Annotated in this window: 410 protein-coding genes, 9 tRNA genes, 3 rRNA genes and 8 pseudogenes (2 of these 430 running past the window's edge); 206 read left to right on the top strand and 224 right to left on the bottom strand. The window is 55.4% G+C overall.

All coding sequences use genetic code 11. The features are described 5' to 3' along the window. Positions 1–364: the beginning of a quinone oxidoreductase gene (locus tag AC236I_RS23550; protein WP_004856468.1), read on the bottom strand. Its footprint begins 620 nt before the window's first position; 364 of the gene's 984 nt are visible here — the first part of the coding sequence; the start codon lies at positions 362–364; its stop codon lies off the left edge, out of view. 88 nt (positions 365–452) lie between these two features. Here AC236I_RS23550 and dnaB point away from each other — a divergent pair, with 88 nt between their 5' ends. The 6 genes from dnaB to AC236I_RS23520 all read left to right on the top strand — a co-directional run bounded on the left by dnaB (position 453) and on the right by AC236I_RS23520 (position 6,503). Continuing rightward, positions 453–1,868 carry a replicative DNA helicase gene (gene dnaB, locus AC236I_RS23545; protein ID WP_004856470.1) on the top strand — a complete coding sequence of 472 codons (1,416 nt, stop codon included), beginning with the start codon at positions 453–455 and terminating at the stop codon, positions 1,866–1,868. 201 nt (positions 1,869–2,069) lie between these two features. Beyond that, complete coding sequence (gene alr, locus AC236I_RS23540) at positions 2,070–3,149, top strand: alanine racemase (RefSeq protein WP_015585366.1); 1,080 nt, start codon at positions 2,070–2,072, stop codon at positions 3,147–3,149. Positions 3,150–3,391: 242 nt separating this feature from the next. Next, a complete protein-coding gene (gene tyrB / locus AC236I_RS23535; RefSeq protein WP_032718544.1) occupies positions 3,392–4,585 on the top strand; it encodes an aromatic amino acid transaminase in 1,194 nt (397 codons plus the stop codon). A gap of 282 nt (positions 4,586–4,867) precedes the next feature. Beyond that, positions 4,868–5,581, top strand: coding sequence for an acid phosphatase AphA (gene aphA / locus AC236I_RS23530; protein ID WP_004856476.1), 714 nt, complete (start codon positions 4,868–4,870; stop codon positions 5,579–5,581). A gap of 145 nt (positions 5,582–5,726) precedes the next feature. Beyond that, a complete protein-coding gene (locus AC236I_RS23525; protein WP_004856477.1) occupies positions 5,727–6,143 on the top strand; it encodes a secondary thiamine-phosphate synthase enzyme YjbQ in 417 nt (138 codons plus the stop codon). A gap of 3 nt (positions 6,144–6,146) precedes the next feature. Further along, positions 6,147–6,503: an MmcQ/YjbR family DNA-binding protein gene (locus AC236I_RS23520; RefSeq protein ID WP_004856479.1), complete on the top strand. Its 357-nt coding sequence runs from the start codon at positions 6,147–6,149 to the stop codon at positions 6,501–6,503. Here AC236I_RS23520 and uvrA read toward each other — a convergent pair whose 3' ends face one another. Continuing rightward, positions 6,504–9,329: an excinuclease ABC subunit UvrA gene (gene uvrA, locus AC236I_RS23515; RefSeq protein ID WP_004856481.1), complete on the bottom strand. Its 2,826-nt coding sequence runs from the start codon at positions 9,327–9,329 to the stop codon at positions 6,504–6,506. Between the two features lie 246 nt (positions 9,330–9,575). Between uvrA and ssb1 the strand changes: the two genes are divergently transcribed. Further along, positions 9,576–10,103, top strand: coding sequence for a single-stranded DNA-binding protein SSB1 (gene ssb1 / locus AC236I_RS23510; RefSeq protein WP_004856483.1), 528 nt, complete (start codon positions 9,576–9,578; stop codon positions 10,101–10,103). A 97-nt stretch (positions 10,104–10,200) separates the two neighbouring features. Here the strand turns inward: ssb1 and AC236I_RS23505 are convergent, their stop codons facing one another. Continuing rightward, a complete protein-coding gene (locus tag AC236I_RS23505; RefSeq protein WP_015585363.1) occupies positions 10,201–11,751 on the bottom strand; it encodes an MltF family protein in 1,551 nt (516 codons plus the stop codon). 677 nt (positions 11,752–12,428) lie between these two features. On the opposite strand from AC236I_RS23505, the gene AC236I_RS23500 reads away from it, so the two are divergent. Further along, positions 12,429–14,690 carry a TonB-dependent siderophore receptor gene (locus AC236I_RS23500; RefSeq protein ID WP_015585362.1) on the top strand — a complete coding sequence of 754 codons (2,262 nt, stop codon included), beginning with the start codon at positions 12,429–12,431 and terminating at the stop codon, positions 14,688–14,690. Between the two features lie 65 nt (positions 14,691–14,755). On the opposite strand, the gene AC236I_RS23495 is transcribed toward AC236I_RS23500, so the two are convergent. After that, positions 14,756–15,109 (bottom strand): helix-turn-helix transcriptional regulator, encoded by a 354-nt coding sequence (locus AC236I_RS23495; protein WP_004856490.1) that lies wholly within the window; start codon positions 15,107–15,109, stop codon positions 14,756–14,758. A gap of 597 nt (positions 15,110–15,706) precedes the next feature. Between AC236I_RS23495 and bamA the strand changes: the two genes are divergently transcribed. Together bamA and iraM are read left to right on the top strand one after the other, a co-directional pair. Next, positions 15,707–18,130 carry an outer membrane protein assembly factor BamA gene (gene bamA, locus AC236I_RS23490; protein ID WP_065905670.1) on the top strand — a complete coding sequence of 808 codons (2,424 nt, stop codon included), beginning with the start codon at positions 15,707–15,709 and terminating at the stop codon, positions 18,128–18,130. A 292-nt stretch (positions 18,131–18,422) separates the two neighbouring features. Beyond that, positions 18,423–18,773, top strand: a complete 351-nt coding sequence (gene iraM, locus AC236I_RS23485) for an anti-adapter protein IraM (RefSeq protein WP_004856494.1) — start codon at positions 18,423–18,425, stop codon at positions 18,771–18,773. Positions 18,774–18,784: 11 nt separating this feature from the next. On the opposite strand, the gene AC236I_RS23480 is transcribed toward iraM, so the two are convergent. Beyond that, a complete protein-coding gene (locus AC236I_RS23480; protein ID WP_224050099.1) occupies positions 18,785–19,267 on the bottom strand; it encodes a hypothetical protein in 483 nt (160 codons plus the stop codon). Positions 19,268–19,273: 6 nt separating this feature from the next. Continuing rightward, positions 19,274–20,128, bottom strand: coding sequence for a winged helix-turn-helix domain-containing protein (locus AC236I_RS23475; protein WP_015585358.1), 855 nt, complete (start codon positions 20,126–20,128; stop codon positions 19,274–19,276). A gap of 441 nt (positions 20,129–20,569) precedes the next feature. Between AC236I_RS23475 and AC236I_RS23470 the strand changes: the two genes are divergently transcribed. From AC236I_RS23470 to AC236I_RS23445, 6 genes are all read left to right on the top strand, one after another. Next, positions 20,570–21,145 carry a LuxR C-terminal-related transcriptional regulator gene (locus AC236I_RS23470; protein ID WP_004856502.1) on the top strand — a complete coding sequence of 192 codons (576 nt, stop codon included), beginning with the start codon at positions 20,570–20,572 and terminating at the stop codon, positions 21,143–21,145. 175 nt (positions 21,146–21,320) lie between these two features. Beyond that, positions 21,321–21,905 (top strand): common pilus major fimbrillin subunit EcpA, encoded by a 585-nt coding sequence (gene ecpA / locus AC236I_RS23465; RefSeq protein WP_004856503.1) that lies wholly within the window; start codon positions 21,321–21,323, stop codon positions 21,903–21,905. A gap of 59 nt (positions 21,906–21,964) precedes the next feature. After that, entirely contained in the window at positions 21,965–22,633 is a 669-nt protein-coding gene (locus AC236I_RS23460; protein WP_004856504.1) for an EcpB family pilus assembly chaperone, read from the top strand. A gap of 24 nt (positions 22,634–22,657) precedes the next feature. After that, entirely contained in the window at positions 22,658–25,189 is a 2,532-nt protein-coding gene (locus tag AC236I_RS23455; RefSeq protein WP_004856505.1) for a fimbrial biogenesis outer membrane usher protein, read from the top strand. Beyond that, the gene (ecpD, locus tag AC236I_RS23450; RefSeq protein WP_097358195.1) at positions 25,179–26,822 is read left to right on the top strand and encodes a fimbrial adhesin EcpD; all 1,644 of its coding nucleotides are present in this window, start codon (positions 25,179–25,181) and stop codon (positions 26,820–26,822) included. The genes AC236I_RS23455 and ecpD overlap by 11 nt, the downstream gene beginning before the upstream one ends. Continuing rightward, the gene (locus tag AC236I_RS23445; RefSeq protein ID WP_004856509.1) at positions 26,791–27,489 is read left to right on the top strand and encodes a fimbrial biogenesis chaperone; all 699 of its coding nucleotides are present in this window, start codon (positions 26,791–26,793) and stop codon (positions 27,487–27,489) included. The genes ecpD and AC236I_RS23445 overlap by 32 nt, the downstream gene beginning before the upstream one ends. 47 nt (positions 27,490–27,536) lie before the next feature. Here the strand turns inward: AC236I_RS23445 and AC236I_RS23440 are convergent, their stop codons facing one another. Further along, positions 27,537–27,818, bottom strand: a complete 282-nt coding sequence (locus tag AC236I_RS23440) for a YjcB family protein (RefSeq protein ID WP_004856511.1) — start codon at positions 27,816–27,818, stop codon at positions 27,537–27,539. Between the two features lie 532 nt (positions 27,819–28,350). On the opposite strand from AC236I_RS23440, the gene AC236I_RS23435 reads away from it, so the two are divergent. After that, positions 28,351–29,934, top strand: coding sequence for an EAL domain-containing protein (locus AC236I_RS23435; RefSeq protein ID WP_044023572.1), 1,584 nt, complete (start codon positions 28,351–28,353; stop codon positions 29,932–29,934). Between the two features lie 4 nt (positions 29,935–29,938). On the opposite strand, the gene soxS is transcribed toward AC236I_RS23435, so the two are convergent. Then, the gene (gene soxS, locus AC236I_RS23430; RefSeq protein WP_004856516.1) at positions 29,939–30,268 is read right to left on the bottom strand and encodes a superoxide response transcriptional regulator SoxS; all 330 of its coding nucleotides are present in this window, start codon (positions 30,266–30,268) and stop codon (positions 29,939–29,941) included. Between the two features lie 85 nt (positions 30,269–30,353). On the opposite strand from soxS, the gene soxR reads away from it, so the two are divergent. From soxR to AC236I_RS23410, 4 genes are all read left to right on the top strand, one after another. Continuing rightward, a complete protein-coding gene (soxR, locus tag AC236I_RS23425; protein WP_004856518.1) occupies positions 30,354–30,815 on the top strand; it encodes a redox-sensitive transcriptional activator SoxR in 462 nt (153 codons plus the stop codon). A 257-nt stretch (positions 30,816–31,072) separates the two neighbouring features. Further along, on the top strand, positions 31,073–31,738 hold the full coding sequence (locus tag AC236I_RS23420; RefSeq protein ID WP_128319175.1) for a glutathione S-transferase family protein: 666 nt from the start codon (positions 31,073–31,075) through the stop codon (positions 31,736–31,738). 391 nt (positions 31,739–32,129) lie between these two features. Next, positions 32,130–33,479: an NCS2 family permease gene (locus AC236I_RS23415; protein WP_004856522.1), complete on the top strand. Its 1,350-nt coding sequence runs from the start codon at positions 32,130–32,132 to the stop codon at positions 33,477–33,479. A 273-nt stretch (positions 33,480–33,752) separates the two neighbouring features. Continuing rightward, on the top strand, positions 33,753–35,399 hold the full coding sequence (locus AC236I_RS23410; protein ID WP_004856523.1) for a Na+/H+ antiporter: 1,647 nt from the start codon (positions 33,753–33,755) through the stop codon (positions 35,397–35,399). A 100-nt stretch (positions 35,400–35,499) separates the two neighbouring features. On the opposite strand, the gene AC236I_RS23405 is transcribed toward AC236I_RS23410, so the two are convergent. Then, entirely contained in the window at positions 35,500–36,381 is an 882-nt protein-coding gene (locus AC236I_RS23405; protein ID WP_004856526.1) for a LysR family transcriptional regulator, read from the bottom strand. Positions 36,382–36,484: 103 nt separating this feature from the next. Here AC236I_RS23405 and AC236I_RS23400 point away from each other — a divergent pair, with 103 nt between their 5' ends. After that, entirely contained in the window at positions 36,485–36,895 is a 411-nt protein-coding gene (locus AC236I_RS23400) for a CidA/LrgA family protein (RefSeq protein WP_004856528.1), read from the top strand. Further along, a complete protein-coding gene (locus AC236I_RS23395; RefSeq protein ID WP_004856530.1) occupies positions 36,888–37,577 on the top strand; it encodes an LrgB family protein in 690 nt (229 codons plus the stop codon). Before AC236I_RS23400 ends, AC236I_RS23395 begins: the two co-directional genes overlap by 8 nt. A gap of 33 nt (positions 37,578–37,610) precedes the next feature. Here the strand turns inward: AC236I_RS23395 and actP are convergent, their stop codons facing one another. The 3 genes from actP to acs form a co-directional block, all read right to left on the bottom strand. Next, on the bottom strand, positions 37,611–39,260 hold the full coding sequence (gene actP / locus AC236I_RS23390) for a cation/acetate symporter ActP (protein WP_004856532.1): 1,650 nt from the start codon (positions 39,258–39,260) through the stop codon (positions 37,611–37,613). Next, positions 39,257–39,571: a DUF485 domain-containing protein gene (locus AC236I_RS23385; protein WP_004856533.1), complete on the bottom strand. Its 315-nt coding sequence runs from the start codon at positions 39,569–39,571 to the stop codon at positions 39,257–39,259. Before AC236I_RS23385 ends, actP begins: the two co-directional genes overlap by 4 nt. Before the next feature lie 183 nt (positions 39,572–39,754). Further along, positions 39,755–41,713: an acetate--CoA ligase gene (acs, locus tag AC236I_RS23380; RefSeq protein ID WP_213894879.1), complete on the bottom strand. Its 1,959-nt coding sequence runs from the start codon at positions 41,711–41,713 to the stop codon at positions 39,755–39,757. Between the two features lie 411 nt (positions 41,714–42,124). Between acs and gltP the strand changes: the two genes are divergently transcribed. After that, positions 42,125–43,438: a glutamate/aspartate:proton symporter GltP gene (gltP, locus tag AC236I_RS23375; protein ID WP_004856537.1), complete on the top strand. Its 1,314-nt coding sequence runs from the start codon at positions 42,125–42,127 to the stop codon at positions 43,436–43,438. A gap of 227 nt (positions 43,439–43,665) precedes the next feature. Here the strand turns inward: gltP and AC236I_RS23370 are convergent, their stop codons facing one another. Continuing rightward, positions 43,666–44,349: a tetratricopeptide repeat protein gene (locus AC236I_RS23370; RefSeq protein ID WP_004856540.1), complete on the bottom strand. Its 684-nt coding sequence runs from the start codon at positions 44,347–44,349 to the stop codon at positions 43,666–43,668. A 169-nt stretch (positions 44,350–44,518) separates the two neighbouring features. Beyond that, complete coding sequence (fdhF, locus tag AC236I_RS23365) at positions 44,519–46,666, bottom strand: formate dehydrogenase subunit alpha (protein WP_080636366.1); 2,148 nt, start codon at positions 46,664–46,666, stop codon at positions 44,519–44,521. A 273-nt stretch (positions 46,667–46,939) separates the two neighbouring features. Here fdhF and AC236I_RS23360 point away from each other — a divergent pair, with 273 nt between their 5' ends. Then, entirely contained in the window at positions 46,940–47,668 is a 729-nt protein-coding gene (locus AC236I_RS23360) for a response regulator (RefSeq protein ID WP_015585352.1), read from the top strand. Between the two features lie 37 nt (positions 47,669–47,705). Here the strand turns inward: AC236I_RS23360 and AC236I_RS23355 are convergent, their stop codons facing one another. Genes AC236I_RS23355 through AC236I_RS23345 form a run of 3 tightly spaced genes read right to left on the bottom strand, consistent with a single transcriptional unit; the run spans position 47,706 to position 51,197 of the window. Then, on the bottom strand, positions 47,706–48,647 hold the full coding sequence (locus tag AC236I_RS23355; protein ID WP_486930257.1) for an ABC transporter substrate-binding protein: 942 nt from the start codon (positions 48,645–48,647) through the stop codon (positions 47,706–47,708). Positions 48,648–48,678: 31 nt separating this feature from the next. Then, complete coding sequence (locus AC236I_RS23350) at positions 48,679–49,680, bottom strand: ABC transporter permease subunit (protein ID WP_004856549.1); 1,002 nt, start codon at positions 49,678–49,680, stop codon at positions 48,679–48,681. Continuing rightward, complete coding sequence (locus tag AC236I_RS23345) at positions 49,677–51,197, bottom strand: sugar ABC transporter ATP-binding protein (RefSeq protein ID WP_128319141.1); 1,521 nt, start codon at positions 51,195–51,197, stop codon at positions 49,677–49,679. Before AC236I_RS23345 ends, AC236I_RS23350 begins: the two co-directional genes overlap by 4 nt. 185 nt (positions 51,198–51,382) lie before the next feature. Between AC236I_RS23345 and AC236I_RS23340 the strand changes: the two genes are divergently transcribed. Further along, positions 51,383–53,989 (top strand): ATP-binding protein, encoded by a 2,607-nt coding sequence (locus tag AC236I_RS23340; RefSeq protein ID WP_004856552.1) that lies wholly within the window; start codon positions 51,383–51,385, stop codon positions 53,987–53,989. Here AC236I_RS23340 and alsK read toward each other — a convergent pair. From alsK to AC236I_RS23310, 6 genes are all read right to left on the bottom strand, one after another. Further along, positions 53,901–54,848, bottom strand: a complete 948-nt coding sequence (gene alsK / locus AC236I_RS23335) for an allose kinase (protein WP_004856554.1) — start codon at positions 54,846–54,848, stop codon at positions 53,901–53,903. The genes AC236I_RS23340 and alsK overlap by 89 nt on opposite strands. Beyond that, positions 54,832–55,527 (bottom strand): D-allulose 6-phosphate 3-epimerase, encoded by a 696-nt coding sequence (alsE, locus tag AC236I_RS23330; RefSeq protein WP_004856557.1) that lies wholly within the window; start codon positions 55,525–55,527, stop codon positions 54,832–54,834. The genes alsK and alsE overlap by 17 nt, the downstream gene beginning before the upstream one ends. 10 nt (positions 55,528–55,537) lie before the next feature. Further along, complete coding sequence (gene alsC, locus AC236I_RS23325; RefSeq protein ID WP_004856559.1) at positions 55,538–56,518, bottom strand: D-allose ABC transporter permease; 981 nt, start codon at positions 56,516–56,518, stop codon at positions 55,538–55,540. Then, on the bottom strand, positions 56,497–58,029 hold the full coding sequence (gene alsA / locus AC236I_RS23320) for a D-allose ABC transporter ATP-binding protein AlsA (RefSeq protein ID WP_163980710.1): 1,533 nt from the start codon (positions 58,027–58,029) through the stop codon (positions 56,497–56,499). The genes alsC and alsA overlap by 22 nt, the downstream gene beginning before the upstream one ends. Positions 58,030–58,104: 75 nt before the next feature. Further along, positions 58,105–59,040 (bottom strand): D-allose transporter substrate-binding protein, encoded by a 936-nt coding sequence (alsB, locus tag AC236I_RS23315; protein WP_004856564.1) that lies wholly within the window; start codon positions 59,038–59,040, stop codon positions 58,105–58,107. A 65-nt stretch (positions 59,041–59,105) separates the two neighbouring features. Beyond that, complete coding sequence (locus tag AC236I_RS23310; RefSeq protein ID WP_004856567.1) at positions 59,106–59,993, bottom strand: MurR/RpiR family transcriptional regulator; 888 nt, start codon at positions 59,991–59,993, stop codon at positions 59,106–59,108. Between the two features lie 361 nt (positions 59,994–60,354). On the opposite strand from AC236I_RS23310, the gene rpiB reads away from it, so the two are divergent. After that, entirely contained in the window at positions 60,355–60,804 is a 450-nt protein-coding gene (rpiB, locus tag AC236I_RS23305) for a bifunctional allose-6-phosphate isomerase/ribose-5-phosphate isomerase RpiB (protein ID WP_004856568.1), read from the top strand. 69 nt (positions 60,805–60,873) lie between these two features. After that, a complete protein-coding gene (gene yjdP, locus AC236I_RS23300) occupies positions 60,874–61,212 on the top strand; it encodes a DDRRRQL repeat protein YjdP (RefSeq protein WP_048025186.1) in 339 nt (112 codons plus the stop codon). Between the two features lie 71 nt (positions 61,213–61,283). Here the strand turns inward: yjdP and phnP are convergent, their stop codons facing one another. The 13 genes from phnP to AC236I_RS23235 all read right to left on the bottom strand — a co-directional run bounded on the left by phnP (position 61,284) and on the right by AC236I_RS23235 (position 70,837). Continuing rightward, a complete protein-coding gene (phnP, locus tag AC236I_RS23295) occupies positions 61,284–62,042 on the bottom strand; it encodes a phosphonate metabolism protein PhnP (RefSeq protein WP_015585348.1) in 759 nt (252 codons plus the stop codon). Between the two features lie 9 nt (positions 62,043–62,051). After that, positions 62,052–62,486, bottom strand: a complete 435-nt coding sequence (gene phnO, locus AC236I_RS23290; RefSeq protein WP_004856576.1) for an aminoalkylphosphonate N-acetyltransferase — start codon at positions 62,484–62,486, stop codon at positions 62,052–62,054. Beyond that, on the bottom strand, positions 62,473–63,042 hold the full coding sequence (gene phnN, locus AC236I_RS23285) for a ribose 1,5-bisphosphokinase (protein WP_004856577.1): 570 nt from the start codon (positions 63,040–63,042) through the stop codon (positions 62,473–62,475). The genes phnO and phnN overlap by 14 nt, the downstream gene beginning before the upstream one ends. Beyond that, positions 63,042–64,178 (bottom strand): alpha-D-ribose 1-methylphosphonate 5-triphosphate diphosphatase, encoded by a 1,137-nt coding sequence (gene phnM / locus AC236I_RS23280; protein WP_004856579.1) that lies wholly within the window; start codon positions 64,176–64,178, stop codon positions 63,042–63,044. Before phnM ends, phnN begins: the two co-directional genes overlap by 1 nt. Next, on the bottom strand, positions 64,175–64,855 hold the full coding sequence (phnL, locus tag AC236I_RS23275) for a phosphonate C-P lyase system protein PhnL (protein WP_004856582.1): 681 nt from the start codon (positions 64,853–64,855) through the stop codon (positions 64,175–64,177). The genes phnM and phnL overlap by 4 nt, the downstream gene beginning before the upstream one ends. 435 nt (positions 64,856–65,290) lie before the next feature. Continuing rightward, positions 65,291–66,049, bottom strand: a complete 759-nt coding sequence (gene phnK, locus AC236I_RS23270; RefSeq protein WP_004856583.1) for a phosphonate C-P lyase system protein PhnK — start codon at positions 66,047–66,049, stop codon at positions 65,291–65,293. Next, positions 66,046–66,894 (bottom strand): alpha-D-ribose 1-methylphosphonate 5-phosphate C-P-lyase PhnJ, encoded by an 849-nt coding sequence (locus AC236I_RS23265; RefSeq protein ID WP_004856584.1) that lies wholly within the window; start codon positions 66,892–66,894, stop codon positions 66,046–66,048. Before AC236I_RS23265 ends, phnK begins: the two co-directional genes overlap by 4 nt. Further along, positions 66,887–67,951, bottom strand: coding sequence for a carbon-phosphorus lyase complex subunit (locus tag AC236I_RS23260; RefSeq protein WP_004856587.1), 1,065 nt, complete (start codon positions 67,949–67,951; stop codon positions 66,887–66,889). Before AC236I_RS23260 ends, AC236I_RS23265 begins: the two co-directional genes overlap by 8 nt. Then, positions 67,951–68,535: a phosphonate C-P lyase system protein PhnH gene (gene phnH / locus AC236I_RS23255; protein WP_004856589.1), complete on the bottom strand. Its 585-nt coding sequence runs from the start codon at positions 68,533–68,535 to the stop codon at positions 67,951–67,953. Before phnH ends, AC236I_RS23260 begins: the two co-directional genes overlap by 1 nt. Beyond that, on the bottom strand, positions 68,532–68,984 hold the full coding sequence (gene phnG, locus AC236I_RS23250) for a phosphonate C-P lyase system protein PhnG (RefSeq protein ID WP_004856591.1): 453 nt from the start codon (positions 68,982–68,984) through the stop codon (positions 68,532–68,534). The genes phnH and phnG overlap by 4 nt, the downstream gene beginning before the upstream one ends. Then, positions 68,985–69,710 (bottom strand): phosphonate metabolism transcriptional regulator PhnF, encoded by a 726-nt coding sequence (phnF, locus tag AC236I_RS23245; protein ID WP_004856594.1) that lies wholly within the window; start codon positions 69,708–69,710, stop codon positions 68,985–68,987. A gap of 161 nt (positions 69,711–69,871) precedes the next feature. After that, complete coding sequence (gene yjdN / locus AC236I_RS23240) at positions 69,872–70,306, bottom strand: VOC family metalloprotein YjdN (RefSeq protein WP_143722820.1); 435 nt, start codon at positions 70,304–70,306, stop codon at positions 69,872–69,874. A gap of 195 nt (positions 70,307–70,501) precedes the next feature. Next, positions 70,502–70,837 (bottom strand): zinc ribbon domain-containing protein YjdM, encoded by a 336-nt coding sequence (locus AC236I_RS23235; protein ID WP_004856597.1) that lies wholly within the window; start codon positions 70,835–70,837, stop codon positions 70,502–70,504. Positions 70,838–71,377: 540 nt separating this feature from the next. Here AC236I_RS23235 and proP point away from each other — a divergent pair. Next, positions 71,378–72,880: a glycine betaine/L-proline transporter ProP gene (gene proP / locus AC236I_RS23230; protein ID WP_004856599.1), complete on the top strand. Its 1,503-nt coding sequence runs from the start codon at positions 71,378–71,380 to the stop codon at positions 72,878–72,880. A gap of 60 nt (positions 72,881–72,940) precedes the next feature. On the opposite strand, the gene melR is transcribed toward proP, so the two are convergent. Continuing rightward, on the bottom strand, positions 72,941–73,879 hold the full coding sequence (gene melR, locus AC236I_RS23225; protein WP_004856602.1) for a transcriptional regulator MelR: 939 nt from the start codon (positions 73,877–73,879) through the stop codon (positions 72,941–72,943). A 241-nt stretch (positions 73,880–74,120) separates the two neighbouring features. Between melR and melA the strand changes: the two genes are divergently transcribed. Then, positions 74,121–75,467, top strand: coding sequence for an alpha-glucosidase/alpha-galactosidase (melA, locus tag AC236I_RS23220; protein WP_004856603.1), 1,347 nt, complete (start codon positions 74,121–74,123; stop codon positions 75,465–75,467). A gap of 159 nt (positions 75,468–75,626) precedes the next feature. On the opposite strand, the gene cbpM is transcribed toward melA, so the two are convergent. From cbpM to AC236I_RS23205, 3 genes are all read right to left on the bottom strand, one after another. Continuing rightward, positions 75,627–75,932: a chaperone modulator CbpM gene (gene cbpM, locus AC236I_RS23215; RefSeq protein ID WP_004856606.1), complete on the bottom strand. Its 306-nt coding sequence runs from the start codon at positions 75,930–75,932 to the stop codon at positions 75,627–75,629. Continuing rightward, positions 75,932–76,849: a curved DNA-binding protein gene (gene cbpA / locus AC236I_RS23210; RefSeq protein WP_004856609.1), complete on the bottom strand. Its 918-nt coding sequence runs from the start codon at positions 76,847–76,849 to the stop codon at positions 75,932–75,934. The genes cbpM and cbpA overlap by 1 nt, the downstream gene beginning before the upstream one ends. 136 nt (positions 76,850–76,985) lie before the next feature. After that, the gene (locus tag AC236I_RS23205) at positions 76,986–77,669 is read right to left on the bottom strand and encodes a TerC family protein (protein WP_004856611.1); all 684 of its coding nucleotides are present in this window, start codon (positions 77,667–77,669) and stop codon (positions 76,986–76,988) included. A 234-nt stretch (positions 77,670–77,903) separates the two neighbouring features. Here AC236I_RS23205 and AC236I_RS23200 point away from each other — a divergent pair, with 234 nt between their 5' ends. From AC236I_RS23200 to AC236I_RS23175, 6 genes and pseudogenes are all read left to right on the top strand, one after another. Continuing rightward, positions 77,904–78,695: a DsbA family protein gene (locus AC236I_RS23200; RefSeq protein WP_004856613.1), complete on the top strand. Its 792-nt coding sequence runs from the start codon at positions 77,904–77,906 to the stop codon at positions 78,693–78,695. Between the two features lie 481 nt (positions 78,696–79,176). Next, a pseudogene (locus tag AC236I_RS23195) lies at positions 79,177–79,623 on the top strand (transposase); the annotation flags it as partial. 454 nt (positions 79,624–80,077) lie between these two features. Then, positions 80,078–81,265: a trans-sulfuration enzyme family protein gene (locus AC236I_RS23190; protein ID WP_048025256.1), complete on the top strand. Its 1,188-nt coding sequence runs from the start codon at positions 80,078–80,080 to the stop codon at positions 81,263–81,265. Beyond that, on the top strand, positions 81,258–82,676 hold the full coding sequence (locus tag AC236I_RS23185; RefSeq protein ID WP_015585340.1) for a Na+/H+ antiporter NhaC family protein: 1,419 nt from the start codon (positions 81,258–81,260) through the stop codon (positions 82,674–82,676). Before AC236I_RS23190 ends, AC236I_RS23185 begins: the two co-directional genes overlap by 8 nt. 25 nt (positions 82,677–82,701) lie before the next feature. Continuing rightward, a complete protein-coding gene (locus AC236I_RS23180; RefSeq protein ID WP_048025259.1) occupies positions 82,702–83,088 on the top strand; it encodes a RidA family protein in 387 nt (128 codons plus the stop codon). A gap of 63 nt (positions 83,089–83,151) precedes the next feature. Beyond that, positions 83,152–84,144 (top strand): D-cysteine desulfhydrase, encoded by a 993-nt coding sequence (locus tag AC236I_RS23175; protein ID WP_015585338.1) that lies wholly within the window; start codon positions 83,152–83,154, stop codon positions 84,142–84,144. Positions 84,145–84,311: 167 nt separating this feature from the next. Here the strand turns inward: AC236I_RS23175 and AC236I_RS23170 are convergent, their stop codons facing one another. Beyond that, complete coding sequence (locus tag AC236I_RS23170) at positions 84,312–85,622, bottom strand: L-cysteine desulfidase family protein (protein WP_487608654.1); 1,311 nt, start codon at positions 85,620–85,622, stop codon at positions 84,312–84,314. A gap of 390 nt (positions 85,623–86,012) precedes the next feature. On the opposite strand from AC236I_RS23170, the pseudogene AC236I_RS23165 reads away from it, so the two are divergent. Beyond that, positions 86,013–86,244: pseudogene (locus AC236I_RS23165) on the top strand (IS1 family transposase); the annotation flags it as partial. Between the two features lie 1,043 nt (positions 86,245–87,287). Here AC236I_RS23165 and AC236I_RS23160 read toward each other — a convergent pair. The 7 genes from AC236I_RS23160 to aspA all read right to left on the bottom strand — a co-directional run bounded on the left by AC236I_RS23160 (position 87,288) and on the right by aspA (position 95,406). Then, positions 87,288–87,363: transfer RNA gene (locus AC236I_RS23160), tRNA-Phe, on the bottom strand. Between the two features lie 115 nt (positions 87,364–87,478). After that, on the bottom strand, positions 87,479–89,566 hold the full coding sequence (locus AC236I_RS23155) for a DUF1176 domain-containing protein (protein ID WP_015585336.1): 2,088 nt from the start codon (positions 89,564–89,566) through the stop codon (positions 87,479–87,481). Between the two features lie 177 nt (positions 89,567–89,743). Further along, complete coding sequence (locus AC236I_RS23150; protein WP_015585335.1) at positions 89,744–90,319, bottom strand: transcriptional regulator; 576 nt, start codon at positions 90,317–90,319, stop codon at positions 89,744–89,746. A gap of 35 nt (positions 90,320–90,354) precedes the next feature. Next, the gene (locus AC236I_RS23145) at positions 90,355–92,157 is read right to left on the bottom strand and encodes a protein-disulfide reductase DsbD (RefSeq protein WP_015585334.1); all 1,803 of its coding nucleotides are present in this window, start codon (positions 92,155–92,157) and stop codon (positions 90,355–90,357) included. Next, a complete protein-coding gene (gene cutA, locus AC236I_RS23140) occupies positions 92,133–92,456 on the bottom strand; it encodes a divalent cation tolerance protein CutA (protein WP_004856939.1) in 324 nt (107 codons plus the stop codon). Before cutA ends, AC236I_RS23145 begins: the two co-directional genes overlap by 25 nt. Positions 92,457–92,550: 94 nt before the next feature. After that, positions 92,551–93,852, bottom strand: a complete 1,302-nt coding sequence (locus AC236I_RS23135; protein WP_004856943.1) for an anaerobic C4-dicarboxylate transporter — start codon at positions 93,850–93,852, stop codon at positions 92,551–92,553. 117 nt (positions 93,853–93,969) lie between these two features. Further along, on the bottom strand, positions 93,970–95,406 hold the full coding sequence (gene aspA / locus AC236I_RS23130; RefSeq protein ID WP_004856946.1) for an aspartate ammonia-lyase: 1,437 nt from the start codon (positions 95,404–95,406) through the stop codon (positions 93,970–93,972). Positions 95,407–95,744: 338 nt separating this feature from the next. Between aspA and AC236I_RS23125 the strand changes: the two genes are divergently transcribed. Beyond that, positions 95,745–96,215: an FxsA family protein gene (locus tag AC236I_RS23125; RefSeq protein WP_004856948.1), complete on the top strand. Its 471-nt coding sequence runs from the start codon at positions 95,745–95,747 to the stop codon at positions 96,213–96,215. 91 nt (positions 96,216–96,306) lie between these two features. Here the strand turns inward: AC236I_RS23125 and yjeH are convergent, their stop codons facing one another. After that, positions 96,307–97,569 (bottom strand): L-methionine/branched-chain amino acid transporter, encoded by a 1,263-nt coding sequence (gene yjeH, locus AC236I_RS23120; protein ID WP_004856950.1) that lies wholly within the window; start codon positions 97,567–97,569, stop codon positions 96,307–96,309. Between the two features lie 229 nt (positions 97,570–97,798). Here yjeH and AC236I_RS23115 point away from each other — a divergent pair, with 229 nt between their 5' ends. The 3 genes from AC236I_RS23115 (at position 97,799) to AC236I_RS23105 (ending at position 100,265) form a co-directional block, all read left to right on the top strand. Next, positions 97,799–98,092: a co-chaperone GroES gene (locus AC236I_RS23115; protein WP_003855929.1), complete on the top strand. Its 294-nt coding sequence runs from the start codon at positions 97,799–97,801 to the stop codon at positions 98,090–98,092. A 39-nt stretch (positions 98,093–98,131) separates the two neighbouring features. Then, on the top strand, positions 98,132–99,778 hold the full coding sequence (gene groL / locus AC236I_RS23110) for a chaperonin GroEL (RefSeq protein ID WP_487608653.1): 1,647 nt from the start codon (positions 98,132–98,134) through the stop codon (positions 99,776–99,778). A gap of 133 nt (positions 99,779–99,911) precedes the next feature. Next, positions 99,912–100,265, top strand: coding sequence for a DUF4156 domain-containing protein (locus AC236I_RS23105; RefSeq protein WP_004856962.1), 354 nt, complete (start codon positions 99,912–99,914; stop codon positions 100,263–100,265). 108 nt (positions 100,266–100,373) lie between these two features. On the opposite strand, the gene epmB is transcribed toward AC236I_RS23105, so the two are convergent. Beyond that, positions 100,374–101,405: an EF-P beta-lysylation protein EpmB gene (epmB, locus tag AC236I_RS23100; RefSeq protein ID WP_004856965.1), complete on the bottom strand. Its 1,032-nt coding sequence runs from the start codon at positions 101,403–101,405 to the stop codon at positions 100,374–100,376. A 40-nt stretch (positions 101,406–101,445) separates the two neighbouring features. Here epmB and efp point away from each other — a divergent pair, with 40 nt between their 5' ends. The 4 genes from efp (at position 101,446) to sugE (ending at position 103,025) form a co-directional block, all read left to right on the top strand. Beyond that, positions 101,446–102,012 carry an elongation factor P gene (gene efp, locus AC236I_RS23095; RefSeq protein WP_004856970.1) on the top strand — a complete coding sequence of 189 codons (567 nt, stop codon included), beginning with the start codon at positions 101,446–101,448 and terminating at the stop codon, positions 102,010–102,012. A 103-nt stretch (positions 102,013–102,115) separates the two neighbouring features. Continuing rightward, positions 102,116–102,247: an entericidin A/B family lipoprotein gene (locus AC236I_RS23090; protein WP_004856972.1), complete on the top strand. Its 132-nt coding sequence runs from the start codon at positions 102,116–102,118 to the stop codon at positions 102,245–102,247. Positions 102,248–102,420: 173 nt separating this feature from the next. Then, a complete protein-coding gene (gene ecnB / locus AC236I_RS23085; protein ID WP_004097935.1) occupies positions 102,421–102,567 on the top strand; it encodes a lipoprotein toxin entericidin B in 147 nt (48 codons plus the stop codon). Positions 102,568–102,707: 140 nt separating this feature from the next. Beyond that, positions 102,708–103,025 (top strand): quaternary ammonium compound efflux SMR transporter SugE, encoded by a 318-nt coding sequence (gene sugE / locus AC236I_RS23080; RefSeq protein WP_004856976.1) that lies wholly within the window; start codon positions 102,708–102,710, stop codon positions 103,023–103,025. Here sugE and AC236I_RS23075 read toward each other — a convergent pair whose 3' ends face one another. The 5 genes from AC236I_RS23075 to frdA all read right to left on the bottom strand — a co-directional run bounded on the left by AC236I_RS23075 (position 103,026) and on the right by frdA (position 106,962). Continuing rightward, on the bottom strand, positions 103,026–103,556 hold the full coding sequence (locus AC236I_RS23075; RefSeq protein WP_004856979.1) for a lipocalin family protein: 531 nt from the start codon (positions 103,554–103,556) through the stop codon (positions 103,026–103,028). Positions 103,557–103,668: 112 nt separating this feature from the next. Then, positions 103,669–104,028, bottom strand: coding sequence for a fumarate reductase subunit FrdD (frdD, locus tag AC236I_RS23070; RefSeq protein ID WP_004856982.1), 360 nt, complete (start codon positions 104,026–104,028; stop codon positions 103,669–103,671). Between the two features lie 10 nt (positions 104,029–104,038). Further along, positions 104,039–104,434, bottom strand: coding sequence for a fumarate reductase subunit FrdC (gene frdC / locus AC236I_RS23065; protein ID WP_004856985.1), 396 nt, complete (start codon positions 104,432–104,434; stop codon positions 104,039–104,041). 10 nt (positions 104,435–104,444) lie between these two features. After that, on the bottom strand, positions 104,445–105,179 hold the full coding sequence (gene frdB / locus AC236I_RS23060) for a fumarate reductase iron-sulfur protein (protein ID WP_004856988.1): 735 nt from the start codon (positions 105,177–105,179) through the stop codon (positions 104,445–104,447). Then, positions 105,172–106,962, bottom strand: a complete 1,791-nt coding sequence (frdA, locus tag AC236I_RS23055; RefSeq protein ID WP_004856991.1) for a fumarate reductase (quinol) flavoprotein subunit — start codon at positions 106,960–106,962, stop codon at positions 105,172–105,174. Before frdA ends, frdB begins: the two co-directional genes overlap by 8 nt. A 276-nt stretch (positions 106,963–107,238) precedes the next feature. Here frdA and epmA point away from each other — a divergent pair, with 276 nt between their 5' ends. Next, a complete protein-coding gene (gene epmA / locus AC236I_RS23050) occupies positions 107,239–108,216 on the top strand; it encodes an elongation factor P--(R)-beta-lysine ligase (RefSeq protein WP_004856995.1) in 978 nt (325 codons plus the stop codon). A gap of 87 nt (positions 108,217–108,303) precedes the next feature. Here epmA and mscM read toward each other — a convergent pair whose 3' ends face one another. The 3 genes from mscM to rsgA all read right to left on the bottom strand — a co-directional run bounded on the left by mscM (position 108,304) and on the right by rsgA (position 113,737). Then, on the bottom strand, positions 108,304–111,630 hold the full coding sequence (gene mscM / locus AC236I_RS23045; RefSeq protein WP_015585332.1) for a miniconductance mechanosensitive channel MscM: 3,327 nt from the start codon (positions 111,628–111,630) through the stop codon (positions 108,304–108,306). Between the two features lie 24 nt (positions 111,631–111,654). Beyond that, positions 111,655–112,581: an archaetidylserine decarboxylase gene (gene asd / locus AC236I_RS23040; protein WP_015585331.1), complete on the bottom strand. Its 927-nt coding sequence runs from the start codon at positions 112,579–112,581 to the stop codon at positions 111,655–111,657. A gap of 94 nt (positions 112,582–112,675) precedes the next feature. Further along, the gene (gene rsgA, locus AC236I_RS23035) at positions 112,676–113,737 is read right to left on the bottom strand and encodes a small ribosomal subunit biogenesis GTPase RsgA (protein WP_004857004.1); all 1,062 of its coding nucleotides are present in this window, start codon (positions 113,735–113,737) and stop codon (positions 112,676–112,678) included. 160 nt (positions 113,738–113,897) lie between these two features. On the opposite strand from rsgA, the gene orn reads away from it, so the two are divergent. Continuing rightward, on the top strand, positions 113,898–114,443 hold the full coding sequence (gene orn, locus AC236I_RS23030; protein WP_004857009.1) for an oligoribonuclease: 546 nt from the start codon (positions 113,898–113,900) through the stop codon (positions 114,441–114,443). 38 nt (positions 114,444–114,481) lie between these two features. On the opposite strand, the gene AC236I_RS23025 is transcribed toward orn, so the two are convergent. Further along, on the bottom strand, positions 114,482–115,216 hold the full coding sequence (locus AC236I_RS23025; RefSeq protein WP_044347807.1) for an arginine ABC transporter substrate-binding protein: 735 nt from the start codon (positions 115,214–115,216) through the stop codon (positions 114,482–114,484). A gap of 286 nt (positions 115,217–115,502) precedes the next feature. Between AC236I_RS23025 and AC236I_RS23020 the strand changes: the two genes are divergently transcribed. The 3 genes from AC236I_RS23020 to AC236I_RS23010 all read left to right on the top strand — a co-directional run bounded on the left by AC236I_RS23020 (position 115,503) and on the right by AC236I_RS23010 (position 115,777). Then, positions 115,503–115,578, top strand: a tRNA-Gly gene (locus AC236I_RS23020). A 23-nt stretch (positions 115,579–115,601) separates the two neighbouring features. Next, a tRNA-Gly gene (locus AC236I_RS23015) sits at positions 115,602–115,677 on the top strand. A 24-nt stretch (positions 115,678–115,701) separates the two neighbouring features. Beyond that, positions 115,702–115,777 (top strand) — tRNA-Gly (locus tag AC236I_RS23010). A gap of 271 nt (positions 115,778–116,048) precedes the next feature. On the opposite strand, the gene queG is transcribed toward AC236I_RS23010, so the two are convergent. After that, a complete protein-coding gene (gene queG / locus AC236I_RS23005) occupies positions 116,049–117,188 on the bottom strand; it encodes a tRNA epoxyqueuosine(34) reductase QueG (RefSeq protein WP_487608652.1) in 1,140 nt (379 codons plus the stop codon). Between the two features lie 13 nt (positions 117,189–117,201). Here queG and nnr point away from each other — a divergent pair, with 13 nt between their 5' ends. From nnr to rlmB, 19 genes are all read left to right on the top strand, one after another. Continuing rightward, the gene (gene nnr, locus AC236I_RS23000) at positions 117,202–118,737 is read left to right on the top strand and encodes a bifunctional ADP-dependent NAD(P)H-hydrate dehydratase/NAD(P)H-hydrate epimerase (RefSeq protein ID WP_160873630.1); all 1,536 of its coding nucleotides are present in this window, start codon (positions 117,202–117,204) and stop codon (positions 118,735–118,737) included. Next, positions 118,706–119,164, top strand: coding sequence for a tRNA (adenosine(37)-N6)-threonylcarbamoyltransferase complex ATPase subunit type 1 TsaE (tsaE, locus tag AC236I_RS22995; RefSeq protein ID WP_004857020.1), 459 nt, complete (start codon positions 118,706–118,708; stop codon positions 119,162–119,164). The genes nnr and tsaE overlap by 32 nt, the downstream gene beginning before the upstream one ends. Before the next feature lie 11 nt (positions 119,165–119,175). Further along, positions 119,176–120,510 (top strand): N-acetylmuramoyl-L-alanine amidase AmiB, encoded by a 1,335-nt coding sequence (gene amiB, locus AC236I_RS22990; protein ID WP_004857023.1) that lies wholly within the window; start codon positions 119,176–119,178, stop codon positions 120,508–120,510. Positions 120,511–120,520: 10 nt separating this feature from the next. Then, positions 120,521–122,386 (top strand): DNA mismatch repair endonuclease MutL, encoded by a 1,866-nt coding sequence (gene mutL / locus AC236I_RS22985; protein WP_487608651.1) that lies wholly within the window; start codon positions 120,521–120,523, stop codon positions 122,384–122,386. After that, a complete protein-coding gene (miaA, locus tag AC236I_RS22980; RefSeq protein ID WP_004857032.1) occupies positions 122,379–123,329 on the top strand; it encodes a tRNA (adenosine(37)-N6)-dimethylallyltransferase MiaA in 951 nt (316 codons plus the stop codon). The genes mutL and miaA overlap by 8 nt, the downstream gene beginning before the upstream one ends. A 92-nt stretch (positions 123,330–123,421) precedes the next feature. After that, positions 123,422–123,730 carry an RNA chaperone Hfq gene (gene hfq, locus AC236I_RS22975; protein WP_004857035.1) on the top strand — a complete coding sequence of 103 codons (309 nt, stop codon included), beginning with the start codon at positions 123,422–123,424 and terminating at the stop codon, positions 123,728–123,730. Between the two features lie 254 nt (positions 123,731–123,984). Next, the gene (gene hflX / locus AC236I_RS22970) at positions 123,985–125,265 is read left to right on the top strand and encodes a ribosome rescue GTPase HflX (RefSeq protein WP_004857038.1); all 1,281 of its coding nucleotides are present in this window, start codon (positions 123,985–123,987) and stop codon (positions 125,263–125,265) included. Positions 125,266–125,330: 65 nt separating this feature from the next. After that, on the top strand, positions 125,331–126,587 hold the full coding sequence (hflK, locus tag AC236I_RS22965) for an FtsH protease activity modulator HflK (RefSeq protein ID WP_004857040.1): 1,257 nt from the start codon (positions 125,331–125,333) through the stop codon (positions 126,585–126,587). A gap of 2 nt (positions 126,588–126,589) precedes the next feature. Further along, positions 126,590–127,594 carry a protease modulator HflC gene (gene hflC, locus AC236I_RS22960; RefSeq protein WP_004857043.1) on the top strand — a complete coding sequence of 335 codons (1,005 nt, stop codon included), beginning with the start codon at positions 126,590–126,592 and terminating at the stop codon, positions 127,592–127,594. Between the two features lie 218 nt (positions 127,595–127,812). Continuing rightward, on the top strand, positions 127,813–128,010 hold the full coding sequence (locus AC236I_RS22955; protein ID WP_004857046.1) for a DUF2065 domain-containing protein: 198 nt from the start codon (positions 127,813–127,815) through the stop codon (positions 128,008–128,010). 102 nt (positions 128,011–128,112) lie between these two features. Beyond that, positions 128,113–129,411: an adenylosuccinate synthase gene (locus tag AC236I_RS22950; RefSeq protein ID WP_004857049.1), complete on the top strand. Its 1,299-nt coding sequence runs from the start codon at positions 128,113–128,115 to the stop codon at positions 129,409–129,411. A 227-nt stretch (positions 129,412–129,638) separates the two neighbouring features. Then, on the top strand, positions 129,639–130,064 hold the full coding sequence (gene nsrR, locus AC236I_RS22945; protein ID WP_004857051.1) for a nitric oxide-sensing transcriptional repressor NsrR: 426 nt from the start codon (positions 129,639–129,641) through the stop codon (positions 130,062–130,064). A 38-nt stretch (positions 130,065–130,102) separates the two neighbouring features. Continuing rightward, complete coding sequence (gene rnr, locus AC236I_RS22940) at positions 130,103–132,559, top strand: ribonuclease R (RefSeq protein WP_316933837.1); 2,457 nt, start codon at positions 130,103–130,105, stop codon at positions 132,557–132,559. A 321-nt stretch (positions 132,560–132,880) separates the two neighbouring features. Further along, positions 132,881–133,897 carry a D-cysteate sulfo-lyase gene (cuyA, locus tag AC236I_RS22935; RefSeq protein ID WP_004857057.1) on the top strand — a complete coding sequence of 339 codons (1,017 nt, stop codon included), beginning with the start codon at positions 132,881–132,883 and terminating at the stop codon, positions 133,895–133,897. After that, positions 133,890–134,597 carry a cysteate racemase gene (cuyB, locus tag AC236I_RS22930; RefSeq protein WP_487608650.1) on the top strand — a complete coding sequence of 236 codons (708 nt, stop codon included), beginning with the start codon at positions 133,890–133,892 and terminating at the stop codon, positions 134,595–134,597. Before cuyA ends, cuyB begins: the two co-directional genes overlap by 8 nt. A gap of 74 nt (positions 134,598–134,671) precedes the next feature. Beyond that, positions 134,672–135,679: a taurine ABC transporter substrate-binding protein gene (locus AC236I_RS22925; protein ID WP_077266794.1), complete on the top strand. Its 1,008-nt coding sequence runs from the start codon at positions 134,672–134,674 to the stop codon at positions 135,677–135,679. Next, positions 135,676–136,446: an ABC transporter permease gene (locus AC236I_RS22920; RefSeq protein WP_004857068.1), complete on the top strand. Its 771-nt coding sequence runs from the start codon at positions 135,676–135,678 to the stop codon at positions 136,444–136,446. Before AC236I_RS22925 ends, AC236I_RS22920 begins: the two co-directional genes overlap by 4 nt. After that, positions 136,446–137,222, top strand: a complete 777-nt coding sequence (locus AC236I_RS22915; RefSeq protein ID WP_004857070.1) for an ABC transporter ATP-binding protein — start codon at positions 136,446–136,448, stop codon at positions 137,220–137,222. Before AC236I_RS22920 ends, AC236I_RS22915 begins: the two co-directional genes overlap by 1 nt. Positions 137,223–137,355: 133 nt before the next feature. Then, positions 137,356–138,087 carry a 23S rRNA (guanosine(2251)-2'-O)-methyltransferase RlmB gene (gene rlmB, locus AC236I_RS22910; protein ID WP_004857074.1) on the top strand — a complete coding sequence of 244 codons (732 nt, stop codon included), beginning with the start codon at positions 137,356–137,358 and terminating at the stop codon, positions 138,085–138,087. 81 nt (positions 138,088–138,168) lie between these two features. Here the strand turns inward: rlmB and AC236I_RS22905 are convergent, their stop codons facing one another. Continuing rightward, positions 138,169–139,467, bottom strand: a complete 1,299-nt coding sequence (locus AC236I_RS22905) for an MFS transporter (protein ID WP_004857076.1) — start codon at positions 139,465–139,467, stop codon at positions 138,169–138,171. Between the two features lie 196 nt (positions 139,468–139,663). Here AC236I_RS22905 and AC236I_RS22900 point away from each other — a divergent pair, with 196 nt between their 5' ends. Beyond that, positions 139,664–141,301: an isovaleryl-CoA dehydrogenase gene (locus tag AC236I_RS22900; protein WP_004857079.1), complete on the top strand. Its 1,638-nt coding sequence runs from the start codon at positions 139,664–139,666 to the stop codon at positions 141,299–141,301. Here the strand turns inward: AC236I_RS22900 and yjfN are convergent. Next, positions 141,292–141,567, bottom strand: coding sequence for a DUF1471 family protease activator YjfN (yjfN, locus tag AC236I_RS22895; RefSeq protein ID WP_004857081.1), 276 nt, complete (start codon positions 141,565–141,567; stop codon positions 141,292–141,294). The genes AC236I_RS22900 and yjfN overlap by 10 nt on opposite strands. Before the next feature lie 141 nt (positions 141,568–141,708). Then, on the bottom strand, positions 141,709–142,017 hold the full coding sequence (bsmA, locus tag AC236I_RS22890) for a biofilm peroxide resistance protein BsmA (RefSeq protein WP_004857084.1): 309 nt from the start codon (positions 142,015–142,017) through the stop codon (positions 141,709–141,711). Between the two features lie 209 nt (positions 142,018–142,226). Between bsmA and yjfP the strand changes: the two genes are divergently transcribed. Then, a complete protein-coding gene (gene yjfP, locus AC236I_RS22885) occupies positions 142,227–142,943 on the top strand; it encodes an esterase (protein ID WP_064359455.1) in 717 nt (238 codons plus the stop codon). Here yjfP and ulaR read toward each other — a convergent pair. After that, positions 142,940–143,695, bottom strand: coding sequence for an HTH-type transcriptional regulator UlaR (ulaR, locus tag AC236I_RS22880; RefSeq protein ID WP_004128109.1), 756 nt, complete (start codon positions 143,693–143,695; stop codon positions 142,940–142,942). The two genes, yjfP and ulaR, sit on opposite strands and share 4 nt — an antisense overlap. A 117-nt stretch (positions 143,696–143,812) precedes the next feature. After that, entirely contained in the window at positions 143,813–144,877 is a 1,065-nt protein-coding gene (ulaG, locus tag AC236I_RS22875) for an L-ascorbate 6-phosphate lactonase (RefSeq protein WP_015585323.1), read from the bottom strand. A gap of 365 nt (positions 144,878–145,242) precedes the next feature. On the opposite strand from ulaG, the gene ulaA reads away from it, so the two are divergent. Genes ulaA through AC236I_RS22845 form a run of 6 tightly spaced genes read left to right on the top strand, consistent with a single transcriptional unit; the run spans position 145,243 to position 149,651 of the window. Beyond that, positions 145,243–146,643, top strand: coding sequence for a PTS ascorbate transporter subunit IIC (ulaA, locus tag AC236I_RS22870; protein WP_004857096.1), 1,401 nt, complete (start codon positions 145,243–145,245; stop codon positions 146,641–146,643). A 12-nt stretch (positions 146,644–146,655) separates the two neighbouring features. Beyond that, the gene (gene ulaB / locus AC236I_RS22865; protein ID WP_004857097.1) at positions 146,656–146,961 is read left to right on the top strand and encodes a PTS ascorbate transporter subunit IIB; all 306 of its coding nucleotides are present in this window, start codon (positions 146,656–146,658) and stop codon (positions 146,959–146,961) included. 9 nt (positions 146,962–146,970) lie between these two features. Then, positions 146,971–147,438, top strand: coding sequence for a PTS ascorbate transporter subunit IIA (ulaC, locus tag AC236I_RS22860; RefSeq protein ID WP_015585321.1), 468 nt, complete (start codon positions 146,971–146,973; stop codon positions 147,436–147,438). 12 nt (positions 147,439–147,450) lie between these two features. Next, positions 147,451–148,101 (top strand): 3-keto-L-gulonate-6-phosphate decarboxylase UlaD, encoded by a 651-nt coding sequence (gene ulaD, locus AC236I_RS22855; protein WP_015585320.1) that lies wholly within the window; start codon positions 147,451–147,453, stop codon positions 148,099–148,101. Between the two features lie 9 nt (positions 148,102–148,110). Further along, positions 148,111–148,965 carry an L-ribulose-5-phosphate 3-epimerase gene (locus AC236I_RS22850; protein ID WP_044349736.1) on the top strand — a complete coding sequence of 285 codons (855 nt, stop codon included), beginning with the start codon at positions 148,111–148,113 and terminating at the stop codon, positions 148,963–148,965. Next, positions 148,965–149,651 carry an L-ribulose-5-phosphate 4-epimerase gene (locus AC236I_RS22845; protein ID WP_004857111.1) on the top strand — a complete coding sequence of 229 codons (687 nt, stop codon included), beginning with the start codon at positions 148,965–148,967 and terminating at the stop codon, positions 149,649–149,651. The genes AC236I_RS22850 and AC236I_RS22845 overlap by 1 nt, the downstream gene beginning before the upstream one ends. 184 nt (positions 149,652–149,835) lie before the next feature. Here AC236I_RS22845 and AC236I_RS22840 read toward each other — a convergent pair whose 3' ends face one another. Further along, complete coding sequence (locus AC236I_RS22840; protein ID WP_004857116.1) at positions 149,836–150,111, bottom strand: YdgH/BhsA/McbA family protein; 276 nt, start codon at positions 150,109–150,111, stop codon at positions 149,836–149,838. 348 nt (positions 150,112–150,459) lie between these two features. Between AC236I_RS22840 and rpsF the strand changes: the two genes are divergently transcribed. The 4 genes from rpsF to rplI are packed head-to-tail and all read left to right on the top strand — an operon-like array spanning position 150,460 to position 151,898. Continuing rightward, positions 150,460–150,855 (top strand): 30S ribosomal protein S6, encoded by a 396-nt coding sequence (gene rpsF, locus AC236I_RS22835; protein ID WP_004098001.1) that lies wholly within the window; start codon positions 150,460–150,462, stop codon positions 150,853–150,855. A 5-nt stretch (positions 150,856–150,860) separates the two neighbouring features. After that, positions 150,861–151,175 carry a primosomal replication protein N gene (priB, locus tag AC236I_RS22830; protein WP_004857121.1) on the top strand — a complete coding sequence of 105 codons (315 nt, stop codon included), beginning with the start codon at positions 150,861–150,863 and terminating at the stop codon, positions 151,173–151,175. A gap of 4 nt (positions 151,176–151,179) precedes the next feature. Continuing rightward, positions 151,180–151,407 carry a 30S ribosomal protein S18 gene (gene rpsR / locus AC236I_RS22825; RefSeq protein ID WP_000135199.1) on the top strand — a complete coding sequence of 76 codons (228 nt, stop codon included), beginning with the start codon at positions 151,180–151,182 and terminating at the stop codon, positions 151,405–151,407. A 41-nt stretch (positions 151,408–151,448) separates the two neighbouring features. Continuing rightward, on the top strand, positions 151,449–151,898 hold the full coding sequence (gene rplI, locus AC236I_RS22820; protein ID WP_004857125.1) for a 50S ribosomal protein L9: 450 nt from the start codon (positions 151,449–151,451) through the stop codon (positions 151,896–151,898). Positions 151,899–152,154: 256 nt separating this feature from the next. Here the strand turns inward: rplI and AC236I_RS22815 are convergent, their stop codons facing one another. Further along, entirely contained in the window at positions 152,155–152,817 is a 663-nt protein-coding gene (locus tag AC236I_RS22815) for a LysM-like peptidoglycan-binding domain-containing protein (RefSeq protein WP_004857130.1), read from the bottom strand. 356 nt (positions 152,818–153,173) lie between these two features. Here AC236I_RS22815 and bamJ point away from each other — a divergent pair, with 356 nt between their 5' ends. Beyond that, positions 153,174–153,794, top strand: a complete 621-nt coding sequence (gene bamJ / locus AC236I_RS22810; protein WP_487608649.1) for an FKBP-type peptidyl-prolyl cis-trans isomerase — start codon at positions 153,174–153,176, stop codon at positions 153,792–153,794. Between the two features lie 306 nt (positions 153,795–154,100). Then, complete coding sequence (cycA, locus tag AC236I_RS22805) at positions 154,101–155,504, top strand: D-serine/D-alanine/glycine transporter (protein ID WP_004857136.1); 1,404 nt, start codon at positions 154,101–154,103, stop codon at positions 155,502–155,504. A 111-nt stretch (positions 155,505–155,615) separates the two neighbouring features. Here cycA and ytfE read toward each other — a convergent pair whose 3' ends face one another. The 4 genes from ytfE to AC236I_RS22785 form a co-directional block, all read right to left on the bottom strand. Continuing rightward, positions 155,616–156,278 (bottom strand): iron-sulfur cluster repair protein YtfE, encoded by a 663-nt coding sequence (ytfE, locus tag AC236I_RS22800; protein ID WP_123629053.1) that lies wholly within the window; start codon positions 156,276–156,278, stop codon positions 155,616–155,618. 82 nt (positions 156,279–156,360) lie between these two features. After that, positions 156,361–157,335, bottom strand: coding sequence for a DMT family transporter (locus AC236I_RS22795; RefSeq protein ID WP_487608648.1), 975 nt, complete (start codon positions 157,333–157,335; stop codon positions 156,361–156,363). 75 nt (positions 157,336–157,410) lie between these two features. Continuing rightward, positions 157,411–158,235 carry an AraC family transcriptional regulator gene (locus tag AC236I_RS22790; RefSeq protein ID WP_044348250.1) on the bottom strand — a complete coding sequence of 275 codons (825 nt, stop codon included), beginning with the start codon at positions 158,233–158,235 and terminating at the stop codon, positions 157,411–157,413. An 80-nt stretch (positions 158,236–158,315) separates the two neighbouring features. Then, positions 158,316–159,164 carry an SDR family oxidoreductase gene (locus tag AC236I_RS22785; protein WP_004857148.1) on the bottom strand — a complete coding sequence of 283 codons (849 nt, stop codon included), beginning with the start codon at positions 159,162–159,164 and terminating at the stop codon, positions 158,316–158,318. 90 nt (positions 159,165–159,254) lie between these two features. On the opposite strand from AC236I_RS22785, the gene AC236I_RS22780 reads away from it, so the two are divergent. Next, positions 159,255–159,632: a winged helix-turn-helix transcriptional regulator gene (locus AC236I_RS22780; protein ID WP_015585314.1), complete on the top strand. Its 378-nt coding sequence runs from the start codon at positions 159,255–159,257 to the stop codon at positions 159,630–159,632. 85 nt (positions 159,633–159,717) lie between these two features. Here the strand turns inward: AC236I_RS22780 and AC236I_RS22775 are convergent, their stop codons facing one another. Next, on the bottom strand, positions 159,718–161,661 hold the full coding sequence (locus AC236I_RS22775) for a bifunctional 2',3'-cyclic-nucleotide 2'-phosphodiesterase/3'-nucleotidase (RefSeq protein ID WP_032718584.1): 1,944 nt from the start codon (positions 161,659–161,661) through the stop codon (positions 159,718–159,720). A gap of 189 nt (positions 161,662–161,850) precedes the next feature. On the opposite strand from AC236I_RS22775, the gene cysQ reads away from it, so the two are divergent. Further along, positions 161,851–162,594, top strand: coding sequence for a 3'(2'),5'-bisphosphate nucleotidase CysQ (gene cysQ, locus AC236I_RS22770; RefSeq protein WP_004857157.1), 744 nt, complete (start codon positions 161,851–161,853; stop codon positions 162,592–162,594). Here the strand turns inward: cysQ and AC236I_RS22765 are convergent. Further along, positions 162,584–163,141, bottom strand: a complete 558-nt coding sequence (locus tag AC236I_RS22765; RefSeq protein ID WP_004857159.1) for a YtfJ family protein — start codon at positions 163,139–163,141, stop codon at positions 162,584–162,586. The two genes, cysQ and AC236I_RS22765, sit on opposite strands and share 11 nt — an antisense overlap. A 319-nt stretch (positions 163,142–163,460) precedes the next feature. Here AC236I_RS22765 and AC236I_RS22760 point away from each other — a divergent pair, with 319 nt between their 5' ends. Next, positions 163,461–163,667 carry a DUF1107 domain-containing protein gene (locus tag AC236I_RS22760; protein WP_004857160.1) on the top strand — a complete coding sequence of 69 codons (207 nt, stop codon included), beginning with the start codon at positions 163,461–163,463 and terminating at the stop codon, positions 163,665–163,667. 65 nt (positions 163,668–163,732) lie between these two features. On the opposite strand, the gene araC is transcribed toward AC236I_RS22760, so the two are convergent. The 5 genes from araC to msrA form a co-directional block, all read right to left on the bottom strand. Further along, on the bottom strand, positions 163,733–164,605 hold the full coding sequence (araC, locus tag AC236I_RS22755; protein ID WP_044348254.1) for an arabinose operon transcriptional regulator AraC: 873 nt from the start codon (positions 164,603–164,605) through the stop codon (positions 163,733–163,735). A 29-nt stretch (positions 164,606–164,634) separates the two neighbouring features. After that, the gene (locus AC236I_RS22750; RefSeq protein ID WP_281011496.1) at positions 164,635–166,644 is read right to left on the bottom strand and encodes a beta-galactosidase; all 2,010 of its coding nucleotides are present in this window, start codon (positions 166,642–166,644) and stop codon (positions 164,635–164,637) included. A gap of 18 nt (positions 166,645–166,662) precedes the next feature. Next, positions 166,663–167,895, bottom strand: a complete 1,233-nt coding sequence (locus tag AC236I_RS22745) for an oligosaccharide MFS transporter (RefSeq protein WP_015585310.1) — start codon at positions 167,893–167,895, stop codon at positions 166,663–166,665. Between the two features lie 198 nt (positions 167,896–168,093). After that, positions 168,094–169,437, bottom strand: coding sequence for a polyamine export protein PaeA (gene paeA / locus AC236I_RS22740; RefSeq protein WP_004857167.1), 1,344 nt, complete (start codon positions 169,435–169,437; stop codon positions 168,094–168,096). A gap of 172 nt (positions 169,438–169,609) precedes the next feature. Then, the gene (gene msrA, locus AC236I_RS22735) at positions 169,610–170,248 is read right to left on the bottom strand and encodes a peptide-methionine (S)-S-oxide reductase MsrA (RefSeq protein WP_004857168.1); all 639 of its coding nucleotides are present in this window, start codon (positions 170,246–170,248) and stop codon (positions 169,610–169,612) included. 209 nt (positions 170,249–170,457) lie between these two features. On the opposite strand from msrA, the gene tamA reads away from it, so the two are divergent. The 3 genes from tamA to AC236I_RS22720 are packed head-to-tail and all read left to right on the top strand — an operon-like array spanning position 170,458 to position 176,311. Further along, on the top strand, positions 170,458–172,191 hold the full coding sequence (gene tamA / locus AC236I_RS22730) for an autotransporter assembly complex protein TamA (RefSeq protein ID WP_004857170.1): 1,734 nt from the start codon (positions 170,458–170,460) through the stop codon (positions 172,189–172,191). Beyond that, positions 172,188–175,964 (top strand): autotransporter assembly complex protein TamB, encoded by a 3,777-nt coding sequence (gene tamB / locus AC236I_RS22725; protein WP_004857172.1) that lies wholly within the window; start codon positions 172,188–172,190, stop codon positions 175,962–175,964. The genes tamA and tamB overlap by 4 nt, the downstream gene beginning before the upstream one ends. A gap of 2 nt (positions 175,965–175,966) precedes the next feature. Further along, a complete protein-coding gene (locus tag AC236I_RS22720) occupies positions 175,967–176,311 on the top strand; it encodes a gamma-glutamylcyclotransferase family protein (protein WP_004857174.1) in 345 nt (114 codons plus the stop codon). A gap of 724 nt (positions 176,312–177,035) precedes the next feature. Here AC236I_RS22720 and ppa read toward each other — a convergent pair. Beyond that, complete coding sequence (gene ppa / locus AC236I_RS22715) at positions 177,036–177,563, bottom strand: inorganic diphosphatase (protein ID WP_004857176.1); 528 nt, start codon at positions 177,561–177,563, stop codon at positions 177,036–177,038. Positions 177,564–177,966: 403 nt separating this feature from the next. On the opposite strand from ppa, the gene ytfQ reads away from it, so the two are divergent. From ytfQ to yjfF, 4 genes are all read left to right on the top strand, one after another. Further along, positions 177,967–178,923 carry a galactofuranose ABC transporter, galactofuranose-binding protein YtfQ gene (gene ytfQ, locus AC236I_RS22710; RefSeq protein WP_004857179.1) on the top strand — a complete coding sequence of 319 codons (957 nt, stop codon included), beginning with the start codon at positions 177,967–177,969 and terminating at the stop codon, positions 178,921–178,923. Positions 178,924–179,076: 153 nt separating this feature from the next. Next, positions 179,077–180,579: a galactofuranose ABC transporter, ATP-binding protein YtfR gene (ytfR, locus tag AC236I_RS22705; RefSeq protein WP_004857182.1), complete on the top strand. Its 1,503-nt coding sequence runs from the start codon at positions 179,077–179,079 to the stop codon at positions 180,577–180,579. Between the two features lie 10 nt (positions 180,580–180,589). Then, positions 180,590–181,615 (top strand): galactofuranose ABC transporter, ATP-binding protein YtfT, encoded by a 1,026-nt coding sequence (ytfT, locus tag AC236I_RS22700; RefSeq protein ID WP_004857188.1) that lies wholly within the window; start codon positions 180,590–180,592, stop codon positions 181,613–181,615. After that, positions 181,602–182,600, top strand: a complete 999-nt coding sequence (gene yjfF, locus AC236I_RS22695; RefSeq protein ID WP_004857190.1) for a galactofuranose ABC transporter, permease protein YjfF — start codon at positions 181,602–181,604, stop codon at positions 182,598–182,600. Before ytfT ends, yjfF begins: the two co-directional genes overlap by 14 nt. Positions 182,601–182,639: 39 nt before the next feature. Here yjfF and fbp read toward each other — a convergent pair whose 3' ends face one another. Then, entirely contained in the window at positions 182,640–183,638 is a 999-nt protein-coding gene (fbp, locus tag AC236I_RS22690; RefSeq protein ID WP_004857193.1) for a class 1 fructose-bisphosphatase, read from the bottom strand. A gap of 175 nt (positions 183,639–183,813) precedes the next feature. Here fbp and mpl point away from each other — a divergent pair, with 175 nt between their 5' ends. Both mpl and AC236I_RS22680 read left to right on the top strand, forming a co-directional pair. Next, a complete protein-coding gene (gene mpl, locus AC236I_RS22685; RefSeq protein ID WP_004857194.1) occupies positions 183,814–185,187 on the top strand; it encodes a UDP-N-acetylmuramate:L-alanyl-gamma-D-glutamyl-meso-diaminopimelate ligase in 1,374 nt (457 codons plus the stop codon). A 67-nt stretch (positions 185,188–185,254) separates the two neighbouring features. Next, positions 185,255–185,776 (top strand): GNAT family N-acetyltransferase, encoded by a 522-nt coding sequence (locus AC236I_RS22680; protein ID WP_004857197.1) that lies wholly within the window; start codon positions 185,255–185,257, stop codon positions 185,774–185,776. Between the two features lie 58 nt (positions 185,777–185,834). On the opposite strand, the gene AC236I_RS22675 is transcribed toward AC236I_RS22680, so the two are convergent. Together AC236I_RS22675 and yjgA are read right to left on the bottom strand one after the other, a co-directional pair. Beyond that, positions 185,835–187,043, bottom strand: coding sequence for an aldose 1-epimerase family protein (locus AC236I_RS22675; RefSeq protein WP_065905696.1), 1,209 nt, complete (start codon positions 187,041–187,043; stop codon positions 185,835–185,837). 437 nt (positions 187,044–187,480) lie between these two features. After that, positions 187,481–188,032, bottom strand: coding sequence for a ribosome biogenesis factor YjgA (gene yjgA, locus AC236I_RS22670; RefSeq protein WP_004857200.1), 552 nt, complete (start codon positions 188,030–188,032; stop codon positions 187,481–187,483). A gap of 95 nt (positions 188,033–188,127) precedes the next feature. Here yjgA and pmbA point away from each other — a divergent pair, with 95 nt between their 5' ends. The 12 genes from pmbA to AC236I_RS22610 all read left to right on the top strand — a co-directional run bounded on the left by pmbA (position 188,128) and on the right by AC236I_RS22610 (position 198,932). After that, positions 188,128–189,480 carry a metalloprotease PmbA gene (pmbA, locus tag AC236I_RS22665; protein WP_004857202.1) on the top strand — a complete coding sequence of 451 codons (1,353 nt, stop codon included), beginning with the start codon at positions 188,128–188,130 and terminating at the stop codon, positions 189,478–189,480. A gap of 106 nt (positions 189,481–189,586) precedes the next feature. Further along, positions 189,587–189,976 (top strand): cytochrome b562, encoded by a 390-nt coding sequence (gene cybC / locus AC236I_RS22660; protein WP_004857204.1) that lies wholly within the window; start codon positions 189,587–189,589, stop codon positions 189,974–189,976. 311 nt (positions 189,977–190,287) lie between these two features. Beyond that, positions 190,288–190,626: a hypothetical protein gene (locus tag AC236I_RS22655; protein WP_015585305.1), complete on the top strand. Its 339-nt coding sequence runs from the start codon at positions 190,288–190,290 to the stop codon at positions 190,624–190,626. A gap of 11 nt (positions 190,627–190,637) precedes the next feature. Further along, positions 190,638–191,000 carry an SFCGS family glycine-rich protein gene (locus AC236I_RS22650; protein ID WP_004098072.1) on the top strand — a complete coding sequence of 121 codons (363 nt, stop codon included), beginning with the start codon at positions 190,638–190,640 and terminating at the stop codon, positions 190,998–191,000. Between the two features lie 2 nt (positions 191,001–191,002). Continuing rightward, positions 191,003–191,302, top strand: a complete 300-nt coding sequence (locus tag AC236I_RS22645; protein ID WP_004857212.1) for a DUF4312 family protein — start codon at positions 191,003–191,005, stop codon at positions 191,300–191,302. 21 nt (positions 191,303–191,323) lie between these two features. Further along, a complete protein-coding gene (locus AC236I_RS22640) occupies positions 191,324–192,100 on the top strand; it encodes a DUF4311 domain-containing protein (RefSeq protein ID WP_004857213.1) in 777 nt (258 codons plus the stop codon). 13 nt (positions 192,101–192,113) lie between these two features. Further along, entirely contained in the window at positions 192,114–192,755 is a 642-nt protein-coding gene (locus AC236I_RS22635) for a DUF4310 family protein (protein WP_004857216.1), read from the top strand. Positions 192,756–192,797: 42 nt separating this feature from the next. Next, complete coding sequence (locus AC236I_RS22630; RefSeq protein ID WP_487608647.1) at positions 192,798–193,931, top strand: amidohydrolase/deacetylase family metallohydrolase; 1,134 nt, start codon at positions 192,798–192,800, stop codon at positions 193,929–193,931. Continuing rightward, complete coding sequence (locus tag AC236I_RS22625) at positions 193,915–195,033, top strand: DgaE family pyridoxal phosphate-dependent ammonia lyase (RefSeq protein WP_004857221.1); 1,119 nt, start codon at positions 193,915–193,917, stop codon at positions 195,031–195,033. Before AC236I_RS22630 ends, AC236I_RS22625 begins: the two co-directional genes overlap by 17 nt. Next, positions 195,030–195,770, top strand: a complete 741-nt coding sequence (gene dagF, locus AC236I_RS22620; RefSeq protein WP_004857224.1) for a 2-dehydro-3-deoxy-phosphogluconate aldolase — start codon at positions 195,030–195,032, stop codon at positions 195,768–195,770. The genes AC236I_RS22625 and dagF overlap by 4 nt, the downstream gene beginning before the upstream one ends. A gap of 77 nt (positions 195,771–195,847) precedes the next feature. After that, positions 195,848–196,999 (top strand): lactonase family protein, encoded by a 1,152-nt coding sequence (locus AC236I_RS22615; RefSeq protein ID WP_100662764.1) that lies wholly within the window; start codon positions 195,848–195,850, stop codon positions 196,997–196,999. A gap of 22 nt (positions 197,000–197,021) precedes the next feature. Further along, a complete protein-coding gene (locus AC236I_RS22610) occupies positions 197,022–198,932 on the top strand; it encodes a BglG family transcription antiterminator (protein ID WP_487608646.1) in 1,911 nt (636 codons plus the stop codon). 6 nt (positions 198,933–198,938) lie between these two features. On the opposite strand, the gene nrdG is transcribed toward AC236I_RS22610, so the two are convergent. The 3 genes from nrdG to AC236I_RS22595 form a co-directional block, all read right to left on the bottom strand. Continuing rightward, the gene (gene nrdG / locus AC236I_RS22605) at positions 198,939–199,403 is read right to left on the bottom strand and encodes an anaerobic ribonucleoside-triphosphate reductase-activating protein (RefSeq protein WP_004857235.1); all 465 of its coding nucleotides are present in this window, start codon (positions 199,401–199,403) and stop codon (positions 198,939–198,941) included. Positions 199,404–199,655: 252 nt separating this feature from the next. Beyond that, the gene (gene nrdD / locus AC236I_RS22600) at positions 199,656–201,791 is read right to left on the bottom strand and encodes an anaerobic ribonucleoside-triphosphate reductase (protein ID WP_004857238.1); all 2,136 of its coding nucleotides are present in this window, start codon (positions 201,789–201,791) and stop codon (positions 199,656–199,658) included. A gap of 366 nt (positions 201,792–202,157) precedes the next feature. Continuing rightward, positions 202,158–202,901 carry a MurR/RpiR family transcriptional regulator gene (locus AC236I_RS22595; RefSeq protein ID WP_015585302.1) on the bottom strand — a complete coding sequence of 248 codons (744 nt, stop codon included), beginning with the start codon at positions 202,899–202,901 and terminating at the stop codon, positions 202,158–202,160. Between the two features lie 261 nt (positions 202,902–203,162). On the opposite strand from AC236I_RS22595, the gene AC236I_RS22590 reads away from it, so the two are divergent. The 3 genes from AC236I_RS22590 to celB all read left to right on the top strand — a co-directional run bounded on the left by AC236I_RS22590 (position 203,163) and on the right by celB (position 206,237). After that, on the top strand, positions 203,163–203,471 hold the full coding sequence (locus AC236I_RS22590) for a PTS sugar transporter subunit IIB (RefSeq protein WP_004857247.1): 309 nt from the start codon (positions 203,163–203,165) through the stop codon (positions 203,469–203,471). Positions 203,472–203,551: 80 nt separating this feature from the next. After that, positions 203,552–204,859: a 6-phospho-beta-glucosidase gene (locus tag AC236I_RS22585; RefSeq protein WP_075808937.1), complete on the top strand. Its 1,308-nt coding sequence runs from the start codon at positions 203,552–203,554 to the stop codon at positions 204,857–204,859. Positions 204,860–204,884: 25 nt separating this feature from the next. Then, positions 204,885–206,237 (top strand): PTS cellobiose transporter subunit IIC, encoded by a 1,353-nt coding sequence (celB, locus tag AC236I_RS22580; protein WP_004857251.1) that lies wholly within the window; start codon positions 204,885–204,887, stop codon positions 206,235–206,237. A gap of 96 nt (positions 206,238–206,333) precedes the next feature. On the opposite strand, the gene treC is transcribed toward celB, so the two are convergent. From treC to treR, 3 genes are all read right to left on the bottom strand, one after another. After that, positions 206,334–207,989 carry an alpha,alpha-phosphotrehalase gene (treC, locus tag AC236I_RS22575; protein ID WP_004857259.1) on the bottom strand — a complete coding sequence of 552 codons (1,656 nt, stop codon included), beginning with the start codon at positions 207,987–207,989 and terminating at the stop codon, positions 206,334–206,336. A 51-nt stretch (positions 207,990–208,040) separates the two neighbouring features. Further along, complete coding sequence (treB, locus tag AC236I_RS22570) at positions 208,041–209,459, bottom strand: PTS trehalose transporter subunit IIBC (RefSeq protein WP_004857263.1); 1,419 nt, start codon at positions 209,457–209,459, stop codon at positions 208,041–208,043. A gap of 129 nt (positions 209,460–209,588) precedes the next feature. Further along, positions 209,589–210,536, bottom strand: a complete 948-nt coding sequence (gene treR, locus AC236I_RS22565) for a trehalose operon repressor TreR (RefSeq protein ID WP_004857268.1) — start codon at positions 210,534–210,536, stop codon at positions 209,589–209,591. Positions 210,537–210,715: 179 nt separating this feature from the next. Here treR and mgtL point away from each other — a divergent pair, with 179 nt between their 5' ends. From mgtL to AC236I_RS22550, 3 genes are all read left to right on the top strand, one after another. Then, positions 210,716–210,769 (top strand): mgtA regulatory leader peptide MgtL, encoded by a 54-nt coding sequence (gene mgtL, locus AC236I_RS22560; protein ID WP_155417144.1) that lies wholly within the window; start codon positions 210,716–210,718, stop codon positions 210,767–210,769. A 144-nt stretch (positions 210,770–210,913) separates the two neighbouring features. Beyond that, positions 210,914–213,622 carry a magnesium-translocating P-type ATPase gene (gene mgtA / locus AC236I_RS22555; RefSeq protein WP_015585300.1) on the top strand — a complete coding sequence of 903 codons (2,709 nt, stop codon included), beginning with the start codon at positions 210,914–210,916 and terminating at the stop codon, positions 213,620–213,622. A gap of 168 nt (positions 213,623–213,790) precedes the next feature. Then, complete coding sequence (locus AC236I_RS22550; RefSeq protein ID WP_487608645.1) at positions 213,791–216,184, top strand: beta-N-acetylhexosaminidase; 2,394 nt, start codon at positions 213,791–213,793, stop codon at positions 216,182–216,184. A 56-nt stretch (positions 216,185–216,240) separates the two neighbouring features. On the opposite strand, the gene ridA is transcribed toward AC236I_RS22550, so the two are convergent. The 5 genes from ridA to AC236I_RS22525 all read right to left on the bottom strand — a co-directional run bounded on the left by ridA (position 216,241) and on the right by AC236I_RS22525 (position 218,346). Further along, positions 216,241–216,627, bottom strand: a complete 387-nt coding sequence (gene ridA, locus AC236I_RS22545; RefSeq protein WP_004857278.1) for a 2-iminobutanoate/2-iminopropanoate deaminase — start codon at positions 216,625–216,627, stop codon at positions 216,241–216,243. Between the two features lie 168 nt (positions 216,628–216,795). Beyond that, positions 216,796–217,257: an aspartate carbamoyltransferase regulatory subunit gene (gene pyrI / locus AC236I_RS22540; RefSeq protein WP_004857283.1), complete on the bottom strand. Its 462-nt coding sequence runs from the start codon at positions 217,255–217,257 to the stop codon at positions 216,796–216,798. A 12-nt stretch (positions 217,258–217,269) separates the two neighbouring features. Then, positions 217,270–218,205, bottom strand: a complete 936-nt coding sequence (gene pyrB / locus AC236I_RS22535) for an aspartate carbamoyltransferase (protein ID WP_004857285.1) — start codon at positions 218,203–218,205, stop codon at positions 217,270–217,272. Between the two features lie 2 nt (positions 218,206–218,207). Continuing rightward, positions 218,208–218,267, bottom strand: coding sequence for a pyrBI operon leader peptide (locus AC236I_RS22530; protein WP_112150686.1), 60 nt, complete (start codon positions 218,265–218,267; stop codon positions 218,208–218,210). After that, entirely contained in the window at positions 218,242–218,346 is a 105-nt protein-coding gene (locus AC236I_RS22525; RefSeq protein WP_015585298.1) for a pyrBI operon leader peptide, read from the bottom strand. The genes AC236I_RS22530 and AC236I_RS22525 overlap by 26 nt, the downstream gene beginning before the upstream one ends. A gap of 193 nt (positions 218,347–218,539) precedes the next feature. Here AC236I_RS22525 and AC236I_RS22520 point away from each other — a divergent pair, with 193 nt between their 5' ends. After that, positions 218,540–218,995 (top strand): YhcH/YjgK/YiaL family protein, encoded by a 456-nt coding sequence (locus AC236I_RS22520; protein ID WP_004857287.1) that lies wholly within the window; start codon positions 218,540–218,542, stop codon positions 218,993–218,995. Positions 218,996–219,128: 133 nt separating this feature from the next. Here the strand turns inward: AC236I_RS22520 and argF are convergent, their stop codons facing one another. After that, positions 219,129–220,133, bottom strand: coding sequence for an ornithine carbamoyltransferase (gene argF / locus AC236I_RS22515; protein WP_004857290.1), 1,005 nt, complete (start codon positions 220,131–220,133; stop codon positions 219,129–219,131). Then, the gene (argL, locus tag AC236I_RS22510; RefSeq protein WP_371033352.1) at positions 220,103–220,198 is read right to left on the bottom strand and encodes a putative translational regulatory protein ArgL; all 96 of its coding nucleotides are present in this window, start codon (positions 220,196–220,198) and stop codon (positions 220,103–220,105) included. The genes argF and argL overlap by 31 nt, the downstream gene beginning before the upstream one ends. A 98-nt stretch (positions 220,199–220,296) precedes the next feature. Here argL and rraB point away from each other — a divergent pair, with 98 nt between their 5' ends. Together rraB and miaE are read left to right on the top strand one after the other, a co-directional pair. Further along, complete coding sequence (gene rraB / locus AC236I_RS22505; protein ID WP_004857292.1) at positions 220,297–220,722, top strand: ribonuclease E inhibitor RraB; 426 nt, start codon at positions 220,297–220,299, stop codon at positions 220,720–220,722. Between the two features lie 175 nt (positions 220,723–220,897). Next, the gene (gene miaE / locus AC236I_RS22500) at positions 220,898–221,665 is read left to right on the top strand and encodes a tRNA isopentenyl-2-thiomethyl-A-37 hydroxylase MiaE (protein WP_004857296.1); all 768 of its coding nucleotides are present in this window, start codon (positions 220,898–220,900) and stop codon (positions 221,663–221,665) included. Positions 221,666–221,809: 144 nt separating this feature from the next. Here miaE and AC236I_RS22495 read toward each other — a convergent pair whose 3' ends face one another. From AC236I_RS22495 to pepA, 4 genes are all read right to left on the bottom strand, one after another. Continuing rightward, positions 221,810–222,313, bottom strand: coding sequence for a GNAT family N-acetyltransferase (locus AC236I_RS22495; RefSeq protein WP_004857300.1), 504 nt, complete (start codon positions 222,311–222,313; stop codon positions 221,810–221,812). 121 nt (positions 222,314–222,434) lie between these two features. Then, on the bottom strand, positions 222,435–225,290 hold the full coding sequence (locus tag AC236I_RS22490) for a valine--tRNA ligase (protein ID WP_015585297.1): 2,856 nt from the start codon (positions 225,288–225,290) through the stop codon (positions 222,435–222,437). Continuing rightward, positions 225,290–225,733, bottom strand: coding sequence for a DNA polymerase III subunit chi (gene holC / locus AC236I_RS22485; protein WP_004857306.1), 444 nt, complete (start codon positions 225,731–225,733; stop codon positions 225,290–225,292). The genes AC236I_RS22490 and holC overlap by 1 nt, the downstream gene beginning before the upstream one ends. Before the next feature lie 122 nt (positions 225,734–225,855). After that, a complete protein-coding gene (gene pepA, locus AC236I_RS22480) occupies positions 225,856–227,367 on the bottom strand; it encodes a leucyl aminopeptidase (RefSeq protein ID WP_004857309.1) in 1,512 nt (503 codons plus the stop codon). A gap of 267 nt (positions 227,368–227,634) precedes the next feature. Here pepA and lptF point away from each other — a divergent pair, with 267 nt between their 5' ends. Next, positions 227,635–228,732 carry an LPS export ABC transporter permease LptF gene (gene lptF / locus AC236I_RS22475; RefSeq protein ID WP_004857311.1) on the top strand — a complete coding sequence of 366 codons (1,098 nt, stop codon included), beginning with the start codon at positions 227,635–227,637 and terminating at the stop codon, positions 228,730–228,732. Then, complete coding sequence (gene lptG / locus AC236I_RS22470) at positions 228,732–229,814, top strand: LPS export ABC transporter permease LptG (RefSeq protein WP_004857316.1); 1,083 nt, start codon at positions 228,732–228,734, stop codon at positions 229,812–229,814. The genes lptF and lptG overlap by 1 nt, the downstream gene beginning before the upstream one ends. A 33-nt stretch (positions 229,815–229,847) precedes the next feature. Here lptG and allS read toward each other — a convergent pair whose 3' ends face one another. Genes allS through AC236I_RS22445 form a run of 5 tightly spaced genes read right to left on the bottom strand, consistent with a single transcriptional unit; the run spans position 229,848 to position 235,795 of the window. Then, the gene (gene allS, locus AC236I_RS22465; RefSeq protein WP_004857321.1) at positions 229,848–230,777 is read right to left on the bottom strand and encodes an HTH-type transcriptional activator AllS; all 930 of its coding nucleotides are present in this window, start codon (positions 230,775–230,777) and stop codon (positions 229,848–229,850) included. Beyond that, on the bottom strand, positions 230,764–231,597 hold the full coding sequence (locus AC236I_RS22460) for an oxamate carbamoyltransferase subunit AllH family protein (protein ID WP_015585296.1): 834 nt from the start codon (positions 231,595–231,597) through the stop codon (positions 230,764–230,766). The genes allS and AC236I_RS22460 overlap by 14 nt, the downstream gene beginning before the upstream one ends. Before the next feature lies 1 nt (position 231,598). Next, a complete protein-coding gene (locus AC236I_RS22455) occupies positions 231,599–232,864 on the bottom strand; it encodes a YlbE family protein (RefSeq protein ID WP_180553284.1) in 1,266 nt (421 codons plus the stop codon). Between the two features lie 23 nt (positions 232,865–232,887). After that, a complete protein-coding gene (gene fdrA, locus AC236I_RS22450; protein WP_004857330.1) occupies positions 232,888–234,558 on the bottom strand; it encodes an acyl-CoA synthetase FdrA in 1,671 nt (556 codons plus the stop codon). Positions 234,559–234,571: 13 nt separating this feature from the next. Further along, positions 234,572–235,795, bottom strand: coding sequence for an MFS transporter (locus AC236I_RS22445; protein WP_004857332.1), 1,224 nt, complete (start codon positions 235,793–235,795; stop codon positions 234,572–234,574). Positions 235,796–236,107: 312 nt separating this feature from the next. On the opposite strand from AC236I_RS22445, the gene AC236I_RS22440 reads away from it, so the two are divergent. Then, complete coding sequence (locus tag AC236I_RS22440) at positions 236,108–237,028, top strand: carbamate kinase (protein WP_032718605.1); 921 nt, start codon at positions 236,108–236,110, stop codon at positions 237,026–237,028. Here the strand turns inward: AC236I_RS22440 and AC236I_RS22435 are convergent, their stop codons facing one another. Continuing rightward, positions 237,029–238,531, bottom strand: coding sequence for a helicase HerA-like C-terminal domain-containing protein (locus tag AC236I_RS22435; RefSeq protein ID WP_044348390.1), 1,503 nt, complete (start codon positions 238,529–238,531; stop codon positions 237,029–237,031). Positions 238,532–238,629: 98 nt separating this feature from the next. Beyond that, positions 238,630–239,451, bottom strand: coding sequence for a TIM barrel protein (locus AC236I_RS22430; RefSeq protein ID WP_004857340.1), 822 nt, complete (start codon positions 239,449–239,451; stop codon positions 238,630–238,632). A 352-nt stretch (positions 239,452–239,803) separates the two neighbouring features. On the opposite strand from AC236I_RS22430, the gene AC236I_RS22425 reads away from it, so the two are divergent. Beyond that, positions 239,804–241,309 carry a CoA-acylating methylmalonate-semialdehyde dehydrogenase gene (locus AC236I_RS22425; protein ID WP_004857345.1) on the top strand — a complete coding sequence of 502 codons (1,506 nt, stop codon included), beginning with the start codon at positions 239,804–239,806 and terminating at the stop codon, positions 241,307–241,309. A gap of 18 nt (positions 241,310–241,327) precedes the next feature. Further along, entirely contained in the window at positions 241,328–242,137 is an 810-nt protein-coding gene (iolB, locus tag AC236I_RS22420; protein WP_015585291.1) for a 5-deoxy-glucuronate isomerase, read from the top strand. A 137-nt stretch (positions 242,138–242,274) separates the two neighbouring features. Here the strand turns inward: iolB and AC236I_RS22415 are convergent, their stop codons facing one another. After that, a complete protein-coding gene (locus AC236I_RS22415) occupies positions 242,275–243,135 on the bottom strand; it encodes a MurR/RpiR family transcriptional regulator (protein ID WP_004857352.1) in 861 nt (286 codons plus the stop codon). Positions 243,136–243,285: 150 nt separating this feature from the next. After that, positions 243,286–245,199, bottom strand: coding sequence for a bifunctional 5-dehydro-2-deoxygluconokinase/5-dehydro-2-deoxyphosphogluconate aldolase (locus tag AC236I_RS22410; RefSeq protein WP_487608644.1), 1,914 nt, complete (start codon positions 245,197–245,199; stop codon positions 243,286–243,288). A 528-nt stretch (positions 245,200–245,727) separates the two neighbouring features. On the opposite strand from AC236I_RS22410, the gene iolD reads away from it, so the two are divergent. The 9 genes from iolD (at position 245,728) to AC236I_RS22365 (ending at position 257,423) form a co-directional block, all read left to right on the top strand. Beyond that, the gene (gene iolD / locus AC236I_RS22405; protein ID WP_137056293.1) at positions 245,728–247,668 is read left to right on the top strand and encodes a 3D-(3,5/4)-trihydroxycyclohexane-1,2-dione acylhydrolase (decyclizing); all 1,941 of its coding nucleotides are present in this window, start codon (positions 245,728–245,730) and stop codon (positions 247,666–247,668) included. Positions 247,669–247,715: 47 nt separating this feature from the next. After that, on the top strand, positions 247,716–248,729 hold the full coding sequence (iolG, locus tag AC236I_RS22400; protein WP_004857363.1) for a bifunctional inositol 2-dehydrogenase/D-chiro-inositol 1-dehydrogenase: 1,014 nt from the start codon (positions 247,716–247,718) through the stop codon (positions 248,727–248,729). A gap of 42 nt (positions 248,730–248,771) precedes the next feature. Further along, positions 248,772–249,656, top strand: coding sequence for a sugar phosphate isomerase/epimerase family protein (locus tag AC236I_RS22395; protein WP_004857366.1), 885 nt, complete (start codon positions 248,772–248,774; stop codon positions 249,654–249,656). Positions 249,657–249,679: 23 nt separating this feature from the next. Beyond that, positions 249,680–250,579: a myo-inosose-2 dehydratase gene (gene iolE / locus AC236I_RS22390; RefSeq protein ID WP_004857371.1), complete on the top strand. Its 900-nt coding sequence runs from the start codon at positions 249,680–249,682 to the stop codon at positions 250,577–250,579. Between the two features lie 183 nt (positions 250,580–250,762). Continuing rightward, positions 250,763–250,891: a hypothetical protein gene (locus AC236I_RS22385; protein ID WP_265093721.1), complete on the top strand. Its 129-nt coding sequence runs from the start codon at positions 250,763–250,765 to the stop codon at positions 250,889–250,891. 270 nt (positions 250,892–251,161) lie between these two features. After that, the gene (locus AC236I_RS22380; protein WP_015585290.1) at positions 251,162–252,070 is read left to right on the top strand and encodes a dihydrodipicolinate synthase family protein; all 909 of its coding nucleotides are present in this window, start codon (positions 251,162–251,164) and stop codon (positions 252,068–252,070) included. A 14-nt stretch (positions 252,071–252,084) separates the two neighbouring features. Next, the gene (locus AC236I_RS22375) at positions 252,085–254,052 is read left to right on the top strand and encodes a YjhG/YagF family D-xylonate dehydratase (protein ID WP_004857383.1); all 1,968 of its coding nucleotides are present in this window, start codon (positions 252,085–252,087) and stop codon (positions 254,050–254,052) included. Between the two features lie 359 nt (positions 254,053–254,411). Next, positions 254,412–255,791 (top strand): glycoside-pentoside-hexuronide (GPH):cation symporter, encoded by a 1,380-nt coding sequence (locus AC236I_RS22370; protein ID WP_004857385.1) that lies wholly within the window; start codon positions 254,412–254,414, stop codon positions 255,789–255,791. A 12-nt stretch (positions 255,792–255,803) separates the two neighbouring features. Further along, positions 255,804–257,423 (top strand): glycoside hydrolase family 43 protein, encoded by a 1,620-nt coding sequence (locus tag AC236I_RS22365; protein ID WP_015585289.1) that lies wholly within the window; start codon positions 255,804–255,806, stop codon positions 257,421–257,423. A gap of 4 nt (positions 257,424–257,427) precedes the next feature. On the opposite strand, the gene AC236I_RS22360 is transcribed toward AC236I_RS22365, so the two are convergent. The 7 genes from AC236I_RS22360 to ahr all read right to left on the bottom strand — a co-directional run bounded on the left by AC236I_RS22360 (position 257,428) and on the right by ahr (position 264,805). Next, entirely contained in the window at positions 257,428–258,186 is a 759-nt protein-coding gene (locus AC236I_RS22360; RefSeq protein WP_004857393.1) for an IclR family transcriptional regulator, read from the bottom strand. A gap of 475 nt (positions 258,187–258,661) precedes the next feature. Then, positions 258,662–259,972 (bottom strand): ABC transporter substrate-binding protein, encoded by a 1,311-nt coding sequence (locus tag AC236I_RS22355; protein WP_015585288.1) that lies wholly within the window; start codon positions 259,970–259,972, stop codon positions 258,662–258,664. Further along, positions 259,965–261,038, bottom strand: coding sequence for an ABC transporter ATP-binding protein (locus AC236I_RS22350; protein WP_015585287.1), 1,074 nt, complete (start codon positions 261,036–261,038; stop codon positions 259,965–259,967). Before AC236I_RS22350 ends, AC236I_RS22355 begins: the two co-directional genes overlap by 8 nt. Positions 261,039–261,043: 5 nt before the next feature. Next, positions 261,044–261,868, bottom strand: a complete 825-nt coding sequence (locus AC236I_RS22345; RefSeq protein ID WP_064359477.1) for a phosphodiesterase — start codon at positions 261,866–261,868, stop codon at positions 261,044–261,046. 10 nt (positions 261,869–261,878) lie between these two features. After that, complete coding sequence (locus AC236I_RS22340) at positions 261,879–262,766, bottom strand: carbohydrate ABC transporter permease (protein ID WP_487608643.1); 888 nt, start codon at positions 262,764–262,766, stop codon at positions 261,879–261,881. Further along, positions 262,756–263,628 carry a carbohydrate ABC transporter permease gene (locus AC236I_RS22335; protein ID WP_004857408.1) on the bottom strand — a complete coding sequence of 291 codons (873 nt, stop codon included), beginning with the start codon at positions 263,626–263,628 and terminating at the stop codon, positions 262,756–262,758. The genes AC236I_RS22340 and AC236I_RS22335 overlap by 11 nt, the downstream gene beginning before the upstream one ends. 157 nt (positions 263,629–263,785) lie before the next feature. Then, positions 263,786–264,805, bottom strand: a complete 1,020-nt coding sequence (ahr, locus tag AC236I_RS22330; RefSeq protein ID WP_015585286.1) for an NADPH-dependent aldehyde reductase Ahr — start codon at positions 264,803–264,805, stop codon at positions 263,786–263,788. A gap of 326 nt (positions 264,806–265,131) precedes the next feature. Here ahr and AC236I_RS22325 point away from each other — a divergent pair. From AC236I_RS22325 to AC236I_RS22315, 3 genes are all read left to right on the top strand, one after another. Next, a tRNA-Leu gene (locus tag AC236I_RS22325) sits at positions 265,132–265,216 on the top strand. 198 nt (positions 265,217–265,414) lie between these two features. Beyond that, positions 265,415–266,674, top strand: a complete 1,260-nt coding sequence (locus AC236I_RS22320) for a tyrosine-type recombinase/integrase (protein WP_180553278.1) — start codon at positions 265,415–265,417, stop codon at positions 266,672–266,674. Positions 266,675–266,759: 85 nt separating this feature from the next. Then, complete coding sequence (locus AC236I_RS22315) at positions 266,760–267,635, top strand: HNH endonuclease (protein ID WP_157721030.1); 876 nt, start codon at positions 266,760–266,762, stop codon at positions 267,633–267,635. 387 nt (positions 267,636–268,022) lie between these two features. Here the strand turns inward: AC236I_RS22315 and AC236I_RS22310 are convergent, their stop codons facing one another. From AC236I_RS22310 to AC236I_RS22295, 4 genes and pseudogenes are all read right to left on the bottom strand, one after another. Next, positions 268,023–269,786 carry a response regulator receiver domain gene (locus tag AC236I_RS22310; protein WP_219339507.1) on the bottom strand — a complete coding sequence of 588 codons (1,764 nt, stop codon included), beginning with the start codon at positions 269,784–269,786 and terminating at the stop codon, positions 268,023–268,025. Between the two features lie 4 nt (positions 269,787–269,790). Beyond that, positions 269,791–272,793 (bottom strand): ATP-binding protein, encoded by a 3,003-nt coding sequence (locus tag AC236I_RS22305; RefSeq protein ID WP_088883495.1) that lies wholly within the window; start codon positions 272,791–272,793, stop codon positions 269,791–269,793. Between the two features lie 12 nt (positions 272,794–272,805). After that, a complete protein-coding gene (locus tag AC236I_RS22300) occupies positions 272,806–273,864 on the bottom strand; it encodes a DNA cytosine methyltransferase (protein ID WP_088883494.1) in 1,059 nt (352 codons plus the stop codon). 132 nt (positions 273,865–273,996) lie between these two features. After that, positions 273,997–274,484, bottom strand: a pseudogene (locus AC236I_RS22295) (integrase core domain-containing protein); the annotation flags it as partial. Between the two features lie 286 nt (positions 274,485–274,770). On the opposite strand from AC236I_RS22295, the gene AC236I_RS22290 reads away from it, so the two are divergent. Next, complete coding sequence (locus AC236I_RS22290; protein WP_138184094.1) at positions 274,771–275,109, top strand: hypothetical protein; 339 nt, start codon at positions 274,771–274,773, stop codon at positions 275,107–275,109. Positions 275,110–275,247: 138 nt separating this feature from the next. Here AC236I_RS22290 and symE (AC236I_RS22285) read toward each other — a convergent pair whose 3' ends face one another. The 5 genes from symE (AC236I_RS22285) to srlA all read right to left on the bottom strand — a co-directional run bounded on the left by symE (AC236I_RS22285) (position 275,248) and on the right by srlA (position 278,909). Next, positions 275,248–275,574, bottom strand: coding sequence for an endoribonuclease SymE (symE, locus tag AC236I_RS22285; protein WP_088883493.1), 327 nt, complete (start codon positions 275,572–275,574; stop codon positions 275,248–275,250). A 420-nt stretch (positions 275,575–275,994) separates the two neighbouring features. Beyond that, positions 275,995–277,011: a Gfo/Idh/MocA family protein gene (locus tag AC236I_RS22280; RefSeq protein WP_088883492.1), complete on the bottom strand. Its 1,017-nt coding sequence runs from the start codon at positions 277,009–277,011 to the stop codon at positions 275,995–275,997. Between the two features lie 22 nt (positions 277,012–277,033). Next, the gene (gene srlE / locus AC236I_RS22275; protein WP_088883491.1) at positions 277,034–278,014 is read right to left on the bottom strand and encodes a PTS glucitol/sorbitol transporter subunit IIB; all 981 of its coding nucleotides are present in this window, start codon (positions 278,012–278,014) and stop codon (positions 277,034–277,036) included. Beyond that, positions 278,011–278,385 carry a PTS glucitol/sorbitol transporter subunit IIA gene (locus tag AC236I_RS22270; protein ID WP_180553277.1) on the bottom strand — a complete coding sequence of 125 codons (375 nt, stop codon included), beginning with the start codon at positions 278,383–278,385 and terminating at the stop codon, positions 278,011–278,013. Before AC236I_RS22270 ends, srlE begins: the two co-directional genes overlap by 4 nt. Further along, positions 278,382–278,909 (bottom strand): PTS glucitol/sorbitol transporter subunit IIC, encoded by a 528-nt coding sequence (gene srlA, locus AC236I_RS22265; protein WP_088883489.1) that lies wholly within the window; start codon positions 278,907–278,909, stop codon positions 278,382–278,384. Before srlA ends, AC236I_RS22270 begins: the two co-directional genes overlap by 4 nt. Before the next feature lie 429 nt (positions 278,910–279,338). On the opposite strand from srlA, the pseudogene AC236I_RS22260 reads away from it, so the two are divergent. The 3 genes and pseudogenes from AC236I_RS22260 (at position 279,339) to AC236I_RS22250 (ending at position 280,311) form a co-directional block, all read left to right on the top strand. Next, positions 279,339–279,620 (top strand): annotated as a pseudogene (locus AC236I_RS22260) (helix-turn-helix domain-containing protein). A gap of 110 nt (positions 279,621–279,730) precedes the next feature. Beyond that, on the top strand, positions 279,731–279,982 hold the full coding sequence (locus tag AC236I_RS22255) for a helix-turn-helix transcriptional regulator (RefSeq protein WP_054829351.1): 252 nt from the start codon (positions 279,731–279,733) through the stop codon (positions 279,980–279,982). Positions 279,983–280,069: 87 nt separating this feature from the next. Next, positions 280,070–280,311, top strand: a pseudogene (locus tag AC236I_RS22250) (helix-turn-helix domain-containing protein). Between the two features lie 120 nt (positions 280,312–280,431). Here the strand turns inward: AC236I_RS22250 and AC236I_RS22245 are convergent. Together AC236I_RS22245 and AC236I_RS22240 are read right to left on the bottom strand one after the other, a co-directional pair. After that, positions 280,432–282,111 carry a glycoside hydrolase family 43 protein gene (locus tag AC236I_RS22245; protein WP_048022990.1) on the bottom strand — a complete coding sequence of 560 codons (1,680 nt, stop codon included), beginning with the start codon at positions 282,109–282,111 and terminating at the stop codon, positions 280,432–280,434. A gap of 59 nt (positions 282,112–282,170) precedes the next feature. Continuing rightward, complete coding sequence (locus tag AC236I_RS22240) at positions 282,171–283,610, bottom strand: MFS transporter (RefSeq protein ID WP_160873654.1); 1,440 nt, start codon at positions 283,608–283,610, stop codon at positions 282,171–282,173. 446 nt (positions 283,611–284,056) lie between these two features. On the opposite strand from AC236I_RS22240, the gene xylA reads away from it, so the two are divergent. Next, positions 284,057–285,376 (top strand): xylose isomerase, encoded by a 1,320-nt coding sequence (gene xylA / locus AC236I_RS22235; protein ID WP_044348745.1) that lies wholly within the window; start codon positions 284,057–284,059, stop codon positions 285,374–285,376. A 530-nt stretch (positions 285,377–285,906) separates the two neighbouring features. Further along, complete coding sequence (locus AC236I_RS22230; RefSeq protein WP_143722801.1) at positions 285,907–287,295, top strand: carbohydrate porin; 1,389 nt, start codon at positions 285,907–285,909, stop codon at positions 287,293–287,295. 200 nt (positions 287,296–287,495) lie between these two features. Here the strand turns inward: AC236I_RS22230 and AC236I_RS22225 are convergent. From AC236I_RS22225 to AC236I_RS22215, 3 genes and pseudogenes are all read right to left on the bottom strand, one after another. After that, a pseudogene (locus tag AC236I_RS22225) lies at positions 287,496–288,326 on the bottom strand (SAM-dependent methyltransferase); the annotation flags it as partial. A gap of 66 nt (positions 288,327–288,392) precedes the next feature. Beyond that, positions 288,393–288,650, bottom strand: a complete 258-nt coding sequence (locus AC236I_RS22220; RefSeq protein ID WP_487608642.1) for a YjhX family toxin — start codon at positions 288,648–288,650, stop codon at positions 288,393–288,395. A 250-nt stretch (positions 288,651–288,900) separates the two neighbouring features. After that, positions 288,901–289,146: a helix-turn-helix transcriptional regulator gene (locus AC236I_RS22215; protein ID WP_015585267.1), complete on the bottom strand. Its 246-nt coding sequence runs from the start codon at positions 289,144–289,146 to the stop codon at positions 288,901–288,903. A gap of 116 nt (positions 289,147–289,262) precedes the next feature. Here AC236I_RS22215 and AC236I_RS22210 point away from each other — a divergent pair, with 116 nt between their 5' ends. After that, positions 289,263–289,529, top strand: coding sequence for a helix-turn-helix domain-containing protein (locus AC236I_RS22210; protein ID WP_071824652.1), 267 nt, complete (start codon positions 289,263–289,265; stop codon positions 289,527–289,529). 627 nt (positions 289,530–290,156) lie between these two features. Continuing rightward, positions 290,157–290,369, top strand: a complete 213-nt coding sequence (gene cspE / locus AC236I_RS22205; RefSeq protein ID WP_007720208.1) for a transcription antiterminator/RNA stability regulator CspE — start codon at positions 290,157–290,159, stop codon at positions 290,367–290,369. 239 nt (positions 290,370–290,608) lie between these two features. Here cspE and AC236I_RS22200 read toward each other — a convergent pair whose 3' ends face one another. Then, entirely contained in the window at positions 290,609–290,767 is a 159-nt protein-coding gene (locus AC236I_RS22200) for a YqaE/Pmp3 family membrane protein (protein WP_015585265.1), read from the bottom strand. A 221-nt stretch (positions 290,768–290,988) separates the two neighbouring features. Here AC236I_RS22200 and pspE point away from each other — a divergent pair, with 221 nt between their 5' ends. After that, positions 290,989–291,327 carry a thiosulfate sulfurtransferase PspE gene (gene pspE / locus AC236I_RS22195; protein ID WP_099144690.1) on the top strand — a complete coding sequence of 113 codons (339 nt, stop codon included), beginning with the start codon at positions 290,989–290,991 and terminating at the stop codon, positions 291,325–291,327. A 215-nt stretch (positions 291,328–291,542) separates the two neighbouring features. Here pspE and AC236I_RS22190 read toward each other — a convergent pair whose 3' ends face one another. After that, positions 291,543–293,087: an MFS transporter gene (locus tag AC236I_RS22190; RefSeq protein ID WP_099144689.1), complete on the bottom strand. Its 1,545-nt coding sequence runs from the start codon at positions 293,085–293,087 to the stop codon at positions 291,543–291,545. A gap of 23 nt (positions 293,088–293,110) precedes the next feature. Next, positions 293,111–294,517, bottom strand: a complete 1,407-nt coding sequence (gene uxaC, locus AC236I_RS22185) for a glucuronate isomerase (protein ID WP_032716452.1) — start codon at positions 294,515–294,517, stop codon at positions 293,111–293,113. Positions 294,518–294,975: 458 nt separating this feature from the next. Here uxaC and uxuA point away from each other — a divergent pair, with 458 nt between their 5' ends. Continuing rightward, positions 294,976–296,046 carry a mannonate dehydratase gene (gene uxuA / locus AC236I_RS22180; RefSeq protein WP_015585261.1) on the top strand — a complete coding sequence of 357 codons (1,071 nt, stop codon included), beginning with the start codon at positions 294,976–294,978 and terminating at the stop codon, positions 296,044–296,046. A gap of 104 nt (positions 296,047–296,150) precedes the next feature. On the opposite strand, the gene AC236I_RS22175 is transcribed toward uxuA, so the two are convergent. Next, complete coding sequence (locus tag AC236I_RS22175) at positions 296,151–297,050, bottom strand: LysR family transcriptional regulator (RefSeq protein ID WP_487608641.1); 900 nt, start codon at positions 297,048–297,050, stop codon at positions 296,151–296,153. 78 nt (positions 297,051–297,128) lie between these two features. On the opposite strand from AC236I_RS22175, the gene AC236I_RS22170 reads away from it, so the two are divergent. The 3 genes from AC236I_RS22170 (at position 297,129) to AC236I_RS22160 (ending at position 299,621) form a co-directional block, all read left to right on the top strand. Next, positions 297,129–297,350: a 4-oxalocrotonate tautomerase gene (locus AC236I_RS22170; RefSeq protein ID WP_285910855.1), complete on the top strand. Its 222-nt coding sequence runs from the start codon at positions 297,129–297,131 to the stop codon at positions 297,348–297,350. Between the two features lie 889 nt (positions 297,351–298,239). Continuing rightward, a complete protein-coding gene (locus AC236I_RS22165; protein ID WP_487608640.1) occupies positions 298,240–299,148 on the top strand; it encodes a winged helix-turn-helix domain-containing protein in 909 nt (302 codons plus the stop codon). Beyond that, entirely contained in the window at positions 299,148–299,621 is a 474-nt protein-coding gene (locus tag AC236I_RS22160) for a hypothetical protein (RefSeq protein WP_015585257.1), read from the top strand. Before AC236I_RS22165 ends, AC236I_RS22160 begins: the two co-directional genes overlap by 1 nt. Before the next feature lie 253 nt (positions 299,622–299,874). On the opposite strand, the gene AC236I_RS22155 is transcribed toward AC236I_RS22160, so the two are convergent. From AC236I_RS22155 to AC236I_RS22125, 7 genes are all read right to left on the bottom strand, one after another. Then, positions 299,875–300,351: a hypothetical protein gene (locus AC236I_RS22155; RefSeq protein ID WP_015585256.1), complete on the bottom strand. Its 477-nt coding sequence runs from the start codon at positions 300,349–300,351 to the stop codon at positions 299,875–299,877. Position 300,352: 1 nt separating this feature from the next. Then, a complete protein-coding gene (locus AC236I_RS22150; protein WP_044348410.1) occupies positions 300,353–301,240 on the bottom strand; it encodes a winged helix-turn-helix domain-containing protein in 888 nt (295 codons plus the stop codon). Between the two features lie 526 nt (positions 301,241–301,766). Beyond that, entirely contained in the window at positions 301,767–302,681 is a 915-nt protein-coding gene (locus AC236I_RS22145) for a winged helix-turn-helix domain-containing protein (RefSeq protein ID WP_065905752.1), read from the bottom strand. Positions 302,682–303,442: 761 nt separating this feature from the next. Continuing rightward, positions 303,443–304,486, bottom strand: a complete 1,044-nt coding sequence (locus AC236I_RS22140; RefSeq protein WP_157792083.1) for a fimbrial protein — start codon at positions 304,484–304,486, stop codon at positions 303,443–303,445. 22 nt (positions 304,487–304,508) lie between these two features. Further along, positions 304,509–307,055 (bottom strand): fimbria/pilus outer membrane usher protein, encoded by a 2,547-nt coding sequence (locus AC236I_RS22135; RefSeq protein ID WP_064357573.1) that lies wholly within the window; start codon positions 307,053–307,055, stop codon positions 304,509–304,511. Positions 307,056–307,084: 29 nt separating this feature from the next. After that, positions 307,085–307,774 carry a fimbrial biogenesis chaperone gene (locus tag AC236I_RS22130; RefSeq protein ID WP_032716439.1) on the bottom strand — a complete coding sequence of 230 codons (690 nt, stop codon included), beginning with the start codon at positions 307,772–307,774 and terminating at the stop codon, positions 307,085–307,087. 61 nt (positions 307,775–307,835) lie between these two features. After that, positions 307,836–308,402, bottom strand: a complete 567-nt coding sequence (locus AC236I_RS22125; protein ID WP_032716440.1) for a fimbrial protein — start codon at positions 308,400–308,402, stop codon at positions 307,836–307,838. Between the two features lie 1,022 nt (positions 308,403–309,424). Here AC236I_RS22125 and AC236I_RS22120 point away from each other — a divergent pair. The 4 genes from AC236I_RS22120 (at position 309,425) to yjeJ (ending at position 314,096) form a co-directional block, all read left to right on the top strand. Beyond that, positions 309,425–309,769, top strand: a complete 345-nt coding sequence (locus AC236I_RS22120; protein WP_224050096.1) for a hypothetical protein — start codon at positions 309,425–309,427, stop codon at positions 309,767–309,769. Between the two features lie 62 nt (positions 309,770–309,831). After that, the gene (locus tag AC236I_RS22115) at positions 309,832–311,115 is read left to right on the top strand and encodes an HlyD family secretion protein (RefSeq protein ID WP_487608639.1); all 1,284 of its coding nucleotides are present in this window, start codon (positions 309,832–309,834) and stop codon (positions 311,113–311,115) included. Then, entirely contained in the window at positions 311,108–313,219 is a 2,112-nt protein-coding gene (locus tag AC236I_RS22110; RefSeq protein ID WP_032716442.1) for a peptidase domain-containing ABC transporter, read from the top strand. Before AC236I_RS22115 ends, AC236I_RS22110 begins: the two co-directional genes overlap by 8 nt. A gap of 28 nt (positions 313,220–313,247) precedes the next feature. Further along, positions 313,248–314,096 (top strand): YjeJ family protein, encoded by an 849-nt coding sequence (gene yjeJ, locus AC236I_RS22105; RefSeq protein WP_044347947.1) that lies wholly within the window; start codon positions 313,248–313,250, stop codon positions 314,094–314,096. A gap of 210 nt (positions 314,097–314,306) precedes the next feature. Here yjeJ and AC236I_RS22100 read toward each other — a convergent pair whose 3' ends face one another. Both AC236I_RS22100 and AC236I_RS22095 read right to left on the bottom strand, forming a co-directional pair. Next, positions 314,307–315,635, bottom strand: coding sequence for an OprD family outer membrane porin (locus tag AC236I_RS22100; RefSeq protein WP_487608638.1), 1,329 nt, complete (start codon positions 315,633–315,635; stop codon positions 314,307–314,309). Positions 315,636–315,712: 77 nt separating this feature from the next. Then, positions 315,713–316,495: a histidine phosphatase family protein gene (locus AC236I_RS22095; RefSeq protein WP_015585243.1), complete on the bottom strand. Its 783-nt coding sequence runs from the start codon at positions 316,493–316,495 to the stop codon at positions 315,713–315,715. Between the two features lie 584 nt (positions 316,496–317,079). Here AC236I_RS22095 and surE point away from each other — a divergent pair. Further along, a complete protein-coding gene (gene surE, locus AC236I_RS22090) occupies positions 317,080–317,919 on the top strand; it encodes a 5'/3'-nucleotidase SurE (RefSeq protein WP_155075448.1) in 840 nt (279 codons plus the stop codon). Positions 317,920–317,969: 50 nt separating this feature from the next. Here the strand turns inward: surE and AC236I_RS22085 are convergent, their stop codons facing one another. Genes AC236I_RS22085 through AC236I_RS22070 form a run of 4 tightly spaced genes read right to left on the bottom strand, consistent with a single transcriptional unit; the run spans position 317,970 to position 324,225 of the window. Continuing rightward, positions 317,970–321,128, bottom strand: coding sequence for a CusA/CzcA family heavy metal efflux RND transporter (locus AC236I_RS22085; protein ID WP_048025014.1), 3,159 nt, complete (start codon positions 321,126–321,128; stop codon positions 317,970–317,972). 11 nt (positions 321,129–321,139) lie between these two features. Next, positions 321,140–322,417, bottom strand: a complete 1,278-nt coding sequence (locus tag AC236I_RS22080) for an efflux RND transporter periplasmic adaptor subunit (protein ID WP_032716449.1) — start codon at positions 322,415–322,417, stop codon at positions 321,140–321,142. Positions 322,418–322,462: 45 nt separating this feature from the next. Next, positions 322,463–322,810: a cation efflux system protein CusF gene (cusF, locus tag AC236I_RS22075; RefSeq protein ID WP_015585239.1), complete on the bottom strand. Its 348-nt coding sequence runs from the start codon at positions 322,808–322,810 to the stop codon at positions 322,463–322,465. A gap of 29 nt (positions 322,811–322,839) precedes the next feature. After that, positions 322,840–324,225, bottom strand: a complete 1,386-nt coding sequence (locus tag AC236I_RS22070; RefSeq protein WP_487608637.1) for an efflux transporter outer membrane subunit — start codon at positions 324,223–324,225, stop codon at positions 322,840–322,842. 172 nt (positions 324,226–324,397) lie between these two features. Between AC236I_RS22070 and AC236I_RS22065 the strand changes: the two genes are divergently transcribed. After that, positions 324,398–325,081 (top strand): copper/silver response regulator transcription factor, encoded by a 684-nt coding sequence (locus AC236I_RS22065; protein ID WP_004857434.1) that lies wholly within the window; start codon positions 324,398–324,400, stop codon positions 325,079–325,081. Continuing rightward, a complete protein-coding gene (locus AC236I_RS22060) occupies positions 325,071–326,522 on the top strand; it encodes a Cu(+)/Ag(+) sensor histidine kinase (RefSeq protein ID WP_004857437.1) in 1,452 nt (483 codons plus the stop codon). The genes AC236I_RS22065 and AC236I_RS22060 overlap by 11 nt, the downstream gene beginning before the upstream one ends. Before the next feature lie 56 nt (positions 326,523–326,578). On the opposite strand, the gene AC236I_RS22055 is transcribed toward AC236I_RS22060, so the two are convergent. Then, on the bottom strand, positions 326,579–327,700 hold the full coding sequence (locus tag AC236I_RS22055; RefSeq protein WP_004857441.1) for a ribosomal protein uL16 3-hydroxylase: 1,122 nt from the start codon (positions 327,698–327,700) through the stop codon (positions 326,579–326,581). A gap of 622 nt (positions 327,701–328,322) precedes the next feature. Here AC236I_RS22055 and AC236I_RS22050 point away from each other — a divergent pair. The 5 genes from AC236I_RS22050 (at position 328,323) to AC236I_RS22030 (ending at position 334,479) form a co-directional block, all read left to right on the top strand. Then, positions 328,323–329,862 (top strand): 16S ribosomal RNA (locus tag AC236I_RS22050). A gap of 85 nt (positions 329,863–329,947) precedes the next feature. Continuing rightward, a tRNA-Glu gene (locus AC236I_RS22045) sits at positions 329,948–330,023 on the top strand. A gap of 218 nt (positions 330,024–330,241) precedes the next feature. Further along, positions 330,242–333,147, top strand: a 23S ribosomal RNA gene (locus AC236I_RS22040). Between the two features lie 93 nt (positions 333,148–333,240). After that, positions 333,241–333,356: ribosomal RNA gene (gene rrf, locus AC236I_RS22035) — 5S ribosomal RNA — on the top strand. The 16S, 23S and 5S rRNA genes sit together here with 1 tRNA gene alongside, the layout of an rRNA operon. 805 nt (positions 333,357–334,161) lie before the next feature. Beyond that, on the top strand, positions 334,162–334,479 hold the full coding sequence (locus AC236I_RS22030; RefSeq protein WP_004857445.1) for a hypothetical protein: 318 nt from the start codon (positions 334,162–334,164) through the stop codon (positions 334,477–334,479). 54 nt (positions 334,480–334,533) lie between these two features. Here the strand turns inward: AC236I_RS22030 and AC236I_RS22025 are convergent, their stop codons facing one another. Genes AC236I_RS22025 through AC236I_RS22015 form a run of 3 tightly spaced genes read right to left on the bottom strand, consistent with a single transcriptional unit; the run spans position 334,534 to position 339,463 of the window. Next, positions 334,534–335,658, bottom strand: coding sequence for an ABC transporter permease (locus AC236I_RS22025; RefSeq protein WP_004857446.1), 1,125 nt, complete (start codon positions 335,656–335,658; stop codon positions 334,534–334,536). After that, positions 335,658–338,399 carry a ribosome-associated ATPase/putative transporter RbbA gene (gene rbbA / locus AC236I_RS22020; RefSeq protein ID WP_064359621.1) on the bottom strand — a complete coding sequence of 914 codons (2,742 nt, stop codon included), beginning with the start codon at positions 338,397–338,399 and terminating at the stop codon, positions 335,658–335,660. The genes AC236I_RS22025 and rbbA overlap by 1 nt, the downstream gene beginning before the upstream one ends. Next, positions 338,396–339,463 carry an HlyD family secretion protein gene (locus AC236I_RS22015; RefSeq protein WP_004857450.1) on the bottom strand — a complete coding sequence of 356 codons (1,068 nt, stop codon included), beginning with the start codon at positions 339,461–339,463 and terminating at the stop codon, positions 338,396–338,398. Before AC236I_RS22015 ends, rbbA begins: the two co-directional genes overlap by 4 nt. A gap of 415 nt (positions 339,464–339,878) precedes the next feature. Between AC236I_RS22015 and AC236I_RS22010 the strand changes: the two genes are divergently transcribed. Next, on the top strand, positions 339,879–341,288 hold the full coding sequence (locus AC236I_RS22010) for a diguanylate cyclase (protein WP_015585235.1): 1,410 nt from the start codon (positions 339,879–339,881) through the stop codon (positions 341,286–341,288). 19 nt (positions 341,289–341,307) lie between these two features. Here AC236I_RS22010 and trpS read toward each other — a convergent pair whose 3' ends face one another. The 21 genes from trpS to AC236I_RS21905 all read right to left on the bottom strand — a co-directional run bounded on the left by trpS (position 341,308) and on the right by AC236I_RS21905 (position 360,259). Then, positions 341,308–342,315, bottom strand: coding sequence for a tryptophan--tRNA ligase (gene trpS, locus AC236I_RS22005; protein ID WP_004857455.1), 1,008 nt, complete (start codon positions 342,313–342,315; stop codon positions 341,308–341,310). A 202-nt stretch (positions 342,316–342,517) separates the two neighbouring features. Next, positions 342,518–343,774, bottom strand: a complete 1,257-nt coding sequence (gene mtr, locus AC236I_RS22000; protein ID WP_487608636.1) for a tryptophan permease — start codon at positions 343,772–343,774, stop codon at positions 342,518–342,520. 139 nt (positions 343,775–343,913) lie between these two features. Further along, positions 343,914–345,302, bottom strand: coding sequence for a tryptophanase (tnaA, locus tag AC236I_RS21995; RefSeq protein WP_004857462.1), 1,389 nt, complete (start codon positions 345,300–345,302; stop codon positions 343,914–343,916). Between the two features lie 124 nt (positions 345,303–345,426). Continuing rightward, positions 345,427–345,522 (bottom strand): tryptophanase leader peptide, encoded by a 96-nt coding sequence (gene tnaC / locus AC236I_RS21990; protein ID WP_004098218.1) that lies wholly within the window; start codon positions 345,520–345,522, stop codon positions 345,427–345,429. Positions 345,523–345,771: 249 nt separating this feature from the next. Then, positions 345,772–346,101 (bottom strand): DMT family transporter, encoded by a 330-nt coding sequence (locus AC236I_RS21985; RefSeq protein ID WP_004857466.1) that lies wholly within the window; start codon positions 346,099–346,101, stop codon positions 345,772–345,774. A gap of 17 nt (positions 346,102–346,118) precedes the next feature. Next, complete coding sequence (locus AC236I_RS21980) at positions 346,119–346,538, bottom strand: DMT family transporter (protein WP_004857468.1); 420 nt, start codon at positions 346,536–346,538, stop codon at positions 346,119–346,121. Positions 346,539–346,552: 14 nt separating this feature from the next. Then, positions 346,553–347,245 (bottom strand): hypothetical protein, encoded by a 693-nt coding sequence (locus tag AC236I_RS21975; RefSeq protein ID WP_487608635.1) that lies wholly within the window; start codon positions 347,243–347,245, stop codon positions 346,553–346,555. Between the two features lie 12 nt (positions 347,246–347,257). Further along, positions 347,258–347,878, bottom strand: coding sequence for a phosphate propanoyltransferase (locus AC236I_RS21970; protein WP_032716498.1), 621 nt, complete (start codon positions 347,876–347,878; stop codon positions 347,258–347,260). Next, positions 347,875–348,315: a BMC domain-containing protein gene (locus tag AC236I_RS21965; RefSeq protein ID WP_487608634.1), complete on the bottom strand. Its 441-nt coding sequence runs from the start codon at positions 348,313–348,315 to the stop codon at positions 347,875–347,877. Before AC236I_RS21965 ends, AC236I_RS21970 begins: the two co-directional genes overlap by 4 nt. Positions 348,316–348,327: 12 nt before the next feature. Then, positions 348,328–349,275 (bottom strand): choline TMA-lyase-activating enzyme, encoded by a 948-nt coding sequence (cutD, locus tag AC236I_RS21960; protein ID WP_004857478.1) that lies wholly within the window; start codon positions 349,273–349,275, stop codon positions 348,328–348,330. A gap of 54 nt (positions 349,276–349,329) precedes the next feature. Continuing rightward, positions 349,330–352,722: a choline trimethylamine-lyase gene (cutC, locus tag AC236I_RS21955; RefSeq protein WP_431684660.1), complete on the bottom strand. Its 3,393-nt coding sequence runs from the start codon at positions 352,720–352,722 to the stop codon at positions 349,330–349,332. A 133-nt stretch (positions 352,723–352,855) separates the two neighbouring features. Further along, complete coding sequence (locus AC236I_RS21950) at positions 352,856–354,037, bottom strand: 1-propanol dehydrogenase PduQ (RefSeq protein ID WP_071359129.1); 1,182 nt, start codon at positions 354,035–354,037, stop codon at positions 352,856–352,858. Positions 354,038–354,052: 15 nt separating this feature from the next. Beyond that, positions 354,053–354,310: a EutN/CcmL family microcompartment protein gene (locus tag AC236I_RS21945; RefSeq protein WP_004857483.1), complete on the bottom strand. Its 258-nt coding sequence runs from the start codon at positions 354,308–354,310 to the stop codon at positions 354,053–354,055. 26 nt (positions 354,311–354,336) lie between these two features. Beyond that, complete coding sequence (locus AC236I_RS21940; RefSeq protein ID WP_004857485.1) at positions 354,337–355,947, bottom strand: acetaldehyde dehydrogenase (acetylating); 1,611 nt, start codon at positions 355,945–355,947, stop codon at positions 354,337–354,339. A 53-nt stretch (positions 355,948–356,000) separates the two neighbouring features. Further along, a complete protein-coding gene (locus AC236I_RS21935) occupies positions 356,001–356,279 on the bottom strand; it encodes a BMC domain-containing protein (RefSeq protein ID WP_015585230.1) in 279 nt (92 codons plus the stop codon). A 14-nt stretch (positions 356,280–356,293) separates the two neighbouring features. Continuing rightward, positions 356,294–356,578 carry a BMC domain-containing protein gene (locus tag AC236I_RS21930; RefSeq protein ID WP_004857488.1) on the bottom strand — a complete coding sequence of 95 codons (285 nt, stop codon included), beginning with the start codon at positions 356,576–356,578 and terminating at the stop codon, positions 356,294–356,296. A 16-nt stretch (positions 356,579–356,594) separates the two neighbouring features. Then, a complete protein-coding gene (locus AC236I_RS21925) occupies positions 356,595–356,873 on the bottom strand; it encodes a BMC domain-containing protein (protein WP_010634659.1) in 279 nt (92 codons plus the stop codon). Positions 356,874–357,279: 406 nt separating this feature from the next. Beyond that, entirely contained in the window at positions 357,280–357,798 is a 519-nt protein-coding gene (locus AC236I_RS21920; protein ID WP_015585229.1) for a FidL-like protein, read from the bottom strand. Then, entirely contained in the window at positions 357,795–358,607 is an 813-nt protein-coding gene (locus tag AC236I_RS21915; RefSeq protein ID WP_104896991.1) for a winged helix-turn-helix domain-containing protein, read from the bottom strand. The genes AC236I_RS21920 and AC236I_RS21915 overlap by 4 nt, the downstream gene beginning before the upstream one ends. Positions 358,608–358,750: 143 nt before the next feature. Continuing rightward, positions 358,751–359,329: a TetR/AcrR family transcriptional regulator gene (locus AC236I_RS21910; RefSeq protein WP_004857495.1), complete on the bottom strand. Its 579-nt coding sequence runs from the start codon at positions 359,327–359,329 to the stop codon at positions 358,751–358,753. Between the two features lie 147 nt (positions 359,330–359,476). Continuing rightward, a complete protein-coding gene (locus AC236I_RS21905; RefSeq protein ID WP_064357561.1) occupies positions 359,477–360,259 on the bottom strand; it encodes an NAD(P)H-dependent oxidoreductase in 783 nt (260 codons plus the stop codon). A gap of 87 nt (positions 360,260–360,346) precedes the next feature. Between AC236I_RS21905 and AC236I_RS21900 the strand changes: the two genes are divergently transcribed. The 4 genes from AC236I_RS21900 to AC236I_RS21885 all read left to right on the top strand — a co-directional run bounded on the left by AC236I_RS21900 (position 360,347) and on the right by AC236I_RS21885 (position 362,364). After that, positions 360,347–361,255 (top strand): LysR family transcriptional regulator, encoded by a 909-nt coding sequence (locus AC236I_RS21900; protein ID WP_004857513.1) that lies wholly within the window; start codon positions 360,347–360,349, stop codon positions 361,253–361,255. Beyond that, on the top strand, positions 361,249–361,668 hold the full coding sequence (locus AC236I_RS21895) for a FosA family fosfomycin resistance glutathione transferase (protein WP_004857515.1): 420 nt from the start codon (positions 361,249–361,251) through the stop codon (positions 361,666–361,668). Before AC236I_RS21900 ends, AC236I_RS21895 begins: the two co-directional genes overlap by 7 nt. 116 nt (positions 361,669–361,784) lie before the next feature. Next, positions 361,785–362,072, top strand: a complete 288-nt coding sequence (locus AC236I_RS21890) for a BrnT family toxin (RefSeq protein WP_004857517.1) — start codon at positions 361,785–361,787, stop codon at positions 362,070–362,072. After that, entirely contained in the window at positions 362,059–362,364 is a 306-nt protein-coding gene (locus AC236I_RS21885; RefSeq protein ID WP_071359132.1) for a BrnA antitoxin family protein, read from the top strand. Before AC236I_RS21890 ends, AC236I_RS21885 begins: the two co-directional genes overlap by 14 nt. A gap of 122 nt (positions 362,365–362,486) precedes the next feature. Here AC236I_RS21885 and symE (AC236I_RS21880) read toward each other — a convergent pair whose 3' ends face one another. The 6 genes from symE (AC236I_RS21880) to AC236I_RS21855 all read right to left on the bottom strand — a co-directional run bounded on the left by symE (AC236I_RS21880) (position 362,487) and on the right by AC236I_RS21855 (position 372,796). Then, complete coding sequence (gene symE / locus AC236I_RS21880; RefSeq protein WP_325993537.1) at positions 362,487–362,822, bottom strand: endoribonuclease SymE; 336 nt, start codon at positions 362,820–362,822, stop codon at positions 362,487–362,489. Between the two features lie 223 nt (positions 362,823–363,045). Continuing rightward, a complete protein-coding gene (locus AC236I_RS21875) occupies positions 363,046–366,312 on the bottom strand; it encodes a type I restriction endonuclease subunit R (RefSeq protein ID WP_325993538.1) in 3,267 nt (1,088 codons plus the stop codon). A gap of 95 nt (positions 366,313–366,407) precedes the next feature. Next, positions 366,408–367,739: a restriction endonuclease subunit S gene (locus AC236I_RS21870; protein WP_097358158.1), complete on the bottom strand. Its 1,332-nt coding sequence runs from the start codon at positions 367,737–367,739 to the stop codon at positions 366,408–366,410. Then, positions 367,729–369,348, bottom strand: coding sequence for a type I restriction-modification system subunit M (locus AC236I_RS21865; RefSeq protein WP_097358159.1), 1,620 nt, complete (start codon positions 369,346–369,348; stop codon positions 367,729–367,731). Before AC236I_RS21865 ends, AC236I_RS21870 begins: the two co-directional genes overlap by 11 nt. A 29-nt stretch (positions 369,349–369,377) precedes the next feature. After that, a complete protein-coding gene (locus AC236I_RS21860) occupies positions 369,378–370,727 on the bottom strand; it encodes an McrC family protein (RefSeq protein ID WP_406628720.1) in 1,350 nt (449 codons plus the stop codon). Then, positions 370,724–372,796 carry an McrB family protein gene (locus tag AC236I_RS21855; protein WP_097358161.1) on the bottom strand — a complete coding sequence of 691 codons (2,073 nt, stop codon included), beginning with the start codon at positions 372,794–372,796 and terminating at the stop codon, positions 370,724–370,726. Before AC236I_RS21855 ends, AC236I_RS21860 begins: the two co-directional genes overlap by 4 nt. 192 nt (positions 372,797–372,988) lie before the next feature. Here AC236I_RS21855 and AC236I_RS21850 point away from each other — a divergent pair, with 192 nt between their 5' ends. Next, positions 372,989–373,381 (top strand): hypothetical protein, encoded by a 393-nt coding sequence (locus tag AC236I_RS21850; protein ID WP_097358162.1) that lies wholly within the window; start codon positions 372,989–372,991, stop codon positions 373,379–373,381. Between the two features lie 306 nt (positions 373,382–373,687). On the opposite strand, the gene AC236I_RS21845 is transcribed toward AC236I_RS21850, so the two are convergent. Beyond that, positions 373,688–375,100: an aminotransferase-like domain-containing protein gene (locus AC236I_RS21845; protein WP_015585221.1), complete on the bottom strand. Its 1,413-nt coding sequence runs from the start codon at positions 375,098–375,100 to the stop codon at positions 373,688–373,690. Between the two features lie 177 nt (positions 375,101–375,277). On the opposite strand from AC236I_RS21845, the gene AC236I_RS21840 reads away from it, so the two are divergent. The 4 genes from AC236I_RS21840 (at position 375,278) to AC236I_RS21825 (ending at position 378,325) form a co-directional block, all read left to right on the top strand. Beyond that, on the top strand, positions 375,278–375,442 hold the full coding sequence (locus tag AC236I_RS21840; RefSeq protein ID WP_004857521.1) for a DUF1127 domain-containing protein: 165 nt from the start codon (positions 375,278–375,280) through the stop codon (positions 375,440–375,442). 290 nt (positions 375,443–375,732) lie between these two features. Then, positions 375,733–376,197, top strand: a complete 465-nt coding sequence (locus AC236I_RS21835) for a MarR family winged helix-turn-helix transcriptional regulator (RefSeq protein WP_004857523.1) — start codon at positions 375,733–375,735, stop codon at positions 376,195–376,197. 6 nt (positions 376,198–376,203) lie between these two features. Beyond that, entirely contained in the window at positions 376,204–377,271 is a 1,068-nt protein-coding gene (locus tag AC236I_RS21830) for an HlyD family secretion protein (protein WP_004857525.1), read from the top strand. Beyond that, on the top strand, positions 377,261–378,325 hold the full coding sequence (locus AC236I_RS21825; protein WP_004857527.1) for a DUF2955 domain-containing protein: 1,065 nt from the start codon (positions 377,261–377,263) through the stop codon (positions 378,323–378,325). The genes AC236I_RS21830 and AC236I_RS21825 overlap by 11 nt, the downstream gene beginning before the upstream one ends. On the opposite strand, the gene AC236I_RS21820 is transcribed toward AC236I_RS21825, so the two are convergent. The 5 genes from AC236I_RS21820 to AC236I_RS21800 form a co-directional block, all read right to left on the bottom strand. Beyond that, entirely contained in the window at positions 378,322–378,576 is a 255-nt protein-coding gene (locus AC236I_RS21820) for a putative Se/S carrier protein (protein WP_004857528.1), read from the bottom strand. The two genes, AC236I_RS21825 and AC236I_RS21820, sit on opposite strands and share 4 nt — an antisense overlap. Next, on the bottom strand, positions 378,573–379,340 hold the full coding sequence (gene yjiL / locus AC236I_RS21815; RefSeq protein WP_032716508.1) for a putative 2-hydroxyacyl-CoA dehydratase activator YjiL: 768 nt from the start codon (positions 379,338–379,340) through the stop codon (positions 378,573–378,575). Before yjiL ends, AC236I_RS21820 begins: the two co-directional genes overlap by 4 nt. Positions 379,341–379,349: 9 nt before the next feature. Continuing rightward, positions 379,350–380,501, bottom strand: a complete 1,152-nt coding sequence (locus AC236I_RS21810; RefSeq protein WP_487608633.1) for a putative 2-hydroxyacyl-CoA dehydratase YjiM — start codon at positions 380,499–380,501, stop codon at positions 379,350–379,352. Between the two features lie 96 nt (positions 380,502–380,597). Further along, entirely contained in the window at positions 380,598–380,837 is a 240-nt protein-coding gene (locus tag AC236I_RS21805; RefSeq protein ID WP_004857534.1) for a DUF2164 domain-containing protein, read from the bottom strand. Positions 380,838–380,888: 51 nt separating this feature from the next. Beyond that, on the bottom strand, positions 380,889–381,815 hold the full coding sequence (locus tag AC236I_RS21800; RefSeq protein ID WP_004857536.1) for a LysR family transcriptional regulator: 927 nt from the start codon (positions 381,813–381,815) through the stop codon (positions 380,889–380,891). A 224-nt stretch (positions 381,816–382,039) separates the two neighbouring features. Here AC236I_RS21800 and AC236I_RS21795 point away from each other — a divergent pair, with 224 nt between their 5' ends. Both AC236I_RS21795 and metC read left to right on the top strand, forming a co-directional pair. After that, the gene (locus tag AC236I_RS21795; protein WP_004857539.1) at positions 382,040–383,272 is read left to right on the top strand and encodes a dicarboxylate/amino acid:cation symporter; all 1,233 of its coding nucleotides are present in this window, start codon (positions 382,040–382,042) and stop codon (positions 383,270–383,272) included. 37 nt (positions 383,273–383,309) lie between these two features. Continuing rightward, positions 383,310–384,500, top strand: coding sequence for a cystathionine beta-lyase (metC, locus tag AC236I_RS21790; RefSeq protein ID WP_015585218.1), 1,191 nt, complete (start codon positions 383,310–383,312; stop codon positions 384,498–384,500). A gap of 44 nt (positions 384,501–384,544) precedes the next feature. On the opposite strand, the gene AC236I_RS21785 is transcribed toward metC, so the two are convergent. Genes AC236I_RS21785 through AC236I_RS21775 form a run of 3 tightly spaced genes read right to left on the bottom strand, consistent with a single transcriptional unit; the run spans position 384,545 to position 387,345 of the window. Next, on the bottom strand, positions 384,545–385,828 hold the full coding sequence (locus AC236I_RS21785; protein ID WP_081351904.1) for a DUF445 domain-containing protein: 1,284 nt from the start codon (positions 385,826–385,828) through the stop codon (positions 384,545–384,547). After that, positions 385,821–386,483, bottom strand: coding sequence for a LysE family translocator (locus tag AC236I_RS21780; RefSeq protein ID WP_044350016.1), 663 nt, complete (start codon positions 386,481–386,483; stop codon positions 385,821–385,823). Before AC236I_RS21780 ends, AC236I_RS21785 begins: the two co-directional genes overlap by 8 nt. A 46-nt stretch (positions 386,484–386,529) precedes the next feature. Further along, positions 386,530–387,345 carry an AraC family transcriptional regulator gene (locus AC236I_RS21775; RefSeq protein WP_015585215.1) on the bottom strand — a complete coding sequence of 272 codons (816 nt, stop codon included), beginning with the start codon at positions 387,343–387,345 and terminating at the stop codon, positions 386,530–386,532. A gap of 215 nt (positions 387,346–387,560) precedes the next feature. Here AC236I_RS21775 and AC236I_RS21770 point away from each other — a divergent pair, with 215 nt between their 5' ends. Then, positions 387,561–388,478 carry an Rpn family recombination-promoting nuclease/putative transposase gene (locus tag AC236I_RS21770; protein ID WP_044350018.1) on the top strand — a complete coding sequence of 306 codons (918 nt, stop codon included), beginning with the start codon at positions 387,561–387,563 and terminating at the stop codon, positions 388,476–388,478. Between the two features lie 212 nt (positions 388,479–388,690). After that, a complete protein-coding gene (locus tag AC236I_RS21765) occupies positions 388,691–390,061 on the top strand; it encodes an NAD-dependent succinate-semialdehyde dehydrogenase (protein WP_004857549.1) in 1,371 nt (456 codons plus the stop codon). 61 nt (positions 390,062–390,122) lie between these two features. On the opposite strand, the gene AC236I_RS21760 is transcribed toward AC236I_RS21765, so the two are convergent. The 14 genes and pseudogenes from AC236I_RS21760 to AC236I_RS21695 form a co-directional block, all read right to left on the bottom strand. Next, positions 390,123–390,668 (bottom strand): YfaZ family outer membrane protein, encoded by a 546-nt coding sequence (locus AC236I_RS21760; protein WP_004857551.1) that lies wholly within the window; start codon positions 390,666–390,668, stop codon positions 390,123–390,125. A 478-nt stretch (positions 390,669–391,146) separates the two neighbouring features. Continuing rightward, positions 391,147–392,103: a GTPase gene (gene yjiA, locus AC236I_RS21755; protein WP_004857553.1), complete on the bottom strand. Its 957-nt coding sequence runs from the start codon at positions 392,101–392,103 to the stop codon at positions 391,147–391,149. 11 nt (positions 392,104–392,114) lie between these two features. Next, positions 392,115–392,318, bottom strand: coding sequence for a YbdD/YjiX family protein (locus AC236I_RS21750; RefSeq protein ID WP_004857555.1), 204 nt, complete (start codon positions 392,316–392,318; stop codon positions 392,115–392,117). 98 nt (positions 392,319–392,416) lie between these two features. Continuing rightward, positions 392,417–394,567, bottom strand: a complete 2,151-nt coding sequence (gene btsT / locus AC236I_RS21745; RefSeq protein WP_004857557.1) for a pyruvate/proton symporter BtsT — start codon at positions 394,565–394,567, stop codon at positions 392,417–392,419. 334 nt (positions 394,568–394,901) lie between these two features. Next, entirely contained in the window at positions 394,902–395,414 is a 513-nt protein-coding gene (locus AC236I_RS21740) for a 4-hydroxyphenylacetate 3-monooxygenase reductase subunit (RefSeq protein ID WP_004857559.1), read from the bottom strand. Between the two features lie 19 nt (positions 395,415–395,433). Then, positions 395,434–396,996, bottom strand: a complete 1,563-nt coding sequence (hpaB, locus tag AC236I_RS21735) for a 4-hydroxyphenylacetate 3-monooxygenase, oxygenase component (RefSeq protein WP_487608632.1) — start codon at positions 396,994–396,996, stop codon at positions 395,434–395,436. 348 nt (positions 396,997–397,344) lie between these two features. Next, positions 397,345–398,235, bottom strand: coding sequence for a 4-hydroxyphenylacetate catabolism regulatory protein HpaA (gene hpaA, locus AC236I_RS21730; protein WP_487608631.1), 891 nt, complete (start codon positions 398,233–398,235; stop codon positions 397,345–397,347). Between the two features lie 9 nt (positions 398,236–398,244). Then, entirely contained in the window at positions 398,245–399,603 is a 1,359-nt protein-coding gene (hpaX, locus tag AC236I_RS21725) for a 4-hydroxyphenylacetate permease (RefSeq protein WP_004857564.1), read from the bottom strand. A gap of 21 nt (positions 399,604–399,624) precedes the next feature. Beyond that, entirely contained in the window at positions 399,625–400,422 is a 798-nt protein-coding gene (hpaI, locus tag AC236I_RS21720; RefSeq protein ID WP_004857565.1) for a 4-hydroxy-2-oxoheptanedioate aldolase, read from the bottom strand. A 10-nt stretch (positions 400,423–400,432) separates the two neighbouring features. Continuing rightward, entirely contained in the window at positions 400,433–401,236 is an 804-nt protein-coding gene (hpaH, locus tag AC236I_RS21715) for a 2-oxo-hept-4-ene-1,7-dioate hydratase (protein ID WP_004857566.1), read from the bottom strand. Positions 401,237–401,431: 195 nt separating this feature from the next. Further along, positions 401,432–401,812 (bottom strand): 5-carboxymethyl-2-hydroxymuconate Delta-isomerase, encoded by a 381-nt coding sequence (locus AC236I_RS21710; protein ID WP_004857567.1) that lies wholly within the window; start codon positions 401,810–401,812, stop codon positions 401,432–401,434. 9 nt (positions 401,813–401,821) lie between these two features. Next, positions 401,822–402,679, bottom strand: a complete 858-nt coding sequence (gene hpaD / locus AC236I_RS21705; RefSeq protein ID WP_004857568.1) for a 3,4-dihydroxyphenylacetate 2,3-dioxygenase — start codon at positions 402,677–402,679, stop codon at positions 401,822–401,824. 71 nt (positions 402,680–402,750) lie between these two features. Beyond that, positions 402,751–404,217, bottom strand: coding sequence for a 5-carboxymethyl-2-hydroxymuconate semialdehyde dehydrogenase (gene hpaE / locus AC236I_RS21700; protein WP_015585210.1), 1,467 nt, complete (start codon positions 404,215–404,217; stop codon positions 402,751–402,753). After that, a pseudogene (locus tag AC236I_RS21695) lies at positions 404,214–405,607 on the bottom strand (fumarylacetoacetate hydrolase family protein). Before AC236I_RS21695 ends, hpaE begins: the two are co-directional and overlap by 4 nt. 289 nt (positions 405,608–405,896) lie before the next feature. Between AC236I_RS21695 and hpaR the strand changes: the two are divergent. Further along, a complete protein-coding gene (gene hpaR, locus AC236I_RS21690; RefSeq protein WP_004857572.1) occupies positions 405,897–406,352 on the top strand; it encodes a homoprotocatechuate degradation operon regulator HpaR in 456 nt (151 codons plus the stop codon). Position 406,353: 1 nt separating this feature from the next. On the opposite strand, the gene AC236I_RS21685 is transcribed toward hpaR, so the two are convergent. Genes AC236I_RS21685 through AC236I_RS21670 form a run of 4 tightly spaced genes read right to left on the bottom strand, consistent with a single transcriptional unit; the run spans position 406,354 to position 409,913 of the window. After that, on the bottom strand, positions 406,354–407,619 hold the full coding sequence (locus AC236I_RS21685; protein WP_004857573.1) for an FAD-dependent oxidoreductase: 1,266 nt from the start codon (positions 407,617–407,619) through the stop codon (positions 406,354–406,356). Next, positions 407,600–407,863 (bottom strand): 2Fe-2S iron-sulfur cluster-binding protein, encoded by a 264-nt coding sequence (locus AC236I_RS21680; RefSeq protein WP_015585206.1) that lies wholly within the window; start codon positions 407,861–407,863, stop codon positions 407,600–407,602. The genes AC236I_RS21685 and AC236I_RS21680 overlap by 20 nt, the downstream gene beginning before the upstream one ends. Then, entirely contained in the window at positions 407,860–408,969 is a 1,110-nt protein-coding gene (locus AC236I_RS21675) for an NAD(P)/FAD-dependent oxidoreductase (protein WP_015585205.1), read from the bottom strand. Before AC236I_RS21675 ends, AC236I_RS21680 begins: the two co-directional genes overlap by 4 nt. Beyond that, on the bottom strand, positions 408,966–409,913 hold the full coding sequence (locus AC236I_RS21670; RefSeq protein ID WP_004857576.1) for a 4-hydroxyproline epimerase: 948 nt from the start codon (positions 409,911–409,913) through the stop codon (positions 408,966–408,968). Before AC236I_RS21670 ends, AC236I_RS21675 begins: the two co-directional genes overlap by 4 nt. Positions 409,914–410,223: 310 nt before the next feature. Between AC236I_RS21670 and AC236I_RS21665 the strand changes: the two genes are divergently transcribed. The 5 genes from AC236I_RS21665 (at position 410,224) to AC236I_RS21645 (ending at position 416,381) form a co-directional block, all read left to right on the top strand. Beyond that, positions 410,224–411,051: an AraC family transcriptional regulator gene (locus AC236I_RS21665; protein WP_004857578.1), complete on the top strand. Its 828-nt coding sequence runs from the start codon at positions 410,224–410,226 to the stop codon at positions 411,049–411,051. Positions 411,052–411,202: 151 nt separating this feature from the next. Then, positions 411,203–412,123 (top strand): dihydrodipicolinate synthase family protein, encoded by a 921-nt coding sequence (locus tag AC236I_RS21660; RefSeq protein ID WP_163980441.1) that lies wholly within the window; start codon positions 411,203–411,205, stop codon positions 412,121–412,123. Between the two features lie 14 nt (positions 412,124–412,137). Further along, on the top strand, positions 412,138–413,742 hold the full coding sequence (locus AC236I_RS21655) for an aldehyde dehydrogenase (NADP(+)) (RefSeq protein ID WP_183114410.1): 1,605 nt from the start codon (positions 412,138–412,140) through the stop codon (positions 413,740–413,742). Between the two features lie 15 nt (positions 413,743–413,757). Next, a complete protein-coding gene (locus tag AC236I_RS21650; protein ID WP_004857583.1) occupies positions 413,758–415,359 on the top strand; it encodes an APC family permease in 1,602 nt (533 codons plus the stop codon). Positions 415,360–415,370: 11 nt separating this feature from the next. Beyond that, entirely contained in the window at positions 415,371–416,381 is a 1,011-nt protein-coding gene (locus tag AC236I_RS21645) for an Ldh family oxidoreductase (RefSeq protein ID WP_484636749.1), read from the top strand. A 140-nt stretch (positions 416,382–416,521) separates the two neighbouring features. On the opposite strand, the gene AC236I_RS21640 is transcribed toward AC236I_RS21645, so the two are convergent. Together AC236I_RS21640 and AC236I_RS21635 are read right to left on the bottom strand one after the other, a co-directional pair. Continuing rightward, positions 416,522–417,742, bottom strand: coding sequence for an amino acid deaminase (locus AC236I_RS21640; protein WP_123629094.1), 1,221 nt, complete (start codon positions 417,740–417,742; stop codon positions 416,522–416,524). Between the two features lie 79 nt (positions 417,743–417,821). Further along, positions 417,822–417,967, bottom strand: a pseudogene (locus tag AC236I_RS21635) (hypothetical protein). Here AC236I_RS21635 and AC236I_RS21630 point away from each other — a divergent pair. From AC236I_RS21630 to AC236I_RS21610, 5 genes are all read left to right on the top strand, one after another. Next, on the top strand, positions 417,945–419,384 hold the full coding sequence (locus tag AC236I_RS21630) for an N-acyl-D-amino-acid deacylase family protein (protein WP_044351321.1): 1,440 nt from the start codon (positions 417,945–417,947) through the stop codon (positions 419,382–419,384). The pseudogene AC236I_RS21635 and the gene AC236I_RS21630 sit on opposite strands and share 23 nt — an antisense overlap. Before the next feature lie 10 nt (positions 419,385–419,394). Next, a complete protein-coding gene (locus AC236I_RS21625; RefSeq protein WP_004857591.1) occupies positions 419,395–419,787 on the top strand; it encodes a RidA family protein in 393 nt (130 codons plus the stop codon). A gap of 174 nt (positions 419,788–419,961) precedes the next feature. Further along, on the top strand, positions 419,962–421,449 hold the full coding sequence (locus AC236I_RS21620) for a sodium:solute symporter family protein (RefSeq protein WP_004857593.1): 1,488 nt from the start codon (positions 419,962–419,964) through the stop codon (positions 421,447–421,449). A 10-nt stretch (positions 421,450–421,459) separates the two neighbouring features. Then, the gene (locus AC236I_RS21615) at positions 421,460–422,332 is read left to right on the top strand and encodes a 2-dehydro-3-deoxygalactonokinase (protein WP_160873252.1); all 873 of its coding nucleotides are present in this window, start codon (positions 421,460–421,462) and stop codon (positions 422,330–422,332) included. Continuing rightward, positions 422,319–422,918 (top strand): 2-dehydro-3-deoxy-6-phosphogalactonate aldolase, encoded by a 600-nt coding sequence (locus tag AC236I_RS21610; protein WP_100663318.1) that lies wholly within the window; start codon positions 422,319–422,321, stop codon positions 422,916–422,918. Before AC236I_RS21615 ends, AC236I_RS21610 begins: the two co-directional genes overlap by 14 nt. Here AC236I_RS21610 and AC236I_RS21605 read toward each other — a convergent pair. Continuing rightward, entirely contained in the window at positions 422,915–423,778 is an 864-nt protein-coding gene (locus AC236I_RS21605; protein ID WP_004857599.1) for a MurR/RpiR family transcriptional regulator, read from the bottom strand. The genes AC236I_RS21610 and AC236I_RS21605 overlap by 4 nt on opposite strands. Before the next feature lie 79 nt (positions 423,779–423,857). Continuing rightward, the gene (locus tag AC236I_RS21600) at positions 423,858–424,391 is read right to left on the bottom strand and encodes a GNAT family N-acetyltransferase (protein ID WP_032716524.1); all 534 of its coding nucleotides are present in this window, start codon (positions 424,389–424,391) and stop codon (positions 423,858–423,860) included. 32 nt (positions 424,392–424,423) lie between these two features. On the opposite strand from AC236I_RS21600, the gene AC236I_RS21595 reads away from it, so the two are divergent. Then, complete coding sequence (locus tag AC236I_RS21595) at positions 424,424–425,257, top strand: GNAT family N-acetyltransferase (RefSeq protein WP_015585197.1); 834 nt, start codon at positions 424,424–424,426, stop codon at positions 425,255–425,257. 49 nt (positions 425,258–425,306) lie between these two features. On the opposite strand, the gene opgB is transcribed toward AC236I_RS21595, so the two are convergent. From opgB to AC236I_RS21565, 6 genes are all read right to left on the bottom strand, one after another. Continuing rightward, positions 425,307–427,598, bottom strand: a complete 2,292-nt coding sequence (opgB, locus tag AC236I_RS21590; protein WP_015585196.1) for a phosphatidylglycerol--membrane-oligosaccharide glycerophosphotransferase — start codon at positions 427,596–427,598, stop codon at positions 425,307–425,309. A 257-nt stretch (positions 427,599–427,855) separates the two neighbouring features. Next, positions 427,856–428,350 carry a YjjA family protein gene (locus AC236I_RS21585; RefSeq protein WP_004857608.1) on the bottom strand — a complete coding sequence of 165 codons (495 nt, stop codon included), beginning with the start codon at positions 428,348–428,350 and terminating at the stop codon, positions 427,856–427,858. 65 nt (positions 428,351–428,415) lie between these two features. Then, positions 428,416–429,153 (bottom strand): replicative helicase loader DnaC, encoded by a 738-nt coding sequence (gene dnaC, locus AC236I_RS21580; protein WP_015585195.1) that lies wholly within the window; start codon positions 429,151–429,153, stop codon positions 428,416–428,418. A gap of 2 nt (positions 429,154–429,155) precedes the next feature. Next, on the bottom strand, positions 429,156–429,695 hold the full coding sequence (gene dnaT / locus AC236I_RS21575; protein ID WP_004857612.1) for a primosomal protein DnaT: 540 nt from the start codon (positions 429,693–429,695) through the stop codon (positions 429,156–429,158). 201 nt (positions 429,696–429,896) lie between these two features. Then, complete coding sequence (locus AC236I_RS21570; protein ID WP_004857614.1) at positions 429,897–430,370, bottom strand: threonine/serine exporter; 474 nt, start codon at positions 430,368–430,370, stop codon at positions 429,897–429,899. Further along, positions 430,361–431,137 (bottom strand): threonine/serine exporter family protein, encoded by a 777-nt coding sequence (locus AC236I_RS21565; protein WP_015585194.1) that lies wholly within the window; start codon positions 431,135–431,137, stop codon positions 430,361–430,363. Before AC236I_RS21565 ends, AC236I_RS21570 begins: the two co-directional genes overlap by 10 nt. Before the next feature lie 286 nt (positions 431,138–431,423). On the opposite strand from AC236I_RS21565, the gene pobA reads away from it, so the two are divergent. The 4 genes from pobA (at position 431,424) to bglJ (ending at position 435,140) form a co-directional block, all read left to right on the top strand. Then, positions 431,424–432,608, top strand: a complete 1,185-nt coding sequence (pobA, locus tag AC236I_RS21560; protein ID WP_015585193.1) for a 4-hydroxybenzoate 3-monooxygenase — start codon at positions 431,424–431,426, stop codon at positions 432,606–432,608. Positions 432,609–432,630: 22 nt separating this feature from the next. After that, positions 432,631–433,500 (top strand): helix-turn-helix domain-containing protein, encoded by an 870-nt coding sequence (locus AC236I_RS21555; protein WP_004857621.1) that lies wholly within the window; start codon positions 432,631–432,633, stop codon positions 433,498–433,500. A gap of 261 nt (positions 433,501–433,761) precedes the next feature. Beyond that, positions 433,762–434,514 carry a helix-turn-helix transcriptional regulator gene (locus AC236I_RS21550; protein WP_088883456.1) on the top strand — a complete coding sequence of 251 codons (753 nt, stop codon included), beginning with the start codon at positions 433,762–433,764 and terminating at the stop codon, positions 434,512–434,514. Further along, positions 434,463–435,140, top strand: a complete 678-nt coding sequence (bglJ, locus tag AC236I_RS21545; protein ID WP_004857625.1) for a DNA-binding transcriptional activator BglJ — start codon at positions 434,463–434,465, stop codon at positions 435,138–435,140. The genes AC236I_RS21550 and bglJ overlap by 52 nt, the downstream gene beginning before the upstream one ends. Before the next feature lie 16 nt (positions 435,141–435,156). On the opposite strand, the gene AC236I_RS21540 is transcribed toward bglJ, so the two are convergent. After that, entirely contained in the window at positions 435,157–435,615 is a 459-nt protein-coding gene (locus tag AC236I_RS21540) for a YbaK/EbsC family protein (RefSeq protein WP_004857627.1), read from the bottom strand. Between the two features lie 339 nt (positions 435,616–435,954). Between AC236I_RS21540 and AC236I_RS21535 the strand changes: the two genes are divergently transcribed. Further along, on the top strand, positions 435,955–437,298 hold the full coding sequence (locus tag AC236I_RS21535) for a PTS cellobiose transporter subunit IIC (RefSeq protein ID WP_004857629.1): 1,344 nt from the start codon (positions 435,955–435,957) through the stop codon (positions 437,296–437,298). Between the two features lie 43 nt (positions 437,299–437,341). Here the strand turns inward: AC236I_RS21535 and fhuF are convergent, their stop codons facing one another. Then, a complete protein-coding gene (gene fhuF, locus AC236I_RS21530; RefSeq protein WP_004857631.1) occupies positions 437,342–438,130 on the bottom strand; it encodes a siderophore-iron reductase FhuF in 789 nt (262 codons plus the stop codon). Positions 438,131–438,242: 112 nt separating this feature from the next. Beyond that, a complete protein-coding gene (locus tag AC236I_RS21525) occupies positions 438,243–439,289 on the bottom strand; it encodes a GGDEF domain-containing protein (RefSeq protein WP_015585190.1) in 1,047 nt (348 codons plus the stop codon). 264 nt (positions 439,290–439,553) lie between these two features. Here AC236I_RS21525 and AC236I_RS21520 point away from each other — a divergent pair, with 264 nt between their 5' ends. Further along, the gene (locus AC236I_RS21520) at positions 439,554–439,793 is read left to right on the top strand and encodes a DUF1435 domain-containing protein (protein WP_032716607.1); all 240 of its coding nucleotides are present in this window, start codon (positions 439,554–439,556) and stop codon (positions 439,791–439,793) included. Between the two features lie 21 nt (positions 439,794–439,814). On the opposite strand, the gene AC236I_RS21515 is transcribed toward AC236I_RS21520, so the two are convergent. The 4 genes from AC236I_RS21515 to rsmC all read right to left on the bottom strand — a co-directional run bounded on the left by AC236I_RS21515 (position 439,815) and on the right by rsmC (position 441,330). Then, positions 439,815–439,901: transfer RNA gene (locus AC236I_RS21515), tRNA-Leu, on the bottom strand. Between the two features lie 31 nt (positions 439,902–439,932). After that, positions 439,933–440,019 (bottom strand) — tRNA-Leu (locus tag AC236I_RS21510). A 28-nt stretch (positions 440,020–440,047) separates the two neighbouring features. Then, positions 440,048–440,134: transfer RNA gene (locus AC236I_RS21505), tRNA-Leu, on the bottom strand. A 167-nt stretch (positions 440,135–440,301) separates the two neighbouring features. After that, complete coding sequence (rsmC, locus tag AC236I_RS21500) at positions 440,302–441,330, bottom strand: 16S rRNA (guanine(1207)-N(2))-methyltransferase RsmC (protein ID WP_142631790.1); 1,029 nt, start codon at positions 441,328–441,330, stop codon at positions 440,302–440,304. Positions 441,331–441,535: 205 nt separating this feature from the next. Between rsmC and AC236I_RS21495 the strand changes: the two genes are divergently transcribed. From AC236I_RS21495 to deoD, 12 genes are all read left to right on the top strand, one after another. Then, entirely contained in the window at positions 441,536–441,949 is a 414-nt protein-coding gene (locus AC236I_RS21495) for a DNA polymerase III subunit psi (RefSeq protein WP_004857639.1), read from the top strand. Beyond that, complete coding sequence (gene rimI, locus AC236I_RS21490; protein ID WP_004857641.1) at positions 441,918–442,364, top strand: ribosomal protein S18-alanine N-acetyltransferase; 447 nt, start codon at positions 441,918–441,920, stop codon at positions 442,362–442,364. Before AC236I_RS21495 ends, rimI begins: the two co-directional genes overlap by 32 nt. A gap of 101 nt (positions 442,365–442,465) precedes the next feature. Further along, positions 442,466–443,143 carry a pyrimidine 5'-nucleotidase gene (gene yjjG, locus AC236I_RS21485; protein ID WP_086817298.1) on the top strand — a complete coding sequence of 226 codons (678 nt, stop codon included), beginning with the start codon at positions 442,466–442,468 and terminating at the stop codon, positions 443,141–443,143. A 91-nt stretch (positions 443,144–443,234) separates the two neighbouring features. Then, positions 443,235–444,824, top strand: a complete 1,590-nt coding sequence (gene prfC / locus AC236I_RS21480) for a peptide chain release factor 3 (protein WP_004857644.1) — start codon at positions 443,235–443,237, stop codon at positions 444,822–444,824. A gap of 218 nt (positions 444,825–445,042) precedes the next feature. Beyond that, complete coding sequence (gene osmY, locus AC236I_RS21475) at positions 445,043–445,654, top strand: molecular chaperone OsmY (RefSeq protein ID WP_004857647.1); 612 nt, start codon at positions 445,043–445,045, stop codon at positions 445,652–445,654. A 254-nt stretch (positions 445,655–445,908) separates the two neighbouring features. Continuing rightward, positions 445,909–446,070, top strand: a complete 162-nt coding sequence (locus tag AC236I_RS21470) for a DUF1328 domain-containing protein (RefSeq protein ID WP_004857650.1) — start codon at positions 445,909–445,911, stop codon at positions 446,068–446,070. Positions 446,071–446,320: 250 nt separating this feature from the next. Continuing rightward, the gene (locus AC236I_RS21465; RefSeq protein ID WP_032716534.1) at positions 446,321–447,394 is read left to right on the top strand and encodes a patatin-like phospholipase family protein; all 1,074 of its coding nucleotides are present in this window, start codon (positions 446,321–446,323) and stop codon (positions 447,392–447,394) included. Continuing rightward, the gene (locus tag AC236I_RS21460) at positions 447,391–448,170 is read left to right on the top strand and encodes a metal-dependent hydrolase (RefSeq protein ID WP_004857654.1); all 780 of its coding nucleotides are present in this window, start codon (positions 447,391–447,393) and stop codon (positions 448,168–448,170) included. The genes AC236I_RS21465 and AC236I_RS21460 overlap by 4 nt, the downstream gene beginning before the upstream one ends. A gap of 469 nt (positions 448,171–448,639) precedes the next feature. Then, complete coding sequence (deoC, locus tag AC236I_RS21455; RefSeq protein WP_004857657.1) at positions 448,640–449,419, top strand: deoxyribose-phosphate aldolase; 780 nt, start codon at positions 448,640–448,642, stop codon at positions 449,417–449,419. Between the two features lie 156 nt (positions 449,420–449,575). Next, on the top strand, positions 449,576–450,898 hold the full coding sequence (gene deoA / locus AC236I_RS21450; RefSeq protein ID WP_004857659.1) for a thymidine phosphorylase: 1,323 nt from the start codon (positions 449,576–449,578) through the stop codon (positions 450,896–450,898). Between the two features lie 52 nt (positions 450,899–450,950). Further along, positions 450,951–452,174, top strand: a complete 1,224-nt coding sequence (gene deoB / locus AC236I_RS21445; protein ID WP_004857660.1) for a phosphopentomutase — start codon at positions 450,951–450,953, stop codon at positions 452,172–452,174. Between the two features lie 103 nt (positions 452,175–452,277). Further along, the gene (deoD, locus tag AC236I_RS21440; RefSeq protein WP_004857662.1) at positions 452,278–452,997 is read left to right on the top strand and encodes a purine-nucleoside phosphorylase; all 720 of its coding nucleotides are present in this window, start codon (positions 452,278–452,280) and stop codon (positions 452,995–452,997) included. A 167-nt stretch (positions 452,998–453,164) separates the two neighbouring features. On the opposite strand, the gene lplA is transcribed toward deoD, so the two are convergent. Both lplA and AC236I_RS21430 read right to left on the bottom strand, forming a co-directional pair. Further along, positions 453,165–454,181: a lipoate--protein ligase gene (lplA, locus tag AC236I_RS21435; protein WP_004857664.1), complete on the bottom strand. Its 1,017-nt coding sequence runs from the start codon at positions 454,179–454,181 to the stop codon at positions 453,165–453,167. 17 nt (positions 454,182–454,198) lie between these two features. After that, entirely contained in the window at positions 454,199–454,834 is a 636-nt protein-coding gene (locus AC236I_RS21430) for a YtjB family periplasmic protein (RefSeq protein WP_004857667.1), read from the bottom strand. A gap of 103 nt (positions 454,835–454,937) precedes the next feature. On the opposite strand from AC236I_RS21430, the gene serB reads away from it, so the two are divergent. From serB to nadR, 3 genes are all read left to right on the top strand, one after another. After that, a complete protein-coding gene (gene serB, locus AC236I_RS21425) occupies positions 454,938–455,909 on the top strand; it encodes a phosphoserine phosphatase (RefSeq protein ID WP_004857669.1) in 972 nt (323 codons plus the stop codon). 10 nt (positions 455,910–455,919) lie between these two features. Further along, positions 455,920–457,302, top strand: a complete 1,383-nt coding sequence (gene radA, locus AC236I_RS21420) for a DNA repair protein RadA (protein ID WP_004857671.1) — start codon at positions 455,920–455,922, stop codon at positions 457,300–457,302. Positions 457,303–457,447: 145 nt separating this feature from the next. Continuing rightward, complete coding sequence (nadR, locus tag AC236I_RS21415; protein ID WP_004857673.1) at positions 457,448–458,680, top strand: multifunctional transcriptional regulator/nicotinamide-nucleotide adenylyltransferase/ribosylnicotinamide kinase NadR; 1,233 nt, start codon at positions 457,448–457,450, stop codon at positions 458,678–458,680. A 68-nt stretch (positions 458,681–458,748) separates the two neighbouring features. Here nadR and ettA read toward each other — a convergent pair whose 3' ends face one another. Further along, the gene (ettA, locus tag AC236I_RS21410) at positions 458,749–460,416 is read right to left on the bottom strand and encodes an energy-dependent translational throttle protein EttA (protein ID WP_004857675.1); all 1,668 of its coding nucleotides are present in this window, start codon (positions 460,414–460,416) and stop codon (positions 458,749–458,751) included. A 233-nt stretch (positions 460,417–460,649) separates the two neighbouring features. Between ettA and sltY the strand changes: the two genes are divergently transcribed. Next, positions 460,650–461,373, top strand: the 5' end (the start) of a protein-coding gene (gene sltY / locus AC236I_RS21405; RefSeq protein ID WP_004857677.1) for a murein transglycosylase. 1,214 nt of this gene lie beyond the right edge of the window; 724 of the gene's 1,938 nt are visible here — the first part of the coding sequence; the start codon lies at positions 460,650–460,652; its stop codon lies off the right edge, out of view.

Genomic DNA, 461,373 nt, shown 5'->3' with positions numbered 1-461,373 from the left:
ACGATGCGGCAGCCTGTTCAAAGGAGATACCGTCCGGCAAAAGAGCGGCCTTATCGGCAATCACGTTATGGACTGAGCTGTAGGCGCCCAGCGCTGACTGAGCGTAGACGACGCGGTCGCCAGCTTTAATGTGCTGCACGCTGCGTCCGACTTTCGTCACCACGCCCGCGGCTTCGGTACCCAGGCCGCTTGGCAGAGAGGGCGGCGGGTAGAGGCCGCTGCGGATGTAGGTGTCGATATAGTTAATGCCGATGGCCTTGTTCTCTACCTGGATCTCGTTTTCTTGCGGTTCCGCAGGGGTAAATTCTACGGCCTTGAGTACATCCGGCCCACCGTGTTGATGAAATTCTATTCGTGTTGCCATGATTATCTCCAGTTTCATTTGGGTGGGTCAAAACAGAGACCTGTGCTAATATTTCGACCCCATCTCTATCCCGGTATCTGTATTCAATATGGCAGGAAATAAACCCTTCAACAAACCGCAGACTGAACCCCGTGAGCGCGATCCGCAGGTCGCCGGGCTAAAAGTCCCGCCGCACTCGATTGAAGCGGAACAGTCGGTGTTGGGCGGTTTAATGCTGGACAACGAACGCTGGGACGACGTCGCCGAGCGCGTTGTGGCGGAAGATTTTTATACGCGTCCGCACCGCCATATCTTTGTGGAAATGGCGCGTCTGCAGGAGACGGGTAGCCCGATCGACCTGATTACGCTGGCGGAATCACTGGAGCGACAGGGGCAGCTGGACAGCGTTGGCGGATTCGCGTATCTGGCTGAGCTGTCAAAAAACACGCCAAGTGCGGCGAACATCAGCGCCTATGCGGACATCGTACGTGAACGCGCCGTTGTCCGTGAGATGATTTCGGTGGCGAATGAAATCGCCGAGGCGGGCTTCGACCCGCAGGGGCGTACCAGCGAAGACCTGCTCGACCTGGCCGAATCCCGGGTGTTCAAGATTGCGGAAAGCCGTGCCAACAAAGATGAAGGCCCGAAAAATATCGCCGACGTCCTCGATGCGACCGTTGCGCGTATCGAGCAGCTGTTCCAGCAGCCGCATGACGGCGTCACCGGGGTCAATACCGGCTATGACGATCTGAACAAAAAGACCGCCGGCCTGCAGCCGTCGGATCTGATTATTGTCGCCGCGCGTCCATCGATGGGTAAGACAACATTTGCGATGAACCTCGTCGAGAATGCGGCGATGTTGCAGGATAAGCCGGTACTTATCTTCAGCCTTGAGATGCCATCAGAACAGATTATGATGCGTTCCCTTGCATCGCTGTCACGGGTCGATCAGACCCGTATCCGTACCGGCCAGCTGGACGATGAAGACTGGGCGCGCATTTCCGGCACCATGGGTATCCTGCTGGAAAAACGCAATATCTACATCGATGACTCCTCCGGCCTGACGCCGACGGAAGTTCGTTCCCGCGCACGACGTATTGCCCGTGAACACGGCGGCATCGGTCTTATCATGATCGACTACCTGCAGCTGATGCGCGTACCGTCGCTCTCCGATAACCGTACGTTGGAAATTGCGGAAATTTCCCGTTCGTTAAAAGCGCTGGCGAAAGAGCTTCAGGTGCCGGTGGTTGCGCTGTCGCAGCTTAACCGCTCGCTGGAACAACGTGCCGATAAGCGCCCGGTGAACTCCGACTTGCGTGAATCAGGCTCCATTGAGCAGGACGCCGACTTAATCATGTTTATCTATCGTGACGAGGTCTATCACGAGAACAGTGATTTAAAAGGCATCGCGGAAATTATTATTGGTAAACAGCGTAACGGGCCCATCGGGACGGTACGTCTGACCTTTAACGGGCAGTGGTCGCGCTTTGATAATTATGCGGGACCACAGTACGACGACGAATAAATCGCCGTCATCCTTCGCGCCGCCGGTGCGTTGACAGCACCGGCTCGCTCCGGTCAGTTAGTGTACTAAGCTCCCGGAGACTCTCAGGTTTGTTGCGTGACCCGGACTGCGTCCTCGCCCCTTCGGGCCAGCGCAGGCGCTGTTCAGAAACGCCTGCGCGAACACGCATGATTTAGGCGATCTTTTTATCAAGGAATTTAAATGCAAGCGGCAACTGTTGTCATTAACCGCCGCGCTCTGCGACACAACCTGCAACGTCTGCGTGAACTGGCGCCTGCCAGTAAACTGGTTGCAGTGGTGAAAGCGAACGCTTACGGACACGGTCTTCTCGAGACCGCGCGAACGCTCCCTGATGCCGATGCCTTTGGCGTCGCCCGTCTCGAAGAAGCCCTGCGCCTGCGCGCTGGCGGTATCACGAAACCGGTCCTGCTGCTGGAAGGTTTCTTTGATGCGGCCGATCTGCCGGTTATTTCCGCGCAGCAACTGCATACGGCGGTACACAGCCCGGAGCAGCTGGAAGCGCTGGAGCAGGCTGAGCTGCCTGAGCCCGTCACCGTCTGGATGAAACTGGACACCGGGATGCATCGTCTGGGCGTCCTGCCGGAGCAGGCGGATGCCTTCTGGCAGCGTTTAAGCCAGTGTAAAAACGTGCGCCAGCCGGTCAATATCGTCAGTCACTTCGCGCGGGCGGATGAGCCCGAATGCGGCGCCACCGAACGCCAGCTGGATATTTTCAGCACCTTCAGTGAAGGAAAGCCTGGCCTGCGTTCCATCGCGGCATCGGGCGGAATTTTGCTGTGGCCGCAGTCGCATTTTGACTGGGTCCGCCCGGGCATCATCCTGTACGGCGTATCGCCGCTGGATAGCCCTTCCACCGGCGCAGATTTTGGTTGTCAGCCGGTGATGTCGCTGACGTCGAGCCTGATTGCCGTACGCGAACATAAAGCGGGTGAACCGGTAGGCTATGGCGGTACCTGGGTGAGCGAACGAGATACCCGGCTAGGCGTGGTGGCGATGGGCTACGGCGACGGCTACCCGCGCGCGGCGCCCACCGGTACACCGGTGCTGGTTAACGGCCGGGAAGTGCCGATTGTTGGTCGTGTGGCGATGGATATGATTTGCGTCGATCTTGGGCCTGAGGCGCAGGATAGGTCCGGCGACCCGGTGGTGCTCTGGGGGGAAGGTCTGCCCGTCGAGCGTATTGCCGCACTGACGAATGTGAGTGCTTACGAACTTATTACCCGCCTGACTTCCAGAGTCTCGATGAAGTACGTGGATTAAGCGTACGTCGGGTCGATACATCGCGGTTGTGACATCTCCGGCAGGGCTGCGCTGAACGGGGGTGTCGTCAGGAACCGACGCAGGCTTTACGCTGCGAGTCGGGAGATTCCCCTGAGGGCGAACGAGATGCGTGCGATCTTCGCCGACTTTCCGCCAACTATCCGCCAACATCCTCTCGATCTTCTTCTGCTTCCGGTTTATTGTGTTATGACCTGCCTCTCGTAAACCCGGAGAAACATCACGTGTTTCAAAAAGTTGACGCCTACGCTGGCGATCCCATTCTCTCCTTGATGGAGCGTTTCAAAGAAGATCCGCGTAGTGACAAAGTAAACCTTAGCATCGGCCTCTATTACAACGAAGACGGGATTATCCCGCAGCTACAGGCGGTTGCTGAAGCGGAAGCGCGTCTTAACGCTCAGCCGCACGGCGCCTCGTTGTATCTACCGATGGAAGGGCTGAACGCTTATCGCAACGCGATTGCCCCGCTGTTGTTCGGTGCAGAACACCCGGTGCTGGTGCAAAAGCGCGTCGCCTCTATTCAGACGCTGGGCGGTTCCGGCGCATTGAAAGTGGGTGCCGATTTTCTAAAACGCTACTTCCCGGGTTCTCGCGTTTGGGTCAGCGACCCGACCTGGGAGAACCATATCGCCATATTCGAAGGGGCTGGCTTCGAAGTAAGCACTTACCCTTGGTTTGATAACGAGACCAACGGCGTGCGTTTTGATGCGCTGCTGGCGAAACTGCAGACCCTGCCTGAGCGCGATATTGTGCTGCTACATCCGTGCTGCCATAACCCGACGGGCGCCGATCTGAATCATGCCCAGTGGGATCAAATCGCCGAGGTGCTGAAAGCGCGCAACCTGATTCCTTTCCTCGATATCGCCTATCAGGGCTTTGGGGCGGGAATGGATGATGATGCTTACGCGATTCGCGCGATCGCCCACGCCGGCATACCGATGTTGGTCAGCAACTCCTTCTCGAAAATTTTCTCGCTGTACGGTGAGCGCGTGGGCGGCCTGTCGATCGTTTGCGAAGACACAGAAACCGCAAACCGCGTGCTGGGGCAACTGAAGGCGACCGTCCGTCGCAATTACTCCAGCCCGCCGAACTTTGGCGCTCAGGTTGTCGCGACCGTATTGAATGATGCGGAGCTGAAAGCCTGCTGGCTGGCGGAAGTCGAAGAGATGCGTACGCGTATTCTGGCGATGCGTCAGGAGCTGGTGAATGTCCTGAAAGAAGCGCTACCGGGCGTCAATTTTGACTACCTGCTCAAACAACGTGGGATGTTCAGCTACACCGGCCTGAGTGCGGCACAGGTTGATCGTCTGCGTGAAGAGTTTGGCGTGTATCTGATTTCCAGCGGCCGGATGTGCGTGGCGGGTCTCAATTCACGTAACGTCCAGCGCGTCGCGCAGGCATTTTCTGCCGTTATCTAATTTTCCGCGAATATCATGTCCTTTCCCGTCTGCGGGAAAGGACTACTCCCTTCCGAAGTGTGATCATTCTCTTTTTCTATGACATCTGAGCAGAAAATTCTTTTCATCGGCGAAGGCCGGGGTTAAGGTCAGGGTCCAGTAATAAGCAGCCACATTATTGAAAATTATAACGATTCGACGACTCATACGCACCGTCATCCGCGCTGTATCGCGACGGCTGCCTCAGGCGCCTTGCGGCCAGCAAAGCGGCAGTTGGCAGGGTGACGCTTAAAAGGGATAACTATGCGCAAGATAACTTTGGCCTTTAGCGCCTTCTGTTTACTTTTCACGTTAAATCACTCGGCAATCGCCCTGGAGTCTTCTCCGTCACAATTAAATCCAGGTACCAACGTCGCCAGACTGGCTGAGCAGGCGCCTGTTCACTGGGTTTCCGTCGCACAGATTGAAAACAGCCTGTTGGGTCGTCAGCCGTTTGCCGTGGGTTTTGATATCGATGACACCGTTCTGTTTTCCAGCCCAGGTTTCTGGCGCGGCCAAAAAACTTTCTCTCCCGGCAGCGATGCTTACCTGAAAAACCCGGAATTCTGGGAAAAAATGAATAACGGCTGGGATGAATTCAGCATGCCAAAAGAGGTGGCGCGCCATCTGATTGCGATGCATGTGAAGCGCGGCGATAGCATTTATTTCGTTACCGGGCGCAGTCAGACCAAAACTGAAACGGTCTCGAAAACGCTGCAGGATGATTTCCTGATCCCGGCGGCAAACATGAACCCGGTTATTTTTGCCGGCGACAAGCCGGGGCAGAATACGAAAGTCCAATGGCTGAAAGAGAAGAATATTAAGGTCTTCTACGGGGATTCCGATAACGACATCTCTGCCGCGCGTGATGCCGGGGCTCGCGGCATTCGCGTACTGCGCGCGTCAAACTCGTCATATAAACCTCTGCCGATGGCCGGAGCGCAGGGTGAAGAAGTGATCGTCAATTCAGAATACTAATTTCACCTTCTGCGCAAATGTGTCAGAAGCGAAAGCGGCAGCCTCCGGGCTGCCGCTTTTTTGTACGAAAAAGCGCGTGGGGAGGTTTTACCTTTTCGCTTATTGCTGCACACTTAGAGAGATTCATTCGCAACAGGGGTCGTTTATGTGGCATCAACAAACTTTGACGTTAGGCGCAAAATCTCGCGGTTTTCATCTGGTAACTGACGAGATCCTCGGCCAGCTCCACGCGCTGTCGCGCGTCAAAGTCGGTATGTTGCATCTGCTGCTCCAGCACACTTCCGCTTCCCTGACGCTTAACGAAAACTGCGATCCGACCGTCCGCTACGACATGGAGCAGTATTTTCTCAACGCGGTGCCGGATAATGCGCCGTACGAACATGATTATGAAGGTCCTGATGATATGCCGTCGCATATCAAGTCGTCGATGCTTGGCGTCTCCCTGTTGCTGCCGGTGCAGGACGGGCGCGTCAGTCTGGGGACCTGGCAAGGGATCTGGTTAGGGGAACATCGTATTCACGGCGGTTCGCGGCATATCGTTGCGACGCTCACGGGGGAATAACAGATGACAATTTCGGAGTTATTGCTGTACTGCATGGCAAAACCGGGCGCAGAGCAAAGCGTGCACAGCGACTGGAAGGCCACGCAGATTAAAGTGTCGGACGTGCTCTTTGCATTAGTGAAAGAAGTGGAAGATAAGCGGCCAGCCGTGTCGCTGAAAGCCAGTCCGGAGCTTGCCGAACTGCTGCGGGAACAGCATGTGGATATCCGCCCCAGCAGACATCTGAATAAAGCCCACTGGAGTACGGTCTTTCTTGATGGGTCTTTGCCGGATTCGCAGATTTACTACCTGGTGGATGCCTCCTACCAGCAGGCGGTACGGCTGCTGTCGGAACCAACCCGACAGCAGCTTTCACGGTGATTAGCTCAGCAAGGGTTTGAGGAAGCGCGCGGTGTGCGAGGCTTCGCACTCTGCAACGGTCTCTGGCGTACCGGAGACGAGGATTTCACCGCCGCCGCTGCCGCCTTCCGGCCCAAGATCAACGATCCAGTCCGCCGTTTTGATGACATCCAGGTTGTGCTCAATGACCACGATGGTGTTGCCCTGATCGCGCAGCTGGTGCAGAACGTCCAGCAGCTGCTGGATATCGGCAAAGTGCAGCCCCGTCGTCGGCTCATCGAGAATATACAGCGTCTGGCCGGTGCCGCGTTTTGACAGCTCGCGCGCCAGCTTCACGCGCTGGGCCTCGCCGCCGGACAGCGTCGTAGCGGACTGGCCGAGACGAATATAGGTCAGGCCGACGTCCATCAGCGTTTGCAGCTTACGCGCCAGCGCTGGAACGGCATCAAAGAACTCACGCGCTTCTTCAATGGTCATATCCAGCACTTCATGAATGGTCTTGCCTTTGTACTTAATCTCCAGCGTTTCGCGGTTATAGCGCTTGCCTTTGCACTGGTCACACGGCACATAAATATCCGGCAGGAAGTGCATTTCGACTTTAATCACGCCATCACCCTGACAGGCTTCACAGCGCCCGCCGCGGACGTTAAAACTGAAGCGCCCAGGCGTATAGCCGCGTGAGCGCGATTCCGGCACGCCGGCAAACAGTTCACGTACCGGTGTGAAGACGCCGGTATAGGTTGCCGGGTTTGAGCGCGGCGTACGGCCGATCGGGCTCTGGTCGATATCGATGACCTTATCGAAGTGTTCCAGCCCCTGCACATCGCGATATGGCGCAGGTTCGACGATGGTGGCGCCGTTGAGCTGACGCTGGGCAATCGGGAACAGCGTATCGTTAATCAGCGTTGATTTACCTGAACCGGAGACCCCGGTGATACAGGTAAAGAGGCCGACCGGCAGCGTCAGCGTCACATCCTTCAGGTTGTTACCGCGCGCACCGGTGAGCCTGAGCACTTTTTCCGCGTCGGCAGGCACGCGCTGCTTCGGTACTTCAATCTTGCGTTTGCCGCTCATGTACTGCCCGGTCAGGGATTCTGGCACCGCCATGATCGCGTCCAGCGTTCCTTCAGCCACGACCTGGCCGCCGTGTACCCCGGCCCCTGGGCCGATGTCGATGACGTGGTCGGCGGCGCGGATGGCGTCTTCATCATGCTCGACGACAATCACCGTATTGCCCAGATTACGCAGATGAACCAGCGTGCCGAGCAGACGTTCGTTATCGCGCTGATGCAGGCCGATGGACGGCTCATCCAGCACATACATCACGCCGACCAGGCCGGCGCCAATCTGGCTTGCCAGGCGAATACGCTGGGCTTCACCGCCGGAGAGCGTTTCTGCCGAACGGGAGAGCGTCAGGTAGTTCAGGCCGACGTTGACGAGGAATTTCAGGCGATCGCCAATCTCTTTCAGCACTTTCTCCGCAATTTGCGCCCGCTGGCCGGACAGCTTCAGATTGGTGAAGAAATCCATCGCGTGGCCAATGCTCATGTCAGAGATGGTGGGCAGCGGCGTATTTTCGACAAAGACGTGGCGAGCTTCGCGGCGCAGACGGGTACCGTCACAGCTGGCGCATGGGCGATTGCTGATAAATTTCGCCAGCTCTTCGCGCACCGCGCTGGATTCCGTCTCTTTGTAGCGGCGTTCCATATTATGCAGCACGCCTTCGAACGGGTGACGGCGTACTGAAGTATCGCCACGGTCGTTCATGTATTTGAATTCAATATTCTCTTTGCCTGAACCGTACAAAATGACCTTCTGTACGTCGGCGTTCAGGGTGCCCCACGGCGCCTCGATATCGAACTGATAATGCTCTGCCAGCGACTTCAGCATCTGGAAGTAGTAGAAGTTACGGCGATCCCAGCCGCGAATGGCGCCGCCCGCCAGCGACAGCTCCGCATTCTGGATAACCCTGTCGGGATCGAAGTACTGCTGAACGCCCAGACCATCACAGGTCGGGCAGGCGCCTGCCGGGTTGTTGAACGAAAACAGACGAGGTTCCAGTTCACGCATGCTGTAGCCGCAAATCGGGCAGGCAAAATTGGCGGAGAACAGCAGCTCTTCCGCTTTTTCATCGTCCATATTGGCGACAACGGCGGTACCGCCGGAAAGATCCAGAGCGGTTTCAAAGGATTCGGCCAGACGCTGGGACAGATCGTCACGCACTTTGAAGCGATCGATCACCACCTCAATGGTGTGTTTCTTTTGCAGTTCCAGCTTCGGCGGATCGGAAAGATCGCAGACCTCGCCGTCGATCCTCGCGCGGATATAGCCCTGGCTGGCCAGGTTCTCCAGCGTTTTGGTGTGCTCGCCTTTACGTTCTTTAATGATTGGCGCCAGCAGCATCAGGCGCTGGCCTTCCGGTTGCGAGAGCACGTTGTCGACCATCTGGCTGACGGTCTGTGCGGCCAGAGGAACATCATGGTCCGGGCAGCGCGGCTCGCCGACGCGCGCGTACAGCAGGCGCAGATAGTCGTGAATTTCGGTAATGGTCCCCACCGTAGAGCGAGGGTTATGGGACGTTGATTTCTGTTCAATGGAAATCGCCGGCGACAGCCCTTCGATATGATCGACGTCCGGCTTCTCCATTAGCGACAGGAACTGGCGCGCATAGGCAGAGAGTGATTCAACGTAGCGACGTTGCCCTTCGGCATACAGTGTGTCGAAAGCCAATGAGGATTTGCCTGACCCTGACAGCCCGGTGACGACAATCAGTTTGTCGCGTGGGATGACGAGGTTGATGTTTTTGAGATTATGGGTGCGGGCGCCCCGAACTTCGATCTTATCCATTCACCTTTCCCGGTAGATACGCGGATTGCCTGGTTTGTTAGAAGGACAAACGGCAGAAACGGCTAATTATGACACAATTTAACCTGTTTGAATATACAGTATCGGAATGCATTTTCCTGCGGGGTGTGCAAAAATGTCTTACCGCGAGAGTTATCTGGAACATACTTCCCAGCTATCAACATAGCGCCTGGAAATGGTACACTCGCGCGTTTACACTATTAAGAAACGCATTCAGGAGACACAAACATGGCCAGCAGAGGCGTAAACAAGGTGATTCTCGTCGGTAATCTGGGCCAGGACCCGGAAGTACGCTACATGCCGAGTGGTGGCGCAGTTGCCAACATTACGCTGGCTACTTCCGAATCCTGGCGTGATAAAGCGACCGGTGAGATGAAAGAGCAGACTGAATGGCACCGCGTTGTGCTGTTCGGCAAACTGGCGGAAGTGGCCGGCGAGTATCTGCGTAAAGGTTCTCAGGTCTATATTGAAGGCCAACTGCGTACCCGTAAATGGACTGACCAATCTGGTCAGGAAAAATACACCACCGAGATCGTGGTTAACGTTGGCGGCACGATGCAAATGCTCGGCGGTCGTCAGCAGGGCGCAGGCGCTCCGGCAGGCGGCGGTCAGCAGCAGGGCGGTTGGGGTCAGCCTCAGCAGCCGCAGGGCGGCAACCAGTTTAGCGGCGGCGCACAGTCTCGTCCGCAGCAGCAGGCACCGGCAGCACCTTCTAACGAACCCCCGATGGATTTCGATGACGATATCCCGTTCTAAGACCATCCTTAGACACTGCCGTTAAAGCATAAGAAAAAGCCCCGTTTTGGGGCTTTTTTATGTCTGCTCTCTCCGCGTATCCAGCGATGCGACCGCCTCACGGCGTGGCGGGAGCGCTCTGTTCCGCGGCGGGCGCTGCCGCGCCGCTGGAGTGGGCCGTGGCTTTTTGCTTCCGCGCCATCTCATCGACGATCAGCCGATAGGCAATGTAGTACTTATAGATATTGCTGACATAAGTGACGGTCTCGGAACCGATCTTCTCCGCGGCCAGATATTCCACATTGCCAAACCAGATATCAGGGTTAAAACCGCGCTTGCTGGTTTCTGTCCGCAGGCGGGCGATACGGGCTGGCCCGGCGTTATAGGATGCGAATGAAAAGAGCGCTTTGTCGAGTCGGGTCATCGGCTCGTCGCCATAGTAATGGTCGATCATCCAGCGCATATATTTCACCCCGGCATGGATATTCGGATCCAGCTTGCTGATATCTCCGACCTTCAGCTCTTTGCCGGTCCGCGGCATCACCTGCATAACGCCGATGGCGCCCACGTGGCTACGAACCGACTGATTGAGACGCGATTCCTGATAACCCTGGGCCGCCATTAACAGCCAGTCAACGTCATATCGATCGCCGTATTTACGGAAGATATCCACCATCGCCAGAAATTTCTGCCGTTCCTTCTGCGCGGCGGCATTTTTGACATATTTCGCGTTCTTCAGATAGCGCAACAGGATGGTATTTCCCAGCTTGCTGCCCTGACCGTTAGCCTTCACAAAGTGGTTTAGCGAGGCGAGAAGCTGCGGGCTGTTTTTACGTACCGCCCAGCCGATGCTGGCATCTTTACGCAGGACAATGTCCTGATGCACCTCAATTTTGGGAAAAACTTGTTTCCAGAACAGAGCCTTATGACGATCGACGACCGTCAACGGAATAAGGCCAGCGCTGAGCATTTCTATCAGGTCCTCATCTTCGAGCGATTCCGGAGCGGCTGCGATAATAACCGGCGGACGAGATTCTTTCGCAAAGTGGGCATTCAGGGCGACCAGGCTTTGGTAATAGCTTGATGACTGACGAACAAATACCTCTTTGCCAGAAAGTTGTTCCAGGTTGGCGACTTCCGGTGAACCTGGCCCGGAGAGCAGGAGCTCCTGAACATTGGAATAGAGCGGTATCGTGAAGTCAGCCTGCTGCTGCCGCTCCTCGGTAACCGTAAGATTTGCGGCGACGATATCTCCTTTGCCGGCAACGAGTGCGCTGAAAAGCTGGTCGCGGGCCACCGGGACGAAAATGATCCGTACCTTGAGATGGCGATGTTTGAGCTTTTTCTCCTTCATCAACTGTTGATTAAGGCTGCGTTCGTACTCAATAAAGATGTCATGCGTTGCCCCGCGCTGGGTGCCTTTGTCGATAAAGAAAAAGGTTTTGCTGTAAGTGGTTAACACTCTGATGACGCGTCTGTCGAGCATACCGGGGAGATCGCCTTGCCAGGGCTTCTGCATCTCTTGCGTATTGAGTTCCAGCGCCTCTCGTTTTTCCTGAGGCGGTGGTTTCTTTTCCCCAACTGCCGCATAAACGGAACCGGCAAACAGCAGGGCAATAAGGCAGGCAAAGCTGGCGATAGCGGGTCGTTGAAATGAGAGGATGTTCATGGAGAGAGGCTCCGCAGGTGCATCCCTTTATTTTAGTCAACTCTGGGGGGGTTAGCCTGTTCGTTTTCCCGACCGCGCGGGGAGACATCGCCGGTTGTGTCAGAGGCGAGCGCGACTTTTGTGCTGCAAAAAGAGAGACTCTTTGCCTCGATTCTGGCAGGCATATTGCTGGGCGGGCTATGCTCTCTGTTGTGGGGTATTCATTTTATTTTTATAAAGGGATCAGCAGCCATAAATGATTATGGAGATAATATGATTGAATAATGTTTTTTTTATGTTGTTGTAAGTGTTGTTATTAATTATTTGAGTGTCTTGAGAATATTGTTTGTAATTTATCCTGTTGTTTTATTTGTTATATTTTAATCTGTTTCCGCTGTTTTACATTATCAACTTGATAATGAATCTCATTTCTAATAACGTGATAACGCACAATAATCATCTCTAAGGCTGATCGAAAGACGCTATCTAAGAATAGTGCAGGCGCGTATTTTTCATTTTTGACAGGGTGAGATTTTATATTTTGGCCACAGGCTAGTTATATCCCGTTCATTCTCCGGGAGGGTCTTGCTATGCCAAAACCAGGCATGAAGTTGTTCGCATGAAAATGATTGCCGCTGTTTATCTCAGGATGAAGGAGGCGCGCCCCGACAGCAAAAAAAGAAAACAGGGCATACTCCATGAAACGAAACTCACACTACTCGCTGGCCGTGCTAATTCATCTGGCTATCTGGGGCGCGGCGCTACCCGCGCAGGCCGCCGACAGCAGCATACCGGAAGAGGCAAAGGACGCCGACAGCGCTGCGGCCAAAAACGAAGAGACGATGGTCGTGACCGCTGCCAGACAGACCTTACAGGCGCCGGGCGTTTCAACGCTCACGGCTGACGAAATACGCAAACACCCGCCGGCACGCGATATCTCCGAACTGATTCGTACTCAGCCGGGGGTGAACCTCACCGGCAACTCGACCAGCGGCCAGCGCGGGAATAACCGGCAGATCGATATCCGCGGTATGGGACCAGAGAATACGCTGATCCTGATCGATGGTAAGCCGGTGACCAGTCGCAATTCGGTACGCTATGGCTGGCGCGGCGATCGCGATACGCGTGGCGACACCGGTTGGGTTCCCGCGGAGATGATCGACCACATTGATGTGATTCGCGGCCCAGCGGCGGCGCGCTATGGCAACGGCGCAATGGGTGGCGTCGTGAATATCATCACTAAGCCTGTGAATAACGAATGGCATGGCTCCTGGAATACCTACATGAATGCGCCTCAGCACCGAAAAGAGGGGGCGACGAAGAGGACGAACTTCAGCCTTGAGGGGCCGATGTCGGACAGCGTGAGTTTTAATTTATGGGGCAATCTGAGTAAAACCCAGGCTGATGCCCAGGATATTAACGCCGGCCACGAGGCGGAGCGGACCGGCAGCTATGCCGGATCTTATCCTGCCGGGCGTGAAGGGGTGGTGAACAAAGATATCCACGGTAAGCTGCGCTGGGAATTTGCCCCCATGCAGGCGCTGGAGTTTGAAACCGGCTATAGCCGCCAGGGCAACCTTTACGCGGGCGATACGCAGAACACCAATACCAGTACGCTAGTGAAAAGCATGTACGGTAAAGAGACCAACCGAATTTACCGTCAGACCTACGGCCTTACCTGGACCGGAGGCTGGGACAACGGCGTTACCAGCAACAGCTATGCGCAGTATGAACATACCCGTAACTCCCGTATGAATGAAGGTCTGGCGGGCGGGACCGAGGGCATCTTCTCCAGCAGCGAATTCTCGGATATCGATCTGGCGGACGTTCTGCTGCACAGCGAGGTCAATATTCCGTTTACCCTGGGCGTTGAGCAGAACCTGACGCTGGGCACCGAGTGGAATCAGCAGCGTATGAAAGATGGCGTGTCGACCACCCAGGCGCTCTCTTACGGCGCCATCGACGGTATTTCGACCTCCGGCCGCACTCCTTACAGCAGCGCCGAAATTTTCTCGCTGTTTACGGAAGATAATATCGCGCTAACCGAGAGTACGATGCTGACGCCGGCTCTGCGTTTTGACCATCACAGCCTCGTCGGTAATAACTGGAGCCCGTCGCTTAATCTGTCGCAGGGACTGAGCGACGACTGGACCCTGAAGCTCGGCATTGCCCGCGCCTATAAAGCGCCGAACCTCTATCAGCTTAACCCCAACTATATTCTCTATAGTAACGGCCAGGGGTGCTACGCCAGCAGTTCGGCTTGTTATCTGATGGGAAATAGCGATCTGAAGGCGGAAACCAGCGTTAACAAAGAGATTGGTCTGGAATACAAGCACGAAGGCTATCAGGCGGGGATAACCTGGTTCCGTAACGACTACCACAATAAAATTGAGTCCGGGTATTCAGCCGTCGGTACGGCGAGCAATGGAACAACGAATATTTATCAGTGGGAGAACGTACCCAAAGCGCTGGTGGAGGGGCTGGAAGGTTCGCTTAACCTGCCGGTGAGTGAAACGGTCAACTGGAGTAATAACCTGACCTGGATGTTGCAAAGTAAGAACAAGACGACCGGCGATCGCCTGTCGGTGATTCCGCAGTTTACCCTTAACTCTACGCTCGGCTGGCAGGTCCGCGACGATCTCTCGTTGCAAAGCACTTTTACCTGGTACGGGCGGCAGAAACCTAAGCGTTTCAATTACAAAGGTGAGGCGGTATCCGGTAGTGAGCTGAACGAAGTGAGTCCGTACAGCATCGTCGGGCTGAGCGCGACCTGGGATGTGAACAAAAATCTGAGCCTGACCAGCGGCGTGGATAACCTCTTTGATATACGCCACTATCGTGCCGGGAATGCACAAACGACCGGGAACGCGACCACCGGCGCCTATTTATACGGTGCCGGGGCGGAGACCTATAATGAGTCAGGGCGGACCTTCTATGTCAGTGTAAATACACATTTCTGATCCTGTTCTGCCTGGCCGGGAACATTGCGCTGTTCCCGGCCTTTTATTTTTATCGCCAGGAAACATTATCCAGATTGTTCATTGATGCGCTGGCGAAACTGCGTGGGAGTGACCGAATAATACCTCTTAAATGTCCGGTTAAATGCGCTGATGTCTTCATATCCGGCCATAATACAAATATCGACGATACGGAAAGCCGGCTGCACCTGTAATAAATCACGGCATAGCGACATGCGCTGTTGCCTGATATATTCCATCGGCGACATATTAAAATGATGGCGGAACAAACGAAAGAGGTGCCACTCGGAATACCCGGAAAACGCGCTGAGTGCATTGACCGTGAGTTTTTTCTCGAGGTTGTTTTTTATCCAGCGCACCAGTTCGTTGAGAACGGACTGCTGGATCTCATTTCTACGCATGATTCATGCTCATTCCAGGACCGGGCCCCTCCATCACGTGGCGGGAGGGCTGCAGGCGGCCAGGTAAATGCCTCACCCTCCATGGTAAGGCGCCACTACTTTACTTTTTTGATATAACGCTTGATGTGCTTTGATGTTCCCATAAGCCTCTCATACTCTATTCTGCTATTTTGAGGAAAATATGAAGAATGCATACAAATTGACACCCGCAACCCTTGCGGGTACTACGGAGCGTTACTGCATAATTTATTCAATATCTCTTCATTTTAAGTTCGGTATTTCAGGGTAAATTTCCGGTGTTCCTGGTTTATCCCAGAGAGCATCATTCCTGACAAGATCATTCCCCCTTTCACCCCATTAGAAAGGGGGCTTTTTGTTTTATACCTTACAGTCATTGTGCGCTCTCATTCGGTTATCAGGTTGCTGCTCAGACTAATTTATTCGAACGAAGTTCCGTTAAGTTTTATTTTTTTTCCAGCCAATAACATCCATTTTTTCTCCATTGTTTCGCCATAATGAAGTGTAATTCTGCGCGTTGCTTACGCAAATCCCAGCAGAATTCTGCTATCGCCAAATATCTCTTAGACGAAAACGTCCATGCTAAAGAAAATAAATATCATTGCCGGGTTATTAATGTCTCCCTTAACACTTTATGCATCAACAACGTACACAATTGATGATATTCGTTTTGAAGGGTTGCAGCGCGTGACGGTAGGGGCCGCGCTATTAAGCATGCCCATCCATGCCGGAGAACCGGTATCTAATGATGATATTAGCGAGTCGCTACGCGCTTTATATGCCAGCGGTAATTTTGAAAATGTCCAGATCCTGCGCGATGGCACGACGCTGGTGGTACAACTTAAAGAGCGTCCGACGATCGCCAAATTAAGTTTTTCGGGGAATAAAGCGGTGAAGGATGATGCCCTGAAGGACAATCTGGCAGCCAGCGGCGTCGAAGAAGGAAGTGCATTAGATCGTAATGCTCTCAGTGAAATAGAAAAAGGATTACAGGATTTCTATTATAGCGTCGGGAAATACAGCGCGCAGGTTCATGCTGTGGTCACGCCGCTGCCGCGAAACCGCGTCGATTTAAAGTTTGTTTTTCAGGAAGGTATCGCCGCGACGATTGCCCAGATTAATATTATCGGCAATAAAGCCTTCCGCGAGGAAACGCTACTGGACCAGCTGCAGCTGCGTGATCATGTTCCGTGGTGGAACGTGATTGGCGACAAGAAATATCAGAAACAAAAAATGGAAGCAGACCTGGAAACCCTGCGTAGTTATTATCTCGATCGTGGCTATGCGCGCTTTGCTATTAACTCCAGTCAGGTCAGCATCACACCGGATAAAAAGTCGCTGTATCTTACGGTCAATCTCTCTGAAGGCGAGCGCTATAAAGTCACCAGTACGCGGGTGAGCGGTGAGATGGCCGGGCACACGCAAGAGACAGAAGCGCTGGCGCAGCCTCTGTCGGGCAAATGGTACAGTGGAGCCGACATTACCGCCGTTGAAAACAGCATCAAAAAACGCTTTGGTAAATATGGCTATGCCTGGCCCCAGGTGAATACCCGTACGGAAATTGATGAGGCTAACAAAAGTGTTACTCTACATATCAATGTTGATGCCGGACGTCGTTATTCCGTGCGCCAGATCCGTTTTGCCGGCAATGATACTTCGCGTGACGCCGTCTTGCGTCGTGAAATGCGGCAAATGGAGGGGGCGTGGCTCAACGACGAAAAAGTACAGCAAGGGAAAGAGCGGCTGGATCGTACGGGCTTTTTTGAAACGGTGGATAAAGAAATCACCCCGGTTGCCGGGAGCCAGGATCAGGTCGACGTGATCTATAAAGTGAAAGAACGTAACACCGGTTCGTTTAACGTGGGCCTGGGATTTGGGACAGACAGCGGCATCAGCTATCAGCTTGGCGTCACTCAGGATAACTGGTTAGGCACCGGCAACAGCGTGAGTTTTAACGGCACGCGTAACAGCTACCAGTCCTATGTTGAACTGGGCGCCACCGATCCCTATTTTACCGTTGATGGCGTCAGCCTGGGCGGGAAAATTTTCTACAACAGCTACGATGCCGCCGATGCAGATGCCGGGAGCTATAACCAGCAAAGTTACGGGCTGGGGAGTAATCTTGGCTTCCCGATTAGCGAGAATAACTCGCTGAATGTGGGTATTGATTACGTCCATAACTACCTGACGAACATGGATCCGGAGCTGACGACGTGGAATTACCTTAATTCGCGAGGTATTTATCCGAACGTGGTCACCAAAGATGGTGACAGCGGGGCGAAGTATAGCGCCAACGACATTTTTGCCAGTCTGGGCTGGAGCTACAACAATCTCGATCGCGGTTTTTTCCCTCGTTCCGGCAATAAAAGCAGTCTGAGCGGTAAAGTGACCGTGCCGGGATCAGACAACAGCTACTACAAACTCACCCTCGATACCACGCAATATCTCCCTCTTAATGAAGGGAAAAGCTGGGTCTGGATGGAGCATCTGAAAGCAGGTTATGCCGGCGGTCTGAACGGGAATTCGGTTCCGTTTTACGATAACTTCTATGCCGGAGGGTCGTCGTCAGTGCGGGGGTTCTCTTCCAATACGATTGGTCCAAAAGCAGCCTACTATCGCTGTAACGGGACTGAAAGCAGCTACAGTCACTGCCCGGTTGAAAGCTCTTCGGATGCGGTGGGCGGAAATGCCATGGCGGTTGTGAATAGCGAATTTATTATTCCGACGCCGTTTATTAATGATAAATATGCCGACAGTTTACGTACCTCGCTGTTCGTCGATGCGGGGACGGTATGGAGTACGTCATGGCAAAATACCGCTCAGACGCAGGCTGCCGGGATCCCTGACTACGGCGACCCGCTGCATATTCGTATGTCGGCAGGGATTGCCGTGCAATGGATGTCGCCGCTGGGGCCGCTGGTCTTTTCCTGGGCCGAACCATTTAAAAAATATGATGGCGATAAAGCGGAGCAGTTTCAGTTTAATATCGGGAAAACCTGGTAAATATCCACAAATAACGCGATGGGTTGATGACAACCCGTCGCGTCCTTTTTAACTGTAGCCGGCACATCGCTCATCCGCGTATTGTAAATTTATACCCGGCGCAATGTAGAATTATGTATTTATATTCTTAATGCCTACGTATTTTATATTAGTTCTCCGCTGACTATTTATCTGTTCATTGACAGCTCATCGTGATTTTACATCATAATGTTGCCGGGAGGGCTTGCGGATAATTATAATCTTTGCTATGACTATCTACGTGGCTATTTCCCGGAAAGCACAAGGACGCGACATGAAATGGACAATTCAGAATACAATTATCTGCCCACATTCTGGTGTGGCATTTTCAAGCATCTCGAGATTGCGCTTTTTAAAATTTATCATATGGTATGAAGCCGATATTCTGTTGCTTCCCGGGGAATCCATGAAACTGTATTCCTCGAAAGTATTAGTTAATGGAAAATATCATTATATTAAGGTCTATAATATTTCAACCTACAGCCATGCACAATGGGAAGCCTTAAGGGAAAGGCCATCCTGCCCCTATGATTTCGGGGCTACCACGATAGAGGGTTGCTGTTATCAGCCGCATTGTGCGATTAAACGTTGCCCTGGCAGTTTCAAGCACCACGCGTTGTGCTAACGAAACCCATGCTAACTATTTGTATTTTCACAAATAAAATAAGGGGTGTTTGTTGACATAAAGACCCATGAGTCATGTTTTATCTTTAATATTTTGATAATGAACCGATCTTCTTTTCTGATCTCCGTAAAGAACGGCGGTAGAATCTCATCGAATTTTTCAGGAAGCGCAGTGGCATTCGAGCGAATATTCGTGTCGCTACTTCTGAAAATATAAATGTTATTTTTATTTTTTACATAGGTTATATATTTTCTGATGCTGATATTATCCATTGAATTTCCTGAGCTACCGGTGAATGTAATTAATCCATCACCATCGCTGGCAAAGAAAGTGACAGAGAAAGCAAATTCTTTACCATCATTAACTATTGAAAAAGCGGACGTGCAGTTAATGCTTTCACCGTCATCAGATGAGCTGATGTAATAAAAAGCAAGGCTTATTGTGATAATAATGACTGTATATGCAAGAGCTTTATTTATCTTTCGTGTTTTCATGTTGTGTTATTTTAAGTAATAAAATGAGGTACAGAATGATTTTTTATTAGATTTTATTGGATATCGACAGGAGATCAGTGATGTCCTGCTCGATGGGTAATGATTCGTTATATAAATAGTCCGTCCATTTGAGCAGCTGATATTATGCTCTTTGAGAAAATTGATATAGTACTCATCAAATCTTAGGTCATCGTTTCTGAAAATCTTGCAGCTATTGATTGTCGTGATCAGTGTATACGACGCGAAAGGTGAATCGGTTGTTGCTGACTGATTAATGAAGATATGCAACAGAATAATCAACAAACTTGTAATACCGGCGACAAGACATCCTGTCTTTCTTTTTCTCACGGCCCCGATGATTGTCCTCGACAGGACGTCACCTTTGTCTTGCGCCGTCGGTGGGTCGGCGTGAAGTTGCTGGCTCCCTTCATCATGAGCGCCATGTCCTTCCGTCACCGCTCTGTTTATCTGATTTATTTCTGCAGCGGCGATATCATTAGCCTTCTCCGCAGGGGTCCCGGGAGCCTCAATCCGGATATTCGCTTCATCCGCAATCATGAAACCCCGTTTAGGGATTGTTTGAATAAGTGTGCCATTCACATTGAAGCGATTTAAAGATTTACGCAGCAAAGAGATGTTTTGATATAGAGTATTTGGCGTAACACTCATACCTCTTTCTCCCCACGCATTTTGCAGCAGCTCTGCCTGGGTGACAATTCGTCCCTGATTTCTTATTAACAAATCAAAGCAAAGGCTTGCGGGTATTGCCAGGGCCATGCGTTCATTACTTTTTATGGAATGGAGAGTATGCGCTTCTGAGTTAAATCGCAGCGTGTTCTCGATAACGTAAATAGTAGCCATATATGATTTCTTATTGTGAGAATAGTTACCACTGTGTCATTTATCTGGGGTTTGATGCCGCGATACTAGCACCAAAGAGTAAACCTGACATTCACTCATAACTAAGAATAATCTTAATCCCCGGGTGAGAGTTTTTCTGAATTGCTTTTTATTTGTTAAATTTACTAACTATTCTGATATTTATCAATGGCTTGAGTTTTAACAAATGCTCAACAGATGTGATTTTTTTGCCCTTCATAACTTTATGAGTAATAAATTTTGCTTATTAAGCTTACTATTTGTGTATGAAATGTGGCGGTGCTACCGTAACAAAAATAATAGTGATGTTTTGTCACCTTTCATAAAAGAAAAGTAAAAAAGCAGGGGCCAACGTCATCATGGATGTTGGCGTCTGCCGACGGATGGGGTCAACAGGCTCAATGGAATGGAGGTTCTGTTATCATGGCTGTATTGATCGTAACAGATAATTATTTCTATATGCAGGGTCTGGTCAGCATGGCTGACGATGAGTGCAACATCACCTGGGTCGATAACATTGACAATGAGTATGCGCACCAGCAGTGCCAGGCACTGAGCGCCGATGATTACGTCATTATCCATTTTGCACAGATAGATAAAATGCTTTGCTCGTATCAGTATTATTTGATGAACAGTCCGGCGAAAGTGATTGTGGCTCCAGATGCCAAATTTGTCACTGATGTTTCTGACATCAACAATATCTGCTTTCTGTCTGCTGATGCGAGCGTTAAAACGGTTGAAAGCATCCTTAAGCTGAAGAAGTTTAAAGTCAGAAAAAGAAACCTCACGGTTCGTGAAGAGAAGATTATGTCATTGCTGATTATTGGTAACTTAATTAATGACATTTCTAAAACACTTGGTCTGAGTATCAAGACAGTGAGTTTACATAAAAGTAATACCAGCAATAAGGTCGGCTTGTTGAATAACAACAACATTACCATGCTTGCCTTAATGCGTTTTATCTTGCCGGCATCAGGGACCGACATGATTCTTATTTAATGTTGTATTACTGCAGTGTTATTGCGTTTTATTTTCACGGAAATCTATTAAGTTTTATCGATTGTATTCAATTTTTGCATTTAAGAACATCCTGTTCTTAAGGGTAATGGCTCCATAAATAACTATGGAACAGCACGGGCGATATAAAGCCTTTTATTTTTCTCAGGTGATGAATATGAAATTGAAAATGTTAGCAGCAGCTCTTGTGACGACTTTCTGTGTGGGCGCTGTTCAGGCAGCAGACGTTACGGCTCAGGCCGTCGCAACCTGGTCGGCAACGGCAAAAAAAGACACCACCAGCAAACTGGTTGTGACACCTCTGGGTAGCCTGGCTTTCCAGTATGCAGAAGGAATTAAAGGCTTTAACACCCAGAAAGGTCTGTTCGATGTTGCGATTGAAGGGGATGCGACTGCGACAGCATTTAAACTGACCTCCCGTCTGATTACCAACACCCTGACTCAGCTGGATACCTCCGGTTCGACGCTGAATGTCGGTGTGGATTATAACGGCGTTGCCGTCGAAAAAGCGGCTGATACCGTCATGATCGATACGGCGAATGGCGTTCTGGGCGGCAACCTTAGCGCGCTGTCTAACGGTTACAACCAGGCTGGCCGCGCTACCGCACAGGATGGTTTCAACTTCTCAATCATCAGCGGCACCGCCGATGGTACGAATGCAGTCAACGATTACAGCACGCTGCCGGAAGGGATCTGGAGCGGTGACGTCAGCGTCCAGTTCGACGCGACCTGGACCAGCTGATTTCTCTGTAGCACGAGCAGGGGGGATTCCCCCTGCTTTCTTCCACGGACCGAATTCATATGAAAAACCGCATTCTGGCTATCAGCCTGTATTTTTGCGCCATCATGCCGGCCCTGGCACTGGATGTTGGCGATATTTCTTCATTTATGAACAGCGACGCCAGCGTGCTCAGTAAAGAGATTAAAAATACCACCGAGAGTGGACGTTTAATCAATATCCATGTTGAACGTCTTTCCTCACCGCTTGAAGGCGGCAGCGTGATTCCGATGGACACTCAGGATGAAGTGCTGCTGACACCCGCCAGCCTGCTACTGCCCGCGAAGAGTCGTGATGTCATTCGCTTTTTCTACAAAGGCCCGGCGGATAGTAAAGAGCGCTACTACCGCATCGTCTGGTTCGATCAGGCGTTGAGCGATGCGCAGCGCGATAGTGCCAGGCGCAGTGCGGTTGCTACCGCATCGGCCCGTATCGGCACCATCCTGGTCGTTGCCCCACGCAAGGCGGATTACCGCTATCAGTATGCCAACGGAACGCTGGTGAATACCGGCAATGCCACGCTACGTATCCTGGCTTACGGCCCCTGCCTGAAGCCCGCAGATGGCAAAGAATGCAAAGAAAACTATTACCTCATGCCCGGCAAAGAGCGCCGTTTCACCCGCGTGAATGTTGCCGATAAAAAAGGGCGGGTCGCACTCTGGCAAGGCGAGCAGTTTGTTCCCGTAAAATAACAATTGTGCTGACGGAATCAGGTTATGCCTTTACGACGGATTTCACCTGAGCTGAAAACGCTCATTGCCTGTGGTATGGCCATTTTTACTCTTCCGCTTAGTGTGAATGCTGCTCCGCAGCAGGTGCAGCAAATTGGCGGCGTGGTGATTCCCCAGGCATTCAGCCAGGCGCTACAGGATGGAATGAGTATTCCACTGTTTCTTCACCTGGAAGGCAGTGCGGGGACGCAGGACGACCAGCGGCTTGGCAGTGCGTTTATCTGGCTGGATGCCGGCACGCTTCGCGTCCGTCATATTCAGCTGGAAGAGCGCGGTGACAACGCCAGCGTGAGCGAACAAACCCGAAAAACGCTGACTGAACTGGCGAATGAACCCTTCAACAGCGATTTACACATCGCGCTCACCCGCGATGCGCAGCTGCAGCTCAGCCTGCGGCAACTGCTGCTGCAACTGGTCGTGAAACGAGAAGCGCTGGGAACCGTCCTGCGCTCGCGCAGTGAAGATATCGGCCAGTCCAGCGTTAACAGCATCAGCAGCAGTCTGAACTATAACCTCGGCGTCTATAACAACCAGATGCGTAACGCGGGCAACAGTACGTCCAGCTATCTGTCGTTAAACAGCGTCAGCTCCCTGCGCGAGCACCATATTGTGTTGGACGGGTCGCTCTACGGCACCGGAACCAGCAATCAGGATAGCGAAATTTATAAGGCCATGTATGAGCGTGATTTCGCCGGGCATCGCTTTGCCGGCGGGATGCTGGATACGTGGAATTTACAGTCGCTTGGACCGATGACCGCCATTTCTGCCGGGAAAATCTACGGCGCATCCTGGGGAAACCAGGCCAGCTCAACGGTGTTTGATAATTCACAATCGGTCACGCCGATCGTGGCTTTCTTGCCTGCCGCGGGTGAAGTGCATTTGTCGCGCGACGGGCGTCTGCTGAGCGTACAGAACTTCGTGATGGGTAACCACGAAGTGGACACCCGGGGCCTGCCATACGGCATTTATGATGTGGACGTTGAGGTGATCGTCAATGGCCGGGTGGTCAGCAAGCGTACTCAGCGGGTGAATAAACTCTTCAGTCGCGGGCGCGGAGCGGGCGCACCGCTGGCCTGGCAGGTGTGGGGCGGCAGCTTCCATATGGATCGCTGGTCAGAGAGCGGCAAGAAGAGCAAACCGGCAAAAGAGAGCTGGCTGGCAGGGGCGTCGACATCCGGCTCCGTGGGCACGCTCAGCTGGGCGGCAACCGGCTACGGTTATGATAGCAATGCCGTCGCTGAGACGCGTCTGACCGTACCACTGACGGAGTCTGTCAACGTTAACCTGCAAAATATGCTGGCCAGCGATAGCTCCTGGAGCAGCATTGGCAGCATCAGCGCCGCGTTGCCCGGCGGTTTTAGCACCGTCTGGGTTAACCAGGAAAAAACCATTATTGGCGACAGGTTGCGGCGCAGCGATGCCGACAACCGGGCGATTGGCGGAACCCTTAACCTGAACCCGCTGTGGTCAAAGCTGGGGACCTTTAGCATTAGCTACAACGATGACCGTCGCTACAACAGCCATTACTACACGGCGGATTATTATCAGACTCTCTTTAGCGGGGCCTTCGGTTCGCTGGGCCTGCGTGCCGGTATTCAGCGCTTCAATAATGGCGGCGGCGGTAGCAGTAGCAGTACCGGGAAATATATCGCGCTCGACTTCTCACTCCCCCTGGGGAACTGGTTCAGCGCCGGTATGACCCACCAGAACGGCTATACGATGGCAAACCTTTCCGCCCGTAAACAGTTTGATGAGGGCGTGGTACGTACCCTTGGAGCCAATATTTCGCGGGCGATCTCCGGTGATACCGGCGATGACAAAACGCTGAGCGGCGGCGGCTATGCCCAGTTCGATACCCGCTATGCCAATGGCACCCTCAATATTAACAGCGGCGCTGACGGCTATGTGAATACCAACCTGACCGCCAGCGGTAGCGTCGGCTGGCAGGGGCGAAATATTGCCGCCAGCGGACGCACCGATGGCAACGCCGGCGTGATTTTTAACACCGATCTCGATGATGACGGCAAGCTGAGCGCCAGGGTCAACGGACGGGTCATCCAGCTGACCGGCAAACGCAATTATCTGCCGCTTTCGCCGTACAGCCGTTACGAAGTCGAGCTGCAAAACAGTAAGAACTCAATCGACAGCTACGACATTGTCAGCAACCGCAAGAGCAGTCTGACGCTCTACCCGGGCAACGTGGCGGTGATCGAGCCGGAAGTGAAACAGATGGTGACCGTTTCCGGGCGCATCCGCGCCGAAGATGGAACGCTGCTGGCCAATGCACACATCAATAACCATATTGGCCGGACCCGTACCGATAACACCGGAGGATTCGTTATGGACGTGGATAAAAAATACCCCACCATCGATTTCACCTACGGCAATAACCAAAGCTGTGAAGTCGGGCTTGAGATAAGTCAGGCGCGCGGGGCGGTGTGGGTCGGCGATGTCGTCTGCACGGGTCTGAAAACTTACGCCAGCGCGCAGCAGGCAGGAGAAGGTCATGAAAGCTAAGTGGTTCCCGTTGGTAAGCCTGTTTATCGTCGCGCTGTGCGCGGTGCGGGCAGAGGCGGCGGTAACGAAAACAACCTGGGCAGACGCGGCAGCGGTGCAGTTTGTTTTTGTGGAAAACAACTCCGATGATAACTTTTTCGCCACGCCGGGCGGCGTGCTGGATCCGCGCATGACCGGCGCCAGTCGTTGGACCGGGCTGAAATATACCGGTAGCGGCACTATCTACCAGCAGAGTCTGGGCTATATCGATAACGGCTATAACACCGGGCTGAATGCCAACTGGAAGTTTGACATGTGGCTGGAAAACTCGCCGGTGTCGAATCCCCTGAGCGGGCTGCGCTGCATCAACTGGTACGCCGGTTGCGATATGGCGACCAGTCTGATTTTGCCTCAGGTCACCGATGCGAACGGCTTTTACGGTGTGACGGTGACCTCCGGTGGACAAAAATGGATGCACGGCATGATGTCGGACGCTTTCTACCAGTATCTGCAGCAGATGCCGGTAGGCGGCAGCATGTCGATGACGATCAACGCCTGCCAGACTTCCGTCTCCTACGATGCAAGCAGCGGAGCGCGCTGCAAAGATCAGGCCTCCGGCGCCTGGTACGTGCGTAAAGTGACCCATACTAAAGCGGCAAACTTAAAGCTAATTAACACCCATTCTCTGACCGAAGTCTTTATCAATAGCGATGGGATCCCGACGCTGGGCGAGGGCAGCTCGAACTGTCGCGCGCAGACGATTGGTACCCGTAGCGGTCTGAGCTGCAAGATGGTCAACTATGCGTTGCAGCATAATGGGCTGAGCAACACTTCGATTCATATTTTCCCGGCGATTAACAACACGTCGCTGACCTCGGCGGTGAATATCTATGATATGCAGTTCAGCCTCGATGGTAACAGCTGGAAACCGGTCAGCAGCAATGCCTACTACTATACGTTTAACGAGATGAAAGCCTCGGATTCGGTCTACATCTTCTTTTCCAGCAACTTCTTTAAGCAGATGGTGGCGCTGGGTATCAGTGATATTAATACCAAGGATCTGTTTAATTTCCGCTTCCAGAACACCACTTCGCCGGAGTCCGGCTGGTATGAGTTTTCTACCTCCAACTCGCTGATTATCAAACCGCGTGATTTCAGCATCAGCATTATTTCCGATGAGTACAGCAGTTCGCCGTCGCGCGAAGGGTATGTCGGGGCGGGGCAGCCGTCACTGGATTTTGGTTATATCGTCACCACCAGCGGAAAAACCGCCGCCGATGAAGTCCTGATCAAAGTGACCGGCCCGTCGCAGTCGATCGCCGGGCGTTCATATTGCCTGTTCAGTTCTGCGGACGGGGTGACAAAGGTGCCTTTCCCCGGGCTGCTGACGTTTACCACCCAGACCGGAACGACCAAAAATTATGATGCCGGCTGTGATGACAGCTGGCGCGATATGACGGATGCGCTGTGGCTGACGACGCCGTGGACAGATGCTTCCGGCGATATTGGCGTGATGAACAAGACGACGGTGAAATTTTCCATCCCGATGAACGACAGTATTTCGTTGAGAACGGTAGATGACGATGGCTGGTTTGGTGAAGTGAGTGCTTCAGGAGAGATTCATGTTCAGGCGACATGGCGCAATATTAATTAACCTGCTCCAGACCGTCGCGTGGTTGCTGCTCCTGGGCCTACCAACGGCGGGCCTGGCGATTTCCGTCGGTAATTTAACCTTTTCGCTGGGCGCAGAGGAGAGCTTTGTCGCCAAACGGGTACTGAATAACAACCCGAGCGCGCGGCTCTATCAGATTTCCGTCGTCGGGATAGACCGGCCGGGAGGTAATGAGGTTCGCTCTCGTCCGGCAGATGGCGAACTGCTCTTTGCCCCGCGTCAGCTCACTTTGCAGGCCGGGCAAGGGGAATATTTTAAATTTTATTATCATGGCCCGCAGGATAATCGTGAACGTTATTACCGGGTTTCGTTTCGCGAAATTCCCACCCGAAACCGCATTGGCCGTACTGCGGCCGGTGGATCGGTAGGTATTGATCCGGTGGTGGTGATGGAAACTATTATGGTGGTACGCCCGCGGCAGGTGCAGTTCAAATGGGCCTTCGATCGGCAGGCGGGAAGCGTCAGCAACAGCGGCAATACTTGGTTTAAACTGCTGATCAAGCCGGGATGCGATGCAACGGAAGAAGAGGGTGAGGCCTGGTACTTACGGCCAGGAGATGTGGTTCGCCAGGCGGCGCTGCGCCAGCCTGGGAATAAATACATTATCTATAATGATAAATTTATTAAAATATCAAAGGATTGCGAGTAGGCTTTGCCGATAAATAAAAAAGCCTCCCGCAGGAAGCTTTTTTATTATCAGGTCATGACCATCGGCCATTGGGGGGGCGTCTGACTCATGACTTCGATCATGACGTCTTTGATATTGCCCCAGATTTTCGCGATATCCAGCAGCGTGATCCCCAACAAGCCGGTGGCGAACCAGCAGGCCGCCACCAGGCCGATGCAGCTACAAATAACGGCTAAACCGGCATAGTCACTTTTGCGTAGCTGAATGTTCATCGAGCTGGCCAAAAACATCAGAACCGCGCTCACCAGCGGCCAGCGCAAAAGTATGACACTGGTAGTTATGGAAGCCATCAACCTCATCCTCAAAGAAAATCGGCTGCCTTTGACAACCTGGCGAGACTGACGATGACGTGGCGCTCTGGCTATCTACGGGCAATCAGGAGAATAATGAAACATTGTTCTTGTTTCATCAAGTTGTGTGAACTATATCACATTTGCTGTTTTATTCACCAGCCCAAAATGCGCGTTTTTGGTGGTTTTTAAAGCCGTGTTTTTATTGTGGATAATGAGGGTGGGGGCATTTTACCGCGACCTCAAACAGGCAACCTGATTTTCGCGGCGTCCGGTTTCTTTTTTGTGCTCGTTATCTACGGCTTTTATTACATATTCTTGCCGATCGGACGGATAAACCGAATCAGCGAACGACACTGTTTTTATAATGCCGAGAGTGTTTCTCGATTCTCTGCGAAATTAGTATTATTCATCATTATTGAGGGTGGGGTTTTTACATCAAACGACTGGTTGCTGAAAATAGTCTCTGTTGTATAACAACGAGTGTGATCTTTTACCGTGATAAGGCATATCGTATGGATAAAAAACGGAAATGAATCGTCGCACATTGCACAACGTGTTGAGAATATTGGGAGTGACGCTGGTGGTTCTGCTCCCCGTCGTGCTGGCGCTGTGGTTTGCGCAAATCAGAGCCAAAGCCGAAACCTCCGACCGGCTTCATGCATTTTCACAACTGGCGCTACAGAAAACGGAAATGGTTGTTTATGAAGCCGATCGCGCGCGTGAAAAAGCCTTGCAGTTTAAGGGGACAATATGCTCTTTCGCACATCAGCAATATATGTTGTCGGTTGTTCGCAGCCTGCTTTATGTCGATGATTTAATTTATGCCGACGGTACGCGTTTGTTTTGCTCGACTGCTGTCCGCCCCGATACCGCATGGCGTATTCCGCCGGCGAATTATACAAAAAAGCCGGATATCGCTATCTACTACTATCGCGATACGCCTTTCTATCCCGGTTTTGCGATGAACTATATGCAGCGAGGGCACTACATTGCGGTTATTAATCCGCTCTCCTACAGTTCGTTAATATCGAGTGATAAAGATTTATCCTACGGTTTGTACGATACAAAAACGAATCAGTTTTTTTCCACCAGTAAAAATGCCGACCCCGCGGTACTGCATGGTCTGATTCGTCAGGAAGATGCCTTTTTTCGGCACGGTAACCGGGTGTACACCGTGGCTCATTCCGCCATCCGCCCGATCGCCGTGATTATGTCTACCTCATACGCCAGTTATTACCAGAGCTTTTATGATCAGGTGACGCTCACCCTGCCGCTGGGGGGGATTTGCAGCATTTTGATCTTACTGGTGTGGTGGCGCACCCGGCAGCAATACCATTCGCCGCGAAATATGCTGCAACGCGCGCTCAATCGGCGTCAGCTGTGCCTGCATTATCAGCCGATAATCGATATTGAAAATAACCGCTGCGTCGGAGCCGAAGCGCTGCTGCGCTGGCCGGGATTTGACGGGCCGGTGATGACGCCGGCGGAGTTTATCCCTCTGGCGGAAAATGAAGGGATGATTGCGCAGGTTACCGATTACGTGGTGGATGAGTTATTTTCCGAACTCGGGGAGTTTTTGGCCGGGCATCCGCATCTGTATATTGCGATTAACCTGTCGGCCACCGATTTCCACTCTTCGCGGCTCATTGCCCAAATCGGTGAAAAGGCGCGGAGCTATGCGGTGAATATCGATCAAATTAAAATTGAAGTCACCGAGCGCGGATTTATTGACGTGCAGAAAACGATGCCGGTCATCCAGGCATTCCGCGAAGCCGGGTATGAAATTGCTATTGATGACTTCGGCACCGGCTATTCCAATCTGTATAATCTCCACTCGCTTAACGTGGATATCCTGAAGATCGATAAATCGTTTATCGATACGCTCACTACCAATAGCACCAGCTACACGATCGCCGAGCATATTATTGAAATGGCCCGCAGCCTGCATTTAAAGACCGTTGCCGAAGGCGTCGAAACGGCGGACCAGGTTAACTGGCTGCGAAAACGCGGGGTCCGGTATTGTCAGGGCTGGCACTTTGCGAAAGCGATGCCGCCACAGGAGTTCAGGCAGTGGCTGGCCAACGCTCCCGGGCTGCTCAGCCCTTGCATGTGAACGCTCAGGCGGAAATTTGATGACGATAATCGCTGGGGGTACGATCGAACTCCCGACGGAATACCCGTGAGAACGTCTGCTGCGACACATAGCCCAGATCCATCGCAATATCAAAGATCGGTCGCTGGGTTGTCCGAAGCGCCTCTGCGGCCAGCAACAGCCGGCGCTGGCGGATGTAATCGCCCAGCGTTTGATGCATCACGGCGCGGAACATCCGCTGGAGGTACCATTTTGAATACCCGGATTTTCTGGCGACTACATCAATGTTAAGTGGTTGATCGATATGTTCATCAATCCATTCAATAAGCGTTTGGATAATATCCTGATGGGACATAAAGCGGCCTCTCTCAATTCTCGATTCGTCGTTTTGTCTGCGGGCGAGTATAATTCCTCAAGTTAACTTGAGGTAAAGCGCTTTTATGGAAAAGAAATCCCCCCGTATTAAAATGCTGTTGACCCCCGGTGAGGTGGCAAAGCGTACCGGCGTTGCCGTCTCCGCCCTGCATTTCTATGAAAGCAAAGGGTTAATTCACAGCCAGCGTAATGCCGGTAATCAGCGGCGCTATCGCCGCGATGTGCTGCGCGCGGTGGCAATCATCAAGATTGCCCAACGAATCGGCATTCCGCTGTCGACCATTGGTGATGCCTTCGGCGTGTTGCCGGAAGGGCATAACCTCAGCGCGAAGGAGTGGAAACAGCTCTCATCGCAGTGGCGGGAGGAGCTTGATCGGCGTATTCATACCCTGACCGCGCTGCGCGACCAGCTGGATGGCTGTATCGGCTGCGGCTGTCTGTCGCGACGCGACTGCCCGCTGCGCAACCCGGGAGATAAGCTGGGTGAAGAGGGGACCGGCGCGCGGCTGCTGGAGGATGACGTATAAAACTAAAGCGCCACAACAGGGCGCTTTAGTTGTTTTCCGGTCTTTGTCTTTAATACTATCCTGGTCGTTCGCAGGAGGGTTTCCCCCGACGTCGGCTCACCTCGGTATTGCGCAAGATGTTGATGGAGGTTCCGGATTGCGCCGACAACTTAATTGTGGCACAGCCCGGCTTTTTCACCCGTTTATTTCGGCGAAATTTTTCCGCCAATCGCCGTCAGTTCCTATAGTTAATTTGAACGAATTACGGGAGGACCTCCATGCTGACGGTACATCATCTCAATCAATCGCGATCCCAGCGCGTGCTGTGGGCGCTTGAAGAACTCCAGTTGCCTTATCGCATTGTCAGCTACCAGCGGGAAAAAAATATGCTGGCGCCGCCAGCGTTAAAGCAGATCCACCCGCTCGGAAAATCCCCGGTGGTGGAAGATAACGGCAACGTGCTGGCGGAATCGGGCGCCATCCTGGAGTACCTGCAGGAAACCTACGATAGCGACCAACGGTTCAGACCGCAGGCGATGGCGGATAAGCTGCAATACCGTTTCTGGCTGCACTATGCCGAGGGTTCACTGATGCCGCTGATGTTGATGAAACTGGTGTTTGCCAGCCTCGGTAAACCGCCCATTCCGCTCGGAATGCGCACGCTGGGCAATGCCCTGGGCAAAGGGGTACAGAAGGCCTGGCTGGACCGGCAAATCGCCACGCACGCTCGCTATATTGAGGATCATCTCTCCCGTCAGCCGTGGTTTGCCGGCGCGCAGCTCAGCATGGCCGATATCCAGATGAGCTTTCCGGTCATGGCGCTGCTGGCGCGCGGCGGCATCAAGGATCTGCCGCGGATCGGACAGTGGGTGCAGCGTATAGAGCAACGTCCGGCCTGGCAGAAAGCGATTGAACGCGGCGGCCCGTTCACCCTGCCGGAATGAGGTAGTGATTTTTGTGATGACCGCGGTGAATTGCTATCAGCGCAATACAAAAATGTTACCGGATTGCGCATAGACGACAACGTTTGCGCATCGGCTGGTTATTTCATGAACGCCATAAGCAAAATTTAGCGAATTAACACAAACTTCAGTTGAAAAGGCCCGTCTAAAGGCTGGATAATCGTTTGCCTTTGTATTTTGCTCGCTATTTATCCCTGTTCTGGGGGGAGCAAATACATTCTGACCACCGTTATTGTATGCGCGGAGTTAAACGTTTGCTTTTTTGCAGCCCCCCTGGCGCTGCGAGGTCGCACAAGGAGATCGCGTTTAGCTGGCAGTGGATGGTCCACCACGCATACGGACGAACGATTAAAATTTTCAGGGGAAGTTTTCTATGTCTACGCCTTCAGCGCGTACCGGCGGTTCATTAGACGCCTGGTTTAAAATTTCAGCTCGTGGCAGCTCCGTTCGTCAGGAGATTGTTGCCGGTTTAACCACCTTCCTGGCGATGGTGTACTCGGTCATTGTTGTCCCGGGCATGTTGGGTAAAGCCGGGTTTCCTCCGGCAGCCGTGTTCGTCTCCACTTGTCTGGTCGCCGGCGTAGGCTCTCTGGTGATGGGGCTGTGGGCAAACCTGCCGCTGGCCATCGGCTGTGCTATTTCGCTGACCGCGTTCACCGCCTTCAGCCTGGTGCTGGGGCAGCACATCAGTATTCCGGTTGCGCTGGGCGCCGTGTTCCTGATGGGCGTGCTGTTTACCATTATCTCCGCCACCGGTATTCGTAGCTGGATCCTGCGCAATTTACCGCAGGGCGTTGCGCACGGCACCGGGATAGGTATCGGCCTGTTTCTGCTGCTGATCGCCGCCAACGGCGTGGGCCTGGTGATTAAAAACCCGCTGGACGGTTTGCCGGTGGCGCTGGGTCACTTCAACAGCTTCCCGGTGATTATGTCGCTGGTGGGGCTGGCGGTGATTATTGGTCTCGAAAAAATGAAAGTGCCGGGCGGTATTCTGCTGACCATTATCGGCATTTCGATCGTCGGGCTGATTTTTGACCCGAGCGTTCATTTCTCCGGTATTTTCGCGATGCCGTCGCTGAGCGACGACAAAGGCAACTCGCTGATTGGCAGCCTCGATATCATCGGCGCGCTGAACCCGGTAGTTCTGCCAAGCGTTCTGGCGCTGGTGATGACGGCGGTATTTGATGCCACCGGCACTATTCGCGCCGTGGCGGGGCAGGCAAACCTGCTGGATAAAGACGGGCAGATTATCAACGGCGGTAAAGCCTTGACCACCGACTCCCTGAGCAGCGTCTTCTCCGGCGTGGTCGGGGCGGCGCCGGCGGCGGTGTATATCGAATCCGCGGCAGGTACTGCGGCGGGCGGCAAAACCGGCCTCACCGCGGTGACCGTTGGCGTGCTGTTCCTGCTGATTCTGTTCCTCTCCCCGCTCTCTTATCTGGTACCTGCGTATGCCACGGCGCCAGCGCTGATGTACGTCGGTCTGCTGATGCTGAGCAACGTGGCGAAAATCGATTTTAATGATTTCGTCGATGCGATGGCCGGGCTTATCACCGCGGTCTTTATTGTGCTGACCTGTAACATCGTAACCGGCATCATGATTGGCTTTGCCGCCCTGGTCATTGGCCGTCTGGTGTCCGGCGAGTGGCGCAAGCTGAATCTGGGAACCGTTATCATCGCGGCCGCGCTGGTGATCTTCTACGCCGGTGGGTGGGCTATTTAAGCTTTTCTTGCGAATAGCGGGCGGCTCAGGCCGCCCGCTTTATTTTTAAGCCACATCCTGTTTCCTTTTGCGTTAATCTGAGTAGCGTATTATCCAGAGACATGACGCCTCCGGTGTATACCCGTCATACTTCAAGTTGCATGAGCGTTGGCTGTCCTCGCTCACCCCAGCCACTTACTTCAGTAAGTTCCTGGGGATTCCCTGCGTCGCCGCCTGCCTGCAACTCGAATTATTGAGGGTATAAAATAAGAAAACCCAGCAAACAGGGAACACATGGAAATATTCTTCACCATACTCATTATGACCCTCGTGGTCTCTCTCTCCGGGGTGGTTACACGCGTACTGCCCTTTCAGGTTCCACTACCACTGATGCAAATCGCCATTGGCGCGCTGTTGGCGTGGCCGACGTTTGGTTTGCATGTTGAATTCGACCCCGAGCTGTTCCTGGTCCTGTTTATCCCGCCGCTGCTTTTTGCCGACGGCTGGAAGACGCCGACCCGTGAATTTATTGAGCACGGACGAGAAATCCTCGGGCTGGCGCTGGCGCTGGTGCTGGTGACGGTGGTAGGTATTGGCTTCCTCATTTACTGGATCGTGCCGGGTATTCCGCTGATTCCCGCCTTTGCCCTGGCGGCGGTGCTGTCACCGACCGATGCCGTGGCGCTGTCAGGTATCGTGGGCGAAGGGCGCATTCCGAAAAAAATTATGGGAATTTTGCAGGGCGAGGCGTTGATGAACGATGCCTCCGGCCTGGTCTCGCTGAAGTTTGCCGTCGCCGTGGCGATGGGCACGATGGTCTTTACCGTCGGCGGTGCCACGGTCGAGTTCCTCAAGGTCGCCATCGGCGGTATCCTCGCCGGGTTTGTCGTGAGCTGGCTGTATGGTCGTTCGATGCGCTTCCTCAGCCGCTGGGGCGGCGACGAGCCGGCGACGCAGATTGTTCTGCTGTTCCTGCTGCCGTTTGCCTCCTACCTGATCGCGGAACATATCGGTGTATCCGGGATCCTGGCGGCGGTGGCGGCGGGGATGACCATCACCCGTTCCGGCGTGATGCGCACCGCGCCGCTGGCCATGCGTCTGCGTGCGAACAGTACCTGGGCGATGCTGGAATTTGTCTTTAACGGCATGGTCTTCCTGCTGTTGGGTCTGCAGCTGCCGGACATTCTGTCAACGTCGCTGGTGGCGGCGGAAGCGGATCCTAATGTTGAAACCTGGATGCTGTTTACCGACATTATCCTGATCTACGCCGCGCTGATGCTGGTGCGTTTTGGCTGGCTGTGGACGATGCGCAAATTAAGCCAGCGTTTCCTGAAGAGGAAACCGATGGAATTTGGCTCGTGGACCACTCGTGAACTGCTGATCTCCTCCGTTGCCGGGGTACGCGGGGCGATAACCCTCGCCGGTGTGCTGTCGATTCCGCTGCTGCTGCCTGACGGTAACGTCTTCCCGGCCCGCTATGAGCTGATCTTTTTGGCCGCCGGGGTGATTCTGTTCTCGCTGTTTGTCGGGGTGATTGCGCTACCGATTTTGCTCCGCCACATTGAGTCGAGCGACCATGTTCAGCAGCGTAAAGAAGAGCGGCTGGCGCGCGCGGCGACGGCAGATGTGGCGATTGTCGCGATTCAGAAAATGGAGGAGCGTCTGGCGGCTGACACCAAAGAGAATATTGATAACCAGCTGCTGACCGAGGTCAGTTCGCGGGTGATTGGTAATCTGCGCCGCCGCGTCGACGGACGCAACGATGTCGAAACCTCCATCCTCGAAGAGCAGCTTGAGCGTCGGTTCCGCCTGGCGGCGCTGCGTTCAGAACGCGGAGAGCTGTATCATCTTCGTGCGACCCGGCAGATCAGCAATGAAACGCTGCAGAAGCTGCTCCACGACCTTGACCTGCTGGAAGCGCTGCTAATCGAAGATCAGTAGCAGCGTACCGCTTCCCCGGCGGCGCTACGCTGGCCGGGCGATGAATTCAGTATGACTGTTTTTGTCGCCCGGCCAGGCGCAACGCGCCGCCTCCGGGCACTCACTCCAGCCAGAACGCCTTACTGCATTCCAGCCACGCCTGCGCGCTGTGCGACAGATAAACGCCTTCCCGCCAGATCATCCCCAGTTCCCAGTGCAACTCACTCTGCAGCGGTATCCAGCAAAAATTCTGCGCGTCGAGACGTTCGCAGATCGGTTGCGGCAGTATGGCCACGCCGATGCCCGCCTGCACCATGGCCGCGAGGAAGTCCCACTGTCCGCTGCGCACCGCGATGCGGGGCTTCACATCATGACAGGTAAACAGCGCCATCAGCTGCCGGCTCAGCGCGAAATCTTCGTTATAAATGACCAGGGGATGGGCGGCGAGGGCTTCCGGCGAGAGTGACTGAACGTTTTCCCACGCCTCGGTTCTCGGCGTCAGCACGCACAGCGGATGGTTGAAGAGCGGCAGCGTGCTCAGGCCGCTGTCTTCGTCTACCGGCAGCGCCGTCATGGCGAGATCCAGTTCGCCGTTGCTCACCGCCTGCTGAACCGTCAGTCCGCCGAACTCAGCAATTTTCAGCTCCACGCCCGGGTAGCGCTGGCGAAACAGGCCGATCGGTTCTGCCATCAGCATCCCGACCATCGGCGGAATCCCCAGTCTCAGGATCCCTTTGTGCAGGTGATTAATATCGCTCAGCTCCGATTCCAGCTGATGAAATTCCCCCAGAATCGCCTGCCCACGCTCAAAAACAACCCGACCGGTATCGGTCAACAGGAGCCGGCGGCCATCGCGAATCAACAGGGTGCAGTTCAGCTCATCTTCCAGATTTTTGAGCATTTTGCTGATCGTGGGCTGTGTGACGAAAAGTTTTTCCGCGGCGCGCGTAAAACTCTGCTGACGCACCACTTCGACAAAATAGCGCAGCGTTCGGATATCCATAATTATTCCCAGAGACTATACCTGTGATGATTTTAATTCATTTCTGTCCGCTCAGGCGGCTCTCTATACTGCACACCTCGCTTCTTTTTCAGGAATTTCGCTCATGGCCTTCGCGCCAGCTCGTGTGACCCCCTTCGTTGTACAGCGCCTCCAGGTCCCGGTTCAGGTGCTGATTTATGCCGGATTGTTCGTTTGCGCTGAATATTTGGTTAACTGGCTGCATCTACCGCTGCCGGCGAACCTGGTCGGTATGTTGATGCTATTGGCGCTGATTGTCTGTCGGGTTATCCCGCTAAAATGGGTGCGGGCGGGCGCGCGCTGGCTGCTGGCGGAAATGCTGCTGTTCTTTGTTCCGGCAGTGGTGGCGGTGGTCAACTATACCCAGCTGCTGATGGTCGATGGCTGGCGGATCATGCTGGTGATTGCGCTGAGTACCCTGATGGTGCTGGGGGCTACGGCATGGGTGGTGGATAAAGTGTATCGCTATGAAGTCAGCCGGATGAAGCATGAGTGATTTTCAACTGAGCGTCCTGTGCCTGGTTGTGACGCTGGCACTCTATTTCGCCAATAAGCGCCTGTATCGCCGCTTCCACAGGCTGCCGCTGATGCCGCTGGTGTTTACCCCGATACTGCTGGTGCTGATTCTGGTGTTTGGCCACATTTCCTATCAGAACTATATGGGCGAGGCCCATTGGTTGTTATGGCTGTTGGGGCCTGCAACTATCGCGTTTGCCGTCCCGGTATATGACAACCTCGCGGTCATTAAACGGCACTGGATGTCGCTGACCGCAGGGGTGACGACGGCAGTGGTGGTCGCGGTGACCAGCTCCGTGTGGCTGGCGCGACTGTTTACGCTGCCGGATGAGATTCAGCGTAGCCTGGCGGTGCGTTCGATCACGACGCCGTTTGCGCTGGCCGCGGCAAAACCGATCGGCGGTCAGCCGGAGCTGGTGGCGCTGTTTGTGGTGATCACCGGCGTGTTTGGCATGGCGGTGGGCGATGCGCTGTTTATGCGGCTCGCCATTCGTGAAGGGATGGCAAAAGGCGCTGGGTTTGGCGCCGCCTCGCACGGCGCAGGCACCGCCCGTTCATATGAGCTGGGGCCGCAGGAAGGGGTGGTGGCTAGCCTGGTGATGATGTTGTCTGGCGTGGTGATGGTACTGGCGGCACCGCTGGTGCGCCTGCTGATGTTTTAATGTTCCCCGGCCGGGCGGCCGGGGAGGGTCAGGTTAGTGCGCCTGGCCGCGTTCGATACCAATCCCGGTTTGCGAACGGATAAACTGAGCGCGGAACTGCTCACGCTCGCGCATCCCTTCCGCCGAGTTGTCGGTGGCGGAGAAAATCCAGATACCGATAAAGGCGATAGCGATAGAGAACAGCGCCGGATACTCATACGGGAATATCGCCTTTTCGTGGCCGAGGATCTGGACCCAAATCGTCGGGCCAAGGATCATCAGAATCACGGCGGTCAGCAGCCCAAGCCAGCCGCCCACCATGGCCCCGCGAGTGGTCAGCTTCGACCAGTACATCGACAGCAGTATGATCGGGAAGTTACAGCTGGCGGCGATGGAGAAGGCCAGACCCACCATGAAGGCGATGTTCTGATTTTCAAACAAAATCCCCAGCAGAATCGCCACGACGCCCAGCACCAGAACGGTGATTTTCGAAACCCGCAGCTCATCGCGCTCGCTGGCGCCTTTGCGGAAGACGTTAGCATACAGGTCGTGAGAAACCGCCGATGCGCCCGCCAGCGTCAAGCCGGCGACCACCGCCAGAATAGTGGCGAAGGCGACCGCTGAAATAAAGCCGAGGAACAGGTTGCCGCCTACCGCATCGGCCAGGTGTACCGCCGCCATATTATTGCCGCCGATCAGCACGCCCGCGGAATCTTTGAACGCGGGATTTGCGCCCACCAGCATGATCGCGCCGAAGCCGATGATAAAGGTCAGGATATAGAAGTAGCCCATAAACCCGGTGGCGTAGAACACGCTCTTACGCGCTTCTTTCGCATCGCTCACGGTGAAGAAACGCATCAGAATGTGCGGCAGACCGGCGGTACCGAACATCAGACCGAGACCGAGCGACAGCGCCGATATCGGGTCTTTCACCAGTCCGCCTGGGCTCATAATCGCCGCCCCTTTCGGATGCACCGCCATCGCTTCACTGAACAGGTTGTTGAAGCTGAAGCCGACGTGCTTCATGACCATGAAGGCCATAAAGCTGGCGCCGCACAGCAGCAGGACGGCCTTGATAATCTGCACCCAGGTGGTGGCGAGCATGCCGCCGAAGAGGACGTAGAGCACCATCAGCACGCCGACCAGTACCACCGCGACGTGGTAGTTCAGGCCGAACAGCAGTTGAATCAGCTTGCCTGCGCCGACCATCTGAGCAATCAAATACAGCGCCACCACCACCAGCGAACCGCAGGCGGAGAGGGTACGAATCGGCCCCTGCTTAAGGCGATAGGAGGCGACGTCAGCGAAGGTGTAGCGCCCGAGGTTACGCAGGCGCTCGGCGATCAGGAACAGAATTATCGGCCAGCCGACCAGGAAACCGAGGGAGTAAATCAGCCCGTCGTAGCCGGAGGTGTAGACCAGCGCGGAAATACCGAGGAAAGAGGCGGCCGACATAAAGTCGCCGGCAATCGCCAGCCCGTTCTGAAAACCGGTGATATTTCCGCCCGCGGTATAGTAATCGCTGCGTGAGCGAACGCGTTTTGACGCCCAGTAGGTGATATACAGCGTCAGGGCGACAAAGATCAGGAACATGACGATCGCCTGCCAGTTCGTCGGCTGGCGTTGTACCGCGCCGGTGATGGCGTCAGCGGCACTCGCGGTAAAAGGGAGCGTGGCGGCAATCGCCGTCAGGACTTTCTTCATGATGCGTGCACCTCGTTGATAACGCTTTTGGTCAGACGGTCAAAGTCTCCGTTAGCCCGCCAGACATAAATCCCGGTGAGGACAAAAGAGATAACGATAACGCCGATGCCGATCGGGATGCCTCGGGTGACGCTGGTGCCGGCATGCAGCGGCGTGCCCAGCCAGCCAGGGGCGAAAGCGATGAGTAGAATAAAGCCCACGTAGATCACCAACATAATCAGTGACAGGATGGCGGCAAACCTTTGCCGGGTTGCAACTAACTCCCTGAAATGCGCACTATCTTCTATCCGCTGACAAAGTTGCTCATTCATTACAGCGTCTCCAGAGGTACCCTTTTTGTCATCCGCGCGCTGACCGTCGGCAGCACTTATCCGCCCGGCAATGTGCTGTCGGGAAGAGAGGGTGCTTCCTGCTGTCCTGCTACGTGGAATCCTTAGGGCGTATGATTTATGTCCTCTCCCCTGACGGGGAGAGGGTGTAGGGAATGAGTCCGTTTACGACGGCATCGCAATAGCCTGCTTCTCTTCGAGCAGTTTTTCCACGACGCCCGGATCCGCCAGCGTTGACGTATCGCCGAGGTTGCTGGTATCGCCCGCGGCAATCTTGCGCAGGATACGACGCATGATCTTGCCCGAGCGGGTTTTCGGTAATGAATCGGTCCAGTGGAGCACGTCCGGCGTGGCCAGCGGGCCAATCTCTTTGCGTACCCAGTTGCGCACCTCCGCATACAGCTCCGGCGTCGGCTCTTCACCGTGATTGAGCGTGACGTAAGCGTAAATCGCCTGACCTTTGATGTTATGCGGAATACCGACCACGGCCGCTTCGGCGATTTTCGGATGCGATACCAGCGCCGATTCGATCTCTGCGGTCCCCAGACGATGGCCAGATACGTTCAGAACGTCGTCCACGCGGCCGGTGATCCAGAAGTAGCCATCTTCATCGCGACGAGCGCCGTCGCCGCTGAAATACATATTTTTGAAGGTGGAGAAGTAGGTCTGTTCAAAGCGCTCGTGGTCGCCGAACAGGGTTCGCGCCTGTCCCGGCCAGGAGTCGGCGATGGCCAGGTTACCTTCGGTCGCGCCCTCCAGCGGAGTGCCTTCATTGTCGACCAGCACCGGCTGCACGCCGAAGAACGGACGCGTGGCGGAACCCGCTTTCAGCTCAATGGCGCCCGGCAGCGGAGTAATCATGAAGCCACCGGTTTCAGTTTGCCACCAGGTATCCATCACCGGACATTTCTCGTTGCCAATCTTCTTCCAGTACCACTCCCAGGCTTCCGGGTTAATCGGCTCGCCGACCGAGCCCAGAATACGCAGAGAAGAGCGATCGGTGCCTTCGATGGCCTTATCGCCTTCCGCCATCAGCGCACGGATCGCCGTCGGCGCGGTGTAGAGAATATTGACCTTGTGCTTATCGACGACCTGACACATCCGCGCCGGCGTCGGCCAGTTCGGCACCCCTTCAAACATCAGCGTGGTGGCGCCGCAGGCCAGCGGGCCGTACAGCAGATAGCTGTGGCCGGTCACCCAGCCTACGTCGGCAGTACACCAGTAGATGTCGCCCGGATGGTAGTCGAAGACATATTTGAAGGTGGTGGCGGCATAGACCAGGTAGCCGCCGGTGGTGTGCAGCACCCCTTTGGGCTTACCGGTTGAACCGGAGGTATAGAGGATGAACAGCGGGTCTTCCGCATTCATCTCTTCCGGCTGGTGCTTGTCGCTGGCTTGCGCAATCAGGTCGCTCCACCACAGGTCGCGTCCTTCCTGCCAGTCGATTTTGCCGCCGGTGCGTTTAAGCACAACCACGTGCTCGATGCTTTTCACGTTCGGATTTTTTAACGCGTCGTCGACGTTCTTCTTCAACGGAATTGCGCGTCCGGCGCGCAGCCCTTCATCGGAAGTAATGACCAGACGCGAGTTCGAGTCAATGATACGTCCGGCAACCGCTTCGGGAGAAAAACCGCCGAAGATCACCGAGTGAATCGCGCCGATACGGGCGCAGGCCAGCATGGCGACGGCGGCTTCCGGCACCATTGGCATATAGATAGCGACGACATCGCCCTTTTTAATGCCGAGGTCGAGCAGGACGTTAGCAAAGCGGCAGACGTCGTGATGGAGCTCGCGATAAGTGATGTGTTTGCTCTGGCTGGCGTCGTCGCCTTCCCAGATAATCGCGGTCTGGTCGCCGCGTTCGGCCAGGTGGCGATCGAGGCAGTTAGCGGCAAGATTCAGCGTGCCGTCTTCATACCATTTAATAGAGACGTTGCCCGGAGCGAATGAGGTGTTCTTCACGCGCGTATAGGGCCGCATCCAGTCAAGGATTTTGCCTTGCTCACCCCAGAACGCATCCGGGTCGGTGACAGATTGGTGATACTGCGCCTTGTACTGTTCCGGGTTAATCAGGCAGCTGTCCGCAATGTTAGCGGGAATAGAGTGCTTATGTATTTGGCTCATGGCTTTTTTTCTCCTGTAGGTTGTTAAATATATGTCAAGTAAACGTTAAGAGTAGGGTCTTTCACGGCTTTGTTTGCTATTTGGGGGACAGATCACGCATTGATTCAACTGAATGAAAATCAATCAAATGAAACTTTGAAGTGAAATAATTTCAGAAATGTATTTATAGAAATGGAAGCTATGAAATTTTTTTTATAACAGATACTTATGCAACGGAAGTGGGGAAAGTTAGCGAATTTATGCAGAAACCCAGAGAAAAGCCCTGTTCTTAAACGCTTGCGTAGCATGCCGTGCAGATGATACTGATACCGCGCGTTAAAAAACCCCATAGAGCAACGCAACACAATTCATATCCCTTTCAGTGGGCATCATGACTTCCGGGAATGGTGCCTCTCATTGAGGAAGTCAGTAGTGAAGAAAAAAACAAAAGTCAGCCTGGCCTGGCAGATTTTGCTGGCCCTGGTGCTGGGTATTCTGCTGGGCAGCTATCTGCATTACCATGCCGACGGTCGTGATTGGTTAATTGCGAATTTCCTGACGCCAGCGGGCGATATCTTTATCCACCTGATCAAGATGATCGTCGTTCCGATTGTTATCTCGACGCTGGTTGTCGGGATTGCCGGCGTTGGCGACGCGAAGCAGCTGGGCCGAATCGGCGCGAAAACCATTATCTATTTTGAAGTGATCACCACCGTGGCGATCGTGCTGGGGATTACCCTGGCCAACGTCTTCCAGCCGGGTAGCGGCATTGATATGTCGCAGCTGGCCGCGGTGGATATTTCGAAATATCAAAGTACAACGGCAGAGGTGCAAAGCCACGCTCATGGCCTGATGGGAACGATACTGTCACTGGTGCCGACCAACATTGTCGCGTCGATGGCGAAAGGCGATATGCTGCCGATTATCTTCTTCTCGGTACTGTTCGGTCTGGGACTCTCTTCGCTGCCGGCGACCCATCGTGAACCGCTGGTGACCGTTTTCCGCTCCATTTCCGAAACCATGTTCAAAGTGACCCACATGGTGATGCGCTATGCGCCGGTCGGGGTGTTTGCGCTGATTTCGGTGACCGTTGCCACCTTTGGCTTCGCCTCGCTGTGGCCGCTGGCCAAACTGGTTATCCTGGTCTACTTCGCGATTCTGTTCTTCGCGCTGGTGGTGCTGGGGATCGTGGCGCGGGTATGCGGATTAAGTATCTGGATTCTGATCCGTATTCTGAAAGACGAGCTGATTCTGGCCTACTCCACCGCCAGCTCCGAGAGCGTACTACCGCGTATTATTGAGAAGATGGAAGCCTATGGCGCACCGGCTTCTATTACCAGCTTTGTCGTGCCGACCGGCTACTCGTTTAACCTCGATGGCTCAACGCTGTATCAGAGTATCGCGGCGATCTTTATTGCCCAGCTGTACGGTATTGACCTGTCGCTGTGGCAGGAAATCACCCTGGTACTGACGCTGATGGTAACTTCGAAAGGGATTGCCGGCGTGCCGGGCGTCTCCTTCGTGGTGCTGCTGGCGACGCTGGGGAGCGTAGGGATTCCGCTGGAAGGGCTGGCCTTTATTGCCGGCGTTGACCGTATCCTCGATATGGCGCGTACCGCGCTGAACGTGGTGGGCAATGCGCTGGCGGTGCTGGTGATTGCCAAGTGGGAGCACAAGTTTGACCGCAAGAAAGCGCTGGCCTATGAGCGTGAAGTGCTGGGCAAATTTGATAAAACGGCGCAATAAAATGCAAAGCCCGGCGCGACCGCGTCGGGCTCAGCGTGTTGACAAAGCGTGCTTAAATTGCCCGGCGGCGCTGCGCTTGCGCGGGCCGACAGAGCGTGTGCAAGTGTTGAGACTGCGGGTGTTGTAGGCCGGGTCAGGCGTCAGCCGCCACCCGGCAAAACGCGGGCACCGGGTTCCAACAGGTTTATCAACCGTCTCAAAGCCCGGCGCGACCGCCGGGCTTTTTCTTATCTTTTACTTATCCTGTCGAACTCTTCGCAGCCGGTATCAAACCCCTCCTGACAGCTGACATTGAGCCAGTGCAGCGCTTTCTGCTGGTTGGGTTCGATAAAGCCTTGTTCTCCCTGCAGGAACATCATCCCGGCCCAGTATTCGGCATAACCGGTACGGGACAGCGAGGAGCTGCGTTTAAAATAGTCCGTTGCCCTGGCGTCATCCTCTGTCATCTGGACGCCGCTGGCGTAAATCAGACCTAACAGCATCTGGGCGTCGACGGCGGAGTCGCTTTCCGGATCCTGGGCGGCATCCTGTAGCAGGGTGATGGCATGTGAATAGTCCGTCGGCCCGGCCTGATGGTTGACCAGCACGCGGGCCAGGATAATTTCGCCAGCCTTGCTGCCAACCTGCACCGCCTTCTCCGCCAGCTCTCTGGCCTGTTTGTAATCGGCCTGCTGCGGGTTGCGGATTTTCAGCTGGGCCAGTAGCGCCAGCGCATCCCCGTCACCGTTATCGGCCGATTTCTGCGCCCAGTATTCGGCCTGCTGATAATCACCGTAACTGACGTAGGTATCGGCAAGATAGTACTGCGCCCGCGGATCGCCGGCTTCCGCCTGGTGTTTGTACTGGCTGCCGGGATCCGTGGCACCCGCGGCAAGAGAGAACAGCATCAGAAGTAAATAGAGGTATTTCATTTTTTATTATCGGTCAGGAACACAGCGCGCAGTATAAAGGGAGGTGAAAAAGAAGAAAATGGCGGCGGCTGCCAGGTTCGATAAAAGTGGGCTGCGCCAGCTATCCCGCAACCCGGATGGCGAAAATGCGCCCCCGGCCAGCATTATGTGGCCGGGGGCGCCGTCTGCCTTAACCCATTGCGCTTTCGCGCAGGCGGGCTTTCAGCCTGGTGTACTCATCAATCACATACTGCTCGGCGGCGCGCTGGTCGGCGATGCGCTCAACGTTCACGGCACAGTACTTGTACTCCGGCGTTTTGGTTATCGGGCTTAAGTTCTCCGCTACCAGCTCATTACAGGCGCCAATCCACCACTGATAGGTCATATAGACCGCCCCTTTATTCGGCCGGTCGCTGACCTGCGCGCGGGTGATAATGCGGCCTTTACGTGAGTTCACCCACACCAGCGCCTCATCCTCAATACCCAGTCGCGCGGCATCGGCGGTATTGATTTGCGCATAGCCCGGTTCATCCGCCAGCGCGGCCAGCGCCGCGCAGTTGCCGGTCATGGAGCGGCACGAATAGTGGCCTACTTCCCGCACGGTGGAGAGCACCATCGGATACTCGTCGGTGAGCTTATCGATCGGCGCAACCCAGTCGCAGGTGAAGAACTGCGCCAGGCCGTTCGGGGTGTCGAACTTCTCTTTAAACAGATAAGAGGTCCCCTGGTCGGCGTCGGACTCATCGCGGCACGGCCACATCACGTAGCCCAGCTCGCCCATTTTCTCGTAGGTGGCGCCGTAAAAGTCCGGGCACAGATGCCGCAACTCGTCCCAGATCTCCTGGGTGTTGTTGTAGTGCATCGGATAGCCCATCCGGGTGGCGATTTCGCTGATGATCTGCCAGTCGGTTTTCAGGTCCCACTTCGGCTCTACCGCCTTAAAGAAGCGCTGGAAGCCGCGGTCCGCTGCGGTATAGACGCCTTCGTGCTCGCCCCACGAGGTGGACGGCAGGATAACGTCGGCCGCCGCGGCGGTTTTGGTCATGAAAATATCCTGGACAATCACCAGCTCCAGCTCTTCAAACGCTTTACGCACGGCAGAGAGTTCGGCGTCGGTCTGCAGCGGATCTTCGCCCATAATGTACGCTGCCCGTACTTCACCGTGCGCCGCGCGGTGCGGCAGCTCGCTGATGCGATAGCCGGTATGCGCCGGCAGGCTCCCGACGCCCCAGGCTCTGGCGAACTTCTCGCGGTTCTCCGGGAATTTCACGTATTGATAGCCCGGATAGGTGTCCGGCAGCGCCCCCATATCGCAGGCGCCCTGCACGTTGTTCTGGCCGCGCACCGGGTTGACGCCGGCGCTCGGCTTGCCGAGGTTGCCGGTGAGGATCGCCAGGCTGGTCAGCGAGCGCACGGTCTCCACGCCCTGATAGAACTGGGTCACGCCCATGCCCCACAGGATGGCGGCGGATTTCGCGCCGGCATACATCCGGGCACAGGCGCGGATCTCCTGCGCGCTGACGCCGGTGATGGCTTCCACCGACTCCGGCGTATAGCCTTCGACGATTTTACGATACTCCTCGAAGCCCTCAGAACGGCTGGCGACGAAGGATTTATCGTAGAGATCCTCTTCGATAATGACGTGGCCGATGGCGTTGAGCAGCGCGATGTTGGAGCCGTTTTTCAAGGCAATATGCATATCGGCAATGCGCGCGGTTTCAATCTTGCGCGGATCGCAGACGATAATCTTCGCCCCGTTGCGTTTGGCGTTAATGACGTGATTCGCCACAATAGGGTGTGAGTCGGCCGGATTGTAGCCGAAGATAAAGACGAGATCGGTGTTATCAATCTCCGTGATGGCATTACTCATGGCGCCATTACCGACCGACTGGTGCAGACCTGCAACCGAAGGGCCGTGTCAGACGCGAGCGCAGCAGTCGACGTTATTGGTACCAATAACGGCGCGCGCGAACTTTTGCATCACATAGTTGGTTTCGTTCCCCGTCCCGCGGGACGAGCCGGTGGTCTGAATGGCGTCCGGACCGTACTTCGCCTTAATGGCGCTGAGACGGGTCGCGACGTAGTCGAGCGCCTCCTCCCAGGAGACGGATTCCAGTTTTCCGCCACGCTGACGGCGGATCATAGGGGTTTTCAGGCGCGGGGTGAGGATTTGGGTATCGTTAATGAAATCCCAGCCATAATAGCCTTTCAGGCACAGGGTTCCCTGGTTGGTTTTCCCCTGTGCCGCCTCAGCCCGGACGATTTTGCCGTTATCGACCACCAGGTTGATTTTGCAACCTGATGCGCAATACGGGCAAACCGTGACGACTTTTTTCATCGGTCTTGCTCCAGTTCATCAATGGGCGCATATGCGCTATCACGCCGTCAATATGCATCTTCTATGCCATGTTTTCATTGTGGGTATTGACTGATGATACGTCGATTTTTTGGGCTAAATGCTGACGAAAAGCAGGGCGTCGTCAGTTTTGACGTGTCGAAGGGCGGTGAGATGTGACATGGATTGAAGAAACGCGATCCGGTAATGGATTTGTCGAGGGGGCTTTGCTGAATTAATCAGACAGAGATCGTTCCGTGCGGGCAGAGGCAAGTAATGAAACCGGTCATTTTGGTTGTGGATGACGACAGCGCGATTGGCGAACTGCTTAGCGATGTGCTCAGTGCGCATGTTTTTGACGTGCTGCTGTGCCAGACCGGCAGCGATGCGCTGGCGGTAGCGGCCCAGCGGACGGATATCTCGCTGGTGCTGCTGGATATGATTCTCCCCGACACCAACGGGCTGCTGGTGCTGCAACAGCTGCAGCGTAGCCGACCTGATTTACCGGTGGTGATGCTGACCGGCCTCGGCAGCGAATCCGACGTCGTAGTCGGGCTGGAAATGGGCGCCGATGATTATATTGCCAAGCCGTTCAACTCCCGGGTGGTGGTGGCGCGGGTGAAAGCGGTGCTCAGGCGTAGCGGTGCGCTGGGTGCCGAAGGCGCGAGCGGCGGCACGGGATTGCTCTTTAACGGCTGGCGGCTGGATACGTTTCGCTGCGAGTTGTTTAACTCGCAACAGCAAGCGGTGCCGCTGACCCAGGGAGAGTACAGCCTGTTGCTGGCGCTGGCGCAAAACGCCCGCCGGGTGCTCAATCGCGAGCAGCTGTTGGCCCTGACCCATAGCGAAAGCACCGAAGTCTTTGACCGGACGATTGACGTGCTGATCATGCGCCTGCGGCGCAAAATCGAACCGAATCCGCATCAGCCGACGCTGATCAAAACCCTACGCGGTCTGGGCTATGTGTTCGCCGCGGATGTTATCCACGGCGACAGGGCGGCGTAGCCCCGGCAGACGCGGGGCCAGCGGGGAGACAGGACTCTTACTTCACGGTCCAGCCTTTGTAACTGCCGATATTGTTTTTATCGATCAGGGTCACCGGGATCAACACCGGTGCGGCCGGTGCCGGTTTCCCCTGCAGAATGTCATAACCGATCTCTACCGCTTTCGCCGCCATGACCTGCGGGTCCTGCGCCGGCGTCGCCACAAACAGCGAGTTTTTACGTTTCAACGCCTCTTCACCGTCCGGACTTCCGTCGACGCCAACGATAAAGAACTCATGACGCTGCGCCTGTTTTGCCGCCAGATCGGCGCCGATCGCGGTCGGATCGTTGATGGCAAAGACGCCATCGATCTTCGGATTTGCCGCCAGCAATGAGGTCATAATTTCCAGACCACCTTCACGGCTGCCTTTCGCGTTCTGGTTGTAGGAGAGCACTTTGATATCCGGGTGGCGTGCAAACTCGGCCTGGCAGCCTTCGACGCGGTTCTGCACAGCGGAAACCGGCGGCCCGTTGATAATCACGACATTCCCTTTGCCTTTCAGGCGGTCGGTGATGTATTTACAGGCCATTTCGCCCGCCTGGGTGTTATCGGAGGTAATGGTCGCGTCCGCGCCTTCGGCGGCCACGTCCACCGCAACCACCACGATCCCGGCATCTTTCGCGCGTTTTACCGCAGGGCCAATCCCTTTTGAGTCGGCGGCGTTGAGGATAATCATGTCGACTTTGGCGGCAATAAAGTTATCGATCTGCGCCACCTGCTGACCCAGATCGTATCCGCTGGAGACCAGCGTCACTTTCACATTGTCTCCGGCCAGCTTACGGGCTTCCAGCTCCGCGCCTTTGGTGATTTGTACAAAGAACGGGTTGGCTAAATCCCCCACCGTGACGCCGATTGACTTCAGCTCTTTGGCCTGGGTAAAGGGCGCTGCGGCAAGCAACGCGCCGGCACAGAGTGCGGTTACTACGGGTTTCAAACGCATGCTGTTTTCCTCTGTCTGTAGGGTATTGTTGTTATGCACTTTGATGGTGTCGGGTACGGTATTTGTCGATCAGCACCGCAATGATGATCACCGCCCCTTTGATCACCAGTTGCCAGAAATAGGAGACGCCCATCAGCGTCATGCCGTTATTGAGCGTGGCGATAATCAACGCCCCCACCAGCGTGCCGGTGATAGTGCCGATGCCGCCGACGAAGCTGGTCCCGCCGAGAATAACGGCGGCGATGGCATCCAGCTCATAACCTACGCCGAGGTTGCCGTTCGCGCTGTACAGCCGCGAGGCGCTCATGACGCCGCCCAGCCCGGAGAGCAGGCCGCTCATGCCGTAAACGAACAGCAGCACCAGCCACACTTTGATCCCCGTGAGCCTTGCCGCCTGCATATTGCCGCCTACGGCGTAGATATGAACGCCAAGGGTGGTGCGGCGCAGAATGAACCAGCACACCGCTACCACCATCAGCGCGATCACCACCAGCCACGGAACCGGCCCGAGGTAATCGTTGCCGATCCATTCGAAGCTGATATCGGAGTTAATCACCGTGGTGCCGTTGGCCAGCAGATAGGCGGCCCCGCGTAGGGCTGTATAGGTCCCGAGCGTCACGATAAACGGCGGTAGCCCGGCGAAGGCCACCAGCGCGCCGTTAAACAAACCGAGCAGCAGGCCGAGCATCAGCGCCGCCGGAATGGAGAGCAGGGAGAGCTCCGGCATCAGCGACACCACCATCGCCGCCACCGCGGTGGTGCCGAGAATCGAGCCGACGGACAGATCGATCCCCCCGGTCAGAATGATGAAAGTCATCCCGGCGGCGAGCACGATGTTGATCGACGCCTGCCGGGTAATATTCAGCAGGTTGCTTTCGGTAAAGAAGTTGGGGGCGATAAAGCCAAATACCGCGACAATCAGGATTAAAATCGGCAGGATACCGACCGTTTGTACCAGATCGCCCATCAGGATTTTCTTCGCTGATACCGATTTTGCCACCGGCTGCGCGGCGGTCTCTTTCTGTGTTGTCATGGTGATACCGCCTTAAGGTGAGAGTCGTTTACGCCGGTGGCCAGCGTCATAATGCTTTCCTGGCTGATGTCGCCGGCCTGGAGTTCGCCGGCGATGCTGCCTTCGCGCATGACGTAGACCCGGTCGCTCATGCCGACCACTTCGGGGAGTTCGCTGGAGATCATCAGGATGGCCACCCCCTGGCGCGCCATCTGGGTCATGATGCGGTAAATCTCGCTTTTGGCGCCGACGTCGACGCCGCGCGTCGGTTCATCAAGCAGCAAAATGCGCGGACCGATGGCGACCCAGCGGGAGATCAGCAGCTTTTGCTGATTGCCGCCGGAAAGGCCGCCGGCCCGCACCTGTGCGTGCGGCACGCGAATATTAAGCAGGGAGATCGCATCGTCGGAGAGGGTCTGCGCCTTTTTGCGATTGAGCATACCCCAGCGGGCATCCCGTTCGAGGGTGGCCATGGTGATGTTCTCCTGCGCCGCCATTTCGAGGAACAGCCCCTGCTCCTTGCGGTTTTCGGTGAGAAAGCCGATACCCAGCTCGATGGCTGCACGCGGAGAGTGAATGACCACCGGTTCGCCGTCGATCTCGATGACGCCGCCGGTGGCCCGACGCACGCCGAAAATCAGCTGCGCCAGCTCCGAGCGGCCGGCGCCGACCAGACCGGCCAGACCGACGATTTCCCCGGCCCGTACCACCAGACTGCTGGCTTTCACTTTACCGCCGTCGGTCAAATCCTCTACCCGCAGGCGCGGCTGACCGGGCGAAATATCGCGCTCTTTATTGAACAGGTCGCTTAACGGACGGCCGACCATCATTCGCACCAGTTCGGAGGCGTTGAGCTTGTCGCGGGTCAGGCTGCCGACGTACTGGCCATCGCGCAATACGCTGACGCGGTCGGAGAGTTCATAAACCTCCGCCATGCGGTGGCTGATATAGATAATGGCCATCCCTTCATCGCGCAGGCGCAGAATCAGCTCAAACAGGCGCTGGGTCTCACGGGAGGAGAGGGCGGCGGTGGGTTCATCCATCACCAGGACCCGGCTGTTGCGATGCAGGGCGCGGGCGATCTCCACCTGCTGCTGTTCGGCAATGGTCAGGGTCATCACCCGGTCGCTGGCCTTAAACTGAGCGCCGAGACGATCTATCACCGCCTGGGCCTGATTAATCATCTCTTTGCGCTGTACCAGCCCGCCGCGCGCCAGCTCGCTGCCGAGGAAAATGTTCTCGGCGACGGTTAAATTCGGCGCCAGCTGCATCTCCTGGTAAATCAGGGTGATCCCGGCGGCCAGCGCATCTTTTGGCCCTTTAATGGCGTGCGGCCGTCCGTCGATCAGGATCTCGCCGCTGGTGGCGGTATATGCCCCCGCGAGGATCTTCATCAACGTGCTTTTGCCGGCGCCGTTCTCCCCCATTAAGGCGTGGATCTCACCGGGCCAGACCGTCAGATCGACGCCTTTCAGCGCATAAAACTTGCCAAAGGCTTTGGCAATATTGCGCATGGATAGTACCGGTGTCCCCTGCATGGCGGCTCTCCTGCGAGTGTGATCGAGAATCGCAGTGCACCACACGACGATAAATACAAAATGTCAGACGCCGTTCATATTTGTCATATTGATGAATAGTTAACCTGGCTCACAATTACGCGATGCGGCTCTCCCGGTCAGGGTCAGCAACCGCCAGGATAAATAAAAAGATCGTGGAGCTGACCATGCCATCCCATCGCTACCCGTTTTTCACCAGCGCTCGCGGGCGTCTGCTGTCGTTTAATTTGCTGATGGTTGCGGTCACGCTGATGGTGGCCGGCGTAGCGCTGCTGGGGTTTCGCCATGCCAGCCTGCTACAAGAACAGGTGCAGCGGCAGACGCTGGATGATATGACCGGCAGTATGAATCTGGCGCGCGACACCGCGAACGTCGCCACTGCGGCGGTTCGCCTCTCCCAGGTGGTCGGTGCGCTGGAGTATAAAAGCGAAGCTGAACGCCTGCTGGCGACCCAGCAGGCCCTGAAATATTCACTCTCGCACCTCGCCGCCGCGCCGCTGGCGCAACAGGAACTGACGCTGGTGGCCAGTATTATTCGCCGCAGCAATGAACTGCAGCAGAGCGTGGGCGGCATGCTGGAACGCGGTCAGCGTCGTCACCTGCAGCGTAATGAACTGCTCAGCTCGCTGTATCAGAACCAGAGCTATCTCCGGCATATTCAGGATCTTAACGATCGGCATGGCGCAGACGCGATCGATCCCCGGCCGCTGGCCGAGATGGATCGGCTGATCGTTGCGGCCATCCATACTTCGACGCCGCGATCGATCGTCCAGCAGCTGGATAAGGTGAGAGGTTTTCTACCGACAACCAGCCGCGATCCTACGCTGGCCGCGATTCTGCAGGATTTCAACGGCGAGCTGGCCAGGCTGGAGCCGCTCTCGGCGCAGCTGGAGGAGAGCGATTTGGCCATCGGCTGGTATATGTTTCACATTAAGGCGCTGGTGGCGCTGCTCAACAGCGATATTAATCAGTACGTTGCCCGCGTGGCGCAGGCGTCTGAACTGCGGGCGGCACAGAGCCATCAGGAGCTGCGCTCTATCAGCATGTTTATTTTGCTGTCGGCGCTGCTGGCGCTGGTGATAACCGGCTTCGCCGGCTGGTATATCTACCGTAACCTTGGCTCCAGTCTGACCGCTATCTCCCGGGCGATGTCGCGCCTGGCCCACGGCGAGCAGGATGTGTCTGTCCCGGGGCTCCAGCGACGCGATGAACTGGGAGAGCTGGCGCGCGCCTTCAACGTCTTTGCCCGCAATACCGCGTCATTGGCCCATACCTCTCAGCTGCTGAAAGAAAAAAGTACCCTGCTGGAGACCACCTTTCATGCCATGCGCGACGGCTTCGCGCTGTTTGATAATCAGGGGCTGCTGGTGGTGTGGAATCCGCAGTATCCGCTGCTGTTAGGGCTGGCAGCCAATGACCTGCAGCGCGGCATTCACTATCAGCAGCTGCTGGGTCAGGCCGCCCCTCTGGCGGAACATATTCGTGACAACCTGTCCCGTCCGCTACCCAAACCCCAGGAGCTACAGCTGGCGAGCGACCGCACCATTGAGCTGCGCTTCAGCCCGGTTCCCGGGCGGGGGCTGGTGAACGTGGTTCTCGACAGGACCGAACGCAAAGGGCTGGAGCAGGCGCTGGTACACAGCCAGAAAATGAAAGCGGTCGGCCAGCTGACCGGCGGCCTGGCGCATGATTTTAATAACCTGCTGGCGGTGATTATCGGCAGCCTTGAACTGGTTCAGCCGCAGGACGCGGACGTGCCGCGGATCTCCCGGGCGCGAAAAGCCGCAGAACGCGGCGCGCTGCTTACCCAGCGGCTGCTGGCCTTCTCGCGTAAGCAGTCGCTACACCCCAATGCCGTGGCGATGAAACCGCTGCTGGAGAATCTGGGCGAACTGATGCGCCATTCTCTGCCGACGACGCTGAGTCTGGAGATTGAGGCACAGTCACCCGCGTGGCCGGCGTGGATTGACGTCGGCCAGCTGGAAAACGCCATTATCAATCTGGTGATGAACGCTCGCGATGCAATGGAAGGGCGTTCAGGGGTAATTAGGCTGCGCACCTGGAACCAGCGGGTGGCTCGCAGCGACGGGCGGCGGCAGGATATGGTGGCGCTGGAGGTGATCGATCACGGCAGCGGGATGTCGCAGGAGGTCAAAGCCCAGGTGTTCGAACCGTTCTTTACCACCAAACAAACCGGCAGCGGCAGCGGTCTGGGGCTGTCGATGGTCTATGGTTTTGTCCGCCAGTCCGGCGGGAGGGTGGCCATTGAGAGCGCGCCGGGCCAGGGGACAACGGTGCGTTTACAGCTGCCGCGCGCGGCGGTACAGGCGCCGAGCGGTGGCCCGCTGCCGGAAGTCGAGCAGACGGTGAGCGGTGAGCGGCTGGCGCTGGTGCTCGAGGATGAGGCCGATGTGCGCCAGACCCTTTGTGAACAGCTTCATCAGCTCGGCTGGTTAACCCTGGAGGCCGGGAACGGAGAGCAGGCGCTGCAGTTACTTGAGGCTTCGACGGAAATTGCGCTGCTGATTAGCGACCTGATGCTGCCGGGCCGATTGAGCGGAGCCGAGGTGATCAACGAAACCCAGCGCCGTTTCCCGACGGTGGCGGTGCTGCTGATCAGCGGCCAGGATCTGCGTCCGGCGCACAATCCTGCGCTGCCGGACGTTGAGCTGCTGCGTAAACCCTTCAGTCGGACACAGCTGATGCAGGCGCTGCGACAGGTTGTGGCAAATAGCGGCTGCGGGCCAGCGCCGCAGCCCCTTGAGCACCATTAAATGTTGAGGACGATGCGGCAAGAAACTGCACCGCCTGATAAGGCAACGGGCGGCGAATATGCGCTTTTATCATGGCGAGCAGCGCCTCGCGTGGAAACCCGGACATGTCCATCACGCCACCGCCGAGGATCACCGCATCGGGGTCGAACAGGTTGATGCTGGTGGCGATGGCGCGGGCGGCGTGGTGCAGGAGGGCCTGTACAAACGGTTCCTCAGCGGCGTGTAAAAACAGTTCACCAAGCGCATAGCCGCGCGGCTGTTGTTCATACCAGCGTTTGAGCGCGATGCCGGAACAGACGGTTTCCAGACAACCGGGATTACCGCAACCGCAGATGAGCGCGTTGTCGCCCTGCGGGATATGACCCAGCTCTCCCGCCACGCCATGTGCACCTGTCCACGGCCCGCCGTTTAACCAGATGGCGAAGCCCATGCCGGTGCCGAGATAAGCGGCTAACACCTGTTGAGCCTGCAAACCATTTTCCTGCACGTCAAATGAGAGCTGGAGATTCACATCGCGGGAAAATTCGACCGGACAGGCCAGCGAATGCTCCAGCTCATCGGCTAGCGTACGCAGGGTTTCTGGCGGTAACGATAGGTTGGGGGTGGAGATAATCGTCCGTTTATCTCTGCTGACCAATGCCGGAAAGCCCATCACCAGGCCGCAGCAATGTGCCTGAAAGCGGTCAAGCTGCTGCTGAATCAACATCGTGATCCCGCTCACCAGACCGTCAGGGGCGATCGCTTCAGCGGTGCGCAGCTTCTCGCAATGCAGAGTCTCGCCCTGTGCGGTTTGCAGGCAAAAGCGGATATGGGTTGCGCCCATGTCCACTCCTGCGACGACCTTACGCTGTTTTTGCATGAGGGAATACCTCGTTTTTGGCCGCCAGAATCTGCTCTGCCATGACCTGCCACGCGTCGTGAATATTGTCGCCGTGGTTAAACAGACCGGAGGTCCCGACGATAAAGACGTCCGCGCCTGCCGCCATCAGTTTTTGATAGGTCGCTTTATTGCACGAACCGTCGATCTCAATTTCGTAGGCCAGCCCTTCACGTTCTCGCCACGCTTTTAGCTCGCCGATCTTCTCCAGCATTTCAGGAATAAAGGGTTGGCCCGCGAAACCCGGATCGACGGTCATCACCGTAATTTTGTCCGCCTTGTGGAGGTAATATTTCATCGTCTCAACCGGCGTTTCCGGATTGAGAATGAGGCCGACTTTCATGCCATGGCGACGAATCTCCTCTATCAGGCGGAAAGCCTGACCGTTAATAGTTTCCGGATGCAGGGTGATAAAGTCTGCGCCCGCCTGCGCCAGCTGGCTGATGTAATCCTGTGGCCGGGTGACCATCAGATGGCAGTCCAGTGGTTTACTGGCCAGCTTCTTCACCTGGCTGACGAAAAACGGCGATAGCGTCAGGTTAGGGACAAAATGACCGTCCATGATGTCGATGTGGAAGTAATCTGCATGCCGATCGATAAACTCGATCTGTTCTTTGAATTTCAGCAGGTCCATACACATTAAAGAGGGGGCAATTTTCATCATAAATTCCTTACTTACTGATAAGACGATCGAGGGCGACAGCCGCGATAATTAATCCACCCATCACCACCAGCTGGTAGTAGGTTTGTACCTGGAGAATATTCAGCCCGTTGTTGATGGTGCCGATGATCAGGCCGCCAATCACCACTGAAAAAATGCGTCCCTTACCACCAAAGAAGCTGGTACCGCCGATAATGGCGCTGGCGATGGCGTAGGTTTCAAAGCCCATTCCGGCCAGAGGCTCCGCGGCGCCGAGACGTGCCGTCGAGACCACTCCCGCCAGCCCGGCGCAGATGCCGGATATAATGAACACCAGCAACATATGGAACTTCACATCGATGCCAGAGTAGAAGGCGGAGTTTTTATTGCCGCCGAGGGCGTAGATATTGCGGCCCAACCGCATCCGGGTGGTCAGGAACCAGAGAATCACGGCCACAATAAGCGAGAAGATGACCGGTACCGGGATCCCCAATACGCTGGCGGCAAAGAAATTGACGAACTCGAAAGAGAAGCCATAGACCGAGTTGGCGTCGGAGATAACCAGGGTGATGCCGCGAAAAATCGCGTTGGTACCGAGGGTAATAATGAACGGGTGCAGGCCGGTCCAGTTGACCAGGCAGCCGTTAATCGCGCCTAGCGCGCCGCCGACCAGCACGCCGCCAATCAGCGCTGCGAGGAACGGATCGACGCCTGCCAGCATGAGTTTGGCGGTCACCATGCCGGAAAGCGCCAGAATCGCCCCCACGGACAGGTCGATGCCTGCTACCAGAATAGCGAAGAACTCTCCCATTCCGATGAGCACCGTCACCGAGCTCTGAACAAATATTTGGGTGATATTATTGGTCGTCAGAAAGTATTCCGACGACAGCGAGCCGAAGATCGCGACAATAATCGCGAGGATAAAAAAGGTGCCGTATTTATCCCAGAACAGTGCGAAGTTGAACGGCTTTTTGCCATCAGACTCCCCTTTTACTCTTGCGGCAGTGCCCATACCATAATCTCCTCTTCGCTCATGTCGTCGCGATTGGTCAGAATTTGCGTCAGCCGCCCTTCGCAGAACACGGCGATGCGGTCACAGACGGTAATAATTTCAGGAAGCTCGGATGACACCATCAGAATGACTTTTCCGTCATCCGCCAACTGGCGCATCACTTTATAAATTTCGGCTTTCGCGCCGACGTCGATTCCGCGCGTCGGTTCATCGAAAATAATGACGTCGGGGTTGCAGCATAACCATTTGGATATCAGGACCTTTTGTTGGTTACCGCCGGAAAGTTCGGTGATGCTCTGATCGACAGAATGGCACTTCAGCGCCAGTAATTTGCGCTGTGCCTCCGCCGTTTTACGCTCGTTCTCTTCATGGAACAGCCCCATCGCCCCTTTATAGCCGCCGTGTTTCAGGCTCAGGCTGACAGCCATGTTTTGCGCTATAGAGAAATTGCCGAAGAAACCGTTGTCCCGGCGACTCTCCGTGATGTAGCCCATTCCTTTCTTTAAGGCATCGAGCGGCGAGCGCGGGGTAATGGCTTTACCGTTGAGGATGATTTCGCCGCTGCTCCGCTTATCAACACCAAACAGACAATCCATCAGTTCGGTACGCCCGGAGCCCACCAGGCCGGCAAAGCCGAGAATTTCACCGCGATTGACGCTAAAGGAGATATCGCGGACCTTTTTCTTATCCCGGCTGGTGACATTTTTTACTTCGAATACCGTTTCGCGCGCGATATTTCCGCTGTTCTCTTTCATCGCGTTAAAGCGGTTTTGCAACTCACGGCCGACCATCAGACGTACGATATCGTCGTTATTGACCTCGCTGACCATGCCACTGCATACGCTGCTACCGTCCTTCATCACCGTGTAGCGGTCGCAGATCCGGCGTATCTCCGCCAGCTTGTGCGAGATATAGACGATGGCGGTTCCCTCTTTACGCAGCTGGTTCATGATCAGGAACAGGTAGTCCACCTCTTTGTTGGTCAGCGAAGAGGTGGGTTCATCCATGATCAGCACTTTGGCGTCGAGCATCAGTGTCTTAGCGATTTCCAGCATCTGTTTATGGCTGATCGACAGATTCGCGACTTTCTCGTCTAAATCGACCTTTAATCCGATGCGTAGCAGCATCATTGCCGCTCTGATGCGCATCTCTTTCCAGTCGATAATATTGACGCCGCAGATTTTTTTCGTCAGATGGCGGCCGATATATAAATTTTCCATTACGGTTAATTCATCAATGACGCTGAGCTCTTGATAAATAATGCCGATGCCGAGTCTGGCCGCTAATTTATGGTCGAGCTTGTCATAATTAACGTTATTAACCGTGATGGTGCCTTTGGTCGGTTCATGTATTCCCGACAAAACTTTCATTAACGTTGATTTACCCGCACCGTTTTCCCCGAGTAATGCATGTATTTCGTGCGGGTAAACGGTTAAATCGACCGATTTTAATGCGTGAACCGGGCCAAAGGATTTGCCGATCCCCGCCATTGAAATATATGGCGTGAGCATAATAACTCCTTACTTATTTTTACCCTCCTGAGTTCAGGAGGGTAAGGGGAGAGCATCGGACTCGTTGCTGGAAAATTATTTTGTGACCAGAATAGAATCCACCAGTTTGAATTCTGGTGTTTTATCCAGTGGAATCACCTTGCCGGTTTTTTCGGCATCAACCATCATCTTCAGTCCCGTCGCGCCGATATTGCCCGGATTTTGCGCAATCGTTGCGGTCATCTGACCGGCTTCCACCATTTTACGCGCTTCAGGGATACCGTCAGTGCCGACCACCAGAACCGTCTGGCTTTTACCGGCGTTGGCTACGGCCTGGGCAACGCCCATTGCCATTGTGTCATTCGCGCAGTAAAAGGCTTTCAGGTTAGGGTTCCGCTGTAGCACGTTAGTGGCAACATCAAGCGCCTTAATGCGATCCCAGTCGGCTGGTTGGCTGGCAACAAGCTTGATCTGACTGGCTTTTTTGAATGCCTCCGTTGCACCGTTACGACGGGCTTCGCCTGACGCGTTACCCGCTTTTCCTTCGATGATGGCAACGTCGCCGCCTTCAGCACCCAGTTTCTCGATAATAAAATCGGCCCCTTTTGCCCCCACCGCGACGTTGTCCGTGGTGACGAAACCTTCAACGTTACCGCCCGCTTTCTTCAGGTTATCCATATCGATTTTTTCATCGAGATTGACCAGATAAATCCCTTTCTTCCAGGCTTTCGCCACGGGCATCACCAGGTTGACCGACGAGAGAGGCGCGAAAGCGATGCCTTTATAGTTCTTATTGCTTAAGTCTTCGAATAGCTGCAGCTGTGATTGAAAATCCCCTTCCGAAGGCGAGGCAAAAATATCGACGCTGACTCCCAGCGTTTTGGCCTCATCTTCAATACCTTTTTTCATATCAACCCAGAAAGGATTTGATAATGTTTTTAATACCACCGCGTAATCGGCCGCGGCAAAAGCGCTGGTAGATAACATTACGCCCATAGCCGCGCCGCTGAAAATTTTCAGGTATTTATTCATGACAGTATTCTCGGTGTAGGATACAGTAATATTGATCCCACCGTGGTGGGATCGGCGTTTATTATTTACTTCAGCGCTCCTGGTGAAAAGAAATCAACAATGGCGCCGGTTTTTTGCATGTTTAAAGTGGCCTGTTCAATATTTTGTTGGGCTACCGAAACGAAAAAAGCATCTAATAAGGTAAGTTGTAAAATACGCGCTGAGGCGTTTCTCCCTAATAAAGGAGTTTCTGGTGCTGGCGAGCAAATAATAAAATCAGCTAATTTAGCAATCGGTGAATGGTAGCTATGGGTAATACAGATAATTTTAGCACCGTTCTTCTTGGCCAGCTCTACTGCCGATTTAATATCGCTGGTGCGCCCGGAATGGGTGACGACCAGCACGACGTCGCCTTTTTTCAACAATGAGGCCGACATCATCATGATATGCGCATCCGGATATGTCTGGCAGCGCACGCCGATCCGTAAAAACTTATGCTGCACATCGGCGCAGATGGCATTTGATCCACCGGCTCCGTACAGATCGCGCTGGTTGGCCTGGGCGAAGAAACGTGCCGCGCGATGAATTTCATCGACATTAACGATCGACTGACCTTCCATAATGGTACGCAGAGTAATGTTAAAAACCTTATTCACCACGTCCTGAGGTGCTTCATCAAAGGAGAGCTCTGCCGGAAGGACCTGTTCAGATTGCGAAAAATACTCCACCAGGGCGCTACGCAGGTTACGAAAACCGCTAAAACCGAGCAGTTTGGAGACCTTAACGATCATCGCTTCGGAAACCGACAGCGCTTCCGCCACATCTTTAATGGCGGGAGCGTCGCTCAGATTGCCGGGTTTAAGCAACCATTCGACGATTCGGCTTTCGTTTTCGGTCATTCCTTCCTGCTTCATGCGTAGCCAGGGGGCGAGACCGATACCGTTGGGGAGCGAACTGGATTCTGACTGACTCATCGCTTTCTCTTGTCCATAAAGTGAAGACGTCACTATATCACCACAGTCAAAACAGAAAAGATACAATCAACTTCACAAAATTATAAGTTTTATAAAGTTTTGCTTTTTGTAAAGTTCAGGGGTGGTTTTGCGTCGGGGTATTTTTAATTAACTCTTTATAAAACAAGGTTTTTTTAGATTTATCTGTAAAATTTAAAACGATAGTTAATATGAGTCGTCTATTTTTCTCGCTTGATTTGTGAATTTTAGAGAGGTAGAAATGGCACGTCAGGCCGGATTTGTGCCGATTTTCTGGCCGGGTTTTGCGGTTTAAATCACAACTCTATCTATGTTCGTAAAGTAAAAACAGGCGAGGTTAAGTATGAAAAGGATTGCAATTGGCTGCGATCACGTCGGGTTTATCCTTAAAAACGATATTGTAACGCATCTCCGACAGCGGGGAATCGAGGTGCTGGATAAGGGAACATGGTCACCTGAGCGTACCGATTATCCCCGTTATGCCAGCGCTGTCGCGCAGGCCATTCTGACAGGTGAAGCTGAGGGCGGGATCCTGATCTGCGGCACCGGCGTCGGGATCTCCATAACCGCCAATAAATACCCCGGCATTCGCGCGGTGGTGTGCAGTGAACCCTATTCGGCCCAGCTATCGCGGCAACATAATAATACCAATGTGCTGGCCTTCGGCGCGCGCGTGATAGGTCTTGAACTGGCAAAAATGATTGTCGATGCCTGGTTGGGGAGCGATTATGAAGGCGGACGTCATCAGACGCGAATTGATGCGATTACCGCGCTTGAACAGCCGCGGATTTGAGATTCCTCCGCTACTCGCCGCAACGACCGTTGATTAACGTAGGGCCAGCCCCCTGAAGAGACTGGCTCTATGAAACGTTACTTTACCGCTTTAATCCTCTGCACGCTGTCGCTGAGCAGCCAGCTGGCGCACGCTGACATTATTGACGACGCAATCGGTAATATTCAGCAGGCGATTAGTGATGCCTACAACCCCGGCAATAGCCGCTCTGATGATGATAACGACCGCTATGATGACGGACGTTACCAGGGCAGCCGCCAACAAAGCACCGATCGCCAGCGGCAGTATGACGATCGGCAGCGACAGATAGAGGATCGTCGCCGTCAGCTCGACGATCGCCAGCGCCAGCTGGATCAGGATCGCCGGCAGCTGGAGAACGACCAGCGGCGGCTGGATGACGATTATTAACCGCGCCGTCGTTTCTGGTCGTGGTGACATGGCGCTCACCGGAGTGACGATAGCCCTAATCGGGTTACAGATTAATCCAGCACGATCTCCATACCGTCATAGCCGGCCTCAAACCCCGGCGGCAACGGATGGTCCATCATCCAGAGATCAAACTGATGGCTGATATGGGTCAGAATGACCCGCGGGCAGGCCAGCACCTGATTGATAGCGCGTACCGTATTCAAATCGCAGTGGTTGCGCGGCGGCTGCGGGCGCGGCTCATGGCTGCAGTCGATCACGATCGCCTGCGGCTGGTTATTCAGTAAGAATTTGAGCGTCTTTTCCGGTAATCCGGCGGTATCCGACAACCAGGCGACCCGGCTGTGCGCCGACTCCAGCAGATAGCCATACGTCAGCTTCGAGTGATTCAGCGGTAGCGGCGTCACCCGCAATCCCTGTAAGTTAAACACCACAAACGGTTCAACGGTATGGCTGAAATCGAGCAGGCCGGGGTGCTTAAACAGGTCATCGCAGCCTTCAGGATCCGGCGGCCCAAACACCGGGATCGGCGCACCGACGCCCCAGCGCAGCGGGAATAATCCCTGAACATGATCCATATGATAGTGGGTAAGTAAAAACTGCTGAAACTGGCCGGCGGGCCACCGGTCCATCAGGTCGGGTAGCCCGGCATCCAGAAGTGTGACGGCGTCATTGAAGGTCACGACCGCGCTACAGGGGCGACGACGATGCGCCTCATCGCTGCGCGCACGCTGACAGGCTGCGCAGTCGCAGCCGAAGACCGGAACCAGCTGGGCGCCGCCGGTGCCGGTTAAGCGAATAGTCAGGCCCATACTTCCTCCTCACAGCGCTTTTTTAAAACGCAGATGGCTTTGCGTATACCCTTCACGGAGATAGAAACGGTGGGCGTCGGGACGGGATTTTCCGCTGGAGAGCTCCACCATTTGTGCACCGTGTTCGCGGGCTTCCTGCTCCGCCCAGGCCAGCAGCGCCTGACCGACGTGCAGGCCGCGTCTCTGCGGCAGCACCACCAGTTCCTGCACTTCCCCGATCCAGGCGTTGAAATTAAGCGGGAACTGCAACTGTAGCCCAATCAACCCGACCGTCTCCCCCTCCACCTGCGCCAGCTGATAGCGCAGGGTTGGATTTTGCAGGTTCATGGCAAACCCGGCGGTGAAATGGTGGCGATCGTACGCTTTCTGCTTTAATTCGCAAATTAATGCATATACGGCATCGACATCGTCCAGGGTCGGGGCCCGGAGTTCACAGGTAGGCATGTTGATTCTCTTGTCGGGCGTAGTGGCGACGCAGCAGCGTGAGGAACTGGTCGACGGATTGCCCGAGGCTGCCGTTGTTGTTCAACGTCAGACAGTCGGAGGGGGTATAGCGCGCCGCGCGCTCCAGGCGCAGGGCGATCTCCGCTTCGCTCTCTCGCCCGCGCTGTTCCAGGCGCTGGCGCAGCACCTCCGGCGTGACCTGCAGGCAGATGGGCAGCAGGGCGTCAGCGTAGCGCGCCCGGGCCTGAGGCAGATGGGCGCGAGAGCCATTGGCCACCACGTCAAAACCGGCGTGCAGCCACAGGTCAATTTCGATGCCAATTCCGTAGTAATTGTTATTGGCATGCCAGCTCAGGGCGAACAGCTGGCGCTCGGCGCGGTTGAAAAACTCCTGCTTGCTGAGCGCAATATGATTTTCGCTGCCGGCGTTGAACGGGCGCGTAATATAGCGATGCGCCACCAGCAGCCGGGCATTTTCGCGCTGACGTAAGGCCGCCAGCAGGCTATCTTTTCCGGAGCCTGAGGCGCCCACCAGCCAAATCAATTTTCCGCTCATCAGAAGACCCTCTTTCCTTGACGCCAGACGTGGTCAATATGGACATGTTCGCCGCGACGGTGCGCCAGCACCATATCGGCACGCTTACCTTCCGCAATCACGCCGCGGTCGCCTAATCCCAGAGCCTGGGCCGGATTTTTACTGACCAGACGAATGGCCTGCGGTAGCGAGAAGGCGTTGTCGTGGTCGTCCGCGATGCGGAACGCCGCATCGAGCAGGCTTGCGGGATAGTAGTCTGACGACAGAATATCGAGCAGGTTGCTGGCCGCCAGCTGGTGGGCCGCGACGTTGCCGGAGTGCGAACCGCCGCGCACGATATTCGGCGCCCCCATCAGCACGTTCATGCCGTGCTGACGCGAGGCCTCTGCGGCGGCTAAGGTGGTAGGAAATTCGGCGATCACGCTACCAAGCTGGTGCGATTCGACGACATGTTCACGGGTGGCGTCATCGTGGCTGGCGAGGGCGATCTTACGCTCGCGGCAGATGGCGGCGATGGTCTCGCGGTTCGGCTGCGACCAGGTCGCCGCCAGCGCCATCTGCTCCTCCTCGAAGCGGTCCATCTCTTCGTTGGTCAGATGATATTTTCCCTGATAGTAATCGCGGTACTTGCTGCGATCGGCGTACTGGCGCTGTCCTGGAGAGTGGTCCATCAGGGAGACCATGCTCACCGGCTCGCGGCCAACCAGCTTCTCAAACAGCGGCAGGGTGGTGTGGTGCGGCAGCTCGCAGCGCAGATGCAGGCGGTGCTCGGCGCGGTTAACGCCGCGCTTTTGCGTCTCTTCGATGGCGTTGATCATCTTTTCCAGATTCTCCAGCCGGTCGCCGCCGTCGCGGACATCGCCAATGGCCACCGCATCCAGCACGGTGGTGATCCCGCTGGCGATCATCAGCGCATCATGGCTGCTCATCGCCGAGTGGGCGGGCCAGTCGACTTTCGGGCGCGGAGTAAAGAATTTGTCCAGATTATCGGTATGCAGCTCAATCAGCCCGGGCAGCAGCCAGCCGCCTTCACCGTCGAGCGCCTGCGGTAGCTGGCTCTGGCTTTCGGCAAAGGCGTAAATTCTGCCTTCCTGCACTTCCAGCGACCCGTGTACCACTTCATCCTCGAGAACCAGGTTTACATTATTGATAATCATGCTGTTATTCCCATCGGGTGCAGTCGGTCGGCGACCTGATTGCGGACCGTTTCATCATGGAAAATACCGACGATAGCCGCGCCGCGCGCTTTGGCTTCGTTAATCAGTTCCACTACGGCGGCGCTGTTTGTGGCGTCCAGCGAGGCGGTTGGCTCATCAAGCAGTAAAATCGGGTAGTCCACCGCGAAACCGCGGGCGATATTGACCCGCTGCTGTTCCCCGCCGGAAAATGTGGAGGGCGCCAGATGCCATAACCGTTGCGGAACGTTCAGGCGCGTCAGCAGGCGGGCAGCCTGCGAAGCGCAGGTATCGCGAGCAATGCCGAGGTCGAGCAGCGGTTGCATCACCACTTCGAGGGCCGAGATTCGCGGGATGACGCGCAGAAACTGGCTGACCCAGCCGATGGTGCGCTTGCGGACTTCCAGCACTTTACGCGGCGAGGCGTTGACCAGGTCAACCCATTCGTCGCCGTGGCGGATATGGATATGACCGGTGTCCGGCTGGTAGTTGGCGTACAGCGAACGCAGCAGGGTGGATTTGCCGCTACCGGAATGGCCGTGCAGCACCACACATTCGCCATGGCTGACCTCCAGAGAGGCATTCTGCAGCACCGGCAGGCGCACGCCGTTTTGCTGGTGAAGTACAAAGGTCTTACTGACATTTTCAACGTGGATCATTTTAGCCTCGTGGTTTGGGTGCCGGGTGGCGGCTTCGCCTTACCCGGCCTACGGGTGCTGTGTTCGTAGGCCTTACCCGGCCTGCGGGTGCTGCGTTCGTGGGCCTTACCTGGCCTTTGAGTACTGTGTTCGTAGGCCTTACCCGGCCTGTGGGTGCTGTGTTCGTAGGCCTTACCCGGCCTGTGGGTGCTGTGTTCGTAGGCCTTACCCGGCCTGCGGGTGCTGCGTTCGTGGGCCTTACCTGGCCTTTGAGTACTGTGTTCGTAGGCCTTACCCGGCCTGTGGGTGCTGTGTTCGTAGGCCTTACCCGGCCTTTGGGTGCTGTGTTCGTAGGCCTTACCTGGCCTTTGAGTACTGTGTTCGTGGGCCTTACCCGGCCTTTGGGTACTGCGTTCGTAGGCCGGGTAAGCGCAGCGCCACCCGGCGACAGCAACCTCAGTTCTGCAATACCGATGACACCAGCAGCTGGGTATACGGGTGATGAGGATCGTCCAGCACCCGGTCGGTTAAGCCACTTTCCACCACCTGACCCTGTTTCATGACCAGCAGACGGTTAGCCAGCAGGCGCGCCACCCCCAGGTCATGGGTGACAATTACCACGGCCAGGTTCAGCTCTACCACCAGGCCACGCAGCAGATCGAGCAGACGCGCCTGCACCGATACATCCAGACCGCCGGTCGGCTCGTCCATAAATACCAGCTTCGGCTGGGTCACAAGGTTGCGGGCGATTTGCAAACGCTGCTGCATTCCGCCGGAAAAAGTGGTGGGCAGATCGTCAATACGCGACGGTGGAATTTCGACATCGTTCAGCCACTGTTCGGCGGTCGCGCGAATATTTCCGTAGTGGCGTGCGCCGGTGGCCATCAGGCGCTCACCGATGTTGCCGCCCGCCGACACCTGACGGCGCAGACCATCCATCGGATGCTGATGTACCACGCCCCATTCGGTGCGCAGCAGACGGCGGCGATCCGCTTCGCTCATCGCATACAGCGAGCGGTTTTCATACCGCACTTCACCTTCCTGCGGCGCCAGGCGCGCCGAGAGGGCTTTCAGCAGGGTGGTTTTCCCCGATCCGGACTCACCCACGATGCCCAGCACTTCACCGGGCCACAGTTCAAAAGAGACGTCGCTGAAGCCTTTGCCCGGCGCATAAAGATGGGTCAAATGATTGACCGCGAGTAACGGATGGCTCATTTGTTCAGCGCCTCGCTCTGTTGACGGCAATAGTCGGTATCGGAGCAGACAAACATCCGTTTGCCGCTGTCATCGAGTACCACTTCATCAAGGTAGCTGTGGCGAGACCCGCAAATGGCGCAGGGTTCATCCCACTCCTGGACGGTAAAGGGGTGGTCGTCGAAATCGAGACTTTCCACCGGGGTAAACGGCGGCACGGCGTAAATGCGCTTTTCCCGTCCGGCGCCGAACAGCTGTAGTGCGGGCATCATGTGCATTTTCGGGTTGTCGAATTTAGGAATGGGCGACGGGTCCATCACATAGCGGCCGTTCACTTTTACCGGGTAGGCATAGGTGGTGGCGATATGACCGAAGCGGGCAATGTCTTCATACAGTTTCACCTGCATCACGCCGTACTCTTCCAGCGCATGCATGGTGCGGGTTTCGGTCTCGCGCGGCTCAATAAAGCGCAGCGGCTCCGGGATCGGCACCTGGAAGATGAGGATCTGATCTTCGCTGAGCGGCGTTTCCGGGATCCGGTGACGGGTCTGGATCAGCGTGGCATCGCAGGTCGCCTCGGTGGTCGCGACGCCGGTGACGCGCTTAAAAAACTGCCGTATCGACACCGCATTGGTCGTGTCATCGGCACCCTGGTCAATCACCTTCAGCACATCATGCTCACCGATGATACTGGCGGTCAGCTGAATACCGCCGGTTCCCCAGCCGTAGGGCATCGGCATCTCGCGGCCGCCGAACGGTACCTGGTAGCCGGGAATCGCCACCGCTTTGAGAATTGCCCGGCGGATCATGCGCTTGGTCTGCTCATCAAGATAAGCAAAGTTGTAGCCAGTGAGTGGGTTAGCCACGTTCGTTCTCCCGTTGCAGGCGTTTCAGCAGCGCCAGTTCGGCCTGGAAATCGACATAGTGGGGCAGCTTGAGATGCGAGACGAAACCGGCCGCCTCGACGTTATCGGCGTGGGCGAGGACAAACTCTTCATCCTGCGCCGGCCCGGCTATCTCCTCGCCGTAGTCCGGCGCCTGGAGCGCCCGGTCTACCAGCGCCATCGCCATCGCTTTGCGCTCGCTCATGCCGAAGGTCAGGCCGTAGCCGCGGGTGAAGTGCGGGGGCTCGCTTTCCGGCGCCACGAAACCGTTGACCATCTCGCATTCAGTCATCAGCAGTTCGCCGATATTGACCGCAAAACCCAGCTCTTCGGGGACGATCTCAATGGCGACGTAGCCGCTGCGAATCTCGCCGGCAAAAGGGTGGTTGCGGCCATAGCCGCGCTGCGTGGAGTAGGCCAGCGCCAGCAGATAGCCTTCATCGCTGCGCACCAGCTGTTGCAGGCGTGACGAGCGTGAACAGGGATAGACCGGCGGATTGCGGGTGATGTCGTCGGGCCGGGCGTGGGACTCCTGTTCCGCTTTCGCCAGCCCCTGCTGTACCAGCAGATTGAAAACGTGCGGTGTGGCTTCCGGCGGCCGTTCGGCGGTATTCAGCGTCGGCGTTTCGCCGTTGGCCAGCAGAGTGAAATCAAGCAGGCGGTGGGTGTAATCGTAGGTCGGGCCGAGCATCTGGCCGCCGGGAATATCCTTATACACCGCCGAAATACGGCGCTCCAGGCGCATGCTGGCGGTATCGACAGGTTCGCTCACCGCCAGTCGCTGCAGGGTGGTGCGGTAGGCGCGCAGTAGAAAAATGGCTTCGACGTTGTCGCCGCTGGCCTGTTTGAGCGCCAGCGCCGCCAGTTCACGATCGGCGATGCCGCCTTCGGTCATCACCCGATCGACCGCCAGGTGTAGCTGTTGGGTAATCTGTTCAATGCTCAGTTCGGGAAGCCGTCCATCGCCTCGTCGTTTATGTTCCTGTAAGGCGTGAGCGGCTTCGATCGCCCGCTCTCCGCCTTTGACGGCAACGTACATCAGCAAACCTCCACGTGGGTGGTGCGCGGGATAGCCAGCAGGCGCTCGCCGCAGGTGAGGATCAGGTCAATGCCCAGCGGGAACGGGTGCGGGCGTTCGGTCAGCTCATCAATGATGCAGTCCGGCAGCTGCGGGGCGATCATGCGCTCTTCGGCGATACCGGCCCCGGTCAGGCGCAGCATGCGCCCGCCGCTGAGGCTGGCGAGCTGGACAATCAGCGTGACGCCGGTTTCCGGCGCGGCGACGGTACCGGCGGACAGGACGTTAAGCTGTTCGCTGCTGATACGTTCATCGGTGACGGCGAAGACCGCCTGCTGCGGCAGTTCCACCAGCGGTGCGCCGGTATGAAAACGTAAGTTCTGGCCGACGAGATCGTTATGCAGCGCCGATGAGAGCCAGACCGGCGTTTCGTGGTCCGCCAGGGTCAGCAGCAGGCTGGTGGAGGCGATATTCAACGGTTGCCAGCCGTGCTGGAGCTGCTGCAGTGCGACAATGACGCCCGGCTCGCTCATGGCTTTGAGCAGGCGACGAAAACTGTGCTGGGCATCCTGCACCGGTAGGGTAAAAGCGGTTTGTAAGGTCATGCGTTATCTCCGCGAACCAGAGTAAAGAAGTCCACCCGGCTGGCGTTGACTTCGGCGCGTCGGGCTTCAATGCGTGCGCTTCGTTGTGCTTCCAGCGGGGTAATCAGGGTTTCCATTAAGGTGTGAAAATGGTGGGGCGATTGCATCAGCGCGTCGATGGTTGCGCAGCGTTCTGCGTGCGGCCGGTCGCGGCCCAGTATCCAGCTGTAGCCGAGGGTGCCGTCGGTCAGGCGAATGGCGGCGCGGGTCAACGTCGCGTCTCCGGCGAAGAAACGATCGCCAATCCCGCCCATCCGCGCCTGGAGCTGTACCAGGCCGGTTTCCGGCGCGCGAATCAGTTCATAGTCCGGCGCCAGCTGCAGGGTCTGCATCCGTGCCAGCAGCTCCTCGGGGTCACTGTGGGCCAGCACGGACATCCAGCGCTGGCGGGTTGCGGTATCAAAGTGCATTCAGTGCTCCATGGTGAATTCAATCATGTCCGCCCGGGTCAGGCTGACGGAGTACTCCGTAGCCTGCGGTTCGCCCGCGCGGTGGTTCAGGGTTCTCACGCACAGCAGCGGCGCCATGTTGGGGATCCCAAGAATATTGCTCTCTTTGGCCTGGGCGCGACGGGCGCTGATTTTGGTGCGCGCGCGGGTCAGTTCGACATCCAGCCGTTGGCGCAGGAAATCGTGCAGTGACCCCTGGGTGAAGGTTTGCAGCGCCGGCCAGAAGCGCAGGTCGGTGAAGTAGTGGTCTATCAGGCACAGCGCGACGCCGTTGACGCGGCGCAGGGTCCGGAGATGAATGACGTTGTCGCCTTCCTCAATGCCAAAGGCTTCGGCGACGTGGCTGCTGGCCGGGCGCAGTACCGACAGCAGCTTTTCGCTGGTCGGGTGGCTGCCCTGATCGAGCAGATTCTGGCTGAAGCGCGCCTGGGCATTGAGCGGATAGTCGATTGGGCGCATCAGCACCAGCACGCCAACCCCCTGACGGCGTTGGACCCAGCCGCGTTCAACCAGCTGATCGATCGCCCGGCGCAGGGTATGACGGTTGACTTCAAAGCGCGTGGCCAGCTGTTGTTCAGCCGGAAGGTAGTCGCCGCAGCGATAGTGATGGCGTAGTTCCTGCTCAAGTCTGGCGGCAATTTCCTGATACCGGGTCGGATAACTGGTCGGATGTCTGGATAAGTACATGTCAGTCAAGCCTCACTAAGCAGAAGAAGGGATTTCCCTCTGAGAGTGGCCCGATCCTGACGCGTTTTTGTTACATTCCGGTTAACACACAATGACCGGAGGATGAAGAGTTGGTGCCAGCTGAGTGACAGGGCGGGAGAACCCGCCCGAAGGGGGAAGTGTTAAGCTTGTTTGACGACGTTCACCATCCACGGGACGCCAAAGCGGTCGATGGTTTTGCCAAAGCCGTGGGCCCAGAAGGTTTCCTGCCAGTCCATCTCGATGTTCCCGCCGTCGGCGAGGCTATCGAACCAGCGCTTGCCCTCGGCCAGGTCCTGCGTATCGAGTACCAGCGTAAAGCCGGCGTAGCGATCGCTCTCGCCGCCCGGGCTGTCGCCGAGCATGAGCTCGCTGCCCGCGACGCGCAGACTGGCGTGAGCAATACAGTCGGCGGATAAATGCTGGCCGGAAGGGCAGCCATCCTGGGCATCCTGGGCATTCTGCGGCATTTCGCCGTAGGTGATTTGGTGGATAAGTTCGGCGCCCAGCGTTTGTCGATAGAACGCTATCGCCGCTGCGCAGTTGCCGCTAAAGGTGATGTAAGGACTTAAGGGCATAACCATTACCTCAGGTAACGAAGACCCATTAAGTGTAGAAGGTGATGAGTCATCCAGACCAGGCGGTAGAGCCGGGTCTGGATGCTGCGGCACGCGGGAAATAATCAGGCGGCGCGGCGGAAATATATCCGTTCATTTATCCCGGCGGCCGTTTCAGGCGCGGGAAAATAAATCTCCGCTGCTGAGGAAATAGAATTAGTTCTTTTTGACGAACTCAGATTTCAACTTCATCGGACCAAAACCATCAATTTTACAGTCGATGTTATGATCGCCTTCCACCAGTCGGATATTCTTCACTTTGGTGCCGATTTTCAGCATTGAAGAGCTGCCTTTTACCTTCAGATCTTTAATGACGGTCACGCTGTCGCCATCGGCGAGTAAATTGCCGTTAGCATCTTTTACCACCAGGGCGTCATTATCGTCAGCGGGCTCGGCATTGTTCCATTCATGGGCGCATTCCGGGCAGATAAACATGCCATTATCTTCATAGGTGTACTCAGACTGGCATTTCGGGCAGTGTGGGAGTTGCATGACGTTCCTCGTGATTACAGGGTAAAACAGGACGTTGGTCCATTAAATGGTGGCTGATAGCCGAAAGTGTAAGTGATTATAGCGCAATCCCGCACTTTTGTCGGGCCTTTTTTATGAGTTACCGCCGGGAAGAAAATGAATATATCACGTGAAGAGTGACGGGATTATTTCCATCAAAACCGCCAGATATTTCCGGAAATGTATTGCTAAGTTCCAATATTCATTGAACTTATTGGTTTTAGCCGACTCTGTTTAAGGGTAGGTAAATTTTTGTGAAGTTGATCCCAAATTTAAACGCTGTTAGGGTAAAAAGGCGAGATCGCAAATTCACTACACTTATTTAGCGGCACCGCATATTCATTATGGCCAGAGCAGGCGTCAACAGGTTCGGTTGTACGGACTGTCAGCAGACAGTGCAGGCAAACCTGCTACGCTTGAAATGTGGAGCACAGCAATTCGCCGCTCCCAACGCATGACGCGAATGACTTTGTCATTCGGCGGAGATTCGTGCGCTCAAGGCGAGAGCAAAAGAGGATAATTATGCTTAAAAGGAAAAAAGTAAAACCCATCACGCTTCGGGATGTGACCATCATTGATGATAGCAAACTGAAGAAAGCGATTACCGCAGCATCGCTGGGTAATGCGATGGAGTGGTTCGATTTTGGTGTGTATGGTTTTGTGGCGTATGCCTTAGGTAAAGTCTTCTTCCCCGATGCCGATCCCAGCGTGCAGATGATTGCCGCGTTAGGGACCTTCTCCGTTCCGTTCTTAATCCGTCCGCTAGGCGGCCTGTTCTTCGGCATGCTGGGCGATAAATATGGTCGGCAAAAGATACTGGCCATCACGATTGTCATCATGTCGATCAGTACCTTCTGTATCGGTCTGATTCCGTCTTACGCCTCGATTGGTATCTGGGCGCCGATTCTGCTGCTGCTGTGTAAAATGGCGCAGGGCTTCTCGGTGGGCGGCGAGTATACCGGTGCATCCATCTTTGTCGCTGAATACTCTCCCGACCGCAAGCGCGGCTTTATGGGCAGCTGGCTGGACTTTGGTTCGATAGCCGGCTTTGTCCTGGGCGCCGGCGTGGTGGTGCTGATTTCTAGCGTGGTGGGTGAAGAGAACTTCCTCAGCTGGGGATGGCGTTTACCGTTCTTCCTGGCTCTGCCGTTAGGGCTGATTGGTCTCTATCTTCGTCATGCGCTGGAAGAGACTCCGGCGTTCCAGCAGCACGTTGATACCCTTGAGCAGGGCGATCGCGAAGGGCTGCAGGAAGGGCCGAAGGTATCGTTCAGAGAGATTGCGACCAAACACTGGCGCAGCCTGCTGACCTGTATCGGTCTGGTGATTTCTACCAACGTGACCTACTACATGCTGCTCACCTACATGCCGAGCTACCTGTCGCATAACCTGCACTACTCGGAAGATCACGGGGTGCTGATTATTATTGCGATCATGGTCGGTATGCTGTTCGTCCAGCCGATTATCGGCATGCTCAGCGACCGCTTCGGCCGTCGTCCGTTTATTCTGATCGGTAGCGTGGCGCTGTTTACCCTGTCGATTCCGGCCTTTATCATGATTAACAGCAACATTATTGGCCTGATTTTCGCGGGTCTGCTGCTGCTGGCGGTGGTGCTCAACTGCTTCATCGGGGTGATGGCGTCCTCCCTGCCGGCGATGTTCCCGACCCATATTCGTTTTAGCGCTCTGGCCAGCGCCTTTAATATTTCGGTGCTGATTGCCGGTCTGACGCCGACTCTGGCGGCCTGGCTGGTGGAAACCTCGCAGAACCTGATGATGCCGGCTTACTATCTGATGGTGATTGCGGTTATCGGGCTGATGACCGGTCTGACGATGAAAGAGACGGCAAACCGCCCGCTGAAAGGGGCGACGCCTGCGGCTTCGGATATCCAGGAAGCGAAAGAAATTCTCGGCGAGCACTACGATAACATCGAACACAAAATCGAAGATCTCGATCAGGAGATTGCCGATTTGCAGGAAAAACGCTCCCGACTGGTGCAGCAGCACCCGCGTATTAACGAATAATCGGTTCTTGCGTTAAATCATGCCGCCGTGGGCTTCCCCGGCGGCATTTTTTATGCCCGTTTATGGCTGAGCGGGCGGCAGGCCCTGCCGGCGCTGCTGGCTGAGCTTACGATACTGCTGCGGCGGCATACCAACGTACTTGCTAAAGGTACTGTAGAAGCGGCTACTGGAGCGAAAACCGGCGGTCAGGGCAATGTCGAGGATCGTCTTATCGGTGTCGCTGAGCAGGGCGCGCACGTGGTTGATGCGCATCGCGGTAATGTACTGCTTCATGGTTTGCTGCATCACCCGCTGGAAAATGCCCATGGCATAGTTGGGGTTCAGTTTGACATGCTCGGCGACGGCATCGACGGTCAGCGCCCGATCGTAGTGGGCGGCGATAAATTCAAGCATCTGGCTGACGTAAAACTGCGCATGCCGTGAGACGCTGTGTTTGTGGGTGCGTGAGGTTTTATTCACCAGGATCGGCTGCCAGCCGGAAAGGCTAAAGCGCTTAAGCATCAGCGCGATTTCATCGATCGCCAGCTGGCGAATCTGTTCGTTGTCGTGGTTGAGCTCCTGCTGCCAGCGCTGGACTTCAAAGACGCTGAGCTGCTGGGCGGAGAGCGATTTAATCACCATCCCGTGGGTAACGTTATTGATCAGTTCGCGATCCAGCGGCCAGGATAAAAACAGATGCATCGGCAGATTAAAGATAGCCATTTGCCGGCAATTGCCGGGGCGAGTCAGCTGGTGCGGCGTACAGGCCCAGAACAGGCTGATATAGCCCTGTTTGATGAGCACCGTTTCATTGTTAATCAGATACTCCACATCGCCGTCGAACGGCACGTTGACCTCCACCTGGCCGTGCCAGTGGCTGGTGGCCATCGCGTGGGGCGGGCGCAGCTCAATATCCATCCGCTGATATTCGGAATAGAGCGCCAGCGGGCTGCGGGGCTGTTTCTCATCGCTGCTGCTCATATGCGGGTCGTGGCGTGAAGGCGGGCGGTTTGGTTCCATGACGGCGTGGGTTCCTGAATCATCACACGTGCTGGTTTTTTGCACCGGTATGCCGTTATCTTAGCGGAATAAACGGCCCGTTTTCTCTACTTTTTCGCCGATTCGTTCCCATAAACTCAGATTTCGTGTTATCCCGCCGTCGATCTGAGTTTCCGGGAAGGCTCTGTCGGGAAGAGGGCAGCGGGAGGCGGCGCGGACATGCCACTCTGCAGGGGTTCAATGACCTGATGGAGAGAGCACTATGTCTGCCCCAAAAATTACGTTTATCGGCGCTGGCTCAACGGTTTTCGTCAAAAATATTCTCGGTGACGTTTTTCAGCGCCCGGCGTTGAAATCGGCGCACGTTGCGCTGATGGATATCGATGCGACCCGCCTGGAAGAGTCGCATATTGTGGTGCGTAAGCTGATGGATTCCGTCGGCGCCGACGGTGAAATTAGCTGCCATCGCGAGCAGAGAACTGCGCTGAAGGATGCGGATTTTGTGGTGGTGGCTTTTCAGATTGGCGGCTATCAGCCCTGTACCGTCACCGATTTTGAAGTCTGTAAGCTGCATGGCCTGGAACAAACCATTGCCGATACGCTCGGCCCGGGCGGAATCATGCGCGCATTACGCACCATTCCGCACCTGTGGCGCATTTGCGAGGACATGACGGAGGTGTGCCCGCAGGCGACCATGCTGAACTATGTTAATCCGATGGCGATGAATACCTGGGCGATGTATGCGCGCTATCCGCATATTAAACAGGTTGGGTTGTGCCATTCGGTGCAGGGAACGGCGGAAGAGCTGGCGCACGATCTCGATCTCGACCCGGCGGATTTACGCTATCGCTGCGCGGGCATCAACCATATGGCGTTCTATCTGTCGCTGGAGAAAAAACGCGCAGACGGCAGCTACGTCAGCATTTATCCGGATATGCTGCAGGCCTTTGCCGAGGGACGGGCGCCGAAGCATCGGGAGAACTCGCGCTGCCAGAATATTGTTCGCTATGAGATGTTCAAAAAGCTGGGTTACTTCGTGACGGAGTCGTCAGAGCACTTCGCGGAATATACGCCGTGGTTTATCAAGCCGGGGCGCGAAGATCTGATTGAACGCTATCAGGTGCCGCTGGATGAATATCCCAAACGCTGCGTGGAGCAGGTGGCCAACTGGCACAAAGAGCTGGAACAGTATAAAACCCGCGAGCGGATTGAGATTAAACCCTCCCGCGAGTATGCCAGCACTATTATGAACGCCATCTGGACCGGTGAGCCGAGCGTCGTGTACGGTAACGTGCGCAACGAAGGGCTCATCGACAACCTGCCGCAAGGGTGCTGCGTGGAAGTGGCCTGTCTGGTGGATGCGAACGGTATTCAGCCCACCAAAGTCGGGAAGCTGCCTGCGCACCTGGCGGCGCTGATGCAGACCAACATTAACGTCCAGACTCTGCTGACCGAGGCCATTCTTACCGAGAACCGGGACTACATCTATTATGCCACGATGATGGATCCGCATACGTCCGCGGCGCTGGGCATCGAAGAGATTTATGCGCTGGTGGACGATTTGATTGCCAGCCATGGCGACTGGCTACCGGAGTGGGTACATCGTTAGTCGGTTCTGTATGCGGCAGGGTGCTGCATTTCAGCCGGGCAGCGGCTAGCGCCTTGCCCGGCCGACAGGCTCTATGTCATCAAAGAATGTCGCGTCTTGTATCGACCTTGCCGGCCCGCGCAGGCGGGCCATGGCAGAAGAGCCTGCTGTGCTACAGGCTTAACTGTGCGCCAGAAAGCGGGCGAGCTGCTGCTGCAGCAGCCGGTTTTCGCGGGTCAGCCGCGCATTCTCATCCAGCAGCGTTAATGCCACTGCGATACCCGGCCAGTCCAGCTCCAGCTCCCGACGCAGGCGCATCGCACGGTGGACAATCATTACCGCGCTATCATCGAACAACCAGACCTCCGTCTGCGGCTGACGTGGCTCAATCACGCCCAGGCCGACGATCTCGCGAAGATCTTCTTCAGAAACGCCGGTATGCAGACAAAACTCCGTTATCGTAAAAGTCACTGCCATTTTAGCCATTATGCTTTCCCCCATGCTTGACGCGGCTCGAAGCCGGCCTCTGCATCGGCCAGCTGTTGCCAGAGCGCGCTGGCTTTCTCATTCGGTTTGGGCGGCATGACGATTTTAATCACGGCATATAAATCGCCGGTGGCCGTTTTGCTGGCCAGCCCTTTCCCTTTAATTCGTAAACGCTGTCCCGCCTGGCTACCCGGCGGGATGGTCAGCAGGATGCTCTCTTTGAGCGTCGGGATGGTCACTTTGGCGCCAAGCGCCGCTTCCCACGGTGCGAGCGGCAGAACGATTTCCAGGTTATGGCCCACAATATCGAACAGCGGATGCGGAGCGATGTGGATAACCAGCCACAGGTCGCCATTCGGCCCGCCGTTTTCTCCCGGCGTTCCCTGGCCTTTCAGGCGAATACGCTGCCCGTCGCTGACGCCGGCGGGGATTTTCACATTCAGGGTCTTCGGCGTTTCGCTTTCGACCATTCCGAAGACGTTATAGACCGGCAGTTTGTAGCTGATGGTGCGCGTCTGCTCGGCCAGCGTCTCCTCAAGGAACACCGCGACTTCAATTTCTAAATCATGGCCGCGTGCGGCATGCTGGCGGCGGGACTGGTGCGCCTGCTGGCCAAACATCGACGAGAAGATGTCGTCAAAATCCTGCTGGCTGTAGCTTTGTTCACGGGAGTGCTGTTGACGGCCAAATTGCGGGTCGTTGCGGTGCTGCCAGAGCTGGTCATACTCTGCGCGGCGCTGTTCATCTTTCAGGACTTCCCAGGCTTCGGCGAGATCTTTAAATTGCGCTTCGGCATCAGTTTCTTTGCTGACATCGGGGTGATATTTACGAGCCAGGCGGCGGTAGGCGGTCTTAATTGTTTTTAGATCGTCTGTTGGCTTAACCCCTAGAATGGCATAATAATCCTTTAATTCCATGGCGTTATCTCATTTGACTTACTGCAGTGGTCACGACTTTCAGTCATAAGCTTAGGGCAAATGAGTGCAGGTGGGGAAGGAATCTGGCGGAAACTTGACGCCGTCGGGATTGACGGCGTCTGTCAGCGGCGGGCGTTCAGCTGGCCGGGCGTGCCCGGCCGTTGCGACGAAGTCCTTCCAGCAGCACCAGCGCCGCGCCCAGAGCGCCGGCGATAAGCGGTAGCGCATCGGGTGCCTGGGGAAACAGGCGTACGATGGTGGGGTCCGTAACCCACATCGAGCCGGCTATCCAGCCGATAAGGGCACCTCCCAGCAGGATAACAACCGGGAAGCGGTTAAGGATAGCCAGCACCAGTTTACTGCCTGCCACGATAATCGGAATGCTGATCAATACGCCCAGCGCGACCAGCAGCAGGTGGCCTTTCCCGGCGGCGGCGACCGCCAGCACGTTATCCATCGACATAATAACATCGGCCACCGTGATGGTGACGGCGGTCCGCCACAGGCTGCCTGAGCTGCCGATCTCTTCATCTTCATCCTGATGGGCAACCAGCTTGATACCGATCCACAGCAGCAGGAGCGCCCCGACAATTTTTAGCCACGGCAGAGAGAGCAGGTAGACGGCAATGGCCAGCAGCAGAACGCGGGCCAGAATGGCGCCGAAGGTGCCAATAACAATCGCTTTTGTACGCTGTTCGGGCGGCAGCTTGCGGCACGCCATGGCGATCACCACCGCATTATCGCCGCCCAGCAGCAGATCGATTGCGATGATTTGTAGCAAAATAACAACAACATCCCACTGATTAAATAGCGCGTTCATGCCTGACTCATATCATTTTAAAAAATGTATCCCCAAGGGAAAAACCGCAGCAAGCGTACCTCTGTTCTGGCGCATTGACCACCGCCCGGAAAAAGAGCGCGGGAGTTGCCCGTGCGCGATATTGAAAAATATAGTTACGAATCAATGCATCGTGTCGGGATGATTCACCGCAAAAGGATGGTACTTTGTTTTGTCAGATCCACCTGCCGTTTACTCATCGCAAGGATTATCCTCATGGCTGGTATGAAAAAAATATTGACTGGCGCGTTGCTGGGCACCACGCTTCTTCCGGCGTTGGCCATGGCCGCGCCGGCGCCCGCAGCAACCTTTACCCCGGAGCAGGAAGCCCGCATTGGCAAGATTGCCGCGGATTACTTAGTCGCGCATCCGGAGGTGCTGCTGCAGGCGAGCCAGAAGCTTCAGCAGATTCAGCAGGAACAGCAGGCGAGCGCGGCAACTCAGGCCGTGATTAAAAACCAGGCTGCGCTGACCCAGGATAAAAATACCCCGACCTACGGACCGGCGAATGGCAAGGTAACCGTGATCGAATTCTTTGATTATCAGTGCATTTACTGTAGCCGTCTGGCACCGGTGATGGAGCAGGTGATTAAAGAAAATCCGCAGACCCGGTTTGCATTTAAAGAGTGGCCCATTTTCGGCAGCCGTTGGGAAAGCTCGCTGACGGCGGCGAAGACCGGCCTGCAAATTTACCAGCAGAAGGGCGCAGAAGCTTACCTGACCTACCATAACGGGATTTATGCCACCGGGCATAACGAAGGGAAGCTGACGGCCGCGGATGTACAGCAGCAGGCGAAGAAGGTGAATTTCGACGCGAAGAAAGCGCCGGATGTTGAAGCTGTCCTCGAGAGCACCAACCAGCTGGCGCAGGAGATTGGCTTAAGCGGAACGCCGGGCGTGATCGTGATGCCGACCACCGGCGCGACCGAAGCCACGATCACCGTCTTCCCGGGACTGGCTGATAAAGATTCGCTGGATGCGGCGATTAAGAAGGCCGGCGGTAACTGAGGATTCAGAGCCGCAAGAGCCCACCTGGCGGTGAGTTCTTCACATCACGCTTTCGCTGTAAGGCGTCACGAAGAGTCCGTATTGCAGAAAGCAAAAAACCAGCCCTCAGGCTGGTTTCTTTAAATAAGTGGTGCCCGGACCCGGACTAGCGCCGCAGGCGTTGAACAGCGCGCTTGTCGCGCTGGCCCCGAAGGGGTGAGCGGCATGCCGCGAATAATCGAACCAAGGACACGGGGATTTTCAAAGTCCGTGTCAGATTTAGAGAGAAAATGTTAGAGATTTAAGCGTTGAATCATCCCCTGATGAGCTGGAAATTTTCAGTTTTTCATCTGGGTTTTCAACATTGTCGAGAACTCAAAATCAAAACTAGCTTCGTTACTGATAGCATTCGACATGAAATACTGACAAGACAGAATTTCGATATATTCCTTTCGAGGACTTTTTCTCTGAGAAAATGAAGGTCCTTGGAAAATAATTGGTTGAGCTGGCTCGCATTGAAGGTGAAATGGCGATTCACATCAAGGACCATTTCAGTGAGTTATCTGATCTACTGAGTGCAGTTAAAGGTGTTGGGGCTGCGACTGTTGCTGTATTGCTGGCTGAAGTTCCTGAGCCTGGTTCGCTCTCTCGACGTGAAATTAGCGCTCTTATTGGGGTTGCTCCAGTAAACAGGGATTCCGGCACGATGCGCGGTCGCTGAACAGTATTCGGAGGGCGAGCTTCCGTCCGTACAGCTCTCTGTATGTCAGCTCTGGTTGGGACGAGGCACAACCCGGTAATAAAAGAGTTCTATACACGCCTGGTTGCCGTAGGAAAGCCCAAAAAAGTTGCACTGACGGCCTGCATCAGAAAATTGCTGACCATCCTGAACGCAATGCTGAAAAAGAATGAAGCATGGGATCCGATGTATCACCAGCATGCTTCGTAGTCGCGCTCGAAAGACAGTTGCTATGCTCAAACTATAGGGCAGGATTGTCTACCGGGGGGGCAGTCCAGACACACAAGCTCAGTGTGTTGATACCGTTGATGCGTTAAGTTTCAGGGAAAGAGTATATTTTTCCCTATTTTTTTGTGATTAACATCACCATTTTTAATAATTTTTATATATATCAGCATGTTAATCATATCCTTTGTTTTTGTAAGGAGAATATTTTTCTCCATTTTTGCCTGATTAGAGGGAAAATAGGTAAGATTTTCTTCCCTGCCTAATATACATTTTAACTGTGGTTGAAGGACGCAAATCACTATGTTGATGATGAAATGGCCATCTATTCTCTGGCTATTAAACGAGGTTTTGGTTGTTGTTTTATTCGCCAGCTTCGCTGACCACATAAATATAAGCTCACGATATTTTATGACTAATAATAGTTTGAGTGTACCCTATGAAAACCAGAACTAAAGATATTGCAACTCTGGCCGTTCACGCCGGAAACCAGTCCGATTCGGTAAATAACGCTATATTTACCCCAATTGTCACAGCCAGCTCATTTATACAACCTAATCTTCACGAAGGCGGTGATTTTTGTTATTCCCGTGTTTCTAATCCAACGAGAAAAGCCTATGAATCTGCTCTGGCAGAACTGGAAGGAGGAATTTATGCTACAGCCACGGCTTCGGGAATGGCTGCTACGAATATCGTGATGGAATTATTGCCTAAAGATGCCCATATTATTGCAATGAAAGGTGTCTATGGCGGAACCTGGCGGTTGTTTGAGAAACTAAAAACTCACACCACCGGCGCAACTATTTCCTATATTGATCTTAATGATGAGCAAAGCCTGGTTAACAGTATTCAGGAAAATACGGCCTTAATCTGGATTGAAACGCCAACTAATCCGTTGCTGGAACTAGTCGATATCGCGAAGGTTTGCTGTATTGCTAAAGAACATGCTATCACCACCTGTGTCGATAATACTTTTGCCAGCGCCTGGAACCATAAACCACTCGAAATGGGAGCGGATATAGTGATGCTCTCTACCAGTAAATATATCGGCGGGCATTCAGATTTAATTGGCGGTGCGGTAATTACCAATAATGAAGCTTTAGCGTCCCGACTCGACTTTATTAAAACGACTATCGGTTCTATTGCCTCACCTTTTGATGCCTATCTTGCCTTGCGCGGTATGAAAACGCTTGATCTGCGCATGGAACGCCAGTGCAGCAACGCTCATCGTGTTGCGGAATATCTGGAAAACCATCCGGCGATTGCCAGCGTCTATTATCCTGGCCTGCCATCGCATCCTCAGCATCAGTTGTGCAAGGCTCAAATGCGCTCAGGTGGTGCGGTGGTAACTGCGACGTTGAAGGGTGATATCCAGAGTCTTAAACGTTTTATCGGTGGGCTGCACTATTTTGTGCTGGCGGAGTCGCTGGGTGGGGTGGAAAGCATGATTAACCATTCGGCTTCTATGTCCCATGGTTCGATGTCAAAAGAAGAGCGGGAAGCCATCGGGGTTTATGACACTACGCTGCGTTTTTCCGTTGGCATTGAACATATCGATGATCTGCTACAGGACCTGGACATAGCCTTCGCTTCTATGGACATCACACAGGGTAACTATCATGCATGATTATGGAATCTGGACGATTATTACCCCGCTGGTCACCATTATTCTGGCGATCCTTACCCGCCAGGTGATCCTCTCGCTGCTCACCGGCATTTTCGTCGGCTACACGGTGATTAACCACAGTATTATTCAGGGGGTTGGCGGTACCCTGAACGGGATCATAGAAACATTTGCTTCCGCCGGTAATACGCGAACGATTGTGTTTATGGTGATGATCGGCGGCATTATGCGGCTGATTGTGGTGACTGGCGGTGTGCGTAAACTGGTGCAGTTTCTCTCGGAGAAAAATGATTTTGTCACTAATAAAAAGTCAGTACAGTTGCTGGCAATGGTGGTGACATCGTTAATATTTATCGAGAGTTCAATAAATCAGCTGATCGCTGGTGCATCCACTAAAAATCTTGCCCGACGCTACAAAGTTTCGCCAGAAAAGATGTCCTACATTATCCAGACCTCCTGTGTTTCCGTCTGCTCATCAGTGATGATCAACGGCTGGGGGGCGGCGATGATGGGGGTTATCGGCGTACAGATTGCGCAGGGTTATCTTACTGGCGAACCTTTTGAGGTGCTGGCCAGTTCGATGGTCTGGAATGTCATGGCCTGGTTCTCATTAGGTTCCGTTCTCTTTTACATCCTCTCTGGCTGCACCTGGGGACCGATGAAAAAGGCTGAAGTGAAGTTTGAAACTGCGCTGACGGAAATAGAACAAGAACATGGTGAAGAAGATGCAGATCCGGTGATTGACCACCCGGCATGTAATTCATTGCTGAACTTCTTTATCCCGATTCTTTCCACGGTATTAATGGTTCCTGTTGTTCTGTATATCACCGGTGATGGGCAGTTCTCCAAAGGCAGCGGCTCTATGTCGGTCTATTCCGGCGTAATGTTCGGTACCGTGGTCTCATTCATCTGGTTCAAAGTGCGCGGCATTCTCAACGTTGAGAACTTTTTCAAAGAGCTGTATATCGGCTATGCCAGCATGGTTAAAATTAGCTCAATCATGATTCTGGCCTTCCTGATGGGGCATATTTCTGCGGAGCTGAATACCGGGCAGTATATTGCTTCTATAACCTCCGGTGTGATTCCATCCGGCTTCTCCATCGGCTTTATCTTCCTGATTGCGGCGGTGATGTCTCTGGCAACAGGTACCTCATGGGGAACCTTTGCCATTATGATCCCGATTGGTGTTCAACTGGGTGTGTCATTAGGCATTGACCCGCATTTTATGATTGGTGCAGCTATTTCAGGATCAATTTTTGGCGATATGACTTCCCCCATCTCCAGCGATGCTATCGTCGCCTCAATGGCGACTAATTGTGACCATATTGAACATATTCGTACTCAGATGCCTTATGCGCTGGTGACCGGAGGACTTGCTCTCATTGTCTATTTAATTGTCGGTTTTACTCTTTAACCCAAACATTATTTAAGGATTGGCTATGACTGAGGTTATTACGACAGAACATGCTCCACAAGCAATTGGCCCCTACATCCAGGGGGCGCGAACCGGTAATTTTATTTTTACTTCTGGCCAGTTGCCCATTAATCCGCAGACGGGAAGCATTCCTGAGTGCGCCGAAGGCCAAACCCGGCAGAGCCTGGAAAATATTCAGGCTATTATTGAGGCCGGAGGACTGACGGTCGACAATATTTGTAAAATTAATATTTTTGTGAAAGATCTGAATGAGTTTGCCGCAATCAATAATGCTTATGCTGAGTTTTTCACCCGGCATAACGCTTCTTTCCCTGCGCGTTCTTGTGTAGAAGTCGCCCGGCTACCGAAAGATGTGAAAGTAGAAATTGAAGCAGTGGCCTGGCAAAGCTAATTCAATGTAAATACGACTCTACGGCGGCTCATCAGCTGCCGTTTTTATTTGAAGGGAAAGTTTATGTCTGTAAAAAACTATTTGCATAGCTTACCGCGCGTCTCGCTGGTGGGGGGCGTCACGCCCGTTCAGCATCTGAAGCGACTGTCGGAATATTTACAGCGAGATATTTATATCAAACGCGACGATGTTTCGCATCTTGGTATGGGCGGCAATAAGCTCAGAAAGCTGGAGTTTCTGGCGGCAGATGCCCTCAATAAAGGTTGCGATACGCTGGTGACCGCCGGGGCAATTCAATCCAACCACGTACGCCAGACTGCGGCAGTCGCCGCACATCTTGGGTTAAAATGCGTGGCGTTGCTGGACAACCCGATTCAAACCGCAGAATCTAACTATCTCTGGAACGGCAATCATCTGCTATATAGCCTGATGGGCTGCAAGGTTGAAATGGTTGATGAACTTAACGATCCAGACGCGCAGTTGCAGCAGTTTAGTGCCAGGCTTTCGGCAAATGGAGCGAAGCCCTATATTGTTCCTGTCGGCGGTTCAAACGCTCTCGGTTCACTGGGCTACGTTGAATGTGCGCTGGAGATAGCGGAACAGTGCGATCGGATGAATCTCAATGTGCAGTCCGTGGTGGTACCTTCCGGGAGTGCAGGAACGCATGCCGGGTTAGCCGTTGGTTTTGCCCATTTCCAGCCTGATGTGGAGGTCGTGGGCGTGACCGTTTCTCGCCTTGTTGGTGATCAGCAGCCCAAAGTGGAGAAGCTACAGCGCGAATTATCCGCGATGCTGGACGTGGCGTCATTGTTGCCTCTGACGCTGTGGGATGACTACTTTGCACCGCGCTACGGCATGCCGAATACCGAAGGGATGCATGCGGTGGAACTGCTGGCGCGTCTGGAAGGCATCATGTTAGACCCGGTATACACCGGTAAGGCGATGGCAGGTCTGATTGATGGCGTGAAAAAATCGCGCTTCAACGGTAGTGGGCCAGTGATGTTTATCCATACCGGCGGCGCACCAGCGCTCTTTGCTTACTATCCTCACGTCTGATTTACTGCTTTAAACGAGAATTCAAACCACTCCAGTGCCAGCGGGCCGGAGTGGTTTTTTTACGTGTCATGGTCAGGGAATATAAAACGGGGGAGTCTGGGGGGATTTCTGCCGGGCGATGGCGGGCACCTTGCCCGACCTGAAATATTTAGTGTCGTGCAAACAGTCTAAAAACGCTTGTGCGCCATGATTTCGATAATTTGTCGGTCGGTGTGCTGCATGGCCTGTCCGGCGATAGCACAAAGATTACAAATGGAGTTTTCCACATCGCGCTCGACAATCCCGTCGTTTCCGGAAACGACAGTATTATCCAGCGCCAGCAGAATTGCTTTCCAGGCAGAAGAGATACTGGTGGATACTTTCATTGAACAACTGCCAGAAGCACCATCGCAAATTATGCCGCTGACGTCGCCAATCATGTTATTGACCGCCATAGCTATGTTTTCATAACTGCCGTCCATTAACCAGATAATCCCCGCTGCAGCGCCCATACCGGCGGTTGTAGTGGCGCACAAAGCCGACAGCCGCGGAAGTTTACAGTGGATATAGATAGCCACCAGATGCGAGAGCGCCAGCGCACGGGCCAGTTGCTGCTGGCTGGCGTTAAGACGTTCAGCGGCCACCACTACTGGCATGGTTGCCGTTATACCCTGATTGCCTGAACCAGAGTTGGTCATTGCCGGTAGCGTTGCACCGCCCATTCGGGCATCAGACGCGGCGCTGGTCCGGTAGAGGATCTCGGTAAACATATCATCGGAAACCAGCCCCTTGTCGACCTGGCGCTTCAGCGTCGGGCCGATATGCAACCCCCACTCCTTTGCGAGACCTTTTTTTGAAAGGGCGTTGTTCATCGATCCTGCGTCGAGAATAAAATCGAGCTCTTCCGGGGGAATCTCACAAATGAAATTGTAGATATCACGCAGCGAGCTGCTGGCGACCCTGTCCAGCGGGTTAATAGTATCTTCGCAGGTATTGTTCTCTGGCTTGATAAACAGAGACTGCCCCATTTTTTCAATTGCCACCACGTTGGTGTGGTCGCCAACGATAGTTACCGTGGCGTGCTGATCCCCGGCGTAAACTTTGGCACGAACGAAGATGATTTCATCACAGGGTTCCTGCAACGACACGCGCACAGCACCGACCTCCAGCAGAGCTCTGGCGGCGTTAATCTCACGCTTAGTTGCTTTTTTGAGCACTTCGAGTTTAGCCTGCGGATCGCCTGCAATAGCGCCTAAGGCGGCTGCTATGGGCAGACCGGTCATTCCCGTGCCCGGGATTGTCACACCCATACCGTTTTTCATTAAGTTTGGCGAGACTGCTACTTCGATACGCACAATTGCGCCTGGCAGCTGCTGCGCCGCTACGGCGCAGGCGAGGGCAACCGATACGGGTTCGGTACAGCCTAAAGCGGGTTTGACTTCCTGTTTCAGAGCATTAATAAACGCGTTCCATTCAACACGGTTTTCCCGGTGTGACATGACTGAGCCTCTGGGTCGGTACAGAAAAATGTCCGTCGAGTTATTGAGTGTGTTCTCGACCTTGATTTGCGTCTGCAGCCCGAGTTTGTCAGAACGACGTAGCTCCGAACGACAGAAACGATAGTAAGAATATTACCGCACCCGCCAGAGAAAAAAGTTGCATCTTTAGTTTGTGAATGTGCTTTAAGAGAGAAAAAAATTCTTTTTTATGGCTTTTTAGAGTCGTGACGCAAATTTAATGTTGTTGTGTTTTTTGTCTTCTGGGTGATTGATGGCAGGCATTGATGTAGTTCCTCCCCGTTGTTCTGAAACTCATGGTGTAATCCGAAGCGGTCATTCCAGTTCAAGCAGCTTTATCGCTGTAATTAATGCCTGAGACCTGACGGCGCTAACTTTACCTTCTATATGACCGAAGCCTGGTCTATGTCGCAGGCCTCAACCAGCCATGCTATCAGCAAAAAATACACCCAGAGAATAGAACGACATAATCTTAACCTGCTGGCTGCGGCCTGCGCGCAAGACCATCTGCTTTTCGAAGTCAGAGGCAATGCACAATAAGATCATTGGTGAGTGTAAGCATCCCTGTAACCCGCATCACTTACTGGAGACGGGAGTAAGTTGATTGAAGGAGGGCTGGTAACTGATTGTATTGAGAACCGTGAACAAGGTTGGGAGTCCTTCCCAGGGTTGTGAGGGGTTGAACAAGCCTGTCGGCACGGTAATGTTTTGCACATATCAGAATCGAAGCGATGATACTTTCCTACCCCAGACCAGACAAAGACCGGATTCTGCCTTGCTGTGATGAATCCACGAGATAGGCTATAAGTTGGAAATAGTGTTGATTGGCAGCGTGAAGACCAGCAGACGTTGGCACAGCGACCAGAAGGGCAGGGAGGTGCTAAAGGTAAAGGCTCAGGCGGCGAGTGGTGGTTACAGTGCTAAGGCGACCAGAAATCTACCGGAACCCCAGAAAGCAAAAAAACCGCCAAAGGCGGGTTCTTCTAAATAGTGGTGCCCGGACCCGGACTAACGCCGCAGGCGTTGAACAGCGCGCTTGTCGCGTTGGCCCCGAAGGGGTGAGCGGCGTGCCGCGAATAATCGAACGGAGTTCGATGGAGAGTCCGTATTGCAGAAAGCAAAAAACCAGCCCTTAGGCTGGTTTCTTTAAATAAGTGGTGCCCGGACCCGGACTAACGCCGCAGGCGTTGAACAGCGCGCTTGTCGCGCTGGCCCCGAAGGGGTGAGCGGCATGCCGCGAATAATCGAACGGAGTTCGATGGAGAGTCCGTATTGCAGAAAGCAAAAAACCAGCACTCAGGCTGGTTTCTTTAAATAAGTGGTGCCCGGACTCGGACTAACGCCGCAGGCGTTGAACAGCGCGCTTGTCGCGCTGGCCCCGAAGGGGTGAGCGGCGTGCCGCGAATAATCGAACGGAGTTCGATGGAGAGTCCGTATTGCAGAAAGCAAAAAACCAGCCCTTAGGCTGGTTTCTTTAAATAAGTGGTGCCCGGACTCGGACTAACGCCGCAGGCGTTGAACAGCGCGCTTGTCGCGCTGGCCCCGAAGGGGTGAGCGGCGTGCCGCGAATAATCGAACGGAGTTCGATGGAGAGTCCGTATTGCAGAAAGCAAGAAACCAGCCCTTAGGCTGGTTTCTTTAAATAAGTGGTGCCCGGACTCGGAATCGAACCAAGGACACGGGGATTTTCAATCCCCTGCTCTACCGACTGAGCTATCCGGGCAACGGGGCGCATTAAACCGTAATCCATCCTGTGCGTCAACCAAATTTCTTGATTTCCCTGCTGATTGCTTAACTTTGCGGCAGTTTTGCCGCGAAAGGGGCATTTTGCTGGTTCATCACATCATCCCGTTGTCACCTTCGCGGATTTTCCAGCCGCTGACGGCAGAGATAACGCGGCGCAATCCGGATACGGAGTAACCGCCGATGAGGTCTTCGTCTTCCCGCGGCGAGCCGATCATAATTTCCGCATCGACGCCGTGGCGGTAGGCGCCATGATGGCTGATGACGGTACCAATAAAGCATTTCCCACCGAGCCAGACGGGGATATAGGCCACCGTTTCATAGACGTAGTAAGAGGCGACGCCGCTGTAGTAGTTATCCGCTTCATCTGATGATGTACCGGGCGGGATAGGGCAGATGGGCCCGTCTTCCGCGTGACCTTTTTTATCTTTCAGCAGGTTGCTTTGCATCAGTTCCAGCGATTTGAGTAAATCGTCCCGCTCCTGTGCCGTGAGCGCCGGAGTCAGCGGCCGATCTTTTTCCGGTGAACTTAGCGTCTCCAGCCTGTAGCGATAGCGAATCGTCACGGCGGGACTCCTGTCCGTCGGGCTGAAGGGGCGCAGCAGATACAGGTTGTCTTCGCCGAACTGGCCGTTGTACCACAGTGCATACACCTGGCCGTTGATTCTGACCCACTGGTTCCACTGATTGGCGCCGCGGCCGTTGAGGGAAAACAGCGCCCCGGGAACGCCAGCATCGAAATCATCGTCGTCATCGGTATCGCTATGATCTACGGTATCAAACGTATTATCCCCCCGCCTCAGCACGCCGGTGTAGCTGAAGAGCCCGGTCCCGCCGATATAGCTGTCGATGATTAAATCGCGCTTACCGTCATTATCAAGATCGACCAGCGTGAAGCTGACCTTACCGTTTTCTGAGTCGGCGCTGATATCGGAGTGAAGAAAAGCCTGCCACTCATCGTCGCTGATATCGACCGCGGGTTTGTTGGTCGATACCAGAGAGTCATCCGCGTAGGTCAGCGTAAAATTCGTGACGTGCCCGGTGAGCGGGAACTGCCCGGCAACTTTTTTCAACGCCAGTTCCGGGTTGCTCTTTTGCTCTTTCAGCACCGCGTTATACAGCGCCTTGAGCGCCAGATTATCGGCATCCTTCTGCTGTTTTGGCCGCACCTGACTGACGAACGTGGGCAGCATCCAGGTGCCGCCAGGCGTGATTTCACGACACATACCGGTCGTGTATTTCAGACTCTGCACGAAGGTTCTGCCGTCCCACACCCGCTCTTCACCGTTGACGCAGTCGGCGATGCCGCGCCCTTTGGTGAAAAAGGTGATCACGCCATCGGCATAGCTGGATGCATCGGTGGTGATCGGCTGTGGTTTAGCGAGAGGGGTATTTTCCACCACCCACATTGCGTACCCGTCGTTATATGCGGCGCGCCAGCACAGGGCCTCGATGAGTGAATGGGTTTTATCGAGAGGGGTTGTGGTTATCTGCCGTTCCTGAGGCGGAATATCTTTATTTTGCCAGTCATCACAGCGGCTGTTCAGCAACGGGGTCAGTTCTGGCAGCAGCTTCTGCCGCTGTTTTGCCGTCAGCGGTTCGCTCTGGGCGTTGCGGAGCGTCGGGGCGGCGATAATTTCCGGAGCCGGAACGGCGCTGAGCGTGTTGTCATCGTCGGCATCGCCTTTTCGCACCAGCGCATCTGCGCTGCCCAGGCGCTGCTGAAACTCATCAATCTTCAGAAACACCGCGCTGCTGCCCGCGCTGGAGAGCGGTTTACGCTGGCCGTTAAGGGCAATTTCGATACGATTATCATGCTCCAGCGCCTGAATCAGGGCGGCGGTTTGGCTGCTGTCGAAGCGAAAATGGCTGTCGTCTTTGGCCTCCAGCGTACCGCGATCCTGGTTGTCGATCAGCAGGTTAACCGTGGCGTCCTGGGGAATATCATGATCGGTCTGGGCGAAGGTCACCTGAGCGCTTACGCGCTGTCCGGCGCCCGCATTACGGGTCAACAGGACGCTGATTTCCCCCATGTTGACGCCATAACCTGCGGCCCGACAGGTGCCGGTATTATCGCAGGCGACTTCCCAGTCTTTATGCGCGAAAGAAAAACCCTGAACAGGCGCGGCCAGGAGCGATGCAGGGCATAGCCCCATGATGGCAGCCCATAGGAGAGGACGCATATAAATCCCTGTAGACATATCGATGTAGGGGGAATTATACCCTTCGCACTTCAAGTTGCATCTTTGTTGACAACGGGTGCGGTACCTCATGACCTGCCGTAGGTCATGAGGACACGGCTGCCCTGACGCGTCCTCTTCCGGGGAGAGATGGGTGGCTTAACGTCGGTAAAAGCGCAATCAGGTTAAGGCGCCACCCGCACGACATTGGGCAAAGCGCAGAATATCTTCTGCCAGGCGTTGGGCGGTATCGACATCGGCCTGACTGCGTTTTATCAGCAGACGGCTCAGGCAGCCTTCAACAATCAGCTCCATCTGTTTGGCCACCATTGCCGGGTCGTCCACTTCCAGCTGGGTCAGCAGTTCGTGGGTATTGGCCAGAGAAGCCTGCTTTTGTTGCTCCGCCAGCTGATGGATAGGGTGCTGGGCATCCGGATAAAAGGTGCAGGCGGCGATAAACAGGCAACCGGGATAGCGATGGTTGCTCACGCATTGGGTTAATGCGCCGTAGCGCGCCAGCAGCTTTTGCTCCGGCGTGAGCGTGTCGTCGAGCAGCAGCTGACGGCGCCAGGCATCAACCTGATGACTGAGGTAACGCAGCGCATCGTACAGCAGCGCTTCACGATCGGGCCAGAAACGCTTGAGGTCAGCGAGCGGGTAAGAGACGCGTTCGGCGACCATTTCCAGCGTGGTGTTGGCAATACCTTCAATTTCGAGAATTTGTATGGCTTCACCCAGGACATCTTCACGTTGCACGGTCTTCTCCTCCATTTTTCCTCCTAAAGTGTCGTTCACGGTTGCCAATCGTGCAAATGGGCGCTGAATGTCGCCGCATCCATAAACCCGGTGACGCGCTGCGCGGGCTGCTCTTCGCCCTGCCTGTTAAAGAACAGAATGGTCGGCAAGCCGAGCACCTTCAGGTGTTTCAGCAGAGCCACATCCTCGGCGCTGTTCTTCGTCACGTCTATCTGCAACAGAACGGTCTCTTTCAGGGCCTGTTGTACTTCGGTCGTGCTAAAGGTGTATTTTTCGAACTCTTTGCAGGCGACGCACCAGTCGGCGTACAGGTCGAGCATAACCGGTTTACCCTTTGCCTGCGCCAGCGCCTGGTCGAGCTCCGCGACGTTACCGATCCGCGTAAAGGACAGCGGTGACTGCTGCCGGGCTACCGGCTCGCCAAAAGCCCAGTCCTGCAGCGGACGTGCGCTGACCAGCGCCGCACCGAGCATGATGATTTGCACGAGGCGCAGCCAGGGGCGGGATGCGCCGAGCGCGGTAATAAAAGCCCAGCTAAAGAAGGCCACGCCCAGCAGCGACCACAGGCGCAGGCCCCAGGGTTCGCCGACGATACGCTCCAGCAAAAAGACCGGAAGCGCCAGGATCACAAAACCGAATGCGGTCTTCACATGGCTCATCCACGGGCCGCTCTTCGGCAACAGACGGTTGCCAAATACGGTGACCAGGATCAGCGGCAGCCCCATGCCCAGCGCATACAAATACAGCGTGCCGCCGCCGAGCCACAGGTTGCCGCTCTGGGCAATATACAGCAGGATGGCGCTCAGCGGCGCGGTGGTGCAGGGCGAACAGATCAGTCCGGCAATGGCTCCCATCGCAAAGACGCCGCCGGGTGAACCGCCCTGGCGTTTGTTGCTCATCAGCGTCAGGCGGGTTTGCAGCGATGAGGGCAGCTGCAGCGTGAACAGACCAAACATCGACAGCGCCAGCAGGATAAAGACCGCAGACAGGCCAATCAGTACGTACGGATGCTGCAACGCCGCCTGAAACTGCAAACCGGCGGCGGCGACCACCAGTCCCAGCGCGGTATAGGTGAGCGCCATCCCCTGCACGTAGATAAAGGCCAGCAGCAGCGCTCGCCCGGTAGAGAGTCGCTGTTTTCCGCCGAGGACAATACCCGAGATCAGCGGATACATCGGCAGCACGCACGGCGTGAAGGCGATACCGATACCTATCAGCAGCGCCCATAGCGCGGAGAAGGGCAGGCTGGCTGGCGCATTCTCGCCGGCGTCGCTCTTCTCCTGCCGGGCAGGCTGCTCGGGTTTGGTCGCCAGCTCAGGACGCTTTTCAACCGGCAGCGGCGGATTAAATTTGGGTTGCCCGGACGAGGGGAGCGCCGGATGGGCGGGGACCGACTCGCCGTTGGATACGGCCAGTACCGTGCGAAGCGGCACCACTTTTGTCTCCGGCGGATAGCAGAAACCCGCATCGGCGCAGCCCTGATATGTCACGGTGAGCGTCGCGCCTTGTTCCGCCTCGCTCAGCGTGACCGGGATGGTGAGCCGCTGGCGGTAAATCTCACTCTTGCCGTAAAACTCATCCTCATGCCACGTGCCGGGCGGTAGCGCCGATGCGGCGAGGGTGGCATTCGCCGGCGTCAGTTTTATCTGCTGGCGGTAGAGGTAGTAACCCTCTTTGATTTGCCAGGTCAGGTTGACGTCCCGCTGGCTCTGCTGGAAATCAAAGGCAAAAGCCTGGTCTGCGGGAACAAAGTCAGAGCGCCCGGGGGCGTCAAATAAGCCGGCGAAAGCGGATGTGCTGCAGAGCAGCAGAATCAGCGTAATGATGCGTTGAGCCATGAGAGGTAATCAGTGTCTCCGTGAGTGACGGGTAAAACCAGTAATTCGGGGGTTTGATACGGGTGATGGGACTTCAGGCAATCCAGTAACGCCTGCTGGTGAGCCCGGTCGGTTTTCAGCAGCATTTGCACTTCATACTCCTGCTCCAGCTTGCCTTCCCAGTAGTAGAGCGATGTCGCTCCAGGCAGAAGTGTGGCACAGGCGGCGAGCTTTTCGGCCAGCACTTTGGCCGCCAGATCCTGGGCGGTGGCTTCATCCGGCGCGGTACAGAGAACAACAACAGCATCAGGCGTAGTCATCGTGAACCTCGTATCAGCGAAAAGAGGCACTATAGCACGCACGATGAGGGGAATAATGAAACGGGCCAGGAAACTGGCCCGAATTTAAGCAGATTTACAGCATGATGCCGCCGATAATGAAACCCAGAATGACGCACAGGGTGATGGCAATCACCCCTGGGATCAGGAACGCATGGTTAAAGACATACTTGCCGATACGCGTTGACCCGGTGTCGTCCATTTCGACCGCCGCCAGCAGCGTAGGATAGGTTGGCAGCACGAACAGCGCGGAGACGGCAGCAAACGAGGCGATGGCGGTCAGCGGGGTGACGCCAAGCAGCAGCGCAGCCGGCATCAGCGCTTTGGTGGTTGCGGCCTGGGAGTAGAGCAGGGTCGCGGCGAAGAACAGCACTACCGCCAGCAGCCACGGATAGTTGTGCAGCAGGTCGCCGGCTACGGTCTGGATGTCGGTGATATGCGCTTTGACGAAGGTATCGCCCAGCCAGGCGACGCCCAGGACGCAGACGCAGGCGCTCATCCCGGATTTAAAGGTGCTGGCGTTGAGCACTTCGCTGGTGTCGATTTTGCAGGTGACGCTAATCAACGTGGCGATGGTCAGCATGAACACCACGATCGCTTCGTTACGCGGCAGCACCGGGTTCTGAATCAGCCCGACGGTATCGCTGATGGCGGTCGCGTAGAACATGACCGCCACGATGCCGATCAGAAACAGCAGCACCGAACGCTTTGCATGAGGTTTCAGCTCGAAAACCTGGCTCCCGCGCAGCTTCACTTCACCTTTTGCCAGACGTTCCTGATAAATCGGATCGTCTTTCAGTTCGCAGCCGAGGAAGTTACAGACCACCGCGGTGATCATTACCGCAATCAGCGTCACCGGAATACAGATGGCCAGCAGCGTCAGATAGCTCACGCCCAGCGGCTCGAGGATCCCGGCAAAAAAGACCACCGCAGCGGAAATCGGCGAGGCGGTAATGGCAATCTGCGAGGCGACGACGGCGATAGAAAGCGGACGGGACGGGCGAATGCCCTGTTCTTTGGCGACCTCGGTAATGACCGGCAGGGTAGAGAACGCGGTATGACCGGTTCCCGCCAGCACGGTCATAAACCAGGTGACCAGCGGAGCAAGGAAGGTAATGTATTTCGGATGGCGTCTGAGCATACGCTCGGCAAGGCTGACCAGATAATCCATGCCTCCGGCCACCTGCATTGCGGCAATAGCGGCGATAACCGCCATGATGATTTCAATGACGTCGAAGGGAATCGCGCCAGGTTTGATTTGAAAGAGGAGCGTCAGGACGAGGACGCCCAGACCACCGGCAAAGCCGATGCCGATACCGCCGAGCCTGGCTCCCAGGTAAATCGCCAGCAGGACAATCACGAGTTCTGCACCAAACATATACGCCTTCCTTGTTTTTTAACAAGTTGATATTGAATTGTTGTGATTTAGTAAACCTAAAAATGCAAAAAAGGCATGTCATTGCTGACATGCCTCTGGGTAGTTTAACCTGAAAGCTTACTGTTCGCTTTCATCGGTATAACGCTTCGCTTTATAGGCCGGATGCATCAGGTTTTGTGGCGAGAAAATATCGTCCAGTTCCGCTTCGGTCAGTAATCCACGCTCCAGAACCACTTCCCTTACGCTCTTGCCGGTTTCGGCGCAAATCTTGCCGACAATATCGCCATTGTGGTGGCCGATAAACGGGTTGAGATAGGTGACGATACCGATGGAGTTATACACATAGCCTTCGCACACCGCTTTGTTGGCGGTAATGCCGTTAATGCATTTTTCCAGCAGGTTATAGCAGGCGTTAGTCAGGATGTGGATAGATTCAAACATCGCCTGGCCAATAACCGGCTCCATGACGTTCAGCTGCAGCTGACCGGCTTCCGAGGCCATGGTCACCGTGGTGTCGTTGCCAATGACCTTGAAGCAGACCTGGTTGACCACTTCCGGGACGACCGGGTTAACTTTCGCCGGCATGATCGATGAACCCGCCTGCAGCTCTGGCAGGTTGATTTCGTTCAGACCCGCGCGCGGGCCGGAAGAGAGCAGGCGCAGGTCGTTACAGATTTTGGACAGTTTCACCGCCAGACGCTTCAGCGAGCTGTGTACCATCACGTAGGCGCCGCAGTCGGAGGTGGCTTCAATCAGATCTTCCGCCGGAACCACCGGCAGGCCGCTGACTTCCGCCAGTTTTTGTACCGCCAGCTGCTGGTAGCCATCCGGTGTATTCAGGCGCGTACCGATGGCGGTGGCGCCGAGGTTAACTTCGAGCAGCAGTTCTCCGGTACGCAGAATGCTTTTGATTTCTTCATTCAGCAGCACATTAAACGCGTGGAACTCCTGGCCGAGCGTCATCGGCACGGCGTCCTGCAGCTGGGTACGCCCCATTTTCAGGACATCCTGGAATTCGACGGCTTTATTCTGGAAACCGTCACCCAGCTGGTTGATGGCGTCGGTTAATTTCAGCAGGGACGCATAAACCGCGATACGGAAACCGGTCGGGTAGGCATCGTTGGTGGACTGGCATTTGTTAACGTGGTCGTTCGGGTTCAGGTACTGGTATTCACCTTTCTGATGACCCATCAGCTCAAGGCCAATGTTGGCCAGCACTTCGTTGGTGTTCATGTTGACGGAAGTGCCTGCACCGCCCTGGAACACATCAACCGGGAACTGGTCCATGCATTTACCGTTATTCAGAACTTCATCGCATGCGGCAATAATGGTGTTCGCGACGCTTTTAGGAATGGTTTGCAGTTCCTTGTTGGCCATCGCGGCGGCCTTTTTGACCATCACCATGCCGCGCACGAACTCAGGGATATCGCTGATTTTGCTATTGCTGATGTAGAAGTTTTCAATCGCTCTCAGAGTATGAACACCATAGTAGGCGTCAGCTGGAACTTCCCTGGTACCCAACAGGTCTTCTTCGATACGAATGTTGTTTAACATGTGAACCTTCTTTTTCAAGCTGCCAATGAATTCACCAAATACGCAGAATTTATGGGATTTTGCGCATTTTCTTGCCGAAGATTATTTCCTTAATCGGCCCGGTGCCCACGATCATATGCTGATGATAGCGAATGTCAGCAACCTTGATCACTTATTATGTCGAGAAGGGTATAAGAATTATTAATCTGTGAAATGAGTCACCGCTTTGCCGTTCTTGAAAAAAATAAGCGCTTCTGCCGATTGAAATGCGCTGTTTTAGCCCAATATTGATGTGATGCGAAAAGCACACCGATGACTGCGGGGGCCGATAGTGAACCCCGCTAATGAAGGAGACGCCAGTGCGTTGGATTCCGTTTATTGCCATTTTTTTATACGTTTACATTGAGATATCGATCTTTATCCAGGTGGCTCACGTGCTTGGCGTTCTGTTGACGCTGATTCTGGTGATCTTTAGCTCGGTGGTCGGTATGTCGCTGGTGCGCAACCAGGGCTTTAAAAACTTTATGCTGATGCAGCAGAAAATGGCGGCTGGTGAAAGCCCGGCTGCAGAAATGATTAAAAGCGTATCGCTGATTATTGCCGGTCTGCTGCTCTTGCTGCCGGGGTTCTTTACCGATTTCCTCGGCCTGCTGCTCCTGCTGCCGCCGGTGCAAAAACACCTGACCCTGAAGCTGATGCCGCACCTGCGCTTTAGCAGGATGCCCGGCGGTGGTTTTAGCGCCGGAACCGGAGGCGGTGAGACCTTTGACGGGGAGTACCAGCGCAAAGATGAAGAGCGCGACCGTCTGGATCACAAAGACGACCGCTAAGCCATCAGCCCCGGCATGGCCGGTCTGATACGGTAATAAAGATGATGAGCCGGATATGCGTTGCGCTATCCGGCTTTTTTTATGCGATGTTTCATTTCCGATGAGGGGAGGGCAGTGCTGCCGCACGGCGCTTTGGCAGCCACAGCCACAGCGCGGCCATAACCAGCAGGGCGTACAGGCTTTTCCAGCCGACCATCGCCAGTAACAACAGGCAGAGCAGGCTCCCGATGAACGCCAGAACCCGATAGCGCCCCCGCAGCAACCGGCAGCCCGCCAGCATGCACAGCAGATAAATCATAATAAAGATGCCGTTGGCATAGACGATCAGCGCATCGAGGTCGATATCCAGCCAGTAGATGCCTAGTGTGCTGATGACACAGCAGCCCAGCACCACGTTGAGCGCATTGCGTGGGATTTGCTGCGGCGAGAGGCGGGCGAGGTAGCTTTCTGGCTTGTACTGCGCCTGCGACCAGACCAGACGGGCAAAGCTCTGAATATAGATATTGAGGCTGGCGAAGCAGGCAAGATAGCCAATGACGCAGGCGATCCACAGCGCCTGCACGCCAAACAGACGTACCACGATATTGGGCAGCGATGCGGCGGCGGCCATATCGCTGCCGAAGGCGTGAAAATGCAGGACCAGTACGGTACAGGCCCAGTAAACGGAGCCCGCCAGCAGCAGGCCGATCATTAGCGCACGGGGGAAATCGCGCTCCGGGCGTTTAAATTCCGATGCCAGGTGGGCGAAGGCTTCAAGGCCGACGAAACACCAGAACATCACCGACAGGGCGGCAAAAAGCCGGGAGCGATCGATATCTTCCGGCGCCGGAAAGGGAATTTGCGCCGGGCTAATCCCGCCGCGCCACCAGATAGCGGCGATCAGCGCGACGATCAGAACCGCTACCAGCGTTTGTAGATTCGCGCTGGAGCTTGCGCCCCGCGACCCGACCCACCAGACGATGGCCAGCGTACCCAGCTCCGCGAGCAGCAGCTGGCTGTCGTGCCAGCCAAACAACGCCTGACCGAAGCCGGTGGCGATATGCAGCGCCGCCGGTAACCCAACCGGAATGACCGACAGGAACAGCCAGCCGGTGACGCGTTCCATATGGCCACCAAACGCCATATTGACGAAGTGCGCCACGCCGCCCGCGCTGGGGAAGTGGCGACCAAGAACGGCAAAGACGATAGCGATCGGGAAGACCAGCAGAATGAGCGCGGGCCACGCCCACAGGCTGTTATCTCCCGCAACCAGCGCGGCAAGAGCGGGAACGGCGAAAACGCCGGTGCCAAGTAGCGACGTAGAAAGCAGCCCCACTCCCTGAGCCAGACCTAACTCCTGTTTTAAACCACTCATGATGCCATCCTGCCGTGACAAAAGATCGATGGTATCACAATCGTTTTTGCTTATGACGGTGGCAGACCTGCATCTGTTTCTGTGCGTTAGCGCACGCGGAAAATTTTTTTTTAACTTCCCCCCTTGAAGCGCGAAAACCCACCCCCATCTCTCAGGCACTAGCCGGAAAACCGTATACGGGCCGGTGTCACCCATAACTGATAATGACTTTCTCAAAGGAGAGCTATCAATGAGTATTCGTCCGTTACATGATCGTGTGATCGTCAAACGTAAAGAAGTTGAAACCAAATCTGCAGGCGGCATCGTTCTGACCGGTTCTGCGGCAGCCAAATCAACTCGTGGCGAAATCATCGCTGTCGGTAAGGGCCGCATCCTGGAAAACGGAACTGTGCAGCCGCTGGACGTTAAAGTTGGCGACATCGTTATTTTCAACGACGGCTACGGTGTGAAATCTGAAAAAATCGACAATGAAGAAGTGCTGATCATGTCTGAAAGCGACATTCTGGCAATTGTTGAAGCGTAATTCGCGCGCGAAACTGAACGAATTTGAGGAATAGAAAAAATGGCAGCTAAAGACGTAAAATTCGGTAACGACGCTCGTGTAAAAATGCTGCGCGGCGTGAACGTACTGGCAGATGCAGTGAAAGTGACCCTGGGCCCGAAAGGCCGTAACGTGGTTCTGGATAAATCTTTCGGTGCACCGACCATCACCAAAGATGGTGTTTCCGTAGCGCGTGAAATCGAGCTGGAAGACAAGTTCGAAAACATGGGTGCGCAGATGGTGAAAGAAGTTGCCTCTAAAGCGAACGACGCTGCAGGCGACGGTACCACCACCGCAACCGTACTGGCTCAGGCTATCATCGCAGAAGGCCTGAAAGCCGTTGCTGCTGGCATGAACCCGATGGATCTGAAACGCGGTATCGACAAAGCTGTCGTGGCTGCCGTTGAAGAACTGAAAACGCTCTCCGTACCGTGCTCCGACTCTAAAGCTATTGCTCAGGTTGGTACCATCTCCGCTAACTCCGATGAAACCGTAGGTAAACTGATCGCGGAAGCGATGGACAAAGTCGGTAAAGAAGGCGTTATCACCGTTGAAGACGGTACCGGTCTGGAAGACGAACTGGACGTCGTTGAAGGTATGCAGTTCGACCGCGGCTACCTCTCCCCGTACTTCATCAACAAGCCGGAAACTGGCGCTGTTGAACTGGAAAGCCCGTTCATCCTGCTGGCTGACAAAAAAGTCTCCAACATCCGCGAAATGCTGCCGGTTCTGGAATCCGTTGCGAAAGCAGGCAAGCCGCTGGTTATCATCGCTGAAGATGTTGAAGGCGAAGCGCTGGCAACTCTGGTGGTCAACACCATGCGCGGTATCGTGAAAGTCGCTGCTGTTAAAGCACCGGGCTTCGGCGACCGTCGTAAAGCTATGCTGCAGGACATCGCTACCCTGACTGGCGGTACCGTTATCTCTGAAGAGATCGGTATGGAGCTGGAAAAAGCGACTCTGGAAGACCTGGGTCAGGCAAAACGCGTTGTGATCAACAAAGACACCACCACCATCATCGATGGCGTGGGTGAAGAAGGCGCAATTCAGGGCCGCGTTGCTCAGATCCGTAAGCAGATCGAAGAAGCGACTTCCGACTACGACCGTGAAAAACTGCAGGAGCGCGTAGCGAAACTGGCTGGCGGCGTTGCGGTAATCAAAGTCGGTGCAGCTACCGAAGTTGAAATGAAAGAGAAAAAAGCGCGCGTTGACGATGCTCTGCACGCAACCCGTGCTGCGGTAGAAGAAGGTGTTGTTGCTGGTGGTGGTGTTGCGCTGGTTCGCGTTGCCGCTAAACTGGCTGGCCTGACCGCTCAGAACGAAGATCAGAACGTCGGTATTAAAGTTGCGCTGCGCGCGATGGAAGCTCCGCTGCGTCAGATCGTGTCCAACGCTGGCGAAGAGCCGTCTGTTGTTGCTAACAACGTGAAAGCGGGTGAAGGCAACTACGGTTATAACGCGGCAACTGAAGAATACGGCAACATGATCGACTTCGGTATCCTGGACCCGACTAAAGTGACTCGTTCTGCTCTGCAGTACGCTGCATCCGTTGCTGGTCTGATGATCACCACCGAGTGCATGGTGACCGACCTGCCGAAAAGCGACGCAGCCGATTTAGGCGCTGCTGGCGGCATGGGTGGCATGGGCGGTATGGGCGGCATGATGTAATCGTGCGCTATACCCCTTAGAAACAAAGAAACCCCCGGGCAGAAATGCTCGGGGGTTTTTCTTTTTCTCATCTTTTTAGTATAAGGTGTACATCCGGGCCAGCGCGTCCAGCTCATTGATCATGGGGAATAACATGCAGGTAAGATATTTAGCAGGGATTGTCGGCGCAGCATTATTGTTAGCGGGTTGCAGTTCCAGCAACGAACTGAGCTCAGGCGGACAGAGCGTACGCTTTGTTGAAGATAAGCCGGGTGCGGATTGCCAGCTGTTGGGGACCGCGACGGGCAAGCAGAGCAACTGGCTGTCCGGGCAAAACGGTGATGAAGGCGGCTCCATGCGTGGTGCAGCTAACGCGCTGCGCAACCAGGCCGCGGCGATGGGCGGCAACGTGATTTATGGCGTGAGCAGCCCGACGCAGAACCTGCTGTCGAGCTTTGTGCCAACCGATAGCGAAATGAACGGCCAGGTCTATAAGTGCCCGAACTGATGTGATTCCGGGCCTCTTCCGACGAGGGTAAGAGAGGCTCGGGCGATCTCCGCGCGTTCAGTCAGGCTGTGAATCGGAGGTCTGCCAGCTTTTCCCCGGCAGACCTTTTCACGAATGTTGTTTTAAGCCCAAATCCAGCGGCGTCTTACTTGGCTCACCGCCGATTTCCCGTGCCAGTCTTGGTACCATATAACCTGAAACCAACGTCAGCAGTTCGCGCATAATGGCCCGGGCCTCTTCATCTTCGACCATAAAATGGGCCGCGCCCTGGACTTTATCCAGCACGTGCAGGTAATAAGGCATGACGCCAGCATCGAACAGGGCATTGCTCAGAGCGGCCAGCGTGTGTGCATTGTCGTTGACGCCGCGCAGCAGAACGCTTTGATTCAACAGCGTGACACCGGCTTGACGCAAGCGCGCCATCGCAGCGCGGAAATCGGCATCAATTTCATTGGCGTGGTTAATATGATTGACCAGCAGCACCTGCAGCGATGAGCTGGCAAAGCGTGCGGCCAGCGCATCGGTAATCCGCGCCGGGATGACGACAGGCAGGCGGCTGTGAATGCGCAGACGCTTAATATGCGGGATAGCTTCCAGCTGGGTGAGCAGCCAGTCCAGCTCATGGTCTTTCGCCATCAGCGGGTCGCCGCCGGAAAAAATAATTTCATCGAGCTGCGGATGCGCGGCAATGTACTCCAGCGCCGCCTGCCAGTTACGCTTATTGCCTTGATTTTCGGCATAAGGGAAGTGTCTGCGGAAGCAATAGCGGCAATTTACCGCGCAGCCGCCCTTGACCAGCAGCAGCGCCCGGTTGCGGTATTTATGCAGCAGACCGGGTACCACGCTGTGCTGTTCTTCCAGCGGATCGGTGGAAAAACCCGGTGCTGAAATAAACTCATCTTGCGAGGTAAGTACCTGACGAAGCAGGGGATCGTTGGGATTCCCCGGCTCCATACGGGCGATAAATGCCCGCGGCACGCGCAGGGCGAAGAGGCGTTTTGCCTCGCGTCCCGCCAGCAGGTTCGCGTCAGCGTCTACATTTAAAAGATGCAGCAGTTCATCGGGACTGGTCACAACATCTGCAAGTTGCGTTAACCAATCTTCTCTGGATGGGGTATTTAGGGTTACAATATGCGCCATTTTGTGGCTTAGCTACCAATTAACAAATTTAGAGGGCCTTATGGCGACTTACTATAGCAACGATTTTCGTGCCGGTCTTAAAATCATGATGGACGGCGAACCTTATGCCGTTGAAGCCAGTGAATTCGTAAAACCAGGCAAAGGCCAGGCTTTTGCCCGCGTTAAGCTGCGCCGTCTGCTGACCGGGACTCGCGTAGAGAAAACCTTCAAATCTACCGATTCCGCCGAAGGCGCAGACGTTGTTGATATGAACCTGACCTACCTGTACAACGACGGTGAGTTCTATCACTTCATGAACAACTCCACTTTCGAGCAGCTGGCTGCCGATGCGAAAGCCGTAGGCGATAACGCAAAATGGCTGCTGGATCAGGCTGAGTGCATCGTGACCCTGTGGAACGGCCAGCCTATCTCCGTCACCCCGCCGAACTTCGTTGAGCTGGAAATCGTGGAAACCGATCCAGGCCTGAAAGGCGATACCGCAGGTACCGGCGGTAAACCGGCGACGCTGTCTACTGGCGCAGTGGTTAAAGTTCCGCTGTTCGTTCAGATTGGCGAAGTCATCAAAGTGGATACCCGCTCTGGCGAATACGTATCCCGCGTGAAGTAATTCATGCCATAGAGGGTTGGCGCAGCAGCGTGCTGCGCCTGCTATAGCCGTTAAGGAAATAGCCGTTAGGGAAACCGCAGGTCATTAACCGCAGGCAGGGAAGATGAACAACGCGATAAAACTTCTGCTGGTGCTCTCTCTGAGCGCAACGTTGCTTACCGGATGCAATACCGCCCGCGGCGTTGGCGAAGACATCCAGGGGCTGGGGCATGCGATTTCGCGTGCGGTCAGCTAAGCGCCTTTTTGGCCGATCTTTTGCTTTGATCACCGCTTCGCTGTACCGTTTCGCTTACACCTTCCGCTAATTCTCTCCTTTTCTCTTAAAAAACGCTGAGATTCCGCCATCCTGGGTCAGGTTGTCTATGCTTATAGGGCACGATAACTAAAACTGGTAATAAGGATGACATTATGGTGAAAAAAGCAATTGCAGCGTTCTTTACGGTTTTGGCCCTCTCTTCTGTGCTGACCGCATGTAATACAACACGTGGTGTGGGTCAGGATATTTCAGAAGGCGGCAGTGCCATTTCTGGGGCTGCGACAAAAGCTCAGCAATAGACCCTGACGGTACGGTGACTGGCCGTACCGTTCTTTCCATCGTCCCTGCTGCTGGTTATAATCTCCGTGCTTTCATCCACACCTTACGGGACGACCTGTAAGCGTATCGCATTCGGGGACGGCCCCATCAAGGGGGTTTTGTGTCCTGGTTTATCTTGTTTATCGCCGGTCTGCTGGAAGTGGTCTGGGCGGTTGGTCTGAAATACACCCACGGTTTTAGTCGCCTGGTGCCAAGCGTGATCACGATTGTGGCTATGGTACTTAGCATGGCGCTGCTGTCATGGGCGATGAAAACGCTGCCTGTCGGCACCGCCTATGCGGTGTGGACGGGAATTGGCGCAGTAGGCGCGGCGATCACCGGGATCGTCCTGCTGGGCGAGTCCGCCAGCGCCATGCGTATTGCCAGCCTGGCGTGTATCGTTGTCGGTATTATCGGGCTGAAAATCAGCGCGCACTGACTAATAGCGCTGGTTAACCCAGATAAGTTTGCTGACGTCGAAGCCCTGTCGGGTGGCGATGTCCAGCATCTGCTGTTTCACTTCCGGTGAGACTTTCGGCGAGCGGGCCAGTAGCCAGAGATAATCGCGGTCTGGCCCGCAGACCAGCGCGTAGCGATAATCTTTATCCAGGGCGATCACGTTGTAGCCGCCGTAGAAAGGGCCGAAAAAGGAGACTTTCAGCGCTGCTCGGGTCGGCTGGCCGGTGAAGTAGGCCACGCCATCGGTTTTCTGCCACATGCCCCGGTCGGGGTTATAGCCTTTGTTTACCACATCTAGTCCGCCATCATCGCGCAGGCTGTAGGTGGCGGTCACTTTTTCAAGACCACTTTCAAACTGATGGTCGAAGCGGGCTATTTCATACCAGGTGCCGAGATAGCGCTGGGTATCAAATGGACTGACCACCGTTACGCCTGGTGGCGGCGTTGGCGTGCTACAGGCAACAAGCAGAAACGAGGCGGCAACAACCGCAATAACAGGCAGCACACGCATAGCATTTTCCTTGCTGGCTTTTTAGCTAAGTGTAGATTCTGTCTGGAGAAAAGTGGGGATATTTTCTGCAAAAGAGAGCCCGATAACAGAATGCTACCGGGCTTCAGGGAGGTTAAATGAATAACACGCCAATCAGCGTCACAACGGTCAGGATCGCGGCCAGGCCGTAGAAGACCCACTTACCATTCGGAACGTGAATTTTCAGGTCGTGCATGGCGTGATGGATGCGGTGTAGCCCGCACCACAGCGGCAGGACGATCATCAGGAAGATAAAGGCGCGGCCCACAAAGCTCTGGGCAAAGCCCAGCACGCGTTCGTAGCTGAATGCATCGCCTGGCGCCAGGCCTAGCGGCAGCAGAATACCGACCAGTAGCACCATGACCGGAGCGACAATCGCGCCCCACATGCCACCTGCGCCAAACAGCCCCCAGAATACCGGTTCATCGGAACGTTTCGGGTTGGGATTGATCATTTCAGCCTCCTTACCAGAACAGGGCAACAAACAGGATCACCACGGTCACCAGCGCGGTCACCACCCAAAGCCCTTTAATCACCGGCTCTGGCCCCATTTTTTCACCCTTAATAATGATATTGGCGGCTTTCGGCGCCAGCTCAAACCAGGTTTTTGTGTGCAGCAGGGCGGCACACAGGGTGATAAGGTTCAGGACCACCACCACCGGGTTTTGCAGGAAGCCCACATAGCCAGCCCAGCTTTCTGCGCCATGCTTCAGGGCAAACAGACCGTAAATCAGCACGATACTGAACCATACCGTTGGCACTGCGGTTCCTTCACGCACCATATAGAAGCGATAAAACGGCAGTTTTTTCCACCAGGTGGACGTCATCGGCCGCACGTAGGGTTTGCGTTTAGTCGTCATCATGCACTCCTTAGCGTGGTTTCAGGGTCGCGATAAGAAAGTCTTTCGAGCTTTCTACCTTGCCCTGCTGAATGGCGGCTGCCGGATCGACATGCTTCGGACAGACTTCCGAGCAATAGCCCACGAAGGTACAGGTCCAGACGCCGTTCTGACCGTTAAGCTGCGCCATGCGCTCCTTCTTGCCGTGGTCGCGACTGTCTTCGTTGTAGCGATGGGCGAGGGTGATGGCCGCCGGGCCGATAAACTCCGGATTAAGACCAAACTGCGGGCAGGCGGCGTAGCACAGGCCGCAGTTGATACAGCCGGAGAACTGATGGTATTTGGCCATTTGCGCCGGAGTTTGCTTGTTTGGCCCCTGATCCGGTGTGCGCGGGTTGCCAATAATATAGGGCTTAATGGCCTCCAGGCTCTCGATAAAGTGGGTCATATCGACCACCAGATCGCGCTCAATCGGGAAGTTGGCCAGCGCCTCAACCTTAATGCCCTTGGTGTATTCGCGCAGGAAAGTTTTACAGGCCAGTTTCGGCACTTTATTGACCATCATCCCACAGGAACCGCAGATCGCCATGCGGCAGGACCAGCGATAGCTGAGGTCCGGCGCAAGGTTATCTTTGATGTAACCCAGCGCGTCGAGCAGCGAGGTTTGCTCATCATAAGGCACTTCATAGAACGCGCTGTGCGGTGCGGCGTCCACTTCCGGGTTGTAGCGCACCACTTCAATTTTGAGGTTCTTCATCTCAGCCATTTGCCGTCTCCTTCTTCTCGGCTGCTTCCGCTTCTGCGCCATATACGCGTTTCGCCGGCGGCAGAGTGGTGATTTTCACCTCGCCGTACTCCAGGCGTGTGGTGCCATCTGCATCGCGGAAAGCCAGCGTATGTTTGAGGAAATTGACATCATCACGTTCGGTGCAGCCTTCATCCAGGCGCTGGTGCGCGCCGCGTGACTCTTTACGTGCAATAGCGGAGTGCGCCATACATTCGGCAACGTTCAGGCCATGGCCCAGTTCGATGGTGTAGAGCAGGTCGGTGTTGAAGACGCTGGAGTTGTCGGTAATGCGCACACGCTTAAAGCGCTCCTGCAACTCCGCCAGCTTATCGATGGTTTTCTGCATCAGTTCCGGCGTGCGATAGATACCGCAGCCTTCTTCCATCGACAGCCCCATTTCATCGCGAATTTTCGCCCAGTTCTCGTTACCTTCCTGATTAACGAGATCTTTCAGCCGTTTTTCTACATCGGCGGCCTGCGCGTCCAGCGCCGCAACGTTCATTTCACCGGCTTGTGCGGCGCGCTTCATCGCTTGTTCACCGGCGAGGCGGCCAAATACCACCAGTTCTGCCAGCGAGTTGGAGCCGAGGCGGTTGGCGCCATGCAGGCCGACGGAAGAACATTCGCCAACCGCGAACAGGCCTTTAATCCGCGTTTCACACTGCTGGTCGGTTTCAATGCCGCCCATCGTGTAGTGGGCGGTCGGACGGACCGGAATCGGCTCTTTCACCGGGTCAACGCCGACATAGGCTTTGGCCAGCTCGCAGATAAACGGCAGGCGTTCAAGCAGCTTTTTCTCACCGAGATGCCGCAGGTCGAGATAGACCACGTCGCCGCGCGGCGTCGGGATGGTGTTACCTTTACGCCATTCGTGCCAGAAGGCCTGGGAGACTTTGTCGCGCGGACCGAGCTCCATATATTTGTTTTTAGGCTCACCCAGCGGCGTTTCCGGACCCATGCCGTAATCCTGCAGATAGCGGTAGCCATTTTTGTTAACCAGAATACCGCCTTCACCGCGACAGCCTTCCGTCATCAGAATACCGGAGCCGGGCAGGCCGGTTGGGTGATACTGAACAAACTCCATATCGCGCAGCGGTACGCCGTGGCTCAGCGCCATGCCCATCCCGTCGCCGGTAACGATGCCGCCGTTGGTGTTGTAGCGATAAACACGTCCCGCGCCGCCGGTCGCCATAACCACCGCATTTGCGCGGATTTGGACCAGCGAACCTTCCATCATATTCATCGCCACCAGGCCACGGGCCTGACCATCGTCGACCAGAATGTCGAGGACGAAGTGTTCATCGAAGCGTTGGATTTGGGGGAACTGGAGGGAGGTCTGGAACAGGGTATGCAGCATATGGAAGCCGGTCTTATCGGCGGCAAACCACGTACGTTCGATTTTCATCCCCCCGAAGCGGCGCACGTTGACGCTACCGTCCGGACGGCGGCTCCACGGACATCCCCACTGCTCAAGCTGGGTCATTTCCGTGGGGCAGTGGTGGACAAAGTAATCGACGACATCCTGCTCGCAGAGCCAGTCGCCACCGGCGACGGTGTCGTGAAAATGGTACTCAAAGCTGTCATGATCCTGTGCAACGGCAGCAGAACCTCCCTCGGCCGCAACGGTATGGCTGCGCATGGGATAGACTTTTGAAATCAGTGCGATTTTGGCATGTGGATTTGCCTGCGCCGCGGCAATAGCGGCGCGAAGACCAGCTCCGCCAGCGCCAATAACAGCAAGATCGGCTTGAAAAGTTTGCACGACATTCCTCCAGTTTTTGTATATTTCGCCGCCGGACTGGCGAAAAAGTATCACTGCTCCTTTATAGGTAAAGGAGTATAGCCGTAGGGTTGATGGGGAAAATTGATGTGTTCGATTTTTTTGTCAATATGTGCGCCGGTTTATCAGTTCTGGTGATGAATTCTCTTCGGCAACACCTTTCCCGTCGGTCACAGGGGGGCCGGTTCGCACAAAATTTGTTTCACCCGACGGTTACGAGTAGACTTCGTGCCCTTGTATGAAATCGGAGAAAGTAACATGAGCGAGACGGCAACCTGGCAGCCGAGCGCGTCCATTCCAAACCTGTTGAAACGCGCGGCGATAATGGCGGAAATTCGCCGTTTCTTTAGCGATCGCGGCGTGCTGGAGGTGGAGACGCCTTGCATGAGTCAGGCAACCGTGACGGATATTCACATGTTTCCGTTCCAGACCCGTTTCGTCGGCCCTGGCTATTCGCAGGGGATGGATCTCTATCTGATGACCAGCCCGGAATACCATATGAAGCGCCTGCTGGCCGCGGGCTGTGGCCCTGTGTTCCAGCTGTGTCGTAGCTTCCGCAATGAAGAGATGGGGCGTCACCACAATCCGGAATTCACGATGCTGGAGTGGTATCGTCCGTGCTATGACATGTATCGGCTGATTAACGAAGTCGATGACTTGCTTCAGCAGGTGCTGGAGTGCCAGCCGGCGGAAAGCCTCTCGTATCAGCAGGCGTTCCTGCGTCATCTTGAGCTTGATCCGCTGTCGGCCGATAAGACGCAGCTGCGTGAAGCGGCGGCGAAGCTCGATCTGAGCAACATTGCCGATACGGAAGAAGACCGGGATACCTTGCTGCAGCTGCTGTTTACCATGGGCGTCGAGCCGCATATTGGTAAAGATCGCCCGACCTTTGTCTATCACTTCCCGGCCAGTCAGGCGTCTCTGGCGCAAATCAGCACCGAAGATCACCGCGTGGCGGAGCGCTTTGAGGTCTATTACAAGGGTATTGAGCTGGCGAATGGTTTCCACGAGCTGACCGACGCGCGTGAACAGCAGCAGCGTTTCGAGCAGGATAACCGCAAACGAGCGGCTCGCGGCCTGCCGCAGCAGCCTATCGATCGGAATCTGCTTGATGCGCTGGCCGCCGGACTGCCGGACTGTTCCGGCGTGGCGCTGGGGGTCGATCGCGTGGTGATGCTGGCGCTGGGCGCCGAAAGCATCGGCGAAGTGATTGCCTTTACCGTCGATCGCGCCTGATTTGCCCGGCCGCTTCCCTTACCGAACGGGCTAAGGGAAGCGTGGTGATGGGGGAACGGATATCGCGCCGTACCGGCGCGATGGGTCTTACAGACTCCCCGCCGTGCGGCTGGATTTCCCGGCCGACGTCAGCGCCCGACTGCTTTTTCTGCCATCAATGCTTTCCAGACGCATCTGGAACGGCGGGAACGGCATATCGATACCGTGTTCGCGGTAGCCGGCCAGAATTAGCTGGTGGAGTTCGTGACGCAGCGGCATGCGATGCCCCATTTCGGCGGCGTAGATACGCAGCTCGAAAATCTGAATCCCCTGCTGCAGGTCGACGAGGAACGCTTCCGGTGCCGGCGTATCGATTACCAGCGAACAGCGGTGGGCGGCGGCGATCAGGATCTGCGTGACCTCTTCGGTGTTGGCATCCGCCGGTGCCGGGATGGTTAACACCACGCGAGTGACCGAGTCAGAGAGCGACCAGTTGATAAACTGCTCGGTGATGAAGGCCTTGTTAGGCACGATAATCTCTTTACGGTCCCAGTCGCTGATGGTGGTTGCGCGGGTATTGATGCGGGTGACGCTGCCGGTCAGATCGCGGATCGTGACCGTATCGCCAATACGTATCGGCTTTTCAAACAGGATGATCAGGCCGGAGATAAAGTTGGCGAAGATCTCCTGGAGACCAAAGCCCAGCCCCACGCCGAGGGCGGCGACCAGCCACTGCAGCTTGGCCCATTCAATCCCAATCATCGAGAAGCCCATCAGGCCGCCAATCAGCATCAGCAGATATTTGGTGATGGTGGTGATGGCATACCCGGTCCCCGGGGTGAGATCGAGGTGCTGCAGAATCGCCAGCTCCAGCAGCGCCGGTAAGTTTCGCACCAGCTGGGTGGTGATAATCAGCACCAGAATGGCAATCAGCACGGCGCCGAGGGTAATCGGCTCCAGACTTTCAACGCCCTGCACCGTCGAGGTGACATCCCACAACGAGATATTTTCGAGGAAGCCGAAGGCGGAGTGAATTTCTGACCACAGGACGATGACTGAGACCAGCGCGATCAGCATCAGCAGCGAACGGACCAGGCGCAGAGACTGCGTACTGATCGCATCGAGATCGATTTCACTCACTTCGTTCTCTGCGGAACCCTCAGGACTGCTGGAATGGGCGACGTCATCTTCCCCGCGAGCACGCTGAGCGAGAATTTCCGCCCGTCGATGTTTCGCGCGGTCGAAGGCCAGCCGGCGGCGCTGGATCAGCATCCAGCGGCGAATGATGTGGTAGACCACCAGCAGCAGGAACCAGATAGCAACGGAGGTTTCCAGCCTTGCCAGCAGCGCCTGGGCGGTGGCCAGATAGCCGATCGCCGCCGCCAGCATGGCGATTAACGGCGCGCCGAGCAGCAGGTTCCACAGCATGCGGTTAACCATATTATCGCCGTTCCCGGCTTTATCGAGATAAAGCGGGATCCCGGCGTGCTTCAGGCTCAGGGTGACCAGCGCCAGCGCCCCGCAAATCAGCAGGAAGCAGAGGCGGCCGAGCGAAGCGGAAAACTCCCGGTCATTAAGATTATCAAACATGATCAGCGCGATAATCAGCGGCACGATCAGGCCGATGCTCATCAGGTAGTAGCGCATGGCTTTGCTGACGCGACTGCGCGGCCAGCCGAAATGCGCGATAAACAGGCCGTTCGGACGTGCAAAGGTGGCGCAAACCATCACCACCCACAGCAGCGGTACCGTGGCAGTGACGCTTTCGCCGATCGCCACCGCCAGCGGGAAGGGCCATGCCGATTGCAGACCGTAGCCCAGCGTCATCCACAGTACGGGGAGGGGAGAGGCCACCAGAATCGACCAGAACACCGTGCGCAGCGTGAGCCAGAAATGATCCTGCGTGACTTTGCCGACGCGGGCGCTGGAGCGTTCGAGGAAACGGGTAAAGTGACGGCGCGAGCTGATGCTGAAGCCCACCAGGATCAGCGCGCCAAACAGCGGCAGCAGCGTCTCCTTGCTGGTTAACATCATGGCGCTGGCTTTGCCAAGCTGGCTGACGGTATCGAGAGAGACCAGGCGGCGCAGGTCGTGGACGATTTCCAGCGGCCACGAAAAACCGATCGGGCTGACGTCTGACGTCCAGAACAGATAGCGGTGCGTTGCTTCATTGATCTCTTTCAGCGCATCTTCCAGCTGACCGTTGGAGACTTTCAGCTTGGTCAGCTCCAGAATCAGCGTATCTCCGCCCTGGAGCAGCGAATTAAGCAACTCAGTTTGCGTGCGCAGCTGCGCTTCCAGAATGCGGCTTTGTTCGCTGGTGAGAGGCTCGCCGTCCGCCTGGCGAATCAGACGCAGCTGCGGCTGGCTGCTGAGCAGATCCTCATAATGCAGACGCTGCACCCGTAGCTGCGCCATCTCGGTATCCAGCTGCTGCGGCTTCGGCGTTTCCGGCAGACGGGCTACCTGGGCACGCAGGGCTTCGCCCAGCAGGTTGGAGGATCCCAGCCATTGCGACTGTTCGCGCAGGGTATTCAGCGCCTGGCGCACCTGCAGCGTCTGGTTGGCCGCCTGACGCTGCTGCGAGGCCACCAGATCCATACGCTGGGCCTGCTGGTTCAGCGCCTGTGACAGCTCACGGTTGACTTTAAACTGGGCCACGAGCTCCGGCGGCAGGTTTTCACTGTTCTCTGCCAGCAGCTCGGTGCTTTCCAGCGCTTTCTCCGCTTCACGTTGACGCTGGCTGTTGAGCTGATTACGCAGCGCCTGCAGATAGCCGTCGAGCAGCTTGCCCTGTTTCTGCGCCAGATCGCCGCGCATCCGCGACAGCTCCTGACGATTGTTCGCCGAGAGCTGGGCCAGATCCAGTTCGTTCACCAGCGCTTTCAGGCGCGCAGATTCCGCCTGCAGACCAAGATTCTGTGCCTGCGCCAGCGGCGTATTGCTGGTTTGCGTGCCGACGCGGCGCTCAACTTCATTGAGCTGGCGACGCGCGTCGCTCTGCTGCTGCGGAAGCTGGTTAAGCGAGTCGGCGATATCGCGGGCGCGTTCCTGCTCCTGCTGGGCCTGGCGACTGGCTTCGAGCAGCTGACTGCTGACCTGCAGGATTTCCTGGTTCAGCGCATCCGTGGAGAGGTTGGTTGCGACCTGGCGCGGCTCATCGGGCAGATTGCCGATCTGCGAACGCAGCGTCTGGAAAAGTTTGGGGAAATTATCGATAACCTGCTGGTACTGGCGCGCGCGCTCAAGGGAGGCGCTGCGTTCCTCGAGCGCGTTCAGTGCAGATTGTAAGGCTTCAACGGTACCAGGCTGAGCGGGTTTTGCCGCCTTCGCCTGTTCCAGTTCCTGAGCGATCTGTTTCGCATCGGGGGCTGTCGCTGCGTACGCCCCCAGACTGAGGCTCCAGGCCAGCAGGAAAATATATATCAGGCGCACGGCATAACCCTTTTTTGTCAGGAATTAACCTTCGTCTTGCGTCGCGTCGCTCAGTGGGCTGACGCCATCTGCGGTCGCGGACATCGTCTCTACGGCAGTCGCCAGCGGCTGGCCGAGTCGGGTGGCGGAGAGGCTTTGCAGCTGTTCAACCAGCTTTACTTTACCCGGAGCAAACAGGTTGATTACCGTAGAACCGAGCTTAAAGCGGCCCATCTCCTGGCCCTTCAGCAGCGCGACGGAACCTTCGCTGTCGCCCGCCGGCCAGGTCCAGCGTTTGATAACGCCTTCCCGTGGCGGGGTCACCGTACCGGACCAGACGGTTTCAATGCTGCCAACAATCGTGGCCCCCACCAGAATTTGCACCATCGGGCCAAATTCAGTATCAAACAGGCAGATAACGCGCTCGTTACGGGCAAACAGATTCGGAACGTTCTGTGCGGTCAGGTGGTTAACGGAGAACAGATCCCCCGGGACGTAGATCATTTCACGCAGGATACCGTTGCACGGCATGTGTACACGGTGATAGTCACGCGGCGACAGGTAGGTGGTGGCGAAGGTGCCGTTGCGGAACAGATCGGCCATCTGGTAGTTCCCTGCCAGCAGCGCTTCCAGCGTGTAGTTGTGGCCTTTGGCCTGCAAAATTTTGTCGTCTTCGATGGCGCCCAGCTGGCTGATTACGCCATCGGCAGGCATGACCAGCACGTTAGGGTCGGTATTCAGCGGACGGGCGTCTTCGCGCAGCGGGCGCACGAAGAAATCGTTAAAGGTGCGGTAGCTGGCGGTATCAGGCTTTTGCGCCTCTTTCATATCGACCTTGTAGCATTTCACGAACAGATCGATGACCAGCTTTGTCAGCCAACCCGCTCGTTTGCTCGCACCCCAGCCTGCGAGGCGGGTGAGCCACAGTTTAGGCAGAATGTATTGCAGTGAAAGTTTAAGATCGTTTAACAAGGTAGCCTCCAGGCCATGATTTGTCGTTCCTGACCCCGTCAACGTGCGGGGTCCTGAAAAAAGGGGACGATTCTAACGATGCTCAGCTTAAATGTCAGTCATCGGATGATGAAAAGCTTTTACGCGTTTTTACCTGTACCTGAGTCATGCTTTCCAGAATGCGGTGATAGTTTGCAAAACGGCTCTCGGCGATGTGGCCATTTTCTACCGCTTCACGAATGGCGCAGCCCGGATCGGTATCGTGCTTGCAGTCGCGATATTTACAACGGCCTAAATAATCATGGAATTCGACAAAGCCGTGGGTAATTTGTTCCGCCTCCAGGTGCCACAGACCGAATTCGCGAACGCCGGGGGAGTCAATGACATCGCCGCCGTGCGGGAAGTGATAGAGGCGCGCGGCGGTGGTGGTGTGCTGGCCAAGTCCTGAGTTGTCAGACACGTCATTGGTCAGGATCTGATCCTCATGCAGACCCAGCAGCGCATTCAGCAGGCTGGATTTCCCTACCCCGGACTGCCCGGCAAAGATACTGATACGGTCAGTGAGCGCTTCCTCAAGCGGCTTGAGGCCATCCTGAGTACGGCTGGAAACCATCAGCACGCGATAGCCGATGCCGCGGTAGATATCCATCTGCTCGTTCACGAAGGCCATGCCGTCGGCATCCAGCAGATCGGTCTTATTGAGCACAATCAGCGGTTCAACGTCCAGCGTCTCGCAGGCGACCAGATAGCGGTCGATAATGTTCAGAGACAGTTCGGGCAGGATCGCGGAAACAATGACGATTTGATCGATATTGGCGGCGATGGGTTTGACGCCATCGTAAAAGTCTGGACGGGTCAGGACGGAGGTGCGGTCATGTACCGCTTCGACAATCCCTTTCACATTGACGCCGTCGGCGGCATCTTTACCTGGTCTCCAGACGACGCGATCGCCGGTAACCAGCGAACGGATTGTGCGGCGAATGTTGCAGCGGTGAACGCTACCGTCGGCGGATTCGACATCGGCATGCATGCCAAAGCGGCTGATGACGATCCCTTCAGAGGTTTCACCAAACAGGTTGTCATCGTAATCGGCCTTCTCCGAAGTCGTTTTCAGGCGGCGCTGGTGGTTGGCCTTCACGCGGCGCTGTTGGCCTTTGGAGAGTTTATTTTTACTCAATCGGACTGGCTCCTGGTCGCCCTAAGTGGGCAAAACCTCTATGATACACGCTATCTAAGATGAATATCGACCCGTCATCTTGCAAGATGCTGGTACGTTGCTTTGCCTGCATCCTGAAGCTTTACGGGCCAGAATTGTAAAATTATGGGTGGAAAATAGCATGAGTGCAGATGAAAACAACCTGATTTGGATCGATCTCGAAATGACCGGGCTGGATCCTGAGCGCGATCGCATTATTGAAATCGCTACTCTGGTGACCGATGCGCACCTGAATATTCTGGCGGAAGGGCCGACGATTGCGGTTCACCAGTCCGATGCGCAGCTGGCGCTGATGGATGAGTGGAACGTGCGCACCCATACCGGGAGCGGGCTGGTCGAACGCGTTAAGGCCAGCACCCTGGGCGATCGCGAAGCGGAACTGGCCACCCTCGAATTTCTTAAACAGTGGGTGCCGGCGGGCAAATCACCGATCTGCGGCAACAGCATTGGTCAGGATCGCCGTTTCCTGTTCAAATATATGCCTGAGCTGGAAGCTTATTTCCACTACCGCTACCTCGACGTCAGCACGCTGAAAGAGCTGGCGCGCCGATGGAAGCCGGAAATCCTTGATGGTTTTAAAAAGCAGGGTACCCATCAGGCGATGGATGATATTCGCGAGTCGGTAGCGGAACTGGCTTACTATCGCGAGAACTTTATCAAGCTGTAATGCCGGCGCCGGGGTCAGCTGGCCCCGGCGTTGCTATCTTATTTAAACCACTTCTGTTCCATCGCCTGGAAGTCAGGCGACGCCTTAACCACCTCCAGCGCGGCATTCATGGCATTGAGCAGCTCCGGATCGTCTTTACGTAGCGCAATGGCATATTGCTTGCCGTAATATTTCGGGTCGGTCGCTCGCTCATCCATCATGGCGTAGTCAGGATGCTCCTGCAGCCACGGGTCGAGGGTCGTCTGGTCGCCCATCACGGCATTCACGTTCCCCTCTTTCAGCGCGGCCAGAGCGCTGGCGTCATTGTCATACTCGATGACGTTGACCCCTTTTTGTTTATCGTGCAAATAACGCTGGTGGACGGTGCCTTTAACGACGCCGAGCTTCTTGCCCTTCAGATCGGCGAAGCGGTGGGCGGCCCCTTTTGTCGTCACCACCACGCCGGAGAGCGTTTGACGATAGGGCTGGGTAAAGGCAACCTGCTTTTCGCGCATGGGAATGACTTCAATACCGGCAATGATGGCATCGAATTTTTTAAAGCGCAGCGCGGGAATCAGCGTATTGAAGTCCTGCGGGGTAAATTTGCATTCGGCCTGCATCTGTTTGCACAGCGCTTTGGCCAGATCGATATCAAACCCCGAGGGCTGGTTTTTCGCATTCACGGTTTCAAAGGGCGGATTGGCCGTCGTGGTGCCGAAATGCAGCGTCGTCGCAGATGCTGTCCCTGCAGCAAGCAGCGTGGTCAGCAGCAGGACGGAAAGCGCTCTTGTCATCTGAATTTCCCTGTTTGTCATGGTTGTTGACCGTTAGCGGGTATCGCGACCCGGAAATCTGAGCGATTTTGCGCCTTTAGCACGGTTGGAAAAAGTTATTTTGCCTTGTCCGATGCTTATTTGTACAATTTGGCGGTGTGTCTGGCGATAAAATGTCCATTCAGACAAAAAACACAAAAAAGTGTTCGCAGGGGGGTTGCAGGTAAATCGAATTCTCGTATAATGCGCCTCCCGTGACGAAGCAGAAATGCACATCACGGCGCCATAGAAATATGGCAAGAAGTACGCGGGAATAGCTCAGTTGGTAGAGCACGACCTTGCCAAGGTCGGGGTCGCGAGTTCGAGTCTCGTTTCCCGCTCCAAAATTTGAAAGCACCATACCCAAGCGGGAATAGCTCAGTTGGTAGAGCACGACCTTGCCAAGGTCGGGGTCGCGAGTTCGAGTCTCGTTTCCCGCTCCAAAATTTGAAAGTCACCATACCCAAGCGGGAATAGCTCAGTTGGTAGAGCACGACCTTGCCAAGGTCGGGGTCGCGAGTTCGAGTCTCGTTTCCCGCTCCAAAATTTCTTCTCATCTCCAGTTTATCCACAGTGCAAAATCGCACCGGGGATGCTTTCCGCCGTCGCAAGAAAAATACTGTAAACAGAGTTATCCACAGGTTAAACGCTCGCCGCCTGACGTCGAAAAACTTCACTTCTTGAATGATATCTCTCTATCTATCTGATATTTAATAAATAAATTTCATTTCAAAGTGTTAATCCGATCACTTGACGAACGTCTGCGTGTTGAAACGCAATGTATTTTTGTTTTTATTCACAGCCTGTGAATGAATCAGGCATCCCTCGGTAACCCTTTCTCAATCACCCGGACCAGACGCTGTTTCTTCGGCAACTGCACTTCAATGACGTTGGCATTACGTTTCTCAATTTGTTGCGCGACCGCCCACTCAATGTGTTCATCGAGTAGTGGGTGCTCACCTCGGCGACTTTCCAGTGCCATCAGATGCGCTTCATCCCAGGGCGCATTGCCCAATGCAACGGCAATATTCCGTAGCCAGCGCAGATGGCCAATCCGGCGAATGGCAGAACCCTCCGTCACCTTCAGAAAATGCGCTTCGCTCCAGGCAAACAGTTCTATCAGCGGCGGCGCATGCAGCGCTTTGCGAGGGCTGAAATCCGTTTCGTCCGTTAACTGCGAGAAGCGGTTCCACGGGCAAATCAGCTGGCAGTCATCGCAGCCGTAGATGCGGTTGCCGATAAGCGGGCGAAACGCCTCGGGAATGGCGCCTTCCAGCTCAATGGTCAGATAAGAGATACAGCGACGGGCATCCACGGTATAGGGTTCGACGATCGCGCCGGTGGGGCAGATAGTCATGCAGGCCACGCAACGGCCGCACTCTTCCGTCACCGGGCTGTCGATAGGGAGCGGAATATCAACGAGCAGTTCGCCGAGAAAAAAGAACGATCCGGCATCGCGGTTGAGAATAAGCGAGTGCTTGCCGGTCCAGCCAAGCCCGGCTTTTTCCGCCAAAGGGCGCTCCAGAATGGGCGCAGAATCGACAAACGGTCTAAAATTGAGCGAAGCACACTGTTCCTGAATCATCTCTCCGAGTTTTTTCAGGCGGTTACGCAATAGCTTATGATAATCACGCCCGAGGGCATAGCGGCTGACGTAACCCAGCGAGGGATCTTTCAGGGTGCGGGCAAAAGCGGCGTTGGCGGGAAGATAGTTCATCCGCACGCTGATCACGCGTAACGTACCGGGCTGAAGCTCATGGGGACGGGCGCGCATCATTCCGTGACGCGCCATCCATTCCATCTCGCCGTGGTATTGTTTATCCAGCCATGCCTGCAGTTTAGGTTCGCTGGCGCTGAGATCGGTATCGGTAACCCCGACCTGCTGGAACCCCAGTTCAGTGCCCCACTGCTTGATTTGCTGCGCTAACTTATTGAGATCGAGGGGCTGAGACATGATGGACCATACGATGACGAAAAACCCTGTGAGTATACCACACTTCATCTGGCCTGCAGATGCGCTGCGGCGCGCGGAAAAAGCGGCGGCGGACAGTCTGGGGCTGACGCTGTTTGAGCTGATGATGCGGGCCGGGGAAGCGGCTTTTCAGCGGGCGCGAGCCGACTACCCTGCCAGCAAGCACTGGCTGATCCTCTGTGGTCATGGCAATAACGGTGGTGATGGCTACGTGGTGGCGCGCCTGGCGCAGGCCGACGGCATCGCGGTCACGCTGCTGGCCCTCGAGAGCGAGAAACCGCTGCCGGAAGAAGCCAGCGCCGCCCGTGATGCGTGGCTGAACGCCGGTGGAACCATCCACGCCGCAGATATTCCCTGGCCACAGGATATTTCTCTCATTATCGACGGGCTTCTTGGCACCGGGCTGCATAGCGCTCCGCGGGAGAACATCGCGACCTTAATCCAGCGAGCGAATGCGCATCCTGCGCCGGTTGTGGCGCTGGATATCCCCTCGGGACTCAATGCGCAAACCGGGACCACCCCCGGGGCGGTGATAGATGCGGCCTGCACGATCACCTTTATTGGCCTCAAGCCCGGGCTGCTGACGGGCAAAGCCCGGGATGTGGTTGGCCGTCTGCACTACCACGCGCTGGGACTCGAAAGCTGGTTGGCTGCGCAGACGGTGCCGCTGCGGCGATTCGATGCGTCACAGCTGGCCGACTGGCTCCCGCCAAGACGTCCGACGTCGCATAAAGGCGATCACGGGAAGCTGGTGATTATCGGTGGCGATCGCGGTACCGCTGGCGCTATCCGCATGGCCGGTGAAGCGGCGTTACGGGCGGGGGCGGGTTTGGTGCGAGTGCTCACTCACAAAGAAAACATTGCCCCTGTCGTCGCCGCCAGGCCTGAATTAATGGTCCACGAGCTGACCACGCAAAGTATTGATGACAGCCTGCAATGGGCCGATGTGGTGGCGATTGGCCCCGGCCTTGGGCAAAACGAATGGGGAGCCCAGGCCCTGCGCCAGGTGTGGGATTGCCGCAAGCCGATGGTATGGGATGCGGATGCGTTGAACCTGCTGGCAATCAATCCCGATAAACGTCACAATCGTGTGTTGACGCCGCACCCCGGTGAAGCCGCCCGTATGCTGAACTGTAACGTGGCAGAAATTGAAAGCGATCGCTTACTTTCTGCGCAACGTCTGGTAAAACGTTACGGAGGCGTGGTGGTGCTGAAAGGCGCGGGCACGGTGGTGGCCAGCGAAGCAGGCGAGATGGCTATTATCGATGCCGGCAACGCCGGGATGGCCAGCGGCGGAATGGGCGATGTACTGACCGGTATTATCGCCGCACTGTCAGGACAACGGCTGACGCCGTATGATGCTGCCTGCGCCGGCTGCGTGGCGCATGGCGAAGCCGCTGACCGACTGGCTGCCCGCTATGGCAGCCGCGGGATGCTGGCGACCGATCTCTTTTCCACGCTCAGGCGTGTTGTTAACCCGGATGTGATTGACCTGAACCATGATGAACCGAGTGATTCCTTTAGCCGATGAGCAGGCAACTTTAGACCTTGGTGACCGTATTGCGCAGGCCTGTACTGGCGCGACGGTTATCTATCTGTATGGCGATTTAGGGGCGGGGAAAACGACCTTCAGCCGCGGCTTTTTACACGCGCTCGGCCATCGCGGGAATGTCAAAAGCCCGACCTATACGCTGGTGGAGCCCTACACGCTCGACAATCTGATGGTGTACCACTTTGACCTGTATCGTCTGGCGGACCCTGAAGAACTCGAATTTATGGGGATCCGTGATTATTTTGCTAACGATGCCATCTGCCTGGTGGAGTGGCCCCAACAAGGTGCGGGTGTATTGCCTGAGCCGGATGTCGAAATCCATCTTGCCTATCAGGCACAAGGGCGTGAGGCGCGCGTAACGGCGGTCTCTGCATTGGGTGAGTCTATATTGACGCGTTTAGCCTGAAGGATAACGGGATGATCTATCGCATAACCAGTTGGCTGGCCGCGACGCTGATGCTGTTTAGCATTCAGGCCACTGCGGCAAGTTTATCCGATATCCAGGTCGCAAATGGAGATCAGCAGGCCCGTATTACGATTAGCTTTATCGGCGATCCAGAATATTCGTTCAGTCCACAGGGCAAGCGTACCGTGGCGCTGGATATTAAGCAGAGCGGTGTGCTTCAGGGGCTACCGCTGCAGTTTAGCGGCAACAACCTGGTGAAAAGCATTCGGGCGGGAACGCCGCAGGATACTCAGACTCTGCGCCTGCTGGTGGACCTGACGGAAGATGGTAAAACCCGCGCGGTGAAGCAGCAGAATGGCTCAAACTACACCGTGGTTTTCACGATTAATGCCGATGCGCCGCCTCCGCCACCTCCGCCGCCGCCGGTAGTAGCTAAACGGGTCGAAGCCCCGCTGCAGCCTGTACGCCCGGCTGAGCCCGCACGGAATCCGTTCAAATCGTCGGGCAGCGAGCGACAAACGGCGATGACCAGCAGCCAGAGCGTGACGCGCCCGGTGAGCCGTGCGGTGGCGTCGGATGATAAGGTGATTATCGCTATTGATGCCGGTCACGGTGGGCAGGATCCCGGTGCGATTGGACCGAACGGCACCAAAGAGAAGAATGTCACGATTGCTATTGCCCGCAAACTGCGCGCGCTGTTAAATGCCGATCCACTCTTTAAGCCCGTATTGACCCGCGATGGGGATTACTTTATTTCGGTGATGGGGCGTTCGGACGTGGCGCGTAAGCAGAACGCTAACTTCCTGGTATCCATTCATGCCGATGCGGCACCGAATCGCGATGCTACCGGCGCGTCGGTATGGGTGCTATCCAACCGTCGCGCGAACAGCGAGATGGCCGGCTGGCTCGAGCAGCATGAGAAGCAGTCTGAACTGCTTGGCGGGGCTGGCGATGTGCTGGCGAACAGCCAGTCCGATCCCTACCTCAGCCAGGCGGTACTGGATTTACAGTTCGGCCATTCCCAGCGCGTTGGCTATGATGTGGCAACCAACGTATTAAGCCAGCTGCAGCGGGTAGGCGATCTGCATAAACGCCGTCCTGAGCATGCCAGCCTTGGCGTATTGCGCTCGCCGGATATCCCGTCGATCCTGGTGGAAACCGGTTTTATCAGCAACACCGGGGAAGAGCGCCTGTTGGGCAGCGACAATTATCAGCAGCAGATTGCCGAAGCCATTTATAACGGCCTGCGTAACTACTTTATGCAACATCCGCTTCAGTCGGCACCGCGCGGAGAGACAGCCCAAACCGCCAGCGCCACTTCGCCTGGCAGGACGTTGATCAATTAAGGAGTCAGTCATGCCGATTCAGGTTCTACCGCCGCAGCTCGCCAACCAGATTGCCGCAGGTGAGGTGGTGGAACGTCCGGCGTCGGTGGTGAAGGAGCTGGTCGAAAACAGTCTCGACGCTGGCGCGACGCGCATTGATATTGATATTGAGCGCGGTGGCGCAAAGCTTATCCGCATTCGCGATAACGGCTGCGGGATCAAAAAGGACGAGCTGGCGCTGGCGCTGGCCCGTCATGCCACCAGTAAAATTGCCACGCTCGATGACCTGGAAGCGATTATCAGCCTCGGTTTTCGCGGCGAGGCGCTGGCCAGCATCAGCTCGGTTGCCCGACTGACGCTGACTTCCCGCACAGCGGAGCAGCAGGAGGCCTGGCAGGCCTACGCCGAGGGGCGCGATCAGGAGGTGACCGTCAAACCGGCGGCGCATCCGGTTGGTACCACGCTGGAAGTGCTGGATCTGTTTTACAATACCCCGGCGCGACGCAAGTTTATGCGCACCGAAAAGACCGAGTTTGGTCACATCGATGAAATTGTCAGACGCATTGCGCTGGCGCGTTTTGACGTCACCATTAACCTCAGCCATAACGGCAAAGCGGTGCGCCAGTATCGTGCGGTGCCTGAGGGCGGCCAGCGCGAACGGCGGCTGGGCGCGATCTGCGGCATGCCGTTTCTCGAACATGCCCTGGCGATCGAGTGGCAGCATGGCGATCTGACTCTGCGCGGCTGGGTGGCCGATCCTTTACATACCAACCCGACGCTGGCGGAAATTCAGTATTGCTACGTCAATGGCCGCATGATGCGCGATCGTTTAATCAATCATGCGATTCGTCAGGCCTGCGAAGATAAGCTGGGGGCCGACCAGCAGCCGGCATTTGTGCTTTACCTGGAGATCGATCCGCACCAGGTGGATGTTAACGTCCACCCGGCGAAGCATGAAGTCCGTTTCCACCAGTCGCGTCTGGTGCATGATTTTATCTATCAGGGCGTATTGAGCGTGCTCCAGCAGCAGCTTAACGCCCCGCTGGCAGAAGAACACGAAGCTGAGCCGGTGCGCCCGACGGTCCCGGAAAACCGGGTGGCGGCGGGCGGCAACCACTTTGCCCAGCCGGCGGCGGCTCGTGAGCCCGCCGCACCACGCTATAGCAGCGAGGCGCCGCGCCCGTCGCCGGGAGCCGCGGCTGCGGGCGCAGCCAGCTGGCCGCATGCGCAGCCCGGCTATCAGAAACAGCAGGGGGCGCTCTATCGCCAGCTGCTGGAAACACCGGCGGTGGAACGCAAAAGCAGCGCGCCGGCGCCTGCAGCGGACGGCCTCTCCGGGCACAGCCAAAGCTTTGGCCGCGTACTGACTATCGTGGCTGGTGATTGCGCCCTGCTGGAGCGAGACGGCAAGCTGGCGCTGCTGTCGTTGCCGGTTGCTGAACGCTGGCTGCGGCAGGCGCAGCTGACGCCGGAGGTTGAGCCGGTGTGCGCTCAGCCGCTGCTGATCCCGCTGCGGCTGAAAGCGTCCGCCGCGGAGAAAGTGGCGCTGGATAAAGCGCAGTCGGCGCTGGCGTTACTGGGTATCGATCTGCAGTCTGACGCGCAACATTTGACGGTTCGCGCCGTGCCTTTACCCTTAAGACAACAAAATTTACAAATCTTGATTCCTGAACTGATAGGCTACCTGGCGCAGCAAAAGGCATTCGACGTCGGCAACATCGCGCAGTGGATTGCGCGTAATCTGGCGAGCGAACATGCGCAGTGGAATATGGCGCAGGCGATTACCGTGCTGGCCGACGTTGAACGTTTGTGCCCGCAGCTGGTAAAAGCGCCGCCGGGTGGTCTGTTACAACCTGTTGATTTACATTCGGCGATGACTGCCCTGAAAGATGAGTGATACCACCACGGCGAGCCTGCCTAAGGCAATATTTTTAATGGGCCCGACGGCCTCCGGTAAAACCGCCTTAGCGATTGCTTTGCGTAAAATTTTACCGGTAGAGTTGATTAGTGTTGATTCCGCCCTTATCTATCGAGGAATGGACATTGGCACTGCCAAGCCAGATGCCGCGGAGCTGAGCGCTGCGCCGCATCGGCTGCTGGATATTCGCGATCCGGCAGAGGCTTATTCCGCGGCGGATTTTCGCCGCGATGCGCTGGCTGAAATGGCGGAGATCGTCGCAGCCGGGCGTATTCCGCTACTGGTTGGCGGAACAATGTTGTATTTCAAAGCGTTGCTGGAAGGATTGTCGCCGTTACCGTCGGCGGATCCACAGGTCAGGGCTAAAATTGAGCAGCAGGCAGCAGAGCAGGGGTGGCACGCGTTGCACCGGCAGCTACAGGAGATCGATCCCGTTGCCGCCGCGCGTATTCATCCAAATGATCCGCAAAGACTTTCCCGGGCACTGGAAGTTTTTTTCATTTCGGGTAAAACTTTAACGGAACTGACGCAAACGTCAGGAGACGCTCTGCCGTACCAGGTGCATCAGTTCGCCATCGCCCCGGCGAGCCGTGAACTGCTCCATCAACGCATAGAGCAGCGTTTTCATCAGATGTTAGCTTCGGGTTTTGAAGCAGAAGTACGGGCGCTTTTTGCCCGCGGAGATTTGCATACGGATATGCCTTCCATTCGTTGTGTCGGATACCGCCAGATGTGGTCATATCTTGATGGCGAGATCCCGTATGATGAAATGGTTTATCGAGGTGTTTGCGCCACGAGACAGTTAGCGAAACGTCAGATGACCTGGTTACGTGGCTGGGAAGATATTCACTGGTTAGATAGTGAACATCCTGAACAGGCGCTCAACAAAGTATTACAGGTAGTTGGTGCGAGCCAGGACTGAACGTGTACAATTAAACGGTATCGTGCGTAATTTTTTTTAAGAATCGTAAGGTTCTGAGTACAAAACAAGCATACATATAAGGAAAAGAGAGAATGGCTAAGGGGCAATCTTTACAAGATCCGTTCCTGAACGCTTTGCGTCGGGAACGCGTTCCGGTTTCTATTTATTTGGTGAATGGTATTAAGCTGCAAGGGCAAATTGAGTCTTTCGATCAGTTCGTGATCCTGTTGAAAAACACGGTCAGCCAGATGGTCTACAAGCACGCAATTTCTACTGTTGTCCCGTCTCGCCCGGTGTCTCACCACAGCAATAATGCTGGCGGCGGTACAAGCAACTATCACCACGGTGGTAGCGCGCAGGGTTCATCTGCGCCGCAGCAAGACAGCGAAGACACCGAATAAGGTTGATGCTGTTTTTCCATGCCGGGGAGCCAGGTTTATTCGATGCGTTTCAGGTTGCAGAAAGGCGGCGCGTAGTGACTCCCCAGCCATTTGCGTAAGTAGATGACTGGGGTGAATAACAAATTTGCCAGGGGCAGATTTGAACGACGCGTGTGGCGGCCCGGCCAGAGTCGGGCAAGAAAGCCAACGTCCATGCGGCCTGAAAGACAACGGGTAACTGTGTTCCCCGCTGGTATTTTATAAGGGGTTTACGCTTGTTTGACCGTTATGATGCCGGTGAGCAGGCGGTGCTGGTACACATCTATTTTTCGCAAGACAAAGATATGGAAGACCTTCAGGAGTTTGAATCCCTGGTCTCCTCTGCCGGTGTCGAAGCAATGCAGGTGATTACCGGTAGCCGTAAAGCACCGCACCCAAAATATTTTGTTGGTGAAGGTAAGGCTGTCGAAATTGCGGAAGCCGTAAAAGCGACCGGCGCGTCAGTCGTGCTGTTCGATCATGCCCTGAGCCCGGCTCAGGAACGAAATCTGGAACGCTTATGCGAATGCCGGGTTATCGATCGCACAGGTCTTATCTTAGATATTTTTGCCCAGCGCGCGCGTACCCATGAAGGGAAACTGCAGGTTGAGCTGGCACAGCTGCGCCATATGGCCACGCGCCTGGTTCGCGGCTGGACCCACCTTGAAAGACAGAAAGGCGGGATTGGTTTGCGCGGCCCGGGTGAAACCCAGCTCGAAACTGACCGTCGACTCCTGCGCAATCGGATAATGCAGATCCTGTCGCGACTGGAGAAAGTGTCAAAACAGCGTGAGCAAGGACGGCGGTCACGAGCCAAAGCCGATATTCCAACCGTCTCGCTGGTGGGGTACACCAACGCCGGAAAATCAACGCTGTTTAACCAGATAACGGAAGCCGAGGTCTACGCTGCGAACCAGCTGTTCGCGACGCTGGATCCGACGCTGCGCCGCATTGATGTTACCGATGTCGGCGAGACCGTGCTTGCGGATACCGTGGGCTTTATTCGCCATCTGCCGCACGACCTGGTCGCGGCGTTTAAAGCCACTTTGCAGGAGACGCGTCAGGCGACGCTGCTGCTGCACGTGATTGATGCAGCCGATGTTCGGGTGCAGGAAAACATTGATGCAGTCAATACGGTCCTCGCGGAAATTGAGGCCGATGAGATCCCGATGCTGCTGGTGATGAACAAAATCGACATGCTGGATGATTTTGAACCGCGTATCGATAGAGATGAAGAGAATAAACCGATTCGGGTCTGGCTCTCCGCCCAGACCGGGGTTGGCGTACCACTGCTTTTTCAGGCTTTGACGGAACGGCTTTCCGGTGAAGTAGCGCAGCACACGTTGCGTCTACCGCCACAGGAAGGGCGACTGAGAAGTCGGTTCTATCAGCTTCAGGCGATAGAAAAAGAGTGGCTGGAGGATGACGGCAGCGTGGGTCTGCAGGTGCGCATGCCGATCGTTGACTGGCGTCGCCTCTGTAAACAAGAGCCAGCGCTGGTTGATTACGTGATTTGACCTTGCAGCTTGCCTGAAGATATTAACCCCTGTGGGGATATCAAAAACAAATATGGAGCATATACATGGCGTGGAATCAGCCCGGTAATAACGGACAGGACCGCGACCCGTGGGGGAGCAGCAATAACCAAGGCGGCAACTCCGGGGGAAATGGCAATAAAGGTGGTCGCGAGCAGGGGCCGCCCGATCTGGATGATATCTTCCGCAAGTTAAGTAAAAAACTTGGCGGTCTCGGTGGCGGCAAAGGGGGCCAGGGGAGCGGTAGCAGCTCTCAGGGACCACGCGGCCCGATGGGCGGACGCATTGTCGGCATCGTGGCGGCTGCCGCGGTTATTATCTGGGCTGCCAGCGGTTTCTATACCATCAAGGAAGCTGAACGTGGTGTGGTCACTCGCTTTGGTAAATTCAGCCATCTGGTTGAGCCTGGTCTTAACTGGAAGCCAACCTTTATCGATAACGTTCAGGCCGTTAACGTTGAGTCGGTACGTGAACTGGCGGCTTCTGGCGTCATGCTGACGTCCGATGAAAACGTCGTGCGCGTTGAGATGAACGTCCAGTATCGTGTGACCGATCCTGAGCGCTACCTGTTTAGCGTGGCCAGCGCGGACGATAGCCTGCGTCAGGCCACTGACAGCGCCCTGCGCGGCGTGATCGGCAAGTACACGATGGACCGCATTTTGACCGAAGGTCGTACCGTTATTCGTAGCGATACCCAGCGTGAGCTGGAAGAGACGATTCGCCCGTACAACATGGGGATCACCCTGCTGGACGTCAACTTCCAGACGGCGCGTCCGCCGGAAGAAGTGAAGGCGGCATTTGATGATGCAATTGCGGCGCGTGAGAACGAGCAGCAATACATCCGTGAAGCCGAAGCTTATACCAACGAAGTTCAGCCGCGAGCCAATGGTCAGGCGCAGCGTATCCTTGAAGAGGCGCGTGCGTACAAAACTCAGACCGTTCTTGAAGCGCAGGGTGAAGTTGCGCGCTTTGCGAAGATTCTGCCTGAGTATAAAGCTGCACCGGAAATCACCCGTGAACGTCTGTATATCGAAAGCATGGAAAAAGTGCTGAGCCATACCCGTAAAGTGCTGGTGAACGATAAGGGTGGCAATCTGATGGTTCTGCCTCTGGACCAGATGCTGAAAGGCGCCGGAGCCCCGGCGGCAAAGAGCGGTAGCAGTGGCGCGAGCGATCTGCTGCGTCTGCCGCCTGCATCCAGCTCAAGCAGTGCCAGCACCACGCCGACCACCACGGACGGCAACATTATGGACCAACGCCGCGCTAACGCGCAGCGTAACGACTACCAGCGTCAGGGGGAATAACGATGCGTAAATCTGTTATTGCGATAATTGTCATCGTGCTGGTAGTGCTTTACATGTCGATCTTTGTCGTCAAAGAAGGCGAGCGTGGGATTACGCTGCGCTTTGGTAAAGTTCTCCGCGATAGTGAAAACAAACCGCTGGTCTATTCTCCGGGTCTGCACTTCAAGCTCCCGTTTATTGAATCAGTGAAAACGCTGGATGCGCGCATTCAGACCATGGACAACCAGGCCGATCGCTTTGTCACCAAAGAGAAGAAAGACCTGATCGTTGACTCCTACATCAAATGGCGTATCAGCGACTTCAGCCGCTACTACCTGGCAACCGGCGGCGGCGACGTCTCCCAGGCCGAAGTACTGCTGAAGCGTAAGTTCTCTGACCGTCTGCGTTCTGAAATTGGTCGCCTGGACGTGAAGGATATCGTGACCGATTCCCGCGGTCGTCTGACGCTGGAAGTGCGTGATGCGTTGAACTCCGGTTCAGCGGGCACAGAAGACGAAGTCAGTACGCCGGCGGCCGACGATGCTATCGCTAAAGCGGCGGAGCGCGTATCGGCAGAAACCAACGGTAAGGTGCCGGTTATTAACCCGAACAGTATGGCGGCGCTGGGTATTGAAGTTGTCGACGTACGCATCAAGCAGATCAACCTGCCGGCTGAAGTGTCCGAAGCGATTTACAACCGTATGCGCGCCGAACGTGAAGCGGTTGCCCGTCGCCATCGTTCACAGGGCCAGGAAGAGGCTGAGAAGCTGCGCGCAACGGCGGACTATGAAGTCACCAAAACGCTGGCCGAAGCGGAACGTCAGGGTCGTATCATGCGTGGTGAAGGTGATGCGGATGCCGCGAAGCTGTTTGCCGATGCGTTTAGCCAGGATCCGGGCTTCTATGCCTTTATCCGTAGTCTGCGCGCCTATGAGAATAGCTTCCAGAGCAATCAGGACGTGATGGTTCTCAGCCCGGACAGCGATTTCTTCCGCTATATGAAATCGCCGGATTCGGTTCGCAAGTAAGTTATATTGTGAGTAAAAAGGCGCCTTGAGAAAGGCGCCTTTTTTATAGGTGCGGGTTTATAAATAACTTGTAACACAATAAGTTATGGGCTTTTTTGTACGATACCAGTTCATAATGAACGTGAAATACCGGACAATGCCGCAAAAGGTCTGTTTCCGCATTGCTCTCCCGTCGATGCCTCTTGTGGGTGGGGACGCTTTCTTTCTAAGGGTCAATAATGAACGCAACAATCTGGCTGGCACTGGCGCTGGTTTTAGTACTCGAAGGGCTCGGGCCGCTGCTTTATCCGCGCGCCTGGCGTCGGATGGTCGCGACAATGAGCCAGCTGCCGGATAATTTATTACGCCGTTTTGGCGGTGGTCTTGTGGTTGCCGGGTTTGTCATCTACTACATGTTGACGAAATCGATGACTTGATCAAAAAGTGGTCAGACTTGCCTGGAATTGCCTGCAAAAAGTGCTGTAACTCTGAAAAAGCGATGGTAGAATCCATTTTTAAGCAAACGGTGATTTTGAAAAATGGGTAACAACGTCGTCGTACTGGGCACCCAATGGGGTGACGAAGGTAAAGGGAAGATCGTCGATCTCCTGACTGAACGGGCTAAATATGTTGTGCGCTACCAGGGTGGTCACAACGCAGGCCATACTCTCGTAATCAACGGTGAAAAAACCGTCCTCCATCTTATTCCATCAGGTATTCTTCGCGAGAATGTCACCAGCATCATCGGTAACGGTGTTGTGCTGTCTCCGGCTGCGCTGATGAAAGAGATGAAAGGTCTGGAAGACCGTGGTATCCCTGTTCGTGAGCGTCTGCTGCTGTCCGAAGCCTGTCCGCTTATCCTCGATTATCATGTCGCGCTGGACGTTGCGCGTGAAAAAGCACGTGGTGCGAAAGCTATCGGTACCACCGGTCGCGGCATCGGCCCTGCTTACGAAGATAAAGTCGCACGCCGCGGTCTGCGCGTTGGTGACCTGTTTGATAAAGCAACCTTCGCTGTCAAACTGAAAGAAGTGATGGAATATCACAACTTCCAGCTGGTGAACTTCTATAAAGCAGAAGCGGTTGACTATCAGAAAGTGCTGGATGATGTCATGGCGATTGCCGACATTCTGACGGCGATGGTTGTTGATGTTTCCGATCTGCTGGACCAGGCGCGTAAGCGCGGCGACTTCGTGATGTTCGAAGGCGCGCAGGGGACGCTGCTGGATATCGACCACGGTACCTATCCGTACGTGACCTCGTCTAACACCACCGCGGGTGGCGTGGCGACCGGTTCCGGTTTGGGGCCGCGTTACGTGGATTACGTTCTGGGAATCATCAAAGCCTACTCGACTCGCGTCGGTGCAGGTCCGTTCCCGACTGAACTGTTTGATGATATCGGCGAGTTCCTGTGCAAGCAGGGTAACGAGTTCGGCGCCACTACCGGCCGTCGTCGTCGTACCGGCTGGCTGGACATCGTTGCAATCCGTCGCGCGGTGCAGATCAACTCCCTGTCTGGCTTCTGCCTGACTAAGCTGGATGTTCTGGACGGCCTGAAAGAAGTGAAACTCTGCGTTGCCTACCGTCTGCCGGACGGCCGCGAAGTAACGACCACTCCGCTGGCTGCTGACAACTGGGAAGGCATTGAGCCGATTTATGAAACCATGCCGGGCTGGTCTGAAACCACCTTCGGCGTGAAAACGCGCAGCGGTCTGCCGCAGGCAGCGCTGAACTATATCGCGCGCATTGAAGAGCTGACCGGCGTGCCGGTTGATATCATCTCTACCGGTCCCGACCGTTCTGAGACGATGATTCTGCGCGATCCGTTTGACGCATAATCATCCCCTGGGGCGCCGCTAAGGCGCCCCTTGTTTTTGCTGTTCACCCGCCCCATTTCAAATAAATTAGCGGCCTGAGCGCTGGCTGGTTTATCATCAATACAGTATCAATACGGTCTTACCCGAGGATTAATACACACAAGCTTTCAGGATGCGTCCGATCGCACAACGCAGCAGTGACCTGAATGATGAGTGTATGCCGCTTTCCCCCTTACCCTGAGGTTGATGTGCAGTTAACGAGTTTCACTGATTACGGATTACGGGCGCTGATTTATATGGCCTCGTTGCCGGATGGAAGAATGACCAGTATCTCCGAAGTGACGGAGGTTTACGGCGTTTCCCGTAATCATATGGTAAAAATAATCAATCAGTTAAGTCGTGCTGGCTATGTCATGGCCGTGCGGGGTAAGAACGGGGGGATTCGCCTGGGTAAGCCGGCGAAAACCATTCGGGTTGGCGATGTCGTCCGCGATCTGGAACCGCTGTCGCTGGTCAACTGCAGCAGCGAATTTTGCCATATTACACCCGCCTGTCGCCTGAAAAAGGCGCTGGCTGAAGCGGCGCAAAGTTTTCTCAAGGAACTAGATAACTACACGCTGGCTGATTTGGTTGAAGAAAATCAACCGCTTTATAAATTATTACTGGTGGAGTGACATAAACTCTCATCAGAGATGACAACGGAGGAACCGACATGTCACAAGATCCTTTCCAGGAACGCGAAGCTGAAAAGTATGCGAATCCAATCCCAAGCCGGGAATTTATCCTCGATCATTTAGCAAAACGTGAAAAACCGGCCAGTCGCGACGAGCTGGCGACAGAACTGAATATCGAAGGAGAAGAACAACTCGAGGGGCTGCGACGCCGCCTGCGCGCCATGGAGCGTGACGGGCAGCTGGTCTTTACCCGCCGCCAGTGCTACGCATTGCCGGAGCGTCTCGACCTGCTCAAAGGCACCGTTATCGGCCACCGCGACGGCTATGGCTTCCTGCGGGTCGAAGGGCGTAAAGATGACCTTTATCTCTCTTCCGAGCAGATGAAAATGTGCATCCATGGCGATCAGATCCTCGCGCAGCCGCTGGGCGCGGACCGTAAAGGTCGCCGCGAAGCGCGCGTCGTGCGCATTCTGGTGCCAAAAACCAGCCAGATTGTCGGCCGCTATTTCACCGATGCCGGCGTGGGCTTTGTCGTACCGGACGACAGCCGTCTGAGCTTTGACATCCTGATCCCACCGGAAGAGGTGATGGGCGCGCGAATGGGCTTCGTAGTGGTCGTGGAGCTGACCCAACGCCCGACCCGACGCACTAAAGCGATCGGTAAAATCGTCGAAGTGCTGGGTGACAATATGGGCACCGGCATGGCGGTTGACATGGCGCTGCGCACCCATGAAATCCCTTACACCTGGCCGCCGGCGGTAGAGAAACAGGTTTCGGTGCTGAAAGAGCAGGTGCCGGAAGAGGCGAAAGCGGGCCGCGTGGATTTGCGCGACCTGCCGCTGGTGACTATCGATGGTGAAGATGCCCGCGACTTTGATGACGCCGTTTACTGCGAGAAAAAACGCGGCGGCGGCTGGCGTTTGTGGGTGGCGATTGCCGACGTCAGCTACTATGTCCGTCCTGGTACGCCGCTGGACGCTGAAGCACGCAGCCGCGGTACTTCGGTCTACTTCCCGTCTCAGGTCGTACCGATGCTGCCGGAAGTCCTCTCCAACGGCTTATGTTCCCTGAACCCGCAGGTCGATCGCCTGTGCATGGTCTGCGAGATGACCATTTCGTCCAAGGGACGTCTGACCGGCTACAAGTTCTATGAAGCGGTGATGAGCTCACACGCGCGTCTGACCTACACCAAAGTGTGGCATATGCTGCAGGGTGACAAGGAGCTGCGTGAGCACTATGCGCCGCTGGTGAAGCATATTGAAGAGCTGCATGCGCTTTATAAAGTGCTGGATAGCGCCCGTGAAGAACGCGGCGGGATCTCCTTTGAGAGCGAAGAAGCGAAGTTTATCTTTAACGCTGAACGTCGTATTGAGCGCATTGAGCAGACGCAGCGTAACGATGCGCACAAACTGATCGAAGAGTGCATGATTCTGGCGAACATCTCCGCCGCACGCTTCGTTGAGAAGGCGCTGGAGCCGGCGCTGTTCCGTATCCACGATAAGCCGAGCACCGAAGCGATTACCGCATTCCGTTCCGTACTGGCGGAGCTGGGGCTGGAGCTGCCTGGCGGCAATAAACCAGAGCCGCGTGATTACGCTGAGCTGCTGATCTCGATTGCCGATCGTCCGGATCATGAAATGCTGCAAACGATGCTGCTGCGTTCGATGAAGCAGGCGATATACGACCCGGAAAACCGCGGCCACTTTGGTCTGGCGCTGCAATCTTACGCGCACTTCACTTCGCCGATTCGTCGTTACCCGGACCTGTCGCTGCACCGTGCGATTAAGTACCTGCTGGCGAAAGAGCAGGGCCATAAAGGCAACAGTACCGAAACCGGCGGCTGGCACTACAGCATGGATGAAATGCTGCAGCTGGGGGCACACTGTTCGATGACCGAACGTCGTGCCGACGAAGCTACCCGCGAAGTCTCCGACTGGCTGAAGTGTGACTTTATGCTGGATCAGGTGGGTAACGTCTTTAAAGGTGTGATTGCCAGCGTGACCGGCTTTGGTTTCTTCGTGCGTCTCGATGAACTGTTTATCGATGGTCTGGTGCACGTCTCCTCGCTGGATAACGACTACTATCGTTTCGACCAGGTCGGGCAACGTCTGATCGGTGAGTCGGGCGGCCAGACTTATCGTCTGGGCGATCGCGTGGAAGTCCGCGTGGAAGCGGTCAACATGGACGAACGTAAAATCGACTTCTCGCTGATCTCCAGCGAGCGTGGACCGCGTAACGTCGGCAAGACCGCCCGGGAGAAGACGAAGAAGGCTAACGGCGCCAGCAATAATGCCGGCAAACCGTCCGGCCGTCGCCGTCAGGCCGGCAAACAGGTGAACTTCGAGCCAGACAGCGCGTTCCGTGGTGATAAGGGCAAACCGAAACCAGCGAAAGCGAAGAAAGAGAAGGGCGCGAAAAAACCGTCGGCCAAGACGCAAAAAATAGCGGCGGCGACGAAGGCGAAGCGCGCGGCGAAGAAAAAAGTCGCTGAGTAAGCGCCTCCGGCCCCTCAATCATTTGGGGTGCCGGGAAGCTCCGGCCACATCGATAACAATGTGGCCGGGGAAATGCCTGGCGCCAGCGTCCTGACAGCCCGAAGTATGACGGGTATATAACCCCTTCCAGCCGGAGGGGGTTATTCTTTTTTGCCGTAAGTCATTCCACAACAGAATAGATATTGTTCCTTTCCCCGCCTGTTTCCTGCTTAGTCTGTTTTCAGCAATCGTTATTTATTCTTTTTGATTAGCCATATTTTCTCACTGTGTATAGTGGATTTTACTTTCGCATCACCCCCTTTTTATGTGCAAGGAATCTATATGCATCTGGCCCGTTTTCCCCGTGTGTCACTTGGTCATTTCCCGACTCCGCTTGAGCCGCTGGATAATTTGTCGAAATTATTAGGCGGGCCAAAAATATGGATAAAGCGCGATGATGCGACCGGCCTGGCGAGCGGGGGAAATAAAACCCGCAAGCTGGAATTTTTACTGGCGGATGCGCTGGCGAAAAACGCGGACGTGGTGATTACCCAGGGAGCCACGCAGTCTAACCATGTCCGTCAGACCATTGCCGGCGCGGCGCGTCTTGGCCTGCAGGCTAAAGCGCTGCTGGAACAGCGGGTGACGGATTTTGGCGAGGATTATCAACGCTCCGGCAATGTGTTGCTGGATGAGCTGCTGGGTGGGGAGATCGTTGCTCATCTGCCGGGCGGCAGCGATATGCAGCAGGCGATGGAGGAGTATGCCGCCACGCTGCGTGAACAAGGACACACACCGTATATCATCCCCGGCGGCGGCTCTAACCCTATCGGCGCGCTGGGGTATGTCGCCTGCGCCGAAGAGCTGTTGTATCAGTCATCTCAGCTACGCCTGCGCATCGATCACGTGGTTCACGCCACGGGCAGCACCGGTACTCAGGCAGGGCTGGTGGCGGGCTTTACGGCGACCAACAGCCACGTTCCGGTGCTGGGCATCAGCGTGCGCGCGCCGAAGGCGAAGCAGGAAGAGAACGTCTGGCATCTGGCGGTGAGAACGCTCAACCTGCTGGGCGTGGCGGGCGAGCTACCGCGCAGCGCCGTGGTAGCCAATAGCGATTACGTCGGCGAGGGCTACGGTCTGCCCACCGCGGGAACGCTGGAAGCGCTGACGCTGCTGGCACGCCATGAGGGCATTCTGCTGGATCCGGTCTACTCCGCGAAAGGGATGGCCGGGCTTATCGATCTGATTCGTCAGGGCCACTTTCGTCAGGATGAGAACGTGGTCTTTATCCATACCGGCGGCTCTGCCGGACTGTTCGGCTACCGCCAGCTGTTAGAGGCGCAGACCCGCCATGACTAAACCGTTTCTGCTTGGTGTGCTGGGAGGGATGGGGCCGCTCGCCACCCTGGACTTTCAGCGGCGCCTGCTGGACGCCACGCCGGCGCAGAACGATCGGCAGCAGATCCCTTCGGTGGTGTGGAACGTCCCGCAGATCGCGGACCGACAAAAGGCGCTGGCGGGAAGCGGGCCATCGCCGCTGCCGCAGCTTATCCATGGTATTGAAAAACTCAATCAGGCCGGGGCCAGCCATATCGCCATCCCTTGTAATACGGCGCATCACTGGTATGACGCCCTCAGTCAGGTGAGCGATGCCCCGATTCTGCACATCGTTGATGCGGCGATAGCCGCGCTGGCGCAGCAGGCGGATAAACCCCAGCGTGTGGGGATTATCGCCACGCAAGGCACGCTGGAGGCGGGCTGGTATCAGCGCCAGCTAGCGGCGCAGGGGGTGGAGGTGGTTGAACCGACGGAGCAGGAGCTGGCCCGTTGGTTTGTCCCCGGCTGTTACGCGGTCAAACGCGGTGCGCTGGAAGAGGGGGGCGAGCTGCTGGTGCGCCAGGCCAACGCGCTGTTCACACGCGGCGCGCAAAAGCTGATTCTGGCCTGCACCGAGGTTCCCGTCGCGCTTGCGGCGGTGAAGGCGCCGTTTAATGACCTGACGTTCGATCCGGCCCTGGCGCTGGCCGAGCGATGTTCGCAATTATGGCAAGCCCGTTAAAATCTCACTGAATATGATTGAGTCCGGTTCTTTATCCGGGCGTGAAATTTCCGAACTTTCGAAGGGTAAATATAATGAAAAAAATTCTCTGCTTATTCCTTGCAGCGGGTAGTTTATGGGTCAATGTCAGCTTTGCCGATACCCCGGCCGAAGTCCGGGTGGCTTATAGCGGCGGCTCTCAGGTATTAATGTTGGCGAAGGCCGACGGCTCTCTGGATAAAGCGTTAAACAGTAAAGTGAAGTGGGTGCAGTTTGCCTCTGGCGCCGATGCGTTAAATTATTTCGCCAGCAATGCGATCGATATTGCTAATTTTGGATCCAGCCCGGCAGCGGCGGGGATTGTCAGAAAACTGCCGGTGGAGATTATTGGCGTCTCCGGCGTCATTGCCAGCTATGAGCGGCTGATTGGCAAACAGGGCATCAGCAGCCTTAAAGATATCGAAGGCAAGCGCGTGGCCTATCCACCGAACTCGACGGCGCAGTACGCCCTGGAAGCCGCTATCGAGGTCAACAAACTGGATCGCAGTAAGATCACCCTGCTGCCGCTGCGTCCGGCCGATATGGTCGCGGCCTGGAAGCGCGGCGATATCGATGCCGGCTACGTCTGGGCGCCGTTTGCCCAGGAGCTGGAGTCCTCCGGCGGACACCAGGTCTTCGCCACCAAAGATCTGCAAAAAGATGGCTACCTGATTTACAACAACTACGTGGTGCGTAAAGCCTTTGCCGAGCAATATCCCCAGGTGGTGACCGCCTTCCTGCGCGTTCACCAGCAAAAGGTTGACGAATTTAAGCAAGACCCGGAGCGCGCAGCGGCTATCGTGGCGAAAGAAGTTGGTGCCCCGGTGACCACCGCGGCGAATACGCTTGGCGGCCTGGAATACCCCACGCTGAGCCAACAAGGGACGGCGGCATGGCTGGGTAACGGGACGCAAACCTCCGATAGCGGGATCGGCAAAGCGCTGAGTAAAACCTCCGGCTTCCTCGCGGGGATTGGTGAAATCCGCAAACGCGATATTCCGGCGAACTGGGATGCTGCGATTGATTCACGCTATATCCGCGAAGCGGCGGTAGCCGCGCAATGAGATTGAGCCAACATATCGCTATCAGCATCGTCTCGGTGGCGGTTTTTTTTATCGTCTGGCAGGTGGCGGCGACGCGGCAGTGGGTCGACCCGCTGCTGCTGCCTTCCCTGACGGATATCGGCCTCACCACCGAAGAGCTGCTGGCGGATGGCTATCGTCAGGTGCCGCTGTGGGAGCATATCGCGGTGAGCCTCGCGCGCGCCCTCAGCGCCTTTGCGGTCGCAATTATCATCGGCATTCCGCTGGGGCTGCTGATGGGGCTGTCGGATGGCCTCGCCGCCGTGTTAAACCCGTTTGTGCAGTTCCTGCGTCCATTGCCTAAAATCGCCCTGATCCCGCTGGCCGTGGTCTGGCTGGGGATCGGCGAAGCCTCTAAATTCTTCCTGATATTTATCGCCACCTTTTTAAGCGTGGTGGTCGGAGCCTCTGCCGCCGTCGAGCGGATTGGCCGCTCGCGCATTCGCGTGGCGCAAACCCTCGGTGCTTCGCGTAAGCAAATTTTCCTGCGGGTGGTATTGCCGGATGCGCTCCCCGATCTCTTCACCACCGTCAGGCTGTCAATTGGTATCGGCTGGACCTCGCTGATCGCGGCGGAGATGGTGGCGGCCAGTTCGGGCCTGGGCTGGATGGTGATTAACGCCAGCTCCTATCTGCGTACCGACATCGTCATGCTTGGCATTCTGCTGCTGGGCGGCATTGGCTATCTGCTGGATTTATTGTTGCTGGGGCTACAGCGCCTGTTTGTGCCCTGGGCGGGGAAAGAATAATGAGCGCCATCACGCTGGAAAATGTCTCGCTCTCTTTTGCGGCCAGGCCGCAGCCGTTCACGGTGCTTGAGGATATCAGCCTGTCGCTGAATAAAGGGGAGTTTGTCGTTCTGCTCGGCCCTTCGGGCTGCGGGAAATCTACCATTCTCAACCTGGTGGCCGGGTTTACCCAACCGGACCGGGGGCGTGTGGCGGCGGGCGGCAAACCGGTACGCGCGCCGGGGCCGGATCGCGGCATGATTTTCCAGCAGCCGAATCTGTTCCCGTGGCTGTCGGTGCTGGATAACGTCACCTTTGGCCCGCGGCTGGGCAAATACCGCAAACAGGAGGTCAACGCGCGGGCGCTGGACTGGCTGGGGCGCGTGGGCCTGAAAGGGTTTGAGCATCATGCCCCCTGGCAGCTCTCCGGCGGCATGAAACAGCGCGTGGCGCTGGCGCGCGCCTGGCTACCCGGCCCGGAGGTGCTGCTGCTGGATGAGCCATTCGGCGCGCTGGATGCGCAAACCCGGCTGATGATGCAGGAGCTGCTGCGCGAGGCCTGGCTTTCGACCGGCACCACGCTGCTGTTCGTGACGCACGATGTCGAAGAGGCGCTGTTTCTCGCCGACCGCATTCTGATTATGTCAGCGAAACCGGGAAAAATTGTCGAAGAGATTATCCTGCCCTTCGACCGCGAACGGGATATCGAAACCCTGGCGGAACACCCGCGCTACAGCGAGATTAAGCATCACGTTTTGCACCGGGTGCGCCAGGAGGCAAAACGGCATTTAGGTTAAACGCGACGCCCGGCGGCGGGCAGTTTAATCGGACAAGAGTCGATTTGAACGCTATGTCGGTTATAATAGGCGCAAGTGAAGTGGTTCACGGCCCAATTAACCCGGCGCATACCGCCCCAGATGAGTACCTTTAATGAGTGAAATGATTTACGGCATCCACGCGGTGCAGGCCCTGCTCGAGCGCGCTCCAGAGCGTTTTCAGGAAGTTTATATTCTGAAAGGCCGCGAGGATAAACGCCTGCTGCCGCTGATCCATGCGCTGGAAGCGCAGGGCGTGGTGATTCAGGTGGCTAACCGTCAGTTTCTTGACGAGAAAAGCGAAGGTGCCGTGCATCAGGGGATTATTGCCCGGGTGAAGCCGGGACGTCAGTATCAGGAGAACGATCTCCCGGACCTGCTTGCCTCGCTTGAGCAGCCGTTCCTGCTGATCCTCGATGGCGTCACCGATCCGCACAACCTCGGCGCCTGCCTGCGTAGCGCCGATGCCGCCGGAGTACACGCGGTGATTGTACCGCGCGACCGTTCCGCCCAGCTGAACGCGACCGCGAAAAAAGTGGCCTGCGGCGCGGCGGAAAATGTCCCGCTGATCCGCGTCACCAACCTCGCGCGCACCATGCGCCTGCTGCAGGAAGAGAATGTCTGGATCGTCGGCACCGCGGGTGAAGCGGACCATACCCTGTTCCAGAGCAAAATGACCGGCCCGATGGCGCTGGTCATGGGGGCGGAAGGGGAAGGGATGCGTCGTCTGACCCGTGAACATTGCGATGAGTTAATCAGTATCCCGATGGCGGGCAGCGTCTCTTCATTGAACGTTTCTGTCGCGACCGGGATTTGCCTGTTTGAAGCGGTGCGCCAGCGTAGCTGATATGTTTGCCGGGTGGCGACTGCGCCTTACCCGGCCTCCAGAACCGTAGGCCCGGCAAGCTTGCGCCGCCGGGCAATTTTGTCACTCATCCAGCGACCGCAAATGGTCGTTTTTCTTCAGCGTCATCAGCGCGAAAATACTCACCACCGCCGTTGCCATCACGTAATAAGCCGGAATATCGAGGTTCCCCGTCTGCTTAATCAGACCGGTGATAATCAGCCCTGCGCATCCCGAGAAAATCGCGTTCGACAGTGAATACGCCAGCCCAAGCCCGGTGTAACGTACTTTGGTCGGGAACATCTCTGACAGCATCGCGGGTCCTGGGCCCGCCAGCATGCCGACTAATCCCCCGGCCACCAACACGACCAGCGCTTTTACCAGCAGCGTGCTGGATTCCGCCTGCAGAATTTTCAGCAGCGGGAGCGCCAGAATGAGCAGCAGCACGGCGGCAACCACCATCACGTTGCGGCGTCCCCATTTATCGCTAAGTATCCCGGCGGGCAGAATCGTCATGGCGAAACCAATATTGGAGATCACCGCAATCAGCAATGCCTGATTAAAACCGGTATGCAGCGAGGATTGCAGATAGGCGGGCATAATCACCAGATAGGTGTACCCCGCAGCGGACCAGACCATCAGGCGGCCAATGCCGGTCAGAATGGCCTTCAGCGTCTGGCCGACGTTCGCCGTGGGCTGCGGATACTGTTGTTGCTGCTTCTGCTGACGGAGAAAGCCCGGCGTCTCTTCCATCTTCACCCGTAGCCAGAGCGCCACGCCACCCATCGGTATGGCGAGGAAGAAGGGCAGGCGCCAGCCCCAGGCGTACAGCTCCTCCGGGCTCAGAACGACTGAAATCAACGCCACGATGCCCGCCCCCGCCAGCAGCCCTAATGCCACGGTAAACGATTGCCAGGCGCCATACAGCCCGCGTTTGCCGCGTGGGGCGAACTCGGTCATCAGCGATACCGCGCCGCCATACTCACCGCCGGCAAACAGGCCCTGAAGAATGCGCAGTCCCGTCAGAATCAGCGGTGCGGCAATCCCGATACTGGCATAAACCGGCACCAGGCCAATGGCTGTCGTCGCCAGGGTCATCATTACCAGCACGATAATCAGCGTGGGCTTACGGCCAATACGATCGCCGATCCGACCAAAAATAATGGCGCCTAACGGGCGGAAGAAGAAAGCGATCGCGAACGACGCGTAGGTCAGGATCAGGCCGGTCAGCGGCGCTTCCCCTGCAAGCTGAAAGAAGTTGCGGGCGATAACCGTCGCCAGAAAGCCATATACCGCGAACTCGTACCATTCAATAAAGTTGCCGATAGAGCCGGCGATCAGCGCGCGTTTATGCGCGCCCATTGTGGTTGTTACGGTCTGCATAAATCATCCTGATATGAGCAAAAAAGTTACAAATGAATAAACTATTCCATACATTTCCTATTATGAAATTTAAAATTCTTGTGGCTGTGATGGGCTTCACGAAGGGGCAGATGGTTTATTTGTGACCGGACTCGCGGGCGATGTCCGGTGAGGGTAGCCATACTGAATAGTAATGCCAATGACGCAAGGAGACAGTATGGCCTGGCAAACGCATACCGTGTTCAATCAGCCTGCGCCGCTGATGAACAGCAATTTATTTCTGTCGGATAGTGCGCTGCGTGAAGCCGTAACGCGCGAAGGGGCCGGATGGGACAGTGATTTACTGGCCAGTATCGGCCAACAGCTGGGGGCGGCGGAGTCGCTGGAGCTGGGGAGACTGGCGAACAGTAATCCGCCGGAGCTGCTGCGCTACGATGCGACCGGTAGCCGGCTTGATGATGTCCGGTTTCACCCTGCCTGGCACTTGTTGATGCAGGGGCTGTGTGCCAACCGGGTACATAACCTTGCCTGGCAGGAGGAAGCCCGCGCAGGCGCCTTTGTCGCGCGCGCCGCCCGCTTTATGCTGCATGCGCAGGTGGAAGCGGGGACGCTGTGTCCGGTCACCATGACCTTTGCGGCTACGCCACTGTTACAGCAGGCGCTACCCACACCTTTTAGCGACTGGCTGCCCCCCTTGCTGAGCGACCGCTACGATCCGCATCTGGCGCCGGGCGCTCAGAAACGTGGGGTGCTAATTGGCATGGGGATGACGGAAAAGCAGGGGGGATCTGATGTCCTGATCAATACCACCCGGGCGGAAAAAACTGCCGAAGGTTTTTATCATCTGGTCGGTCACAAATGGTTTTTCTCGGTTCCGCAAAGCGATGCGCACCTGGTTCTCGCTCAGGCGCCGGAAGGTCTCTCCTGCTTTTTCGTGCCCCGTCTGCTTCCCGACGGTCAGCGCAATGCGCTGCATCTGGAGCGGCTGAAAGATAAGCTCGGCAACCGCTCGAATGCCAGCAGCGAAGTCGAATTCGTTGAAGCCTGCGGCTGGCTGGTGGGTGAAGAGGGCGATGGCGTTCGGCAAATCCTCAAAATGGGCGGGCTCACCCGTTTCGACTGCGCGCTCGGCAGCCACGCCTTAATGCGTCGGGCCTATTCGGTGGCGCTCTATCACGCGCTGCAGCGCCAGGCATTCGGTAAGAATCTGGTCGATCAGCCGATGATGCGTCAGGTGCTGGGCCAGATGGCGCTGCGCCTTGAAGGGCAGACCGCCTTTCTATTCCGTCTGGCGCGGGCGTGGGATAGCCGTGATGACGCCAGAGAGGTCCTCTGGGCACGCTTATTTACGCCGGCGGCGAAGTTTGCCATCTGCAAATCCGGGATTCCGTTCGTCGCAGAGGCGATGGAGGTGCTGGGCGGGATTGGCTACTGTGAAGAGAGCGAGCTGCCGCGCCTGTATCGTGAGATGCCGGTCAATAGTATCTGGGAAGGCTCAGGCAATATCATGTGTCTGGACGTGATGCGGGTACTCGGTAAACATCCGGCGGCGCTGGAGCTGCTGGCGGCGGAGTGCGCAGAGGTGAAGGGGCAGAATCGCCATTTCGACCGTACGTGGCGGCAGTTGCACCAGCTGCTACGGCGGCCTGCGGAAGAGCAGGGTAGAGAGATAGCCCGCCGGGTTTATATGCTCGGCGTCGGTGCGCAGATGCTACGCTACGCCTCGCCGCCGCTGGCGGAGGCCTGGTGTCGCATGATGCTCGACACGCGCGGCGGTATGCGGCTGGATGAGCCGACGCTGGAGGATTTACTGCTACGTGCGATGGGGCGTGGACGTCAGGCGCCTCAGGCGTAAAGAATGGCCTGGACTCGCCAGTTATCCGGCTGCTGCTCCTCGTACATCTGTACGATGCGATACCACGATGCGCCTTGTTCATCGGCCTTTACGGCGATGGCATGCTCGACGTCCTGCTGGCTGCCGGCAATATTATTGACCGAGATCAGGCCAATTTCATTGAGGCCGGTGACGCAGTCCGCGCTGGCGAATTCCGCTGACTGTGCGCAGGTGTTTGCTGTCGCTGTGGTCAGCAGCAGAGCGGGTAGGGTAAAAGATCGTTTCATCGTCGTCAGCTCCATTTCACGTAGTCCCGAGGGCAGTCCGTTGCTAACGTCCTGCCAGGTTGGCTGGCCGAACGTTATTATGCACAGGAGAACGTGAATGGACGCAAAGCAGTGTAAAGCTGGCTAAAAGACGGTGTACCGCTATTTACGGTACAGAATCGCTTGCGAATACCACTGGCCGGGAACCATGGTGTCATCAATCATGATGATGACGTAGTAATCCGCTTTAGCCGTTTCTGCCTTCGCTTTCAACGCCGCTTCGACATCCATCGGCGAACCGTACATCAACACGCTCACCGTCCCCATTTTTTGTAGCCCTGTCGTCTGGTTACGGTGAATCTCTTGCGGATGGTCGGTTGCGGGTGGTGGCGCTTCTGGCGTCCCTTGCAGGGCACTACAACCGCTCAGTGCGATAGCCAGAAACCACGGTGTTAACCTGCGCATAACCATATCTCGTTTCCTGATAGTCATAGTGTAGTGGTAGCCTGAATGTCATTTCCGGGGAATGTTCCCGAAGTGTTATCTCTGACGCGATTTTCGAATGAAAATATCGTGAAAGCGTAACCGAGTTCTCAACATTATGAATCATGGCGAACCTGGTTTCTTGCTGAATATGTCAGCCTATGACATACCCTCATTTTAGTGAAAGGAGATGGTCAATGATTGCTCTCGAAATACGTCGTCTGGCGGGGGGCGAAGTGCTACATGCCTGCCCGCAGTATGCACTGGATAAGCCATTGCCCTGCATCATCTTTTATCACGGCTTTACCTCCTCAAAGCTGGTGTACAGCTACTTCGCCGTAGCGCTGGCGGAAGCCGGTTTTCGGGTCATTATGCCCGATGCGCCAGAGCATGGCGCACGTTACGATGGCGATGATCGCGGACGAATGCAGCGCTTCTGGCCGATTTTACTGCAAAATTTTGCCGAGTTTCCGGCCTTGCGCGAGGCGGTTATCGGGCAGGGCTGGGTTGAAGGGGATCGTCTGGCGGTCGCCGGGGCATCAATGGGCGGCATGACGGCGCTGGGAATAATGACCCACCATCCGGAACTAAAAAGCGTGGCTTGTCTGATGGGCTCCGGCTATTTTACCCGGCTCTCGCAGAGCCTGTTCCCTTCGCCTGCCGTCAGTGCCGAACGGTTGGCTGAGTGGGATGTCACTCAGCAGCTCAGCACGCTGGCCAACAGACCGCTATTGCTCTGGCACGGCGAGGAAGATGACGTGGTGCCGCCTGAAGGTACCTTCAGGCTCCAGCAGGCGCTGCGGCAAAACGATCTGGATACTCACCTGACCTGCATCTGGCAAAAAGGGGTTCGCCACCGGATAACGCCGGAGGCGTTAGCGGCGACGGTGGCATTTTTTCAGCGCAGCCTTTAAACGCGAATGACCTGAACACCCTGATCCTCAAGCTGCTTGAGGATCGCTTCATCCGCCTGTTTTCCGGTAATCACCAGGTCGATTTGCCCGGCCTGGCTGAACAGCATTCCGGCGCGTTCGCCAACTTTGCTGCTATCTACCAGCACCGCGAGTTTGCCAACGACGTTAAGCATTTTTTGCTCGGCCATCGCGGTAAGCATATCGGTTTTATATAGCCCTTCGGCGGTCAGCCCTTTGCCGCTGGTGAACATCCAGTGCCCGGCATACAGGCTATTTTCACTGCCCTGCGGGCTCAAGGTGATGGAGTGGCTACGGTTATACTGTCCACCCATAATGATGACGCTGTCGTGTTCCTGGTCGATCAGGTAATTGGCCAGCGGCAGATAGTTAGTAATGATCTGTACTGGCTTACCGCACAGCTCTTGCCCCAGCAGGAATGCGGTAGAGCCGCAGTTGATGACGATGCTTTCGCCCGGGTTAACCAGTTGCGAAGCCGCCCGCGCAATGCGTACTTTCTCGTCGTGGTTTTGGGCCTGGTGAATGTTCATCGGCGACCAGCGCGGGCGCTGCTCGCTGATGGCTTCAGCGCCATTGCGGACTTTTTTCAGCTTACCGCTTTCGTCGAGTTTATTGATATCGCGTCGTGCCGTTGCCGGAGAAATTCCCAGCCGGGAAATCACCTGCTCCACGGTGACAAATCCCGTTTGTGCCAGCAAATCCAGTAAAATTTGATGTCTTTGCGCTTCCGTCATGAGCAAATCCGATTAAAAGTGATAAGCAAAGATGATATTTGAAATCAGGTGAAAATACTAATGCTGACGGGATAATTTCCGGCGAGGGGGCAAGGACTTCCGCTCGCCGGATGAATCTTACAGGAATGACTTGAAAGGCAGGTCCGGTTCCATGGTAAAGCAGTCGTCGAATCCGCGCGGATAGTGGTATTCGAAGTTGTCTTTATCCAGTGGCCAGGTGAATTTCCCACCCACCTGCCAGATGAAAGGCTTAAAGCCATACTTCAGGCGGTCTTTCTTCATCTCCCACAGAACGCGTATTTCCTGCGGATCAGCCTGGAAATTTGACCAGATATCGTGATGGAACGGGATGACTACTTTGGTGTTCAGAGACTCGGCCATGCGCAGGATATCGGCGCTGGTCATTTTGTCGGTGATACCACGCGGGTTCTCGCCATAGGACCCCAGCGCCACGTCGATCTGGTGTTCGTTACCGTGTTTCGCATAGTAGTTGGAGTAGTGAGAATCGCCGCTATGATACAGATTGCCGCCCGGCGTTTTGAACAAGTAGTTTACCGCGCGCTCATCCATTCCGTCCGGCAGCACGCCAGCCGCTTTTTGAGCCGCAGGTAAGGTTATCAGGGCGGTACGGTCAAAAGCGTCGAGCGCGTGGATTTCAACATCTTTTATTTTTACGACATCGCCCGGTTTCATCACGATGCAGCGCTCTTTCGGGACGCCCCAGCCAATCCACAGATCGACGCAGGTTTGCGGGCCGATAAACGGCACGTCATCCGCACAGTTTTGCATGACGGCGGCAGCAACGTTTACATCAATGTGATCGTTATGATCGTGTGTGGACAGCACCGCATCAATCTGGCGAATAGCGAAGGGATCCAGTACAAACGGAGTGGTACGCAGGTTTGGCTGGAGCTTCTTAACGCCTGCCATACGCTGCATCTGATGGCCTGCTTTCATCAGTGGGTTCCCGTGGCTTTGTTTGCCGGTACCGCACCAGAAATCGACGCAGATATTGGCTCCGCCTTCGGATTTCAGCCAGATGCCCGTACAACCCAACCACCACATAGCAAAAGTGCCAGGCGCAACCTGCTCTTGTTCAATTTCTTCATTCAGCCAGCTGCCCCACTCTGGAAAAGTATTCAGGATCCATGACTCGCGGGTGATGGTTTGTACTTTACTCATTGATTTTTACCTCACGTTTTGTCAAAAGAAATCATTTGTTGATTCATTTTGATAAATACTGGCACCATTTTTTCAGGATTGCAATCCTGCATTTCGCCATCTACGAGATGTTTTTGGTAGGTGAATGGGAGGTAAATGCTTGTTTCATGATGCCTTAATGTCATCATTTAATTGATTTATATTGATTATTTTGTGATTTTAGAAAATGAGAATTAATACGGTAACGGTTTGGATGATTATTTGCGGCGTGTGTCACACTTAATCAAATATAATCTTGTTGTGATTACTTTTGATTATTAGAGTGATTGCAACAACAAACCCTGGGCGTAGCGTGCGTTCAGAGATTCCACCTTCTGGAGTGTGTTATGGAGATTCTCTACAACATCTTTACCGTTTTCTTTAATCAGGTGATGACCAACGCCCCTCTGCTGCTGGGGATCGTGACGTGCCTGGGCTATATCCTGCTGCGTAAAAGCGCCAGCGTGATTGTAAAAGGTACGATTAAAACGATTATCGGTTTTATGTTGTTGCAGGCAGGGTCCGGCATTCTGACCAGTACCTTTAAACCCGTCGTCGCGAAAATGTCTGAGGTTTACGGCATCAACGGTGCTATCTCCGATACCTATGCCTCTATGATGGCGACCATTGAGCGGATGGGGGAGGCCTACAGCTGGGTGGGCTATGCCGTGCTGTTAGCTCTGGCGCTGAATATTTGTTACGTATTGCTGCGGCGCATTACCGGTATTCGCACCATCATGCTGACCGGGCACATCATGTTCCAGCAGGCGGGGCTGATTGCCGTCTCTTTCTATATCTTCGGGTATCCGATGTGGACGACTATTATCTGCACGGCGGTACTGGTGTCTCTCTATTGGGGCATTACCTCCAACATGATGTACAAGCCGACCCAGGAAGTTACCGACGGCTGCGGATTCTCCATCGGACATCAGCAGCAGTTCGCCTCATGGATTGCTTATAAGGTCGCACCTTATCTGGGGAAAAAAGAAGAGAGCGTTGAAGATCTTAAGCTGCCAGGCTGGCTGAACATTTTCCACGACAACATCGTTTCCACGGCTATTGTAATGACCATTTTCTTTGGTGCGATCCTGCTCTCCTTCGGCATCGACACCGTCCAGGCGATGGCGGGAAAAACTCACTGGACGGTGTATATCCTGCAAACTGGTTTTTCGTTCGCCGTCGCTATTTTTATTATCACTCAGGGCGTGCGTATGTTCGTCGCCGAACTTTCCGAGGCGTTCAACGGGATCTCCCAACGCCTGATCCCCGGTGCCGTGCTGGCGATTGACTGTGCGGCGATTTATAGCTTTGCGCCGAACGCCGTTGTCTGGGGCTTTATGTGGGGCACCATTGGCCAGCTTATCGCTGTCGCTATCCTGGTGGGCTTCGGCTCTTCCATCCTGATTATTCCGGGCTTTATTCCGATGTTCTTCTCGAACGCGACTATCGGCGTCTTTGCGAACCACTTTGGCGGCTGGCGCGCGGCGCTCAAGATTTGTCTGGTGATGGGGATGATTGAAATTTTCGGCTGCGTGTGGGCGGTGAAGCTCACCGGTATGAGCGCCTGGATGGGCATGGCGGACTGGTCAATTCTGGCGCCGCCGATGATGCAGGGCTTTGCCTCTATCGGTATCGCGTTTATGGCCGTCATCATCATTATTGCACTGGCCTATATGTTCTTCGCAGGACGCACGCTGCGTGCTGAAGAGGACGCGGAAAAACAACTGGCAGATGCTTCTGCTCAATAAGGAGTTTTGACTATGACCGTACGTATTCTGGCTGTATGTGGCAACGGGCAAGGAAGTTCCATGATCATGAAGATGAAAGTGGACCAGTTTTTGACTCAATCAAATATTGATCACTCAGTGAACAGTTGCGCGGTGGGTGAATACAAAAGTGAATTAAGCGGCGCGGATATCATCATCGCCTCTACTCATATTGCCGGGGAGATTACTGTCTCCGGCAACAAATACGTGGTCGGCGTGCGCAACATGCTATCGCCTGCGGATTTTGGCCCAAAACTGCTGGAAGTGATCAAAGAACATTTCCCACAGGATGTGAAGTAAGGACGCCAAATGAAATTACGTGATTCGCTTGTCGAGAATAACTCCATTCTTTTGCAGGCAGATGCCAGTACCTGGCAGGAAGCCGTAAAGCTAAGCGTTGATTTATTGGTGAAGGCTGACGTGGTTGAGCCGCGCTACTACCAGGCCATTCTGGATGGCGTTGCCCAGCATGGGCCCTACTTTGTGATTGCGCCCGGTCTGGCGATGCCGCACGGACGACCGGAAGAGGGGGTTAAGAAAACGGGCTTTGCGCTGGTGACGCTGAGGAAGCCGCTGGCTTTCAACCATGAGGATAACGACCCGGTCGACATCCTGATCACCATGGCGGCCGTTGATGCCAATACCCATCAGGAGGTGGGCATCATGCAGATCGTCAATCTGTTTGACGATGAAGCGAATTTCGACCGTTTACGTGCCTGCCGCACCGTGCAGGAAGTACTGAATTTAATTGATAACGCCACGACGGCGGCCTTCTAAAAGGAGCATCAAATGTCATTACCTATGTTGCAGGTTGCGCTGGATAATCAATCAATGTCTTCCGCGTATGAAACGACACGCCTGATTGCCGATGAAGTGGATATTATTGAAGTTGGCACCATTCTTTGTATTGCCGAGGGCGTACGCGCCGTGCGCGACCTGAAAGCACTCTATCCCCACAAAATCGTGCTGGCGGACGCCAAAATTGCCGATGCCGGCAAAATTCTCTCTCGGATGTGCTTTGAAGCGCATGCCGACTGGGTGACTGTTATCTGCTGTGCAGATATCAACACCACCAAAGGTGCGCTGGATGTGGCGAAAGAATTTAACGGTGATGTACAGATCGAACTAACCGGCTACTGGACCTGGGAGCAGGCGCAGGAATGGCGCGATGCGGGCATTCAACAAGTGGTTTATCACCGTAGCCGCGATGCGCAGGCCGCTGGCGTAGCGTGGGGGGAGGCGGATATCAGCGCCATCAAGCGCTTGTCCGACATGGGCTTTAAAGTCACCGTTACCGGCGGCCTGGCGCTGGAAGATCTGCCGCTGTTCCAGGGTATTCCGATTCACGTCTTTATTGCCGGTCGCAGCATTCGCGACGCTGCTTCCCCGGTAGAAGCTGCACGGCAGTTTAAACGTTCTATTGCCCAGCTATGGGGCTAAGGAGCGGTTATGTTGTCGAAAAAAATTCCGCTCGGCATCTATGAAAAGGCGCTCCCTGCGGGGGGACGCTGGCTGGATCGCTTGCGACTGGCGAAAAAACTCGGTTTTGACTTTGTCGAAATGTCGGTGGATGAAACTGACGCTCGGCTGGAACGGCTTGACTGGAGCCGGGAGCAGCGCCTGGAGCTAGTCAATGCGATTGCTGAAACCGGGGTACGGGTGCCCTCTATGTGCCTCAGCGCCCACCGGCGCTTCCCGCTTGGTAGCGAAGATGACGCGGTACGGGCGCAGGGGCTGGAGATTATGCGCAAAGCCATTCAGCTGGCGCAGGATGTAGGCATTCGGGTGATTCAGCTTGCGGGTTATGACGTTTACTACCAGGAAGCCAACAACGAGACGCGCCGTCGTTTCCGGGATGGCCTGAAAGAGAGCGTCGAAATGGCGAGCCGCGCGCAGGTGACGCTGGCGATGGAGATTATGGATTACCCGCTGATGAACTCGATCAGTAAGGCGCTGGGCTACGCACACTACCTGAATAATCCGTGGTTCCAGCTCTATCCGGATATCGGCAACCTGTCAGCATGGGATAACGATGTGCAGATGGAGCTACAGGCCGGGATGGGTCATATCGTGGCGGTACATGTGAAGGATACTAAACCCGGCGTCTTTAAAAACGTCCCGTTTGGTGAAGGGGTCGTTGATTTCGAGCGTTGCTTTGAAACGCTCAAACAAACCGGCTACTGCGGACCCTACCTGATTGAAATGTGGAGCGAAACGACCGACGATCCGGCAGCTGAGGTGGCGAAAGCCCGCGATTGGGTGATGGCGCGGATGGCCAGTGCCGGGCTGGTGGAGGCGGCATAATGCAAAAAATTAAGCAGCAGGTTTTTGAAGCCAACATGGATTTACCGCGCTACGGCCTGGTGACCTTTACCTGGGGTAACGTTAGCGCGATCGATCGCGAACGCGGGCTGGTGGTAATTAAGCCTGGCGGTGTGGCCTATGAGACGATGAAAGTGAACGATATGGTGGTTGTGGATCTGCAGGGTAACGTGGTGGAAGGACGGTATCGTCCTTCTTCCGATACCGCCACCCATCTTGCGCTCTATCGCCGCTATCCGAGCCTTGGCGGCGTGGTGCATACCCACTCGACACACGCGACGGCCTGGGCGCAGGCCGGGCTGGCCATTCCCGCGCTGGGAACGACCCACGCAGACTACTTCTTTGGCGATATCCCCTGCACCAGGGCGTTGAGCCCGCGGGAAGTCGAAGAGGCTTATGAACTGAACACCGGGCTCGTGATCATCGAAACGCTGGGCGAGATAGACCCGCTCCTTACGCCGGGGATTGTGGTGTATCAACACGGACCTTTTACCTGGGGTAAAGATGCGCACGATGCGGTGCATAACGCGGTGGTGATGGAAGAAGTGGCGCGGATGGCGTGGATTGCTCGCGGAATCAATCCGCTGCTCAAGCCGATCGATAGCTGGCTGATGGACAAACACTTTATGCGAAAGCACGGACCAAATGCCTATTACGGGCAAAAGTAAGTCATGTGCTCCGGAGCCATTCATCTTGATGATGAATTAACCGGTCTGCTCCGGAGCCATTTTCGTATCGTTGGCAAACGCATGCCAGCAAGCGTCCGTTCACAAACTATCGCTTCGGCGAAAACGTCGAGGCGATGGCATTAAGACTTCACCCCGTGACGGGGCGAAGTCAAAGAGTCGGCTATTAGCGATAAATGGCTGCGCTGGCATGAATCACGCCGTTGCTTTCCGGTTCGTGAATCAGGATCGGCTGAAAATATTTTGCGCCTTGCGCATCGCTCAGCTGATTAAGTGCCCGATCGGCCTCTTGCTCAGTCGCCATATTATGGTTGATATAGATAACGCCCAGGCTCTGCACATCGTCCATGTTGCGTGCCTGGCGCCCATCGATTTTGATGGCTGCGAGCGCGTTGGCGCTCAGTAAAAGCGCAGCCATAGCGGCAATGATGATGTATTTCATACTCTACGCTCCTGACGTTCTGTCGGCCATGCTGGCGTTAAATCCGGGATCCTCCTGGGTTACCGATAGCTCTGATATAAGTGTAATCTCTGGCTACCGTGGGTATCGCGACCATTTCTGATGAAGTTGTTCAAAAAAGTGTCGCTGGTGCCGTTGATTAATTTTAAATCACTGACTTAGCGCGGCTTTACCGTTAGTGCGAATTATTTGCGCAATTTGCTTGTCTTAAAGGGGCGGCGAAAGTAGAATGACGCGTCAATTTTTCGGCCGCCCTTTAACACGTTCCTTGCCTCCATGGGCCGCGGCTGACCCAGACAGGAGGCTGAATAATCCGTAAGGAGCAATTCGATGCGTCATTACGAAATCGTTTTTATGGTCCATCCTGACCAGAGCGAACAGGTTCCGGGTATGATCGAACGTTACACTGGTGCAATCACTGCAGCAGAAGGTACGATCCACCGTCTGGAAGACTGGGGCCGCCGTCAGCTGGCTTACCCGATCAACAAACTGCACAAAGCTCACTACGTTCTGCTGAACGTTGAAGCTCCGCAGGAAGCGATCGATGAGCTGGAAACTAACTTCCGCTTCAACGACGCCGTTATCCGCAGCATGGTAATGCGTACTAAGCACGCTGTTACCGAAGCATCTCCGATGGTTAAAGCGAAAGACGAGCGCCGTGAGCGTCGCGAAGATTTCGCAAACGAAACCGCAGATGATTCTGAAGCTGGGGATTCTGAAGAGTAATCCTGATGACCAATCGTCTGGAGCTGTCCGGCATTGTTTGCAGGACGCCACTTCGTAAGGTCAGCCCGTCAGGAATTCCACACTGCCAGTTCGTGCTTGAGCATCGTTCAGTGCAGGAGGAAGCCGGTTTTCACCGGCAGGCATGGTGTCAAATGCCCGTGATTATTAGCGGACACGAGAACCAGGCCATTACTCACAGTATAACGGTCGGTAGCGCAGTGACCGTTCAGGGGTTCATCTCTTGCCACAAGGCAAAGAACGGCCTGAGCAAAATGGTTCTGCATGCCGAGCAGATTGAATTGATAGATTCTGGAGACTAGCCAAATGGCACGTTATTTCCGTCGTCGCAAGTTCTGCCGTTTCACCGCGGAAGGCGTTCAAGAGATCGACTATAAAGATATCGCAACGCTGAAAAACTACATCACCGAAAGCGGTAAGATTGTCCCAAGCCGTATCACCGGTACCCGTGCAAAATATCAGCGTCAGCTGGCTCGCGCTATCAAACGCGCACGCTACCTGTCCCTGCTGCCGTACACTGATCGTCATCAGTAATCGGTCACGGTCCATTAATACGACTTTGAGAGGATAAGGTAATGCAAGTTATTCTGCTTGATAAAGTAGCAAACCTCGGTAGCCTGGGTGATCAGGTTAACGTTAAAGCGGGCTATGCTCGTAACTTCCTGGTACCACAGGGCAAAGCTGTTCCTGCTACCAAGAAAAACGTTGAGTTCTTCGAAGCGCGCCGCGCTGAACTGGAAGCCAAACTGGCTGACGTTCTGGCCGCTGCTAACGCACGTGCTGAAGCAATCAACGCACTGGGCACCGTTACCATCGCGTCTAAATCTGGCGACGAAGGTAAACTGTTCGGTTCCATCGGTACCCGCGACATCGCTGACGCTGTAACTGCAGCTGGCGTTGCTGTTGCTAAGAGCGAAGTTCGTCTGCCGAACGGCGTTCTGCGCACCACCGGTGAGCACGAAGTGGACTTCCAGGTTCACAGCGAAGTCTTCGCGAAACTGGTTGTTAACGTTGTAGCTGAGTAATTTTTTACTCAGTTCGCGTCGAGACGCCGGCCTTGTGCCGGCGTTTTGCTTTTCTGCATTCCCCTTCTGTGGTTCTCTCCTGACACAATTGCAATATCAGGCCGTCAATGACCAATCCTTTGAGTGGGAAGCGTTGGTATGAGCGGATGCGACGCGGTACCAAATGAAGCGGGAAAAAGGGCACGGGAAGGAGACGGGGCGCCTTTGCGCAGGCCGGGCGTGATACCCGGCATGACCCGTGGATTCTTTACGGCGATTAGCGCGCGCGAATAAAACTGCCGTTCGCCTGACGGGTAAACAGCACCTGCTGTCCGCCGCCGGTATCAATTGTCAGGCCGGTCACCACGCCATTCGCGTTCTGGCGAATTTGCACCGTCTGCCCGGTTTGCAGCGAACTGAGCGGTTTGCCCGGACCTTCTACCTGGGCCATCGCATAGACGTCGGTTGGCGGCAGATTATGATCGCGGAACAGCTGGGCCAGGGTTTTACCCGCTTCTATGCGATAGGTACGCCACTGCTGCTCAATTCCCGGTGCCGACTGCTGCTGCTGTTGCTGCGGCTGAGAGTAGGCCTGGCTCTGTCCCTGATCCACCGGTTCGTCCTGAACCGGCTCCGGCGCCACCGGCGCCATCTGATCGGCGTCATTCACCGTCGGCGTAGTGGTAATCGGCGGCAGCGGCATGGCCTGTTGGGAAGATTGCGGCTGGGACTGCGATTGCAGGTCGATATTGGCTTCGCGGCCACTTTGTACCGGGCTGCTGCTCTCCTCTGACGGGAGCAGTATGCCGATAATCACCAGCAACGCGCCGGCAATGATGCCCCGGCGATGCATGGGCGGCAGCGGATCCATAATGCGAATATGATCCGGGGCGTGCCAGATCTTCGCCAGGGTAGGTGTGATGTCAAAGCGCCCGGGCATGGCTTTCCTCCTGCTCCGCATATTTTTATCCTGCTCTCCGTAGAGTATAGATGGCTAACTTCCTGATGGCCGAGACAAAGATATGTTTCGTGAGGTTAACCTGATATCTCCTATTGTTTCTGTTTCCCTCAGATTTGTCATCATCTCCGCGACAAAGTTTTACCCATCGGACGATGGCTGATATGCTGCCCACCACTTTATGCTCGTCGCGCTTCGAGTTGCTGATGCGCTGGCTGCGCCTGCCTGCACTGACCACACTGTGGCCTGTCCTGCCGGTGAATCATCCGCATGCCGCCTTCTTGCTATCTGGAATCCGTCGAGTATGAAATTTCCCCCCCGAAAAATAAGGAAAGAAGATGGCAACCCCGACTTTTGACACTATTGAAGCGCAGGCAAGTTACGGCATCGGCTTGCAGGTTGGACAACAGCTGAGCGAATCCGGCCTGCAGGGGCTGCTGCCTGAAGCACTGGTTGCCGGCATTGCCGATGCGCTGGAAGGCAATCAGCCGCAGGTGCCGGTGGAAGCCGTTCACCGCGCGCTGCGTGAAATCCACGAACGCGCTGACGCGGTACGTCGCGAGCGTTTCCAGGAGATGGCGGCCGATGGCCAGAAATACCTGGATGAAAACTGCGAGCGTGAAGGCGTGAACAGCACCGAATCCGGTCTGCAGTTCCGCGTTCTGACCCAGGGTGAAGGCGCGATCCCGGCGCGTACCGACCGCGTCCGCGTGCATTACACCGGTAAACTGATCGACGGTACCGTATTTGACAGCTCCGTGGCCCGTGGCGAACCGGCTGAGTTCCCGGTGACCGGCGTGATCGGCGGCTGGATTGAAGCGCTGACCCTGATGCCGGTGGGTTCCAAATGGGAACTGACTATTCCGCACAACCTGGCCTATGGTGAGCGCGGCGCCGGTGCTTCTATTCCTCCGTTCAGCACCCTGATCTTTGAAGTCGAACTGCTGGATATTATCTAATCAGCAGGTGCTTCCTCTCCCTTAAGGGGGAGGGAGCGACTAAAAATAGCGCAAAATACTTAAGTTAGGAATTTGTTGGAATTTTATGTTGCGCTCAGGCTTTTTAGGTGTATTTTTGTGAGCTGTTTCGCGCTGCAGGAGTGATATAACACTCACTTTAAACATAAAATTAACATTATATCTAAATCATAGTATTCATCCCTCTGATTCTTACCTAATATCGATAAACCCTTTTTCAGGGTAATGACAAATGACGGGCCATCAGAGCCTGAACAACACAGACAGGTACAACAGGAAGAAAATCACATGGTAGATCAGGTTAAAGTCGCTGCCGAAGAGCAGGCTCCGACTGAACAATCGCTACGGCGAAATCTCACGAATCGACATATTCAGCTCATTGCCATTGGTGGCGCCATCGGGACGGGGCTGTTTATGGGATCCGGCAAAACCATCAGCCTCGCCGGGCCATCCATTATTTTTGTTTATATGATTATCGGCTTTATGCTGTTTTTCGTGATGCGCGCGATGGGCGAATTACTGCTGTCGAATCTGGAATATAAATCGTTCAGTGATTTTGCCGCCGACCTTCTGGGGCCGTGGGCCGGCTATTTTACCGGTTGGACCTACTGGTTCTGCTGGGTTGTGACCGGGATGGCCGACGTGGTGGCGATTACCGCCTACGCCCAGTTCTGGTTCCCTGGACTTTCCGATTGGGTGGCCTCGCTGGCGGTGATCCTGCTGCTGCTGAGCCTTAACCTTGCCACCGTGAAAATGTTCGGTGAGATGGAGTTCTGGTTCGCAATGATCAAAATCGTCGCCATTGTGGCGCTGATTGTGGTCGGCCTGGTGATGGTGATGATGCATTTCAAATCGCCGACCGGCGTGGAGGCGTCTTTTGCCCATCTGTGGAATGACGGCGGCTGGTTCCCGAAAGGTATCAGCGGATTCTTTGCCGGCTTCCAGATCGCGGTCTTCGCATTCGTCGGTATTGAGCTGGTAGGGACCACCGCTGCAGAAACCAAAGATCCGGAAAAATCCCTGCCGCGCGCGATTAACTCCATCCCGCTGCGTATTATTATGTTCTACGTCTTCGCCCTGATCGTGATTATGTCGGTGACGCCGTGGAGCTCCGTGGTGCCGACCAAGAGTCCGTTCGTCGAACTGTTTGTCCTGGTGGGCCTGCCGGCGGCGGCCAGCCTGATTAACTTTGTGGTGCTGACTTCGGCCGCCTCTTCGGCTAACAGCGGCGTGTTCTCAACCAGCCGTATGCTGTTCGGTCTGGCGCAGGATGGTCAGGCGCCGTCGATGTTTGCCAAGCTGTCGAAACGTGCGGTACCGGCGAAAGGGCTGACCTTCTCCTGTATGTGCCTGCTGGGCGGCGTGGTGATGCTGATGGTGAACCCGAGCGTGATTGCCGCCTTCACCATGATTACCACGGTATCGGCGATCCTGTTTATGTTCGTCTGGACCATTATTCTGTGCTCGTACCTGGTCTACCGTAAAAAGCGTCCGCATCTGCATGAGCAGTCCAAATATAAGATGCCGCTGGGTAAGCTGATGTGCTGGGTCTGTATGGCGTTCTTCGTCTTCGTGCTGGTGCTGTTGACGCTGGAAGCCGACACGCGCGAAGCGCTGATCGTCACCCCGCTGTGGTTTGTTCTGCTGGCGGCAGGTTGGTTCTTTGCCGGTAAGAAGCGTCTGGCGAAATAAAAAAATCTTCGGCAAAGATTTTTAACGTTGCTTGCAACGGCCCGTCATAAAAAAAGGCCACCGGGGTGGCCAATAAGACTGACAATGTCGAGGCGCCTGCGGGCGCCTTTTTTATTTTCCGGCGAGGGCACGCGGAAACAGAACGTTGTTCTCCAGGCTGATATGTTCCATCAGATCGTCGATCAGTTGGTTAATGCCGTTGTACATCGCTTTCCACGTGGTGCAGGCTTCCGGCGGCGGGGTGACATTGTTGGTGACATGCTTAATCACTTCCAGCAGCTCGCCCGCTTCGTCGTGTTCGCTTTCCATGACGCTGATAGGGCCGGCGGCCTGAGTCCCCATGCCCTGTTTGATCATCGGGAACAGGATCTGCTCCTCTTTCATCATGTGGCTGGAGAGCTCCTGATGCAGCATGGTCAGGTATTTGGCTAAGCCGTTCGGCACGTTGGGCTTATCGGTATGCACTCGTTCAACTTTGGTCGCCTGCAGGATAAGCTCCGGCAGCTGTTCGCGATGGCGATCGTGGTAGCGAACGATGATATGGTCGATGATTTCGGCATACGGTGCGCTACGCCAGTCTTTCTCTACCGGCTCTTCCGCCAGTCTGGCCAGTTCGGCTTCGATCGCCGCGACGTCCAGCTCCTTGCGCGATGCGGCGCGTTCCAGCGTCTGTTTGCCGCCGCAGCAGTAGTCCATATCGTATTTACGGAACAGCGCGGAGGCGCGCGGAATCGTCAGCGCCAGCTCGCCTAAAGGTTGGTCACGAAAAGCCATAGCGAATACCTCGTCTTTAAAAATATAAGATGTATATTAAATGCATCTTATGGGCAAGGGAATACCCCTTTCGGATACCAGGCTATTTTTTATTCTCGCAGACCCGCTCCACGACCACCGGTTTTTGTGGTCGGGAACAGACCGCGTAGACCACGCCAACAACCAGTAGCAGGATGCCGCTGAGCGTCAGCAGCGGTGGCATGCTTTGTCGTAACAGGAAGGTATACAGCAGGCCCGCCAGCGTTTCGAAGACGATGAGCGGCCCGAGAATGACCGTTGGCAGCTTCTGGCTGGCGATATTCCAGCACAATGCGCCGACCCAGGAGCAGAGGACGGCAATGGCCAGCATCAGCATTACGAAGAGCAGGGGGCGCGGGCCAAAGGGAAGCGGGAAGTCGACCTGCTGAGCATGCAGCCATCCGCAGGCAATCAGATAACCGGCCAGCGAGACCGGTAGCGTCACCAGCGCCTGCGCCGTCGCCCACATCATCGGATGCTTATCCGGGTTTTCCCGCAGCCAGCGCGCATTGCGCAACGCGTACCAGGCCCAGCAGGCCACCGATACCAGCGCCAGACCAATACCGGAACCGTAGCGCCAGATACTGAAATTGGGCAGTCCCTGGCGCAGTTCGGCAATATTGACGCACACCAGGCCGACAGCGATACAGGAGAGTGCCGGAAAGAGACGTCGCCACGGTAGCTTACCGTCACGCTGGCTGTAGAGCAGGTTAGCCATCACCGGCAGCACGACCGGAAGCGTGCCGATAATCATCGTCGATACCGGCGCGCCGGTGCGCTGAATGGCGCTGGCGAGACAAACGTAATAGATCAGGTTGCCCATCATGGTCAGCCCTAGCGCCGTCCACCAGTCTTGCCCGGAAAGCTGCCGCAGTCGCGCGCGACCGAGCCACGCCAGCGGCAGGGCAATCAACCCCAGCGCCAGATAGCGTCCCATGGATTGCAGTACCGCCGGGTATTCCGGCACCAGCACCGGGCCGACGAATATTAACCCCCACATCATCCCCGCCAGCAGGGCATACAACACACCACTAATCATCACGCCATCCGTACCGGTTTCAGTTGGCTAAAGTGTAGAAGAGGCCGCGTCGGGAATATTGTATGAGATTGCGCATTAGCGCCGGGCGACCTGCTTTTGATAGCGCACCGGGGTGATGCCATAGCGGCGGGTAAAGGCGCGGGTCAGGTGTGACTGATCGGTCAGACCGCTGGCGGCGGCCACTTCGGCAGCGGGCATTCCGTGGGTGAGGAAGGCTTTGGCGCGCCACAGGCGAATGGCCATCAGCATCTGATGGGGCGTGACGTGGAAATGCGCCTTAAACTGGCGCTGAAAGTGGTACGGGCTCAGGGAGGCAACCTGCGCCAGCTCATCAAGGGAGACGGCGTGCATATAGTTGTCATGCAGATAATCGCGCACGCGCTCGAAACGGTGGGTGGCTTCCGCGATAACCGGGGCGTGATGGGCCAGCGGGCGGAAGGTATCAATCACGTCGAGCAACAGACCCTGTTGAGCCAGCGGATCGTCGGTATGCCATAAGCCATAAATAAGCTGACAGAGCCGCTGCGAGCGCTGCGGATCCTGACGAACCACCTCACGGAACCACCAGTGGCGCACGCCGGTGACCTCTTCCAGCATCTGCGGTTCCAGATAGACCATACGGTAGCGCCAGCCGTCGGCGGTGGCCGCTTCTCCGGTGTGCAGTTCGTCAGGGTTCATGGTAACGATGGAGTTAACCGGAGCGACGTACTGGCTGCCGCGATAGCGAAAACGCTCGGCGCCGAGCTCAATTGCACCGATGCCGAAGGCTTCATGGGTATGGGGTTCGAAGGCGTAGCGGGAGATATGGGCATGGTACAACTCAACGCCAGGCAGCTGCGCCGGATGGCGAAAGCGCGCGCTGTCTCTCTCATCGTTGAACTGTTCCGGTACGCCCTGCATTGTGTTTCTCCCGACGGATATCCTTTTATTATTGGGGATGACCCGCCGGGAAGCTACAAAAATTAACCTTTTTGTAACCGTTACAGAATGCCTTTGATGCTCTCAGCCAGCGGTGTCGTCGGGCGACCAATCAACGCGCTCAGGGTGCGGCTGTCGTCAAACAGGCCGCCTTTGGCGGCGCCGACATCGGAGTCAGCGAGCATGTCCGCCAGCCCTGCCGGCAGGCCAACGCTCTTCAGCGCAGCGGCGAAGTCGGCTTCGCTCAGGTTCTGATACACCACGTTTTTACCGCTCTGCTTGCTCAGTGCGGCAGCCAGTTCGCTCAGGGTCCAGGCTTCATCGCCGGCCAGCTCGTACACTTTCCCGGCATGGCCCTCTTCAGCGATAACGCGTGCGGCGGCCTCGGCATAATCGGCGCGGGTCGCCGAGGCGATTTTTCCGTCGCCCGCAGCACCGATAAACACCCCATGCTCAAGCGCCGGCGGCGCGCTGGCGAGATAGTTCTCGGTGTACCAGCCGTTGCGCAGCAGAGCATAAGGGATACCGGAGTCGGCGAGCATTTTCTCGGTTTCAACATGCTCAACGTGCAGGCCAAGCGGCGATTTATCGGCATGCAGCAGGCTGGTATAAGCGATAAATTTTACCCCGGCGGCTTTGGCGGCATGAATGACGTTACGGTGTTGCGGGGTACGCTGACCGACTTCGCTGGAGGAGATCAGCAGCAGTTTATCCACGCCCTGCAGCGCCGCGGTGAATGCCGCTTCGTCGGTATAATCGGCCTGGCGGACCACAATACCCTGCTGGCTCAGCGCTTCGGCTTTTGCCGGGTTACGCACAATGGCCACAATCTGGCTGGCGGCCGTGGTTTTTAACAGATTCTGTAGGACGAGGTGGCCAAGCTGGCCGGTCGCGCCGGTAATAGCGATCATCAGTCTTCTCCTTCGTGTTGCGTGACAGTTGTGGTAAGCTAACACCTTAACTAACTTTTAGTAAGTACGTACAAAAAGGTAAGTATGAAAATGGCGAATCCGACGCTGAGCGAAAAAATGCGCGACGGGAATCTGTTTGCCGAGCAGTGCCCGTCACGCGATGTGCTGAAGCACGTGACCAGTCGCTGGGGGGTATTAATCCTGGTGGCGCTGCGCGGAGGAACCCATCGCTTCAGCGAGCTACGCCGTAAAATGGGCGGGGTCAGCGAAAAGATGCTGGCTCAGTCGCTGCAGGCGCTGGAGCAGGATGGCTTTATCAATCGGGTCTCGCGACCGGTCGTCCCGCCGCACGTAGAGTATAGCCTGACACCGCTTGGCGAGCAGGTTAGCGCGAAAGTGGCGGCGCTGGCGGACTGGATTGAGCTTAATCTGCCCGCGGTTCTGGCGAACCACGAGCAGATGGCATAACCACGGCGAATGCCCGGGCAGCGGCCGAGGCTTTACCCGGGCGGTTTCCCGCCGGGTAAAGCCTCACGCCAGCGGGGAAGCGGCATTACGGCCGCAAATCCAGCTGGTAAATCGCAAAACCGATATCGTCGGTTGCGACCTGATGCATCGGGTACTGCGCTTTCTCTTTAATAAATGCCGCGGCTTTTGCACCCGGAGAGGTTTCAAAGCGGATGTCCAGCGGCACCTTGCTGTGGACCGGGGCCAGACGCCAGTTGTTGTCGGCCGCCGGGTGGATAGCGCCCGCTTTTTTCGACTCTGCGCCGATCCATGCCGCCAGCACCGAACGGTTCTCGTCAGGCGAGGCAAAAGCAATGTGGCTATCGCCGGTTCCGGCAAATTTACCGCCGTAGGCGCGGTAGTTATTGGTGGCCACCAGGAAGGTGGCCGTCGGGTCAATCGGTTTACCGTTAAAGGTCAGATCCTTAATGCGTTCCGCCTGCGGGTGAATCATCTGACACTCGCCGTCGTATCGCGCCGGCTGGGTAACATCAATCTGGTAGTTTACGCCGTCAATCACATCAAAATTGTAGGTGCGGAAACCGTCCCAGTTGATTAACGACTGCGGTTTGCTGCTGGTGGGGTCAATCTGGTTAAACTGCCCGGCGGAGCACTCCAGCCACTCTTTCACCTCTTTACCACTGACCCTCATCACCACCAGAGTATTCGGGTAGAGATAGAGATCGGCGGCATTGCGGAAGGTGAGCTGGCCTTTCTCCACCTCGACGAAGCTGGTCGGGTCGTTTTTGCGGCCGCCGACTTTAAACGGCGCGGCGGCAGAAAGTACCGGCAGCGTTGCCAGGTCCGGGTCGCCCTGGATAGCGTGTTCGACATAGGCTTTCTGCGCCATATTGACCACCTGCACGGTAGGATCGTCCTGCACCAGCGCCAGATAGCTGTACATGTTGTCTGAAGACTGGCCGATGGGTTTGCTGACGAACTCGCGGGTGGCGTCATGATCGGCTTTTAGTACCTTCACCATGTTCGCGTCTTCCGCCGCCAGGGATTTTTTCGCCACGGCGTCATAGACAGGGCGCGCCTCGGCTTTGGCCTGAGCGACCCGCCATTGACCGGCATCGTTGTTCAGCACCAGATCGACGACGCCAAGGTGGTCACCCCACATCCCGGGCATCACGGCCGGGATGCCGTTCAGGGTACCTTTGTCGATATCTGCCCCCTGAATGGCGGCAAAATCTTTCCCCGGGAACACCGCATGGGCGTGGCCGAACATAATGGCATCCACGCCGGGCACCTGGCTGAGGTAGTACACCGAATTTTCCGCCATCGCGTGGTAAGGATCGGCAGATAGTCCCGAATGTGCGACGACCACCACCACATCTGCGCCTTTTTTACGCATTTCCGGCACATACTGACGCGCGGTTTCGGTGATATCGTTGACGGTCACTTTGCCGCTGAGATTGGCTTTATCCCAGGTCATGATTTGCGGCGGCACAAAACCGATATAGCCGATACGCAGCGTCTGCGTTTTGCCGTCGCGATCCTGCACCGCCGTCTCTTTAATCAGGTACGGCGTAAACATCGGTTGACCGGTTTTGGTATCGATAATATTGGCGTTTACGTAGGGAAATTTCGCCCCGGCGAGCGCCTTGTGCAGGAAATCAAGGCCGTAGTTGAACTCGTGATTGCCGAGGTTACCTACCGCGTAGTCCAGCGTATTCATTGCCTTATATACCGGGTGGACATCACCGCTGTTGAGCCCTTTGGCGGCCATGTAGTCACCCAGCGGACTTCCCTGAATAACATCGCCGTTATCGACCAGCACGCTGTTTTTGACTTCCTGGCGGGCCTTTTCAATCAGCGTAGCGGTGCGCACGAGGCCAAATTTTTCCGTTGCGGCGTCTTTGTAGTAGTCGAAATCCATCATATTGCTATGCAAATCGGTGGTTTCCATAATTCGCAAATCGACCGTCGCGGCGTTCACGCTGGCGGCAATCAGCGTGGCCAGTAACGTTGCGCTAAACTTAATCATCAGAGGCGTCCTTTTTATGAGCAATGGCACAGAAGAAAATGTATGTACATCCTGTTGCTTACAGAAATGTGAATCATGCCGAAAACTGGCTCATGAAACCGCCATCGTTATCACAGATAGCGGAACTCGCACCGATGCGATATAACTAAAACAACGAGTTAACGCCACTGTAACCAGATGAGGTGGAGAATGTTAGAACAAGTATGTCAACTTGCACGGATTGCAGGTGATGCCATCATGGAAGTCTATGATGGAAAGCAGCCGATGGACGTTGCCAGCAAGAAGGACGATTCTCCGGTCACCGCGGCAGATCTCGCCGCGCACAAGGTGATTATGCATGGCCTGCTGGCGCTGACGCCCGATATCCCGGTGCTCTCTGAAGAAGATCCCCCCGGATGGGAGGTGCGGCAGCACTGGCAGCGCTACTGGCTGGTGGATCCGCTGGACGGCACCAAAGAATTTATTAAACGTAACGGTGAATTTACCGTCAATATTGCCTTGATTGAAAAAGGAAAACCGGTTCTTGGCGTGGTTTACGCGCCGGTCTTAAAAGTGCTGTACAGCGCGGAAGGCGGCAAGGCGTGGAAAGACGAATGCGGCATGCGCAAGCAGATTCAGGTGCGGGATGCCCGGCCGCCGCTGGTGGTGATCAGCCGCTCCCACGGTAACGATCCGGAACTGCAGGAGTACCTGGAACATATTGGCGAGCATCAGACCACGTCGATCGGTTCGTCACTGAAATTCTGCCTGGTAGCGGAAGGTCAGGCCCAGCTTTATCCGCGCTTTGGGCCAACCAGTACCTGGGATACCGCCGCTGGCCATGCCGTGGCGGTGGCTGCCGGGGCGCACGTTCACGACTGGCAGGGGCGCACTCTGGACTATACCCCGCGTGAATCCTTCCTGAACCCCGGCTTCCGGGTCTCTATTTACTAAGCAGTTTGTGCAGCAGGGCGACCACCTGCTGCACTTCATCCTGCGTGAGCGCGCCGTCTTTGGCCCACTGCACGCGACCGTCTTTATCCAGTACCACAATCGCTGAGCTCTCCTCCTGCAGCTGCCAGGCTTTACGGGCCAGGCCGTTGCTGTCGACAATAAACTGCGACCACGGGTAGAGCTGTTTGTTGCTCTCAATGCTGCTACGTACGAACATGCCGGAGCCTGGAATGGCGTCATCGGTATTGACGATGGTGGTGGTCTGGTAGCGGTCGTGCGGGAATTTGGCCGCCTTAATCGCCTCTATCAGAGTGGCATTTTTCTCTTTTGCCGACGTGCGTCCGGCGATGTGCTGCACCACGCGAACTTTTCCTGCCAGCAGCGAGCTATTCCAGTTTTTATAGCTAAACTTATCATTATCCAGAATTAATTCTCCCCGGTCGGCAATGCCAACCGGCGCGACGCGCTGGCCATCGACAAAATTATGCGCTGAGGCCATCAGCGGTAACAGGAGGCAGGAAACCGCCAGTAGCTTACGTAGGGTCATGATGAGTCCTTATTTTTATGCAGGTGATCCGACCACTTGGTCTCGTTTAAGCATAAATGCGATTTCCCGGCATTACACGCAATCAGGGTGCCAGTTTGCGTGTTAACGCACATATTCGAAGGAAATCGGCGACTTATACTAACTTCTACGTATGTTTGAAAAGAAAGTTCTTAATTATTGTCATCAAAAGGTAAATAAACTTATGCATGCTGGGTATTACAGAAGTTCTGGACTATAGTTTCAGGGCATTAAAATTTGCGCTCCCGAATCGTGGGCCAAGTGTGGCACCACAAGAGCGTAACCCTGGCAGGAGACAACAATGAAAATTTTCCAACGCTACAATCCGCTGCAAGTGGCGAAGTACGTGAAGATCCTGTTCCGTGGACGGTTATACATCAAGGATGTTGGCGCTTTTGAGTTTGATAAGGGCAAAATCCTTATCCCGAAGGTTAAAGACAAGCAGCATTTGTCTGTGATGTCTGAAGTCAATCGTCAGGTTCTGCGTCTGCAAACAGAGATGGCTTAACCTGAATAACGATATAGCTATGCGGTAAAAAAACGGCTCCTGATGGAGCCGTTGATGTTTCTGGCCTATCCCTTCATTTCCGCATAGCGTTTACGGTACTCGCCCGGCGGAATGCCGTTGTGTTTGCGGAAAATGCGCGTGAAATAGACCGGGTCTCCGTAACCGACCGACAGGGCGATTTTGTTAAGCGGCAGGGAAGTACTCTGGATCAGCCATCGCGCGCGGTTAATGCGTTGCGCCTCGCGCCAGGCGTATACCGTTTGCCCCAGCTCATTTTTGAACAGGTGCGCCAGTCGTGAAGGCGAGATAAAAACCATCGCTGCCAGGGTCTCAATCTTAATCTCCTGTGCAATATGCTCGTTAAGATAGTCACACACGGCGTTAATCCGCGGATCGTGAGCGTGGCGATTGCTGAGCGGCTGTCGCTGAAAGCAGCTCAGGATCAGGCGCTCCAGCGCATTCATCGCCAGCGCTTCAGAAAGCGGGACGGAAGCGGAATGATGGCGGATAACTTCATAGAAAAGATCGCGCAGATTTTGCAGCTGCTCAGGATCGTTGACCGTTGTTTTGCCGATGCCGTGGGTCGTTTGATCCCATTTCAGCCAGTCTATCCAGTAGGGCCGGGGGATAAAGTAGATCCATAAATGATCCCAGTGCTCGCTGTGTTCATCCCGTCCGTAATGGTGGGGAACACCGGGCGGGAAGAGCAGCAGATCGTTTGCACGAAACAGCAGGGAGCCGTCGCCCGCTTTCGCGCGCGCCTGGCCGCGCAGGGTCAGATTGATGATGTAACCTTTCATCCCCTGCGGGCGGTTAATGTAGTAGTCCAGCTTTGACCCGCGGGTGATGGGGGTAAAGCCGGCGACGACCCAGGCGTTGAAGGTAAAAGTCTTCATCAATGGCGAGAAATTCAGTAGCTCATTGATATCCAGTTCCATCGTTTCTCCCGCCTGAACGCCGCTGCCGCTTAACTTTCGATGATACTAAATTCCCATGCCTTGAGACGCAACGGCTGGCCGCAGCTGACCTCATCCCCGCTCAACAGCGCGTTGCCCGATGTCTCGCTGATAAACTCCAGCGGCTCGCCGGAGTAGTTGAACAGGAAGTGGATGCGGTTGCCGTTGCGGTTGCGCATCTGTTTAACCACCAGCGGATAGCGGTACGCCGACGTGCGCGAGCGCAGATCCAGGCCGGAGGTGAGGAGGTCAAACAGCTGACTAACCAGCGTTTTCTGCGGCAGGAAGCCCACGTAAATCGCCCGACCCTGGCCGTAATCCGCGTCGGTGGCGGCGGCATATTCGCCCCATGCCGGATGCTGATAGCGCAGTAGCGTGCGGGTACCGGAGTCCGGCGTCAGCAGCTCCATCCACAGTTCGGCCTGATTGTCTTTACTGCAATCAATGTCTGCGCAGCATGAACACACCGTGGTCTCTTCCGGCAGGGTAAACTGGCTGTAGCTCACGCCGCAGCTCTCGCGCAAAATCCCCGGCTGCGCGCCGGTTCGCACCTTGACGTTTTCATCGCTAAAGCCTGATTTAAAGCCGATCAGCGCTCTGCCGCCTTGTTCAATATAGCGATTGATGCGCGTAAGCAGGCCGTCATCTGCGGCGTAAAGTCCGGGCACGATCAGCACGCGGTAGCGCGAGGTCTCCTCATTAACATCATGGATAATGTCGACACTGATATTGTGGTCGTATAGCGCATCGTGGAAGCGGCGAAAAATATCGTTATAAATATTGCCCTGCGTATCGCCGGGGCGGAACTGATTGAGGGCGTCCATGGCTTCATTGCTCACCAGCAGCGCGACGTCGTTTTCTGCTTTCAGCTCCGCCAGCTGCGGCGACAGGCGGGCGAAGTCAGCCCCGATAGTGGTCGCTTCCTGCCAGGTGGCATTACGCGAGAAGTCGTGGCTTAACAGCCCTTTCCAGTAGGTCTCAAACGAGTTATGAATCGAATGCCAGTGCCAGTAGGAGACCATCGCCGCACCTGAGGCCACGTGGCTAAAGGCCTGCAGGCGCAGCTGCCCCGGGAAAGGGGTCCACTGGGCGAAGCCCTGCGCCTGGGTTTCCAGTACGAAGTAGTTTTTACCCTGCTTGAGTGAACGGGTAATGGCGCCGCCAAACGCGATTTCCCGCCCGGTCAGGTGCTTTTGGCTCGGGTGATAGATGTCGACACCGGCAATATCCAGCGCCTGCGCCGCCGCAAAGTGGTCGACTCGCGGCTGCACGCCATAGGAGTAGCCGCGCCATTCAAAATCGAAGTTGTGGGTGACGAACTGATGCGGCTGGGCATATTCGCGCACGATGTCCGCCTGCCAGGCGAGGTACCCGGTTACCTGCTGGCGCTGGTAGCGGGAGAACGCGCAGGCGAGGCTGGCGTTAATGGTATTTTCGACCGGCGGAAAATCCTGCCAGCTATCGATGCGGTTGCTCCAGTAGTCCAGACCAAAATCTTTATTCAACCTGGCGAGATCGGGATAGTGTTCCCGCAGACTGCGCACAAATCCTTCCTGCATATAGCGGCCGATATTATCGTAATGCTTGGTTTCGTTATCCAGCTGCCAGCCAATAATCGCCGGATGATGCTGCACGTGCGCCATCAGAGTACGGATAATCTTTTCGGCATAGCGGCGAAAAGTCGGGTTAACGATATCCATGATCTGTCGCGGGCCATATTTTTGCTGTCCGTCGACGGTGGTGACCAGAATGTCCGGATGTTTAGCCGCCAGCCAGGCCGGGACGGCGTAGGTCGGCGTACCGATAATCACCGCGATCCCCGCTTCATGCATGGCGTCCAGCACCCGGTCGATATGGTAGAAGTTATACTCGCCTTCCTGAGGCTCCAGCGTACTCCAGGTTGATTCGGCAATCCGCACCACGTTAATGCCCGTTTCGTGCATTAAGGCGATATCTTTCGCTAATCGATCTTCTGGCATATATTCATCGTAATACGCTACGCCATAAAATAAATCAGACATACAGGTTACCTCCTTAAATTAATGCACGGGTGCCGGCTGCGGGGAAAAAACGCGCGCTTTGTCCAGCGTAATAAATGAAATCAGCGTAAAGCACAGGGCGATACCGCCGAGTACGATATAGCTGCTGGTAAAGCCCATACTCTGATACATATGGCCGATGCCGGTAGAAAGAAAAATAGAGCTAAAGCTTTTAGAAAACTGGAAGCCAATTAAGTAAACGGTGGCGGACAGCATTGGGTTGAAATTGGCGAAGATATATTTTAATGCCGCAACCAGCAGCACCGAGCTTTCAAAGCCGTGCAGCAGTTTAATCAGGCTAATGGACACCGGGCCAATAGCCCAGGCCGAACCGATAATGCGCAGGCTCATAATCATCCCGCAGTACAGTAGGGCATTTTTCGGGCCGATTTTATTTACGAACCATGGGGCAAAGAACATCACGACGGCATCCAGGAAAATCTGACCGGTGGTTAAATAGCCGAAGACCTCCGCGCCGCGCGCTTTGCTCTCAAAGAAGTGGCTGTAATAGATAGCGAACTGCTGGTCGTAGGTTTCATATACCGCGCCGACGCCAATCATATAGATGGCGAAGAACCAGAATTTCTTCATTTTCAGCAGCGATGCGGCGTCGCTCAAGGTGACCGGCGAGGCTTTCCCGCTCGGCATCGCGCCCTGTTTATCCGCGCTAATCTGCATTTTCCAGACAATCACCAGCAGGCAAACTCCCGCACAGCTGGCCAGCCAGAAAATCATATTCTGGTCGATTCCGTAGAGTTTACCTGCCGCAAAGGTGCCGATAGCCGCGCCAATACCGCCAAACATTCGGGCGCGACCAAACTCAAACCCGGATGCGCGGCTGACTTTATCAATATAGGCTTCGCAAATACCGCAGCCAGCGCCATAGGCCATACCAATATAGATACCGCCCGCCAGCGCTCCGAGAAAAACATTAATTTTTAATAATGGCGCAAAGACGTAAATCCAGTAGGGGGCAAATAAAGTGATAATGATTGCCAGCATCCACATAAGGTTTTTACGATAGACCAGTTTGTCGGAGATGAATCCGAATAGTGGCTGGACACAAACGGCAATAATCGCAGTAAAGGAATAAACCAGACCGACATCAGTGTAATTAATACCGATGGTTTCCGTTAACCACAATGATAAATAAGGATAGCAGCATCCCCAGCCAATAAAGAAGAACAGGAAGAACAGACAGCTTATATAGTAATTTTTATTTGATTCAATCATGGTAATCCTCGCTCCCGTTGAACAGGAATATGATCGTGTAGACGCGAGCAAAGTTACCTTTTTGCGCGGAGGGGAGTCATGAACGTTTCGCTATGGAGTAGTAAAAATCTGCTATCGGCTGAGAGGCGTGAGCCGCTTCACATTCGGGCAATAAAAAAGGCGGAGTTTTCATCCGCCTTTTATGTTCGACCCAATATCTTACGCCGGCTCTTTATCGCTATTGGCGGCGTCCGGCTGTTTCGGTACCAGCACGGTTGGTTTATTGTCGATGCGCGTTACCAGCAGCTGGTCAATTCGGTAGTTGTCGATATCCACCACCTCGAATTTATAGCCGGAGAATTTCACCGCATCGGTGCGTTTCGGGATCTTACGCAGCATAAACATCATAAAACCGCCGATGGTCTCGTAGTTGCCGGACTGCGGGAATTCGTCGATATCCAGCACGCGCATGACGTCGTCAATCGGTGTACCGCCATCAATCAGCCATGAGTTCTCATCGCGAGCGACAATTTGCTCCTCCAGTCCCTGACCGACCAGATCGCCCATCAGCGTGGTCATCACGTCGTTGAGGGTGATAATCCCTACTACCAGCGCATATTCGTTCATGATCACCGCGAAGTCTTCACCGGCGGTTTTAAAGCTTTCCAGCGCTTCAGAGAGCGTCAGCGTATCCGGGACAATCAACGTATTGCGAATCTGTACGCCGCCGGTCAGCACCAGGCTTTGGTTCGCCAGCACGCGATTAAGCAGATCTTTAGAGTCCACGTAGCCGATGATGTGGTCGATATCTTCGTTACAGACCAGGAATTTGGAGTGCGGATGTTCCGCCACCTTGTTCTTCAGGCTCTGCTCGTCTTCGTGCAGATCGAACCAGATGATATTTTCACGCGAGGTCATGGACGACGGAACGGTACGCGATTCCAGCTCGAAAACGTTCTCAATCAGCTCATGTTCCTGCTTACGCAGCACCCCGGCCAGCGCGCCGGCTTCTACCACGGCGTAGATGTCGTCGGAAGTAATATCGTCTTTACGCACCATCGGTATTTTGAACAGACGGAAGATGTTGTTAGCCATGCCGTTGAACAACCACACCAGCGGGCGGAAGACCAGCAGGCAGAAGCGCATCGGGTTGATGATACGCAAAGCAACGGCTTCTGGCGCAATCATACCGATGCGTTTCGGGGTCAGGTCAGCGAACAGAATGAACAGGCTGGTGACCAGGGTAAAGGAGATGATAAAGCTCAATTGCTCTGAAAGCTCAGCCGACATGTACTGGCTCAGCAGGCTGTGAAACGCCGGCGAGAATGCCGCATCACCGACGATACCACCAAGAATGGCGACGGCGTTGAGGCCGATCTGTACGACGGTAAAGAAAGTGCCCGGGTTTTCCTGCATTTTGAGAACGCGTTGGGCGTTCACGTTGCCGTCATCGGCCAGCAGTTTGAGTTTGATCTTACGTGAAGCTGCCAGCGAGATCTCCGATATCGAAAAAAACGCACTGACAGCGATCAGACAAAGAATAACTAAAATACTATTTAACATAGTTTATCCAGCCGTTGAGGCCAGATCCTCGGAAGGGAAGTTGATAACTCTATAGTGGAATACATAAAAAACCGGTCCGAAGGCTCTGGACCGGCTATAACACAGGGTAGTATAGCGTAAGCGACTGTAAAGCCGCCAGAGCGTTAATTATTCACCTCAGCGATAAACGGTATTATGCCTGCGGGGGCAGACAGACGCCAATGCCTCCGATACCGCAGTAGCCGTACGGGTTTTTGTGCAGGTACTGCTGATGATCGTCCTCAGCGTAGTAAAACGGCTTCGCCGTGGCAATTTCCGTGGTGATTGTACGCGTGTCGTTGGCATCACGCATGGCGGCCTGGAAACGTGCCAGACTGGCCTTCGCCGCTTCATCCTGCTCTGGAGTCAGCGGATAGATGGCGGAGCGATACTGGGTGCCATGGTCATTACCCTGCTGCATGCCCTGGGCCGGATCGTGGTTCTCCCAGAAAACCTGCAGCAGCTGCGCGTAGCTGATGACCTGCGGATCGTACACAATGCGTACGGCTTCGGCATGGCCGGTGTCACCGGTACAGACTTCACGGTAGGTCGGGTTCGGCGTATAGCCGCCGGTATAGCCCGCGGCGGTGCTGTAGACGCCAGGCAACTGCCAGAACAGACGCTCCACGCCCCAGAAACAGCCCATCGCGAACAGGGCAACTTCCATTCCGTCCGGGACATTGGTCATGGAGTGGCCATTGACAGCGTGGAGTGTTGCCACTGGCATAGGGGTGTTGCGTCCTGGCAGCGCATCCGCCTGGGCGACAAGATGCGTTTTATCAAATAGACTCACGGTTGGCCTCTCAAAACATAAGTCGTGGTTAAGGTTGTAACGAAGCGTGTCTTTTTACACAATAAACATGCCCGATACGTCTAGATTTAAACATAAGAATTATTTGGTTTAGCGTTTCTTTTTCAACCCTATGTCGTTGGGGTTTTATTAAGCCGTGGAACGGCGCTTTCGTTTCCTTCGGGGGGAAACAAGGATATTCAGGAGAAAACGTGCTACAAATCCGCCAGTTATGTATCACCAGCCTTTTGCTGGTCAGCGGGGTCGCTAGCGCCGCGAGCGTGCGTTTGCAGGTTGAGGGGTTATCCGGAGAGCTGGAAAAAAACGTCCGAGCTCAACTTTCTACGATCCAGAGCGACGAAGTGACGCCGGATCGCCGCTTTCGTGCGCGCGTCGATGATGCGATTCGCGAAGGGTTGAAGGCCCTGGGATACTACGAACCGACAATCGTTTTCGACCTCCGTCCGCCGCCGAAAAAAGGCCGGCAGGTGCTGATTGCCAAAGTCACGCCAGGTGAACCGGTACGTATTGGCGGCACGGAAGTCATCCTGCGAGGCGGGGCGCGCACCGACCGTGACTATCTGGATTTGTTAAAAAAGCGCCCGGCTATCGGCACCGTCCTGGATCATGGCGATTATGATAGCTTCAAGAGCTCGCTCACTCACGTTGCGCTGCGTAAGGGCTACTTTGACAGCGAATTCATCAAAAGCCAACTCGGGGTTTCTCTCGACCGTCATCAGGCCTTCTGGGATATCGACTACAACAGCGGCGAGCGCTACCGCTTTGGTCCGGTCACTTTTGAAGGCTCGCAAATTCGCGACGAATATCTGCAAAACCTGGTGCCGTTCAAGCAGGGCGACTACTACACCTCGCAGGATCTCGCCGAACTCAACCGCCGCCTGGCGGCAACCGGCTGGTTCAGCTCCGTCGTTGTGGCGCCGCAGTTTGAAAAGTCCCGCAAGACTAAAGTTCTGCCTTTGCAGGGCGTGGTCTCCCCGCGTAAAGAGAATACCGTGGAAACCGGTGTCGGCTACTCAACCGACGTCGGGCCGCGGGTCAAAGGAACGTGGAAAAAGCCGTGGATGAACTCCTACGGACATAGCCTGACTTCCAGCCTCAGCCTTTCCGCTCCTGAACAGCAGCTTGATTTCAGCTATAAGGTGCCGCTGCTAAAAAGCCCGCTGGAGCAATACTACCTGGTGCAGGGCGGCTTTAAACGTACGGACCTCAACGATACGAAAGCCGACTCAACGACCCTCGGGGTATCACGTTTTTGGGAGATGTCGAGCGGCTGGCAGCGCGCGCTTAACCTGCGCTGGAGCCTTGACCACTTTACCCAGGCCAACGTCACCAACACCACGATGCTTATCTATCCCGGGGTGTCGGTAAACCGTACCCGCTCCCGCGGTGGCCTGATGCCGACCTGGGGTGACTCCCAGCGCTATTCGGTGGACTACTCCAACACCATGTGGGGCTCGGATATTAACTTCATCGTCGCCCAGGCGCAGGATGTGTGGATCCGCACGCTCTACGACCGCCACCGTTTTGTGGTGCGCGGCAACCTCGGCTGGATTGAAGCCGATGACTTCAACAAAGTCCCGCCGGATCTGCGTTTCTTCGCCGGTGGCGACCGCAGTATTCGCGGCTATAAATACAAATCGATCTCGCCGAAGGATGACGATGGCAAACTGATTGGTGCCTCGAAGCTGGCGACAGGTTCGCTGGAGTATCAGTACAACGTCAGCGGAAAATGGTGGGGCGCAGTCTTCGTCGACAGCGGCGAAGCGGTGAGCGATATCCGCAAAAGCGATTTTAAAACCGGCGCCGGCGTCGGCGTGCGCTGGCAGTCGCCGGTTGGCCCGATCAAGCTGGATATTGCCGCGCCGGTCGGCGACAAAGACGAACACGGTTTACAGTTTTACATCGGTCTGGGGCCTGAATTATGAGTTTATGGAAGAAGATAAGCCTCGGGGTACTGATCTTTTTGGTTCTGCTGCTGGGGACGGTCGCGTTCCTGGTCGGCACGACCAGCGGCCTGCACCTGGTGCTGAAGGCGGCGGACCGCTGGGTCCCCGGTCTGGAAATCGGCAAGGTGACCGGCGGCTGGCGTGACCTGACGCTGCAAAACGTCCGTTTTGCGCAGCCGGGCGTCGCGGTCACGGCCGGTCAGTTCCATCTGGCGGTCAAATTACAGTGCCTGTGGGACAGCAGCCTGTGCGTGAACGATATTTCGCTGCGCGATATCTACGTGGCGATCGACACCAGCAAGATGCCGCCTTCTGCGCCGGTAGAAGAGGAGGAGACGGGGCCGCTGAATCTTTCGACGCCGTATCCTGTGACGCTGAGCCGCATCGCGCTGCAAAACGTGAACGTCAAAATTGATAATACCGCCGTTTCGGTGCGGGACTTTTCCACCGGCCTGAACTGGCAGGAGAAGAATCTGACCCTGACGCCAACCTCGCTGCAGGGGCTGCTTATCGCCTTGCCGAAAGTGGCGAAAGTGGCGCAGGAGCAGGTGGTTGAACCGAAGATCGACAATCCGAAGCCGGAAGAAAAACCGCTCGGCGAGACGATGAAAGCGCTGTTCTCCCAGCCGGTGCTGCCGGAGATGACCGACGTTCATCTGCCGCTGAACCTGAATATCCAGTCGTTCCACGGCGAGCAGCTGCGCGTCACCGGCGATACCGACATGACCGTCTACAGCATGCTGCTGAAAGTCAGCAGCATCGACGGACACATGAAGCTGGATACGCTGGATATCGATTCCGATCAGGGCAAGATCAATGCCGCGGGCACCGCGCAACTGCAGGATAACTGGCCGGTAGACATCACCCTCAACAGTACGCTGAACATCGATCCGCTGAAAGGCGAAAAGGTGAAGCTGACCGTCGGCGGCGAAATGCGTAAAACGCTGCAGATCGGCGTGGATTTAGCCGGTTCCGTGGCGATGACGCTGCGTGCCGACGCGCAGCTGGCGGAAGCCGGACTGCCGCTGAATATGGAACTGAAGAGTAAACAGCTGTACTGGCCATTCAGCGGAGAAAAACAGTTCCAGGCCGACGATGTGCTGCTGAAATTTAATGGCAAGATGACCGACTACACCATGGCGTTCAGCACCGCGGTGAAGGGGCAATCGCTGCCGCCGGCGAAAATCACCCTCAATGCCAAAGGGAACGAACAGCAGGTGAACCTCGATAAGCTGACCGTTGCGGCGCTGGAGGGGAAAACCGAACTGAAAGCGCTGCTGGACTGGCAGCAGGCTATCAGCTGGCGCGGCGAGCTGACGCTCGACGGCATCAACACCGCCAAAGAGGTACCGGACTGGCCGTCGAAGCTGAACGGGATGATTAAAACGCAGGGTAGCCTGTACGGCGGGAGCTGGCAGATGTCGGTACCGGAGCTGAAAATCACCGGTAACGTTAAGCAGAACAAGGTCGATGTCAGCGGTTCACTGCAGGGTAACAGCTACATGCAGTGGAAAATCCCCGGTCTGCACCTGGCGTTGGGTAAGAACAGCGCCGAGGTGAAGGGAGAGCTGGGGGTGAAAGACCTCAACCTGGATGCCACCATCGATGCGCCCAATCTGGATAATGCGCTGCCGGGGCTGGGCGGCACGGCGAAGGGGCTGTTGAAGGTGCGCGGTACCGTTGATGCGCCGCAGCTGCTGGCGGATATCACCGCGCGTGCGCTGCGCTGGCAGGAGCTGACCGTTGCTCAGGTCAACGTCAAGGGCGACGTAAAGTCCAGCGACCAAATCGGCGGCAATCTTGATGTGCGCGTCGACCGGATCAGCCAGCCGGGGGTTAATATCAGCCTCGTGCAGCTGAATGCCAAAGGGAACGAAAAGCAACACGATCTGCAGTTGAAAGTGCAGGGCGATCCGGTTTCCGGGCAGCTGTCGCTGGCGGGGAGTTTCGATCGTAAAGAGGAACGCTGGAAAGGGACGCTGAGCAATACCCGCTTCCAGACGCCGGTAGGGCCGGTTTCCCTGACGCGCAACATCGCGCTGGATTACCGTAATCGCGAACAAAAAATCAGTATCGGGCCGCACTGCTGGGCTAACCCGAACGCCGAGCTGTGCGTGCCGCAGACCATCGACGCCGGTGCCAGCGGACGGGCGGTGGTGAATCTGAACCGCTTTGATCTGGCGATGTTGAAGCCGTTTATGCCGGAGGCGACCCAGGCCAGCGGCGTATTCAGCGGCAATGCGGATGTCAGCTGGGACACCACCAAAGAGGGGCTGCCGCAGGGCAAAGTGACGCTGAACGGTCGCAATGTCAAAGTCACCCAGATGGTCAACGATGCGCCGCTGCCGGTGGCCTTCGATACGTTGAACCTGACGGCCGAACTGCATAACAACCGTGCGCAGCTCGGCTGGCTGATTCGCCTGACCAACAACGGTCAGCTGGATGGCCAGGTGCAGATTACCGACCCGCAGGGGCGCCGTAACCTCGGCGGTAATGTGAATATCAATAACTTCTCGCTGGCGATGATTAACCCGATCTTCGCCCGCGGAGAGAAGGCGGAAGGGAAGCTCAATGCGAACCTGCGCCTCGGCGGCGATCTGCAAAACCCGCAGCTGTTTGGCCAGATGCAGTTGGGCGGTATCGACATCGACGGTAACTTTATGCCGTTTGATATGCAGCCGAGCCAGCTGGCGATGAACTTCAACGGCACCCGTTCAACGCTGCAGGGCACCGTGAATACCAAACAGGGCCAAATCAGTCTGAGCGGTAACGCCGACTGGACCCAGATTGACAACTGGCGTGCGCAGGTAGCGGCCAAAGGCAGCCGGGTTCGTATTACCGTGCCGCCGATGGTAAGGCTGGACGTTTCGCCGGATGTGGTCTTTACCGCTACCCCGAGTTTGTTTAGCCTTGATGGCAGCGTTGATGTTCCGTGGGCGCGTATCGTCGTCAACGATGTGCCGGAAAGTGCCGTTGGGGTCTCTTCTGATGAAGTGATGCTGGATAAAAATCTGCAGCCGATTCAGCAGCAGAGCGCCGGTATTCCCATCAACAGCAACCTGACGATTCACGTTGGTAACAACGTCCGTCTGAGCGCCTTCGGCCTGAAAGCGCGTCTGACCGGCGATTTGAAAGTGGCTCAGGATAAACAGGGGCTGGGACTGAACGGGCAGATTAATATCCCGGAAGGTCGCTTCCATGCCTACGGTCAGGACCTGATCGTACGTAAAGGCGAGCTGCTGTTCTCCGGTCCGCCGGATCAGCCGCTGTTGAATATCGAAGCCATTCGTAACCCGGATGCCACAGAAGACGACGTGATCGCTGGCGTTCGCGTCACTGGTTCGGCCGATCAGCCGAAAGCAGAGATTTTCTCTGACCCGGTCATGTCGCAGCAAGAAGCGCTTTCTTACCTGCTGAGAGGACAGGGTTTAAGCAGCGGACAGAGCGATAGTGCCGCAATGACTTCAATGCTTATTGGTATGGGGGTTGCACAAAGTGGTCAGGTTGTGGGTAAAATCGGCGAGACGTTTGGCGTAAGCAATCTGGCGCTGGATACCGAGGGAGTGGGCGACTCCTCCCAGGTGGTGGTCAGCGGCTATGTACTGCCAGGTCTGCAGGTAAAATATGGGGTAGGGATCTTTGATTCCCTGGCGACGTTGACGTTACGCTATCGCCTGATGCCTAAGCTATATATGGAAGCGGTGTCTGGCGTAGACCAGGCTCTCGATTTGCTCTATCAGTTTGAGTTTTAGCAATGCGAATATTTGTTTACGGCAGTTTACGACGCAAACAAGGCAACAGCCACTGGATGACCAACGCTCAGTGGCTGGGCGATCATAGTGTCAACGATTATCAGCTGTACAGCCTGGGCCACTATCCAGGCGCGGTGCCTGGCGAAGGCACAGTACATGGTGAAGTGTATCGTATTGACGCATCAACGCTGGCCGAACTGGACGCGCTGCGCACCAAGGGCGGTGAGTACGCACGTCACCTGATCCAGACGCCTTATGGCAGCGCATGGATGTATGTCTATCAGCGCCCCGTAGAGGGCTTTACGCTGATAGAGAACGGCAACTGGTTAGACAGAGACCAGTATTAACCACGACAACGCCACCTTCGGGTGGCGTTGTTTTTTTATGTCTGCCATTCACCTGGCACAGGACAATGGCAGACATAAAAAACCTTATTAACCGACCGGCGGAAAGGTCTATGGCACTGGCACCGTTTGTTCCCCGGTGGCGCTGCGCTTAGCGGGGCTACGGGTAAGTGCGGTGTTTGGGGTTGGTTGCCCGGAGTGGTGCCCTGGAGGCTGTGGCACTGGCACCGTTTGTTCCCCGGTGGCGCTGCGCTTAGCGGGGCTACGGGTAAGTGCGGTGTTTGGGGTTGGTTGCCCGGAGTGGTGCCCTGGAGGCTGTGGCACTGGCACCGTTTGTTCCCCGGTGGCGCTGCGCTTGCCGGGGCTACGGGTAAGGGCCGGTGTTTGGGTTGGTTGCCCGGAGTGATGCCCTGGAGGCTGTGGCACTGGCACCGTTTATTCCCCGGTGGCGCTGTGCTTACCGGGGCTACGGGTAAGAGCCGGTGTTTGGGTTGGTTGCCCGGAGTGATGCCCTGGAGGCTGTGGCACTGGCACCGTTTGTTCCCCGGTGGCGCTGCGCTTACCGGGGCTACGGGTAAGTGCGGTGTTTGGGTTGGTTGCCCGGAATGATGTCTGCGAGTATTTGTAGCCCGGGTAAGGCGTGAGCCGCCACCCGGGAAATGGCTCCGTGTCAGAAACAAAAACACCGCCCTGAGGCGGTGTTTTCGACAATCTGAGTGCGGCAGAATTACTTCTTAGCGCGCTCGAAGGAAGCAATGATTTCAGCTTTAGCCGCTTCAGCATTGTCCCAACCGTCAACTTTCACCCATTTGCCTTTTTCCAGGTCTTTGTAGTGCTCGAAGAAGTGGGTGATCTGTGCTTTCAGCAGTTCCGGCAGGTCGTTCACATCTTTGATGTGATCGTACTCTTTGCTCAGCTTGGTGTGCGGTACAGCAACCAGTTTCGCATCTTCACCAGATTCGTCGGTCATCTTCAGTACGCCAACCGGACGGCAGCGGATCACAGAGCCTGGCTCCAGCGGATACGGCGTCGGGACCAGTACGTCAACCGGGTCGCCGTCCAGAGACAGGGTGTGGTTGATATAGCCGTAGTTGCACGGATAGAACATCGCAGTGGACATGAAGCGATCAACGAACAGCGCGCCGCTCTCTTTGTCGACTTCGTATTTGATTGGGTCTGCGTTAGCCGGGATCTCGATCACGACGTAGATGTCTTCCGGCAGATCTTTACCCGCAGGTACGTTGAGTAAGCTCATGTCTGTTTCCTTTAAAATGTATGGCAAACAAGTGCCTGGTATTATAGCCAACTCACATCGAATGTCTTGGCTTCTTTTTATTTTGCCCGCCGGTAATCAGTCTGAATTTCCCCCTGAAAAACAACCTGAAAATCCATAAACATAGCCGCATCCTGAATAAAACAATGTAACCGTTTACATTGCATCTGTTTGATTTCTCAACGTGCGCAAAATTTCACCTCATGCGTCGGCAGATACGAGCTGCGGGAAGCCTTATCCGCTCTCAGCTGGATTAAATCACGGGAATTAACATTTAATTTACTTTTTCGAAGTGTGATGTAACGCATTCAGTTACATCACGAGTTGTCTATAGTTTGTCCGCAGATGACGGTTTAATCCAAAGTAACCCGATGAGGACCTTTTTATGTGGAAGCGCTTACTTCTTGTCACAGCAGTTTCCGCAGCTATGTCGTCTATGGCAATGGCTGCCCCTCTGACCGTAGGATTTTCGCAGGTCGGATCTGAATCCGGCTGGCGTGCGGCCGAAACCAACGTTGCGAAAGAGGAGGCCGCCAAACGCGGAATCACTCTGAAGATTGCCGACGGCCAGCAAAAACAGGAAAACCAGATTAAAGCCGTTCGCTCCTTTATCGCCCAGGGCGTCGACGCCATCTTTATCGCGCCAGTCGTGGCGACCGGCTGGGAACCGGTGTTGAAAGAGGCCAAAGAGGCCAAAATTCCGGTATTCCTGCTCGACCGCTCGATTGATGTCAAAGACAAAGATCTCTACATGACCACCGTCACCGCCAATAACGTGCTTGAAGGTCAGCTGATTGGTGACTGGCTGGTGAAAACGGTCGACGGCAAGCCGTGTAACGTGGTTGAGCTGCAGGGCACCGTTGGTGCCAGCGTAGCGATCGATCGTAAGAAAGGGTTTGCTGACGTTATCGCCAAAACGCCAAACATCAAAATCATTCGCTCTCAGTCCGGCGACTTTACCCGCAGCAAAGGCAAAGAGGTGATGGAGAGCTTTATTAAAGCGGAAAATAACGGCAAGAACATCTGCATGGTCTTTGCCCATAACGATGACATGGTTATTGGCGCGATTCAGGCCATTAAAGAAGCCGGGCTGAAACCGGGTAAAGATATCCTCACCGGCTCAATTGACGGCGTCCCGGATATTTATAAAGCGATGATGGCGGGGGAAGCGAACGCCAGCGTCGAGCTGACGCCAAATATGGCCGGCCCCGCATTTGATGCGCTGGAGAAATATAAAAAGGACGGCACGCTGCCAGAGAAGCTGACCATCACCAAATCGACGCTTTATCTGCCGGATACGGCGAAAGAAGAGCTCGAGAAGAAGAAAAACATGGGCTACTGAGTCCGTCGGGAGAAGCAATAACCAGGCGATGTGCCGCATCGCCTGAATGGCTCCCCGGCTAATGCTGGCGGTCATCGATCCGCGCCTGTCGGTAGCCCGGTCAGCGTTGTGCGACCGGGAGCCGTCTTTCATCCTCTGAAGGTGAGACTGAATATGAACGCCGAGGTAAGCCAGGAAATCCTTCGCACGGAAGGGCTTAGCAAGTTTTTCCCCGGCGTCAAAGCGCTGGATAATGTCAATTTCAGTCTGCGGCGCGGTGAAATCATGGCGCTGCTGGGCGAAAACGGGGCGGGTAAATCCACATTGATTAAAGCCCTCACCGGCGTGTACCACGCCGATCGCGGGGCGATCTGGCTGGAGGGGCAGGAAATATCGCCGAAAAATACCGCTCATGCCCAGCAACTGGGCATCGGGACGGTTTATCAGGAGGTTAACCTGCTGCCAAACATGTCGGTGGCGGACAATCTGTTCCTCGGACGTGAACCCCGTCGTTTTGGCCTGCTACGGCGCAAAGAGATGGAAAAGCGCGCCACCGCGCTGATGGCCTCCTACGGTTTTTCCCTCGACGTTCGCGAACCGCTGAACCGCTTTTCGGTAGCGATGCAGCAAATCGTCGCGATTTGTCGGGCCATCGACCTGTCGGCCAGAGTGCTGATCCTCGATGAACCGACCGCCAGTCTGGACACCCAGGAAGTGGAGATGCTCTTCACCCTGATGCGCCAGCTGCGCGACGATGGCGTCAGCCTGATTTTCGTCACCCACTTCCTCGATCAGGTGTATGCCGTCAGCGACCGGATTACCGTTCTGCGCAACGGCGGTTTTGTCGGCTGCCGGGAAACCCGCGAATTGCCGCAGATCGAGTTAGTGAAGATGATGCTTGGCCGCGAGCTTGAGCACGATGCCCTGCATCGCGCGGGTCGTACTTTACTGAGCGACAAACCGGTCGCCGCCTTTGAGGGCTTTGGCAAGAAAGGCGTTATTGCGCCGTTTGACCTTCAGGTTCGTCCCGGCGAGATCGTCGGTCTGGCGGGACTGCTCGGATCCGGACGCACGGAAACTGCCGAGGTTATTTTCGGCATCAAACCGGCAGACAGCGGCACCGCGTGGATCAAAGGTAAAGCGCAGGGGCTGCGTTCGCCGCACCAGGCGTCAAGCCTGGGCATCGGCTTCTGTCCTGAGGATCGTAAAACCGACGGGATTATTGCCGCGGCATCGGTGCGGGAAAATATAGTCCTGGCGCTGCAGGCGCAGCGCGGCTGGCTGCGGCCGATTCCGCGACGCGAGCAAAATGACATTGCCGAACGCTTTATCCGCCAGCTCGGTATTCGCACCCCCAGCGCCGAACAGCCGATCGAATTTCTCTCCGGCGGCAATCAGCAGAAGGTGCTGCTTTCCCGTTGGCTGCTGACCAAACCGCAGTTCCTGATCCTCGATGAGCCGACGCGCGGGATCGATGTTGGCGCCCATGCGGAGATCATCCGCCTGATCGAAACCCTGTGCGCCGATGGTCTGGCGCTGCTGGTCATCTCCTCGGAGCTGGAAGAGCTGGTGGGCTATGCCGATCGGGTGATTATTATGCGCGATCGTAAGCAGGTAGCGGAGATCCCGCTAGCCGAGCTTTCTGTCCCGGCGATCATGAACGCTATTGCGGCATAAGGAGTAACCCATGATGCCTCGATCAGTTCCACAAACCGGCCAGCCAAAGCGGCGCTTCAGCTGGCCGAAAGGTATGCCGCAAATTATCGCCCTGATCCTCGTGCTGGTGGTGGATAGCTTCGTGGCGCCGCACTTCTTTCAGATTGTGTTACAGGACGGGCGCCTGTTCGGCAGCCCGATTGATATTCTCAACCGCGCGGCGCCGGTGGCGCTGCTGGCAATAGGTATGACGCTGGTGATTGCTACCGGCGGAATCGATCTGTCGGTTGGCGCGGTGATGGCGATTGCCGGCGCGACAGCGGCCTCGATGACCGTTGCCGGACACAGTCTGCCGGTGGTGCTGCTGGCCTCCCTGGCGGCGGGGGCGCTGGCGGGCTTATGGAACGGTATTCTGGTCGCGATCCTGAAGATCCAGCCTTTCGTGGCCACGCTGATTCTGATGGTTGCCGGGCGCGGCGTCGCGCAGCTGATTACCTCCGGGCAGATCGTGACCTTCGATTCACCGCACCTGGCCTGGCTCGGGAGCGGTTCGCTGCTGCTGTTGCCGACACCGGTCCTGATCGCGGCCGCGACGCTGCTGCTGTTTTGGCTGTTCACCCGTAAAACGGCGCTGGGGATGTTTATCGAAGCGGTGGGGATCAACATTCGGGCAGCGAAAAACGCCGGCGTGAATACCCGGATTGTGGTGATGCTGGCCTATGTGCTGAGCGGTATCTGCGCGGCGATTGCCGGAATAATCGTGGCGGCAGACATTCGCGGTGCCGATGCCAATAACGCCGGGCTGTGGCTGGAGCTGGATGCCATCCTGGCGGTGGTGATCGGCGGCGGATCGCTGATGGGCGGGCGCTTTAACCTGCTACTTTCGGTGGTCGGAGCCCTGATCATCCAGGGAATGAATACCGGGATCCTGCTGTCGGGCTTCCCGCCGGAGATGAATCAGGTGGTGAAGGCGGTGGTGGTTCTGTGCGTATTGATCGTCCAGTCGCCGCGCTTTATTGGCTTACTGAAAGGAGTACGCGGCCATGATAAAACGTAATTTACCGTTGATGATCACCCTGGCCGTCTTTGTGCTGGGCTATCTGTACTGCCTGACCCAGTTTCCCGGCTTTGCTTCGACGCGGGTTATCTGCAACATCCTGACTGACAACGCCTTTCTGGGCATCATTGCCGTCGGCATGACCTTCGTGATCCTCTCCGGCGGGATCGATCTTTCGGTCGGATCGGTTATCGCCTTCACCGGCGTGTTTCTGGCGAAGGCCATTGGTGCCTGGGGCGTCGATCCGCTGCTGGCATTCCCGCTGGTGCTGGCGATGGGCTGCGGGTTTGGTGCGCTGATGGGCTGGCTGATCGATGCGCTGAAAATCCCGGCGTTTATTATTACTCTCGCCGGGATGTTCTTTCTGCGCGGCGTCAGCTATCTGGTGTCCGAAGAGTCGATTCCTATCGATCATCCGCTGTATGACACCCTGTCCGGGCTGGCGTGGACGATTCCCGGCGGCGGACGTCTGAGCGCAATGGGGCTGCTGATGCTGCTGGTGGTGGTGGCGGGTATCTTTATGGCCCATCGCACCCGCTTCGGTAACCAGGTTTACGCCATCGGCGGTAGCGCGGTCTCGGCGAACCTGATGGGCATTTCGACCCGCAGTACGACCATTCGAATTTATATGCTGTCCACCGGGCTGGCGACGCTGGCGGGGATCGTGTTTTCTGTCTATACCCAGGCCGGGTATGCTCTCGCCGGCGTTGGCGTTGAGCTGGATGCGATCGCATCGGTGGTGATTGGCGGCACGCTGTTGAGCGGCGGCGTCGGGACGGTGCTGGGAACGCTGTTCGGGGTGGCGATTCAGGGGCTGATTCAGACCTACATTAACTTCGACGGCACCCTGAGCTCATGGTGGACAAAAATTGCCATCGGGATTTTGCTGTTTGTTTTTATCGCCTTGCAGCGTGGTCTGACGGTGCTGTGGGAAAACCGGCAGAACTCCCCGGTTACCCGGGTGAGCGGAACGGCGCATCGTTAGCGGAAAACTCCCCTCCCGAACGGGAGGGGAAGGGAAGCGTTACGCGTCCGGGAACTCTTTAATGAAGTTCTCGACGTCTTCAACCATATGGTTGTTGCCGACGAAGAAAGAACGACGCTGGTGCAGGCTGGTTGGGATGATATCGAGAATACGTTCTTTACCATCGCTGGCTTTACCGCCCGCCTGTTCCGCGAGGAACGCCATCGGGTTGCATTCGTACAGCAGGCGCAGCTTACCGTCCGGGTGGCTGGCGGTGCTCGGATACAGATAGATGCCGCCTTTCAGCAGGTTGCGGTGAAAATCCGCCACCAGCGAGCCGATATAGCGCGAGGTGTAGGGGCGCTGGGTTGCGCTATCTTCTTCCTGACAGAACTTGATGTACTTCTTCACGCCCATCGGGAACTTGATGTAGTTACCTTCGTTAATGGAGTAGGTGTTGCCTTTCTCCGGGAAGCGCATGCGCTCCTGAGAGAGGCAGAATACGCCAAGAGAAGGATCGTAGGTGAAGGCATGTACGCCGCAGCCGGTTGTATAGACCAGCATGGTGGAAGAGCCGTAAACCACATAGCCTGCCGCGACTTGCTTGCTGCCCGGCTGCAGGAAATCTTCAACGGTGACCGGTGTTCCAACCGGAGTTATGCGACGGTAGATGGAGAAGATAGTCCCGACGGAGACGTTAACGTCGATGTTAGAGGAGCCATCCAGAGGGTCCATGAGCACCACGTATTTCGCGTGTTCACAGCCTTCAAAGACGACGATCTCATCTTCTTCTTCGGAGGCAATCCCTGCCACGATATCGCGCGCTCGCAGTGCAGCTTTCAATTTTTCATTGGCGAACAGGTCGAGTTTTTGCTGTACCTCACCCTGGACGTTTTCAGCACCGCTGGCACCCAGGATATCGACCAGACCGGCCTTGTTGATATCGCGGTGGATGATCTTGGCGCCTAACTTTATCGCCGACAACAAAGCAGTAAGCTCGCCGGTTGCGTGGGAGAACTCGTGTTGCTTTTCGACAATAAATTCACCTAACGTTTTCATAACCCGTTCCCTGCATGTTTATGTGAAGTAAAACGAACGCAACAATCTTAACAAAGAATAAAAAAAATACGCACAGGTGAATCGCGCCAGCAAAAAACGGATTCGCCTGAAATGCATTTCTCTGATGCTGTACATATGGGTAAAATGTGCCCCAGATTAAAAAGGGAAACGACGAATGCGCATTCATATTTTAGGTATCTGTGGCACGTTTATGGGAGGACTGGCGATGCTGGCTCGTTCTCTCGGTCATGAGGTAACGGGGTCGGATGCTAACGTCTATCCGCCAATGAGTACCCTGCTGGAAAACCAGGGCATCGATTTGATTCAAGGCTATGATGCCAGCCAGCTGGAACCCCGGCCGGACCTGGTGATCATCGGTAATGCAATGACCCGCGGCAATCCGTGCGTCGAAGCGGTACTGGAAAATAACATTCCGTATATGTCCGGCCCGCAGTGGCTGCATGATTTCGTCCTGCGCGATCGCTGGGTTCTGGCGGTTGCCGGTACCCACGGGAAAACCACCACCGCGGGAATGGCGACATGGATCCTTGAAGCCTGTGGCTATAAGCCTGGTTTCGTGATCGGCGGCGTACCGGGTAACTTCGATGTTTCCGCCCGTCTGGGCGACAGCCCGTTCTTCGTTATCGAAGCCGATGAGTATGACTGTGCCTTCTTCGATAAACGTTCCAAATTTGTCCACTACTGCCCGCGTACGCTGATCCTCAATAACCTTGAATTCGATCATGCGGATATCTTTGACGACCTGAAAGCGATTCAGAAACAGTTCCATCATCTGGTGCGAATTGTGCCGGGTAAAGGCAAAATTATCCTGCCGGAAAACGACATCAATCTGAAACAGACGATGGCGATGGGCTGCTGGAGCGAGCAGGAGCTGGTGGGCGAGCAGGGCCACTGGCAGGCGAAGAAGCTCAACGCCGATGCTTCGCAGTGGGAAGTCTGGCTGGACGGCGAGAAAGCCGGGGAAGTGAAGTGGGATCTGGTCGGTGAACACAACATGCATAACGGCCTGATGGCGATTGCCGCGGCTCGTCATGTTGGCGTGCTGCCGGCCGATGCCGCCAATGCGCTGGGCGGTTTTATCAACGCACGTCGCCGCCTTGAGCTGCGCGGCGAAGCCAACGGCGTGACCGTGTATGACGATTTCGCCCATCATCCGACGGCGATCCTGGCGACGCTGCAGGCGCTGCGCGGTAAAGTCGGCGGAACCGCGCGAATCCTCGCGGTACTGGAGCCGCGCTCCAACACCATGAAAATGGGGGTGTGCAAAGACGATCTGGCGCCGTCCCTGGGCCGTGCCGACGAAGTGTTCCTGCTGCAGCCGCAGCACATTCCGTGGCAGGTTGCGGAAGTGGCGGACGCCTGCGTGCAGCCTGCGCACTGGAGCGCCGATGTCGATGTCCTGGCCGATATGGTGGTCAAAACCGCGCACCCGGGCGATCATATTCTGGTGATGAGCAACGGTGGTTTTGGCGGCATTCATCAGAAGCTGCTCGATAAGCTGGCCAGCAAAGCCGCCGCAGCGGAATAACTGCGCGGCCTGTCCCGTTCTGCCCTCCGCGCGAGGGCAGATCTCCTTTTGTGACTCTGGATTTGTCATGCTCACAGCGAAAAAAATCACCGCTATCGACTCGGTTTATTTTTCTGCCGTTGATGCGCTGTACGTCAAAGCGTTTCCGTGGCATGAACAGCGAGAACCGGCGGCAAAGCAGCAGGCGCTGCGCGATCCGCGCTATGCGCTGGAAGCGTGGTTTGACGGGGAACTCTTTATTGGCCTGAGCGGCTGCTGGCAGTTTAGCGGCTACAGCTATATTGAACATCTGGCGATTGACGATACGCTGCGCTCTCGCGGCTATGGCAAACGCCTGCTGGCCGGGATCCTTGAACGCGCGCCGTTGACCATTCTGGAAATCGACCCGTTAACCAGCGACATTGCCCATAAGCGGCTGCGTTTTTATGAAACGATGGGCTTTCGCGCCAGTTCGTGGTCGCATTCTCACCCGAGCTATCATGCCGGCATCGCCGATCATGCATTGCTGGTGCTGGGCTACCCTCAGGCGGTTGATGAAGCGCAGTATCGGCGTTTTGCTGAGGATTTACGTCAGGTGGTGATGGCGTAGGCAGGCTGCCCGGGTCCGACGCGTTGGCCGCAACCCGGGGCATGCTTCAGGTGTTAAATTACTCCTTCGCGATAGGCGTTTCGTCTTCTGTCACTTTGGTATCACCCTGAATTGCGGCAATTTTCTTCTCAACGTCGGCAACCTGTTCGCTGCTGTGCAGCAGTGTATAGGTCAGGTCAAACTGCGTGCTGGCTCCTGGCTGAAGCTGTTTCACGCGTTTCTGTTCGCGCTCAATGGTGACCGGATAGGCATAGCTGGTGCCCGGCTCAATACCGGTGACGTAGCCCTGTTTTTCGCTGTCGGTGTTTTTCCACAGCGTCAGCACCGGTAGCTGGCGGGTATCAAACTGAATTGACGCCCCTTTATCTCCCGCCTTGTTAACCACCGCGGCCAGGGTCTGGTGGTTGTCATCCGCCAGCGGCTGAATATTGAATACCATCTCGTCGAACCCTTTGGTCGGCCCGGCGTAGGTTTGCCAGGTCTTCAGGCCCGCTTTGGCATAGTCGTTGAACGGACTGATGCTGGACATAGGTGCCAGAAAACGCGCTCCCTCTTCCAGAATCGGCGTACCGAAGTTGCTGTGATAAATGATCTGGTAATCATGCGGGTAATCCGCGTGGTTGGTTAAGACATCATGCAGGCTGAAGCTGTTGCTGCCGGGGACATAGCGCAGTTCGGTCGTGGTCTGCAAATCGGCTTTTTTGAAGGTGCTCTCTTTCACCAGCCCGCGAATGCGGATCTCATACGGGGCGGTATCCGCCACTTCGACTTCCACCTGCGATGCCGGCGTATTCCCGGCTTTACCGTGCAGGGTATAAATTTGCCCGTCAGCAGCGACCGGGTGGCCGGTCCACTCATAGCCGCAGCGCACCATCATCTCATTGAAACCTTCCAGCCAGCCCAGCCCGTTCCGGCTTTCGAGGTTGATAAAGGCCGGATTGACGACCTCTTTCACCGGTGAATCCCAGCCCATTCGCGTGCCGAAACCTTCAATTTTCAGCAGGTTCATGCCCCGGGTCGGGCTGAGGGCGATAGTCAGGCCATCTTTACTGCGGATGACCAGAATTTTACTGCCTTCCTGTTTGCCGCCGTGGAGGACTTTTTGCTCAATGCTGAAATCGCGATCTTTTATCTTCAGCTGATCGCTTGTTATCTGCCAGTTTCCTTTGTCAGTGCCGCTTTCAGCGCTTGTCAGCACCCACGTTTTCGCCGCTACCTGACCGGAAATAAGCATGGAAATGGCCGTCAAAATCAGAGTCTTTTTCATTTTTCATCCCTTTTGCTGAATCGATTGTGTTTCCGATGAAGGGAATCTAATTGCAAGTGGCCGATTAAAACGTGAAGTGCCTCACCTGGTGAGTAAATGCGCATTTTTAAATTTTTAAATGCGATAAAGATCGCTTTTTATAAGCAATATGAAATTAATTCGACTTTAAATATGTGAATTTAAGCATCATTAGCTTTAACGATTCAGCTTTTTGGGGAATGGTAAAAACCGGGCGAACGCCAGGGCGGTAATCAGGAAACAGGAATCAGGAAACAGGAATCAGGAATGAGGAATCAGGAATGAAGGTGAGGGCGCGCGTAGAGAGCGGATATTCCCGGCGAGGCTATCGCTTGCCGGGCTACAGGTACAGCGTTATCCGGTAGCCCGGACAGGCGCAAAGCGCCGCCTCCGGGAAAATCTGGCGGGCAAACGCGGAGTTAGCTTTCGCCTTCAGCCAGTTCACGCAGATACTGGAAGATCAGGCGCGCGGATTTCGGCGGCTTGTTGCCTTCTTTCTCTTTTTTGGCGTTACGGATAAGCGAACGCAGCTGCTGACGATCGGCGTCAGGCCACAGGTTTAACACTTCCGGGACCGCATCATCACCCTCTTCAATCAGGCGATCGCGAATCATTTCCAGCTTATGGAACAGCGCAACCTGCTGGTTGTGACGGTTCTTCAGCTTGTCCAACGCCTGGCGAATCGGATCGACATCGCGGCTGCGCAGCATTTTACCAATCAGCTGCATCTGGCGGCGGCGACCCTCTTTCTTGATACGTTGGGCGAGTTCAATGGCGTCGCGCAGGTCGCTATCGAGCGGGATTTTATCCAGCGCGTTTTTTCCCAGCTCAACCATTTCAGCGCCAAGACGCTTCAGTTCTTCCGCGTCACGTTTAATTTCACTTTTACTGACCCAGATAATTTCATCGTCTTCATCTTCAACGTCATCACCGGGCACGTCGTCGAGCCAGTCATCGGGCTGCTTAGTCATCTCAGGCTCCTTAAAAAAAGAGGCTAATGTTACCAGTTAAGGCGCGCACTGAAAAACGGTTCTCTGTTAGACTTCACTTAACACCTTCCTACATTATGGCATTAGCGATGAAAGTCATCTCTCAAGTTGCACAACAGCGCAAGACGCTGGAAGAGGCCGTGACCACGGCGCTGGAACTGGCGGCAGGCAAATCAGACGGTGCGGAAGTCTCCGTCAGCAAAACCACCGGCATCAGCGTCAGCACCCGCTACGGCGAGGTGGAGAACGTAGAATTTAATAGCGATGGTGCGTTAGGCATCACCGTTTATCATCAGAACCGCAAGGGAAGCGCCTCTTCAACCGATCTGAGCCCGCAGGCGATAGCCCGCACGGTACAGGCGGCACTGGATATTGCCCGCTATACCTCCCCGGATCCGTTTGCCGGCGTGGCGGATAAAGAGCTGCTGGCCTTTGACGCCCCGGATCTTGACCTGTTCCATCCGGCGGAAGTGACTCCGGATCAGGCAATCGAGCTGGCCGCGCGCGCGGAACAGGTCGCTCTGCAGGCGGATAAACGCATTACCAATACCGAAGGCGGCAGCTTCAATAGCCACTACGGCATTAAAGTGTTCGGCAACAGCCACGGCATGTTGCAGAGCTACTGCTCAACTCGCCATTCGCTCTCCAGCTGCGTTATCGCGGAAGAGAACGGCGATATGGAGCGCGATTACGCTTACACCATTGGCCGTGCGCTCGAAGATTTGCATACCCCGGAGTGGGTTGGTGACGAATGCGCCCGCCGCACCCTGTCGCGCCTGGCACCGCGTAAACTCTCGACGATGAAAGCACCGGTTATCTTTGCTAACGAAGTCGCCACCGGGCTGTTTGGTCACCTGGTCGGCGCTATCGCCGGCGGCGCGGTCTATCGCAAATCCACTTTCCTGCTCGACTCCCTCGGCCAGCAGATTCTGCCGGAGTGGCTGACGATTGAAGAGCATCCGCATCTGCTGAAAGGACTGGCCTCGACGCCGTTCGACAGCGAAGGCGTGCGCACGGAACGTCGTGACATTATTAAAGACGGCGTGCTGACGCAGTGGCTACTGACCAACTACTCGGCGCGCAAGCTGGGCATGAAGAGCACCGGACACGCGGGCGGCATTCATAACTGGCGGATTAACGGCCGCGGTCTGAGTTTTGAAAAGTTGCTTAAAGAGATGGGCACCGGACTTGTCGTCACCGAATTGATGGGGCAGGGTGTCAGTGGCGTGACCGGCGATTATTCGCGCGGCGCTTCTGGCTTCTGGGTTGAGAATGGTGAAATTCAGTATCCGGTAAGCGAAATTACCATCGCCGGCAATTTGAAAGATATGTGGCGTAATATCGTGACCGTGGGTGACGATATTGAAACGCGTAGCAATATCCAGTGCGGTTCCGTGCTGTTGCCTGAGATGAAAATCGCCGGACAGTAATAGCGGATTATCCCCACTATTCACCATCCAGTTTGCAGAATAATCTGTACAGAAGGGCGCTCCCTGCGGCGCCCGTTTGCTTAAATAATAAAAAAGGATGTGAGCAATGCGTAAAAAACTGTTAGCAATGCTGGCCGTCTCCGCCCTTACGATGGGGTCTGTTTCGGCATTCGCCGCTGAACTGGGCGAAGATATGGATACTATCGCGCAAAACCTGCAGGTGGTGCAGAAGACCTCCGATGCGGGCGAACTGAAAGCGGCATTGACGAAGATGCGCGGTGCCGCCGTGGATGCGCAGCAAGCCACCCCGCAGAAGCTGGAAGGCAAAGCGGCGGACAGTGCGGAAATGAAAGACTATCGTCACGGTCTGGATATTCTGATTGGTCAGATTGACGGTGCGCTGAAGCTGGCGGAGGAAGGTAAAGTAAAAGAGGCGCAGGCTGCCGCTGAAGGGTTCAAAACAACCCGTAATACCTACCATCAGAAATACCGTTAACGTCTGTTACAGGAGGTTTCTGTCGAGACCTCCTGCTTGTCTCCCGCGATAAAACCCTGCTGGCATCACACTTTTCCCTTTTTCTTTTCCGCTTATTCAGGCAACGGCAATCGCCAACGCAATGATTTTCTTGTGATGCTCATCACGTGATTTCGCCCAAAACGTCCTCTCCGCGACAGTTTCACGTCGATTATGTGCAATAGATCACGCATGCCGTCCGCCTTTCCACTTCGAAGTGGAAAACAACTCGCTACAAACTCCTTCCCCCCGGCGCTAGTTTTATCCCCAGAGACATCAACGGGGTAACACAAGTGAATAACGGAGCGGTAATAAACGACGTAGGGGAACAGGCAAAGCAAACGGAGCAGTTGGCTGAGAAGATGCTGCCACGGGTTTATGCACTGTTAAGCCGTCGCAATATCATCCCCAACGCCGTCCAGGAGCAGATGCTGACTTCCCACGTGCGGGCGATGGCCCACCGGTCGATTAGCGGCGAGCCGCTGCCGGAAGTGGATGCCAGCCTGTTTGAAGAAATTTCAGAAGATTCAATGATGCTGGCCCGCGAAGTGGTCGCGGAATTCGGCAACCTGCCAGAAGAAGAGTCCTGGCTGCTGTCCGTCCACTTCGAAGTAGCAAAAGACAACCTGTAAGGAGCAATAAAATGGAACAGATTACTGTGGTAATTGGCGACCGCCTGGGTAAAGGGCAAAAAGTGGCCGCTGGCGCGGAAAAAGCCGGTGCTCGTGCTGTTGTTGTACCGGGTGTTGCCGCTGATATGAAGCTCGGCGACATGATGAAAGCAGAAAACGCCACCTTCGGCATCTCCTTCTGCGGCAGCGGCGGCGCAGGCGCCATCACTGCGCAGAACAAGCACGGCTACAAGGCAAAATATGGCATGCGCTCCGTTGATGAAGGCGTGACTGCGATCAACGAAGGCTACAACGTACTGGGTTTCGGCTTTATGGATAAAGAAGAGCTGGGCGAGCGCCTGGTGGAAGCCTGGAAAAAGAAATACGGCGCGTGAGCATGAAAGAGCAATTCACCACGACGGTGAGCGTGAAGGGTAAAGGCGAAAGCAAAGCACGGGCCTTCGCCGACGCCCTGAGCCATGTACAGGCAGCGGTGATGAAAACCTCGCCGCATATCTTACTGCGTATTGAGCCACAGGATGTGAAGGTTGTTCGTGCGCATGAAGCGACGCGCAAAGAAGCGTTTCTGTTCTTCTTTTTGCGTCGTGAACGACGGACCTACAGCGTGGAGCTGGATGTCACCGTCAACGTGACGGCCATTAATGTCGATAAAGTGGATTTCGTCACGCAAACCTGAATTTCATCATAGGGTTAAACTATGTTCCTGATAATTTTAATAAAATCGCTCATTATCGGCGGCCTGGTCGGCGTCGGAGTGGGCGCCGGAGCGGCACGCATGTTTCATGCGCCTACCACCCAGGGGATGGGGGCGTTTCGTACCTTGGGCGAGCTGAATTCCTGCGAAGGCGATCCGGCTTCTCACTTCTCCTTTGGTCTGGGATTCTTCTTTAACGCCTGGGCCTCTTCCGTTGCAGCAGGCTCATTCACCCAGGACGTCGATCACCGCATTATCCCGAACTGGGGCGCTGCGGCATTGATGTTGAAAAATCGTAACGTCGGCGAAACGCTGCACGATCCGAAGAAAATGGCGATTGCCTGCGGCATCATCGGCATGCTGGTGGTCGCCTTCTTAAACCTGACCGCCTCTTCCGTACCGGAAGCGCTGCAGGTCACCGCGGTGAAGGTGCTGGTCCCGGCGGCCAACCTGCTGGTTAACACCGTAATGCCGGTTATCTTCTGGCTGGCGGCCATCGACGCCGGTAAAAAATCGGGCTTCTGGGCCACTATTTTCGGCGGCGCGGCGCAGCTGATTATGGGCAACGCCGTACCGGGCCTGGTACTGGGGATCCTGATCGGTAAAGGCGTAGAAGAGAGCGGCTGGAACCGCGTCACCAAAGTGATGATGTCCGCCATTATTGCGCTGTTTGTCCTGAGCGCCTTCTTCCGCGGCTTTGACATTAAGACACTGCAATCCTTCCATCTGACCGTGCCGAACTGGTTGGATCTGATCCACAACTCGCTCAGCGGCAAATAACAGGAGCCTCTAAATGGAACAGAATAAAGGTTTTTGGTATGCCGACTGGTCGTTTCCGATTTTTGTTGGTCTGCTTTCGTCCGGTGTTTTCGCCGGGACCCACATGTATTACCTCTACGGAATCGGCGCATTTAACGAAGTGGCCTTCGTGGCCATGCTGAAAGCGGGTATTGATACCGGCGCTTATGGCGCGGTAGCCGCGTTCGGCGCCAGCTTCCTCTTCGCCCGTATTATCGAAGGTTCGCTGGTCGGGATCCTCGATATCGGCGGCGCGATTCAGACCGGCGTCGGTCTTGGCGTTCCGGCGCTGCTGCTCGGGGCTGGTATTGTCTTCCCGGTGGCGAACTTTGCCGCCTCGCTGGCGACCGGTCTCGCGCTGGGCCTGGCGATTGGCTACATCATTATTCTGGCGCGTAAGTTCACCATCAATCAGAGCGACTCCACCTACGGTGCCGATGTGATGATGGGGGCCGGTAACGCCTCGGGCCGTTTCCTCGGGCCGTTGATTATCCTCAGCGCCATGACCGCCTCAATTCCTATCGGTATCGGTTCTTTGGTCGGCGCGCTGCTGTTCTACATCTGGCAGAAGCCGATCACCGGCGGCGCCATCCTCGGCGCAATGATTTTAGGTTCGCTATTCCCGGTAGCGCTGTGACACCAACGGGCGCCTATGCGCCCGCCTTAACAGGAGATACGTATGTTTGATTTACTCCTGCGCCGTGCGCGCCTCGTCGACGATACCCTGACCGATATCGCCATCCAGGACGGAAAAATTGCCGCGCTGGGCGAGATTAGCGCGTCTGCGCGCAAAACCGTCGATCTGCATGGTAATTATTATGTCAGCGCCGGCTGGATTGATTCCCACGTTCACTGCTACCCGAAGTCACCGATTTATCATGACCAGCCGGACAGCATCGGTATTGCTACCGGCGTCACCACCGTGATTGATGCCGGGAGCACCGGTGCAGACGATGTCGATGACTTTTATCAGCTGACCCGCGAAGCGGCTACCGACGTTTATGCGCTGCTCAATATCTCCCGCGTCGGGCTGATTGCCCAGAACGAGCTGGCCAATATGGCCAACATTGACGCGGATGCGGTGAAGCAGGCGGTCGCACGCCACCCGGATTTTATCGTCGGCCTGAAGGCGCGCATGAGCAGCAGCGTTGTCGGCGAGAACGGAATTACGCCGCTGGAGCGGGCGAAAGCCATCCAGCGGGAAAACGGCGATCTGCCGCTGATGGTGCATATCGGCAACAACCCGCCGAACCTCGATGAAATCGCCGAACGGCTCAGCGCAGGCGACATCATTACCCACTGCTATAACGGCAAACAGAACCGCATCCTGACGCCAGAAGGTGAGCTGCGCAGCGCGATTACCCGCGCGCTGCAGCGCGGCGTGCGGCTTGATGTCGGCCACGGTACCGCCAGCTTCAGCTTCGAAGTGGCCCGACGGGCCATTGCGATGGGCATTCTGCCGCACAGCATCAGTTCCGATATTTACTGCCGCAACCGTATTGACGGCCCGGTTCGCTCGCTGGCGCTGGTGATGTCGAAGTTCCTCGCCATCGGCATGACGCTGCCGCAGGTCATTGATTGTGTCACCGTGAATGCCGCGAGTGGGCTGCGCCTGAAGAGCAAAGGGCAGCTGGCCGTGGGCTATGATGCCGATTTAACGCTGTTTACCGTGCAGCATGCGCCGACGTTACTGGTCGACGCGGAAAAAGAGAGCCTGCAGGCTGACAATATTCTGGTGCCGCTTGCCGCGATTCGCGCAGGCAAGGGCTATCTGACCGAACAAGGGAGCGCGGAAAATGCCTTCGATTTTTGAAAAATACCATCTCAAGCAAGTCATCAATACCTCCGGCCGCATGACGGCGCTGGGTGTCTCCACTCCGCGTCCGGAAGTGGTGGAGGCGGTGATGAGCGGCATGAATCACTATTTCGAAATCAAAGACCTGGTGAATAAAACCGGGGAATACATTGCGCAGCTGCTGGATGTGGAGGGGGCGACCGTCGTCTCCTGCGCCTCGGCGGGGATCGCGCAGTCGGTCGCGGCGGTGCTGGTGAAAGACAGCAGCTGGCTGCTGGAGAATCTGCACGTTACGCCGATTGAGAACAATGAAATCGTGCTGCCGAAAGGCCACAACGTCAACTTTGGCGCGCCGGTGGGTTCGATGGTCGCGCTGGGCGGCGGTAAGCTGGTGGAGGCGGGCTACGCCAACGAATGTTCCGCTGACCAGCTGGCGGCAGCGATTACCCCGCGCACCGCGGCGATTCTGTATATCAAATCTCACCACTGCGTGCAGAAAAGCATGCTCAGCGTAGAGCAGGCGGTGGTCGTGGCGCGCAAACATAACCTGCCGCTGATCGTCGATGCGGCGGCAGAAGAAGACCTGCAATGCTACTACCGGGCCGGGGCTGACCTGGTGATTTACAGCGGCGCGAAAGCGATTGAAGGGCCGACCAGCGGTCTGGTGGTGGGGAAAACTCAGTACGTTGAGTGGGTGAAACGCCAGTCGGCGGGTATTGGTCGGGCGATGAAGGTAGGTAAAGAGGGGATCCTCGGTCTGACCTGCGCGATTGAACACTATCTGCTGGCGCGCAAAGAGAGCGGTGATGAGATGGTTGCCAAAATGACGCCGTTCATTAACCAGCTGAACACGCTTAATGGCGTCACCGCCCGTGTTGTCTGGGACAGCGCCGGCCGTGATATCGCCCGTAGCGAAATCAAATTTGATGAAGCCGTTACCGGCATCGCCACCGGCGAACTGGTGGACGCGCTGAAACAGGGCGAATACGCCATCTATTTCCGCGGCTATAAGGCCAACGAAGGGATTATTGAAGCCGATGTTCGCAGCGTGAACGCGCAGCAGCTGGAGATTGTCTCTCGTCGCATCGCCGAGGTTCTGAACAAGGAGAAAAACGCATGAAACTGACCCCCAACTTTTACCGCGATCGGGTATGTCTGAACGTTCTGGCGGGTAGCAAAGACAACGCCCGCGAGATCTACGAGGCGGCGGAAGGTCACGTTCTGGTTGGCGTGCTCTCCAAAAACTACCCGGACGTGGCGAGCGCGGTGGCGGATATGCGTGAATATGCGCAGCTCATCGATAACGCACTCTCAGTAGGGCTGGGAGCGGGCGATCCGAACCAGTCGGCCATGGTCAGCGAAATCTCGCGTCAGGTACAGCCGCAGCACGTCAATCAGGTGTTCACCGGCGTCGGCGCCAGCCGTGCGCTGCTCGGGCAGAACCAGACCGTGGTCAACGGCCTGGTGTCGCCGACCGGCACACCGGGTAAGGTTAAGATCTCGACCGGTCCGCTGAGCAGCGGCGCAGCGGACGGCATTGTGCCGCTGGAAACCGCCATCGCCCTGCTGAAGGATATGGGCGGCAGCTCAATCAAATACTTCCCGATGGGGGGCCTGAAACACCGCGATGAGTTCGTCGCAGTGGCACAGGCCTGCGCCCGCCATGATTTCTGGCTGGAGCCGACCGGCGGCATCGATCTGGAAAACTACAGTGAAATTTTGCAGATCGCGCTGGACGCGGGCGTCAGCAAAATTATTCCGCACATTTATAGCTCGATTATTGATAAAGCCAGTGGCAATACCCGTCCGGCGGACGTTCGCCAGCTGCTGGAGATGACCAAAGCTCTCGTCAAATAGGTTTGCTGTCCCACCGCACGCGGTGCTTTGTGAGAGACGCGTGCGGAAACCCCCCATCGAACCATCAAGGAGTCACTATGCCCACCGCTCGTCACCTGCTTGTTGCTTCACTTTCTCTGTTGGCTGCCACCGTCTCCGCGCAAACGCATTATGCCTGGGTCGGTACCTACAACCCGAATGGCGAAGGCCTCTACCGGTTTACCGTCGACGGTAAAACCGGCGCGCTGCGCGATAAGGCCCTGGTCAGCTCGCTGCCGAACGTGGCCCAGCTCACCGTATCGCATGATGGTAAAACCCTGTATGCCGCCAGCGAAGTGGAAAAAGGGGTGGTACAGGCGTGGCGGATTGAAGCCAACGGTGAGCTAACCGATCTCAATCAGGTCTCTTCGGCGGGGGCCGGGCCGGTCTATCTGTCGCTGACACCGGACGGTCGTCATCTGCTGGTGGCAAACTATGTCAGCGGAACAGTGGCGGTGCTGCCGATCAAAGACGATGGCAGCCTCGGCGAGGCGGTTGATAGCCATCAGGATCAGGGCCCTGCCGGCGCAGAACGGCCGGCTGCGGCCGCCGAGGGGAGCTTTGCTATCAGCGATCATAACGGTCCCCATGCCCATATGATCGCCGCCGATCCGAGCGGGAAATATGTTTATTCTACCGATCTGGGGCTGGATCGGATCTATCAGTACCGGCTGGACAACGGCAGCGGCAAGCTCACGCCGAACGATCCGCCGTTTATCGCCGCCTCTTCTGCCGGCGCCGGACCGCGGCATTTTGTCTTTACGCCGGAAGGGGATGGTCTGTGGCTGATTAATGAAGAATCCTCGACGCTGACGTTCTATCATCTTGATAAGAAAAGTGGGCTGTTGCGCGAGGGCAAAACGGTCTCCGCGTTACCGCAAGCGTATAAAGGCACCAGTTTCGCGGCGGGGCTGGCGCTGAGCGCCGACGGAAAACAGCTGTATGTCGCCAACCGTTTACATAACAGCATTGCGCACTTTAGCGTGATGGCCGACGGCAGCCTGAGTCATCAGGAAGATATCTGGACCCGCGGCGACTACCCCCGCACGCTGACGCTGGATAATCAGGGGCAGTGGCTGTACGTCATGAACCAGCGTAGCGATAATATTACCCGTTTTAGCGTGGCGCCTCAGAGCGGTAAGCTGACCTTTGCCCCGGACTACACCCCGGTAGGCAGCCCATCACAGATGGTGATATCCGCTCAACCTTGAGCCGTAAGATGAAGGAACTGACATGCGATTTCCCAACCAACGTTTAGCGCAACTGTTTACTTTGCTGCAAAACGAAACGCTGCCGCAGGATGAGCTGGCGCAGCGGCTGTCGGTTTCTACTCGTACCGTGCGCGCCGACATTACCGCGCTTAACGCGTTGTTAGTGGAGTATGGCGCGCAATTCATACTCACTCGCGGCAGCGGCTATCAGTTGAAAATCGACGACCCGGCCCGCTACCAGACTCTGCAAGAGCATGCGCCGAAGCCGCAGCAGATTCCGCGTACGGCGGAGGATCGCATCAACTTTCTGCTGGTGCGCTTTTTGACCTCTGCGTTCTCCATTAAGCTCGAAGATCTGGCGGACGAGTGGTTTGTCAGCCGGGCGACGTTACAAAGCGATATGGCCGAAGTGCGCGAGCGCTTTCAGCGCTACCAGCTGACTCTCGAGACCCGCCCACGGCACGGTATGAGGCTGTTTGGCAGCGAAGTATCGATTCGCGCCTGCCTGACCGATCTGTTATGGCAACAGGCGCAGCAGGGGGGGATAAACCCGCTGATCGATGAAGAAGCGCTGAATTCGGATGTGCAGGAGCAGCTTGGGGACATGCTGCAGGAGATCCTGACCCGGCACCACGTGCGCCTCACCGATGAAGGCGAGCGCTTTATCCGGATGTACAGCGCAGTGACGGTGCGTCGCGTCAGCCAGGGTTATCCGCTGGCGGAATTCAGCGCGGAGGATGTCGCGCAAAACGTGCGGGATGCCGCGCGGGATCTGGCTGCGGTGCTGCAGCAGCTGGCGGGAAAGGCCCTCTCTCCGGCAGAGGAAGCGTGGCTGTGCGTACATCTTGCCGCCCGTCAGGTTCAGGACATCGATCCGGGTACCATCAGCGCCGACGATGGCGAAGCGCTGGTAAACTACATTCTGCGCTACATCAACAGCCAGTATAACTACAACCTGCTGGACGACACTCAGCTACATGCCGATCTGCTGACCCACGTTAAGACCATGATCACCCGGGTCCGCTACCAGATCATGATCCCCAATCCTCTGCTCGATAATATTAAGCAGCACTACCCGATGGCGTGGGACATGACTCTCGCTGCGGTGACCAGCTGGGGGAAATACACGCCCTATGCCATCAGTGAAAACGAGATTGGTTTCCTGGTATTGCATATTGGCGTCGGACTGGAACGTCATTACAACATTGGCTATCAGCGGCAGCCGCGGGTGCTGTTGGTATGCGATACCAGCAATGCGATGGTGCGGATGATCGAAGCCATTTTGCAGCGTAAATATCCGCAGTTAGAAATCGCCGCCACCCTGTCGCAGCGGGAGTATGAACAGCTGGCGGCGGTCGCTGAAGATTTTGTCATCTCGACCGTGCGGATTGGTGAAAAAGACAAGCCGGTGGTGACCATTGCGCCATTTCCGACCGATTATCAGCTGGATCAAATCGGTAAGCTGGTGCTGGTGGACAGGACCCGTCCGTGGGTGCTGAATAAATATTTCGATGCGGCCCATTTCCAGGTGATCGATGCGCCGATCGATCGGCAGACGCTGTTTGCCGGGCTGTGCCAGCAGCTGCAGCAGGAAGGATTTGTCGATGCCGGGTTCCATGACTCGGTGGTCGAACGCGAGGCCATCGTCAGCACCATGCTGGGCGACGGTATTGCGCTGCCTCACGCCCTTGGCCTGCTGGCGCAAAAAACCGTGGTCTATACCGTCATTGCGCCGAATGGTATCGCCTGGGGTGATGAAACGGCCCATATCATCTTCCTGCTGGCGATCAGCAAAAGCGAGTATGAAGAGGCGATGGCGATCTACGATATTTTTGTCACTTTCCTGCGCGAGCGCGCGATGGCCCGGCTGGCCGAGACACGCAGTTTCGATGAGTTCAAAGCGGTGGCGGTGGAGTGCGTCAGCCGTTTTTGAACGTCACTATCTCAAGCGGTGGACGACCTGATTGCTGCTGCCGCGCCAGATCAGCGCCGGATCTTTTAAATCTTCGACAAACTTGCCGTCGACCAGTACGTTAATCAGATCAACCACTTCCCGCTGCGCGTCGTTCAGCTCGTCGAGCTTATAACCGGTCCAGACCCAGATATCCTTGCCGGGGCATTCGGCGAGGATGCGGCGCACCAGCGCGAGGATCTCCGGCACGTTCTGCGGATGCAGGGGATCGCCGCCGGAAAGGGAGATCCCCTGGCGTTTGATCCGCGTGTCGTTGAGGTCGGCGATGATACGGTCGGCCATCTCGGTCGTGAACGGCAACCCGGAGTTGAGTCGCCAGGTGCTCTTGTTATAACAGCCGGGGCATTCGTGGACGCAGCCGGAGACGAACAGGGTGCAGCGAGTGCCGGGGCCGTTGACGATGTCGACAGGGTAATACTGATGGTAATTCATTGTTTCCTCTTCTCATTTGACGCTGCAGCGGCGTTGGCTGCGCTCGCTCGCCCGGGTCACTTACTACAGTAAGCTCCCCGGGACTGACTCGTTTGCCGCCTTGCTACAACGCCAACTGATTTGAGGAAACCTACGCTGGTGCGTTGTAGCCCGGATAAGCCGCTGGCGGCGCCTCCGGGGGGACGATGGTGAGATTAGCGTTGTAGCCCGGACAGGCCGCTGGCGTCGCTATCCGGGATGACGGTGGCGAAATTAGCCGATCTGCCCGTTACCCAAATGCTTAACGCGGCGTTTAACTTCTTCCTGCTTGCCAGCGTTGAACGGACGGGCGTCCGGGCTGCCGAGATAGCCGCAGACCCGTCGGGTGACCGACACCCGGGCGGCATCGTGGTTGCCACATTTCGGGCAGGTAAAGCCTTTACTGGTACATTCGAACTCGCCGGTAAAGCCGCACTCATAGCACTCATCGATCGGCGTGTTGGTACCGTAATAGGGGACATGCTGGTAGCTGTAATCCCAGACATCTTCCAGCGCTTTCAGGTTGTGCTGGATATTCGGGTATTCGCCGTAGCAAATGAAGCCCCCGTTGGCCAGCGGCGGATACGGCGCTTCGAAGTCGATCTTGTCGTACGGGTTAACCTTTTTCTCGACATCGAGGTGGAAGCTGTTGGTGTAGTAGCCCTTATCGGTCACCCCCTCAATGACGCCGAATTCGGCAGTATCAAGACGGCAGAAGCGATCGCAGAGGTTTTCGCTCGGCGTGCTGTACAGGCTGAAGCCGTAGCCGGTCTCTTCTTTCCAGCGGTCGACGGCGTCACGCAGACGTCGGACGATGGCGACGCCTTTTTCACGCAGCGCGTCGCTATCGTACATATGCTGGTTGCCAGACAGCGCGTTGATGGTTTCGTGGATACCGATATAGCCCAGCGAAATAGAGGCGCGACCGTTTTTAAAGATCTCTGATACATCGTCGTCGGCCTTCAGGCGTACGCCGCAAGCGCCTTCCATGTACAGGATCGGTGCCACGCGCGCTTTCACTCCTTCCAGGCGGGCAATGCGCGTCATCAGCGCTTTGTAAGCCAGCTCCAGACGGTTATCCAGCAGCTTCCAGAATGTCGCTTCATCACCTTTCGCTTCCAGCGCAATGCGCGGCAGGTTGAGGCTGATCACGCCGATATTGTTGCGGCCGTCGTGGATCTGCTCGCCGTTTTCTTCATAGACGCCGAGGAAGCTGCGACAGCCCATTGGCGTTTTAAACGAACCGGTGACTTTCACCACCTGATCGTAGTTGAGAATGTCCGGGTACATGCGCTTGCTCGCGCACTCCAGCGCCAGCTGCTTGATGTCATAGTTCGCGTCGCCGAACTTGTGGTTCAGGCCGTCGCGAATGGCGAACACCAGTTTCGGGAATACCGCAGTTTTGCGGTTTTTGCCCAGGCCGGCGATGCGGTTACGCAGGATAGACTGCTGAATCAGGCGGGATTCCCAGCTGGTGCCGAGACCAAAGCCAAAGGTGACGAACGGCGTCTGCCCGTTGGCGGTATGCAGAGTATTGACTTCGTATTCCAGCGACTGGAAGGCGTCGTAGCACTCTTTCTCGGTACGCGAACGGGCATAGCCTTCCGCATCAGGGATCTGCCACTCTTCGGCAATTTTACGGTGCTTGTTGAAGCTTTCTTTGACGAACGGCGCCAGCACTTCATCGATGCGGTTAATGGTGGTGCCGCCATAAATGTGGCTGGCGACCTGGGCGATAATCTGCGCCGTTACCGCCGTGGCGGTGGAGATCGATTTCGGTGGTTCAATCTCCGCGTTGCCCATTTTAAACCCGTGCGTCAGCATCCCTTTCAGATCGATCAGCATGCAGTTGAACATCGGGAAGAACGGCGAATAGTCGAGATCGTGGTAGTGAATCTCACCGCGCTCGTGGGCAAGCACCACATCGCGCGGCAGCAGATGCTGGCGGGCGTAATGTTTGGCGACGATACCGGCCAGCAGGTCGCGCTGGGTCGGGATGACTTTACTGTCTTTGTTGGCATTTTCGTTAAGCAGGGACGAGTTGGTTTGCTCAACCAGACCGCGAATTTCCTGGTTCAGGCGGCCGCGTTTTTCACGCTCGATATCGCGGTCGTGGCGATATTCGATATAGGCCCGGGCCAGCTGTTTCCACGGCCCTGACATCAGCTGGTTCTCAACGGCAGTCTGAATCTCGTTGATATCAACCTGGCTACGGTCCTGCATTTGCTGGCTAACGACTTCTGCGACGGTGGCGCAATAGTCTGCGTCATCGACTCCCGCTGCTTTAGCTGCACGCAGAATTGCTTCTTTAATGCGCTCAGATTTGAACGGCACTTTACAGCCATCACGTTTCATCACATGCGGTGTCATGATCACTCCATACTTTATAAAACAGGTTATCCACAGAGGCGGAAGTATCGCCGGCGTCGCGGGGGCTTTAGCTGCCGCCGTTTTGCGTCGGTTCCGGCCCTTTTTATCCACATCCCACCACCGCCACAGAACGATGGGATGTGCTGACATAATAGACGATTAATACAAGATGTAGGGCCGGGATGCATTCTAAGTTCTATATGTAGTGATTTGCATCAAAGATGTTTGCGATTTTATTGACGCAGAACAAAGTAAAAAGACGAGAGTACGGATGGTGGGCGCTGGGCGTTATGTAAATTTATCTGACTATAAAATAAGCAAAAATTGGCCTGAAGGGGGAAGTATTCAGGCCGGAAATGCCCTGCGTCAGGCCATCAGGGTGTCATTGAGCAGATCGACCAGCAGCAGCAGGGCATAGCGTGCCAGCTGCGGACTATCGGGGAGGGGAATAATATCGGCGGCCATATTGGCCAGCGCATGCTGTGGCGGCGTTAGCGCGATGATGGTGACGCCCTGGGTTCGCGCCTGGAGCGTTGCGCTTTGTAAAACCGTATCGGCCTCGGCGGTCACCAGCACCAGCAGCAGATGATCGTCGCTGAGGGTGCTGGCGGTCATGCGCATCAGCGAGGCATCCTGACACAGGTTAATGGCAATGCCGGCGGGCAGCAGCTGATGCTGGAGTAGCGATGCCAGCGCCGTATCCTGGGCGCCGAGGGCAAAGCAGTGGACGGCGCGGGCCTCGCGCAGCCGGGATTTGAGCTTTTCCACCGCCGTTTCCGAGGTATTCGCCAGCTGCTGGGCGAGGGTGGAGCCAAGATAGCTCAGCGCGTCCCGCCAGGCGGCGGGCAGGGCATTGCTGTCCGGCGCCAGCCAGCTGGCGCGGCGCTCGCTGGCCTGCGCCAGCTGCTTGCGCAGATCGCGAATATCCTCGCAGCCGACGGAGCGGGCAAAGCGGGTGATCGTCGCCGGGCTGACGCCGGCGCTGGCGGCCAGTTCGTCGATAGAAGCGCTGGCGGTAAAGCTTAAGTTTTTCAGGATAAACGCGGCGACTCGCGACTCCTGAGCGCTAAAACGAACTAACCCTTCCTGTAACTGACCTACGATATCCATCCTGACTGTCCCTTTCTCCGGAAGATGATTTGAAAATATTTTTCACTTATCGCTTTCTGCCATTTATAGCACCAGTACAGAGTTTTTCCTAATGACAGGCGAAGTCAGCGCTGAAAAAACGCAATAATAATGCTGAAAAATTCATCCCCGATCACATCGATGAAAATTATTTTCATATAGCCTTCACTCTTACACAATCTTAACAATATATTCATGTATGCCTTGACGGGCCAGATCACGAAACCACAAGAGGAAAACGCGATGCAACGAATCGTTCTGTGTTGTGCGGCGGGCATGTCGACCAGCATGCTGGTCAACAAAATGAAGGCGGAAGCGCAGCAGCGCGCGCTGGCGCTGGATATTTACGCCGTTGCGGTGGCGGAGTTTGAGCGCGAGCTGGCCAATGCCGATGTGATCCTGCTGGGTCCGCAGGTGAAGTATGAAGCCGGGCGCCTGAGCGCGCTGGCCGCTCCGCACGGTAAAGCGGTGGCGGTGATCGATATGGCCGACTACGGCATGATGCGCGGCGCGGCCGTGCTCGATAAGGCGCTTTCGCTGCTTAATCACTGATTTTTTCTCTCTTAAATCTGAACCACCACGCGCAATCATGCCGGTTGCGTGCGGCTCTCTGCATGCCGAAAGGGGCCTCTATGCAAACACTGAAAATCGCCGTGATTGGCGGCGGCAGTAGCTACACGCCGGAGCTTATTGAAGGAATTATCGTTCGTTATGAGCAGCTTCCGGTCACCGAGCTGGCGCTGGTCGATGTTGAATCCGGCAGGGAGAAGGTCGGGATTATCGCCGCGCTGACGCAACGGATGTTGAAACACAAAGGGCTGGAGCACGTTACCGTCAGCGTCCATTTTACGCTTGATGAGGCGATTCGCGGCGCCAGCTTTGTCTTAACCCAGCTGCGCGTCGGCCAGCTGGCAGCGCGCGCGGCGGATGAACGCCTTGGGCTGAAGTATCATCTGCTGGGGCAGGAGACTACCGGCGTCGGCGGATTCGCTAAGGCACTGAGGACCATTCCGGTGATCCTTGAGGTGGCGCGCAAAGTGGAAGCGCTGGCGCCGGAGGCGTTTATTCTCAACTTCACCAACCCGGCGGGGATCGTCACTGAAGCGGTGAGCCGCTACAGCAAGGCAAAGATCATTGGCCTGTGCAACGTGCCCATTAATATGCAGCACATGATCGCCGGCATGCTGGGCGCCAGAGAGGAGGAGGTCAAACTGCGTTTTGCCGGCCTCAACCATATGGTCTGGGTGCATAAGGTCATGCGCGGGGGCGAAGATGTCACCCGCAAGGCGATCGACATGCTGTGTGATGGCCAGGCGCTGTCGATGAATAACATCAAGGAGCTGCCGTGGCCGGCTGAATTTCTGCGGGCGCTGAACGCGATTCCCTGCCCGTATCACCGCTACTTCTGGCTGACGCCGGCGATGCTGACGGAAGAGATCGCCGCGGCGAAAAGCAAAGGCACCCGCGCCGAGCAGGTGATGAAGGTCGAACAGGAGCTGTTCGCGCTGTACGCCGATCCGGGGCTGGCTGAGAAACCGGCGCAGCTCAGCTTCCGCGGCGGGGCCTACTACTCCGAAGTTGCCGTGGAACTGATTACCGCCATCCACAACAATCTCGGTAAGGAGATGGTGGTCAACACCCGCAACAACGGTGCGATTCACGGGCTGGATGATGACGCGGTGGTGGAGACCAACAGCATTATTGATGCCCAGGGGGCACGGCCGCTCACCTTTGGCGCATTGCCTCCGGCGATGAATGGCCTGACGCAACAGGTGAAAGCGTTCGAACGGCTGACCATTGAAGCCGCGGTCCACGGCTGTCGCGACAGCGCGCTGCTGGCGCTGGTGACCAACCCGCTGGTGGGGAACGTCACCGATGCGCAGGCGTTACTGGATGAAGTGTTAACTATCAACCGTCAGTGGCTGACGCAATTTAACTGACCATTATTTCCTTCGGGGATCGCAAATGTCGAACACTACCTTCATTGAACGTTACGTCATGCCTGCGGCGCTGAAATTCGCCGGGCAAAAACATGTTCTGTCCGTACGCGACGGCATTATTCTTAATATGCCGTTTATGCTGATTGGTTCGTTTTTCCTGATTTTTGCCTATCTGCCGATTCCGGGCTATGCCGATATGATGAGCGGCCTGTTCGGCGATGTCTGGCGCGATAAAATTCTCTATCCGGTGAAAGCGACCTACGACATCATGGCGCTGATCTCCAGCTTCGGCATCGCTTACCGGCTGGCAGAGAAATACCGTACGCTGGATCCGCTGACCGCAGGCGCCCTGTCGCTGGTCGCTTTTGTGATGACCATTCCACAGCACACGCTGTTCACCCCGGTCCACGGGGCGGCGGAGGTGGTGAAAGGGGTGATTCCGGTCGGGCTGGTCGGTAGCCAGGGGCTGTTTGTGGCGATCGTGATTTCGCTGCTCTCTACTGAGATTTACCGCTTTGTCGCCGGGCGTAATCTGGTTATTCGCATGCCGGACGGTGTACCGCCGGCGGTGGCGAAATCCTTCCTCGCGCTGATCCCCGGATTCTGCGTGCTGGCGGTGGTGCTGGCGCTGCGTCTGGCCGTGGAAGCCTCCTCGTTCGGCGATATTAACAGCATGATCGCGACCATTATCGGTATTCCGATGCACCATATCGGCGGTACGCTACCGGGGATGATTATCTCGGTTATCCTGATCGGTATCCTGTGGACTCTGGGCCTGCACGGTGATGCTATCGTGCTGGTGTTTATCCAGCCGGTGTGGCTGTCGAATATGTCCGAAAACCTGACGGCGTTTCAGAACGGCCAGCCGATTCCGCACATTATTACGCAGCAGTTTTACGACCTGTGGATCGCCCCGGGCGGTACCGGAGCGCTGCTTGGGCTGGTGATTTTTATGCTGTTCAGAAGCCGTAGCCAGCAGATGAAGCAGTTAGGGAAAATCGCCGCGCCGGGCGCGTTGTTCAACATCAGCGAACCGATGGTATTCGGCATTCCGCTGGTGATGAACCCCTGGTTCTTCCTGCCGTTTATTTTGACGCCGGTGCTGCTGGTGATTGTTTCGTATACCGCGATGGCCACCGGGCTGGTGGCGCCGCCGGCGGGGATTGCGCTACCGTTTACCACGCCGATTTTTATCAGCGGCTACCTGGCGACGGGCGGGCATATTTCCGGGACTATTCTGCAGGTCGTTAACCTGAGTATTTCGCTGGTGGTCTATTACCCGTTCTTCCGGGCGTGGGATCGTCTGAAAGCGAAAGAGGAACATGCGGCGACGCAGTCGGAAGTGAGCGCTACGCTGTCTGCGGCTGACCGCACGTAACGTCTGCTCACTCCGGCGCGGCAGCGCCGCTGTCCGGGCTACCGGCTCGCCGAAGTTGGCGAACCCGTAGCCCGGTTACAGGCAGCGCTCCAGGGGTTACTCCTGCAGCCACCATACCGCTTCAAACGGCCGTAGGGTCATGGCGGCCGGGCGATTCGCCGCTTCCGCGTAATTGCTCATCAATACCTGCCAGTCGCCGTCCACCTCCTCCGGCTGCCAGCTCTGGAACTCGCGGCTCAGGTTCGCCGCGACAACCAGCGTTTTCCCTTGCCACTGGCGGCGATAACACCACAGCGACGGATGATCAGGCAGCAGGTCCAGATAGTCGCCCCAGGTCAGCACCGGCGTGGTTTTACGCAGCGCAATCAGCCGCTGGTAGGTGTAAAAGACGGAATCCGCATCCGCCAGCGCCGCCTCGACGTTGATCGTCTGATAGTTATCGCACAGCGCAATCCACGGTTCACCGGCGGTAAACCCGCCCTGGTCGCGAGCGTCCCACTGCATCGGCGTGCGGCTGTTATCGCGCGATTTACTGGCCAGAATCGCCAGCAGCTCATCGGGAGCCTGTCCCTGCGCCGAGCGCTCAATAAACATGTTATGACTCTCGACGTCGCGATAATCGCCGATCTGCGAGAAGTGCGGATTGGTCATGCCAATCTCTTCGCCCTGATAAATATAGGGAGTGCCCTGCATGCCGTGCAGGACCATCGCCAGCATTTTCGCCGCCGGTACCCGGTATTCCCCTTCATCGCCAAAACGCGACACGATACGTGGCTGATCGTGGTTACACCAGAACAGCGCATTCCACGCCCGGTTGTGCATGCCTTGCTGCCAGTGAGTGAACAGCGCTTTCAGCGCCACGTAGTCCGGGCGCGCAAGGGTCCATTTTTCGCCGCCGGGATAGTCCACCTTCAGATGGTGGAAGTTAAAGGTCATCGACAGCTCGCGGCCGTCCTGTGCGGCATATTGCTGGCAATGTTCCAGCGAGGTAGAGGACATCTCGCCGACCGTCATCAGATTACGCGGCGTGAAGACATCGCGGCTCATCTCCTGCAGGAATTCGTGGACCCGCGGACCGTCGGTATAAAAACGGCGGCCATCCCCCTGGGTATCCGACGGGAAGGTTTGATCTTTCGAAATCAGGTTGACCACATCGAGGCGCAGGCCGTCGACGCCGCGGTCGGCCCAGAACTCGCACACCTTTTTGAGTTCCGCACGGACCGTCGGGTTTTCCCAGTTGAGATCTGCCTGCTCCGCGGCGAACAGATGCAGATAGTACTGCCCGCTCTCCGCGTGCCACTGCCAGGCGTTGCCGCCAAACTTCGAGCGCCAGTTATTGGGCGGCGTCGTCGGTTCGCCATCGCGCCAGATATAAAACTGGCGGTACGGACTCGCTTTATTCAACGACTCGCGAAACCAGGCGTGGGCGGTAGAGGTATGGTTGAAAACCATATCCAGCACGATACGGATCCCGCGCGCTTTTGCCTGGGCGACCAGCTCGTCGAAATCATCCAGCGTGCCGTAAGTGGGGTCGATGGCGGTATAGTTCGCCACATCGTAGCCGTTATCGACCTGCGGTGAGACGTAGAAAGGCGTCAGCCAGATGGCGTCCACGCCAAGTTTTTGCAGGTAGTCGAGGCGCGAGGTGACCCCACGCAGATCGCCGGTACCGCTGCCGGTCGTGTCCTGGAAACTCTTCGGATAAATTTGATAAATAACGCCGTTTTGCCACCAGTGGGGGAGGGTATTCATATCGCTTTCCTGCTACAACGAAGGGGCGCCAGCGCGCCCCGGAAGAAAAAATCAGACAATCTGTAATGTGCCCTGACGGAACTTACGCTGATAGATGACGGTGGTGAGAACAATCGGCACCACCACCGCAATGACCATCGCTAAGCCGAATACCTGCCAGTAAGTTGGCTGAATGGAGAGGATGCCCGGCAGGCCGCCGACGCCGATCCCGTTCGCCATGACGCCATTCAGGCCGCACAGCAACCCGGCAAGACCGGAGCCGATCATCGCGCAGAGCATCGGGAAGCGGTATTTCAGGTTGATGCCGTACATTGCCGGCTCTGTGACGCCCAGGTAGGCCGAGATAGCGGCCGGTACGGAGATCTCACGTTCGTTCTGTTTGCGGCTGGCGATAATAATCCCCACCACTGCCGACGCCTGAGCGATGTTGGACAGCGCAATCAGCGGCCATACCGGCGTACCGCCCATGCTTTGAATCATCTGCATATCGATAGCCAGCGTGGTCTGATGGACTCCGGTAATGACCAATGGCGCGTAGAGGAAGCCGAACAGCGCGGCGCCAATCGGCGCAAAGCTACCGGTCATCAGGTGGCGCACGGCAAAGGCGACGCCGTCGCCGATCATGCGGCCAAACGGACCGATAAAGGCGTGAGCGAGGAACACCGCCAGAATCAGGGAGCAGACCGGTACCACCACCAGATAGAGGTAGTCAGGCACGATGCGTTTCAGGCGCGTTTCGATAAAGCCGAGCGCCAGACCCGCCAGCAGCGCCGGGATGACCTGCGCCTGGTAGCCGACCTTCGCAATCGTAAACAGGCCGAAGTTCCACACTTCCGGCACCTGCTGGCCCAGTAGATAGGCGTTCATCAGCTGTGGAGAGACCAGCGTGACGCCGAGCACGATGCCGAGGATCGGCGTGCCGCCCATTTTCTTCACCGCTGACCAGCAGATACCCACCGGCAGATAGAAGAAGATGGCTTCGCCAATTAGCCACAGGAAGTCATAAATGGTTTTCAGCGACGGGTGCATCTGCGCCAGCGTCTGGCCGTTGCTCATCGGCAGATCGCCGATCACGTTGCGGAAACCGAGGATCAGACCGCCGCTGATCAGCGCCGGTAGCAGCGGGAAGAAGATCTCGGCAAAGTGCGAGATCAGCTGCTCGTGCCACTTCATATTTTGCCGCGCCGCCTGCTTGGCCTGTTCCTTATCGGCAGACGCTTTGCCGGTGGTCGCCAGCAGGGCTTTGTAGTAATCGCCGACTTCTGTGCCGATCACGACCTGGAACTGCCCGGCGTTGGTAAAGCAGCCTTTCACCATGCGCAGCTGCTCAATTTCTTTCGGTTTGGCGATGGCCGGATTGTTCAGCACAAAGCGTAGACGGGTAATACAGTGACTGACGGTCGCAATGTTATCGCGCCCGCCGACCAGTTCGATTAATTTATCGATGTCCTGCTGATTTACTTTGCTCATTATGAGGCCTCAAAACAGAGGGAAGAGATTGCGTAATGACCTGAGACGAATCCTAACCGCTCCGTTCAACTTTCAAAATGGGAACGTTCCCGAAACGCAGCAACGATCACATAAATCCAACAAACGGGCTTAAATCAGCGCGGCGGGAATGACGATTTGACGAGGTTCTGCCTGGCCGCCGATCTGGGCGATCAGCTGTTGGGCCGCCTGGCGACCGGCCTCGGCGTAACCGGGATTCACGGTCAGGATTTCCGGATGGAGAAACTTCATCAGCGGCGTACTGCCGACGCTGGCGACCTGCAGATGTCCAATGCGTTGCTCTTGCAAATACTTGCTGGCGCCGAGGGCGAGGGTATCGGTCGCGCACACCAGCGCGCTGGTATCGGGGGTCAATACGCCGGCGACATTTTCATAACCCTGTTTCATGGCCAGGCCCGGCAGGGCGGCGGACGGGATCAACTGATGCTGCTCGCAAAAATTGAGGTAGGCCTGATGGCGGCGCTGCCCGGTGGTGACGTCGCTATGCGGTACCCCGAGGAAGCTGATATGCCGATGACCGCCATCGTACAGACGCTGCATCAGCATGTTCACCGCGCCGTTGTCGTCGTAGCAGACGGAGGCGAATCCCGGCGCGTCGCGGGCCAGCAGCACCATCGATTCCCGCCACGGCGTCAGCATCTCTTCGCTAATGCCGGTAAAGCCAAACAGTACCACGCCGTCGATATTGCGGCGGGCGAGGATCCCCAGGTGCTCGCCGACCAGCGCGGGAGAGAACTGGCTTTCCATCATAATCGGATCGTAACCTTGCTCGTAAAAGGCGGGCAGCATGGTCTGTACGGCAAGGTTTTCCGACAGCGAGTCCAGACGGGTGACGATAATCGCCACCACTTTATCGCTCTGACCACGCATCGCCCGCGCTGAGCGGGAGGGCGAGAAGCCGTGCTGTTGCATCACCGCCTCGACCCGTTCACGGGTGCGCTCATTGACGCCGCTTTCGTTATTAAGCACGCGGGATACCGTCGATTTCCCGACGCCGCTTAAGCGCGCGATATCTTTGATGGTCAGCCGGTTTTGCATGCAGAGGTCTCGTCGTGGTCCGATAAAAGTGAGCCTAATGCTACTCAACCAAACCGCAATGAGCAAAGTCTGGTTTACGTCTTGTTTAGTTACGCGGGGTTATCATTAAGACAGTGGCTATAAATTGCCTGTTGCTCGCGGTACTCTCGCGCCGCTTTTACTCACTTACCGGAGATTATATGGACCCCGATCCCACTCCTCATCCTCGATGGAGTTACATCCTTTTCCGGTAAGCCTGCTTAGCACTGCTTTACCGGAAGCGTAAAGCAGTGACGTCCTTGATGTCCCTGCCATAAAAAATAATACCTGACAGGTAAGGTTCTATCGTGCCTGTCTGTTTTGCCGCGTTCGTCTGTACGAGCGTGGAGGGACTGTTTATGCTGAAAAATATCACCCGGCAGCTGTTTGCACAGCTCAGCCGCCATTTGCCGCGCCGACTGGTTCAGCGCGATCCGTTACCTGATGCCCGCAATCTGGCCACTGCGCCGATTCCGGATTCGTTGGGTAAACACTGCCTGAACGTGGCGGCAATGGACGAAAATGAAATCTGGCGCGCCTTCGAAAGCCACCCGGAAGGGCTTAACGACGCCGACGTTGCGCGGAAAATTGCCCGCTACGGCGATAACCAAATTCCGGCACAAAAACCGGCGCCGTGGTGGGTGCACCTCTGGACCTGCTACCGCAACCCGTTCAACCTGCTGCTGACCGTGCTGGGTATCGTCTCGTATGCGACGGAAGACCTGTTTGCCGCAGGCGTGATTGCGCTGATGGTGGGGATCTCCACGCTGCTCAATTTCATTCAGGAAGCCCGCTCGACCAAAGCGGCGGATGCGCTGAAGGCGATGGTCAGCAACACCGCGACGGTGCTGCGGGTGGTCAACGAACAGGGCGAAAGCCGCTGGTGCGAACTGCCGATTGATCGGCTGGTGCCTGGCGATATCGTGAAGCTGTCGGCCGGGGATATGATCCCGGCAGACCTGCGTATTCTTCAGGCGCGGGATCTGTTCGTGGCCCAGGCGTCGCTGACCGGTGAATCGCTGCCGGTCGAAAAAGTGGCGAGCAGCCGCGACCCGCAGCAGGGCAACCCGCTTGAGTGCGATACCCTGTGCTTTATGGGCACCAACGTGGTGAGCGGAACGGCGCAGGCGATGGTCTTCGCCACCGGCGGCAACACCTGGTTTGGCCAGCTGGCCGGGCGGGTAAGCGAGCAGGAGAGCGAACCCAATGCCTTCCAGAAAGGCATCAGCCGCGTCAGCATGCTGTTGATCCGCTTTATGCTGGTGATGGCGCCGGTGGTGCTGCTGATCAACGGCTACACCAAAGGCGACTGGTGGGAAGCGGCGCTGTTTGCCCTGTCGGTGGCGGTGGGCCTGACGCCGGAGATGCTGCCCATGATTGTCACCTCGACCCTGGCACGCGGGGCGGTGAAGCTGTCGAAACAGAAAGTCATTGTGAAGCACCTCGACGCGATTCAGAACTTTGGCGCGATGGACATCCTGTGCACGGATAAAACCGGCACCCTGACTCAGGATAAAATCGTGCTGGAAAACCATACCGATATTTCCGGTAAGGTCAGCGAGCGGGTTCTGCATTGCGCATGGCTGAACAGCCACTATCAGACCGGGTTGAAAAACCTGCTCGATAAGGCCGTGCTGGAAGGCGTGGACCTGGATGCGGCGCGCCAGCTTTCTGAACGCTGGCAGAAAGTCGATGAAATTCCCTTCGACTTCGAACGTCGCCGTATGTCGGTGGTGGTGAGTGAACAAGACGGCGTGCATCAGCTGATCTGCAAAGGTGCGCTCCAGGAGATCCTCAACGTCTCGACCCAGGTGCGCCACAATGGTGAAATCGTGCCGCTGGACGATACCATGCTGCGCCGTATCAAACGCGTCACCGATACCCTGAATCGCCAGGGGCTGCGCGTGGTGGCGGTGGCGACTAAATATCTGCCCGCCCGCGAAGGTGACTATCAGCGCATTGACGAGTCCGATCTGATCCTTGAAGGCTATATCGCCTTCCTCGACCCGCCGAAAGAGACCACCGCCCCGGCGCTGAAAGCGCTGAAGGCTAGCGGCATTACCGTCAAAATCCTCACCGGCGATAGCGAGCTGGTGGCGGCGAAGGTGTGCCATGAAGTGGGGCTGGACGCCGGCGAGGTGGTCACCGGTAGCCAGATTGAAGACATGAGCGATGACGAGCTGGCGGCGCTGGCCAAACGCACGACCCTGTTTGCACGTCTTGCGCCGTTACATAAAGAGCGCATCGTCACGCTGCTTAAACGCGAAGGCCATGTGGTCGGCTTTATGGGCGACGGCATCAACGATGCTCCGGCGCTGCGCGCGGCGGATATCGGTATCTCCGTGGATGGCGCGGTGGATATTGCGCGCGAAGCTGCGGATATTATTCTGCTGGAAAAAAGCCTGATGGTGCTGGAAGAGGGGGTGATCGAAGGTCGCCGTACTTTCGCCAACATGCTGAAATACATCAAAATGACCGCCAGTTCGAACTTTGGTAATGTCTTCAGCGTGCTGGTGGCGAGCGCCTTTTTGCCGTTCCTGCCGATGCTGCCACTGCACTTGCTGATCCAGAACCTGCTGTACGATGTATCCCAGGTGGCGATCCCGTTTGATAACGTCGACGACGAGCAGATTCAAAAACCGCAGCGCTGGAATCCCTCGGAACTGGGGCGCTTCATGGTCTTCTTTGGCCCGATAAGCTCGATTTTCGATATCCTGACCTTCTGCCTGATGTGGTGGGTGTTCCAGGCCAACGTGCCGGAAGCCCAGACGCTGTTCCAGTCGGGCTGGTTTATTGAAGGGCTGCTGTCGCAAACGCTGATTGTGCATATGATCCGTACGCGGCGGATTCCGTTTGTTCAGAGCCGCGCCGCATGGCCGCTGTTTGCCATGACGCTGGTGGTGATGCTGGTTGGCATCGCTCTGCCGTTCTCGCCGCTGGCGGGCTATCTGCAGCTGCAGGCCCTGCCGCTGAGCTACTTCCCGTGGCTGATTGCTATTCTGGCAGGCTACATGACGCTGACGCAGATGGTAAAAGGCTTCTACAGCCGTCGCTACGGCTGGCAATAACCCGTCTTTGTGCCGACCGTTCTCCCTCAGGGGAGGACGGTCTTTTTGGCATTTCTCTTAAATCTCAGAAAGTTGTGAACCCCGTCATCCCGTTTGCTTGACGCTCTTTTGCGCGCATGTTAACCCAATGTTTTGCTTTTTTTTGGCCCGTCATCAAAAGGAAAACTCATGCTTAACTCTGTGCGCAATGGCCTGCTGACCAGCGGATTATTATTTGGCGCGATGGCACATGCCGCTCCGGCCGGCGATCTGCCGCTGATGCCGTGGCCGGCTCAGGTCGAACGCCCGCAGTCGCCGGGGGCGTTGGTGGTGAATAACGCGCTGACGCTGAACGTGACCGGCGACGTGCCCGGCGACGCCGTGGGCCGCTGGCGCGAGCGCATTGCCCGCCAGACCGGCTGGACGTTACAACCGCAAATGGCGCCGGTTACCACGCCGACAATTAACGTGGTGGTGGCCAAAAAAGTGCCGGCGATTCCTCGTCCTGACAGTGATGAAAGCTACCAGCTGAAGGTGACCGCCGAGGGCGTTACCCTCAAGGCAAATACCCGGTTTGGTGCGATGCGCGGGATGGAAACGCTGCTCCAGCTGATGCAGAACGGCGCCGAGAACACGGCAATTCCTTACGTCACGATTGATGATGCGCCGCGCTTCCCGTGGCGCGGGCTGCTGCTGGATTCCGCTCGCCACTTCATGCCGCTGGAGGCGATCAAACGCCAGATTGACGGCATGGCGGCGGCCAAGCTCAACGTCTTCCACTGGCATCTGACCGACGATCAGGGCTGGCGCTTCGCCTCCACGCGGTATCCGAAACTGCAACAGAAGGCCAGCGACGGGCTTTTTTATACTCAGGCGCAGATGAAAGAGGTGGTGCGCTACGCGGCGGACCGCGGCATTCGCGTGGTGCCGGAAATCGATATGCCTGGCCACGCGTCGGCGATTGCGGTGGCCTACCCGGAGCTGATGAGCGCCCCGGGGCCCTACGGCATGGAGCGCCATTGGGGCGTACTGAAACCCGTGCTCGATCCCAGCAAAGAGACCACCTACGCCTTTGCCGAGGCGATGATCGCCGAGCTGGCGGCTATTTTCCCCGACCCGTATCTGCATATCGGCGGGGATGAAGTGGACGACAGTCAGTGGAAAGCTAACCCAACTATCCAGGCGTTTATGCGCGAGAAGGGGCTGGCCGATAGCCACGCGCTGCAGGCGTACTTCAACCGCAGGCTGGAGGCAATCCTCGAAAAATACCACCGGCAGATGGTCGGCTGGGATGAGATTTATCACCCGGACCTGCCGAAAAGCATTCTGATTCAGTCCTGGCAGGGACAGGACGCGCTGGGCGAGGTGGTAAAGCAGGGCTATCGGGGGATCCTCTCCACCGGTTTCTATCTCGACCAGCCGCAGTACACTGCCTATCACTATCGTAATGAAATTGTGCCCCAGGGGCTGAACGGCGTGGATACGATAAGTGATAACGACAGCGCGCAGAGCTGGAGTTTCTCGATGCCACGGCTGAAGGGCAGCGCGGTGGAAGGAAGCTTTACACTGATTAAAGGCGAGGGCGGCTGGCGCGGGTTTATTGATTTCAAAGGCAAATCTCGTCGTGCGGTGCAGGATATTGAATGGGGCGGCGACGATCGGCTGACCTTTCGCGTCGACACCTGGATGGGGGAAACCCGACCGGTGCTGACCGTGAACGACGATAAGCTGGGCGGCTATTTCCTGCTGGGCAACACCCGCTATCCTGTCAGCGGGCAAAGGCTGGAAGCGGTGCCCCAGGGCACGCCGCCGGTGGTCCCGGAGGCGGACCAGCAGAAGAACCTGCTCGGCGGCGAGGCGGCGCTATGGGCGGAAAACGTGGCGGCGCCGGTGCTGGATATTAAACTCTGGCCGCGGGCCTTTGCGGTGGCGGAGCGGTTGTGGTCGGCGCAGGATGTCAACGACAGCGATAACATGTATCAGCGGCTACAGGCGATGGACAGCTGGTCTACGGTGTCGGTTGGCCTGCAGCAACATACCCAGCAGCTGGTGCAGTTCACGCGCTTAGCCAACGGCGGCAGCACGCTGCCGCTGCAAATTCTCGCCCAGGCGCTGGAGCCGGCGCACTACTACACCCGCCAGCATCTGAAATTCCAGGCTAATCATTATCATCTGTTTGAGCCGCTGAACCGCCTCGCCGATGCGTTACCGGCAGAAAGTACGACCGTGCGCAACCTCGATCGTTGGGCGTCGCGTTTGATCAGCGATGCGGAAGACAGCGAAAGCGCGGATGCGCTGCGCCATATTTTTACCCTCTGGCAAAATAATATCGCCGATGCGCAGGCGCTGACGGAAAACAGCTATCAGCTGGCGGCGATAAAGCCGGTGGTGGCGCAGGTGGATAAGCTGGCGACGCTGGGGATACGGCTGACCGATCTGGTGGCGCGGCAGGGCACGCTGGATGATAAAGAATATGCGTCGGTTCAGGCGCAGCTGGACGAGGCGGCGAAAATGCAGGATGAGCTGGTGATTGCGGCGGTTTATCCGCTGGAGAAACTGCTGCGGGCGACGAAGGTCGAGTAGTGAAACTCCCTCACCCGGCGCGGTAATAAAGGCGTATGGGTGAGGGGATGCGAGGCTTAGCGACGAATGGCGATCGCTTCGATCTCGATTTTCACATCTTTCGGCAGGCGAGCCACTTCCACGCAGGAGCGCGCCGGGAAGGTCGCGTGATGTTCGGTGAAGAACGCTTCATAAGCGGCATTCACGGTGGCGAAGTCGTTCAGATCTTTAACGAATACGGTCGTTTTAACAATGTCGCCGACTTTCAGGCCTGCGGCTTCAACGATAGCTTTGACGTTGTCCAGAGACTGACGCGCCTGAGCGGCGACATCTTCCGGCACGCTACCGGTTTTCGGATCGACGGGGATCTGGCCGGAAGTGATGATCATGCTGCCCAGATCAACACCCTGAACATACGGGCCGATTGCTGCTGGTGCATTTTCCGTCGCGATAGTTTTAGACATGAGTTCTCCTGAATAACAGCATTATTAAGTAGTGACGCAAAATCCTTCGAGTTGCAACGACGCGGCAAGGGGCGAACCGCCCGCACGGCCGACAAAGAAGCAGCTTGAAGGATAGCGCGTATGGAACCCGGCCATTATAGGGAGCCGGGTTGCCAATACCAACCTCAATTAGTTGGCCAGAACCACATAATGCGAAAACTCTTTTTCACAATATTTGCACTTCAGCGCGATATCGTTTTCCCGCTTTTTCACCGCAAAGCTGGAGGAAACCGGCTCGGCATGGCTGATACAGTTGCTGTTCGGGCAGACCAGCACGCTGTTAATCCGATCCGGCAGATTCGGGCGTGACTTACCGACTACTTCATAATCATCGATGCGGTTGACCGTCGCATGCGGGGCATACAGCGCCAGCTGGTTTACCTGCTCGTCGGTCAGGAACGTATTCTCGATTTTTACCAGGTCCTTGCGGCCCATTTCACCTGACGGCAGGTTCAGGCCGATGGTGATCCGCTGATCCGTTTCGGTCAGTTTGAACAACGTCAGCAGTTTAAAGCCCACCTGCGCAGGGATGTGGTCGATAACGGTGCCACGTTTAATGGCTTCTACCTGCAGTTTATTATCGTGTGTCATGGTCGTTTCCCCTTACAGAGCCAGCTCGCTATTCAGTACCAGTGCCAGTAACGCCTGGCGTGCGAAGATGCCGTTGCCGGCCTGCTGGAAGTACCAGGCGTGCGGCGTTTTATCGACATCGGTGGTGATTTCATCAATGCGCGGCAGCGGGTGCAGCACTTTCATATTGTGACGGGCGCCGTCGAGGTCGGCGGCACGCAGGACAAACTGCGCTTTCACGTTGGCGTATTCCGACGGGTCAAGACGCTCTTTCTGCACGCGGGTCATGTACAGAATATCCAGCTCTCCCATCACTTCATCAATGGCGCTGTGCACGCTCCAGGCAATCCCTTTCTCATCCAGCATATCGAGGATGTACTGCGGCATCGCCAGCGCATCCGGGGCGATAAAGTAGAAGCGGTTGCCGTTGAATTTCGCCAGCGCCTGGGTCAGCGAATGGACGGTGCGGCCATATTTGAGGTCGCCAACCATCGCGACGTTGAGGTTTTCCAGGCGGCCCTGAGTTTCCTGAATGGTGAAGAGATCCAGCAGGGTCTGTGTCGGGTGCTGGTTAGCGCCATCGCCGGCGTTGAGGACCGGGATACCGCCGGAAAACTCGGTCGCCAGACGCGAAGCCCCTTCCTGCGGATGGCGCATCACGATGGCGTCGACGTAGGTGCTGATGACCGAAATGGTGTCGGCCAGGGTTTCCCCTTTTTTGCCCAGCGAGGTGTTGCTGCTGTCGGAAAAGCCCACCACGCTGGCGCCGAGGCGGTGCATCGAGGTTTCAAACGACAGGCGGGTACGGGTGGAGGCTTCAAAGAAACAGCTGGCGATAACCTTATGCTTCAGCAGTTCCGGCTGTGGATTCGCTTTCAGTTTTGCAGCGGTCGCCAGAACCAGTTCGAGGTCTTCTCGGCTGAGATCGTTTATGGAAATGATATGTTTTTGATATAGCGGGTTAGCCATGTTTATCTCCTGACGCCTGGGCAAAAAAAAAGCCCCTTAAATAAGGGGCTTCGAGAATTCATTGAGCAACGGAAAGAAAAACGCTACGCCAGCGCCTGTGTTCAGACGCGGTAAGACAGAATGTCGTACGCAGTAGACCATGCTTCCTCCCGGCAAATCGACCGGCATTATACGCAGCTCAAATTTCGGATCAAGCGATTAGTACACAAACAAGAAAACGATTGCTTCGATAAGGCTGCGCCAGCGCAAAAAACCGTAAAAAAGAGGTGGTATGGCAGTGTGAAGGGGCGTATAAAAACAAAAATGAAAAGCTGTTTTATCTTTGAGGGGTACTATGATCGTTGGTCACATTCACCATCTGCAGGCCTGGCTACCGGACGCGTTGCGTCAGGCGATTGAGCACGTTAAAGCCCACGTGAGCGAAGAGACGTCGCCCGGCAAATACGATATTGACGGTAACAACGTGTTTTATATGATTTCAGAAGATACGACCGAACCTCTTGCCGCCCGCCGCGCGGAATACCATGCGCGCTATCTGGATATCCAGATTGTGCTGCGCGGCCAGGAGGCCATGACCTTCAGCACCCGCCCTGCCGCCGGCGCAGCGGACATCGACGGGCTGGCGGAGAGAGATATTGCGTTTCTGTCGGCCGGCGAACAGGAGAAAACCGTCATTCTGAACGAGGGGGATTTTGTGGTCTTTTACCCTGGAGAAGTGCATAAGCCGCTGTGTGCCGTGGGCGAACCGGCCAAAGTGCGTAAGGCGGTAGTGAAGATCCTGATGGCGTAAAAAATCCCCCGCAGGCGCTACGCTTACGGGGGAGGTCATCCGGATGAAGGCTCTTGTGCCGCAATCCGGGGAGATCATCCGCTAGCCGGTCAGGCGCGATAGCACCGCTCCGGGATGATCCGTACCAGATGCGCTATTTACTCAGCGTTGCCACCATCACCGCTTTGATGGTGTGCATCCGGTTTTCCGCCTGATCGAAGACGATGCTTGCCGGCGACTCAAAGACCTCGTCAGTCACTTCCATGCCGCCATGCAGGCCGTATTCCTCCGCCATCTGCTGACCAAGGGTCGTTTGATCGTCATGGAACGCGGGCAGGCAGTGCAGAAATTTCACCTGCGGATTACCGGTCAGCGCCATCATGTTGCTATTCACCTGATAAGCGCGCAGTAACGCAATGCGTTCCGCCCATTTCTCTTTGGCTTCGCCCATCGAGACCCACACGTCGGTGTAGATAAAGTCCGCCCCTTGCACGCCCGCCGCGATATCTTCGGTCAGAGTGATGTTGCCGCCGTTTTTCTGTGCCAGCGCCCGGCATTCTGCCACCAGATTTTCTTCGGGCCAGCAGGCCTTCGGAGCCACCAGGCGCAGATCCAGACCGGTCAACGCCGCGGCTTCGAGCATGGAGTTGCCCATATTGTTGCGGGCGTCGCCTGCATAGACCAGGGTCATTTCGTTAAAGGCTTTCCCCGGCAGATGTTCCTGCATGGTCAATAGATCTGCCAGCAGCTGGGTGGGATGAAACTCGTTGGTCAGACCGTTCCATACCGGAACACCGGCATATTTGGCCAGCGTTTCGACCACTTCCTGACCATGACCGCGGTACTGAATACCGTCATACATCCGGCCCAGCACGCGGGCGGTATCTTTAATGGATTCTTTATGGCCGATCTGGCTGCCGCTTGGCCCGAGATAAGTGACGCGGGCACCCTGATCAAATGCGGCAACTTCGAAAGAGCATCGTGTCCGGGTAGAGTCTTTTTCGAAGATGAGCGCGATGTTTTTTCCAGCCAGATGCTGGATTTCAATACCGTTTTTTTTATCGGTTTTCAGTCTGGCCGCCAGCTTCAGCAGAGCGGTGATTTCTGCAGGGGTAAAATCGAGTAACTTTAAAAAATGCTTCTGGTAAAACGCGGACATGATTCCCTCACATGGCTTAAGCCCCTTATTGAATTAAAATTCAATTTATATGTATGAATATTCATTTGCAACCCCGTGACACAAATCTTTCGCACAAAGGTGGAGGCAATCACGGCGGTATGTGACAATAGAAGTATCTGCCGCACATTATGAGGAACGAGCCATGGCAAACCCGGAACTACTGGAAGAACAGCGTGAAGAAACGCGTCTGATTATCGAAGAGCTGCTCGAAGACGGCAGCGATCCGGACGCGCTGTACACGATTGAACACCATCTCTCTGCCGACGACTTTGAAACGCTGGAGAAAGTGGCTGTCGAGGCCTTCAAACTGGGTTACGAAGTGACCGAGCCGGAAGAGCTGGAAGTGGAAGAAGGCGAAGTGGTTATCTGCTGTGACATCCTGAGCGAAAGCGCCCTGAAGGTGGAGCTGATTGATGCCCAGGTTGAACAACTGATGACTCTGGCGGAAAAATTCGGCGTCGAATATGACGGTTGGGGTACTTACTATGAAGACCCGAACGGTGAAGAGGGCGATGAAGAAGATGACGACGATCTCGTCGATGAAGACGATGACGGCGTTCGCCACTAAGTAAATCTGCACGTCATCCTTCAGGCCGCGTCTTTGCTGGCTACGCACAGGAACCCCGGCGACATCGTTCTCTATGTTGTCGGGGTTTTCGTCTCGTTATACCCTGAACAATAATATTGTGTCTGTTTGGATGCGATAACGGCCGGCAGCCGTTACCGTATAGCAAGGAACCTCAATGGACTACCCGCAAATACTCGCCCCCGTAAGTCACTTCCTGCACTGCCCGACGCCACAGGCGTGGATTGATGAAGCCCGTAAGCCGGAAAATCTCCCGCTGCTGCTGACCGATCATATGGTTTGTGAGCTAAAAGCGGCGCAAAACGCGCTGCTACTGGTGCGTAAATATGTTGCTGATAAAGAAGGGGCCGACGAGCTGCTGGCCTGCCTGAAGCCGTATGAGGACTTTACCTATCGCCGGGGGCCCGAGCCGGATTTCGTCGCGCTGCATAAACGGATTAATAAGAGCGCCATGCCGCAAACCGACGATCCCTGGAGCCGTCAGCTGGTGGACAGCATGGTACTGCTGATTAAAGAAGAGCTGCACCATTTCTGGCAGGTGCGGGAGATGATGCAGGCCCACGCTATTCCGTACGTCAAAATCACCGCCAGTAATTATGCCCGCGGGTTGCGCAGAGAGGTACGCTCCCACGAACCGGTGATGCTCATCGATAAGCTGATTTGCGGAGCCTACATTGAAGCGCGCTCCTGCGAGCGCTTTGCCGCGCTGGCGCCGTGGCTGAATGACGATCTGCAGAAGTTCTATCTGTCGCTGCTGCGCTCCGAAGCGCGGCACTATCAGGACTATCTGGATTTGGCGCAGCAGATTGCCGAAGAGGATATCAGTGAACGTATTCACCAGCTTGGCGAGGCGGAGGCGGCGTTAATTCTCCGACCTGAGGCGGAGTTCCGCTTCCACAGCGGCGTACCGATGGTCGCGGCGTAAAGTGCCTTTCCCCGGAGGCGGGTCCGGACGACCAAACCTGACGAGGCCCGGCTAACGGCGCTGCACGCCTTATCCGGGGTATCTGAGGGGGAGAGCCCGTCGCCCCGGTAAGACCGGGGAAGCGCGGCTGACGGGCACGAGCGCTTACAGCGTTTTCAGCATCCGCACTTCGCAATCTACATGACCGGTGCAGCCCAGCGGGCCGTCGATATGTTCGAAGCCCAGGCGCTCATACAGCCCGACGGCTTCTTTCAGGAAGGCGGTGGTTTCCAGATAGCAGCGTTTGAAACCCTGCTCGCGGGCATAATCTAACGCCAGCAGCGCCAGCTTTTTCGCCAGTCCCTGCCCACGGGCAGAGGTCATAAAATACATTTTCTGCAGTTCGCAAATATCCGGTTCGCTATGTGCCAGCGGAGCAATGCCGCCGCCACCGACCACCCGACCATCCTGCTCAACCACCCAATAGGCGGAGCCCGGTTGGCTGTAGAGTTCAAACAGCTCATCGAGGTTGGGGTCGGCTACGGTGTAGCCCTTATCAGCCGTCAGCCCGTATTCCGCAGAAACCTGGCGGATAACGTTGGCGATAGCAGCATTGTCTTCAGCGGTGATGCGGCGCAGCGACGCCGTAACGGTCGCGATCGTATTCATACGATTACTCATAGCAAAAAAATGACGGATGGTGTTGTTAATAACATCGGGAGCGGGGGGAGCGCAAGCGGGGATCGCGGATTAAAACGCCCCCTGCCTGAGCAGGCAAGGGGCGGGAGGATTACAGCGCGGCGATGACCGCCTGCTGTTCGATCAGTTTGCTTTTCGCTTCGGCATAACCGTCCAGCTTCTCACGCTCTTTGGCGATCACCGCTTCCGGTGCGCGAGCGACAAAGCCTTCGTTGGCCAGTTTGCTTTCGATGCGGCTGATTTCACCGTCGATCTTCGCCACTTCTTTCGCCAGACGCGCCAGCTCATCTTCTTTGTTGATGAGACCCGCCATCGGGATCAGCAGCTCGGCGCCGTCGATGATTTTGGTCACGGAAACCGGACCTTTGTCGGCGGCTGGCAGTACGGTGATGCTTTCCAGACGCGCCATGGACTGCAGGAAGCTCTGGTTGTCGGTCACGCGACGCTGAGCGTCAGCGCTGCAACCGCGCAGCAGCAGTTCGAGCGGTTTGCCCGGGGCGATGTTCATTTCCGCACGGATGTTACGTACGGCAACGATCGCCTGCTTCAACCATTCGGTATCGGCCAGCGCCGCTTCATCAACCTGCGCCGCATCGTAAGCCGGGAACGGCTGCAGCATGATGGTATCCGCATCGATACCGACGATAGTTTTCACACGCTGCCAGATGGTTTCGGTGATGAACGGAATGATCGGATGCGCCAGACGCAGCAGACCTTCCAGCACGGTGACCAGCGTGTTGCGGGTGCCGCGCAGCTCGGCTTCAGATCCGCCGGTCATGACCGGTTTGGTCAGCTCCAGGTACCAGTCGCAGAACTGGTTCCAGGTGAACTCATACAGGATGCCGGCGGCGATGTCGAAGCGGAAGTTATCCAGCGCTTCGCGGTACGCTTTTACGGTCTGGTTGAATTCGGCAAGGATCCAGCGGTCCGCCAGCGACAGGACTTTCTCGCCGCCGTTGAAGCCGCAGTCCTGATCTTCGGTGTTCATCAGCACGAAACGGCTGGCGTTCCACAGCTTGTTACAGAAGTTACGGTAACCTTCCAGACGCTTCATGTCCCAGTTGATGTCGCGGCCGGTGGAGGCCAGCGCCGCCAGGGTGAAGCGCAGGGCGTCGGTGCCGTGCGGCTCGATACCGTTCGGGAACTGTTTCTCGGTGCGTTTGGCGATTTTCTCCGCCAGCTGCGGCTGCATCATGTTACCGGTGCGTTTCTCCAGCAGCTCTGGCAGGGAGATGCCGTCAACCATATCCAGCGGGTCAATAACGTTGCCCTTGGATTTGGACATCTTCTGGCCTTCGTCGTCACGAATCAGACCGGTCATGTAGACGGTATGGAACGGTACCTGCGGTTTGCCGTTTTCATCTTTGATGAAGTGCATGGTCATCATGATCATGCGGGCAATCCAGAAGAAGATGATGTCGAAACCGGAAACCATCACGCTGGTCGGGTGGAACTGACGCAGCGCATCGGTGTTTTCCGGCCAGCCGAGGGTGGAGAAGGTCCACAGCGCGGAGGAGAACCAGGTGTCGAGCACGTCTTCGTCCTGGCGCAGCGCGACGTCAGCGGAGAGGTTGTTCTCCTGACGCACTTCGTCTTCGGTGCGGCCTACGTAGACGTTGCCTTCGTTGTCATACCACGCCGGGATACGGTGACCCCACCACAACTGACGGGAGATACACCAGTCCTGAATATCGCGCATCCAGGAGAAGTACATGTTTTCGTACTGCTTCGGCACGAACTGAATGTCGCCGTTTTCAACCGCTTCTACGGCAGGCTTCGCCAGCACGTCGGCACGCACGTACCACTGGTCGGTCAGCATCGGCTCGATCACCACGCCGCCACGGTCGCCGTACGGCACGGTCAGATCGTGAGGTTTGATCTCTTCAAGCAGGCCGAGCGCATCGATGGCTGCCACCACGGCTTTACGCGCAGCGAAACGCTCCAGATTCTGGAATTCCGCCGGGATCTCTGCGGAGTAAACGTCGGACTCTTCGCCTTTGGTATCGTACACCTGCGCGCTTTCGCGGATGTCGCCGTCAAAGGTCAGGATGTTGATCATCGGCAGGGCGTGACGTTTCCCGACTTCATAGTCGTTAAAGTCGTGCGCCGGAGTGATTTTCACGCAGCCGGTGCCTTTTTCCATATCGGCGTGTTCATCGCCGACGATCGGAATGCGGCGGTTAACCAGCGGCAGCACCACGAATTTACCGATCAGATCTTTATAACGCGGATCTTCCGGGTTAACGGCCACGCCGGTGTCGCCCAGCAGGGTTTCCGGACGGGTGGTCGCCACGACCAGATAATCTTTACCGTCAGCGGTTTTCGCGCCGTCGGCCAGCGGGTAGCGGATGTGCCACATCGAGCCTTTAGACTCGCGGTTTTCCACTTCCAGGTCGGAAATCGCGGTACGCAGTTTCGGATCCCAGTTAACCAGGCGCTTGCCGCGGTAAATCAGGTCTTCTTTGTACAGACGAACAAAGACTTCTTTTACGGCATTGGAGAGGCCTTCATCCATGGTGAAGCGCTCGCGCTCCCAGTCCACGGAGTTGCCCAGGCGACGCATCTGACGGGTAATGGTGCCGCCGGATTCCGCTTTCCACTGCCAGATTTTATCGATAAAGGCATCGCGACCGTAGTCGTGGCGAGTTTTCCCTTCTTCTGCGGCAATCTTACGCTCAACCACCATCTGGGTCGCGATACCCGCGTGGTCGGTACCGGCCTGCCACAGAGTATTTTTACCCTGCATGCGCTGGTAGCGAATCATGGTATCCATGATGGTTTGCTGGAAGGCATGACCCATATGCAAACTGCCGGTGACGTTCGGCGGCGGGATCATGATGCAGAAGCTCTCCTGGCTTTCATCACCATTCGGTTTGAAATAGCCCTGCTTTTCCCAATGCTCGTAGAGCGGCTGTTCGATATCTTGTGGGTTGTATGTCTTTTCCATTATTTCCAGGTTGCCGTATTCAGGTTGAAACCAGCCATGCGGTACGCTTTGTAGCGTTCGCGCGCCAGTTGTTTCAGAGAATCTTCGTAAGGGACAAAGTCTATCACTTCTGTGAAAGCGGTGGCAAAATCTGCAAAGTTTAGCCGCAGACTGATCAGAATATCCCGCGGGCTGCTGTTGCGTTTTTGCGGCCAGGCGATCTCCACCGGCGCTCCGCCTCTGGGGCCTTCTCCCGCCAGATTATGCGGGACGAAGCTTTCCGGAGGGCGGGCCCACAGCGCTTCATCCAGACGGATGGCCTGCTGTTCGTCTTCACAGGCGATAAGCACGCGTTTGCCGCTACGCCAACGTTCTGCGGCAATGTCACACACCAGTTGTTCAACGGCGCTTAAACCGTCTTGTTGTGTGTCGTTGTCCAGAAGGTAGAACGTTGCGTTTTTCATATATGGGGCTTCTTGTGGTGACTTTAAATGCTTAAGCCGGGTGGCGCTGCGCTGACCCGGCCTACAAACGGCATCTTTGCGTAGGCCCGGCAAGCGTAGCGCCGCCGGGCATCAGACGGCAATTACTCTTCGCCAGTAAACCCGGCGCGATTGAGCAGGAACTGCGACAACAGGGCGACCGGGCGGCCGGTGGCACCTTTCGCTTTCCCGGAACGCCAGGCGGTGCCGGCGATATCCAGGTGTGCCCAGTTGTACTTACGGGCAAAGCGCGACAGGAAGCAGCCGGCGGTGATCGCGCCGCCAGGACGTCCGCCGATGTTGGCCATATCCGCGAAGTTAGACTCCAGCTGATCCTGGAATTCGTCGCCCAGCGGTAAGCGCCATGCGCGGTCGCCCGCCAGTTCGGATGCGCCGATCAGCTCGTGAGCCAGCGGGTTGTGGTTCGACATCAGGCCGGTGATATGATGGCCCAGGGCAATCACGCACGCGCCGGTCAGCGTGGCGACGTCAATCACCGCTTCCGGTTCGAAACGCTCAACATAGGTCAGCACATCGCACAGCACCAGACGGCCTTCGGCGTCGGTATTCAGTACTTCAACGGTTTGACCGGACATGGTCGTCAGGACGTCGCCCGGACGATAGGCGCGGCCGCCAGGCATGTTTTCACAGCCGGCGAGGACGCCGATCACGTTCAGCGGCAGTTGCAGTTCAGCAACCATACGCATCACGCCGTAGACCGCCGCCGCACCGCACATGTCGTACTTCATCTCATCCATGCCTTCGGCAGGTTTGATGGAGATACCGCCGGAGTCAAAGGTCAGCCCTTTGCCGACCAGAACGATCGGACGCGCGTCTTCCGCCGGGTTGCCTTTGTATTCAATCACCGACATCAGCGATTCATTCTGCGAACCGTTGCCAACCGCCAGGTAAGAGTTCATACCCAGCTCTTTCATCTGCTGTTCGCCGATGACGCGGGTGATCACATTCTTACTGTAGGTATCGGCCAGCTGACGGGCCTGAGAGGCCAGATAGGCGGCGTTACAGATGTTTGGCGGCATATTGCCGAGATCTTTGGCCGCTTTGATACCGGCGGCAATGGCCAGTCCGTGCTGGATGGCGCGTTCGCCGCTGGTCAGCTCGCGACGGGTCGGGACGTTGAAGACCATTTTACGCAGCGGGCGACGCGGCTCGCTTTTGTTGGTTTTCAACTGATCGAAGCTGTACAGCGTCTCTTTGGCGGTCTCAACGGCCTGGCGAACTTTCCAGTAGTTGTTACGGCCTTTCACGTGCAGTTCGGTCAGGAAGCAGACGGCTTCCATTGAACCGGTATCATTCAAAGTATTAATGGTTTTCTGAATGACCTGCTTGTACTGACGCTCGTCCAGCTCACGCTCTTTGCCGCAGCCAATCAGCAGAATACGTTCTGACAGAATATTTGGCACGTGGTGCAGCAGCAGCGTCTGGCCAGGCTTACCTTCCAGTTCACCGCGACGCAGCAGCGCGCTGATATAGCCGTCACTGATTTTATCGAGTTGTTCGGCAATCGGGGAGAGGCGACGCGGTTCAAAGACGCCGACTACGATACAGGCACTCCGCTGTTTCTCCGGGCTACCGCTTTTTACACTGAACTCCATGCACTACGCTCCTGAATCTTAAAGACAACGACGGTGGCTACGGATAGAATTGAAAGCTTTCGTAACTCATGTCCGCTGTTGCGGTGACTTCGTGTTAATCTTAACGTTATTACGGCTTTGGTTCGTCAGAAAAAAACCTGATACGCGGAACCAGTGAGTCATTTAATCTTAGCGATGATTTCGAAGACCAAAGAGAATAAATGACGTTTAAGCCATGAAACAAGCAATTTTCCTGCAATAAGACGGGTTTTTACGGGCGTATTTATAGTGATAATCATAAGATATCTGGTTCGTGAGACGCTGAAAAGCCAGTTGGCGATCCTGTTCATCCTGTTACTGATCTTCTTTTGCCAGAAACTGGTCAGGATCCTTGGCGCCGCGGTGGATGGCGATATCCCGACAAATCTGGTGCTCTCGCTGTTAGGGCTGGGCGTACCGGAAATGGCGCAGCTCATTCTGCCCCTGAGTTTATTCCTCGGGCTGCTGATGACGCTGGGCAAACTGTATACCGAAAGTGAAATCACGGTGATGCATGCCTGCGGCCTGAGTAAGGCCGTGCTGGTGAAAGCGGCGATGATCCTCGCGCTGTTTACCGGCGCGGTGGCGGCGGTCAACGTGATGTGGGCCGGCCCCTGGTCGTCTCGCCATCAGGATGAAGTGCTGGCGGAGGCGAAAGCCAACCCCGGTATGGCGGCGCTGGCCCAGGGCCAGTTTCAGCAGGCCAGCGACGGCAGCGCCGTGCTGTTTATTGAAAACGTCAACGGCAAGCGCTTCCATGATGTCTTCCTGGCGCAGCTGAAGCCAAAAGGTAACGCGCGACCTTCCGTCGTGGTGGCCGATTCCGGCGAACTGACGCAGAAGAAAGACGGCTCGCAGGTGGTGACCATGAATCAGGGTACCCGCTTTGAAGGTACGGCGATGCTGCGCGATTTCCGCATTACTGATTTTAAAAATTACCAGGCCATTATTGGCCATCAGGCGGTGGCTTCGGATCCTGACGACACCGAACAGATGGGCATGCGCGCGCTGTGGCGCACCGATACCGACCGCGCGCGCGCTGAGCTGCACTGGCGCTTCACGCTGGTGGCAACGGTGTTCATTATGGCGTTGATGGTCGTTCCGCTGAGCGTGGTGAACCCGCGTCAGGGCCGCGTGCTGTCGATGCTGCCGGCGATGCTGCTGTATCTGGTCTTCTTCCTGCTGCAAACCTCGATTAAGTCAAACGGCGGTAAAGGTAAAATCGACCCGATGATCTGGATGTGGGGGATTAACCTGCTCTATTTCGCGCTGGCCGTGCTGCTGAACCTGTGGGATACGGTGCCGATGCGCCGCTTCCGTGCCCGTTTTAACAAAGGAGCGGTGTGATGCAGGCGTTTGGCGTACTCGACCGTTATATCGGTAGGACGATTTTCAACACCATCATGATGACGCTGTTCATGCTGGTTTCGCTCTCGGGCATTATCAAGTTTGTCGACCAGTTGAAAAAAGCCGGCCAGGGCAGCTACGACGCGCTCGGTGCCGGGCTGTATACCATCCTCAGCGTGCCAAAAGATGTGCAGATTTTCTTCCCGATGGCAGCGCTGCTTGGCGCACTGCTTGGCCTGGGGATGCTGGCGCAGCGCAGCGAACTGGTGGTGATGCAGGCCTCCGGCTTCACCCGGTTACAGGTAGCGCTGGCGGTGATGAAAACCGCGATTCCGCTGGTTCTGCTGACTATGGCGATCGGGGAGTGGGTGGCGCCGCAGGGCGAGCAGATGGCGCGTAATTATCGCGCCCAGCAGATGTACGGCGGTTCGCTGCTGTCGACCCAGCAGGGGCTGTGGGCGAAAGACGGCCATAACTTCGTGTATATCGAACGGGTGAAAGGAAACGATGAACTGGGCGGCGTGAGTATTTACGCCTTTAACGACCAGCGCCGTTTGCAGACCGTTCGCTACGCCGCCTCGGCGAAATTCGACAACGATAATAAAGTCTGGCGCCTGTCGCAGGTTGATGAGTCTGACCTGACCGACCCGAAACAGATCACCGGCTCGCAGATGGTCAGCGGCACCTGGAAAACTAAGCTGACGCCCGACAAGCTGGGCGTGGTGGCGCTGGATCCGGATGCGTTGTCGATCAGCGGCCTGCATAACTACGTGACCTATCTGAAATCCAGCGGACAGGACCCGGGACGCTACCAGCTCAACATGTGGAGCAAAATCTTCCAGCCGCTGTCGGTGGCGGTGATGATGCTGATGGCGCTGTCGTTTATCTTCGGCCCGCTGCGCAGCGTGGCGATGGGGGTAAGGGTTGTCACCGGGATCAGCTTTGGCTTTATCTTCTACGTGCTGGACCAGATTTTTGGCCCGCTGACGCTGGTCTACGGCATCCCGCCGATTATCGGCGCGCTGCTGCCAAGCGCCAGCTTCTTCCTGATCAGCCTCTGGCTGATGATGCGTAAGGCGTAAACGACCCGCGACTCCTCCCGTCGGGAGGAGTCGTTACAGCGCGGGCGGCCTGTCAATATTGTTTAAAAACCCTTTCACGCAGCTTTCCTGATGACGGAACAGCGTCACTATCTCACTCACCGCCTTACCGTCCCGTTCTTTACTCCATGCCAGCGACAGCGGTGAAGGCTGCCGACGATTCTCCACCTCTTTGGCTATCAGACTGCCGTTATCAAGCCACGGCTGACAGACATTGCGCGGCAGAAAGCCGACGCCCACCCCGGTAATATGGCACTGTAATTTAGTCTGCATGTCCGGGACTTTTATTTCCTTCTGTCCGGAGAGCAGCCAGGCCACGCGCTTGGTGAGATTGCGGGAGGTATCTTCGATATTAATAGCCGGGAAAGCGCGCAGCGGTGCATCGTTAATCACCCCTTCGACGGCCGCCAGCGGATGATGCGGCGCCACCACAAAGACCCAGCTGATTTCCCCGAGCGGCAACAGATTAATTGAGTTGGAGAGCGATTCCGAACCGGTGACGCCAATCGCCAGGTGGTAGTCGCCATACAGCATGGCATCCCAGACCCCCATATAGACCTGGCGGGAGACCTGAAACTGGGTAAACGGGAATCGCTGATGCAGATGGCTGAGCAGCAGGGCCACGGCGAGGTTGTCGTACAGCAGATTGTTGATAACCAGATTCACCTGGCGTTCGACGCCGTCATTGACCTGGCTTAGCTCATCGGGCATCGCCTCCAGCCAGCTTAGCCACTGCAGGCAGCGCTCAAGCAGATGGGTGCCGGCGGGGGTCAGACTGACCGAGCGTGTGGTTCGCAGAAACAGCGGTGTACCCAACGATTCTTCCAGCATTTTGATGCGGTAGCTGATGGCGGCCGGGGTTTTGAACAGGCTCTCGGCGGCGCGGGAAAAACTCCGGGTTTCCGCCACGCGAATAAAGGTGCGGATCGTTTCATGGTCCATCATTACAGTGTCCCCCTGATACATGCGTTACCAGACACTGCTGCGCAACATGCACTCCCAGCAGAGTGTCTGCGCCAGAGGTGTGTCCGTGTGCCAGCAGGTGACGAATGGCGTGGTGAGTCCTTGTGCGATGAGCACCGACAGCCAGGTGACGCAGGAGATGGATAAGCGTGGTCGAAAAGCGCCCTTGACTGGCGTGCAGAAGATAACAAGCGCTTACCGTCGTTGTCAGCTGTTGCAGCGCCCGGGCCGGGGGGAATTGCTCGATTTTGCGAGGCAACTCGCGAAGTGGCGCGGCGCAGTACAGAACGGCCAGCGCACCGACCAGCATATCGTCCATGGAGGGGGTCAGTCCGGGGCCGAGTCCGATCAGCGTTTCTGCGTCGGCAAAGCCGTTGTTCAGCAGCCTGAACAGACTCTGCTGTGGCGTATCTGCACGGTTCACCGCTTCTGAGAGGCTGCCGCAAAGCCCGGTATTCTGAGGATAAGCGGATAAAAAAGCCGCCAGTGGCTGTAAGGGATGAGTAGGGAGTGAGGGGGTAATATGCCGACGAGGAGCGCGCAATCGCAGCGCCCGCCAGTGTAAAACGCCGGCAAACAGAGTGAGCACGGTGCCAGGAGAGAGGATGCTGCGCAGATAATCATACTCCTGACAGCGCAGCAGCCAGCCCATGGGGGGCAGGTTTGTTCCGCCGCGCAGCAGGGTCAACAGCGTGCCATCCTCATGCTGCAGATTAATGGCCTGGCTAAACAGGCTATGACAACGCCACTCGCCGTCCGGGAGCGGATGGCTGCAGCCAGAGGCAAGCGGCGTCAGGATCATATCAGGCTGCCTGGATATTCATCGCCTGGGCCAGCGCTTCCAGCGCCTGCTCGAAGCAGGCCAGCGGGGCGCGGACGGTTCCGGCACCCACCTGGCCAATCCCGGCCTCCTTGTGGGCAATGCCGGTATTAATGATTGGCGTGATGCCGGTTTCCACGACCCGACGAATATCGAGCCCCAGGCAGGCCCCCTGGAAGTTCCACGACGGGATCTGCAACAGCGGGTTATGCTGAAGATAAATCTCGCCCATCTCCTCTGATGTTTCCTGGGCCGCCTCCATCCCGCCTGCGCCAACGAAGCGGGTAACGCCTGGGGCAGCAATCATCGCCGCGCCGCCGATGCCGTAGGTTTCCGTTATTGCGCTGTCGCCGATGTCCGGGTTGGCATCTGCCTGGCTGTAGCCGGTAAAGAACAGCCCCTGCGGGGTATTCACCGGCGCGGTAAACCAGCGGTCGCCGAGGCCGCTGACGCGGATGCCGAACATCTGGCCGTTGCGGGTCATGGCGGTGACCACCGAGCCTGCTTTAATTTCTGCGGCGGCATCCATGGCGGCTTTACAGTAGGCCATTGCCAGGTTGAGGAAGAACTGATCGGTGACGCTGAGGAACTCCAGCACTTCACCGGTCTGGGTTTTATCTCGTTCCTGTCCGGCGATGCGCGGGGCAAGGGTACGCATCAGCAGCGCCGAGGCGGCGATGTTGCGCTGGTGGAACTCGTCGCCCATGGTGATGGCCTGCGCCATCAGCGCCGACAGGTCAAGGCCCTCTTCGAAGGTGCTTAGCGCGTCGCTGAGTACCGGGGCGAGGGTATCGCGCATCCAGCGCAGACGGGTTTGCACGTCAGGGCCGTAAGCGCCAAAGCGCATCACTTTGCCGATTCCTTCGTTGAGGTTGCAATAGGCTTCATTGCCGTGCACCGCATCGCGCATCACAATCACCGGCATGCTGGCGGAGGTAATACCGCCCATCGGACCCACTGCCCGGACGTGATGACAGGGGACAAAGGCGACCTCTCCTTGCTCCAGCAGCTGCAAAGCATGGGCTTCATCATCAGCCCAGCCTTCAAACAGACAGGCCCCGAGACAGGCCCCGCGCATCGGGCCGGTCATCTCCTGCCAGCGGATTGGCGGCCCGGCATGCAGCAGCACGCGGCCTTCACGCAGTTCAGGGATAACGCTGGCGGCGGGTTTAACGTCGAGCCAGTGCGGGCGGGCGGCTTTAATACGGGCGATCACCGCGTCGTTTGCTTGATTAATGCTGGTGTACATAGCTACCTCTTACAAAAATAGAGTCAAAAGTTCAGTTGCTTAAGCAGGGCCGCCAGATGCGGATTGCCGCCGGCTATCGGTGCCCACTGGAAATGCACCACCGGGCAACCGGCCTGCTGCAAATCACGGGCAAAGCTGCGCAGGCCAACGTTGATCACCTGCACGCCGTTGAGCAGCGCCGGGAGAGCGACAGGCGCCGGGTGTTGACGGGGAGCCACCAGGTAATGCGCCAGCAGCACCGCCTCCTGCAAGGTGTTCATTACGATGACGTCGCCGTTGAGCAGGGCGTCGATTTGTTGGGAGCGAGGCTGGGGATCCTGTTCGGTGCCGGTGACGGTGGCGATAACCGTCAGCGGTTGCTCAGGGCCACGGGCGCTGCGGACGGTGTTAATGGCCTCCAGCAGCGCGCCCGCCGGATCGTCACAGGCGCCATAGCCGAGCACGATGTCTACCAGCAGCACCCCGGTTTCCGGCTGCTGGCTGAGTTTCTCGATCTCCAGTGAACGGGTGGTTGGGTCGATCATCGGGTGCGGGCGTCCCACCGTCCAGGCGTCGTCGCCAAGATCGATCAGGCGATGACCCTGGGCTTCCAGCATCACGCCGTCCGGGTGATGAGCATCGGTTTCCACCCCCAGATGCTCCGCCAGTAACATCGCCGCCTCAGCGGCGAGCGTACCGCCTGCATACAGGCCAAGGATCTGCTTACCACGTTGTGGTGCCTGCGAAGCCGCTATCTGCTCGACGCTCGCCAGCATAGCGGCCAGGCGCGCGGCTTCAGCCAGTGAGCTGGCGAACCAGATATTGCCCTCCTGCGCCCGGGCGGGTTTGCTGCCGAGAAACAAGGCGACGACGGGCTTAGACAGCTTTTTCATGGCGCTGATAATGGTCTGCCTGACTGATTCAGCAGGGGGCTTGGAGACGAAAGCGATCACCTTGCTTTGCTCGTCTGCCGCCAGCATCTCCAGCGCCGTCAGGGCGCTGAGGCCCCCGATCTGCTGATTCAGATCGCGTCCCCCTAAACCCATCGCATGAGTCACGCCCTGGCCGAGCAGCGCTACCTGTGAGGTCAGCTCCTGGATGCCGGTGCCCGAAGCGCCAATCACCCCGATACAGCCCGCAGGCAGAATGTTGGCGAAGGCCAGCGGCGCTCCGGCGATGGCGGCGGTGCCGCAGTCGGGCCCCATCACCAGCAGACCGCGCTCGCGGGCGTACTGTTTCAGGGCCCGCTCCTGCTCCAGCGGCACGTTGTCAGAAAACAGCATCACATTTTTACCGCTCTCCAGCCCCTGACGGGCCACGCCCGCCGCGTACTCCCCGGCGACGGAGATCAGCACCAGGTTTGCCTCCGGCAGCTTCGCGCAGGCGCTCTCCCAGCGGCGCGCCTTTTGCAGACGCAGGCCGCTGCTTTGCCCCTGGGCAATGGTGTTTAGCTCGGCGTCCAGTCGCTGCTGGATCAGGGTGAGAATATCGGCGACCGGCTGACGGGTGCGGATTGCCGCGCAGATATCGTTCGGCGTTGCCTGGGCAAATTCTTCATGCCAGAAGCCCGTCGACTCCAGCAGCGCTTTGTTAGCGGGGGTGCCCATCATCACCGAGACTTCTTCGACATCGTCAATGGCGCTCAGCTTACGGGAGATAAGCATCAGGCTGACGGAGTCCTGAAAACTGCCTTTTTTTACGAATGCGTAAATCATCACAGACCTCGGGTTATTTCTTCTCTTTCAGGAACAGCATGCCGACCAGACCCACGACCAGTAACGCCGCGGAGACGTAGAAGCTGGAGGCAAGACTGCCGGTCATATCGCGAGCGGCGCCGGCAATCACCGGAGCCAGTATGGAGGAGCTCATACCGATAAAATTGAACAGGCCGAAGGCGGAGCTGTAGTTGTTCTCATCGACGCTGTCGGCGACCAGCGCCACCAGAACCGGATCCAGCGCCAGCTTGCCGACCAGGCCGTAAACGCACAGGGCGACGATTACCCCGGTCATATTCGGCATCCAGATGATGGAGAGCATGCTGAGAATGGCCACCGGCACCAGTACCAGAATCAGCGGCTTACGTTTACCCAGACGGTCGGAGAGCGAGGAGAAGAGCAGCGCTCCAGGGATTGAGATCCAGGCGACCAGCGAGGTGATAAAGCCGGTTTCGCTGCCCGCAATGCCGCGCTCGCTTTGCAGGTAATAGGGCAGCCAGGTGAGGATCACGAAGAAGCCAAACAGGCTGCAAAACACCATCAGATAGACCAGCAGCAGATTGCGGTTTTTGAACAAATCGGTGAATTTGCTTTTCGGTTTCGCCACCCCGCCTGCCTCGACGGGCTGGCGCTTTTTCTCTTTGACAAACAGCCAGATAGCCAGCCCGGTCAGCAGAGTAGGGATCGACATGACAAAGAACGGCGTACGCCAGCTGTAGCCCTGGTCATACACCAGCCAGCTGGAGGCCATCAGCCCCAGCGCAATACCAAAAGCCATACCGCTGTTGATGATGGCGCTGCCGAGCGAACGGTATTTTTTTGGGATTTGCTCTGAGGAGAGGCCGTACTGCGGGCCGTAGTAGGTGCCTTCGCCAGCGCCGGTGACGACCCTGGCGAACAGCAGGGTGCTCCAGCTTTTGGCCCAGCCGGTGACGGCGGTAAAGGCCCCGAACAGTAAAAATCCAGGAATAAGGACTTTTTTCTTGCCTATTTTATCTCCGAGGATCCCGGCCGGAACCTGTAATAAAGCGTAAGAGAAATAAAAGACCGAATTCATTAATCCGAGCTGGGTGCCTGATAAACCAAATTCTTTTTCCAGTTCCCCCATGACCGGGTTTAATACCGTGCGGTCGGCATACATAAATATCCAGCCGAGCCAGAATAAAAAGATGGTCACCCACCAGGCGGGGATCCCTCTTTTGTGCGGGGCCACCGCATCGTTGAGTTGTGCAGACATGGTTTGTCTCCTGTAGATAATGTTGCCGCCGCCAGTCCCGGCGGGTGTTCTGTGGCTAAACCTACAGTAGAAACAGGGGTATTCTGGTGAAGCAGATCACACTCGCCTGATTGTGAGATTTTTTTTCTTCACGCCGTCTGGATTATTAAAAATATTTAAAAGAAGCCATTGTTAGAATTAATTTAATAACCATGGTGGACTGAGGTTTAATTTTTAAATTGTTCTTTCGAGTCGGCCAATAATGATATTGCTCACATTTTATGATGATTATTTCGTTATGTTTTCAGGCAATATTATTAACCGGAGAATAACATGAAAAAGACCATCGTCATTGCGCTGGGGGGGAATGCTCTGCTGGCACGCGGTGAAGCGTTAAGCGCCGAAAATCAGTACCGTAATATTGCGCAAATTGCCGATGTGGTGGCCAGTCTCAGCCAGGAGTATCAGGTGGTGATTGTGCACGGTAATGGCCCGCAGGTGGGGCTGCTGGCATTGCAAAATCAGGCTTACAGCGACAGCCCGGCGTGGCCGCTGGATGTGCTGGTGGCCGAGACCCAGGGGATGCTGGGCTACATGATTGCTCAGGTGCTGGGCAGCCGGGCCGGGATCCCACCGGTCGTCACCCTGTTGACCCGAGTGGAAGTGGACGCCGCCGACCCGGCGTTTCGCCAGCCCGGGAAATATATCGGTCCGGTGTGGGCTGCGGAGGAGCAAAGTGCGCTGGAGGCCCGCTATGGCTGGCAGATGAAAAAAGACGGCGACTATGTTCGCCGGGTCGTGCCGTCGCCAAGACCACAGAAAATCCTTGAGCGGCAGGCCATTAGTCAGCTGCTGGCCGACGGCAACGTGGTGATTTGTGCGGGCGGCGGCGGCACGCCGGTGGTGGAGGAAAACGGCAGTTATCAGGGCATGGAGGCGGTGGTGGATAAAGATCTGGCGGCGTCGGTTTTGGCTCAGTCGCTGCAGGCTGAAGCGCTGCTGATCCTCACCGAGGCTGACGCCGTTTATCTTGACTGGGGTACCCCGAAGGCGCGCGCATTGCGCACGGCCACCGTGGACGATCTTCGGCCGCTGGCCGTGCCGGATGGTGCAATGGGGCCGAAAGCGGAAGCCGCGATCCAGTTTGTTGAGATGACTGGTCACCCGGCGTACATCGGCGCGCTGCGCGATGCCCCAGCCATCCTGCGGGGCGAAAAAGGCACCCTTATCGCCCCGGCAGCGGTGTGCGTCTGACTAGCGCCGTCTGCCGCCCAGCAAACTTCCGAGCATGCCACGCACAATCTGATTGGTGATTTGCCGCGTGGCGCTTTTCGCTGCCGTTTGTACCAGACCGTCGCGCTTGCCGCCGCGCGGGCCGGTCGTGCCGAACAGAATATCTTTCAGGCCGCCTAAAATGCCGTCGTCGAGGTCAGCGGTGGCCCCTTTTGCCGGCGGCGCATTTTGCTGTTCGCTGGTGGCCTGCACGCCCTGCTGCAATTTCTCGAAGGCGGACTCCCGATCCACTTCATCCTCATATTTGCCATACAGCGGGGAGTGATTGATGAGCCCGTTGCGTTCATCATCGGTCACTGGCCCCATTCGTGAGCAGGGGGCAATTACCATCGCGCGCTCGACCACCGAAGGGCTGCCTTTTTCATCGAGGAAGGAGATCAGCGCTTCACCGGTGCCCAGCTCCTGGATGGCCTGTTCGGTGCTGAAAGCCGGGTTGGCGCGCATGGTCTGCGCCGCGGTTTTCACCGCTTTCTGATCTTTTGGTGTAAAGGCGCGCAGGGCGTGCTGAACGCGGTTGCCCAACTGGCCGAGAACCGCATCGGGAATATCCGACGGGTTCTGCGACACGAAGTAAACCCCCACGGCTTTGGAACGAATCAGGCGGATAACCTGCTCGATTTTATCCAGCAGCACCTGAGGCGCATCGTTAAACAGCAGATGCGCTTCATCGAAGAAAAAGACCAGCTTCGGCTTTTCCAGATCTCCGGCTTCCGGCAGGCGCTCGTAGAGCTCCGAGAGCATCCACAGCAGGCTGGCGGCGTAGAGTTTCGGCATCTGATACAGCTTTTCGGCGCTGAGGATATTAATCACCCCTTTGCCGTTCTCGTCGAGACGCATCCAGTCCTGGATGTCGAGCATCGGCTCGCCGAAAAAGTGCTCCGCTCCTTGCTGTTCCAGAGTCAGCAGGCCGCGCTGGATGGCGCCGACCGAGGCGCTGCTGATGTTGCCATACTGGTTTTGAAAAGCTTTGGCGTTGTCGCCGATATACCGGGTGATGGCGCGCAAATCCTTAAAGTCGAGGAGCAGCAGACCGCGGTCATCGGCGATGCGGAAGATAATATTCAGCACCCCGGACTGGACTTCGTTGAGATTCAGTAATCGTGACAAGAGCAGCGGCCCGAGATCGGACACCGTCGCCCGGACCGGGTGGCCTTTCTCGCCGAAAATATCCCATGTCACCACCGGGTTAGCGTGGGGCTGCCAGTCGGTGACGCCGATTTTTTCCAGCCGCGCCTGCAGTTTCTCCGAATTTTGGCCCGCTGCGGCGATCCCGGTCAGGTCGCCCTTCACATCGGCCATAAAGACCGGCACGCCGATTTCTGAAAAAGACTCCGCCAGCTTTTGCAGGGTGACGGTTTTACCGGTGCCGGTCGCACCGGTAATCAGGCCGTGACGGTTAGCCATTCCCGGCAGTAAATGCAGCTGTTTTTCCCGCGTGCGGGCAATCAGCAGGGGTGCGCTCATGATCGATTCCTCCATTTATCCTGCGTCGATTATAGGCAAACTGGCCGTAAACCGATGTGAGAAATCGCTATATTCGCCTGGCGTGACGTTGATTTCTCTCAGGCGCAATGGTGTTGAATGAGCGCGATGCTCCGTTCCGTCTCGCGGCGGATATCCTCTTCGCTCCAGGATGCCAGCTCCGGCGCAAACGGTTCGAACGCATACACCCCCTGATAACCCCGGGCTTCAAGGTGTTTGATTTGCTCACAGGTTTGCAGCCGATCTTTTTCCGTCAGCATGATTCGTTCGTCGTCGGTCAGGTTTTCCCGTGGGCGGGCGTCTTCCACGCCGGAAAGGTGCACCAGCCCGATGTCAGCAATATCCACCTGGCTAAACTCGGCATCCGCCTGCGGATAGAGATGGTGGTGGAAGGTATCAATCAGTAGCTTAAACGGTACCTTCGCATCGCGGATGAGCGTCTGCGCCTGTGCCGCAGATCGCAGTGAGCTCTGCGGGAAACCCAGCGGTTCAACCAGGCCCCGCACGCCGTAAAACGAAAACAGCGGCGACAGATCGCGCAGCGCACTCAGGGTTTCGCTGGCCGGCACCTCGCTGCCATCGTTGAGCGGACACAGGACCAGCGATTTGGCGCCAATGGCTCTGGCCTCTTGCAACAAAGATTCGGCCAGGCCGCGAACCTGCTCCGTGCGGCGGTTAAATGGGTATACCGCATTGATGGTCAAAATCTCAATATGGTAGCGGTCGGCCAGCTCGCGCACCTGCTGATGACTCAGATCGTCGGTCACTTTGCCTGTGGGCAAATCATTACGCAGCTCGACCTTATTCAGCCCAAGACTGTTCACCAGACGGAAAAAGGCCTCGATACTCAGGGATGGGGCAATCTTGCGATTAAGACAGAAACGTTGCAGTGCGATAGCCATATGGCTCTCCTGAATGACGATAGATTGGGTTTATTCGATCGACTGTAAGTCAAAACATTTATTTCATAATTAGCAATGGATGAAATGGTGGATCTTTGAGCTGCTTCGCAAATAATCGTACTTTCCCGCTCTAAGTCACATCGGGTACAGATGGCGTCGCAGCTGAATCTTATCGGGGGCGCTTTCTTGACGAAACTCGCGCACCGCGGCCGGGAAATGCGACGGTCATCACCAAAATAGAATTTCATTCTACGTCAACATTGAAATATAAGTTTCATTTTACTACGGTTATAGCACAGCAAAATCGGAACGGGGCCGCAGCGTTGGCCTTCCCACATCATGAGGCGAGAAGATGACGATCACAGGAAACTTTATTGGCGGGAAAACCGTCACCAGCAGCAGCAATGAAACGATGCCGGTGTATGACCCGGCGACGGGCAAGGTGGTGCGCGAAGTCACTTTGTCGACCGCTCAGGAAGTCTCTGATGCCATTCAGGTTGCCCGTGATGCGTTTGAAAGCTGGTCGCGCACCACGCCGCTACGCCGCGCCCGCGTCCTGTTCAACTTTAAAATGCTGCTTGAGCAACATGCTGAAGAACTGGCGGGAATCATCGTTAGCGAGCACGGTAAAGTCTGGTCGGACGCACTGGGCGAGCTGACACGTGGTCTGGAAGTGGTTGAATTTGCTTGCGGTATTCCACATCTGATTAAAGGTGAATACTCCTCTGATGTCGGCACCGGCGTGGACAGCTATTCGCTGATGCAGCCGCTGGGTGTTGTGGCGGGGATTACGCCGTTTAACTTCCCGGCGATGGTGCCGATGTGGATGTTCCCGCTGGCGCTGGCCTGCGGCAACAGCTTCGTCCTCAAGCCACCGGCGCTGGCCCCGACGGCCGCGGTACGCCTGGCTGAACTGCTGAAGGAAGCAGGCCTGCCGGATGGCGTCTTTAACGTTGTGCACTGCAGCAACGACGATGCCGAGCAGCTGTATACCGATCCGCGTATTGCGGCGGTCAGCTTCGTGGGCTCTTCCGGTGTTGCCGAATATATCTACAAAACTGCCAGCGCCCACGGCAAACGCGTGCAGGCCTTTGGCGCAGCGAAAAACCACGCGATTGTGATGCCGGATGCGGATCTGGATGCCACGGTGAATGCGATTATGGGCGGGGCGTTTGGTTCTGCAGGCGAGCGCTGCATGGCGCTGCCGGTCGTGGTCGCGGTGGGCGATGAAACGGCGGATAAGCTGATTGCACGTCTGAAGCCGCTGGTGGAAGCGCTGAAAGTCGGGCCGGGATGTATGCGCGGCAAAGAAGAGAACGAAATGGGCCCGGTGGTTTCCGATACCCATCAGAAGAAAGTGCTGGGCTATATCGATAAAGGCGCCAGCGAAGGGGCGAAACTGGTCGTCGACGGGCGTAAGCTGCGCGTGTCAGGCTATGATGACGGGTACTATGTCGGCGGTACGCTGTTCGACAACGTGACGCCGGATATGACCATCTGGCGGGAAGAGATTTTTGGACCGGTACTGGGTATTGTCCGCGTGGCGGACTATCACAGCGCGCTGGAGCTGGTGAACAGCCACGAATTTGGCAACGGCAGCGCCGTCTTTACCAGCAATGGACACACCGCCCGTGAATTCGTGCATGATGTCCAGGCCGGGATGGTCGGGGTGAACGTGCCGGTTCCGGTACCGATGGCTTTCCACAGCTTCGGCGGCTGGAAGCGCTCGGTATTTGGCGCCCTCAACGTCCATGGTCCTGACGGCGTGCGCTTCTACACCCGCATGAAAACCGCCACCGTGCGTTGGCCGCAAGGGCAGCAAACCGTATCTGAATTCAGCATGCCGACCTTAGGTTAATCGGCGAAGGAGAACGCCATGTCGTTACTGGCTAAATCACGAAAAGAGGGGCAGATCCAGCACATCACGCCGCAAAGCGCCGGCTGGCGCTATATCGGTTTTGATGTGTGGATGCTGAAAAAAGGGCAGAGCATTACGCTGGAAAGCGGCGAACGCGAGCTGTGTCTGGTGCTGGTTGCCGGGCTGGCGTCGGTCAAAACGACGAAGGCCGACTTCCCAGGGTTGGGACAGCGCATGTCGCCGTTTGAACGTACCCCGCCGTGGGCGGTGTACGTCCCGACGCAGGACAAGGTGGAAGTGACGGCGGATTCTGACCTTGAACTGGCGGTGTGCAGCGCGCCGGGTAAAGGTACGCTGCCGGCGCGGGTGATTCGTCCGCAGGATGTGGGCGTTGAGCATCGTGGCAAAGGGCGTAATCAGCGTCTGGTGCACAATATCCTGCCGGATAATGCGCAGGCCGACTGTCTGCTGGTGGTGGAGGTGTATACCGACGAAGGCGCCACCAGCTCCTGGCCGTCGCATAAACACGATACCGCGCAGCCGGGCAAAGAGACCCAGCTGGAAGAGACCTACTATCACCGTTTCGATCCGCCGCAGGGCTTCGCACTCCAGCGAGTGTATACCGATGACCGCAGCCTGGATGCCTGCATGGCACCGTACAACCACGATGTGGTGATGGTGCCGCGCGGCTATCATCCGGTCGCGACGATTGCCGGGTATGACAGTTATTATCTGAACGTGATGGCCGGGCCGGAGCGCAAGTGGTTGTTTACCTGGGAAGAGGACCACGCGTGGATCAATAGTCCTGACTATCCTCGTCACGACTGACGGATCGCAAGAGTTAAAAGGGCCGCTAAGTTTTGCTTAGCGGCCCTTTTTGTCTTCTGTTGTTCCCCGGTGGCCTTCCGGAGGTATTCCCCGGTGGCGCTGCGCTTACCGGGGCTACATCGGGAGAGGGGGCAGGGTCAGGCGAGGTTCTGCTGGGTTTGCGGTTCTTTGCTGCTGTTCAGCGCCAGTGAAACGGCCAGCGTCTGGGCCAGGCACAGAGAGGCTACCTGGGAGCGGAAACCGTCAACCTGCGCTTCACGTACTACAAAGCAGACATCGCTGAAGGCCGCGAGCGGACTGACCTGGCTGTCGGTTATTGCAATCTGTCGCGCTTTGCGCTGGGCGCCAAGTTCAACCAGCTCGACCACTTCACGCGCGTAGGGCGAGAAGCTCACGGCGACCACCACGTCTTTCGGCCCCACCAGGCTCAGCTGCTCGGTGAACATGCCGCCGAGACCATCGATCAGGAACGCTTTACGATCAAGATGACGCAGCGCATAGGTCAAATAGGAAGCGACGCTAAACGAGCGGCGCAGGCCAATCACATAGATATTCTCCGCCTCCGCCAGCAGGCCGACCGCGCGCTCGAGATCATCGCCAGAGGTCTGCATCGCTAGCTGCTGCAGCGCCTGGGTATTCACCATGGTGAACATATTGAGAATTTCCGTTGGCGTTTCCGGCGGCGACGTTTCATCGTTGGTCGTCTGGCGGAACAGGCGCGCGCGTTCGGTGTAGTTGGCGGTCTCTTCCATCAGATGCTGTCTGAACATCTGCTTCATTTCGTTAAAGCCGCTAAAACCGAACGCATTGGCGAAACGGATTAACGTCGATGGCGGGACATCCGCCTGCTGGGCGATGGAAGCGACGGTATCGAAAGCGACGCTATTACTGTTATCCAGAATATAGCGTGCCACCTGTTTTAAGCGTTTGCTTAATGTGTCGTAGCGACGCCGGATTTCATCCTGCAGGATGGTCAGTTGGGTCGGATTATTGGCCATAGATTGCGCTCTGAGAAAATGAAAGGAATATAACTTCCAGTGTACCAAATGAAGCGAATTTTTCATTTTTTGCGATGAAATACGCGATTCATTTCACGAAGAAACAGAAAAAAAACCCGCACCGGGAGGTGCGGGCGGGTTTTATCGCGGTTAACCGCGGGCTTCACGCCAGTAGTCGATGAGCCTCAGGTAGTTTTGTTTCACCTCGCCAATCAGCGCCTCATCGCTCAGTTCGCCCGCCATCCAGCGTCGTGAAGGCTGACCAAAGATGGTACGTCCGACGGCGAAACCTTTGATGATCGGGTGGCCGGCGGCCTCGGCAAACCCGGCGCGCAGTCGATCTGACGGTGCATCGAGGCCCAGCAGCAGGATCCCGCGACACCAGGGATCTTCGCGTGCGATCAGACCCGCGATCTTCTCCCAGCTGGCGCTGGAGAGCGGCGGTAGCTTCCACCAGTCCGGCTGAATGCCAAGCTGGTAAAAATGTTCCAGCATCGTGTGGTAGTGGCGCTCGTCTTTATCCGGGCCATTTTCCGGGAGGATCACCTCCAGCAGCAGCTCGTGTCCGGACTTGTTGCAGGCCTGCCAGACTTCCAGCAGCAGCGCATCCTGCTCAGCCCGCAGCGGTGCCGGATCTGCCGGGTGGTAGAAGACCAGGCATTTGACCACATGCTCCAGCGGCCAGTCGATCAGCTGGGAACCAATGTTGCCGTGTTCCAGACGCAGCGGGCGCGAACCCGGCAGCTCGATAGGGCGACCAATCCACCAGCCTTCACCGGTAATGGCATTCAGCGAGCTCTGACCGTAGGTGCCGTCAGCGAGAATACCGCTCCGCTGTTCCAGCCCCGCCTCTTTGGCGGCCGCTTCGGCGGCAGCCAGCAGCAGCAGCTTGAGTTGGGGAATAGAGGCCGGATCGCATCCGGTTTCATGGGCCAGATCCGCCAACTGTTTACGATGATCAAAAGCGAAAATGCACAGCTCCGGCCACTGCTGACGGCGGCTGGTGACGCGGTGTAAATGATTTAATCGCGCGTCGATATCCGGACGCGGGACGGATTCCGCCCGCAGCAGATAATCATCCAGCTCGACTTTGGTCGGCATCGCCGGCGCGCAGCCGTGGCGTGAGACTACCAGCGCGCCGCAGGCATTGGCGTAGCGACACGCCTGCTCCCAGCCTTCATCATTCAGCCAGCCGCGCAGCAGACCGGACATAAAGGCATCGCCCGCGCCCAGCACGTTGAGTACGTCAACCCGCACGCCCTGCTGGAGCGGAATGCTGTCCCAGCTATCGGGAATGTCGCCTTCCAGCACCACGCAGCCCATCGGACCCCGTTTACAGACCAGCGTCGCTTTAGTCGCATGGCGGACATTTTTCAGCGCCGTCAGCGTATCGGTGCTGCCGCCGGCAATATGGAACTCCTCTTCTGTACCGACCACTAAATCGAACAGATGGAGCACTTCCTGAAGCTGGCTGGTGACCGGACCGGATTCGATGAAACGCGTTTCACCGTCTCCCAGCGAGGTCAATCCCCACAGCACCGGACGGTAATCGATATCCAGCGCGGTGCGCAGACCGTGACGGCGGGCGTACTCCAGCGCCTTCAGGACGGCCGCGCGGGTGCTGGCATGAGAGAGGTGCGTGCCCGTTACCGCCAGCGCACGGGAAGAGGCGATGTACTCTTCGTTAATATCCTCAGGCACCAGCGCCATATCGGCACAATTATCACGGTAAAAAATGAGCGGGAAGGTCTCCTGATCTTTAATGCCCAGCATCACCAGCGCGGTAAGACGCTGTTTATCCGTGATCAGGTATTCGGTGTCGACCCCGGCCCGAGCGAGCGTTTCGCGTAGAAAACGACCATTGTGCTCATCGCCGACGCGCGCCAGCATGGCTGATTTTAATCCCTGAATGGCGGTACCAAAGGCTACGTTGCCGGAAGATCCGCCCAGATATTTAGAGAAACTGGCAACATCTTCTAGCCTTGCACCAATCTGCTGGGCATAGAGGTCGACAGCCACCCGGCCAATACAGATGACGTCGAGCCGCTTTACTGCTGCATTCATAGCTAGGTTTTCCTTTTGCATATCTGCTGTACGGAAGGGTCGGAATGCCGACAAGGTCTCCACACACAGCCTGAGGGTGAACGGTTATCCCTAGTTTGAGAAATAAATATTTCATTTGCAAATGAGATCGAAATTAAAAAACCAAAAGTGTGAGGGATCTACCACTCTGCCGCGCCAGGCCCCATTCTGCACAGGATCGAGGGCGCGGGTGACGTCTGGTGCGGCATGGTTCAGTAGGTGAGTGCTTTATGCATGATTTTAAAAGGGATAATTAAGCGGCGGCGCGCCTTGAACGGCCGATGGCGGGGTGACCGGGCTGGGTGAAACGGGTGAAACAGGGAGAGAGTTTGATCCCTCTCGCAAAATGAAATATTTTTTCTGTATTTCTATTTAATGAAAAAAATGTTTGCCTATAATCCAAAAGTATTCCAGTGGACGTTAACGATTTCCCGCGGCTGTGACAAGCGTGTAGCACGGGGAAAACGCGCTAACCCACACACAAATACTGAACAATAAGGATTGTGCAAGATGGGCAAACTGAGACTGACAATGGCGCAGGCGCTGGTGAAGTTCCTTGATAACCAGTTTCTCGACGTCGATGGCGAAGAGCATAAATTCGTAAAAGGTATCTTCGCCATCTTTGGCCACGGCAACGTGCTGGGGCTGGGCCAGGCGCTGGAACAAGACAGCGGCGACATGCGGGTCTTCCAGGGGCGTAACGAACAAGGCATGGCGCACGTCGCCACCGGTTTTGCCCGCCAGTCTCTGCGCCGCCAGATCATCGCCTGCACCTCTTCCGTCGGTCCGGGCGCGGCCAATATGATTACCGCCGCCGCGACGGCCACCGCCAACCGCATTCCTCTGCTGCTGCTGCCCGGCGATGTGTTTGCTACCCGTCAGCCGGACCCGGTGCTGCAGCAGGTTGAGCAGAGCTATGACCTGAGCATCAGCACCAACGACGCCTTCCGGGCCGTCAGCAAATACTGGGACCGCATTACGCGTCCGGAACAGCTGATGAGCGCCTGCATTAATGCGATGCGCGTCCTGACCGATCCGGCGGAAACCGGTGCCGTCACTCTCTGTCTGCCGCAGGATGTGCAGGGCGAAGCCTGGGATTACCCGGAGTCGTTCTTTGTGCGCCGCGTGCATCGTCTCGATCGCCGCCCGGCCAGCGCCGCCCAGCTGGCGGATGCGGTCGCGGCCATTAAGGCCAGCCGCAAGCCGCTGATTATATGCGGCGGCGGTGTGAAATATGCCGGTGCCGGGGAAGCGCTGTCCCGCTTCGCGGAACGCTACGGCATTCCGTTCGCAGAAACCCAGGCCGGGAAAGGGACGGTAGTCTCCTCCCATCCGCTGAACGTCGGCGGCGTCGGTGAAACCGGCTGCCTGGCCGCCAACCTGCTGGCGAAAGAGGCCGATTTGGTTATCGGTATCGGCACCCGCTTTAGCGATTTCACCACCTCCTCAAAATGGCTGTTCCAGCACCCAGGCGTGCGTTTTCTGAATGTGAACGTCAGCAACTTCGATGCCTGGAAGCTTGACGGCATTCCGCTGCTGGCCGATGCCCGCGAAGCCCTGACGTCACTGGACAGCGCGCTGGCCGGCGAAGGCTGGCAGGCGAGCTGGGGCGCGCAGATCGACAGCGTCCAGAGCCGCCAGCTGAAAGAGACCCAGCGCGTCTATCAGGCCGTCTGGCAGGAAAAGGCTTTTGTCCCGGAAGTCGATGATGCTCTCGATCGCGAGTCGGTGTATCGGGAATTTCGCCAGATAACCGACTCCACGCTGACCCAGAGTAGCGTGCTGGGCGTACTCAATGAAACGCTTCCGGCGGAGGCGGTGATTGTGGCGGCGGCGGGCAGCTTGCCCGGGGATCTGCAGCGCGTCTGGCGTAACCGGGCACCCAACACTTATCACGTAGAGTACGGCTACTCCTGCATGGGCTATGAAGTGAATGCCGCGCTGGGCGTGAAGCTGGCGCAGCCGCAAACCGAAGTCTATTCCCTGGTCGGAGACGGCTCTTTCATGATGCTGCACTCTGAGCTGGTGACCTCGTTGCAGGAGCGGGCGAAGATCAACGTTGTACTGCTCGACAATATGGCCAACGGCTGCATCAACAACCTGCAGATTGGCCACGGTATGGGCAGCTTCGGCACCGAGTTTCGCTATCGCTCAGCGGAGAACGGGCAGCTGCAGGGCGGCCTGGTGCCGGTCGATTTCGCCACTATTGCGGCGGGCTACGGCTGCAAAACCTGGCGCGTCACCACCCTGAATGAGCTGCGTCAGGCGCTGGATGCCGCGCGTCGCGAGACGATCAGCACGCTGATTGATATTAAAGTGCTGCCGAAGACCATGGTGCATTCCTACGGCAGCTGGTGGAACGTCGGCGTCGCCCAAACGGCCTTGTCAGAACGTATTCGCAAAGTTGCTGAAATGATTAATGAAAAACGCGCCGAAGCGCGGGATTACTAGAACAGAACGCTCACCTTGAACCCTACAGAATCACGGAGAAAACCACTATGTCACTCAAATTAGGTGTCATCGGCGCTGGCGCCATCGGTAAAGAACATATCCGTCGTTGCACCCAGGTCTTACAGGGAGCCACCGTGGTGGCGGTGTCGGATATCAATGCGGAGAGCGCACGTGCGGCGGTAGCGCTGCCGGGCGTGCAGGCGGAAATCTACACCGACGGCCACGATGTTATCCGCTCCGGCGATGTCGACGCTATCCTTGTCACCTCGTGGGATCCGACGCACGAAGAGTATACCCTCGCGGCGATCGCCGCCGGCAAACCGGTGTTCTGCGAGAAGCCGCTGGCGATGAGTGCGGAAGGCTGCCGACGCATTGTCGATGCGGAAATGAAAGCGGGCCGCCGCCTGGTGCAGGTCGGCTTTATGCGCCCTTACGATGAAGGCTACCTGGCGCTGAAAAAAGTCATTGATGATGGCGATATTGGCGCGCCGCTGATGCTGCATTGCGCGCACCGTAACCAGTCGGTCGGCGAGAACTACACCACCGACATGGCGATCACCAACACCCTGATCCACGAGCTGGACGTGCTGCGCTGGCTGCTCAACGATGACTACCGTTCGGTACAGGTGCGTTTCCCGCGCTCGACCTCTCACACCCATCCGCGCCTGAGAGATCCGCAGATCGTCTCCTTCGAAACGCGTAAAGGCACCCTGATCGACGTCGAAGTGTTCGTCAACTGCCAGTACGGCTACGACATCCAGTGCGAAGTGGTCGGGGAAACGGGGATTGCCCGTCTGCCGGAGCCATCTGCAATCCAGATGCGTAAAAGCGCCAACCTGTCGACCGCGATCCTGACCGACTGGAAAGATCGTTTTATCAAAGCCTACGACGTGGAGCTGCAGGCCTTTATCAATGATGTGAAAGCCGGCCAGCTGCAGGGACCGTCGGCATGGGACGGCTATGCGGCCTCCGTTGCGGCCGATGCCTGCCTGCAGGCGCAGGAGAGCAGCGAACCGGTCGCGGTGACGCTGCCCGAGTGCCCGGCGTTCTATCAGCGCTAATCCGTCTCCCGCTTACGGAACTTCTTTGAACAGGTAACGACGATGAAAATTGCTTTCGACGTTGATGTGATTCGCGATCTCGGGATTACCCGGATGGTCCACCAGGTTGCGGAATGGGGTTACAAGTACATTGAGCAATCGCCCCATCCGCAGATTAACCCGTTCTACAAACACCCGCGCGCCGGTCGGGAAGTGATTGCCGAGTACAAACAGGCGCTGCGTGAAACTGGCGTGGAGATCTCTTCGTTTATCTGCGTTTACCGCTGGTCCGGCCCGGATGAACTGCGCCGTCAGGCGGCGGTAAAAAACTGGAAACGGTTGATCGAAGTGGCGGTAGAAATGGGTGTGCAGGTGATCAATACCGAGTTTTCCGGCGATCCGAATCAGCCGGAGATCTGTGAAGAGATGTTCTATCGCTCGATGGACGAGCTGCTGCCCATTTTCGAGCGCGAAGGTATTCGCGTGGAGATTCAGGCGCATCCGTGGGACTTCTGCGAAGAACATAACGAAACCGTCGATATCGTGAAGTCGTTCCGTAGCGAGAATGTGAAGTACGTATACAGCGTTCCGCACACTTTCTTTTATGACAAAGGGAAAGGTGAGGTCGAGAAAATGCTGCGCTATGCCGGCGGCGATCTCTCACACGTGCTGATTGCCGATACCCGAAATCATACAAAGCACTGCCGCTATATCGTTAATCCGCCGGGCGTGGATGCCGCGGTCCACCAGCACGTTGGCGTTGGCGAGGGGGACGTGGATTTCGACGCGCTGTTCCGCACGCTGCGCGAAATGAACTTTGCTGAGCAAACCTTCAAAGTCGGCGGCGCGCCGATTGTGGCCGCCTCGCTATTTGGCTACCCGGAAAAAATGAAATACCAGGCAGTGGAAACCCGTGAACTCATCGAACGTGAATTGCTGCGTCGCTAAAGCGCGGCAACAGGAGCATTTTTATGAACAAAGATAATGTAAAACTGGCGATCGCCCCTATTGGCTGGACCAACGATGATATGCCTGAACTGGGCAGCGAAAATACCTTTCAGCAGATAGTCAGCGAAATGGCGCTGGCGGGGTTTAGCGGCAGCGAAGTGGGCAGCAAATACCCGCGCGATCCGGCGGTGCTCAAGCCGATGCTGGATATTCGCGGCATTCAGATCTGCAATGCCTGGTTCAGCACCTTTTTTGCCAACGGGCAGCGGGAAAAGACCATTGACGAGTTTGTGAATCACATGAATTTCCTGCAGGCGATGGGGGCGAAAGTGATTGGCTGCTCCGAGCAAAGCGGCAGCATTCAGGGGCTGGAAAAACCGATTCTCGGCGAGGCAAAACCTTGCTTCAGCGAGGAAGAGTGGCAGCGTGTCGCCGAAGGCTACAACACGCTGGGGCGCCTGGCCGCCGAGAAGGGCATGCAGGTGTGTCTGCACCACCATATGGGAACCGGTATTCAGACCACCGAAGAGATCGACAAATTTATGTCGCTGGTCGATGACAAAGTCTTCCTGCTGTACGACACCGGACATGCCTGGTATTCCGAAGGGGGCGAAGCGCCGATGCTGGCGATCCTCGAGAAATACCTGCCGCGTATTAACCACGTGCACCTGAAAGACGTGCGCCCGTCGGTCATTGAGCAGGTTCGTCGTGAGGGGCTGTCATTCCTTGATGGCGTGAAGAAAGGCACCTTCACCGTGCCTGGCGATGGCGTGATCGACTTCCGTCCGGTGTTCAAACTGCTGGACGATCGCGGCTATAAAGGCTGGATGGTGGTTGAAGCCGAGCAGGATCCGGCGCTGGCTAACCCCTTCGAATACGCCCTCAAAGCGCGTAAATACATTCGTGAAACGGCAGGAATCTAATCGTTGATCCACTTTCAGGCCACACAGCGTTGTGGCCTGCTTTTTTTCCGCTTTACGGGCCGCACCACAAAACCCGTCCATGGCAGGTTAACGCCCCCGATAATCCCCCTCGCACCGCGCTGCTGCTGCCGAACGGGCCGCACAGCGAACAGTTCATCTTCTGTAATCCAGGAACACTCCCCGGTGGCGCGACGCTTACCGGGGCTACGGCTGGGGCCGGTGCGTAGCCCGGGCCAGGGGTTTATCCCGCTGTCCGGGAACCTCCCCGCTGGCGCGACGCTTACCGGGGCCACGGCTGGGGCCGGCGCGTAGCCCGGGCCAGGGGTTTATCCCGCTGCCCGGGAACCTCCCCGCTGGCGCTATGTTTACCGCGGTACGGTGGGTGTCGGTGCGTAGCCCGGGCAAGAGAGGCCGGTTTGTCGCACGCATAAGGCGTTGCAGCATTTTGTGATCCAGCCTGAAAAACGTGCACTTACGTCCGTCACCCCATTTACCTTCTCTTTGCAGGCGACATAGTATGGTCGTTAAATAAACGAACGCTGTTCTATAATGTAGAACAAAATGATTCAGCAAGGAGATCTCATGCCGCAAACCGTGCAGTTCTCGGGGATTATTCCGCCTGTCTCCACCATTTTTACCGCCGATGGCCAGTTCGATAAACCGGGTACCGCCGCGCTGATCGACGACATGATCGCCGCGGGCGTCGACGGCCTGTTCTTCCTCGGCAGCGGCGGGGAGTTCTCGCAGCTTAATGCCGATGAGCGCAAAGCCATTGCCGCCTTCGCCATCGCCCACGTCGATCGCCGGGTACCGGTACTGATTGGTACCGGCGGCACCAACGCCCGGGAGACCATCGAACTCAGCCAGCACGCGCAGCAGGCCGGCGCCGACGGGATCGTGGTCATTAACCCCTATTACTGGAAAGTCTCTGAGCCCAACCTGATTCGCTACTTCCAGCAGGTAGCCGAGAGCGTCACGCTGCCGGTGCTGCTGTATAACTTCCCGGCCTTGAGCGGTCAGGATCTGACGCCCGCGTTGGTCAAAACTCTCGCCGACTCGCGCAGCAATATTGTCGGCATCAAAGACACCATCGACTCAGTGGCTCATCTGCGTAGCATGATTGAGACGGTGAAATCGGCGCACCCGCACTTCTCGGTGCTGTGCGGTTACGATGACCACCTGTTTAACACCCTGCTGCTGGGCGGCGACGGGGCCATCTCGGCCAGCGGTAACTTTGCCCCGCAGATCTCGGTAAAGCTGCTGCAGGCCTTCCGCGACGGCAACCTGGCGGAAGCCGCGCGCTACCATCAGACGCTGCTGCAAATCCCGCAGCTGTACCAGCTGGATACGCCGTTTGTGAATGTGATTAAAGAGGCGATCGTGCTGTGCGGGCGGCCGATCTCCACGCATGTGCTGCCCCCGTCCTCTCCGCTGGACGAGGCGAAAAAGCGGCAGCTCAAAACGCTACTACAACAGCTCAGACTCTGCTGAACCGGAAAATTAAGATGGCAATAGAGACGATTTTCACGCCCCAGAATGATGCGTTTTATGCGGTCATCACTCATGCTGCCGGCCCGCAGGGTGCGCTGCCGCTGACGCCGCAAATGCTGATGGAGTCGCCGAGCGGCAATCTGTTCGGGATGACGCAAAACGCCGGCATGGGCTGGGACGCCAACAAACTCACCGGCAAAGAGGTGCTGATTATCGGCACTCAGGGGGGGATTCGCGCCGGGGACGGCCGCCCGGTGGCGCTGGGTTACCACACCGGCCACTGGGAAATTGGCCTGCAGATGCAGGCGGCGGCCAGGGAGATTACCCGCAATGGCGGGATTCCTTTCGCCGCCTTCGTCAGCGACCCGTGCGACGGGCGCTCTCAGGGTACGCACGGCATGTTCGACTCCCTGCCGTACCGCAACGATGCGGCGATCGTGTTTCGTCGTCTGATCCGCTCGCTGCCGACGCGTCGGGCGGTGATCGGCGTGGCGACCTGCGACAAAGGCCTGCCGGCGACCATGATCGCCCTGGCGGCAATGCATGACCTGCCGACGATTCTGGTGCCCGGCGGGGCGACGCTGCCGCCGACCTTTGGCGAAGATGCCGGTAAAGTCCAGACCATCGGCGCACGCTACGCCAACCACGAGCTGTCGCTGCAGGAAGCGGCGGAATTAGGCTGTCGCGCCTGCGCTTCGCCGGGGGGCGGCTGCCAGTTCCTGGGCACGGCGGGGACCTCGCAGGTCGTTGCGGAAGCGCTCGGCCTGGCGCTGCCGCACTCGGCGCTGGCGCCGTCGGGGCAGGACGTCTGGTTGGAAATCTCTCGCCAGTCGGCGCGGGCGGTGAGTGAGCTGGATAATCGCGGCATTACCACGCGCGATATTCTGACCGATAAGGCGATCGAAAACGCGATGGTTATCCACGCGGCGTTCGGCGGCTCGACCAACCTTCTGCTGCACATTCCCGCCATCGCCCATGCGGCGGGGTGCACCATTCCTGATGTCGCACACTGGACGCGGATCAACCGCAGCGTCCCGCGTCTGGTCAGCGTGTTGCCGAACGGGCCGGACTACCACCCCACGGTGCGGGCTTTCCTCGCCGGCGGAGTACCGGAAGTGATGCTGCACCTGCGCGATCTTGGTCTGCTGCATCTGGATGCGATGACGGTCACCGGTCAGACGGTGGGAGAAAACCTCGACTGGTGGCAGACTTCCGAGCGGCGTGAGAAATTCCGGCAGTGTCTGCGCGAACAGGACGGCGTCGATCCGGATGATGTGATCCTCCCGCCGGCGCGGGCGAAAGCCAAAGGCCTCACTTCCACGGTGGCCTTCCCGGTAGGCAATATTGCGCCGGAAGGTTCGGTGATCAAAGCCACGGCGATCGATCCGTCGGTGGTGGATGACGACGGCGTGTATCGCCACACCGGACGGGCGCGGGTATTTGTTTCGGAAGCCCGGGCGATCAAGGCGATCAAAAACGGCGAGATCGAGCAGGGCGATATTATGGTGGTGATCGGCGGCGGGCCGTCCGGGACCGGCATGGAAGAGACCTATCAGCTCACCTCGGCGCTGAAACATGTCTCGTGGGGGAAGACGGTGTCGCTGATCACCGATGCCCGTTTCTCCGGCGTGTCGACCGGCGCCTGCTTCGGCCACGTCGCCCCGGAAGCGCTGGCGGGCGGACCCATCGGCAAGCTGCGCGATGACGATGTGATTGAGATCGTCGTCGACAGGCTGGCGCTCACCGGTCACGTCAATTTTATCGGTACGGCGCACCAGCGGCTGACGCCGGAAGAGGGGGCGGCAGAGTTGGCGGCAAGAACGCCGCATCCCGATTTGCACGCCCATGATTTTTTACCGGACGATACCCGCCTGTGGGCGGCGCTGCAATCGGTCAGCGGCGGGACATGGAAAGGCTGTATATACGATACAGATAAAATTATCGAGGTTATAAACGCCGGTAAAAAAGCGCTCGGTATTTAATTAAATTCAGCTGCAATGTCGTCTGCGGAAATAGTCCGCGGACGGCTTTTTTGCGTCTGTATTAAATACCATTATGCTTATTTTTTGTTTTTTGTAACCATTTAAAAATTAAGACGAAAAAATATTATGGCCTTCCCTTTTTTATAACGATGGCAATCACAAAAACCAAAAAACATAATTCATAAATTAAAAATGACCATTGCCGTAAAAATGCACATCTTCTTACACTCTATTAACACGAAAACGTGAACAGTAAGCACACGTATAATGGGTGATTTCCTGACGTTGCAGCGGGTATGTATTCCCTTTTCAGGTCCCTGACGTTTGCGCCATTCCACTCATTGGGGTTGGGGATAAATATGCAATTAACCATGAAAGATAAAATCGGCTACGGGCTGGGCGATACCGCGTGCGGTTTCGTCTGGCAGGCGACGATGTTTCTGCTGGCCTATTTCTACACCGATGTGTTTGGCCTCTCCGCCGGTATTATGGGCACGCTGTTTTTGGTTTCCCGCGTGCTGGATGCCGTCACCGATCCGCTGATGGGGCTGCTGGTGGACCGCACCCGTACCCGCTACGGCCAGTTCCGCCCGTTCCTGCTGTGGGGCGCCATTCCGTTCGGCATCGTCTGTATGCTGACCTTCTACACGCCGGACTTTTCCGCGCAGGGCAAAATTATCTATGCCTGCGTGACCTATATTCTGCTGACGCTGGTCTACACCTTCGTTAACGTCCCCTATTGCGCGATGCCGGGGGTGATTACGGCGGATCCGAAAGAGCGCCATGCCCTGCAGTCGTGGCGTTTTTTCCTCGCGGCCGCGGGATCGCTGGCGATTAGCGGGATTGCGCTGCCGCTGGTGAGCATCATTGGCAAAGGCAACGAGCAGGTGGGTTACTTTGGCGCCATGTGCGTGCTCGGGCTGACCGGCGTCGTGCTGCTGTATGTGTGCTTCTTCACGACCAGAGAGCGCTATACCTTCGACGTGCAGCCGGGCGCATCGGTGGCGAAAGATCTTAAGCTGCTGTTCGGCAACACTCAGTGGCGAATCATGTGTGCTTTCAAAATGATGGCGACCTGCTCCAACGTGGTTCGCGGCGGGGCAACGCTCTACTTCGTGAAATACGTGATGGACCACCCGGAGCTGGCGATGCAGTTTCTGCTCTACGGCAGCATCGCCACCATGTTCGGTTCGCTGGCCTCTTCGCGCCTGCTCGGGCGCTTCGATCGGGTGAAGGCCTTTAAAGGGATTATCGTGGTCTATTCCCTGATTAGCCTGCTGATTTTCGTTACCCCGGCTGACTATATCGCGCTGATTTTCGCGCTCAACATCGTCTTCCTGTTCGTTTTCAACACCACCACGCCGCTGCAGTGGCTGATGGCCTCTGACGTAGTGGATTACGAAGAAAGCCGCAGCGGCCGCCGTCTCGACGGACTGGTTTTTTCCACCTATCTGTTCAGTCTGAAGATTGGCCTGGCCATTGGCGGCGCGGTGGTGGGCTGGATTCTGGCCTACGTGAACTACTCCGCCAGCAGCAGCGTGCAGCCGGTTGAGGTGCTAACCACCATCAAAATCCTGTTCTGCGTGGTGCCTGTGGTGCTCTATATCGGCATGTTCACCATGCTCTCACTCTACAAGCTGACCGATGCCCGGGTGGAGGCCATCAGCCAGCAGTTACGTCAACATCGCGCGGCGCAGGAAGAGGGCGTCCCTGCCGCCGCTGCCGCGACATCCCATTAAGCAGGAGGCAATATGTACACGATAACTAACCCGATTCTGACCGGTTTTAACCCGGATCCGTCAATGTGTCGCCAGGGCGAGGATTACTACATCGCCACCTCCACCTTCGAGTGGTTTCCGGGAGTGCGGATTTACCACTCGCGGGATTTGAAAAACTGGTCGCTGGTGAGCACGCCGCTGGATCGCGTGTCGATGCTGGATATGAAAGGCAACCCCGACTCCGGCGGGATCTGGGCGCCGTGTCTGAGCTACGCCGACGGGCTGTTCTGGCTGCTGTATACCGATGTGAAAATCGTCGACTCGCCGTGGAAAAACGGTCGCAACTATCTGGTCACCGCCCCCTCTATTGAGGGGCCGTGGAGTGAACCGATCGCGATGGGTAACGGCGGCTTTGACCCGTCGCTGTTTCACGATTCGGACGGGCGTAAATATTATATTTACCGCCCGTGGGGGCCGCGTCACCACAGTGACCCGCACTGTACGATCGTCCTGCAGGAGTATTTCCCGCAGACGCAGACCCTGTCGAAGACGCGAAAAACCCTGTTTACCGGCACGGCGCTGCGCTATACCGAAGGGGCCCATCTGTACCATAAAGAGGGCTGGTACTATCTGCTGGTGGCCGAAGGCGGCACCAGTTATGAACATGCGGTGGTGGTGCTCAGAGCGAAAAATATCGACGGGCCGTACGAACTGCATCCGGACGGGACGCTGATGACCAGCTGGCATCTGCCGGAAAATCCGCTGCAGAAAAGCGGCCACGGTTCGCTGCTGGAGACCCACACCGGCGAATGGTATATGGCCTATCTCACCAGCCGTCCGCAGCGCTTGCCCGGTGTGCCGCTGCTGGCCTCCGGCGGGCGCGGCTACTGCTCGCTGGGGCGGGAAACCGGCATCGCGCGCATCGCCTGGCACGACGGCTGGCCGTCGGTGGAAGGGGGAAAACACGCGCAGCTAAACGTGCCGGGGCCGCAAATGGCTGAAAGTCGTGTCGTGGCTGATGAGCGCTGGCGAGAAGAGTTCAACCGCCCGACGCTCAACCCGGAGCTGCAAACGCTGCGTATTCCCTTCGATGACACCTTAGGGTCGCTGAATGCCCGTCCCGGCTTTCTGCGCCTGTACGGCAACGATTCGCTCAACTCGACGTTCACCCAGTCCACCGTCGCCCGGCGCTGGCAGCACTTTGCCTTCCGCGCCGAAACGCGAATGGAGTTTGCCCCGCAGAATTTTCAACAGAGCGCCGGATTAACCTGTTATTACAACAGCAAAAACTGGAGCTACTGCTTCGTTGACTATGAAGAGGGACAGGGCAGAACCATTAAGGTGTTGCAGCTCGATCATAACGTGCCGTCGTGGCCGCTGCATGAACACCCGATCGCGGTACCGGATGCCGCGCAGAGCATATGGCTCCGGGTCGACGTCGACCATCTCGTCTATCGCTACAGCTACTCGTTTGACGGCGAGCAGTGGCACACCGTGCCGGTGGAATATGCCGCCTGGAAGCTGTCGGACGATTACATCGGCGGGCGCGGGTTCTTTACCGGCGCCTTTGTCGGCCTGCACTGCGAGGATATCAGCGGCGACGGCTGCTATGCGGACTTTGACTACTTCAGCTATGAGCCGGTAGTCGGATAACCCCTCAGGCCGGGTAGCCCAGCGCTTTCGATAGCTGGCGCCCGGCCTCTTCCAGCAAGGCGCGATAGCGCGCGAGCTCAGCCTCATCGACGCGAGAGGTGAGCGTTGACAGACTCAGTGCGGCAATGACCCGCGATTCATGGTTCCACACCGGTACCGCCACGCAGCGCACGCCCTGCTCATTCTCTTCGCTGTCCTGCGCATAGCCCTGGGCGCGGGTTTGCGCCAGCGCCGCCAGCAGCGCCTCGCGGGAGGTCAGCGTTGCGGGGGTAAACGGCGTGTACTGATAGCCTTCCAGCAGAGTATTTTGCTCCGCCTCGCTCAGCCAGGCGATCAGGACCTTACCGATCGCCGTTGCGTGGATGGGGAGCCGACGGCCGATGCGCGAGTAGGCGATAGCGGCGAGCCTGCCTTCGATTTTCTCGATGTAGACGCCTTCGTGGCCGTCAAGAATGCCGAGGTGAGTGGTCTGCCCGGTGCGCTGCGAGAGATCCGTCAGCCAGCTTTTCGCCTTCTGGCGAATATCCATCGTCCCTACGACAAAATGGCCGCGTTCAACCAGCTTCATGCCCAGGCGGTATTTGTCGTTTTCCGGATTCTGATCGATATAGCCGTGCAGCTGTAAGGTTTTGAGCAGCGAATGGAGGGTGCTTTTACTGAGGCCCATCTGTTTGCTGATATCGGTGATCTTCAGTTCCGTGGCTTGTTCGTTAAACAGGTCGAGGATCGTCAGGGCTCGTTCAACAGACTGAATAATAGGCATAATGCACGACTGCTCACGCTGGGGGGAAGGTGAAAACGTACCCTTTTTACGCTGAAAAATCAAACGGCTGGCGTGGAAAGGGCGAGCAATATCACCTCGGGGAGCAGGTTCCCGGGCGGCGGGGTAAACCCCTTGCCCGGGCTACGGTACGGCGCTGGTCAGTAACTCCGGTAAGCGTCACGCCAGCGGGAGGTTACGATACGGCGCTGGTCAGTAGCCCCGGTAAGCGTCACGCCAGCGGGAGGTTACGGTACGGCGCTGGTCTGTATCCCCGGTAAGCGTCGCGCCAGCGGGAGGTTACGGTACGGCGCTGGTCAGTAACTCCGGTAAGCGTCACGCCAGCGGGAGGTTACGGTACGGCGCTGGTCAGTAACTCCGGTAAGCGTCACGCCAGCGGGAGGTTACGGTACGGCGCTGGTCAGTAGCCCCGGTAAGCAGCGCGCCACCGGGGAGAGGCGCCGGAGCGACAAGGGGCTTACTTCACCTCAGCGAGGGCGGTTTTGTCGACGTACGGCTTCATCAGGGTATCGGCCTCTTTCTGCGCCGTCTGCACCGCCGCTTCCGGCGTCACTTTGGCATCGTTAACCACCGCCGCCAGCTGGTTCTCCATCGCTTTACGCACGGCAACGGTCTCCCAGGTGGAGTACCACGGATGGGCGTACTTCAGCTGCTCCAGAGCAATCGCCGCGCGCGGATCCTGCTGCAGATAGGCCTTCATCTCCGGCGTATCGTACGAGGCTTTGCGCGGCGAGAAGTAGCCGGTGAAGCGGCTCCATGCACCGTTGACCTGCGGGCTCACCAGATACGTCAGGAACTGATAGGCCGCTTTCTTCTGCGCGTCGTTGATACCTTTAAAGCTCACCAGGCTGGCGCCGCCGATCGGTACCGCACGCTGCTCTTTCGCCGGCAGCATCGCCACCCCGAGCTCAAAATCTTTGCTGTTCTCGCGCATAAAGCCCAGCGCGCCGGTGCTGAGCATCGCCATCCCGACCTTGCCGGAGAAGAAGCTGGCGCTGATCTGCTTCGAGTTGAGCACGCCGGAGGGCATCACTTTGTCTTTGTAGATCAGATCCTGCCAGAAGCGCAGCGCCCCGATGGTGGTCGGCGCGTTGTAGTAGACCTCGCCCGGATAGTCTTCGTTAAAGTATTTTCCGCCGTTGGCGCGTACCAGCGCCGAGAAGATCCAGCCGCCGTAGTCATCGTTGGTCGACGGCAGCATGATCCCCCATTGGCCTTTGCTCTCGTCGGTTAGCTTTTTGGCATCCGCCAGCAGCTCGGCCCAGGTCTGCGGCGGCTGCGCGATCCCGGCCCGATCGAACATCGTTTTGTTGTAGTAGAGGATCGGCGTCGAGTTATGGAACGGAATAGCGTAGGTGGTGCCCATCACCTGGGCGTTCTTATGCATTGCCGGCCAGAACTCCTTGACCAGGAAGTCCCCCGCTTTTTGATCGCCATACTGGAACAGATCGTCCATCGGCAGGATCTCATCCTTCAGCGCCAGATCGGTGGTGAAGTTGGCGGACATGATCACCAATGCCGGCGGCTGTCCGGCCTTCTGCGCCGATTCCGCTTTGATCTTGGTGGTGTCGTAGTTGCCGGTGAAGATCCCGCGCACTTCGACATCCTGCTGTGAATCGTTAAAGGCTTTGATGACGCGGGTCATCTCCATGGTCAGCTTGCCGTCTACCGGCGCCGGGAACATGAAATCGATCTTCTCTTTTGCCAGCGCCGCGCCGCTCAGCGCGAGGCTTAACCCAACCGCGAGAGCCGTCAGAGGTTTAAGCATGGTCAATCTCCTGGAGTAAATTGTGCTGTTGCTCAGCATGAAAAAGATGAATATCGGCAGGCGAGAAGCCGAGGATCAGCGTGTCGCCTTTCTCCGGTACCGCGCCGCGATGGCGGCGGCTAAAGCGCAGGGTGCCGATGGGGGTGCTGACGTGGAGCAGATAATCGGCTCCCATCAGTTCTCGTTGCAGGACGGTGGCACAGAGGCGCAGATGCCCCTCCTCCACGCGATCGCTGATATGTTCCGGACGAATGCCGAACCAGACCCGGGACTCGTCACGGTAGTGCGGCGGCAGCGGATGGCGCAGGTCGCCGAGCTGCACCTCGCCGTCGGCGCAGGGCAGCGACAGCAGATTCATCGCCGGTGAGCCGATAAACCCGGCAACGAACAGGTTGGCCGGATGGGCGTAGAGGTACTCCGGCCGCCCGACCTGCTGGACGTGGCCGCCGTTCATCACCACGATGCGATCGGCCATCGACATCGCCTCGGTCTGATCGTGGGTGACGTAGACGGTGCTGGTTTTTAGCTGCTGGTGGAGATCCATGATGCTGTCGCGTACTTCGCTGCGCAGACGCGCGTCGAGGTTGGAGAGCGGTTCGTCCATCAGGAACAGGCGCGGGTTGCGCACGATGGCGCGGGCCATCGCTACCCGCTGGCGCTGGCCGCCGGAGAGCTTCGCCGGCTTGCGGTCCAGCAGCGTTTCCAGCTGTAGCATCTGCGCCACTTTATCGACCCGCGGCTGCCAGCTGGCCTTATCTTCTTTCCGCACCTTCATGCCGAAGGTGATGTTGTCCTGCACCGACAGGTGCGGGAACAGGGCGTAGTTCTGGAAGATCATCGCGAAGTTGCGCTCGCGCGGCGACAGGGTGGTGATGTTCTGGTCGTGCAGCCAGATCTCGCCTTCGCTCACCGGCTCCAGCCCGGCCAGCAGGCGCAGCAGGGTGCTTTTGCCGCAGCCGGAGGGGCCGACCAGCACCACGAATTCGCCTTCGTGAATATCGAGGGAGAGGGCGTCGAGGGCCGGTTTACCGTCGAAACGCTTACTGATGTTTTGCAAACTAAGCATGAGAATTAACGCTCTTCCGTTGGGCAACTGATGTTTTCGTCATACAGCCACGGCCCGGCGTGGTGGGTCAGCGGGTGCTGGTAGCTGACCCACTGCTCGCCGACCTGGCGGTGCATCAGGCACGACGCCGGCGACAGGTCGTAGTACGGGCGACGGTCTTCGTGGAAATAGGGCACCTGATGGACGGTTCCCGGGATGGTGGAGATGATCGCCTGGCGATACTGGGTCAGGGTCAGACTATGGTTATGACCGCAGAAGATGCGCGTCAGGGAAGGGAAGCGCTCCACCAGCGCCAGCAGACGATGGCCGTTTTCGCAGGCGATGGGGTCCATCTGGGCATTGCCCAGCGGCAGCGGCGGGTGGTGCATAAACACCGTCGCCGGCTTATCGCCGCCGTCGAACAGCTGGGCCTCCAGCCATTTGATGGTTTCGTCGGTCAGCCAGCCGCTGGAGGTGCCGGCGCGGCTGGAGTCGATAAACAGCAGGCGGGTGGCGAAGTCGTCCACCGCGTAATGCATGTTCTGCGGGTCGCTGCCGAGCTGCGGGCACAGCGGATGCAGGTATTCGAGAAACAGGGCTTTATCGTCGTGATTGCCGGGGATCAGATACAGCGGATAGTTCAGGCTGCCGAGGATCTGGCGGGCAACCTCGTACTCCTGCGGGCGGCCGCAGTTGACGATATCGCCGCTGACCACCACCGCGTCCGGGCGCTCCGCCAGGGCGTTGAGCTGGGAGACCACGTCGGCATTGGCGGCGTTGACGTCGATAAAGCCGTACAGCTTCTGCCCGCGGCTGCGGAAATGGGTATCGGAAATCTGGGCTAACAGCATAGATAACTCCTTATTTGATCCCGGAGAAGCCGAAGCTTCGCAGGAACTGTTTCTGGAAAAGGATGAACGCCAGCATCAGCGGCAGGCAGACCATCAGCGTCCCGGCGCCGATGGTGCCCCACTGGCCGCCGGATTCGGCGCCCATGGCGAAGGAGACCAGCCCCACGGTCAGCACCTGCTTATCGGGATCGTTGAGCATCATTAGCGGCCACAGATACTCGTTCCAGTGGTAGGTAATGCTGACGGTGGCGAAGGCCAGCACCGACGGCCAGGACATCGGCAGCAGCACGCGGAACAGCACCTGCCACCAGCGGCAGCCCTCCATCAGCGCGGCTTCTTCCAGCTCTTTGGGGATGGCGAGGAACGCCTGGCGCATCAGGAACACGCCAAACGCCGAGGTGAAGTAGGGCATCATCACCCCGGTGAGGGTGTTGAGCAGGCCGAAGGTCTTCAGAGTCAGCATGTTCGGCACCATCATCACCACCGGCATGATCATCAGCTGGACCAGGAACAGCAGGAACAGGGTCTGCTTGCCGCGGAACTGGTGGTAGGCGAAGACATAGCCGGCGGTGGTGATGGTCAACAGCTGCACGAAGAAGGTGCCGAAGGTAAAAATAAGGGTGTTGGCGTAGAGGCTTAGCCAGTCGGCGCTGGCCCAGGCGTCGCGGAAGTTATCCAGCGTCAGCGGCAGGCGCGGCAGCAGGGAGGCCATATCCTCGCCGAAGGTGGTGGCGCTGAACGCGGTAGCCAGCATCCAGATAAACGGGCTGACCCACAGCAGAGCCAGGCAGCACATCAGCACGCTGAGGGTGAACGGCTGCGAGCGACGCAGGCGCAGCCACAGCGGTAGTGAGGCGACCGGCGAACGAACAACCAGCGGCGAGGCTTCAGCGCTCATAGTGGGCTCCTTTCTCCAGCAGTTTGAGGTTAAGCAGCGAGAAGGCGAACAGCCCGGCCAGCGTCAGGAAGGTGGCGGCGGAGGCTTTGCCGAGGTCGTGGGTATCCCACGCCAGATTCTGGATGTAGTAGAGCAGCACGGTGGTGGCATTATCCGGCCCGCCGCGGGTCATTACCGCCACGTGGTCAATCTGGGTGATGGAGTAGATCAGCGCGGTGGTGATCACGAAGCTCAGGGTCGGGCGCAGCAGCGGTAGCGTCACCTTAAAGAACACCTGGCTGCGGGTGGCGCCTTCCATGATCGCCGCTTCACGCGTTGAGGCCGGGATGCTCTGCAACCCGGCGAGGAAAAACAGCATGTAGTAGCCGGCGAACTTCCATACGCCGATCAACGCCAGCGCCAGCAGGGCGCTGTTGCTGCGCCCCAGCCAGTTGTTGTTCATCGGCCCGAACAGCTTCGCCAGATAGTGGTCGAGCAGGCCGAGCCCGGGCATAAAGATAAACAGCCACAGCGCGGCGGCGCTGACCATCGGGATAATCATCGGGAAGAAAAAGGCGGTGCGCAGCCAGCGGTTAACGCGGTGGTTTTCGCTCAGCGCGACGGCCAGCAGCAGGGCCAGCGTCACGCCGGGGACCACCGTCAGCAGGATATAGAGCAGGTTGTTGAGCAGCGACTGCCAGAAGACGTTATCGGCGAACAGGCGGACGAAGTTATCCAGCCCGACGAACGGCGCGTTGTCGCTGGCCATGCGGGTATCGAACAGGCTGTCGTACACCGAACGGCCCAGCGGGAACCAGGTAAACAGCAGTAAAAACAGCAGGGAGGGCGACAGTATCAGCCAGGGGAGCCAGGTTTTTCTCATGGTGGCAGACGTCTCGTTCAGGCGTTTATGGAAGCCCGGATTGTGAGAACGAATGACTGCAAGGGGATGGCGGGGAGATGACCGTTTAATGAACCTTCAGCGGGCGCCGGCTGAGGGAACAGGCCGGGCAGACGCGCCGCCCGGCGGATAAGGGGGGCTAGAAGTCGGCTTTCAGCACCACGCGATAGCGAGCTTTACCCTCGCGCACGTGTTTCAGCGCCTCGTTGATCTGCGACATCGGGAACAGCTCGGTAGTCGGGGCCACTTTGCTGCGTCCGGCAAACTTCATCAGCTTACGTAGTTCGGACGGGTTGCCGGTAGCTGAACCAGAAATGCTGCGGTCGCCGCCAATCAGGGTAAAGGCGGGAACCTGTAGCGGCTTCATCACCGCGCCGACGGTATGGAAGTTGCCGCCGTACGCCAGCGCTTCGAAGTACGGCTGCCATTCGAGATCCACCGCCACGGTGTTGATGATCAGATCGAACTGGCCGGCCAGCGCTTTTAGGGCTTCAGGATCGCGGCTGTTCACCACTCGATCGGCGCCCATCGCCAGCACTTCCTGCTCTTTTGCCGGACTGGAGCTGAAGGCAGTCACTTCGGCGCCCATGGCGCGCAGCAGCTTAATGGCGATATGGCCGAGGCCGCCGATACCAATGACGCCCACGCGGCTGGTGGCGGTGACGTGGTGCATCAGCAGCGGTTTAAAGACGGTGATCCCGCCGCACAGCATCGGGCCGGCGGATTCGATATCGATACTCTCCGGCAGCGGGATCACCCATTGCCAGTCGGCGCGCAGCTTATCGGCAAAGCCGCCGCGGTTGATGATGGTTGGCACCGAGCCTTCGAGGCAGTTGATCTGGTTGCCGCTGATACAGGCATCGCAGTGCCCGCAGCTGCGGGCCGTCCAGCCGATGCCCACCTTCTGGCCGACTTTCAGTCCTTTATCCTGTGCCGCGCTGCCCAGCGCCGCCACGCGGCCAATCACCTCATGGCCGGCAACCAGCGGATAGCTCGACATGCCCCATTCGTTGTCGATCATCGACAGGTCGGAGTGGCAGATGCCGCAGTATTCAACCTGTACTTCGACATCCTGCGGCAGCAGTTCGCCCGCGTCGTACTCCCACAGCGACAGATCGGCGCCCGCTTCTTTGGCGGCGTAGCTTTTAATTGTGCTCATCACGATTTCCTTGGTTTGGCGTAGATAAACAGAAAGTGTAGAGCATGGGGCGGGGCGACGCTTGGCAGAAGGAGGCAGGCAGATGGGGCAATCGAAGAGGGAAGGGGAAGGGGAAGGGGAAGGGGAAGGGGAAGGGGAAGGGGAAGGGGAAGGGGAAGGGGAGCGGGGTAAGCTTGCCGGGCAGGCGAAGGGGAAAATGTGACCTGAGACGCTCCTGAGCAGGCCGGGCGCTGTTTTTTTCGACACTTAGCGTGGCGGAGACACGCTGCTGCTTGCATGGCGGCCATCGACAGGTATAATCCACAACGTTTCCGTATCCCTTCAGTGCCGAAGTGGCGAAATCGGTAGACGCAGTTGATTCAAAATCAACCGTAGAAATACGTGCCGGTTCGAGTCCGGCCTTCGGCACCATCGGAACATCAATAGACGTCAACGGACGTCTTTTTTTGTGCCTGAAATCCAGTATCCGCAAGGCTTTCCTCGCTTTTCCACTCAACCTAAGTCAACCTGATTCAATCTACATCAACTTACTGATGCGGGTACAACTGCGGGTATATCCCGGTTCGATAATGTTTGTACCCACACAGAATCCTTGAAAGGATACTCATCATGGCTCTGAGTGATGTGAAGGTTCGTTCGGCTAAGCCTGAAGCAAAAGCCTATAAACTAACTGACGGTGAAGGCATGGTTTTGCTGGTTCACCCTAACGGTTCCAAATACTGGCGGCTTCGTTATCGTTTTGGCGGTAATGAGAAGATGCTGGCGCTGGGGAAATACCCTGAAGTCTCGCTGGCCGATGCCAGAGGTCGCCGGGATGAAGCCCGTAAGTTGTTAGCTAACGGCGTCGATCCTAGTGAGAACAAGAAAGCTGTTAAGGCAGAGCATGAGCAAGAGACGATAACGTTTGAAGTGGTAGCCAGAGAGTGGCACGCCAGCAATCAGAAGTGGTCTGCATCGCATAGCGCTCGTGTATTGAAAAGCCTCGAAGATAATCTCTTTGCTGCTATCGGTAAGCGGAACATTGCTGATCTGAAGACTCGGGATCTGCTTGTCCCCATCAAAGCGGTGGAGTCGTCTGGGCGTCTCGAAGTCGCTGCTCGTTTGCAGCAGCGTACTACCGCGATTATGCGCTTTGCTGTACAGAGTGGGTTAATCGACTACAACCCCGCTCAAGAGATTGCTGGTGCGGTTGCTACGGCGAAAAGACAGCATCGTGCTGCTCTGGAACTTAACCGCATTCCTGAATTGCTTCAACGCATCTATCACTATTCTGGCAGGCCGTTAACCCGACTGGCGGTTGAACTCACATTGTTAGTTTTCATCCGTTCAAGCGAGTTGTGTTTTGCTCGCTGGTCAGAAGTGGATTTTGATACTGCCATGTGGACGATTCCGGGAGAACGTGAGCCACTGGAGGGAGTTAAGCATTCTCAGCGTGGTTCGAAGATGCGGACTCCACATCTTGTACCCTTATCTCGACAAGCTCTCACCATTCTGGAAAAGATCAAAAGCATGAGTGGAAACCGTGAGCTGATCTTCGTTGGTGATCACGATCCGCGTAAGCCAATGAGTGAGAATACGCTTAACAAGGCCTTGCGAGTGATGGGCTATGACACGAAAACGGAAGTGTGTGGGCATGGTTTCAGGACGATGGCGTGTAGTTCTTTGATTGAATCGGGATTGTGGTCGAGGGATGCAGTAGAGCGGCAGATGAGTCATCAGGAACGTAGCTCAGTACGGGCGGCTTATATCCATAAGGCGGAACATCTTGGGGAGCGAAGGTTGATGCTGCAGTGGTGGGCTGATTATCTGGATGCGAATCGAGAGAGGGGGATAAGTCCGTTTGACTATGCAAAAAAGAACACTGGATAAGGATTTATTTTAATAAAATATGTTTTTCGGTTTATTGCTAGTTATTAACATTAGACTATTTGATGTTTACTTTAAGGGTTTTATAATGAAAGTTATTTCTGAGGATAATAAAGAGCTTAATGCTACAGTTTCTATAACAACTTTAGATGGAGTATTCGGATTAGTACTTGAATCAAGGGGAGGAGCAAAAGGTAAAAGTAATGAGAGAAATTCCGATTATACAATTGCGTTAGATGCCATATTATCCAGACTTCAGATTTGCAATGTTGAATATATAGAAGTGACATTAGTATCATCAAAATCAATTAACACGTGGTCTGCAAGAGAAAGGGTTTTAATAATTGATGGTGAATCTCAAATAGATATCCGTAACTATGACATACTCACTTTAAGAAGGAAAATAAGTCACGCTCTGCAATCGTTTAAGTCCAATATAAATGCTAAAGGCGGGAATGGGACAAAAAGAATACTGATCAATACATCTTTAAATAGCAGTGAATGGTTGTCAATAATTCATGGGGATTCTATGGAAAACAATTTTTCTAAAATAGGATTCAATATTGATGAAATAGATGCTAAGAGAGAGGTGGCTAATAGATTAGTCTCAATAAGACGTGGTCAAGCATCATTTAGAAAAAATTTGCTATTGGCTTATGAAGGTCGATGCGCTATAAGTGGCACAATGGTTGTTGAAACTCTTCAGGCTGCACATATCTATCCGTACATGGGGCAGGCAACGAATGAGGTAAGTAATGGATTATTATTGCGTGCAGATTTACATCTTTTATTCGACATGGGGCTTATTTACCTGAATAATGATTTTACAGTAAGCGTTTCGGAAAAGTTAAATAAATCAGAGTACTACTTTTATGATGGTAAGAAAATTTATTTGCCTGCTATTAAGCATCAACACCCAAGCCAATTGGCATTAAAAGAACGCAGCAGGTTATTTAACGTTTGAATAGTTTCTTGATTTAAATGTTCATTTTTAAAGGATAACTTTTTACATGTGATTCCAGTATTTGCGTGGTGTAATTTAAGCCCAATGTGAAAGCTTTATAATATTAGATATAGTCTTTTAGATTGAGAAGGGGACTACTAATTATTCTTTATTTTTTATGTGATAATTGTTTTTAAGTGATGCTAAAAAAATAATATAATAAGCTATGAATGTATATATACCTGTCATACTTCAAGTTGCATGTTGCCCGTGTAGCTTCATGCTCATAAGGCTTGGTCTGCATTGTTGCTTGAGCATGCAACTTCAAGTTTATTGGGTATACAAAGTAAATTCTCTTGTTTACCTTAATAAGCCCTCCAGCTATAAATATGCCTGGAGGGCTGAGGGTTATGCAATACTTATAGATGAGCTTAAACGCAACCATTCATTTGTATCTAGACCAATTCGAGAAATACTTGCAGCCACCTGATTTGATATTGCTTGGGCAACATTATTTTTAAGCTCACCAACCCAAAATAGTTCCTCAATGCCTCCACTTTCTTTTTTACACTGAATTATATATTCATTGCTACCGGCTTGGTTAGAAGCTTTTACTGTACGGGTGGTTTTGTTGCGTTTAAGATCAAATTTGCGGATACATTGAGTTGAGCATCTAGCCATCAGACGAATATTTTCACCAGTTTTTGATTGGATCACATGGGTGAACTTCCCTGTCGGCTCTTTAACTTCTTTAACTGCAAGGAAAAGAAAACTCGCATCTGAACTTAGACGGACGCTGTCACACAATGGTTGTAAACAAATATAATACTTACCTTTTTTATCTTTTATTATTGAACCGAGTTTAATATTTGGAGCATATGCTAAATTCGTAAGAGAGAGGCCGTCACGACGCTTACACTCAATAATTGATAACTTTTCATGGCTATCGATAGTCCCATTTTTTAAATTTACTTGAATTCTATTTCTTTCAAAAAAGCTGAGAGAATCTTGACCCTTACTAATTATTTTGGGTTCAGACTGTAGTATCGCGTCAATTTGTTCATTCTCTGTGGCTTCAATAAGTTCTTTCATTCTACATGAGCCAACTTTTCCCGATTCATCTCCGACTACAATCTCGAAGAAATCATCGTCATTTTCCATATTTATATGACTAAGCCAGTCTATTATTCTATTTTTTTCTAAGCTTAACTTTAAGGGGTGGCTTATTTGAATCATGGATTTTAATTCTTCAGCTATTAATTCAGCTGCATAATCAAGAGCAACTTCTTCAGCATTTTCTCTAACTTTTGGTGACGATAGCAATCCAATTACGTGCGACAAATAAGCAGGGTCTAAATCTCTACTAAAAGTATGAAGAATATGATGGGTTTTATCTCTCAATTCGCTAAGTGTGGATAAGGTTGCATTGGGTAAAAGTCCGATGGTTAGTTCGGTAAATAATGAGACGACTTCTTCTCGTAACTCTTTTGCGGTTGTTTTCTTTTCTATGACAGTAATTTGACAGAATTCTAAATCTGCATTATCAAAATTAATGTTATTTTCATTCGTTAATACACTGAAATCTACGCTCTGTAATGTTTGTGCAATATTTCCAGTAATTTCTGCGATATTCGGTTCTGCGGTGTAGATCACAATTAGTCTTAATCTTCCATGCTGACTTTTATCATGTTGTAATATTTTTAAAATACTTGCCTTAGCTAAGCTTCCGATTTCAGCACCAAAGTTTTCATCCATGCGCCAATCAAGAATTGTAGCATCTACACGTTTTGCACTCAGTGTGATATTCTCAGCTGCATCTTCAATTGTCTTGAATCTATGGACGTCAGGAATAAAACCACTACAATTTATTCCATATTCAGCGAAAGCTAAAGATAGGTCTTGATAATCTAAATTATGAACTTCTTTTTCTAATCTATCCCTAATTGTAGACGAAGCGAGGCTAATATTTGCCACACCTAAACCACTATCCTCCTCACTTGAACCACTTTCTTCCTCGCCAAAAGCAAAGGGGTCTTTATTAGCAGCAGAGGCTACCTCTTCCTTATTAGATATAGCATTACCAAAAAACAACTTATCATCAATTGCAATTACGTTACTCAAAAAGCTCTTAACAATACTTTGTGAGGTTTCAAAAAATAATCCTGTACGCACAATATCACTCCACATCAATGTCGTTATGTTCGTTTTTTACAATCCGGAAAACTGCACCTGTATTGGGATCATATGGGTCAAGAGAGAGTTCAAAATCTTCGCGTGTAAGGGTTTGATGGGCGATATAAAGACCCATACCTTGTCCACCCAACCGACGGCTAAATCCAAATTCAAATACATTTTGTTGGTCAATTGTCGGAATACCTGGGCCGGAGTCTTTGATAAGAAAACCATTAACACACGAATCGAGAGTAATCGTTTTTTGTCCTGAGCTTTTTGCTACCCAATAGATGGCATTGTCAATAAGGTTGATAAATACTGGATATATAGTAGAAGTAAAAGTAACTACACTTTGGTTATAAAAATCTTCAGTGAAATTAATAACAATTTGCTCTTTTTCTAAACGTTCTTCAAAGACAGAAATAATAAATTCACTAATAGCTTTGCCAGTTATGAGTGTACGCCTACGCCCAGTCTGTCTTGTTAATGGAATTAGGGTTTTTATATATGCATCAAGATGATCAAATCCGATGCGAACTCTATCATAAATTATTTTAAATCTTTCGTTGCGAGCTGCAAAAGGCTGCATTTCATTTAAAGCCCGACGAAGTGATAAAATATTGCTATTAAATTCATGTCCAAGAATACCAAGAGCCATTCCTAATTGAGCAAGATGTAAATTTTTGTCATGTTGTTCACGTAAAAGCTCGTATTCAGTTTCTAAAATAGAAACTAACTCGGTAGAAGACGTAGTATTTTGGTCAGTACCTTCTTTTGCTGCTTCGAGTCTATCGATTATGAGGTTTACATTATCTAATATTGCTTTTGAAGAATTATCTATTCTTGATTCTAAATCAGTTTTCAACTTATAGAGTTGTTCTGTTGTGACGCCTTGAAAACTGGTTGAATTGAAATCTTTAAAAACTTCAGCTGTCTTCTGTTTAGACTGTTGCCTGCTTTGATTTAGTAGCTGTCGTGCTTGTTGTTGCAGTTCCTCAAGCACCTTATTAGCTTTATTATATGCATCATTAAGTTGTTTTCTTTGAGATTCTTCAAGTAAAGAAAGAGAATCATTAAAACGATGCCGTAAACCTGTCCTGTCACCAAATCGATCTTCGTAGTCTACTAATCTAGCACCAATATCTGCCTTACATCTTTCAATGTTAATAACGATTTCATTTTTCTTAACTTGGTATAGATCCCAACGATCAGCTAGTTCTTTATTTAATCCAACGCCAGATGGTTTGGTAATCTCGATACTTTCTAGTAATCTTCCGAACTCGTTAAGTCTAATTTTCTCCACATTAAAAGCAAGGTCATCAACTGATAAGTTTTTAGGATCAAAATTTTCGAAAACTGATTGTGATTTTTCTTTTAAAATTTGAATTTCTTTTTCGAAATTACCATTATCAAGCTTCGTAAAGAAATTATCGAGAGAAGCCGAAAAACGTTTTCGTTTAGAAGCCTTGTAGCTTTCGCGTTTTTTAATTAATTCATTTTCACGTTGTTGGCGCGCTCTTGTTTCTATAAATGTTGCTGACTGGTCACCTTTATCGTTAAAGTAATCCGCCGCGACCTGAATAAAAAAATTCTCCAAAATGGCTTTGAATTGCTTATATGCTTTATTCTCGATGAAGCCTTCTCGCCCTGCCTTTTCTCTCAGTTCAGCATTGTTTGATTTAGTTAATTCTATTGCTCCAAACATTCTTCGGTATGAGAAAAAATATTCAGACATGCTTTTAGAACGACGTTGCTCAATACGAAGGAAATCAACGTCTGAATCACCATATGGTAAAATACGTATGCCGTCCCTGTAGACATACAACCCTCCCATTCTGTCAGTTTTATCTCTCAGTTCTCTCCATGTTTCTGGAGGAATTTTTGTATCTCTTTGGAGGCCTTGCAAATAAGCTAAGTTAAGTCGAAATGATCCACATAATGTTTCTTTGTTACTGCCTTCAGGCCATGGGATAATTACATTTTTTTCTTCACCATAGATTCTTATCGTTCCTGAAAACTGTCCGAATTCGTTGAATACACCATTAAAGTGATGATCAGCAATAGCAAACTCATCTGGTGTAAAAAAAACAGATTCACTGATTCTATCAATACACTCACCATGTAAAGTATGATCCCGAAAACGAGCCATAATCGGAGGATGCGAATTTTCGTACATTGTATTCGTGAAACCTAGCAATGATTTCTCAAGTCTTGAAGATTGATCTGTGCGTCTAGTAGTATTAAGCGTCTCAATATCATCGGCTAAAATTTCATCTACAGGTGTTATAATGAAATGGGTTCCCCCTCGATTGCCTTTTAGAGAAAGATGATCACGCTTTAGGTTAAGGTTATCATCGAGACTATTTAAACTAGCATCCCAGAATTCTGGGTCATAGTTGAACTGTTCTAGTTGCGATATAATTAAATCAATTTTTTTCTGTGAAATTTTACCTTTTAAGTTTAATACATTTTCTTTTGCTTCTTGTATGAGCTTTTCGACATGTGATTTATAAAGAAATTCATTTTGAGCAATTTCTATTATTGGAATGTTAATATCTTCTAAATTTAACTTTGGTAAAGAAAAAAGTGTCCAATTGACAAAGGCTGCGACAATTTTACCGCTGACTCCGTTCCTGCGTGAACGAGTTATTACCATTACCTGGGGGCCAATTGAAGCGATAGCTAATCGACCAATACCTTTTTCTCCCATAATAGGCCGAGACTGCTTAGATGTATCAACTTCTGGCATATCGATACTATCTTCATCGATTAGTTTACTATCAGTACCGATAGTGAGCCAGCGCTCCTCAAACTCTTCCTTAGTCATCCCAAGGCCATCATCACGTAAAATTAATAAGTTTTTTTTCCGTATATAATCTACTTCAACATTATCTGCATAGGCATCATGAGCATTTTTAAACAGTTCACTTAATGCGGTGGGAATACCGGCGATCTGTTGTCTGCCAAGCATGTCAAGAGCACGAGCTTTAGTTCTAATATTTGCCATATAAACATCGGGTCAACTATCCCCGGTCTCCTTGTAAAATTTAGCCTGTTTGAGAATTGCTTCTGCAAAACACTGTGCCAAAAGTACTGGAACGGCATTACCTATTTGTTTAGACTTTGAAATATTGCTCCCCTCGAAAATAAAATTTTTGGGGAAAGTCTGCAGACAGGCTGCCTCTCGAAACGTAATAGCACGATTTTGAGTGATATCAGGGTGTCCAAATCTGCCATTTGAAATGCTTGTACACTTGGTTGTTAGAGTTTTACATGGCATATCCCACCTCATTCTGCCATAAACGTCAGTATGGCCGTTATAGTTTCGATGGCAATTTAGCCACAAGTGGTCAGGCCAATTTCTTCGATCTCCGCCTTCTGGAGTGTGCTGAAGGCGTTCTATATTGATGGGAGTAATGACAGCAGCAATATGCAGTGGGTCATCTTGGCTGCATTCACCCGCTTGTAAACTGGGTAGGTCACCAATGTAGTCTCTGACTGTTGCGAATGGCTTTTCTTCGTGACCGTGTGTTGGTGCCGGGAAATCAGGATATCCACCCAATTTAGCAAGAACAACCAAGCGTTTCCTTTGTTGAGGAACACCGTAAAATTCACTAGATACTACTTTAAAATCATATTGATAGCCAAATCGGCCAATGAAATGCAGAAAATCTGCAAAAGGACCATTTTCTGCAATTTTGACACTTTGAATGCCTGGAACATTTTCAATAAAAATGAAGGCGGGGCGGAATGCTCTTATGAAGCGCTTGGTTTCTCCTAGAAGAGTTCTGCGTTTATCATCTACATTTCGAGTTTTGTTCTGTGAAGAGAATGGTTGGCAAGGCGCACAAGCACAGAATACTAGTTGTGCACTATCTCTTTCTGGCACTAACTTGGCAACATCCCGTATCTTGATATTTCTGATATCATCACGAATAAAATTTGTTTGAGGAAAGTTAGCTTTATAGCTGGCTTCAGCGCTTTCGTCGAAGTCGATACCTAAGGCGATATCAAACCCGGCCAGTTCAAAACCTTTACTGGCTCCACCGCACCCGCAGAAAAAGTCTATGACCCTCATTGATAAAACTCGTCCTCTTAACTCATTGATTTTTAAATAATTAAATTTTTTAGTGGTTATGAAAATTACATTATATGTTGTCTCTGTCTGATTGTAACCCTTTTGACCTGCCCCCGGGATTAGATACAACCTTCAGTTAGTAATGTCGGTTGGTTTTTCTTCATATTTCCTGTTTCGCCAGTCCGTTGCGAATCCAGCTGGTGTCTGGTAATCCAGCGAAGAATAGGGACGGCACTCGTTATAATCCTGCCGCCAGTCATTAATGACTTTCCTGGCGTGAACGATATGGCTGAACCAATGCTCATTCAGACATTCATCGCGAAATCGTCCGTTAAAACTCTCAATAAACCGTTCTGCGTTGGCTTACCTGGCTGGATAAGCCGTAGTTCTACACTATGCTCAAAGGCCCATTGATTGAGCGCGCGGCAGGTAAATTCCGGGCCCTGATCGGTTCTTATTGTCGTCGGATACCCCCGAAATAGCGCGATACTGTCCAGAATACGTGTGACCTGAACGCCTGAAATACCGAAAGCAACGGTGATCGTCAGACACTCTTTCGTGAAATCATCCACACAGGTCAGGCACTTGGTCCTGCGACCGTTGGCCAGTGCGTCCATCAGTTGAACTCACAGCGAGGAACGGACCTTCGTGATTGGTAGCTTGGTGATTTGCTATTGTGAATATTTGTTAATCATTTGGTAGCAGGTCAGCGGGCTGGCGGAACGGGATACTTACACTTCAAAGGCCTGTGTTTATTCTACCTCGATTTTAAATAATCTTATAATCTGCTTTTACTTCCCTATTGGGTATCAACTAATTTCACCTTGCTATTTTCCCTTAATGGTTGTTTTTTCTATTGAAAAATAACCAAAGAGACATAAAGAAATTGTCGTGACACAATAGCAAATGAAAAATATTAGTGATGCTTTAAAAGTATCTTTAGGTGTTGCATTTATAGCTGAATATAATGCCGAGCAAGTTACGCCGACGAATAATGTTGTAATAAAGTTAAATTTTTTAGCTAGCCAGTGTTTAAATCTACAACCTGAAGGCTTAACAAATACAATAGTTGGTGATGTTGCGAAAGTTTTTCTTATGATAAAAAGAATAAGAAAAATATATAGCATATTCACAAACCAATCAGGGGGTGAATTTAAATTTACATCTAAAGATACAAGTGAATATGCTACAACACCAAGTAAAGATATGGTTATCGTGTTTAAGGTGTTTTTTATCTCGGTATAATAGTATTGGTTATCTGCATTGATAGGGACGATGTATGCTTTTAACATGTTAACTCCTGCGGCTAAACTATCTAGAATTGAATCTACAATACATTTCCCGTATGTTGAAGCCCCTATTTATTATAGAAGCCTCAATACATTAACCCCGTTTCCCCGCAATCACCCCGATAAACTCTCTTACCTGTTTCTGCTTCCTTGCCGACAGCTTCTCAACCCGACGCATCGCTGCTTCCAGCTCCGGTTCCGGCTCTACTGCCGTCAGCACGATACAGCCTGCCATTACCCGTACTTCCACCTTTGTACCCGTCGCGAACCCCGCGGCGTCCAGCCACTGACCCTTCATCGTTAACGCCGGAATAGGGCGGTAATCCGGAAAACGGTTCGCATAGCTCACGGTAAGCTGGCGCTTATTTTTCACTGGTGCTTCTGCATCGAATGAATCTGCAATACAATCGACTTCAGTCATAATTGCTATTCCCTACAAATAGTGATTGTGATGAGCGATGTGGGCGTGCGCTAACACGTCCACATCGCGTTAAATAACACCTGTAAATCTAACCAGTAACAAAAACAAAGTCCAGCTGATAATAAAACATAATCGGCACCTTCTGACGTATATTAAGAACTGAAGAGGGATATTTAATCCTGATTTTATGGCGTGTAAATAGAATAGATGAATGAGTTTGTTTTCTTATAAGCCATTAAATGACTTAACGCCGAATAGTATTACCAACTATCAGAAACACGCTTATTGCATCCGGCGAATAAACTCACCGGCTTTAATACCGACGCTCATTCGCACCGCCGGGCATCCGGCCATCGGCTAACACCAGTCACCGGATGTATAACGTGATAAGGGAAGGGAACATCCCTGTTCCCGGAGCCCTTAAACCAGTAACTCTGCCTGGCCGCTCAGCAGGCTTTTATGCGCCGTCTCGCAAATCCTGCTGGCCTGTAGCCCGTCGTCTGCGCTGGCGGCATACGGGGTATTGCTCTTCACCGCTTTAATAAAGTCATTAATCGGGTCAATACCAAACCCGCTAGCGACGCCGTCGCGGTAGGTAATGAAGTAGCTGTTCGGGGTCTTAACCGTTTGCTGGCCGAAGATCTCCAGCCCGCGGTTTTGTGAATCAGAGCGGATCCAGGCGTTATCGCACAGCACCGCCATGCGCCCGTCGTTGTCTTTCGGGAACGCGGCGGGCAGGACCCAGCTGTTCTCAATCACCCACGAACTGCCGTCCTCCATCAGTAGGGTGCTCTGCACGCTGTCCCACGTGTCCAGCCCTTTACTCGCCAGCAGGCGTTTCTGCCCGACGGCGTAAACCGATTTCACCTCCTGCCCGCTGATATAGCGCACCATGTCGAAGCAGTGCGAGCCGAGGAACCACACCGGCGAACTGTGCGCCGACCAGGCCAGCCATTCGCTGGGAACGGCGATCACATCATCCATATTGATATAGCCGCGCAGGATCCTGCCGCTTTCCGCCTTCTGCACCTCCATGCGCACGCGGATCGCCGCCGGGTCCCAGCGCTTGTGAAAATCGACGCCGACGGTTACCCCATGCTCCCTGGCGGCGGTAATAATCGCCTCGCAGTCGGCCACCGAGGTCGCCAGCGGTTTTTCAATCAACACATGCTTACCGTGGGCAATGGCCTGCAAAGCCGGTTCTTTATGGAAAGGATCGGACGTCGCCACGGAAATGATATCCACCTGCTGTTCATCCAGCAGGGCGGGCAGGCTGACGTACCCGGCGATGCCCAGCTTATCTGCTTCGGTATGACAACGCTCTGTGTTGTTATCGCAGACCGCGACCAGCTCCACGTCCGGGTTATGCAGATAGGCGTTGATATGGTGCTTGCCATAAATCCCCGCCCCGACAACGGCCACTTTTAACTTGTTCATCATGACGTTCCTTATATGTCTGTTAAAACAGTCCCAGAGAGAATGCCCAGCCAATCATCACCGCCAGCGGGCCGGTCAACTGGCGGGAAAGCAGGAAGGCCGGTACACCGCTGGCGATGGTCTCCGGTTTGGCCTCCTGCATCGAGAGGCCGACGGGCACGAAGTCGCAGCCCACCTGTACGTTAATGGCGAACAGGGCGGGCAGGGCGAAAGCTGGCGAGATATTCCCCAGCCCAATCTGGGTGCCAATCATCACCCCCACCACCTGGGTAATCGCCGCGCCGGGCCCGAGAATGGGCGACAGAAAGGGGATGCCGCAGATCACGGACAGCAGCAGCAGTCCCCACAGCGAGTTCGCCATCGGCGTCAGAGCGTGGGCGATCACGTTGCCCAACGATGTGGCCTGGACGATGGCGATCAGCACGGAGACAAAGGCCATAAACGGGATCACCGTTCGTACCGACACGTCCACCGCCTCGCGGCTGGCGGCAAACAGTAGGGCAATCACGTGGCCGGTCTTATTGCCCAGCGTTTCCACCGCCAGAATCAGCTGATTGCCGAAGGCGGCGGGCGGCGGCGTCTGTGCGACCGGCGGGGTAGGCTCCGCCACAATCGTCTTAGGTTCATCCGGCATCGTGTCTGCCGCCACGCGGGTTATCAGTCCTTCATGCACGTCCGATACGTAGTTGCTGGCGTTAATAAACTGCGCCAGTGGCCCGGCCTGGCCGGTGGGCATCACGTTAATCGTCTTGATGCCTTTTTTTGGATACAGCCCGCAGCGCAGGGAGCCGCCGCAGTTGATCACCACGCACAGCGTCTCTTCATCCGGCGGAACGGCCTGAAAGCCGTTGATCACCTCCGATTGCGTGAGTTCGCCGAGCCGACGGGCGACGGGATGGATCTCCCGCCCGGTCAGCGACACCACCTTCAGGCCGCTGCCGATCGGCAGCCTCAGCCCGGTACCGAACCCTTCGGCGCCGGGAGCAACGTTGATCAGGTTCATTGCGCACTCTCCTTAACGATCAGATAGCCGCCCTGCAACAGCGCAAGAGCAGGGACTTTGCCGGCAAGATGTAGCGTGCCCTGATGGCGCGGCGTGCTGGCGCTATCGAACACCAGCGTCAGGTGTCCGAGTTCCAGTAACGCCTGCAGGGCGTGGCTGCCAACGGCGGTGATGAGATAGTCTTCCCCCCCGAGCGTGAACCGATCGCCCGCCCGTAGCCGGGCATGCTCGTATTGAAAAACGGGCCGCAGGGCCAGGGCGTAATCCAGGCAGTCTGCGGGGCCGTCGGCGCGAAAGGTAATCAGCAGGTTATCCGCCAGGCCGTCTGCTACATGGGGGCCGACGTGTTCGATATGGGCCTGATAGATCATGCCGCACCTCCCGTTGCCTTACGGCGCAGGCGCAGGAACAGATATTCGGTGATCATGCCGCGCAGCAGGCCAATGACGATGGCGGCGGCGATATAGCGTAGCGCCAGTTCGGTCACCGGCAGGCCGAGGCTTTTGATCCCGGCGGCGACGCCCAGCCAGATGAACAGCTCCGAGGGCACTACGTGGGGGAACAGGCTGGTCAGCGGGTGGGCGGTAGTGCCCAGCGCGTCTTCATACCCGGGTTTACTCTTTTCGGGCAGCAGCTTGCCAAGCGTCAGTGCGCCGGGGCTGCTCATAAAGAACCAGCCGAGGATTGGCAGCAGGCCATAGGTCAGGATCCGCGAGCGACCAAACAGCGTCGCTACTCGTTCCATGCGCCGCTGGCCGACCAGCTTCATCAGAAAGTTGATGGCGAGCAGCAGGCAAATCAGCATCGGAATGATCCCGCTCATCATGTCGAGAAAGACCTTCCCGGCGAGCTGGAAAATATTGATAAAGCTTTCAGCAAGGGTAACCAGAAACATGGCGACCTCCTTGCGTAGGGCGGGTTAAAGCGGGTTGCAGTGATACATCCTCGATTGTGGTATGCATAAACAACTCCTTTTTAGCGTGTGTAAATAAAAGACCTCTTTGTTAATTCATTGATAAAAATGATTTCTGGTAAATATGGCGATTATTTTCAAACAGCAGACGACAGGGGTTGTCCTTGCCCCGGTGGATCAAGTGCTTTTTTCGGGTTACGGGCCCGGGTGAGATCGGAATAACGGTTGGGCCAGATTTCAAGGGGATGAACATTCAGCGCGATACCGTTCCTTGTTGGCCATTCCACTCATACCTCTTTGATATCAGGGTCGGACAGGACAAGATGCTTATAAGCTTTAGGATCTCTAAAGATGAGTTATCTTAAGGAATACTAAAGATGCTGTCAATATGACCATTCAAAGAAAAGGGTTATAGCTCCGAAGCGCCTGAGAACGACGAGAGAATTGGCAAATATGTCGCAGGAAGTGCTGGCCGCAGCGGCGGGTGTTTCTGAAAATACGGGCTCTTCAAGAATCTCACATTACGAACATGGCAGGCATAAACCAAAATTTGAGTGGGTATGACACTTAGCAAAGGTGCTTGATGTCCCTGAAAGATATTTTTATACGTTGGATGATAGCTTTGCTGAAGTGATGTTGAAGCTACGCGTTGGACAACGAGCTCAATGGGAAAAGGATAAGTCAGATAGTTGATTTTATTAGTGTATTATTGAATGCTGAACTATCTATCTTTATGAACTCTAAAGATAAAATGACTTGAGTAATGCTAAAGATTACCGTGAAATTCTTACTGGACACACGGTATGATCCCCAAGAGACTTAAAGAAGCACGTTTGCGCGCAAAGCTGACCCAGGAGAAACTGGGTGTACTGGCTGGTATCGAGGAGGCCACAGCTTACTCACGTTTATCTCATTATGAGAATGGTACACATAAGCCGACGTTTGAACTGGTATGTGAATTTGCACGGGTGCTTGATGTGCCGGAGTGCTATTTTTATATCCGGGACGACCAGTTTGCAGCAGATGTATTAGCGTTGTTTTTAAGCAAGAAGTAAAGAATGACCTCAACAGGCCATATGGTTCATTATCCGGGCTGGCAGGTCATAAAAAATACCATATCGATATAGATCGAGAAAAATGATATGCCTTCTATTTATTCTGGTGAATATCAAATGGTTATAAAAATATTGCGCGCAACAAGGAAGGAGAAGGGGTTAACTCAGGTAACGCTGGCCAGGCGCTGGGGCGCCCACAGTCATTTGTCGCCAAAATGGAGAGTGGTGAGAAGAGATTATATGTCGTGGAATTCGCGCATATTGTTGCCTTGCTATCTATTGACCCGGTAAATATATTGAATATCATTATGTCAAAATACGAATCATAAGTCTGCAGTTGTTTTTCTCAGGCTTTAAATCACCCGCCCTCCGGTAATGAATCCCTGGACAGCAAAAGAATACCAACAAAAACCTACGTTATCGTTAAGATAACGTAGGTTCATTATTATTTAATTAAACCGTGATTCGCTGGCTTGCCAGCTATACGTACCATCGGCCATTAACGCATCGCCCAGTTCCTGATAATGGAAATCGTAAAACTCTGCGCTGGCGTCATAACCTGAGTAGTCTACAGCCGCAAGGCCAACGAACGCCCCGGTAAAGAATCCGCCATAGCTTTGCAGCACGTAATCGTCGGAAAGAATGGCGGCATCTAATTTAACGGGGATTTCCGTGAAATTGACCCCATCAAAACTGTATTCATAGCTATACGTTTGTTTGCGAACTTTGCTGCGGAACCAGACGAACTCGGTTCCTTCGGGGATCTTGATGGCATCATCTTTCAAATATGACGTGTATTTCCCACGATTATTTTCACCGATCTCAATGACTGAGCCATTAATCTCATTCCAGGTGATGAACACAAAGCTCCAGTGGCGATCGTTGTAATAATTCGTTAATCCTGCCATCTGTTGATAATTGAACGGATTAAATTTCACTTTAACCTGGGCATCAAAATAGAAGGCTTGCCAGCGTCGGGCAATAAGCGACAGGTTATGCGTATTGGCTAATGAACCCTGGCCGATTAACGTCAGCTTGCCATCGCCGGTGGTCCCCATTTTTTCTGTGAACGGAACCCGCAGCGTATTCCAGTTAGGATCGAGCGTTGCTGTTTTAAACGCATCGTACTGGCTATGGTCTTTGGCACTTTCGGTGTAAATGGCATCGGTTGGCCCTTCGACAAAGGTTTTTCCGCCGTGGCCCCCTTCGATACGTGGCCAGCCGTCCGCATCCCAATATACTTTCTGAATCGCGGTTTCTCTGCCCAGGGTTGACCAGCCACGAGGATCATAGGCCGACTCACCTGGACGATTCCACGGACGGGCGCAGAGCGAGGCATAATACCACTCACCTTTCGGGGTGGAGACCAAAGCGCCATGCCCTTGTTTCTGGATATAGCTGTCCGGGGTATCGACGTTCGTTAAGAAGACTTCCCCTGGCTCGGTTTCAAAGCTGTTGGCCTCTAAGGTTTTGGAGCGCGCAACAACCTCCTGGTGGGTAAAGACGGTCCCCCCCTGCGCGGCGAAAAGATAATAATAGCCGTTCAGTTTGTAGAGGTGTGGCCCCTCGACGAGTGCAACGGCGGTGCCCCGATAGATGGTCCGCGCGGTTGCCGGTTTTAATTTCAGTGTCCTGGTATCAAGCTCAGTTAACGTGATGCCATCGAAGGGGTGATGGTACTCTCGATGGTCCCAGGTTTGCTGCACGATATATTTACGCCCGTCATCGTCATGGAAAAGCGAGGCATCAAAACCGACGCCATTCAGTTTGACAGGATCTGTCCACGGACCACGGATATCGGTCGCGGTGGTCAGATAGTTGGTCATGTCTTTAAAGGCGCCTTCGGTGATTTTCACATCGGTATACACTAACCAGAATTGGCCATCGGCATACGAGAGCGCCGGCGCCCAAATCCCACCTGATGAAGGATTGCCTTTCATATCTAAAAGGGTCGTCGTCGACAAGGGACTGGGGAGCAGATTCCAGTGTTGCAGGTCCTTTGACTCATGCAAACGAACGCCAGGGAACCACTCAAATGTCGAGTTGGCGATATAGTAGGTGTCCCCAACACGGATAATACTGGGGTCTGCATTAAATCCGGGTAATACAGGGTTTTGGATAAGTGACATATCATTCTACCTTTTTAAAATTTCCAAATTTATATTTCTGAATTTTTATTAATTTTTAACTATACCCGGATCTCATCCAGCTGACGGTTGATCTCGGTGACATTTTTGTCTGAGATAGGATAGAGTTGAATAATGATCATCGAAATAGCGGCTAACACAATGGGCATCCACACCGCGGTCATAATGATTCCGTCGATCGCATTGGCACTTTGTTGCGCGCCGGTTTCGCTAAAGCCATAGGCGGCCAGTAACCAAAGTGGAATCGCGCCGCCAATCGTGAAACCAATCTTGAAGAACAGTCCCATAATCGCATTAATGATTGCGGCATTGCGTTTGCCTGATTTTAATTCGCCATAGGCAATCACTTCTGGAACAAGCGCCCACATGAAGCCAGTCGCCGAGGTTAAGCCCCATTGTTTAATGAAGGTTGCGACGTAAGCAAGCCACAGGGCATCGTGCATGCCTTCGCGTGACCACACGTAGGTCAGTAATTCACCCACAATAAACATGCCAAGGAAAAGATGGAAGAAGCCTTTTTTACCGAAGATTTTCTTCAGTCTGGACCAGAAAATAGGGAAGATGATGCCGGGAATTGAGGCGACAAGACCAATCGCTCCCATCCATTCAGAATGACCGACAACAAACTGATTGAAAAAGCCATTTACCGTGTTCATGAAAAACATGAAGGTAAAAGCTAACATGAAAAAGAATCCGAGAATGACAAGCGGCCGGTTATTTTTGAGTTCAAGGAATAAATCTGTCGCTTTTACGTTAGCCGTCTGTTCTGCCGTCGCAACCACACGCTCTTTGGTGAATTTATAGCAGAAGAAAAGCGCCGCTGCGCCGATTAACATATAAATTGAGTAAACGCCAAACCACGCATAGTTAGCCGACGGGTCGGTATAGTTACCCATATTCAGCTGGAGGCCAAAAAAACCCGTATCCTTGAGGCTGCGATCTTTGGGGGAGGCCATCTGCACAAACATCGGGAACAGGGTATAAACAAGCAGGTTGGCGCTGTTTGCCAGCATCATGCGGGTACTGGTCAGTTTATCAATCGATTCAGGATCTCTCGTCAATGATGCATTAAGCGAACCATAAGGAATATTCACCAATGAATAAACTAAATCCAGCGCCAGATAAATGATAAACGCAAATGGAACCGAACCTCTTATTCCGGGAATAGGCGCAAAAAGCAACGCGGAAAGAATCACGAGGGGAATGCCCGCTCTTAAAAGCCAGGGGCGATATTTGCCCGCACTTGAACTTCTTTTGTCAACATAGGTGCCGACCATCGGATCCCAGAAAACATTAACGATGCGCACAAACAGAAATATAAACCCCGCCGTCGCGGTGCTGATGGTATTTACCGTCAACATGTGAAGAGCAAGAAAACCGCCTATCGTACCAAAAACAAGGTTTTGCGCAAAATCACCCATCCCATAACCAATGCGTTCCCCACGAGTTAATTTATGATATTCATCATGCCGACTTTGCATTATGTTTTTGCTCATTCTAATCAAGTCTCCGGTTTCTTTTGAGAATGTGAAACACTTTCTGACACAGATGACCTCCGGGAATCCATTACGATTTTACATTAAGTAATTATGTTTTTTTACTTCTGTGATCATCGAAACTCAGGCTCTCTCGAGGCCGCGTATCCCGCCTGTTGACGCGCCGTTGACAGGCAATATCTGCGGCAGGTAAATGTCCCCCGGCAACAGCTGATTTTTATTTTAGTGATTGTCACCTGAAACCCTCGTGAAGGGAAGGGGAAGTATGGTTATCAATGTATTTAATATATGACGTTATTATTTGCGAGATGGTTCACATTTGCGCATTTTCTTAATTGCCGAATGAAATAACGTAATTGAGCCACCTGCCAGGAAAATACAGGATAGGTCAAAATTATTTATTTCTCGCTTCCTGAATGACGGAGTTCATTATGCCAGTTTATTTCGAACAGCTTGACCGCATACGTTTTGAAGGTCCAAAAACAGCAAACCCGCTGGCTTTTCGCCACTACAACCCGGATGAAATCGTGCTGGGAAAAAGGATGGCAGACCACCTGCGCTTTGCTGCCTGCTACTGGCACAACTTCTGCTGGAATGGCGCCGATATGTTTGGCAGCGGTTCTTTTGAACGACCCTGGCAACAAGCGGGGGACGCGCTGAGCCAGGCAAAATATAAAGCTGACGTCGCTTTCGAATTCTTCCATAAGCTCAATGTGCCGTATTACTGCTTCCACGATGTGGACGTCTCGCCAGAAGGCGCATCGTTAAAAGAATATCTGAATAACTTCGCCAGAATGACCGAAGTGCTGGCGCAAAAACAGCAGGAAAGCGGGGTGAAATTGCTGTGGGGGACTGCTAACTGTTTTACCAACCCGCGCTACGCCGCCGGGGCGGCAACCAACCCCGATCCGGACGTCTTTGCCTGGGCGGCAGCCCAGGTCGTTGCCGCCATGAATGCCACCCACCAGTTGGGCGGCGAAAACTATGTGCTCTGGGGCGGTCGCGAAGGCTACGAATCCCTGCTGAATACGGATTTGCGCCAGGAGCGCGAGCAAATTGGCCGCTTCCTGCAGATGGTGGTTGAGCACAAACACAAAACGGGTTTCCGTGGCACGCTGCTTATCGAACCTAAACCGCAGGAACCCACGAAGCATCAATATGATTACGATGTCGCGACGGTCTATGGCTTCCTCAAGCAATTTGGCCTGGAAAAAGAGATCAAGGTGAACATTGAGGCCAACCACGCAACGCTTGCCGGGCACTCGTTCCACCATGAAATCGCCAGCGCCATTGCCCTGGATATTTTCGGCTCCGTTGATGCCAACCGAGGTGATGCCCAGCTCGGCTGGGATACGGATCAGTTCCCGAACAGCGTAGAAGAAAACACGCTGGTCATGTACGAGATCCTTAAAGCCGGCGGCTTTACCACCGGTGGCCTGAACTTTGATGCCAAAGTCCGTCGCCAAAGCACCGATAAATATGACCTGTTCCATGGCCATATTGGCGCGATGGATGTGATGGCGCTGGCACTCAAAAAGGCCGCTCGCATGATTGAAGACGGCCAGCTGGAGCAACGTGTTGCAAAACGCTATGCCGGCTGGAGCGATGAAGTGGGTCAGCAAATTCTGCAAGGGAAAATGTCGCTGGCGCAAACTGCTCGCTACGCTGAACAGCATAACCTTAATCCTCAGCATCAAAGCGGACATCAGGAATTACTCGAAAACCTGGTTAACGCGTATCTCTTCGACTGAATCCTGCTTGCATGCCCCTGCGGGGGCATTTATTGCCGGTGTTATTTATCGTGACTGGAATTTATTTTGGCGCATTCGCTGTGAACCCGAGGCGGTACTGATATATAGACGACTTCTGTGTACTGATAAATACACTCTCAGCACTACCGAAGAGCAAAAAATACAGAGAATCCTCGGGCCATAGAAATTGCGGAGAATAAAGTTAAAGAGAACCATTGATGAAACCTGCCTTTGCCGACAACCTCTGCCGGGGCAGCACCTGTTGTCTACGACAAACCGAGAAGGAGGGCCAAAGACCGCTGTAATGGCAATCATCGATAATGCTGGTTGGTGAATTATCCGAAGATATGATTCATCTGCATCAGCGCGCATCAGCAAATATCACTCATGGAGACATTATCACGATAATAGCGTAAAGCCTCTGCGACCGTAAAAATAACAATGATATTGTTCTTATGATAGCGACATATTCTGTCACCCAGAATGGGATTGTTATTATCTGAATACAATTAAACTATATTGAGATAGACATGAACATGATAAAAAAACTTCCATTAACGATGGCGGTTATCGCCGCGCTTTGCCCTTTTTCCTCTGTTATGGCCCAAGAATTTACTCAGGAACAAATTGACGCCATTGTGGCGAAAGCCGTCGATAAGGCGCTGGCCGACCGCCAGGCGAAAATGGACGCCGCCGCCGCCAGGAAGGTGGATCTGGAAACCAACCCACAAACTGCCGCCGCTTCGCCGGACATGGCGATTCCGTTTGGTCTGAAGTTTAGCGGCTACGCCCGCTACGGCGCCCAGTTCCAGAGCGGCGATCAGAAGTTCGTTGGCGTCGATGGCTCCTATAACGGCGCCTCGGCGATTGGTCGTCTGGGTAACGAAGGCAACGGCGGCGAGTTCCAGATTACCAAAGCCTTTAAGAGCAGCCAGGGCGCCATCTGGGATATCAACGTGATGTTCGACCACTGGAGCGACGAAGTTAACCTCAAGAAGGCCTACGTTGGCGTCACCAACGTGCTGGCATCCAATCCCGGCGCCTATATCTGGGCCGGTCGTGACTTCCACCAGCGTCCACAGCAGGGGATCAACGACTACTTCTGGATGAACCACGACGGCCAGGGGGCCGGGGTGAAAAACTTCGATATCGGCGGCGTTCAGTTCGATGTCGCCGCGGTTTCGCAGGTCGAGTCCTGTAGTCCGGAAGTCATGGCCGATGAGTCTAACCCGTCGCGCATCACCTGTACCGGCGGCTCCGGCACCGGCGACGACGGTCACTATGCGCTGACCACCAAAACCCACAACATTAAGGCCGGCCCCATCGATGTCGAGGTCTACGCCAACTACGGCTTTGACTCCAAAGCGGTGGACAACGACGCGCAGATTGATGCCTGGCAGGGCGGCCTGCTGTTGAGCCACACCAACAGCGACGACAGCGGCGTGAACAAAGTTATCCTGCGCTATTCCGATAACGCCGATAACAGCGTTTACAACAAAACGGACGGGTTGACCACCGTCTACGCCAGCTTCGAAGGTAACTATAAGTTCACCCGGCAGGCGCAGGTCGAATACCTGTTGGCCTTCCATGACTATGACAACAGCAAGGACAACACCGACAACCGCAAGAACTACGGCGCCATCGTCCGTCCGATGTACTTCTGGAACGATGTGCACTCCACCTGGCTGGAAGCGGGCTACCAGCGCGTTGATTACGATCAGGGCGGGGATAACCACGGCTGGAAGCTGACGCTGTCGCAGAACATCGCCATCGGGATGGGGCCGGAGTTCCGTCCGATGCTGCGCTTCTACGTCACCGGCGGTCAGGTCGATAATAACCATACCGCGAAGGTGAACGGCACCCGCGACGAGCAGCTGGACTCCCTGAACGTCGGCGGCATGTTTGAAGCGTGGTTCTGATGTCTCGTTAAGACGCTATCCTTCTGGTGTGTCGCATCGATACTGAAAAACGCGAACACGGTAGCCAGTTTTAGTGGGCGACGACCCTGGCACCCAGCGGAGATTATTGCGCAATTGCAAAAGCGCAATCTGTCGCAGGGGGCGCCATCGCGGGAGGTCATGGCGGTATAGCCGGTTTGAGCTATACCGCCAGCTTCATTTCATCGGGCGATTAATGCAAACACGCCCCAGCCAAAGTATTCCCGGGTCCAGGTGACATGACGTTGGGGGGCTGTCGTCAGCTCATTTCGAACCTCGGGGGCCATGTCATCGTCAGGGTTTTCCTCCAGCCAGCGGCGCATCGTGAGCCACTTCGCGGCTTCGTAGCGGTCCCAGCCCTCCTGATCCGCCAGCACCATTTCCACCACGTCATAGCCGAGGTTGTCGAAAGAGGCCACAAGGTCGGGAAGGGGGAGAAAATCAGCCACCGAGGAGACTCCGCAGGCCTGGGCTATCTCTTCCGACGCAGGTAGCTGACGCCAGTAGGGTTCGCCAATAAGCATGATCCCGCCCGGTTTCAGGCTCTGCGCCAGCAGCCCGACTGTCCCGGCAAACCCACCGGCAATCCATGTCGCGCCGACGCAGGCGGCCACATCGTATTTCTCTTCTGCAACATACCCTGCGGCATCGTCATGAATGAAATGCACCTTACTGCTGACGCCGAGCTCTTCCGCGCGCCGCCTGGCCTGCGCGGTGAACAGCGGGCTCATATCGATGCCGGTGCCGGTCACGGCATAATCGCGGGCCCAGGTGCAGAGCATCTCCCCCGAGCCGCTGCCGAGGTCAAGGATGCTGGTGTCCGGCTTCATGCGTAACACGCGACCCAACGTGGCGTACTTTTCCGGGGTGAACGGATTATGAATGCGGTGCTCGCTTTCGCTAATCGTAAAAATACGTGGGATATCCAATGTTAAATTCCTTATATAGCGTTGAGTATGAAGAGGGTGTTCCTGTGAGGTTTTTGCTTTTTCAGCCAGCAGAGCAAACAGCTTTCTTCCGCTGACAGCTGGATGTGCCGGGGGGCGAAAATAAGGGTGCTGATATCCATCATGCTCTCCTTAGCGGTTATCGAGCTGGGCGCGAACGTTGTTCAGCCCGGTGGTATTAATGCGATAGGGTTGGCCGTTGACGGATTTGATCATTTTTTTGGTTTTGAGTTTTTTGAAGACGGCGAGCGTGCAGTCGGCGAGCAGAAGCCCTTCTCGGCTGTAGCATTCCACGGAAGTGACGCGGCCAGATGCATCGCGGACGTGCGCAATACGTCCACCTTTGGCGAGAACGTGTAAGGTACGTTGTTCCTGACGGGATAAATTCATACTGGAAAACCTGTTTAATCATCATGTGCAAAACGTGCAAACACACAGCGGTGTCCGCATTCGATTTCGGCGCATTGATAATCAGTCCGGCCTGAAAAGGTCGGGGAACTGATTATCCGATGATGACATTCTCCAGCATCAAAGCCTCGGGTTGAGTAGATAGGTATTTACGGGGTGAATGATAACACCTGTTTTTTATCAGGGAATAGCCCGGGTTAAAAAGTGTGATCCGGATAAACTCGCCTGACGCTCAGCGCTGATACCAGCCGGCGACCACTTCCGCCAGATCGTCTTCAACGGTATAGAAATAACAGGCCGGGATCTTCAGCACGTCTGCCAGCCGACAGGCCAGCGCGAAGTCAGGGGTGTGGATGCCGCGTTCATACTGGTTCATCCGCGCGCTCGCCGTCGCCTCATCAATACCCGCGAGGATACCCAGCTTTTGTTGGGAGAGTCCCGTTCTGAGGCGCGCTTCTTTTAGACGGTGCGGCAGCATGATGATCCTGAAAGACTGGAAACAGAATCACGATTCTGGTAGCTGTTAGTTGAAAATGTACTAAGTATTACTTAGTGTTGTGGCGATAATATGAACGGCTTCACTAACGCAAAGGAATGAATGAGATGAACAGAACTGATATGCATCCGGCTGATATCATTGCGCAATTAAAAAAGCGCAACCTGTCTCTGGCGGCGGTCTCCCGCCAGGCGGGGCTAAGCTCGTCAACGTTAGCCAACACGCTGTCTCGTCCCTGGCCTAAGGGGGAGTTTTTAATCGCGCAGGCGCTGGGTATCGATCCTGCGGAAATATGGCCGAGTCGCTACTTCGATCGGCAGGGCAACCCGATCGACAGAAAGAAACGGATTCGTGTAAAAGGGTGAATAATCCGCGTGTGACGGCAGGAGCGGATGCCCCTGCGCAAGGCAGTCGATCCGGCTACCGGCTGGCGGTGATCACCGGCGGGATAGCGGGATAGCGTGAGCGGGGAGAAGGGCTCATTCCTGTTTCCACCGCCATTTAAGTCGGCCTCACGCCTGTCCGTTCAGCCGGTTTTTATCCATGTTTAGCCAGTCCGGCCTGCGCGCAGCGCCGGTTCATTTGCTCATTGGTTCCTGTTTTCTCTCGATATCTATGCCCGCGGCACAGAGATGCTTCATGAGTGCAAAAAACGAAAACGAATTCGTGAAATACCGGACGCATTACTCTTGTGCGAAATTGAGATAGCGATTGTTGATAGCGGCTACCTTTGACAGACATATGGCCATCCGGGTGTTTAAGCGGTCAAAATAAAAAACATAAACCTTGCTATAATAATTTCTCTATGTCTTAATAACGTCATCGGTTTGGAACACAGACCTTATGAAAGCAGTTTTAGTAAAGCAGTCCTCAGTTCAAGAGCTATCCACAGATACCCTTCTTCATGAGCCTCCTCCTAAGTGCCAAATAAGTAACTCTAAATACAGGCCATCATCGCCGCGCTTAGTGGCTCATTAATTAAGGAAGTATCTATGTCTAATAAAATGACTGGTTTAGTAAAATGGTTTAACGCAGATAAAGGTTTTGGCTTTATCACTCCGAACGACGGCAGCAAAGATGTATTCGTACATTTCTCTGCTATCCAGAGTGACAACTTCAAGACCCTTGATGAAGGCCAGCAGGTCTCTTTCACCATTGAAAATGGCGCGAAAGGCCCGGCAGCCGGCAACGTCACTCCGCTGTAAGCCGCGCTCATTATCAGCGACGTTTACAATAGCGATGAAGGCGATAGCCTGAGCAGATAAGCTCCGCTGATAATAAAATGAACCCGCCCTGTGCGGGTTTTTTGTTGCATTCAGTTTGCCGAATTAAAATCCATTTGCCATTCGGTAGCGGCAGGTAATCGCGTAAAAATAAAATAAGATTCAGATGAAAAATACCTGAGAAAATAAACGGCGCCGTTGCGCCGTCATGATGATATTGGTTAATCGCGCGTTTGCACCCAGAATGCGTGAATCAGGCCGGGGATATAACCCAGCAAGGTCAGTACAATATTCAGAATAAATGCCCAGCCGAATCCTTTACCCAGTAATACGCCAAGTGGCGGCAAAATAATCGTTAAAACAATTCTCCAGAACCCCATACATACTCCCTATAAAAATCAACGTTGAAACAGGTGACGCTGTCTTTAAGCATAGTAATTTTAACGGAGAGCGCCAGTTTGCCTGCCGTGTTGCCTTTGCGCGCATATCATCGAGTATCCGCTTTCTGCCCATTTTCCTGATCAGGTCAAAGATTGCCCGGGATGCCTTCGCTAGTATCATTCCTGGTGACCAGGAAAAACAAATAAGGAGAACTATCGTCATGTTTAATCTGACCCGGGTAATGAAAAAAACGATCTTGACCGGTGCCATGCTGATGGCGTCCACCTCACTGTGGGCGGCTGAGCACTGGATTGATGTCCGCACTCCAGACCAGTTTCAGGAAACGCATGTAGAAGGAGCGGTGAATATTCCCCTGAAACAGCTGGATGCGCGCATCGGCGAAGTGGCAAAAGATAAGAATGACACGCTGCACCTGTACTGCAATACGGGGAACCAGTCCGGCAAAGCTGAAAAAATGCTGCAAAGTATGGGCTATAAGAATGCCGTCAACGAAGGCGGACTGAAGGATGTCGAGAAAACGCAGAAGATGGTGAATTAATCCGCTTGCCCCATCGCGAGAATGTGCCTTAAATCCACCTCTTTGCACTGCTCCGGCTTCACTTGCGCGGCTTATGCGTCTGTCGTCGTCGAATGATCAAATCAGGAGCATGTCTGGCGGATAAGAGACGGCGATGGTTCGGCTGACCTTAATCGGGTCAGCCGGGCAGGGCAACCGCGCGGCAGCGGGCATGATGCCGCTGCCGGCGGTATCTGTCAGTTCAGTACCGAGGTGGGTTCGCCCGCCTTTGCTCGCTCGGGCGGGGTATCGTGCCAGAGCGTGTCATAGCGATAACCCGTCAGGTCTTCAACCACATGGCGCGCTTCAGGCGTGACGTCCTGCTGAAGACCGTTCGCCTTCAGGCGCTCAATCTCATCGACAAAAATCTTGTGCGTACGTTTGTTCAGATGGAAGGTCAGCGCCTGCCACAGAGCAATCAGCAGCAGCACGGCGGTGCCGGCAAACAGCAGCGTCGCGATGGTATTAATCGCTTCCTGAGGCTGAGTCTGGCTCCCTTTCACGAAACCGCCGCTTTGCAACAGCAGGCCCACGGCAAAGGTAGCGATGGCGACCGTCGTTTTACGCGAGAACGTCATCACCGCGGCAAACAGGCCTTCACGGCGCTGGCGGGTAATCATTTCGTCAATATCGGGAATAAACGGAAAGACGTTCCACGGCGTAAATTCCAGCACGCAGCGGCCAACCTGATAGATACCGGCGATGATCACCAGCAGCATCACCTTGTTGTCGGTCGGGAACTGATACACCAGGAAGAACCCGCCGAGGCACAGCAGCATCAGGCTATAGGCGAAGACATAGAGGCGAGAGGGACCATACTTGATGATCGCTACGCCCGCCGCCAGCGTAACCGGCAGCCCGACGATACTCATCGACAGCAGCGTGCCCGCCAGAGAGGACGAGACGTTCAGGCAGTAGACGCAGAAAAAGACGAACACGGTGTTGTAGACGTCCTTCGCCGTAAAGGAAAAGAGATAAATCGCCAGGTGCTTACGGAACGCCCGCACCTTCAGAGTAGAGGCATACTCCTTAAACAGGTTGCCAAAGGCGACAAACTTCTCGGCCGCCGTGGTGGACTTGCGCTCTTTTTCCATTTCCGCCAGCATTTCCGGCGTCAGCTCGCGTTCCCAGGTCACTTTCCACGAGATAAAGACGCAGACCATGAACATCACGGCAAACACCACGCCGTTAACCAGATAGGCGTCGGCATTATTTTCACCCAGTGCGCCAATCAGCAGACCGGGGATAAAGGTGGCGAGAAAGGTCCCGGATGCCGAGAGGAACATCCGGCATGTGGAAAGCTTGGTGCGGCCATTAAAATCTTTGGTCATCTCGGAGGGCAGCGTTTCCCACGGGATCAATACCATGGCGGCAATGATCTCAAAAGCCAGATACACCGCGAGATAGAACCAGTAGTTCATGCCGTTTAGCCACAGCAGGGTGTAAACCAGCATGAGCGGTGCGCCGATCAGCAGGAAAAAGCGCCGCCGGCCAAATTTCTTACCCAAATAGTTTTTATAGAAATGGTCCGTGAAGCTGCCCATAAACAGGCTGACAATAGCATCCACGATACGCGCGATCGCGACAATCGACGCCGCTTCAATCGGCGACAGGCCGACAAACGTGGTATAGAAGAAAAGCAGCCATGCGCCAATGACGGTAAATGCGCCGCCGCCCATAATATCCGTCAGACCGTAGCCGATACTGACGGGGATGGTCACTTTTCTGTTCTTACGAGTCATAGTTTATCCCTGTATCTGACGGGTCAAAAACGAAAATAACGACGGGCGTTGTCCACGCAAATACCGCGGATCATGGCGTCGAGGATGGCGCGATCTTCCGGCACTTCACCTTTCTCTACCCAACCACCAACCAGGTCGCAGAGGATCCGGCGGAAATAATCATGTCGGGTGTAGGAGACAAAGCTGCGCGAATCAGTCAGCATGCCGATAAAGTTGGCCAGCAGCCCCTGATCGGCCAGCGTATTGAGCTGGTTAACCATGCCGCGTCGGGTATCGTTAAACCACCATCCGGAGCCGAACTGCAGCGGTGATTTCATGCCATCCTCGCCGCTCTGGAAGTTGGCGAGAGTCGAAGCGACCACGTCGTTATAGCTGGCATTGAGGTTATAAAGAATGGTTTTCGGTAGACCGTCATTCTCCACCATGGCGTTAAGCAACGCGTTCAGACTCTGCGCAAGGTGAGTTTGATCGCCAATCGAGTCAAAGCCGCAGTTGATGCCGACCTTGTTGAACATGGTCGCGTTGTTGTTACGAATGGCGCCAAAGTGAATCTGCATGGCCCAGTCGCGCTGTTTGTACATTTTGGCCAGCGCGACAAAAATCATACTTTCCCAGGCCTGAAGGGCATGCTCATCCAGCGTCTCGCCTGCCAGCCGACGCTGAAACAGCGCGGCCTGCCCGGCCTCATCAAGCGGGCAAAACCGGATCGCCAGCGGACCGTGGTCCGATACGCGACAGCCCGTGCTGTGGAAAAAATCAACACGCGCTTCGAGAGCGGCCAGGAACCGATCCAGCGAGGTTATCGCCCGCTGGGTTTTCTGCGCCAGTCGGGAGACGAACGTCAGGAAGCGATCGGGGCAGGCGTCGAACAGCTCATCAGGACGAAATGTTGGCAAAACGCGAGGGGAAAAATCGCTTTTTGCTGCCAGCAGCCGATGGTATTCCAGGTCGTCGAGCGGCCCGTCGGTCGTGCACAGCGCTTCAACGTTTGAACGGCGGATGAGCGCCTGGGGCAAAAAGTCGTCGTGGCGTAATTGCGCATTACACCGTGCCATAATATCGCGCCAGTTTTTACTATTAAGCGTTTCGTCGATCGCAAAATAATGTTTCAGCTCAAGGTGGGTCCAGTGATAAAGGGGATTGCCAAAACTGGCTTCGACAGTTTGCGCCCAGGCTGCAAATTTTTCTTCGGCGGAAGCATTGCCGGTAATTTTTTGTTCAGATATTCCATTCGCCCGCATTGCCCGCCATTTGTAATGATCGCCCTCCAGCCAGAGCTGAGTAATATCCGTGAACGGTTTATTTTCCCAAATGGCTCTGGCATCAAGATGACAGTGGTAATCAATAATCGGTAACGCTTTTGCTATCTCAGAATACAGCCGCTGACCTGGCGCGTTGGTTATCATAAAACTATTGTTTATCAGTGACATAAAAACTCCGTACACGATGTCGCTTTTACTACACATCCCCAGCGTTAAGCCGGGGCCGGTGTATGACGGGAACATAATGGCGTTGAGGGTAAGCTTCCTTTTCATTGATTGTCTACTACCATACAAGATGTAATGATAAAATTGTGACTTAACGCATGTATTCCGTCGTCGATATTCATAACCTGAAATAAAAACCGGGATGAATTAAATGGCTAAAAATAAAATCGTGTTATAGAGGATGATTAATTTAAACTGAATTTGTTATTTTTTTACAATATAAAAACAATTAACCGCAACAGAGATAATGAAGATCTGTTCAGCCCATGAGTCTTTTTATCGCGTCGTCACTCTTTTTTAACGAGGTGGTTGATCAAACGATAATTACTGCATATGCTACTCAATACTAGTATGGTACATCTCGTAAAATGCATAGCAGCAACGATTAAGGCGGATAAAAAATGCAGATGACAATGCGCTGGTTTGGGCCACAGGAAGACAAAATCCCACTGGAATACATCCGACAGGTGCCGGGTGTGGAAGGTGTTGTCGGGGCACTGTATGACGTTGCTCCCGGAGAAGTCTGGCCAGTCGAAAAGATTAAAGCCCTAGTTGATCAGGCCCATGCCGCGGGCCTGACAATGGAAGTGATTGAAAGTGTTAACATTCACGATGACATCAAAATAGGCACCCCGGCACGCGATCGCTACATTGAAAACTATAAACAGACGATCCGTAATCTGGCGGGTTTTGGCGTCAAGGTCATCTGTTATAACTTCATGCCGGTCTTCGACTGGATGAAGACCGACATGAACTACGTCCTGCCGGATGGTTCACTGACGATGGCCTTCGAAAAAAGCGGTATCGATAAGAGTCTGGAAGAGGTCGTCAAAGAGGTTCTCGATAACGCCAACGGTTTTGCGTTACCGGGATGGGAGCCCGAGCGGCTGGCGAAAGTGCAGGAGCTGTTCGCCCGTTATAGCGGTGTCGATGATACTAAGCTGCGGGAAAATCTGTTTTATTTCCTCAGAGAAATTATCCCGGTGTGCGAGGAAGTGGGGGTGAAAATGGCGATTCACCCGGACGATCCGCCGTACTCTATTTTTGGCCTCCCGCGGGTGGTGAAGAATCGCGATGACCTGGCGAAGATTTGTGATGCCGTGGATTCACCGGCGAATGGCATCACGCTGTGCACCGGGTCAATTGCGGAAGATCCGGATAATAACGTCTATGAAATTCTTGCCGAATTCACGCGTCGTAAGCGCCTCCATTTTGCCCATGTGCGCAATATTAAGCTGATTAAGGATAAAGATTTCTACGAATCCGCTCATCCGTCGCAGTATGGCTCGCTGGATATGTATCGCGTTATGCAGGCCCTCCATGATAACGGTTTTGACGGCTACATCCGCCCGGATCACGGCCGGTTTATCTGGGGTGAAACCGGGCGTCCCGGATACGGCCTTTACGATCGCGCGCTGGGGGTAACCTACCTGCTGGGGCTGTGGGAGGCGCTGGAGAAGACGTCGTCATAAATCTGTCTGCCGGAGGCCAGGGCCTCCGGCCGCGTGTTTTCTGCCGCCGTTAAAACGGGCGTGTTGACCCGACGGGGCGGTGCAGACATCGGTCTGAAGTCGTTTCATCCATTATTCTGCGCGCCAAAGCGCTGTATCAGAAAATCAATCACGCTGCGCAGCTTGGCTGATGGACGGGTATCCTGTTGATAAATAAGATACATCGGCGTTGGCTTATAGGACCACTCGGGAAGCACCGGCACCAGGCGTCCCTCGGCGATATCTTCCTTTAGCAGTGATTCCGGTTGCAGCACGATACCGCAGCCGTTCAGTGCGGCAATCCTCAGCGCATGGCCCTGGTTAGACATAAACCGGCCTTTCACTACCGCTTTAACGATCTCGCCATCGGGCCCCATCAGCTCCCAGCGATCCTGATGTATCCAGTAGGACATCCCCAGACAGCTCATGTGACTCAGCTGATCCGGATGCGTCGGTGTCCCGTGCTGACGGAGGTAGTCGGGAGAGGCGGCAAGGATCCGACGATAGGCGTGCAGCGGCCGGGCAACGATATCCTTCTGCTGAATCTCACCAATATGAATAGCTAACTCAGCATTCCCGCTACTCAAGTTTGGCGTCTGGTTATCCAGCGTCAGCATGACGTTGACCTCCGGGTTTTGCGCAATGTAGAGGCTCAACGCCGGGACCAGTATCTGACAGCCGAAGCTGACCGGCGCGACCATATGAACCAGCCCTTTGGCAGTCGATTGCAGTTCCATGGCGCTATGCTCGGCGAGAGAGAATTCTGCCAGTACGCGGCGACAACGCTCATAGTAGAGCTGCCCGACTTCGGTTAACTGTTGGCGACGCGTGGTTCGGTGCAGCAAACGTGCGCCAAGCCGTTGTTCAATCGCCCGGATCTGTTTGGCAACCATCGTGGCCGATACGTCGCTGACATCGGCCGCTGAGGCAAAGCTGCCGCACTCGACAACTCTGACAAACATCTCCATTCCGGCAAGTTTATCCATGATTAACAACCTGTAGGTTCTGATTCACTCAACCTAACACACATTTATTGGTCCTCACCTTTCGGTAAAGATTAATTCATCGACCCTCAGACGGGGTCTCAACCGGAGAGAAAAAATATGCCTGTTTTACGTTTAGAATTACAGCCTGGCCGCTCGCCTGAACAGAAGCGCGATTTTGCCCGTGAAGTGACCCGGGTCGCGGTTGAAACGCTGAAATGCAAAGCGGAGAGCGTGGATGTGGTCATTGTCGAAATACCCAAAACGCACTGGGCTAAAGGAGGCGTATTGCCCACCGAATAGTTGTCTGGTCGCATTTCTCGTCGCCGGCGCAGGTTCACCGCGCCGGCTAAAGCGTAGCACCGGCCAGATGAATCATCTGCTTCCTCCGTGGTTTCTCAGCAACCGGCAATCCCTGCCGTTGCCTGGGTGTTATTGGGGATATGGCGATGAAAAATACCTATGGTACAGCGTGATTTGCTGCCTGTGTGCCACCTTATTCCCAGCCCCTTGCCGCCACTCAGTTGTGCCTGGCGTGCAGCCCCCGGCGATGGAAGGAGGCATCCAGCATGATATACAGTCTGCCGACCTGATAATGGCCGCGAATTACCGAGGCCAGCACCCGTTCCCGTCCATTTATGTCGCCTGCTGACAAATCTGCACTCCCCCTCTTAAATCCAGATAGCGATTATTGTTGCCACCGAGCGCTGTGCGCGTTATCCATGACGTTCAGCAAAAAAAAAGAGTGGCGTTATCGAATAAGCCTGTCCATGCATAAAAGATCTAAACAGGGACCCGCTCTATTTTATTGAACGCCAAATATCAGTTGAATATAACATTGGTTACCAATACGTTAAATTTTTGGATGAAAAGTTCGAAACATTTAACGGGAATTGGTAATTAATGTCGTGGCTTTACGGGTAACAAATTTCTTATCCTGTAACGACTTGTTGTAATTTATAATCAGTTACATCAATATCAATTTGGAAACAAATTAGTCATCAGTTGGTGAGCGTTGATGAAATAAATCGATACCTATCGCATTTTTAATGTTTTAATATGGATTTTTTGCCATTGGATAGCGTTAAATTTAAGTTGATAGGTTTATATCTTCTTAACTATTTTGAACTTTCTTTAGTCTAACGACTAACTATTTGATTTTAAAAATGCATGCAACAAAGGGTGTCGCAATATGGATCGCTCAGATAACATCCAAAGCTATATTATTGGCGAGGATGTTGTATTCACGCCATCCCAAAGAATGATTGTGGACAGGCTGAATTCAAAAGAAGTTAAGCTTCATGTACCTGCGAGCTGCTGCCTTGAAATTTTACTCAACAACCAGGGAAAGATTGTTTCTCAGGATCAATTGATTCTTTGTGGCTGGGGGGAGAAACGTAATGCCGGGGTGAGTCCAAACACCTACTATCAATGTATTTTACATCTCAGAAAGTCGCTGGCCGCCATAGGATGTCTGGATGTTATTGATACGGTGCCCAGACATGGTTTGCGGTTTAATAACAGGCTCAAAGTAACATATCTGTATCCTGAGAAGAATAATGAGCAACAAACTGACAACAATATAAATCAGGACATGGAAGGATGTATCCATAGTGATATTGTGGGTATTGTCATTGACAGGTCTGAGCGTGTTGAGGCTGACGATGTCGAGTCAGATGATTCAGGAAACGCGCCACAAGAGGCCGATTTTTTTGAAAGTTCAGCAGCAGAAGAGGGGATTCATGAAAGTAGCAAACGGCATATTAAGTGGCTAAGAAATGCAGGCATTGTCACTATATCCGCTATTGTTTTATTCAGCATCATGACATTTCTTCATAAACCGGGAGGTGAAGCCTTTTCGGACTATACCAAACTCTCTTTTGAGGGCTGTACTGTCTTTGTGGCAGACCAAAAATACGCTGTCACTGAAATTAAGAAAATCCTCAATACGCTAGGCCTGCCGTGTTCTGACAAAACTATTGTCTATTTTACCGCTTCCCCTATGAATACCCGCTTAAATTTTATGTATTGTTCTGTTTACACTAAAAAGAATCAAAACTGTCGCTCCCTGACAATAATGAAAACCATGAAGGTACACTAATGCGCGTTAAAATATATTGTCTTTCTGCGTTATTGGTCGTGGTGCTGTTTATCATTTTTTATTATTTTGAACCATTTATTCCAAATAAAATAATAGTATGTCAGAGCCGCCACACTCTGATTCATGATGATTTTCGTCTGGATTCAAACATTGGCTTTACGCTAGGAAACCATAAAGGTGAACTCACGATTTATGGCATCGCCGAGGAGAACGGCAGACGATCGCAGATCAGTAGAGTGATTAATTTTACCTATATTAATCATGATGATATCTATGTTCTTAAAAATCAATATGTTGAGCATCTTAGCACCGATAGCAGTAGCGACAGCAATGCGGATGACCATTTTCCGGCTTTCTTTTATGAACCAGGGAAAGAGATTACGTTTAAAATTGAATATGATGAATATCATAACCCGGTGATTTATTTGCACAGCATGCCAACATTCTATTGTAAAAAATATCGAGATATTTAAATACGAAGAAAAATGCCGCCTGCTGTCGGCAATGATTCACGCTATCTGCTATTGGCTTAACTGCCGTTACCGACAGGTCGCCTTGCGGACAATATGATACGCTGATGTTATGGATTATCTCGCCATCAGGATAGCGCATGCTGTTGCGCATCACTGGTGTATCTGAGTCGTTTACTGCTGCGCATATGCTTCGTTTTTGCGGTTTTCCTTAGACGAGAGCGGCGAGAACGATGAGTCTGATTAATAATACGCCTCAGATGTCGTCTTGTTTATGACATACATAGGCCGGTAACGTAGAGAAGATAAATAAATAGCTATGCTGCTGTTCAATCATTTTTACGTAAATGTCTTTTTGGGGATAGATGAAAAATAATGGCTCATATTTTTCCAACCAACTGCTGCTGATGCTTTCATCAGGAAATATCACATTGGTCACTGAGGTCAAATGGTAGGTGTTATTCTTCCTTTGAATGTTGAAGAATATCTTGCGGTTAAATCTTTTCGTTTTGTCGTTAACGGAGTAGCCATTCATACTGAGCAGGCCGCTATCTTTGTTTATCCTGTAAGTGAGTGAAATATTGAGTTGTTCATCAGTATTATGCTGTACAAAGTTAGCTTTGCATGTAAATTCAGGAGGCTGAGAGCGTTTCCATAATGAATAGCCTGCCAGGATTAAGGTAAAAAAAAGGCATACGCAAAGCACATACACCGAAGTTCGGTAATGTATCATTTTAATGATCCTCAATAAAATAATCTGAAATACAGTAGTTGGGACGAGTCATAGGTTTGTTACACCGAATAACGGAAGCCCTGGGTAGCATGGCATAACGGCTGATGTATACCCATGGGAATTTTTTACAGTCAGGTTTGAATTGATTGCCATAGGTGAGCGCCGCCGCTTTCTCATCGGTGTTATGAATCTCTTTATTGAGAAAAAAGTGGCAGCCGTTGGTGTTTACGGCAAGCATGTAATTTTCGAAGTATCGACTTCCCTGGAACTGAGCGAGTATGACTTTGATATCGGCCAGCAGGATAGAAAAAATAAGAGCGGTGATTAAAAAAAAAAGCTTACTGAATTTCCTGATTCCTGCTTTATTCAGACTTTGTTCGGCAGGTATGTCGGGAACCGCTGCGACTATTCCTGATACCGGCTCCGACGCCCGTAAACTGCCGATATGATCTGAGTCCGCTGAGTCAGGCGTATCGTGGTGGACAGGCCGGGCACCCTCCTCGGTTTTTGCCTCCTCAACATTAGCGATCGGCAGGACATCGGCGGATTCAATAACCTGAACCTGCGTTTCACGGGCCAACGTTAAACCGATACGCGGTATCGTGGTAATAGGATCGGCGGGAAATCCAACTTCTTTCAGACCCTTTCGGAGTAGACAAATATTCTGATAGTAGGTATTTGCAGAAACGACGAGCCCGAGTTTCTCCCAGACGTTATACATAAATTCCTGCTGTGTAACTATCGTATTTGAACTCTCAATTAATAGTAATAAACAACGACTTGCAGGAGAGTTTAAGACCACCATTTGCGTGGGATTGATAAGGTTCCTTAACTGGCGAGTCGTGGGGTGAAATTCAACAATGTTGTTAATAATGTAATATCTATGCATGGATTATATAAAACTCTTTCAGGAACAGGAGGGCTTTATCTCGGCGGATGCAGATAAAAATTAAGAACTTTTCACATTCAAAAAAAATTATAAATGATAGATTAAGCTCTGCATATTATGGCGCCTGGCGAAAATTCTTATTTATACCGTTACGGTGAATCACCATGATTGCTCGCCAGCCATGTGGGAGAGGTATTCTGTTCATCAAGATAATTTCTGACTGTACGGCAGAGGGCGCTACCTCTCCTGGAGTTCATGTCTGTCGTCTTAACGTAAGTAAGGAAAGCCACTGTTGATCTGGCGTCACAGCGTTGTCGTCGGGCGATCTGCCGATGTGCTCGGGGTGTATGAGCTGCTTTCGTAAGCCATGAAAGGGTAAGCGGAGTTATGTGAGGGAGAGGGAGTCTGCCGTAGAGTGGATAGCTGACTGGCCGGCACCGTTTAAGTAACAATCCACGGCCGATATTGCTTTTTCCTGCGCCTGTAAACCGGAAAAGTGGAAAATGATCGCGTAGTGCTTAAGCTGTTATTCAATGAAGTATTCTGAAATACATAAAGTAGATTGCGTGAATGGTTTATTACAGCGGATGATCGACGTTCGGGGAAAGTCAGCCAGCGTTGTTACGTATACCCAGGGGTAGTTCACACAATCACCGGTGATATGTTGGTCATATTTATTGAGTACCTCCATTTTCACACTCTCGGATACCGCTTTTGCTGATAGCACGTGGCAGCGCTGAGCTGTAGCAATCTTTACATAGTCAGAGAAATAGTTGTCTTTTATCGCTGTCAGATATGAGAAAAGCAGCGTGATGAATGCCAGGCTTATCGCCAGCAGAACGCCATTTTTTACGCTAAAGCCCATCCGGTATATATTTGTTCTGGTAAGCGAGGGGGGAAGGAAACGGTGCTCTGCTGCAGGAGATGGGGAAACTTGTTCCGCATATTCACAGGTAGTCGGCAGGGTGGTGGCGGGAGGCCGATGGCTATATTCTTCCACCTCCGTGTTTTCGTCGGATTGGCCAGCCCCGGTTTCGACTTCAGGAGTGGTTTCCGTGACTAATTTCCGAATCTGGGTACCTGTAGCCAGAGTAAGCCCAATACGGGGAAGGGTGATAATGGTATTATCCTCCAGCCCGGCGTGGATAAGGCTTCTGCGGAGAATTGAGATATTTTGATAGTAGGTGTTGCTGGTCACCTTCATACCACTCTGTTTCCAGGCAATATCCATAAAATCCTGCTGTGTCACGATATTACCGATATTATTAATGAGTAACTGCAAACAGCGACCTGCGGGGACACTCAGCGTTACCTTCAACGCCGGATTATGGATATTGCATAACATATTGGTCGCAGGTTGAAACGTCACGCAGTCGTTAATAACATAATACGTATGCGCATCTGCTAACCATTTATATCGTTCATTGCTGCCATTTTTCATTGTATTGATCTCCTGGCGAAAAGGGATACATAATCACGTAAACAGGAAAGCTACATAATGAATCTTTGTTATTATTTTTGCTTTATTTGACCCTAGAGATATTACCTCATCGTGATGCCGGCTGAAGGGCTGCAGCCTGTTGAGGAGGTTGGACGTGTCAAACGAAAGCGTAGAAAGAGCTCATCTCTGCGTTAATAGCAGCCAGGCTGGGGGGCGATATGCTGTGCTGAACTTCAGGTCTGACTAAGCGCCTGTCCCATCATGGCTATTTTACTTGCCACTTTGGACCTGAGCAGTGCCGAAATTCTCAGGTACTACGCGTACGCGCTGGTTTCTGCGCGCTGCCTGTCTCCACACTGGATCACCACGAACGCCCGCCGTGGCGCCGCCATACTTTATGCGCATGGGCGTTGGTTTTATTACCCGGCTCATCCGGGAACCTCGCCCTTACGTATCGCCGCGTCGAAGCATGTGAATCTGTTCTGGACAGATTTGTTGCTCACCCCGGTCATTTACTGGGGTACAGCTGGTACGGGCTCCCGGCGTTGCCGTTTTCTGCCACTCAGATTATTTAAGTGATAACGATTTGCGGCAAAAGGTTTTTGTGCTGCATGAGTCTGCTGTGTATCGCGGGCAGTTTGTGGAACTCAGGATGCAAGAGTGCATGTGGGATAAATTGTCTAATGATATTTATAATAGTTGTACCAGCCCGATGAATAATGCCCCCTTGCGGAGGGCATTATATATTCCGGGCCCGGGGATCAATCTTCCTGGATCACAACCTCTATCACCGCTTTGACCAGACCATCTGAAATATCATTATTCATCTTGAAATAATCAGCGGTTAAGCTGATATCCTGATCGAGGCTAAGGGACGTAATATTGTACGCATCGGTATCATAAAATTTCACTGGATTACCCTCTTTTTTCAGGATGATCCCGACATTTTTGGCGCCGCTACCTCCCGGCGCTGGGAGGATAGCATTTTCCATTACCCCAATATCGCCGGTCACCGAGCTTTTTGGGTTAAACCAGTAGGTGAGCTTCTGGCCTTGCAATTCACTGGGGCAGGTAATATTCATGTCAATGGTTTTGCCTTTGCCGGTTGCCGCGCCGGAGGAAAGCGCTAACAACTCGCTTTTATTAATTCTTTGCAGATTGACCGTGCTGGGACCCTTCACCGAAATATTACAGCTCTCATTACGAAAGGAAACTCTTGTTGTTTTGGGATTTACCCAGTAGATCGCGCCCCCCCTTTCATACGTTGGATAGGCCGGGTCTCTCACGCGAAACGTAATTTCGACATTGATGTTAGTCGCCCCGCTGGTATCGATGGGGCCCGTTTTAACCAGCCACGCAGAGAAGAACGGTGTGGCGGGAAACTGTGCCGATCTGTCAAAAGGCGTCGGCCAGGACCCGGCCTCGCCGGGAACCTGTTTGCCGACGCGGCTGGCGAATATATCGCTAAATTGAATACCAATACCGGATACGCCCGTTTCATAAACGGGCATACCGCGGAGAGTCATTCCTGGAACCTGCGAAGTGCTCACTTCGACGACATATTCTGCGCCGGGATTGCACCGGAACAGCCTGTGGTGCAAATCCATGCCGCCTATTGTCTTAGAATAAAGAAATGCTCCAACCGGAAGCGCAGGATCGGCCGATATCTTAGGATATAACGTCATACCCTGGCGCTCTTCCACACCACCATCGTTGCCGGCAGCATCCGTATAAGTGCATAGCCGTGCAGCTGAAACCCCGCTACTGAAAAAGACGGCGGCCAGCAGTACAATCATTTTTTTCATTTCACTCATCTCGTTATGATGATTATCGACACAAGGCTTCAGCCTGACTGACTCCGGAATTTTTCTTCTGGCCGGCGGACAAGGTATATATGGCGGTACATTGCTGGCCTGCTTTTTTCCCCCAGCTTACCGTCAGTACGCCAGTTGGCTGAAGGCCGGTCATATAGACCATACCGGCGTCGCTCACGATACTGGCTTGAGATTTGGCGGCACCGGAAAGCGTGACCATGGCGCCAAAAGGCACTTCGCGGCCTGAAGGCGTTTTAAGATGAATAAATGCCCGCAGCCCAATATTCCCGGCATAGTTTGTGCGAACAATGGCGCCTCGCGTAGGGACAACCCGCTGGGTGGTCTGCATCAGCTCCATCTCTTCGCCAAAGGACGTGCTATCCAGAGTGATGTCGGTACTGCGGTAGGGGGTAATATAGGGAACGATGGCATAGCCGCGACCGTCCGTGACGATAGTGGAGTCCGAGCTGAGCCTGACGTTGTCTAAACCAGGGGCCTTGATCAGGACCGCTGCGTTGCTGATATTCTGCCCAAGCGTTATGCCGTCCGCGTGTGCAATCAGACTGCCATTGGCGCCGTAGTCGAACCGTCGGCTGTTGTTGTCGTAGCTGTAGCCAGCGCTTACGCTGCCGCGAGAGCCGTTGTATGCTCCCCGAATGTCGCCGCTATAGTATTCACGATTGCTATAGCCCTGCTGGATGTTCCAGTCGAGGTTGTTGTCTTCCAACGCTATACCGCCTACAGAGACGTACTGATCCGTGGAGCCTGGGCTACTTTCGGTGATTTGATAGCTGGCATAGGTATTGGGCAACCAGTTGCTCAGCGGTATAGAGATGGTGAGGGCAACGCGCTGATCGTTTCGCGATTCGCGGCTGGAACTGTGAATCCCCCAGGTATAGCGGCTATAGCTGTAGCCGAGATAGTAGTTAATTCCCCGCCAGCCGCCGTTGTAACCCAGGCTCAATGATTTATTCGTACGCTTGTTATCCCAGTAATCTTCTACAAGCGCGCTGATGGATACGCTGCCATGCGCTCTTCCCAGACTTTGGTTCAGCGTGAAGTTAGTGCGATTACGTAAAGAACGGCCGGAGTAGTAATACCCGTCATGGGCATAGGTGTTAAGCACCTCAGAGAGCGTGTTAAACCCTTTTGTCGAGTAGCGATAGCCGGCAATGGTAAAGTTGGTCCCGGTTTCAATAATATTTTTACCGTAGCGTAAACGCCACGACTGGCCGGACGTTTTATCGTCATAGCGTTTTTTAGACCATGCCTGGGTCACATCTGCCGAGAGGGCGCCAAGACTGGCAAGGTTATAGCCAATCCCGCTTGAAAGAGCCTGATATTTGGCCGATGCCTGTACGCCGCCAAAAATCGTGGCGCTGGATGTCAATCCATACTTGGCAGTGGCCTGCGTAAAGGGCGTGTCGTCAATGGTGCCCACATACGGGCGGTACTTCCCGGAGGTGATTTCATATTCGAATTGCTTCTCGCGCAGCATCACCGGCAGGACCGCGAACGGCACGATGAAGTTCTGTCTTGAGCCGTCGGACTCTTCAACCGTCACGTACAGATCGCCGCTGCCGCCGCTCGGATACATGTCGGTAATTTCAAAGGCGCCTGGGGCGACGTAGGTCTGGTAAACCTGATAGCCGTTCTGCTTGATGACAACGCGGGCGTTGGTTTTAGCAATACCACGGATTACCGGAGCATAGCCGCGCATACTTTCTGGCAGCATGCTGGTATCCGTCGCCAGCTGCACCCCGGAAAAGGGGACGCTGTCAAATATGCCGGACAGGGAAGAGCTTTCACCGATGATCAGATTGCTGCTGATAGAGCGTAAGCTGCGTTGGAGATAAAGATAAGCGGAATCAAAATGGTCTGATTCACCCTTGCTTTTATTCCACATGCTCAGGTTTCTGACCCGCCACGGGCCGATATTTATCCCGGATTCCAGGTTCAGGCTATAGTATTCATTATCGCTTTTATAATCCTGAGAACCATTGAATTGATAGTTTACAAACATGGCGTTGATGCCGTCATCAAATTTTTCCGGCGGGATGTAGTCATTGGCCACGGTACTTATCGCGGCCTGAGGCACGGAAATATCTAAGCGCTGAGCGGCAAAATCGAAAATGGTTTTGCTGTCCGGGATGATATCGAAATTGCTACACCCTTGTTCACTCTCCTTGAGCTCAGGGAATGACTTGACTCTGACACCATATTGCGAGAGTACATCTAACGTAAAGCAGGGAATAAGATTGAGCTTTTTATCGAGTTTATTGCTTCGGGTGTCCGTGATAAATTTAACATTTTTGGTTTCCAGGTAACGGCCATTAAAAACAACATCAACCCGATAGTCTCCCGGAGCCTGGGCATTGACCGATTGATAAACTGACAGATCGGGAATGTTGGATGTGTCACCTCCATTGACTGATGAAATGAATGCCGGGTCAAAGAATTCACGGGCGTTCACTTTAGTGTGAATACTCGCCGTCATTATAGTAATAATAGCTATGCAGATCGTAGATAGCCTGAAGGTATTGTTGTGTTCTATAGGCATAAAAACATCCATTTATAAATGCGAACTGTTTATGGCAGTTGCGATGAATAGAGGGAACCTGCTCCTCCATAATCATTCACTATTTTCCACGTGACTTTTGTAGCATTACCGTTATCTTTTAGCGTTATAACTTTTGATGAAAAGGGTTCAATGAATTTAATTTTTGCCTGATATTCATTGGCGCCAATTTGTACGTTTCTAAAATAGTAAAAGAAAGGCGTCGGGTTTTTAATGGTGAGCTGTTTACCCGCTCTGCGCCACTCTATTTTTTGGGCTTCGGTATTATTGGATAACTCAGCTAACGCTTTGGGCCGATAGATTAATCGCATGCGATGCCTGACGGCGAGCTGTATAGTATTGCTGTTCGCATAGGTATCATCAGACGGTGGTATCGCCATGATGTTAAAAAAATAGGATGATTCGCGGTCAGTGGGAGCATTGATGCTAGCTACAGAGAATATACGGACAGTATTCTTCTGCTTCATCTCCAGGCGAAAAAGCGGAGGTGTCACTATGAAGGCTGGTGTTTTCCCTTCTGGCGCTTCAACCCATGATTTGATCAGATAAGGCATTTCGTCTTTATTATCAATTTGCGCAGATATCTCACGAGCGCCTTCTTTATAAAGATAGCGGGTTGATTCGATAACAATTCCTGCATGCGCAAAACCACTCAGCATCATGGCGAAGGCAAGGGTTGCCTTGATCATCATCTGGTACATTAGATTCCTTCAGCATTTAATTAAAAAGGTCTGCCGGAATGACAGACCCTTTAAAAATTAATTAGATGGTGTAATCAATGGTAAAGGTCGCAATGCCTTTCACCGGACCTTCAGTGACCGGGTTAGCGGCATTGACTTTCACATAACCTGCCAGGTACTCCAGGTTAGTTGCCTGGTGTGGGGTATAGGATTCGGCAAGCGGAGTGCCATCAAACTGGATACGCGCGCTGTTGCTCTTTTTCTGAATACCGATACCGATGTTTCCGGCACCGTTAGCTGCCACGTTATCCAGAATTTCAGGTGATGAAGAGGTCGTACCGGTAACTTTAACGCTTAGGCCGGTTACGTTGTTTTCATCCGGGCCGCCAATAGCGCAATCAGTCACCTGGAAACCAAACTGCTGGTGTTTAAATAAGGTATTCGCTGATTGACCAGTAGCTTCAGCAGTGGTCACCGTCATCAGCTTAACAATACCGTTGTTAAGCGTACCGGTTGGCGTGACGACGCAAGAGGTTTGGGAGTCTGCCACTTCGCCCAGGATAGTCACTTCAGCCTGGTTTGTTGCCAAAGCCTGAGCACTGAAAGCCGCAGAGGCAGTAATAACCATAGCCAGAATTGTTTTTTTCATCCGTTTAATCCATTCATTTAAAGTTAAATTATTAATACCGGAAAAGGTGCCGAAATTAGACTTCAGAAACTGATCCCGTATGTATCCGTATATACTTACTCTTTAACCATTTAACGGTTTGTGTGGGTAAGCGGTGCTATATTAATCGCGGCTCGCACAAATACTCATCTGATTTTTCTTTAATAAAGCTGAAGGGGGTGAATAACTGTCGATTAACCTCTGGATGTGGTTTGCTGATTTAAGTGGAACAGGATGCGCCGGCCGCCATAACCGGGAGCTCAGGCGTAAAAAATGATGCGCAGAGAAAAATTATAAAGTTAAACAAAGTTAATAGCCGTTAAGTGCTTAAATGATTGGGTTTAATCTTGATGATGGCATATAGTTTGCTTTTATTACGACAGCACATTAGTGGAACGTTTATAATAATGGCGATGTTGTTAATAACTTTAGGTTTATTATTAATGACTGTTGTATTATCGTCTTTACTGGTCTCTGCGATACCTTGAAACATCTTGTGGTGCAACAGGTAAAATGAGGATAGGGTAGAGATATGTGCAGATTTAAACTTGCTGTGGCTAAGGCGGGAAACATTTGTCATATCGGTTCTGTGGTTTTGCTGTTATCTGTTACGCTGACTTGTATCTGACATCACCAGCTATATTGCTTTTAATATTACCTGGGTGAATCTAATTTTTTGTGATTCAGAAAATTTAATCATTTCTCTCGCTTCTCTTTCTGCGACTGACCAGGGCCGGTGCTTTGTTCTGTCAGTGCCGCAACGCATATACATGCGAAGCATACTGGTTATCGCAGGTTGCTTAACGTCTGATGTTTATTCCCGTGGATGCCAGGATGGGGCCTGAATCATATTTTTATTTCTTATTTTATTTTGCACTGTAGAACATTCATGAAACTAAAGTTGTTTTTTTAGCGGAAGACCTGAAAATAGCCACCCATCAGCACAGCATATGTGATTGATAAATTTATACCATCTGGAATATACAAGTTTATATAAGGACTAAATGATGAAAGAACTTTCTTTTGAAGAAATGAATGTGGTATCCGGGGCGTACTCCTGGAGCAGTCCGTGGGATATCTTTGGCAATATCGGCGAAGCGGTGGTTAGTGCGACGCTGGGCGCGGTGGCGGGCTTTGCCGCCGGAGCTATTATTGGCGGTAAACACGGCGGTGACGGTGGTGGGGTCCTTGGCTTTGGTACTATTGGTCAGGGCGTTGGTATGATCGTTGGCGGTATTATTGGTGGTATTACCTGCGGGATTGGCGGGGCAATTGTAGGGTTTGAAAACACATGGGAATATACTCAGAAAACACTTGACGGTTTCCTTGACGGTACTTTCAAACCTTGATTTTAAAGTAGCATCTAGTTTGGCCCGATGCGTCGGGCCTTTTAATATCAGGCCGGGTACTCATGGGTAAAAGATTGTTCAGGCGGGAAGCGATAGAGCATCAGAGAAGCTACTGGAAAGGAAGAGTCATTCTGCTCAGAGGCGTTTCACCATTAATCATTTCCGCATGCTGCGTTGCTTTTCTAGTGATGATTATTGCGATGCTTTGTCTGTTTAAATATACCAAAAGAATCGATGTTGTTGGTGAGGTTATCACGTTACCGCATCCTCTTAACATATCTTCACCGCAGCCTGGTTCAGTCTCCAGGCAGTCTATTCAGGTCGGGGATGTGGTTAAGAAGGGTGAGGTATTATTTGAACTTGATGTATCTAAAAGCACCGATGGTGGGAACGTCAGTGATACTAATGTTGCAATGGTGAAAGCAAAGATAGTTAATGCTGAAGATATCATCGCGAAGCTTAAGGTAAACAAAGATGGTTTCATTGAGACAACGCACCGTCAGATTCTGCGTTATGAACACTCCCTGAATGAAACTGAAAAGATGCTGACTACGGCGCAAAAGGGGCTCACCCACATAGAGAAATCGCTACAAAACTATAGCGACTATCTTAAGAGAGGGTTAATCAATAAAGATCAGTACAATAATCAGCACTCTCTTTTTGTGCAACAGCAAAATGCGTTTCAGTCATTATCATCGCAAAAAATGCAGCTGGAATTACAGCTCACGCAGACGCGGAGTGATTTAACCGTCAAGACGGCAGAACTTGATAACCAGATTACCTCGCAATATTCTCAGCTGAGAGATCTGCAGACGCAGCTCATTGAAAATAGCGCCAACGGTAAAATTGTAGTGAAGTCGACTATTGGTGGCCGGGTCGAATCGATTGCGGTTACCCGCGGTCAAATGGTGGAAGCCGGGAGCAGCCTGGCTCAGGTAAAACAACTTACCGGTATTGAGTACTATTTATTGCTGTGGTTACCCGACAACAGTTTACCCTATGTCAAAATCGGCGATATCGTTAATATTCGCTACGATGCATTTCCTTCCGATAAATTTGGTCAGTTTTCGGGGAAAGTGCTGTCGATATCATCGATGCCGGCGACCCGACGGGAGTTGGCTGAATATAGTAATAACCAGATGAGCAATGCGCCAGCGCCTACGTTATATAAAGCAATCATCAATATTAAAGACAAAGAATTTATCTATAAAGATCGCAGGCTGGTTCTGGCGAATGGCCTCAAGGCGAAAAGTATCGTTTTTACTGAGGAAAGACCGCTGTACCAGTGGCTATTCTCGCCAGTATATAAAGTCGTTCAGAGTCTGAAGGGACCCGGAGATGAATAAAGATGTGCTTGATTCTATTTTTAAAAGAATCAATTTTTCCATGAAAAACAAAGTTCCGGTTATTATCCAGTCTGAGTCAACGGAATGCGGTAATGCTTGTTTATCAATGATTTGCGGTTTCTACGGGAAAGATATCGATCTGTTTAATTTTCGTAACCGCTACGGTTCCACTTCACAAGGGGCGACATTAAACGTTCTGGCGGCGATTGCGCAGAAGGCTGGACTCAAGACGCGGGCCCTGTCGCTGGATATTGCTGAGATCAAGGAACTCCGGCTGCCGTGCATCCTGCACTGGTCGTTAAACCATTTTGTCGTTCTGGTGGCGATAAAAGGGAAGCGTTTCATTATTCACGATCCGGCGCTGGGAAGACGCGTGGTGCATCTTCAGGAATTATCAGAAAACTTCAGCGGTATTGCGCTGGAGGCATGGCCTGATAGCGACTTTCGCCAGGAAAAGCAGCGCTCCCGACTTAAGCTACTGGACTTAATGCACAACATGGTTGGCCTCAAGTCGGCACTGATCAAAATATTCATGCTGTCCGTGGTGATTGAAACGGTGAATTTGCTGTTGCCGATGGGGACGCAGATCGTGACTGACCATGTCATTACCGCACATGACGAAAACCTGCTGCTGGTCATCTGCGTCGGGTTAATGTTTTTTACCATTTTTAAAACCTGGGTCAGCATGATCCGCGCGTGGGTCTCTCTCAAGTTGAATACGCTGACCGACGTGCAGTGGAAAACCAGCTTTTTTGATCATCTGATGAGCCTGCCGCTGGCATTTTTTGAAAAGCGCCAGTTAGGGGATATACAGTCGCGGTTTGCTTCTCTGGATATCATTCGCGCAACGTTTACCAACAGCATCGTGACGGGAATGATCGACTCGATCATGACTATTGGCCTGCTTATCATGCTGAGTTTGTATGGCGGCTGGCTGGTCTGGGTAGTATTAGGTTTTACCGTTTGCTACGCCATCATGCGAGCGCTGACCTATAAGTTTTATCGTACCGTCAGCGAGGAGTTAATCGTCAAACGTGCGCGTTCTGGCTCGCATTTTATGGAGTCGTTGTACGGTATTGCGACGATAAAATCGCTTAATCTCAAAAACAGACGCTCGCAACATTGGCTGAACACCAATATTGATGTCAGCAATGCCGGTCTGAAACAGACGCGTTTTGATATGCTGTTCGGCGGCATAAACACGTTCATTAATTCAGCCGATCAGGTTGTGATTTTATGGCTGGGCGCGCAGATGGTGATGGATAATACTATGACCATTGGTATGTTTATGGCGTTTAATGCCTATCGCGGCCAGTTTACTCAACGTGCCGCCTCGTTAATCGATTTGACGATGCAGCTGAAAATGCTGTCGCTGCACAACGAACGTATTTCTGAAATTGTCTATAGTGAGCCGGAGGTCGACTCCCCGTTAAGAAACGTTTTCGAAGAGAATGTTGGCGTCTCTCTGGAGGTTCGGGACTTAGCCTATCAGTATGATTTATTGTCAAAACCTGTTTTTTCTAACGTCAATATTAGCGTGGCCGCAGGAGAGTCCGTCGCGCTGGTCGGCGTGTCGGGCATTGGTAAGACGACACTATTAAAAGTCATGTCGGGTCTGCTCACGCCTGAACGAGGCGAGATATTTATCGGTGGTTTCGATATTAACAAAATTGGCATTAATAATTTCCGCAGCAATATCGCCTGCGTCTTACAGGAAGATCGTCTTTTTTCCGGATCCATTACCGATAATATTTCGGGGTTTGACGATGAGGTAGATGAGGCGCTGGTCATCGAGTGTGCGATGCAATGTAATATCCATGAAGAGATTTTACGCATGCCGATGGGCTATGAAACGATTATCGGGGAACTGGGTGCCGGGATTTCTGGCGGCCAGAAGCAGCGCCTGCTGATAGCTCGCGCGCTTTATCAAAAACCACGAATATTATTTATGGATGAAGCGACCAGTCATCTCGATATCAATAATGAAAAGATAATTAATGCAGCGATTGAATCCTTAAATATTACCCGGATTATTATTGCTCATCGTCCTTCGACTATTGCCTGTGCCGACAGGATTATTGATTTGGCAAAAATCACACCGTGACGTCATATTTTATTAAGAGAATCATTTTATGAACAAACTAATGGGTATTAATACCGGGATTATTAAATCAGCGACAGGCGTACTAGCGTTGGCGCTGAAAGCACACAGTGCATCGGGCTCCGAAAGTCTCATTTATCTGCCGCCCGATCGGCTACAGTCCTTGCTTTTTGCCGTCTTTAGCGGTTATCGCAGGCTGCAGATGATGTTCCGGGAGGATGCTGAGGGCGTCAGAGAGCAAGTGATTGCCCAGTCTGAAGCGTTAAATAGCCGGATCCCTGTCGTCACGCTTGATGAGGTCCAGCAGCCCGATGTCGCTCTGCGGACGATCGATTTTGTGATGAAGCCGTATCAGGAACGGGTCACGTTTTTGTTCTTTTTGCAAAATGATAGCGTGGTCGCTATCGATCTGGCATTGACTCAGATGGAGTATCTACTGGGGCTATTATTAACCACGATCCAAAAGACAGAAGATCGGGACTTTATTTCGCTGGCATTACGGGAAAACGATTTTATACCTTTCTATACCGTTGACTTTATGCCTGCGAATGGCGAGGGCATTAAATATAATCAATTTGATGTTCCCGCCTGGAAATCCGCCGCGTTGGACGATTTTTATTCACTGCTTATCGTGCAGGATAATGGTGATATTCCGTGCGGGGTTATTATTAAAGCGGTACCGGGAATTGAACCGAGCCGGGTAAACGCGATTGGTGAGCTGTTGCTCAACAATAACTCGTTACTCATACCCTATCGGCAGCACACCATGACCTTTGAGTATGAAAAGATGGATCCCGCCGCGACAGTAGAGGAGAGAGAGAGTCTGCTAAAGGCGCATATTAAACATCGGCAGGCAAAGATAGATTTATCAGCCCGCTAGAGTCAATCCATCGCCAGGCAAGCCAGCAACAGAGCCCGGAAATCGGGCCTGTCAGCGACGCGGCCACACATCACATTTTTTCGTTCACACGCGCCGGCAAAACGCTTTTTGCGGTCATGATTGTTGAGTGCAGACTCAACAGCGCCTCTTGCTATTTATCGGCGCTGATGGTCTGCAGCGAGAGTTGTTCTTTTACGGCAGGATGAATGATCAGAACAGACTAAAGCGATACTCGATGATGACCTCGGAAGAGAGGGAATTAGCCCGGATATAGTGTCCATCGTTCAGCACCGGCGTTTTTCCGTTCATACGATAGGACCATCCTGGCCCGAACATCGCCCAGACGGTCAGATTTTTCAGCTTCGGATGCGTTGGTACCCAGCGGCTAAACGCGTTGATTTCACCCGTACGCACGTGGTTGCCCTTGTAGTTGAACTGCGCAATGTTGCCCGCCAGACCTATCGCCAGCTCTGGCGTCAGGTTGTAGTCTGAAATATTTGCCAGCACCAGCTCCCCGTCACGCATGTAGTCGCTGCCGGCGTAGGCCATCGAAATAAAGGTGCCGCGTGAGTTCTTGCTCATATGCCGGGGGAAAAAGCCGATTTCGTGGGCTTTTTCGGCATCGGTATAGCCCAGCCCCCACTTCGTGCTCCAGTTATCCGCCTGCCATTTGACATCAATCGCATAATGCCGGGCATTGCTGTCGAAATCGCGCTTATTGGCCGGCATCGCTTTATATTCATCCAAAGCATGAGTGGCATAAATCTGCGTACCAATATTTAACTGCTTCAGCGGTTTGAGTTGCGTGAACAGCACATGGCGGCGCAGGTAGTTATCGCTTTCACCATAGCCGTACTGTAAATTCAGCCGGTCGCTCTGCCACAGAATATCGCCGCTGGCGATATGGTTAAGATAGCGTCCGGTGTTGGTCTGGAAGCGCTTCTTATCCGGCGAGTTACGGTCCATCGAACTTTCGATATAGGCGCCGCGCAGGGTCACGTCACCGTAGTTGACGCCGCCGGTCCAGCCGAGATAGGTGGTGGGCGACAGACGGGTAGAGGTGGAGATGACGCCAGTGTTTTTAATCATCTGCCAGCCCCAGCGGGCGTTCAGATTGAGATCGGCGAGTTGATATTTCAGCTTCATGCTGCGCTGACCAAACTTGGAGAAACCTTCGGCATTGCTCTTTTTATTACCGGTCCCGTTATTATAGAGCACGCCGCGCGAGTTAAAATAGTCGCTGGCACCCAGCTTGATGGCACCGTAATAAGTTGCATCGAAACCGATGATATCGGCGAAATAACCTGACTGGTAATCCACGGCAATGCCCTGGCCCCAGGCATTGTGCACTTTCTTGGGTTCTGTCTCTTCTTCCTTAAGATATTTCCAGTAGTTTTTAAGCGACAGCGTCATATGGGACTGGCTAAAAAAAGGATCGGCAAATACCGTATCAATCATATCCGCTTGCGCAACGTCATTCGCTGACCAGGCACAGGCAGGAAGCGTCAGCAGCATCATAGTAATAATATTATTTTTCATTATAAACCCCGAGGCGAGATGCTGCGAGCCAGCTGGGGCTGGCTTCAACAGTCATCTGCAATAATATAATTAAGCGATCAGTTATTGTTATTGAGAGCCTGCTTGCCGGCTTCGACATATTTCATGGTGCCGATTTCTGGAACCGAATAGATGCCATTTTTATAGACAATTTTCACCACCGCAGCGTTGGCCAGCGGTTTATTTTTCGCCGTGTCGTCGGTCAGGTCGGAAATCATAATTTGCATCGAGGTGCCGGACGAAATGGCGAGGATATTTTTGTCACCCTGGGACTCGGCATTTTCAACGATGGTATGCAACGCCGCCTGAGTACGGCTCTTCACCTGCTGATAATTTTCTGCCATACCTTGCGGGTCGGCAGCGGCCAGCGCGTTCTGACTTTCCGCCACCGGCAGAGTGCCTGCTTTCATTTTGCTGAACAGGGCGGCGCTGTCTTTTAACCCCAGCTGTTTTGCGCCGGCTGCGGCCATATCCTTGTTGAAGCCGCCTTCAAAGCTGCCAAAAAAGGCTTCGCGCAGGCCAGGCAGCTCGATCGGGTGATAATCGGCGATCCCGGCCTGTTTCAGAATCACCGCCAGGGTTTCCCGCTGTCGCCCGGCATCACTGGAATAAAAACGGTCGAACTTCACCTCTTTTAAACCTTCGCCGAGATAACGGGCGACGCGGATACCGTCTTCCGTCAGCGGAGAATCGGCCCATCCCTGCACGCGGTCAAAGGTATTTAATAGCGTTTTCCCGTGTCGGGCAAAATAAATATTAATGCTGCCATCGTCTTTCATTTCCGCTGCTGAACAGGTTGCGGCACTGGCGATCATGATGATTGCGGTTAGCCATTTGTTCATTTTGTTCTCCTTTTTATTATTTTAAAGCCAAAAAAAAACCTACGTCAGCGACTCGGGTTGGGCATGTGTTGCACGATGCCGCCAGAGTATATGACGTAGGTTTTGCCTGTGTTGAAAACAGTAACAATCCAATGTGGCCGACTTTATCATGTTAGCGATGGAAAAACAGGCGGAATTTGTTTTTATATTAATAAATGTGATCGTTCGCATGCCCTGTGGTTTGTTACCAATAACATTCCAACCCCCCGCCAATATCGTCAAAAAGCAGCAGGGATAATTCGCAATGATTAGCTGTTCGGATTCAGGTGAAATATCATTTTTCAGCCTTTGTTTTTAGTGGGAATAGTTTGTTGTTATTGACCGTAGTCACATAATAAGCCTGCTGCCTCTGGATTATTCTGCCGATACGGAGTATTTTTCCAACGTCCTGGGATTGTAACGGAATAACGGCAAAACCTAAGGGACCTGGCGCAAGTCAATTTGCGTGCAGGTCCCTTAGGTTTTTTTTTGCGCCAGATAAATATCTTGATACTGACTAAGGAGTGATCGTGAAAATCAACATCCTCGCCGCTGCGCTGCTCACCATGCTGACCGCCTCGACTCAGGCGGCGGAAAAACCGCTCAGAATCCTGCTGGTTAACGACGATGGCTGCCAGTCGGTTGGCACAACGTCGTTACAGGAAAAGCTGGCCGCCAAAGGGTATGACGTGTGGATGGTGGCGCCTGCGACCAACCAGAGCGGCATCGGCTCAGCGATAACCTTCAAACCGGGTAAAACGTTCGATGTTAAGAAAGTGGCTGACAAGCGCTACTGCTTCCCGGGCACGCCGGCGGATGCCGTGGATTTTGGCCTGTGGGGGGTGATGAAAGAGGCGGCGCCGGACCTGGTCATTTCTGGGGTGAATGATGGCCCCAATACCGGCATGGCGCAGGTGAACTCGGGCACCGTTAGCGCCGCGGCCCGCGCGCTGCGCTACGGTTTCCCGGCTATTGCGGCCAGCATCGGCTATCGCTTCACGGAAGAGGAGATGAAAAACAAATGGCCCAGCACGCATAAATACTGGCCCGATGCGGTGGATTACGTCGTGACCGTGGTGGATAAGCTGAATGCCACCCGCGAGCCGGGTGCCGCCTTATTACCCAAAGGGTCGGGGTTGAGTATCAACTATCCGCCGCTGCCGACAACGGAGATTAAAGGCGTCCATTACATCGACAATGAGCAGTTCCCTGTCCCGCAGATTAGCTATGAGCTACAGGCTGACGGCACGGCGAAGCAGGGCATGAACCCGGCGTCGCTGACGCCAACGACGGAGGATACCGACAGCGGCTGGTTAAATAAGGGCTACATCACTTACACCCTGTTTGACGGTTCGTGGAATGCGCCGCAGTTCCAGGCGCAGTATGAGAAATTACTGGGCCGTTAATACGGCGCTGAAGTGATAAAAGCGGGAGCCGTTCTGGCCCCCGCCTGGTATCAAGCCGATATCGCTTTCCGCGTCTGCCGGTGCCGGTACAGCCACATCAGTTTATACGCTGCCGGGATGATAAACAGCGACAGCAGCGGGGCGGTGATCATCCCGCCGATCATCGGGGCGGCGATGCGACTCATCACCTCCGATCCTGCGCCGGTGCCCCATAAGATGGGCAGCAGGCCGGCGATAATCACCGCCACGGTCATCGCCTTTGGCCGCACGCGCAGCACCGCCCCCTGATACAGCGCCTCGTCGAGCTTTTCGACGCTAAAGGTCTGCGGATTTTCCAGCGACGGGTGAGCTTCAATCGCGTGGCGCAGGTACATTAGCATCACCACGCCAAACTCCGCCGCCACCCCGGCCAGCGCAATAAACCCGGTGCCGGTGGCAACCGACAGATGGAACCCCATCCCGTACAGGAACCAGATACCGCCAACGAGGGCGAACGGTACGCTGGTAATGATCAGCAGTGCCTCGCCAAAGCGGCGGAACGCCAGGTAGAGCAGGACGAAGATGATCATCAGCGTCATCGGCACCATCAGCTTCAGCTTCTGATTGGCGCGTTCGAGCAGCTCAAACTGTCCGGAGTACGACACGCTGATCCCCGGTTTCATCTGCACCTGTTCGGCGATGGTTTTTTGCAGGTCGTGAACCACGGAGACCATGTCGCGATCGCGGGCGTCGATGTAGATCCAGCTGGCCGGGCGGGCATTCTCGGTTTTCAGCATCGAAGGACCGGTCACCACCTTCACTTCAGCGACGTCACCGAGGGTGATTTGCTGCTTCATCGGGGTCAGGACTGGCAGCTGGCGCAGGGCGTCCGGGCTGTCGCGATAGCTTTGCGGGTAGCGGATGTTGATCGGATAACGCTCAACGCCTTCTACCGTTTCACCCACCATGGCGCCGCCGATGGCCGACGACACAAACAGCTGAACGTCGCCTACGGTCATGCCATAGCGGGCCGCTTTTTCGCGGTTGATATCGATATTCAGATAGCGCCCGCCCACCAGGCGTTCTGCCAGCGCCGAGGTGACGCCCGGCACGGTTCGGGCGACCACTTCGATCCGCTCGGCGACCTCGTCGATATCGGAGAGCACCGTGCCGGAAACCTTAATGCCGATCGGGCTTTTGATCCCGGTGGAGAGCATATCGATGCGGTTACGAATCGGCGGTACCCACAGATTGGCCAGCCCCGGCAGCCGCACGGTCTTATCCAGCTCCTCAATAATCTTCTCCATGGTCATCCCCGGCCGCCACTGCGCCTGCGGCTTGAGCTGAATAGTGGTTTCGACCATTTCCAGCGGCGCGGAGTCGGTGGCGGTTTCTGCCTTACCGGTCTTGCCAAACACGCGGGCCACTTCCGGCACGGTCATGATCAGCTTATCGGTTTTTTGCAGCATATCCGCTGCCTGCGCGGCTGAGATCCCCGGCAGCGTCGAGGGCATATACAGCAGATCGCCTTCGTTGATCTGCGGTAAGAACTCGCCGCCGACCCGGTTAAGCGGCCAGATGATCGTCAGGATCGACAGCAGTGCAACCAGTAGCGTGGTTTTCGGCCAGTGCAGCACCTTCAGCAACAGCGGGTGATAAATGCGGATCAGAAAACGGTTGAGCGGATTACTGGTTTCCGCCGGGATCTTACCGCGGATCCAGAAGCCCATCAGGATCGGGATCACCACGATCGCCAGCAGCGCCGCACCCGCCATCGACCAGGTTTTGGTAAAGGCGAGGGGACCAAATAGCTTCCCTTCTTGTCCTTCGAGGGTAAAAATCGGGATAAACGACAGGGTAATAATCAGCAGGCTGATAAACAGCGCCGGGCCGACCTCCACCGAAGCGTCGGTGATGATTTTCCAGCGCGTGTCGTTGGCCAGTTTCTGCCCCGGGTTATGGTGCTCCCACTCTTCCAGCCGCTTATGGGCGTTTTCGATCATCACGATGGCGGCGTCAACCATCGCCCCTACGGCAATGGCGATACCGCCCAGCGACATGATGTTGGCGTTCAGTCCCTGAAAATGCATGACGATAAAGGCGATACAGAGACCAAGCGGCAGAGAGATAATCGCGACCAGCGCGGAGCGGATGTGCCACAGGAACAGCGCGCAGACCAGTGCTACGACGATAAACTCCTCCAGCAGCTTGCTGCTGAGGTTGTCGATCGCCCGGTCGATCAGCTGGCTGCGATCGTAGGTCGTCACGATTTCTACCCCTTCCGGCAGGCTGCTTTTCAGGGTCTCGAGCTTGTCTTTAACGGCGGAAATCACTTCGCGGGCGTTTTTGCCGGAGCGCAGGATCACCACGCCGCCGGCCACTTCGCCTTCACCGTTCAGTTCGGCAATGCCGCGGCGCATTTCCGGGCCCATTTGTACCCGCGCCACATCGCGCAAAAAGACCGGCACGCCGTTGTCGCCGGTTCTCAGCACGATATTATTGAAGTCATCCAGCGTCTGCAGGTAGCCGCTGGCGCGCACCATATACTCAGCTTCCGCCAGCTCGACGGAGGAACCGCCCGCCTCCTGGTTGGAGGCATCCAGCGCGGATTTCACCGTCGACAGGCTGATGCCATACTGGGTCAGTTTCTGCGGGTCGACGACAATCTGATACTCTTTGACCACGCCGCCGACCGATGCCACTTCCGAGACATTGGGGATGGTTTTCAGCTCATATTTTAAAAACCAGTCTTGCAGCGAGCGCAGTTCGGCGAGGTCGTGTTTACCGCTGCGATCGACCAGCGCATATTCGAAGATCCAGCCCACGCCGGTTGCATCCGGTCCCATTTCGGCGCTGACGCCCGCCGGCAGTTTACCCTGCACCTGATTGAGATATTCCAGTACCCGGGAGCGCGCCCAGTAGGGGTCGGTGCCATCCTCAAAAATGACGTACACATAGGAGTCGCCAAACTGCGAGAAGCCGCGTACCGTTTTGGCTCCTGGCACCGACAGCATGGTGGTGGTCAGCGGCCAGGTGACCTGATTTTCGACGATTTGCGGCGCCTGCCCCGGGTAGCTGGTTTTAACGATAACCTGTACATCCGAGAGATCCGGCAGAGCATCGACCGGCGTATGGACGATGGTCCACGCGCCCCAGAGGCTGAGAAACAGCGCGCCCATCATCACCAGAAAGCGGTTGGCCACCGAGCGACGGATTATCCATTCAATCATTTGTCATCTCCTCAGTGGGCGTGCGCTGTGGGTGTCGGTAGCGCGGCAGGCGTCTGCGCGCGCATCCTGTCCAGCGCGCCGGAAATATTGGCTTCCGAATCAATCAGGAACAGACCGCTGGAGACCACCTTTTCGCCTTCGCTGAGGCCGGCGCTGACCGCCGTGACGTCGCCGGATTGCTGGAATACGTCGATACGTTTCGGGACAAAACGCCCGTCGTTGTCAACCGTGATCACCCGCTGCTCCGTACCGGTATCGATCAGCGCTTTTGACGGAATCAAGAGCATCGGCTGGCTTTGGGTGTTCAACCGCAGCCAGGCGTTCATCCCCGGTTTGAGCATCTCGTCGGGGTTATCCACCTGCAGGCGCAGCTGTAGCGTGCGGGTCGTGGCATCGGCGCTGGGCAGAATCGTCCATTTGCTGATGGTGAAGGTTTTCCCCGGCCAGGCGGGAACGGAAATCGTCAACTGCGAGCTGTCTTTAAGCAGCCAGGCAATAGATTCCGGTACCGCGGCGCCGATCCACACCGGATCCATTCCCTGAATTTTCGCCACCACGTTATCCTTGGTGATGTTCATCCCGCTGCGCAAATCAAAGGCGGTGATAACGCCATCGATCGGGGCTTTGAGGGTGAAGCGGGTCTGAATTTTACGCGTCGCTTTTAAGCGGCGAATATCCTCTTCCGGCATACCGGCGAGGCGCAGACGCTCGAGGATCCCCTCCACCTGGGTGGCGGTTCCGCCGGTATCCCGCAGCAGCAGATATTCGCTCTGGGCTTCGACCCAGTCCGGAATGGTCAGATCGACCAGCGGCGTGCCCTGGCGAATTTTATCGCCAACGGTCAGGGGATATACTTTCTCGATAAATCCCGCCGAGCGCGCCTGCACAATCACAAACTGATATTCGTTAAAACTGACGCTCGCCGGCAGCAGCTGCTCGAAATGCAGCGGGCCACGGCGAACGGGTTCGGTTTTCAACCCCAGGTTTTGGGTCTGCGTGGGATCGATACGCACGCCGGGTGTAGACGGGGAGGCTCCCTCTTCGTCGGCATACTTCGCCACCAGGTCCATATCCATAAACGGTGATTTTCCCGGTTTATCAAAGCGCGTATTAGGGTACATCGGGTCATACCAGAACAGCACTTTACGGGCCTCTTTTGTACCGGTCGGTGCCGCGCTGTCCGCGGCGGTTGGTGGCGAGAACCAGGCGTACAGGCTTGCGGAGATCATGCCGCCAATAAGCATACTGCCGATAATCAGCGCGCTGTTTTTGAGGGTTAACGAGGCCATATCTGTGTCCATTCCGGTGTTATTGGGAAGCTATCTCCGTGGGCGTTACTGTGCGAGATGGATATCCTGTAATAAGGAGAGATTGCCCTGCTGAATAAAGGTAAAGGCGACTTTGCTGCCGGCTTTAATGTCGTTGAGCGGCGTTTGCGGGGTAAAGGTGAAACGCATGGTCATCGGTGGCCAGTTCACCGCCGGAATCGCATCATGGGCGATGGTGACTTTTTTGCTTTCCATATCAATGGATTTAACCTCGCCGGTGGCGCTGATGGCCGGCGTTTGTTGCGCGGCGGGCGCGGCGTTCATCATTTCGCCATGCTGATGTTCGTTGGCCTGCGCGCCGAACATCACCGTAGAAAGCAGGCCGAAAATGAGGGTTTTAGTAAGGTGATTCATCATTCATGCTCCTGAAAGTAAATGAGGGGTTATTCCATCCAGCCGCCACCCAGGGCGGTGAATAGCTTGATTTCGTTGACCTGACGGGCGTAGTTGAGGTCCAGCAGGGTTTGTTGCGTGGTGAAGAGCGAACGCTCGGCATCCAGCACTTCGATATAGCTCACCGCGCCGTGCTGATAGAGCGCTCTGGCTCGCTGCCGGGTCGTCTGCAGCGAAGCGAGGTAGCGTTGCTGAGCGCTGATTTGGTCTGCCAGGCTCTGGCGCAGGGCCAGCGCATCGGCGACCTCTTTGAAGGCGGCCTGAATTTTTTGCTCATAATTCACCACCGACTGCTGCTGGCGGATTTCCGCTAAATCGAGGTTGGCCTGATTGCGCCCGGCATTAAAAATCGGCAGTTCGATTTTAGGGACGAAATTCCACATCCCGCTGGCGGGATTAAATAAGCTCGACAGATCTGCGCTGCTGCCGGACAGCGAGCTGGTTAAGGTTATCGACGGGAAAAAGGCCGCGCGCGCGGCGCCGATATTGGCGTTCGCGGCGCGTAAACCGTGCTCGGCTTCTAAAATGTCCGGGCGCTGCAGCAGGATCTGCGAAGAGAGCGCCGGCGGCAAGGCGACGCCGTTGATATCAAGGAGGCTGCTGGCCGCGTCATCAGGCAGATGCTGGTAGCTCCCCAGCAGCAGCTGCAGAGCGTTGTTGGCCTGCGCCAGTTCGCCTTCACGTTTGGCAATATCGGCACGGGTGCTTTCGATGACCCCGCGGGCCTGCTCCAGCGCCAGGACATTGGTGCTGCCGGTCAGCAGCTGTTTCTCGACAAAGGCGTAGGAACGCTGGTAGTTCTGCAACGTCTCCTTCGCCACCTGCAGCTGAGCCCAGGCCAGGCGCTGGTTGAAATAGCTCTGCGAGACATTCGATACTAATAGAATATGAACCGCCCGGCGGGCTTCCTCGCTGGCGAAATAGTTTTGCCTGTCCGCCTCGCTTAAGTTTTTCAGACGGCCGAAGAAATCGAGATCAAAGCTGAGGTTAAGCCCGGCCTGATAGTCGCTGGCGGTGGTGGTGTCACCTTTGAGTTTGCCGCTCCAGGTGGTGCTGGCGGCGCTATCAAGCTGCGGGTAGCGATCGGCGTCGGTGAAGCCATATTGCGCTCTTGCCTCCTGGACTTTGAGCGTTGCCATGCGCAAATCCCGGTTGTTCAGCAGCGCTTCGCCAATTAGCGACTTCACCTGCGGGTCGACGAAAAATGTCCGCCAGCCGCTATCCTGATAATTTACCGGCATCGTGACCAGTTTGTTCTGGCTGCGTGAGAACTGCTGCGGCACCGGCGAGGTTGGCTGCTGGTACTCCGGTGCTAAAGAGAGGCAGCCGGTCAGAACAAAAGTCACGCTGAGCGTGATGAGCTTTAATTTGCGCATAGGGCAGGACGTTTTCGACGACGAATGAATGACGGGTACTGTACAAAACGGCCTCTGTTCGATGCGTGACAGGAAAATGACAAAGCTGTCATTTACCTGAGAATTCATTGCTATCCGGTTTGGCTCCACTAGAATTGGAAACCCGCACAAAAGGCGCGTGAAGGAGCATGTCATGAAGATTTTGATCGTCGAAGATGAGAAAAAAACCGGGGAGTACCTGACCAAAGGGCTAACGGAGTCCGGTTTTGTCGTCGACCTGGCCGATAATGGTCTGAACGGCTATCACCTGGCGATGACCGGCGATTATGACCTGTTGATTCTCGATATTATGCTGCCCGATGTGAATGGCTGGGATATTGTCAGAATGCTGCGCGCCGCCAATAAAGGGGTGCCCGTCCTGCTGCTGACGGCTCTGGGCACCGTTGAGCATCGGGTCAAGGGACTGGAGCTGGGCGCGGACGACTATCTGGTGAAGCCCTTTGCCTTTGCCGAGCTGCTGGCGCGGGTCAGAACCTTGCTGCGCCGCGGTGCGTCGACCATGGTTGAAAGCCAGTTTCAGGCGGCGGATCTGTTCGTCGATCTGGTGAGCCGTAAAGTGACCCGCGGCGGAACGCGTATCACCCTGACCAGCAAAGAGTTCACGCTGCTGGAGTTCTTTCTGCGTCATCAGGGAGAAGTCCTGCCCCGGTCGCTGATTGCATCCCAGGTCTGGGACATGAACTTTGATAGCGATACCAATGCCATCGACGTGGCGGTCAAACGGCTGCGGGCTAAAATCGATAATGACTTTGAACCGAAGCTTATCCAGACCGTGCGCGGCGTGGGCTATATGCTCGAGGTCCCGGATGTTGAGTAAGTGGTTTCCGCGGCCCTTTTCGCTGGCTTCGCGGCTGACTTTTTTTATCAGCCTGGCCACGATCGTGGCGTTCTTTGCCTTCACCTGGATAATGATCCATTCGGTAAAAGCGCACTTTGAGGAGCGTGACGTTCACGACTTAAAGCAGCTCGCGACAACGCTTGAAACGGTGCTAAACCACGGCGACTATCCGCAGGCCCAGCGCCTGGACATCGTGAAAAACGTCATTGATGGCTACGCCAACGTCTTTATCTGCCTCGATGATGCTAACGGACAGACGCTTTTCCAGTCGCCGAATGGCCCGGATCTGAGCCATATCATGAACACCCCCGGGCTGGTGGCTCGCCTGCAGGACGGGAGTGTGATCTCGTGGAGCGATCCGCATCCGCGGGCGATGACGCATGATAACCATCAACTGCAAAGCAGCGCCTGGCGGCTGATTATGCTGCCGCTCGGCAAAACGGCGGAGGGCAAACCGGCTTATTACCTGCTGATGGCGTTATCGATTGATTTCCACCTGCACTATATTAACGAACTGAAGGCGAAACTGATTTCGGCGGCGTCGGTGATCAGCATTCTTATCATCTTTATTGTGCTGTTCGTGGTTTATCAAGGACACAAACCGATCCGCCAGGTCAGCCGGCAGATCCAAAACATCACGTCCAAAGATCTCGACGTACGGTTAAATCCCGGGAGTGTTCCGGTGGAGCTGGAGCGGCTGGTGATTTCGTTTAACCATATGCTGGAACGTATTGAAGATGTCTTCACTCGCCAGTCCAACTTTTCTGCCGATATTGCCCATGAGATCCGCACGCCGATTACCAACCTGGTGACGCAAACGGAAATCGCCCTCAGTCAGACCCGCAGCCAGAAAGAGCTGGAAGATGTGCTGTACTCCAGCCTGGAAGAGTTTTCGCGGATGTCGCGGATGGTGAGCGATATGCTGTTTCTGGCGCAGGCGGATAATAATCAGCTGATCCCCGAGCAGAAAACCCTGAACCTGGCCGATGAGGTCAATAAAGTGTTCGACTTCTTTGAAGCCTGGGCGGAGGAGAAAGAGGTGACGCTGCGTTTTACGGGAAATGCATGCTGGGTGAACGGCGACCCGCTGATGCTGCGGCGGGCAATCAGCAACCTGCTGTCGAACGCCATTCGCTACACGCCGGGTCAGCAGGCGGTGACGATTCAGGTCAGCGAAAGCGCCGGGCAGGCGAAGCTGGTGGTGGAAAATCCGGGGGCGCCGATTGCGCCTGAGCACTTGCCTCGGCTGTTCGACCGTTTTTATCGCGTCGATCCTTCCCGGCAGCGTAAAGGTGAGGGGAGCGGTATTGGCCTCGCGATCGTGAAGTCTATTGTTACCGCGCATCACGGCAGCGTGGTGGTGGAGTCCGATAGCCGCTCAACGCGCTTTATCCTGACCTTGCCAAAACAGATGCCATAAACGGCGAAAGCCTGGCAAAACCAGGCTTTCGGGTAGACCCGTGCGGGGCAGCGGGATTACTCTTCGAAGTACCAGTAGCCCTGATTGATCAGGCGGACGAGTTCCGCCACAAATGCCGGATTCTGTAGCGCTTCGCCCAGCTCGCCCTGACCCACAGTGGTATACCGGCACAGAGCGTCCAGCGCATTCGCGTCGGTTGTTTCCAGCTGCTCGCTGTTGACAAAGAAGCTGTCGCCGATATGCAGAACTCGTAGTCCGCTCAGGCGGCACAGCTTTTCTCCCCCCGTCAGCGCATCCACAACGTCCTCTTCAGTATACGGCGGTTCGGCCGGGGCAATGTCCAGCTCATGGCGCGGGGTGGTCGCAAAGCGGCCGAACCACTGCTTAAAGTCTTCCGGTTGCTTAATCATGTCGATCATCATCGACTGCAAGCGCTCGAGCTCATACTCTTCCACGCGGCCGGGATGCTCACGGCAGGTGAGGTCCGGATCGCTGTAGTGCTCGCCGCCGAGATCGTTTTCCAGCGCGTAATCGGCAAAGCTACTGATGAGATCGCGACCATTAGGACCCCGGAAGCCGACGGAGTAGTTCAGCGCGGTTTCGTGGGTAACGCCATCGTGCGGGAATCCCGGCGGGATATAGAGGATATCGCCTGGCGCCAGATCTTCATCAATGATTGGCGGGAAAGGATCGACATGCAGCAGCGCCGGGTGCGGACAGAACTGGCGCATTGGCAGCTTGTCGCCCACGCGCCAGCGACGGCTGCCCATTCCCTGAATAATAAAGACATCATACTGATCGATATGCGGGCCAACGCCGCCGCCGGGGACGGAGAAGGAGATCATCAGATCGTCGAGGCGCCAGTCCGGCAGAACGCGGAAGGGACGTACCAACTCAGCAGCCGGCATATGCCAGTGGTTTACCGCCTGCGCCAGCAGAGACCAGCCGCTCTCGCCCAGGCCGTCAAAATGTTCAAACGGTCCGTTGCTCGCCTGCCAACGGTCGTTAACCAGGCTCACCAGGCGACTGTCGACTTCTGGTTCCATGGCCAGACCGGCCAGCTCATCCGGCGTAATCGGATCGACGAAGTCCGGGAAAGCATTCTTTAATACCACCGGCTGCTTTTGCCAGTACTTCTCTAAAAACTCGGGCCAGTTGATGTTCAGTTGATAAGCCATAGGTTCACACCAGTAATGTAGAAACGGGCCTGATTATAGAAAGGAGTTGGCCAGCGGCGCTTTGTCATGAGTCAATACAGCCGCTTAATTCGCCATCTGCGACGGTACGCGGTGAGAGGAGTAAAGAAAGAGAGGTGGAAAAATGGCGATGACCCATACCGCGCGCGCTTTTTTACACCGAGCAGGATTTGGCCTTGTTACCGCTGTAAGCCGCGTGGATACTGGGTTTCTCCGTTTCAGGGCCTCCGGGGAGAAAACGGGAAAGTTCAAATAATGAGCGTTTGATAAGTTTTTTGTATTTTAAGGCTTGCCATGCAAACAAAACTCCCTATAATGCGCTCCCACTGACACGGCAAACGTGAACGAGTTCACAGATTAAGCCGGGTCGGCAGAGAAAAAATTCTGAAATTCAGGGTTGACTCTGAAAGAGGAAAGCGTAATATACGCCACCTCGCGACAGAGCGCTCAGCGCCGTCGCACTGCTCTTTAACAATTTATCAGACAATCTGTGTGGGCACTCAAAGTGACATGGATTCTTAACGTCCTCGGACGAAAAATGAATACCAAGTCTCTGAGTGAACACGTAATTCATTACGAAGTTTAATTCACGAGCATCAAACTTAAATTGAAGAGTTTGATCATGGCTCAGATTGAACGCTGGCGGCAGGCCTAACACATGCAAGTCGAGCGGTAGCACAGAGAGCTTGCTCTCGGGTGACGAGCGGCGGACGGGTGAGTAATGTCTGGGAAACTGCCTGATGGAGGGGGATAACTACTGGAAACGGTAGCTAATACCGCATAACGTCGCAAGACCAAAGTGGGGGACCTTCGGGCCTCATGCCATCAGATGTGCCCAGATGGGATTAGCTAGTAGGTGAGGTAATGGCTCACCTAGGCGACGATCCCTAGCTGGTCTGAGAGGATGACCAGCCACACTGGAACTGAGACACGGTCCAGACTCCTACGGGAGGCAGCAGTGGGGAATATTGCACAATGGGCGCAAGCCTGATGCAGCCATGCCGCGTGTATGAAGAAGGCCTTCGGGTTGTAAAGTACTTTCAGCGAGGAGGAAGGCGATAAGGTTAATAACCTTGTCGATTGACGTTACTCGCAGAAGAAGCACCGGCTAACTCCGTGCCAGCAGCCGCGGTAATACGGAGGGTGCAAGCGTTAATCGGAATTACTGGGCGTAAAGCGCACGCAGGCGGTCTGTCAAGTCGGATGTGAAATCCCCGGGCTCAACCTGGGAACTGCATCCGAAACTGGCAGGCTAGAGTCTTGTAGAGGGGGGTAGAATTCCAGGTGTAGCGGTGAAATGCGTAGAGATCTGGAGGAATACCGGTGGCGAAGGCGGCCCCCTGGACAAAGACTGACGCTCAGGTGCGAAAGCGTGGGGAGCAAACAGGATTAGATACCCTGGTAGTCCACGCTGTAAACGATGTCGACTTGGAGGTTGTTCCCTTGAGGAGTGGCTTCCGGAGCTAACGCGTTAAGTCGACCGCCTGGGGAGTACGGCCGCAAGGTTAAAACTCAAATGAATTGACGGGGGCCCGCACAAGCGGTGGAGCATGTGGTTTAATTCGATGCAACGCGAAGAACCTTACCTACTCTTGACATCCAGAGAACTTAGCAGAGATGCTTTGGTGCCTTCGGGAACTCTGAGACAGGTGCTGCATGGCTGTCGTCAGCTCGTGTTGTGAAATGTTGGGTTAAGTCCCGCAACGAGCGCAACCCTTATCCTTTGTTGCCAGCGATTCGGTCGGGAACTCAAAGGAGACTGCCAGTGATAAACTGGAGGAAGGTGGGGATGACGTCAAGTCATCATGGCCCTTACGAGTAGGGCTACACACGTGCTACAATGGCATATACAAAGAGAAGCGACCTCGCGAGAGCAAGCGGACCTCATAAAGTATGTCGTAGTCCGGATTGGAGTCTGCAACTCGACTCCATGAAGTCGGAATCGCTAGTAATCGTAGATCAGAATGCTACGGTGAATACGTTCCCGGGCCTTGTACACACCGCCCGTCACACCATGGGAGTGGGTTGCAAAAGAAGTAGGTAGCTTAACCTTCGGGAGGGCGCTTACCACTTTGTGATTCATGACTGGGGTGAAGTCGTAACAAGGTAACCGTAGGGGAACCTGCGGTTGGATCACCTCCTTACCTGAAAGAACCTGCCTTTGTAGTGCTCACACAGATTGTCTGATGAAAAGTAAATAGCAAGGCGTCTTGCGATTGAGACTTCAGTGTCCCCTTCGTCTAGAGGCCCAGGACACCGCCCTTTCACGGCGGTAACAGGGGTTCGAATCCCCTAGGGGACGCCACTTGCTGGTTCGTGAGTGAAAGTCGCCGACCTCTATATCTCAAAACTGATTCTCAGGAATCACGTTTGAGATATTTGCTCTTTAAAAATCTGGATCAAGCTGAAAATTGAAACGACACACTGTTTCCTTTCTCCGTAATAAGAGAGGAAAAGCGGTGTGTTCGAGTCTCTCAAATTTTCGCAACGCGGACTGTTTTACGAAACAGTTTCGGGTTGTGAGGTTAAGCGACTAAGCGTACACGGTGGATGCCCTGGCAGTCAGAGGCGATGAAGGACGTGCTAATCTGCGATAAGCGTCGGTAAGGTGATATGAACCGTTATAACCGGCGATTTCCGAATGGGGAAACCCAGTGCAATTCGTTGCACTATCGTTAAGTGAATACATAGCTTAACGAAGCGAACCGGGGGAACTGAAACATCTAAGTACCCCGAGGAAAAGAAATCAACCGAGATTCCCCCAGTAGCGGCGAGCGAACGGGGAGCAGCCCAGAGTCTGAATCAGCGCGTGTGTTAGTGGAACGGTCTGGAAAGTCCGGCGGTACAGGGTGATAGCCCCGTACACTAAAATGCACACGTTGTGAACTCGAAGAGTAGGGCGGGACACGTGGTATCCTGTCTGAATATGGGGGGACCATCCTCCAAGGCTAAATACTCCTGACTGACCGATAGTGAACCAGTACCGTGAGGGAAAGGCGAAAAGAACCCCGGCGAGGGGAGTGAAAAAGAACCTGAAACCGTGTACGTACAAGCAGTGGGAGCCTCTTTATGGGGTGACTGCGTACCTTTTGTATAATGGGTCAGCGACTTATATTCTGTAGCAAGGTTAACCGTATAGGGGAGCCGCAGGGAAACCGAGTCTTAACTGGGCGTTAAGTTGCAGGGTATAGACCCGAAACCCGGTGATCTAGCCATGGGCAGGTTGAAGGTTGGGTAACACTAACTGGAGGACCGAACCGACTAATGTTGAAAAATTAGCGGATGACTTGTGGCTGGGGGTGAAAGGCCAATCAAACCGGGAGATAGCTGGTTCTCCCCGAAAGCTATTTAGGTAGCGCCTCGTGAACTCATCTTCGGGGGTAGAGCACTGTTTCGGCTAGGGGGTCATCCCGACTTACCAACCCGATGCAAACTACGAATACCGAAGAATGTTATCACGGGAGACACACGGCGGGTGCTAACGTCCGTCGTGAAGAGGGAAACAACCCAGACCGCCAGCTAAGGTCCCAAAGTCATGGTTAAGTGGGAAACGATGTGGGAAGGCACAGACAGCCAGGATGTTGGCTTAGAAGCAGCCATCATTTAAAGAAAGCGTAATAGCTCACTGGTCGAGTCGGCCTGCGCGGAAGATGTAACGGGGCTAAACCATGCACCGAAGCTGCGGCAGCGACACTATGTGTTGTTGGGTAGGGGAGCGTTCTGTAAGCCGTTGAAGGTGGCCTGTGAGGGTTGCTGGAGGTATCAGAAGTGCGAATGCTGACATAAGTAACGATAAAGCGGGTGAAAAGCCCGCTCGCCGGAAGACCAAGGGTTCCTGTCCAACGTTAATCGGGGCAGGGTGAGTCGACCCCTAAGGCGAGGCCGAAAGGCGTAGTCGATGGGAAACAGGTTAATATTCCTGTACTCGGTGTTACTGCGAAGGGGGGACGGAGAAGGCTATGTTAGCCGGGCGACGGTTGTCCCGGTTTAAGCATGTAGGCGGGAAGTTTAGGTAAATCCGGACTTCTTTTAACGCTGAGGTGTGATGACGAGGTACTACGGTGCTGAAGTAACAAATGCCCTGCTTCCAGGAAAAGCCTCTAAGCATCAGGTAACAACGAATCGTACCCCAAACCGACACAGGTGGTCAGGTAGAGAATACCAAGGCGCTTGAGAGAACTCGGGTGAAGGAACTAGGCAAAATGGTGCCGTAACTTCGGGAGAAGGCACGCTGATGGTAAGTGAAGCGACTTGCTCGTGGAGCTGAAATCAGTCGAAGATACCAGCTGGCTGCAACTGTTTATTAAAAACACAGCACTGTGCAAACACGAAAGTGGACGTATACGGTGTGACGCCTGCCCGGTGCCGGAAGGTTAATTGATGGGGTTATCCGTAAGGAGAAGCTCTTGATCGAAGCCCCGGTAAACGGCGGCCGTAACTATAACGGTCCTAAGGTAGCGAAATTCCTTGTCGGGTAAGTTCCGACCTGCACGAATGGCGTAATGATGGCCAGGCTGTCTCCACCCGAGACTCAGTGAAATTGAACTCGCTGTGAAGATGCAGTGTACCCGCGGCAAGACGGAAAGACCCCGTGAACCTTTACTATAGCTTGACACTGAACATTGAGCCTTGATGTGTAGGATAGGTGGGAGGCTTTGAAGTGTGGACGCCAGTCTGCATGGAGCCAACCTTGAAATACCACCCTTTAATGTTTGATGTTCTAACGTAGACCCCTAATCGGGGTTGCGGACAGTGTCTGGTGGGTAGTTTGACTGGGGCGGTCTCCTCCCAAAGAGTAACGGAGGAGCACGAAGGTTAGCTAATCCTGGTCGGACATCAGGAGGTTAGTGCAATGGCATAAGCTAGCTTGACTGCGAGCGTGACGGCGCGAGCAGGTGCGAAAGCAGGTCATAGTGATCCGGTGGTTCTGAATGGAAGGGCCATCGCTCAACGGATAAAAGGTACTCCGGGGATAACAGGCTGATACCGCCCAAGAGTTCATATCGACGGCGGTGTTTGGCACCTCGATGTCGGCTCATCACATCCTGGGGCTGAAGTAGGTCCCAAGGGTATGGCTGTTCGCCATTTAAAGTGGTACGCGAGCTGGGTTTAGAACGTCGTGAGACAGTTCGGTCCCTATCTGCCGTGGGCGCTGGAGAATTGAGGGGGGCTGCTCCTAGTACGAGAGGACCGGAGTGGACGCATCACTGGTGTTCGGGTTGTCATGCCAATGGCATTGCCCGGTAGCTAAATGCGGAAAAGATAAGTGCTGAAAGCATCTAAGCACGAAACTTGCCCCGAGATGAGTTCTCCCTGACCCTTTAAGGGTCCTGAAGGAACGTTGAAGACGACGACGTTGATAGGTCGGGTGTGTAAGCGTAGCGATACGTTGAGCTAACCGATACTAATGAACCGTGAGGCTTAACCTTACAACGCCGAAGCTGTTTTGGCGAAGAGACGAAATGTTCAGCTTGATTACAGATTAAATCATCGCGCAGGAATGCGGGGTGAAACAGAATTTGCCTGGCGGCGATAGCGCGGTGGTCCCACCTGACCCCATGCCGAACTCAGAAGTGAAACGCCGTAGCGCCGATGGTAGTGTGGGGTCTCCCCATGTGAGAGTAGGGAACTGCCAGGCATCAAATAGAACAAAAGGCTCAGTCGAAAGACTGGGCCTTTTGTTTTATCTGTTGTTTGTCGGAGAGTGACTCTTTGAGCAGGACAAATCCGCCGGGAGCGGATTTGAACGTTGCGAAGCAACGGCCCGAAGGGTGGCGGGCAGGAAAGCCCGCCATAAACGGCCAGGCACCAAATCAGTCAGAAGCCCGTCCTCACCGACGGGCTTTTTGCGTTTTTGTCGGTACACAATCTGGCCTGACAGACAGGTGCGATCGGGCATCCCGGACAGATGTCACGCGTAACCCCCCTTCAGGATGGTGAAACAGGCGTCATACCTCACTCAGGCACTGCGCAACGAGAGATTCACTGCAACGCTCATCTTTTATTCTGCGAAAATACTGCTTTTCATCTCTCGTGGTGCAGAATATATCCCGCTTCTCTTTATGACGCTTTATTTATTAATATTAAATATTATTTCCTGAGTTTTGTTATTGTCGTAATAAATAAAGCCAAAAATCCATATTTATATTTAAAAGTATTTGATTGATTTATATTTTTAATTTTAATCATTATTTATCAATATATTAAAATAGTTTGTTTGTATTTAACGACATGTGCTGTTGTAACTGGACTTTCGAGGGAAAATGTTTTAGTGTCATTAACAGTTTGTTAACTCGATCGAGTTCGTGTCACTGTAATATCGATATAATGTAGCGCGTACGATCAGTATTAATGCTATCCCGATGTCGCTGAGATCCTCCTCTACTCCACGCAGTCTCATGGGTGTGGCATCAATGTTATCGAGCGACACGATGAGAATATAAATGAAGATCCTTTTAAAATGGTCGCCTTTGCGACGGTTCATCCGTTACCTGCAGGAACGCTTCACCTTTTTGGTTCTGCTGTGCTGGCCGGCGATTATCTGGGTTGCTTGCCGGGTGTGCGTCTGGGCCGTTGACAGCGCAATGCTGCTGATGGGGAAACCGGTAAGCGAATCCTTTACCGTCTACCTGCAGCCGCTGATGACGTTCAGCGCGTTAGTGCGTATTTCGCTGAGCTGGGTGGTTCTGCTCTTTATCCTGTTCAGCATGGCGATGGGTTTTACCTGGCTGCTACGTCGCGTGATAAACCGCAAGCACTAACCTCGTCCCTTATCGCCGGTGGCCGTCACCTGACGTACGGCCACCGCGCATCACTCATGCCATTGTGCCAATCGTTTTACGAAAACGTAGCAGTGCAATAGTAAAGAACACGCCGCCGATGGCCATCAGGGTTAAAAACTGCGGCCAGACGATAGCAAAGTCAGCTCCCCGATACAGAATCGCCTGCGCCAGGCTGACAAAATGCGTGGTCGGCATGGTTAACATAATATCCTGCACCGCCTGCGGCATGCTTTCCCGCGGGGTCGACCCACCAGACAGCATCTGCAGCGGCAGCAGCACCAGAATCATCAGCAGCCCCAGCTGCGGCATCGAGCGAGCCAGCGTTCCCATAAAGATACCGATTGAGGTGGTGGCAAACAGGCTCAGGGCCACGCCCAGCATAAACAGCGGGATGGAGCCTTCAATCGGCACCTGTAGCACCCCCTGGACCATGAGCAGCAGCGACAGCCCGGAAACAACCAGGACCACCAGTCCCATCGACCAGATTTTTGCCAGCATAATTTCGAATGGCGTGACCGGCATGACCAGCAGGTGTTCGATTGTCCCGTGCTCGCGCTCGCGGATCAGCGCCGAGCCGGTCAGCACGATGGCCAGCAGGGTGATGTTATTGATGATGGCCATGACCGCGCCAAAACGCTCCTGTTCGAGATTGGGGTTAAAGCGCATGCGCACCGCCAGCTCGACCGGCAGGGTATCATTACCCCGGTAGCGAGCCACGAAGCTGTTCACCTCCCCGCTAATGATATTCTGGATATAGCCATTGCCGGTAAACGCCTGACTCATACGCGTGGCATCGACGTTCACCTGAATTTCCGGCTGCCGTCCGGCGAGCACATCACGCTGAAAGTTGGGCGGAATATTAATGGCAAAAGTATAGTTCCCGGCATCCAGCCCGGCATCCATCTCATCTTCATTGATCAGCTCAGGCGGTAAAAACCACGGCCGATAAAAGCCGTTGATAATACGCGAAGAGAGCTGCGATTTATCCATATCGGCAATCGCGACAGGCGCCAGATGCAGCGATCCCGGCATCACGGTCGCTGAGGAATAAACCGATACGGTAAAGGCGAACAGGATTAAGGTCAGCATCGCCTTATCGCCGAGCAGGCTGCGCAGCTCTTTGACGCCGAGATTATAAATATTGCGTAATCCGCGCATCATCCCTCCTGTTTTTTCAGCAGCCACACGCTGAGGCCGAGCACCAGCGGGATGGCAATCAGCAGCGGTATAAAGGACGCCCACAGATCGGTCAGGCTCAGGGCTTTTGAGAATGTGCCGCGGGCAATGGTCAGGAAGTGGCTGGTCGGGTAAATCTGCCCAATCCAGCGCCCTGGCCCCTCCAGCGAAGCGACCGGGTCAATCATGCCGGAAAACTGCGTGGCCGGTATCAGCGTAATAATGGCGGTGCCGAAGATGGCCGCAATCTGGCTTTTCATAAAGGTCGAGATCAGCAGCCCCAACCCGGTGGCGATGGTGACATAGAGCAGCGCCGCCAGCGTCAGGGTCAGAAAACTGCCCTTATGCGCCACGCCAAACACCACGACTGACAGCGCGCACAGCAGGAGGAAGTTAAACATACCCAGCGCGATATACGGCAGCTGCTTGCCCAGTAAAAACTCGCTGCGGGTCGTCGGCGTGACGTACAGATTGATGATTGAACCAAGCTCTTTTTCACGGACCACGCTCAGCGCGCTGAGCATCGCTGGGATCATCATCAACAGCAGCGGGATCACCGCCGGAACAATGGCCGGCAGGCTTTTCACGTCCGGGTTATAGCGATAGCGCGTCTCAATGGATATCAGCGACGTATCGCGACCGGGCGTCGCCTGCCGTCCGGCCATCTCCTGCAGCCAGGCCAGATGCATCGCCTGGACGTAGCCGCGTACCGTCTCAGCCCGGTTAGGCATCGCGCCGTCCACCCAGACGCCAATTTTTACCGGCGTACCGCGGGCAATATTGCGGCCGAAATCAGGTGGAATTTCAATGGCGACGGCCAGTTCGCCGTTGCGCATCCGCCTGTCCAGTTGGTCATAGCTCTGCAGCGGCGGTTGCTCAATGAAGTAGCGCGAACCGGCGATATTCTGCGACCAGCCCTGACTGCTGAGAGTCTGGTCGCGATCGAGGACCGCGAAGCGCAGATCTTCCACATCCATGCTAATGCCATATCCCATGATGAACATCAGAATCACGGTACCCAGCAGCGCCAGAGTCGAACGTACCGGATCGCGCCGCAGCTCCAGCGCTTCACGTCGGCTGTAGCTAAACAGTCGCCGCAGGCTGAACGCCTGGCGCGGGGCCGTCGTTCCGGCGGGAGAGCTAACCGGCGGGGCGGGCGGTATTTGTTCGACGGGCCGCTGGGCATCCTGCAGCCAGGCGATAAACGCCTCTTCAAGGTTCGCCGCGCCGCGCTGCGCAACCAGCGCCTGCGGCGTGTCGCTGGCCAGTACCTTCCCGGCGTGCATTAGCGAAATGCGATCGCAGCGCTCGGCTTCATTCATAAAGTGGGTCGAGATAAAAATCGTTACCCGATCCTGACGGGCGAGATCGACCATCAGCTGCCAGAACATATCCCTGGCGACCGGATCGACGCCGGAAGTCGGTTCATCAAGGATCAGCATTTCCGGACGATGGATCACCGCCACGGCAAGCGAAAGGCGCTGACGAATGCCTAACGGCAGAGAGGCGGGCAGCGCATCTTCGACCTCCGTTAACATAAAACGCTGGCTCATTTCCGCCACCCGAGCGGGGATCTCGGCATCCGGAATGTGAAATAAACGGGCGTGCAGTTCGAGGTTCTGCCTGACGGTCAATTCGCTGTAGAGGGAGAACGCCTGCGACATATAGCCGACGCGGCGACGGGTTTCGATATCCCTGGGATTGACCGGCTGACCAAATAGCCAGGCTTCGCCTTCGCTGGCGGGCAGCAGGCCGGTCAGCATTTTCATGGTGGTTGATTTACCGCAACCGTTCGAACCGAGGAAACCAAAAATCTCGCCGCGCGCGATGCGGAAGTTCACGTGATCGACCGCCACGAAGTTGCCGAAGCGCATGGTCAGGCCGCGGGCTTCAATCGCGATGTCATTTTCCTGGGCGTTACGCGGCGCAATGATCACCTCTTTATGCGCCTTGCGCTGGGCTTCCGGCAGCAGGGCGATAAACGCCTGCTCCAGGGTCTGACTGTGGGTTTGCGCTTTAAGTTCTTCGGCACTGCCGGTTGCCAGTACTTCCCCCGCGTTCATGGCTACCAGCCAGTCGAAGCGTTCCGCCTCTTCCATATAGGCCGTAGCGACCAGTACGCTCATCTCCGGCTGGCGCTGGCGGATGCTGTTAATCAGCTCCCAGAACTGGGCGCGAGAAAGCGGGTCAACGCCGGTCGTCGGTTCATCAAGGATCAACAGCTGCGGATCATGGATCAGCGCGCAGCACAGGCCGAGCTTCTGCTTCATCCCGCCGGATAATTTCCCGGCAGGGCGATCGCGGAAAGGGGCCAGTCCGGTGCTGCGCAGGAGTTCATCGATGCGGTTCTCGCGTTCGGCTTTGTCATGACCAAACAGACGGGCAAAGAAATCGACGTTTTCATATACCGACAGGGTGTGATAGAGGTTTTTGCCCAGCCCCTGCGGCATCCAGGCGATTTTGGGGCAAACATCCCGGCGGTGACGCGCATCGCGCATATCGCCACCGAGCACCATCACGTTACCCTGTTCAATGACCCGCGCACCGGAAATCAGCGACAGTAAGCTGGATTTACCGACGCCATCAGGGCCGATCAGACCGACCATCTGACGAGCGGGGATGCTTAGCGTGATATCCCGCAGCGCGACGGTGGCACCAAAGCGCTGGCCGACGTGTTCCAGCAGGGCGACCGGTGGGTGAGTATCCTGCTGAACGCCTCTCATTGCGGTAACCTCACCGTGAGCGTATCGGGCCACGCCCGCTGGCTATCCAGGCGAACATACGCCATGCCGGGCAGACCGGTTTTCACATACTCCAGGTGCTGCTCCAGCAGCTCCGGCGGGATGCGGGCCTTCACGCGGAACATCAGCTTCAGGCGTTCATCGCTGGTTTCTACCGTCTTTGGCGTAAACTGCGCGACGCTGGCGACAAAGCTGATATGAGCAGGCACCACCAGGCCCGGGGCCGCGTCGAGCACGATGCGTGCTTCGCTACCCAGTGCCAGCAAGCCTGCCTGCTCGGTAGGCAGGAAGAAGGTCATATAGACATCGGAGAGGTCAACCATATTCAGTACCCGACCGCCGGCGGCCAGCACTTCGCCCGGTTCGGCGACGCGATACTGAATGCGGCCGTCGCGTGGCGCTTTGAGTTCACTATCGTCAATATCGGCAAGGATGCGCCGTTCGGTTGCCTGAGCGGCATCAACGCGGGTCTGGGCCTGAATAATGCTGGTACGGGCGGCTTCAATTGCCGCTTTTGCCGCTGAGACCTGGGCTCTGGCGGATTCGAGCGCTGCCCGGGCGCTTTCCGCTGCCGCCCGATCGTCGTCAAGCTGCTGGGCTGACACCGCGCCGCGCTGCGACAGCGCGCTGGAGCGCACGTGGCGTTTCGCGGTGGAGTTCAGCTCCGCCTGCCGCTGCTTCACCACCGCTTCGGTGGCGCGCATTTCGCTTTGTCGCTGATCGAGCAGCGCTTTGGCGGCGGCGACCGCGCTTTGCGCCTCTTTAATCTGGGCGGCCGCTTCGAGGCGCTGTTCGTTCAGCACCCGAATATCCATCCGCGCCAGCACCTCGCCCTTGTGAACAAACTGCCCCTCTTTGACCAGAATGGCGTCGATGCGTCCGGCAGTTTTGGTGGCGATATCCACCTCAGTGGCTTCTATTCTGCCGTTGCTGCTGGCAAAGCCCTGCGGAAGTCCCGGCGGACGTAATGCCCACCATATCAGGGCGGCGATAACCGCCAGCAGGCCGATAAGGCACCAGGCCCAGTGCTGTTTGATTTTGTCCATACGCTACTCGCTCTGTTCCATATTGCTGAGTGATGCGCGTCTCTTCCCTCCGTTGTACGGAGCGTTATCCCTTTGTAAGGCAGAGGTGGGGAGGGGCAAGGCCGACCGGCACGCACGTCCAGCTGCGCGACTACCCGGTGAAATAGATGTGCTACGAATGTGGTCATCATCAGCAATCCTGGCCTTAAATGAAACACGCATAAATATAGCTACTGTCTATGGGATACTAGCATTTACCGTGAGTATGTCCATACGATAAACATGGGTTATTGATGTCGCAGCGCCAATCGCCGCAAACGGTCGGACAGGAGAGGGGAAAGCCCGGCTGCTGCATTTTTAATCTGGTTGACCTGGGCGAACTGTTGTATGATTTGCGGCCTTGAAAATAGACCTATGTCGGCGAGTGCTTTATTTCATGAGCGATGAAAGCAAAAAATATATCTCAGTTATTTTTAAGGAGTGGTTGCCGTTGTATGACGGCCTGAAGCCGGAAGTGAAGGCGATTCTTAAAAATATTGCCGCTGAGCAGTCTGAAGCTCTGGCCGCTCGTTTTTATGACTTCATTTTTCAGGATCCCGATATCGCCCGCCACCTGACTTACGATCTGGTTCAGGAACGTCTTAGCCGTTCACTGGCCGTGTGGGTCAACGACATTTTGACCAGCGAGAAAGATCAGCTGCAGGCACTGGCAGAAAGGCAATATCATATCGGCAGTATTCATGCGCGCATCGGCATCCCCGCTGAGGCCGTACTGCGCGGCGCACGCCAGCTTAAGGCCGGGCTGATTGAATATGTGCGGGATAACGATAAGATTGACCACCAGACCGGCCTTGCGACCATCCACTACGCGGTGATGGCGATTAATATGGCGATCGAGATGATGTGCCATGCCTACACCTTATCGCACTATCGGGCGACGAAAAATGAAGAAGCCTATCGTCTGTATAGCCTGATGGATAATGTGCCAATGGAATATGGCAAACAGCAGGCCTCGCTCTCCGGCTGGGAAAATAGCGCGATTTTTAATATTGTCAGTGAAAATAAGAACGATATTAACGGGACGTTATTATCTGAATCTGAGTTTGGCCTGTGGTTCCGTCATAAATGCGTGCGTTATTTTAACAAGAACGCGCAGATGGAAGAGATCGCCGACTTGATTACGCAGGTAGACAATTTGATCATCGGCTGGAAATCCTCAGACAGCGGCGCTGAATATAAAAATACGCAAACTTTGCTCCAGAGCATCCACATCCTTTGCCAGAAAATCAGCAGCCAGCTCGGGGTCATCTTCAGCAGTCTGTCGCAGATGCAGAACGGTAAAGACTCCCTGACCAGCCTGCTCAACCGCCGCTATCTGCCGGTCGTCCTCAAGCATGAGGTCACGCTCGCCATGGAGCATGAACTGCCGATGACGGTGGCGATTGTCGATATCGATCATTTTAAAGAGATTAATGATAACTGGGGTCATATGGTGGGCGACCGGGCAATCAAGCACGTTGCCGATCTGCTCAGCAATAACATCCGCTCCAGCGATTATATCTTTCGCTACGGCGGCGAAGAGTTTCTGCTGGTTCTGGTGGAAACCGGCGCGGCCGAGGCTTTTGCGCTCCTTGAGCGCTTACGTAAAAGCATCAGCCAGCTCCCGTTTAATGTCGGCGGCGAGACGAATATCGCCATTACCACCAGCGCCGGCTTCGCCGTGCATACCGGCCATCCGGACTATAATCGGCTGCTGCGCGACGCTGACAGTGCGCTGTACGTGGCCAAGCGCAGCGGACGCGACTGCGTGAAGATGCACCAGGTTGAGCAGGACCCGCAGCATTAAAGCGTCACCCCCCCGGCGCTCAGAACAGAACCGGCAATCCTAATCCGCGCATTACCTCATGCAACGTTTGCTGCGTGAGGCGATGCGCCCGCTCGCTCCCCTGACGCAGCAGCTCCAGCAACATTCCTTTATCCGCAATATACGTTGCCCGGCGTTGGCGAATGGGCGCCAGCAGCGTCTGCAGACACTCCTCCAGCGCGTTTTTGCACTGTCGGTCACCCAGCCCGCCGCGTTGATAATGCGCCTTCATCTCGGTGACAAAGGCAGGATTGGGATGGAAAGCATCAAGGTAAGTAAAGACAACATTGCCTTCGATTCGGCCTGGATCGCTGACCCGCAGATGGGTCGGGTCGGTATACATGGCGCCGACCGCACGATGAATCTGCTCTTCACTGGCCGAGAGCGTGAGCGTATTGCCCAGCGATTTTGACATCTTGGCGCCGCCGTCAATGCCCGGCAGGCGGCTGACATCGCTGAGCAGCGCCCGGCAGTGCTGCAGTACCGGCGTCGTGGTCAGGCTATTCATTTTGTGGACGATCTCATTGGTCTGTTCGATCATCGGCAGCTGATCGTCGCCAACCGGTACCAGACCGGCCTTAAACGCGGTGATATCGGCCGCCTGACTAATGGGATAGGCCAGAAAACCGACCGGTAGTGAACGGGAGAATCCCTTCTGGGCGATTTCACTTTTGACCGTCGGGTTACGCTCGACGCGGGCGACGGTGACGATATTCATATACAGCGCGCTCAGTTCCGCCAGGGCAGGCAGCGCTGATTGCAGGCAAATCGTGGTTTTGTGCGGATCGATACCTACCGCCAGATAATCGGCCATCACTTCAAAGATATTGCTGCTGATTTTCTGCGGGTCGCTGCCGTTATCGGTTAATCCCTGCAGATCGGCGATCAGGATAAACTGTTGATGATCGTGCTGCAGCTGTACGCGCTGGCGGAGCGATCCCACGTAGTGGCCGAGATGCAGCTGGCCGGTGGGGCGATCGCCGGTAAGAATGGTCGGGTTGGTATTCATCAGAGACTCCTTACGATGCTGTTAAGCCGAAAGACGTCGCTGAGAAACGATAAAGCCGCCTTCCGGCGGCTTTAAAATGGATATGTGAATCGTGCCGCCTGTTATGCAGGCAGCCACCAACGATATGGGCGGACAATGACGACGATTCTGTTCATCGGACTATCCTGCCACGAAACGCGGCGGCAGTGAAAGCGGTTTTTAGTTAGCGATACACCGGCAGCAGGTTAAAGCTGGATAAAATATGAATGATCGCGTTGGCGCCACCGAAACATAAAATCAGGATAATCATGGCATTGCCGCCCCAGACCCGATAGGCAGGGCTACCAAAACGCCTGCGCGAGGCGCGCGCCAGCAGGGCGGGAACAATAGCGGCCCAGACGGTGGCGGCGAGACCGGCGAAACCGATGGCATAGATAAAACCGTTGGGCCACAGCAGCCCGCCGACAATGGGCGGCAGGAAGGTGACCAGCGCGGTTTTAAAGCGCCCCTGACGGCTATCGTCGAACTTAAACAGATCCGCCAGATAATCAAACAGGCCGAGCGTGACGCCAAGGAACGAACTGGCGACGGCGAAGTTGGAAAAGACGGTTAGCAGTAAATCCAGGCTTGAACTGTTCAGCAGGCCGCTTAGCGTCTGCACCAGCACGTCGATATTGCCGCCTTTCCCGGCGATATCGATAAACGCCGGACGCGGAATATTGCCCATCGTACCGACCAGCCAGATAATATACAGCACCAGTGCCATCAGCGTGCCGAGCAGCAGGCAGCGGCGAATGATCTGCGGGTCTTTACCGTAGTACTTCATCAGGCTGGGGACATTGCCGTGATAGCCAAAGGACGCCAGACAGAACGGCAGCGTCATCAGCACGTAGGGCAGATACGACGCATTCGCTTCCGCGCGATTGAACAGAATCGCGGGCTCCACGTGCCACATCAGACCGCCAAAGGTCATAAAGAAGGTGAGAATTTTGGCGCCTAGTACGATGGTGGTCATCCGGCTGACCGCTTTAGTGCTCAGCCAGACGATAAAGGCGACGACCAGCGCGAACGCCAGGCCGCCTGAGCGCGCGGGAACCGCGAGATGCATTTGCGCAAAAGTATGCTGAATAACCGAACCGCTGGCGGATATATAGGCATAGGTTAAAATATATAATACGAAGGCCACGGTCAGGCCGTTAATAATATTCCAGCCGGTGCCCAGTAAATCTTTCGTAATAGTGTCGAAGCTGGCGCCAATATGATAATTCAGATTCGCCTCGAGGATCATTAACCCCGAATGCAACATACAAAACCAGGTAAATACCAACGCCAGCAGAGACCAGAAAAACCAGGCGCCGGACATGACCACTGGTAATGAGAACATGCCTGCGCCAATAATAGTGCCGCCGATAATCATCGCCCCGCCAATAAGCGATGGCGTATTTTTTGAGACCGCTTTTGTGACCGATAATGTAGCCATAAGGTTATTCCTCACGTGGCTATATATTAAGTAACAGGTTGCGGGAAAACGGCTACCGAGACGCAACCCGAGCGATTGAGCTTATTTTTCTGTATGCGAAATTAAAGGCGCTCCCGTTGCGAGAGCGCCCGGGGTTGGGTTATTTCACCGGTTTCAGTCTGGCGACGAAGTGGCGTAATACCGGCGGCTCATAGGTAAAGGTCAGGCCCTTAATCGTGGCGGCGCGGGCCTTAACGGCAATCAGCGCATCAGCGATATAGTCCATATGATCGTTAGTATAAACGCGGCGCGGAATGGTCAGGCGCAGCAGCTCCATCGGCGAGGCCTTCTGCTTGCCGGTTTCCGGGTCGCGGCCGAGCAGCAGGGAGCCGATTTCCACGCTGCGGATACCCGCCTCCAGATACAGCTCGTTGTTTAACGCGTGCGCCGGGAACTGCTCCGCCGGGATATGCGGCAGCAGCAGTTTCGCATCAACGAATACCGCATGACCGCCGGTCGGATATTGAATCGGAATGCCGCCTTCGCGCAGGCGTTCGCCAAGGTATTCCACCTGATTGATACGATAAGCGAGGTAATCCTCGTTGGTACCTTCTTCCAGACCAATAGCCAGCGCCTCCATATCGCGTCCCGCCAGACCACCGTAGGTGACAAAGCCTTCCATCGGTACGCAGCGAATACGCACTTCGTTGAATAGCTCTTCGTCATCGCGGAAACAGCACAGGCCGCCGATATTCACCATCGGGTCTTTCTTGGCAGACATGGTCAGCATATCGCCGTACTGGTACATCTCGAGAATAATCTCTTTCACCGATTTATCGGCGTAACCCTCTTCGCGCTGTTTGATAAACCAGGCGTTTTCGCAGAAGCGGGCGGAGTCGATCACCACCGGAATATTATTCTGGCGGGCAATCTGATATACCTCGCGCATATTCGCCAGCGATACCGGCTGGCCGCCAGAGCTGTTACAGGTGACGGTGGTAATGATGGCCGCCACATTTTCTGCGCCATGTTCGGCGATAGTCGCTTTCAGCAAATCAATGTCGAAATTGCCCTTCCAGTCGTACCACGACGTGGTGTCGAAGGCTTTTGGCGTCACTACGTTAATCGCTTTCGCGCCGTTGAGTTCGACGTGGGCGGCGGTGGTATCGAAATGGAAGTTAGAAATAAACACCGGATGCGCCGACTTGCGGCGGGCAATCAGGCTCGGGAACAGAATCTGCTCTGCGCCGCGCCCCTGGTGGGTCGGAATGGTGTACGGATAGCCGATAATCTCTTTTACCTTCTCGCACAGGTGCTGATAGTTACGCGACCCGGCGTAAGCCTCATCGCCCATCATCAGCCCGGCCCACTGATGGTCGCTCATCGCGCCGGTGCCGGAGTCGGTCAGCAGGTCGATATAAACGTCCTGACTATTGAGCAAAAACGGGTTATAGCCTGCTTCTGCCAGGGCTTTGACGCGATCGTCAAAGGTGGTCATGCGAATGTTTTCGACCATTTTAATGCGGAACGGCTCAGGGATGCGTTTCATTTATTTTCTCCATGGGAATGCTGTGCCGCGTTTGGCTATTTGGCGACAAATAACAGGCGCAACAAATAGCGACTAAACGCAGTGCTAAATTAATTTTATTTAGAGGGTAAACAGCAGCGGAGAATTAACGAGGGAAGTCGTTGGAGATACGGTGATCCAAATTATACCAGTCGTCCAGGCCGCCCTGGGCAATGAGGCGATAAATCGATTTTTGCGTCATTACATCGTCCTCTGTAGGTGAAGGGATGTGATAAAAATAAGGCAAAATGAGAAAATAACTACGATTAAAATCACAAAAAGTTATTTATGGCTAAACGGAGCAGCAAAATTTGACGTTGGTCGTGTTTTTAGCGTTATTGATTATTTGATTAGCAGGCGATGGTTTTTTGTTTTTTTTATTGCGGCAATAACATGTCATTGAGTGCGGTTTTTGCGCCCTCATCGAACTCAATGAAGGCGCAGGCGAAACTTACATGCTGGAGAAGACGTTCATGATGATGCCGCCGGAAATAATCAGCACCATGGCGAGGATCGCCGGCAGATCCGGTTTTTGCTTGTAGAGGATCATCGAGCAGATGGTGACGCCGACGATGCCAAAGCCGCACCATAGCGAGTAGGCGACGCCCACCGGAATCGTGCTCATCGCGCGAGTGAGGGCGAAGTAGCACAGGCCGTAGGCGCAGACCACCAGTACCGACGGCGCCAGTTTACTAAAGCCGTTGGTCTTTTTGATCATCGAGGTACCGGTGATTTCGGAGCCGATAGACAGCGCCAACCATAAAAATCCGAGATTAAACATATGCGATTCCTTTTTCGTTAGTTGGCGACTTTTTTGTCCAGGGATGAGGGTGAAGCAACCGGTTTAACTGGCGTATCTTCGCTCTCTTCGCTACCCATTTTGGAAAACAGATTCATGATAACGATGCCGCTGGCGATAACGGCCATGCCGATAATCGCCGCGGTGTCCGGATGCTGACCGTAAAATGCCATCCCCAGCGTCGAAACCACCAGAATCCCGGTACCGGACCAGGTGGCGTACGCCAGGCCAACGGGAATATCTTTCACCGCGCGGGAAAGGGAGTAGTAGCAGGTGCAGTACAGCAGCACCAGCAGCCCGAGCAGCAGCATTTTGGTGGTCCCTTCGCTGCTACCGAACATTTTCAGGGTGGAAGTGGCCGAGGTTTCCGAAAGGATAACCAACAGCATCCATAGCCAACATTTTGTTTTTGAAGACATAATAAACTCCGGATCTATTTATTAAGGTAGGGTTCTTTTTTTCTGTTTTTCAAAAAATCGATAGCGGCATCGGTTAACTGCGCTGCGGGGGCACAGGCCAGCGCCGGATTATTCACGATGTCTGTGACAGTGAGATAACGCCGCGCGCCGGCGGTCGGTGCCTGAGCGGGCGCCTCCGTTCCTGCTGCCAGCTTCGCCAGTAGCTCATTCATGGTGCACAGCGTGACACCGCATGCCGTCAGCCGCGTCAACGTGGACTGCATATGTCCGGCGTAGGGCGTCGTGCTATCTGCTCCGCGCAGCTGGTTTAACTCGCTGGCCGGATCGCAGTGATAGCGCAGCGCCAGTACCGGCGTGCCGGTAAGCAGAGCAGCATGCAATCGTCTGGCTTGCGGGTTTTGCAAGGTGCCGTTAACCAGATCGGCCGCCAGCGGATAGTCGAGAAACGGCACAACTACGGCCCGCCAGGCTGTCGACGGCAGCGCTTCCTGCCAGGCGTTGGACGGCAGCGTTTCACCGACCGCCTGCCACAGCGCGGCATCCGTCACACTTTCGTCCAGCGCCAGCTGCAGACGCTGTCCGCATCCCGCCAGACGGCTGCGGATGGCCTGGCGATAGCCCGCGGCCGGACCAACCATCACCAGCACCGGCGGCCGCAGACGCTGGATAATGCGTTCCACCAGGTATTCCATCTGTTCGTCGGTCATGGCTGGCCTCCGTTAAGCGATGAGCGTGACCTGCGCGCCGTTTTTCAGTCCGGCGGCGTTGGCTTCTTCGGTATCAATATGAAACTCCAGCGCGAAGTCATCGCGCACCCGCACCACCACTTCGTCGAAGGTCAGCTGGCGTTCGCCGTTGCTGCGGACGCTCACCTTCTGGCCATTGGCGACATTCAACTGCTGCGCATCCTGCGGCGACATATGGATATGCCGCCAGGCGCAGATCACCTGAGAGCGCAGTTCGACGTGGCCGGCCGGGCCGATCAGCAGCGCGTTACCCGCGTTCTCCAGCTGGCCAGATTCGCGAACCGGCGCTTTGATGCCGAGGGTAAAGCAGTCGGCGCGGGAGATTTCCAGTTGAGTCACCGGGCGGGTTGGCCCGAGGACGCGAACCTGAGCGAGCGAGCCCTTCGGGCCGACGACGGTCACGCACTCCTGGGCGGCAAACTGCCCCGGCTGGCGCAGGGGTTTAAACGGCGTCAGCGTATAACCCTGGCCAAACAGCGCCTCGACATCCTGCTGAGACAGATGAACGTGACGGTTAGAGATACCGACCGGGATATCGGGCGCGCAGCGCGTCAGTCGGGCGGTGATTTTTTCATGTAGCAGGGTGTCGATCATGCCTTCTTCCCTTTCTTCATCGCGGCATTTTTATCTTCCGGCTCCCCCGGCGCTGGCGGGGAAGGCGGCGTCTGCGGCTCGACTTTTTCCATCGCTGCCGGCACTGCGTTTTTCAGGTCCTCGTTTTTCATGTCGGCGTGGTTCGCGACCGGTTTTGCCTCCGGGCGGCCTTTCAGATGACTCAGCGCCGCCACCACGCAGGGTTCCGGACGGGCGATGACCAGCGACTTGACGTGCTGCGCAGCGCCCGCCACCTCGACGCCGCGCTCAATGGCGGTGTGGATGGCGCTGATCTCGCCTTCGAAGCAGACGCTGACCAGCCCCGATCCGATTTTGCGATAGCCAATGCAGGTCACGCCTGCGGCTTTACAGGCGGCGTCTACGGCCTGAATGGCGGTGACCAGCCCTCGCGTTTCAATTACGCCTAAACTTTTCATTGTCGGCTCCTGTTAATGGCGGACTAAGCGAATATCAAAATCAAACTGCGTGAAGAACGTCTCCAGCTGGTTCAGCTCTTCGGACGAATAAGACGGGTCCTGGGTAATGGGGTAGGGCATATCCAGGCGCTCGTATTTTTTGCGGCCCAGCTGGTGGTACGGCAGCATGTCGATGCGGCGGATATTTCCGCGCTTCGCCAGTTTCTGCACGTAATCAATAGCCCCGGTAATGGCATCAAATGAGTCGTTATATCCACGCACCAGCGGCATGCGAATAATCACGTTAGCGCCGGAGTCCACCAGCCATTCCAGATTGCGGCGAATACCTTCATTGCCGATGCCAAATAACGCTTTATGGTGTTCGCTGTTTATTTGCTTAATATCGAATAAGAAGGTGTCGGTCACCGGCGCCAGCTTTTGATAATTGGCCAGCGGGGTCGTGCCCTGGGTTTCGATGGCGGTATTGAGCATCATCTTTTTGCATTCGCTGAACAGCGCCACGGCAAAATCGGTTTGCAGGCTCATTTCACCGCCGCCGATGGTCACGCCGCCGCCGGAAGCAATGTAGAAGTCATAATCTTGCATGATGATGTCCATCAGCTCGCTGACGGTGACGTCTTTACCCATAATATCCAGCGCGTTCTGGGTACAAATTTCTTCGCATTTGCGGCAGCCAATACAGTCTTTATTACGGTCGACAAAATGCTTCATCTCGCCGTTTTCTTCTGCCCGATAGTGAATGCCGGCCGGGCAGACATTGACGCAGTCGCCGCAGTTAATGCATTTGTCGTGCGAGAACATGACCTGGAACTGGCTATTCAGCCCCTCCGGGTTAGCGCACCATGGGCAGCGTATATTGCAGCCTTTGAAAAAAACCAGCGTGCGAATGCCATCGCCGTCGTAGATCGAATATTTCTGAATATTGAATATTCGTCCGGTTAATTCTTGTTTTGCGCTCACACATACCTCCAGTAAAACGATCGGGACATCCGTGTCCAAAAACGTCCGTGTTTATCAGAACTTCTCAATCACCGTACGGCTGATGATTTCGTCCTGTACCTCTTTGCACAGCTCAACGAAGTAGGCGCTGTAGCCGGCGACGCGGACGATCAGGTCGCGATATTTTTCCGGCTCCTGCTGGGCTTTTTTCAGCACTTCGTTATCGACGTAGCTGAACTGCATCTGACCGTTGCCGAGAATCGATGCCGTGCGCAGCAGGGTAATCAGGCCATGGCGACCCTCAGGTGTGTCCAGCAACCCTTTGAGGAACTTGAAGTTATGCACCATGCCGATATTCATGGTCTCCACGTTCATCTTGCTGACTGACTTGATGATGGCGGTTGGACCCTGCTTATCCGCCCCCTGCGTCGGGCTGATACCATCGGAAAGCGGCATCCATGCCAGACGGCCGTTCGGCGTGGCGTTGGTCAGCTCGCCAATCGGCGTGTTGTTGGAGATAGAGAGGGTGCCGTGGCTCAGCGTGGAGTAGAGCATTTTGTACTTGCGGCACTCGCGCTCGGTCCACTCGGTAATATCCAGCGCGTACTGGTCAACGTAGTTATCGTCGTTACCGTATTTCGGCGCGTTCAGGCAGTCGCGGCGCAGGGCCTCAAAGCCTTCAAAGTTCGCCAGCATCGCATCGCGCATCTGTTCGAGGGTGTACTTCTTATCTTCGAACACCAGCTTACGAATCGCCGCCATCGAATCGACGTAGGTCGCCAGACCGGAGAAGATCAGCCCCGGGCCGTGGTTGATCATCGCGCCGCCGGCGGCGACGTCTTTGCCGCTCTCCATGCAGCCTTCCACCAGCAGCGACATCAGCGGTTTCGGCGCCACGTCGCGGTGCACGCGCTGGCTGATCACCGTGCCAATTGCCGACAGACGGACGATATGGGCAATCTGCTGTTTCACCGCCGCGTCAAACTCTTCGAAGGTGCGCAGCTCACGCAGGTCGCCGGTATCCAGCCCCTGATAGCTATCAAACAGCACCATCCGGCCGCGGTTTAAGACGAACTCGATGGCGATAGGCCACTGGGTGTAGCCGGTGGAGGTCCACTGATAGATGCGGCCGGATTTCTGCGGTTCGACGCAGCCCATCAGGCAGTAGTCGCGGGCATCTTCGAAATCGAAGCCCTTACGCAGCATCATCTTGATATGGGAGTCATCGAAGTGGCAGGCCGGGAAGCCCATCCCCGCCTTGACGACGTCGACGATTTTTTCCATGTACTTCTGCGGCGACTGGTTGTGAATACGGCAGGCCAACGACGGCTGGTAAACCTTCACAAAGCGCACGGCATCCATAATCAGATAGGTCAGGTCGTTACAGGCATCGCCGCCGGAGCGTTTCTGACCGCCAACGGTCAGGTTGATAAACGGCTGATAACCGGCGAAGTATTTCGCCCCCAGCTCGCTCGACATCCACATCAGCTCGGCGCATTTGATGATAAACGCCTGCAGCAGCTCCAGCGCAGCTTCGTGAGTCAGGCGGCCTTCGCGAATATCGGCTTCAAACATCGGGTAGCAGTACTGGTCCACGCGGCCCAGCGACAGGCCGGTCTGGTTCTCTTCAATTTCAAACAGCGACTCCACGGTCCAGATACTTTGCAGCGCTTCCTGCAGAGTCTTCGGCGGGTTCGCCGGGACGTTCTGGTTCACTTCGGCAATGGTCAGCAGCTCGGCGCAACGCTGGGCGTTTTGCTCAATAGCGGCCAGCTCACGGGCGCGCGCGGCGATGCGATGCGCATAGTTAATCACCCCTTCGCAGGTTTCAATCGCCGCCTTGTAGTAGTAGATGCGGTCGATATCTTCCGGGTTTTCCATGCTCAGGCTGGCAAGATGCGCCTCCGCGTCGGCTTTAATGCCGTTCATCCCTTTGCTGAACAGCAGCACGTCATAGCCCGGGCAGGTATCGCCGCCGCCGTTGATCTGATGGTAGGAGAGGTCGCTGACGAAGGTTTCGCCGCTGAACGCCCACACGCCCGCTTCGCGGTACTGGGCTTCACAGATCTCATCCAGCGAGCGGCCTTCCCAGAACGGAACGATCTCTTCGCGGATGGTTTTCTTATCTTCTTCGCTGATCTCAAACGGATCCTGCGGTCGGGTACTCATGGTATCGAGTTCGTCGCGCACCCAGCGCCAGGCGATATCCGGCGAGAAGGCCCCGGCGCGCGGCTTGCCGCACGGATGGCCGACGATCAGCTCATCGTCCTGAATCAGGATCGGCGCGGTTTCGCAGGCGTGACGGAAAGCTTTGGCGCGCAGCAGAATGGTCGGCATACCCGGATTTGCTTTCACCACCTCGGTAAAGGCCAGCGCGCGATAGATAGAGACGCTCGGGCGTACCGTCAGGTAGTGGTTGCGCAGGCGCTGCATGCGCGGAGTCAGCCCTTCTGCTGTTGTCGTTTCGCTACAGGCGGCAAACGGCGCGGCGGAGACCTTTTGTTCGCCGTGGAACAGACGCACCGGCAGATTGAGCGCGCTCAGATTCCGCTGTGCGCAGAGGAACAGCGCGGAAAGTTCGTTGATGATTGTGCTGGGGTCATCGAGGCTGGCGCCGTGGCGCAGGGCGTCGAACATCGGGTAGCCGTCGATGGCGCAGGCGGCGCGGACTTCGCTCAGCTGTGCCAGTTTGAACCACAGGCACTCAACGATTTCATAGGCCCGTTGCGGCGTCAGGGTGCCGTTGGCGATGTCGCGCTGATACCACGGCAGCAGAGCCTTATCGGCACCTTCCGGGTTTACCGCATAGCTGCCGTTGTCCAGCTGCAGCGCCAGCTGAAACAGATAAAATGCCTGGCAGGCCTCTTTGAAGTTACGTGCCGGGTGGGCCGGAACGTGATGCAGAATCGCCGCGCTCTCCAGCAGCTCGGCCTGGCGGTACGGGTTGCTTTCCGCCGCCGCGAGCGTTTCGGCGCTGGTGGCCAGATTCTGCGCCAGGGCGAGGAGGGCGTCGCAGGCGTAAATGGCGGCCCGGCAGCCGTTGACTTCATCCATACCGCTGCGGCTGACGGCGCTACCCAGGCTGCGGGTTTTCTCTTCCAGCTGGTGTTTAATCGCCAGCGCGCCTTTTTCAACAATCAGCCGGTAATCCGGGGAGTCCAGGTCGCTGCTGAGATTCAGGAAACGGAACGCCGACGGACGCTGCGCGGCGCTTTCATCGTGAAAAATTGCCCCGTGCGGTTTGCGGGTCTGGTCGCCGACAATGAGCTCATCGGGGCTGATGCACAGCGGCAGCTGGCGCATCAACTCATAGAAACGACGCGCCGGCTTGACGGCGGCGGGAATGCCCGCGATATCGCCATCAAGGGCGTTCAACGTGGCGGCATGCTCGGTGCACAGGGTGCTTTTATGTGAGAGTAAACGTTCAGCCAGCACGTGGACGCGCGGCGTTAAGCTGTAGTGTGCCATGTAGTATTCTCCAGATGTTCTGTTCCGCGGCTGATTAACAACCCGGCTGTGGATGCTGTGTCCGCCTGCTTGCCGGGGGGCGGCTGTCGCCTGACCCGGCCTACAAATCACTCAATGATCAACCGGTTATCTGTTACCCGCAGGCCCGCGCAAGCGGAGCGACGCCGGTCAATTCCAGGTGACCGGTCCACGCCCGGCGATAGAGTTCGCTTAAAGCGTGAGCGTCCGGCGTACGTGGGTTGGTCGGTGTACAGCTGTCGCGTAGCGCCTGGCCAACCATCTCCGCCAGGCGTTGCTCAAACTCAGCGCTGGAAATGCCGGTATCACTAATGCCGGCCGGCATCGTCATTTCGTCTTTTAATGTCTGAATCGCGACCAGTAAGCTGGCGACGCCCTGGCGGGTATTGGCCGCCGGCAGATCCAGCAGATGGGCTAAGCGCGCATATTTGCGCGCGGCATCGGTCGCGCACTGCCCGTGATAATCGGCGTTCCAGGCCACCACCTCGGCCATTAACAGCGCGTTCGCGCGGCCGTGGGGGACGCGAAAGACGCCGCCAAGCGCATGGGCCAGGCTGTGGGTGATACCCAGCGAAGCGTTGGTAAACGCCATGCCCGCCATACAGGAGGCGTTGTGCATCTTTTCGCGGGCCAGCAGGTTGTCGCCGCTGCGCCAGCAGGTGGGCAGATAGCGGAAAACCTGCTGCACCACTTTTTCCGCCAGCGCATCGGAAAAGTCGCTGGCGGCGCGGGAGACGTAGGCTTCCAGCGCGTGGCACAGGACGTCCATCCCGGTATCGGCGGTGATGGACGGCGGGACCGAGGCCACCAGCGCCGGGTCGAGAATGGCGATATCCGGCAGCAGCGTCGGATCCACCAGCACCAGTTTTTCAGCATGGGCCTTGACGACCGAAAAGGCGGTCACTTCTGAGCCGGTACCGCTGGTGGTCGGGATCGCCACGAAGCAGGGACGCTGGCGCCCGGCCTGCGGACGGGTCTGCGCAAGGGCGAAAATAACCGCTTTGGCCGCGTCAATGACCGACCCGCCGCCCAGCGCCACCACCAGATCCGGATAGCTGGCATCCATCAACTTCATCCCGCGTACGATGGTGGCGATATCCGGATCCGCCACCACGTCATCCCAGACCTGGAAAGCGATGCCGCGCTGGCGCCAGGGGCCAGTCACGCGATCGGCGAGGCCAAATTTGACCATCGCCTTGTCGGTCACCAGCAGGACGTTGCGGGCGGGGAGCTCGTCCAGAACCGCTAGCGCGTCCTGACCAAAGCGGATCCGGGGTTTCAGCAAAAATTCACTCATTGGGTTATTCACTCCTTAAGCGTCCCGAAACACGTTCTCGACAATGGCGACCACCGACATGGCTTTGTAGCGCTCGGCGTTGAGCGCGAAATACTCTTCAGCCAGGACGATGTCGTGCATGCCGGCGCCGACGCTATCGACGGCGACCCAGGTCTGGTCCTTCATGGGCTGCTGGTCATCGTCCAGTTTGACGATCAGCAGCAGGTTACTGCCGCGTAGCTCTGCGCATTTCTGCGTGGCGACGACATGTCCGACTACCTTTGCGAGAATCATTGTTTTTATCGCCTTATTTCAATGCATTACTGGCCTAAGCGCTCAAGCACCTGGCGGATGATGCGTTCCACGTTCTGCTCGTTGATCTCGCCTTCCGCTTCGACGGCGGCGGCGACAGCAAAGCGGTTATCAGCCCCTGTATCGCCGGCGGTAGCGACCGGGGTCGCGGCGCCTGGAGAGGTGAAGCGCACGTCGTCGAGAATGCTGCGCTGCGGGTTATCTGTCGGCGTGACGATGGTCGGCTGCGGTTCAGGGCGGCTGCCCGGGGCGCGCAGTTCATCGATGGAGCGTACGCCGTAGCCGACCCGGCGGATGTTGAGCAGGTTCATCGGTCCGACGTTATCGGAGCTGGAACCGCCGCCAACTGCGCCGCAGCCGAGCGTCAGCGCCGGCGTGATATTGGTGGTGGCACCGATGCCTCCCAGCGCCGCCGGGGTGTTAATCAAAATGCGGTTAACCGGTTTTTCGAGGCAGAACTGGCGAATCACATCCTGATTGCGGGTATGGATAACCAGCGTATGGCCGAGGCCTTCGTTGGTCAGCAGTTCCATCACCCGGTGGCAGGCCGCTTTCCAGTCCTCTTCCACGTACAGGCCGAGAATGGGACACAGTTTTTCGCGGGAGTAAGGGTTCTGGTGAGAGACGGTGGTCTGTTCGGCGATCAGCACTTTGGTGCTGGCCGGAACGCTGAAACCGGCAAGCTGGCTGAGATACAGCGCGGTTTTACCCACCACTTTCGGATTGATGGTGCCGTTCGGGCGCAGAAGCAGAGCCGCCATTTTGGCCGCTTCACCTTCATTCATGAAGTAGGCGCCCTGGGCTTCGAGTTCACGATGCACATCGTTATAAATGCAGCGTTCGACGATGATTGACTGCTCGGAGGCGCAGATCACGCCATTATCGAAGGTTTTGCTGGTGATAATATCTTTCACCGCGTGATGAATATCGGCGCTGCGCTCGATAAAGGCCGGTCCGTTTCCCGGGCCGCCGCTAATGGTCGGGGTGCCGGAAGCGTAGGCCGCGCGAACCATGCCTTCGCCGCCGGTCGCCAGAATCAGCGAGACGTCTTTGCTGTGCATCAGTTCTGAAGTGGCTTCGAGGGTCAGTTGGCTAATGGCGTCAACGCTGCCTGCCGGTGCGCCTGCGGCTTCGGCGGCGCGCTTGACGATCTCGATCGCCTTCCAGCTACACTGACGTGCGCCAGGATGTGGGGAGAAGATAATCGCGTTGCCGGCTTTCAGGGCAATCAGCGTTTTGTAGATCACGGTAGAGGTTGGGTTTGTTGACGGGACCAGCGCACAAATCACGCCCAGCGGCACGCCCACGTCCATCACTTTTTTTAGCGGATCGTCATGAATGATGCCGACGGTCTTCATATCTTTGATGGCGTCGTAAACGCGCAGCGAAGCGAAACGGTTCTTCAGCACTTTATCCTGCCAGTTGCCAAATCCGGTCTCTTCCGCAGCCATTTTCGCCAGCGCTTCGGCGTGGTGCGCGGCTTCCTGGGCCACGTTTTTCACGATGGCGTCGATTTGTTGCTGCGAAAAGGTGGCCAGAATCGCCTGAGCCTTTTTGGCGCTGCGCACCAGTTCCCGCGCGTTCTGGCGGGACTGCAAATCGTTATCCAGTTCAATCATGAGTCTATCCTTCATCAGACTAAAAGAGTGGAGACGGGGCGCGCCCTGTCAGGTCATGCTTTATGCTGCGACGCGATTTTTTCGATATCGTTATGCGGACGCGCAATGACGCGAGAGGTGACCACTTCACCGATGCGTTTTGCCGCCTCCACGCCGGAGTCAACGGCCGCATTGACCGCACCGACGTCGCCTTTTACCATCGCGGTGACCAGCCCGGAGCCGACGTTTTCATAGCCAATCAGCTCGACGTTGGCGGCTTTACACATCGCATCGGCGGCTTCAATACAGGCCACCAGACCTTTGGTTTCGATCAGACCAAGCGCTTCTTTCATCATGTTGTCTCCCGTTATTCCGTCACTTTGTAATGTGCGACGATCTTGTTGATGTCGTTATGCGGACGGGCGATAACCAGCGAGGTCACCACTTCCCCAATGCGTTGTGCCGATTCCACGCCGGAATCCACCGCCGCTTTCACCGCGCCGACGTCGCCTTTCACCATCGCGGTGACCAGGCCGGAACCGACGTTTTCATAGCCGATCAGCTCGACGTTGGCGGCTTTACACATCGCATCCGCCGCTTCGATACAAGCCACCAGACCTTTGGTTTCAATCAGACCTAATGCATCACCCATTTGCGTTCTCCTGGCCTTAAGCCTTGTGTTTAATGACGATTTTGTTGATGTCGTTATGCGGACGTGCAATCACCAGCGAGGTCACCACTTCTCCGATGCGCTGCGCCGATTCCACGCCGGAATCCACCGCTGCTTTCACCGCGCCGACATCGCCTTTCACCATGACGGTGACCAGGCCGGAGCCGATGTTTTCATAGCTAATCAGCTCGACGTTGGCGGATTTGCACATGGCATCCGCTGCTTCAATGCAGGCCACCAGGCCTTTGGTTTCAATAAGCCCCAATGCATCACCCATTGTGATCTCCTCCAGAACAGGTTTTGTGATTCGGGAAAACCGTCCGCGTAACGGCGTCAACACGCGGCAGCGGCGTTCGACGTCCACTATAGGGAAATGAAGATGGAGTGAAATTTAAATCCGTTAAATGTTTGTTTTTAGGTTTTTACTCTGTGATTTAGCCTTTTGTTGCCGCTTATTTATCTGTTTGTGCTGATGTGACGTAAGGGATTTGGCGTTACCTCGCGCGGTTTTTTGCGCATTGAGACGCGCCGCGGGGAATGTTAACGGGGTGCTAATTTATTGCGGACGCGGGGTAATATATCCCTCGTTTAAATGTGGGTATGGTCATGTTTTTTAGCGCCAGATAAATGCAAAAAGTGCGCTTTCGCGGCGAGGGCGATACCGGGAAAGCAGGGGAGGGAGATTAATCGAACTGACTGCCGGATTTCAGGGTGCAGACATAGAGCGGGGAGTTAATGGAGCTCAGCAGAATTGCTTTCTCGTTGAGCTTCTGGGCGTTGAGAAACAGGCCATCATGGCTGTCGGACATTTCTCGCATAAAGTAGGCAAAGATAACGTCCGGTGACTCATCGATTGACGAGGCGCTGGATTCCCACTTGCTGATGCGGTAGTGGCGTTCGGTCGATGAGATGCGTTGGCTGGTCCAGTTAAACTTGACGTAGCGCTGCAGATAGAGCCAGCCGGCCGCGGAGTCGGTATAGCCCTCGACGACCATCGAGCCCTTGCCGTTGGCGGCAAAATTAAAATGAATATTGCCGTTGACGTTCTCCTTCTCCATGTTCTCAAAACGCATGATGGCTTTGGTCGAGCAGCTCATCACCCCGTCTTTTTCAACGGGCAGCAGTTTCCAGGCGCTGACCCCGGCCGCGACGATAAATACCAGCGTAGAGAGGGCGAAAAAGGGGCGAGGAGCGAGTCTCATTGCGGCTTCCAGGAGTAGTAGAAATAGTTATCGCAGTAGCTGAACGGGTTGTCTTCATGCATGGCGCAGTGGGCGAGGAACACCCGGCCCAGCCCGTTGGTTTCCAGCCTGTCGCCATAGAAGAAGACGAAGCGCTCGCCGGGTTTGCACTCCAGCTTCAGCCGCTGGCGTACCTCATCAAAATTCCTGGCGTAGGCGGTGGCGGAGACCGAACGCAGCATCTCGTCACTGGCCAGCAGTTCGCACTGGCTGTGGGTCATCTGCGTCAGGGTGATGGGACGGGATTCGCCGCCGCCGACGAAAGCAAACGCCAGCAACAGCAGCGCGATGGCCAGCAGACTGGCGCCGGCCATATACCAGCAGGTGCCTCGCGCATGCCGGGAGGGGGCGGGATCTTCCTCGGTGCGGGTGAAGGGGGCCCCGGACTCCTGCATCGGCGCGACTTCCGCCGCGGGCTCAGACGGCGCCTCCGCTATGTCGTCAATAATGGCGATGGTTAATTCGGGGTTGAGCTGCAGCATACCGCGCGACACCGTGACGATGATGTTCTCAATGTCGTAATGACGGAAGGTTTTGCGCAGCATGCTCAGATACTGGTTGAGGTTGCTGTTGGATGACGTTAATCCGTTGTCATCCCACACTTTTTTTAGTACCTCATCGCGGCTGATAACATCGGTATGGCGCAGGAAATAGTAGAGCAGCGCGCTGGCAGTGATAGACAGCTGGCTGTCAGGTTCGGTGCTTCCCGGTAGGGTGAGTGTGCCGTCCGTTGCATCATAAATGAGACGGGCATTGATGTTGTAGCGCATCGCGGCCTCAATCTAAGAGCCTACATGAGGCTATTTTATTTGTCAGTCTGGTCCAGGGAGCGTCTACGTATTTCACGTATGCCCGGGTGCTCCAGACGGCCTGCAACCATCCATAACGCCTGACGGGGCAGGCTTTTCCGGCATCACGCCGGCAGCGTCATCCGCGTCAGATCGCGCACCAGCGATCGGCGGTGGTCGGCGCCCATGGTGCGTCCCTCCGTCAGTTCCGACAGCCAGATACCGTCCGCCGCATAGCGCACCAGGGTGCCGGTATGGCTATTATCCAGCGCATCACCCTGTGCCAGATGCCCCAGCATCCAGTCTCGCCAGCATTTTCTCAGCACCGGCTCATCCGGCATCGCCAGGGACAACACCATCAGCTGCCGGCTTTCGTGGGTATCCGTCAGGTCAGAGAGATAGTGCAGGTAGGCGCGGGTAAAACGGCCATAAGAGACATTATCGGCCGCCATCAGCCCCGAGATGGCCTCTTCCATAATGGCCAGCAGACGGGCGAACAGCGCAAAAATGAGCGCCTGCTTGTTGGGGAAATGGTGCAGCAACCCGCCTTTACTGACGCCTGCTTCACGCGCGACGGCATTCAGCGAGAGCGACGCGATGCCATCCCGGCCGGCAATCATTGCCGCCGACTCCAGCAGCTGCTGATGCAGGCGTGCAGGATCTTTTTTTCGGTGCTGGGCTTCCATATTCATGGCCCGAATCATACCGACCAGACGGTATGATTATTTTTGATAGCGATCAAGATGCGGGGCGGTGTCGCGCAGTGAATTGTCGTTATTGCGCGGGGGGTCACAATTCGTCATATGAATTCCGGTGGTGTCTGCGGCATCTCAGCGACCACCGGGAAGGCATTACTTTGTCGTCTGATGCAGCGCAAACCCGCGTTCGCCAGGCGCCAAATCCGGGCGCAGCGTCAGGGACGGGATCAGATAGTCGCCGTGATTTTGCCGGCGGAAGGGGATTGGCGCGGTGCTCGCCAGCGTATCCAGCCGTTGCCCGAGTTCCCGGCACTGCTGCGCAAAGCGCTGCTCGTCCGTTTTCTCCGTGCGGTAGAACACCAGCGGCGGCAGCACCGCAAAGCCGGGGTAAAACAGCATCCCGTGCTGGATCGGAAACAGGATATCGTTAATCGGTCCGTTAATGCCGCGCGGGGCGTAGTGCTCCTCCCAGCCGCCGGTAGTGACAACCAGCATCGCCCGTTTGCCCGCCAGGGTGCCTTCGCCATAGCGGTCGCCCCAGTGGCGGTCGCTGTGCTCGCCGACGCCGTAGGCGAAACCGTAGGCGTAAACCCGGTCGATCCAGCCTTTCATAATGGCGGGCATCGAGAACCACCACAGCGGGAACTGGAAAATCACCGTATCCGCCCACAGCAGCTTCTCCTGCTCGGCAACGATATCCGCGCTTTGGGTGCCCTGTTCAAAAGCCTGCTTTGAATCGAGCGTCGAGCGCCAGAACTCGCCAACCGGCGGGGCGCTGCTATCGTCGGCATCAAAACCTGCTTTCCAGCGCATGGCGTAGAGATCGGAAACCTGCACCTCATGACCGGCATCGTGCAGATGCTGGACGGCAAAATCTTTTAGCGCGCCGTTCAACGAGCGCGGTTCCGGATGGGCGTAAATCAGCAGTACTTTCATGGAAATCACCTCTGAGTCATGGAGAGCTGCAGAGTAAGCGGTTGGCCGCTATAGTAGAAATTAATTGCTTAAATCTCAGGTATAGCCGTGATTAATTTACATCGTCTGGATCTCAACCTGCTGCGCACCCTCGACGTGTTGCTGAGTGAGCATAACGTTACGCGAGCGGCGCAGCGGCTCAACCTGTCGCAGCCGTCGGTCAGCATCCAGCTGGCGCGCCTGCGGGACATTTTTGCCGACCCGCTGCTGCTGCCCGGGCCGCGCGGGATGCTGCCGACCGCCCGCGCCGATGAACTGCGCGGACCGCTGCGCGATGCGCTCACCGCGCTCGAACTGGCGGTGGCGCCTGCCAGCCATTTTGACCCGGCGACGGCGGCGCAGACCTGGCGGGTGGCTGCCACGGATTATATGGCCTCGGCGATTTTGCTCCCGGCGCTGCACACGCTGCGTCGGGCTTCCCCGGGCAGCCGCCTGGCGGTCTTTGAGCTGCAGCCCTCGCGGCTGGTGTCGCAGGCAGAGCGTGACGAAGTGGATCTGTTTTTCCATACCCGGGATGGCGCACCGGCGGAGCTGCATCAGCGGCTGCTGTTCAGCGAGCGCTACGTGCTGGCGGGCAGAGCGGGGCATCCGGCGCTGCGGGCGCCGTTGAGCCTGGCGCAGTTTTGCCAGCTGGATCAGGTTATTGTCTCCCCTGACGGCGGCGGTTTTCATGCCGCAACCGATACTGCGCTGGCCAACCTTGGGCTTTCGCGGCGGGTTGTCCTTTCGGTGCCACATTTCCTGTTTATGCTGGAGACGCTGCGCAATAGCGATCTGGTGGCGGTGGTACCGGAACGGCTGGCGCGTGGGGTAAGTGGCCTGATGGTCGTCGAGCCGCCGCTGGCGGTGGCCGGGTTTGATATGCTGATGCTGTGGCACGAGCGCTGGCATCGCGACCCGGCCCACCAATGGCTGCGTCAGCAAATCGTGATGTCATTGGAGGATAAGTCATGTTAAGCGGATTGAATCATCTGACCCTGGCGGTCAGCAGCCTGGCGCCGAGCGTGGCGTTTTATCACCAGCTGCTGGGGATGACGCTGCACGCGCGCTGGGACGGCGGGGCCTATCTCTCCTGCGGCGATCTGTGGCTGTGCCTGTCGCTGGATCCGCAGCGGCGCGTCACTCCGCCGGAAGAGAGCGACTATACCCACTACGCCTTTAGCGTCGCCGAAGCCGACTTCGCCGGGTTCAGCGCGCGGCTGGAAACGGCCGGGGTGGCGGTGTGGAAGGTGAACCGCAGCGAAGGGGCGTCTTATTACTTCCTCGATCCTGACGGCCACAAGCTGGAGCTGCACGTCGGCAGCCTCGCCCTGCGCCTGGCGGCGTGCCGCGAGCAGCCGTATAAAGGGATGGTGTTTTATGACGAGTGAATGGGCATAACCTTTACAAATTAGCCTCTGTAAATGTGAGGTTTTTTCCAACATTGATAGTATACTTGCCTGATAATTGTCTATACTTTTTTGTATATACAATCGGGATGAATGCTATGCCAATGGAGTTTGAATGGGATGCAAACAAGGCAGCAAGCAATCTAAGAAAACATGGGATTCGCTTCGAGGAGGCGGTACTGGTTTTTGACGATCCGCAGCACCTTTCCCGCCAGGATCGTTATGAAAACGGTGAGTATCGATGGCAAACCATCGGCCTCGTTCATGGAATTATCGTTATTCTTGTGGCGCATTCGGTCCGTTTTGAAAGCGGGGCTGAGGTGATTCGTATCATCAGCGCCCGGAAGGCGGACAAAAAAGAGAGGAGTCGTTATGAGCATGGTTAAACATAAACGCGATAACCCGACAGCGCTTACCGCTCAGCGTGAAGACGAACTCAAAGCGCTGGCGAAAAAATCAGATGATGACATTGATTACAGTGACATCCCCTCTTCGGACGATGAGCCGTGGTCAGAGGCGGTTCGCGGTAAATTTTATCGGCCATTAAAAACGCAGGCCTCTGTGCGCATCGATGCAGATGTGATGGAGTGGCTTAAACGCCCGGGAAAAGGCTATCAAACGCGGCTGAACGCGATTCTGCGGGAAGCCATGCTGCGCGAGCAGAATAAGAAATCGTAACTATTCCCGACGTTCGGCGCGCGATAGAGATTGCCCCACTGGGGGGCGCTTGCCGCGTCTTGTGGGGCGACGAGTGGGAAAACCCGTAGCCCCGGTAAGCACAGCGCCACCGGGGATTGAGCTTATGCCAGCTTAGGTTTTTGCCCGGCGATCGCGTCGATTAACACCTGCACCTGTTTCTGCATGCGCGCCGACAGCTTGCCGACCCGGCGCAGAGAGGCGGTGAGTTCAGGCTCCGGCTGCCTGGCGGTAATCACGATGCAGCCGTTCATCACCTTAAGATCCACTTCGGTGCCGGTGGCAAAACCCGCCGCCTCCAGCCACTGACCCTTCATGGTCAACGCCGGAATACGCTGGTAATCAGGATGACGCGTCGCATAGCTCACGGTTAAATGACGGTTATTCGTGGGGGAGACTTCTGGATCGGTGAATTCTGCAATAGAATGCGGGGTAGTCATGGTCTCTATTCCTTTTCAATAGGGATTGTGATGAGCAGGATGCCCGTGTTGCTGCACGGGCGTCTTGCGCTAAATAACACCTGTAAATCTAACCAGTAAATAAAAATAAAGCCAGCTGAAAATAGACAATAATAAAGATGCTACTGGAAATATTTATTTGGTCATTAAATTGATGGGAAATATAAACCAGACCGGATAAGCGAAACGCCATCCGGCAATAAAATTAACGCATCGTATTAATATGATGCTGTTTAAAATTCTCCGCCTGCGCCAGCACGCCCATATACACATCATCGTTCGCCACCGGCGGGAACTTATGCTTATGCAGCAGCAGAATGAGTTCCACCTTCAGTTTCGCTTTAATATCATCGCGCTTGCTCCAGTCCGGGTACTTCGACGTGTTATCGACCACCGCCTTCATCTCTTTCGCCAGGGCCAGCATCTTGTCTTCTTCAAAGGTGAACTGATACTTATCGCGCATATGTGCCAGAATGTCGTAGAAGGCTTTCTCTTCAATATCAATCCCCATCTCGGCGTAAGTACCCATTTCGGTTTTAATATCGTAGATAATATCGGTCATCTCCTGGCTGAAGGAATCGAACTCTTCACCATTGAGAATATCATCTTCCCGGCGCTCGTTATATTTATCCATAATCGACTGGAAACGACGGGTGAAGTTGATCCCCTGCAGCTGGTTGATCTGTTTAAAATCACTTATCGCTTTTTCCAGCAGTTTTTGCAGTAGCTGGATCTTTGTTGCCGGGAGTTTGATCTTATTAATGCGCGTCAGATAATCTTCATCAAAGATATCGATCGATTCCGCTTTCTTGTCACCAAGGAAAAACAGCTCTTCCACGCCATCGGCTTTTAACGCCTCGGCAATCATCTCACGTACGCGGGCGTTCATTTGCGTCACATCAGGCGCGTCGCCTTTGGTCAGCTTGAAGACGATCGAACGTACGGCGAGGTAGAAATGGATACGATCGCGCTCCGCCTGAGATAACGCTTCGCTGCCGCAGCAGACGTCATAGGCGGCCTTCAGGCGCTTCACCAACCCCATAAAGCGGCGTTCTGTCTTCTGGGTACGCATGACAAACTCTGCCGCCTGATTCAGGCACGCCAGCTGCGCCTGCGGTTCTCCGGTGAAGTAAGCCCGGCTGTCAAAATCGTGTAAAACCTGCGCCAGCAGATCGAGGTGATTTTTCACCTCGATCACCGACTGCTGAATATCTTCAAAGTTCGTGGCATCAATACGCGAATACATCGCCAGCGCCTGATTCATCTGACGCTTAATGCCGATGTAGTCGACGACTAACCCTTTGCTTTTGCCTTCCAGCTTGCGGTTGACGCGGGAGATGGTCTGGATCAGATTGTGTTTTTGTAGCGGCTTATCGATATAGATGGTATCCAGCTCCGGGACGTCAAAACCGGTCAGCCACATGTCCACCACGATGGCGATTTTGAAATTCGACTTCGCGTTTTTGAACTGTTTATCCAGCTCTTTGCGGTACTCTTTACTACCCAGCAAATCGTACAGTTTAGCGTCATCATCTTTACCGCGCGTCATCACCATCTTGACCATTTCGGACGGTGGCAGCTCTTTCTGCTCCTGCTCGGTAAGCTCAACCCCATCCGGGGCCTGTCTAGCCTCAAACCACGCCGGACGAAAGTCTTTCAACTGACGATAGAAATCCCAGGCAATTTCCCGGCTGGCGCAGACAAACATCGCTTTGCCTTTCACCGTAGAGCCTTCTGCGACACGTTTTTCATAGTGCCTGGCAAAGTCTTCCGCCAGCGCCTCCAGGCGATCGTCGTCGCCGAGAATGGCGTTCATGGTGGCGCTGGCCTTTTTGCTTTCGTCAATTTGCCACTCATTGGAGCCCGCGTTAGCACAATCTTCGTAGTACTTTTCTACCTCTTCCAGTTTACGGGCATCGAGGATGACCTTCGCGGCGCGGCCTTCGTAGACGATGCGTACCGTGATCTCATCCTGAACGGATTCGGTCATGGTATAGCTGTCCACGATGTCGCCAAAGACTCCCATCGTGGCGTCGATAGGGGTGCCGGTAAAACCGACATAGGTGGCTTGCGGCAGCGAATCGTGTAGGTATTTGGCGAACCCCCAGGCTTTACGCACCTTGCCGCTCTCTTTATCGACGATTACCTTCTGATCGAGGTTGACCTGGCTGCGGTGCGCTTCGTCAGAAATACAGATGATATTGCTGCGCTCGGAAAGGAGTTCGGCGTCTTCGGTAAATTTATGGATAGTGGTCAGGAAGACGCCGCCACTGTTGCGACCGGCCAGTTTTTCCCGTAGATCGTCGCGGCTGGTGACGGGCACCACCGTTTCGTCGCCGATATAGTTTTTGGCATTACACATCTGCGCCGAGAGCTGATCGTCCAGATCGGTGCGGTCGGTGATCAGCACGATCGTCGGGCTGGCGAACTCGACGCTTTTCATCAGCAGGCGAGTTAAGAACTGCATGGTGTAGCTTTTGCCGCAGCCGGTCGCGCCGAAGTAGGTGCCGCCTTTACCGTCGCCGAAAGGTTTACGCGCCCGCTCGATGCTGTAGTACAGCTTGCGGGCCGCATAGTACTGCGGGTAGCGGCAGCAGATTTTCACTTCATGTTTGGCTTTATCCGGGAAGCAGATAAAGTTTTTAATCACGTCCAGCAGGCGGACCGGGTGAAACAGCCCCTGAATCATTGAGTGCAGGGAAGGGATGCCGTCCTGCTCGCGGTTTTCATTGCCGGTGACTTTGCGCCACGAGTAGAAATACTCGTACGGCGCAAACAGGTTGCCCATGCGGTTATTGACGCCGTCGCTGATAATGCACAGCGCATTATAGACAAACAGCTGCGGAATATCGCGGCGGTAGCGGATGCAGAGCTGTTTATAGGCATCGCCAATATTGGCTTCCTGCTCGCGCACCGCGCTTTTAAATTCAAACACCACTAACGGCAGACCGTTGATATACAGGATGGCGTCCGGAATGCGCGGCTGGTTTTCTTTGCCGGTGATGGTCAGTTGATTGACGATTTTCACCCGGTTCAGCGGCTGGATAAGATGATAACTTGCCGGCGTTTCCGCGGCCTGTTGCAGCGGAACCTCTTCGGTATCGAACAGTTCACGCAGCGCGGCGGGCAGATGCCGGGTGTCGAGCAGTTCGATATAGAGATCTTTCTGCTGGCGATCGTCGCGTTTAAACAGGAAACCGTTGGCCAGCCAGGCGCAGAAGGTTTTATTACTTTCGTAGAGATCGGAGGCGGGCAGCGTGGTGAATTGTTTGATCAGCCGCTGGATCTCCTCTTCGGTGATGCCGTCGGCCTGATAGCGGGCGGCGAGATAGTGGCGGAGATCGTCTTCGATAATCACCTGATCGAGGCTGGAACGTGGCACATTATCGCCGATCAGGTGCTGATAGCCCTGATCCTGCAGTAACTCAATTATCGCCTGTTCTAACTTCGCTTCACTGAATGAGAGATGCATATCTCGCTCCGGCCCTGGCTGATTTTCTGGTAAGGATTCCTGTAACAGAAGAAAACTTTATCAGAACCCCCCTGATTTTACAGAGGGGAAATGCATTATGCGGGTTCGGTTTGGGCTACTAAATTTGGCAGATCCTCCAGAGAGAGCTCGCCGGAGATAAGTTTAGGGAGCAGGGTGTCGCGGAGGTTGGTTAAATTCTCAGTCTCATTATGGTTTGAATCAATTTTATGCCGGATTGTCTGGATTATATTTGTAAATTTGGCAATGATGGGTTGGGGGGGGGTTACGACCTCAAGACGATAAGCATTGTTTCTGTTCAACCCAGGGACCGCTGCATCGGTATTCATATTTTCTAACCTCAGTGTTTTCAACAGCTGATAGCAGTAAACAAGGGAAAAATATTCTTTTGGTCTTACAAAAAATACTGTATCGATTGGGTAAAAATCTTTGTTTTCCCAATGTAATGAACCAACAGTACCTTTCCTTCCAACAATAATTCCAGGTCCTTTAACAAGATACTCATTATGGGCTCCATCCACACCACCGGAACCATAAACGGGATAATCACCGTTGGTTCTCTCTGTCTTTTTGAGTGCTTTTCCGTAAGCCAACTCTAGAATATTTTCCAGTCGGTTTGTTACCCAACCTTTTGGCACGCAACCCAATTCTGTTTCATCAAATTCAGCCGGGAACAGAGCACGAATATCCGCCGGAAGTGGTTTGAAATCTGCACTATTGCGTACTTTTTGGCGTAATTCGGCGCGAGATTGTAGCATGTCCGGGATTGTGGTTCCTGCATCCAGCGCGTTATCAATCGCCGGATCGAAATCCACAAACCAGGATTTGAACAGGGTTTGGGACATTTGTTCCAGGGTTTGGTTTGTATCAATATTTATACTAATCTTATCACTAAAAGCTGATATGATATTAGCAATTTTATCCTGAATGTTTCTACCAATAACTGGGATGATAAATTTTTTAATATCTCTGGCAGGTAGTTGTGGTACAGCCGAACCAGAAATAAGGTTGATTATTTGTTCTTGTAAAAAAACTGAAGTTAATATGAAGTATAAAAATTTAGGGTTCCATAATTTTTCATCAGCTCGGATGATAATCATCCCAGAATTGATTCTAATATTTTTATACGGGTTACTACTATCATAGTATGCAACATTACCTACAGTACCACGAGTAGTGAGAATAATATCACCATAACTGAGTTTCCCAGCTCTTAATTGGCTATCCTTAATTTCATTGATAAATGCTGTTTCTTGAAACTGAAAACCAGATTTCGTTACATTTTTAGCAGACAGGAAAAGACAATAGCCATTTTCCATAAAATCATTATGTTTAGGGTAGTTTTTACCTCTATCCCCATCTATTAATTGTATTCCGGCATTCTCTAACAACTGAAAATCAAAACCCATAACCCAGCGCCTCCAGGTTCTGGCGAATCGTGTTATCCAGTTCTTCCGCCTGCTTCATCTGCGCAAACAACGTTTTCGACAACTCGCGCATTTTGGTTTCAAACGCCACGCCGTCATCTTCCTGCTCGGCGGCACCGACGTAGCGTCCCGGCGTCAGCACATAATCATTAGCCTTGATCTCTGCAATAGTCGCAACTTTGCAGAACCCGGCCTGGTCTTCGTATTGCGCCAGCTTGCTATCGCCGCGCTTAATACGCTCGGCCAGCTCTTCCGGCGTGCTGCGCCAGGCGTGGTAGGTGTCGGCGATGGTGGCGATGTCGTCCGACGTCAGCTCTTTGATGGTGCGGTTGATCATGGTGCCGAGGTTACGCGCATCGATAAACAGCGTTTCGCCCCGACGGTTACGATAGCCTTTAGCCGGATCGGACGCCTTCGATTTGGTCATAAACCACAGGCACACCGGGATCTGGGTGGTGAAGAACAGCTGGCCGGGCAGGGCGATCATGCAGTCAATCAGATCGTTTTCGATCATCTGCGCACGGATCTCGCCTTCGCCGCTGGTGTTGGAGCTCATCGAGCCGTTTGCCAGCACAAAACCGGCGGTACCGTTGGCCGACAGCTTGGAGAGCATATGCAAAATCCAGCCGTAGTTGGCGTTACCGGTCGGCGGCGTACGATAGCCTGCAAAGCGCGGATCTTTGGTTAGCTCGGCGTCGTTACGCCAGTCTTTCAGGTTAAACGGCGGGTTGGCCAGAATATAGTCGGCTTTCAGGTCCGGATGCTGGTCGCTGAAGAAGGTGTCCGCCGGGCGTTCACCGAGGTTGGCGGACAGGCCGCGAATGGCGAGGTTCATCTTCGCCAGCTTGTAGGTGGTGGCCGTTAGCTCCTGACCGTACAGGGCGATATCACGGCTTTTGCCCTGATGGCTTTCGACAAACTTCACCGACTGTACAAACATCCCTGCCGAGCCACAGCAGGGGTCATAAATTTTGCCCTGGAAGGGTTCGAGCATTTCGGTCAGCAGCGTCACCACGCATTTTGGCGTATAGAATTCACCGCCGCCTTTGCCTTCGGTAGCAGCAAACTTGCCGAGGAAGTATTCGTACACGCGACCGACCAGGTCTTCTTTCGACAGTGCTTCGACGTCGGTTTCGTGAGCCAGCGTTTCAATGTTGTCGATGGTATCGATCAGCGACGCCAGCTTCTTGGTTTCCAGATTCTGACGGCTGAAATAGTTATCCGGCAACGCGCCTTTCAATGTCGGGTTGCGCTTCTCAATGGTTGAGAGGGCGGTATCAATCAGTACCGCAATATTGTCCTGTTTGGCGTGCTGTTTGATAAACGACCAGCGCGCCTCTTCCGGCAGGTAAAAGATGTTGTCCTGCTGATAGAAGACTTCCATTTCGAGGAAATCGCCCTGGCCCTCGTCCTTCATCTTTTGACGGCGGGCTTCAAACTTATCGCTGATAAACTTCAGGAACACGAGGCTCAGTACCACGTGTTTGTACTCGGAGGATTCAACGCTGCCGCGAAGCTGGTTCGCGGTATCCCATAATGTGTCTTCAAAGCCTTTCTTTGCTTTGGCTTTTTTAGTTGGTGCTTTGGCCATGATGGACTCGTTCTGGAAGAATTTGGTGGCTATTGTAACGATAAAATCGACAAAGGTCCGCTGTCTGTCAGGCTAAACTTTGCCGGCATAAGTAACCTGGAGGTTCGCAGGCTGGTACCTACCTCGAACGGTACCACCCACAGGCGTAGCGTCTTTCCCCCTGAATGATTGAATTCAAAAGGGTGCTCAAGCGGAACGCTGAATCCGGCATGGTGGGGATAAATTAAGAGCATGTCCCCTGCGCCTTGCAGATGATTCATACCATAGGCCAGCATTTGGTATAAATCGCTCTGGGCAAGGTTGAACTTACTGTTGGCTGCTTCAACCAGCTTCCATTTCATGTCGCAAATGATAGATGATTTCTCTGAGTTATCGTGCGGTATAAGCCAGATATCCGGGCGGAGCTGAAACATGGAAGATGTGTCGTACCGGGCAAGATAATGTGACCTCGACTGCGGCTTCACTTGCCAGTGAGCGTGGTAATGCTGACGGAACCATGTCGTCACAAAGGCTTCAAATACGGCTTCCATAGGGAACAAGAGAGAGATGGCTTCTGTATGGCCTTGCATACAATGCGGCGAATTACCTTGCAAGATTAGCTTTGCCCAGTTCAGCGCCTTTTCGTAATGCTGCATATGGCGATCCAGATGAATCTGCCTGAAGGCGATATCAATATTATCGACCTTCGGTATGGGTTCAAAAAGCGCCTGCAGGCGGTTCAGGGCCTGTAGAAGTTGCGGGTTAGTCGCGTAGCTATAAACCTTATCAATAGCCGTTTTCAACAGCCGGTTTTCTGGTCGCTCGACGCGATATTCATCATATTCCACATAGAAGCGATCGCGGCGGACGCTATTTTTTTTGAGCTGCTCGCTTATCAGTAACTTACCTTTTAGCCAAGGAAGGTTGTCCTGCTGACGGAGGTAATCGTGTTTTAATCCTTTGCGAACGATAGCCTCCATGCTCGTGATGAACTGTTGGATGAAAATATCTATTAATGTCATCCGTGACGTCATGATGCTGGCTGCTGTGGTTTCAATATGGCGAAAATCCTTCAGCGTTGTCAGCATCATTAATAATCGCTGGCGGGCCTCAAGTGGCTTATCTTGCTTCTTACCCGTTTTTGGCAAGACCTCAATAAGTCGCTGTTGAGGCAGAGCAATAATGCCAACGTAATTTTTCACCTGAATCACTTTGACGCCACCAATGGCGCGCAGAGATAACAAGCGTTGGTCCTCACCCTCATTGTCTTTCAGGCAGCGTTGTTCTAGCCAGCGAAATGCTGCGGTAGGGAGTGGTTCTGCATCAGCGAATTTTCCCCGGTCCTCTTCGCTGACAAGATAACCGTACTCAAAAATGGAGTGCGTGCTGCCAGCCATCAGTCTTGCACCGCCGCTGTAGAGCCCGGATTGTAAATTTGCTGGTATGCCAGCGCATTATCCCAGACCGGATCGTTGTCCTTACATAATTGGTAGCTGATGCCTGCTTCCTGAAGGTCATCAATCGCAGTTTTGCCGAAAAGCGTTGCCAGATCGTTCTGGTTTTCTACTGAGCGAACAAAATGCAGTGATTTTTCTGCTTTTTGATTGTCACCGAGCACCAGGCGAATTTTCTGCCAGTCGTTATAAAAATACTCTTCCAGTAGCGGGAGTATTTTATTCTTCATCACGCGTTTTAATTTTTTAAACGCTTCAACGGGATTGTCTTTCTCTTGTACGACCGGCATAAAAAAAGCATGTCCGAGGGTATGCTCGCTGTCATAAAGTGCCTGAATTCTCGCATTCAGCGTGGTAAGCAATTCCGTAAGATTAATTCCCTGGATAACCGCGTCGTTCAGTACCGATACATCCGGCATGAGGGGTTGAAATTCGAAGCGCCGACGCAAGGCGGTATCTAACGCGGTCAGCGAACGATCCGCGGTATTCATGGTACCTATGATGTATAGATTATTAGGTACAGAAAAGGGTTGCGATGAGTAAGGAAGGCTAACGCTTAGCGCTTCACTTTCGCCTGCGCGTTTAGAGGTTTCAATCAAAGTAATGAGCTCGCCAAATATCCTGGAGATATTGCCACGGTTAATTTCATCAATGATCAAGACATAATTCTGCTTTTTCTTTGTCTGTGGCGCTTCTGGCGTTGCGGGGAGATGCCATTCTTTAATCAGATATTGAAGGATGCCGCGAACGTAGGAAATATTATAAATATTCTCTTTCTCCCCCTGATAAAGACGACGAATATTTTCAATCGATGCGGGATAGCCTTTATCAAGTTGATCGTTTTTGGATTGGGAGGGGAATACCCGGAATGTGCTGTTATTGGCGTAGGAAACCCGGAAGACGCTGCCATTAGTTGTCTTTAAAACAATGGTGTCTTTTTCTGCACACTGTGCCTTGAACTTCTCCAGAGCATCATCAAGGGCCAATTGTGCCCCTGCGTTACCGAAAGAAGCATCTTCGCAAATTTGCTTGAATACGCCGGGTTTTATGTCATAGCGGACATTGCCATCATCACTGGTTTCCGCCCGAAGTCCCTCAATGAACTCTTCATAGCCAAAACTTTGGTGGAAGGTGATAAAGCGTATGCGCTTTTCGTCAATGAGCGTGTCATACATCTTTTTAAGCTCGGTGCGACGCTCTGTTTTTTCTTTTCCTTCCAGGCGAGCATAGGCTTGTGGCTCACAGGCGCGTACTGCAATTTCAATGGTTTTGTAGGTTTTTCCTGTTCCCGGAGGTCCATACAGTATGAGGTTTTTAGCGGGAAGAATATCGTTCGGTTCATTGCCACGATCATCATCGCTTAAGATGGATGACTCAATGCTATCTGCACTGTTGCCCTCTTCTTCAATTTCAAGCTCATACAAATGCCAAAGCGACATATTGAGCTCAATATCGTCCGGGTCGTTATTGAGGTAGCGATGGAAGGTTTCTTTAAGTGCGATATTAAGCTTAAACCACTTTGACGGCGTCCATTCACCGTCCTTTGGCAGATTTAGCTGGAAGTGGTTATTGCAATAATTATAAACGCTGAAGAAGACCCCTTCGTTGATAATGCTGGTTATTTGCGAGGGGTAGAAGGCTGCAAAGGTGCGGCTGCATAGTGCACGGTAGAATTTCTTCAGCTTACCTTGCTCTTTTAGAGACTGTAAGCGTTGATGAGCCAGCTCAAACACCTCAAGTGTGCAACCAGAGGCAATGAGCCTGGTGAGCTCGCGGAGGTCATCTTTAGCTTGTATAAACTCTTCATGAGACATGCCACCTTGCCGCAGGCTGGCAACCCGGTTATCACGTGTATACCAAAGGTCCATGATGGTTTGATCGCTGAAATCTGGCTTCTCGCGCTGAACCCGGCCAACAATCTCACGATATCCTGACCCCCACTCAGCATTGTTTTCGTTATTTTTCTGCGCGAAGTTCCTGAAGAAAGGGGTGAGTGATTGTGGATCTTGTACCATTTGATGGACTCCCTGATGCCAATACTATTGATCATGGTTATATTTTATATCAAAAAACGTAATGTATTGCGTTAAACATTTATCAGAAATATGAAATGGCACCAATTTTATTTTCCCATTGATAGAGGCGGATTTTCAGGCAAAATGGTGAAGTAAATTTTATTGAACAGTTATCATGATAAGGCGAACAATATGCGAGATTTTAATTCTGGCGACATTAAGGGCGATGTCACTATTAATGATCATTCAACTGAGAACAAATTTAAGTTATTCATTCATTGTGATAATGATGAGTTACTTTCAGAAGAGCAGCATAGGTTAAAGATTTTGGAGAAGGAGAGGAAAAGAAAATCAACCCTCGCCTTAAAAATTTTGGCCGGGTGCGGTATTTTAATGCTCTTTGCCGGAGGGTGGTATTATATTCATGGTCAATGGGATCTGGTCTCTGGTTTGACCGGATTTGCAGGCGGTTTTTTCAGCCTTGCGACTATTTGTCGCTCCGATGTGCCAACGACTTTTGAGAAAAGACAGCTAGATGCTTTACAGGAAATTAATCTCATTCTGAGAGAAAGGGATGTCAGATAGCCAGTATGACCATGGCCCTATGAGATTGGGGCCAAAAATTGAGTTTCACATGTAGGCTGAGACGAAGACCATTAATCAAAATATTGGGTGAGTACATGGCATCATTGTTATCGCTATCGTTTATTTGTGAACGTAGATGTGAGAGCAGTGGTATATATGTTTTAGCTGATGGAGAGTGAGACATGTGCAGTACATGCATGTAAATCCCGAAGATGGCGCTTGTCGTGCCCTATCCGGATGACCAACCCGCAGCCCCGGTCAGCGCAGCGCCGCCGGAGGACAAGCCGGTTCTCTACGGTGAAAAACTCACTCCATCGCCACCTTCACCGCCTCCCCCAGCTTCACCATCACCTCCCGGTGCTTATCGATCGGCGGCAGGGCGCAGTTGATCCTTAAACAGTTGCGGTATTTCCCGGACGCCGAGAACAGCGAACCCGGCGCGACCTGGATTTTCAGGCGGCACAGCTGCTTCGCGACGCAGACCATATCGACGTGCTCGGGGAGCTCAACCCACAGCATATAGCCGCCCTTCGGCCGGGTAACGCAGATGCCGCAGGGGAAGTATTCCCGCAGCCAGCAGGTGTAGATCTCCATATTGCGCTGGTAGATCTGCCGCATCCGCCGCACGTGGCGATGGTAGTGGCCTTCGCGGATGAAGTTACAGGCGGCCAGCTGGGTTGAAGGAACGTTGGTCCCGCTGGCGGCGTATTTCATCTGCAGCAGACGATCGTAGTAGCGGCCTGGCGCGATCCAGCCGATGCGCAGGCCCGGCGCGATAGTTTTGGTAAACGAGCTGCAGAGCATCACCCGGCCGTCGATATCCCACGAGTGAATGGTGCGCGGACGCGGGTAGTCGGTGGCCAGCTCGCCGTAAATATCATCTTCGAAAATGACAATATCGTGACGCTGGGCGAGGGTCAGCACCGCGCGCTTGCGGGCATCCGGCATGATAAAACCCTGCGGGTTATTGCAGTTCGGCACCAGGATAACGCCTTTGATCGGCCACTGCTCCAGCGCCAGCTCCAGCGCTTCGATACTGATCCCACTGTCCGGATCGGTAGGGATCTCAATGGCTTTGATCCCCAGACCGCGCAGCAGCTGCATGGTGCCGTAATAGGACGGAGATTCGACGGCAACGATATCGCCGGGCTGGCACACCGACAGCAGGGCCAGCGACAGGGCGCTATGGCAGCCGCTGGTGATCACTAAATCATCGGCGGTCACCACGGAACCGCCGTCGAGCATCAGGCGGGCAATTTGTTCACGCAGTTCGCGGCGCCCGGCCAGCTCGTCGTAGTTCAGCACCTCGCTGAGGTTATGCTGAATCACCCGGCTAAGCTCACGCCACAACGGTTTCAGGCTGGGCTGAGTGACGTCCGGCGAGCCGCCGCCGAAGGGGATGATGGTTTTATCATTGCGCGCGTCGAGCATGGTCAGCACCTGATCCCACTGGGTGATCTCCACCGGGCGCTGAACCGGGCGCGACATCGGCGGTACCGGCGGCTGGGCTTTACGCGGGGCGACAAAATAGCCGGAACGCGGCTGCGGGGTGATCAGCCGCTGCTGTTCCAGCGTCTGGTAGGCCTGCTGGACGGTACTGATGCTGACACCGTGCTCCTGACTCAGGCTGCGTACCGACGGCAGTTTTTCGCCGTCGCGATACAGCCCTTGCTCAATACGTTCTGCCAGCAGACTGGCCAGATGTTGGTAACGCGTCATGCTGTATCCTTTATTGTCGCCATACAGATAGATAAACCAGTACAGATGGATGAAAAAAAAGCCACGCAGATACCGTTTTAATCAATCTGTATGTTAAAGAAAAGTATTTTGTGCATCTGTATTGTTTGGCTTCAGATCCGCGAAGATAAAGCCTCTGGCAAGGCGAGGAGGTAGAGGATGGAATTTCACGAGAACCGGGCAAAACAGCCGTTTATCGGCTTCGTATTACTGGGCCGAATGATAAGAAAATGGTGGTTACGGCAGCAAACGCGACGGATTTTGCAGCGAATGAGCGATGAACAGCTCAAGGATGTCGGGCTGAGGCGAGATCAGCTCAATTAAAAAATGCGCTTTTCCCCGGATGACGGCGTAAACGTGCTACCCGGGTGACCAATTCATAGCCCCGGTAAGCGCAGCGCGACCGGGATTTTCCCGGAGGCGCTGCTGAGCACCTGTCCGGGCGACAAAACCGCACGAGGCCATAGCCCCGGCAAGCGGTAGCGCGACCGGGGAAATGTCCGCCAGGGTTATTACATTCACAATATTTATCAATTAATGCTTCTGCGCCCACCGTTTCTTGATACTTATCCTGATAAGTATTATTTTCTTCTCAGCTAACTGAGGAAAGAAACATGACCGAAGACGAACTGTTCGCCCGCCGCCCGATGGGAATGCGGATGGCGATGGTGGTACGCCAGTGGCGTGCGACTATTGACTCTGCTATCACCGATACCGGCCTGACCCAGTCAAGCTGGACGGTGCTGATGCAGCTGCATCAGCTGGGGGATAACGTCTCGGTCAGCGAACTGGCGGAGGTGCAGGGTATTGAACTGCCGCCGCTGATGCGCACCCTCACGCAGCTGGAAAACCAGGGCTATCTGGTGCGTTCCACATCGCCATATGACAAACGCATACGCCTGCTGACGCTGACGGCGGAAGGCCGGTCGATACTGGAAGAACTGAATCGTGTGATTGAGACCTATCAATCCCGCGTCACCCGGACCATTCCTGCGGCGGATCTCGCCACCTTCAGCGCCACCTTAAATCACATCGCCTGCAATTTGCGGACAATCCGCGAAGAAGATAACAAGATCTAAAAAACTATGATGACCCCTGAACAAAAATTTGCCCGCTGGGTAAGGGTAAGTATTGTCGCGTTCCTGACGATATTCGCCTGGTTTATCGTTGCCGATATCTGGATCCCGCTGACGCCGGACTCGACCGTCATGCGGGTCGTGACGCCCGTTTCACCACGTGTCTCCGGCTATGTGTCGCAGGTCTATGTGCACAACAATAGCCAGGTGAAGAAAGGGGATCTGCTCTATGAGCTGGATCCGACGCCGTTTATCAACAAAGTCCAGGCCGCGCAGATCGCCTATGAGCAAGCAAAACTGAGCAATCAGCAGCTTGATGCCCAGCTTGCCGCCGCACGCGCCAACCTGCGCACCGCGCAGTTCACCGCCCGCAACGATAAAGTGACTCTGGATCGCTATCAGCGGCTGAGCACCATGCAGAACGTTTCGCAATCGGATCTCGATAAGGTGCGCACAACCTGGCAGACCAGTGAACAGTCGGTCAGCGCGCTGAATGCCAGCATCCAGAATCTGCTGATCCAGCGCGGAGAGCGCGACGATAACCGTAACGTGACGCTGCAAAAATACCGCAACGCGCTGGAAGAGGCGCAGCTCAACCTTGGCTGGAGCAAAGTCTATGCCGAAACGGACGGAATGGTGAGCAACCTGCAGCTCAATCCGGGTCTGTATGCTACCGCCGCCACGCCGCTGCTGGCGCTGGTCAGCAACCATACCGATATCGTCGCTGATTTTCGTGAGAAGAGCCTGCGCCACACCGGGGTGAATACCGACGCTGCGGTGGTTTTCGATGCGCTGCCGGGGAGAGTATTTCCGGCGCACGTGACCAGCAGCGACGCCGGGATTTTAGCCGGCCAGGAAGAGGTTAACGGCCAGCTGTCGCAGCCGGAGCAGTCCACCCGCTGGGTGCGCGATGCCCAGCGGATGCGGATCCACGTCGCGCTTGATGAACCGCTGGACAAACCGCTGCCGACCGGCGCCCGTGCCACGGTTCAGCTCTATAACAGCGAGGGTCCGTTCGCCCGCACCTTTGCCGGCCTGCAGATCCATCTGGTGAGCCTGCTGCACTATGTCTATTAATACGCTGGCTCGCGTTTTCACCCCGCACGGTAATATCGTTTACACGGCGAATGACTTTCGTCAGACGCTGCGGATCGCCTTTGCCGGGATGATAGCGCTGAGTATCTCGACCTTCTACGATGTGCAGTACGGCGTCTTCTTTGTAGTCTATCCGCTGATGCTGCTGTCGCTGGTGCCGGTTTTTAATCGTCACGTCGCCAGGCAGTTTATCTTTAGTGCGGCAGTAAACTGCGTTGAAATGGTATTGATCGTCGGCTATCTGTCGCAATGGCCGATTGTGATGACGCTGGTGGTTTTTGGCCTCTACGTGATGCGTTTTCGCTTCATGAGCCAGGGACCGCTGTTTCTGCTGGGATCGATGGGGGTGGTCTGTCAGAGCACGATGCTCAACTTTATGAGCTATCCCACCAGCAACTGGCACACGCTGCTGTTCTCTAATATGGAAGCCTGCGTGATGGCGGTGGCGCTCAGCGCGTTAATGAATTACCTGATTCCGGACGTCGAACCGCGTAAGCCGCCGCCGCGAATCGAGAAAGACGCCGCCAGGGTGCGGCATGAATCGCTGCTCTCCGGCACCGTTGCCACCCTGATTTTCGTGGTCTTCCAGATCTGCGATCTCAGCGATTCCCTTTCGGCGCTGATGGCGGGGATCCTGATCCTGTTCCCGATGCATTACCGCGGCGCGGTGATAAGCTCGGTGTGGCGCGTCGCGGGGGTGGTGCTGTCCTGCCTGTATATTCTGGTGGTGCAGCTGCTTATCTACGATTTCAGCAATCATATGGTATTGATGATGCCGTTGATTGGCCTGGGTCTGGCCTTTAGCGCTCGCCTGCACGTAATGGAAAAGGTAGGCGCCGGGGTGGGCTTCGCCAGCATCACCACCATCGGGATCATGTTCGGCCAGAACCTGCATCCGGACCAGGATCTGATCTTCAGCGATCTGTACCGGATTACCTCGGTGACCACCTCGCTTATCGTCACGCTGACGCTGGTTTTCCTCGTGCACCGGATTCTGAACTGTTTTGCGCCGACGCGGTTCGTGATTACCGATTAATCCTTCTGCGGGAAGCTGGCGATGCACTGCCACGCTTCCCCACTCTGCTGATACAGCGCCGCCGTATGCCCCGCGATTATCCAGCTTCGCGCCGCGTCTTCCGTTCCCTCAATCAACACGCACAGACCGCAGCCGCTGCGCAGCTGGCGCGGAATATCTTTGATTTGAAAGGCAACCCCGGCGGCCTGCAGCGCCTTGCGGGTCTGTACCACGCCAACGGTTGAATGAAACAGATACAGCCAACTGCTCATTCGCGCCTCCGCAGACGCTGGCCGATTAGCGCCGCGCCGAGCGCCCCGGCGAACTGGGCGTCGGGATGGGTGGCGACCGGCATACCGACATGCGTCTCCAGCATGCGGGCGAAGGCGGCGCAGTGGCTGACGCCGCCGGTAAACAGCAATGGCCCCTGCGCGGACAAGCGGCCGATAAAGTTTGCGCTGCGCCGGGCCATGGCGTTGATCACCCCGGCCAGAATCGCCTCCGGCGCGACTCCGGCTGAACGCAGGCTGATAACTTCCGATTCGGCGAATACCGTGCACATGCTGGTGATGGCGTGCGCTTCAACGCCTTCGGTAATGGCGTCCAGCTGCTCGACGCTGGTGCCGAGGGTTCGCGAAATCACCTCCAGAAAGCGACCGGTGCCGGCCGCGCATTTGTCATTCATCAGAAAGTCGCTGAGGTTGCCCTGCGCATCCAGCTGGATGACTTTGCTGTCCTGGCCGCCGATATCAATAACCGTGCGGGTTTCCGGCGCCAGCAGACGTGCGCCGAGCCCGTGACAGGAAATCTCCGTCACCTGTTTATCGGCAAAATCAACCAGTTGGCGACCATAGCCGGTGAGGGTTAAAAAAGGGGGTTCCGCGAGGCCCGCGCGCAGGGTCTCCCAGGCGTCGTTGATGGCGTCGGCGGGGCGAAAAGGGGTCGGGCAGAGGAAACGGCGCGTAATGACGCCGTCTGCCAGCAGGATGCCTTTTGTCGCGGTGGAACCAGAGTCAATACCTACCGTGTAGATCACGCGCGCTCCTTACAGCATTTCGATAAATGCGGCGACGCGGGTACTGAGCTGGCCGAGATCTGCCGTCGAATAGTCGGTTTCAATCGCGATATAGGGGATGTCGTGCCGCTGACGTACGTGACGCTTAATCGCCAGCGATTCAACGGCGTAGGTATGGCAGGCCTGCAGGATGACGTCGACCACGCCATCGGCCTGATACTCCTCGACCATCTGGCTCAGCAGCTGCAGGCGCCGATCGTTGGGCGAAATGCAGGAGCAGCCAATAGCGAGATATTTATCGGTTAAGGCATCGTAGACGTCGCCATCTTCCGCCACACAGTGCTCGGTAGCTTTCGCGCCGGTGCAGTTCTCATAACCCACCACCCAGCCGCCGTTGTCTTCGATGGCGCGGACCACTTTTTCCGCCGCTCCGCCGATCGGGCAGCCGGTGATCAGAATACGCGGGCGGGCCTCCAGTCGTTGACCTTCCCGCCATTGTTGATGGATACGTTCTGCCATCGCGTTGAGTTCATCAATCAGCGCGGTTTTGTCGAAACGGAAGGTCGCGCCGTAAACCACTTTCAGTATCTCGCCGCCGCTGAGCGCCGGTGGATTTAACTGCCCGAGGCGATAGAAATTGGCCAGCGCCCGGCGTTCGCGATTTTTCAACACGATGGCTTCACGCAGCGCCGTTTCGCTGATTGGTGTTGCGAAACGCGTTTCAATCACCTGCTGCAGACGCTTGATCTCCGCTTTCCACAACGCCCGGGAGGCTGCGTCGCTGGCGCTGTTCGGTAGCTGCATCACGTGCACCGGCTTGAACTCGGCCATGTATTCGTACATCTTTTTTTTGCCATCGCAGGTGGTTTCGCCAACCACCTGGTCAGAGAAATAAAAGTAGGGGCATTTATCGGTTTTGCCGAAGCCATAGCTGCTTTTAATCAGCGGGCAGAGGTTGCGCGGCAGGTCTTTCTCCGCCTCTTCAATGGTCTCATCGGAAGTGGAACACAGCGAGACGACGACAGCGCCCGCCGCCATGGCTATCTCCTGTGGCATAAAGGTACAGTAGGTGCCGACTAGCGGCACATTCTGTTCTTTAAGGTCCATGACGGTGAGAAAACCCTTCTGACGAGCGTCCGAGAATTGGTCGAAGATGGCGGGTAGATCGGTGATGAGCGACATGATTTTCCTTCCCCGTACACGGGAGATGATGAAAGAGTCGCCATTATAACCATGTTGTTTGTGTGTATTTGTTGATCTTCCACCCATCCCGCGGCGTTAGTAGACCTTCTTCAAATCCATCTCTTCCTGAATGCGCTCGCTGTAAGCCACGTGGGTGCGGATCGCCTCCTCAATCCCGGCGTTATAGAACATAGGGCCGAGCTCTTTCGCGATAAAATCGACAAAGAACTCGGCGTCAAACTGCTCCAGTTCAAGGTCAAAATTCTGTTCGCAGTATGCGCATAGCTTTTCGCGCAGCAGATCGCGCTCGCCGGTCGTCAGGGTAATATCAGCCATTTTTGCTCCTTAAATGGACTCTGAATAAATCAAATGGCAGAGGAGATAAGGCTAGCTGGGGATCCAGCTATCCCATGTGGGCACCGGGCCGAGTTCTGCCACCAGGAAATCGATAAACGATCGTACTTTAGGATTGCTGTATTTGCTGGGGAAATAGAGCGCATACAGTGCGTGGGTTTCGCAGGCGATCGTCCCATCGAGGATCAGCGGCGTGATCTCCTCTTTCTGAATATGATCGCCGATCAGGTAGGTCGGCAGGTAGGCAACGCCCTGATCTTCCAGCACCGATTTTAACAGCACCAGGCTGCTGTTGGCCTGGATAGGCATGTGCAGCTTGAGCTGATGCGGGCGATCGTGTTCGTCGGTCACCTTCAGCACCGGCGTTAAACCGGGATAAACCAGGCAATCATGATTCACCAGATCGCTGCGCCGCACCGGCATCCCTTTTTTAGCCAGATAGCCGGGGGATGCACAATAGGCCCAGCGAATCGAAACCAGTTTGCGCATGGCGTAGTTTTGCGGCGGTGCGGTGGAGATACGCAGAGCGATATCGAAGTCGGTTTCATTGAGGTTGACGAAATTATCGTTCAAATCGATATACAGATTCACATCCGGGTATTGCTGGCGATATTTATCCACCAGGTTGACTAACCGGGAGTAGCCAAAGGCAATGGAGCAGGTAATTCGTAATTCACCCTGCGGGTTGTGATAATAGCCGGACGTGGTATTTAACGTATCATCAAACTCTTTTAGTAACTTATTGGCGCGATTAAAGAGATATTGCCCGGCATCGGTCAGCGTAATACTGCGGGTGGTACGCTTAATTAATGTTGTGCCCAGCGTATCTTCCATTGCCGAGAGGCTTTTACTGACCGCGGAGGGCGAGACGTTAAGCTGTACGGCGGCTTCAGATAATCCCCCGCAGTCGACAATTTTGATAAAAAACTCCAGATGCTTGAGTGAAATTGGCGTGCTCATTTTTTCCTTTAATTCACAAGTGATTTGCAAAAACGGTACGAATGAGCCGTTACATTCGTATCTGAAACATGCAACTATTGAATCACAGGAAACAACTTGCTGGCAAAATGAAAAAATAACAACTTAAGTGAGTTGCATCACAAAATAAAAGGAGGCGTCGCATAAAGTCATTAAATTGTGAATTTAATCTCATTTAATATAATTTTAATTAAAAGGTACCGGTTATGTGGTCACGACTCGAACCCTACAAATCCTCTATTATTTTATTAATTGCCCTGGTGATCGGCGGCCTGACAGGTATTTACGCCCCGGGACTGGCGGGTAAATTACAGCCGATAGGTCAGATATTCCTTAACCTGCTATTCATGATTATTGTCCCGCTGGTGGGAATCAGCGTGATGTCATCGATCGCCAGTATGACCGACCTGAAAAGGCTGGGACGCATTATGGCGATTATCTTTATTGTCTCGATTGCGATGGCCTTTATTCCCGCGGCCGGCATCGTCGCGCTCGCCTTATGGTACAACCCGGCGCAGGGAGTCACCATCGATCTGTCGCAGTCGGTGCAGGCGGGCAGCGGGAAGATGGATTTTGTCAGTATGATCACCACCAGCGATTTTCTCGGGCTGTTCTCGAAGTCCAATATTCTGGCGCTGATCGTGATGGCGATTATTGCCGGTGTGGCCATCGGGCAATCGGAACAGGCGGGTAAACGCATTGCCTCGCTGCTGGAAGATGCCAATACCGTCATCATGAAGATCGTCTCGATCATTATGAAAGTCGCGCCGATAGGTCTGGGCTGCTATTTTGCCGCGACGATGGCCAGCCAGGACTCGGGGCTGCTGCTGACCTTTGCCCGGGCGATCGGCCTGTTTATGGTTGCCACGCTGGCCTATTTTATTTTCGGTTCGATTCTCTATTCCTGGATCGGCGGCGGCATGCCGGCGGTGAAAGCATTCTGGCGTAATGCGGTTGAACCATCGGCGACCGCGCTCGGGACCTGCTCCTCATTAGGGACGCTGCCCGTCACCCTGCGCGCCGGTAAAGCGATGGGCATTAACCCGGAAATCGTCGATGTCTCTATTCCGCTGCTGGTTAACCTGAATAAGGGCGGCGTGGCCATGATCGCCGCACTGAAGATTGTTTTTATCTATTCGGTGCTGGGGATGGAATTCACCACCGAGACCTTCTTCCTGACCATGCTGATCGCCGTGCTCTCCGCCATTATCGTCGGCGGCGTACCGGGCGGCGCATTCCTCGGTGAAATTTTTATCGTCACCACGCTGGGGCTGCCGATGGAGGCGATCCCGATGCTGGTGGTATTGGGCACCATCACCGATGCCCCGGCGACCCTGATCAACGTGATTCATGATTTGAACGCCGCGCAGATTGTGGAACGCTTCGCCGGAAAAAAGCCGGCACAGGCTGAACTGAAATCCACGGCTGCCGCCGTATAAGCTTTCGCACGGATATAAGGATGTTACAGGAGACGTTATGAAGAACTCACTCAAGCTCGACACGCAGTTAATTATCGCCGGACGCGACAAACGCTACACTCAGGGGGCGGTAAACCCGGTTATCCAGCGCGCCTCTTCGCTGGTCTTTGAGACGGTAAAAGATAAAAAGTTTGCTACCGCCAATCGCGCCAACGGCGAGCTGTTCTATGGCCGCCGCGGGACCTACACCCATTTCGCATTTCAGAAAGCGATGAGTGAACTGGAAGGCGGCGCGGGCTGCGCGCTCTATCCGTGCGGGGCAGCGGCGGTGACCAATGCGATTCTGGCGTTCGTGCAAAGCGGCGACCATATCCTGATGACCGGCGCGGCCTATGAGCCAACCCAGGACTTCTGCAATAAGATCCTCAGCAAATTCAACGTTGAAACCACCTATTACGATCCGCTGATCGGCGCCGGGATTGCCGAATTGATCCGCCCGGAGACGAAAGTGGTCTTTCTCGAGTCCCCCAGCTCAATCACCATGGAAGTCCAGGATGTGCCGGGAATGGTCAACGCGATCCGCGCGGTAAATCCGCAGATCGTTATCATGATCGATAACACCTGGGCGGCGGGAGTGCTGTTTAAGGCGCTGGACTACGGGGTGGATATTTCGATTCAGGCTGGCACCAAGTACACCATTGGCCATTCCGACGCCATGCTGGGCACGGCGGTCTCCAACGCCCGCTGCTGGGATCGTCTGCGCGAAAACTCCTATCTGATGGGCCAGACGCTGGATGCGGATACCGCCTATAACGGCAGCCGCGGGCTGCGCACGCTGGCGGTGCGCCTCAGACAGCATCAAGAGAGCAGTATCCACATTGCTCGCTGGCTGTCGGCGAGGCCGGAAGTGGCGCGGGTGAATCATCCGGCTTTAGCAGAGTGTCCGGGCCACGAATATTTTCAGCGGGATTTTACCGGCAGCTCGGGCCTGTTCTCCTTCGTATTGAAAAAGCGCCTGACGGATGAGCAAATGTCGACGTTCCTCGATAACTTCTCATTGTTCCATATGGCCTACTCGTGGGGCGGGTTCGAGTCGTTGATTCTGGCAAACCAGCCGGAAGAGCTGAACAGTATTCGTCCGGCCGGCGAGGTGGATTTCAGCGGGACGCTGGTCAGGGTACATATCGGGCTGGAGGATGTCGGCGATTTGATTGCCGATCTGGAGGCCGGGTTTACCCGCATCGGCTAAACACAGGGCCCCGCCAGCGCGCGGGGCCGCTGTTTTGCGCTCGCTTAATGCAGAAACAGGGTCGGGATCTGCGACAACAGCCACAGTATCAGGCCGATAGAGCCGCCGACCAGGGTGCCGTTGATACGGATAAACTGCAGGTCTTTGCCGATATTGAGTTCAATTTGCCGCGACATATCCCGCGCATCCCAGCTTTTGACCGTATCGCTGATATGACGAGTCAGGAAGGCGGCAAACTCTGGCGCCACCCGATGGGCCGCCTGCTCCAGGTGTTCGTTTAGCGACTCGCGCAGCGCGTCATCGTGGAGCAGCGTTTCGCCAAACCACTGCCCGGCATCGGCAATCCGCTGTTGAATCCGCGAGTCGTCGCGGGTGACATCGTTCTTGATCCACGCCCGCAGGTCGGCCCATACCTCGCTGAGATAGCGGTTAAAGGCCTCATCATTTTTCAGGTACGCCTTGATGCCCTCCGCTTTTTCCGCCAGCAGCGGATCGGTTTTCAGGTTATCGATCAGTTTTAAGGTGGCGCGATCGAACGCCTGGCGGATCTGATGGCTGCGATCCTGGGTGACTTCGTCGAGCAGCGTATTCACCGCGTCGGTCACCATGTCGGCGCTGTGCTCGCCCAGCCATTCGGTGGGCAGAATTTTGGCCTTCAGCGGATGCTCGGTCTCCAGCCAGTGGACAATACCGCGGGCAATAAACGCGCGCGAACTGTCGCGCTGCAGCAACGCAATGAGCTGGGTAATGAGCGAGTCCAGCAGCTTCTGATGGCGATTGTTGCGGGTTAATCCCTCCAGCATCATGGCGCTGGTCTGCGTCAGATCGACCTTATCAATCGCCTTATGTACCGCCCGGCGCAGCAGACGCTGGATACGGGCGTCGTCGGTCAGTTCCAGAAAACCGCTCATGACCTGCAGCAGATGATGGCCCACTCGGCGGGCGTTTTCCGGCTGGCTGAACCAGTTTCCGAGCATCAGGGCAGGTTCATAGCGACGGATGAGCGCCACCAGCGAGGGCGTATCGAGAAATTTTTCCTGCACGAAATAACCAAGATTATCGGCGATCCTGTCCTTATTGCGGGGAATAATCGCCGTATGTCGGGAGATAAACGGCAGCGGGATACGGCGAAACAGAGCCACCACCGCGAACCAGTCGGCCAGCGCCCCGACCATCGCCGCTTCGGAGATGGCTTTGAGTGCGCTGACCCACGGCGTCGGCGGCAGCAGCAGGGTGGTGATAAAAATGGCGACCGCAATCAGCAGTAGCGACAGCGCCAGCAGTTTGGCGCGTTTCAGTTCAGCGATTTTTTCCATAGGCTTAAGCATATAGCCTGACGGCGGACTCGTGCAAAAACTGCCACACAATCCAGCAGCCAAAAGCCATCAGTACGCCGCCGGCCGCCCGCTCAACGCGCCAGACGACGGTGGAAAGTCGACGCTGCACCGCCGGCAGGGCAATCATCGTCACCAGTAAGAGATCCCACAGCAGCACGATACTGGTCATCCAGACTCCGCTGACGGCCTGCTGCATCAACGTGACGTCCGGACCCAGCAACGAGGTCATCAGCGCCAGATAAAACAGGGCGTTTTTAGGATTGAGTAGCGAAGAACCCAGCCCGAGAAGAAGCTGTTTTACCCGCGACGGGCGTGAAGCCGAGGCGCTGCGGACATCCAGCGTCGTCGGGCGGCTTCTCAGCAGCAGGCTGCCAATCCACAGCAGATATGCGGCGCCCAGCAGCTCGACGACGGTGAACAGTAGCGGCGCCTGACGCAGTACGCCCCAGCCGATAATCGCCAGCATAATGTACAGCCCGTTCCCGGCGGCAATACCGACGCACAGGCCGACGCTGCCGCGCAGGCGATAGCGAATGGCGTAGCCCATCAGTAAAAAGAAATCTGGCCCCGGGCTAAGCAGAGCAACGAAGTGGGAGAGCGCCAGCGCCGGAAACGCGGGCGGGAAAAACGACGTAAGCATATCCATAGCGACCTCACAAAGAACCTGAGATCAGCCTATGGCAAGCGGGGCGCTAATTATTGTCTGATATTGATCGGCCAAGTGCATACTGGCGCGGCGTAGCGGCGGTGTAGCTGACAAAGGTTTTGTGGAAATGACTCTGGTCGGCAAACCCGGCCTGGTAGCCGACGTCGGCGATCTCATCTCCGGCGCGCAGGCGCGTTTTGGCAAATTCGATGCGTGCCATATTCATAAAGCTGGCGGGCGTCAGGCCAGTGTCCTGCTTAAAGGTGCGAATCAACGTCTCTTTGCGCAGGGCGAACTCGTGGGCCAGCGCATCAAGAGAGGGCGGTTCTTGTAAATCGGCCGCCAGGCGACTGAAGATCCGTGAACTGGTCGCGCGCAGCGGTAGTGGCGGGGCGGCGGATAGCGGGAGCGCCCGCAGCAGTTGCGCGACCTGTTCGGGGAGCGCTGCCGTTTTCTGCCGCTCCATCAGCGCCACAATCTGCTGATATCGTTTGAAAAGCTCAGGATCGCGGATCACGGGCTGCGGCGCGTGTACCTGCGCCTGACTCGGGAAAAGCGGCAGCTGTTGCCGGCACCACGTCATATCGAGGTACAGCATATGGTAGCTGCGCGGCCGGCCATCGCGCGGGTTACAGCTGTGCGGCGCTTGAGCGGGGATAATGATCAGATCGCCGGGACGCAGCAGATATTCCCGCCCGTTGCACAGACAGCACGTTTCCCCTTCGATAATCGCCCCCACAGAGAGCTGCGAATGGCGGTGCCGTTTATAGGCCTGGCGGCTTTGCCGGGTGCTACGTAGTTCCAGCCAGGGCAGCTGCTCGTCGCGCCAGAAGGTTTGCAGGATATCGCGCGTATGGTTCACGAAAGGCTCCTTAGCGAAGGGGATAGGGGTTTATAGCACGCCCGCTGACGCCTGTCTGCGGGGCGTTCTGCGAGCGGGCAGGAAAAAAATTGTCGTTGTTACCGCCGGATAAAAATATCTTCCGTCCCGGCGCGCAAAGAGATAAGCGGCGGCGTGTGCGCTGGGCTAGCGGCGGGTAGAGTCGTTTTAGTGTCCCTCCGCGCAGGCTATTGATCATGCAAAAAGGTTCAACGTCGACGCCGCATGATGCGGTTTTCAAAAAGTTTCTCCGGCATACGGATACCGCGCGAGATTTTTTGGATATCCATCTACCGTCCTCGCTACGCCAGCTTTGCGAGCTGGAGACGCTACGGCTTGAATCCGCAAGTTTTATTGAGGAGGACCTGCGTGCTTGCTACTCCGATGTGCTTTGGTCGCTAAAAACCACCGCCGGCGAGGGCTATATTTACGTCGTTATTGAGCACCAAAGCTCGCCGGATGCCCATATGGCCTTCAGGCTGATGCGCTATGCCATTGCGGCGATGCAGCGTCATCTGGATGCCGGACATAAACGCCTGCCGCTGGTGATACCCATGCTGTTCTATCACGGTATCGCCACGCCTTACCCTTATTCGTTGTGCTGGCTGGATGGCTTTACCCACCCGGCTCATGCCCGCGGATTATATGCGACCGCTTTTCCGCTGGTGGATATTACGGTGATCCCGGATGACGAGATCGTCCAGCACCGACGCGTAGCGTTGCTGGAGTTCATGCAAAAGCATATCCGCCAGCGCGATTTGACGGGGCTGGTTGAGCAGCTAATTGTCATTTTGGTTAAGGAATATACTAATGACGGCCAGCTAAAAACGTTGTTTAATTACCTGGTATATTCCGGCGATGCCCCCCGTTTTGGCAGGTTTATTCGTGAGCTTGCCCGGCGGGCGCCGCAGCATCATAAGGAGGGGCTGATGACTATTGCGGAAAGACTCCAGGAAGTTGGGCGTAGAAAAGGTAAGCTTGAAGGGCGCCGCGAAGGCCAGCGAGCCGAAGGGCTACGCATTGCCCGTACGATGCTGGCGAATGGCATCGCTCTGGAGACGGTGCTGCGTATCACCGGCCTGTCAGAAGAGGAGATTACCGCCGCTAAGCGTTAATTGTGTCGCCACATGGCCTGATCAGGCGGCCTGGCCGCTATTACTGACTTCCTCGTTAAGCCTGTTCCGCGCCGGATATCGTCTGACGATCTCCGGCCAGAATCCTCCGTAAATACCTAACTTTACCTTCATGCCCAGCCATCTCTACTAACCTTAATACCCTGAGTAGTTTTTATGACTACGTAAATAGCGATAACAAGGAGACATACGATATGGCTTATCAGACGGTGAATCCTGCAAATAATCAGCTGATTAAACAGTATGCTGCGCACAGCGATGCGGACGTCGAAGCGGCGCTGCAGAAGGCGGATGCGCTCTACCATTCCGCGTGGTCGAAGGGGGATATCGACCGGCGTTTACCCGTTCTGCACAGGCTGGCGGATCTGATCGACAGCCGGGTTGAAGAACTGGCGAAAATCGCCAGTCAGGAGATGGGGAAACTGATTGCGCAAAGCCGCGGCGAGGTGAAGCTCTGTGCGCAAATCGCCCGCTACTATGCCGATAATGCGAAATCGTTTCTGGCTCCGGTGAAATATCCTTCCGCCATCGGCGAGGCCTGGGTTGAACACCATCCCATCGGCGTGCTGATGGCCGTGGAACCCTGGAACTTTCCTTACTACCAGCTGATGCGGGTACTGGCGCCAAATCTGGCGGCGGGGAACCCGGTTATCGCCAAACATGCCAGCATCGTTCCGCATTGTGCGGAGACCTTCGCCCATCTGGTGCGTGAGGCGGGAGCGCCGGACGGCGCGTGGACCAACCTCTTTATTTCCCAGGAGCAGGTGGCGAAAATTATTGCCGACGATCGCGTCCAGGGGGCGGCGCTGACCGGTTCGGAAAAGGCCGGCAGCGTGGTGGCGTCCCAGGCGGCAAAATACATCAAAAAGGCAACCCTCGAACTGGGCGGCAACGATGTGTTTGTGGTACTGGACGATGCTAGTCTGGAGAAGGCGGTGAAGACTGGCGTACAGGCACGGCTCAACAATGCCGGTCAGGTGTGCACTGCGGCGAAACGTTTTATCCTGCACGAAAAAATTGCCGACCAGTTCTTGAGCCAATTTACTGAAGCCTTCCGCCAGGTGAAAATCGGCGATCCGCTGGACGAGAGTACGACGCTGGGTCCGCTCTCCTCGAAAGATGCGCTGGAAACGCTGACCAGACAGGTGGATGAGGCGGTGAAAAACGGCGCCAGAGTGCATCTGGGCGGCAAACCGGCGCCGCGGGAAGGCAGCTTTTTCGAGCCAACCATACTGACCGGCATTACTCGCGATAACCCGGCGTACTTTGAAGAGTTTTTCGGCCCGGTGGCGCAAATCTACGTAGTGAAGGACGACGACGAGGCGGTGAAGCTGGCGAACGATTCGCACTATGGTCTGGGGGGCGCCGTGTTCAGCCAGGATATCGAACGGGCGAAACGGATGGCGTCGCGGATCGAAACCGGGATGGTCTATATCAACTGGTTAACCGATACCGCGCCGGAGCTGCCGTTCGGCGGCGTGAAGCGCTCTGGCTTTGGCCGCGAGCTGTCCGATCTGGGGATTAAAGAGTTTGTGAACCAGAAGCTGGTGGTGATTCGCCGGTAAGATTAGGATGCTAAAAGAAAAAACCTGCCGGATGGCAGGTTTTTTTACGCTTATCGGCGGGTCAGAAGGTGACACCACCGCCAATATAGGCGCCGTCAATCAGGGTGTGGTTTGGACGGCCGTCTTTCCCGTCGACGCTCACGTGACGGTAACCCACTTTCAGCGTTACCGGGGTAATCGGAGTCCAGCTCACGCCGCCGTTGGCTTCAACGTAGTTTTTCACGCTGTTATTCAGGCCTTCCGGCGCGGCATAACCTTCGCCAAATACGTGGATGCTGTCGGTCAGCGCAACGTTAACGCCGCCACCGATTGGGAACGCCACGCCGTTATCGCCTTTTTTCGGCCCAAGGTAGATGGCTTTCGCGCCGGCATTCAGCATCACCGGGCCAACTTCCAGGTTATAACCTGCGCCAACGCCGCCGGTCTGAGTACCATCGTCGGTATTTTTGAGCCAGTGACTTTCGGCATAAAGACCGGAGGAGGATTTACCCAGTTCCATATTAAGGTTGGTAAAGTTTTTCCCCTGCTCGACGGTAAAGCCCATCGCCATTGCGGAGCCGGAAACTGCGGTCAGCGCAGAAAGGATAAGGATATTGAGCTTTTTCATGGTTTATGCCTCGTCATCAAATTAATCTGCAGACACCCTAACAGGTGATATTTACGGCTGCAAATGTGATGTTAATCGATGTTTTATACCGTAAATGTTATTGAAAAACTTTTTTGATGTTGTGAATGCGTTACCTTGTCGCCGCGTCAACGATTAACGTTTTGCCGTTTAGGGTCAGTTTAATTTTTTGCCTAAACAGCAATTGAACAGAGGGGAGATATTGATTGGGGCTGAACTAATTTGCTTTCTAATAATTTCCAGAAATATTTCTATAGTTATAAGTAAATACTTAAATTTACATTTTTGTGATTAAAACTGACTCTAATATCTTAAGTGAAAGCCTGAATTGCATCATGAAGCCATCATCTGGAAGTACATCGAAGGAAACATTATTTATCGTGATACCCGAAAGGAATTTTGTACCGCCTGATGCCCTCGCGTTGCCCCTCTCCCCCAGGAAGAGGGAACGCCCGAACCGTTATTTGCGCAAGCCGGCAAACGCCGCGCGAATCTCCTCTTCCGGCAAATTAATGCCGATAAACACCAGCGTGCTGTGAGGCGCTTCATCGCCCCACGGGCGATCCCAGTCGGCGCTGTATAAGCGCTGGACGCCCTGGAACAGCAGGCGATTTGGCTCGCCGTCAATCCACAGCATCCCTTTGTAGCGCATCAGCTGTTCGGCGAAAGAGAGCAGCAGGTTTTCCATCACCCGCGACACTTCGCTGATATCGACCGGGTAATCCAGCTCGACCACGATAGACGCGACGTCGTTTTGCTTATCGGCGATAAAGTGGAAGCGCGGCACGCTGCTCACGACATTCTCTTCCAGCATAAAGCCGCTGGTATTAAACAGCTGGCTCAGGTCGATATCACCGTGGACTACGGTATAAACCGGCGCCCGGGCGTTGATCCGCGCCAGCCGTTCGCGCAGCTTGTCGCTGTCGCCCGCCACGTCCGTTTTTGTCAGCAGGATACGATCGGCGTAGCCCACCTGCGACTGGGCGATGGTGAACTGGTTCATCTGTTGGTCGGCATGGACCGCATCCACCAGCGCAATCACCCCGTCGAGCAGATAGCGTTCGCAGAGAATCTCATGAGAGAAGAAGGTCTGAATAATCGGGCCAGGGTCGGCCATGCCGGTGCACTCAATCACCAGCCGGTCAAAATCAATGTCGCCGCGATCGCGGCTGTCGAGCAGGTCGAGCAGCGCGTCTTCCAGCTCGTTGGAACGGGTGCAGCAGATGCAGCCGTTGGTCAGGGTTTTGATCTGCGTGGCGCGGTCGCCAATCAGCTGATCGTCAACGGCGACTTCGCCAAATTCATTTTCGATAACGGCGATTTTAAAGCCGTGCTGTTCGTTAAGAATATGGCGCAGCAGGGTGGTTTTACCCGCGCCAAGAAACCCGGTCAACAGGGTGACTGCAATCGGTGCCATGTTTGCCTCCATTAACAGCAGCGTACGCCGCCTTTGCCGTCGCCGCCGTAGCGGGCCTGCTGGCGTTCGCGGAAGAATTCGTTATAGGTCATGTAAGGCTTATCCGGATGGTTGGCTTTCATATGCTCGACGTAATTGTCGTAGTCCGGAATGCCAATCAGCATTTTGGCTGCCTGACCCAGGTATTTTTTTGCTTCGCCTAAGTTACCAAACATCGTGAGTTCCAGATAGAAAAAGCCCGGTGGCGCTACGCTGACCGGGCCTACAGGACCTTTGCAGACCGGATAAACGTAGCGCTATCCGGTATTAAGGCTTAGTGATGGGAAGAGGTTTTCACGCCGCCTTCCGGTACCGGCACGTACGGGGTCTCTTTGTCGGTGCGGACTTTGTTGTTACGCACGTTGAGCCACGTTTTGATGCCGTAGAAGATGATGCTGTAAACCACCACCAGGAACAGAATACTCAGACCGGCGTTAGTGTAGTTGTTCACCACGATATGGTTCATGTTAGCAATCTGCTGCGCGGTCAGTTCGCCGCCGGAAGCAATCTTCTCTTTATACTGCTGAGCCATGAAGAAGAAGCCTTCCATCTGCGGGTTGGTGCTGAACAGTTTCAGACCCAGCGCCCAGGTGGTGCACAGCAGCAGCCATGCGGCCGGGATCACCGTAACCCAGATGTATTTAGTACGCTGCATTTTGACCAGTACCACGGTACCAAGCACCAGCGCCACGGCGGCCAGCATCTGGTTAGAGATACCGAACAGCGGCCACAGGCTCTTCACGCCGCCCAGTGGGTCGACCACGCCCTGATACAGCAGGTAGCCCCACAGTCCGACGCAGCCCGCGGTACCGATAATGCCGGCCACCAGCGAGTCGGTTTTCTTGAGGAACGGCACGAAGTTGCCCAGCAGATCCTGCAGCATAAAGCGGCCTGCACGGGTACCGGCATCCAGCGCGGTAAGGATAAACAGCGCTTCAAACAGAATACCGAAGTGGTACCAGAAGCCCATATCCGCCATCGGCATGATTTTGTGGAACACGTGAGCGATACCAACGGCCAGAGTCGGCGCGCCGCCCGCGCGGTTCAGTACCGACGGCTCGCCGATATCTTTCGCCGTTTGCAGGATCTGCTCAGGTGAAATCACAAAGCCCCAGGAGCTGACGGTCGCCGCGGCGTGGACGGTCACATCTTTCAGCTGTGCGGCAATCAACGCGGCGTTTTCACCGCCCATTTCGTGCAGGTTCGGCATGGTGATGCCCAGGCCTGCCGGCGGGGTGTTCATCGCGAAGTAGAGGCCCGGCTCGATGATCGACGCCGCAACCAGCGCCATCACCGCCACGAAGGACTCCATCAGCATCGCGCCGTAGCCGATAAAGCGGGCGTCGGTTTCATTAGCCAGCAGCTTCGGCGTGGTGCCGGAGGCGATCAGCGCGTGGAAGCCAGATACCGCGCCACAGGCGATAGTGATAAACAGGAACGGGAACAGCGCACCTTTCCACAGCGGACCGGTACCATCGATGTACTGGGTGACCGCCGGCATTTTCAGATCCGGGTTGAGGATCACGATGCCCAGCGCCAGGCCAACGATAACGCCGATTTTCAGGAAGGTCGCGAGGTAATCACGCGGCGCCAGAATCAGCCACACCGGCAGCAGCGCGGAGATAAACGCGTAGCCGATCAGGGTAAAGGTGATGGTGGTGTCTTTAAAGGTCAGCGCCGGACCCCAGTACGGGTCGTGGGCAATGATGCCGCCGAAGTAAATGGAAGCCACCAGCAGGACGATACCAATCACCGACACTTCACCCACGCGACCCGGGCGCAGGAAGCGCATATAGATCCCCATAAACAGGGCGATCGGGACGGTCGAACAGACGGTGAAGACGCCCCACGGGCTTTCTGCCAGCGCTTTTACCACGATCAGCGCCAGCACCGCGAGGATGATGATCATAATCAGGAAGCAGCCGAATAGCGCAATGGAACCCGGAACCGGCCCCATCTCTTGCTTGATCATCTCACCCAGCGAGGCACCGTTACGACGCGAGGAGATAAACAGCACCATAAAGTCCTGTACCGCCCCGGCCAGTACCACCCCCGCCAGCAGCCACAGGGTACCCGGCAGGTAGCCCATCTGCGCGGCGAGAACCGGACCCACCAGCGGACCGGCACCGGCGATAGCGGCAAAGTGGTGGCCGAACAGCACGTAGCGGTTGGTCGGGACGTAGTTCAGACCATCGTTGTTAATCACCGCCGGCGTAGAACGCGTAGGATCGAGCTTCATCACCTTTTGCGCGATATACAGGCTGTAATAACGGTAGGCGACGAGGTAGACGGAAACTGACGCCACCACGATCCACAGCGCACTGACGTGCTCACCGCGGCGCAGAGCGACGACTGAGAGGCAAAATGCCCCGATGATTCCAAGAATCACCCAGGGTATGTGCTTGAATAACTTTTTAGTATCCATAGTAAAACCTGGCGTTAATAAGATGAATAATGGGCCGAAGCCGTCTGGGTTTAAGTTAGGGTTTGAGGAGGTATTGGTTAGCTATGCTGGGGACGATCTTGCCAGAACTCCGCGCGCGTAAAGTTGGGTAAATCTGTGAGTGGTTATATGTGGGGTTAAGCGGTTGCCAGGCGGGATAAGCGGTTGGGCAGGAAATGAGCAGCGGGTAAACATGTGATTGAGATCACAAGATTTTTTCCACCTCTTTTTCCTCCCCGCAGGGGAGAGGAAAAAGAGAGGAGAACAGAGAACAGGGCACAGAAAAGAGAATGTCAGAAGCGAAGGTGGCAGAACGTTATACCGCGACCTCGATTTCCATCATCACCGGATGGAAACGGCGCTTAAAGTAAATCAGCCCATGGCCTTCCTGGCTCAGGGTGATGTTCTTGATCTCGACCAGATAGACCAGGTGGCTACCGATGGTCTGCACCTGGCTTATCTCCCCTTCAAGGCTGGCCAGCGACCCTTTCAGAACCGGCTGTCCCAGGGCCCCTTTTTGCCAGCAGGAGAGGCTAAAGCGGTCTTCCATGGCCATCCCGGTCATGCCGGCGAAATGGCGGGCCATCACTTCCTGCTCATGGTTCAGAACGTTAACGCACAGTTTGCCGTTGCCCTGGAATACCGGGTTCATCGCGCTGTTGGCATTGATGCACACCATGACCGACGGCGGCGTATCGGTGACCGAGCACACGGCGGTGGCGGTGATGCCGCAGCGGCCGGCGTCACCCTCGGTGGTAATGACGTTGACCGCAGCCGACAGGCTGGACATGGCATCGCGAAAACGCAGTCGTTGTTCATCTAATTGCATTGTGACCTCCCGCTGCGAATTACTTCAGCAGCTTATCCAACATATTGATATCAGAGTTGTTGTGCAGGTGTGGCACCGTCCAGCCGTTCTGGTCGTACTCGGACAGGCAGCGGTCGACCATCGCCATCATTTTGTCCATGTTGCCGGAGCTTTGCGCCTGACGCAGACACTGCAGGCGGATTTCGTCCTGGCTTCCGGAATAGTTGATTTCATACAGCTCGTGGCGGCCGCCGAATTCGCTGCCGATCGCGTCCCACATCAGCTTGAGGATCTTGATACGTTCAACGTGGTCCATGCCGTTGGAGCCGCGAACGTATTTCGCCAGATACTGGTCGATCTGCGGGTTGTTCAAATCGCGTGCGCTGGATGGCAGGTAGATCAGGCCGCTGGTCACGTTACGTTCGATAATATTTTTTATCTTGGCATAGGCCATCGGCGCCATCACGCGGTAGGTCTGCAGCGCGGCGTGATCCGGCAGCCAGGCGCCATTCACCCACGGCGTCGCTTCGGAACACATGGAGTCGCTCAGCGCCCAGAACATATTGCGCCAGGCGACCACTTCGCCGAGATCGGCCTGTACACCGCGGAACTCCATGGTGCCGGTACATTCCAGCGAGCGTTTGAGCAGGGCGGTGATAAAGTCGAGTTTGACCGCCAGGCGTACGCAGGCCTGCAGCGGATACATACGCGCAAAGCCGCCTTCCATCGTCCAGCGACGACAGCGATCGAAATCGCGATAGATCAATATGTTTTCCCACGGAATCAGTACCTTATCCATCACCAGGATCGCATCGTTTTCATCAAAGCGGCTGGAGAGCGGATAGTCGTACGGCGATCCGGTGACCCCGGCAACCATCTCATAGGAGGCGCGGGAGATCAGTTTGACGCCTTCGGCATCCATTGGCGCGACGAACATCAGGGCGAAGTCCGGGTTTTCCCCCATCACCTGCGCAGAACCAAAACCGATCATGTTGTAGTGGGTCAGCGCCGAGTTGGTGGCGACAACTTTCGCGCCGCTGACGATGATCCCGGCATCGGTCTCTTTTTCCAGCTTGATGTAGACGTCTTTCACTTCGTCGGCCGGTTTATGACGGTCAATCGGCGGGTTGACGATGGCGTGGTTAAAGTACAGGCCGGTTTCCTGAATGCGGGTGTACCAGTTGCGGGCGTTCTGTTCGAACTGGCCGTAGAAAGCCGGGTTCGCACCCAGCGCGCAGCCGAAGGCGGCTTTGTAATCCGGGGTACGGCCCATCCAGCCGTAGCTCAGGCGCGACCACTCGGCAATCGCATCGCGCTGCTGGCGCAGATCGTCGGCGCTTTTCGCCACGCGGAAGAATTTATGGGTATAGCCGCCGCTGCCGGTATCGGTGTTCCAGCACAGGGAGTCCTGCATTTCCGGTTTATGCAGCGCATCGTACAGCTGGGCGACGGAGGCGGCGGCGTTGCGGAAGGCCGGATGCGTGGTGACGTCTTTGACGCGTTCGCCGTAGATGTAAATCTCGCGGCCATCCTGCAGGCTTTTCAGGTACTCTTCACCGGTTAACGGGCGTTTCGCGTCTGTGCGGAAATCTTCAGGTTTCATAGGGGCCTCTTCAGTATTTATCGGAATATCCCGTCCTGCTTCGGGCTGCCTGTCTGGTGGCTGCCTGCGAATGATTTCGGGCATTAATGTTAAATTTATGTTTTGTTTTTGTTGTTCAATTGAAGCGGTTATTGCGTCATTCGTGAAGGGACGTTTGCGACAACGGCAGGTACTTTTCAGGGGGAGTGTGGTTCTGTGATCGAGGTGGTGTTTTCGCTGCAGAGGCCAGCCTTTTTCCCGGCGTAGCTACGCTGGCCGGGTGATGTCCCTGGCGGTATTTCGGCCGCTGGCGCTGCGCTTACCCGACCTGCGTGCCGTCGCTTCGCTAAGCGTAGCGCCAGCGGGAAATTAAGACACCGGTACTTTTTGCGCACGGTAGCTGCTGGGCGAACAGCCGACCTGGCGATTAAAAAAACGAGCGAAATAGGCGGGGTCTTTAAACCCCAATTGCCAGGCTATCTCGTTGACCGCGCTATCGGAAAACAGCAGCAGCCGTTTGGCCTCACGTAGCTGGCGGTCGAAGATCAACCGCTTCGGCGGTCGGTTGGCAAAGCGGCGGCAGATGTCGGTCAGCCGTGATTCGGTAACGTGCAGCTCGTTGGCATAGTCCGGTACCGCCCAGTGCTGGTGGTAGTGACTGTCGATCATCTGGTTAAAGCGCTGAAACAGCTTCAGCTCGCCGCGCATACCGCTGGCGGCATGATCGTCGAGCCTGGCGTTACGCAGCAGCAGAGTGAACACCGCCTGCGCCAGCAGCGCCAGGGTATGTTCGCGCCCCGACAGCTGCGCGGTCGATTCGCGTTTAATCAGCTGCCAGTAGTGCGCCAGCGCCGTCAGTTCATCGGGTTTATCCGCCAGCGACAGACACATACCCGGCAGCCCGAACGCTTCCCGCGTTCCGGGATAGAGGACTTCCAGCAGCGGCCAGATCAGATCTTCGTGCACGGTCAACACGTGCCCGTCGCTGTCGGACTCGGTGATAAAAGCGTGCGGCACCGACGGCGGCGTCAGGACAAACAGCGGCGCCTGCACCGAATAGCGGTGATCGTCGAGCTGCAGTTCAATCTGCCCGGTATCGAGAAAGTGCATCTGAAAGTACTGGTCGTGTCGATGCGCCTGCATGTCGCGGCCAAAAAAGGCCGCCATGCGGGCAAACGACTGATAGTGCACATCCTCGGTCCCCAGACTCTCATCGTAATCTTTGTTGATATCGATATTAGCGATTGAGGGCTGACACATGGGCACTCCTTAATGACTTTTCTGGGCGGCGAGTCCTGCCTCAGCGGCGGCGTCTTCCCGCGCACTCATCGGAATTCGGGTCAGCACCAGCGCGCCGACGACCAGCAGTCCGGCGACAAACCACAGTCCGGAGCTAAAGCTACCGGTAGCATCACGCAAAATACCGATCAGCAGTGGGCTGACGGCGGATCCGATATTGCCGATAGCGTTGATGACCGCCAGCGCCACCGCCCGCGATTGCAGGCTGATCACCCGGTCCGGGGTGGTCCAGAAAATCGCCATGGCGGTAAAAGAGCCCACGGAGGCCATAATGATGCCGATCAGCTGGATCAGCGCGTGGTGGGTGGCGGAGGCCAGCAGCCATCCGGCAGCGGCGAACAGATAGGGCAGGATGGTATGCATCTTGCGCTCTTTTCGCCGATCGGATCGCCGGCTCCACCAGATCATCCCGAAAATCGTACAGAACTGCGGAATCGCCGCCAGCATCCCGATCACAATGTTGCTACTGCCGGTGTTGAAGCTCTGCAGGATCTGCGGAGTCCAGATATTGATAGCGCTCAGGGTATTGGTCAGACAGAAGTAGGCGAGCGTGTACATCAGCACCGCCGGCGTCAGCACTTCCCGCAGGGTAGAGCGTCCGGAGGCTGGAATCACGGTGGCGCTTTCGCGCTCGCGTGCAATCATCGTTTTCAGCGCCTGCTTCTCCTCCTTATCCAGCCAGCTGGCCTGATCCGGGGTATCGTTGAGGAAGAACCAGGTCACCACGCCGAGCACCACCGACGGCAGCCCTTCCAGCAGGAACAGCCACTGCCAGCCCTTCAGGTTCCACAGGCCATCAAGCGCCAGAATATAGCCGGAGAGGATAGAGCCAAGCATCATGGTCACCGGCATCGCTATCATAAACAGGGCGTTGGCGCGGGCGCGGTGATAGGCCGGGAACCACCAGGTCAGGTAGACCAGGATCCCTGGCAGGAAGCCGGCTTCAGCGATACCAACCAGCATGCGCAGGATATACAGCGTATGCGGGTTGGTGGCAAACATCGTACAGGTTGACGCGATCCCCCACACCACCATGATCCCGGCGATCCAGCGGCGGGCACCGACCTTCGCCAGCATGATATTGCTGGGGATCCCGCACATCACGTAGGTGACGTAAAACAGCGTCGCCGCCAGGCCAAACATGGTGGAGGTCAGACCGAGATCTTTGCCCATCGTCAGCCCGGCGAAGCCGATATTAATGCGGTCCAGAAATGAGAAAACAAAAAGCACGAACAGGAAGGTGATAAGGCGGCGGAACAGCTTTTTGATCACCCGATTTTCTACTTCAACGACTTTATTTTCATTGTGTTGCAGGGTAGAGGTTGTCATGATGCACTCCACATTATCCGTTCAGTAGACGGATTTATTGTTATCAGTTGTGGTGGTGATTGCGTCGGTAAACCGTGCTGCCAGCGCTTCTGCGCCGCGGGCCAGCAGGGTGGTATCGACACCGACGGCGACGAACAGCGCCCCCAGCTCGAGGTAGCGTTTCGCCAGCTGTTCATTGGCCATCAGAATGCCCGGGGCTTTACCCGCCTCGCGAATCAGGACGATGGCGCTTTCAATGGCCGCCTGCACCTCAGGATGCTGCGGATTACCGCCGAAGCCCATATCCGCGCTCAGATCCGCCGGGCCGATAAACACGCCGTCGACGCCTTCTACCGCGAGAATCTGCGGTAGATTTTTCAACGCCTCGCGAGTTTCAATCTGCACCAGCACGCACATGGCATCGTTGGCCTGATGGATATAGTCCGGAACGCGGTTCCAGCGAGAAGCGCGCGCCAGGGCGCTGCCGACGCCGCGAATACCGGCCGGCGGATAGCGGGTGGCTTTCACCGCCAGCTGCGCTTCTTCGGCGTTTTGTACCATCGGCACCAGCAGCGTCTGTGCGCCGATATCCAGCAATTGCTTAATCTGCACCGGGTCATTCCACGACGGGCGAACCACCGGCTGGCTGGAGTAGGGGGCGATCGCCTGCAGTTGGGTCAACACCGTTTGTACATTATTCGGCGCGTGTTCGCCGTCAATCAGCAGCCAGTCAAACCCGGCGCCGGCCAGCAGTTCGGCGCTGTAGCTGCTGCACAGCCCCAGCCACAGGCCGATTTGTGGCCGTCCGGCCTGCAGCGCCTCTTTAAACGTGTTATTCATCATCTTCCCCTTACACAAAGCGGCAGCTGATTGCGCCCATGTTGCCGTAATCGACGTGGAAGGTATCACCCTTACGCGCCGGTACCGGGCGGGTAAACGAGCCGCCGAGGATGATCTGCCCGGCTTCCAGCTGGACATCGTATGGCGCCAGCTTATTCGCCAGCCAGGCGACGCCGTTTGCCGGATGGTTGAGCACCCCGGCGGCAACGCCGGTCTCTTCGATCACCCCGTTGCGGTACAGCAGGGCGGAGATCCAACGCAGATCCAGCTCGTCGGGCTTAATCGGCCGCCCGCCGAGGATCACCCCGGCGTTGGCGGCGTTATCGGAGATGGTGTCGAAGACTTTGCGCGGGCGCTGGGTTTGCGGATCGATGTTGTGGCAGCGGGCGTCGATCAGCTCCAGCGCCGGGATCACATAGTCGGTGGCGTTATAGACGTCGAACAGGGTGCAGTTCGGGCCACGCAGCGGTTTCGCCAGCACGAAAGCCAGCTCGACTTCAATCCGCGGCACGATAAAACGGTCGGTCGGAATGTCGCTACCGTCGTGAAAAAACATATCATCGAGCAGCGCGCCGTAGTCCGGCTCGCTAATTTGCGAACTGGCCTGCATCGCTTTTGAGGTCAGGCCGATCTTATGGCCCTTCAGCACCCGCCCTTCGGCGATCTTCATCTCAACCCACTCGCGCTGGACGGCGTAGGCGTCCTCAATGGTGATCGACGGATAATCCAGCGAGATCGCGCGGATCTGCTCACGTTGTTTTTCGGCCTGATTCAGTCGCTGGGCGATCAGGGTGCGGGTTTGTTTATCGAGCATAGTGGCTTCCTGTTACCTCGTTCGGTGTCGCGGTGTCGCGGCGCCGGGTGGCGCTACGCTTACCCGGCCTACGGTTGGTGCATTGTTCTGACTGTTGCCGACCCGGTGGCGCTACGCTTACCCGGCCTACGGTGCGTGCATCGTTTTGCCTTTTGTAGGCCCGGTAAGCGCAGCGCCACCGGGCGAAAAGGGGCGCTATTTAAACAAGGCGTGGACATTATTCTGTTTGTAGTTCAGCGTCGGGTGCAGTTCTTCAATCTCAAATGACAGCGCCAGATAGCGGCTCTCCATCAGAGCGGCGAAGTGGCTTTTTATCAGCCCAAACAGCATTTCGCCGACCTCTTCACGGCTCTCCAGGCTACGCCCGCTGCCGATTTTCAGCGTCATATGCACGAAGGCGTAATCCTGCTTGCCGTCGGCCATCTGCCAGGTGTCCAGCCAGATGGCGCGGCTGCGGATGCCACCCAGCGGGAAGATGCCGGTGGCGGCCAGCGCCTGATTGACCTGGGCGAACAGGCCGGGTAAATCAGCCTGTTCGCGGATGTTGTCGGTACACTCAGCGATAAAATGCGGCATGGTGGCTCCTTACGCCTGGGCCGGAAGCGGGAACACAGCGTTGACCTGGCCGGTGCCGGAACTGGCGAACAGGTCGGTAATAAACTCCACCTTGCCATCATATTTATCCCAGCCGAGCACGCCGAGCAGCATCACCGTGTCGTGCATATTGCCTTCGCCGTAGCAGTAGTCGGCATATTCCGGCAGCATGGTGCAGAACTCTTTGAACTTGCCTTCACGCCACAGCTTGACCACGCGTTCATCCATCTGATGATCAAACTCGCGGGTGTAGCTGTTCATCCCCTCTTCGGCGCGCTGGTCGTCGATAAAGCGGTGCGACAGTGAGCCGCTGGCGAAGACCGCCACGGTACCGTCATACTTTTCAATGGCTTTAACGATGGCTTCGCCCAGCTTGCGGCTGTCGGCAAAATCGTGAACGGTGCAGAACGCGGAAATCGACACCACTTTGAAATGCTTATCGCTGTTCATGTAGCGCATCGGCACCAGCGTGCCGTACTCCAGCTTCAGGCTGGGGATGTTGTGCGCTTTCGCCCGCACGCCCAGTTTGACCGCTTCGTCGGCAATCATCTGACCCAGCTCCGGGTTGCCGTCGTAGTCGTAGGTCATATCGCGGATAAAGTGCGGCAGTTCGTTGCTGGTATAGACGCCTTTGAAATGGTCGGCGCAATTAATGTGGTAGGCGCTGTTGACCAGCCAGTGGGTATCGAAAACGATAATGGTATCGACGCCCATTTCTCGGCAGCGCTTGCCAATTTCTTTATGGCCGTCGATGGCAGCCTGACGACAACCATGATTTTTCCCCGGCAGTTCAGAGAGATACATTGACGGCACGTGAGTGATTTTGGCGGCTAACGCTAATTTGCCCATGCGGTGTTCTCCTTACATAACCTGAATAGTATGAGCCGCAGCCCGCCAGGGTGCGGCTCGACGGATGACGGTTATACGCCCCATTTCGGGATCGGATGGTCACCCATGGAAATACAGACGTTTTTCATTTCGGCGAACACTTCAAAGCTGTACTCGCCGCCTTCGCGGCCGGTGCCGGAGGCTTTCACGCCGCCAAACGGCTGGCGCAGGTCGCGGACGTTCTGGGTATTGACGAACACCATGCCGGCTTCAATACCGCGCGCCAGACGCAGCACTTTGCTGATGTCCTGGGTCCAGATGTAGGACGCCAGGCCATACTCGATGTCGTTCGCCAGGCGCAGCCCTTCCGCTTCGTCTTTAAACGGCAGCAGGCAGGCCACCGGGCCAAAAATCTCTTCTTGCGCGACGCGCATGCGGTTATCGACGTCCGCCAGCACCGTCGGACGCAGGAAGTTGCCGCCTTGCAGATGCGCAGGCAGATCGGACGGCTTGTCCGGGCCGCCGGCCAGCAGGGTGGCGCCTTCCTCGATGCCGAGGCGAATATAGCCGGAGACTTTTTCCCAGTGCTGCTTGCTGATCAGCGCCCCGACCTGGGTATTCGGATCGGTCGGATCGCCGACGCGCAGGCGGTTAGCGCGTTCGGCAAAGCGTTTAACGAATTCCGGGTAGATGCTCTGCTGAATGAAGATGCGCGACCCGGCGGTACAGCGTTCGCCGTTGATTGAGAAGATGGTGAACAGGGCGGCATCCAGCGCGCGCTCGATATCGGCATCTTCAAAAATCAGCACCGGTGATTTACCGCCCAGCTCCATGGAGTACTTCTTCAGACCGGCATTTTTCATGATGTTGCGCCCGGTGGCGGTACCACCGGTAAACGACACTGCGCGGACGTCGTGATGACGCACCAGGGCATCACCGGCGCTGGCGCCGTAGCCCTGCACCACGTTGAGTACGCCGGCCGGAATACCGGCTTCCAGCGCCAGTTCGCCCAGACGATCGGCGGTCAACGGCGACAGCTCAGACATCTTCAGCACCGCGGTATTGCCCAGCGCCAGGCACGGCGCGACCTTCCAGGTGGCGGTCATAAACGGCACGTTCCACGGCGACACCAGCGCGCATACGCCGACCGGCTGCACGAGGGTGTAGTTGAGCATCTTGTCGTCAACCGGATAGGTCTTGCCGTTCATCTGCTGGCACACTTCGGCGAAAAACTCGAAATTGTGCGAAGCGCGCGGGATCAGCACATTTTTGGTCTGATGAATCGGCAGGCCGGTATCGGCGGTTTCCATCGCCGCGATCTCCGGGACGTTCTGGTCAATCAGATCGCCCAGGCGGCGCATCAGGCGCGCGCGCTCTTTCATCGGCAGGTTGGCCCATTTCGGGAACGCTTCTTTCGCGGCGGCAACGGCCTGATTCACTTCGGCTTCACCGCCGGAGGCGACTTCCGCCAGCACTTCGCCGGTGGCCGGGTTGGTGGTATGGAAATATTCTGCGCCCGCGACGTTTTTTCCGTTGATCCAATGGTTAATTTTTTTCATGACAGCTTCTCCTCATACGCTTGCTGGCTGATGATGCGGTTGACCAGGCGGCCGACGCCTTCGACTTCGACGATCGCTTCGTCACCCGGCACCACGTCGGACAGCCCTTTCGGCGTGCCGGTGGCGATCATGTCGCCCGGTTGCAGGGTCATGAATTCACTCAGGTAAGCGATCAGGAACGGGATGCTGAAGATCAGATCGGCCGTCGTGCCCTGCTGGCGCAGCTCGCCGTTGACCCAGGTTCGCAGAGTCAGGTTATGCGGATCCGGGATCGCCTCTTTGCTCACGATCCACGGCCCGATAGGGGTCAGGGTGTCGCGGCTTTTTACCCGCAGATTCGGCCGGTAGTAATTTTCCAGATAGTCGCGAATGGCGTAGTCATTACAGACGGTGTAGCCGGCGACATAGTCCATGGCATCGGCTTCGGCGACGCGGCGCGCGGTTTTGCCTATCACCACCACCAGTTCGGCTTCGTAATGCATGTACTCCACGTTGTCCGGGCGTACCGACTCTTGTTCATGACCGATAAAGGTGTTCGGCGCTTTGATAAAGACCAGCGGCTCTTCCGGCGGCTTAAACTCCAGCTCGCTGGCGTGGTCGGCATAGTTCAGACCCAGCGCGAACAACGTTCCGTCGGCGGGAGGCAGCCAGCGAAAGTCGCCTGCTTGAAGCAGGGTGCCATCGTCGAGGCGAACCTGGTCGCGGTCATCGACCTGTACGTCGTAGCGAGCGCCTTGCCATTCAATACGTGCCTGTTTCATGCCAGCTCTCCTTCTGCAACAACCGGGTTTTCCAGCGCCGGGAAACCTTCGGCGAGGATCCGCACGCGATCGCCGGGCTGCAGCGTGACGCGGGCGTGAGGGGTGCCGATCAGAATGGCATCGCCGGGATTCAGGGTGGCAAACTCGCTCAGCGCGCTTAACAGTTCGGCGGCATTGCGCTGTAGATCGCCGGTATTCCAGCTGTCGGCCTCGCGGCCGTTGATTTCAGTGATGATGGTCAGATTGTCCACGCTATCCACCGGGGCGAGGGAACCGATCGGGCAGAAGCCATCGCGGCATTTGGCCTTAATCGCCGGGCGGTAAAAGCTCTCTTCCGGCAGGCTGACGTCATTGGCCAGCGCATAGCCGGCGATAAAAGAGGCGGCGTCGTCGGCGGAAACCTTACGCGCGGTTTTGCCGACAATCAGCGCGACGGTTGCGCCGCTCTGCACGGTTTCACCCTGCGGATAGGGAATTGCCTCGCCGGCACCGATGACGGTATTGCGGGGTTTGATAAACCAGACCGCGGTTTTCGGCGGCGTTTTGTAAGGGGCCTGTTGGAACGCATCACGCCAGGCGTCAAGCTGGCTGCGATGGTTGAGCGCAACGGCGAAGATGGTACCTTTCATTCACCACTCCTCTGGTACTGATGTCGGATGCTAAGGGATATTCATTAATATGTTAATGATCATCTTTTATTCCTTGTGGCGGGGTTTGGCAAACAGAAGTGAATGTTTTGTGATCTGATTAACAATAAATTTACAGTATAAAATTTTATATGTTATTAATCAGTTTGTTATGGTTTTTTGTTGTCTCGGCTGGTACTTTTCAGGTGCAGAAACCGGTTGCGTCATGGCAGGATAGGCGCTAATTATTAACTTATTAATAAACATAAGAGTGCGATGTTGAGGGTATGTGATGCATGATTCGTTAACCATTGCGTTGTTGCAGGCGCGGGAAGCGGCGATGGGCCATTTCCGACCGATCGTTAAACGCCATAATCTCACCGAGCAGCAGTGGCGTATTGTGCGCATCCTTGCGGAAAATCCGTCGATGGACTTTCACGATCTGGCGTTCCGCGCCTGTATCCTGCGCCCCAGCCTGACCGGTATTCTGACCCGTATGGAGCGCGACGGTCTGGTGCTGCGTCTCAAGCCGGTCAACGATCAGCGCAAGTTGTATATTTCGCTGACGCCGGCGGGCTACACGCTGTATGAAAGCGCGCAGGCGCAGGTGGAAGAGGCCTATCGCCTGATTGAAGCGCAGTTCACCAGTGAAAAGATGCAGCAGCTGACCGCGCTGCTGGAAGAGTTTATTGCGCTCGGCAACCGTCAGGGCGCCGGGCGCAGTGATGAAAGTGATGAGGAAGAGTAGATCAGCGCATCGTTCGGGGGTCGGCCAGCGCGATAAGGGTTTCGGTTCTGGCGGGAGAGAGCGGTTCGCGCGGCTGCGGTAGCGGCCAGCCGTACAGCCAGCGGGCGGTGGTCGCGCAGGTTTTCCCCTGACAGGCGCCCATTCCGCAGCGGCGGGTCAGTTTTGCCTGGTGCCAGCTATCGGCATCGGCTACTTCGCCGCAGCGCACATCTTCACAGCGGCACAGCAGGCTATCCGGCGTGGCGGCGTTTTTCAGGCTCTCTGCCAGGGTGAATGTGCGGTTGACCGCCTGAGCAAATGTCTGCCAGCGCTCGCGACGGGCAAAGTGGGCCTGGGCGCAAGCCTCGGCGTCAGCTGCCGCAAAGCCGGCAATTTCACCCTCTGCCAGCGCCAGTTCGCTGCCACCGAAGCCGGTGCATTCGCCCGCGGCGTAGATGTTGGCGACGCTGGTCTGCTGCCAGCGATTCACCGCTATTGCCTCGTCAGCTATCGTGCAGCCGAAGTGCAGCGCGGTTTCAATATTGGGTACCAGGCCGTAACCGATAGCCAGCCGCTGGCAGGCGATTGTCCGCTCTACGCCGCGGGCATCGCGCAGCGTAATGGCTTCAAGCTGCGTCTCGCCATGGGCGCGAATCACCTGACTACCGCTGAGATAGCGTCGCGGGGCGAGGGTGGCCAGCTGGCGAAGTTTTTCCGGCCAACGCCACAGGCTGCTGCCAAAACGCAGTAAGGCGCTGAGCGGGGCCTGCTCAACAATCTGTCGTACTTCACCTCCGCTTTTTTTCACCGTTGCGGCCACCGCCAGCAGCAGCGGACCGCTGCCGGCAATCACCACCTTTTGCCCCCGCAGCGTCAGACCGTGTTTAATTTGCGCCTGTAACCCCCCGGCGCCGGTGACGCCGGGCAGCGTCCAGCCGGGGAAAGGCAGCGAGAGTTCGCGTGCGCCGCAGCAGAGGATCAGTTTTTGCCATTCGACAACCCCGCTGTCGTCGGCGGTTTCGAACAGGACGCGATGTGCCGAAGGGCGGGCGATAAGCCGGGCGCCGTTCAGCGAGGTGATGTTTTTCTCCGCGGCAACGGCTTCCCGGTAGCGGCGTGCCAGAGCAGGGAGCTGCACCTGCGGACCCTCGCGCCAGATCTGCCCGCCGGGGCGCGGATTATCGTCGAGGATCACGACCTGCTTACCGCAGGATGCGGCCGCCAGCGCGGCGGCGAGACCCGCCGGGCCGGAGCCGAGAATCAGAATGTCACAACGCAGGGTTTGCATGGCAGCTCCTTTCAATCGTCATTCCGGGCTGGCACAGCGTCTGGCAGGCCAGTACCCGCCGTCCGTTGACGGTCACCCGACACTCCTGGCAAATGCCCATGCCGCAAAAAGGGGCGCGGGGCTGGCCGCCGACGGCTATGCGTGTGGTGGGATTCGCCGTCAATGACAGCGCTGCCGCGACGCTGATTCCCACCGGCACATCGCGTTTTTCACCTTCAATCATCACCGGGATAGTCTGGCTCATGCGATAGCCTCTTTTTTCAGCAGGCGGGCCGGGAGCCACGCGTCGGGGGCTAACGGACTGCGCTCGCCCAATAGCTGGGCGACGAGTAGCGCCGCGCTGGCGGGGGCGGTGGTGACGCCGAGCCCTTCATGACCCAGCGCCAGCCACAGACCGGGACGTGACGGGTGGGGACCAATCAGGGGATTTCCGTCCTCTGATGCGGCGCGAAAGCCGCTCCAGCAGCGGATAATATTCAGCCCGGCCAGGGGGGGCAGGAAGTGCCGGGCACGGTCGAGCATCTGTGCCAGCAGCGGCAAATCCAGCTGGCGTTCTGAGTGATCAAACTGCCGCGAAGAGCCGATCAGCAGCTGTCCGGTGGGGCGCGGCTGCACGTTAAACGCCACCGAGGTGCCGCCGCCGTGGGCGCTGGCGCCGTAGCCCAGTTCGACCAGCTGATGATGGAGTAACGGGCCGTAGCGGTCGGTGATCGCCAGCTGACCTTTCTTGGGCCGCAGCCAGTTTTCCCCCAGCAGCCCATTGGCGCCGAGGCCGCAGGCGACCACGATAGCCGGCGCCCGCAGCCGTTTTCCGCTGGTCAGCGTCACCGCCGGCTCGGCGATTTCCGTGGCGCCTTCGCTGAGACAGGTCAGGTTGTCTCCCGCGTCGGCGATAAACCAGCGCGCGACTTCAGGCGCATAGACGATACCGTCGCCGGGCACCCACAGCCCACCCTGCAGGCCGGCACGCAGCAGCGGTTCTCGCTGCGTCAACTGTGTGGGGGTCTGCATCTCGCTGGAGACCTGATATGCGGCCATTCGCCGCTGCTTCTCCCGGGCAATCTCCAGCTCCTGGGGAGTTTCCGCCAGCCACAGAGTGCCGCAGCCGCGCCAGGCGCAGCGCTCGGGCATCCGCGGCGTGAGGGTGCGCCAGCATGCCAGTGACCAGGCGGAGAGCGCGAGTTCGGCGGGATCGTCATCCATACACACCAGATGGCCCATGCCGGCTGCAGTGGCGCCCGGCTGGCGATCGTCGAGCAAAATCACTTTTTGCCCGCGTTTCGCCAGCTGCCATGCGCAGGCGGCGCCGACGATCCCGGCACCGATCACGATGACATCGCCGTGGTTCACGACACGATCCCCCAGCAGAAGGGATCGTCCGGGTTGAGGATCAGCCGGGTATCGCCGCAAACCCAGGCTTCGCCGCGGATCGTCGGAATGATACCGGCGTCGCTGCGCGTATAGCTGGCGGTAAACTGACTGCCGATAATACTGGCCTGGCGCCAGAGTTCGCCGGGCTGCAGCTTGCCATCTTCGGCCAGACAGGCCAGTTTGGCGCTGGTTCCGGTGCCGCACGGCGAGCGATCCCAGGCTTTCCCCGGGCACAGTACGAAACTGCGGCTGTCGGCATCGGCGGCGTCGGCAAAGAGTTCGATATGGTCGATTTCGCCGCCGTCATCGCCACGGATCCCGGCGGCTTCCAGCCCTGCACGTACGGCCCACGCATACTCGGTAAGCTGCGGAATTTGGGCGGGTTCGAGGGTGAAGGGATGATCGTTGATGAGGAAAAACCAGTTGCCTCCCCAGGCAATATCACCGGTGACGGTTCCCACCGATGTGCTGACGCTGAGCTGTTTTTTACCGCGCCGGGCCGGAACATTCTCCACCGAGACGCTGCCATCTTCATGTAGCGTTGCGCTGACGTTGCCCACCGGCGTTTCAATCAGATGGGTGCCAGGCTTGATGCGACCAAGCCATGCCAGCGAAGCGATAAGCCCGATGGTGCCATGCCCACACATGTTCAGAAAGCCGGCATTGTTGAAGAAAATCACCCCGGCGGTTGCCTGCGGTGAGACCGGCTTGCACAGCAGCGCCCCCACCAGCACATCGTTGCCGCGCGGCTCCAGGATAACCGCCTGGCGCCAGCGATCGAATTCGCGGGCGAAACGTTCGCGGCGCTCCGCCATGCTGCCGTTACCGAGATCCGGAAAACCGTCCACAATCAGGCGGGTCGGTTCGCCGCCGGTATGAGAATCAATGGCTCTGAGTTCAATGGGGTGACGTGGCGCAGTCATGGCTATCTCCGGAGGTTAACGATTTGTTTCATCATGCTGGCGCAACAGACCGCCTCCGGCTTGAACGCTTTCGCCAGAGAAAATGACGAAATCGGCACAATAAACGGCGGCGCCTGTTTATGAATGACATAGTTATTTCTTATTAATCATTCGCTTATTGCTGTGGTAAACCGAAAGTCGCGATCGCGCCAGCGGCGTACTCAGGGGAAAATATAAACCGGAGTCAGGATCGCAAAACGCGGTATTGCCGCTTGATGTGTTACCAAAAGGTGAATAAATATCCTCCCGTCACCCGCCATGAGGAAGCCTTATGTTCTGTGTTACTGCTGCTGCTTCGGAGCACGCTCCGGTTGAGGATACGGATCTGGCCGTTGATGAGCTGAGCCAGATTTGCGAAGGGCTGGCGCGCCAGCGCCCGGAAAACATGCCATCGTTGCTCAATGCGCTGGCGCTCATCGCGCCGCTGCTGAACGCGATTCCCCATGTGGTTTTTTTTATCAAAGATGCCCAGGCGCGCTACCTGCTGGCGAACCTGACGCTGGCTCGTCGCTGCGGCTTTAAAAGCGTCTCCTCGCTGTTAGGCAAAACCTCGGCCGACGTCTTTCCATCGGCGCTGGGGCAGGGCTATACCGAACAGGATCTGCGGGTGTTGAGAGAGGGGGTGACCCTGCGCGACCAGCTCGAAATGCACCTCTATAACGGGCGTGAACGCGGCTGGTGTCTGACGCAAAAGCTGGCGCTGCGCGATGTTCACGGCCAGGTGATCGGCATGGCAGGGATCTCGCACGATCTTCAGGAGGCGCATGCCCGACATCCTGCCTGGCAGCGGCTGGCGATCGTCGATGATCATATTCGTCGCCACTACCATCGCCCGATCACCATGGAAGAGCTGACCGGGTTAAGCGGCATGTCCGTGGCGCAGATCGAACGCTATTGCAAACGGATCTTTCACCTCACGCCGCGGCAAATGATCCACAAGGTCCGCCTCGAAAAAGCCACCGAGCTGCTGGCGGGAGAGACGCCGATTACCGATATTGCGCTGCAGTGCGGCTATACCGATCACAGCGCCTTCAGCCGTCAATTTAAAGCGATGACCGGCTCCACGCCGCGCGATTTTCGCCTGACGCTGGCGGGATAATCGTCGGCTCACACTTTTTGCGACTGTGCTAATTTCGTCATCGTATTGGAAGAAAACCGACAAGCCGCCGGGTCCATGAAACGTCAATCTGTCAGTGAAAATTCACCATTCATTCACTTTGACTTAACAAAATGACGACAAGGAACCGAGCATGAGCAAAAAAGCGATTCACTGGAGCGGCGTATTTCCGGCAGTCAGCACGCAGTTTCGTCAAGATTACTCCCTCGATTTAGATGCCACCCATGCGGTGATGAAAAACCTGGTCAGAGACGGCGTCTCCGGGCTGGTGGTGTGCGGCAGCGTCGGGGAAAACACCTCGCTGACAACCGAGGAAAAACTGCAGATTATTGAAGTGGCGAAGGATGCGGCGGGCGGCAAAATTCCGGTGATCGCCGGGGTCGCCGAGTTCACTACCGCGTTTGCGCAGAAGATGGCGAAAGAGGCCGAGCGCGTTGGCGTCGACGGAATTATGGTGATGCCGGCGCTGGTCTACTCCTCGAAGCCGTACGAAACCGCCGCCCACTTCCGCAGCGTGGCCACCGCCACCGACCTGCCGATTATGGTTTATAACAACCCGCCGATTTACAAGAACGATGTCACGCCAGATATCCTCGCCACCCTCACCGATTGCGACAATATCGTCTGCTTCAAAGACTCATCCGGGGACACCCGTCGTTTCGTCGATCTGCGTAACACCGTCGGCGACCGCTTCGTGCTGTTCGCCGGGCTGGATGATGTGGTGGTGGAGAGCATCGCCGTGGGCGCGGAAGGGTGGATTTCCGGCATGTCGAACGCTTTCCCGCGCGAAGGTGAAACCCTGTTCCGTCTTGCCGCACAGAAACGCTATGACGAAGCCATGGCGCTGTATCGCTGGTTTATGCCGCTGCTGCACCTCGATGCACGTCCGGATCTGGTGCAGTGCATCAAGCTGTGCGAAGAGCTGCTGGGACGCGGCAGCGCCGTCACCCGTCCGCCGCGTCTGGCGCTGGAAGGGGAGACCCGTCAGCAGGTGGTGAACATCGTGGAACAGGCGCTGGCGACGCGTCCTGTGCTGCCGGACGTGGGCCTGTGAGGCGGGGAGCGACGATGAGCGAAACAGAAATGACGGCGGGTCGGCATTTTATTGCCGGGCGCCGCGTCGCCAGCGGCGAAGCCACGCTCCTCAGCCTGAAGGCTGCGGACGGCGAGGCCACCGGCCACCGTTTTTATCCGGCCTCCCGGGAGGAGGCCGCACTGGCGGCGCAGGCGGCGGCGCAGGCTTTTGCCGCCTATTCCGGAACCTCGCCAGAGACGCGCGCGCGCTTTCTGGAGACCATTGCCGATGAACTGGACGGGCTGGGCGAGAGCTTTTTTGCCATTGCCCATGCTGAGACCGCGCTGCCGCTGGCGCGTTTACAGGGCGAGCGGGCACGCACCAGCGGTCAGCTGCGGATGTTTGCCGGTCTGTTACGCCGCGGCGATGTTCTGGGGGCGCGCATTGATACGGCGCTGCCGGCGCGTCAACCCTTACCGCGAGCGGATCTGCGCCAGTATCAGGTGGCGCTTGGCCCGGTTGCGGTATTCGGTGCCAGCAACTTTCCGTTGGCCTTTTCTACCGCCGGCGGCGATACCGCCTCGGCGCTGGCGGCCGGTTGCCCGGTGGTGGTTAAGGCTCATCCCGGACATATGGCAACCGCAGAGCAGACGGCGCAGGCCATTGTGCGGGCGGTGGAGAAATGCGCCTTGCCCGGCGGGGTGTTCAACATGATTTTTGGTACCGATATCGGGGCCGAACTGGTGCGCCATCCGGCGATTCAGGCGGTGGGATTCACCGGTTCGCTGACGGGGGGGAAAGCGCTACTCCAGCTGGCGCAGCAGCGCCCGCAGCCAATCCCGCTGTTTGCGGAAATGTCGGCGATTAATCCGCTGATTATTCTGCCCCAGGCGCTCGCCGCGCGCGCGGCGTCGCTGGCCAAAGATCTGGTGGCGTCGTTTACCCTCGGCGGCGGGCAATTTTGTACTCGCCCAGGGTTGATTCTGGCGCTCAAGGGCGAAGGGCTGACGCGCTTTACTGCCGCGTTATGTGAACAGGTTCAGGCCGCGCCCGCTCAGGTTCTGCTCAATGCGCCGACCCTGCAACACTATCGCGCCGGTGTCGAGACGCTCGACGCCTGTCCGGGTGTGCAGCGGCTGGCCAGCGGTGAAGCGGCCTGCGGCCAGCGGGCGCAGGCGTTGTTGTACCTGGCGACGGCGGAGGCGTTCATGGCGCCGGATAGCGTGCTGCAAACCGAGGTGTTTGGCCCGCTGTCGGTACTGGTGGAAGTGGCGGACGAGACGCAGATGATGGCGCTGGTCAGTACGCTGCAGGGGCAGCTGACGGCGACGCTGCATGCCGATGCGGACGATCGTCCCCTGGCGGCGCGTCTGCTGCCGCTGCTCAGCGATAAAGCCGGACGGGTGCTGTTCAACGGCTATCCCACCGGCGTGGAAGTGTGCGATGCGATGGTGCACGGCGGCCCCTGGCCGGCCACCACCGACGCGCGCGGCACATCGGTTGGGACCCGGGCGATCGAACGTTTTCTGCGGCCGGTTTGTCTGCAGAACGCCCCTGCCGCGTTGCTGCCGCCGGCCTTGCAGGATGCTAACCCTTTAAACCTGCTGCGCCTGGTGAACGGCCAGTGGACCCGGGAAGCGATTTCCCCCTCATGTTGACGGAAGGGCATCACGATGACTATTCACACTACGCATAACAGTCAAACCCGCGTTGCTGAGTCGGGTAAGTTTAAAAAGCAGCTGACCTTAACCGATCTGACGTTTATTGGCCTGGGGGCGATTTTTGGTTCCGGCTGGCTCTTTGCCGCCAGCCACGTCGCGTCGATTGCCGGGCCCGCCGGGATCGCCTCCTGGGTGATCGGCGGCTTTGCGGTTTTGCTGCTGGGCATCGTTTACTGCGAACTGGGGGCGGCGCTGCCGCGCGCAGGGGGGATTATCCGTTATCCGGTCTTTTCGCACGGTGAGCTGATGGGGTATCTGCTCGGCTTTATTACGCTGATTGCCTTCTCAAGCCTGATTTCTATCGAAATTGTCGCCGCCCGTCAGTATGCCGCCGCCTGGTTCCCGGCGCTGACCCAGCCGGGATCCAGCTCGCCGACTCTGCTGGGCTGGGTGGTGCAGTTCCTGCTGCTGTGCTTTTTCTTTGCGCTTAACTACTACAGCGTCAAAACCTTTGCCCGCTCGAATAACTTTATCAGCGTGCTGAAGTTTCTGGTGCCGCTGCTGGTAGTGATTACCCTGTTCACCTTCTTTAAGCCGGAAAACCTGCATACTCAGGGGATTGCGCCGTTTGGGATGTCCGGGGTGGAAGCGGCGATCAGCGCCGGCGGGATTATCTTTGCCTATCTGGGGCTGACGCCGATTATTTCCGTTGCCAGCGAGGTTCAGCATCCGCAGCGCACGATCCCGGTGGCGCTGATTCTGTCGGTGGTGCTATCGACCATTATCTATGTGCTGCTGCAGCTGGCGTTTCTCGGCAGCATTCCGACGGAAATGTTAAGCGGCGGCTGGGCGGAAGTGAGTAAACAGTTCTCGCTGCCGTATCGCGATATCGCTATCACTCTCGGTATGGGCTGGCTGGCCTTTATGGTGATTAGCGACGCGATCATCTCCCCGAGCGGCACCGGCAATATTTACATGAACGCCACGCCGCGCGTTATCTACGGCTGGGCGAAAGCCGGAACCTTTTTTAAAGCCTTTACCCACATTGATAAAGAGTCCGGCATTCCGCGTCCGGCGCTGTGGTTGACCTTCGGTCTGTCCATCTTCTGGACGCTGCCGTTCCCCTCCTGGGAGCAGCTGATCAGCGTGGTCTCGGCCGCGCTGGTGTTGAGCTATGCGATCGCGCCGGTGACCGCCGCAGGGCTGCGCCGTAACGCGCCGGATCTGCCGCGTCCCTTCCGCGTGCGGGCGTTCGCGATTATTGGGCCGGTGTCGTTTATGATCTCCGCGCTGATCGTCTACTGGTCCGGCTGGACCACGCTCTCCTGGCTGCTGGGGCTGCAAATCGTCATGTTTGTGGTCTACATCCTGTGCAAAGGCAAAGTGCCGGTACATACCGTCAGCCTGGCGCAACAGGTGAAATCCTCGCTGTGGCTGATCGTCTTCTATGCGCTGATCATGCTCTTTTCCTGGTTGGGCAGTTTTGGTGGTACTAATGAGATAGCTCACCCCTGGGATACGGTGCTGGTAGCGGTGATGTCGCTGGGAATTTATTACTGGGGCGCGCGCAGCTGTCTCCCCCAGGCTAATTTTAGCGGAGACGAAGAAGAGTAGAGGAGAAGGTCATGGAAACGGTAACCCTGTCGTTACCCGAAGCTTATGCGCTGGCGATGCGGACGCTGAGCGCTAATGGATTCAGCGAGGATCACGCGGCGGCGGTAGCGCGCAACGTCACCGGCGGGGAGCGTGATGGCTGCGCTTCCCACGGCCTGTGGCGGCTACTGGGGATCGTGGACACCCTGCGTAAAGGTAAGGTCTCCCCGGATGCCGAACCGCAGATTGACGATCGGGCGCCGGGGATTGTGCGCGTCGATGCCGGCGGCGCGTTTTCGCTGCTGGCGTTTGAGCGCGCGCTGCCGCTGCTGGTGGAGAAGGCGCGCCGCAGCGGTATCGCCGCGCTGGCCATCAACCGCTGCGTGCATTTTTCGGCGCTGTTTGCCGATATCGAACCGTTGACGGATGCCGGCCTGGTCGGGCTGGCCTGCACGCCGGGCCATGCATGGGTGGCGCCTGCGGGCGGCAGCCTGCCGCTGTTTGGCACCAATCCTGTCGCCTTTGGCTGGCCGCGGGGGGATAAGCCGCCGTTTATTTTTGATATGGCCACCAGCGTGGCGGCGCGCGGCGAGATTCAACTGCATCAACGTGCCGGGAAAGCGTTACCGGAAGGATGGGGGATTGATCGTCAGGGCCAGCCGACTACGGACGCCGGAGCTGTGCTGGCCGGGGCGATGCTGACCTTTGGTGGCTATAAAGGATCGGCGCTGGCGGCGATGGTCGAGCTGCTTGCCGGGCCGCTGATTGGCGACATGACCAGCGCGGAATCGCTGGCGTGGGACGGTGGCGCGGGCGGGCTACCCTACGGCGGCGAGCTGATTCTGGCGCTGGATCCGCAGCGGTTCCTCGGTGCGGAGGCTGATGCACATCTGGCTCGCGCGGAGACGCTGTTTAACAGCATGCAGGCGCAAGGGGCGAGACTCCCGGGCGAACGGCGCTATCTCTGCCGCCAGGAGAGTGAATGCCAGGGCGTCACCATTAGCCGTTCGTTGTTTGATGAGATTTCCGCGTTGAGCGAGTAGTTGAACCGCCCGCGGAGTTATCGGGGCCTTGGGCGACAGGAGAGCGGCGGTTTCCCCGGCGGCGTTGTGCTTGCCGGGGCGACAGAGAGCGGTGGTTTCTGGCAACCGAATAAGACGTCAGCCGCTAACCGTAAACGTCATCAGAACAAGGTGTCCAGCTCCTCGAGCACGTTGTACTCGTCATCCACCAGCAGCAGGGTTTTCCACTTATCGAAGGTCAGACACGGATGAGAGGTGCCAAACAGCACAATATCGCCGACCTGCACATCGCAGCCCGGCGCCAGGCGCAGCATGCAGTGCTGATCCATAATCCCGACGCTGACTATCTCGTCGGCCTGCAGCGGTAATGCTTTGCCGTGGCGATAGTGGGCGACAGGCTGTGGGAGTCCGGCATCGAAGGCGCAGTCGCGCTTGCCGAAATTGACCACCGCGCGATCCGCCTCCGGGACCGACTGCACCATCGCCATCAGCTCCAGCGCAGAGGTCAGGTCGCCGCCGAGATCGCAGGCGATCGGATCGCGGGCGATCAGCTCCTGCCGGGCAATCTCATAGATCCCCACATCATGAGTGATGTAACAGCCCGGTCGGATCACCACCCGGCAGCGATCCGGCTTCTGTGCGGCCAGCCACACGTTGCACACCACGTCATACCAGACGGTCCCCGCGCCGGTCAGAATAAACTCACCCTCAACCAGCGGCGCCATCTGGCAGGCGAGCCCGGCGGCCTGACGCAGCAGCGCTTCAACCTGCGGCTGCGGATCGTCGCCGTGCAGCACCCCTTCGTACAGTTCCAGCCCGCGAAGCGTCAGGCCCGGTAGCGTGGCGACCTCCTGGGCCAGCGCCAGCGCCGCGTCCACGCTCCGGCAGCCGCAGCGCCCGCCGGGAACGCCCAGCTCAATGAGAACATCCAGCGTTTGCTGGCGCGTGCTGAAGAACGCCGACAGAGTGCGGGCATTCGCCAGGCTATCCACGCAGCAGAGAAAATCCACCGCCCGGTAGTGGGCCTTCAGTTGTGAAACCACCTGCATGTTGGCCTGACCGACCAGCTGATTGACCATTAAGACGCGCTCAATTCCGCTGGCCATCGCTGCGCTGGCCTGCCAGGCGCTTCCCACCCCGATACCCCATGCTCCCGCCCGCTGCTGGGCCTGAAAAATCCATGGCGTCATCGTCGTTTTCCCGTGCGGCGCCAGCGAGACGCCGCGGGTATCGGCATAGCGCTGCATCCAGGCAATGTTATTTTCCAGCGCTGTTTTTTTCACCAGCGCCGCGGGCAGGCAGACCTCTTCAGCCAGCAGGTTGGCCGGGCAGGCCATGACGGCGGATTTATGCGGGACAAGCGTATCGGAGTGGTATTTCATAACACTATCCTTTCAAGGTTCAGGTACGGGTTTCAGATGGGTATCATATATAACTTGTTGATATTAATTGTTTTAATACTTAAATATTATCCGTTGTGAATAAAAGTATCACAAAACGATCTGGATTTTGCGTAGTTTTCCACTGTTTTTTCACCTTGTAAATGGTTAACTTGTCGGCATAGTCGAAAGGGAGTAATTGCAAATGAAGGTTGACTGGCTTTTCAAGAACGTCACGGTGATTGATGGAAGCGGCGGACCGCAGTATCGCGGCGACGTGGCGGTGAAGGGCGATCGTATTGTCGACATCGCGCCGGCGCTGAATGTGGCGGCTGACCGCGAGATTGACGGCGAGGGGCGCGTGCTGGCGCCGGGGTTTATTGATGTGCATACCCATGACGATATCAACGTCATTCGTATTCCGGAGTATCTGCCAAAACTGAGCCAGGGCGTGACGACGGTTATTGTCGGGAATTGCGGGATCAGCGCGGCGATGGCGACAATGCGCGGCGATGTTCCTGATCCGATGAACCTGCTGGGTGAACAGGCGCAGTTTATCTATCCCACCGTTGAAGCATACGCGCACGCTGTGGAAGCGGCCCGGCCGTCGCTCAACGTCGGGACGCTGATTGGTCATACCGCGCTGCGTAATAACCATATGGACGATCTGTTCCGTCCGGCAACGGAGAGCGAGATTGCCGGGATGCGCGTCCAGCTGCGCGATGCGTTACGCCAGGGAGCGCTTGGCCTGAGCACCGGGTTGGCCTATGCCAGCGCTTTCCAGTCCACCACCGAAGAGGTGATGGCGCTGGCGGAAGAGCTGGCGGCGGAGAAGGGCATTTATACGACCCATCTGCGTTCTGAATTTGAACCTATTCTGGATGCTCTCGACGAAGCGTTCCGCATCGGGCGTCACGGCAACGTCCCGGTGGTGGTTTCACATCATAAATGCGCCGGGGCAAAGAACTGGGGACGCACGCGGGAGACGCTGGCCTTCTTCGATGAGATGCGCCAGCGCCAGGAGATTGCCTGCGACTGCTACCCGTATTCCGCCAGCTCCTCAACGCTGGATATGAAACAGGTCACCGATGAGTTCGATATTGTGATCACCTGGTCGGAATCCCGGCCGGAACAGGCGGGAAAAACGCTTAAGCAGATTGCCGATGCGTGGCAGATGAGCCTGCATGAGGCGGCGGCGCAGCTGATGCCTGCCGGGGCTATCTACTACAACATGGATGAGCAGGATGTCCGGCGGGTGATGCGCTATCCCGTCACGATGATCGGCTCCGATGGGTTGCCCAACGACCCGATGCCGCATCCGCGTTTATGGGGCGCTTTTCCCCGGGTGCTTGGCCATTACAGCCGTGATGAGCAGCTGTTTCCGCTGACCACGGCGATTCACAAAATGACCGGCCTGTCGGCAGCGCGCTTCCGGCTGGCGCAGCGCGGGCTGGTTAAAGTCGGTTATTTTGCCGATCTGGTGCTGTTCGATCCGCTGACGGTGCGTGATGTGGCCAGCTTCTCCGACCCGAAACAGCCCGCGGAAGGGATCGAGGCGGTGATGGTGAACGGCATCATGAGCTACGGCAGCGATAAAAAAATTACCGGGCGGGCAGGGCGTTTCCTGCGTCGCCAGATGGACTAAGGAGCGGAATATGAGTATCAAACGTTATGGCGTTGAAGGCGGGACCGGAACCGGCGGGCAGCATCTGCCCTTCGCGCGGGCGGTTGAAGCCGGGGGCTGGCTGTATGTCTCCGGCCAGACGCCGATGAAAAACGGGGAAGTGGTAGAAGGCGGCATTGTTGAGCAGTCGCGGCTGGCGATTCAGAACTGCGTCGATATCATGACCGAAGCAGGCTACAGCCTGGCGGATGTGGTGCATGTGAAAGTGATTCTGACCGACTCACGCTATTTCCAGTCATTCAATAAAGTGTTCCGCGAGTTCTTTGCTGAGAATCCCCCCGCACGCATTTGTTGCGTTGCCGATCTGGTGGTGGATTGTAAAGTCGAAGTGGATGTGACCTGCTATAACGTCGCTCGCGTGTAAATAAGAATTCCCCACCGCCGGGTGGGGAGTGACCCATAAAAATGTGACAATCGTGCCAAATTGACTCCATCAATCGGCGCGAGCAGGGTTGCTTTGCCTTTTTTCTGGCATCGTTACGATTAACTCATAATATTCAGCGGTACGAATATTATTTATTACGCCTGGATGTGAGCAATGAATAATATGTCATTCCTGATTTGGTTTTCTGTTTATGCCTGCGCCATGATTACCTTAGGTTGGTATGTTTCTCGCAAGCAAAAAAACGGTGATGATTTTTTACTGGGCGGCCGCTCTCTGCCGATGTTTCTGACGCTGGGTTCGACGGTGGGCACCATGGTCGGCACCGGTTCGAGCGTGGGTGCCGTGGGCTTTGGCTACAGCAACGGCTGGGCGGGGATGCTGTATGGCCTCGGCGGCGCGGTGGGCATTTTACTGGTCGCGTGGTTATTTGCGCCGGTACGTAAATTTCGCTTTATGACTATGAGCGAAGAGATGTCCTATTATACCGGTGGCAGTAAAATTATTAAAAACCTGGTAGCGATCCTTATTTTTATTGCCTCAATTGGCTGGCTTGGCGCGCATATATTAGGCGGCGGGCTCTATCTGGCATGGGCCAGCGGTATTGATATTAATGTCGCCAAAGTCATTATCGCGCTGGCATTTGTGGTTTATGTCGGTATTGGCGGCTATTCCGCGGTCGTCTGGATCGATACGGTTCAATCGATTGTGCTGTTCGTGGGTTTTATTCTGATGGCGATTTTTGCCGTCCAGCACGTGGGCGGCTGGAGCCATATTCAGCAGGCCGTCGACCCGGCAGCACAGAGCCTGTTTGCCGTCGATAAACTCGGGGTGCTGCCCGCGCTCTCGCTGGCGATCGTCATTGGCGTGGGCGTCCTGGCGACGCCGTCCTATCGTCAGCGTATCTACTCGGCGAAAACCGTCTCCTCCGTGCGCCAGTCCTTCACCATCACCGGACTGCTATACCTCGGTTTCTCCTTCCTGCCGGCGATTATCGGCATGGCGGTGTGGACCATGAATGCGAACCTCGAAAACAGCGGTTTTGCCTTCCTGTTTGCCACTCAGGTGCTGCCGCCGGTGCTGGCGATGGCGATCCTGATTGCCGGGATGTCGGCCAATATGTCCTCCGGCAGCTCTGATGCGATTGCCGCGGTGTCTATTATGCTGCGCGACCTCTATACCCTTGTGACCGGCCATATGCCCGCGCCGGAGAAAGCGATTCGTCTGTCGCGAATGTTCCTCGTGCTGGTTATTGCCCTGGCGCTGGTGTTTGCGCTGACCTCTAACGACATCATCAGCTACATCACCAAAATGATCTCGATGATCATGTCCGGCATGTTCATCTGCACCATGCTCGGCCGTTTCTGGACGCGCTTTAACTGGCAGGGGGCGGTAGCCGCTCTGGCTGGTGGGGCTGGGGCATCGGTGGCAGTGCTGATGAACAGCGACTGGCTGGCCTTCTGGGGCAATCCGTGTATCCCGTCGGTGCTCACCAGCCTGGTCGCGTCGGTGGTGGTGACGTTGATCACGCCGGCCAGCAGCATGAGCCGGGAAGAGGCGCTGGAGATGATCACCCGCGAACGTGAAAGCCGTCCGGCGGCACCGCCGCTGCCGATTGGCAAACGCCATCCGTCGCAGAGCTAAGGGAGGCGTAATGAAGAGCTATATTGCCGTCGACTGGGGCTCGACACGGCTGCGCGGCTGGCTGATTCGCGACGGAAAATGCGTGGAGACAATGCAGCTTCCTCTCGGGGTCTCGCGGCTCAACGGACAATCGCCGGCGGAGGTTTTCCACCGGTATCTGACGCCGTGGCGCGCAGCCGCGGAGCTACCGGTAGTCATGGCCGGAATGATCGGTAGCGATGCGGGCTGGCAGGCGGTGCCCTACCTGGCCTGCCCGGCGGAGATTGATGAACCGGGGCGTCAGCTGTTTGCCGTTGCTGACGGCGTGTGGATTGTTCCCGGCCTTAAGGTAGAACAGCGCGGGGATTACAACGTGATGCGCGGGGAGGAGACGCAGCTGCTTGGCGCATCGCAGATAGCGCCGGCGACGTGCTACGTGATGCCGGGTACGCACTGTAAATGGGTGCAGGTTGAACAGGGCGTGGTGCGCCACTTCGCCACCGCGATGACCGGAGAGCTGCATCATCTGCTGCTTAGCCAGTCGCTGATCGGTAAACAGCTTCCCGACCAGCAGGCGGATGAGGCGGCATTTACCCTTGGGCTGGAAAAGGGGAGGGAGGCGCCGTCGCTGGTGGTTGACCTGTTCGGCGCCCGTGCCGCGCGGATACTGGGCGCGCTGTCGCCGACATCGGTCAGCGACTATCTCTCAGGTCTCCTGATTGGCGCGGAGGTGGCGGCGCTCCGCGAACGCTACCGCGCGACGCACATCACGCTGGTGGGGGAACCGGCGCTAAATGAACGCTATCGTCGGGCGATGGCGGCCCACGGAGTGACGGTCAACAGCTGTCGCGGGGATGAGGCATTTCTGCGCGGCATCGCGAGGATTATCCATGAACACGTTTAAACTGGTCGCGATTTTGCGCGGCATTGGTCCGCAAGAGGCGGCGGAGCATATTGAGATACTGATTGACGCCGGCTTTCGCTATATCGAAATCCCGCTCAACTCGCCGGAGTGGCAGCGCAGTATTCCGCAGATGGTGGCGCAGTTCGGCGCCCGGGCGGTGATTGGCGCAGGGACGGTGCTTAACGTCGGGCAGGTTGATATCCTGGCGCAGGCCGGGGCGAAGCTGATCGTGACGCCCAATATGCAGCCGGCGGTGATTCGCCGGGCGGTCGAGCAGGGGATGCTGGTTTGTGCCGGCTGCGCCACCGCGACAGAGGCCTTTAGCGCGCTGGAGGCCGGGGCACAGTGGCTGAAGATTTTCCCTTCATCCAGCTTTGGCCCGGACTATATTCGTGCTCTTAAGGCGGTGCTGCCGCCTGACGTGCCGGTGCTGGCGGTTGGCGGCGTGACGCCGGAAAACCTGGCAACCTGGGTGCAGGCCGGCTGTTCGGGGGCGGGATTAGGCAGCGATCTCTATCGCCCCGGGCAGCCGCCGGAACAGACCCGGGAGCAGGCCAGACGCTTTATCGCTGCGAGCCTGGTTTAATCACCCAGCGGCTGACGGTCGACGCCGCCGCGGTGGCTGTCGAGCGCCAGCTTGATACGGCGCAGCCGATCTTTCGCCTGCGGTTTGTTGGCCATCGCCAGTTCGGTGGCCAGCACATCCACCATCGCCAGCATGGCATAACGGGACGTGCTGGGTTTGAAGATATAGTCGTTTTCGCGTACCAGCAGCGGTAAGACGAGGTCCGCCTGATCGGCCAGCGGCGTTCCCGCTGGCGTAATCGCAATTACTTTCGCGCCGTACTGCCTGGCGATAGCCGCGCTTTCAATCATCTCTTTGGTATATCCTCCGAGCGACAGGACGATCACCACGTCTTTTGGCGTCACGGCGGAGCTCATCATCCGTACCAGCAGGCCGTCGTTCTGACTGACGACCGGCAGGCCGAGGCGGAACAGGCGGTACTGGATCTCCTGGGCGCAGATGGTTGAACCGCCGCCCATGCCGATGGCCAGAATTTGCCGCGCGTCGCTCAGCCAGGAGACGGCGCGCTTCAGCGCCTCAATATCCAGCGCCCGGCGGTTGGTTTCCAGCACGCCGATGATGGATTCGTAAATGCCCTGCACGCCTTCGAGATCCGGCACATCGAGAATAAAGCGCTGACCGACAGCCAGAGACTGCGCGAGCTTCATCTTCAGCTCACGGACATCTTTGCACCCCAACGCCCGGGCGAAACGGGTCACCGAAGCCTGGCTGGTGTTGGTCAAACGGGCGATTTCGGCGATGGGTAACTCTGCCGCCGCGGCGACATCATCGAGGATAAACTGGGCGATGCGCTTTTCGGTGACGGTCAGCTCGAGAAAGCGATCGGTGATGCAGGAAATGATATCGATCGAGTAGGCCATAGGGAGTACCAGACGGTAAAGTTAGCATGATACTTTGTACCATATTCACCCCATAAACACAGCCCTGGCCGGAGACGACTTACAGCGTCAGGCGCATGGCGCAGCGCGTTTCCGGCGGCAGACCGTGCTCCGTTTCCAGCGCCCTTTTTGCCGCCAGTCCCGCCGGCAGCCTTAGCTCGCTCAGCATTGAAAACCCCAGGCGCGTATAAAACGGCGCATTCCACGGCACGTCGCGAAAGGTGGTGAGGGTGACCGCCGGATACGCCGCCTGCCGGGCGCTCTCAATGACCTGCTCCAGCATCATGCGGCCAATGCCTCGCCCCTGCCACGCCTGATGAACGGCGATCTCGACGATAAACAGGGCATCGTCCAGCGGTTCGGTCAGCAGGAAGCCTATCGGTCGTTCATCGGCCACGGCCAGCAGGCTATGGTCAGTTTCAAGAAACAGGCGGTGGCGCTCGGGGCTTATGACTTCGCTTTCCGCCAGCCAGGCCAGCGCCGGAATCTGGCGAAAAGACTGGGCCGCCGAGCGCTCAATCGCGGGCAGGAGAGGAATGTCGTTCTCCTGAGTCAGGCGAAAAGTCGTTGCGGCGGTTATAGTGTTATTTTTCATCGCTTCAGCATAGCAATTTTCGGGAGAAATGCATGGCATTGATAGCCGTCCCAGCTACCGGTTTTAGCAGCGAGCAGTTAAGCACGATCCTCAGCGATTGTTTTGAAGATTACCTGGTGCCGGTTTCACTGCCGGTGGCGGTGTTCGTTCAGCGCTTCGGTTCCGAGGGACTGAGCCTGCTCGACTCCTGCGTCTGGCTGGATGGCGGGACGCCGGCGGCAATCGCCATCGTGGCCCGGCGCGGCGATGAGGCGAGACTGGCGGCTTTTGCGGTGCGTCCGGCCTGGCGCGGCAAAGGCATGGGCCGTCGGCTGATGACGCCGCTCATGGCCTCGCTGCGGAAGCAGGGCGTGCGGCGAATGTGGCTGGAGGTGATCCGCGAAAACTATGCGGCGGTGGCGCTGTACCAGTCTTTAGGCTTTGTTGTACATCATGGGCTATGCGGATTTGTCAGTACCCGGGCGGAGGATACCGCGGCGGTGCTGGAAGAGGGGGATGTGCTCCCTCTGTTGCGCAGAGCCGGAGCGGAGATCAACGGTCGTCTGCCGTGGCTGATGGATCCGTTGACCTTCGCCACGCTGCCATGCCGGGCGCTCACTCTGAACCAGCAGGCTTTTGCCGTGCTGGCAACCTTAACCTCCACGCCGCAGCTACAGTTTTTGTGGGTTGAGCCCTCCGTTCGCGGCCACGGGCTGGCGCATGAGATGCTGAGGGCGCTGGCCCGCCAGTTCCCCGGCCTGAGTACTTCGGTGATCATTCCCGAATCATTTACGCCGCTGTTTAGCGCGGCAGGGTATGCGACCCTGGCGCTGAAGCAGTATGAGATGTGCGTGGAGTTCAGCGGGTTACCGCCTGCCGAATGCTAGCGAATGCGTGAAGGCGCCCCGGTTCAGGTCATGAGCCGGGGCGGCAGCGTTAACCGTCGCTTTTTACCACTTTAAGATCCACCATGCCGATTCCCAGCTGACGCGGCGCGTGGCCAAGGATATTCCCTTCGTTGGTGGACTGCGGATCCGGCGGAACGATAATCAACGTATCGCTGCGCGACGGATTGTCGAAATGCAGAGTGGTGGTGGAAACCTCGTTGGCCAGGGTGAGGATTTGTTCGCTGTTGCCCACGCGGACCGGGATCGGTTTATTGGCGTTCGGCCCGTAGGCTTTGGCGGTAATCACCAGATCGAATTTTTCCGGTAGCGGCTCTTTATATTCAATCTTCACCTCGCTGCCGAGCTGGGCGTTAGACCAGCGGCCCCACGATTCCGGGCGGGAGATCCCGCTGAACTGCCTGACCTCTTCCGGCGCGCCGGCAACGTTAAAGACAAAGCTGTCGGCTTTGTAACGAATATCGTTATCGACGATCTTCAGGGTATCGACGTTGCCTTTGTAGCGCTGCATATCGATAACGGTATCTTTAAACGCCGTTTTTCCCTGCCACCGGGGCTTATCAACATGCTGCACCTTCTGTTCGCCGCCGAGCTGGCCCTGGGAAACGCACCAGTCGGTGGAGAGCGCCAGCTCAGAGGACCACAGCTGGCCCATTTTGTAGCAGCGATCGATCCACACGAAGTTATCCCGTGGGGCAAAATCGGCCAGCTGGAAGCGCAGCGGGGCGGAATATTCACTCTCCGGCAGCGGCTCAACGCGTTTATCGGATACCCGCAGCAGCAGCGGGAGGCGGAAATGGCTGCCGGAGAATGAGATCGTGTTCTTTTGGCTGTCGATGGTGAAGTTTTTCATCTCTTTCGGGAAGTTCCACAGGCGGATGATATCCGGTTTCCAGGCCAGCACTTTCTCTTTCATATTCATGAAAATACCGGACAGCGATTGCCCGGACAGGCTGCTGCGGCCCAGACCGATAAAGTTATCGCCGCCAAGGATGTCCAGCACCGTGGCGCCGTTGTCCATGGTGTTGCGCTTCACGGCCAGCGTCTCCTGCTGCGGCTGGTCGCCGCGCAGAACAAAGAACAGGTTGCTGCGATCCTGTTTGTTGAGATAGTCCCAGGCGGTGTTTTTCATCGCCAGATGATCGGAAGAGACCACGATGACCGTATTTTTGAAATACGGAGAGGCTTTGATTTTCTCAATCAATGCCGCGATATGCTCCTGACTACAGGTGACCGCGCTAAAGGAGAGATTCTTTTTCCCGCCGATGTCATAGCTTTTACGCTGGCAGGTGCGGGAGATAAAACCGTCCGGATGATGGGTGTCGACCGTCAGCGCAAAGAGCGAGAAGCGTTTGCCGGATTGAGAAAGTTCTTCGAATTTTTTCCAGGTTTCATCCAGAACGGTGTCATCGTAGAAGCCCCAGTCATTGCGGTAAGCGGGGTCGGCAACCGTGGTTTTCAGCTCTTCAGCGCCGTACAGGTAGTCAAAACCGTGTGATTTCAGGAACACATCTTTGCCGGCGAAACGCAGGTTGGCGCCCTGTACGAAATAGTTTTCATAGCCGGAGTTTTTCAGAATGTCGCCGAGGCAGATATTCTGCGGGAAGAAGCTGGAGACCGAGGCGGAGGCGTTGCCTTCAAACGGCGCAAACAGAGGAATACCGCACTGGGAAGCCACCATGCCAGCGATGGTGTAATCGGTACCCGGAAGCTGGGTGGTGTTGCTGAAATCGAGGCCTTCGTTTTTTAGTTTGCCGAGTTCGGGCGTCAGATCGGGAAAGGCGTCGTTATCAAAATAGGTACGTTCGAGGCTTTCCCCGTAGATATAGACCAGGTTCAGCTTCGGGTTCGGAATGCTCTTCGCCGGCTCTTTGTAATAGGCGATAAAATCGGGATCGCCGTCGCGGGACTGCGATTTGACCAGTTCGCTGATTTGACGAAACGCCGGGCTGGCATCCACGGAGGCCAGCGCCAGAACCAGCGCCAGCAGGCTGTAGCCGAAATGATGAGGATGGTGGCGGCGACGGCGCAACACCCATCCCAGCGCGCTGAATACGGTCACCAGCGCCGCTACCAGCCCGACGCCGGGAAGAATGTATTTACTGACGCCGGCCCCGGTCAGGCTGTTGGTCAACGTATAGAGGACCGCGTCGTTAATACCGTCCCCGGTGAAGTAGTCGCTGGCGTAGAGGGTAATATTAAGCACCACAAACAGCCCCAGCACCGTTAATGTGGCGGCAAACCACCAGGTGTTACGACCGGCTTTTAAGGCATAAATCACCACCGAGGTGAGGAACAAGGCGATGGATAACAACTCTGACACAATTCATCCTCATTAGCGCCAGTTGACCGCTGGCAGGATAGACTATTTTCCACGTTACACTGTAATTGCAGTGCCATATGGCTGCAATTGTAGAGTCATGAAACTGTGCAGTAGTTCAGAATTGGTTTAGAAATGGTCGTTTTTGATCGGGGTCACATCCCTGAACAACGAGGATCGTGTGCTGAAGAATGACGAAAATCATGGCTGGAGCCGCGTTAACAGCGCTAAGGCGTTAAACGCGGCGTCAGTGAAAAAAATCAGGAGAGGAAGTTAACGCCCTGTTTTAAGACCAGATCGCAGGCTTTGGTTTTCACTTTCTCCGCCAGCGGGCTGCTGCCGAGCGTGTTGAGGTTCAGCTGCTGACCGCTATTATTGCTCAGAAGCCCCTGCAACCCTTCCAGATAGCTGGTGTCCTCTTTCTGTTTTTCCGGCGTGCTGAGGCCGAGTTTATCCAGAACCTGATTTTTGACGTTTTCCGTGTTGGTGACCGAAGCCAGTTTTTGTTTGGCGCAGTAGGACATAATCCCGGCGGCATTGTTCATGCTGCTGGCGGTCAGGGACTGACTGCCACCGTTCAGCAGGCTGGTCAGCGAAGACATCGACAGGGCGCCGCTTTCCTGAGAGCCGCTCTGGCTGCTAAGCTGGCTGGCGGCGCTGGAAAGAGAGTCCTGCCAGGAGGCTGCGTGGGCGCCGGCGGCAAAAAAAACGCCGGCAATCAAGGCGGTGCGGAATAAGAATTTTGCAGATTTCATCAGTGTACTCATCATGGTTACTTAAGCATTTCTGCAGTATAACCCCGGCAGAGTTCGGAAATATCTTAATACTCTTTGCCGGTGACCCGATGACGATAGCTGTCCCAGTTGAAGATGACCCACAGGCTGTTGCCAAGACGCATACGATCCATGACGCGCTCGCCGAGCAGCTTGTTCATCTCGTCCATGTTGCTGTTGGTCAGCATCCCGGTCGGGCGCTTTGATGAGGAGCGGCGATCGACTATCTGGTTGATGATCACTTTCTCGTAGCGCGACTCCGTCTGCATCCCGATCTCATCGATCACCAGCAGATCGACCTTGCTCAGATCGTTAAGGAGCTGTTCTTCGCTGGTTTCCCGATTGCCAAACGTCTCTTTCATCGCCGACATAATATCAGCGACGGTGATGATCAATACCGATTTCCCGCGGAGCAGCAGCTCGTTGCAAATGGCGGCAGCCAGATGGTTTTTGCCGGTGCCGGGTTTGCCGGAAAAGATAAAGCTGGCGATGTTGCCGTCAAACTCTTCAACGTACTGGCGTGCTCTGGACAGCGCGTTCATCTGGCCTTCGCACTCGACCCGATAATTTTCAAACGAACAGTTCTGGTGCAGCGGACGGATGCCGGAGCGGTTAAACGTCCGCTGCATTTTCATGGCGCGGTTTTCGCGCTCCAGCGCTTCAGAACGCAGTTTGCCCTGCTCTTTTTGCCAGGCCAGCAGCTCTTCGCCGGTTTTAAACGCCGGTTCGACATGGGCTGGCATCATTTTTTGCAGACGCTTCATCAGGTCGCCAACGTTTTTCATGCTCATCCTCTGAAACCTCGTGGAATATGGCTATCTGGTTCGCTGACCGTATTCACATCGCGCCGCGGCTGGCCGCCGTTGCTGGCCCGGCCGATCTGTACGCTGCGCGCCAGCTTTTGCTGCCATTGCACATGATGAAAGACTTTGCCTTCCGCCTGCCAGTAGGCGACAAACGCCGCCAGCTCTTCCGGCGTCACCGGTTGGCTGAGGGCGATGCCCCACAGCGCGGCCATGCGCTGGAAATCAGCGTCCGGCTGCCAGTCGGCATACATGGCGAATTTCCCCACGGGGATAGCGGTTGGCGCTGCGCCGGGTTCGTCGAAAAACTGCGTATCGAGCGCAACATCGCTGCCGGGGCGAGCCAGTTTTGCTTCCAGCTCCAGCAGCTGCGCCAGACGTTCCGGCGTGAGCGCGTAGAACGCTGGGGCATTGTTAGCAAAAACGGCAACCGCGCCGCTGGCCGATTTTGCGAGAACGGCCGCATGGTCCTGAATAAAATCATCCAGGCCGCTAAAATCGGTGGTTAATATTCGCGAAGACATAACACTATCTCAATTCTGAACAACAATAGAGAGGGGTAATCGCCCCCGGATACCTGTCGTTTTTCAGGTGCTTCATTGCTGACTACGGGCGTTAATCCGACCCGCTGGTTTCAGGCAGCGTATCGGGATCCCCGCGGCTGTCGCAGTAAAGCAAACTGAAATCCATTGGCTATAGTAGCACAGCGTCGGGCCAAATCCCTGCTATACCCGCGGGCGCTTACGGTACAGCCAGAGACCCGGAATGGAAAGACCGATAGAGAGGGCGCCAACGATGGAGGAAGCCTTGAGGAAATTACTCAGCAGCATGATCATCATCTCTTCCGAGTAGCCAAAATGGCTGATTTTCACCGCCGAGATCATCGCCGTATAGGCGGAAATACCGGGGAACATCGGGATCACGGCTGCGACGGTGAAAATTTTGGGATGCGCCAGGTACCAGCGGGACCATTGAATGCCGATGCTGCCAACCAGCAGAGCGGCGAGGAACGTCGCCCATTCAATATTGAATCCTGCGGTCATCATCACCATACGTGAACCGTGGCCGATCGCTCCCAGCAGCGCACACCAGCGCAGCGCGCGCTGCGGTACGTTAAACACCATGGCAAACCCGGCGGCCGGAATGGCCGACAGCGCCATATCCTGAAGCAGCGCGCACAGATACGAGATTATGCCCATCCGCGTAGCCCCCACATGGTCATTGCCATCACCACGCCAATGCAGGTGGCCAGCGTCAGCAGACTGGCCAGCGCCCAGCGCGCCAGGCCGGTATTGATATGCCCTTTAAACATATCCGCAACGGCGTTAATCAGCGGGAAGCCGGGCACCAGCAGCAGTACGCTGGCGGCCATCGCCACCGTTGACGTGTTGGTAAAGGCGGGAAGGCGCAGCATCAGCCCGGAGATGGTGGTGGCGACAAAGGCGGTGATACAGAAGTTTATCTGCGGATGCATCGAGCGATGGGTCAGGAGCTGGCGAATATACATGGCGATAGTGCTGGCGCAGAAGGTGACCAGCGCACCGTCCCAGCCACCGTTGTTGAGCTTGCAGAAACAGGCGCAGGAGAGCCCCACCATCAGAACCACCAGCCAGCGCGGATAGCGCAGCGGCTTAATCTGCGTAAAGCGCTTCTCCACATCTTTATAATCCAGCAGCTTATGCTCGGCCATAATCACAATATGCTGCACTTCCGTCACCACGTGCATGTTAATGCCGCGATCGATGTTTTTACGCGTAGAGGTCAGGCACTCGCCGTCTTTAATCGTGGTGAGCACAATCGCATTCGAGGAGATGGCGCTTTCAACGCTGTCCATGCCGAGCGCCCGCCCCAGACGAGTCGAGAGCTCCTCAACCAGCGCGCTCTCTGCGCCATGCTGTAACAAGAAAAGTCCACACTGAATACATAGTCGCGTAATTGTGCGCTGAACTGCCCGATCTGCTTGCATAAATACCCGCTGTCCGTCACATCCGATGCCGTCATGTCTGTTGTTACTTTAACCTGAACTCGCGCTTTCTCTGAGGGGGACCGGATCAAACAATGTGCAAAAAGTCGCCGCAGGCGGCCGAAATAGAATTTGAACTCCGCCACACTTTCTTAAAACTGTTGAAAAGTGCATTTTTTGTACGGATTTTTGCCTTCTTTTTCTCGTCCGGGTTATCAAAAATGCAGGAGAGAACTTTTATTAAACAAAAAACAAACAAATAATTAACCATCGAGCGTGAGGCAATTCTATGAAAACACAGGTCGCGATTATCGGGGCGGGCCCCTCCGGGCTGCTGCTGGGACAACTGTTGCATCGAGCCGGGATCGAAACCGTTATTCTCGAGCGGCAAACGCCGGAATATGTGCTGGGGCGCATCCGGGCGGGGATTCTGGAAAGCGGTACCGTCGACCTGCTGCGAGAGGCCGGAGTATCGCAGCGCATGGATGCGGAGGGGCTGGTGCATCATGGGGTTGAGTTTTTATTTGAGGGGCAGCGGGTACCGGTTGCGCTGACAGAGCTGACCGGTGGCAAAAGCGTGATGGTATACGGCCAGACCGAAGTGACCCGGGATTTAATGGCGGCGCGTGCTGACTGCGGAGCGCCGGTTATTTATGGCGTCAGCGACGTGACGATTCAGGATGCGAAGAGCGATCGGCCGTCAGTCTCCTTCGTCAGCGGCGGGGAAACCTGCCGCCTCGAGTGTGATTTTATTGCCGGTTGCGATGGTTTTCACGGTGTCTCGCGACAAAGCATCCCGCGTGACATTCTTAAAGAGTATGAAAGCATCTGGCCGTTTGGCTGGCTGGGGCTGCTGTCGGACACGCCGCCGGTCAACCCGGAGCTGATTTATGCTCACCATGAGCGGGGATTTGTTTTGTGTAGTCAGCGCTCACTAACAAGAAGCCGCTACTATCTGCAGGTCCCGCTGAGCGACAAGGTTGAGGCATGGTCGGACCAACGTTTCTGGGATGAGCTGAAACGCCGTCTGCCGGATGAGCTGTCTGGCAAGTTAGTGACTGGTCACTCACTTGAGAAAAGCATTGCACCGCTGCGTAGCTACGTGGTGGAGCCGATGCAGTACGGGCGGCTGTTCCTGGTGGGCGATGCGGCGCATATCGTGCCGCCGACCGGAGCAAAAGGGCTGAATCTGGCCGCTTCCGATGTGAACTATTTGTGGCGCATTCTGCGGGAGTATTATCACCGCGGTCGCATCGATCTGCTGGCGAGTTATTCTCGTTTTGCTCTTGATCGGGTGTGGAAGGGGGAACGGTTCAGCTGGTTTATGACCCGCCTGCTGCATGATTTTCCGCAGCAAAGCGAGTTTGATAAAAAAATGCAGGCGGCGGACCGTCGCTATTACCTCGGATCGCGCGCCGGGTTGACCACCATAGCGGAAAACTATGTGGGTTTGCCTATGGAGCGTGTGGCGTAGGGAATCAACAGCTGGAGTTGTCATGCAGGCCACCAATACCGTTCCCGTTTTTAAATTGTATGGCGAAGAGCGCGACTGGCCTACGCCCGATCTCCTGCACTGCGAGTCGATTTTGCAGCGCAGCAGCCTGTATGAGTGGCATATCCGCATGCATCAGCATGCGGAGATGGTGCAGCTGCTCTATTTGCATAAAGGCAGGGCGGAGATCGAAATTGAGGGGACTACCACCGTGATGACCGAATCCTGTATTCAGGTGGTGCCGGCGTTGTGCATTCATGGGTTTCGTTTTTCACCCGGCACGCAGGGCTATGTTCTGTCGCTGGCGCTGCCGTTGCTCAGCCATTTTGAACGCCAGTTTGGCCGCCAGCTTGATGTCCTCGGCCAGCCGCAGTGCGTGCCCGTTAAGCACTCCCGCGGGCATATCCGTGCGCTGTTTACGGCATTACGGGAAGAGTATTGCGAAGAGCTGGATGCCCGGGAAATGATGCTGCACTCGCTTTTAGGGGCGCTGCTGGTTTGGCTGAACCGGCAGTGCCGCCCGACGTCGGTCGCCGAAGGGAAAGCGGAACGAAAGCGCAGCGTCATGCGCCATTTCTCTCGTCTTATTGAAAGTCATTACCGCGAACATCTGCCGCTGGCGGAATACGCCCGCCAGGTTGGGCTGTCGGCGACGCACCTCAATTATTTGTGTCGTGAATTTCATGGCTGCAGTGCCTTAGGGGTTTTGCACCAAAGACTGATGCTGGAGGCGCGGCGTAATTTGCAATATACCACGATGACTGTGACTCAACTTTCTGATTATTTGGGGTTTTCAGATGCGACTTATTTTTCCCGTTTTTTTCGTCGCTATAGCGGCGTATCGCCAAAAACATTCAGGAATGAAATTAAATAAAATATGATGTGACAGGTTTTGCGTAATTCTTTCTAAAGTCTGCTTTCATTTTTTCTAATTTATTGTTGCTCTTTATGTATGCTAATGTCGTTTATTGCTAAGGCCAGCAATGCAATTCCCCACACTAAAATTGGTACAGAGCGTAAGGCCGAAACGTTCGCCAGGGGTGACACGGATTCACCTGGCAAAATAATATTATGGTTGCCAGGGGGCCATCTGTTTTATGCCAGACGTGAATCTTCTACAGAAAACGGAGGGTTTATGTTACCAGGACATGATCAGTGCGGCATCATCATCAGCAAAATACCGGTTATGCAGTCCGGCTTAAAAACCATCACCAGTGAATGTCTCCCCGACTATATATTCAGCTGCTGCCGTTCGCCGGAGGAGCTCACGCTAACCGAACTGGGTCGAACCCGGCAGGTTATTGTCGACCTGTCCGGTGACCTCAGCCAGCCTCAGGAAGTTTGTGAATATTATTGTTTTTTAATGAGTCAGTATAAAGATATTCACTGGGTTTATATTGTCGGGCGCGCCAGCGATCGCGCGGCCCAGATATTTTTAGTCCGTGATAACAGTACATTAGTTTCCGACATGGCGCCGGTGGTACGTTTAGGCGCAGCGATATGCGCGGCAGAAGCGAGGCGCCCGGAGGATGTGTCTGTCACGAATGATAAAGCGACTTTTCTCAATACGCCAACCGATACGGTATCGATGAGCCCGGAGATGATAAGCTCGCTGACTTTATCTGAGCGCAAAGTTTTACGGCTTCTGGCAAAGGGCTGGGGAATTAATCAAATAGCCTCGTTATTGAAAAAAAGTAATAAGACGATTAGCGCGCAAAAAAATAGCGCTATGCGCCGTTTATCTTTGAATGGCAATGCGCAGATGTATGCCTGGATTAATAGTGAACAAGGGATGAAAGAGTTGAATATATACTCAGAACATGGAGAGCTGCAGGAATGGAGAAGCGTAGCGAAGCGCAACGCATTGCTGTCATCGAACCGTGCGTAATGACGGAGACGGCGCTTCGTTTTATCTTAAACGATCGTTATAACGAAAATAGTGGCATTCATTTTTTCAAAGATGTTCAGTCATTGACGCAAACGATGAATATCAGGCAGGTCACTGCGATTATTTTTTCGCTTTCCGGTCATCGTCAGCTGCGACTGGAAAGTTTGCTTTTTTTTCAGGAGGCTGCTTATACCCATCCGAATATTCTGCGAATTATTCTGGCGAATAGCGGAGCAGAGCGTGACTTAATTACTCAGCTGGTGCCATTCCACCTGCACGGCGTTTTAAATAAAGCCTGCGGCCGTGAAACGCTGCAGGAGCAGCTATTTCGGCTACTTGAGCAACAAATAGCCCCCCGTAATGAACCTGCCAGCCGCAAGGCGCTCTACGGTCATCGCCTCAGTTATATGGAGCAAACAATTCTTCGCTATATAGCCTGTGGCTATTCATTGTCAGAGATAGCGGTGCAGATGGAGCGGAATATCAAAACCATTCGCGCCCACAAGTGCAATGCGATGGCCAGGCTGGGTATCAGCTCCGATCTCGGGCTGCTGAGCGCAGCCGATATTTTGATCCATTTCCCGCCGCCATGCTGCCAGGACGCTGCGGGGGAAGGGATAGCGTAGCCGTGCTCCAGGTATGCTACTGGCAAACATCAATCCAGGTCGCTTCGGTCAACTGCGCCATTCTGTCCGGTGAAATGCGCACTGCGCTATGGATAGCGCCTGCTGCCGGTAAGACTTCCGGGTACTGTTTTAGCGAAATATCGCAGTAGATCGCCAGCGGATTTTCCAGCCCGAAAGGACACACGCCGCCCACCGGATGCCCGGTCAACATCACGACCTCATCACTGCTGAGCATGCGCGCTTTCGCGCCAAATGCGTCCTTCAGTTTTTTATTATCCAGCCGGGCGTTGCCGCTGGCGACAACAAGGATGACCTGTTCTTTCACTTTTAACGAAAGGGTCTTGGCGATTTGCCCGGGTTCGACATGATGCGCGGCGGCTGCCAGGGCAACGGTGGCCGTACTTTGATTTAGCTCGATGATGTCGATATCGGGGGCATGTTCGGCAAAAAACTGCCGCACGGACTGCAGGCTCATTGGGATCTCCTGATTAATGACCGATTTAATCTGTCACAAGGCCGGAGGAGTGTAAATATTGTTGATTGAGAATCAGGAATTATTCCAATTTCTGGATCTTCTTCACAATCACCGTAACCGGTTACTGTAACCGGTTGCTGTTCTGCTCGCTCAGATGAATACTGGATGGGTAACTTCCCTGTATCACATATAACAAAGAGCCGTGTATGAATCGTGCTGACTTGAACAGTATAGAGAATGGAATGGCCGGCGTGGCTGTCCGTTCACAGAACATCTTTCATCACAACGGCAGAATAATCGTTGTTGGGCCAGTATCTAAAGCCTGTCAGGAGGGCTGCTATGTCTGCTAACCATGCTGCGTTTAATCTGATATTTCGCTTTGTAGAAAATTATATAAGCCCTGTCGCCGGGCGAATCTCGTCGCAGCGCCACGTGATGGCTATCCGTGACGGTTTCATCTCGGCAATGCCGTTTATGATTGTCGGGTCATTCCTGCTGGTCTTTGCCTACCCGCCGTTTTCGCCTGATACCACCTGGGGGTTTGCACGCGCCTGGCTGGATTTGGCGAAAGAGTTTGAAGGGCGGATTCTGACGCCGTTTGATATGACGATGGGCATTATGTCTATCTACATTTGCGCCGCGATCTCTTATAACCTCGGCAAGCATTATGAGAAGACCCATCAGCTCGATCCCTTCATGTGCAGCATGTTGTCCATTATGGCTTTTCTGCTGGTGGCGGCGCCAAAAACGAACGGCACCCTGCCGGTCGATAGCCTCGGCGGTACGGGGATTTTTACGGCGATTCTGGTGGCCGTGTACTGCGTTGAAATGATGCGTTTCCTGAAGGCGCACAATATCGGTATTCGCCTGCCGGATCAGGTGCCGCCGATGATCAAAAACTCCTTTGATCTGCTCATTCCGGTGCTGGTGGTGGTGTTGACGCTCTATCCGCTCAGCCTGTTTATTCAGCACCATTTTGACATGCTTATTCCGCAGGCCATCATGGCCATCTTTAAACCCCTGGTATCCGCAGCGGACTCGCTGCCGGCGATTTTACTGGCGGTGCTGATCGGCCATCTGCTGTGGTTCGCCGGGATCCACGGCGCGGCGATTGTCTCTGGCATGCTGCAAATGTTCTGGCTGACTAACCTCGGGATGAACCAGCAGGCGCTGGCTCAGGGCGCGCCGCTGCCGCATATCTTTATGGAGGCGTTCTGGACCTTCTTTATTGTTATCGGGGGGTCTGGCGCCACAATGGGCCTGGTCTTCTGCTATCTGCGCAGCCGGTCGGCGCATCTGCGTTCAATCGGTCGGCTGAGCGTCGTGCCAAGCCTGTTTAATATTAACGAGCCGGTTATTTTCGGCACGCCTATCGTCATGAACCCGGTCTTCTTTATTCCGTTCCTGCTGGCACCGATGGTTAACGCCGTATTGGCCTGGGCGGCGATGAAGCTGGATCTGATTGGACGAGTGATTTCAGTTGTACCGTGGACGGCTCCGGCGCCCATTGGCGGCGCGTGGGCATTGGGCTGGGATTTCCGGGCGGCAATTCTGGTGGTTATTCTGGCCTGCGTCTCCGCGATTATCTACTTCCCGTTCTTTAAGGTGTATGAGAAACAGCTGTTGGCGCAGGAGGCTGAAGAGGCTCAGCGTCTGGAAGAAGAGAGTCAGCAGACAGCATAAGATAACCGGCGGGCGGCCCGAATGCCGCCCGCCGTGAATGGCATTATTTCAGCGTGCAGTCTCCGCACTGAAGAACGTCTGGCAGACGATTACGTTGACAGCAGGTGCGGCGCACCAGCAATCCTTCCCGCAAAATCACCGTTCGCCACAGCGGATTGTCCTGGCCATCAGCAAACTGCTTTTCAAAGAAGCAGTGTTGACGCAGGGCGGCAACCTGTTCGTCCCCCAGCAGCGCTTTCATTTCTCCCAGATACCAGTTGATCAGATAGCCGGTATTACTCCAGATAAGCTTGCCATTGATATCACCGGTCGCTTCCAGCGCCTGTACCACCGGCAGCAGGGCGTGGGTCACCAGCGTTTCCATACGCGTTTGCGGCGAATGGGGTCTGGCGGAGGAGTCTGCTTTGACATCGATCCAGAAGCAGGCCGCGCGGCCCGTTTCATGAAATTCAACGCGAAAACGCTCCGGGGCAACACTGATGGCGGTCTCTTCACTCAGCAGCGCCAGCATCAGCGGTGGCACTAGCAGGCCGATATACCATTGCGCCCAAAGTGAGAGCAGCGGTTTCTGTTCACGTGGCATCGTCGGCTGGTTGCGATAGATATGATCGGACCAGGTTGCCAGCAGAGAGCTGAGTACCGTGGGCGTTGACCATTCTGCGAGCGTCAATGCGCAAGACGGGGCCTCTTCATCAAGGCGAAGAAAATCCAGCAGATGGGGACGAAGGGTGGTGATTTTTTCCCGAATCGCATTCGCCAACGCATCTTCGGCCGGCAGCAACGGAGCCTGCCAGATGATGTCATTGCGGAATGAAACAGAACGGTAAGCCATCAAATCGCCAGATATGAATCTAAATGATAATGATTAGTGATACTAGTTAGTTGTCCGGGCGATGGCAAGATATTTGTCTGCGTCGCGTGCGCTGTACCACGCGGCGGCGGGATCAGCTGGCGAGGATAATGTTGCGTCCCTGGCCCTTTGCTTCATAGAGCGCCGTATCGGCTCTTTTCAGGGCGCCATCAATATCGGAGTCCATGAGGGGCGTCATGCCAATACTAATGGTGACATTGGTGGCGACGCTTTCATTAAACATATGGGGAATTTTCAAATCGTAAACCTGCTGGCGGATACGCTCGGCGGCCAGCGAAGCCGCTTCCGCCGTGCTGTTTGTTAACAGCACCATAAACTCTTCACCGCCAAAGCGCGCGACGATATCACGCGATCGTACGGCATTGCGAATCGCAGCGGAGACCTGAATCAATGCCTGATCGCCCATCATATGACCATAGTGGTCGTTGTAGGCTTTAAAGTGGTCAATATCCAGCAGCAGCACATGATGGTCACTGTCACTCACCGCCAGAAGGGTATCCAGGCGGTTCTGCAGGCCGCGCCGGTTATATAAACCGGTGAGAGGGTCCAGCATACTCAGATCGTTCAGGGTGTTGCGTTCCTGCAGTAATTTATCCATCAGCCCCTGGGTGAAGGCATCGCTGCGTTTTTGAATGATGCTCTGCAACATAATGCCGGCAATGGGGAGCGTGAGGCAATACAACATACGTAACCACTGTTCACCTTCGGCAAGAAACAGACAGGCAATAAACGTGGGTAAAGAGTGCAGGGTAAAGGCAATGATATTATTGGGGAATGCGATAGCGCCAATAAACAATATGCTTAATAACGCAATGACCAGAAAGTTAAAATGAGGCACCGGCAGTAACAATGCTTTTTCCGTTATATGCGACGCCCACAGCACACCAAATATCAGAGAAATAAAAGGAATACTTATTTTACGCCGTGAAAATTTCCAGTGCCATAGCGCCAGGGCGGCACTGAGTATAACGATCAGGGCGCAGGGAAAGGTAAAGCTGACGGGGGTATAGAGCGGACTGATTAGCGAGAAAACCGCAGAAATAAAATTCAGCAGCAAAAAGAGCCGTAAGGAATATTGATATTTTTTATCATAATGTTTTTGCCAGGATTGTGCAGTCATATTGGGCGTGTCGTTATTAGTCATTAAATTTCAAAATGATGGCTGCCAAAAATGAACGATAAAAAGCACTGCACACAGTGCGGTTTTTTGCGAAATAATCAAATATTTTAATACATTACTACGGCGCGTTTAATTTATCACCTTCACCAATCTATGTCATCAGGCCGAACGTAAAGAACGAAATATCCTGATGGGCAAAACATGACAAATGATAAACGCTATCATATGATATTGGTTATCATTATCGATTGGAAAGGTGAGAACATGTTGCAGCGAGCTTTGGGCAGTGGATGGGCAGTGCTGTTGCCTGGGATACTGGTTGCTGTACTGGGAGGGGCTGGCCTGTCGGTAGATGCCTGGCGTGGGCTGATCGCGGTCGGTCTATTGATGACGGCATTGATGATCTGGCACCGGCGTTTACGGCATTTCGTACTGTTGCCGTCATGCGTAGCGTTAATCAGTGGAATGATGCTGATGGCGTTGAATTTGAAGCTGATGGGGTAATACAGAGAAGGGTAAGAATATTGGTGCGAGGGGGGGGACTTGAACCCCCACGTCCGTAAGGACACTAACACCTGAAGCTAGCGCGTCTACCAATTCCGCCACCTTCGCACAGTATTCTTAATTTTTGATATCGCCTCGTTGGTGCGAGGGGGGGGACTTGAACCCCCACGTCCGTAAGAACACTAACACCTGAAGCTAGCGCGTCTACCAATTCCGCCACCTTCGCACAGTGCGAGCGATATCTGCGTGGTTTATGGTGCGAGGGGGGGGACTTGAACCCCCACGTCCGTAAGGACACTAACACCTGAAGCTAGCGCGTCTACCAATTCCGCCACCTTCGCATACCATCGACACTATGAAAGTATCGTTACCACGGAGGCGCATTCTAGTGGTTTTCAGCTATACGTCAATAGTTAATTGTGTGGCCTGGATTGATTGTTGCAAAAATGGTCGAATTTGAGGGGGGGAACCGGCGGCGGGGTTGCCCTGCCGCCGGAGAAGATGAAAATTATTTTTTCGCCTGGCGGGTCATGACGGTACGGTAAACTTTAAAGCGACCGGTTTGGGCAATCACTTCATGGAAGCCGAAGACTTCATCCAGCACATCCGGATACGGCAGGAAGGCGTTGGCGACAATACGCAGCTCCCCGCCGCTGTTCAGATGACGGACCGCGCCGCGAATCAGCGTTTGCGCAGCTTCCTGGCTGGTCTGCAGGCCATCGTGGAACGGTGGGTTGGAGATAATCATGTCGAAACGACCGTTCACCTCGGAGAACACATTGCTGGCGAACACGTCACCTTCAATGCCGTTGGCAGCGAGCGTTGCGTGGCTCGCTTCGACCGCCGGCGCGCTGACGTCGCAGAGCGTCAGGCGGACCTTCGGCGAGTGGCTGGCCAGGACGGTCGCCAGCACGCCTGCGCCGCAGCCGACATCGAGCACTTTACCTTTGGTGTGCGGCGTCAGCGTTGAGAGCAGCAGCTGGCTGCCAATATCCAGTCCGTCACGGCTGAATACGCCTGGCAGCGTTTTAATGGTCAGATTTTCCAGCGGGTATTCGCCCCAGTACTGCTGCGGATCGAACGTCGGCTGTTTTTCCAGACGCCCGTGATACAGCCCGCAGCGACGTGCGCTGTCCACTTTCGTCAGAGGGACATATTCGGCCAGCATCTGTTCGGCGCTGCGAACGCCGCTGCGGTTTTCCCCGACGACGAAAACGTCAATGCCGACCGGTAGCAGCGACAGCAGGTTCATCAGTTGAAACTGCGCTTCCGGTTTGTTCTTGGGCCAGTAGTAAATCAGCGTGTCGCAATCGGCAACGTCGCTGGCTTCGGCGACCAGACTAAAACGTACGTTTTCGCCCATCTGGCCGTTCAGGACTTGCCAGTGGTGAAACTGCTGGGTGTGGGCGCGGCTGGCCGCGGTGTCCAGACGTGCGGGCAGGTCATCCTGCAGGTCACCGGCAAACAGAACGCGTGCGGGTTCGAAATCATCACTGTGGCGCAGCAAGACTTCACTTGCCGGGGTAAAAGCAGACATGAAACACTCCTTCATTAAGACTGGCGCCGATTATACACGTTATCCAGAATGCTGCCTCTTTGTTGGCGCTGCTGGCGCCGCCTGCGCGCGGATAACGCTATACGCCTCACCTCTGAGCGAGCGGCGGGCGCGTCGTTCGTAGTTTGTTGGCGCAGATAAGCGGGATTTGCTATATTGCGCGCTTAATTAACAGGAGTGTTTTGCTATGACTTCCCGACGAGAGTGGCAATTACAGCAGCTGGGTATCACCCGGTGGTCGCTGCGTCGCCCCGGGGCGTTACAGGGTGAAATCGCTATCTCGCTTCCAGGGCATATTCGTTTGGTGATGGTGGCAGAAAACCCGCCGTCGCTGACTGAACCGCTCATCAGCGATATTCTACGTGCTTTGGCGCTGTCGCCGGATCAGGTACTGCAGCTCACGCCGGATCGCGTGGCTATGTTGCCGCAGGATAGCCGCTGCAACAGCTGGCGGCTGGGTACTGACGCACCGTTACTGCTGGCGGGCGCGCAGGTTTCGACGCCCGCTTTTGATGAACTCCAGACCAGCGCGCCTGCCCGTATGGCGCTCTGGCAACAAATCTGCGCTCATGAACACGATTTCTACCCTCAACACGGCTGATTTGCCCCGTGCCTGGCAAATAGAACAACGCGCCCACGCTTTTCCGTGGAGCGAACAAACCTTTGCCAGCAATCAGGGGGAACGTTATCTCAACCTTCAACTAACGGTTGATGGCGAGATGGCGGCCTTCGCGATTACGCAAGTTATCCTCGATGAAGCGACGCTGTTTAACATCGCCGTCGACCCGGCTTTTCAGCGGCGTGGCCTTGGGCGAGCGCTGCTGGAGCAGGTGATTGATGAGGTTGAGAAACGCGGGGTCGCAACGCTGTGGCTGGAAGTGCGTGCGTCGAACGTAGCCGCTATCGCACTTTACGAGAGCTTAGGTTTTAACGAGGCAACCATTCGTCGCAACTATTATCCCACGGCCGACGGGCGTGAGGATGCGATCATAATGGCGTTGCCAGTCAGTATGTAACGGCCTGTTCGCCAGGCTTTTTTAAGGGTAAGTCTGACGCTGTGCTGTTCAGACCTGCTGTAACAAGACGCCTGTGTGGCGGGCAATGACAGGGTGATACGATGAAGTGGGACTGGATTTTCTTTGATGCCGATGAAACGCTGTTTACATTTGATTCTTTTACCGGTCTGCAGCGAATGTTTCTCGACTATAGCGTGACCTTTAGCGCTGAAGATTTTCAGGACTATCAGGCCGTGAACAAACCCCTGTGGGTGGACTATCAAAACGGCACGATCACTGCGCTGCAGCTGCAACATCAGCGTTTTAATTGCTGGGCGGAGCGCCTCAGCGTGCCGCCGGGCGAACTCAACGACGCCTTTATGAATGCGATGGCCGAGATCTGCTCGCCGCTGCCTGGGGCGATATCGCTGCTGAATGCGCTGCAGGGGAAGGTGAAGATGGGGATCATCACCAACGGGTTTACCTCGCTGCAGCAGATTCGTCTGGAACGCACCGGCTTACGCGATCACTTTGATTTATTGATTATTTCTGAAGAGGTCGGCGTGGCGAAGCCGGACGCGCGCATTTTTGAATATGCGCTGGCGCAGGCGGGTCATCCCGATCGTTCCCGCGTGCTGATGGTCGGCGATACGGCAGAGTCCGATATCCGCGGCGGGGTGAATGCCGGCCTTGCCACCTGCTGGCTGAATGCCCATCAGCGTGAATTGCCTGCCGATCTTCACCCCGACTGGACGGTGACCTCTTTAAGCGACCTGGAGCAGCTCCTGTGTAAACACTGATTGCCTCCCCCCCATTGATGGGTAAAATAGCCGCAATTTTTCGTATTCCACATGCGTGGCCGGTTGCCGCGTTTACTAAGAAGAATCAATTATGACGTTGTCTCCTTATCTGCAAGAGGTGGCCAAACGCCGCACTTTTGCCATTATCTCTCACCCGGATGCCGGTAAAACGACCATCACCGAGAAGGTATTACTGTTCGGACAGGCGATTCAGACCGCCGGTACCGTTAAAGGCCGTGGTTCCAGCCAGCATGCAAAATCAGACTGGATGGAGATGGAAAAACAGCGTGGTATCTCCATTACCACGTCGGTGATGCAGTTCCCGTATCACAACAGCCTGGTTAACCTGCTGGATACCCCGGGCCACGAAGACTTCTCCGAAGATACCTACCGTACCCTGACGGCGGTGGACTGCTGTCTGATGGTCATCGATGCGGCAAAAGGCGTTGAAGATCGTACCCGTAAGCTGATGGAAGTTACCCGTCTGCGCGATACGCCGATCCTGACGTTCATGAACAAACTCGACCGTGATATCCGCGATCCGATGGAGCTGCTGGATGAGGTGGAGAACGAACTGCGTATTGCCTGCGCGCCGATCACCTGGCCGATTGGCTGCGGTAAGCTGTTTAAGGGCGTGTACCATCTCTACAAAGATGAGACCTATCTCTATCAGACCGGTAAGGGCCACACGATTCAGGAAGTGCGGATCGTGAAAGGGTTGAATAACCCGGATCTCGATCTGGCCGTCGGCGAAGATCTGGCGCAGCAGCTGCGCGATGAGCTGGAGCTGGTACAGGGCGCTTCAAACGAGTTTGATAAAGATCTGTTCCTCGCCGGCGAAATCACCCCGGTCTTCTTTGGTACGGCCTTAGGTAACTTCGGCGTGGATCATATGCTGGATGGCCTGGTTGAGTGGGCGCCGGCGCCGATGCCGCGTAAAACCGATACCCGTGAAGTGACGGCGGAAGAAGAGAAATTTACCGGTTTCGTCTTTAAAATTCAGGCCAACATGGATCCGAAACACCGTGACCGCGTGGCCTTTATGCGCGTGGTGTCCGGTAAGTATGAGAAGGGCATGAAGCTGCGTCAGGTCCGTACGGGCAAAGACGTGGTGATTTCCGATGCGCTGACCTTTATGGCCGGCGACCGTTCTCATGTGGAAGAGGCCTGGCCGGGCGATATTATCGGTCTGCACAACCACGGCACGATTCAGATCGGCGACACCTTCACCCAGGGCGAGATGATGAAGTTCACCGGTATCCCGAACTTCGCGCCGGAGCTGTTCCGCCGTATTCGCCTGAAGGATCCGCTGAAGCAGAAACAGCTGCTGAAAGGGCTGGTACAGCTTTCTGAAGAGGGCGCGGTACAGGTCTTCCGTCCGATCGCCAATAACGATCTTATTGTCGGCGCGGTCGGTGTGCTGCAGTTTGATGTGGTCGTGGCTCGTCTGAAGAGTGAATACAACGTTGAAGCGATTTACGAATCGGTGAACGTGGCGACCGCGCGTTGGGTGGAATCCACCGACGTGAAAAAATTTGAGGAATTTAAGCGTAAAAACGAAATTCAGCTGGCCCTCGATGGCGGTGATAATCTGACATATATCGCGCCAACTATGGTTAACCTGAACCTGACGCAGGAACGCTATCCTGACGTTCTGTTCCGTAAAACTCGCGAGCACTAATCCCTTCCGGAGCGCGGCTCTCACCGCGCTCCACGCTATTTTTTCGTCGTTTCCCGCGTTATAGAAAGTTCTTAAAGATCCCCGTCAGCGTGACTTTTTGTACATATTTTCCGTCTCTTTCATGACCTTCTACTATATTTAATAAGTAATTTTTAAGATTCTGGCTTAATAAGCTACTTATTTTGCTTTAGCGATATAGAAATAACGAGGACAGAGAGATGACAAGACTAAAGGATGCCGGGACGTTGCTGGCTCTCTTCTTAGGCTCAGCCATGATAAGCGCCTCGGCATATGCAGAAAATCCGCCGGCGAACAGCGCACAATCGGTTGCCACCAGCGCCGGTCAGGCCGTCGACAGCTCGCTGAATAAAGTCGGCGATTTTATGGATGACAGCACCATCACCGCCAGAGTGAAAGCGGCGCTGATTGACGATAAAAATATTCGCAGCAGCGATATCTCTGTGAAAACTGAGAATAAAGTGGTGACACTGAGCGGCTCGGTTGACAGCGCGGAGCAAAAAGATCTGGCGGTGAACGCCGCGAAAACGGTCAAAGGCGTCACCACCGTGAATGACCAGTTGAACGTGGTCGCAGAGAAGTCTGCCAGCCTGGAAGGGTACGCGGGCGATACGGCCATTACCAGTCAAGTTAAAGCCAAACTGTTGGCGGATGACATTGTGCCGTCGCGAAAAGTAACGGTTGAGACCCGTGACGGGACCGTACATTTATCCGGAACCGTTGATTCACGTCAGCAGGCGGATCGCGCGGCAGACATTGCCAAAGCCGTTTCTGGTGTTAAAAACGTAGAAAATAATCTCAGCGTTAAATAAACCCATTCATTTAATAACGTTATTTCCCGCTAACTATTCAACTCTTTGAATTATGCGTTGAATGACATGCGGGAGGTAAACAAATGAATCCTCTGGCGCTTATTCAGGTCATTTTATCGAGGAACACGGGCATCGCCCGACCACCAGCAATTCGACGTATGACGAGTGAAGAAAAAGAGCATGACAGGGTTGATTTATGCGCGGCCTGAGCGCGCAGAAAAGCGACCGTTATCCACTATGGTAAGGAGCACATTATGTTTCGATGGGGCATTATTTTTCTGGTCATTGCACTGATTGCCGCCGCGTTAGGATTTGGTAGCCTGGCGGGTACGGCTGCCTGGGCTGCAAAAATCGTCTTTGTCGTCGGTATTATTCTGTTCCTGGTTAGCCTGTTTACCGGGCGCCGGCGCCCATAGAAAGCGGTCTTTCCCTGCCGCGCAAGACGCGAAAGGCGTTTTAATGACATAGCGTTTTACATAAAGCCAGTCCTCAGGACTGGCTTTCGTGGTTTCAGGGGGGTAATAATTGCAGGACGGCGCGGCGATGGATGTCAGGATTTCAGATCCCTTGCGGGCGGTGAATGCCGCCCGACGGGCCGGGAGCGCCGGGGGGAGACCCTACCGAATGATTTTGGGCTGGTACAATAAAACATAACAGGAAAGCAGGGTGGGACATCGAATTCCCGTAACGCTTGGCAACATTGCGCCGTTGTCTGTCAAACCATTTCTTCCGGGCAAGCTTGGCCTGGTGTGCGAGGGTGGCGGTCAGCGAGGTATTTTTACCGCCGGAGTACTGGATGAGTTTATGCGCGCGGGATTCAACCCCTTTGACATTATGCTGGGGACATCCGCCGGGGCGCAGAACCTGTCGGCCTACATGTGCAACCAGCAGGGCTACGCCCGCAAGGTCATCACCCGTTACACCACGGCCCGGGAATTTTTCGATCCTATGCGTTTTGTCCGCGGCGGTAATCTCATCGATCTTGACTGGCTGGTGGAGACCACGGCGCAAAAAATGCCGCTGGCGATGAGCTATGCGGAGGAGCAGTTCGCCCTGGGGAAAGAGCTGTGGATGTGCGCCTGCCGGGGCGATGATTATACGCCAGACTATTTTGCTCCCACCCAGACCACGTGGCTCGATCTGATCCGCGCCTCCAGCGCGATCCCCGGTTTCTATCGCAGCGGCGTCATGCTGGACGGCATCAGCTATCTGGATGGCGGCGTCAGCGATGCGATTCCCGTACAGGAGGCGGCCCGACGCGGGGCGCAAACCATCGTGGTTATCCGTACGGTGCCTTCGCAGATGTTCTATACCCCGCAGTGGTTTAAGCGAATGGAGCGCTGGCTGGGGGAAAGCAGCCTGCAGCCGTTTGTGAACCTGGTCCAGCATCACGAGGCCACCTATCGCACTACCCAACAGTTTATTGAGAAGCCGCCGGGTAAGCTGCGCATCCTGGAAATTTATCCGCAGAAACCGCTTAAAAGTATGGCGCTGGGAAGCCGTTTACCGGCGCTGCTGGAAGACTACAAGACCGGGCGACAGTGCGGACGTTATTTCCTCGCGACGGTCGGCAAAATGCTGGCCGACCGTCCACCGCTGGTGCGTCATCTGCCGCGAATCACGCAGCCGGCCTCGGTTGTGGTGCCGGCGGCTTCCGTCGCCAACGATTCTCACCCGGCCACTTTCGTGACCGCCCCGCAGGCTAATGATGCCAGCTTTGATAACGAGGATCTGGCATGACGTGGACGTTTATCGATACGCATTGTCATTTTGATTTCCCGCCCTTCGCCGGCCATGCCGCCGAGAGTCTTGCCCGGGCGGCGCAAGCCGGGGTGACGCAGATAATTGTTCCGGCCATTGAAGCGGAAAATTTCCCCCGCGTATTAGCGCTGGCGGAGCAGCATGAAGCGATTTATGCCGCCGTGGGACTGCATCCCATTGCGATCGAGCGGCATGATGAGCGCAGTCTTGAGCGCCTGGAGGAGTGCCTGCGCCAACGCCACCGAAAGCTGGTCGCGGTGGGGGAGACGGGGCTCGATCTGTATCGTGACGATCCGCAGTTTGAGCGCCAGCAGGTCATGCTGGAAGCGCAGCTGCGGCTGGCGAAGCGTTACGATCTGCCGGTGATTCTGCACTCCCGACGTACTCACGATAAGCTGGCGATGCTGCTGAAAAAACATGCCCTGCCGAGAACCGGCGTGGTGCATGGTTTCGCGGGAAGCCTGCAGCAAGCGGAACGTTTCGTTCAGGCAGGTTATAAAATTGGCGTCGGCGGAACCATAACCTACCCACGCGCCAGTAAAACGCGTGATGTCATGGCGCGTCTACCGCTATCGGCACTGCTGCTGGAGACGGATGCGCCGGATATGCCGCTCAATGGTTTTCAGGGGCAGCCAAATCGGCCCGAGCAGGTGGCCCGTGTCTTTGCCTCGCTATGTGAACTGCGGCAGGAACCTGCGGATGTCATTGCCAATGCGTTGATTCACAATACGAAAGCGTTGTTCTGTACCCTGTGACGTCCCACTCTCAGTGATGACGCTCGTGCGTCAGCCGCGGTGAAGAGGCTGCGGCTTCATCGCCGGTATTCCCGGATACCTCCCTTTCTCACTCCTCTGCGGATGTTATAATTTCATCATTTCCTTTTTTTTAGTAACTTACTTATTTTTCAGTGGTTATTGCCTGTTTTTCAATTTTTAGCACAAAATGCACTCGCTGTTGTCGAGGTATCCTGTGGTTTTATGTTATTATATTAACATTCAGTTGCGTCTGCGGATTTTGATTATGCTTAAAGTAAACATGGCGTTTTGCAGCGCAATACTGCACTCATAAAGGTGACTTATGTCACATTACAGTAATGCAAATTCTCTATGAGTTTTCATTAACTGTGATGAATGTCGAAGTGTAACGGCGAGGTGATGTTACAATAGTAACAGACTCGCAAGGTGAACAAACTATTGAACCGGCAATAAGCCGTCGGAGTGTAAAATGACTGATTTATCTGCAAGCAGCCTGCGCGCGTTGAAACTGATGGACCTGACCACGCTGAATGACGATGACACCAATGAAAAGGTGATCGCTCTGTGCCATCAGGCAAAAACGCCGGTAGGGAATACAGCGGCTATCTGCATCTATCCGCGCTTTATCCCGATCGCGCGTAAAACGCTGAACGCGCAAGGCACCCCGGATATCCGTATCGCCACGGTCACCAACTTCCCGCATGGTAACGATGATATCGATATCGCGCTGGCGGAAACCCGTGCGGCTATCGCTTATGGCGCGGACGAAGTTGACGTGGTATTCCCGTACCGCGCGCTGATCGCGGGTAACGAGCAGGTCGGATTCGATCTGGTGAAGGCCTGTAAAGAGGCTTGCGCGGCGGCCAACGTGCTGTTGAAAGTGATCATCGAAACCGGTGAGCTGAAAGAAGAAGCGTTAATTCGTAAAGCTTCTGAAATTTCTATTAAAGCCGGGGCGGATTTCATCAAAACCTCGACCGGTAAAGTCCCGGTAAACGCGACGCCGGAAAGCGCACGTATCATGCTGGAAGTGATCCGCGATATGGGCGTACAGAAAACCGTTGGCTTTAAGCCTGCGGGCGGCGTCCGCAGCGCTGAAGATGCGCAGCAGTTCCTGGCCATTGCCGATGAACTGTTCGGTGCCGACTGGGCGGATTCTCGCCACTATCGTTTCGGCGCATCCAGCCTGCTGGCAAGCCTGCTGAAAGCGCTGGGGCACGGCGACGGTAAGAGCGCCAGCAGCTACTAAGGCGTCACGGTGACAAAACCGTAGCCCGGATGAGGCGCAGCTGCGCCGACGCCGGGAGATTCCCGGCGTCGCGACGCTCGGCCGGGCTACAGGATCTTAGCGCGGGCGCAGATAACGCCGCCCGCCGAATTTGACCTTATTCCTCAGGGGGTTACCTTGTTTCTCGCACAAGAAATTATTCGTAAAAAACGTGACGGCCATGCGCTGAGCGATGACGAAATTCGCTTTTTCATCAACGGGATCCGTGATAACACCGTTTCTGAAGGGCAGATCGCGGCGCTGGCGATGACCATCTTTTTCCACGATATGTCTATGCCAGAACGCGTCTCGTTAACCATGGCAATGCGGGATTCAGGAACCGTTCTGGACTGGAAAAGCCTCAATCTGAACGGCCCGATTGTCGATAAACACTCTACCGGCGGCGTGGGCGATGTGACTTCGCTGATGCTTGGCCCGATGGTTGCCGCCTGCGGCGGCTATGTGCCGATGATCTCCGGGCGCGGCCTCGGTCATACCGGCGGCACCCTCGACAAACTGGAAGCCATTCCGGGTTTCGATATTTTCCCGGATGACGCCCGTTTCCGCGGCATTATTAAAGATGTTGGCGTCGCCATCATCGGGCAGACCAGTTCGCTGGCCCCTGCCGACAAACGTTTCTATGCCACCCGCGATATTACCGCGACGGTGGATTCCATCCCGCTCATCACCGCCTCGATTCTGGCGAAAAAACTGGCGGAAGGCCTGGATGCGCTGGTGATGGACGTTAAAGTAGGCAGCGGCGCCTTTATGCCGACCTACGAACTCTCCGCAGCGCTTGCCGAAGCGATCGTTGGCGTTTCCAACGGTGCCGGCGTGCGGACTACCGCGCTGCTGACCGATATGAACCAGGTGCTGGCATCCAGCGCCGGGAACGCCGTCGAAGTCCGTGAAGCGGTTCGCTTCCTGACCGGCGAATACCGCAATCCGCGTCTGTTTGATGTGACCATGGCGCTGTGCGTGGAAATGCTGATTTCCGGCAAGCTGGCCCAGGATGACGCCGACGCACGGGCGAAACTGCAGGCGGTGCTGGATAACGGCAAAGCGGCGGAACTCTTTGGCCGCATGGTTGCCGCCCAAAAAGGGCCGACCGATTTCGTCGAGAACTACGATAACTATCTGCCTACCGCGATGCTGAGCAAAGCGGTCTACGCTGATGGTGAAGGATTTGTCGCTGAAATGGACACCCGGGCGCTGGGTATGGCGGTGGTGTCGATGGGCGGCGGTCGTCGCCAGGCGTCCGATCCGATTGACTATAGCGTCGGCTTTACCGACATGGCGCGCCTGGGTGACAGCGTTGACGGACAGCGTCCGCTCGCGGTTATCCATGCTAAAGACGAAGCCAGCTGGCAGGAAGCGGCGAAAGCCGTCAAAGCGGCAATTAAACTGGACGATAAGGCGCCGAAAGAAACCCCGACGGTCTATCGCCGAATCACCGAATAACGGTATACTGATCTGATCGCTTTTTTGCAGCGCAAAAGGTACGGAGAATAATATGAAACGTGCATTTATTATGGTGCTGGACTCTTTCGGCATCGGTGCGACTGAAGATGCCGCTCGCTTTGGCGACGTCGGCTCAGACACTATGGGCCACATTGCTGAAGCCTGCGCTAAGGGCGAGGCTGACCATGGTCGCAAAGGCCCGCTGAATCTGCCTAATCTGACCCGTCTGGGGCTGGTCAAAGCTCACGAGGGCTCGACCGGCAAAATCGCTGCCGGGATGGACGCCAGTGCGGACGTCATTGGCGCATACGCCTGGGCGCATGAGCTCTCTTCCGGTAAAGATACGCCGTCCGGCCACTGGGAAATCGCCGGTGTACCGGTTCTGTTCGAATGGGGCTACTTCAGTGACCATCAGAACAGCTTCCCGCAGGAGCTGCTGGATAAACTGGTTAAACGTGCAAACCTGCCGGGCTATCTCGGTAACTGTCACTCCTCCGGGACGGTGATTCTGGATGAGCTTGGCGAAGAACATATGAAAACCGGCAAGCCGATTTTCTATACCTCCGCTGACTCCGTGTTCCAGATTGCCTGCCACGAAGAGACTTTTGGTCTGGATAAACTCTACGAGCTGTGCGAAATCGCCCGTGAGGAACTGACTGAAGGTGGCTACAACATTGGCCGCGTTATCGCGCGTCCGTTCGTGGGTGATAAACCGGGCCACTTCCAGCGTACCGGCAACCGTCACGATCTGGCCGTTGAACCGCCTGCGCCGACCGTGTTGCAAAAGCTGGTTGACGAGAAAGGCGGCCACGTGGTTTCCGTTGGGAAAATCGCAGACATCTATGCCAACTGCGGGATCACCAAAAAGGTGAAAGCGACCGGCCTCGATGCACTGTTTGACGCGACCATCAAAGAGATGAAAGAAGCGGGTGATAAGACCATCGTCTTCACTAACTTCGTGGACTTCGACTCTTCCTGGGGCCACCGTCGCGATATCGCCGGTTATGCGGCGGGTCTGGAACTGTTTGACCGTCGTCTACCGGAGCTGATGGAGCTGGTGGGTGAAGATGACATTCTGATCCTGACCGCTGACCACGGCTGTGACCCGAGCTGGCAGGGTACTGACCATACGCGTGAGCACATCCCGGTACTGGTCTACGGCCCGAAAGTTAAACCGGGCTCGCTGGGCCACCGTGAAACCTTCGCCGATATCGGCCAGACCCTGGCGAAATACTTTGGTACGTCCGACATGGAATATGGCAAGGCCATGTTCTAAGGTCATTGCCCGGTGGCGCTATGCTGACCGGGCCTACGGTTTTGTAGGCCGGGCAAGGCGCAGGCGCCGCCCGGCAAAAACAACAATATAAAAGGAACTGAAGATGGCAACTCCTCATATTAATGCAGAAATGGGTGATTTCGCTGACGTCGTGTTGATGCCGGGCGACCCGCTGCGCGCGAAGCACATCGCGGAAACTTTCCTTGAAGACGTGCGTGAAGTGAACAACGTGCGCGGCATGCTGGGCTTTACCGGTACCTATAAAGGCCGCAAGATCTCCGTCATGGGCCACGGTATGGGTATCCCGTCCTGCTCCATCTACACCAAAGAGCTGATCACCGATTTCGGCGTGAAGAAGATTATTCGCGTGGGCTCCTGCGGTGCGGTACGTGCTGATGTGAAACTGCGTGATGTGGTGATTGGCATGGGCGCGTGCACCGACTCCAAAGTCAACCGTCTGCGCTTTAAAGATCATGATTTCGCCGCTATCGCTGACTTCGGCATGGTGCGTAACGCGGTTGATGCTGCAAAAGCGCTGGGCGTTGATGCCCGCGTCGGTAACATCTTCTCCGCAGACCTGTTCTATACCCCGGATCCGTCCATGTTCGACGTGATGGAAAAATACGGCATCCTGGGCGTGGAAATGGAAGCCGCCGGTATCTACGGCGTAGCCGCGGAGTTCGGGGCGAAAGCGCTGACTATCTGCACCGTTTCCGATCATATTCGCACGCATGAACAGACGACTGCGGCTGAGCGTCAGACGACGTTCAACGATATGATCAAAATCGCGCTGGAATCCGTTCTGCTGGGCGATAAAGAGTAAAAGTTGTATGGCTATTGCCCGGTGGCGCTGCGCTTACCGGGCCTGGCAAACCGCGTAGAATCTGTAGGCCGGATAGGGCGTAACCGCTATTCTCGTGCTTACCGGGCCAACAAAATGGTGCCGAATCTGTAGGCCGGATAAGGCGTAGCCGCCATCCGGCTTTTTTATCAGCGCACCGCGCCGGCAATCCACCCCGACAGCTCCCGCAGCTCTTTCTCCTGCTCCGGGAAATCCACTATTAATGCTTCACACGCCTGCTGCAGCACGTCAGCCCGATACGGGCAGCCCTGCAATCGCGTAGCCAGCGCTTCCAGCGGTGCCGGATTGAGACTATCGGTAAAGACCTGCGTACGGGTGATATGGCCTTTCTCAACGTCGAAGTGCAGCTCAACCCCACCCCAGACAAAGCGCTCATCCAGCAGGTGGGAGAAGGCCGGCGCCTGACCAAAATTCCATGCCCAGCTGCTCTGGCGGGCGAAGGTCTCGGCAAAGTTCGGCAGATCCGGCGTCTTATCGGGCGAAATCACTTCCGCGGCGACGCGCTCGCCGTAGTAGGCGAAAAAGGCCTCTTCAATCGCCGAGCAGACCTGCTGGTGCGTAATACCCGGCAGCAGCTCAACCAGATTGGCCACCCGGCCGCGCACCGAGGTGATACCTTTCGCCTGCAGCTTCTTTTTATCCGGGTTGAGATAGTTTGCCAGACGACTTAAATCGGCATTCAACAGCAGCGTGCCGTGGTGAAAACCGCGATCAAGGGTTTCGCGATAGGCTGAGCCGGAGATTTTACGATCGCCTTCAGCTGTTTTGACGACCAGGTCATTGCGCCCGGAGGCTTCAGCCGCGACGCCCAGCGCCGCCAGCGCAGCCAGCACAATCCGGGTGGAGACGGTTTTATCGTACTCGGGTTTACCCGCCATGAAAGTAAAGCAGGTATTGCCGAGATCGTGGAATACCGCGCCGCCGCCGCTGCTGCGGCGGGCCAGACGCACGTTGTCCTCCTCCATCCGGCGGGTGTTGCACTCTTTCCACGGGTTTTGCGCCCGGCCAATGACCACCGTGTCGGCATTGCGCCACAGAAACAGCACGCGCTGGGTGGCGGGCATCTGGCGGAAAATACACTCTTCAACCGCGAGGTTGAACCAGGGATCCGTGGAGTCTGAGAGCAGCAGGCGTAGCGTCGACATCAGCGATTTCCTTATTCTTATTCATCTTTGTCTTCGTCCTGCACCGGCTTATTGGCAGTGAGCAGGAAGGGCGATTGCTGCCAGCGGGTGCGCTTGCCCTGCAGCAGCGTGCGGGTCAGCACCACGCCGATGGCCAGCGACAGCAGTAGCATCAGACGTAAAATATTGGTGGTATTATCCACCTGTTTCGCCTCGGTGGCTAACGTATGGGTATCCAGCGTCAGACGCAGGTAGCCCAGCGGCCCGTTTTTACCCTGAATCGGCTCCACGATCTGCTGATTGAAGTAACCCCCCGCTTTTTTGCCGTCCAGCGCCAGCCTGTCGCGCACGTTGACCCCTTCGCCCGAGCGGGCGACCAGATCGCCCTGGTCATCATAGACTCCGGCATCAAGGACCCGGCTCTGGCGGGTGAGCAGCTCCAGCAGCTCACCGATCCGTTTTTCATCAGGGGTCTCGCTGCGCATCATTGGCGCCAGATTCAGCGTAACCTGCTGCGCAAGGGTGCGAGCCAGTTCTTCTAACTGTGGATTACGTTGCTTTTGGCTGTTCTGGCTGAACCACGACGCTCCCTGCATCAGGGCAACGAGAAGCGCGAGGCAGATAAGAACAATGACGGCGCGATGCAGTCGGAATTTCAGTTTTGCGCGTACCATATTCCACCTTTAATATTTACAGCTTAATGTTGCCAGAAGCGCTGGTTACAAGGTAGCCTCATGCGTTATTTTCCTGGCCTGAATAAAGAAATGTGGAGCCGTAATGCCAAACAGTTTGACCTGGTGCGATCTGCCCGAAGATGTTTCCCTGTGGCCTGGATTACCGCTTTCGCTGAGCGGTGATGAGGTCATGCCGCTGGATTACCATGCCGGACGCAGCGGCTGGCTGCTCTACGGACGCGGCCTTGATAAACGCCGGCTGACCGCCTGGCAGCGTGAGCTGGGTGCCGCGCTGGTTATCGTTGCCTCCTGGGTTGTCGAAGATTATCAGGTTATTCGTCTGGCGGGCTCTCTGACGCTGCGGGCAACCCGGCTGGCGCACGAAGCGGGGCTGGATGTCGCCCCGCTGGGGAAAATTCCGCATCTGCGTACGCCTGGGCTGCTGGTGATGGATATGGACTCCACGGCGATTCAAATCGAGTGCATTGACGAAATCGCCAAACTGGCCGGAACCGGCGAAATGGTGTCGGAAGTGACCGAACGTGCGATGCGCGGCGAGCTGGATTTCACCGCCAGCCTGCGTCAGCGGGTGGCGACATTGAAAGATGCCGATGCCAATATTTTGCTGCAGGTGCGCGAATCGCTCCCGCTGATGCCGGGGCTGGCGCAGCTGGTGCTGAAGCTGGAGACGCTGGGCTGGAAAGTCGCGATTGCCTCCGGCGGATTCACCTTCTTCGCCGAATACCTGCGCGACAAGCTGCATCTTGACGCCGTGGTCGCTAATGAGCTGGAGATTATGGACGGCAAGCTGACCGGGAACGTCATCGGCGATATTGTCGATGCCAAATATAAAGCCGCCACGCTGAGAAAACTGGCGGAAAAATATGCAATCCCGCCGGCGCAGACCGTGGCGATCGGCGATGGCGCCAACGATCTACCGATGATCAAAGCGGCGGGGCTGGGGATCGCGTATCATGCTAAGCCAAAAGTGAATGAACAGGCGGAAGTGACAATCCGTCACGCTGATCTGATGGGCGTCTTCTGTATTCTCTCAGGCAGCATGAATCAAAAGTAAGAGGTAACACGTGGCGAAAGCTCCAAAACGCGCATTTGTCTGTAATGAATGTGGTGCGGATTACCCGCGCTGGCAGGGGCAGTGCAGCGCCTGTCATGCCTGGAATACCATCACCGAGGTGCGTATTGCCGCTTCGCCGCAGGTGGCGAGAAACGAGCGTCTGACGGGCTATGCCGGGAATGCCGGTGCGTCGAAGGTACAAAAACTGTCGGAGATTAGCCTCGAGGCGCTACCGCGTTTCTCCACCGGTTTTAAAGAGTTTGACCGCGTGCTCGGCGGTGGCGTGGTGCCGGGCAGCGCAATTCTGATTGGCGGCAGTCCGGGGGCGGGTAAATCGACGCTGCTGCTGCAGACGCTGTGCCGACTGTCGGAAAACATGAAAACGCTGTACGTCACCGGGGAAGAGTCGTTGCAGCAGGTAGCGATGCGCGCTCACCGCCTGGGGTTGCCGACCGCTAATCTCAATATGCTCTCCGAGACCAGCATTGAACAAATCTGCCAGATAGCCGATGACGAAAAGCCGCAGCTGATGGTTATCGACTCGATCCAGGTGATGCATATGGCTGACGTTCAGTCGTCGCCGGGCAGCGTCGCCCAGGTACGCGAAACGGCGGCCTATCTGACGCGTTTTGCGAAAACGCGCGATGTAGCGATCATCATGGTAGGTCATGTGACCAAAGATGGCTCGCTGGCCGGGCCGAAGGTGCTGGAGCACTGTATTGACTGCTCGGTGCTGCTGGATGGCGATGCCGATTCTCGCTTTCGTACCCTGCGCAGCCATAAAAACCGCTTTGGCGCGGTGAATGAGCTGGGGGTGTTCGCGATGACCGAGCAGGGGCTGCGTGAAATCAGCAACCCTTCGGCGATTTTTCTCAGCCGCGGCGATGAAGTGACTTCCGGCAGCTCGGTGATGGTGGTCTGGGAGGGCACTCGTCCTCTGCTGGTGGAGATTCAGGCGCTGGTCGACCATTCAATGATGTCTAACCCGCGTCGCGTTGCGGTAGGGCTGGAGCAGAACCGTCTGGCGATTCTGCTGGCGGTTCTGCACCGTCACGGCGGTCTGCAGATGGCCGATCAGGATGTTTTTGTTAACGTCGTCGGCGGGGTGAAGGTGGCGGAAACCAGCGCTGACCTGGCGCTGCTGCTGGCCATGGTTTCCAGCCTGCGCGATCGTCCGCTGCCGCACGATCTGGTGGTATTTGGTGAAGTGGGGCTGTCCGGCGAAATCCGCCCGGTGCCCAGCGGCCAGGAGCGCATCTCCGAGGCGGCGAAACATGGTTTTCGTCGCGCCATCGTCCCGGCGGCCAACGTGCCGAAAAAAGCACCAGAAGGGATGCAAATCTTTGGTGTGAAAAAGCTTTCAGACGCGCTAAGCGTGTTTGACGACTTATAATTAAATACCCGCCGCCTGTCCGGCGGCAGAGGGGCTGGCTGCGTGGGTCCGTATGAACGACTGAGTTGCCTCGGTTCATCGTGCTTCGTCCGTCTGCCGGCCGCAACAGGGTATTTCTTCAGTTTTGCTAAAGCAGGAGGCTCTTGTGTCATCTTTCGACTATCTCAAAACCGCGATTAAGCAAAAGGGCTGTACGCTGCAACAGGTCGCGGAAGCCAGCGGAATGACCAAAGGCTATTTGAGCCAGCTGCTGAATGCCAAAATCAAAAGCCCAAGCGCGCAGAAGCTGGAAGCCCTGCACCGTTTTCTTGGCCTGGAATTCCCGCGTCGGCAAAAGAGCGTCGGCGTGGTATTTGGTAAGTTCTATCCGCTGCACACCGGGCATATCTATCTGATTCAGCGCGCCTGTAGCCAGGTGGATGAGCTGCATATCATCATGGGTTACGACGATACGCGCGATCGTCAGCTGTTTGAAGACAGCGCGATGTCGCAACAGCCGACGGTATCCGATCGTCTGCGCTGGCTGCTGCAAACCTTCAAATATCAGAAAAATATCCGTATCCATGCGTTTAATGAAGAGGGGATGGAACCTTATCCCCACGGCTGGGACGTCTGGAGCCGCGGGATCCGCGCATTTATGAGCGATAAAGGGATCCAGCCGAACTGGATCTACACCTCGGAAGAGGCCGATGCGCAGCAATATCGGCAGCATCTGGCGATCGAAACCGTGCTGATCGATCCGAAACGCACCTTTATGAGCATCAGCGGCGGGCAGATCCGTGAAAACCCGTTCCGCTACTGGGAGTACATCCCGACGGAAGTGAAACCGTTCTTTGTACGTACGGTGGCGATTCTGGGCGGCGAATCGAGCGGGAAATCGACGCTGGTCAATAAGCTCGCGAATATCTTTAACACCACCAGCGCCTGGGAGTATGGTCGCGATTACGTCTTCTCGCACCTCGGCGGCGATGAGATGGCGCTGCAGTATTCCGACTATGACAAAATTGCGCTTGGCCACGCGCAGTATATTGATTTCGCGGTTAAATATGCCAATAAGGTGGCGTTTATCGACACCGATTTCGTCAGCACCCAGGCATTTTGCCTGAAGTATGAAGGGCGCGAGCACCCCTTCGTTCAGGCGCTGATCGACGAGTACCGTTTTGACCTGGTGATTCTGCTGGAGAACAATACGCCGTGGGTTGCCGACGGCTTACGTAGCCTCGGTAGCTCGGTGGATCGCAAGGAGTTCCAGACGCTGCTGGTGTCGCTGCTCAAAGAGAATGAGATCGACTTTGTGCATGTGAAAGAGTCGGATTACGACACGCGCTTTCTGCGCTGCGTTGATCTGGTCAAGCAGCTGATGGGTGAACCGGGCTAACTACTGCCTGGAGAGTTCTGGCGCGCGCTGAGCATAAAAAAACGGGTGGCCTGGGCCACCCGTTTTTATTACTTCGCAATACGCTTGTACTTGATTCGCTTTGGCTCCAGCGCATCGGCGCCGAGGGTGCGTTTCTTATACTCTTCGTACTCGGTGAAGTTACCTTCGAAGAATTCGACTTTACCTTCATCCTGGTAATCCAGAATGTGGGTCGCGATACGGTCGAGGAACCAACGGTCGTGCGAGATAACCATCGCGCAGCCCGGGAACTCCAGCAGGGCGTTTTCTAACGCGCGCAGGGTTTCGATATCCAGGTCGTTGGTCGGTTCATCGAGCAGCAGCACGTTACCGCCAACCTGCAGCAGCTTCGCGAGGTGCAGACGACCGCGCTCACCGCCGGAGAGTTCGCCCACGCGTTTACCCTGGTCGACGCCTTTAAAGTTAAAGCGACCGACGTAGGCGCGGCTAGGCATTTCGGTGTTGCCGATCTTCATGATATCCAGCCCGCCGGAGACTTCTTCCCAGACGGTTTTGCTGTTATCCATCGCGTCGCGGAACTGATCGACGGAAGCCAGCTTCACGGTTTCACCCAGGGTGATGGAACCGGCATCAGGCTGTTCCTGACCGGACATCATGCGGAACAGGGTCGATTTACCGGCGCCGTTAGGGCCGATAATCCCGACGATTGCCCCTTTCGGTACCGAGAAGGTCAGATCGTCAATCAGCACGCGGTCGCCGTAAGACTTACGCAGGTTGCTGACTTCAACAACTTTATCTCCCAGACGGGCTCCAGGCGGAATAAACAGTTCGTTGGTTTCGTTACGCTTCTGATATTCGACGTTATTAAGCTCTTCAAAGCGCGCCAGACGGGCCTTGCCCTTAGACTGACGGCCTTTCGCGCCCTGGCGTACCCACTCCAGCTCTTTCTCGATGGATTTACGGCGCGCCGCTTCCTGAGAGGCTTCCTGCGCCAGACGCTGATCTTTCTGCTCCAGCCAGGAGGAGTAGTTCCCTTCCCACGGAATCCCTTCGCCGCGGTCCAGTTCGAGGATCCAGCCAGCCACGTTATCGAGGAAGTAACGGTCGTGGGTAATCGCCACGACGGTCCCTTCGAAGTCATGCAGGAAGCGTTCCAGCCAGGCCACGGATTCAGCATCCAGGTGGTTGGTCGGTTCGTCGAGCAGCAGCATGTCTGGTTTTTCCAGCAGCAGGCGGCACAGCGCCACGCGGCGGCGTTCGCCACCGGACAGGTTCGCGATTTTCGCCTCCCAGTCCGGCAGACGCAGGGCATCGGCCGCACGTTCCAGCTGCACGTTCAGGTTATGACCGTCGTGAGCCTGAATGATCTCTTCAAACTTGCCCTGCTGCGCCGCGAGTTTATCGAAGTCGGCATCTGGCTCAGCGTATTTGGCATACACCTCATCCAGGCCTTTCAGCGCGTTAACCACTTCGGCTACCGCTTCTTCTACCGACTCACGTACGGTCTGCTCCGGGTTGAGCTGCGGCTCCTGCGGCAGATAGCCAATTTTCAGGCCAGGCTGCGGACGGGCTTCGCCTTCGATGTCGGTATCGATGCCGGCCATAATACGTAACAGGGTAGATTTACCGGCACCGTTAAGACCGAGAACGCCGATCTTCGCGCCAGGGAAGAAGCTCAGGGAGATATTTTTCAAAATATGACGTTTCGGCGGAACCACTTTGCCGACACGATGCATGGTATAAACGAATTGAGCCACGGTGGACTTCGCCTCTTTTATTTTGATGAATAGTTTTCAAAGGCGAAGTGTAGCCTTTTTCACGCGTTAAGCCCAGAGAGGCGATGGGATTCACAGAAGAGTAAAAAAATGTCCAGGACGTGGCACGTTTGGCGTTGTCTGGTTAGCATATCTATAGCGACACCGGGACATTTAAAAAGCGGCATGATGCTGCTCTGATGTAGTGAGATGTACTTTTAACAGAGGAAGAGCTTGTGGAAAAAGCCAAAACGATGGCATGGCGTCTTCTGGCGGCCAGCGTGAGTCTGCTGACGCTCAGCCAGTTGGCACATGCGGATTCACTGGATGAACAGCGCAGCCGCTACGCTCAAATTAAGCAGGCATGGGATAGCCGACAGATGTCCGTTGTCGAACAGCTTATGCCAACGCTGACCACCTATCCGCTGTACCCCTACCTTCAGTACCGGCAGATCACCGACGATCTGATGAACCAGCCGGCGCTGGTGGTGAAAAACTTCATTGAAGCGAACCCGACGCTGCCGCCGGCGCGCACCCTGAAATCGCGCTTTGTTAACGAGCTGGCGCGCCGTACCGACTGGAGCGGACTGCTGGCGTTCAGCCCGGAAAAACCCACCAGCACCGAAGCGCAATGTAATTACTACTACGCGAAGCTGAGCGTGGGCCAGGCGCAGGAAGCCTGGGACGGCGCGAAAGCGCTGTGGCTGACCGGTAAAAGCCAGCCTAATGCCTGCGACGCGCTGTTTAGCGCCTGGCGTTCTTCCGGCAAGCAGGATCCGTTGGCATATCTTGAGCGTATTCGCCTGGCAATGAAGGCGGGTAACACCGGTCTGGTCAGCGTGCTGGCCCAGCAGATGCCGCCTGAATACCAGACGATTTCGTCAGCGGTTGTGGCGCTGGCAAACGATCCGAATACCGTCATGACCTTTGCCCGTACTACTGGCGCGACGGACTTTACCC

It is taken from the genome of Klebsiella sp. Sb-30, assembly GCF_057652795.1.
Note: the sequence above shows the minus strand (reverse complement) of the source record. Positions and strands in the feature narration are given on the sequence as shown.

Excerpts from the sequence above, each read along its gene's own strand:
- dnaB (WP_004856470.1), top strand. The coding sequence starts at position 453 with ATGGCAGGAAATAAACCCTTCAACAAACCGCAGACTGAACCCCGTGAG.
- alr (WP_015585366.1), top strand. The coding sequence starts at position 2,070 with ATGCAAGCGGCAACTGTTGTCATTAACCGCCGCGCTCTGCGACACAAC.
- aphA (WP_004856476.1), top strand. The coding sequence starts at position 4,868 with ATGCGCAAGATAACTTTGGCCTTTAGCGCCTTCTGTTTACTTTTCACG.
- AC236I_RS23525 (WP_004856477.1), top strand. The coding sequence starts at position 5,727 with ATGTGGCATCAACAAACTTTGACGTTAGGCGCAAAATCTCGCGGTTTT.
- AC236I_RS23520 (WP_004856479.1), top strand. The coding sequence starts at position 6,147 with ATGACAATTTCGGAGTTATTGCTGTACTGCATGGCAAAACCGGGCGCA.
- uvrA (WP_004856481.1), bottom strand. The coding sequence starts at position 9,329 with ATGGATAAGATCGAAGTTCGGGGCGCCCGCACCCATAATCTCAAAAAC.
- ssb1 (WP_004856483.1), top strand. The coding sequence starts at position 9,576 with ATGGCCAGCAGAGGCGTAAACAAGGTGATTCTCGTCGGTAATCTGGGC.
- AC236I_RS23505 (WP_015585363.1), bottom strand. The coding sequence starts at position 11,751 with ATGAACATCCTCTCATTTCAACGACCCGCTATCGCCAGCTTTGCCTGC.
- AC236I_RS23500 (WP_015585362.1), top strand. The coding sequence starts at position 12,429 with ATGAAACGAAACTCACACTACTCGCTGGCCGTGCTAATTCATCTGGCT.
- AC236I_RS23495 (WP_004856490.1), bottom strand. The coding sequence starts at position 15,109 with ATGCGTAGAAATGAGATCCAGCAGTCCGTTCTCAACGAACTGGTGCGC.
- bamA (WP_065905670.1), top strand. The coding sequence starts at position 15,707 with ATGCTAAAGAAAATAAATATCATTGCCGGGTTATTAATGTCTCCCTTA.
- iraM (WP_004856494.1), top strand. The coding sequence starts at position 18,423 with ATGAAATGGACAATTCAGAATACAATTATCTGCCCACATTCTGGTGTG.
- AC236I_RS23480 (WP_224050099.1), bottom strand. The coding sequence starts at position 19,267 with ATGAAAACACGAAAGATAAATAAAGCTCTTGCATATACAGTCATTATT.
- AC236I_RS23475 (WP_015585358.1), bottom strand. The coding sequence starts at position 20,128 with ATGGCTACTATTTACGTTATCGAGAACACGCTGCGATTTAACTCAGAA.
- AC236I_RS23470 (WP_004856502.1), top strand. The coding sequence starts at position 20,570 with ATGGCTGTATTGATCGTAACAGATAATTATTTCTATATGCAGGGTCTG.
- ecpA (WP_004856503.1), top strand. The coding sequence starts at position 21,321 with ATGAAATTGAAAATGTTAGCAGCAGCTCTTGTGACGACTTTCTGTGTG.
- AC236I_RS23460 (WP_004856504.1), top strand. The coding sequence starts at position 21,965 with ATGAAAAACCGCATTCTGGCTATCAGCCTGTATTTTTGCGCCATCATG.
- AC236I_RS23455 (WP_004856505.1), top strand. The coding sequence starts at position 22,658 with ATGCCTTTACGACGGATTTCACCTGAGCTGAAAACGCTCATTGCCTGT.
- ecpD (WP_097358195.1), top strand. The coding sequence starts at position 25,179 with ATGAAAGCTAAGTGGTTCCCGTTGGTAAGCCTGTTTATCGTCGCGCTG.
- AC236I_RS23445 (WP_004856509.1), top strand. The coding sequence starts at position 26,791 with ATGTTCAGGCGACATGGCGCAATATTAATTAACCTGCTCCAGACCGTC.
- AC236I_RS23440 (WP_004856511.1), bottom strand. The coding sequence starts at position 27,818 with ATGGCTTCCATAACTACCAGTGTCATACTTTTGCGCTGGCCGCTGGTG.
- AC236I_RS23435 (WP_044023572.1), top strand. The coding sequence starts at position 28,351 with ATGAATCGTCGCACATTGCACAACGTGTTGAGAATATTGGGAGTGACG.
- soxS (WP_004856516.1), bottom strand. The coding sequence starts at position 30,268 with ATGTCCCATCAGGATATTATCCAAACGCTTATTGAATGGATTGATGAA.
- soxR (WP_004856518.1), top strand. The coding sequence starts at position 30,354 with ATGGAAAAGAAATCCCCCCGTATTAAAATGCTGTTGACCCCCGGTGAG.
- AC236I_RS23420 (WP_128319175.1), top strand. The coding sequence starts at position 31,073 with ATGCTGACGGTACATCATCTCAATCAATCGCGATCCCAGCGCGTGCTG.
- AC236I_RS23415 (WP_004856522.1), top strand. The coding sequence starts at position 32,130 with ATGTCTACGCCTTCAGCGCGTACCGGCGGTTCATTAGACGCCTGGTTT.
- AC236I_RS23410 (WP_004856523.1), top strand. The coding sequence starts at position 33,753 with ATGGAAATATTCTTCACCATACTCATTATGACCCTCGTGGTCTCTCTC.
- AC236I_RS23405 (WP_004856526.1), bottom strand. The coding sequence starts at position 36,381 with ATGGATATCCGAACGCTGCGCTATTTTGTCGAAGTGGTGCGTCAGCAG.
- AC236I_RS23400 (WP_004856528.1), top strand. The coding sequence starts at position 36,485 with ATGGCCTTCGCGCCAGCTCGTGTGACCCCCTTCGTTGTACAGCGCCTC.
- AC236I_RS23395 (WP_004856530.1), top strand. The coding sequence starts at position 36,888 with ATGAGTGATTTTCAACTGAGCGTCCTGTGCCTGGTTGTGACGCTGGCA.
- actP (WP_004856532.1), bottom strand. The coding sequence starts at position 39,260 with ATGAAGAAAGTCCTGACGGCGATTGCCGCCACGCTCCCTTTTACCGCG.
- AC236I_RS23385 (WP_004856533.1), bottom strand. The coding sequence starts at position 39,571 with ATGAATGAGCAACTTTGTCAGCGGATAGAAGATAGTGCGCATTTCAGG.
- acs (WP_213894879.1), bottom strand. The coding sequence starts at position 41,713 with ATGAGCCAAATACATAAGCACTCTATTCCCGCTAACATTGCGGACAGC.
- AC236I_RS23370 (WP_004856540.1), bottom strand. The coding sequence starts at position 44,349 with ATGAAATACCTCTATTTACTTCTGATGCTGTTCTCTCTTGCCGCGGGT.
- AC236I_RS23360 (WP_015585352.1), top strand. The coding sequence starts at position 46,940 with ATGAAACCGGTCATTTTGGTTGTGGATGACGACAGCGCGATTGGCGAA.
- AC236I_RS23355 (WP_486930257.1), bottom strand. The coding sequence starts at position 48,647 with ATGCGTTTGAAACCCGTAGTAACCGCACTCTGTGCCGGCGCGTTGCTT.
- AC236I_RS23350 (WP_004856549.1), bottom strand. The coding sequence starts at position 49,680 with ATGACAACACAGAAAGAGACCGCCGCGCAGCCGGTGGCAAAATCGGTA.
- AC236I_RS23345 (WP_128319141.1), bottom strand. The coding sequence starts at position 51,197 with ATGCAGGGGACACCGGTACTATCCATGCGCAATATTGCCAAAGCCTTT.
- AC236I_RS23340 (WP_004856552.1), top strand. The coding sequence starts at position 51,383 with ATGCCATCCCATCGCTACCCGTTTTTCACCAGCGCTCGCGGGCGTCTG.
- alsK (WP_004856554.1), bottom strand. The coding sequence starts at position 54,848 with ATGCAAAAACAGCGTAAGGTCGTCGCAGGAGTGGACATGGGCGCAACC.
- alsE (WP_004856557.1), bottom strand. The coding sequence starts at position 55,527 with ATGAAAATTGCCCCCTCTTTAATGTGTATGGACCTGCTGAAATTCAAA.
- alsC (WP_004856559.1), bottom strand. The coding sequence starts at position 56,518 with ATGGGCACTGCCGCAAGAGTAAAAGGGGAGTCTGATGGCAAAAAGCCG.
- alsA (WP_163980710.1), bottom strand. The coding sequence starts at position 58,029 with ATGCTCACGCCATATATTTCAATGGCGGGGATCGGCAAATCCTTTGGC.
- alsB (WP_004856564.1), bottom strand. The coding sequence starts at position 59,040 with ATGAATAAATACCTGAAAATTTTCAGCGGCGCGGCTATGGGCGTAATG.
- AC236I_RS23310 (WP_004856567.1), bottom strand. The coding sequence starts at position 59,993 with ATGAGTCAGTCAGAATCCAGTTCGCTCCCCAACGGTATCGGTCTCGCC.
- rpiB (WP_004856568.1), top strand. The coding sequence starts at position 60,355 with ATGAAAAGGATTGCAATTGGCTGCGATCACGTCGGGTTTATCCTTAAA.
- yjdP (WP_048025186.1), top strand. The coding sequence starts at position 60,874 with ATGAAACGTTACTTTACCGCTTTAATCCTCTGCACGCTGTCGCTGAGC.
- phnP (WP_015585348.1), bottom strand. The coding sequence starts at position 62,042 with ATGGGCCTGACTATTCGCTTAACCGGCACCGGCGGCGCCCAGCTGGTT.
- phnO (WP_004856576.1), bottom strand. The coding sequence starts at position 62,486 with ATGCCTACCTGTGAACTCCGGGCCCCGACCCTGGACGATGTCGATGCC.
- phnN (WP_004856577.1), bottom strand. The coding sequence starts at position 63,042 with ATGAGCGGAAAATTGATTTGGCTGGTGGGCGCCTCAGGCTCCGGAAAA.
- phnM (WP_004856579.1), bottom strand. The coding sequence starts at position 64,178 with ATGATTATCAATAATGTAAACCTGGTTCTCGAGGATGAAGTGGTACAC.
- phnL (WP_004856582.1), bottom strand. The coding sequence starts at position 64,855 with ATGATCCACGTTGAAAATGTCAGTAAGACCTTTGTACTTCACCAGCAA.
- phnK (WP_004856583.1), bottom strand. The coding sequence starts at position 66,049 with ATGAGCCATCCGTTACTCGCGGTCAATCATTTGACCCATCTTTATGCG.
- AC236I_RS23260 (WP_004856587.1), bottom strand. The coding sequence starts at position 67,951 with ATGTACGTTGCCGTCAAAGGCGGAGAGCGGGCGATCGAAGCCGCTCAC.
- phnH (WP_004856589.1), bottom strand. The coding sequence starts at position 68,535 with ATGACCTTACAAACCGCTTTTACCCTACCGGTGCAGGATGCCCAGCAC.
- phnG (WP_004856591.1), bottom strand. The coding sequence starts at position 68,984 with ATGCACTTTGATACCGCAACCCGCCAGCGCTGGATGTCCGTGCTGGCC.
- phnF (WP_004856594.1), bottom strand. The coding sequence starts at position 69,710 with ATGTACTTATCCAGACATCCGACCAGTTATCCGACCCGGTATCAGGAA.
- yjdN (WP_143722820.1), bottom strand. The coding sequence starts at position 70,306 with ATGCCCTTAAGTCCTTACATCACCTTTAGCGGCAACTGCGCAGCGGCG.
- AC236I_RS23235 (WP_004856597.1), bottom strand. The coding sequence starts at position 70,837 with ATGCAACTCCCACACTGCCCGAAATGCCAGTCTGAGTACACCTATGAA.
- proP (WP_004856599.1), top strand. The coding sequence starts at position 71,378 with ATGCTTAAAAGGAAAAAAGTAAAACCCATCACGCTTCGGGATGTGACC.
- melR (WP_004856602.1), bottom strand. The coding sequence starts at position 73,879 with ATGGAACCAAACCGCCCGCCTTCACGCCACGACCCGCATATGAGCAGC.
- melA (WP_004856603.1), top strand. The coding sequence starts at position 74,121 with ATGTCTGCCCCAAAAATTACGTTTATCGGCGCTGGCTCAACGGTTTTC.
- cbpM (WP_004856606.1), bottom strand. The coding sequence starts at position 75,932 with ATGGCTAAAATGGCAGTGACTTTTACGATAACGGAGTTTTGTCTGCAT.
- cbpA (WP_004856609.1), bottom strand. The coding sequence starts at position 76,849 with ATGGAATTAAAGGATTATTATGCCATTCTAGGGGTTAAGCCAACAGAC.
- AC236I_RS23205 (WP_004856611.1), bottom strand. The coding sequence starts at position 77,669 with ATGAACGCGCTATTTAATCAGTGGGATGTTGTTGTTATTTTGCTACAA.
- AC236I_RS23200 (WP_004856613.1), top strand. The coding sequence starts at position 77,904 with ATGGCTGGTATGAAAAAAATATTGACTGGCGCGTTGCTGGGCACCACG.
- AC236I_RS23190 (WP_048025256.1), top strand. The coding sequence starts at position 80,078 with ATGAAAACCAGAACTAAAGATATTGCAACTCTGGCCGTTCACGCCGGA.
- AC236I_RS23185 (WP_015585340.1), top strand. The coding sequence starts at position 81,258 with ATGCATGATTATGGAATCTGGACGATTATTACCCCGCTGGTCACCATT.
- AC236I_RS23180 (WP_048025259.1), top strand. The coding sequence starts at position 82,702 with ATGACTGAGGTTATTACGACAGAACATGCTCCACAAGCAATTGGCCCC.
- AC236I_RS23175 (WP_015585338.1), top strand. The coding sequence starts at position 83,152 with ATGTCTGTAAAAAACTATTTGCATAGCTTACCGCGCGTCTCGCTGGTG.
- AC236I_RS23170 (WP_487608654.1), bottom strand. The coding sequence starts at position 85,622 with ATGTCACACCGGGAAAACCGTGTTGAATGGAACGCGTTTATTAATGCT.
- AC236I_RS23155 (WP_015585336.1), bottom strand. The coding sequence starts at position 89,566 with ATGCGTCCTCTCCTATGGGCTGCCATCATGGGGCTATGCCCTGCATCG.
- AC236I_RS23145 (WP_015585334.1), bottom strand. The coding sequence starts at position 92,157 with ATGGCTCAACGCATCATTACGCTGATTCTGCTGCTCTGCAGCACATCC.
- cutA (WP_004856939.1), bottom strand. The coding sequence starts at position 92,456 with ATGACTACGCCTGATGCTGTTGTTGTTCTCTGTACCGCGCCGGATGAA.
- AC236I_RS23135 (WP_004856943.1), bottom strand. The coding sequence starts at position 93,852 with ATGTTTGGTGCAGAACTCGTGATTGTCCTGCTGGCGATTTACCTGGGA.
- aspA (WP_004856946.1), bottom strand. The coding sequence starts at position 95,406 with ATGTTAAACAACATTCGTATCGAAGAAGACCTGTTGGGTACCAGGGAA.
- yjeH (WP_004856950.1), bottom strand. The coding sequence starts at position 97,569 with ATGAGTGGTTTAAAACAGGAGTTAGGTCTGGCTCAGGGAGTGGGGCTG.
- AC236I_RS23115 (WP_003855929.1), top strand. The coding sequence starts at position 97,799 with ATGAGTATTCGTCCGTTACATGATCGTGTGATCGTCAAACGTAAAGAA.
- groL (WP_487608653.1), top strand. The coding sequence starts at position 98,132 with ATGGCAGCTAAAGACGTAAAATTCGGTAACGACGCTCGTGTAAAAATG.
- AC236I_RS23105 (WP_004856962.1), top strand. The coding sequence starts at position 99,912 with ATGCAGGTAAGATATTTAGCAGGGATTGTCGGCGCAGCATTATTGTTA.
- epmB (WP_004856965.1), bottom strand. The coding sequence starts at position 101,405 with ATGGCGCATATTGTAACCCTAAATACCCCATCCAGAGAAGATTGGTTA.
- efp (WP_004856970.1), top strand. The coding sequence starts at position 101,446 with ATGGCGACTTACTATAGCAACGATTTTCGTGCCGGTCTTAAAATCATG.
- AC236I_RS23090 (WP_004856972.1), top strand. The coding sequence starts at position 102,116 with ATGAACAACGCGATAAAACTTCTGCTGGTGCTCTCTCTGAGCGCAACG.
- ecnB (WP_004097935.1), top strand. The coding sequence starts at position 102,421 with ATGGTGAAAAAAGCAATTGCAGCGTTCTTTACGGTTTTGGCCCTCTCT.
- AC236I_RS23075 (WP_004856979.1), bottom strand. The coding sequence starts at position 103,556 with ATGCGTGTGCTGCCTGTTATTGCGGTTGTTGCCGCCTCGTTTCTGCTT.
- frdD (WP_004856982.1), bottom strand. The coding sequence starts at position 104,028 with ATGATCAATCCCAACCCGAAACGTTCCGATGAACCGGTATTCTGGGGG.
- frdC (WP_004856985.1), bottom strand. The coding sequence starts at position 104,434 with ATGACGACTAAACGCAAACCCTACGTGCGGCCGATGACGTCCACCTGG.
- frdB (WP_004856988.1), bottom strand. The coding sequence starts at position 105,179 with ATGGCTGAGATGAAGAACCTCAAAATTGAAGTGGTGCGCTACAACCCG.
- epmA (WP_004856995.1), top strand. The coding sequence starts at position 107,239 with ATGAGCGAGACGGCAACCTGGCAGCCGAGCGCGTCCATTCCAAACCTG.
- orn (WP_004857009.1), top strand. The coding sequence starts at position 113,898 with ATGAGTGCAGATGAAAACAACCTGATTTGGATCGATCTCGAAATGACC.
- AC236I_RS23025 (WP_044347807.1), bottom strand. The coding sequence starts at position 115,216 with ATGACAAGAGCGCTTTCCGTCCTGCTGCTGACCACGCTGCTTGCTGCA.
- queG (WP_487608652.1), bottom strand. The coding sequence starts at position 117,188 with ATGTCTCAGCCCCTCGATCTCAATAAGTTAGCGCAGCAAATCAAGCAG.
- nnr (WP_160873630.1), top strand. The coding sequence starts at position 117,202 with ATGACGAAAAACCCTGTGAGTATACCACACTTCATCTGGCCTGCAGAT.
- tsaE (WP_004857020.1), top strand. The coding sequence starts at position 118,706 with ATGATGAACCGAGTGATTCCTTTAGCCGATGAGCAGGCAACTTTAGAC.
- amiB (WP_004857023.1), top strand. The coding sequence starts at position 119,176 with ATGATCTATCGCATAACCAGTTGGCTGGCCGCGACGCTGATGCTGTTT.
- mutL (WP_487608651.1), top strand. The coding sequence starts at position 120,521 with ATGCCGATTCAGGTTCTACCGCCGCAGCTCGCCAACCAGATTGCCGCA.
- miaA (WP_004857032.1), top strand. The coding sequence starts at position 122,379 with ATGAGTGATACCACCACGGCGAGCCTGCCTAAGGCAATATTTTTAATG.
- hfq (WP_004857035.1), top strand. The coding sequence starts at position 123,422 with ATGGCTAAGGGGCAATCTTTACAAGATCCGTTCCTGAACGCTTTGCGT.
- hflK (WP_004857040.1), top strand. The coding sequence starts at position 125,331 with ATGGCGTGGAATCAGCCCGGTAATAACGGACAGGACCGCGACCCGTGG.
- hflC (WP_004857043.1), top strand. The coding sequence starts at position 126,590 with ATGCGTAAATCTGTTATTGCGATAATTGTCATCGTGCTGGTAGTGCTT.
- AC236I_RS22955 (WP_004857046.1), top strand. The coding sequence starts at position 127,813 with ATGAACGCAACAATCTGGCTGGCACTGGCGCTGGTTTTAGTACTCGAA.
- AC236I_RS22950 (WP_004857049.1), top strand. The coding sequence starts at position 128,113 with ATGGGTAACAACGTCGTCGTACTGGGCACCCAATGGGGTGACGAAGGT.
- rnr (WP_316933837.1), top strand. The coding sequence starts at position 130,103 with ATGTCACAAGATCCTTTCCAGGAACGCGAAGCTGAAAAGTATGCGAAT.
- cuyA (WP_004857057.1), top strand. The coding sequence starts at position 132,881 with ATGCATCTGGCCCGTTTTCCCCGTGTGTCACTTGGTCATTTCCCGACT.
- cuyB (WP_487608650.1), top strand. The coding sequence starts at position 133,890 with ATGACTAAACCGTTTCTGCTTGGTGTGCTGGGAGGGATGGGGCCGCTC.
- AC236I_RS22925 (WP_077266794.1), top strand. The coding sequence starts at position 134,672 with ATGAAAAAAATTCTCTGCTTATTCCTTGCAGCGGGTAGTTTATGGGTC.
- AC236I_RS22920 (WP_004857068.1), top strand. The coding sequence starts at position 135,676 with ATGAGATTGAGCCAACATATCGCTATCAGCATCGTCTCGGTGGCGGTT.
- AC236I_RS22915 (WP_004857070.1), top strand. The coding sequence starts at position 136,446 with ATGAGCGCCATCACGCTGGAAAATGTCTCGCTCTCTTTTGCGGCCAGG.
- rlmB (WP_004857074.1), top strand. The coding sequence starts at position 137,356 with ATGAGTGAAATGATTTACGGCATCCACGCGGTGCAGGCCCTGCTCGAG.
- AC236I_RS22905 (WP_004857076.1), bottom strand. The coding sequence starts at position 139,467 with ATGCAGACCGTAACAACCACAATGGGCGCGCATAAACGCGCGCTGATC.
- AC236I_RS22900 (WP_004857079.1), top strand. The coding sequence starts at position 139,664 with ATGGCCTGGCAAACGCATACCGTGTTCAATCAGCCTGCGCCGCTGATG.
- yjfN (WP_004857081.1), bottom strand. The coding sequence starts at position 141,567 with ATGAAACGATCTTTTACCCTACCCGCTCTGCTGCTGACCACAGCGACA.
- bsmA (WP_004857084.1), bottom strand. The coding sequence starts at position 142,017 with ATGGTTATGCGCAGGTTAACACCGTGGTTTCTGGCTATCGCACTGAGC.
- yjfP (WP_064359455.1), top strand. The coding sequence starts at position 142,227 with ATGATTGCTCTCGAAATACGTCGTCTGGCGGGGGGCGAAGTGCTACAT.
- ulaR (WP_004128109.1), bottom strand. The coding sequence starts at position 143,695 with ATGACGGAAGCGCAAAGACATCAAATTTTACTGGATTTGCTGGCACAA.
- ulaG (WP_015585323.1), bottom strand. The coding sequence starts at position 144,877 with ATGAGTAAAGTACAAACCATCACCCGCGAGTCATGGATCCTGAATACT.
- ulaA (WP_004857096.1), top strand. The coding sequence starts at position 145,243 with ATGGAGATTCTCTACAACATCTTTACCGTTTTCTTTAATCAGGTGATG.
- ulaB (WP_004857097.1), top strand. The coding sequence starts at position 146,656 with ATGACCGTACGTATTCTGGCTGTATGTGGCAACGGGCAAGGAAGTTCC.
- ulaC (WP_015585321.1), top strand. The coding sequence starts at position 146,971 with ATGAAATTACGTGATTCGCTTGTCGAGAATAACTCCATTCTTTTGCAG.
- ulaD (WP_015585320.1), top strand. The coding sequence starts at position 147,451 with ATGTCATTACCTATGTTGCAGGTTGCGCTGGATAATCAATCAATGTCT.
- AC236I_RS22850 (WP_044349736.1), top strand. The coding sequence starts at position 148,111 with ATGTTGTCGAAAAAAATTCCGCTCGGCATCTATGAAAAGGCGCTCCCT.
- AC236I_RS22845 (WP_004857111.1), top strand. The coding sequence starts at position 148,965 with ATGCAAAAAATTAAGCAGCAGGTTTTTGAAGCCAACATGGATTTACCG.
- AC236I_RS22840 (WP_004857116.1), bottom strand. The coding sequence starts at position 150,111 with ATGAAATACATCATCATTGCCGCTATGGCTGCGCTTTTACTGAGCGCC.
- rpsF (WP_004098001.1), top strand. The coding sequence starts at position 150,460 with ATGCGTCATTACGAAATCGTTTTTATGGTCCATCCTGACCAGAGCGAA.
- priB (WP_004857121.1), top strand. The coding sequence starts at position 150,861 with ATGACCAATCGTCTGGAGCTGTCCGGCATTGTTTGCAGGACGCCACTT.
- rpsR (WP_000135199.1), top strand. The coding sequence starts at position 151,180 with ATGGCACGTTATTTCCGTCGTCGCAAGTTCTGCCGTTTCACCGCGGAA.
- rplI (WP_004857125.1), top strand. The coding sequence starts at position 151,449 with ATGCAAGTTATTCTGCTTGATAAAGTAGCAAACCTCGGTAGCCTGGGT.
- AC236I_RS22815 (WP_004857130.1), bottom strand. The coding sequence starts at position 152,817 with ATGCCCGGGCGCTTTGACATCACACCTACCCTGGCGAAGATCTGGCAC.
- bamJ (WP_487608649.1), top strand. The coding sequence starts at position 153,174 with ATGGCAACCCCGACTTTTGACACTATTGAAGCGCAGGCAAGTTACGGC.
- cycA (WP_004857136.1), top strand. The coding sequence starts at position 154,101 with ATGGTAGATCAGGTTAAAGTCGCTGCCGAAGAGCAGGCTCCGACTGAA.
- ytfE (WP_123629053.1), bottom strand. The coding sequence starts at position 156,278 with ATGGCTTTTCGTGACCAACCTTTAGGCGAGCTGGCGCTGACGATTCCG.
- AC236I_RS22795 (WP_487608648.1), bottom strand. The coding sequence starts at position 157,335 with ATGATTAGTGGTGTGTTGTATGCCCTGCTGGCGGGGATGATGTGGGGG.
- AC236I_RS22790 (WP_044348250.1), bottom strand. The coding sequence starts at position 158,235 with ATGCAGGGCGTACCGGAACAGTTCAACGATGAGAGAGACAGCGCGCGC.
- AC236I_RS22785 (WP_004857148.1), bottom strand. The coding sequence starts at position 159,164 with ATGATCGCTATTACCGGCGCGACCGGCCAGCTTGGCCACCTCGTCCTA.
- AC236I_RS22780 (WP_015585314.1), top strand. The coding sequence starts at position 159,255 with ATGGCGAATCCGACGCTGAGCGAAAAAATGCGCGACGGGAATCTGTTT.
- AC236I_RS22775 (WP_032718584.1), bottom strand. The coding sequence starts at position 161,661 with ATGATTAAGTTTAGCGCAACGTTACTGGCCACGCTGATTGCCGCCAGC.
- cysQ (WP_004857157.1), top strand. The coding sequence starts at position 161,851 with ATGTTAGAACAAGTATGTCAACTTGCACGGATTGCAGGTGATGCCATC.
- AC236I_RS22765 (WP_004857159.1), bottom strand. The coding sequence starts at position 163,141 with ATGACCCTACGTAAGCTACTGGCGGTTTCCTGCCTCCTGTTACCGCTG.
- AC236I_RS22760 (WP_004857160.1), top strand. The coding sequence starts at position 163,461 with ATGAAAATTTTCCAACGCTACAATCCGCTGCAAGTGGCGAAGTACGTG.
- araC (WP_044348254.1), bottom strand. The coding sequence starts at position 164,605 with ATGGAACTGGATATCAATGAGCTACTGAATTTCTCGCCATTGATGAAG.
- AC236I_RS22750 (WP_281011496.1), bottom strand. The coding sequence starts at position 166,644 with ATGTCTGATTTATTTTATGGCGTAGCGTATTACGATGAATATATGCCA.
- AC236I_RS22745 (WP_015585310.1), bottom strand. The coding sequence starts at position 167,895 with ATGATTGAATCAAATAAAAATTACTATATAAGCTGTCTGTTCTTCCTG.
- paeA (WP_004857167.1), bottom strand. The coding sequence starts at position 169,437 with ATGTTAAATAGTATTTTAGTTATTCTTTGTCTGATCGCTGTCAGTGCG.
- tamB (WP_004857172.1), top strand. The coding sequence starts at position 172,188 with ATGAGTTTATGGAAGAAGATAAGCCTCGGGGTACTGATCTTTTTGGTT.
- AC236I_RS22720 (WP_004857174.1), top strand. The coding sequence starts at position 175,967 with ATGCGAATATTTGTTTACGGCAGTTTACGACGCAAACAAGGCAACAGC.
- ppa (WP_004857176.1), bottom strand. The coding sequence starts at position 177,563 with ATGAGCTTACTCAACGTACCTGCGGGTAAAGATCTGCCGGAAGACATC.
- ytfQ (WP_004857179.1), top strand. The coding sequence starts at position 177,967 with ATGTGGAAGCGCTTACTTCTTGTCACAGCAGTTTCCGCAGCTATGTCG.
- ytfR (WP_004857182.1), top strand. The coding sequence starts at position 179,077 with ATGAACGCCGAGGTAAGCCAGGAAATCCTTCGCACGGAAGGGCTTAGC.
- ytfT (WP_004857188.1), top strand. The coding sequence starts at position 180,590 with ATGATGCCTCGATCAGTTCCACAAACCGGCCAGCCAAAGCGGCGCTTC.
- yjfF (WP_004857190.1), top strand. The coding sequence starts at position 181,602 with ATGATAAAACGTAATTTACCGTTGATGATCACCCTGGCCGTCTTTGTG.
- fbp (WP_004857193.1), bottom strand. The coding sequence starts at position 183,638 with ATGAAAACGTTAGGTGAATTTATTGTCGAAAAGCAACACGAGTTCTCC.
- mpl (WP_004857194.1), top strand. The coding sequence starts at position 183,814 with ATGCGCATTCATATTTTAGGTATCTGTGGCACGTTTATGGGAGGACTG.
- AC236I_RS22680 (WP_004857197.1), top strand. The coding sequence starts at position 185,255 with ATGCTCACAGCGAAAAAAATCACCGCTATCGACTCGGTTTATTTTTCT.
- AC236I_RS22675 (WP_065905696.1), bottom strand. The coding sequence starts at position 187,043 with ATGAAAAAGACTCTGATTTTGACGGCCATTTCCATGCTTATTTCCGGT.
- yjgA (WP_004857200.1), bottom strand. The coding sequence starts at position 188,032 with ATGACTAAGCAGCCCGATGACTGGCTCGACGACGTGCCCGGTGATGAC.
- pmbA (WP_004857202.1), top strand. The coding sequence starts at position 188,128 with ATGGCATTAGCGATGAAAGTCATCTCTCAAGTTGCACAACAGCGCAAG.
- cybC (WP_004857204.1), top strand. The coding sequence starts at position 189,587 with ATGCGTAAAAAACTGTTAGCAATGCTGGCCGTCTCCGCCCTTACGATG.
- AC236I_RS22650 (WP_004098072.1), top strand. The coding sequence starts at position 190,638 with ATGGAACAGATTACTGTGGTAATTGGCGACCGCCTGGGTAAAGGGCAA.
- AC236I_RS22645 (WP_004857212.1), top strand. The coding sequence starts at position 191,003 with ATGAAAGAGCAATTCACCACGACGGTGAGCGTGAAGGGTAAAGGCGAA.
- AC236I_RS22640 (WP_004857213.1), top strand. The coding sequence starts at position 191,324 with ATGTTCCTGATAATTTTAATAAAATCGCTCATTATCGGCGGCCTGGTC.
- AC236I_RS22635 (WP_004857216.1), top strand. The coding sequence starts at position 192,114 with ATGGAACAGAATAAAGGTTTTTGGTATGCCGACTGGTCGTTTCCGATT.
- AC236I_RS22630 (WP_487608647.1), top strand. The coding sequence starts at position 192,798 with ATGTTTGATTTACTCCTGCGCCGTGCGCGCCTCGTCGACGATACCCTG.
- AC236I_RS22625 (WP_004857221.1), top strand. The coding sequence starts at position 193,915 with ATGCCTTCGATTTTTGAAAAATACCATCTCAAGCAAGTCATCAATACC.
- dagF (WP_004857224.1), top strand. The coding sequence starts at position 195,030 with ATGAAACTGACCCCCAACTTTTACCGCGATCGGGTATGTCTGAACGTT.
- AC236I_RS22615 (WP_100662764.1), top strand. The coding sequence starts at position 195,848 with ATGCCCACCGCTCGTCACCTGCTTGTTGCTTCACTTTCTCTGTTGGCT.
- AC236I_RS22610 (WP_487608646.1), top strand. The coding sequence starts at position 197,022 with ATGCGATTTCCCAACCAACGTTTAGCGCAACTGTTTACTTTGCTGCAA.
- nrdG (WP_004857235.1), bottom strand. The coding sequence starts at position 199,403 with ATGAATTACCATCAGTATTACCCTGTCGACATCGTCAACGGCCCCGGC.
- nrdD (WP_004857238.1), bottom strand. The coding sequence starts at position 201,791 with ATGACACCGCATGTGATGAAACGTGATGGCTGTAAAGTGCCGTTCAAA.
- AC236I_RS22595 (WP_015585302.1), bottom strand. The coding sequence starts at position 202,901 with ATGGATATCGTAGGTCAGTTACAGGAAGGGTTAGTTCGTTTTAGCGCT.
- AC236I_RS22590 (WP_004857247.1), top strand. The coding sequence starts at position 203,163 with ATGCAACGAATCGTTCTGTGTTGTGCGGCGGGCATGTCGACCAGCATG.
- AC236I_RS22585 (WP_075808937.1), top strand. The coding sequence starts at position 203,552 with ATGCAAACACTGAAAATCGCCGTGATTGGCGGCGGCAGTAGCTACACG.
- celB (WP_004857251.1), top strand. The coding sequence starts at position 204,885 with ATGTCGAACACTACCTTCATTGAACGTTACGTCATGCCTGCGGCGCTG.
- treC (WP_004857259.1), bottom strand. The coding sequence starts at position 207,989 with ATGAATACCCTCCCCCACTGGTGGCAAAACGGCGTTATTTATCAAATT.
- treB (WP_004857263.1), bottom strand. The coding sequence starts at position 209,459 with ATGAGCAAAGTAAATCAGCAGGACATCGATAAATTAATCGAACTGGTC.
- treR (WP_004857268.1), bottom strand. The coding sequence starts at position 210,536 with ATGCAAAACCGGCTGACCATCAAAGATATCGCGCGCTTAAGCGGCGTC.
- mgtA (WP_015585300.1), top strand. The coding sequence starts at position 210,914 with ATGCTGAAAAATATCACCCGGCAGCTGTTTGCACAGCTCAGCCGCCAT.
- AC236I_RS22550 (WP_487608645.1), top strand. The coding sequence starts at position 213,791 with ATGCTTAACTCTGTGCGCAATGGCCTGCTGACCAGCGGATTATTATTT.
- ridA (WP_004857278.1), bottom strand. The coding sequence starts at position 216,627 with ATGTCTAAAACTATCGCGACGGAAAATGCACCAGCAGCAATCGGCCCG.
- pyrI (WP_004857283.1), bottom strand. The coding sequence starts at position 217,257 with ATGACACACGATAATAAACTGCAGGTAGAAGCCATTAAACGTGGCACC.
- pyrB (WP_004857285.1), bottom strand. The coding sequence starts at position 218,205 with ATGGCTAACCCGCTATATCAAAAACATATCATTTCCATAAACGATCTC.
- AC236I_RS22525 (WP_015585298.1), bottom strand. The coding sequence starts at position 218,346 with ATGGTCTACTGCGTACGACATTCTGTCTTACCGCGTCTGAACACAGGC.
- AC236I_RS22520 (WP_004857287.1), top strand. The coding sequence starts at position 218,540 with ATGATCGTTGGTCACATTCACCATCTGCAGGCCTGGCTACCGGACGCG.
- argF (WP_004857290.1), bottom strand. The coding sequence starts at position 220,133 with ATGTCCGCGTTTTACCAGAAGCATTTTTTAAAGTTACTCGATTTTACC.
- argL (WP_371033352.1), bottom strand. The coding sequence starts at position 220,198 with ATGAATATTCATACATATAAATTGAATTTTAATTCAATAAGGGGCTTA.
- rraB (WP_004857292.1), top strand. The coding sequence starts at position 220,297 with ATGGCAAACCCGGAACTACTGGAAGAACAGCGTGAAGAAACGCGTCTG.
- miaE (WP_004857296.1), top strand. The coding sequence starts at position 220,898 with ATGGACTACCCGCAAATACTCGCCCCCGTAAGTCACTTCCTGCACTGC.
- AC236I_RS22495 (WP_004857300.1), bottom strand. The coding sequence starts at position 222,313 with ATGAATACGATCGCGACCGTTACGGCGTCGCTGCGCCGCATCACCGCT.
- AC236I_RS22490 (WP_015585297.1), bottom strand. The coding sequence starts at position 225,290 with ATGGAAAAGACATACAACCCACAAGATATCGAACAGCCGCTCTACGAG.
- holC (WP_004857306.1), bottom strand. The coding sequence starts at position 225,733 with ATGAAAAACGCAACGTTCTACCTTCTGGACAACGACACACAACAAGAC.
- pepA (WP_004857309.1), bottom strand. The coding sequence starts at position 227,367 with ATGGAGTTCAGTGTAAAAAGCGGTAGCCCGGAGAAACAGCGGAGTGCC.
- lptG (WP_004857316.1), top strand. The coding sequence starts at position 228,732 with ATGCAGGCGTTTGGCGTACTCGACCGTTATATCGGTAGGACGATTTTC.
- allS (WP_004857321.1), bottom strand. The coding sequence starts at position 230,777 with ATGATGGACCATGAAACGATCCGCACCTTTATTCGCGTGGCGGAAACC.
- AC236I_RS22460 (WP_015585296.1), bottom strand. The coding sequence starts at position 231,597 with ATGATCCTGACGCCGCTTGCCTCTGGCTGCAGCCATCCGCTCCCGGAC.
- AC236I_RS22455 (WP_180553284.1), bottom strand. The coding sequence starts at position 232,864 with ATGTACACCAGCATTAATCAAGCAAACGACGCGGTGATCGCCCGTATT.
- fdrA (WP_004857330.1), bottom strand. The coding sequence starts at position 234,558 with ATGATTTACGCATTCGTAAAAAAAGGCAGTTTTCAGGACTCCGTCAGC.
- AC236I_RS22445 (WP_004857332.1), bottom strand. The coding sequence starts at position 235,795 with ATGTCTGCACAACTCAACGATGCGGTGGCCCCGCACAAAAGAGGGATC.
- AC236I_RS22440 (WP_032718605.1), top strand. The coding sequence starts at position 236,108 with ATGAAAAAGACCATCGTCATTGCGCTGGGGGGGAATGCTCTGCTGGCA.
- AC236I_RS22435 (WP_044348390.1), bottom strand. The coding sequence starts at position 238,531 with ATGAGCGCACCCCTGCTGATTGCCCGCACGCGGGAAAAACAGCTGCAT.
- AC236I_RS22430 (WP_004857340.1), bottom strand. The coding sequence starts at position 239,451 with ATGGCTATCGCACTGCAACGTTTCTGTCTTAATCGCAAGATTGCCCCA.
- AC236I_RS22425 (WP_004857345.1), top strand. The coding sequence starts at position 239,804 with ATGACGATCACAGGAAACTTTATTGGCGGGAAAACCGTCACCAGCAGC.
- iolB (WP_015585291.1), top strand. The coding sequence starts at position 241,328 with ATGTCGTTACTGGCTAAATCACGAAAAGAGGGGCAGATCCAGCACATC.
- AC236I_RS22415 (WP_004857352.1), bottom strand. The coding sequence starts at position 243,135 with ATGGCCAATAATCCGACCCAACTGACCATCCTGCAGGATGAAATCCGG.
- AC236I_RS22410 (WP_487608644.1), bottom strand. The coding sequence starts at position 245,199 with ATGAATGCAGCAGTAAAGCGGCTCGACGTCATCTGTATTGGCCGGGTG.
- iolD (WP_137056293.1), top strand. The coding sequence starts at position 245,728 with ATGGGCAAACTGAGACTGACAATGGCGCAGGCGCTGGTGAAGTTCCTT.
- iolG (WP_004857363.1), top strand. The coding sequence starts at position 247,716 with ATGTCACTCAAATTAGGTGTCATCGGCGCTGGCGCCATCGGTAAAGAA.
- AC236I_RS22395 (WP_004857366.1), top strand. The coding sequence starts at position 248,772 with ATGAAAATTGCTTTCGACGTTGATGTGATTCGCGATCTCGGGATTACC.
- iolE (WP_004857371.1), top strand. The coding sequence starts at position 249,680 with ATGAACAAAGATAATGTAAAACTGGCGATCGCCCCTATTGGCTGGACC.
- AC236I_RS22380 (WP_015585290.1), top strand. The coding sequence starts at position 251,162 with ATGCCGCAAACCGTGCAGTTCTCGGGGATTATTCCGCCTGTCTCCACC.
- AC236I_RS22375 (WP_004857383.1), top strand. The coding sequence starts at position 252,085 with ATGGCAATAGAGACGATTTTCACGCCCCAGAATGATGCGTTTTATGCG.
- AC236I_RS22370 (WP_004857385.1), top strand. The coding sequence starts at position 254,412 with ATGCAATTAACCATGAAAGATAAAATCGGCTACGGGCTGGGCGATACC.
- AC236I_RS22365 (WP_015585289.1), top strand. The coding sequence starts at position 255,804 with ATGTACACGATAACTAACCCGATTCTGACCGGTTTTAACCCGGATCCG.
- AC236I_RS22360 (WP_004857393.1), bottom strand. The coding sequence starts at position 258,186 with ATGCCTATTATTCAGTCTGTTGAACGAGCCCTGACGATCCTCGACCTG.
- AC236I_RS22355 (WP_015585288.1), bottom strand. The coding sequence starts at position 259,972 with ATGCTTAAACCTCTGACGGCTCTCGCGGTTGGGTTAAGCCTCGCGCTG.
- AC236I_RS22350 (WP_015585287.1), bottom strand. The coding sequence starts at position 261,038 with ATGCTTAGTTTGCAAAACATCAGTAAGCGTTTCGACGGTAAACCGGCC.
- AC236I_RS22345 (WP_064359477.1), bottom strand. The coding sequence starts at position 261,868 with ATGCTGTTAGCCCAGATTTCCGATACCCATTTCCGCAGCCGCGGGCAG.
- AC236I_RS22340 (WP_487608643.1), bottom strand. The coding sequence starts at position 262,766 with ATGAGCGCTGAAGCCTCGCCGCTGGTTGTTCGTTCGCCGGTCGCCTCA.
- AC236I_RS22335 (WP_004857408.1), bottom strand. The coding sequence starts at position 263,628 with ATGAGAAAAACCTGGCTCCCCTGGCTGATACTGTCGCCCTCCCTGCTG.
- ahr (WP_015585286.1), bottom strand. The coding sequence starts at position 264,805 with ATGAGCACAATTAAAAGCTACGCCGCCAAAGAAGCGGGCGCCGATCTG.
- AC236I_RS22320 (WP_180553278.1), top strand. The coding sequence starts at position 265,415 with ATGGCTCTGAGTGATGTGAAGGTTCGTTCGGCTAAGCCTGAAGCAAAA.
- AC236I_RS22315 (WP_157721030.1), top strand. The coding sequence starts at position 266,760 with ATGAAAGTTATTTCTGAGGATAATAAAGAGCTTAATGCTACAGTTTCT.
- AC236I_RS22305 (WP_088883495.1), bottom strand. The coding sequence starts at position 272,793 with ATGGCAAATATTAGAACTAAAGCTCGTGCTCTTGACATGCTTGGCAGA.
- AC236I_RS22300 (WP_088883494.1), bottom strand. The coding sequence starts at position 273,864 with ATGAGGGTCATAGACTTTTTCTGCGGGTGCGGTGGAGCCAGTAAAGGT.
- AC236I_RS22290 (WP_138184094.1), top strand. The coding sequence starts at position 274,771 with ATGAAAAATATTAGTGATGCTTTAAAAGTATCTTTAGGTGTTGCATTT.
- symE (WP_088883493.1), bottom strand. The coding sequence starts at position 275,574 with ATGACTGAAGTCGATTGTATTGCAGATTCATTCGATGCAGAAGCACCA.
- AC236I_RS22280 (WP_088883492.1), bottom strand. The coding sequence starts at position 277,011 with ATGAACAAGTTAAAAGTGGCCGTTGTCGGGGCGGGGATTTATGGCAAG.
- srlE (WP_088883491.1), bottom strand. The coding sequence starts at position 278,014 with ATGAACCTGATCAACGTTGCTCCCGGCGCCGAAGGGTTCGGTACCGGG.
- AC236I_RS22270 (WP_180553277.1), bottom strand. The coding sequence starts at position 278,385 with ATGATCTATCAGGCCCATATCGAACACGTCGGCCCCCATGTAGCAGAC.
- srlA (WP_088883489.1), bottom strand. The coding sequence starts at position 278,909 with ATGTTTCTGGTTACCCTTGCTGAAAGCTTTATCAATATTTTCCAGCTC.
- AC236I_RS22255 (WP_054829351.1), top strand. The coding sequence starts at position 279,731 with ATGATCCCCAAGAGACTTAAAGAAGCACGTTTGCGCGCAAAGCTGACC.
- AC236I_RS22245 (WP_048022990.1), bottom strand. The coding sequence starts at position 282,111 with ATGTCACTTATCCAAAACCCTGTATTACCCGGATTTAATGCAGACCCC.
- AC236I_RS22240 (WP_160873654.1), bottom strand. The coding sequence starts at position 283,610 with ATGCAAAGTCGGCATGATGAATATCATAAATTAACTCGTGGGGAACGC.
- xylA (WP_044348745.1), top strand. The coding sequence starts at position 284,057 with ATGCCAGTTTATTTCGAACAGCTTGACCGCATACGTTTTGAAGGTCCA.
- AC236I_RS22230 (WP_143722801.1), top strand. The coding sequence starts at position 285,907 with ATGAACATGATAAAAAAACTTCCATTAACGATGGCGGTTATCGCCGCG.
- AC236I_RS22220 (WP_487608642.1), bottom strand. The coding sequence starts at position 288,650 with ATGAATTTATCCCGTCAGGAACAACGTACCTTACACGTTCTCGCCAAA.
- AC236I_RS22215 (WP_015585267.1), bottom strand. The coding sequence starts at position 289,146 with ATGCTGCCGCACCGTCTAAAAGAAGCGCGCCTCAGAACGGGACTCTCC.
- AC236I_RS22210 (WP_071824652.1), top strand. The coding sequence starts at position 289,263 with ATGAATGAGATGAACAGAACTGATATGCATCCGGCTGATATCATTGCG.
- cspE (WP_007720208.1), top strand. The coding sequence starts at position 290,157 with ATGTCTAATAAAATGACTGGTTTAGTAAAATGGTTTAACGCAGATAAA.
- AC236I_RS22200 (WP_015585265.1), bottom strand. The coding sequence starts at position 290,767 with ATGGGGTTCTGGAGAATTGTTTTAACGATTATTTTGCCGCCACTTGGC.
- pspE (WP_099144690.1), top strand. The coding sequence starts at position 290,989 with ATGTTTAATCTGACCCGGGTAATGAAAAAAACGATCTTGACCGGTGCC.
- AC236I_RS22190 (WP_099144689.1), bottom strand. The coding sequence starts at position 293,087 with ATGACTCGTAAGAACAGAAAAGTGACCATCCCCGTCAGTATCGGCTAC.
- uxaC (WP_032716452.1), bottom strand. The coding sequence starts at position 294,517 with ATGTCACTGATAAACAATAGTTTTATGATAACCAACGCGCCAGGTCAG.
- uxuA (WP_015585261.1), top strand. The coding sequence starts at position 294,976 with ATGCAGATGACAATGCGCTGGTTTGGGCCACAGGAAGACAAAATCCCA.
- AC236I_RS22175 (WP_487608641.1), bottom strand. The coding sequence starts at position 297,050 with ATGGATAAACTTGCCGGAATGGAGATGTTTGTCAGAGTTGTCGAGTGC.
- AC236I_RS22165 (WP_487608640.1), top strand. The coding sequence starts at position 298,240 with ATGGATCGCTCAGATAACATCCAAAGCTATATTATTGGCGAGGATGTT.
- AC236I_RS22160 (WP_015585257.1), top strand. The coding sequence starts at position 299,148 with ATGCGCGTTAAAATATATTGTCTTTCTGCGTTATTGGTCGTGGTGCTG.
- AC236I_RS22155 (WP_015585256.1), bottom strand. The coding sequence starts at position 300,351 with ATGATACATTACCGAACTTCGGTGTATGTGCTTTGCGTATGCCTTTTT.
- AC236I_RS22150 (WP_044348410.1), bottom strand. The coding sequence starts at position 301,240 with ATGCATAGATATTACATTATTAACAACATTGTTGAATTTCACCCCACG.
- AC236I_RS22145 (WP_065905752.1), bottom strand. The coding sequence starts at position 302,681 with ATGAAAAATGGCAGCAATGAACGATATAAATGGTTAGCAGATGCGCAT.
- AC236I_RS22140 (WP_157792083.1), bottom strand. The coding sequence starts at position 304,486 with ATGAAAAAAATGATTGTACTGCTGGCCGCCGTCTTTTTCAGTAGCGGG.
- AC236I_RS22135 (WP_064357573.1), bottom strand. The coding sequence starts at position 307,055 with ATGCCTATAGAACACAACAATACCTTCAGGCTATCTACGATCTGCATA.
- AC236I_RS22130 (WP_032716439.1), bottom strand. The coding sequence starts at position 307,774 with ATGTACCAGATGATGATCAAGGCAACCCTTGCCTTCGCCATGATGCTG.
- AC236I_RS22125 (WP_032716440.1), bottom strand. The coding sequence starts at position 308,402 with ATGAAAAAAACAATTCTGGCTATGGTTATTACTGCCTCTGCGGCTTTC.
- AC236I_RS22120 (WP_224050096.1), top strand. The coding sequence starts at position 309,425 with ATGATGAAAGAACTTTCTTTTGAAGAAATGAATGTGGTATCCGGGGCG.
- AC236I_RS22115 (WP_487608639.1), top strand. The coding sequence starts at position 309,832 with ATGGGTAAAAGATTGTTCAGGCGGGAAGCGATAGAGCATCAGAGAAGC.
- AC236I_RS22110 (WP_032716442.1), top strand. The coding sequence starts at position 311,108 with ATGAATAAAGATGTGCTTGATTCTATTTTTAAAAGAATCAATTTTTCC.
- yjeJ (WP_044347947.1), top strand. The coding sequence starts at position 313,248 with ATGAACAAACTAATGGGTATTAATACCGGGATTATTAAATCAGCGACA.
- AC236I_RS22100 (WP_487608638.1), bottom strand. The coding sequence starts at position 315,635 with ATGAAAAATAATATTATTACTATGATGCTGCTGACGCTTCCTGCCTGT.
- AC236I_RS22095 (WP_015585243.1), bottom strand. The coding sequence starts at position 316,495 with ATGAACAAATGGCTAACCGCAATCATCATGATCGCCAGTGCCGCAACC.
- surE (WP_155075448.1), top strand. The coding sequence starts at position 317,080 with ATGCTGACCGCCTCGACTCAGGCGGCGGAAAAACCGCTCAGAATCCTG.
- AC236I_RS22085 (WP_048025014.1), bottom strand. The coding sequence starts at position 321,128 with ATGATTGAATGGATAATCCGTCGCTCGGTGGCCAACCGCTTTCTGGTG.
- AC236I_RS22080 (WP_032716449.1), bottom strand. The coding sequence starts at position 322,417 with ATGGCCTCGTTAACCCTCAAAAACAGCGCGCTGATTATCGGCAGTATG.
- cusF (WP_015585239.1), bottom strand. The coding sequence starts at position 322,810 with ATGAATCACCTTACTAAAACCCTCATTTTCGGCCTGCTTTCTACGGTG.
- AC236I_RS22070 (WP_487608637.1), bottom strand. The coding sequence starts at position 324,225 with ATGCGCAAATTAAAGCTCATCACGCTCAGCGTGACTTTTGTTCTGACC.
- AC236I_RS22065 (WP_004857434.1), top strand. The coding sequence starts at position 324,398 with ATGAAGATTTTGATCGTCGAAGATGAGAAAAAAACCGGGGAGTACCTG.
- AC236I_RS22060 (WP_004857437.1), top strand. The coding sequence starts at position 325,071 with ATGTTGAGTAAGTGGTTTCCGCGGCCCTTTTCGCTGGCTTCGCGGCTG.
- AC236I_RS22055 (WP_004857441.1), bottom strand. The coding sequence starts at position 327,700 with ATGGCTTATCAACTGAACATCAACTGGCCCGAGTTTTTAGAGAAGTAC.
- AC236I_RS22030 (WP_004857445.1), top strand. The coding sequence starts at position 334,162 with ATGAAGATCCTTTTAAAATGGTCGCCTTTGCGACGGTTCATCCGTTAC.
- AC236I_RS22025 (WP_004857446.1), bottom strand. The coding sequence starts at position 335,658 with ATGCGCGGATTACGCAATATTTATAATCTCGGCGTCAAAGAGCTGCGC.
- rbbA (WP_064359621.1), bottom strand. The coding sequence starts at position 338,399 with ATGAGAGGCGTTCAGCAGGATACTCACCCACCGGTCGCCCTGCTGGAA.
- AC236I_RS22015 (WP_004857450.1), bottom strand. The coding sequence starts at position 339,463 with ATGGACAAAATCAAACAGCACTGGGCCTGGTGCCTTATCGGCCTGCTG.
- AC236I_RS22010 (WP_015585235.1), top strand. The coding sequence starts at position 339,879 with ATGAGCGATGAAAGCAAAAAATATATCTCAGTTATTTTTAAGGAGTGG.
- trpS (WP_004857455.1), bottom strand. The coding sequence starts at position 342,315 with ATGAATACCAACCCGACCATTCTTACCGGCGATCGCCCCACCGGCCAG.
- mtr (WP_487608636.1), bottom strand. The coding sequence starts at position 343,774 with ATGGCTACATTATCGGTCACAAAAGCGGTCTCAAAAAATACGCCATCG.
- tnaA (WP_004857462.1), bottom strand. The coding sequence starts at position 345,302 with ATGAAACGCATCCCTGAGCCGTTCCGCATTAAAATGGTCGAAAACATT.
- tnaC (WP_004098218.1), bottom strand. The coding sequence starts at position 345,522 with ATGACGCAAAAATCGATTTATCGCCTCATTGCCCAGGGCGGCCTGGAC.
- AC236I_RS21985 (WP_004857466.1), bottom strand. The coding sequence starts at position 346,101 with ATGTTTAATCTCGGATTTTTATGGTTGGCGCTGTCTATCGGCTCCGAA.
- AC236I_RS21980 (WP_004857468.1), bottom strand. The coding sequence starts at position 346,538 with ATGTCTTCAAAAACAAAATGTTGGCTATGGATGCTGTTGGTTATCCTT.
- AC236I_RS21975 (WP_487608635.1), bottom strand. The coding sequence starts at position 347,245 with ATGACCGACGAACAGATGGAATACCTGGTGGAACGCATTATCCAGCGT.
- AC236I_RS21970 (WP_032716498.1), bottom strand. The coding sequence starts at position 347,878 with ATGATCGACACCCTGCTACATGAAAAAATCACCGCCCGACTGACGCGC.
- AC236I_RS21965 (WP_487608634.1), bottom strand. The coding sequence starts at position 348,315 with ATGAAAAGTTTAGGCGTAATTGAAACGCGAGGGCTGGTCACCGCCATT.
- cutC (WP_431684660.1), bottom strand. The coding sequence starts at position 352,722 with ATGGCACACTACAGCTTAACGCCGCGCGTCCACGTGCTGGCTGAACGT.
- AC236I_RS21950 (WP_071359129.1), bottom strand. The coding sequence starts at position 354,037 with ATGAGTGAATTTTTGCTGAAACCCCGGATCCGCTTTGGTCAGGACGCG.
- AC236I_RS21945 (WP_004857483.1), bottom strand. The coding sequence starts at position 354,310 with ATGATTCTCGCAAAGGTAGTCGGACATGTCGTCGCCACGCAGAAATGC.
- AC236I_RS21940 (WP_004857485.1), bottom strand. The coding sequence starts at position 355,947 with ATGATTGAACTGGATAACGATTTGCAGTCCCGCCAGAACGCGCGGGAA.
- AC236I_RS21935 (WP_015585230.1), bottom strand. The coding sequence starts at position 356,279 with ATGAAAGAAGCGCTTGGTCTGATCGAAACCAAAGGTCTGGTGGCCTGT.
- AC236I_RS21930 (WP_004857488.1), bottom strand. The coding sequence starts at position 356,578 with ATGGGTGATGCATTAGGTCTGATTGAAACCAAAGGTCTGGTGGCTTGT.
- AC236I_RS21925 (WP_010634659.1), bottom strand. The coding sequence starts at position 356,873 with ATGGGTGATGCATTGGGGCTTATTGAAACCAAAGGCCTGGTGGCCTGC.
- AC236I_RS21920 (WP_015585229.1), bottom strand. The coding sequence starts at position 357,798 with ATGAGACTCGCTCCTCGCCCCTTTTTCGCCCTCTCTACGCTGGTATTT.
- AC236I_RS21915 (WP_104896991.1), bottom strand. The coding sequence starts at position 358,607 with ATGCGCTACAACATCAATGCCCGTCTCATTTATGATGCAACGGACGGC.
- AC236I_RS21910 (WP_004857495.1), bottom strand. The coding sequence starts at position 359,329 with ATGATTCGGGCCATGAATATGGAAGCCCAGCACCGAAAAAAAGATCCT.
- AC236I_RS21905 (WP_064357561.1), bottom strand. The coding sequence starts at position 360,259 with ATGAAAGTACTGCTGATTTACGCCCATCCGGAACCGCGCTCGTTGAAC.
- AC236I_RS21895 (WP_004857515.1), top strand. The coding sequence starts at position 361,249 with ATGTTAAGCGGATTGAATCATCTGACCCTGGCGGTCAGCAGCCTGGCG.
- AC236I_RS21890 (WP_004857517.1), top strand. The coding sequence starts at position 361,785 with ATGCCAATGGAGTTTGAATGGGATGCAAACAAGGCAGCAAGCAATCTA.
- AC236I_RS21885 (WP_071359132.1), top strand. The coding sequence starts at position 362,059 with ATGAGCATGGTTAAACATAAACGCGATAACCCGACAGCGCTTACCGCT.
- symE (WP_325993537.1), bottom strand. The coding sequence starts at position 362,822 with ATGACTACCCCGCATTCTATTGCAGAATTCACCGATCCAGAAGTCTCC.
- AC236I_RS21875 (WP_325993538.1), bottom strand. The coding sequence starts at position 366,312 with ATGCATCTCTCATTCAGTGAAGCGAAGTTAGAACAGGCGATAATTGAG.
- AC236I_RS21870 (WP_097358158.1), bottom strand. The coding sequence starts at position 367,739 with ATGGGTTTTGATTTTCAGTTGTTAGAGAATGCCGGAATACAATTAATA.
- AC236I_RS21865 (WP_097358159.1), bottom strand. The coding sequence starts at position 369,348 with ATGGCCAAAGCACCAACTAAAAAAGCCAAAGCAAAGAAAGGCTTTGAA.
- AC236I_RS21855 (WP_097358161.1), bottom strand. The coding sequence starts at position 372,796 with ATGGTACAAGATCCACAATCACTCACCCCTTTCTTCAGGAACTTCGCG.
- AC236I_RS21850 (WP_097358162.1), top strand. The coding sequence starts at position 372,989 with ATGCGAGATTTTAATTCTGGCGACATTAAGGGCGATGTCACTATTAAT.
- AC236I_RS21845 (WP_015585221.1), bottom strand. The coding sequence starts at position 375,100 with ATGACGCGTTACCAACATCTGGCCAGTCTGCTGGCAGAACGTATTGAG.
- AC236I_RS21840 (WP_004857521.1), top strand. The coding sequence starts at position 375,278 with ATGGAATTTCACGAGAACCGGGCAAAACAGCCGTTTATCGGCTTCGTA.
- AC236I_RS21835 (WP_004857523.1), top strand. The coding sequence starts at position 375,733 with ATGACCGAAGACGAACTGTTCGCCCGCCGCCCGATGGGAATGCGGATG.
- AC236I_RS21830 (WP_004857525.1), top strand. The coding sequence starts at position 376,204 with ATGATGACCCCTGAACAAAAATTTGCCCGCTGGGTAAGGGTAAGTATT.
- AC236I_RS21825 (WP_004857527.1), top strand. The coding sequence starts at position 377,261 with ATGTCTATTAATACGCTGGCTCGCGTTTTCACCCCGCACGGTAATATC.
- AC236I_RS21820 (WP_004857528.1), bottom strand. The coding sequence starts at position 378,576 with ATGAGCAGTTGGCTGTATCTGTTTCATTCAACCGTTGGCGTGGTACAG.
- AC236I_RS21810 (WP_487608633.1), bottom strand. The coding sequence starts at position 380,501 with ATGTCGCTCATCACCGATCTACCCGCCATCTTCGACCAATTCTCGGAC.
- AC236I_RS21805 (WP_004857534.1), bottom strand. The coding sequence starts at position 380,837 with ATGGCTGATATTACCCTGACGACCGGCGAGCGCGATCTGCTGCGCGAA.
- AC236I_RS21800 (WP_004857536.1), bottom strand. The coding sequence starts at position 381,815 with ATGAGCACGCCAATTTCACTCAAGCATCTGGAGTTTTTTATCAAAATT.
- AC236I_RS21795 (WP_004857539.1), top strand. The coding sequence starts at position 382,040 with ATGTGGTCACGACTCGAACCCTACAAATCCTCTATTATTTTATTAATT.
- metC (WP_015585218.1), top strand. The coding sequence starts at position 383,310 with ATGAAGAACTCACTCAAGCTCGACACGCAGTTAATTATCGCCGGACGC.
- AC236I_RS21785 (WP_081351904.1), bottom strand. The coding sequence starts at position 385,828 with ATGCTTAAGCCTATGGAAAAAATCGCTGAACTGAAACGCGCCAAACTG.
- AC236I_RS21780 (WP_044350016.1), bottom strand. The coding sequence starts at position 386,483 with ATGGATATGCTTACGTCGTTTTTCCCGCCCGCGTTTCCGGCGCTGGCG.
- AC236I_RS21770 (WP_044350018.1), top strand. The coding sequence starts at position 387,561 with ATGCAAAAAGGTTCAACGTCGACGCCGCATGATGCGGTTTTCAAAAAG.
- AC236I_RS21765 (WP_004857549.1), top strand. The coding sequence starts at position 388,691 with ATGGCTTATCAGACGGTGAATCCTGCAAATAATCAGCTGATTAAACAG.
- AC236I_RS21760 (WP_004857551.1), bottom strand. The coding sequence starts at position 390,668 with ATGAAAAAGCTCAATATCCTTATCCTTTCTGCGCTGACCGCAGTTTCC.
- yjiA (WP_004857553.1), bottom strand. The coding sequence starts at position 392,103 with ATGGCACCGATTGCAGTCACCCTGTTGACCGGGTTTCTTGGCGCGGGT.
- AC236I_RS21750 (WP_004857555.1), bottom strand. The coding sequence starts at position 392,318 with ATGTTTGGTAACTTAGGCGAAGCAAAAAAATACCTGGGTCAGGCAGCC.
- btsT (WP_004857557.1), bottom strand. The coding sequence starts at position 394,567 with ATGGATACTAAAAAGTTATTCAAGCACATACCCTGGGTGATTCTTGGA.
- AC236I_RS21740 (WP_004857559.1), bottom strand. The coding sequence starts at position 395,414 with ATGCAATTAGATGAACAACGACTGCGTTTTCGCGATGCCATGTCCAGC.
- hpaB (WP_487608632.1), bottom strand. The coding sequence starts at position 396,996 with ATGAAACCTGAAGATTTCCGCACAGACGCGAAACGCCCGTTAACCGGT.
- hpaA (WP_487608631.1), bottom strand. The coding sequence starts at position 398,235 with ATGTGTCAGCCCTCAATCGCTAATATCGATATCAACAAAGATTACGAT.
- hpaX (WP_004857564.1), bottom strand. The coding sequence starts at position 399,603 with ATGACAACCTCTACCCTGCAACACAATGAAAATAAAGTCGTTGAAGTA.
- hpaI (WP_004857565.1), bottom strand. The coding sequence starts at position 400,422 with ATGAATAACACGTTTAAAGAGGCGCTGCAGGCCGGACGGCCACAAATC.
- hpaH (WP_004857566.1), bottom strand. The coding sequence starts at position 401,236 with ATGCTCGATAAACAAACCCGCACCCTGATCGCCCAGCGACTGAATCAG.
- AC236I_RS21710 (WP_004857567.1), bottom strand. The coding sequence starts at position 401,812 with ATGCCGCATTTTATCGCTGAGTGTACCGACAACATCCGCGAACAGGCT.
- hpaD (WP_004857568.1), bottom strand. The coding sequence starts at position 402,679 with ATGGGCAAATTAGCGTTAGCCGCCAAAATCACTCACGTGCCGTCAATG.
- hpaE (WP_015585210.1), bottom strand. The coding sequence starts at position 404,217 with ATGAAAAAAATTAACCATTGGATCAACGGAAAAAACGTCGCGGGCGCA.
- hpaR (WP_004857572.1), top strand. The coding sequence starts at position 405,897 with ATGCATGATTCGTTAACCATTGCGTTGTTGCAGGCGCGGGAAGCGGCG.
- AC236I_RS21685 (WP_004857573.1), bottom strand. The coding sequence starts at position 407,619 with ATGCAAACCCTGCGTTGTGACATTCTGATTCTCGGCTCCGGCCCGGCG.
- AC236I_RS21680 (WP_015585206.1), bottom strand. The coding sequence starts at position 407,863 with ATGAGCCAGACTATCCCGGTGATGATTGAAGGTGAAAAACGCGATGTG.
- AC236I_RS21670 (WP_004857576.1), bottom strand. The coding sequence starts at position 409,913 with ATGACTGCGCCACGTCACCCCATTGAACTCAGAGCCATTGATTCTCAT.
- AC236I_RS21665 (WP_004857578.1), top strand. The coding sequence starts at position 410,224 with ATGTTCTGTGTTACTGCTGCTGCTTCGGAGCACGCTCCGGTTGAGGAT.
- AC236I_RS21660 (WP_163980441.1), top strand. The coding sequence starts at position 411,203 with ATGAGCAAAAAAGCGATTCACTGGAGCGGCGTATTTCCGGCAGTCAGC.
- AC236I_RS21655 (WP_183114410.1), top strand. The coding sequence starts at position 412,138 with ATGAGCGAAACAGAAATGACGGCGGGTCGGCATTTTATTGCCGGGCGC.
- AC236I_RS21650 (WP_004857583.1), top strand. The coding sequence starts at position 413,758 with ATGACTATTCACACTACGCATAACAGTCAAACCCGCGTTGCTGAGTCG.
- AC236I_RS21645 (WP_484636749.1), top strand. The coding sequence starts at position 415,371 with ATGGAAACGGTAACCCTGTCGTTACCCGAAGCTTATGCGCTGGCGATG.
- AC236I_RS21640 (WP_123629094.1), bottom strand. The coding sequence starts at position 417,742 with ATGAAATACCACTCCGATACGCTTGTCCCGCATAAATCCGCCGTCATG.
- AC236I_RS21630 (WP_044351321.1), top strand. The coding sequence starts at position 417,945 with ATGAAGGTTGACTGGCTTTTCAAGAACGTCACGGTGATTGATGGAAGC.
- AC236I_RS21625 (WP_004857591.1), top strand. The coding sequence starts at position 419,395 with ATGAGTATCAAACGTTATGGCGTTGAAGGCGGGACCGGAACCGGCGGG.
- AC236I_RS21620 (WP_004857593.1), top strand. The coding sequence starts at position 419,962 with ATGAATAATATGTCATTCCTGATTTGGTTTTCTGTTTATGCCTGCGCC.
- AC236I_RS21615 (WP_160873252.1), top strand. The coding sequence starts at position 421,460 with ATGAAGAGCTATATTGCCGTCGACTGGGGCTCGACACGGCTGCGCGGC.
- AC236I_RS21610 (WP_100663318.1), top strand. The coding sequence starts at position 422,319 with ATGAACACGTTTAAACTGGTCGCGATTTTGCGCGGCATTGGTCCGCAA.
- AC236I_RS21605 (WP_004857599.1), bottom strand. The coding sequence starts at position 423,778 with ATGGCCTACTCGATCGATATCATTTCCTGCATCACCGATCGCTTTCTC.
- AC236I_RS21600 (WP_032716524.1), bottom strand. The coding sequence starts at position 424,391 with ATGAAAAATAACACTATAACCGCCGCAACGACTTTTCGCCTGACTCAG.
- AC236I_RS21595 (WP_015585197.1), top strand. The coding sequence starts at position 424,424 with ATGGCATTGATAGCCGTCCCAGCTACCGGTTTTAGCAGCGAGCAGTTA.
- AC236I_RS21585 (WP_004857608.1), bottom strand. The coding sequence starts at position 428,350 with ATGAAATCTGCAAAATTCTTATTCCGCACCGCCTTGATTGCCGGCGTT.
- dnaC (WP_015585195.1), bottom strand. The coding sequence starts at position 429,153 with ATGAAAAACGTTGGCGACCTGATGAAGCGTCTGCAAAAAATGATGCCA.
- dnaT (WP_004857612.1), bottom strand. The coding sequence starts at position 429,695 with ATGTCTTCGCGAATATTAACCACCGATTTTAGCGGCCTGGATGATTTT.
- AC236I_RS21570 (WP_004857614.1), bottom strand. The coding sequence starts at position 430,370 with ATGGGCATAATCTCGTATCTGTGCGCGCTGCTTCAGGATATGGCGCTG.
- AC236I_RS21565 (WP_015585194.1), bottom strand. The coding sequence starts at position 431,137 with ATGCAAGCAGATCGGGCAGTTCAGCGCACAATTACGCGACTATGTATT.
- pobA (WP_015585193.1), top strand. The coding sequence starts at position 431,424 with ATGAAAACACAGGTCGCGATTATCGGGGCGGGCCCCTCCGGGCTGCTG.
- AC236I_RS21555 (WP_004857621.1), top strand. The coding sequence starts at position 432,631 with ATGCAGGCCACCAATACCGTTCCCGTTTTTAAATTGTATGGCGAAGAG.
- AC236I_RS21550 (WP_088883456.1), top strand. The coding sequence starts at position 433,762 with ATGTTACCAGGACATGATCAGTGCGGCATCATCATCAGCAAAATACCG.
- bglJ (WP_004857625.1), top strand. The coding sequence starts at position 434,463 with ATGGAGAAGCGTAGCGAAGCGCAACGCATTGCTGTCATCGAACCGTGC.
- AC236I_RS21540 (WP_004857627.1), bottom strand. The coding sequence starts at position 435,615 with ATGAGCCTGCAGTCCGTGCGGCAGTTTTTTGCCGAACATGCCCCCGAT.
- AC236I_RS21535 (WP_004857629.1), top strand. The coding sequence starts at position 435,955 with ATGTCTGCTAACCATGCTGCGTTTAATCTGATATTTCGCTTTGTAGAA.
- fhuF (WP_004857631.1), bottom strand. The coding sequence starts at position 438,130 with ATGGCTTACCGTTCTGTTTCATTCCGCAATGACATCATCTGGCAGGCT.
- AC236I_RS21525 (WP_015585190.1), bottom strand. The coding sequence starts at position 439,289 with ATGACTGCACAATCCTGGCAAAAACATTATGATAAAAAATATCAATAT.
- AC236I_RS21520 (WP_032716607.1), top strand. The coding sequence starts at position 439,554 with ATGTTGCAGCGAGCTTTGGGCAGTGGATGGGCAGTGCTGTTGCCTGGG.
- rsmC (WP_142631790.1), bottom strand. The coding sequence starts at position 441,330 with ATGTCTGCTTTTACCCCGGCAAGTGAAGTCTTGCTGCGCCACAGTGAT.
- AC236I_RS21495 (WP_004857639.1), top strand. The coding sequence starts at position 441,536 with ATGACTTCCCGACGAGAGTGGCAATTACAGCAGCTGGGTATCACCCGG.
- rimI (WP_004857641.1), top strand. The coding sequence starts at position 441,918 with ATGAACACGATTTCTACCCTCAACACGGCTGATTTGCCCCGTGCCTGG.
- yjjG (WP_086817298.1), top strand. The coding sequence starts at position 442,466 with ATGAAGTGGGACTGGATTTTCTTTGATGCCGATGAAACGCTGTTTACA.
- prfC (WP_004857644.1), top strand. The coding sequence starts at position 443,235 with ATGACGTTGTCTCCTTATCTGCAAGAGGTGGCCAAACGCCGCACTTTT.
- osmY (WP_004857647.1), top strand. The coding sequence starts at position 445,043 with ATGACAAGACTAAAGGATGCCGGGACGTTGCTGGCTCTCTTCTTAGGC.
- AC236I_RS21470 (WP_004857650.1), top strand. The coding sequence starts at position 445,909 with ATGTTTCGATGGGGCATTATTTTTCTGGTCATTGCACTGATTGCCGCC.
- AC236I_RS21460 (WP_004857654.1), top strand. The coding sequence starts at position 447,391 with ATGACGTGGACGTTTATCGATACGCATTGTCATTTTGATTTCCCGCCC.
- deoC (WP_004857657.1), top strand. The coding sequence starts at position 448,640 with ATGACTGATTTATCTGCAAGCAGCCTGCGCGCGTTGAAACTGATGGAC.
- deoB (WP_004857660.1), top strand. The coding sequence starts at position 450,951 with ATGAAACGTGCATTTATTATGGTGCTGGACTCTTTCGGCATCGGTGCG.
- deoD (WP_004857662.1), top strand. The coding sequence starts at position 452,278 with ATGGCAACTCCTCATATTAATGCAGAAATGGGTGATTTCGCTGACGTC.
- lplA (WP_004857664.1), bottom strand. The coding sequence starts at position 454,181 with ATGTCGACGCTACGCCTGCTGCTCTCAGACTCCACGGATCCCTGGTTC.
- AC236I_RS21430 (WP_004857667.1), bottom strand. The coding sequence starts at position 454,834 with ATGGTACGCGCAAAACTGAAATTCCGACTGCATCGCGCCGTCATTGTT.
- serB (WP_004857669.1), top strand. The coding sequence starts at position 454,938 with ATGCCAAACAGTTTGACCTGGTGCGATCTGCCCGAAGATGTTTCCCTG.